Here is a 442651-nt window from a genome sequence, read left to right on the forward strand (position 1 = left end):
CGGCGACCCTCGCGTCGCTGGTGCTGGCCGGCGAACAATTCGCCGCGTTGGTTTGGCCGATGATCGTCCCGGTCGCCGGGACCTGCCTCGTTCTCGCCTATGGCCGTACCGGCACGATCGCCGCGCGCGCTTTGGCATGGCGGCCGGCAGTGATCGTCGGGCTGATCAGCTATTCGCTCTACCTCTATCACCAGCCTGTCTTCGCCTTCGCGCGCATCGCTAGTCTCGACCAGCCGAGCCGCGCGGAGATGACGCTACTGATCCTACCAGTCTTCGTCCTCGCCTGGCTGTCGTGGCGATACGTCGAACGCCCCTTCCGCGATCGCGGCCGCACGGCCCCGCGCACCGTCGTCGGCTTCTGGCTGATCGCGAGCGCGGCGTTGCTGGCGATCGGCGGCGCGATGGCCGCGACGTCGGGGTTCAAGGCGCGCTGGCCCGAGCTCGCCGAGCACGACGCCGGCTTCGGCGCGGCGCAGAACCAGTCGTACAACCTCTCCGCCTTCGCGTTTCGCGGCGTGCCGCTCCCCGACGCCAGCCCCAAAACGCGCGTGCTGGTGCTCGGCAATTCGTTCGCGCGTGATTTCATCAACATGGGCCGGGCGAGCGGCAATTTCGGCCATCACATCGTGAGCTACGACGAGAACGTCTGCCCGCCGCGCTTCGATGACGCCGAGCGGCACAACCTGCGCAACGCCGATTTCATCGTGTTCGGGTCGCTCGCGAAGCGCTGCCTCGACCATTGGCTGCCGAATGCCGCGCGCGACACGAACGCCAAGATTATCGTGCTCGGAACCAAGAATTTCGGGTGGAACAACAATGCCGTGATGCTGCTCGATCCCGCCGTGCGCTACGGCTACCGCGCGAAGGTGCTCGACGGCGCGATCGCCGATAATGAGCGCGAGCGACGCATGGTCCCGCCCGCACTGTTCGTCGACCTGCTCGGCATGCTGATGGACGGCGACCACCGCGTCGCCGTGTTCACGCCGGACCATAAATTCATCAGCCAGGACCGCCAGCATCTGACCCAGGCCGGGGCGGCCTATGTCGGCGGCATCGTGTTCCGCGACCCGCGCCTTCGCGCACTCGCGGAGGGCGTCAACTCTTCACCCGAATTCCGCAAATGATCCCGAACACGAAGCACGAGACCAAAGACAGCTGGACGTACCCGCGCGGATCGGTCCAGCCGAAATAATCCTGGCCGAACGTGAACACCGCAATGAACAGGAACATTGCCACCACGGCCATGTTCGTACCCTTACCTATCGGCCGCGCTCATCAGCGAGCGGGCCGCTCCCGCCCGAAAAGCTGCGCCCCGCGGCTTAACGAAACGTAAAAGTTGCGACGGGTTGCCCACGCGGCCATAGGGGCGCCGACTCCCGCACAGGAACCGCGCGCATGAAGGTCCGTATCGTCGTCACCCTCAAACCCGGCGTGCTCGACCCGCAAGGCAAGGCGATCCACAAGTCGCTCGAGGGGCTCGGGTTCGGCGGGATCAACGACGTGCGCGCGGGCAAGGTGATCGAGCTCGATGTCGCCGACGAGACGAGCGACGACGATCTGGACGGTATGTGCCGCAAACTGATCGCGAACACCGTGATCGAAAACTACCGGATCGAACGATGACCGCCGCGGTCGTCGTCTTCCCCGGATCGAACTGCGACCGCGACCTGGCGGTAGCGATCGCGGCGGTGACCGGGCGCAAGCCGGCGATGGTGTGGCATGCCGAGACCGAGCTGCCCGCCGGATGCGACCTGATCGCGCTGCCCGGCGGGTTTTCGTACGGCGACTATCTCCGCTCCGGCGCGATGGCGGCGCGGTCGCCGGTGATGCGCGCGGTGATCGACGCGGCGGAACGCGGCGTGCCGGTGCTCGGCGTTTGCAACGGGTTCCAGGTGCTGACCGAGGCGGGGCTGCTCCCCGGCGCGCTGATGCGCAACGCGGGCCTCAATTTCGTGTGCCGCGACGTCGAATTGTCGGTCGAGAATGCGCAGTCGGCCTTCACCAGCCGTTACGCCGCGGGCGAGAAGATCATGATCCCCGTCGCGCACCACGACGGCAATTACACCGCCGATCCCGAAACGCTCGACCGGCTCGAAGGCGAAGGCCGCGTAGCGTTCCGCTACACCGGCCAAGTCAACGGATCGGCGCGCCAGATCGCCGGCGTGCTCAACGCGAGCGGCAACGTGCTCGGCATGATGCCCCACCCCGAACGCAAGATCGAAGCCGCGCACGGCGGCGACGACGGACGGCGGCTGTTCGAAGGGCTGCTGGAGCTGGTCGTCTAGACCTTCGCGCGGAACGGCGAGAAGTCGGTGCCTTCGTCGAACACGTCGACGCCCTCGGCGCGCTTGAGACTGCCGACCACAAGGTAGGTAACGGGCGTCAGCAGCACTTCCCAAGCAACCTTCAGCGCCCATTGCGTGAACAGCAACTTGACCACTAGTGCATGGGTGAACCCTTCCGCCCCCCAGAACGCGAGCGGGTAGAAGATCAGACTGTCGACGCCCTCCCCGGCAATCGTCGAGCCGATCGTGCGGGTCCACAAATGCTTGCCGGCGGTCCAGATCTTCATCCGGGCAAGCACGTACGAATTAACGAACTCTCCCGCCCAGAATGCGCAGCAGCTGGCGAAAACGATGCGCGGCACCTGGCCGAAAATCGTCTCATACGCCTTCTGGTTGGTCCAGTCGGGTGCGGGCGGCAGCGCGACGACCACCCAGCTCATCAACGCCATGAACAGAACCGCGCCGAACCCGGCCCAGATCACGCGCCGGGCACGCGCGTAACCGTAGACCTCGGTCAGCACGTCGCCGATCACGTAGGAAATCGGGAAGAACAGGATGCCCGCACCGAAGGGCCAGTAGCCGTAGCCGGGCAACCAGACCTGCGCGACCTTGCCCGCGCCGATCACGTTGGAGAGGAGCAGGATAGCGACGAACGCTGCCATCACGAAATCGTAATAGCGAAACGTCTGGACGGTATTTGCCGTCACCGCTCGCAACTTGCCCTGATCCCCCTCGGTCATGCGCGCGTTATGATGGGCGTTTCACCCTCGCGCAATCCGCGCTAGGCGAAGCTTGGGCGCCCGTAGTTCAACTGGATAGAGCACGAGCCTTCTAAGCTTGGAGTTGCAGGTTCGAGTCCTGCCGGGCGCGCCACCCCTTTACGAAAAGCGCGGCGCGGGGGCGGGCTGGAGCACGCCCTCGCGCTCGACGAAGGTGCCGCGCGCGACGTTGTGCGGATGCTCGGCCGCTTCGGCCATCGACAGGACGGGCGCGAAGCAGACGTCGCTGCCCTCCATGATCGCACACCATTCGTCGCGGGTTTTGGTCTTGAAGATCGCGGTCAGGCGATCCTTCTGCGCCGGCCATTGAGCGCGGTCGAACTGGGCGTCGAACAGCGGATCGGCGGCGATCCCGAGCTTCTCACGGAGCAGCGCGTAGAATTGCGGCTCGATCGACCCGATCGACACGAACCCGCCATCGGCCGTCTCGTACACGTCGTAGAACGGCGCGCCGGTATCGAGCAGGTTCGTGCCGCGCTCGTCGCTCCACATGCCGTTCGCGCGAAAGCCCCACATCATCGCCATCAGCAGGGCCGATCCGTCGGTCATCGCGCAGTCGATGACTTGCCCCGCCGCCCCGCTCTTTACCGCGAGCAGCCCGGCGACCATGCCGAACGCCAGCATCATCGCCCCGCCGCCGAAATCGCCGACCAGGTTGATCGGCGGTACCGGTTTCTCTCCGTTCCGCCCGATCGCGCCGAGCACGCCCGACAGCGCGATGTAATTGATGTCGTGCCCGGCGGTGGCCGCGTAGGGCCCGTCCTGCCCCCAGCCGGTCATCCGCCCGATCACCAGCTTGGGATTATCGCCGAGCAGCACGTCGGGTCCGATCCCCAACCGCTCGATCACGCCGGGGCGGAACCCCTCGATCAGCCCATCGGCAGTTTTCACCAACTCGCGCAGCTTCGCGATGTCGTCTGGCGACTTAAGGTCGAGTTGCATCACCGTGCGCCCGCGCAGCAACGGGTCACGCGGATTGGGCATCGCGCCAGGGCGGTCGATTTGGATCACCTCGGCGCCGTGATCGGCCAGCATCATCCCGCAGAACGGCCCCGGCCCGATCCCCGCCAGTTCGACGATGCGAATGCCGGTGAGCGGGCCCGTCATGTCAGCGCGGCGCCATCCGGATCGCGCCGTCGAGGCGCACGTCCTCACCATTGAAATAGCCGTTTTCGATCATCGTCAGCGCGAGGCCGGCATATTCGGGTGGATTGCCCAGCCGCTTGGGAAACGGCACCGACGCGGCGAGATTGTCGCGCACCTGTTGCGGCGCGCCCTGCATCAAGGGCGTCTCGAAAATACCCGGCAGGATCGTGTTGATGCGGATGCCCTCCCCCATCAGGTCGCGCGCGATGGGGAGCGTCATGCCGACCACCCCGCCCTTCGACGCCGAATAGGCGGCTTGGCCGATCTGGCCATCCTCGGCGGCGACGCTGGCGGTCATCACCATCGCGCCGCGCTCGCCATCCTCGCCCGGCTCCAGCGTCAGCATCCCCGCCGCCGACTTGGCGACGCAGCGGAACGTGCCGATCAGGTTGATCTGGATGAGCCAGTCGAACGCCGCCAGGCTGAAATGCTTGATGCTGCCGTCTTCCTTCGAGCGGCTCGCGGTCTTCATCGCATTGCCGGTGCCCGCGCAGCAGACGAGCACGCGCTCCTGACCGTGCGCGGCACGCGCCTTGGCGAAGCCGGCATCGACGCTCTCGTCGCTGGTCACGTTGACCTCGCAGAACAGCCCGCCGATTTCCTTGGCGACCGCCTCGCCCTTTTCCGCCTGCATGTCGAAGATCGCCACCTTGACGCCCTTCGCCGCGAGTGCACGCGCGGTTGCCGCGCCGAGGCCCGAGGCACCGCCGGTGACGACCGCCGCGACCGAATTATCGAGTTTCATCCATTCTCTCCGCTTACAGCCGCTCGACGATCGTCACGTTGGCGATCCCGCCGCCCTCGCACATCGTCTGCAGGCCCCATTTCTTGTCGCGCGCCTTCAGCGCGTGGAGCAGCGTCGTCATCAGCTTGGTACCTGACGCGCCGAGCGGATGACCCAGCGCGATCGCGCCGCCGTTGACGTTCATGCGCGCATGGTCGCCGCCGATTACGCGGAGCCACGCGAGCGGCACCGGCGCGAACGCCTCGTTGACTTCGTACAGGTCGATATCCTCGATCTTCATTCCCGACCGTTGCAGCGCGCGTTGCGTCGCGGGGAGCGGTTCCTCGAGCATGATCACCGGGTCGCCCGCGGTCACGGTCAGGTTGTGGATGCGCGCCAGCGGCGTCAGCCCGTGATCCTTGAGCGCGCGCTCGCTGACGATCATCACGCCCGACGACCCGTCGCAGATTTGGCTGGCCGAGGCGGCGGTGAGCACGCTGCCCTCGCCCAGCGGCTTCACGCCCGCCATCGATTCCATCGTCGCGTCGTAGCGAATGCCCTCGTCCTTCGTGTGGAGACCTTCATTGCCCTCCTCATCGACGATGGCGATCGGCACGATCTCGTCATTAAACGCCCCGGCCTGCGTCGCCGCCGCTGCACGGCGATGGCTTTCGAGCGAAAAGGCATCGAGTTCCTCGCGGCTGAACCCGTATTTCTGCGCCATCATCCCCGCACCGACGAACTGACTGAACCCGGGAACGCCGTAGCGGTCCTTGATCCGTTGCGACCACGGCCCGACACCGATCCCGAGCTGCGCCGGGGCAGAACTGGCGAGTCCCATCGGCACGCGAGTCATGCTTTCGACGCCGGCGGCGATGACGATGTCCTGGGTGCCCGACATGACGGCCTGCGCAGCGAACTGGATCGCTTGTTGCGAAGACCCGCACTGCCGGTCGATCGACACGGCGGGGACGCTGTCGGGGAGCGACGAGGCCATCACCGCGCTGCGCCCGATATGCGCGGACTGCTCGCCGGCCTGCATCACGCAGCCCATGATGACGTCCTCGACCGCCGCGCCGTCGATCCCCGAGCGCGCCACCAACGCGTCGAGCACTGCGCCGCCCAGATCAGCCGGGTGCCAGTCCTTGAGCTTACCGCCGCGCCGCCCACCAGCGGTGCGCGCCGCCGCGACGATATATGCCTCCGCCATATCACTCTCCTATCGGTTTCAGTTAGCCACTGGTTGACGCAAGCGGCAAGCGAATTTGCAGGGTGGACGGCTGGACCGGTCGGTGTATTGGCACGGCTCCTCCCCGCCCAACCTGACTGGAGTAATGCGTGTCCGGAGGTTCCATGATCGATCGTAATGGGTTGCAGGTCGCGAGCGAACTCGCCGCCTTCATCGAAGAGCGCGCGCTGCCGGGGACCGGTATCGCGCCGGACGCCTTCTGGGCGGGCGCGGCGGATATCTTCGCGCGGTTCGCTCCGGAGAACCTGCGGCTGCTCGCAAAGCGCGACCTGATCCAAGCCGAGATCGACGGCTGGCACGCCCAGCGCACCGGTACCGCGATCGACCAGGCCGAGTATCAGGCGTTCCTGAAATCGATCGGCTATCTGGTCGATGAAACCGCACCCTTTCAGGTCACGACCGAGAATGTCGATCCGGAAATCGCCACGACCGCGGGACCGCAACTCGTGGTCCCCGTGCTCAACGCCCGCTTCGCGCTCAACGCCGCCAACGCGCGCTGGGGGAGCCTGTACGACGCGCTCTACGGCACCGATGCCATTCCCGGAACGCCCAAGCCCGGCGGCTACGATCCCGAGCGCGGGGCGCAGGTGATTGCTTGGGCCAAGGCGTTTCTCGACGCCGCTGTGCCGCTCGCGAGGGAGAGCTGGGTCGACCTGACCGGCGTGCCGGTGCTGGCCGACCCGACGTTACTGGTCGGGCGCTCAGGCGAGAATTATCTGTTCCGCCACAACGGCCTGCACATCGAATTGGTGATCGATCGCGAGCATCCGATCGGCCGCGACGACCCGGCGGGTATCGCCGACGTCATCCTCGAAAGCGCGATCACGACCATCGTCGACTTGGAGGATTCGATCGCGGCGGTCGACGCCGAGGACAAGGTCGCCGCTTACGCCAACTGGCTCGGCTTGATGAAAGGCGACTTGGTCGACACGTTCGACAAAGGCGGGCGGAGCGTTACGCGCAGGCTCAATCCCGACCGGAGCTACACCGCCCCCGATGGCGGCACCTTCACCCTGCCCGGCCGCGCGCTGTTGTTCGTGCGCAACGTCGGTCATCTGATGACGACGCCAGCGGTCCGACTGTCCGACGGCGGCGAAGCGCCCGAGGGAATCCTCGATGCGATCGTCACCAGCATGATCGCGCTGCACGACATCAACGGGCTGCGCGCGAACAGCCGCGCCGGGTCGATCTACATCGTCAAACCCAAGATGCACGGGCCGGGCGAAGCGGCGTTCACCAACGACCTGTTCGACGCGGTCGAGGATTTGCTCGGGTTGTCGCGCCACACGATCAAGGTCGGCGTGATGGACGAGGAACGCCGCACCTCGGCTAACCTCGCCGCGTGCATCAAGGCGGTGAGCGGACGGATCGCGTTTATCAACACGGGATTCCTCGACCGTACCGGCGACGAAATCCACACCGGCATGCAAGCCGGGCCGATGGTGCCCAAAGGCGAGATGAAGACCAGCGACTGGATCGCCGCGTACGAGAACCGCAACGTCCAGATCGGGCTCGCGTGCGGGCTGTCGGGCAAGGCGCAGATCGGCAAGGGCATGTGGGCCGCGCCCGACCGCATGGCCGACATGCTCGAGCAGAAGATCGGCCACCCGATGACCGGCGCCAACACGGCGTGGGTGCCCTCGCCCACCGCCGCGACGCTGCATGCGACGCACTATCACCGGATCGACGTGTTCGCGCGGCAGAAGGAGCGCGCAACTGAGCCGGTCGCGCCGCTCGATGCGCTGCTGTCGGTCCCGCTCGCGCTCGGGCGCAACTGGACGCCCGACGAGATTCGCGCGGAACTCGACAACAATGCGCAAGGAATCCTCGGCTATGTCGTCCGCTGGATCGATCAGGGCGTGGGCTGTTCGAAGGTGCCCGACATCCACGACATCGGCCTGATGGAAGACCGTGCGACGCTGCGCATCTCGAGCCAGGCGCTCGCCAACTGGTTGCTTCACGGCGTCTGCACGCCCGAGGAGGTGGAAGCGGCGTTCGGTCGGATGGCGGCGAAGGTCGATGCGCAGAATGCCGGCGACCCGCTCTATCGCTCGCTGGTCAACAACCCGACCGGCCCCGCCTTCCGGGCCGCCCGTGCGCTGGTGTTCGAGGGTACCGTCCAGCCCAATGGCTATACCGAACCGTTGCTCCACCGTTTCCGCGCCGAAGCCAAAGCAAGCTAATTTTGCGCAATTGGACAAAACGGACAGCGCAATTGCCGAGTTCTGGTTCACAGAAATGTCGTTATTTTACAATATGACTAAGATCGGTGAGAGATTAGCTTGCGCTTGCTCGCCGGTCCCGTCTCCTGGTCAACTTTGTCCTCGCCAAAATCGCGCCGATCTATTAGGCTCCGCAGGGTTGGATTCGTCCGTCGCGAATCCTGGTTTGGGGGGTATAGCGATGTTCAAGTTGATTAAAGTCAGCGTGGCCGCCAGCCTGCTGGTTGCGGGGATGGCAACCGCCGGCGTGCCGTCTGGGCGTAATTTCACGATCAAGAATACCAACGGCAGCGTGTCGGTTCAGCGTGTCTGGTATGCGCGCGCCGGCGAGTCCGGAGATCCGTGGCACGAGGTCATGCTCGATTATGCGATCAAGCCGGGCACCACGTCGAACTTCACGATGGGTGAAGGCGATGTCTGCCTCTACGACATCAAGGTGCAATTCAGCGACGAAGTCATTCAAACGCGCGGCAACATCAATGTCTGCCGCGGCGACACGGCGGTCGTGACCTGATCGAGCGACGCTTCGACGGGGTCGGAATGGGGCGGCGGACGGTGGTTCGCCGCCCTTTTCCGTTACTCGATCAATGGAAATCACGCGATTTGGGCAGGATGCGAACGTTGCGGGGATGCCGCCCGCCGGGGGATTGTGCCTTCACGTAGCGCGGATCGGGGACAAGGCCGATATCGGCCCGCGCCATCGTCGGGCGCATAACGTGATCCCCGGATAGCCGCGCCAGTTCATGCGTGCGATCGATCACGCGCGCACCGATCAAATGAACGACGCTACCTTCTTTCTTTGAACTACGTTGGACTTCGCCCTCGACAGTCATCAGCCGCGATCCCATGACTTGCATCCGTTGCGCCTCGAACACACGGGCCCAGAGCAGCACGTTGCTGATCCCGGTCTCGTCTTCCAGCGTGATGAAGATCGCGTTGCCGTTGCCCGGCCGCTGGCGCACCAACACAACGCCGGCGACGGTCACGCGCGACCCATGTTTGGCCTTGTCGACCTCGGCACAGCTCAACACGCCTTCGTCATCGAACACCGAGCGCAAGAACTGCATCGGATGCCCTTTGAGCGATAGTCGCGTCATCTGGTAATCGGTGCTGACTTCTTCACTCAGCGGCATGGCCGGAAGCGCAGCATCCGCCTCAATCCCCAACTCGCGCGCCTGCGCCGCGGCGAACAGCGGAAGCTCGTTCGACGGCGTCCGCCGCACCTCCCACAAGGCATCGCGCCGCCCCTTGCCGATCGATCCCCACGCATCGGCGTCGGCGAGGAGACGGAGAGCGCGCGACGGAAGGTGTGTGCGGCGAGCGAGGTCCTCGATCGATGTGTAGGGACCGTTGGCGAGGCGCTCTTCAGCAATATCATCTCCCCAGAGCTTGCTGAATCCATCGATCTGGCGAAAGCCTACCCGTAGCGCCAAACCTGAATCATGGCGCTGCCGTTTATTCCATTTTTTCAATGGCGCCGGCGACCAATCGCTAGGCTCCAGCCTGTTATCCCAATCGCTGAAATTGATATCGGCAGCTAAAATCGCGACGCCATGCTCGAACGCGTCACGAACGATCTGCGCCGGTGCGTAGAACCCCATCGGCTGCGAATTGAGCAACGCACAGGTGAAAACGGCCGGATAGTAGCATTTGATCCAGGCCGACACGTAGACCAATCGCGCGAATGAAAGTGCATGGCTTTCCGGGAAGCCATAGCTGCCGAACCCCTTGATCTGATCATAGCAACGTTGCGCGAAATCTCGCTCGTAACCGCGGCGCACCATCCCCTCGACCATCTTGGTCTCGAGGTTGTGGATCGTGCCAACGTTGCGAAAAGTGGCCATCGCCCGCCGCAGACGATTGGCGTCGCCCGGCGAGAAGGCGGCAGCAACGATCGCCAGCTTCATCGCCTGTTCCTGGAACAATGGAACGCCTTCGGTTTTGCCCAGCACAGACGCCAATTCATCAGGGGGGCCGAACTCGGGCGACGGAGCAGGGAAGCAAACTTTTTCCTGTTTGGCGCGGCGCCGCAGATACGGATGCACCATATTGCCCTGAATTGGCCCTGGCCGGACGATCGCGACTTGAACGACGATGTCGTAGAATTTCTCGGGCCTGAGCCGCGGCAGCATGCTCATCTGCGCGCGACTTTCGACCTGAAACAAGCCCAGGCTATCGGCTTGGCATAGCATGTCATAGATCACCGGATCTTCCTGAACGGCGATGCTGTTCAGCGCGGGCCTTTCCCATCCCTGCTGGTCGATCAAGTCGAACGCCTTTTTGATGCACGTCAGCATGCCGAGCGCCAGCACGTCGACCTTCATCAGCTTCAGCGCGTCGATGTCGTCCTTGTCCCACTCGATGAACGTTCGGTCCTCCATCGCGGCATTGTGCAACGGCACCGTCTCGATCAGCGGCTCCTGGGTCAGCAGGAACCCGCCGACGTGCTGCGAAAGATGGCGCGGAAATTCGAGAAGCTGGTCGACCAAGTCCTTCAGGCGCGCGACTTCGGGGTTGTCGAGCGTAAAGCCGGCTTGCGTGAAGCGGCCTTCTTCGACTTTGTTCGAATAACTGCCCCAGATCGTGCCCGACAGGCGCGAGGTTATATCCTCGCTCATCCCCAAAGCTTTGCCGACTTCGCGCAGGGTGCTGCGCGATCGATAATGGATGACGGTAGCCACGATCGCTGCGCGATGGCGGCCGTAGCGCCTGTAGACGTACTGCATCACCTCTTCGCGTCGTTCATGTTCGAAATCGACGTCGATATCGGGTGGCTCATCACGCTCGCTAGATACGAAGCGCGAGAATAGGAGATCATGCTTGACCGGATCGACCGAGGTCACGCCCAACAGCCAACAGACAATCGAATTGGCCGCAGATCCGCGTCCCTGGCAGAGGATCGGCGGTTCGCAGCTATTGGCGAATTGGACGATGTCGTGAACCGTCAGGAAGTAATAGGCATAACCGCGTTCGCGGATCAGGGCGAACTCCTCGTCGATCAGCGCCTGAGCCCTGAGCGGTATCGTCTCACCGTATTTCTCGGCCGCGGCCTCGAGCACCAGATGCTCCAGCCAATCCTGTGCGGCCCATCCTTCAGGTACCGGTTCGTGGGGATATTCATAACCAAGCTGATCTAGCGTGAAGTCGATCCGCTCGATCAGCCGTCGCGTCTCGTCGATCGCCTGCGGATAGCGGCGGAACAACCGCGCCATATCCTTCGGCGATCTCAGATGCCGTTCGGCGTTCGCTTCGAGCAAGCGTCCCGCGCGCTTTACGTCGGTGCCCTTGCGGATGCAGGTAACCACGTCGTGGAGTTGACGTTGGGCGGGCGAAGCATACAGCGCGTCGCTCACCGCAATCAGCGGAACACCAGCATCTTTTGCGGTTTTGGCGAGGTCGTGTAGCCGGCGCTGATCCTTGCCGCCGTAAGTGGCGGTAACGCCAAGCCATATTCTATTGCCCACAAGCTGTTTGAGGCGTTTCAGCGTATCCGGTAGAGGGTCATTATTCGCATTTTGTGCCGGGATCCAACTCAGCACTTTGGCCGTCGTAAGCGGCTCATTCGGTACCCGAACAGGCTCGGCATTACCTGTGGGAAATTGGACGACATTGGTCGCCTCGCTCTCATCTCCACCGAGCTTGAGGAAACCACGATCCTGCTCCTCGGCGATCCGGCGTTTTTCGGCCAATTCCTCAACTTCATCCGGATCGAAAGTCGATTCCGCCAGCACGATCAGCAACAAGTCCTGATGGTGTGCAATCAGATCACCCAGATCGAGTAAGCATCCTCCCTTCGCCGCACGGCGGTTGCCATCGGTTAGCAAGCGCGTCAGCCGACCCCACCCGTAACGCGTAGCAGGATAGGCAACGATATCCGGCGTGCCGTCGCGAAACACCAGCCTTGCGCCGACGATGAGGCGGAAGTCCACATCGGCCACAGGCATGATGTCGGGCTCCGAAAATTCATTCCACGGCTGATCGGCCTCGTGTTTGGTCTTGGCTTTAGTCGCCTGTTTGCTCCAACCTTCGCGCGATTCCTTGAGCGCGATATAGGCGCGCACAACGCCTGCCACGGTATTGCGATCGGCAATGCCAATAGCCTTCATGCCTAGCCGGATAGCTTCGGCGACCATGTGCTTCGGATGCGACGCTCCGCGCAGGAAAGAATAATTGGTCGCGGCGACCAGCTCGGCGAAACCTGTCACGCGAATACCCCGTGGACGTACCAGTTCGGCGCTGGCTTGCCGTCCTCGAACAGGCCGCGGCGGAAGATCCATAGCCGCCGACCGCGGCGGTCCTCGACACGGTAATAATCGCGTGTCGGCGCTTCGCGCGGCGCCCACCAAGGGGCAGCGATGCGTTCGGGGCCTTCGGCGAGCGCGACATGGTGCAGCGTCTTGCGCCAGCGGAACTGGCGCGGCGGGCCGTCGGGGACTTCGGACATCACGGCCTCGATCGGCTGCGGCGGATCGAACAGGTGAATCGGGCGGAGCGGTGGCTCGCCCGGATCGGGCGCGGGCCACTCGCCAGACGGCGCGGGATCGGTAGCGGGCAGCATGAATTCGGCCTGTTCGGGCAAATGCCGATCGCGCGGGGCGAAGCGGCGCACGCGGTTGCGTCCGAGCCGCGTCGTCAACCGATCGATCAGCGCCGCGAGTTCGGCCTCGGCGACCGCGCCGCCTTCCAGCTTCAACTGCGCCGCGTCGAGCCGCTCGGCGACCGGAATGTCGAGCCGGATCAGGTCGAACCCGAACCCCGGGTCGATCGGGTCGGCGAGCGTGTCGATCCGTTCGCGGAACAGCCGCAGCACAGCGGCAACGTCGCGGCTCGGCGCGCCGGTTTCGACCGCGAGACGCTGGACTAGTCCGTCGGCGCGGAAGAAGCGCACTACGAACCGCCGACCGCCTTCGTGTGCTTCCTCCAGCCGCACAACCGCTTCGGCCATCAATTCGCCGATCACCTCAATCGCGTATTCGGTGCGCGCCATCGGCTCGGCGAAGCGGCGTTCGACGCGGAGCGGCGGCTTGACGATGCGTGGGGTCAGCGGGCTGTCGGCCTCGCCCATGATCCGTCGCACCCGTGTCGCCGCCGCTCCACCGAACCGTGCGGCGATCGCCGACAGGGGCCGCACGATGACATCGCCGACCGTCTTCAAACCCGCGCGCTTGAGCGCCAACGTCGCTTCTACGTCGAGGCCCAGCGCGGCCACGGGCAAGCGGCGCACCGCCTCGTCTTCGGTCGCACCCGTGGTACGATACCGCGCCAGCGCGCGCGCCGCGTCGGGGTTATCCGCGAAGGCATGACTCGCCACCACACCGAGCCGCGCTAGCCGGGCGACGACATCGCCCGCCAGTGCGGTCTCCCCGGGAAACAGATGCACGCACCCGGTCACGTCGAGCACCAGCCCGTCGGGCGCGTCGATCATCACCCATGGCGTGTAGCGCGCGCAGCCGTCGGCCAACCGTTCGAGCCAGACATGGTCGTCGTGCGGGGTATGATCGAATGCTTCGAGCTCGGCGACCCGAGCGCGCGAATCCGCCAGCGTCATCCCCGGCTCGATCCCCAGCCGCGCGGCATTGGGATCAACCGCGTACAGCCGCTGCGCGCCCTTGACCTTTTCGATCAGCGCGTAGGACACGCCCGGGCGGCCAGCAAAGACGTGCGGTCGCGCGATCCGCAGCTGCTCAGCCGGCAGCCACGGGAAGTACAGCGCCAGGTAACGGCGCGCGCGCTGGGTCCTGGAAGGCTCGTCGTTCACGGTTCCACTCCACGCGCCACGTGACGCCGGCGGGCCCGGCGCGGCGGCGCAACAATTCGATCTCGAACACCGGATGCCCCGGCGCTCCTTCGGGCGTGCCGTCGGCCAGCGGCACCGACGGCGCGGCGGTCACGCGCCAGCGCGTGTCGGCGACGCTTGGGCTTTCGTCCGCCGCCATCCGCAGCAACAGCACGGTCACCCCCGAGGCTTCCGCCGCGAGCATCAGCCGCCGCGTCGCGGTCAGATCGAGCACGTGCGGGTCGCCCCAGCACTCGACCAGCAAAGCGCCCAGCCCCGCACACCGCGCCGCGTCGTTCGCCGCCTTCAGCAGCGCGGCATCGTCGGCGACCAATCCGATCAGGACTGCGTCCCCATCGACCCCCAGCTCGCCAAGCCCCGACGCGTAGAGCCGCCCGCACTGCCGCTCGACCTTGTCGGTGCGCAGCCACAAGAGCGGCTGCCCCTGACTAGCGCATAACGCCAGCATCGCAGCGAACCCCGCTGTGCTGCCGGTCTCTGCACCGTCGGCCGCCATCACCTCGTGCAACCGCCCCCGGCTCAGTCCCCCGTCGAACCAGGCATCGACCGCACGATGCCCGGTCGCGAACCGCCGTACGACATCCCGCGGGCGCGCGGTCTCCAGACGCGCCAACCGCCGCCGCAGCTTGTGAAGCGAGGCATCCGACTCGGCCATTTTGTTCATGATATGTTCTAAATTGAACGTTGCAACCGGAATCGTCCGGATCGTCCGCCGTCGCCACGCGTTGCACCCATAAGTTACAGGAGGTCCCCATGCCGCAAGGTGACAAGAGCGCTTACACCGACAAGCAGAAGCGCAAGGCCGAGCATATCGAGGAAGGCTACGAAAAGCGTGGCGCGTCGAAGAAAGAGGCGGAACGCCGCGCCTGGGCGACGGTGAACAAGGAATCGGGCGGCGGCAAGAAATCCGGGTCGGGGCGCGGCAAGAAGGAAAACCATTCGGCATCCTCGCGCGGCGGCAAGGCGCACAAAAAGGGATCGGCCGAAGCGCGGTCGGCGGCGGCGCGCAAGGGCTGGGATACGCGGCGGCGCAACGGAAACGCCTGAATGGGCGAAACCGAGACGCTCAGCCCGGCAATTCCCGCCGATGTCGAGGAGATGGCGGCAACGGTACTGCGCGAGGCGTGCGACATCGACGTCCGCCTGGCCACCGCCGAAAGCTGCACCGGGGGATTGCTCGCTTCGTTGCTGACCGACGTCGATGGCGTCGCACATGCATTCGAACGCGGATTCGTTACCTATAGCGAAGCGGCGAAGAACGAATTGCTCGGCGTGCCCCGATCGCTGATCGAGCGCGACGGCGCGGTCAGCAAGCCAGTCGCGGTGGCGATGGCCGAGGGGGCGTTGCATGCCAGCGATGCTGCCGTCGCACTGGCCATCACCGGCTTCGCCGGCAAGGGCGGCCCGGACGACGAGGCCGGTCTCGTCCACCTCGCTTGTGCCGGCACGGGTCAACCAACCGCGCACCGCGAAGAGCATTTCGGCGATATCGGCCGCGGTCCGGTCAGGATCGCCGCGTTGCGCGTCGCCCTCGAAATGATCGCAACCGCACTCGACGCGCGGATAGCGCCCGCGGCCAAACACGGCTAAGCGGCGCTGGATGGCGAAGACGCACCGTTTCTTTTCGCACCATGCGCACGAATTCCTGCGGGTCGCGGCGTGCACGCCGGTCGCGACGGTGGGCGATATCGCCGCCAACGCCGCCGCGGCGATCGCGCTGGCCAGGCGCGGGCATGACGACGCGTGCGACCTGCTGGTCTATCCCGAGTTGAACATCAGTTCGTACGCGATCGACGATCTCCACCTGCAGGATGCGATCCAGCGCGCGACCGACGCCGCGCTGGCCGAGGTCGCCGCCGCGACCGCCAAGCTGCGCCCCGTGCTGCTGGTCGGCGCCGCGATCCCGCGCGACGGGCGGCTCTACAATTGCGCGGTGGCGATCTATCGCGGGCGCATCCTGGGCGTGGTGCCCAAGACGTTCCTGCCCAACTACCGCGAATATTATGAAAAACGCTGGTTCGTCAGCGGCGACGGCACCAGCGGGACGATCGATGTCGCGGGCCAGACCGGCGTGCCGTTCGGCGACGATTTGATCTTCGCCGCGAGCGACCTGCCGCACTTCATCTTCCATGCCGAAATCTGCGAGGATTTCTGGGGGCCGATCCCGCCTTCGACCTATGCCGCGATGGCCGGGGCTTTGGTATGCTGCAACCTGTCGGCGTCCAACGTGGTGATCGGCAAGTCGCGCCAGCGGATGCTGCTGTCCGCCGCGCAGTCCGACCGCGCGATCTGCGCCTATGTCTTCTCCGCCGCCGGGCCGGGCGAGAGCACCACCGACCTCGCCTGGGACGGTCAGGGCATGATCCACGAACTCGGCGAGCTGATCGCCGAAAGCGCGCGGTTCGAGGGCGATCCCGAACTGCTGGTCGCCGACGTCGATTGCGGGCGCCTTAGGCTCGAGCGGATGCGCAACGGCACGTTCAACGACACCGCGCGCTTCGCCGGGGTCGAGCCCGCCAGCTTCCGCCGCATCGGCTTCGAAGCTAAGCCCGACTTCGCCGATGTCGGTCTGAAGCGCGACATCCGCCGGTTCCCGTTCGTCCCCAATACGCCCGCAAAGCTCGACGCGGACTGCTACGAGGCATTCAATATCCAGGTATCCGCTCTCGCCCAGCGGATCGTCGCGGCCAAGGCCGAGCGGCTGGTGATCGGCGTGTCGGGCGGCCTCGACTCCACCCACGCGCTGATCGTCGCGGCGAAGGCGATGGACCGGCTCGGGCGGCCGCGCGACGCGATCCTCGGCTATACCATGCCCGGTTTCGCGACGAGCGACGGGACCAAGGGCAATGCCTGGGCGCTGATGCGCGCGATCGGCGTCGCGGGCGACGAGATCGACATCCGCCCCGCCGCGGAACAGATGCTCAAGGCGATGGACCATCCTTTCGCCGACGGTAAGCCGGTTTATGACGTGACGTTCGAGAACGTTCAGGCCGGCTTGCGCACCGATTACCTGTTCCGTCTCGCCAACCAGCACAACGGTCTGGTGGTCGGCACCGGCGACCTCAGCGAACTCGCGCTCGGCTGGTGCACCTATGGCGTCGGCGACCAGATGAGCCATTACGCGGTCAACGCCGGCGTGCCCAAGACGCTGATCCAGTTCCTGATCCGCTGGTGCATCCGCACCGACCAGTACGATGCCGAAACCGACCGCGTACTGCAGGCGATCCTCGACCAGGAAATCTCGCCCGAACTGGTTCCGGCGGGAAAGGACGGCGCGATGCAATCGACCGAGGACAAGGTCGGGCCGTACGCGCTCAACGACTTCTTCGCGCACTACATCGTCCGCCACGGCATGGCGCCATCGAAGGTCGCGTTCCTCGCGCTGAAGGCTTGGGAGGCTGTGAGCCGAGGCCGCTGGCCGCGCGATTTCCCGGCGTCAGCGCGCACCGCCTACGACTTGTCGACGATCCGCTTCTGGCTCGAAAAGTTCCTCTTCCGCTTCTTCACGATCAGCCAGTTCAAGCGCTCGGCGATCCCCAACGGGCCGAAAGTGTCGGCGGGCGGATCGCTGTCCCCGCGCGGCGACTGGCGCGCGCCTTCGGACGGAACGGCCAAGCCGTTCCTCGACGAACTGAAGGCGAACCTGCCCTGATCAATCCTCCCCGTTCACGGGGAGGGGGAGCGCATTGCGCTGACGGAGGGGGCGGGCAACGAGCGACATGCCTGCGGCCCGCCCCCTCCACCACGCCGCTACGCGTCGCGGTCCCCCTCCCCGTCCCGGGGAGGATTTGGATCGCCCTCGGTCATCTCCATGAAGTCGCGCGCCGCGTCGCGGTCGGCGGGATCGGCGAACGCGACGTCGAGATCGGGCGCCACGCCGAGCATGTGCATCAGCGCCCAGAGCGCGAAGCGCCGCCCGCGATCCTGCGTCATGCCGAACTCGACCCGCATCCGCTCTGTCCCGGCCGCAAGACCGTCGGGCGACAGCGACGCGAGGTCGGTCGTCCCGAAATACCGCCGCAACTGATCGTCCAAATCCATTGACGCACCTTGCCGACAAGCCGCCGCCCTGCCAACCATACCGCAAACAGGAGAATGGCATGAAGGCGCAGGCGAACGGCATCGAGATCGAATACGAAGACTACGGTGAAACGAATGCGCCGCCGGTGCTTCTCATCATGGGGCTCGGCGCGCAGCTGACCCTGTGGCCGATGCCGATGGTCGATCAGCTGGTCGAGCGCGGTTATCGCGTGATCCGTTACGATAATCGCGACGTCGGCCTGTCGACCAAGCTCGACGAGCAACCCGCCCCGGCGATCACCGCGATCGTCGCGGCGCTGATGATGGGCACCAAGCCCGACGTGCCGTACCTGCTAAACGACATGGCGGCGGACGCGGTCGGGCTGCTCGACGCGCTCGGCATCGCCAAGGCGCACATCATGGGAGCCTCGATGGGCGGGATGATCGCGCAGATGGTCGCGGCGAATTACCCCGACCGCGTGCTGTCGCTGACCTCGATCATGTCGACCACCGGTAACCCCTCGCTGCCGCCTGCGACCGCCGAGGCGATGGCGGTGCTGACCACGCGCCCCGACGGCGCCGATGAGGACGCAATCGTCGCGCACGGCATCAAGGTCGAAAGGACGATCGGTAGCCCCGGCTATCCGACCGAGGAAGCGGTACTACGTGAGCGCGTGCTGCGCGATTTCCGCCGCATGTACTATCCGCCCGGCTTCGCACGGCAGATGGCGGCGATCGTCGCGAGCGGCGACCGGCGCGAGGCGCTGAAGGGGATCACCGCGCCGACGATGGTGATCCACGGCGCCGACGACCCACTGGTCCCGCTGGCGGGCGGGCGCGACACGGCAGAGACGATCCCCGGCGCGAAGATCGTCGAGATCGCGGGCATGGGGCACAATTTGCCCGAGGTGCTGATCCCGCAAGTGCTCGACGCGTTCGAGGAAGTGGCGAAGCAGGCAGCACCGGCGGCTTGACCGGAAGGCAATGACGACGTGCGGATTGAGCCAACCAGTAATCCGTATGTTGTGCCCGCATGACCAGCGACATCGAAACTCTCCGTCTCCGGATGGAGGCCGCCGCGCAAGCGCTCGATTTCGAAGAAGCCAAGCGCCTGCGCGATCAGCTCAATTTGATGCGCGGCGGCGCGAGTTTGGTGGAGGCCGAGGCGAGCGACACGTCCGACCTGACGCGTCAGCGGCCCGGCAAGATGGGTCTCGGCACTAGCCAGCAGCGGATGACTCCGCCCCTCGGCTGGAAGCCGCCCGCCAAGCCTGATCCGATGACGCGCAACTCGACGACGCGACGCAAAGGCTAGACCCGCACCGCCCCTTCGGCGCGCACCGCCTCAATCGTCGGCATGCCGTTGACCGCCATCATCAGATCGGCCTCGGCCAGGATGCACTTGAGCACGTGCGCCGCGCCCGCTGCGCCGTCGAGCGCGAGGCCGTAGACGAATGGGCGCCCTACCCCCACCGCGCTCGCGCCGAGCGCCAGCGCCTTGATCACGTCGCTGCCCGATCGGATGCCGCTGTCGAACCAAACAGGCGTGCTGCCCGCCGCCGCGACGACGCCGGGCAGCATGTCGATCGCCGCGATTCCGCCATTCGCCTGACGCCCGCCATGGTTCGAGCAGAACAAAACGTCGGCGCCCATATCGACCGCCTTCCTCGCATCGTCGGGGTGGCAAATGCCCTTGAGCACGATCGGCATCTTGGTCACCGATTTGTACCAGGCGATGTCGTCCCACGTCACCGGCCGCGCGAATTGCGAGGCCCAGAGCATCGTCGCCTCGGCGGGGGCGCCCATGGGATCCTTGCCGAGCATCTTCTTAAACACCGGGTCGGCGAAATAATTGGCGAGCACGTGCCCGCGCAGCTGCGGGAAATTGCCCGCGTTGAGGTCGCGCGGGCGCCAGCCGGTCACCCAGGTGTCGAGCGTTACCACCAGCGCGCGGTACCCCGCCGCCTCGGCCCGGCGGATCAGGCTTTCGGCGAGATCCTTGTCGCGCGGCGTGTAGAGCTGAAAGAAACCCGGCACATCGCCGAGATGCCCCGCGACATCCTCCATCGTGTCGTTGCCGAGCGTCGAAACCACCATCGGCACCCCGGTCATCGCCGCGGCTTGCGCTGCCGCGATGTCGCCGTGCTGGTCGGCGGTGCAGATGCCGGTGACGCCGATCGGGCTCAGGAACAGCGGGCTGTGATAGGTGTGGCCGAAGATCGTCGTCGACAGGTCGCGGTTGGTCGTCCCGACCATCATCCGCGGCACCATCCCCCAATGGCGGAACGCGGCGGCGTTCTGGTCCTGCGTCCATTCGTCGCCGCACCCGCCCTGGACGTAATTGAGCACGTGCGGCGGCATTGCCGCGGTCGCGCGCTGGACGAGCGTGGCGTAATCGACCGGCAGCTTGGGGAGCACGCCGCGCAGGCCGGCGCCGTAGATTTCGTTCTGATAGTCGCCGAAATGGGGCATCCGCCGCTCCACTCTTATCTCTTTCGACTCCCCTAGCCATTCGTGCTGAGCCTGTCGAAGCACGTGTTCAGCGCACGCCCTTCGACAAGCTCAGGGCAAACAGCGTGGGCGTGCGACGTGAGGACCGGTGCCTATATGACTCCATACGCCAGCATAGCGTCAGCCACTTTCTTGAACCCCGCGATGTTCGCGCCCTTCACGTAATCGACATAGCCGTCCGACACGCGCCCGTGCGCCACACAGCGATCGTGGATGCCCGCCATGATGTCGAGCAGCAGTTGCTGCAGCTCGGCTTCCTTCCACGAGCGGCGCTCGGAGTTCTGGCTCATCTCCAGCCCGGACACCGCGACCCCGCCGGCGTTCGACGCCTTGCCCGGCGCGTAGAGGATCTTCGCCGCCTTGAAGACGTGCACCCCGTCGAGGTCGGTCGGCATGTTCGCGCCTTCGGCCACCGCGATGCAGCCATTCTCGACCAAGGTCCGCGCGTCGTCGCCGAGCAGTTCGTTCTGCGTTGCGCACGGTAGTGCGACGTCGCACGGCACGCCCCATGGCGTCTTGCCCGCGACGAAGCTCGCGCCCTTGAACTCGGCGACATAATCTTCGATCCGACCGCGCCGCTTGGTCTTGTGCGCCTTCACCCAGTCGATCTTGTCCTGCGAAATGCCGTCGGGATCGTGGATGAACCCGCCCGAATCGCTGAGCGTGAGCACCTTGCCGCCGAGCTGAGTCACCTTCTCCGCCGCGTGCGTCGCGACATTGCCCGAGCCGGAGATGACGGCGGTCTTGCCCTTCAGATCTGTCCCTCGCGTCGCGAGCATGTTGGCGAGGAAATAGACCGCGCCGTACCCGGTCGCCTCGGGCCGGATCAGCGAGCCGCCATATTCGAGGCCCTTGCCCGTCAGCACGCCGGTGAACTGGTTGGTGATGCGTTTGTACTGGCCGAACATATAGCCGATCTCGCGCCCGCCGACGCCGATATCGCCCGCCGGCACGTCCACGTCGGCGCCGATATGGCGGTAGAGCTCGGTCATGAACGACTGGCAGAAGCGCATCACCTCGTGGTCGCTCTTGCCCTTGGGGTTGAAGTTCGCGCCGCCCTTGCCCCCGCCCATCGGCAGGCCGGTCAGCGAATTCTTGAAGGTTTGCTCGAACGCCAGGAACTTGAGCACGCTCTCGGTCACCGACGGGTGAAAGCGGATGCCGCCCTTGTAGGGGCCGATCGCGTTGTTGTTCTGGACGCGCCAACCGCGCTGGACGCGGATGTTGCCACTGTCGTCCTCCCAGCAGACGCGGAAACTGACCACGCGGTCGGGCTCGGCGATGCGGCGCAGGATCTGGTATTCGTGATAGTCGGGTTTGTCGGCGATGAAGTCGAAGATGTCCTCGGCAACTTCCTGGACGGCCTGGACGAATTCGGGTTGGCCCGGGTTGCGCTTCTTCACACCCTCGATGAACCGCGACAGGTCGACATGATCGCTGCTGGCCATTCCCAACTCCCCACGGATTGTGACGCACGCGACCGCGCTCCGATTTATCGGAGTCGCATTCTTCCTATAGCAGCTCCCTTCACGCCCGTAACGATCTGCGGCATGATCGCGTCACAAGGGGGACCGGCAATGACCAAAGCGTCCGACCTGTTCGTCGAGTGCCTCGAGCGCGAAGGCTGCGAATACGTCTTCGGGGTGCCCGGCGAGGAGAATCTCGATTTCCTCGAATCGCTCCGCACCAGCAAGATCAAGCTGATCCTGACGCGCCACGAACAAGGCGCGGGGTTCATGGCGGCGACCTATGGTCGGCATACGGGGCGGACCGGCGTGTGCCTGGCGACGCTCGGGCCGGGCGCGACTAATTTCGTGACGGCGGCGGCCTATGCCCAGCTCGGCGGGATGCCGATCCTGATGATCACCGGGCAGAAGCCGATCAAGAAGTCGAAGCAGGGGCGGTTCCAGATCCTCGACGTGGTCGACATGATGCGGCCGATCACGAAGTACACGCACCAGCTCGCCTCGGCCGACAATATCCCCAGCCGCGTGCGCGAGGCGTATCGGCTGGCCGAGGAGGAAAAGCCCGGCGCGACGCACCTCGAATTTCCCGAGGATGTCGCGGACGAGCAGACCGACAGCCGCCCGCTGACGCCCAGCCTCGCGCGGCGTCCCTCCGCCGAAGAGAAAGCGGTGCGCGCAGCGGTCAAGAAGATCGAGGCGGCCAAGGCGCCGATCCTCGTCATCGGCCAGGGCGCCAACCGCAAGATGACCGGGCGGATGCTGCTCCAGTTGGTCGAGAAGACCGGCATCCCGTTCGTCACGACGCAACTCGGCAAGGGCGTGATCGACGAAACGCACCCGCGCTTCGTCGGTTGCGCGGCGCTGTCGGCAGGCGACTTCGTCCATCGCGCGATCGAAGCGGCGGACCTGATCGTCAACATCGGCCACGACGTGATCGAGAAGCCGCCCTTCTTCATGAAGAATGGCGGGACCGAAGTCGTCCACGTCTCGACGCGTTCTGCGGAAGTGGACCCGGTCTATTTCCCGCAAGTCGAGGTGATCGGCGACATCGCCAACGCGATCTGGCAGATCAAGGAGGACATCGTGCCCAGCGCGGGGTGGAACTTCGACGCGATGCTCGCGGCGCACAAGGCGGAGGCCGAGCACACTGCGAGCCTCGACGGCGACGCGCGCTTCCCGATCTTCCCGCCCTATCTGGTGCGCGAAATCCGCAAGGCAATGCCCGGCGACGGGATCATTTGCCTCGACAATGGCGTCTACAAGATCTGGTTCGCGCGCAATTACCCGGCGCGGCAGGCGAACACGGTGCTGCTCGACAATGCGCTGGCGACGATGGGCGCGGGACTGCCCTCGGCGATGGCCTCGGCGATGGTCTATCCCGACCGCAAGGTGATGGCGGTGTGCGGCGACGGCGGGTTCATGATGAACAGCCAGGAAATGGAGACGGCGGTCCGGCTGAAGCTCAACCTGACCGTGCTGATCCTCAACGACAGCAGCTACGGCATGATCCGCTGGAAACAGGCGAACATGGGGTTCGCCGATTGGGGCCTGACCTATGGCAACCCCGATTTTGTGAAATATGCCGAGGCTTATGGCGCGCACGGGCATCGCGTGGAGAGCGCCGAGGGCCTGCCCGGGTTGCTCACGCAGTGCCTCTCAACCGAGGGCGTGCATCTAGTCGATTGCCCCGTCGATTATGCCGACAACGACCGCATCCTCAATCGCGAGGTCAAGGAATTGTCGAAGGCGCTGTGATGGTCACGCTCAAGGACACCTATCCGCTCTACCTCGCCAACAAGGCGGAGCAACCGAACACCGATCTGGAGGTGACCGACAAGTTCACCGGCCAGGTTGCGTTCCGTTGCGCGCAGGCCGACGCCAAGACGATCGATGCCGGGATCGCCGCGGCGGTCGAGGCGGCCGAGCCGATGGCGCGAATGGCGGCGTACGAGCGCCAGGCGGTGCTCCAGTATTGCGTCGATCGCTTCAAGGAGCGGTTCGATGAACTGGCCTACACCCTGTGCGTCGAAGCGGGGAAGCCGATCAAGGATAGCGAAGGCGAGGTCGGCCGGCTGATCGACACGTTCCGCATCGCCGCCGAGGAAAGCGTGCGGATGACCGGCGAGGTCCAACCGCTCGACATCTCGCCGCGCGCCAAGGGCTATCAGGGGATGTGGAAGCGCGTGCCGATCGGACCGTGCAGCTTCATTTCGCCGTTCAACTTTCCCTTGAACCTCGCCGCGCACAAGATCGCACCGGCGCTTGCGGTCGGATGCCCGTTCGTGATGAAGCCGGCGAGCCGCACGCCGCTCGGCGCGATCATCATCGGCGAGGTGCTGGCCGAGACCGATCTGCCCAAAGGCGCCTTCTCGATCCTGCCCGCGCATCGCGACGGGGCGGATTTGTTCACCGAGGACGATCGGTTGAAACTGCTCAGCTTCACCGGCTCGCCCGATGTCGGCTGGGCACTCAAGGCCAAGGCGGGCAAGAAGAAAGTCGTGCTCGAACTCGGCGGCAACGCGGCGTGCATCGTCGACCGCGACGCCGATCTCGACGACGCGCTCGAGCGCGTGATCTTCGGCGCGTTCTACCAATCGGGTCAGTCGTGCATCGGGGTGCAGCGGATTATCATCCACGCTGACGTGTACGACCGCTTCCGCGACATGCTCGTCGCCAAGACCAAGACATTGGTGTCGGGCGATCCCAAGGACCGCGATACCTTCATCGGCCCGATGATCGACGTGAAGGAAGCGAGCCGGCTCGACAACTGGATACAAGAAGCGACCGCGAAGGGCGCGACGTTGCTGTGCGGGGGCAAGCGCGACGGCGCGATGCTCGACGCGACCTTGGTCGAGAATTGCCCGCGCGACACCAAGCTCTATCGCGAGGAAGCGTTCGGCCCCGTCGCGATCCTGTCCAAATTCAGCGACTTCGCTGACGCGCTCGACGAGGTCAACGACAGCAAGTTCGGGCTCCAGGCGGGCATCTTCACGCGCGACTTGTTCCAGTCGCTCGACGCGTGGGACCGGCTCGACGTCGGCGGCGTGGTGATCAACGACGTGCCGAGCTACCGCGTCGACAACATGCCCTATGGCGGGGTCAAGGATTCGGGCCTCGGCCGCGAGGGCGTGCGCTTCGCGATGGAGGACATGACCGAGATCAGGAATCTGGTCATCCGCCGCCGGTCCTAAATTGACTTTTCGGCCCCTCAAACGGATCATGCCGCGAGGCCGGCGGCAGACCGGCGCTACGGGCGCGGAGCGAGCGGAGGCTGTGTTGGGGGAACGCGCCAGGGTCGATGCGTTGTGGCAGGCCGGCGTGCCGGTTGTCGCGCTGTTCCTGCTCGTGTTCGCGGTCATCGCGCACCCCTCACCCGCGCTATCCACCGCGTTCGCGGCACCGGCGTCGCCCGAGGCCGGCGCGACCGGCGTGGCGTCGTGCGCGGGATCGACGTGTCACGGCCGCGAGGAACCGACCGGCGCCGTCGTACGCCTCGACGAGCTCAAGATCTGGCAGGACGAATCCTCCCCCGCCGGGGCGCATAGCCGCGCGTGGCGCGTGCTCGGCGAGCCGCGCGCGCGCGCGATCGCCGCGCGGCTCGGCATCGGCGATCCGCAAAGCGCGGCCGTCTGCACCGGCTGCCATGTCGGCGCCGGCGCGGCGCGCCCGTCGGAGGGCGTCGGGTGCGAGGGATGCCACGGCAACGCCGCGAACTGGCTCGCGAGCCATTATGCGGTCGGCGGGTCTCACGCGAACAACGTCGCGCGCGGGATGCGCGCGCTCGACCAGCCGGCGGTGCGCGCCGCGATATGCCTCGACTGCCATTACGGCAGCGACAAGAGCGGGCAGTTCGCGGAGCACCGCATCATGGCCGCCGGGCATCCGCGCCTGTCGTTCGAGCTCGACCTGTTCTCGACGCTCGAAAAGCATTGGAACGAGGATGCCGACTACGCGCAACGCAAGCGCGCGCCGAGCGCCGCGACCTTGTGGGTGGTGGGCCAGGCGATGGCGCTCGACCGCGCGCTGGGGCTATTCGCGAACGACCGGTTGGCCAATCGCGGGATGTTCCCCGAACTCTATTTCTTCGATTGCCAGAGCTGCCACCGGCGCATCTCCGACGAGCCCAGCTATCGCCCTTCGTCGCCGACGAACCCGGGGCGCGATACGCCGATCGGCACGGTGCCGTTCCAGGACGAGAACATGATCATGCTGGCGGCGGCGGCGCGGGTGGGCGCGCCCGACCTCGCCAGCCGCTTCGTGGCCGACAGCATCGCGTTCCACAAGGCGATCACCGTGAGCCGCCCCGCCGCGCTGGCCGCCGCGGCGCGGTTGCGCAGCGATGCGCGCGCGCTCGCCGACCGATTGTCGGGGATCGGCACGCGCGAGGTGTTCGCGATGATCGCCGCCTTGTCCGACACCGTCACGGCGCCGCGCTTCACCGATTACGAGGGGAGCGTGCAGGCGGTGATGGCGGTCGACACCCTTCTGTCGTCGCTGTCCGATGCCGGCGCGGTGTCGCGCGCCGACGTCGCGCGGATCCGGCCGTCGATCGACCGCGCCTATGCCGCGACGCACGACCCCAACGCGTACAATCCTCTGGCCTTCCGCACCGCGTTGCGCACCGCGACCAACGCGATCGGGGGATTGCGGTGAGGCCGAAGCGTTCGGTCGCCGGACTTGCCGCCACCGCGCTGGTACTCGGCTCATGCGGCGGCGGCGGAACGAGCGGTGGCGGATCGACAGGCTCGACACCGACCCCCACGCCGAGCGGACCGACCAGCTATTACACCGCGCCCGCGCAAGTCGCGCTGACCAGCGCGGAGGTCGGCACGATCGTGGCTCAGGCAGTCGCCGAGGCGAAAGCGCGCAACCTGGCCTCCGACATCGCCGTCACCGACCGCGTCGGCAACGTGCTCGCGGTGTTCCAGATGACCGGCGCGCGCGCGACCGCGACGATCCCGCTGCCGCCGAGCGGGGTCGGGATGGACGCGCAGGGCGTGACCTTCCCCGCCCCCGCCGGCGCGATCGCCAAGGCCATTACCGGCGCCTATCTGTCGAGCAGCGGCAACGCCTTCACCACGCGCACCGCGTCGCAGATCGTCCAGGAGCATTTCACCCCCGGCCCCGGCAGCCTAGGACTCGAGAGCGGGCCGCTGTTCGGGGTGCAGTTCAGCCAATTGCCCTGTTCGGACCTGTCGGCGCGGTACCAGTCGGCGGGCGGCACGGGGGCGCTGATCGGGCCCAAAAGGTCGCCGCTCGGCCTATCCGCCGATCCCGGTGGAATCCCGCTCTACAAGAACGGCGTCGTGGTCGGCGGGATCGGGGTAATGGGCGACGGCGTCTACGGCCTCGATCCCAACACGCTCGATGTCGACAACGACGCCGAGGAATTCATCGCGCTCGCGGGCCAGTCGGGCTTCGCGCCGTCCGCGGCGATCACCGCCGACCGCATCGTCGCCGGCGGGGTGTCGCTGCGCTATACCGATGCCACGACCACCGGGCTTTCGGTGAACCCGGCGAGCGCGCCCGGTTTTGCCGCGATCAACGGCACCGCAGGCAGTCTGATCACCGTGCGCGGCTATTACGGCGAAAGCGGCCCGCCCGCGCTGCTCGCCGGGCAGGCTTACGGCAGCGAAGCGTCCGGCATCCGTGCCGCGACCACGGCGGAGTTCGACAATCCCGATGCCTTCGTCCTCACCGACGGGTCGGGGCACGACCGCTTCCCGTTGCGTGCCGGGACCGATGGCGCCGCTGTCGCGCACCCGCTGACGGCGTCCGAAGCCAGGTCGATCCTGCAGAACGCGTTCACGATCATGCGCCGCGCGCGCGCCGCGATCCGCCAGCCGCTCGACAGCCGCGCCGAAGTGTCGATCGCGGTGGTCGATACCTATGGCGCGCCGCTCGGGCTGGTGCGCTCGCCCGATGCGCCGATCTTCGGGACCGACGTCGCGCTGCAAAAGGCGCGCACCGCCGCGTTCTTCTCCAACCCCGCGGCCGGCGCCGATCTATCCGCCAACGCCAGCGCCGATGTCCGCGCCTTCGTGACCGCGGCGCGTAATTTCCTCGGCGATCCCTCGGCACTGACCGGCAAGACCGCCTTCACCGACCGCGCCAACGGCAACCTCTCGCGCCCCTTCTATCCCGACGGCGACGACGGCAAGCCCAACGGCCCCTTCTCGCGCCCGATCGCGCAGTTCAGTCCCTTCTCGACCGGGCTCCAGTCGGCGCTGATCATCGGCAATCTGGGCCAGCATCTCGGCTATGTCGGCGGCGGTGCGAGCGACACCCCGGCGCGCTGCACGACGCTGCCCGACGCGGTGGTCGGACAGAACCGGTTGCAGAACGGCATCCAGATCTTCCCCGGATCGGTGCCGATCTACCGCGACGGTGTGCTGGTCGGCGGGATCGGCGTGTCGGGCGACGGCGTCGACCAGGACGACATGATCGCGTTCCTCGGGCTCTACAATGCGGGGCTGGAGGTCGGATCGATCGGCGAGGCGCCGGCGGCGATCCGCGCCGACCAGCTGACGCCGCAGGGGGTGCGGCTGCGCTACGTCAACTGCCCGGTCGCGCCGTTCCTCGACACGAGTGAACAGAACGTCTGCAACGGTAAATGAAACGCGCGCTCCTCCTCGCTACCGGGGTCGCGCTGGCCTCGCCCGCCTGGGCACAGGACGCGCCGACGACCGATGCGGCGCGAACGACCAAACCGCCGCCCAAAAGCTCCGACACGATGACGCCGCCGCCCTCGGCGCAGCTCGAACCGCCGCCGCCGACCCCTGCCGACGACAAGATGCTTGAGCCGCAGCCGATGGAGCCGCCGGATACACTCGACCAGGCGCTGATCCCCGGCCGCCGCCGCCCGGGCGAAATCCAGGGGCCGTTGCCGCCCAAGATCACGCAGGACAATGTCGGCGCGGTGCGCGCGCCGAACGACGCATTGTTCCCAAACGGCGAATTCCCGCTGCCCGACCGCTGGCGGCTGGCAACCGCGCTCTGCCCCGAACAATTGTATCGCGCGATCCAGGCGATCTGCCGCTCGCCACTCGACCCGTATCACCAGAGCACGATCAAGGGCGACCGCCCGCTCGACCGCAGCAAGTTGCGCTGGCTGCCGATCCGCGGCGACGACTGGTTCTTCGTCGCATCGGGCGTGTCGGACACGGTGATCGAGCCGCGCTCTTTCCCCACACCGGTCGGCACGCAGACGACGTCGCGCCCGGGCAGCCTCGACAGTTTCGGCCGCTCGTCGAGCCTGCTCGCCGCGCAGACCTTCGTCGTCGGCTTCTCGCTCTACAAGGGGCAGACGACGTTCAAGCCGCCCGAGATCGAGTACCGCCTCTCGATCGCGTACAATTACAATTACACGCTGGTGAACGAAAGTCGCATCCTGTTCGTCGACCCGGCCAAACCCCCGCATCGTAACGACACGTTTCTGGGCGTGCAGGAAGCGTTCGTCGATTATCACATCCGCAACGTCAGCGACCGCTACGATTTCGACTCGATCCGCGTCGGAATCCAGCCGTTCCAGGCCGATTTCCGCGGCTTCCTGTTCAACGACCAGAACCTCGGCATCCGGCTATTCGGCAACCGCGACAACAACCGTTTCCAGTACAATCTCGCGCTGTTCTGGCGGCTGGAGAAGGACACCAATACCGGGCTCAACGACCTCGGCCAGACGCCGCGGCGCGACTGGGTCGCGATCGCCAATCTGTACCGGCAGGATTTCCCCGTGCCCGGCTTCACCAGCCAAATCATCGCCGCGCACGACCGCGACCGCGAGGGCCGCGAATTCTATTACGACAAGAACGGATTTCCGGTCCGCCCCGCGCTGATCGGCGACCAGCGGCCGCGCGATTACGACATCACCTATCTCGGCTATAACGGCGACGGGCATTTCGGGCGGGTCAACCTGACGCTGTCGGCCTATGCCGCGCTCGGCCAGGACCGGAACAGCGTGTTCACCTCGCGCCCGGCCAAGGTCCGCGCGTTCTTCCTCGCCGCCGAGCCGAGCTACGACATCAACTGGGCGCGCTTCCGCCTGTCGTTCCTCTACGCGAGCGGCGACAGCAATCCGTACGACAATAAAGAAACCGGGTACGACGCGATCCTCGAAAACCCGATCTTCGCCGGCGCCGACACGAGTTACTGGATCCGCCAGTCGATCCCGTTCGCGGGCGGCGGGCGAGCGATCGGGATCAACGGCCGGAACGGCGTGCTCGCCGACCTGCGCTCGTCGAAGGACGAGGGACAGTCGAACTTCAACAATCCCGGCACGATGCTGATCGGCGCGGGCGCGGATTTCGACCTGACCACGGCGCTGCGCGTGTCGACCAACGTCAACCGGCTGTCGTTCGCCGACACCGCGGTGCTGCAGGCGCTGCGCAACGAAGGCAGCATTCCGCGGTCGATCGGGATGGATTACTCGGTCTCGGCGATCTGGCGCCCCCACACGACGCAGAACATCGTGTTCCGCGCCTCCGCCGCGATGCTCCAGGCGGGCGACGGGTTTCGCGACCTCTTCACTCAGTCGAACGGCAGCGGGCGCTATTTTTCGGTGCTCGCCAATGCGATATTGACCTTCTGATGCGGGGGCCGCGCTTCCTTCTGATCGTGGCGGCGACGATGCTGTCGCTGGCGACGGGAAGCCGCGCGCTGCTGGCGAAGAGCGAGGTCGGCGAGGCGGTCAAGCGCAGCTACGTCGCCTATCCGCCCGCCCCGGCCAGCGAGACGCCCGCCGATGCCGAGGCGAAGAGCGCCGGATGCCAGAGCTGCCACACTGCCACCGACCAGAAATCGATGCATCTGACGCAGGCGGTCGTGCTGGGCTGCGCCGATTGCCACGGCGGCGATCCCACCGTCGCAATCGCGCCCGGCACCGCGCCGAGCGACCCACGCTACACCGCGGCGCGCGACAAGGCACATGTGCTCCCGCGCTACCCCAAGGCATGGAACTGGCCGAGCCCGGCCAACCCGCAACGCAGCTACACCCTGCTCAACCGCGAGGCGCCCGAATACATCCGCTTCGTCAACCCGTCCGATTATCGCGTCGCGCGCGAGGCGTGCGGCGCGTGCCACTTGTCGATCATCCAGGCGAACGAACGCTCGCTGATGGCGACAGGCGCAATGTTCTGGGGCGGCGGGAGCTACAACAACGGCGTCCAGCCGTTCAAGAACTACATCTTCGGCGAAGCGTTCACGCGCGACGGCAAGCCCGCCAAATTGCTCTCCCCCGGCCAACCGGTCGGCACCGTCACCGGCCCGCAAAAGGCCCGCGGCGCGCTCCCGCAACTCTATCCGCTACCCACGTGGGAAGTCATGCCGCCGGGCGACGTGTTCCGCGTGTTCGAACGCGGCGGGCGGATCAACGGCACGCAGTTCGCCGAGATCGGCCTCCCCAACCCCAGCGGCAGCATCCAGAGGCTCGACGAGCCCGGCCGCCCCGACCTGCGCCAGTCGAACCGCGGCCCCGGCACCGGGCTGCGCATCGCGATCCCCGTGCTCAACATCAACAAGACCCGGCTCAACGATCCCTATACCTGGATGATCGGGACCAACGACCAGCCCGGCGATTACCGCCAGTCGGGCTGCGCGGCGTGCCATGTCGTCTATGCCAACGACCGCGATCCCAAGCACAGCCTCGTGTACGCGCAATATGGCCGCGACGGGCAGACCGCGACCGTCGACCCGACGATCGCCGGGCGGATGCAGCCCTTCCCGGGCGGGGATACCAAGGAACCCGGCCATCCAATCCAGCACAGCTTCACCCGCGCGATCCCGACCGCGCAGTGCATGACGTGCCACATGCACCAGCCCAACGTGTTCCTCAACTCGTACCTCGGCTACACGATGTGGGATTACGAGACCGCCGCGCCTTTGATGTGGCCGGGCAAGCAGCGCTATCCCAGCGCCGCGTTCGTCCGCGCGGTCAACGAGCGCAACCCGGAGGGCGCCGCAACACGCGGCAACTGGGCGGACGTGAATTTCCTGCGCCGCGTCGTCGACGACGTGAACCCGCTCGCCACCGACACCCAGTTCGCCGACTATCACGGCCATGGCTGGAATTTCCGCGCGGTCTATTCGCGCGACCGCGAGGGCAATCTGCTCGACGGCCAGGGCAAGATCATCTGGCCCAACGACCCGGAGAAGTTTCGCAAGGCCGGCATGGGGATGTTCGCGCCGGTCGGCGAGCAACTCGGCAAGGCGGTCCATCTGATGGACATCCACGCCGAAAAGGGGATGCAGTGCGCCGATTGCCACTTCGCGCAGGACAGCCATGGCAACGGGCTGATCTACGGCGAGGTCGCCAACGCGATCGAGATCGGGTGCCAGGATTGCCACGGCACGCCCGATGCCTTTCCGACGCTGCTGACCTCCGGTCCCGCCGCGCCGCCAAAGGGGCACGACCTCAGCTTGTTGCGCAATCCCGACGGCGAGCGCCGGTTCGAGTGGCAGACGGACGCCAACGGCGAGCGGACGCTGATCCAGCGGTCGGCGGTCGATCCGAAACTGTGGTGGCGGGTTAGCCTGGTGAAGGAGACGGTCGACCGCGACAGCAAGTATTTCAACGCGGCGGCCGCGCGGGCCAAGCTGATGTCGAAGGACGGCGCCGAGACTGGACGCTTCACCTTCGGCTCGGGCGTGCCCATGTCGATGCGCGCGCACGATCCGGGCAAGATGACGTGCTACACCTGCCACCTGTCGTGGACACCGTCGTGCGGCGGATGCCACTTGCCGATCGAGGCGAACTGGAAATCCGAAACGCACATTTACGACCGCGAGGAAACGCGCAATTTCGCAACCTACAACCCGCAGGTCGCGCGCGACGACATGTTCCAGCTCGGCATCCACAGCACGACCAAGGGCAATGCGATCGCCCCGGTGCGAAGTTCGTCCGCGCTGATGCTGTCGTCGACCAACATCAACCGCGAGCGGATCTACAGCCAGCAGCCGCCGATCTCCTCGATCGGCTTCTCGTCCCAGGCGTTCGCGCCGCATTTCCCGCACACGGTGCGCACCGTCGAGACCAAGAAATGCACCGATTGCCACCTGTCCGCCGCGAACGACAACAATGCAATCATGGCGCAATTGCTGTTGCAGGGGACCAATTACGTCAATTTCGTCGGGCTCAATGCGTGGGTCGGAATGGAGGGCGGGATCGAGGCGGTGCGTGTGACCGAATGGTCCGAGCCGCAAGCGGTATTCGGGTCATACCTGCAACGCTACGCCTATCCCGATTTCTTCAAGCTGCATGTCGAGCGCAACAACCGCGAACTGATCAACTGGACGCGCGGGCCGCTGATCGACGGCAAACTGTCGGGCGAGCGCGACCCGCCCGAGACGATCGGCAACATCGCGCGCGGCACCGACGGCGCGGCGCGCTGCCTGCAATTGCGCGGCGAATATATGTTCGTGGCGGAGGGCAAGGGCGGTTTCCGCGCCTATGACGTCGCGTCGATCGCCAACAAGGGCGTGTCGGACAAGATCCTGACCGCGCCGGTCTCGCCGCTCGGGCAAGACACGCACGTCAAGACGACCAACGCGACGTGCATGGCGCTGCCGACCGATCAGGCGATCGCCCCCTTACGCAACACCCCCGCGATGCGGGCGGCGAACCAGGAACAGCCCTTCGCGCCGATCTATCACTATGCCGCGATCACCGACTCGGTCGAAGGGCTGATCCTGGTCAACGTCGACACGCTGGCCGATGGCGAGCCACGCAACAATTTCCTGAAGCGCGCGGTCACCTGGAATCCGAACGACGTGTTGAAAGGCGCGCGCCACATCACGCTCGCGGGCAATTTCGCCTATATCGCGGCGGACGCGGGGGTGGCGGTGGTCGACCTCGCCGATCCGCTTCGCCCGCGGCTGACCGCGATGATCCACGTGCCCGATCCGCGCGCCACCGCGCTCCAGTTCCGCTATCTGTGGGTGACGACGGCGCGCGGGCTCGAGGTGTTCGACGTCACGCACCTCGACCGCCCGGTCGGAGTGCCCAACGCCGTCGTCCCGCTGGCAGATGCGCGGCGAGTCTATGTCGCGCGGACCTATGCCTATGTCGCGGCGGGCAAGTACGGGCTGGTGATCGTCAACGTCACCAATCCGGAGGCACCGGTGGTGTACGATCGCGTGACGCTCGACGGGCGACTCAACGATGCGCAGGACGTGGTGATCGGATCGACCAACGCGTCGCTGTTCGCCTATGTCGCCGACGGGCGGAACGGGCTGAAGGTGCTCCAGCTGACGTCGCCGTCGAGCCAGCCCAATTTCTACGGCTTCTCCCCCGCGCCCAAGCCCGAGCTGATCGCCTGGGCGCGTACCCCCTCGCCCGCGCTCGCCCTGTCGAAAGGGCTCGACCGCGACCGCGCGGTGGACGAGACCGGCGGGCAGATCGCGGTGTTCGGCCGGCTCGGCTCACGCCCGTTCACGCGCGCGGAGATGGAGCGCTTCTTCCTCAACCGGCGCGGCGTGCCGTGGAGGGTCGACGACGAACCCCACCTCGAGGATTGGGTCGGCGGCGGGCGCTGATCTCAAGCCCCTCCCCTTTAGGGGAGGGGTTGGGGTGGGGCAGTCACGAGCGGCGGTCTCTGCGAGGCATCCCCCACCCCTAACTCCTCCCCTAAAGGGGAGGGGAAAGCCGGTTCACAGCCGCTCGGCGAACACCTTTTGCATGATCGGCCGCATCGAATCGTCGTACGCGACGATCACGCCTTCCGGCTCGGCGCGGTCGACGTGGCTGACGAGCTGGCCGTGCTCCCACAAGTGCAGCGCATAGGCCGGGGGCACATCGACGATGATCGGGCGACCGTCGGGACGGTTGGGGTCGATCGGCGCCAGCGTCAACGCGGCGGCGGGCGCGGTCGGCGGGCAGACGACGACGGGAAATCCCTCGAACCGCCCGGCGATCGAGCGATGGATATGGCCGCACAGCAACGCGACGATGTTGCCGCGTCCGGCAATCGCGCCGGCGAGCCGTCGCACCCATGGCTCGTCGGGATCGGTGGTCAGCCAGCCGATCCCGGTCTCGATCGGCGGATGGTGGAGCACGATGATCGTCGGCCGGTCGGGCGCCTCGTCGAGGCGGGCCGTCAGCCACGCCGCGCGCGCGCCGTCGAACCCGCCGCCGTGCCGCCCCGGCTCGAGTGTATCGAGCACCAATAAGCGAAGCTCGCCGCACTCGGCCGCATATTGCAGGAACCCGCCGGGCATCGGCAGATCGGGGAATACGGCGGCGAACCCGTCACGGCTGTCGTGATTGCCCAGCGCATAGTGCACCGGGAACGGGCACGCCGACAGCTTGTCGCGCAGCCGGCGATACGAACCCTCGTCGCCGCGCTCGGTCAGGTCGCCGCTCGCGATCAGCGAGTCGGGCGGTGTCGGCAGCGACCGCAAGCGGGCCAGCACCGCGTCAAGGCGGCGCGCGTTCATTTCCTCCGGGTCGTCGGGGACGAAGCCCAGATGAAGATCCGAGATTTGCGCTATCAGCATCTCCCCCTCCCCCCTTGGCCAGCAGCTTTGCCATCCGCACGGCATGCGGCGCGCCGTTGCCGCGATGGTAATCATGACACATCGCACACGTCGAGCGAACCTGTGGCGCGCGCGCTGTGTCGCCGCCGTGACACTGCCGACAGGTCGAGATACCCGGAAGCATCAGGATGCGCGAATCGTTCGTGGTCAGCGCCTGCGCGTGGCAGCTCGCGCAAGCCGCCGTGGTGTGTGCGGCATGGTCGAACCAGCCCTTCCCCATGTAGCGGCTTTGCTCGCGCACCGGCACCACGCGATAGTTGAGACCGCCTGGCGTGCTCGGCGGCACGATCACGTGGCAATCGTAACACGCGCCACGCGGCGAGAAGATCGCGCGGACCATCGCCGCGCCGCCGGTGCCGCCGCCACCATAGCCCGGTGCGGCCCTGATCTCGCCCGGACGTCCACGGTCCGCCAGCATCGCGGGGCCACCGCTGCCGCCCGCGGCGAGGATATCCGCGATCACTTGCGCGGCATTGCCGTGGCGCAGCGTCCGGACCGTGCCGCCGACGCGATCGAACGCGAGACTGTGGCATTGCGAGCAATTGCGCTCCATCGACACTGGCTTGAACCGCGCGCCACTGTCGTCGGGGATATGGCATTCGGCGCAATCGAGCGGCTTGCGTCCGAGCGATGCCTGCATCCGCGCGACCCCGCTCAGCCGCGAAAGATGGAGCGCGTGCGGGAATTTGAGCCCGCTGTCCTGCACGCGCGCCATCGGGTCGGCGATCGGGATGCGGGTGAAGCGCGGATAGTCGCCCGGCGTCGTCATCACCGCGGGCTGGAATTGCGGGTGCAGCCGCGCGAAATCGCCCGCATCGCCCAGTTTGGTGTCGGGGAGCTTGCTCTTCATGTCGGCGTGGCACGCGGCGCATTGCGTCTCCGCCATCGCGGGCATCGTGCCCGGCCCCGAATGCTCGGTATGGCAATCGACGCAGCGGCCGGGATCGCGCCCGAACATGTCGGCGATGGCGAGCTTGAGACTGGCGATCCCGCCGGGCCGCGGCTTGGCGCGCGCTTGGCGGTCGAGATCGGCATGCGCGGCGATGTCGGTGTGGCAGCTCTGGCACGCGGTATCGGGCACCGCGACGAACGCCGCGACGTGGCACGCCTTGCAGTCGCTGATCCCGGCATGCGCGCGCGACAGCGGCCCGGACGACCAGCTCTGGTCGATATGCTTGTACCCGCCCGCCATCTGCGCGTCGGTCAGCTTTGCCGGCGCGTGGGTAAACGACCAGATTGGCCAGGCCAGGAAGATCACGAGGATCGCGAGCGCGAGCGTCCACGCCATCGGACGCTTGCCGAGCGCCGCACCCGCGAGCGAGAAGCGCTTGCCCGTTTCCTCCGCGCCTTCGAGCGGCTGGCTGTCGCGGCTGATACTCACCGCGATCGCGCCGTCCTCGCCCGCGGCGATCGCGATCCACGCCGCGCCGATGCGGATTTCGCCGCCGCGCGTTGCGTCGATCTCGGCCTGCTCGGTCGACCGGCCGTCGACGAGCACCGGCAATCCCGCCAGCGTATGCACCGCGACGCGATGCCCCTCGAGTCGGCGAATGTCGGCGTGGTGACGCGTGACCTCGAGGTCGGTCAGGTGGATGTCGCTCGCCGGATCGCGGCCAATCGTCAGCACGTCGCGATCGACCGTCCGGGTCCGCACGATCTCGCGCCCGCTCGCGGCGCGTGAAGTGATGTGGAGGACGAAGCTCACGCCGCCGTCACCAATAGAAGAACACGGCGACGATATGCGCCGTCAGCGCCGCGATCAGCGCGAAGGTGGTGGGGACATGGACGTAGAGCCACCCTTCGAGCGCGGCCTTCAGCCGCATGTGGCGGCGCATCCGCACCAGCATCGCCGCGCGACGGTCGAGCAGGCCGATCACTGGCTCGGCATCGATCCGGTCGCGGCGAAATACGTCGAGCGCGTCCCGCGTCGCACCGCGTGGAAAGCGGCCGGCCAACCGCTGCCAGAATCCCGCCGCGAACGGATCGTCGGCGAGCGCAGCGCGGACTAGCGCGGCATGATGTCCGTCGAGCGATTGCGCGGCATCGTGGAGTTGCGAGTCGAGCGTACGCAGTTCGACGACCATCTGCGTCTCGGTCCGCTCGCCGCGATTGTCGGACAGGAGCCGGGGCAGCGTCGCGTAGAGGACGACCCCGACGAACCCTGACACGATCACCAGCAGCATCAACGCATAGGCCAAGGTGTGGACGTTCCAGCCGAACTGGAATCCGGTGTGGAGCGTCGCGATCACGATCAGCGCGAGCCCGAGATAGACATGCGCCGACGTCCACGCCTTGAGCGACCACGCGCCCGGCGTCATCGCGCGCTTGCGGATGCCGAGCGCGGTGAGCCACAGGATCAGCAGCGCACCGATCGTGCCGAGGATATAGCCGTACGCGGTACCGCCGCTCGGCACCGGCTGAGGGTTGTCGATCGCATAGATCACGATCGCGACCACGACGACGATCACCGCGATCTTCGCCCAGCGCAGCCTTTTGTGGCGCAGGAAGCCCTCGTTCTCGCCGATCCCCGACTTGAGCGCCCCCCGGCTCGCCATCAGCCCGCCTCGCGCTCGAGCCTGGCGACTTTGAGCAGGTCTTCGGGCGCGACGCGGAGAGCAGCGCCGGTTGGGCACGCCCGAACGCACGCCGGACCGCCTGCGATCCCGGCGCACATGTCGCACTTGATCGCTTTCTTGGGCACTTCGACGGTGCGGTTCTTCTCCGCCCACTTCTTGCTCGGCTCGCCCGGGCCGGGGCCGCGCCCGAACAACAGCCAGTCGACCAACCGCGGCTTCTTGGGCGGCACCTTGTCCATGCGGATCACGCCATAGGGGCAGTTGCGCTGGCAATTGCCGCAGCCGATGCACGTCTCGTTGATCGAAACCTCGCCGTCGGGCCCGCGGCGGATCGCGTTGGGCGGGCAGTCGGCCATGCAATGCGGGTGCTCGCAATGCCGGCAGCTGGTGGGGACGTGGACGTGCGCGTAGGTCCGCCCCGCCTCGCGGTCGAGACGCGACAGCCCGTCATGGCTGTCGGCGCACGCTTTTTCGCAATTGTCGCACCCGACGCAGAGTTTCTCGTCGATCAGCAGCACATCGGTCGCTTCGCCGATGCCGTTGTCGATCAGGAAATTGGCGACCGACGAATACATATCGACCGCGCCGGAGAACTCGCTCTTGCTCGCCTCGATATGCGCGTTGATTTCCTGCCGCGCGGCCATGTCGGTGCGGGCCTTCGCGGCGAGCGCGGGCTTGGCCGCGAGCAATCGCGCGAAGGCGTCGCCGTCGAGCTTGACCAGTTCCGACCTGATCGCCGCGCGCACCGTCGCGACGCGCGGGCGGCCGTCGATCAGCGCCATTTCGCCAAAATACGATCCCGCCGGCAGGTAATTGAGGAAGATCGGTTTTCCGCCAATCTCCTTCTCGACGATCATGCTGCCGACGCGCACGACATAGATGTCGCGGTCGGTGCCGCCTTCCTCGACGATCTTTTGTCCCGCCCGCGCGCGCACCACCTCGGCGCTCGCCAACACTTCGTCGAGGTCGGCGGGGGTCAGTCCCGACCCAAACATCTGGAGTAATTGCCGCTGGGTCGAGATGCGGTCGATCGTGCGCTTAGCGGCCGGCACCGTCGCCATCAGCTTGAGCGCGGCGGTACGGGGGATTTCGACCAGAATCGCGTCCGCCCCCGCGCGCACGGTGGCGCCACGGCGGCGGCCCGAGATCAACCCGACCTCGCCGACGATCGATCCGCACTCGATCGGGATCGCGCCGCCGTCGGCGGTGAGCACCTCGACATGACCCTCAGCGACGCCGAACAGCGATGAGCCGATCGCATTCTTTTCGAACACGATGTCGCCCGCACGGTACCGTTTCACCTCGGCGTCGAGGATGAATTCGCGCATCTGGAGCGGCGACAATTCGTTGAGGATACCGACCCGCTCGCGCAGGAAATCGAGCCATTCGGCGGTCGTGCGGCCTGCCCCCAGCCCCGCCAGCCGTTCCTCGACGATCGGCTCGTCGGCGGGCTTAAGGTCGGTGTTGCCGGCGATGAACTCGACCACGTCGTGGCCCTGGTTCATGCAATGCTTGATCAGCGGATAACCCGCGAGCGCGCCGATCACGTAGATGCCGGGCGTGCTCGATTCGAACTGCGGGCTGAGTTGCGGGAACGCCTCGCGGTCGGGCCCGGTGAATTCGACGCCGCAGCTTTCGACGAAGGCGCGCGGCGCCGTCGACCCCATCCGCGCGATCACGCGGTCGCAGCGCTGGCGGACCTGGCCGTCGCGCGTGTCGAGCACGATTTCGGTCGCCTCGATCGCCGCCGGGGTGGTTTCGGTGAGCACCTGGATGCGCCCGGCATCGCGCGCTGCCATCAGCAAATCGACGTTCGCCGCCTTGGCGCGCGCGAAATCGGCGCCGCGGTTGAGCAGTGTCACGACATTGCCCTGCTCGGCATCGGCGGCGAGCCCCAGCGCGTTCTCGATCCCCGCATCGCCCGACCCGATCACGACGATATGCTCGTCGACATATTCGGCGGGATCGTCGAGCTGGTACTGGACGTGCTTCAGCTCGGCGCCGGGCGCGCGGACCAGATTGGGGTTGCCCTGCGTCCCGATTGCCAGGATCACCGTCTCGGCCTCGATTGCGCTCCCATCGCCGAGCGTCAGCGTGAAGGCGCCCTTCACGCCCTCGATCTTCTTCACCTCGGCGCCGTGGCGGACGTTGACCTTGGCCTCAGCGATCTGGCGGTCCCAGGTATCGAGCACGGTCTCGCGCTTGCCCGCGTCGAAATCCACGTCCGAACGGAGCACCAGCCCGCTCGGCGTCGCCATGACGTGCTTGCCCTTCTGGTATTTGAAGATCGTGTCGGAGAGGTGGTCCGCGCTCTTTTCGAGCAGCACGTGCGGCATACCCCGCGCGGCGGCGCGCGCGGCGGCGCTCAACCCCGCCGGCCCTGAGCCGATGATCGCTACGGCGAACCGATCCATCCCCGCCTGCTCCCCCGCGCGCTAGCATTCCCCCGCGGCCGCGCTAATGTAAACGCGTGTCGGGGGATGGATGCAATGGCGGATAGCGGCGGAAGGACGATCGGCAGCCTCGGCTGGTTCGCGCTGGCCGGCGCGGCGGCGATCCTGATCGCCGCGATCGGGCTGCACCGCACCGCCGCGCCGGGCAACGATGCCGCCGTCTCCAACGCCGAAGCGCCTGCCGATCCGGCCGCGGCGATCGCGAGCCTTGAAAACAAGATGCGCGCGCATCCCGACGACGGCGAGGGCTGGCGGTCGCTCGGCTGGTCCTATTTCCAGATGCAGCGCTACGCCGACGCCGCCGGCGCCTATGCCAAGGCGACCAGGCTGCTGCCCAACCGTGCCGCGATCTGGTCGGCGTTCGGCGAGGCGCAGACGCTGGCGTCCAACGCGGTCGACCCAATCGCGCACGACGCGTTCGGCAAGGCGCTCGCGATCGACCCGAAGGATTCGCGCGCGCGCTATTTCCTGGCGGTCGAGAAGGACGTTAGGGGCGATCACCAGGGCGCGATCGACGACTGGATCGCGCTGCTGCGCGACGGCCCCAAGGACGCGCCCTGGGCGCAATCGGTGCACGATCTGATCGTGCAGGTCGCCGCCCAGCACAAGATCGACGTCAAGGGCCGCGTGCCCGACGTCGCGCCTGCCGCCGTGGCCGATGCGGCCGGTGCCGCGATCCCCGGCCCGACCGCCGATCAGATGAACGACGCCGCCAGCCTCACCCCCGGCCAGCAGAACGAGATGGCGCGCGGGATGGTCGACCGGCTCGCCCAGCGTCTCGCCGGGCAGCCCGACGATTTCGACGGCTGGGTGCGGCTGATGCGCGCGCGGATGGTGTTGCGCGATGGCAAGGGCGCCGGCGACGCGCTTGCCGACGCGCGCCGCGCTTTCGCTGCGGATGATGCGAAGCTCGCCCGTCTGACCGACGCCGCGCGCGCGCTGAACGTGCCGGGCGCCTGAGCCGGCGATCACGGCTTCGTACCGTCCGGCCAAACATCCTCGTTGCCGACGCCGATCACCGGTTCGTCGATCGGCGGTTCGACGCTGTACGGATCGAGCCCTTCGGCACCGATCGCGGGAAGGATGATCGGCGGGATGACGCCACTCAGCGCCGCTGCCTTGACCGGCGGCGACAGGAGCGGCCCGCCAGTGACGAGCCCGATCGTGTCGCGGACCCCCACCAGCGTTTGGGGAATGACCGCATTGGCGGGGCATGGCGCCGCCAGGATCCGACAACCGTTGACGGTCGATTGCGGGTCGAACAGCGCAGCGCCGCCCAGCCCGTTGTTCAGCGTGATCCGCGCGACCAACGCCGCGCCGGTAATGATCGTACCGTCCGCCAGCAGCTGACGACCGTTGATGACGATCCCGACCGCGCCGCCGCCACGCGTCGAAATGGTAAGGCCGCCATCGCCCACGGTGAAGCCGCGGCGCGCGGTGAGCAGTGGAGACACCGCGCCGGTGTTCTGAATGTACAGCCCGGCCGACACCGACAAGCGCAAGGTACCCGCGGTCAGATACCCCTGATCGTTGACCGGCCCGTCATTGATCCCGAGCCGCGCGTTGCGTGTGGTGACGTCGGGCTCGGCGGCGATGTCGGTGAGCGCGGCCTGCGAGCCGACCGCTACCGTCGCAGCATTGAGCGTCAGCGTGCCCGCCGGCGCTCCGGTCGCGCCGACCATCGCGATCGACCCCGCCGGCGTGACCACGCGGATCGCCGGTCCGGCATTGAACGTGATGCCGTTCGCCGCCGTGGCACTAGAGATAGCAACCGTACCGTTGACGATGATCGTGCCCGGCGTGGTGATCGAGAGCGTTCCGCCCAGATTGACCGGAGCGGGTGCGCCCGCACCGGTTAGCACCAAATTGCCCAATGTCGCATCGCCCGGCAGCACGATCGCGATGTCGCGCGACTGGACTCGGCCCAGCCCGGCGTTGGTCAGCGAATAGCCCGCACCGCCGGTCCCGCCGATGAAGCTCGCAGCCGTCCCGGTGCTCGTGAAGCCGACCGTCTGCGTGAGTCCGGCGATACCGATCTGCGACGCCGCGCCGATCTGCATCGCCGCCGATCGGAACGCGATCTGCGGGCTGCGCAGCGTCCCGTTCGCCGCGATCGTCTGGCCGGTCGCGTTGATCGCGGTGCCGGCAGTGCCATTGCCCAAGCTGACCGTCGTGCCGCCGGTGACGTTCAGCGTCGTTCCGGCGGTCGCCGTGCTGACCGTGATCACCGTACCTGCAGTGACATCGGCGCTCGTTCCAGCGCGCAAGGTCGCCGCGTCGACCGTGGTCACCGCATTGAGCCGGGCCGTTCGTACCGTCCCCAAAATCGCGCCGGTGCCGACCGCGATGCCCTGCCCGCGCATATCGGCATCGCCGGCGTTGACCGTGTCGACGGGACCGGCATTGCCGGCATGGGCAAGCGATACCGCGCCGCCGGCATTGGCGAGCAACGTGCCGCCCACGGTCAATCCGCCGGCGCCGCTTGCGGCATACGTTTGATCGCCGGTCGTGGTGATGGTCGCGTTGCCAGTGACGGCGATGCGATTACCCGTCGCGGTGAGCGCGAACGACGATCCGCCCGCAACCACGGCCCCCACGGCGCTGGCGTTGAGGCTGGCGAGACGGATCGCCGCACCGGGCACGGTGCTCGTGTTGGTGAACGCCACCTTGCCGCCCGCGCCGCCATTGGCGGACGCCGTCGTATCACCGAGTGTCATCGACCCGCTCATGCCGCCCGCGTCGGCCGCGCCGAGCGACACCGTGCCGCCCGCGCCCGCGGCGTTGCCGTCCGCCAGCAACGATGTCGTCTCGGCACCTAGGAGTGCGCCGTTCGCGGCCAACGTGACCGTACCCCCCGTGCCGGCCGCCACGGCCACACTGTTCGTGCCACCACGGCCCTGCGCGTCGATCGTGAGCGCCTGCGGCCCGACCGCATCGGCGATGGCCACCGCGCCGTTCTGCGCGCGCACCGTCGCCGTGCCGCCTTGTCCGGCACCGCCGGAGCCTCCCGCCGCATTCCCGCCGGTTCCGCTGACATCGATCGCCAGGCCCGGCAACGTCAGCGCGCCGCCATTGGTCGCCTGAACCAGCGCGGTACCGCCGGTCGCCGCGCCGCCGCCGGTCTGGCCGCTGCCGCCCAGCGCACGCGCGGCGATAGCCAACGCACCGGTGGGCGCGAATATCGCATTGTCGGCGATCAGGGTGGCGGTGCCGCCAATTGCCGCTGCCCCCACGCCGCTTGGTTCGTTGGCCACAATGCCGGCCGGACCGACGCCCGCGCTCGCGTCGATCGTGAGCGGTCCGACGTTGAGGCTCGCGCCGTTGGCCAGAGCCACGGTCGCGGCGCCGCCCCGGCTCGTCACTTGTCCTACACCCGTCGGCCGCGCGACGCCGGTCGCGCTGACCGTCAGCCCGGCGGCGGTGATGAAGCCTCCATCCGACGACACGCTGGCGGTCCCGCCGACCCCATCGCCACCGCCTTTGAACCCCCGGCGCGCGCCGTCGCCGTCGGCGAGCACGCTCAGCAGGCCCTTGATGTTGATCCGCCCGCCCGTGTCCGCGCCGACTTGCGCGGTGCCCGCGGTAAGCCCGAACCGCGCGCTTTGCAGCGTGACGTTACCGCTGGTATTGATCGTCCCGCTGCTCGCCCGCATCGTCGCGGTGCCGTCCGCGACCGCCAGCGTGTCGCCGCTCAGCGACAGCGTTCCCCCGCCTTGCGCGATCAAGCTGATGTCGCCCGATGCGCTGGCGACCAGCGGCGTCATCAGCGTGGCGTTGGTCAGTTGGATGCTCGCGGCCGGACCCGCCGCCGGCGCGCCGGTCAACACGGCATTGCCGTTGACCACGTCGCGCCCTGCGCTCAACACCACGGTGTTGCCGACCGCGGCGGCGCTCAAATCGTAGCCGATCGTCCCGCCGAGCAGCATCGTGACCGCGTTGTTCTTGGCGACCGTCACCATATAGATGCGCTTGTTGAGCGCCGAACCAGCAGTCACCGGACCCCCGGTCGACCCGCTATGGTCGATCGCCGCGCCGCCTACCGTCGTGCCCCCGCCGGCATCGATCGCGATGCTGAACAGCCCGTCGCCGATCGGCATGGTCAGCGTGCCTGTCTCCGCCGCGATATAGGCGATCTGGCCGTCGGCGCGGATGCTGCCCGACTGGACGATCTTCGGCGCGATCAGCGCGACGTAGCTGAGCGACGAAATCTTCGCGCCGGCGGCGATGTTGATTTGCGACGTACTCCCCACGCGCCCGACGAACCGCGCGACGTTAGGATCGAAGCCGCTGTTCGCATCGAGCGGAATGTCGTTCGCGCTGAGCAGGAGGCCGCCGACGTTGAACGTCGCGGTGCTCCCCACCATGAAGCCGCCCTGTGTGTAGAACCACACCGAACCGCCGGTAACCGCCGGCCCCGCAGCCGTGGCAACCTGAGTGGTAATCGCGCCGTTGAGCATGATCGGCACCACCGCGTTGGGCAGGATGCGGTTGAGCACGGTGTAGTTCGGCAGCGTGCCGATATAATTGACCGAATTCGCCGCCGGGAGGAAGTCGAGCGGTCCTACGGGGCTGGGGTTGAAGGACGACCAGTCGATCACCGCGATCGAGGAATCGATAGTGATCTGGTCGTGCCCGGGCGTCCGCGTGATACCGACCCCGCCGCGCTGGATCGTCGGATCACCTTGATAGCCCTGCGCGGCGGCCGGCAGGACATAGCCCGATGCGGCAATCGCGCACGCCGCGCAGGTAAGGCGCAGCACCATGGTTATACGACGCGGTGTCATAGCGACCTCCAGGGCAACAGCCGGGTGGTGAAGCTCACGAGCAGGCGGACGTCGTCGCGCCGGGTCGCGAGCGGCGTGCGGCTGAGCGGCGCGGCGAGCGTCACGTCGATCCGCGCGCGATCACCCCAGGCGGCGCGAACGCCGCCGCCCACCGAGTAGAGCGACCGCGCGCCGCCCCCCACCGCCAGTGGCCCCTGCGTCCACAGCCGGACTCCATCGACGAAAGCATAAGGCTGCACCGCGAGCTTGTTCGCGCCTTTGGGCACGATCGAGAACAGCCGCAGTTCGGCGGAGCCGCCAATCCCACTGTCACCAGTCAGCACGCCGGGGTCATAGCCGCGGCCAACGGTGTAATTGCCCGCCGACATTTGTTCATAGGCAAGTACGGGATCGGCGGCATATTGCCAGCGCGGGCTGAGCACGAACGCGATTTTCGGGGTCGGGCGGAACTCGAAATTACCGGCGGCGCGGATTACCAGCGCGCGCGGATTGGCGTCGAACCGGCTGATCGACGGCGCGGCGGTGCAGCGCAGGTACAAAGGCGCGGGCCCGCAATTGCCGCTCGCGCCCAGAATGCCGAGGCCCTGACGCACTTCGAGCGTGCCGCTCAACCGCCATTGCGGCTCGGTCGGGCTGTAGCCGCGCGTATTGCCGATGCTGTCGGGGTCGATCGCGTCGAAATCGAGCCGGCCGTAGAGCACGCGCAACTTGTCGGTATTGAGCGGCAGGCGGGCGAAGCGAAGCTTCTGGTCGATCACGTCGAGCCCGAGCGCGGCGCGGACCGTCTCGGCCTGACGCCGGACCAGCGGATAGCCGAGCTCTCCCGTCGCCACCAAGGTTCGTGCGCGCAGCGGATTGCCGCCGCCGATCGTCGGTCGCGTCCAGGCATAGGTGAAGTGTCCCGCGACGCTGAGGCCGCTCGTCCCCGGCCGCATCTCGTACCCCGCCTCGACCACGGTCTGCTCGCGCGTGTCGAACGTGTTGTCGAACCCCAACGTCGCGCGGTCACCGATCCCGAGCAAATCGTTGACCGTCAACCGCGCCAGCCCCGACCAGCGCCCGACCGCGCGCGATCCGTAATTCTGGACGTTGGCGTAGAGCTCGACCGGCGTGCGCGACACGATCACGTCGCCCGCGACTTCGCCCGGCACCGTGCCTGCGGGCTTGAGCACCAGATGGACCGTATAGCCTGGCAGATCGTCCGCCAGCAGCAGCGATCGCTCGGCTTCGAAGCGGTTAAACGGGCGCCCGGTCTTGAGCCGCTCAAGATAGCCGGCGAACAACTTTTCGGCGTTACCCGCATTGCCGCGCACGTGCAGCGCGACCAGCTTCGCCATCAGCACCTGAAAATGGACGACGCCGCCCTCGATCGTTTGCGGCGGCACCTGCACCGCGGCGAGATATCCCTTGTTGCGCAGGATCGTCGCGGCGGCGTCGCGGATCTCGCACACCACCGAGATTGGCGCAGTCTTGCCGACGAACGGCGCGGCGACCGAATCGAGCTCGGCGGGATCGACGTCCTCGAGCTGATCGAACACGGCGCGGCTGATCGTCACCTTCACCGACTGAAAGCGCGTATCCTCCAGCGGGCATGGCGCGCGCTCGATCCCGCCGGACACGGTCAGCCGCGGGGGCGTCGGCGGCAGCGCCTGGTCGGGAATGCGATTGATTTCCTCGCGCGTCGGCGGCGCAACCTGTGCCGCCACAGGCGTGGCGACGCCGCACGAAAGCGCGACTGCCAGCGATGCCAGGCGCGTGGCCTGCCGACGCGTCATCCGCGCGCTCCACCAAGGCCGGCGCGTTTCATTTAGCCGACGTCGATTTGATCAGCACGTCGAGCTGGCTCTGGCATTGGTTGGCGACCAACGCGCCGGCCAGTTGCTGAAGGTCGGTCGGCTGCGGCTGCACGACGCGAAACTCGATCGGCGATCCGTCGATGCGATAGGTCGCGCGATCGGTGGCCGGCAGCGACGCGGGCCACGCGACCGTGCTCTGCCCGGCGATCCAGTCGACCGTGGCGGCTGCTCCGCCATCCGCGGTGATCGTCGTGCGTTGCGCCTTGTCCGCGACACTGCGCCATAACGTTACGCCGTGCGGATCGCCGATGCATTTCGCGCCGCCCTCCGCCGAATCCACGAACCAGATATTGGGCAGGAGCTGCCCGTCGACCGGCGGCACGCTGCGCACCGCCCCGATGCGGGCGCGACGCGAATCGCCCGAACTGGCGAGCGCGGCAAGCGTGCTGGTCGTCGCGGTGCTCGCCTGCCCGATCACGAACGTCCCCGGCCCGCGCAGCACGCGCGTGCCCTTGGCGTCGAGCACCGTCAGCTGATCGTTGGCCTTGAGCGTGATGCGGGTGTCGTCGGCCATCACCTTGCCCGGCACGAAGCTGGAGGACGACGGGCCGGTCGCGCGCAACACCATGACCTTGGCGGCGGCCGGGGTCGCCACGAGCGACAGCCCGGCGAACAACAGCCAGCGAAATGGTTTCGGTCTAATCGAGCGCAAGACAGCCTCCTGGTCCAATGCGGTGCAAATTTTCGACGAGCTTGCCGAGCGCCCGGTCGCCGTCGCGGGCCCCCGCATAGCGCTCGAGTGCCGCGAGCGCGCCGGTCTCTCCCGAATCGAATTTGTCGAGCATTTCGCGGAACAGGTGTAGATCGTCGCGCGATGCTTCGGCGATCGGTTCGAACACTTCGATCGGGGTCGAGCGCCCGCGCACCGTGATCCGGCCCATCGGACGAAGCGGCGGATCGGTCATCGCCGCCGCGGCCTCGGCGCTGACCAACGCGCGGGTGCCGAGGCTCTTGTTCGCGCTTTCCAGCCGCGAGGCGGTGTTCATCGCGTCGCCGAGCGCGGTATATTGCATCCGCCCCTCGCCGCCGAAATTGCCGACGATCGCCTCGCCGCGGTGCAACCCGACGCGCGTCCGCCCGACTGGCGGGCAGTCGGCAGGGGGTGCGCGCCGGAATGCCTCCCCCGCCTCGACCATCGCAATCGCCGCGGCGAGCGCGCGGTCGCCATCGTCGGGCCGCGCGATCGGCGCCCCCCAGAACGCCACCACCGCATCGCCGACGAACTTGTCGACCGTGCCGCCATGCGCGAGCACGATGCCGCTGAGCCGGTCGAGATAGTTGTTGAGCAGGACCGCCGTCGTCTCCGGCGGAACGGCATGGGTCAGCTTGGTGAATCCTTCGAGGTCGCTGAACAGCGCGAAGATCGTCGTGCGCTCGCCATGCAGGCTCAGCTGGCTCGGGTCGCGCAGGATCGCGGACGCCACGTCGCGCGGCAGGTAACGGCCGAGCGCCCCTTGCGCGAAGCGGCGCTGCTCGGACCCGAAGCCTCGCGCCACCGCCGCGGCGACAATGTACGCCAACGTCCATCCGACCAGCCAGCCGAACGCGGGCAGCCCCAATGTGTCGATGCCGGCATATTGCAGCCCGACCGGGAGCGCGACGATCGCCACCACGCCCAGCCCCATCAGCCCCGCCAGCCGCCAGCCGCTGATATCGCTCGCCCCCAGCCCCGCACCCCCCAGCGTCACGACCAGCGCCAGCAGCCACAACATCAGCGGCGAAATCGCCACGGGAACCCTGCCGTCGAGCCGCTGCGCCAGCAGCACGGCATGGATTTCCAGCCCGATCGTCTTCTTGTCCTTGCTGATCAGCGTCTGCGGCGTGTCGAACCGGTCGAGATCGGTGATGTCGCCCCCGATCAGCACATAGCGGCCGGCGACCTGGCTCTTCAGCATGTCGATCGCATCGTCGTTCGCGAACAGGTCGATCGGCAGTTTCGCAAAAACCGGCTCGCTGACGATCCCCGGCATGTCGATTGCGTGCGGCAGGCGATAATCTATCGCGCGCGTATAGCCGGCGAACGCGCCCGCACCGCCCGCCATCCGATCGACCAGCAGCGGCGGCAGGCCGCGCGGACGTGGTGGCCAGCGGCGCATCACGCCGTCGGCGTCGTCCTCCAGCCGGATGCTGGCCGGATGGACGTTACCCGGGGCGAGCTTCGCCTGAAACTCCCGAATGAATTTCTCCTGCCACGACTGAACGGCGTCGGGATTGGTCGCGTTGGTGCCAAACGCGAGGAACGTCGGCGTTCGCATCCCCTGCATCGCCTTGATCAGCAGCGGGTCGTCGGGCGTCGCTTGGTCGATCAATATGTCGATCCCGATCGCCTTCGCCCCCAGCCGGTCGATATTGGTGAGCGCGCGCGCGAGCAGGGCGCGGTCGAGCGGCGAGCGTTTCCCGGTCGCTTCCAGCGTCTCGTCGTTGAATACGATCATGACGATGCGTTTGTCCTGGCCGACCTGCGGCGCCGCGGCGACGGCGCGAAGATCGTACATCGCGCGTTCGGCGTTGCGCGCGAGCATCACATCCCACGACCAGCGCGCGACCAGCAACGCGCCGACCAGCAACAGCATCGCGATCGCCAGCCGGACATAGCCGATCCGCCCGGCCGTCCGCCACAGCTGGCCGATCCTGCTCAACGGCCGCGCAGTACCGGGCGGATGCCGTCGCCGATCAGCGCGAAGCCGGCCCAGTAATAAGGGTGCGAGGTTTGCGGGTCGGCCATCAGCTTGAGCTGCGCCTGCCGCAGCGCCTCCGCCGTCGACGTGCCCGGTGGCGCCGTGAACAACCCACCGATCAACCGTTCGGTCGCCTTGTAATCGTCCGGCGCGGGCCAGTGACTCGCGAGCACCGACCGCCCACCCGCGCCGATGAAGGCGCGCACCAACCCATCCATCGCGTTGCCGCCGCCGGTGGTGATTCCCGCCGCGCGCGTCGCCTCGACGCTCGCCGCCGCCGCGGTGTCACAAGCCGACAGGATGACGAGGTCGGCGTCGAGCTTGAGCGCATAGATTTCATCGAAACTGAGCAGACCGTCGGACTCGCTCCCGCCAAACGACGTGAGCAGCGCGGGTTGCGACGGACATTGCGGTCTCGGCGCGACCACCAGGCCGTGCGTCGCGAAATGGAGGATGCGATAGTCGTCGAGCGCGGTATCGCCCGTGATGGCGGTATCGGTGAACGCGGCGCCTGTTTCGACCGTGGCGCCGCCCGCGCCGATCGCGGCCTTCGCGCTGTACAGTTCGGCGGGCGAAATCGGGTTGGCCCACACGCTCGCGGGCCAGCGGCAATCGATCATGCCGGACGATCCCGCGAAGTTGGTCAGCGCGCGGAACGGCGGGATCTGCGCGTTGTCGCCGAACCCGATATAGGCGCGCTGCCCGGTCGCCGGCGCGGTCGCGCGAACGTCGCGGAACGCGCGCGCCGACAGCGCCGTGCTGATCCCTACGCGCGCGCCCAGCCAGTCGATCCCGCGCATGTCGAACGGGTCGGCCTGGGGATCGGCGATCCTGGCCAGGTAGCGGTCGACTCCGCCCTGCTCGTCGATCAGCAGCGACACCGGCAGCCGCAGCATGGCGCCGTCCGGTTCGAAGATGAGGTGCTTGAGTTGCGGCAAACGCCCAGCGACCGGTCCCGCCAATGCCAGATAGAGCGCGCGCGACCCCGCGGCGTCGAACGGATACGTCACCGTCCGCCCATCCCGCGGCTCGGCGATCGTCGCGCGCAACGCATCGACGCGCTTGGCGAGCTCAGCCGGATCGAGCGGAAGCTTCCACGCCGTCGCGCCGTCGCGTGTGATCAGCATGCCGTAGATCGAGCGCCCCACGACAGTGAGCTTCCAATACCCCTCGCCCGGGTTCAACGCGGCCCGGAATGTCGCGAGGTCGAGCGCCTGGGTCGATATCGCGCGGTACGCCGGATAGGCCGCGAGCTTTGCCAGCGTCGCGCCTTGATCGGCCTGGATGCGCGCCAGTTCGGCCTGATCGGCGGCGATGCCCGCGCGGTCCGGCTCGGTCGGTTGCGGAATCGCGGCCAGCCGCGCGATTTCGACGCGCAGCACCTCGGCGCGGCGCGCGTCGGTCAGCGACTGGCGGAACAGCCGCGACGCCTCGCCCGACCCGCCCGACAATTCGCGCGCCAGCGTCGCTTGCGTGTCGGCGACACCAGGACGGAGGAGCACCTGGCTGGCGAGGAACAGGTCCGCCGGCCGCTCGGGCCGGCTGACCAGCAGCGTCATGTACGGGTCGAGCAACCGCGCGAACCCGGCTGGCGCTCCTCCGGCGGCGCCCAATTCCTTCACGACCCGCGCATACAATATCATGGCGTCGTCGGTCGCTCCGGTCCGCGCGTAAAAGGCGGCGAGCCGGGCAGTGGCGGCCGACAGCGCGGTGGACTGCGGATATTCGCGCCCCAGCACCGCGATCGCGCCGCCGAGCAACTTTTCGGCGCCCGCGCGGTCGCCCGCGCCTTCGGCCAGATAGGCTTGCTCGGTCAGCACTTGCGCGCGGAGCGGCGCGGTCGAGGCGATACGCCCGTTGCGAATGCGGTCGAGCGCCGGCGGCACATCGGCCAGCGCGCGCGCGGCTTGGTCGGGATGCCCTTGCAGCCGCAGGATCGCGCCGCGCAGCGCCATCGCCTGCGCGTCGAGGATTGCTCCCTTTTCGCCGCTGGTCAGCTTCTCCGCAGCGGTGATGCCGAGCTTGCGCGCAAGCGGCACGCCTTCGTTGAGCGCAACCGCAGTCTCGACGTCGATCGTGCTCGCGGCGGGCGCCGGAAAGGCCGGCTCGACTGGCACGTCGAGCGCCGCCATCGCCTCGTCGGGGCGCTCCTGGTTGAGCAAATGGAGCGCCCGATAATTGCGCCGCAGCCGCAGCTCGACGCGGTCGCTGGTCGGCACGCGATCGGCCTCGGCGAACAACGCGTCGGCCTGGGCGAAATTGCCGAGATCGGATTCCTGCAGCGCGCGATTGACCAGATATTCGCCGCGCCGCGCACCCGCGGTATCGGTCAACGCGTCCGTACGCTGGAGCAATGTCTCGAAGAACGCCGCCGCTTCGGCGAAGCTGCCCGAATTGTTGCGGCGATAGCCCTGCTCGCGCGCCGCCGCGGGATCGAGCACGCCGGCCTGCGCGCGGGCGAACGCCGCGGGGTCGCCCGCTTCGGTAACCGCGATACTCACCTCGCCCGGCACGACGTGGTCGGCGACGAGCGACCGCAGCCCAAGCTCGAGCGCGGAGACATAGCCGCCCAGCCCTTCGGCCGCGTAGAGCGTGTTGCCCTTGGTCGTCGTCAGAATCGTGTAAGCCGCCCCGTCGCGCGTGATGCAGCGCGTCATCTGCACCTGGCCGGCGTCCGCCAGCGTCGTGACAGTGGCGGACCGGCAGGCAAGCCCGGGCTCGCGCCGCGCGGTCAGCCGGGCAGCGGGATCGTCTCTGCCGACCCGCAGCGCATACAGATGCCCGACCGGCGCAGCAGCGTCTCGGCAGACGATGGCGTAGCTGCGATCGAACAGTCCCGACGCGACCGGATCGGCCGTCGTCGCGCCGACCCGGCACAGCGCCTCACCGCTTCCCAGGGCGAAATTGTCGGCCATGCTGGGCCTGACCGCCGATTGCGGCCGCGCGATCATCGGCACGAGGAGCAAGGCAGCCAAAAGCGCGGCGCGAAACATCTACATCCCCTCAGGGATGGCACCTGCTTGGCGTCCAGCCCCGTCCTTCACGCGCAACCCGAAGTGTCAGGCTATCATAGCGACTTGGGCGATGGAAGCGGACTCTCCATTCCCGCCGATCAGATCGACAGCTTCGGGTCGCCCTCGAGAATCCGCTGGTCGAGCTTCGGCGGCTGACCGGGTTTCCACAGCGGCGCGCGGTGCGACACGCGGTAGCGCAGCGGCCCGCCGTCCGGCGTGGTCGCGCGCTTGATCGGTCGCTCGATGCACACGAATTCGGTGTCGATCGCGCCCGCCGTCGCCGTCACCACCGAATAGCCGTGCCCGGCCATGTCGACGAACTCCACATGCGGCGCGACATCGGGATTGGTCAGCGCGCGCGCCTTGGCGATGTCGCCGCTCGCCGAATATTCGAGCGCCGCGCGCACCCCGCGCTTGATCGTCAGGTTGCAGACATGCTCGGGCGCGGCGCCATCCACCTTGCGTACGAGCAGCGGCGTCACGGCGGACGGCTTGCCGAACTCCACCGCTTCGCCCATGCCCGGGGCGGAAACCGACCCGGTGATGAAGCTCAGCCCGACCGGATTGAACCCCACTGGTGGCAGATGCGGCGCGGCATAACCCGCCCAGAAGGCATGCCGGTCGCCCGATACGGTGACGAAGCCCGATACCTTGCGGTCGCGGACAAGGTCGTAGATTTCGGCGCGCTCGGCGAAGGCGTTGCTGAAGTCGCCATTGCCGAAATTGCCGTAGTCCTTGCCCATCCACGGCATCTTGAAGAACCCCGCGGGCAAGTTCTGCGGGTCGGTCCGCTGATCCATCGGACCGTTGGTCACGCCCCAGATTTTCCAGGTCGCGGTAGATTTTGTCAGCCGGTCCTTGAGCCACGCCTTCTGCTCGCGGCCGAGCACGCTGAAGGGTGGCGCGTCCTTCCGGAAATTGGGGATGCTCTTGTCGCCGATCGAAATCGTCGCGGGCGGCTTGCCGCCGTTGTACGTGCGGCCGCCGTCGGTGATCTCGAGCCATTCCTGCGGCAGCACCGGATACTCGCCCGAATCGAGCGCCGCCGCCTCGGGCACATTGGTCGGGTCCGCCGCCTTGTAGCTGTGGTGATCGGTCAGGATCAGCTCGACGTGGCGGCCGTAGCGCATCGCGCGGTACGCGGTCATGCTACCGACCGCGATGCGGTTGTTGGGCTCGGTACCGAAGCCGTGGTCGTCGAACGTCTCGATCGGTTTTTTCTCGACCGCGGGCGGGCGAAACTGGTCGAGGCCCGGACCGGACGCCTTGTGGACGCGCGACGGGACATATTCCCACCACGCCTGGTTAGCGGCGACGCGCAGCGGCTGCGCGGGCTCGATCCCGTTGCCGGGATATTGGACGAAGCTCTGCCAGCCCTGCCACGAGAATTCATGATTGTCGCCGATGTTGACGAACGGGAACCAGGCGCGGGCATCCTGAATGTCGGGATCGGCGATGTGCGCGCGATAGACGTGGCGATACCCGTCGAGAGTGGTCGGAACATAGAAGTATTTACTGACCTTGCGCTCGTCGGGGACGGGGCCGAGGTCATAGACGGTGCGCGCATAGCGGTGCGACAGCTCGCTGGGTTTTTCGTAAACTTCGTAGATGAAGTCCCCGAGGTGGAGCACGAAGCCGAGTTTCCGGTCCGCCGGGGCGCGCTGGTCCTCCCAGATCATCCGGGCATAGGCGTTCTGCGCGCCTTCGTTGACGCTGTTGCACGACACGAACGCGAAGCGCACGGGCCGCGTATCGCCGTCCTCGGGCGCGGTGATCGTGCGGCCGATCCGGCTGCCGTTCCCCTCGCCGTCGGTGAAGCGATACCAATAGACCGTCGCCGGCTTGAGCCCGGCGGCGAGCACGCGGCAGGTCCAGTCCGCCTCCGCCAGCACCGGGACGCGCGCGGTCGACACGACCCGCGTGAAATCGCGGTCGAGCGCGACCTCCACCACCAGCGAGCCCTTGGTCACGCCGTCGAACGGCCGCCTGGTCCACAGGATCACGCTGTGCGGATCGGGATCGCCTGAGGCGACACCTTCGGGATAGCGGTCGCGCCGTTCGCGCCAAGCCTGCCGCGACGCCTTCGCGTTCCCGGCCCACAGCACCGTCGCGCCGATTGCCGCCGCGCCGGCGATGACCGTGCGCCGGTCGAACTCCCGGCCTGTCGGTTGGGCATCTTCATCGGTCATTGGGTGGTCCTCCCGGCAGGGACTCGGCGCAACGGTGTGATAGTTCACCAACACGCGCGTGCAGGCAAGCCCCGGAACGCGACACCAACGACATGGCCGAGGGCGCGGGCGATTTCGGTTATTGTGGAAGAGAGCGGCACGATAGGGGCGGGCATCGGTGCCGGTCGCCGAGCCGTACGCGGAGATCAGGCCGACTGGCGGAGAGGGTGGGATTCGAACCCACGGTACCTTGCGGCACAACGGTTTTCGAGACCGTCCCAATCGACCACTCTGGCACCTCTCCGCGTCGGCGGAACCACCCCGGGGGCGGGTCGAAGGCGGCGCCTCTATCGTAACTGATCGGTGCGCACAACCCGCGCGCTTGTGCGGCTTCGCGAAAACCCTACATTGTGGTCATGACCACGCTGGACCCCCACGATCTGCGATCCGATGCCACTCATTCTGCCAGGGGCGTGCCGATGCCGCCGATCGCGACCGCGCGCTTTTCGATCGGCGACGTCGTGCGGCACCGCGTGTTCGACATCCGCGGCGTGATCTTCGACGTCGATCCGGTCTTCGCCAACAGCGAGGAATGGTACGAATCGATTCCGGAGGACATCCGGCCGCGCAAGGACCAGCCGTTCTACCACTTGCTGGCGGAGAATGCCGAGTCGAGCTACGTCGCCTATGTCAGCCAGCAGAATTTGCTCCACGACGACAGCGACGAACCGGTCGAGCACCCCGCGATCGACGGGCTGTTCAGCGGGTTGGTCGACGGGCGGTACAGCTTGCGCCGGGAACATCGCCACTAGATTGAGTGGCCGACGACGGACACGAAAAGGGGGCCTTGCGGCCCCCTTCCCTTTTCCAACGGCGCGCGGTCAGAAGTTGAACGCCACGCGCCCGTAAATGAACCGTCCGTTGAAGCCGAACGGCGACAGCTGCGAATAGGGGATGAAGTAACTGTTCGGCGTGAACCCCGGTGCCCCTGTCGCGCCGCCGGTGGGCAGGCGGTCGGGATAGGTATCGAACACGTTGTCCGCGCCGATCGCGAGCGTGACCTGCTTGATCGGGGTCACGCGCAACTCCACATCGGTGACCCATTTCGGCGTCAGCGCGAAATCGCCCGCGACGCTGCCGAGCGGCGCGGTGAGCGCGCCGGCATTGGCGACCCATACCGTGCCGTAGCGGTTGGTGCGCAACGTCGCCCCGACGATCCCCAGATCCCAGTCGACCGACAGGTTCAACTTGGTACGCGGCTGGCCGTCGGTCAGGCGGAACGATTCCTGGCGCCCGAACAGCACCAGCCCGGGCAAGGTCGGCAGCGAGGCGCGTTTGATGATCTTGGTCTCATTGTAATTGTAGCCCGCGGTCAGCACGAACTTGCCCGCGCCGAAATCGGGTACGCGATAGCTCGCCACGACATCGAGGCCTTGTGTGCGCGTATCGACGCCGTTGACGAAGAAGCGCGCCGAACTGACGCCGCCGATCCCTGCTCCCGTCAGCAGGTTGACCACCGCCGTCCCGGTCAAATTGTCGGTCAGCGTCACGCGGTCCTTGATGCGGATATTGTAATAGTCCGCCGTGATGCTGAGCCCGCTGATCGGGTTGAGCGCGATACCGCCCGCGAGGTTGAGCGCTTTTTCCGCCTTGAGCGGTTTGCCGCCGAGCGCGGTGCCGATCGGGCTGGTCGCCGGCACCGTCACGATGTCGATCAGCACGCCACCGACGTTGTTGGTCGAGGTGGTCGAGAAATATTGCTGGGCGAGACTCGGCGCACGGAAACCGGTCGAGATCGACCCGCGCACCGCGATGCCCTTGATCGGCTCGAAACGCGCCGCGAGCTTGCCATTCACCGTGTCGCCGAAATCGCTGAAATGTTCGTAGCGGCCGGCAGCCTGCAAGGTGAACTGCTTGCTGATATCGGCATCGACCTCGGCGTAACCGGCAACGCTGTTGCGGCTGATGTCGATCGCGTTTGCCGGCTTGAAGCCCGGGAACACCTGTGCGCCCGGCGCCGCGCCGTTGGCGATGTATGGCCCGCCGACATAGCTCGCGACATTGCCCGCGCGGATCTTGAAGTTCTCGTCGCGATATTCGGCGCCGAACGCGATGCCGAAGCTGGAGAAACCGCCGACATCGAACTTCTTGCTGAGATCGAGGTTGGCCGTGGTCTGCCCGAACGCAAGCCCGCCGGCGTCGAACCGCCGCGGCGACACCGCCCCGCCGAGCGACACGTTGAAGCTGTCGATCGTCTGGTAATCGAGCTGGTTCGACCCGTACACCACCGACAGGTCGGCATCGAACCCGGCGACATCGCCCTTGATCCCGACCGCGGCCGACACATCCTCGATCTGGCTGTAGATCTTGGGCAGGAAACCGTCCGGATAATAAGGCACGAAATTCACGGTCGACGCCGCGAAGTCGCGGTTTCGCGCATCGTTCGAACGGCGATAGAAACCGGCGCCGATGCCATCGCGGATGCCGTAGCTGCCGAACGTGTAGAGCTGGAAGTTGGGCCCGATGTCGATCCCGGCATTCAGGAACAGGTTGTAATCGACCGCCTTCCCGTCGCCATAGCCATGGCTGAAGCGATCGAAGGTCAGCTCGCGCGGATCGCCGACGTTGAAATATTGCCGACGCGGGTCGGCGCCCGAACGGTTGGTCGGGTCGCGGTCGCGGAACTGCGCGGACAGGGTCAAATATCCGCCGTCGCCGACCGGCAGCCCGACCCGCGCCGCGAGCGTCAGCGTATCGCCGTCGTGCCGCTTGCGTTCGTTGCCGTAGTTGAGCGCGAGCACATCCGCCTGCGCATTGGCACCGGGCGTCATCACGGTCGGCACGCCGCCTGTCGTCGCGACGCCGATCACGTCGTTCACGCCATCCATCGTCGTGTCGTATTTACCGAAGGTCACCGATCCGCTGACGCCGACCTTCTTCGACAACTGGATGTTGATCACGCCGGCAATCGCGTCGGAGCCGTATTGTGACGAGGCGCCGTCGCGCAACACTTCGATCCGGTCGATCGCGATCGGCGGGATTTCGTTGAGATCGACCTGGGTCGCGCCACGGCCGACCGAGCCGTTGAGGTTGATCAGCGCGGCCTGGTGGCGGCGCTTCCCATTGATCAGCACCAGCGCCTGGTCGGGCTGAAGCCCGCGCAGCGTCGCCGGGCGCAGCGAATCGGTGCCGTCGGTCAGCGACGGCTGGGGAAAGTTAAAGGACGGGACCAACTGGTTGAGCAGCTTGTTGGTTTCGGTCTGGCCCGAATTGGACAGCGTATCGCCGGCGATCACGTCGATCGGAACGGGCGAATCGGCAACGGTGCGACCGGGAATACGCGATCCGGTGATGACGATGTCCTTGCCCGACGCGTCGTCGGCCGCCTGCGCGTCGGCCGGCGCGGTCTGCGCGAAGGCAGGCGTCGCCAACGCGATCGCGGACACGGTGAGCAACGATGTGATGATGGCGCGACGCATGGCCGATTCCCCCAATGATTTTTTTCCAGCGGCGTCGGGTCCTCTCCTCCCCTCGGCAGCGGCGTCGACCATATGCCGTCACCGAAATGTAACAACAAAGTTGTGCTACATCCGCGCAATACGCATATTTGGTGTGGCAGACGCGCAACACGCTTTTCGAACGTGTCGCGCGCGTCTCGGCGGTTGACAGCGTGGCGGCCTTCGCCTAGCTGGCCCGTCTTTCCCGGGCAGGCCTTGCTTGCGCTGGGTCCGCTATTTTGAAAAGTGATGAGGGCCATGTTCGCAGTCGTGCGCACGGGCGGCAAGCAGTATCGCGTTGCCGCTGGAGACAAGATCGTCGTCGAGAAGATCGACGGTGAAGCCGGAGCGTCGATCACGCTCGGCGACGTCCTGCTCGCGGGCGAGGGTTCGGAGCTGAAGTCGGTCGCCGGCCTGACCGTCGCGGCCGAGATCGTGGCCCAAGCGAAGGCCGACAAGGTCGTCATCTTCAAAAAGCGCCGCCGGCACAACTATCGCCGCAAGAACGGCCATCGCCAGAACCACACGATCCTCAAGATCGTCGCGATCGGCGAAGAGAAGAAGGCGAAGAAGGCCGCCGAGCCGAAGGCCGAGGTCGCCCCGGCGACCGAAGCCAAGGCCGCCGCGCCCAAGAAGGCTGCCGCGCCGAAGACCGAAACCAAGACCGCTGCCAAGAAGCCGGCGGCGAAGAAGACCGCGGAGTAATTCGAGATGGCACATAAGAAAGCAGGCGGTTCGTCGCGCAACGGTCGCGATTCGGCCGGCCGTCGCCTCGGCGTGAAGAAGTTCGGTGGCGAGACCGCCGTCGCGGGCAACATCCTCGTGCGTCAGCGCGGGACCAAGTTCTACGCGGGCCGCAACGTGGGCATGGGCAAGGACCATACCCTGTTCGCGCTCGTCGACGGCCGCGTGTCGTTCCACGACGGCAAACTTGGCCGAAAGTTCTGCTCGGTCGACATGCCGATTGCGGCCGAATAACATCGGGTGACCAGCCGGGTCGCCCACCAGGGCGATCCGGGGTTTCAAGCGAAATCTTAAAAAGGGAGACGGGTCGCCCCGGCTCCCTTTTTTCATGCTCCCTCCACGGCGTCGCGCGTCTGTCACACGGAAATGCGAGCGGCGCGTCGATCACGGAGAGTGAGATGTTCGCACGGACGAAGAGACTGACGTTACGGCCCGGCTGGCCCGAGGATGCGGCGGCGCTGACTCAGGCGATCGCGCACGAGAAAGTCGCGTTCAAGCTGTCGCGCCTCCCTTGGCCCTATACCGAGGCGCACGCCGCCGAGTGGCTCGCGACGCCGCGTGGCAACGGCGACGTCACATGCCTGATCTTCGCGCATGAAACCGCCACGCCGTGCTTGGTCGGCGCGATCGGGCTGCATCCGGCGCAGAACGGCGAGGACGCGACCGAGATCGGTTACTGGCTGACCCCCGATGCGTGGGGCCGCGGCTATGCGACCGAGGCGGGGCACGCGATGCTCGGGATCGCGCGCTATGCGATGGGGCTGCCGCGGCTGGTGTCGGGGCATTTCCTCGATAATCCGGCGTCGGGCAACGTGCTGCGCAAGCTCGGCTTCCGGCGGACCGGGACCGAGAAGCGGCTGTGCCTCGCGCGCGGGATCGAGGTCGATTGCGCGACGCTCGAGCTCGATTTCGACGAAGAGCCGCGAATGCCCTTGGCGGCATGACCCGCCTGAAGCCCCTCCCCTGAAGGGGAGGGCTAAGTGTTGATTTCGTCCCGTAAACCGCCGACAAACGCGGCATGTCCGTCACCCCCCTGCCCGTCCGCCGCCGCCTGAGCCCAGAGGAATCGCGCGAAGCAGCACTCGACGCAGCGCGCGCGCTGCTGGTCGAATTCGGCCCGCAGGCAGTGACGTTGAAGGCGGTCGCGGCGCGGATCGGGCGCACGCACGCCAATTTGCTCCATCATTTCGGCTCGGCCGCGGGGCTACAACAGGCGCTGATCGAGCGGATGGCGGCGTTCATCACCACGACGATCCGCGACACCGTGTTCCGCCAACGCGCGGGCGAGCACAACCCGCGCGAAGTCGTCGACCTGGCGTTCGACGCTTTCGACACCGGCGGCGCCGGAGCGCTGGCGAGCTGGATGATCCTGTCGGGCAACGAGGACGCGCTCGACCCGATCCTGAAGGCGATCCACGACCTGGTCGACGAGTTGCGCGACGACCATCACGACGAACTGCCGATCGAGGACGAGACACTCCAGCTCGTCATCATGGCGCTGGGCGATGCGCTGTTCGGGGCCCCGCTGACGCGGGTGCTGGGATTGCCGCGCGAGCGGGCGCGGGAATTGGCGTATCAGGTGTTGGTCGCAGGAAGTCCCGTAACTTAACGTTTCTCCGTTCGTCCTCGGACCAGATCGGGGGCTGTCAAAGCACCGTCCTTCCGCCGTAGCCAAGAAAAGAACGGCCCTTCGACAAGCTCAGGGCGAACGGGCGGTGGGATATTTCGCGTCATTAGGCTAAGCGCCGCGCCATGCACTTTTTGGATCAAGCAAAAATCTACACCCGCTCCGGCTCGGGCGGTCCCGGTGCCGTCAGCTTCCGGCGTGAGAAGTTCATCGAATATGGCGGCCCCGACGGGGGCAACGGCGGCAAAGGCGGCGACATCGTGTTCGAGGCGGTCGCGGGCCTCAATACGCTGATCGACTTTCGCTACACCCAGCATTTCCGCGCGCCGCGCGGCAAGGGCGGGTCGGGCGGCAACCGTACCGGCGCGGGCGGCGAGGATCTGGTGATCAAGGTCCCGGTCGGGACGCAAGTTCTGTCCGAGGACAAGGAACAGGTGCTGCTCGACTTCACCAAGGTGGGCGAGCGCGTCGTGTTCCTGCGCGGCGGAGATGGCGGGCGCGGCAATGCCAGCTACAAGACCTCGACCAACCGCGCGCCGCGCCAGCACGGCACCGGCTGGCCCGAGGAAGAAGCGTGGGTGTGGCTGCGCCTCAAGCTCCTCGCCGATGCCGGGCTCGTGGGGCTGCCCAATGCCGGCAAGTCGACCTTCATCAACCAGGTCACCAACGCGCAGGCCAAGGTCGGCGAATACGCCTTCACCACCACGCGCCCGCAACTGGGGGTGGTGCGGCACCACAACCGCGAGTTCGTCGTCGCCGACATCCCCGGCCTGATCGCCGGCGCGGCCGAAGGCGCGGGGATCGGCGACCGCTTCCTCGGGCATATCGAGCGCTGCCAGGTGCTGCTCCATCTGGTCGACGCAAACGATGCCGACGTCGCCGAAAGCTATCGCATTGTGCGCGACGAACTGGAGGCATACGGCGCCGGGCTGACCGACAAGAAAGTCGTCGTCGCGCTGAACAAGATCGACATGCTCGATGACGAACTTATCGCCGCGCTGTCGGCCGAACTCGAGGAAGCGAGCGGCGCGGAGGTGATCCCGATCTCCGGCGCGGCGGGGACCGGGGTGGACTGGGTGCTCGACAAATTGCTCGACGCGATCGGCGACCACGCCAAGGTCAGCGAGGACGACCAGGGCGAGGACACGATCGAATGGTCGCCGGTCTAGCCGCCTGCCCCCGCCTGATCGTCAAGGTTGGGTCGTCGCTGCTGGTGACGCCCGAGGGCGAGGTGCGGCGTGCGTGGTTGGCAAGCCTTGCGGCGGATGTCGCCGCCGCCGCGAAAGCGGGGCAGCAGATCGCGATCGTGTCGTCGGGCGCGATCGCGCTGGGCGCGCGGCGGTTGAAGCTCGCCAAGGGTGGCCGCGCGAGCCTGGAAGACGCGCAAGCCGCCGCCGCGACGGGGCAGATCGCGCTCAGCCAAGTGTGGGCCGAATGCCTCGCCGCCGAGGGGCTGACCGCGGCGCAGATGCTGGTGACGCTCGACGACCTCGAGGACCGGCGGCGCTACCTCAATGCCGCCGCGACGCTCAACCGGCTGCTGTCGCTGGGCGTCGTGCCGGTGATCAACGAAAACGACAGCGTCGCGACTGCGGAAATCCGCTTCGGCGACAACGATCGGCTCGCCGCGCGGGTGGCGCAGGTGGCCGGGGCGCAGGGCGTGCTGCTGCTGTCGGACGTCGACGGATTGTTCGACCGTGACCCCGCGCAGCCCGGCGCGACGCTGATCGAGCAGGTGGCGCGGATCGACGCCGCGGTCGAGGCGATGGCGGGCGGATCGTCGTCGGGAATGGGATCGGGGGGCATGACCTCCAAGGTGCAGGCCGCGCGGATCGCGACGCGTGCGGGGATCGCGCTCGCCATCGCCAACGGGCGAGTCGATCATCCACTGGCGCGTTTCATCGAGACCGGGCGCGGCACGCTGTTCGCCGCCGAGCGTGCCGCGACCGCGCGGAAGGCGTGGCTCGGCGGGCGGCTGAGCGTGCGCGGTGTCATCCATGTCGATGCCGGAGCGGTCGCGGCGCTGGCGCAGGGAAAGAGCCTGTTGCCCGCCGGCGCGCTGCGGATCGAGGGCAGGTTCGCGCGCGGCGATCGCGTGGCGATTGTAGGTCCGAACGGCGTCGTCGCGAACGGCCTGTCCGAATATGACGCCGCCGATGCCGCGCGGCTGGCGGGCAAGCGCAGCGACGAGGCGGCGGCGATCCTGGGCTATGCGCCCCGTGCCGCGCTCGTCCATCGCAGCCACATGGTGCTGGCATGACCGTGATCGCGCTCACCGGCGGGACCGGCTTTGTCGGCAGCCATGTGATCGACCGGGCGACCGCCGCCGGGATCGAGCTTCGCGCGCTGACGCGGCGGCCGCAGCCCGACCGCGCGGGCGTCACGTGGATCGCGGGCGCGCTCGACGATGCCGCGAGCCTCGCGACGTTGGTCGAAGGCGCCGACGCGGTGCTCCACGTCGCGGGCGTGATCAACGCGCCCGACCGCGCGGGGTTCGCGGCGGGCAATATCGAGGGCACGCGCGCGGTGATCGCGGCGGCGCGGGACGCGGGCATCCGCCGCTTCGTCCAGGTCTCCTCGCTCGCCGCGCGCGAGCCGGGCCTGTCGGACTACGGCTGGTCGAAGGCTGAGGCCGACAAGGTGCTGATGGCGAGCGACCTCGACTGGACGATCGTCCGCCCACCCGCGATCTTCGGCCCGCGCGACAGCGAGATGCTCGAACTGTTCAAGCTGGCCAAATGGCACGTCATGCCGCTGCCCCCCGCCGGCGGCCGACTGTCGGTCATCGCGGTCGAGGAGCTGGTGCGATTGCTGCTCGCGCTCCCAACCAGCAATGCGCTGACGCGCCAGATCGTCGAGCCCGACGACGGTCGGCCCGGCGGCTGGGACCATCGCGAGCTGGCGCGCGCGATCGGCGTGGCGACGGACAGCACGGTACTCCCGCTTCCCCTGCCCCGCGTCGTGCTGAACGCGGTCGCGGCGGGCGACGGGCTGGTTCGCGGCAAGGGTGCCAAACTGACCCCCGACCGAGTCCGCTATTTCTGCCACAAGGACTGGGTCAGCCACGTCGCGCCGCCCGCCGACGTGTGGGCTCCGCAGGTCGACACGCGCGAGGCGCTCGCCGCGACGGCCGCATGGTATCGCGCAAACGGCCTGTTGCGCTGATCAGCGCGCAAATTCCCAGATGACCGTGGCGAGGCTCGCGACGAGGCCCGCCAGCAAGACCAGATACGCGTAACCCAGCAGCCGATACTTCTTGCGCGCCAGCACCTGGCCGTTTTGGTAGAGATCGCGCGCCATGACGTCGATGATCGCGTCGTCGGCAAGGATCCGGGCGCGCAACGCGGCGACGAACTCCTCTTCGGACAGTCGGACGAACGAGCCGAAGAACAGCAGGTTGACGGGCGCATCCGAACTCGCGCGTTTCGCGCCGATCGACGGCATCACCACCGACACCGCGAGCATCGCGGAGACGAAGGCGAAGCCGCCCAGCACCGCTAGCGGCAATGGCGGCAGCCCGCCCTTCGCCTGGCCCACCGCGATCGTGAAGATGACGAACGTCGCGCCCATCAGGATCGACGCTTTCTGATCGGCCATCTGGCTGAGGCTGAGGTGCATCGTCTGCGCCGTGCGCAGGACGTGGATGTAATTGGGCGGGAATGGCGGATGGTCGCCCGTCTGATTGCTGTCTGCCACGGCCACCCCCCTCGGCGCGATGAATTGCATGCGTCGCCCAGAATGCCAAGCGCGCGTGCCAACAGTGGCAAGTCAGCCGCTATTCGCTATACCCGCGCCGAAAAGCCGCCGCATTTGCCGGGCAACGCCATCGCGACAAAAAGGACAACACCATGAGCGACCGCGCCGAAACCTTCGAAAAAGTCACCGGGCTGATCCAGCCGTTCAACAAGAAGCAGGTGGCGCTGTCGGACGCGACGACGTTCCAGCACGACCTCGAATGGGATTCGCTGACCGTCATGGATTTCGTCGCCGCGATCGAGGACGAGTTCGACATCATCATCACGATGAACATGCAAGCCGAAATCGAGACGGTCGGCCAGTTGGTCGATGCGGTTCAGAAGCTGAAGGCGTGAGTCGATGACCGACGCCGGCCAGACCAACGAGAAACTGCCCGCCGATCCAGCGGCGGTGGCCCCCGAGACCGACCTGATGTCGAAGTTCGACGGCCTGATCGCCGAGCGTCAGGCGCTGATCGACACCGGCGTGACCGATCCTTTCGCGATCGTGATGGATCGGGTGAAGTCGCCGACCGAGGCCGTCATCAAGGGCAAGGACACGATCCTGCTCGGCACGTACAATTACATGGGCATGACGTTTGATCCCGACGTGATCCAAGCGGGGCACGACGCGCTCGACCAGTTCGGGTCGGGCACCAATGGCAGCCGGATGCTCAACGGCACGTTCCGCGATCACATGGAGGTGGAGGAAGCGCTGCGCGAATTCTACGGCGTGTCGGGCGCGATCGTCTTTTCGACCGGCTACATGGCCAATCTCGGGATGATCTCGACGCTCGCGGGCAAGGGCGAATACGTCATCCTCGACGCCGACAGCCACGCGTCGATCTACGACGGCTGCAAGCAGGGCTATGCCGAGATCGTCCGTTTCCGCCACAACAGCGTCGAGGATCTCGACAAGCGCCTGGGTCGCTTGCCCAAGGAAGCGGGCAAGCTGGTCGTGCTCGAAGGCGTCTATTCGATGCTCGGCGACATCGCGCCGCTCAAGGAAATGGTCGCGGTAGCAAAGAAGCACGGCTGCATGGTGCTCAGCGACGAAGCGCATTCGATGGGATTCTACGGCCCCAACGGGCGCGGCGTGTACGAGGAACAAGGCTGCGAGGGCGACGTCGATTTCATCGTCGGCACCTTCTCCAAATCGGTCGGCACCGTGGGCGGGTTCTGCGTGTCGAATCATCCGAAGTTCGAGGCGATCCGCCTCGCCTGCCGCCCGTATATCTTCACCGCCAGCCTGCCCCCCTCGGTCGTCGCGACCGCCGCGGCGTCGATCCGCAAGCTCCGCCACGCGCACAACAAGCGCGCGCATTTGTGGGAGAATGCGCGACGGCTCCACGGCGGGCTGACCGCGATGGGGTTCAAGCTCGGTACCGAGAAACCCGACAGCGCGATCATCGCGGTGATCCTCGACGATCAGGAACAGGCCGTCGCGATGTGGCAGGCGCTGCTCGACGGCGGACTGTACGTCAACATGGCGCGGCCCCCGGCGACCCCGGCGGGCACGTACCTGTTGCGCTGCTCGCTGTGCGCCGAGCACACCAACGAACAGATCGACGCCGTGCTCGGGATGTTTCAAGCGGCAGGACGAATCGTAAACGCGATCAGTTGAGGGAACGCCGGGGGTTACTTCGATTCGCCCGATTCGCTAAGGTGCGTGCATGGGCGGGAGCGATGCCGAACCACGGCTCGTCGACAAGGCGCGCGATATCTGGCGGGGGGTAACCCTGGCGGTGATGGCGGTGCTGGGCGCCGGTATCCTAATCGCGCTGGTCGTCCTGCAATCGAATGCCAACACGCAACGCGACCGCGCGTTGCAACTCCAAAGCCACAGCTACGACGTGATGATCCTGACGCGCACGCTGTCGGGGACGATCGCGCGCGCGGAGGCCGCGCTCGGGCGGTACGTCATCAGCGGCAAGGAAGAGACCGGCCGCGATTATGCCGATCAATGGGATCAGGCCCGCGCCCAGCTCGATCGGCTCGATGCCGTCACCGACGACAATCAACAGCCGGCGATCGACCGGCTGCGCGCCGCGTTCCAGCGCCGCGGCGAGGAATTGTCGGTGACCGCGCTCAGCACCGCCTACAAGAAGAACAGCCAGGCCTATTCGCGCTACTACGAAGCCGGCAAATCCCCGTCGCTGAGCGAAATCGACAACGAGCTCGACCATATCATCCGGTCCGAGCACGACTTGCTCGATCAGCGCACCGCGTCGGCGATGGCATCGGTCGCGCAGTCGAGCGAGGTCGCGCGTATCCTGACCATCTTCGGCGTGCTGATCGTGCTGGGTGCGGTCGTGCTGGGCGTGCTGACGATCCGGGCGATGCAGGAACGCGCCGCCGCCCGCGCCGAGGCCGACAACGAACGCGAACGGGCGGCGCTGCTCGAGGAAGCGGTGAGCGAGGCGACCGCGGCGCTCGGCCAGCAGGAAGCCAAGCTACGGCAAGTCCAGAAGATGGAAGCCGTGGGCCAGCTGACCGGCGGGATCGCGCACGATTTCAACAATATGCTGGCGGTGGTTCTCGGTGGGCTCGAACTGGCGCGCCGCGCGATCGCGAGCGACCCGGCGAGCGCGAGCCGACACCTCGACAACGCGACCGATGGCGCCAATCGCGCCGCCGCGCTGACTCGTCGGCTGCTCGCTTTCTCGCGTGAGGAAGCGCTCAACCCCGAAGCGATCCGTCCGATCGACGCGATCGGCGGCATGACCGACCTGCTCGACCGCACGCTCGGCGACCAGATCATCGTGGAGCGCAGCGACGACGGCGCCGGCTGGGCTATCTGGGCCGATCGTCACGAGCTGGAAAACACCCTGCTCAACTTGGCGGTCAACGCGCGCGACGCGATGGACGGCCGCGGCCGGCTCAGCATCCGCACCAGCGCTGTGACGCTCGCCGCGGGGCAGATCGGGCATTGCCTGGGCGGCGATCACGTCGCGGTCGCGGTGCGCGACACGGGCTGCGGCATGGCGCCCGAAACGCTCGAGCGCGTGTTCGAACCGTTCTTCACGACCAAGCCGGTGGGCAAGGGCACCGGACTCGGCCTCAGCCAGATTTTCGCTTTCGCGCGCCAGTCGGGGGGCGAGATCACGATCGATTCCACGCCGGGCGACGGCACGGTCGTGACCTTGTACCTTCCGCGTCACACCGAAGTAGCGGACACCGCTGCCCAACCCATGCCGAGCGCACCCGCGCGCGCCCTTCCGACGATCACCGGGCTCGGCATTCTGGTGGTCGAGGACGATCCGCGCGTGCTGACCGCCACGGCCGGCGCGCTGGAGGAGCTTGGCCACCGCGTGGTCCCGTGCCCCGACCCACTCGACGCGCCGCGCATGGTGGACGATCTCGGACCGTTCGACCTGATCGTCTCCGACGTGCTGATGCCCGGCCAGACCGGCCCGGAGATGGTCGCGGGTCTGCTCGCGCACCGGCCCGACGTCGCGGTGCTGTTCGTGACGGGATATGCCGGCGACGGATCGGCGGCTGATTTCTGTGGCCGACCGGTATTGCGCAAGCCCTTCACGATCACCGGGCTCGAGCACGCGATCGCCGATGCGATGGCAATCGAAAGGCCGGCCTCGCCGGATCAGCTTGCGGCCGAGTGAGACGGTTTTTCCGGCTGACGCGGGTCTAATGCCTGCCTATAGCCGTTTGACACGCTCACGCCGCGACCGGCCGAAGGACCGACGTCCCCGATCTCCATGAACTCCATCGACCGTTACATGGCCCGGGCGATAGCGGTCCCGCTGCTCGCCAACCTGGTGATCGCGTCGATGCTGCTCGTGCTCGACCGCATCCGCATCCTGCTCGACTTCGTGACGACCGAGGGCGGCCCAGTCAGCGTGATCTGGCGGATGCTCGCCAACCTGTTGCCCGAATATCTCGGTCTCGGCATTCCGATCGGTCTGCTGCTCGGTTGCCTGCTCACCTTCCGGCGCTTCGCCACCTCATCCGAGTTCGACGTGTTCCGCGCGGTCGGGGTCAGCCCGCATCGCCTGCTGCTGGTGCCGTATATGTACGCGGCGGTGCTGGCGGCGCTCAACCTCGGGATCGTCGGCTATCTCCAGCCGCAGGCGCGGTTCCAGTACGAGCGGCTGCGCTACGAGTTGCGCACGGGCGCGCTGGGCGCGTCGATCAAGGTCGGCGAGTTCACCACCTTTCCCAGCCGGAACGGGGTTCCGGGCCCGACCGTCCGCGTCGAACAGAGCCTGGACGAAGGACGCGAACTGCGGGGCATTTTCCTCCAGCAGTCCGACAAGAAAGGCAACACGTTCGCGGCGACCGCCGAGCAGGGCAAGTTCCTGTCCGGGGGCAACCCGGACGAGATCATCTTCCAGCTGTCCAAGGGAACGCTCGTCCGCACCGAGGTCGGCGTTCCCACCCCGCGCGTGCTGCGCTTCGATCTGTGGAACATCCCGATCCCACTGCCCAAGAGCGATCCGTTTCGCGGGCGCGGCGGGCGCAATTTGGAGCGCACGCTGCCCGAACTGGCGGTGCTCGGACGTGCGACCAACAAGGACGAGGAATTGCGCGACACCAGCCGCGCCGCGTTCCATTTCCGCCTGACCGAAGTCTCCGCGATGTTCCTGCTGCCGATGCTGGCTATGGCGCTCGGCGTGCCGCCCAAACGATCGACCTCGGCGCTCGGGGTGTTCCTCGGGATCGTGATGATCGTCACCTATTTCAAGATCAACGAATATGGTCAGTCGGTCGGCGGGCTCGGCAAGATCGACCCGTTCCTGGCCTTGTGGGTACCCTTCGTAGTGTTCGCCGCACTGGTGCTGAAGATGTACTACACGATCGCCTATGTTCCCGGCGGCGAGCCGATCGGCGGGCTCGAGCGCGCGTTCGCCAAGCTGACCAAGGCGGTGCGCCGCTGGTTGCCGGGACGCCCCAACGGCGACGCGGCCGATGACGACGACGATGCCGCGCTGCCCCACGCCGGAGCAGCGGCATGATCTCGGTCCAGTTCTTTCCGTCGCGCACCGTCTCGCTCTACATGGCGAAGACGTTCATCGTGCGCGTGCTCGCCGTACTTGCCGCGTTGGTTCTTGTCCTCCAGTTCCTCGATGCGCTCAGCGAAACGGGCAATATCCTCGCGCATCCGGGCAACGGCCAGGCCGAAGTGTGGCGCTACATCAGCTTGCGCGCGCCGCAGATCGTCGCGCGGTTCGTGCCCTATTCGGTGCTGCTCGGCGCGATCATCACTTACTCGACGCTCAATCAGAACAGCGAGGTCATCGCGCTCAAGGCCTCTGGCCTCTCCGCGCACCAGATCCTCGCGCCGATGATCCTCGCCGCGCTGGGCATCGCGGTGGTGAGCTTCGCGTTCAACGACCGCATCGTCAGCCGCGCGACCGCGACGCTCGATGCGTGGAAGAAGGTCGAATATGCGCAAATCCCGATCGACCATGGCGACCGCACCAACGTCTGGACCAAGGCGGGCGAGGACCTGATCCACGTCCAGTACGTCAGGGTGCAGGGCGACGGCGCGGCGTTGACCGGCATCACCTTCTATGACCGCGACGCCGGCGGGCGGCTCATTTCCACGACGACCGCCGACCATGGCCAGCAGCAGGGCAAGGCCTGGCGCATCTGGCCGGCGCGCAAGTTCGACGTCGCGAGCGGACAGATGAGCAGCCTCGGCCCGGTGGTCCTCGCCGACGGGGTCAAGCCCAGTCAATTCACGCTCGCGAGCATCGATGCCGAAGGACAGTCGTTCCTCGAACTGCGCAGCACGGTCGCCGCGCTGAAGGCGGCGGGCCGCCCGACCAAGGCGTACGAGGGCGAGCTATGGCACAAATTGTCGAGCCCGCTGTCGGCGATCCTGATGCCCTTGCTCGGCGCGGTCGCCGCATTTGGGCTGGCGCGGTCGGGCAAGCTGTTCATCCGCGCCGTGATCGGCATGGCGCTGGGCTTCACCTATTTCGTGATCGACAATTTCGCGCTCGCGATGGGCAACATGGGCGCCTACCCGCCGTTCCTCGCAGCCTGGGCGCCGTTCTTACTGTTTCTGATGATCGGCGAAGCGGTGCTGATCAGGACTGAAGAATAATCAGAGCGGGAATGGTGAAATGAACTGGGGGTTCGTGTTCTTTCTGCTTCCCGCAGCCGTGTGCACCTCGCTCCTCGCTTACAGCCTCACGACTGGCAGAATGCCGGCGGGTCGTGCGTCGCCCGTGGCAAAGGCCGACAGTCCGATCACGTTCTGGATATGCGGCGCGGTGTGGGCGGCAGGAACACTTGGCTGCCTGCTCTGGGCAGCTGGTATCGCGGTGGGATTTGTGAGCTAAAACGCCTCAGCGCCGCTTGATTGTGCTCGCCGCCAACCGCTTCGCCAAGAACGGCAACCCGGTGTAGCTGCCCTTATGATACACCGAGTCCGCGTCGAGCGCGGCGGTGATGCGGCGGTGCGCGGTGCCGAGCGCGTGGTACGGGAGGCCGGGCAGCAGATGATGCAGCGCGTGATAGCGCAAGCCCACCGGCGCCCACAGCATCGGCAGCAGGGCCGGCGGCGGAACATTGACCGAATCGAGGTATTGCGCGGTGACCGTCATCGCCTCGCCCTCGTTCTCCCACAGATGCGCGACGAGCGTGCGCACCTGGTTAGTCACCGCGAGGCCCGAGGTGACCGCGAGGAAGATCAGGAATGCCTTGAGCGGGATCATGCCCGTCGCGGTCAGCACGATCAGCGCGATCGCATAGACGCTCGCGCCCGCCTCGAGCCGGTGCCATAGCGCGCGCGCCTCGCCCTCGGGCGGGCGGCGACGGAACGAAGGGTTGATCTGCAAGCCCGAGAAGCGTGCCACCACCGTACGCCGCAGCGGCGGGATGACCGCCGACAGCGGAGTCAGCACGGCGTAGCGGAACAGCAGCGCGACCGGTGCCAGCGCGGCGACGAGGATGAACGTCGGCAAGGTCCACCATTTCATCAGCGCGAGCGGCAGGTATTCGGGATCCTCGACCGTACCGTAGCGCGTGCGCGCGTGGTGGAGGTTGTGCACGCCTTCGTACATGAAGCTCGGGGTCAGCAGCGGAATTCCGACGAGCAGGTTCCAGCCGAGCCGAAATCCCGGCACCGCACTGTGCTTGATGTGCGTGAGCTCGTGGATGAAGCTTTCGGCGCGGTACAGCGCGAGCGCCGCGACCACGCCCGCCAGCACCGTCCAGCCGAGCGACGGCGCCGCCATCGCCGCGATCAGCGCCGCGTAGCCGATCGCCGCCGACGCCAGCATGTCGGACCAGTAGATCGCGGGCCGTGCGGTGTTGAGGTCGCGCGTCAGGTCGGCAGCGGTCTTGAGCATCACCTTGTCGTCGTCGATCCGCGCGCGCGCGGCGGCACGCGCAGCGAGTGCGGCGGCAGCGCCGGTTTCCCGGCGGTCGAGGGTCGCAACTGTATCCATGGGCGTGGCCATTGGCCGAATATAGTGGCGAGACGGTGGCAAACCAACGGCTTGTCGATCGTCGTCGCTTGCCGAACTCCTTCGCGTTGCCTAACCCGCGCGGCAACAGCAGCGAGGTACCGATGCCCTCCCCCACCATCCGCCCGATCAGCAGCAAGGCCGACCGCAAGAAGTTCGTCGACCTGCCTTTCCGCCTCTACAAGGATGACCCGAACTGGGTGCCGCCCTTGAAGGGCGAGGCACTCGGGCTGATCACGCCGGAGAAGAACGGCTGGTACAGCCACGCCAAGGCGCAATTGTTCCTGGCCGAGGAAAATGGCCAAGTCGTCGGGCGTATCTCCGCGCATATCGACACGCTCGCGCTGACGATGCCGGCCGACAAGGGGTTCGGCCCCGGCGTCGGGCAATGGGGATTGATGGACGCCGAGCGCGAGGAGGTCTTCACCGCGCTCCTCGCCGCCGCCGAGGGCTGGCTGCGCGACCAGGGGATGACGCGCGCGCTGGGGCCGATCTCGCAATCGATCTGGGAAGAGCCCGGCTTGCTCGTCGAAGGATACGACCATCCGCCGACGATCATGATGGGGCACGCCAAACCCGAATATAAGGGCTGGATCGAACGTGCCGGGTACCAGCCGGTCAAGACGCTCCAGACCTACGACCTCGACGTGACGAAGCAATTCCCGCCGATCGTCCAGCGCATCGTCGCGATGGGCGAGAAGAACCCGCGCATCCGCATCCGCGAGGTCGACAAGTCGCGGTTCGACGAGGAAGCCGCGATCATCCTCGCGATCCTCAACGACGCCTGGTCGGACAATTGGGGGTTCGTGCCCCTCACCCCGCCGGAGATCGCCGATGTCGGGGTGAAGCTGAAGCCGATCGTGTTCAACGACCTGATCCGCATCGCCGAGCTGGATGGCAAGCCGGTCGCGTTCATGATCACGCTTCCCGACCTCAACGAAGCGATCAAGCCGCTCGACGGGTCGCTGCTCCCGTTCGGCTGGGCCAAGCTGTTGCTGTGGCTCAGAAAGCCCAAGGTCACGACGATGCGCGTCCCGCTGATGGGCGTGGTCAAGGAACTGCAATCGTCGCGGCTGGCGAGCCAGCTCGCCTTCATGATGATCGAATATATCCGCCGCGCGGCGGTCGCGCGCTACGGCGCCAGCCGCGGCGAGATCGGCTGGGTGCTCGACGACAATCAGGGCATGAACGCGATCGCCGACGCGATCGATAGCCACGTCAACAAGGTCTATGTGATCTACGAACGGGCGCTGTAGCGGATCAGAACCGCCGCGAAATCCCGGCGTAGAGTTCCACGTCGGGGGCGTCCTTGTTCAGCCCGGCCGCGCCGTACACGTCGAACTGGAGGTTCTTCGTTGCCATCCACCCGACCGACAGCGCAGTCAGCGCCTGCGTCGTATGGCCCGCGGGATCGTCGTCGCGCATCACTTCCGTCTCGCCCGTCAGCGTGACCGCCTCGGACAATTTGAACGCGAGGCCTATCGTCCCGCTATAGGCGAGGTGCCGCCCGCGCCCGTCCTGATCGACAGCTGCGTCGACTTCGGGCGTGGCCGCCAGCGATACCGTATCAGATAACGAAAAGCTGAGTGGCAACAGCACCCCCGCTCCCCAGTCGCCCGCGCCAACCGGACTCCGGCCGACCGGCAGCGTTACGTAGGGCAACAGTGCGATCGACGTCTTGTCGCCGTCGGGGTCCATAAGGTTGATCTTGGCGCTCAGCGACACATCGCCGATCGCGCCCTCATTGCTCACGATGCCGGTGGTCTTATCGCGCTGGCGGACGTGGCCATAGGGTGTCCAGCCGATCTGCGCCTCGATCGTATCGGTCAGTCCGATGCGGAGCTTGGTGTCGCCGATCAGGACGGTATCGGTGCGACTGTCGGGCTGGTCGTCGAGCGTCCAGTCGGCGACCGACGTCTCGACCGACACATGGCCCTTGTCGACGATGCATGGCGGGGTGTTCAGCCCCGGCCGCTCGGGGCAATAGTCGCGTTCCTTGTCCTGCGCATGCGCGACGCCGGGGAGCAGGAGCGCGAAGGCGTATATCAGTCGTTTCATGCGAGCCTCACCGGTGTCGGGTCGCCGAGCTCGGCGACCGCGTCTGCCTCCGCCGCAGCGCGTGCGGTCGCGAAAGCAGCGCGGACAGCGTCCGGCCCATGCGTCTCGCCGAGCCGGGCCAAAATCGCGTCGTCCTCGTCGGTCGCGATCGCGCGCACCAGATCGTCGGGATCCTCGCCCAGCGCCTCGGCAAGCCCCCGCATCGCCCGCGCACGGACGCGGAATGCGAACGCATCGAGCCGGGCGCTTTCGAATTCGCCCTTGCGGTGGAGCATCTTCTGGAGGTCGAACGCCATCGGCCGAACTACCGCAGACGGACCCAGGTCGGCGCGTGGTCGCTGGCCTTTTCGCGGCCGCGATATTCCTTGTCGACGCCGGCGTCGCGCAGGCGGTCTGCGGCGATCGGCGACAGGAGCAGGTGATCGATACGGAACCCCGCGTCGCGCTGCCACGCGCCCGCCTGATAGTCCCAGAAGGTCCATACGCCGCCGCTCGGGAAGCGCGTGCGCAGCGCGTCGGTCCAGCCTTGCGCGAGCAGCGCGCGGTAACGCTCGCGGCTTTCGGGCTGCATCAGCGCGTCGTCTCGCATCGCGCGGACCGAGAAGGTGTCGTCGTCGTTGGGGATGACGTTGTAATCGCCCGCCAGCACCACCGGCATTTCCTCCGCGAGCAATCCGCGCGCGCGGTCGGCGAGTCGGTCCATCCACTTGAGCTTGTAGTCGAACTTCGGCCCAGGCTGTGGGTTGCCGTTGGGGAGGTAGAGCGATGCCACGACCAGCCCGTCGATCTCGCATTCGAGGTAGCGGCTATGCTCGTCCTCGGGATCGCCCGCGAGGCCGCGCTGGCGCTCGACCGGGTCCTTGCCCCTGGCGAGTACCGCGACGCCGTTCCACGACTTCTGCCCATGCCATACCGCGCCATAGCCGGCCGCGCGGATCGCATCGATCGGGAAGCCGTCGTCCTGCGACTTCAGTTCTTGCAAGCACACGACGTCGGGCTGCTGCTCGGTCAAATACTCGACCAGCCGCTCGATCCGTGCCTTGATGCCGTTGACGTTGTAAGTGACGATCTTCACGCAGGCGGTTCTACACCGAGAACGATGTGCCGCAACCGCAGCCCGACGCCGCATTGGGGTTCTCGACCGTAAAATGCGCGCCGCCCAAATTGTCGACGAAATCGACCGCGCAACCGCGCACCAGGTCGAAACTGATATCGTCGACCAGCAGCTTCACGCCGTCGAGCTCGGCGATCGTGTCGCCCGGCTCCTCGGCGTCGGCGAGCCCGAACTTGTACTGGAAGCCCGAGCAGCCCCCGCCCTCGACCGACAGGCGCAGCATCGCTGGCTTGTTCTGCCGCGCCGCGATCCACGCCACGCGCGCCGCCGCGGCGGGAGTCAGCGTGATGTCGGGCGCGAGCGTTGCCATGGGGCGGGAGATAGGCATTGCCGTGCCTCCCGGCAACCAACGAAAAAGGGCCGCGCCAGTCGCCCGGCGCGGCCCCTCCTCTCCCGTTTTGTAACGGTTACTCGTCGGTCGAATCGGCCGCCGGCGCGGTCGTCATCGGCACCGCGTTCAGCGTCGGGCTGCGCAGCGCGGTCGAATAGTCGGCGGTGGTCAGGAACGGCATCGGGTTGACCGCGCGGCCGTCGATGCGGACCTCGTAGTGCAGGTGCGGGCCGGTCGAGCGGCCGGTCGAGCCCGACAGCGCGATCAGCTGGCCGCGCTTCACGCGCTGGCCCGCCGTCACGAGGATCTTCGACAGGTGGCCGAAGCGCGTCTGGATGCCGCGGCCATGGTCGATCTCGACCATGTTGCCGTAGCCGCCTGAACGCTCGGCCTTGTCGACCGTGCCGTCGGCGGTGGCGTAGACCGCGGTGCCGGTGGCGCACTGAATATCGACGCCCGGGTGGAACGCCGCGGTGCCACGGAACGGGTCGCTACGGATCCCGAAATTGCTGGTGAAGCTCATGTGCGCGATCGGCTGGACCGACGGGATCGAGATCAGGCCGTCCTCGAGCGTGTCGAGCTTCTTCCAGGTCTGGAACAGGGCGCGGAACTGTGCATCGGCGGCGAGGTCGGCGGCCGCCTCGGGGCTGTCGGCGGCGATCAGCGGGCCACCCATCGCGGCCGGCTTCACCTGGAAACGGCTCGGGTCGATCCCGATCGACCGCGCGCGGCTCACCGCGGCGATGTAACGCTTCTCGGTCGCGATGCGCGCCTTGATCGCCAGATTGACCTGGCTGCGCTCGACCCGCTCGAGCGGGGCGACGACATCGGCGGCAACCGCGGCGGCCTTGGCATCGATCGGCTGGTACGCGACCGGCTGGAGGTTCCCCTGGCCGTTGAGCGCGGCGGCGAGCATCGCCTGGCGCGCCTCGACCCGCTGGGCGCGGACGTCGGCGACATATTTGATCTGCTGGATCTTGGCCTGCATGTCGGCGACCTGCGCCTCCATCTTGGCGACCTTGGCTTCGGGCGACAGCGGCTTTTCGGTGAGCCCGGTCAGTGCGATCGCGCTGACGCCGGCCTGCGCGACGCCATACGCCGAGAAGACGAGCGTGACGGCGCCGGCGGCGGCAAGCGCGGCCTGCGTGCGGCCAGCAAGCGAGAAGCGGCGCAGGTCACGGCCATCGTGAAAGATGAAATCGCGCGTCTTGAAATATTGCCCGAAGCGCGCGACCGCGTTCCGCAAACCCGTAAACTTGTTCATGTGTCCCCGGCGACCCTGGCGACGGTCACCGCGAGCGGTGACCTTGATTGCTTGAATGACCGGACCCAGTTTCCCCCGCATCCGGTTTGATGGAACCTTCCCTGCCCAGCTGTCGTTTTCATGCAATAGCCGCGCGCCGAATCGGGGCCAGACCGGCGCGTCCGTGCGGCGAGTCGTTAAACTGCGTGTGAATTTGCGTGCCTTGCCGTCGTGCGGGCAAGCGATTCGGTGTGATTCCAGCGCGTCAGCGGAGGCTGTTGACCGCCGCCAGCACCTGTTCGACGTGCCCCGGCACTTTCACCTTGCGCCACACCTTGGCGAGTTTCCCAGATGCGTCGAACAGCCAGGTCGAGCGGTCGATCCCCATATATTCGCGACCGTAAAGCACCTTCGGCACCCACGCGCCGAACGCTTCGATCACGTCCTGCTCGTCGCTCGCGAGCGGCACGGTCAGATCGTATTTCTTGATGAACTTGGCGTGCCGCGCCGGGCCGTCCTTCGACACGCCGAGCACCGCCGCGCCGGCCTGCGCGAAATCGGGCAGCGCCGCGCTGAATTCCTGCGCTTCCCTGGTGCAGCCGCCGGTGTCGTCCTTGGGATAGAAATAGAGCACGAACGGCTTGCCGACATAATTGCGCAGCCGGATCGGACCGTCGGCACCGGTCAATTCGAGATCGGGCAGGTCGCCTCCGAGTTCAACGCTCATCCGGTGCCTCCGCTGATGTCTGTCCAGAATCGCGCAACCTCCTGACGCGTCGCATCGAACCGCGCAACCAGCGCGTCCCAGCTTTCGGCGCCGAGCACGCGCATGATCAGCGCCTGGGTCGCGGGCGACGGCGGCTCGCTGTCGGGTGCGACGAGGCGGAGCAGGACGAGCATCCGCGTGAGCAGCCGGTACGCGTCGACCATTCCCGCCGGCGCCAAACCGCGATCGGCCAGCGCGGCAATCGCGGGGTCGAGATCGGGATCGAAACCCGCGTGATTGGTCAATTGCGCGACGTGCACCGCGAATTCGAGATCGACCAGCCCACCGGGGAGCAGCTTGGCGTCGAGCGGCCCGGCCGGTGGTTTGTGCCGCGTCATTTCGGCGCGCATCTCGGCCGCGTCGGCTACGATCCGGCCCGGGTCGCGCGGCGTGGCGAGCACCTCGTCGATCACCGCCGTCACCGCGGCGCGCGCATCGTCCGATCCATAGATCGCGCGAGCGCGCGTCAGCGCCATATGCTCCCACGTCCAGGCGTCCTTGCGCTGATATTTCGCGAACCCGTCGAGCGAGACGACCAGCGGTCCCTGTGCGCCCGACGGCCGCAACCGCATGTCGATCTCGTAGAGCGGCCCCGCTGCGGTCGGCACCGACAGCGCCGCGCTCAGCCGCTGCGCGAGGCGGTTGTAGTAATGCACCGCGCCGAGCGGCTTCAGCCCGTCGGACTCGCCCGCGAAATCGCCGGTGAACAGGTAGATCAGGTCGAGGTCGGAGGCGTGCGTCATCGCCCCGCCGCCGAGCCGTCCGAGCGCGAGGACCAGCAACTCGCTGTCGGGAACGCGGCCGTGGGTTCGCGCGAAATCGGCGACAGTCGCGGCGGCAAGCACCTCGACCGCGGCGACCGCGACGCGCGCGTAACCGTGCGCGATGTCGAGCGGGTCGCTTGCGCCGGCGACCAGCTGCGCGCCGAGCGCGAAGCGTTTTTCGCCGACGACTCGCCGGACGTGTTCGAGCGCGGCCTGGTAATCGTCGCCATCCTCGCCGCTCGTCATTTCGGTGATCAGCGCGGGCAAGTCGCCCATCGGCGCGAGCGCGGTCGCGTCGATCAGCCCGTCGAGCAACGCCGGGCGGCGCCCCAAAGCTTGGGCGAGCGGCGGTGCGTGGCTGAGGATCGTCGCCATCAATTGCGCGAGTTGCGGCCGCGCCTCGAGCAAGCGGAAGAAGTTGATCGCGCTCGGCAAGCGCGACAGCATCGCGTCGACCTGGATCAGCGCCGCGCGCGGATCGGGTGCCTGGCCGAGCGCCGCCATCAGCCCCGGCATTACCGCCTCCAGTGCCTGCCGCGCCGGCGCGCTGCGCAGCGCCGGGTACGACCCGCCGCGCCAGCGCTCGACGAGTTGCAGGGCGGTCGCCGCGTCGGCGAAGCCGATCGCCTCGAGCTGCCCGGGCAACGTCTCCGCATCGCTCGACAAGGCCGCGGTATCGGGCGGATCGAGCGAATCGTAGATGCTGCCGACCGCCGCGACGTGCGGCTTGAGCATCGCGATCAGCGACGCCCCGGTGCCGAATCCGGCAAGCTGCCCGACATTGTCGAGCGCATCCTGCGCGCGCGGCAAGGCATGCGTCTGGCGATCGTCGACCATCTGCAACCGGTGCTCGATCGTGCGGAACGCGACGTACGCCGCCTTCAATGTCGCCGCTTCGTCGCCGCCGATCCGCCCCGCCGCCGCGAGTGCGTCGAGCGCGTCGAGCGTCGCAGGCGCGCGCAACCCGGAGTCGCGGCCGCCGTGGATAAGCTGATGGATCTGCGCGAAGAACTCGACTTCGCGGATCCCGCCGCGCCCGCGCTTGAGGTCGTAGCCGGGGCCGAACGCCTGCCCCTGCGCATGGTGGTCGCGGATGCGGCGCGTGATCTCGCGGATGTCGCCGACCGCGCCGAAATCGACGCCGCGGCGCCACACGAACGGGCGGATCGCGTCGAGGAAGCGCTGCCCCAGCGCGATGTCTCCGGCGCAGACGCGCGCGCGAATGAATGCAGCGCGCTCCCACGGCAACGCCGCCGATTCGTAATAAGAAATCGCACCATCGACGGGGAGTGCGATCGGCGTAGCCTCGGGCGACGGGCGCAGCCGCAGGTCGACGCGCAGCACATATCCTTCGCCGTCGCGCGCCTGGAGCAGTTCGACGACGCGGCGCCCGATGCGGATCGCGGCCTCCTGTGGCTCTTCGCGCGCGCGGTGCGGCAGAGTCGCGGGGTCGAACAGCAGGATCGGGTCGATGTCCGACGAATAGTTGAGCTCGCCGCTTCCCTGCTTGCCCAGCGCAATCGCAGCGAACCCCGCGGGCTCGGCGTCGGGTGTGCGTTCGTGGATCGCGGTGCGGATCGCGACATCGAGCGCGCGGTCGGCGAAGGCGGTAAGTCGTCGTGTCACACCGCTCAAGTCAAGCGCGCCGGCCAGATCGGCGATCGCGACGATCAGCGCTTCGCGCCGCCGCGCGCGGCGCAGCGCGACGCCGACCGGAACATCTGCGTCGAACGGCGCCGGATCGGGGACGATTCCGGCGGCCAGTTGCTCCGCGAGATCAGGCTGTTGCTCCAGCGCGACGCGCAAAAAAGGCGCGTGCACGGTGGCGCGGTCGATCGCGCTGGAAAAGTCTGGTTTGTTCGTCACGGCGCACGGTCTAGCCCAACCCGACCGGCGCGAGAATCCCGCAGATCGTTACGCCCTGATTCAAATTAATGTGCAGCGCAGCAACAACCGGCAACAAATCGTCGCAAAGCACGTTCTTGGCGCATGAGCCCGCCGCAATCCCAGAACGCCAGCGCCGCTAACGGCCTGCGTCAGATGGCACACCGTCCGCACGAGAGCGACGGTGTGGGCAACGCGTTGCGCCAGATTTTCGGGGGGCCGGCAAAGCTGCCGGGGGAATTCAGCGCGCTGCTCTACCGCCTCAAGGAAGATTAATCCTCGGCCTCATGGTCGTCTTCGTCGTGGTCGACATCGTCCGGCCGCGGGCTGTGCTCGCCGCTCAATTCGTCGACTTCGTCCATGATCGTATCGAGCGCGGTGCGCCCCTGGTTGTCGGGCGCCTGACGCCGTGACGCGAGGTCGGTGCCGCTCAGGACCGATTCGAGCGCGACGCGGCCGCGCGCGACGCGACTCTTGATCGTGCCCACCGCGACGTTGCAGATTTCGGCCGCTTCCTCATAGGCAAAGCCGCCCGCTCCGACGAGGATCAACGCCTCGCGCTGCGGTTGCGGCAAGTGGAGCAGCGCGCGCTGCATGTCGCCAAGCTCGACATGCTTGTCCTGGCTCGCCGGCGCCGCGAGCACGCGATCGGCGACCAGATCGTCCCATTCGCCCTTGAATCGCGCGCGGCGCATCTGGCTGAGGTAGAGGTTGCGCAGGATGATGAAGGTCCATGCGCGCATATTGGTGCCCGCCTGGAAGCGCTGGCGTGCGGCCCACGCCTTCATCAACGTTTCCTGGACGAGATCGTCGGCGAGATCGCGGTTGCCCGACAGCGAGCGGCCGAACGCGCGAAGGTGCGGGATGACTTGCGCCAATTGGTCCTTGAATTCGGGATCGGACAGCGCGACGTGCTCGATCGCTTCCCCCTCGTTCGCGGTATCGGTGTCGGTCGTGGTCATGGAACTCCGTCGGACCGGCGCGAGATCGGGCCGAGAAACAAGAACATAGGATAAAGCTGGCGAATGCCAACCGCAGTTGCGGGCTATTTACTGAACAGAACCGGGCCCCACACGATCAGCGACAGGATGACGACGGCCAGCACGACCGAGATGCCGAGCACATAGCGCATATGGCCCGACGTCTCGCCGGCGCGCACTTCGGGCCCTTCGACATGCGTCGGTTTTTCGGAAGTGTGGGGATCAGTCATACCCCCGCGAACGCACGACAACCGTTTAGGCTCCGTAACCGATGGAACTTTTTAGCGCCGTCGTGCCGCGATATTGAAAAAATCGCGGACTCGACAAGGCCGGCGGCGAGCGGTGCAACCGCTCGTCCGACGGCCTTGTCGCGCATCACGCCGGGATCGTGCTTTCGTCGAAGAACAGCGCCTGGCTGATCGCCGCTTTCACCGTCGACCGCTGGAACGGCTTGGTGATCAGGAAGGTGGGCTCGGGCCGCTCGCCCGTCAGCAGTCGCTCCGGGAAGGCAGTGATGAAGATCACCGGTACCTGGAACTCGGCCAGAATATCCTTGACCGCGTCGATCCCCGAGCTGTCGTCGGCGAGCTGAATGTCCGCCAGCACGAGACCGGGACGTTCGCTCATCGCCGACGCCACCGCCTCGTCGCGCGTCACCGCGACGCCGGTCACGTCGTGGCCCAGGTCGCGGACGATCGTCTCGATATCCATCGCGATGATCGGTTCGTCCTCGATGATCAGCACGCGCGCGCGCGTCTGCTTCTCGATCTCGGCAAGCGCGTCGGCGACCAGGCTCTCGACCTCGTCGGCATCGGCGTCGATCAGATAGCCGGCATCCTCCGGCGTGAAGCCCTCCATCGCGGTCAGCAGCAATGCCTGGCGCGACAGCGGAGTCATCTTGGAGAGCCGCGCACGCGCGACCGCCTCCTGGCCTTCGGCGTCGGATCCATCGTCGCTCAACGCGACTTCGTCGTCGCGATTGGTGGTGCGCCAGATCACCTGGAAGGTGCGGTACAGCCCAAGCCGCGGATCGACGTCGCGTGGAAATTCCTCGGGCGCGGCGACGATCGCCTCGAGCGCGGCGCGGACGTAGCGGTCGCCATGGTCCTGGCTCCCGGTCAGCGCGCGGCCATAGCGGCGCAGGAACGGCAGGTGCGGTGCGAGTTGCTGACCAAGCGACATAATGAACGGATTCTCCCCGAAAAGGCGCCGGCTCTTGTGCGAGGCGGGACCGGTTTACGCAAACGACATTTTTCTGTTCGCTAGTGGAACAATCGAGAGCGTTTTTGGTTTCACGACCATGTTGACGCAGTTTTCGCGTCGTGTCCGGTCGTGCTTGCAGACCCGCGAAGGTTCCTGCATGGCCGGGTTGGTTTTCGAGGGGGTTCGCATTGCCTGAGCGGCGGTCATCAAAGCGGGGCGGCCCCGGCGACGGCGATGGGAATGGCAAGAAGCTAAAGGATGAAGCGATGGGGACCGCGCTGCGCACGGTCTATCACGCAGCCGTCAGCGAGCCTGTGCCCGACGAAATGCTCGATCTGCTGCGCAAGCTGGACTAGGCCGTGGCCGGTCTCACGGCTGGTGGACGTCGCGGCGCGCTGAGTTCCCGCCTCGGGCAACTACCGACCGGCGCGAAGATTTTCCTCATCCTGTCGGCGGCGCTGCTACCGTTCGCGATCATCGCGATCCTGGCGACGCTGACCACCACCCGCCAGGCGGGGCAGGAAGCACGGTCGCAATTGCGCGTTGCGGCGCAGGAAAGCTCGCGCAACCTGGCGATCGAACTGGTCGGCGACATGACCGCGCTCACCACCACGATGAACGCGCTCGCGGCGGACCATGCCGACGCGCCGAGTTGCGCGCGCGCGCGCGGCGTGTTCGCGCAACAGATCGCGGCGGGCGCCGGTTTCGCCATCAGCGACCGCGACGGGCGACTATTGTGCGGCACCGCACTGCCCTATTCGCTCCCCGATGCGATCGCCGGCGGACAGCCCGCAGCGCGCGTGGTGCCCGGCAAGGGCGTCGTACTCGCGACCACCACCGCCGACGGCAACCTGCGCGGCAGCGCGTTCTTCCCGGCAAAGTTCCTCGCCGGTATCGCCAGGCCGAGCGGGTTCGGCATCGATTATGCGGAAGCGATCAGCGGCCCGAACGACCAAAGGCTCGACCTGCGTACCCTCGATCGCAACAGCCCGCTCGATCGGCACGACTCGGTCAGCGTCCCGCTCAACATCGGCGATTTGACCGCAGTGCTGAGCATCAGCAGCAACTCGATCACCTGGCCGATTTTCACCGCCATGCTGTTGCCGATCATAATGTGGCTGGCTGCCGCCAGCCTCGCCTGGCTGGTCGTCGACCGCCTGTTGATCCAGCCGTTGCGGACGTTGCGCACGCGGGTAGCCGCCTACCGTCCCGGCGAGGAAATCGCCTCGTCCGACGTGCGCTCGCTGCCCGCGCAGGAAATCCGCGAACTGGGCGAAACCTTCCGTTCGTTGAGCCGCACGCTGATCCTCCATGAAGCCGGGCTGGCCGAGGGACTGGTACGCCAGACCAAGCTGACGCGCGAGGTCCATCACCGCGTCAAGAACAACCTTCAGGTCATCTCCAGCCTGATCAACCTGCATTCGCGCGGCGCGAAGGCCGAGGAAGCCGCACGCGCCTATTCATCGATTCAGCGGCGGGTCGATGCGCTGTCCGTCGTCCACCGTCACCATTTCGCGGAAATGGAGGATCATCGCGGGGTGAGTTTGCGCGCGGTGATCGGCGAGCTGGCATCGAATATCCGCGCGACCAGCCCGGAGGGGTCGCGGCTGGGTATCCTGCTCGAAGTCGAGCCGTATCTGGTCAGCCAGGACACCGCGATCGCGATCGCTTTCCTGCTGACCGAGATCATCGAACTGGCGATCTCGCTCAATCCGGCGGCGCAGCTCCGGCTGTCGGTGCGCGCGACCGACTCCCCCGACCACGCGATACTGCGCGCCAGTTCGCCCGCCTTGATCGACGGCGACACACTGAAGGCGGCGCTAGACCAGCGCTACGCCCGGGTGATGGAAGGGCTGTCGCGGCAATTGCGCGCACCGCTCCATCACGATCCGCTCACCGGGGCGTACGAAATCGCGGTGAGCGTCACCGGTAAGGATTGAAAAACGGCGGAAAACTGCCAGAAATGCCGCGCCGAAAAAAATTGCGCGAAAATGCGTTTTTTCCGGGAACCGACTCGCGAAAGGTGCGTTTTGACCTTCGGATAGCGAACTTATGCCCCCCCGCTCTCGCTATCCAAGACATAGGCCCGGCAGCGCACCCCCTCCCCCCCGGTGGCGCTTCCGGGCCTAATTCGTTTCGGGGTAATCCATTTGATTAGGAGAGGGTCAGGCGACGGTTCCGCTCGCCTCAGCGCGCGCGCGACGGCGATGCGTCAGCCAGATCGCGGCGAGCGTCAGGTAATAGAGCCCAACCAGCGGGGTCGCGAGAATGATCATCGATCCCGCATCGGGCGGCGCGAGCACCAGCGCGATCGCGAAACAGCCAAGAATGGCGTAACGCTGCGCCTTGACGAGTTGCCGGAGCGTCACCAGCCCGGCGCGCTCGATCAGCATCAACAGCACCGGAAACAGGAAAGACACGCCGAACCCGAACAGGAATTGCATGACGAACGTCAGATAGTTGCCGACCGACGGGAGCGCTTCCTGCTGCACCCCGCCCACGTTGGTCTGATAGCCGAGCAGGAAATGGAGCGCGGCGGGAATGGCGATGAAATAGGCCATCGAGCAACCCGCGGCGAACAACACCGGCGTTGCCAGCAGGAACGGCAACAGCGCACGCTTTTCCTTGCGGTACAGACCAGGGGCGACGAATTGCCATAACTGGTTGGCGACGACCGGGAACGACAAGGTGCTGGCGGCAAAGAACGCGACCTTGAGCTGGACGAAGAACGCCTCGAACAGCTGCGTGTAATAGACTTTCGCTTGTCCCGCCTTGAGCAACGGGCGGACGAGGAAGCCGAAAATCGGTTCGGCGAAATACAGGCAGACGCCGAACAGCACCGCCAGTGTCGCGAAGCTGATGAGCAACCGCCGGCGCAGCTCGATCAGGTGATCGAGCAACGGCGCGCGGCTGGCGTCGATATCGTCCTGATCGCTCACGACGCCGGTTTCGGACGCTTGGTGGTGGGTTTTTTCGCGGCTAGCTTTTTTGCCGCCGGCCTCTTTGGTGCGGGTTTCCCGGGCGTCGTCGCGCGTCGCTTGCGCTCGGGCGCTGGCGCGGGGATCGGCGGCTCGAGCGTCCCAGCCAAGGCATCTTCGCTCAATTCGGCCGGGCTATCCTGCGGCACCGGCGCCATCAGCGCGGCCTGCTCGGCGGTCGGGGGAAACTCGCGCATGATGCGCTCATTCTCCGCCTTCCACTTCGCCTCCATCTCATGAAATTCGGATTCGCGGATCATGTCGTCGAAGCCCGAGCGGAATTGCCGCGCCATGCCGCGCGCACGGCCGACCCACTGCCCCGCGATGCGCATCGCCTTGGGCAGGTCCTTGGGCGGGATGACGAGCAGCGCCACCACGCCCAGCACCAGCAATTCGGTCGGGGCTATGTCCAGGATCACCGCCGGATTCCTCTCCGGCGGGCGTTAAACGTCGGCGTCGCGCACGCGCTCACGCTCGGCGTCGATCACCGGGTCGGCGCGCTTGGCCTCGATCCGGCTCGGTGGCGTGTCGTCATCCTCCGACATGCCCTTCTTGAACTGCTTGATACCCTTGGCAACGTCACCCATCATGTTCGAAAAGCGACCGCCTCCCAACACCAGGATCGCGAGAATGCCCAGAATGATCCAGTGGATCGGGCTACCAAAACCCATTACAAATCTCCCAAACGCGTGAGGGTATCTAGTCCTCTTCCGCTTCGGTTTCCACCTCTTCCGCAATCGCCATGTCCGCCATCGCCAGGTCGACCGGGTCGAGCAGGCCGGCGGCGCGCAGATCGTCGATCCCGGGCAGGTCGCGGCGGCTGGCAAGGCCGAAATGCGTGAGGAAATCGGGCGTCGTCACGTAGGTCAACGGGCGGCCCGGGGTTTCCCTCCGCCCGGCGGGGCGCGCCCAGCCCGCCTCCATCAGTACGTCGAGCGTGCCCCTCGATATCTGCACCCCCCGAATCGCCTCGATCTCGGCGCGAGTCACGGGCTCATGATAGGCGATGATCGCGAGCGTCTCGATCGCCGCGCGCGAGAGCTTGCGCGCTTCCTCGCGCTCGCGGCGAAGCAGGTGCGCCATGTCGCCCGCGGTCTGGAAATGCCAGCGTCCGCCGCGGCACACGAGCTCGATCCCCCGGCCCGCATAGAATCCCGCTATCTCGTCGAGCGCCGCGCGGACATCCGTCTCCTCGCCGACATGCGCGCGGATCGCCTCGATGCTCAGCGGCTCGTCGGCGGCGAACAGCACCGCCTCGACCGCACGCGACAGATTGTCGGGCTCAATCATGCCGTCGCCTTCAAATAAAGCGGCGCGAACGGCGACTGCTGGCGCAGCTCGGCCTTGCCCATCCGCGCGAGTTCGAGCGCGGCGACGAAGCTGGAGGCGAGCGCCGACTTGCGGAACGGCCCGTCGAGCGTGTCGGGCAGGAAGCTTTCGATCGTCGCCCAGTCGACCTGCATCCCCAACAGCTGCGACACGCGTTCGAGCGCCGCGTCGAGCGTCATCACCGGGCGGTCGTGGACGACGTGGAAGACCGGGCGGTTGCGCGCATTGATCTGGCCGTACGCAGCGATCAAATCGTAGATTTCGGCCTGCCACATCGCCTTGCGCACGGTGCGCAGGCCCTCGGGCGCGGCGCGGCGGAACACATCGCGGCCCAGTCGGTCACGCGCGAGCAGCCTGGCGCCCGCATCGCGCATCGCGTTGAGGCGTTCGAGCCGCATCTGGAGCCGCAGCGCGAGTTCCTCGGGGCTCGGCTCGACCTCGGGATCGCGCGGCAGGAGCAGCGCCGATTTGAGATACGCCAGCCACGCCGCCATCACGAGGTAATCGGCCGCGACCTCGAGCTTCAGCGCGTGCGCTTGCTCGACATAGGCGAGATATTGTTCGACCAGCGCGAGGATCGAGATCTGCTTGAGGTCGACCTTCTGCGACCGTGCCAGCGCCAGCAACAGGTCGAGCGGGCCTTCCCACCCCTCCAGGTCGAGCGTCAGCGTGTCGGGATCGGAGTCCATCGCCGCACCTTAGCCGCTAAACGAGCGCCAGCAACGAATCCCGCTTGGCGATCAGCTCGTCGAAATCGGCCTCGGGCGTCACGCCCTTCACCGTCGCCATTGCGCGGTCGAGCCGCTCGACCGACTTGGCCGGCATATCGCCGAGCAGCGTTGCGATCTCCGCCATCTCGTCCATCCGCCCCCAGCAATCGAGCACCAGGTCGCATCCCGCAGCGATCGCGCCCGCGGCCTTCTCGCCCGCGGTGCCGGACAAGGCCTTCATGTCGATATCGTCGGTCATCAACAACCCGTCGAACCCGATCTTGCCGCGGATTACCTGCTCCACGACGATCGGTGACAGCGTCGCGGGGCGCTCCTGGTCCCATGCCTCGAACACGATGTGGCTGGTCATCCCCATCGGCGCGTCGGCCAATGTCCGGAACGGCTCGATGTCCACTTCCAGCTCGGCGTCGGATGCGGTGACGGTGGGCAAATGATGATGCGTGTCGACCTTCGCGCGGCCATGCCCCGGCATGTGCTTGACCACGCCGACCACGCCGCCGCTACGCAAGCCTTCGAGGATCGCGCGGCCCATCGCGGCGACACGCATCGGCTCGCTGCCCAGCGCGCGGATGCTGATCGCCTCGGTCGTGTCGGGCTGGTTCACGTCGAGCAACGGCCAGCAATCCGTGTTGATGCCGACCTCGTTCAGCATCAGCGCGGTGGCGTGAGCATGCGCGCGCACCGCCTCGATCGCGGAGACCGGCGCAATCTCGTACAGCGCGTCGAACGCCGGGCCGGCGGGGAAATCGGGCCATTCGGGCGGCCCCATCCGCTGGACCTTGCCGCCCTCCTGGTCGATCAGGATCGGCACGTCGTCGCGCCCCGAAAGTTCCCTGAGGGAATCGGTCAGCGCGCGCAGTTGCGCGCGGTCGGCCACGTTACGCTTGAACAGGATGTACCCGCACGGATCGGCATCGCGGTACAACGCGCGTTCGTCGTCGGTCAGGGCGAGGCCGGACAGGCCGTAGATGACGGGCTTCATATCGTTCCTCTCCCCTCCCGCATGCGGGAGGGGCCGGGGGTGGGCGCGAGCGGAGCGAGCTCCCGCGCTTGCCCCAAAAAGAAAAGGCCGCGGATCGACCCCGGCCTTTCTTTGCCCACCCCTAGCCCCTCCCGCAAGCGGGAGGGGAAAAGAAGCTCAGCTCGTAACGATGCACGCCTCGCCGGCGACCTTGAGCTTGCCGCACAGATCCTGTGCCGCGCCCGCGCTGCCGGCATTGACCTTGAGACGGTAGAAGGTGCGGCCGTTGACCTCTGCCTTTTCGATCGACTTGCCGAGGCCCGCGAGATAGCTGAACCGCTTCGACGCCTGCGCCCAGGCGGTGTTGGCGCCCGCTTCGGTCGGGAACGAGCCGAGCTGGACCAGCGCCCCGCCACCGCCGCCGCCCGACACCGCGACCGGACGACCCGGAGGCGGCGCGACCAGCTTGCCGCCGGGGCCAGCGACGCTCGCGGTCGCGGTCGACGTGCCGGGGCCTCCCTTGGACTCGGGCGCCGCCTTGGTGCCGGTAATCGGCGCCTCGGGCAGGCTCGACACCGCGATCGATCCGTTGCCGCCGGCGTTCCCGCCACTCGCCGCGACCGCCGCATCGCCTTCGCCCGCGACCTTCATCCCGCCGGGATCGTCGGGCTTGACCTTGTAGTCGCCATCGGGCGCCGCGATCAGGTCGCCGTTGCCGGGGGGCGGCGCGCGATGCTTGAACCAGTAGATCCCGCCGAGCACGACCGCAAGCGCGACCAGTCCGACCAGCACCATGCCGACGACGCGGCCGAGCGGCGCACCCTCGTCCTCGTCCGCCGCCGTCTCGAGCCAGGGCAACCGGCTTTCGTCGGTGACCGTCGGCTCGCTCCACTGTTCGCCCGCCATCACTTCATCTCCTCGACCGCCTCCACCCCCATGATGGCGAGACCGTTGCGGACAATCTGCCCGATCGCGTCGCCGAGGAAAAGACGGGCGCACGTGAGTTCGTGGTTATCGGGCAGGAGGAAGCGCCGCTCGGGTCGGTCATTACCGATATTCCAAGATGCGTGAAACTCCGCCGCCAAGTCATAGAGATAAAAGGCGATCCGGTGCGGCTCGCGCGCCGCCGCCGCGGTCTCCACGACGCGCGGGAACTGCGCCGCGAGCTTCACCAGCGCCAGGTCTTCCGTATCAAGAAGGGACAGATCGACCTGCGTGCACACGATCTCCGCCTCCGCCGCGCGCCGCTTGAGCGATGCGACTCGGGCGTGCGCGTACTGGACGTAGAACACCGGATTGTCCTTCGACGCCTCGACCACCTTGGCGAAGTCGAAGTCCATCTGCGCGTCGGCCTTGCGTGTCAGCATGGTGAAGCGCACGACATCCTTGCCGACTTCGCGCACGACATCAGCAAGCGTTACGAAGTTACCGGACCGCTTGGACATTTTGACCGGCTCGCCCGCGCGGAGCAGCCGCACCATCTGGACCAGCTTGACGTCGAACCGCGTTTTGCCGCCGGTCAGCGCCTGCACCGCCGCGACGATCCGCTTCACGGTGCCGGCATGGTCGGCGCCCCAAATGTCGATCAGCGCATCGGCGGTCTGCGCCTTCTGCCAATGGTACGCGAGGTCGGCGCCGAAATAGGTCCAGCTGCCATCGGACTTCTTGATCGGCCGGTCCTGATCGTCGCCGAATTGCGACGAGCGGAACAGCGGGAGCTCGACCGGCTCCCAATCCTCGGGCGTTTCGCCCTTCGGCGCTTCGAGCATGCCGTCGTAGATCAACCCGCGCGACCGCAACTCGCGCTCGGCCGCCTCGGGCTTCTTCGTCGCCTGCAGCTCGGCTTCGGACGAAAACAGGTCGTGATGGATGCCGAGCAGGCCGAGGTCGGCCTTGATCAGCGCCATCATCGCCGCGACTGCGCTCTTGCGGAACAGCACCAGCCATTCGCTCTCGGGCGCCGACACGTATTTGTCGCCGAATTCCTGCGCCAGTGCCTGTCCGACCGGGATCAGGTAATCGCCGGGGTACAACCCCTCGGGGATCTCGCCGATATCCTCGCCGAGCGCCTCCCGGTACCGCAAATGCGCCGAGCGCGCGAGCGTGTCGACCTGCCCGCCCGCATCGTTGACGTAATATTCGCGGATGACCTTGTGCCCGCCCCATTCGAGCAGTGACGCCAGAGCGTCGCCGACCACCGCGCCGCGGCAATGCCCCATGTGCATCGGGCCGGTCGGATTGGCCGAAACGTATTCGACGTTGACCGTCTGCCCCTGCCCCCGCGTCGAGCGGCCGTAATCCGCGCCGCCGTCATTGATCGCGGCGAGCTCGTTGCGCCACGTGTCGTCGGTCAGCGCCAGGTTGATGAACCCCGGCCCCGCGACCGCGACCGAGGCGACCTCGTCGAGCTTGCCCAGCTCGGCGGCGATCTTCTCCGCCAGCGCGCGCGGATTGGCGCCGGCGGGCTTGGCCAGCACCATCGCGGCATTGGTCGCGAGGTCGCCGTGGCTCGGATCACGCGGCGGCTCGACCGTCACCGCGCCGCGCGCCAGCCCGCGCGGCAGGTCGCCGTTCGCGCTCAGGGCGTCGAGCGCCGCGTCGATATGCGCGGCAAAGCGGTGGTACAGGGTCATTTCGGATCCAGCGATGGGAGGAAGCGGCGCCCTTAGCCGAAGCGTGGCCCCGCTTCAAATCCTCCCCGCTCGCGGGGAGGTGGCAGCCGAAGGCTGATGGAGGGGGTACGCGGCAACCGCAACGCGTGTGGCCCGCCCCCTTTCACCGCTCTGCGAGCGGTCCCCCTCCCCGCAAGCGGGGAGGATTTAGGTCAGACGAGTCCGCCAACCGGTGCCGACCCCTTGGTATCCGGGAACAGCGTCGCCATCACCTTCCCCGGCTCGACACCGTAATGCCCGGCGACCGCGCCGGCGACGAACTGGTCGAGGCCGAGCGTCGGCTTGAGGTCGCGGCCCTCGTACAGCGCCGCTTGCCCCAGCCCCGGCCAGTCGGCCATCACGCGCCCACCGCGCACGCCGCCGCCGATCAGCATCGCGGCGGAGCCCGTCCCGTGGTCGCTGCCGCCGGTGCCGTTGACCGCGACGGTGCGGCCGAACTCGGTCGCGACGAGCACCATCGTGTTCGACCACTGCGCGCCCATCCCGGTCTTGAGCGCGGCGATCATCGCGTCGAGGCCCTTCAGCTGGTTGGCGAGGCGCGCGCGCTGGCCGGCATGCGTGTCCCATCCGCCCGTCTCGATCATCGCGATCCGCGCGCCGTTGGCGGGGGCGAGCAGCTTGGCGGCGAGCGCGCCCGTCGCGGCCGCGTTCTGCGCATTGGCGGCGGTCATGTCGCTGGTCAGCGTGCGCGTGTTCATCGCCTCGCTCCACAACCCGTGGAGTTGCCCATCGCCCGAATAGAGCGACGCGACACGCATCATCAGATCGTCGGACGCCTGCGGGAGCGCCGACAGCGCATAGCTCGCCACCTCGTGCGGCCCGCGCAGCGCGAGCGGTACCGTCGCCGACACCGCAATCGCCCTGGCCTCGCCCGACGGAATCACCCCGAGCATGCGGTTGAGCCAGCCGTCCTTGACCTGATACGCGCCGAGCCCGCCGCTCTCGAGCACGTTCTGCCCGTCGAAATGCGAGCGGTCGCGGTACGGCGAGGCGATGGCGTGCGCGAACAGCGCTTCCTTCGCATCGTACATCCCCGCCAGCGAGGTCATCGCCGGGTGGAGCGCGAACATGCTGTCGAGCTTCTTCGCGCTGTCGAAGTCGGCCGCGAACTGGCCTCGCGCACCGGCATAGGCCGGATCGCCGATCGGCGCGACGGTGTGCAGTCCGTCGGCGGCGCCGCGCTGGATGATGAAGACGAAGCGGCGGTCGGTCTCGGCCTTGGCGAAGGCCATGCGCGGCGCGAGCGCGAGGCCCGCGGCGGCGCCGGAGCGGATCAGGAAGGAACGCCGATCGTACATGATTACCTCCGCAGCATTTCGGGCGATACGAGGAGCAACGCGAGGCCCTGACCGGGGCTCTCGGCGCGCGCCAGCGCCTGTTCGGTAGCGGGCGTCAATGCGCCCGGGAAAAGCTTGGGTGCGAGCGCGCGAGCATCGACGGCCGCGCCCGCGCGCGTCGCGAACCGCTCCGCTGCCTCGACCCGGCGGACCAAGGCATCGGGTCCGGCCCAGCTCGCGGCGATATCGTCGTACCCGGCGGGCGATCCCGGCTTCCACGTCGGCTGGCCAAGCTGGTTGAGCAGGCCGACCGCCGCGAGCGGCAGCATCTGCTTCATCCCCAATGCGCGGCCGGTCGACACCGTCCATTCCCACGGCGACTTGAACTTGACCGGCCCGGCGACCCAGCATTCGGGGCTGTCGATCAACGCCCTGTAGAGCGACGGCAGGTCGCCCCCGGTCTTGAGGAAATTGGCCTTCAGCCGCGCGACGAGCGCCGGCGGCGGCGTGTCGCCCGCGAAATGCCGCGCGAGCTTGGTCGCGATGTGCTCGGCGGTCGCGGGGCTGGTCGCCAGCGTGTCGAGCACCGCCTGCGCCTGCTTCTCGCCCTCCTGCCCGTATTTGCGCCCGACGATCGTCCGCACGCCCGGCTCGTGCAGCCGCTCGGCGAAGGCGAATTCGCCCGGCGATCCGTCCTCGACCCCGGCGAACCGCGCCGCCGGGCCGCGCCCGATCCCTTTGACCGTCCAGCCGGTCAGCGCGCGCGCGAATTCGGTCACGTCGGCCTGGGTGTAGCCTGAGCGGACGCCGAGCGTGTGAAGCTCCATGATCTCGCGCGCGAGGTTCTCGTTAAGCCCCGGCCCCTTGCCCGCGTTGGCGGGGCGCGGGCGGCGCAGCGCGATCTGCCCCGCCACGCTGTCGGGACCGATCGACACCGCCTGGTCGAGATAGAGCAGCATCGCGGGATGGCGCTCGACCGCGTTGAGCATGTCGCCGAATTTGCCCATCAGGTTGGGCCGAATCGCCTCGAACTCGAGCAGGCCCGACAGACCGATCACTTCGAGCTTGTCAGCCGACACGGCGAAATGGTTGGCCCAGAAATGCGCGAGCCGGTCGGCGAACGGGGTCGGGCTGACCAAGGCAGTGGTAACGCGCGCACCGACCGCGGCGGCGTAGTCGTCGCGCACCTGCCCGCCTACGAAGCGGCGCGCCGCCATCGCGGCATCGAGGCCATCCGCATTGGGCTTGGCGCCGGGCATCGGCACGGCTGGCGGCATATTAGAGGGGCCGGGCTGCATCGTCTGCGGTGCCATCGCCGGCTGCATCGTAGGTGCCGGGCCAGGCATCGGCGCGGCGGCGGCGAGCTGGCGGCGGCCCAGCCCCTGCTGCCGCAGCTGGCGCTGCTGGTCGTAGAAATCGGCGAGCTCGCCCGCGACCTTGGCGCGGGTCGGCACGGCGGCGATGGCGGCGGGTTTGGGGTCGAAGCTCTCAAGCTGATGCTTCAGCCAGCCTTTGGGGTCGCCGGGGATGCTCTCGTCGGGCCGGGCGCCGAGCCCGAAACGATTGAGCGCGATGCTGGCGTCGGCCATGCGCGTCACTCCATGCTGTGCCGCCGGCACTATACCGTCTTTGTCGCACAAATGTCCCGGGCCTAACGCGCGGGGGCCTAGAACCCTTCGGGCAGGTCGATCTCGCCGACGACCGCACGATACGCCGCGATGGCGTAACGGTCGGTCATCCCGGCGATGAAATCGGCGATATGCCGGCTGAGCCAGGGCTCGTCGGGCGGCAGTCGCCCGGGCCATTCGCCCGCCATCAGCGACGGATCGGCGTGGTAGGCGGCGAACAGCCCCGCGACGACATGCTGCGCCTTGGCCGCCGCTTCGAGTTGCAGCGGGTGATGGTAGAGATTGGCGTACATGAAGCGCTTCAGCCCGCGTTCGTCCTCGCGCATCGCCTCCGAAAAGCCGATCAGCGCTCGCCCTGCGTCGCGCGCGTCATCGGCCGATTTGACGCCCGACTCCGTGATCGCCGCGCGGCTCGTCGCGATCAGGTCGTTGACCATCGCGCCGATCTGGCCGCGGATAAGTTCGCCGGTCAGGCGCGGCGGCGCGACTTCGGGAAAGCGCACGCGGCATTGGTCCCAACGCGCCGCGATAATCGGCACCGCAAGCAGTTGGTCGAGGTTCAACAACCCCGCGCGCAGTCCGTCATCGATATCGTGGTTGTCATACGCGATGTCGTCGGCGAGCGCCGCGACTTGCGCTTCGAGGCTGGCGAAGCTCTTCAGATCCAGCGGGAACACCGCATCCGCCGCCGCCAGCGCCCATTGTGGCGCCGCGACCGGGCCGTTGTGCTTGGCGAGCCCCTCTAGAGTCTCCCACGTCAGGTTGAGCCCGGGAAAGCGCGGATAGGGGCTGTCGATCTCCATCAGCGCGCGCAACGTATTGCCATTATGGTCGAACCCGCCAGCCTGCGCGAGCGCCGCCTGCAGCGCGTCCTCGCCGGCGTGGCCGAAGGGCGGGTGGCCGATATCGTGCGCGAGGCACAACGCCTCGGTCAAATCCTCGTTGAGGCCGAGCGCGCGCGCGATGGTACGGCCGATCTGCGCCACCTCGATACTGTGCGTCAGGCGGACGCGGAAATGATCGCCGTCGGGCGCCAGGAATACCTGCGTCTTGTGGCGCAAGCGGCGGAAGCTGATCGAATGGACGATGCGGTCGCGGTCGCGCTGAAATGCGTCGCGCGGGCCCCGCGCGGTGGTTTCGTCTTCAGGATACAGCCGCCCGCGCGTGAGCCACGGGTCGGAGGCATAAGGCGCGAGATCGGGCATGCGCCGGGGATGTAGCGGGGATGCCGGCCTATTTCGACCCCAACCGCTCGATCTTCTGCCCCTTGGCGCTGGTGAAGACGAACCCGGACAGCCCGGCTTTGGCCATCCGGTTGACGAAGTCCTGCGCCTCCTCCTCCGACTTGAACGGCCCGGTCAGCACGCGGTTGGTGGCGCGCAAGGGCGTGGTCCAGCCTTGGCGGCCGCGGAACAGGTCGGGCGCCTTGGCCTTTTGCGCGGCCCAGGCCTTTTCGAGGCTCGCTTCGTTCGCGCCGCCCGCGACCTGCACCCACACGCGCGCCGGTTCGCCCTTCGCCGCGGCGTCGGCCTTGGCTTTCTCGTCGGCCTTGGCCTGCGCGGCCTTGCAGCGCGCCGAGAGCACCGGCTTGTCCTTGGTTGACGACTTGGCCGCGCCCTTTCCTTTCCCAGACTTGGGCGGGATCGGGCAGCCGCTCTTGTCGAGCGGCGGTGCCTCATCCTTGGCCGGCTTCGCCGCGCGCGCCTTCGTGTCGCTGGCATCGGCGATTTCGTCCTTGCCGCGATCCTTGCCCCGGCTCTTTGCAGGCGGCGGCGCAGCAGCAGCCAGATCGTCCGCCGCCGGTTTGGCGCGCGTCCGCGTCGAGCCGGGCTTGGATTTCGGCGCAGCGACCGGTTGCTCGATCTTGGCGACCGCGACCGGCGTTGGCGAGGGAGCACGGCGTGGTGGCGGAGCGGACGCGGGCAGGCGCTGATCGAGGCTTGCGACGATTCGCGACAGCACGGTGTCCTCGCTGACGCGCGCAGTCGCGGTGGGTGCGGGCACGCCGGCTTCGGACGCACTGGGCTGGTCGGCGACGCCGGGAGTCGGGTCGGCGGGCGGCGCCGGCGGGGTGGTCGCAGCGACCTCGATCGCGGGAGTGGGCGCGGGGTTCGGCGGCGGGACCGGACTGGGCGCCGGGGCAGGCGACGGCGCGGGCCGTTCGTAGATCGTCACGGGCGCAGGCGCCAACGCCGGGTTCGGCGACGCTGCGGCGACTCGCACCGGCGGCGGCGTCGGGGTCGGCCCTGGCGCCGACGTCCCGCGCGGGGGCACATAGGCCGGCGGCGCCAGCGCGACCTCGACCGGCGCCGCGGCGGCAACGGCGGGTACCGCCGGCGCGAGATCGTCCTTCCGGCGTCTTTTGCGCTTGCGCCCGTCGTCGACCGGTGGCGTCACCACGGCGACCGCCGCCGCGACCTCGCGCGGCGCATAGGGATCGGGACCGAGCCGCGGCAACGGCGGGACCAGTTGCGCGTCGGCGATCCGCTCGGGTGTCGTGGCCAGTTCCCCGAAATTGACCGCGAACGCCCGATCGACCGCGGACAATTGCGATAGCCGGCGGAAAAACGGCGTCAGCCCGGCGCCGAGGCCGGGCGACATCATCGTCGCGGCGATCCTTTCGGCACCATTGGTGTCGCCGCTCATCGCCAGGATAAAGGCACGGTCGCGCCACGCCGCGCGATCGCTGCGGCGAACGAGCGGGTCGAGCAACCTCAGCGCCTCGTCCTTCTGCCCCGAAATGCCGAGCGACAGCGCGTAACGCCGTGTCGCTTCGTCGTCGGGACCATCGGCCAGCGCGAGACGGTAATCGCGTTGCGCGCGGTCCTGCTGGCCGATCAAATCGTAAGCGAGCCCACGGTCGGCGGCGAACTTGCTCGGGCTCAGCCCACGGCGTTCCGCCTCCTGAAAGCGCAGCAGTGCCATGCCGGGGCGCTCGGCACGTACCATTAGGCTGCCCATTCCCGCCTTGACCCGCGGATTGTTGGGATCGAGCTTTTCGGCGCGCGTGAAAAACCCCGCCGCCGCCGTCGTATCGCCCATCCGCAACGTCAATTCGCCCGCGGTGATCAGCGCTTCGATATCGACCGGGTTGGCGGCAAGGATGCGCATGTCGGCGGCGAGCGCATCGGCGTCGCGATTCTCGACCGCGGTCTGGGCATGCGCCCCGCCCGCCACCGCGAATCCGAGCGCGGCAACAGTCAGGGTCCGGCGCAAGCTCATCTTGGCGACGAGCCTAGACCGATTGGCGGCTGAACGTGAAATGATCTGACGAGCCACAAGCGCCAAAACGGGGCACGGCGGCGACGAACGCCCCCGCGCCCCGTCATGACATCGGGTTACTGATTGTTCTGGCGATGGAGGAAGCGCGGGATGTCGAGCGAGTCCTTCTCCACTTCGGGCTCGGACTCACCGAACGCGCCGCGCGCGACGTTCTGCATCCGCTCGAACAATGTACCGCCCATCTTGACCTTGGGCGCGGGCGCCTCTTCCTCGTCGTTGCCGGCGGCGATCGTTGCATCGTTCCCGATACGGTCTTCGCTGCCGAGCGCCAGTTCGCTGCGTTCGGCGTGCGTCAGCTCCTCGTCGCCAAACGACAGGCGCACCGGCTCGGGGGCGACCTCCGCACCGCTGTCGAGCACCAGCTCGTCGCGTGCATCGGGGGTTTCTTCGGCAGGCGCCTCCGCGATCGGCTCGGGAGCCTCGCTGGCGGACTCGGACAGTTCAAGCGGCTCGGGATCGACAGCGGCGACTTCGGGCTCGGGCGTCGGCGCGGTGGGCAGCGTCACCGGCGCGACCGCCTCACTGCGGCGGCCGAACGAGAAGGCGCGTGTCGCCGGCTCGGGCGTGGCGGCACCGGCGGCACCCGCCTCGATCCCGGTGGCGACCACCGAGACGCGGATCTTGCCTTCCAGCTCAGGGTTGAACGCCGAGCCCCAGATGATGTTCGCATCCTCGTCGACCAGCTCGCGGATATGGTTCGCGGCCTCGTCAACTTCGAGCAGGCGCATGTCCTCGCCGCCGGTGATCGACACGATGACGCCCTTCGCGCCTTTCATGCTGACGCCGTCGAGCAGCGGGTTGGCGATCGCCTTCGACGCGGCTTCGATGGCGCGGTTGTCGCCCTCGGCCTCGCCGGTGCCCATCATCGCCTTGCCCATTTCCTGCATCACGCTGCGCACGTCGGCGAAGTCGAGGTTGATCAGGCCGGGCATGACCATCAGGTCGGTGATCCCGCGCACGCCCTGCTGCAGCACTTCGTCGGCCATTTCGAAGGCCTGTTTGAAGGTCGTGTTGGCGTTGGCGACCAGGAACAGGTTCTGGTTGGGAATGACGATCAGCGTGTCGACGTACTTCTGAAGCTCTTCGATTCCGGCCTCGGCCGACTTGGCGCGGCGGTTGCCTTCGAAGCTGAACGGCTTGGTCACTACGCCGACGGTCAGGATGCCCATGTCGCGCGCGGTCTTGGCGATGACCGGCGCCGCCCCCGTGCCGGTGCCGCCCCCCATGCCCGCCGCGATGAAGCACATATGCGCGCCGTCGAGCGTCTTGGCGACAGCGTCGATCGTCTCTTCCGCCGCGGCGCGCCCGATCTCCGGACGGCTACCCGCGCCGAGGCCCTGCGTGATCTTCGCGCCGAGCTGAATCTTCTGCGCCGCCGCCGACTGTCGAAGCGCCTGCGCGTCGGTGTTGGCGACCAGGAAATCGACCCCCTGGACGTCGTTCCGCATCATGTTCGCGATCGCGTTGCCGCCCGCGCCACCCACGCCGATCACCGCGATCCGCGGGGTCAGCTCATCCACTTCCGGCGGAAGAAATTCGACCATGATACTTGTCTCCGATCTATTCCCGACAAACGCCCGGGAACCCCCTATGCCCACAATACCTGCACCATACCCCCAGCTCTATCCACTAAATAGGGGGGCGTTGACATATTTTGTTAATAATTCGCCTTTGCCGTCCGGATCAAACGCTTGACCATCGAAAAGGGCGACGGTCGGTGCACGACCTGATGGTCGGCGTGCGACAAGGCGCGCAGATCGATCGGGTCGGTCGCGGCGTGGTGGACGAGTCCCGCCAGCGTCGCGAAGGCCGGCCCCGAATGCGCGTCGGGCAGTCCGGTCAGCCCGCGCGGCCGTCCGACCCGCACCGACCGGCCGAGCGCCGACTGCGCGTAATCGGCGATCCCCTTGAGCTCCGCGCCGCCGCCGGTCAGCACGACCTGGCGCCCGACATTGCCGTCGAACTTCATCGCGGTCAGCGCCTTCCCGATCTCGCCCATCAACACTTCGAGCCGCGTGCGGATGACCGCGATCAGCTGCGCCTTGGTGATACGCGGCCCCTCCCCCGCACCGTCCTCGCTCAGTGGTGTAATTTCGATCACGTCGTGATTGTCGCGCGGCGTCGCGTTGGCGCAGCCGTGGAAGCATTTCATCCGCTCGGCCTGGCCGCGCGATGCGCCGAAGGTCGAGGCGATGTCGTCGGTGATGTCCGCCGCGCCCATCTGAATCGTGGTCAGTCCGACCAGCATCCCGCCCGCGAACAACGACACGTTGGTGATCCCCGCGCCCATTTCGACCAACGCGGTGCCGAGCTCGCGCTCCTCGGCACTGAGGCAGGCGAGACCCGTCGCGACCGGCGCTGCGATTATCGACTTCACCTCGAGGTGCGACTTGGCGACGCACAGCCCGATATTGCGCACCGGAGATCCGTCCGCCGCCACGACGTGGATGTGCACGCCCAGCCGGTCGGCATGCAGCCCGAGCGGGTTCTTGACCCCGGTAATGCCGTCGAGCGTGTAGAGCGCCGGCTGTGCGTGGAGCACCATCCGTCCCGCCGGATCGATCGATTCGCGGCCCGCGCGGAGCAGCGCGTCGATGTCCGACTGCTCGATCCGGTGCCCGCCCATTTCGAACTCGATCGAGGCGACGTCGCTGACGAGACCACCCGCCGAAAAGCCGACCCATACATTCTCGATATTGGTCTGCGCGATGCGCTCGGCCTGCTCGACCGCCTCGCGCACCGCGACTTCGGTCGCGCCCATGTCGGCGATGCAGCCGCGCTTGATGCCCTTGCTCTCACGCTGCCCGGTGCCGAGCACGATCAGTTCACCGCCGTCGCCCTTTTGCGCGATCATCGCGGAGACCTTCGACGACCCGATATCGAGCGCGGTGATCAGTCCTTCGGGTCCAGCCTTGGCCATGATTACTCCCCTTTACACGGTGTCGCGCGTCGGCGCGCGGTCGGATTTGGTCGTTTCGGGTTTTCCCGTCGCGGTCGGTTTCGGACTCGGCGCGCGCGTGGCCGGATCGGGCTTGCGCACCACCATGCGGGTCGGGTCGCGCAGGTCGAACTTGATGTAGCCGTTGCCGAGCAATTTGTCGGTCCCGTCCTTCTCGGCAAACAATTTGAGCGCCTTGGCCGCTTCGTCCTCGCCTTCGGGCAGCGACAAGGTCTCGCCGCTGTCGAACAGCAAGTCCCAGCGGCGGTTGCCGACCCAGGTCGCGGCGCGCACCTTGGGCTTGAGCGCGGGGGCGGCAACCATCAAGGTCTGGTAAGCCGGCTCCTGGCGGTCGGCACCTGGGCCGATCACCAGCGGCAAATCGGGCATCGCGTTGGCTGACACCGGCTCCAGATAAACGCCGTCGCGGTCGATCAGGCTGAGCGTCCCGCGGTCCTGCCATACCGCCGCGGGCGTGCGCTCGACGATGCGGATGAGGAGCGTGTCGGGCAGCCGCCGCGAGACGTGCGCGTCCTGCACCCAGCCATATTGCAGCAGCCGGTCGCGCACGAGGTTGAGGTCGACCAGCGGCATCGCGCGCGATTTCTGATCAAGCGCGACGGCATAGACCGTCGTCACGTCCATCCGCTTCACGCCGCGCACTTCGATCTGCTCGACGCGGAAGCCAGCCTTGCCGATCTGCTCCGCCAGCGCGTTGCCGACGCTGGCGTTCACGCCGGTCACCGCGCCGGCGACGTACACCCCGCCGAGCGCGATCAGCACCACCGCCCAGGTCGCGATCCGCCGGAGCGCAACGTGGCTCAACGGAATGCGCGCGAGGATGCGATCGACGATCGACGGCTTCTTCTTTCGCGTCGGACGGCCTTTCGGCCGAGCGCGGCTGGCCGGCTGGCGGCTCATGCGCCCCCATCCTCATGCAACGCCTCGTCGACGATCATCTGCACGAGTTCGGGATACGAAATGCCGCAATGCCGCGCCTGTTCGGGGACGAGGCTTAGCGGGGTCATGCCCGGCTGGGTGTTGACCTCGAGCAGGAACAGCCCGTCCTCGCCGCGCTCGTCATCCCAGCGGAAATCGGACCGCGACGCGCCCTTGCACCCGAGCAGCCGGTGCGCCTCGAGCGCGATCCGCTTGCAGGCATCTTCGATATGACCGGGGATCTGCGCCGGGAAGACGTGCTCCGTCATCCCGTCGGTATATTTGGCATCGTAATCGTACCAGCCGCGCTTCGGCTTGAGCTCGGTCACGCCCAGCGCCTTACCGCCCAAGATGGCGGTCGTCAGTTCGCGCCCGCGCACATAGGGCTCGGCGAGCAATTCCTCGAATTCCTGCCACGGCCCTGCGACATCACGGCCGATCGGGTTGCCGTAGTTGCCGTCATCGGTGACAATCGCGACGCCGACCGACGAGCCTTCGTTGACCGGTTTGAGCACATAGGGCCGCTTGAGCGGATCGCCTTCGAATACTTCCGCCGACTTGACGATCCGCCCGCCGGGCATCGGGATGCCGTGGGGCACGAGCGCATTCTTGGCCAGCACTTTGTCGATCGCGATGACCGAGGTGACGAGCCCCGAATGGGTGTATCTGAGTCCCATCAGGTCGAGCATGCCCTGCACGCTGCCGTCCTCGCCCGGCGTGCCGTGGAGCGCGTTGAATACGACGTCGGGCCTGGCCGCGGCGAGCTTCGTGGCGACGTCGCGGTCCATGTCGATCGCGGTGACGCGATGCCCGAGCGATTCGAGCGCCGCAACGATGCCCTTGCCCGACATCAGCGAGACTTCGCGCTCGGCCGACCAGCCGCCCATCAGGACGACGACGTGGAGCGGCGCGGTCATGCCGGCACCCCCACGCGTTGTATCTCCCACTCCAACGTCACGCCGCTGTCCGCCTTCACCTTCTCGCGCACGTCCTCGCCCAGTCCCTCGATGTCGGCGCTCGTCGCGTCACCCAAGTTGAGCAGGAAATTGCAATGCTTCTCCGATACTTGCGCATCGCCGCGACGCAAGCCCCGGCAACCGGCCGCGTCGACCAATTGCCACGCTTTATGGCCTTCGGGGTTCTTGAAGGTCGATCCACCGGTCTTCGACCGCAGCGGCTGCGACGCCTCGCGCGACGCGGCGATGCGGTCCATTTCGGCCTGCACCGTTTCGGGCGCCTCAGGATGACCGCGGAAGGTCGCCGAGACGACGATCGCGCCCGCCGGCAAGTCGCTGTGACGATAGGTGTAGCCGAGGTCGCCGAGCGCGAGCGTCCGCACCTCGCCCGAGCGCAGCACGACGTCGCACTCGACCAGCACGTCCTTGACCTCGCGCCCGTACGCGCCGCCGTTCATCCGCACGAACCCGCCTACGGTGCCGGGAATCGAGCGCAGGAACTCTAGCCCGCCGATGCCTGCGTCGCGCGCTTGCGACGTGACGAGGATACCCGGCGCGCCACCACCGCACTTGAGCGTCGTTTCGTCGACCCGCTCAACCTTGGAAAACGCCTTGCCGAGCCGCACCACGACACCCGGTACGCCGCCGTCGCGCACGATCATGTTCGATCCAAGGCCAAGCCCCATGACCGGCATCGCCGGATCGAGTGCATAGAGGAAAGTCTCGAGGTCCTTCGCATCGGCCGGCTCGAACAGATATTCCGCCGCGCCGCCGCTCTTGAACCACACGAGCGGCGCGAGCGGCGCGCCGTGCGTCAGCTTCCCGCGCACCGGGGGCATGGCGTAACAGACACTCACCGCGCCGCCTCGATCCCGGCAGCCAGCCCCGCCGCCCACTTCGTGATATCGCCCGCGCCGAGACATACGACCATGTCGCCCGGCTGGATCGCGCCCGCCAGTTCCTGAGCGAGCTCTTCCGCCGATCCTACCGTCGCCGCCGAGCGATGCCCCCGCCGCTTCAGCCCGTCGACCAGCGCCTGTGCATCGACGCCTTCGATCGGCTGCTCGCCCGCGGCATAGACCGGGGTCACGTACACCATGTCGGCGTCGTTGAACGCCTGCTGGAATTCTTCCATTAGGTTCCCGAGCCGGGTGAAACGGTGCGGCTGGACGACCGCGATCACGCGGTTTGCAACCCCCTCGCGCGCCGCCGACAAGACCGCGCGGATCTCGACCGGGTGGTGGCCGTAATCGTCGATCACCGCGACATTGCCCTTTTTGCCGAACGATACTTCGCCGACCTTGGTGAAACGCCGCTTGACACCATGGAACTTGGCGAAGCCCTTTTCGATCGTCTTGTCCGGCACGCCGAGTTCCAGCGCCACGCCAATCGCGGCGAGTGCGTTCTGGACGTTGTGGCGGCCGGGCATCGGCAGCTCGATATGCTCGATCGACCGCACCGTCCCGTCGCGCTGTCGGATGATCGCCTCAAAGCGGTTACCGCCGGGGATCGGGGTCACATTGACCCCCCGAATATCGGCCTGGGTGGAAAAGCCGTAGGTCACGATGCGCCGGTCGCGGACGCGCGGGAGCACCGCCTGTACCTCGGGGTGGTCGAGGCACAGCAGCGCCGCGCCGTAGAACGGCACGTTCTCGATGAACTGGACGAACGCGTCCTTGATCGCGTCGAAGCTGCCGTAATGGTCGAGATGCTCGGGATCGATGTTGGTCACCACCGCGATCGTGCCGTCGAGCCGCAGGAAGCTGCCGTCGCTCTCGTCCGCTTCGACCACCATCCATTCGCTGTCGCCGAGCCGGGCGTTCGAGCCATAGCTGTTGATGATCCCGCCGTTGATCACCGTCGGGTCGATGCCGCCGGCGTCGAGCAGCGCCGCGACCATGCTGGTCGTGGTGGTCTTGCCGTGCGTGCCGGCGACCGCGACGGTCGATTTGAGCCGCATCAGCTCAGCGAGCATTTCCGCACGACGCACCACCGGGATGCGACGTTCGAGCGCGGCCTCGACCTCGGGGTTGGCGCGCTTGATCGCGGTGCTGGTCACGACCACCGCGGCATCGCCGAGATTGTCGGCGGCGTGGCCGATCTTCACGTCGATGCCGAGATCGCGGAGCGACTGGATGACATAGCCTTCGGCGACGTCCGACCCCTGCACCTTGTAGCCGAGGTTGTGCATCACCTCGGCGATCCCCGACATGCCGATCCCGCCGATGCCGACGAAATGAATCGCGCCGATGTCCGTCTTGAGACCCGTCATGCGAACGCGGCCTCCCCGCCGGAAAGGTCAGGTTGCGCCGCCCCGACAGGCATGTCGCCCGCAGGGTTGCTGATGGTCTCGATCAGGTCGGCGAGGTCGCGCGCCGCGTCGGGATGCCCGCACGAGCGCGCGTGGGCGGCGGCATTCTGCAACGCTTCGGGGTCGAGGCCGAGCTTCTGCATCTGCTTGGCCAGCTCGACCGGCGTGAACTGGCTCTGTGCGATCACGCGCGCGCCGCCAGCTTCGGCGATCTCGCGGGCGTTGTCGGTCTGGTGGTCGTCGGTCGCGCTGGGCAAGGGCACCAGGATCGCGGGACGCCCGGCGGCGGTCAGCTCGGCGATGGTCGAGGCGCCTGCACGCGCAATGACGAGGTGCGCCCAGGCGAGATGCTCGGGCAGGTCGGGCAGGTACGTCGCGAGGTCGGCGGCGATCGACAGCTCGGCGTATTTGGCGCGCGCGCGGTCGATATCCTCGATCCGCGCCTGATGCGTGACCTGCAGGCGACGGCGGAACGTGACCGGGAGCATCGCGAGGCCATCGGGCACGACCTGCGACAGCACGCTCGCGCCCTGGCTCCCGCCTGTTACCAGCACGCGGAAGATGCTGTCTTCCTCGAGCATCGGATACGGGCGATCTCGCAGCGCCAGCACCTCGTCGCGTACCGGGTTGCCGGTCAGCGTCACCTTGCCGCGATACTTGTCCGCCAGCCGCTCGACCTTGCCGTACGAGGTGGCGATCGCATCCACCTTCCCCGCGACCAGCCGGTTGACGCGGCCGAGCACGGCGTTCTGCTCGTGCACCGCGCTCGGAATGCCCTTGTTGAATGCCGCGAGCAACGCAGGGAGCGCCGGATAACCCCCGAACCCGATCACCGCCGCCGGCTTCAGCTTCTCGTACAGCTCGATCGCCTGCGCCCGGCCCGCCCACATCGCGCGGCCGGCGCGATACCAGCCGAGCGGCCCGCCCTGCATCCGCCCGGCGGGGAGCACATGCGTCTCCACCCCCTCGAACAGCCCGGGAAAACGCACGCCGCGTTCGTCGCTGATCAGGTCGACACGGTGCCCGCGCCGCTTCAGCTCCTCGGCCAGCGCGGCCGCCGGCACCATGTGGCCGCCGGTGCCGCCCGCGGCCAACACGAACTGCCGCACTCTCGTCATTCGCCGCTCCATTTCACGACATAGGGTGAGCGGCTCACAAACGGGTTCCGGCGGGTAAAGGCAAGCAGCAACCCCATTCCGACCGACAGCGCGATCATCGACGACCCGCCGTAGGAGATGAACGGCATCGTCATGCCCTTGGACGGGGCAAGGCCGGTGTTGACCGCCATGCTGATCAATGCCTGCACGCCGAACTGGATCGCGAGGCCCGACGCCGCCAGCATGCGGAAATCGTCCTGCTCGTCGAGCAGCTTGACGAACACGCGCACGACGATCGCAAGAAAAATGAGCGCGACGATCCCGCACGCGATCAGCCCGAATTCCTCGCCGATCACCGAGAAGATGTAATCGGTGTGCGCTTCGGGCAGGCGGAACTTCATCTGTCCCCCGCCGGGACCGGTGCCGAGCCAGCCGCCCGCGGTCAGCGTCGCGCGCGCGGCGTTGACCTGGAAATGCTCGGCCGGGTCGGACGAGCCCGGAAACAGGAAGGCATCGATCCGGGTGCGCGCGGTTCCGTAGAAGATATAGGCCGCGACCACGCCGACGATGGCGGCCCCCATTAGGCTCATGATCATGCGGGTCGACACGCCGGAGATCAGCAGCAGCGCCAGCCACACAACGCAGAACACGACGGTCTGGCCGAAATCGGGCTGAAGCATGAGGAGCGCGGCGACGGTCGCGGTCAAGCCGCCGGTCAGCAGCATCAGCATCCCCGCCGACAGTCCTTCCTTTCCCTTGAGCGAGAGGAGCCATGCGGTCGCGACGATGAAGCAGGGCTTGAGGAATTCGGACGGCTGGAACTGCGCGATGCCGACCCCGAGCCAGCGCCGCGCACCGTTCACCGTCACGCCGGCGATCGGCACCAGCATCAGGCAGACGAGGAACCCCGCGCACCCGATCAGGGCAAGCCGGCGCGCGCGGTCGGCGGGCAGCATCGACACGACGAACAGGACGGGCAGCGACACGCACACCCACATCAGCTGCCGCCAGAAATAATAGAGCGGCGCCATATGGTGCGTCGCGTCCGAATAGCGTTGCGCGGTCGCGGGCGAGGCGGCGGCCACCGCGACCAGCCCGATCGCGATCAGGAACAGCGTCAGGATCAGGATCAGCCAGTCGATATCCCAGAACCATGCGCCCAGCGCCGAGCGGTCGGCGCGCCCGCCGCGCCGCGCGACGCGAGTCAGCAGGCCGTCCTTGGCGGGGACGCTGCTCACGACATCGCCTCGACCAGTCCGCGGAAGGTGTCGCCGCGGTCCTCGTAATCGCGGAACTGGTCGAACGAGGCGCAAGCGGGCGAGAGCAGCACGGTATCGCCCGGTTCCGCCGCCGCGCGCGCGAGGTCGACCGCGTCGGTCAACGTGCCGGCATAGGTCGCCGGCATCGCCTCCGCGAGCAGGTCGCGGAACAGCATCCCAGCCTCGCCGATCGTGTACGCCGCGCGGACATGACCGAACGAGGGGCGGCATGCGTCCAGATTGTCGCTCTTGGCCTGCCCCCCGAGGATCCAGTGGATCCGGTCGAACGCGGCGAGCGCGGGTGCGGCCGAGTCCGGGTTGGTCGCCTTGCTGTCGTTGACGTAAGCGACGCCTGCCACGACGGCGATGCGTTCCATCCGGTGCGGGAGGCCCCTGAAGCTCTCCAGCCCCGCGTCGATCGCGGCTTCGGAAATGCCGAGCGCCTGACAGGTGGTGATCGCGGCGAGCGCGTTCTGCGCGTTGTGCGGGCCCTGCAGCGCCGGCCAGCGCGACTGGTCCATGCACACGCCCGGCGCGATCTTGTGGAGATGCTCGCCCCGCGACGACAAGCTCCGCGCGATCTTCGCCGACGCATCGTCGCCGATCCCGATCACCGCGTCGTGGCCGGGCGATTGCATGTCGAACAGCCGCGCCTTGGCAGCGGCATAGCCCTCGAACCCATTATAGCGGTCGAGATGGTCGGGCGTGATGTTGAGCAGCACCGCGACGTCGCAATCGAGGTTGTGCGTCAGGTCGAGCTGGTAGCTCGACAGTTCGAGGACGTACACGCCGCCTTCGGGCAACGGCTCCTCGCCCAGGATCGGGAGCCCGATATTGCCGCCGAGCCGCGCCGGGATGCCCGCGGTATCGACGATATGATGGATCAGCGCGGTCGTGGTCGACTTGCCGTTGGTCCCGGTGATCCCCACCACCCGGTGCGACGGCAGGTTCTCGCGCGCCTCCGCGAACAGCTCGATGTCCCCGATGATCGGGACGCCGGCCGCGCGGGCCTTCGACGCGACGGGATGATTGTTGAGTGGGACGCCGGGCGACACCACCACGCCGTCGAACCCCGCCAGGTCCATCGTCGCGGTGTCGGCCAGTGTCACGCCGTGCGGGTGATATTCGATCACCGCCTTGCGCACGGTCTCGTCGGCATCCCAGGCGAACACCTCGGCGCCGGTCGAAACCAGCGCCTCGACCGTCGCGGCGCCCGAGCGCGCCAGCCCCAGCACCGCATAGCGTCTGTCGCGCCAGGCGGGGCTGACGATCACCGCAACTTCAGCGTCGACAGCCCCGCCAGCGCGAGGACCAGCGCGACGATCCAGAAACGAATGACGACGGTCGATTCCGCCCAGCCGAGTTGTTCGAAATGGTGATGGATCGGCGCCATCTTGAACACCCGTCTGCCGGTGCGCTTGTACCAGAATACCTGGATGATGACCGACATCGCCTCGACCACGAACAGCCCGCCGATGATCCCCAGCACCAGTTCGTGGTGCGCGGTCACGGCGATCGTCCCAAGCGCGCCGCCGAGCGCGAGGCTGCCGGTGTCGCCCATAAAGACGGCCGCCGGCGGCGCGTTGAACCACAGGAACGCGAGCCCCGCCCCGATCATCGCGCCGCAGAAGATCGCGAGGTCGCCGACGCGCGGGATGTGCGGAATGCCGAGATAGTCGGCGAACTTCACGTTGCCGGCGAGATACACGATGATCATCAGCGTCACGGATGCGATGATCACCGGCATCGACGCGAGCCCGTCGAGCCCGTCGGTCAGGTTCACCGCATTGCCGAACCCGACGATCGTGAAAGCCGCGAACGCGATGTAGAACCAGCCGAGGTTTATCACGTGGCCGTTGTAGAACGGCAAATAGAGCTGCGTTCCGTTCGCGGTATTGGTGTGGATGATGATCGCGCTGGCGATCCCGGCGATGATGAACTCGCCGACCAGCCGGATCCGCCCGGAGACGCCCGCGGTACTCGCCTTCCTCACCTTGTCGTAATCGTCGAGGAACCCGATCGTCCCGAACCCGAGCGTCACGAACAGGCACGCCCAGACGTAGGGGTTGCTCAAGTCCATCCACAGCAGGATCGAGGATGCCATGCTGGTCAGGATCATCAGCCCGCCCATCGTGGGCGTGCCGACCTTGGCGAGGTGAGTTTGCGGCCCGTCGCTGCGGATCGGCTGCCCCTTGCCCTGGCGAACGCGCAGCCAGCCGATGAATTTCGGTCCGACGATCAGCCCGATCAGCAGCGCTGTCGCCACCGCCGCGCCCGTGCGGAACGTCTGGTAGCGGATCAGGTTGAGCCCGTGGGCGAACCCGAACTGCGCGGCGATCCAGTACAGCATTACGTTTTCCCACCGCCGAGCGCCGCCACCAATGCGGACAGCCCGACCCCGTTCGAACCCTTGATGAGGACCGCGTCTCCGCTACGCAGTTCCGCCACCAGGCGGTCGCGCGCGGCAGCGGCATCGGGCACATGGACGATTTCGACCTGCCCCTCAAGCGCTTCGGCGAGCGGCGCCATCGCTTCACCGACCAGGATGACCAGTTGGACGCCCGCGTTACGAATAGGATCGGCGAGGTCGGCATGATAGCCCGGCGATTTGTCGCCCAGTTCGCGCATTTCGCCGAGCACCGCGAGCTTGCGCCCCTCCTCCGCGCCGAGCACGGCGAGCGTCGCGCGCATCGAGGCGGGGTTGGCGTTGTAGCTTTCGTCGATCACCAGCGCGCGGCCGTCACCGGCACTCGCCCAGAAGCGGTCACCGCGCCCGGCCAGTCCGCCGAGCTCGGCCAATGCGAGCCCCGCGAGCGCGAGATCGCCGCCGACCGCATCGACTGCTGCCAATACCGCGAGCGAGTTCGACACCCAATGCTGGCCGGGTTGCGAGATGGTGTAGCTTAGCTCACGTTCCCCGACGCGTGCGGTTACGAAGGTGCCGCCAGTGCCGGTGCGGACCGCTTCGAGCGCGGCGACGTCGGCGCCCTCGCCGACTCCGAACGTCACGATCCGCGCCGCGTGCGGCTGCGCGGCGGCGGTCAGGCGGTCGCGGTGCGGGCTGTCGAACGGCACGATCGCGACCCCGCCCGGTTCGAGGCCCTGGAAGATCTCACCCTTGGCGTCGGCGATCGCGCTTTCGTCGGGGAAGAACGCCGCGTGCGCCGGAGCGATGGCCGTCACGATCGCGACGTGCGGGCGGACGAGCGTCGTCAAATGCGCCAATTCGCCGGGATGGTTCATGCCCATTTCGAACACGCCGTAATCCATGCTCGCGGGCATGCGCGACAGGCTGAGCGGCACGCCCGTGTGGTTGTTGTACGACTTGACCGAACGATGCGCCGTCTTGTTCGGCGAGCGGTCGAGCGCGGCGAACAGCGCTTCCTTGGTTCCGGTCTTGCCCGCCGATCCGGTGACCCCGACGATCTTCGCATTCGTCCGCGCACGCGATGCCTTTGCCAAAGCTTCGAGGCCGGCGAACGTGTCCGCAACCCGCACGTTGGGATGATTGCTCGACTGACTGACCAGCGCCCCCGCCGCGCCGCGCTCGAACGCCTGGTCGAGAAACTTGTGGCCGTCGGTGCTCTCGCCGGTCAGCGCGATGAACAGGTCGCCCGGCCCGACCTCGCGCGAATCGAACGTCACCCCCGAAACGTCGAACGCCGCCGAAGCGGCGCCGCCGGTTGCGTCGGCGATGGCGGCGGAGGTCCACAGGCTCATGGCGCCGCGGCCTCGCGCGCGACCGTCACGTCGTCGAACGGCAGAACGAGATCGCCGACGATCTGGCCCTGCTCGTGCCCCTTGCCGGCGATCAGGACGATGTCCTCGGCGCCCGCCACCGCCACCGCCTCGCCGATCGCGCGCCTGCGGTCGCCGATCTCGGTCGCGTCGGGCGCGCCCTTCAACACCTCGGCGCGGATGTCGGCGGGGAGCTCGCTGCGCGGATTGTCGTCGGTCACGATCACCAGATCGCCGTAGCGCGCCGCGATCTCCCCCATCAACTCGCGCTTGCCGTGGTCGCGGTCGCCGCCCGCGCCGAACACCACGATGAGCCGCCCGGCGGTGTGCGGCTTGAGCGCGGCGATGGCGGCTTCGAGCGCATCGGGGGTATGCGCATAATCGACATAGACCGGCGCGCCGGCGCGATTGATCACCGCGCGCTCGAGCCGCCCGCGCACGGGCTGGAGCCGCGAGAGGTTCTGGATCGTCTGCGCGACATCGCCGCCGGTCGCGATCACCAGCCCCGCCGCCGTCAGCGCGTTAGCCGCCTGGTACGCGCCGATCAGCGGCAGCATGACCTTATGCTCGCGCCCTTCGGCCTCGATCACCAGCCCCTGCCCGAGCAAGGTCGGATCGCGGCTGACCAGCCGAAGCGTCGCGCCGCGCTCGCCGATGGTGATCAGGTTCTGCCGCCGGGCAAGCGCTAGGTCGACCACGCGCGCCGCCTGCGGATCGTCCGCCCAAACCACCGCGGTGCCCTCGTCGGCAAGCACTTCGGAAAACAGCCGCAGCTTGGCGGTCAGGTAATTCGCCATGTCGCCGTGATAGTCGAGGTGATCGCGGCTGAGGTTGGTGAACGCCGCTGCCGATACCTTCAGGCCTTCGGTGCGGTATTGGCTCAGCCCATGGCTCGACGCCTCGAACGCGACATGCGTCACGCCCTCGCGCGCGAGCCCCGCGACGTTCGACAGGAAGGTGACGACGTCGGGCGTGGTCAGCCCGGTCGAGACGCTGTCGTCCGACGTGGTGACGCCCAGCGTGCCGATCGACGCGGCGTGGAATCCCGCCATCCGCCAGAGCTGGCGCGTCATCTCGACGGTCGAGGTCTTGCCGTTGGTGCCCGTGACGGCGACGCAGGTTTCGGGGAACGGCGCGAAGAAGGCTGCCGCGAGGTGCGCGAATTCCTGCCGCGGGTTGTCGGCGGCGATGTGGAGCGCACCCTCGACGGTCACGCCCGGCCGTGCGACGACGGCGATCGCGCCAGCCGCGACCGCCGCGGGAATATAATCCTCGCCGTTGACGCTGGCGCCTTCGAACGCGCCGAAGATCGTGCCGGGCGCGACTTTCCTATGGTCGATCGCGAAGCCGGTGACGCTGGCGTCGCTCCCGCCCGTCACCAGCCCGCCGAGCTTCATTGCGAATCCGTCATGTTCTGCGGGTTCGCCCCCGGCGCGCGCCAGATCAGCGGCAGCAAGTCGCTGACATCGATGTCGCGGCTCGCATCGGGCATCACACCCAGCATCGGCCCGGCGCGCAGGATGAAGCGGTCGACCACCGGCGCGGCGGTATAGGCGGCGGTATTGACCGCGCCGTTGGGCGAATCGAGCATCACGATCACCACATAGCGCGGTGCGTCCATCGGGAAAGCCGCCGCGAACGTCGAGACATTGGCTTTCTTCGAATAGCCGCCGCCGGTCGCGACCTCGGCGGTCCCGGTCTTGCCCCCGACGCGGAACCCCGCGGCATCGGCTTTCTTGCCCGTCCCTTGCAGCACCACGAGGCGGAGGAGCTGCCGCATGCGGTCGCTGGTCGACTGGCTGATCACGCGCCGGCCCGGGATGGCCTGGCCGGGCTGGACCTTCATCAGCGTCGCGGGGTGCCAGACACCGCCATTGACCAGCGCGGCATAGGCGGCCGCGAGGTGGAGCGGAGTCACCGCGACACCGTGCCCATAGGCCGAGGTCATCGTCGTGATGCGGCTGAACTTTTGCGGGAACAACGTCCGCCCGCGCGCCGGCAGCTCGAACGGCATCGGCTGGTCGAAGCCCATCAGCCGGAACATGTGCGAGAGCTTGTCGCCACCCAGTTCATCGGCGATCCGCGCCGTCGCGATGTTGGACGAATAGATCAGCGTTTCGGGAATATTGAGCCAGCGCCGCTGCTCGTCGCCGCGATCGTCGTGGATCAGGAAGCGGTCGATCGCCAGCGGCACGGTCGCATCGAACCGCCGCGCCATCGACGTCACCGTGCCGCTGTCGATCGCGGCCGCGACGGTAATCGGCTTGAAGGTCGACCCCAGTTCGTAGGCCGCGGTGGTCACGCGATTGTAGAAGGGTCCGGGAAGCTGCTTGCCGTTCGAATCGACCTCGGGCTTGGGCGCCATGCCGGGGTTGTTGGGGTTGAAGGTCGGGAACGACGCCAGCGCCATCACCTCGCCGGTCTTGACGTCGAGCACGACGCCAGCGCCGCCCTTCGCCTTGAGCGCGGTGACTTGCTGACCGAGCTCGTTCTCCAGCGCCGATTGCGCGCGGACGTCGATCGACAGCGCGACCGGCTGGCCGCTCCTGGTCGGATCGGTCAGTTGCCCGTCGAGCGCGCGCTCCATCCCCGATGCGCCCTTCCCGCCCATGTCGAGGAAGCCGAGCACCGGCGCCGCGAGTTCGGATTGGGGGTACAGCCGCTGCGGCTCGCGCTCGAACACCAGGGCCGGCTCGCCGATCGCGTTAACCTCGGTAACGAGCGACGCCGAGGCGTCACGTTCGATATAGGAGAAATTCTTGGCCGACAGCTGGCCGTAGATCTTGCTCTCGTCGAGCCCGAGGATGCCCGCCAGCCGCTGCGCAATGTCGCGCTTGTCGCCGAGCAGTTCGTCGGGATGCACCCCGATCGCCCAGGCGTCGATCGTGCGCGCGAGCGGCGCGCCGTTGCGGTCGACGATATCGCCACGCGCGACACGGGCGCCGATCGTGGTGGCCGAGGCCGGCCCCGCGAACATCGCGAAGAACGCGAGCTTGCTCAGGACGAGGCATACCGCGCCGCCATAGAGCAGCATCATGATCATCAGCCGCTTTTGCGCGGTCGCCCGGTTGACGCCGCGATCGTCGGTCAGGCGGCGCGGCGACAAGGGCCGCGCGAGCGTCTCGGTCATTACCGGGCGTCCTCGCTGCCGACGCGGCGCATCAGGTCGCCGAGCGACGAGCCGCCCATGATCCGGCGGTCGAGCATCGCGATCTGCGCACGCGGCTTGGCGGTCGCGCGCGCCACGGCGGGTTGCGCTTTGGCGACACTCGCCAGCACGGCCTTGGCGGGCTTGGCCTTGGCGGCGGGCGGCATATCGGTGGCGGCGGCCGGCGTGGTTTCGATCGTCGCGGCGTCGAGCGGCGCGCTTGGGATCACCGCCGCGGCGGTCTGCGCTTGCGCCTGACCATCCAGCGCGAGCGACGCGAGCTGGCCGTCGTCGCGGACATATTGCGCGGCGGTCGGCGCCGAGAGCTTCAACGTGTCGCCGTTCCAGCGCTGCAACTGGGCAAGGTTGGCGCGCGTGTCGAATTCGGTCTCCAGCGCGCGGATGTCGCGCTGGGTCGAGGCGATCGAGCGTTCGACGTCGGCGAGCTTGTTGCGCTCCGCCGCGACGCGCGACGACATCAAATAGCAGGCGAGGATCACGCCCACGCACACCACGAACCAGCCGAACCAGCGAAACCGAGTCACCACGACCATCACGCTTCTCCCGCCCAGGGTGCCGCCGCCGTCCGATGCGCCACCCGCAATGTCGCCGACCGCGCGCGTGGGTTCGCCGCGATCTCCCCTTCGTCCGCGCGCACCGCGCGCCCGACCTTCTCGAAACTCGCCGCCGCGCCGGCCGCCGCCGGGGGCAGATGCCGCGACCCCGCGGGCGTCGACCCGCTGCGCTCGCGAAAGAATCGCTTCACCAGCCGGTCCTCGAGCGAATGGAACGTCACCACCGCGAGCCGCCCGCCGGGCTTGAGCACGCGCTCGGCGGCGGCGAGGCCGTCCGACAGCTCGCCCAGCTCGCGGTTGATGTGGATGCGGATCGCCTGGAAGGTCCGCGTCGCCGGGTCCTTCTTGTCGTGCGGTTTGTGGCCGAGCGCCTTGCGCACGACGCTCGCGAGTTGTCCGGTGGTGGTCAGCGGGCGTGCGGCGACGATCGCGCGCGCGACGCGGCGGCTCTTGGGCTCGTCGCCATACTGATAGATGACGTCGGCGATCGTGGCTTCGTCGGCGGTGTTGAGGAAATCCGCGGCGCTGGTCCCCGACTGGCTCATCCGCATGTCGAGCGGGCCGTCGGCCTGGAACGAGAAGCCGCGCTCGGCCTGGTCGAGCTGCATCGACGACACGCCGATATCCATCACCACGCCGTCGACCGGGGTCAGGCCGCGCGCGTCGAGTTCGTGGTTCATCGCCGAAAAAGGCGCTTCGATCAGCGTCAGCCGGTCGTCGTTGGCGGCGACCATCGGCTGGCCGCCCTCGATCGCGCTAGGGTCGCGGTCGAAGGCGGCCACGGCGGCACCGCGCGACAGAATCGCACGCGTGTAGCCGCCAGCGCCGAAAGTGGCGTCGACGTGGAGCTCGCCCGGGGTGGGGAGGAGCGCGTCGAGCACCGCGTCGAGGAGCACGGGAACATGCGGGGCGGGCGTGCTCACAACATACCCTTTTCTTCGAGCGCGCCGCGGCACGCGTCCTTCATCACTTCGGGCGCGTCGGGGTCGGCGAGCAGCGTTTCGGGGTCCCAGATCTCGAAATAATGGATCGATCCGTAGAAGAAGGCGTGCTTGGTGATGTTGACCTTGCGCTTGTGCCAGCCGACCAGGACGCAGCGGCCGGTCGAATCGAACCCGATCGTCTCGCCACCGCCGGAGAGGCGCCGGAGCTGGCTGTCGTCGGGGTCGCCATTCTCGTCGGTGCGCTCGAGCGAGGTCGCGGTGGCGCGCGCGATCTCTTCCTCGAACCGCGCCTGGTCGTAGCCGACGAGGCATTTCCACTTGTGGTGAACGTTGATGCGGACGGTGGGGCCGCCCTTCATCGTTTCGGGATCGCTGTTGGCGATGATCGCGTCGCGGAACTTGGCGGGGATGGAGACGCGGCTCTTGTCGTCGACAAGCTGCAACGCCGTTCCCGTGTAGATGCCGCGTCCCGCCACGATATCCGCCCCGACCCCCAAAAAACACGCACGTCTTTCCCGGCGCGGAAAACGGCCTTCGCCGCCGCCCACGCGAACACGAATCAAACGGGTAAAAACGCCCCTTTAGCTTCCCGATGGCGTATCAAGGGAAGGCATGGGACACAATGGTAATCTTTGGGTATTTGTGGGTTATATCGACCGCGTTATAGCTAAGTAGCTGTTAACCAATAAAAAGATTCTTCAGTGAATTCCCCGAATATTTGAAGAGGATAAGACCGGAGACGCCCGGAAAACGGCGGATTTGCGTCGACTCGGGCGATCGGTGGGAAGATTTCCCATACGCCGCCCACTTCGGCGTCGTCACGGCTTGGTCGGGGTTGGCGACGCGGCCGGGGCGACGCCCAGCTCGGCGAGGGGCTCGCTGGTCGGAGCGGCAGCCGGCGTCATACCGTTCGACACGCTAAGATTGGCGGCGACGTCCGCCTTGGGCGCGCCGATCGCGGTGCCCGGGCGCTCGCGGCTGACGATTCCGAAGATCGTCGCGGCGAGCCCGATCAGCAGGAGCACGGCGCCGAGGCCGATCAGCCCCACCTTCACCCGCTGCATCGTCTGGATTGAATCGCGAACCACTGTTTTAATCATGTGTGGCTTTTAGGTAACGACTTGATCGAGGTTTGTCCAACCCGCAAGCCGCACGGGCCGTCGCATCACGCGGGAACCAAACCCTTTTTGGCTAACCAGTCGTTGTTGTAGAGCGTCGAAAGGTAGCGGAATCCGGTGTCACACAGGATCGTCGCAACGCGGCTGCCCGGTCCCAATTGCTTCGCCAGCATCACCGCGCCCGCGACGTTGATCCCAGACGAAAGACCCAGGCACAGCCCCTCCTCGTCGAGCAGCCGCCGGACCCATTGATACCCCTCGGCATCCGAAATGCGGAACTGCGTGTCGATCGGCGCACCCTCCAGATTGGCGGTGATCCGCCCCTGCCCGATGCCTTCGGCGACCGACGAGCCTTCGCTGCGCAATTCGCCACAGGCATAATAGTCGTACAGCGCCGCGCCGTGCGGGTCGGTCAGCGCGATGCAGACCTTCTCGTCCTTGGCCTTGAGTCCCAGCCCGACCCCGCCGAGCGTCCCGCCGGTACCGACCGAGCAGGTGAACCCGTCGATCCGCCCGTCCATCTGTTCCCAGATTTCCTCCGCGGTGCCCTGGATATGCGCGCGGCGGTTGGCGACATTGTCGAACTGGTTCGCCCAGATCGCGTTGGGCGTCTCCTCCGCGATGCGCCGGCTGGTGTGCACGAAATGCGCGCAATTGGCATAGGGCGCGGCCGGCACCAGCACGAGCTCGGCGCCGAGCGCGCGCAGCGTGTCCATCTTCTCGCGGCTTTGCGTCTCGGGCATGACGATGATCGTCTTGTAGCCCTTGGCGTTGGCGACGAGCGCGAGCCCGATCCCGGTGTTCCCCGCGGTCCCCTCGACGATCGTCCCGCCGGGCTGGAGCAATCCGCGCGCTTCCGCATCCTCGACGATGTAGAGCGCCGCGCGGTCCTTCACCGACGCGCCCGGATTGGCGAATTCACACTTGCCGAAAATCTCGGCGCCGACGGCTTCGCTCGGGCCCCTGAGCCGGACAAGCGGGGTGTTGCCGATGAGCGAGAGCGTGTCGGGAAGTGCGGTCATGACGGTTAAATGGCGCGTGCCTCCATCAGGAGCAAGCGAGTGAAGCTATCGCAGGCCAAAGCCCTACATCGCATTGCTCATGGAATCGATGACATTGCCCGCGCTAGCTTCGGCGTCGTTCATCGCCTCGGCAGTCGGGGTGGGCGTGGGACTCGGGATGGTCGCGACGACGTTCCCGACCGCCGTGGTCTTGATCGAGTCGGCCGAATTCTCGCCGACCGGATCCGCGTCGCGGCTGCACGCCGCCAGCATCGCCAAGCCGATCATTGCCACCGTTATCCGCCGCATCGCACCCTCCTGCCCGCCAGTTACCTCACCATAGCGCAGCGAGCGCGGCGCTCAACAATTGCCTGCGCGGGGCGGGGCGCTAAGCGGGAGCTATGACGCTCAAGCGCTCGTTCCCGCCGGTCGTCGACGCCAACACACGGCTGCTGATCTGCGGCAGCCTGCCGGGCGACCGCAGTCTCGCGGCACGGCGATATTACGCGCATCCGCAGAACCAGTTCTGGCGGTTGCTGTCGCCGGTGGCGGGCGTGGACTTACCAGCGCTCGATTACGACGAACGGCTAGCAGCGCTGCTCGCGGCGCGGATCGGCCTGTGGGACGTCGTCGCGCACGCCACCCGCCCCGGCAGCAGCGACGCCGCGATCCGCGACCACGCCGCGAACGACCTGCCCGCGCTCGCTGCGACCCTGCCCGACCTGCGCGCCATCGCATTCAACGGCGGGACGGCGGCGAAGATCGGGATGCGGCAAATTCGCAGCGCTGGCGCGGAAATGGTGCTGATCGCGCTACCATCAAGCAGCCCGCTCTACACAATCGGCATCGGCATGAAACAATCCGCCTGGAGCGCACTCACCGACTTCCTGCGTGAGTGATGTTCTGCTAATGTTCCACGATGCCGGCGGCGCCAAAATTTGATTTCCCCCCGCGCCCGCTGCGGTGGCTGTTCCTCGACCTCAATTCCTATTTCGCCAGCGTCGAGCAGCAGCTCGACCCCAACCTGCGCGGCAAGCCGCTGATCGTGGCGCCGGTCGGGTCGGACACCACGGTCGCGATCGCGGCGTCGGTCGAGGCGAAGCGCTACGGCATCTCGACCGGCACCCCGGTGTGGGAGGCGAAACGGCTGTGCCGCGAATTGCTGATCGCGCCCGCGCGGCACGACCAATATGTCGTGTTCCACAACGCGATCATCGAAGAAATCTGGCGGCATATTCCCGTGACGCATGTGTGCTCGATCGACGAGGTGGCGTGCCGGCTGCTCGACAACGAGAATGCGCCCGACCAGGCGATCGCGCTCGCGCGGCGAATCAAGGCTGGGATCCTCGCCAATGTCGGCGAGTGCCTGACCGCCTCGGTCGGGATCGCGCCCAACCGGCTGCTCGCGAAACTGGCATCCGACATAGAAAAGCCGGACGGGCTGGTGGTGCTCGACGCCGCCGAGCTGCCGCAGCGGCTGTACGACATGAAGCTGCGCGACATCTGCGGGATCGGCGCCAACATGGAAAAGCGGCTGGCGCGCGACGGGATCAACGACATCCGGCAATATTGCGAGCGCCGCCCGCGCGACGCGGGGAGCGCGTGGGGCGGGGTCAACGGCGACCGCTTGTGGTATGCGCTCCACGGCGTCGACTTGCCCGACAAGCCGACGCAGACGCGGTCGATCGGGCACAGCCATGTGCTCTCCCCCAACAAGCGCGGGCTCGAGCCGGTGCGGCTCACCGCGCGGCGGCTGGCGTTGAAGGCGGCGAGCCGGTTGCGGCGCAAATCCTACGTTACCCGCCTGCTGGTGCTCCACGTTCGGTTCGAAGCCGACAAGACCGTGTGGCAATGCAGCCGCAAACTGGCCGCGACGCAGGACAGCTTCCAGGTGCTCGCCGCGCTCGACGCGCTGTTTCCGCGTCTGGCCGAGGAAGGGAAGCGGCGCCATGGGTCCTTGCGCGTGCGAATGGTCGGGGTCACACTCAACGAGCTGGTGTCCGTGAACGGCGAGCAAGGATCGCTGTTCGCGCACCTCGACCCCGACGACCCGCTGGCGCGCGAGACGCGGGGCCTCGCGCTCAGCAAGGCGATGGACCGTCTCAACGAAAAGTTCGGGCGGCACGCGGTGTCGCTCGGCCCATTCCATGGCGGACGAATCGACCGAGTCGGCACCAAGATCGCGTTCGGGCGGATCCCCGACCTCGACGAGTTCCACGAATAAGTGTCGCAAATTGTTGCGATGCGGAACGGCGCTTGACGAAAGACGTTCTGTCGGCAAATCGCTGGAGTCCTATGAGAGCCACCCTTCTCCCCGCAACCGCCGTCGCGCTCCTGGCGCTCACGGCCTGTCAGTCCAAAACCGAGACGACCACGGTCAACAACTCGGCCACCGAGAACACGACCACCGCCGCCGTGACTCCGATCGAGTTGCCGCCGGCGATCAAGACCGAAGGGTCGTACCGCTGCCATGGCGACAACAGCCTGGTGAAGGTGACCTTCTTCGAAGCGAAGAAGGACGGCACGATGACCGCCGCGATCATGTCGCCGCCCGAGGCGCCGCCGGTGCAGCTGAGCGGCGCGGCTGGCAAGCCGATGACCGCCGACGGCGGCTGGTCGCTGTCGGGCAACGACAAGTCGTTCAAGCTGACCCAGCCGGGCAAGCCCGCGCAGGAGTGCAGCAAGTAAGCGCAAGCCCTTTAGTGTAACCGGCACGGCCCGCGGCGACGCGGGCCGTTGCTTTTATGGCCTGCCGCCGTCACGCTCGCCCCGTGGCTACCATCGCGATCTATAGCCTGAAGGGCGGCGTCGGGAAGACGACGCTCGCGGTCAATCTGGCGTGGAGCGCGGCGGCGCAATCGGCGCGCCGCACCCTGCTGTGGGACCTCGACCCGCAGGCGGCGAGCAGCTTTCTCCTCACGAGCAAGAAGCCCAAGGGCGATGCGCTGTCGATCTTTTCGAAGGACGCCGCGCCCGATAAACTGATCCGCAAGACCGCGACCCAGCGGCTCGACCTGATCGCCGCCGACGCGAGCTTGCGCGACCTCGATTTGCTGTTCCACGAGCTCGACAAGAAGAAGCGATTGGCAAAGCTGCTCGACGGGCTGTCGAAGGACTATGACCGCATCCTGCTCGACTGCCCGCCGGGACTGACCGAGACCAACAAGCAGGCGATGCGCGCCGCCGACCTGATCGTCGTGCCCGTCATTCCCTCACCCTTGTCGCAACGCGCGTTCGAGGAGTTGATCGGGTATCTCGGCACGACCAGGCGCGTGTTGCCGGTCCACGTCATGGTCGACCGCCGCCGGCGTTTGCACGGTGATAGCGTCGCGTCGCAACCCAATTGGCCCGCGATCCCGATGGCGAGCGTGATCGAGCAGATGAGCGTGCGCCGCGCCGCGGTGGGCGAATTCGCCGCGAACTCTCCCGCCGCCGCTGCGTTCGCGGGATTGTGGCAAGAGATCGAGCAATGGCTCGCGGTGCCGGCGCGGTGAAGCATTTGCCCGACCCCTCGTACGACGTGCTCGACCCGAACCTGGTGCTAGGCGCCTATGCCGTGGGCGTGTTCCCGATGGCCGATGCGCGCGACGCCGCGGGGGTCTATTGGGTCGAGCCGCGGAGCCGCGCGGTGCTGCCGCTCGACGGGTTCCACCTGTCGCGCTCGCTCCGGAAAACGGTCGCGTCGGACCGTTTCCGCGTGACGGCCGACGCGGCGTTCGAGGACGTCATCGCGCTGTGCGCCGAAAGCGCCGACGACCGGCCGGACACGTGGATCAACACGACGATCGAGAGCGCGTTCACGACACTCCATTTCCGCGGCTTCGCACATTCGATCGAATGCTGGGACGGCGACGATCTGGTCGGCGGGCTCTACGGGCTCACGCTCGGCAAGGCGTTCTTCGGCGAATCGATGGTCAGCCGCGCGACCGACGCGTCGAAGGTCGCGCTCGCCTGGCTCGTCGCACGCCTGCGCGTCGGCGGCTTCACCCTGCTCGACTGCCAGTTCCAGACCCCGCACCTCGCCTCATTGGGCGCGGTCGAGATCAGCCGCGGCGATTACGTCGCGTTGCTGGGCGCGGCGATCGAGGGCTCGCTCGGCGGCGCGGCCTCAGGGGCGGCGCCCGGCGACTTCGGCGCGCTCGACCGGCTGCCGCTACCGCCGCTTTCCGACGGTGCGGACACGGTATCGGGCCCGCCGCTCGGAAAGGACATCGTGCAGCTCTTGACCCAGACGTCGTAGACCGGGTCGATCACGACGTTGAGGTTGGGGCGCTCCTTGTAGAGCCACCCCGAATGGACTCGCTTCCACGTTCCGTCGGGTTGGGCCACGTCGAGCTGGACGAACGCGCCGGTATAATGCTCCTGCTCCCACGGCGCGGTCTGCTCGCACGCGCGCAGCCGCACCACCACGCCGCCGATCCGCATCGCCTGGCCCGGCTTGAGCGTCAGGTCGCGCTCCAGCCCGTTGCGCTTGTTGAGCAGGCCCAACACCGCGACGCGATCCTTCATCGGTGTCGTGCCCGCCTCCGGATTGGTCGGGTCGCCCGACACGTCGACCGTCTCGACGCCGCCCGACACTTGCGTGTCGTCGAGCGTCGTCGCGGGCGCGCTGGCGGCGACGACGGGCGGCGGCGCGGCCGGTCCCTGGTACCAATGATATCCGGCCCATCCCGCAGCCCCCGCCCCGGCGACCAGCGCGGTGATGCCGGCGACTCGACGCCAGTTCATCCCTCCGGCGTCCAGGCTTCGTAGTCCCCCGTCGCGGGTGCGCGCTTGCCGCCCTTTTCGAGCGCGCCCGGCGGGCGATAGGCGAGCGGCGTGCCCGTCTGGTTGGCGAGCGCCGGCTTTTCCCAGCGGCGCGGTGCGGGCAGCGCGCGGTCGGGCACGTCGTCGATCTGATGATGCAGCCAGCTGAACCATTCGGGCGAAATGCGGCTGGCGTCGTTGGCGCCGGCATAGATCACCCAGCGGCGCGGGTTGCCCGCGGTGTCCTTGCCGCCCTGATAATAGACGTTGCCCAGATCGTCCTCGCCGACGCGAGTCTTGCCGATCAGCCCGACCATCGTGCCCCAGCTCGCGCCGTTCCACCAGGTGAAGGGATTGAGATTGATGCCCATGGCCGCGCGGATTAGCGGGGTGGCGGTAAGGGGACAAGCGCCATGCACCACGATTTCACCTCGCGCATCGTATGGACCGGCAATCGCGGCGACGGCACGCGGACCTATCGCGGGTACGACCGGACGTGGGACATCGCGATCGACGGGCACGACGTGGTGCATTGCTCGAACGACCCATTGCTCGGCGGCGACCCGGCGAAGATGAACCCGGAGGACCTGCTGCTGTCGGCGCTCTCGGCGTGCCACATGCTGTGGTACCTCCACCTCGCGAGCAAGGCCGGGATCGTCGTCCACGCCTATCGCGACAGTCCGGTGGGGCAGGGCGAGACGCTGAAGTCGGGCGCGGGACGATTTTTGTCGGCGGTGCTGCGGCCGGAGATCGAGGTCGCGGCGGGCGCCGACCTGAAGCTCGCCACCGAGATTCATGAACGAGTCCACGAATTCTGCTTCATCGCGCGCTCGGTGAACTTCCCGGTGAGCTACGAGCCGGTTTTTTTGCAGGCTGACGCCTGAGGCGGTGCCGGCCCGCGCCCCCTCCCGACCGCCCAATCAGGGTATTCTATGGGCGGTCGGGAGGGGGCGCGGGCCGGCACCGCATGTTCAGCTCAAGCTGAACCAACTAATGCGCCCAAGTGACCTTATCGCCCGCGGCGATGCCGAGCGCCGCGCTGCGGCCGCCCTTGATCTCGAGTACCGCGCTGACCGGTTCGCCCGACGAGAGCTGAGTCTCGTCCTGCGGCACGGCGTTTTCGGCGATCGTCGCGATCGTGCCGTCGGGGCGGATGAAGATGATGTCGAGCGAGCTCGGCGTGTTCTTCATCCAGAAGGTCGCGACGCGCGGCGGGCCGTCGGGGGGATACGGCCAGAACAGCATCCCGCCGCTGTCGGTCAGGTCGGTGCGGTACATCAGCCCGCGCTCCTGTTCCGCCGCCGTCTTGGCCTGTTCGACCTGGAACGTATGGGCACCGTTGGTGCTGGTCACCGTCACGGCGATCGTTTTTGCGGCGATCGCGCTGTTGCCGCCCGCATCGCCGGTCGCGCACCCCGTGGACAGCGCGCACAGCGCCAGCGGCAGCAAGACCCTTCGCAGCGTCATGGCGTCAATCGTCCCGTTCGACCGCGACCGCGAGCGGACCCTTGCGCCCGTCGACGATCCGCGCGCGCAGCCGCTGATCGGGCTCGACTTCGTGCAGACCGGCGCGGCGCAGCGTTTCCATATGGACGAAGATATCGGCGGAATCGGACTCGCGCACCAGAAATCCGTAGCCTTTCAGGCGATTGAACCATTTGACCGCGACGGGCTCGAAATCCCCGGCCTCGTCGAGCATCGCGACCGGGTCGACGCGGTCGCCCTCCCCCCGAGCGCGCGGGGTCGGCTCGACGGCGGTCGACAGGTCGATCGACAGGATCTCGGTCGCCTGGAGCCCCCGGCTGCGCTGGACAGCGAGGCATTCGAGCCGTGCGCCCTCGGGCAGGCTGCGGCGGCCGTGCGGCTGGAGCACCGAGAAATGGATCAGGATGTCCCCGTTCTGGCCGTCGTCGACCAGGAAGCCGAACCCGCGAGTCACGTCGAACCATTTGACCGTGCCGGCGTGGCGCGATTCACTGGCCGTCGTCGCATCGGCGACAGGCTGTTCCGACGGCTGCGGCCGTTCGTGTTCCGGCTGCGGATCTACGCGCACACTCACCCCCTGAAGCGCCGATGTACCATGTCCGCCGCAGAATCCAAACGATTGGGACGGACCGGTTCGGGACCGTTCACTGATCCAGATTAGCCGGATCGTCGCCCGGCGCCATCTGCACGATTTGCCGCGCCAATGCGGGTGCATGGCCCGCGCGCAGCATCGCGCCGATCTGCTTCTCGCGTAAGGGACGATCGGCGACCTCCATCGCGAACGGCCCGATCCGCCTGCGGCGCGCGAAGGCGATCGCCGAATCCAGCGCGCGCTCGGCGACCCCCGGGGCAATCGCTTCGGCATCCTCGCCCTTGATCCCCGCCTGATGCAGCGCCCCCGCGACGCGCCGCGCGCCCAGCCCACGCCGCGCCATCGCGTTCGCCTTGGCCTCGCCATAGAGCCGGTCGTCGATATAGCCGAGTTCCGCCATCCGCTCGGCGATCGCCGCCGGGTCGGCCGCCTCGCCGTCCCAGCCGCGCTCGCGGATCTTGCGCCGCAGGTAATCGGTCAGCCGGCTTCGGGTGGTCGCGAAACGCTCGACATAACGCAGCGCCAGCCGTTCGAGGGCGGGACGGTCCAGCGGAGGGACGGGACGACGCGGAACCCGGGGCATGTCGCCTTGATTGTGCCACACTGACAACGGATTTTGAACGCTTGCCATGGGCAGGGGTGCAGAAATGGCATGGATGCGGCGCGCACGAACGCAGTCGCACGAAACATGGGCGCGAAGTGCATATGATGGACACGAACACCGACGTGGCGATGAGCGAACGACCGGCGGGGCTTAGCCCGACGCCGAGCGATGACGCGCTGCCGCGGCGATTCGCCGATTTCGCCACGCTGGGCGAGGCGCTCGATTACGCCGCACAAGGCACCAAGGGCCTCAATTTCCACGATCCGCGCGGCACGCTGATTCGCGCCTACACCTTCACCGAATTGCGCGACGATGCGCTGGCGATGGCGCGGCGGCTGATCGCCGCGGGGATCAAGCCCGAGGACCGCGTCGCGCTGATCGCGGAGACGGGCGCCGAGTTCGCCGCCTTGTTCTTCGGCGTCGTCTATGCCGGCGCGTGGCCGGTGCCATTGCCGCTGCCGACCAGCTTCGGCGGCGCGCAATCGTACATCGACCAGCTCTCGGTCCAACTGAACAGCTGCGACCCGAAGATGCTGATTTATCCGCCCGAAATCGGCGCGATGTGCGCGGAAGCGGCGAAGAATTGCAATGTCGAGGGAATCGACTGGGTGGAGTTCGCGACGCGCGCGGCGCCCGAGGCCGTTTTGCCGACCGCCAAGACCGACGACATCGCCTATCTGCAATATTCGAGCGGATCGACTCGCTTCCCGCACGGTGTCGCGATCACGCATGCCGCACTCCTGTCGAACCTCGCCGCGCACTCGATCGGGATGCATGTCGGCCCGGGTGACCGCTGCGTGTCGTGGCTGCCGTGGTACCACGACATGGGGTTGGTCGGCTGCTTCCTGTCGGTGATCGCCAACCAGGTCTCGACCGATTACCTCAAGACCGAGGATTTCGCGCGCCGCCCGCTCGCGTGGCTCGACCTGATCAGCCGCAATCCGGGCACCACGCTCAGCTATTCGCCGACCTTCGGCTACGACATCTGCGCGCGCCGCATCTCGAGCCAGACCAAGGCGAGCGACCGCTTCGACCTGTCGCGCTGGCGCGTCGCGGGGAACGGCGCCGACATGATCCGTCCCGACGTGATGCAGGCGTTCGTCGACGCGTTCGGCGATGCCGGGTTCAAGGCGAGCGCGTTCCTGCCGAGCTATGGCCTGGCCGAGGCGACGCTCGCCGTGTCGATCATGCCACCGGGTGAGGGCATTCGCGTCGAACTGGTTGAGGAAACGCAACTTTCCGGACAGGTCGGGCGCCGCGACCGGCCCCAGCGCTACCGCGCGATCGTCAATTGCGGCAAGCCCGCGCGCGACATGAAGATCGAGATTCGCGAGGAGGACGGCACCCCCCTCCCCGAGCGCGCGATCGGCAAGGTGTGGTGCGCCGGACCGTCCTTAATGGTGGGATATTTCCGCGACGCCGAAGCGACCGCGGCGTGCATGGCTGACGGCTGGCTCGACACCGGCGACATGGGGTACATGTCGGACGGCTACATCTACATCGTCGGCCGCGCCAAGGACATGATCATCGTCAACGGCCGCAACCATTGGCCGCAGGACATCGAATGGGCGGTCGAGCAGCTCCCCGGGTTCAAGGCCGGCGACATCGCCGCGTTCGCGATCACCACGCCCGGCGGCGAGGAAACCCCCGCCGTCCTCGTCCAGTGCCGTTCGAGCGACGAGGCCGAGCGCGTCCGCCTGCGCGACGAAATCCGCGAGCGCGTGCGGTCGGTGACCGGCATGAACTGCGTGATCGAACTGATCCCGCCGCGCACGCTCCCGCGCACCAGTTCGGGCAAATTGAGCCGAGCGAAGGCGCGCAACCTGTATCTGGCGGGTGAGATCAAGCCGTACGATATCGCGGCTTAGTCGGACCGCCTGGCGAAAATCGTATAGGGCGCGCCGTAATCGGACAAAATCGGCCCTTCCCCTAACCGTTCGATAACTCTCGTCCGCTAATCGCGGGGGCGTGAGTTCGGAACAATCTTCGCAATTTCCCAAGCCGCGGATCGACGTCCGCGCGCTGCTTGGGCTGTACGACCCGCCGGACACCACCGATTGGGGGCCGATCCGCGCGGCGCAACTGCATGCCGGGCGCCAGCTTGCCCTGTTCCTGCTCGCCGCCAATCTGATCGGCGCCGCGTTGATCGTGATGCTGTTCGACGGGCACGCGCCACGCTTGCTGCTGTTCGGTTGGGGCGTGGTGACGGGGATCGTCGGCGTCGCAATCGCGGTGCGCCGGCTTGACACACGCCACCGTGATGCCAGCTCGGCGACGCTGCGTGACGTGCGCGATACCGTGCTGGAGGGCGTGGCGCTCGCCGCGGTCTGGTCGGTGCCGCCGCTCGCGCTGGGCGCGAAGGCCGATATCGGCACCGCGATGGGGTTGTGGATTCTCCTGTCGGTGATGATGACCGCGTCCGCCGTGGCGATGGCGGCGCTGCCGCTCGCGACGCTCAGTTTCCTTGGCATCCTGGGCGCGGCGATCGTTACCATGCTGCTGATGCTCGGCAGCCCGTTGCTCGCGGCCGCGACCGCGCTGTTCGTCGGACTGCTGATGCTCGGCTGCTTCCAGCGCTGCAAGGCGCTGGTGGTGATCCGCGCCAACGAAATCGGTCTTGCCGAGCGCGACGAAACCGTCAGCCTGTTGCTGCGCGAGTTCGAGGAAGAAGACGGCGACTGGCTGTGGGAGACCGACAGCGCGCGCCGCATCATCCGCGCCTCCCCGCGTTTCTCCAAGTCGGTCAACCTCGATCCGATCAAGATCAACGGCATGCCGCTGCTCCAGGCGCTCGCCGCCGAACGCTGGGAATCGGGCGATTTCTCGCCCGGGCTCCACGCGCTCGCCGAAAAGCTGAAGGGCCGCGATGCGTTCCGCGACCTTCTCCTCCCCGTCCAGGTCGGCGAACAACAACGCTGGTTCGCGCTGTCGGCCAGCCCACGCCACGACGATAGCGGGCTGTTCATCGGGTTCCGCGGCGTCGGGTCGGACGTCACCGCGCAACGCGAATCGGCCGACCAGATCAACCGCATGGCGCGGTTCGATACGCTGACCGGGCTGCCCAATCGCCTCTTCCTCAACGAACAGCTCGCCAAGGCGATGGCGGATGCCGAAAAATGGGGGACGCGCTGCGCGTTCATGATGATCGACCTCGACCGCTTCAAGGCGGTCAACGATTCGCTCGGCCACCCGGTCGGCGACCGCTTGCTCGGGCGCGTGTCCGAACGGCTCGCCCGGCTGGTCACCGAGAATGAGATCATCGGGCGGCTCGGCGGCGACGAGTTCGCGGTCGTCGTGCGCGATGCGAGCGATCCCGCCCGGGTCGAGCGGCTCGCCAAATCGATCATCGACGCGCTGTCGAAACCCTACGACCTCGACCAGCACACGCTGCACATCGGCGCGTCGATTGGCATCGCGACGGGACCGCGCGACGGGCGCACCGCGGAGATGCTGATCCGCTCGGCCGACCTCGCGCTGTACCGCTCGAAGGATGCCGGCGGCGGCGTGTTCCACACCTACGAGCCGCAGCTCCACGTCAAGGCGGAGGAGCGCCGCGTGCTTGAAATGGCGCTGCGCCAGGCGCTCGAAAAGGGCGAAATGCACCTCGAATACCAGCCCGTTGTCAACGCCGGCACCGGCCGGCTGACGGGGTTCGAGGCGCTGTTACGCTGGACGCACCCCGAGCTCGGCGTGGTGTCCCCGGCGAAGTTCGTGCCCTTGGCGGAGGACGCGCGGCTGATCGTGCCGATGGGCGAGTGGGTGCTGCGCTCGGCATGCGACGAAGCCGCGCAATGGCCCGCGCCGACCCGCGTCGCGGTCAACGTGTCGCCCGAACAGCTCCACAACCCGGCGTTCGTCGCGGTGGTCGCGTCGGCGCTGGCGAACAGCGGGCTGCCGCCCGAACGGCTCGAGCTCGAAGTGACCGAGGGCGTGTTCATGCGCGAAGGCACCGTCGCGGTGCAGGTGCTCGAACGCATCCTCGACCTGGGCGTGCGGTTGAGCCTCGACGATTTCGGGACGGGCTATTCGTCGCTCGGCTACCTCGCGCGGACGCGCTTCTCGACGATCAAGGTCGACAGGAGTTTCGTGCAGGGCGCGTCGAAGGGCCAGCCCGAACCGATCGCGATCATCCGCGCCGTGGTCGCGCTCGCGCAATCGCTCGGCATGGCGACGACCGCGGAAGGGGTGGAGACCGAGCAGGAGCACCAGATGATCCAGGACCTCGGCTGCACCAAGGTCCAGGGCTATTATTTCGGCCGCCCGCTACCCGTCGCCGAAGCCCGCGCGCTCGCGGCGCGGCGCTGGGACGATCAAGCTGCTGCTTAGGGCCGTCACGGGAGTAAATCCCGTGACGTCGGACGAGTCTGCGGCGCGCCGGCCGGCCTTGCGCTCCAAACGCCCCGGCGTTAGGAGCGCGACGGCTTAGGGGTGTAGCTCAGCTGGTTAGAGCGTCGGTCTCCAAAACCGAAGGCCCTCGGTTCGAATCCGAGCTCCCCTGCCAGCCTCGCGGCGCATGCGCGCCAGCGATGCTGGCCGCAAGACGTCGCGAGGCCGGCCGGCGGGTCGGCGCCAGCCGAACCCGTCCGACGTCATGGGACTTGCTCCCATGACGGCCCCACGCTAAGCATCCGCTCAATCCGACATCGGGATTGTCTTGTCGTCCGGCCCTTCACGGGAGCGGGCGGCGGGCCTATGTCCCGCGTGTCGGCACAACGCAACAAGGGTCACTCGCTCGTGGCAAGAACATCTCCGGTCGAATTCATCCAGCAGGTGCGCGCCGAAACGCGCAAGGTCGTCTGGCCGACGCGGCGCGAGACGATCATGACCGGCATCATGGTGATGATCATGACGCTGATCCTGGGGGTGTTCTTCTTCGTGATCGATTCGGGGTTCGAGGCGCTGGTCAAGCTGCTCCTCGGGCTCGCGACCAAGTAAGGCCGGGAAAAGGGTAACGCTACGTGGCACGCTGGTACATCATCCACGCTTATTCGGGTTTCGAAGGCAAGGTCCGCGACGCGATCATGGCGGAAGCCGCGCGCATGGGGCTGGAGCAGCTGGTCGAGGCGATCGAGGTCCCGACCGAGACCGTGACCGAGGCACGCCGCGGCAAGAAGGTGTCGGTCGAGCGCAAGTTCATGCCTGGCTACGTCCTCGCCAAGCTCAGCATGAACGACGACGTCTATCACCTCGTCAAGAACACGCCCAAGGTCACCGGCTTCCTCGGCCCCAACGGCAAGCCCCAGGCGATCAGCGACGCCGAAGCCGCGCGGATGCTCAATTCGAAAGACGAAGCCGCAGCCCACGCGCCCAAGCAGCAGGTCAAGGTCGATTACGAGATCGGCGACAGCGTCAAGGTGCTCGACGGCCCATTCGCGAGCTTCACCGGCATCGTCGAGGAACTCGATTTCGACAAGGCGAAGGTCAAGGTCAGCGTATCGATCTTTGGGCGTGCCACGCCCGTGGAGCTGGACTTCGAGCAAGTCGAGCGAAGCAAGTAGGGCAAAGCCCACTTGCTGCCCGCACAGGATTATCGCGAGCTAATCCTGAGACGGCGAAGACCGGCCGGCGCGGCAAAGCCGCGTCCCGACAGCGGACTCACTCCGCTGTCGGTCTCTCGCGCTTTCAAACGAAAGCGACCTCGACGCTACTTCCGAAGCTATCCATTGGCGCTGCCATCGTGAGTGAGCGAAAGCTCGAGATTTAAGCGACGGGCGTCTCAATTAGCGACGCCGATGCGAAATCCGCGCTCACGCGTGTGAGTTGGGCATGCGAATAGCTATCGGCTAAAATACTTTTTAACGACGATTCGAGCTCCTCGCTGGCGCGCAACCCCAGAACCACACGCTGCACAGCCTGCGATGGGAAATCGACTAGGTGAATCGCCTCCTCCCCTACAGTGACCGTCTTCGACGCCTGTGCGGCCGTGAGATAAAGCCGCCATTCCCGTTCGTAGGCCCAATCTTTCTGTTTCGACATTAATGCCGCGTAAGGGTCATCCATCACCTCGGTTATCTTGCCGTTAAAATACTTGATCTTTTGGAGCCCTTGGCGCTCGCCCAAATCACCACGACGGAAAAAGCTATTTTCCGTATTAAACGCGATTACGAAACCGGTGGAATTATGTGCATGTGCCCACATCGGTGAACTGTCGAAACGCTCAGTCAGTGATAGGCAGATCAGGTCGCGCCCTAGCTTTGTAAGAAGCCTGTCTATAGCTTGCGGCGAATTCATCGCCGGAAATATCGTATCGTTGAGCATGGTGCTCAGTGTGGTCTGTAGGGTCGCCTCCAAATCGGTCCCGGTCGCAGACTTGAAAAGCTTCATCAAAGCATCCGGCGACATGCCGGCGAGCGGCGTGTCTTTCACTGCGCTTAAGATGGTTTCTTCCATGTCGAGCATTTCCGCCTGTACCGCGAACAAGTCTTGCATCTTCGGGCCCGCGAGCATTTCGAAAGTCTGACGCACTTCAAAAATATCGTTGGTATTCAACGGCGGAGTAAACCGGATGTTGGCGTTGCGAAGCACGTCGATGCGATCCGCGACGACATATTTGTAAAGAGTGGAGGGAGCGATTGGACGATCATCGCTGTGGTCATCTGACATTTGCGCGAAATCCATTGTTCTGGGCTATCGTTCACTAACGGAAGTAGAGTGCGGCTAATAACTGGACAATGGATGTCATTCCTTTCCCCGGCTCTTGATATTCCCGATCCGCCATCCCCCGAACAGCGCCCGGTCCGGGTCGTGCGGCGTCTTCGCCGGATCGGCCTTCGACCATCCCTTCACCTGTCCCAGATCCGGCAGCTCGATCCTCGGCCCCCAATACGGCCCCTCCCCCCGCTCGCGCCGCGCGGCCTCCATCACCTCGAACCTTTCGCGGTCGCGTTGCAGCCGCGCTTCGTACATCGCGCTCAGCCGGAACGAATGCGCCTCGCGACTCTCGCCCTTGCGGCGCCGGATGTGCGCGGGCTCGGCCTGCAACCGCGCTTCCTTCTGGTGGAGGTACATCAGCTGCAGCGCCTGGTTGACCGTCATCGGCGGCATGTCGGGCGGCGCGTTGGAGCGCCACGCATCGTCCTCGTGGCTCGCCGGCGACACGCTCGCGTGCAGCGCCATTTCGAGCCGGTCGTACCCTTCCTGTAACGCCAGCAGCCATTCGCGCGCGAACGCCGGGTTCTGCCGCCGCCGGCGATAGAAGGCCGCCTCCGCCGCGCCGGCCGCCTTGGCCGACAGCCGCACGTTGGCGGTCGCGCTGAGCGCCGACAGGAACGCTTGCTCGCATTGCTTGGTCAGCTTGCCGGGCTGGGCGGCGCGCATCTGGAGCTTGCCGTCGTTGCGGCGGACGATAACCGGCTCGCCACCCAGCGTTCGATTGCCGCCCTCCTTCGGCTTGGGTCCCTGCCGCCCTTTCTTGTTCAGCCGCGCCTGCGCGAAGGCGATCGCCGCGTCCCAGCGCGTCGCGAACGCGGGATGCTGGCGCCGGCGATGCTGGATCGTCGAATATTTGAGCCCCACCGCGCGCGCCGACAAACGGACGTTCCCGGTGCGCCGCAATTCGCGCAGGAATTGCTGATTCTGGATCGCTTGGGTTCGATTTAACGGCTTTGGCATGCCGAAAACGCTCTCAAACGAATTCCAACATTGCAACGGAGACGCACAGGATCAGCGCGCGCTGATCCTGAGACGGCGAACGTCCGGCCGGCGAGCCGCAAGGCTCGGCCGACGGCGCGGATTTACTCCGCGCCGCCCTTGCGCCGCCGACCCGCTTCGGCTAATGGCGCGCGCTTCCAACGCTACAGCAATGGAAAATCCGCGGGAGGGCGCTTGCGTCCGCTTGGACCGCTAAACTTGAACGGCTCCGGAAGCTTCGCTCCGGCCGCAACAGAGTGAGGTACGCCAGTCATGGCAAAGAAGATTACCGGCTATATCAAGCTGCAGGTGCCCGCCGGCGCCGCCAACCCGTCGCCGCCGATCGGCCCGGCGCTCGGTCAGCGCGGCGTCAACATCATGGAGTTCTGCAAGGCGTTCAACGCCGCGACGGGCGACATGGAGAAGAACGCGCCGATCCCGACCGTGATCACTGTCTATGCCGACCGCAGCTTCTCGTTCGAGACGAAGACGCCGCCGGCGAGCTTCCTGATCAAGAAGGCGGCGAACCTCAAATCGGGCTCGAAGGAGCCGGGCAAGATCACCGCGGGCAAGATCAAGCGTTCGGCGCTGACCGCGATCGCCGAGCAGAAGATGAAGGATCTGAACGCCAACGACATGGACGCGGCGACCCGCATCATCGAAGGCAGCGCGCGGGCCATGGGCCTCGAAGTGGTGGAGGGCTGATCATGGCGTTCGTTAGCAAGAAGCAGAAGGCGCTGACCGTCGACCGCGAGAAGCTCCACGGCGTCGACGAAGCGATCGCGCTCGCCAAGTCGAACGCCACGTCGAAGTTCGACGAAACGATCGAAGTCGCGCTGAACCTGGGCGTCGACCCGCGCCATGCTGATCAAATGGTGCGCGGAGTCGTTACGCTTCCGAAAGGAACCGGCAAAACCGTCCGCGTCGGCGTGTTCGCCAAGGGCGCGAAGGCCGATGAAGCGCGCGAGGCCGGGGCCGATGTGGTCGGCGCCGAAGACCTGATGGAAATCGTCCAGGGCGGAACGATCGATTTCGACCGCTGCATCGCGACCCCCGACATGATGGGCGTCGTCGGGCGTCTCGGCAAGGTGCTCGGCCCCAAGGGCATGATGCCGAACCCGAAGCTCGGCACGGTGACGATGGACGTCGCAGCGGCGGTGAAGGCGGCCAAGGGCGGCCAGATCGAATATCGCGTCGAAAAGGCCGGGATCATCCATTCGGGGATCGGCAAGGCCAGCTTCCCCGCGGCGGACCTGCGCGCGAACTTCGACGCGCTGCTCGATGCGGTGGTCAAGGCCAAGCCGGCCGGCGCCAAGGGCAAGTACGTCAAGAAGGTCGCGGTAAGCTCGACGATGGGCCCGGGGATCAAGGTCGACACGGCGGAAGTCGCTGGCGCCTGATCGACGCGATCCAGTAAGTTCGCGAAGGGCTGGGAGGAAACTCCCGGCCCTTTTGCTTTTACCGCTTCGTGATGTTTCGCCGCTAGGCCGAACGCCGAGATGCGGGATTTCGTGACCTTCGCCGCACCCGCGCTGATGCTCGGGTTGCTGTATTGCCTCTACCGCGCGGCGACGCTGTTCGCCGCTTGGAAGCCCGCCGCCGCCGTGGTGTGGGCGAGCGACTATACCGACGCCGAGCGGCGCGACGATTTCTGGGGTTTCGGCACCCTGCGCGGCTGGCGGATCACCGACGGGCGCGACCAAAGGCTGATCGAGGAAACGGTCCATTACGAGGACGAGGACGGCGAGCGCCACGTCGCCGAGGTCAAGCGCTACGTCCGCGCCGGCTGGTGGCCGAGCGGGGTGCACACGATCTGGTACGACACCGCCGATCCCGACCGCGCGACGGCGTTCGGGCCGGGTTACTGGTTGCTGAGCGCGGTGGCGCTGGGCTTCGCGCTCGTCACATTGATCAATGCGGCAATGAAGCTGCACGCCTGACTGCGAAGCGCGGCAGCCGCCAGTCGGCCTGCGACCACCACCACGCCAGCCCGATCGCGAGCGCGACGCTGGCGAGCCTGTAGCCTGCCACCCCCGCCCCGCCGACCGTGTCGCCGAGCCGCTCGCCCAGTTCGAGCAGCGGCATGTGGAAGGCATAAAGCGGGTAGGAAATCGCCCCGCTGACCGCCGCGATCCCGCGCCAGCGCGGTGCGATGGCCGCGGTCGCGCCGACCCACAGTACGACCGGGAAGACAGCGACAACGAACAGCGGATCGATCCACCACCACGACGTCGGGAACAGAGCGGGCGCCATCAATGCGGCGACCAAACCCACCAAGGCCCAGCCCGCGTTCGGGCGTGGCACGCTCGCCCCGATCCGGCACCACAGCCGATAGAGCAGCATCCCGGCGACATAGGCGCACATCACCCGCGCGAACCCGCCGATCCACCCCGCCGCGACGTGGCCGACGGTGAGGTCGCCGTGGAGGTATGCGACGCCGAACAGCAGCAGCACCGACACGAACAACAACCGGCACAGCGACGCGGTCGGCACGCGCTTGAGCGGTCCGCCGTGGAGCGCGTTGGCAAAGAGTTCGAAGAACAACGACCATTGCACCCCGTCGAGCACGAACAGGTGCACCGTGCTGATCGCGAGCGGGACGAACAGTAACGCGGCGACCGTTCGGATCGCGAGCAGATCGGGTGGCATCGCCCCGCCCCACGCCACCGCGACCCCCAGCGCGATCCCGATCGCCATCGTCGGCCACAGCCGCTTGAGCCGTAGCTTCATGAACGACGCCCAGCCCAGCCCGCTCGCGAAACGATGATCGTATGCGCGCGACAGCACGAAGCCGCTGAGCATGAAGAAGAAATCGACCGCCAGATACGCGCGCGAGAACAGCCCGAAATCGAGCCCCGACCGCTCCAGATGGTGCGCCACGACGAGCAACGCCGCGACCCCGCGCAGCGCGTCGAGCATGACGAAATGCTCGCCGCTCCGCATCCTGGCGCTGGACTGCCCCCCGGTCATACCCTCGGTCTAGGGCGCGGACGTTTTGATTTGCTTAAATATCGGCGGCTCGGCGATACTGCGCGGGTGGGAGGCGTGGGATGAGCGACCGGCTGGCGAACGTGGCGATGCCGCCCGACCGGGCGGTGCCGACGCGGCTGGGCAATTGGGTGTTCGAGGGCAAGGCGACATTGCTCCGCCTGCGCCGCTCGGGGCGCGAGCTGGCCGATCCGGTCAAGCGGCATCGCGCGGGTCAGGCGCTGGCCGACGCCCCCGTGCTCGCGCGCGTCACCTCCCCACTGTGGACGTCACAGGGCGGCGCGAAGGACCGCGCGCTCAACGCCGGCAAGATCCAGAATCTGCGCGCCGCGATCGCCGGGCTCGACGGGATCGAGGTGGGTGTGGGCGAGGTGCTGAGCTTCTGGCGGCAGGTCGGCAAGCCGCTCAAGCGGCGCGGGTTCGTCGAGGGGCGCGAGCTGCGCGAAGGCTGCATGATCGCGACCGTCGGCGGCGGCCTCTGCCAGCTGTCCAATGCGCTGTATGAGGCCGCCGTCGATGCGGGGCTCGAAGTGGTCGAGCGCCACGCGCACACGCGCATCGTCCCGGGGTCGCGCGCGGCGGCGGGGCGCGATGCGACGGTGTTCTGGAACTATCTCGATTTCCGCGTGCGCTCGCGCCACGCCTTTCGCATCGATGCGACGCTGAGCGCCGACGCGCTCGATGTCACGGTGCGCGGGTTCGGCGAAGGGGCGATCGCGCCGACGCCCGCGTTCCTGACCGGCTCGGCGGCGCACGATTGCCTGAGCTGCGGCCAGGTATCGTGCCATCGCCACAACCCCGACACCGAGCCGGTCGACGCGCCGACCGCGTGGCTGGTCGATGCCGCGACGCCCGAATTCGCTGCCTTGTACCGGGCATGTGCCGACGAGGCTGATCTACTGATGCTGCCATCGCGTCGCTTCGGCCGGCAGGCGAGTGGCTGGCCGACCGTTGCACCCGAACGCACCACCGACATTGCTGTGCTCCAGCGCTCGCTGGCGCTGCGCACGGCGGCGAAGGGAACCCCACGCGCGGCCTTATTGCTCGCCGCCGATGCGCGGTTGGCCAAGGCTTACGCGCGCCGATTGAGCGCCCAGTATACGCACCTCGTTATCGCGCAGCCGTTGCTGCCGCATCTGTGGCGGCTGGGCGCGCTGCGTGGGCGGAGCTTCGAGGTGCTGCTTGACCGACTGCCGATCGATGCGCTGCACGACCTGCTCGACACCGCCGCCGAGCGTCACCCGGACAGCCCAACACTCGGCGACTTCCGCGCCCCCGCTTCGGTCGCACAAGCCGAACGCGAAGCGCTCGGCGCAGCGACGCGGCTCATCACCCCGCACCGCGCGGTCGCCGCCTGCTTCCCGCGCGATCGAGTCGAAGTGATCGACTGGCTGCCGGCGCCTGCGCTCGCCGCACAGCGAGACGGCAAGACCTTCCTGTTCGCCGGCCCCGCGCTCGCGCGCAAAGGCGTGCACGCGATGCGCGCCGCGATCGCCGGGCTCGACGCCAGGCTGGCGATCGAGCGGCCGGGCGAAGACCAGCCCGGCTTCTGGGGCGATCTGGACGTCCAGCTTCAAACCGACGCGCCCGACCAACTCGCGGGCGTCATCTTGCCCGCATTGGTCGAGCACAACCCGCGAACGCTCCTCCGCGCGCTGGCGGCGGGATTGCCCGTCATCGCCACCCCTGCCTGCGGCCTGCCAGCCCAGCCCGGCCTGACGCTCATCCCCGCCAACGACCCAGCGGCATTGCGCGATGCGATGCAACACGCGCTGGACAGCGCCCCGGCCTAAACCCCACTCCTTTGCCAAACCGGGCAAAATCGCGTAGGCGGGCGGCCAATCCCTATTTCCATCCCCGTTTCCGGCCCGGCGCGTGCCTCCTGGGCCGAAGCCTTTGCTGTTGAGATCGCATGCCCTTTTCGCACCTTCCCCCCGTTTTGTCCGAGGCGCTGACCGCCAAGGGTTATGAAAAGCTGACCCCCGTCCAAGTGCAGGTCAGCGAGCCCGCCGCGCACGGCCGCGACTTGCTCGTGTCGGCGCAGACCGGGTCGGGCAAGACCGTCGCGTTCGGGCTGGCGATGGCCGACGAACTGCTAGAAGACGGTACTTTGCCGCAACCCGGCGCGCCGATGGCGCTGGTGATCGCGCCGACGCGCGAGCTCGCGCTACAGGTCGCCAAGGAATTGTCGTGGCTCTACGCCAAGGCGGGCGCGCGGATCGCCACTTGCGTCGGCGGGATGGACGCGAGCCGCGAGCGCCGTTCGCTGTCCCACGGCGCACACATCGTCGTCGGCACGCCGGGGCGGCTGCGCGATCACAGCGAACGCGGCGCGCTCGACCTGTCTGCGCTCAAGGTCGCGGTGCTCGACGAGGCCGACGAGATGCTCGACATGGGCTTCCGCGAAGACCTCGAGACCTTGCTCGACGCGACTCCGCGCGAGCGGCGCACGCTCCTGTTCTCGGCGACGATGCCGCGCCAGATCGTCGCGCTCGCGCGCAAATATCAGAACGACGCGCTGCGCATCTCGACGGTCGGCGAGGATCGCGGGCATGGCGACATCGCGTATCAAGCGATCGCGGTCAGCCCGTCGGACATCGAGCACGCCGTCATCAACCTGCTGCGCTTTCACGAGGCGGAGACCGCGCTCCTGTTCTGCGCGACGCGCGACAATGTCCGTCACCTCCACGCCAGCCTGGTCGAGCGCGGGTTCGCCGCGGTCGCGCTGTCGGGCGAGCATAGCCAGCAGGAGCGCAACCACGCGCTCCAGGCGATGCGCGACCGCCGCGCGCGCGTGTGCGTCGCGACCGACGTCGCCGCGCGCGGGATCGATTTGCCGACGCTCAGCCTGGTGGTTCACGTCGAATTGCCGCGCGATGCCGAGACGCTCCAGCACCGCTCGGGCCGCACCGGCCGCGCGGGCAAGAAGGGCACCGCGGTCCTGATCGTCCCTTTCCCGCGCCGCCGCCGAGTCGAGATGATGCTGAAGGGCGCGCGAATCGACTTCGCCTGGATGCCGGTGCCGACCCCCGAGGATATCCGCGCCAAGGACCGCGAGCGGATGCTGGCGGCGATGCTCGCCGAGATCGAGTTCGACGACGAGGATCGCGCGCTCGCCGCCGAACTGATGGCGAAGAAATCGCCCGAGGACATCGCCGCCGCGCTCGTCCATGCGCACCGCGCGTCGATGCCGCAGCCCGAGGAATTGCTCGCCTCGGCGCCCAACCCCGGCCTCGCGCCCGACAAGCAGCATCATCGTCCGGGGTTCGACGACACAGTATGGTTCGTGATGAACGTCGGGCGCCGCCAGAATGCCGACCCGCGCTGGCTGCTCCCGCTGATCTGCCGCCGCGGCGGGATCACCAAGAACGAGGTCGGCGCGATCCGCATCCAGGCGAACGAGACCGGATTCCAGATCCCTCGCGCGATCGCCAACCGCTTCGCCGCCGCGGTGATCAAGAGCGCCGGACAGGACGGCGAGGACGATAGTGGCATCCGCATCCAGCCGGTCGATGTCCCGCAAGCGTCGGCCCCCGCGCGCAAGACGCTCCACCGCGCTGCCCCGACCGGCGAGCAGCGTCCCTCCGCCCCTCGTCACGCGCGCCACCGCGCCAAGGCGCACCGCAAGGGACCGGGCACGGGCGCACCGCGCCGGCCCCACTGACGAGCGTGACGACCCGCCGCATCCTGGTCGATGCCGACGCCTGCCCGGTCAAGGACGAGATCTACAAGGTCGCGTGGCGGCTCGAAGTGCCCGTCACGATCGTCAGCAATTCGCCGATCCGAATCCCCGCGCACCCGCTGATCGACCGAGTGGTAGTGAGCGACGGATTCGACGCTGCCGACGACTGGATCGCCGAACGCGCCGCACCGGGCGCGGTGGTGGTGACGGCGGACATCTTGCTCGCCGATCGCTGTCTGAAGGCTGGGGCGTCGGTTCTCGCGCCGACAGGCAAGCCCTTCACCACCAGCTCGATCGGCAGCGCGATCGCGACGCGCGCGATCATGGCGGACCTGCGCGCGGGCGGGGATCAGCTCGGCGGGCCGGCGGCATTCTCGAAAACCGACCGCTCGCGCTTCCTGCAGGCGCTTGATACGATGCTGGTGAAGCTCCGCTGACCTAGTGCCGGCGCGGGATCACGACCTGCATCGATTCATAGCCCTTCACGAAGGTCGAAAAGGTCCGTTTGGGCTCACCGACCACATTGATCGCGGGAAAACGCGCCATGATCTCTTCCCAGATGATCTTGAGCTGGAGTTCGGCGAGGCGATTGCCGACGCAGCGGTGCACGCCGAACCCGAACGACATGTGCTGGCGCGGGCGCGCGCGGTCGATGATGTACTCGTTGGGACGCTCGATCACTTCGTCGTCGCGGTTGCCCGAGACGTACCACATGGCGACCACGTCATTCTCGCGGATCTGCTTGCCGCGGAACTCGATGTCGCGCGTCGCGCGGCGCTTCATGTACGCGAGCGGGGTCTGCCAGCGGATCGTTTCGGACACCATCGACGGGATCAGCCCGGGATCGGCTAGCAATTTGGCATATTCGCCCGGGTTGCGGTCGAGCGCGTAGACCGACCCGGTGATCGTGTTGCGCGTCGTGTCGTTGCCGCCGACGGTCAGCAGGATGACGTTTCCGAAATACTCCTCGGGCGTCATGTTCCGCGTCTCTGCCCCGTGCGCGAGCATCGAGATCAGGTCGCCGGTCGGCTCCTCGTTCACCCGCGCGTTCCACAGCTTCATGAAATAATCGCGGTATTCCATGAAGATGCCGATCTTCTCCTCGCGCGTCTCGACCACGCCGTGGCCGGGCACCGCAGTCACGACATCGGACCAATAGGTCAGCGTCCGACGGTCCTCCTGCGGCATCCCGAACAAGGTCGCGAGCGTCATCGCGGTCAGCTCGCGCGAGACGTTCTCGACCCAGTCGAATTCCTCGCCGATCGGCAAGCCGTCGAGGATCGCCGCGGCCCGCTCGCGGATCAGCGGCTCGAGGATCTGGAGGTTGGTCGGCGACACGGCCGGGCTGACGGTCTTGCGCTGAACGTCGTGGCGCGGCGGGTCCATCGTGATGAAGCTCGACAGGCCGGGGAGCAGCGGGCTCGCCTGGTCCTGCAGGGTCTGGAGCGTGATGCCGGGCTCCGACGAGAAGGTCTGATGGTCGGTGTCGACCGCCATGATGTCGTTGAACTTGGTGATCGACCAATAGCGGCCATACAGCGGGCTCTCGGCGAGGTGGACCGGGTCCTCCTTGCGCAGCCGCTCGAAATTCCACCACATCTCGTTGTCCTGGAACAGCTTGGCTTGCGCCGGGTCGATCTGGTCGATCGGGGTCGCATAAGCGATCGAGCGGGCGTCATCTAGGACTTGGGCAGGTGCGGTGCTCATCGGGCGTTCCTTTGCGGATCAGTGCTGGCTTTCGGGCATGCGGACGATCAGGCCGTCGAGCGCGTCACTGACTTCGATCTGGCACGACAGGCGGCTGTTGGCGGCGACGTTCTCGGCGAATTCGAGCATCTCGGCCTCGGGCTCGGTGCGCGTGCCGGTCGCGGCGAGCCAGGCGGGATCGACATAGACATGGCACGTCGCGCACCCGCACGCCCCGCCGCAATCGGCATCGATCCCGGGCACCCCATTCTTGACCGCACCCTCCATCACGCTCCAGCCGGTCTCGACCTGCTGGACGTGCTCGGTGCCGTTATGTTCGATGTACGTGATCGTCGCCATGGCCATCCCGTTCTGCCGGCCCGCGGGTCGTTGGCGCCCGCGATTTCCAGTTTTCAACCGCAACCTTATGGGCGCGTGTCGCGCTCGGCAAGGCTTGCGCTAACGGCTCGGCCCATCCTCACGCTGGCACGCGCCCTTCAGCGTCAGGATGTAATTCGTGATCAGCGCGACGCCCTCCTGGTGCGTCAGCGACCGGCCGAGCTCGGGCATCATCTCGCCGGGGTCGGTGCTCGCCAGGCGATAGGGGATGATCGAGGTTTCGGGGTGCCCGGGCACCACGTCGAACGGGCGATTGCCGGTGCCGCGCCCGGCAGCGACCGGCGGCTTGCACATGCCGAGCAGGCGCGGGTCGCTCGTCGCGGCGTCGAGCCACAGGCCGGAGGTGCGCGCCGCGCCGGTGGGATTGTGGCAATGGCTGCAGTTGATATCGAGATAGGCGCGCGCCCTCGCCGCAGTGTCGGGCCTGACATCCTCCCAATTCGCGTTCTGCGGGACGCCCGCCGACGGCACGCCCTTCAAATAGCCCATCGCGACCAGCCGCTGAAGCTGGTTGATCTCCCCGCCCTCGCCCGGAAACGCGCGGTTGAGATGGCGCGCCTTGAGACCGATCGGCGAAATCTTGCGGTCACGGAAATCCTGCGCGTGGCACCCGGCGCACTGGTTCTGGTTGGGGACCGAATAGGTGAAATCGGTCCGTTGCGCGCCGTCGGCAAAGGTCAGCGGCACGTCCGCGCCGGTGCGCTCCAGCGTTGCGTCGGTGCCCTCGGCGTTCCAGACATAGGGGAACGCCACCCACCCTTCCGCGCGGCGGACGAGCAAGCGCGTTTCGATCAGCCGGATATGCTTGAGATCGAGCCCGGTGACGCCGCTCTGGTAGGTCGCGGGGGTCATCTTCACCACTGTCGCGCTCGTCTGCGGCGAGGCGGCGTCGGCGGGGGTCGTGTAGTAGAAGGTCTTGGTGACGATCGTGCCGACGGGGAAGTCGAATGACTTCGCGGGGTCGTAAGACGCCGCGACGCCCTTCGGCATCCACACCGTCCGCCATTTCTGCGCGTAGTCGCTGAACAGCGGACTGTTGAGCTCGTACGTCACCATCCCCGCATGCGGCGCGATCCGGCCGTTCGCGACGGTGAAGAGGCCCCAGTCGGACAGCTTGTCCGGATTGCCATCGGCGATGAAATTCACCGAGTCGCGATTGTGCAGGCACCCCGCGACGAACAGCAACGCCGCCAGCGCAGCGACGACCCGCGCGATCATTTTTCCTTCGTCATCGCGTCGGGCAGCTTGATCTCGGGCAATCGCGCCGCAGGGGCACAGTTCACCGCGGTATCGATTCGCGCGCCCGCGAATTTATGCGGCCCGTCCGCGTTGAGCAGCTTCGCGTCGCCGTTTTGGACGCAGATGCCCGCATTCGGCACCTTGGGGTCGACGAACCCGTCCCACAGCACCGCCGGCAGCGCCCCGCCGCCGAGCGCCTTGAGCGGCGCATATTTCGTCCCCGGATTGGTCCCGCCCCCGACGAAGCGGTTGCCCGTCACATAGACGTTCTGCGGGAACGGATCGTACGCCGCGGCGACGCCCTTCTTGGTGTCGAAGCCGGTTGAATAGTAGCTGGAGATGATGACGTTGGCGGTCTGGTTGTCGGCGATGTCGTTGTCGAAGATTTCGACGAAATCGTTCGAGTTGACGATGATCCCCGACCCCGGCGGCACCGAACTGACAGCACTTCCCGCCGCGCCGAAATTGGCGTGGTTGTTGGCGCTCACCTTATTCTTGAACACCCGCGTCTTGCTGCCCGGCACCGGCAAATTGGGCATGTTGAACACCAGGATGCCACCGGTATTGCCCGTCGCGGTGTTGCCATAGACGTCGGCGCCGGTCGAATTCTCGATTTCGATCCCGGCGACATTCCCCTCGGCGCGATTGTCGCGGACGATAATGTTGTTGGACTGCCCGACATAGATGCCGGCGTCCGACGCGCCCTTCACGACCGAGCCCTCGATCAGCACGTTGGTGACCTGTACCGGATAGAGGCCGTACGCGCCGTTCGATGTCTTGCCGCCCCCGGTCCATTCGGCGCGGACGCGGCGGATGACGGTGTTCTTGACCCCGTTGACCTTCAGCGCATCGCCCTTCGTATCCTCGAGCGCCAGATCCTGCAGCGTGAAGTCGTCGCCGGTGACGAGCATCCCCTCCGCACCCGAGGTCTGCCCGGCGAACGACAGGATCGTCTTGTCCATCCCCGCGCCCTTCACGGTGACACCGTCGGCGGTCAGGCTCAGGCTCTTGGTCAGCTTGTACTTGCCCCCCGGGATCGTGATGACGTCGCCGGGTTTCGCATCGAGCAATTGCTGCTGGAGGTGCTTTTCGAAATCGGGATCGATCGTGAAGCCGTTGGCGTCGACCTTCGGCCCGCCGCACCCGCCGAGCGCCACCAAAGCCACGCCCATCGCGAGCAAACCGATCCTCGTCATCGCCCTCTCCTGCTTATTTACATCGATGATAGCAGGCTCGCGGCGGAGCGAAAGGTTGACTTCGCGGCGTGCTCGTATATTGGCGCGCGCTTCGCGGATGGGTTCCGGCCCGCTCGCGTTACCGTCCGAGACAGCAAGTGCGGGTTTCCCGCTTAATTTCTTGCCGAGGCGGGGACAGGATATTTCGCCGGTTCGCCGGCTGGTCGCCTTTGCGCGGCATCCATTCCCCATCGTTGGACTTTTGAACCGGACGCACGGCGCGTTGCCGTACGTCCAAGAACGGTTCCCATCAAAGTAATACTTTGATGGGTGCCCTAACGTGGAGAATGGCATGGATCGTGCTCAAAAGGCCGCGGCCGTCGCCGATCTCAAGCAGACCTTCTCCGAGGTTGGTGTGGTGGTCGTCACCCGCAACCTCGGCCTGACCGTCGCGCAGTCGACGCAGCTCAGGACGAAGATGCGTGAGGCCGGTGCGACCTACAAGGTCTCGAAGAACAAGCTTGCCAAGATCGCGCTGGACGGCACCGACTACCTCTCGCTGGGCGACATGCTCACCGGGCCGGTCGGTCTCGCCACTTCCGTCGATCCCGTCGCGGCCGCCAAGGTGGTGGTCGATTTCGCGAAGACCAACGACCGGTTGGAAATCGTCGGCGGAGCGATGGGCGCGACTGCCCTCAACGCGGAAGGTGTGAAGGCGCTCGCCACCATGCCGTCGCTGGATGAACTGCGTGCCAAGATCGTCGGCCTGATTCAGGCGCCGGCGCAGAAGCTCGCCAGCATCACCCAGGCGCCGGCCGGCCAGCTCGCCCGAGTCTTCGGCGCCTACGGGGCCAAGGAAGCAGCTTAATTTCAACGTAAACCTATTGAATTTTAACGGAGAATATCATGGCAGACCTGGGTAAGCTGGTTGACCAGCTGAGCGAACTGACCGTCCTCGAGGCGGCCGAGCTTTCGAAGATTCTCGAAGAGAAGTGGGGCGTTTCGGCCGCCGCTGCCGTCGCGGTTGCCGCGCCGGCCGCTGGTGGTGGCGCCGGTGGCGGTGCCGCCGAAGAAGCGAAGGACGAGTTCGACGTCGTCCTCACCGGCGACGGTGGCAAGAAGATCAACGTCATCAAGGAGGTCCGCGCGATCACCGGGCTCGGCCTGACCGAAGCCAAGACGCTGGTCGAGTCGGCTCCGAAGGCCGTCAAGGAAGGCGTCGGCAAGGACGAAGCCGAGAAGATCAAGAAGCAGCTTGAAGAAGCCGGCGCGACCGTCGAGCTGAAGTAAGCCGCAGTCGGGAAGGCGGATGCGCAAGCTAATCCGCATCCCGACAAGGCCGGCCGGCGCTGGCTACGCCAGCGTCCGACGTCACGGGATTCATTCCCGTGACGGCCCAGCCAAAAGAAACAGGCAGTCCCGGCAACGGGGCTGCCTTTTCTTATGCCCGCAATACCCCTAACCCCTTGCGCCAGGGGGATTACCAACTTGACCGGTGACACCGCTCAGCACCGGCTGGGCTATATTCCCGCGATCGACGGGCTGCGCGCGGTCGCGGTGCTGTCGGTCATCGCGTATCACCTGCGCCCCGGCCTGCTGCCCGGCGGGTTTACCGGCGTCGACATCTTCTTCGCGATCTCGGGTTTCGTCGTGACCGGGTCGATGATAGGGCAACGCTTCGCCACCCTTCCCGCGATGCTGTCGCATTTCTACGCGCGGCGGCTGGTGCGGATCATGCCCGCGCTGCTCGCGATGCTGCTCGTCACGATCCTCGCCAACCAGATGCTGATTCCCGAGGCCTGGTTGAGCCGCGCGGTGCCGCAGACCGCGCGCTTCGCCTTCTTCGGCCTGTCGAACATCATCCTCGCGACCGACACCGACGGCTATTTCGGCGTCCAGGCGGGGTTCAACCCGTTCACGCACACCTGGTCGCTGGGCGTGGAGGAGCAATTCTACCTGTTCTTCCCGCTGCTGCTGTTCTGGCACCAGAAGCTCGACAGCGCGAGGCTCGACGCGGGGCGCGCGGTACGGCTGATCGGCTGGGTCGGCGTGGCGTCGTTCGCGTTGTGCGGTGTGCTGACGTGGATCGAGCAGAAATACGCCTTCTACCTTATCGTCGGGCGGTTCTGGGAATTGGGGCTGGGCATGATCCTGTGCCTGACGGTGCCATGCTGGCGGCCGGCATTGGCGCAGTGGCGCTGGCTGGCGTGGGCGGGGCTGGCGACGGTCGCCATCGCGCTGGCGATACCGGATGGCGGAAACTTCCCCTTCCCGCTGGCGCTGGTCCCGGTGCTCGGGACGGTCGCGCTGACCGCCGGCGTGGTCGCGTCGCCCGGTACGCCGATCGCGCGCTTGCTCGCCAGCCACGCTCCCGTCGCGATCGGGCGGCTGTCCTATTCGCTCTACCTCTGGCACTGGCCGGTCTTTACGCTGTTCCGCTGGACCGTCGGATTGGATAGCGGCGTGTATCAGCTAGCCGCGCTGGCGCTCGCGTTCGTGCTGGCGACGCTCTCCTATTTCCTCGTCGAGCGCCCGTTCCGGCGGCGCGCCAAAGCCAGCGCGCGCCCAAGCAAGCGCGTCGTCGCGCGCATGACGGCGGGAACGCTCGTCTGCGCAGCACTCGGGTTCGTTATGCTGCTCGAGGCGCAGGCCCTTTCGATCAGCGTCACGCGCGATCACGCGACCTGGTATGCCGACGCGGATCGCCCGCTGAACCCCCGGCTGACGCACTGCACGATCGAAGCGGCGCGCGGGTCGAGCGGCGGCGGCGATGTCGAGCGATGGACGCCGAGCGGATGCCAGGCGCCATTCCGCGTCTTCGCGATCGGCGATTCGCACAACACTGCCTATTTGCCCAACTACCGCCAGCTCGCCGCCGAGCTCGGCGTGCCGGTGGCGAGCTACTTCCACCCCGGCTGCCCGTTCCTGCGGCTAATTCAGCCGATGGATGTGAATCATCGATGCGCGGCCTTCTACCGCGCGTTCTACGACAACCTGCGAGCGCAAGGCCGTCCCGGCGACGTGGTGTTCCTGCCCGGCCTGCGGCTGACGCGGCTAGTCAACCAGTTCGGCCACGACGCGGCGCACGATACGCCAGTCGATAATTCGCTGCCGCCAGCGGCCGTCGCGGAGGCGCAAGCGACGCTCGCCCGGCTCCAGGCCGCAGGATTCCGCGTCGTGATCGAAGCGCCCAAGCCGCTCTTCCCGGCCCCGCCGTTCCGCTGCGTCGATTGGTACGACCGCGCCAACCCGATTTGCGCGGGCGGCTTCACGATCCCGCGCGACCGCGTGCTTACGATGCGCCGCCATGTGATGGCCACGATGACCGACTTAGCTCGCCAATATCTCGCGCTGCGCGTGTGGGATCCCCTGCCCGTCCTGTGTCCGGCCGACCCGTGCCGCGCGTTCGATCCCGTTGGGCGCCCGCTTTTCTTCGATGGCGATCATTTAAGCGGGCACGGCAACGATTTGGCCTATCCGGCGATGCGCGACGCGATTCTCGCCGCGCGGCGCTAGTCCTCGAACCCGACGAACACCGTCGCCTCGTCGACCGACTTGCGCGTTGAGACGACCGCATTCGCCGGAAACTCCTCATCGGGCCAACCGAGCGCGATGCTCTTCATGATGACCTGATCGTCGGCGATCCCGGCATGTTCGCGCACCACCGGCGATTGCATGATCCCCTGGCTGTTGATCACCGCGCCCAGCCCGCGCGACCAGGCGGCGTTGACCAGCGCGGTGGCCACCGCACCGCAATCGAACGGCGTGTCGTCGCTGCCGTCGAGCACACGGTCGTAGGTCACGATCACGCAGACCGGCGCGTCGAACTGGCGAAACCCGCGCAGCATCCAGTCCTGTCGCCGCTCGGCATCGTCGCGGGCGATGCCCATTGCCGCGAACAGCTGTTTCGCGACGCCGATCTGGCGCTCGCGATGCGGCCCGGCGAACGGCTGGCCGGTGCGGAACTCGCGCGACTGCGGGACGCCGCCGACCATCCGTTCGGTATTGCCCGCGCGGATGCGGTCGAGCGGCTCGCCGGTCACGACATAGAAATTCCACGGCTGGGTGTTCATCGACGACGGCGCGCGCATCGCGAGGCCGATAATCTCCTCGATCAGCGCGCGCGGCACCGGGTCGGGCTTGTATCCGCGGATGCTCCGCCTGCCGAGCACCACCTCGTCGTAGGTCACGCCACCTTCCGCTCGGCCACTTCGGGGTGCATGTGCGGCCCGGCATCGAGCCGGAACGGCGCCATCTTGGCGCCCTCGCCGCGGTCGATCCCGATCATGTGCGCGGCGGTGGCGACTCCCGGCGCGCCGACATTCTCGCCCCAACGATACTCGGCCTTCATCGCCAGCACCGGCACGAACCACGGCTTGCCGTCGATCGTCATGACGTTGAGCTGCTCGCGTTGAAGCATCCCCATCCCCGACAGGTCGACCTCGGCGCCCGGCGCGAGATCGAACGGCGGAACCATTGGTTGATCGATCGGCGCGGCGAAGATCATTTGCAGATCCTGCGCTTGCCGCGCGCTCGCGCTCAGCAGGTACACGCCGAAGCGTACCTCGCGCGCCGCGACCGGGCCGGTGTTGCGGACGATCACGCGGTAGTCCACGGCCGCGCCCATCAGGTTGGTTCCCGCGCGCTTGGGGATCAGAATGATCTCCAGTCTGGGCTGCAGCTCATCGGCGGTCCGGCGGCGCGGGGGAATCGCGACCGGCTCGACCGGCGGCGCGGGCGGTTCCGGCGGCGCGGCGGCGGGCGCGGGCGCATACGCTTCGGCTGGCTCTTCCTCACGCGCGCCACGGCGACGGCCGAGCAGGAAGCCGCCGACTGCGACGAGCGCGAGCGCGGCGGTCCCGATCGCAACCAGCAGGCCCGTCGACCAACCGCTCAATGCCCGTTCGGCGGGCGCGGGCGGGGGCAGCGCCGCTTCGGGCGTGGCGCTGGCAACCGGCACGGGCGCGACAGTCGCCTCCGGTGTCGGAGTCGGCGTCACCGTTTGTGGCGTCGGCGCGATGGTCGGGGCCGCTGTAGGAGTGGCTGCAACGGTAGGGCGCCGGGTGGGTGTTGCGCGCGGCGTCGCTGGCGCGGCGGGTGATGCGCTGGCGGTGGGCGTCGCCGTGACGGGCGGGATCTTGAGGATACTCGACGTCGGGGTCGGCGTGGGCCGTATGAGCGGCGCGATGATCGGGCCCGAGGTCGGGATCGGCCGCGGGGTAGGGCGGGTCGACGGCGGCAGGTTGAAGCTGCCGAGCCCTGGGGTCGTTTGCGGCGCGGCAGTGTTCGATTGCGCAGCCGCCAGCGCCGGCAGCATTGCCGCCCCGCCCAGCCACACGCCCGCGCGCTTCAAAACCCCGAACCCCGTCATCCCGATCACGTCTAGCAACTTCTACCTGAACCGCCGCCAACAGCGGCGACCGGTCGCCCTAGCGCAACAATTGCGGCGGGGCGAGCGGTACGACGGGCAGCCACACCCTGCTCGGCGTCGTTCCGCCACGCATGATCGTCACCGTTGCCTTCTGGTAATCGCTCTTCTGCGCGAAGAAGATGTTCGGCACGTATTTCTGCGGATTGCGGTCATAGAGCGGGAACAGGGTTGACTGGACCTGCACCATGATGCGGTGCCCCGGCTGGAACACATGGTTCACCGCGGGCAGGCGGAACTTGTATTCCTGCACCTTGCCCGCGGGGATCAGTGAGGGGTTGCTGAAGCTCTGGCGATAGCGCCCCCGGAAGATGTCGAGACTGATCGCGAGCTGATACCCGCCCATCTTCGGGTCCGCCGGATTGTCCTGCGGGAAGACGTCGATCACCTTGACCACGAAATCGCCGTCGGTGCCGGTCGTCTTGGCGAACAGATCGGCCATCGGCACTCCCGATACGCGCACCGCCTTGTCCAGCACCGGCGTCTCATAGGTCATCACGTCGGGGCGGCCATCGTAACTGCGCTGGTCCTGCACCAGCCAGTCGCCCCAGCGCCCGTCGTTGAAATTGACCGGGCGCGGCAGATGCGGGACCGGCTTGGCGGGATCGGAGACGTAACTGTCGCCGCCGTCGGCCTGCGGGCCGAACCCGAGCCCGCCATCGGCGCCGAGATTGATCGCGGTAAGCGGTGACGGACACCCCTGCTGACACGCCAGCGGCCATTCGCTGAAACGGTCCCAATGGTTCTCGCCGGTGTTGTAGATCGTCGCCGCGGGCGGCGTCACCGCCGGGCCGTCCTTCAGATACTCGTTGAAGAACGGCAGTATCATGTCCTCGCGATACTGCGCGGCGGTGTCGCCGTTCCACTTGAACGGGCCGAGCTCATATCCCGTGCGGTTGATCTGGCTGTGCCGCCACGGGCCCATCACGATGAAGTTGTTGCCGGTCTTGCCGACGCGGGTGAGCGCCTCATAGCTGTGGATCGCGCCCCACATATCCTCCTGGTCCCACAGACCCTGTTCCCAGATCGTCGGCACGTTGGAGGGGTTCTTCGCGAGCAGCGTGTCGAGCGCCTGGCCCGACCAGAAGGCATCGTACGCCGGGTGCGCCGACATGCGGTTCCAGTACGGGAGCTGGTCGTACCCCGACTTCTTGGCCCACTCGCCCGCCGACCCCTCACGGAAATTATCGTAATCGTCGTATCCGCCGGTCGGGGGCGCCTTGCCGTCGCCCTTGTATCCGGTCTGCGCCCCGAGCCATGCGATGTTGGCGAGGCGGAATGCGCCGTAATGGAACCAGTCGTCGCCCATCCAGCCGTCGACCATCGGGCTCTGCGGCGCCGCGACCTTGAGCGCGGGGTGCGGGTTGAGCAGCGCCATGACCACGGTCAAGCCCTCGTACGACGACCCGATCATCCCGACCTTGCTGTTCGATTCGGGCAGGTTCGCCTTGTTCACCAGCCAGTCGATCGTGTCGTACGCATCGGTCGTGTGGTCGACCTTGGTCGGGTTCAGCGGACCGACGACGGGGCGCGTCGTGACGTAACCGCCCTCCGAACCGTACTTGCCACGGATGTCCTGGTAGACGCGGATATAGCCGTTGCGGACGAAGATCTCGTCCGCCAGTGGGAGCGCGGCGAGCATCGACGCGCTGTCCGACCGTCTGGCGCGGCCCGCAGCGTTGTACGGCGTGCGCGTCAGCACGATCGGCGCGTTGGTCGCGCCCTTGGGGACGACGATGACGGTGTAGAGCTTGGTCCCGTCGCGCATCGGGATCATCACTTCGCGCTTGATGTAGTCGGCGTTGGCCGGCGGCGGCGGGGTGAACTTGGCGGGAACGTCGTTGCCGTTCGGCGGCCATATCTGCGGCGTTTCCTGCGCGAGCACGGGGGTGAAGGCCAAGGCGACGAGCGGCAGAAGCGCCAACTTCCTGATCATGCGGGTGCGACTCCTCGGGGGAAGGGATGCGGCGTCCTAGGACGCTAGGGCACCGCGACGCAATGGGGCGGTTGCCGTCGCGCGACGCCGCGGGCTATGGCGCGCTCGACTGAAGGGGCCGCGTGTGATGACGAGTATCGACGACAAGAAGACGAATGCGGATCTCGTCGCGATCGACCAGGCGGAGCGTCAGGCCGGCAACCAGGAATGGTGGACCGACAATACGATGAGCTACGACTGGAAGTCGAAGGCGCCCGGCGAGCCTTTTTCCGATCCGTGGTTCGACGATATCGATCGCCGCTTCCTGTTCGGCGCGCGGCTGTTCTCCCCCGCCGACAATCCGTTCGTCGAGCTGATGGATCTCGGCACTCTCGCGGGCAAGCGCGTGCTCGAGATCGGCTGCGGCATGGGCATGCACAGCGAGATGCTGCTCAAGGCCGGCGCCAAGCTCACCTCGATCGACATTTCCCCGACCTCGGCAATGGCGACGACCAAGCGGCTCGCGTTGCGCGGGCTTCCCGGCGACGTGCGCCAGATGGACGCGGAGAAGCTCGAATTTCCCGACGCGACGTTCGATCTGGTCTGGTCGTGGGGCGTAATCCACCACAGTTCGAACACGACGCGCGTGCTGTCGGAGATCGCCCGGGTGCTCAAGCCCGGCGGCGAGGCGCGGATCATGGTCTACGCGCTCGACGGCATGTCGGCGTACATCACGCTCGCCAAATACATGTTCGGTTTCTGGCGCGGGCGGAACATTGACGAGATGCTGTGGCGCGACGCCGACGGCTTCACCGCGCGCTTCTACACCAAGGACAATTGGCGCGACCTACTGTCGCTGTTCTTCACCGACACGGTGATGGCGCTGAAGGGCCAGGATGCCGACGCGGTCCCGCTGCCCCGCCAGCTCCGCATGCCGCTGCTCAAGCTGTTCTCGACCGAACGGCTGCGCGCGATGGCGGCGAAGCGCGGATCGATGCTGTTCTCAGTTTCGCGGAAGCGATAGCGCCTGACGCAGCATCGCCGCGATGCGCGGCCGGAAGTTTGCAACGCCGAAATAGTCGAGATCGGCGGGCACGCCGCGCGGCGTCGCCACCGCCTTGAGGATCGCCCCCTCCAGCGCATCCGCGTCGAACGGGTCGATCAGCTGGCCGTATTTGCCTTCGCGCAACGCCTCGCGCCCGCCGTCGAAATCGCTCGCGACGCACGGCAGCCCGCATGCCAGCGCTTCGAGGAAGACCAGCCCGAACCCTTCCGCGACGCTCGGCATCACATAGGCGTCGGCGAGGTTGTAATAGGCGACCTTGTCCGCTTCGGCGATTTCGCCGGCGAACACGACGCGGTCGGCGACGCCGTTCGCCGCCGCCAATGCCTCCAGCCGCGGGCGGTCGTCACCGCGCCCGACGATCAGGTACGCGATGTCGGGCTGCTGTCGCATGACGCGCGGGAGCGCCGCGATGACTCGGTCGAACCCCTTGGCCTGCTCGCCGGCATCCATCCGGCCTAGCGTCATGATCACCGTGCGCCCGGCCAGCCCGAGCCGCTGCGCCAGCGCCTCGTCGCGCGCGGTCATCGCGAAATCGCCGAGATCTACTGCGTTGGGCACCACCACGCAGCGGTCGAGCGGCACCGGGCACCATTGCCGAAAGCGGTCGAGCGTCAGCTGGCTGACCGACATGACGAGGTCGGTGTTGCGCGCCGCGTGCCGCGACCAGCCGCGCTTGTGCGGCGTCCAGGCTTCGAGGCCGTGCAGGCAGGCGACCGACGGCGCGCGCGACAGGCGCGCCGCGATCCGCGCCAGCGGCAGCAGGTTGAGATGCGCGCAATAGATCAGGTCGAACTTCGGCCCGGCGACGAGATGCCGCATCATCGCCGCGACGTAGCGCATCATCCCCCCGGCCGCCGCGGTGTCGAACACCAGTTTGTCCGGCATCGGCTGGAGCGGATGATCGGCCGCGCGCGGCAATGCCACGACGCGCGCCACATCGGGGTCGGCGCACATCGCCTCGAGCACGTCGCGCGATTGTTTCGCGATGCCGCCGTGCCCGCCGTAGGCATCGGTGACGAGCGCGAGGATGTTGAGCGCGCGAGAGTGGGTGCCGCCGAGCGGTGAGACTGCCGACCGTTGGGGCATGGGTTAAGCGTTACTCGCTGGAAAGATGGCGTTCCCATAGCCCGCTCGCGCGGCGCGTATCAACGGCCAATCCGGTCGTAGTCGTGCGAAGGCCCGCACCGGCGGTTGCCGATGCGGGCCCTTGCGTTGGATCAACGGCGCTCAGGCGTGCTGCGGCTGGCCGTGCAATTCCGCGCCGACATTATCGTGCATCGAGGCACGGCTCAGCTCGATCGGGTCGAGCCCCTCGCCTTCCTCGGGCGTCACGCCGATCTCGAACGAGGCCGAGGTGCGGCCCTCGCTGCCGTCGGCCAGCGTGTAACGGGCATCGGCGACGACGATCGGGCGGAACGAAGCGGGGAGATCCTCGCCCATATCGGCCTTGAGAAGCGCCAGTGTAGCGTCGATGCGCTTGCCTTCGCCCGGCTCGATCGTCACCGGATCGGTGGTCGCGTCGGCCGGCGGATCGATCAGGATACGCTCCATCTCCGACCCGTTGGGGTCGCTCGAAAGCAGGAAGGTCGAGATGCGGACGTCCTTCGCCGATACCGATCCGGCGTTGCCGACGGTCAGCTCGATCTCGACCAGCGCCTCGTCTACGTTGGTGCCGGCGCGGACCGGACGCATCGCGAACTCGAGCCACGGACGCTCGGCGACCGGCGCGGTGCCAGCGGTGAGGTCGGCAACCTCGTCGGCGGCGGGCTCGACCATCTTCACTTCGTCGGGCGCGACGGCGACCGGCTCGATCGCAGCAGCCGTCTCGGTGCGGCGGAGGAATTCCGGCTCCTTGCGCGGCGCGACCGCGGCGACGGGGAGCGGCTCGACGACCGGCGCCGCGGCGACGGGCTCGACATACGTGTCCTCGACGTACGGCTCGTCATCATAATAGGTTTCCTCGACGCGACGGCGGCGAAGCGCGAACACGCCGACGAGCAGGAGCGCCAGCACGGCCAGCGCGCCACCTGCCCAGACCCAGAGCGGCGTGGTGGTCGTAGTCGTCGATTGCGTCTTGGTCGTATCCGCGACAGGCGCCGGCGCGGCGGGCGCAGCGGCAACCGGCGCGGCAGGCTGAGTCGCGGCTGGCTCCGCGGGCGGCGTCGCGGGCTGGGGCGCAGGCGCGGCGACGACCGGCGCGGCAGGACCGGCCGCGCGGACGGGCGCCGGACGGGCGGTCGTCGTGCGAGTCGTGCTGCGCGTCACGGTCGAGCGCGTCGCGGTACGCGGCGCGGGCGCGGCGGCGGGCTGCGCCGGCGTGGTCGCGGCGTCTGGAATAGTAGCGACCACCGGCGGCGGCGGCACCGTGGCGGTCTGCGGCGGGGTTACCACGACCGGCGGCGCGGCCGGCGTTTCCTGCGCGAAAGCGGGGGTGGCGATGAACGCGGTGGCGCACAGAAGCGGCGCGACGGCGCGGGCGAAGCGGGGGACGAATTGCTGTTTCATGACGGGTCAACAATGATGGGAACCCGAGTCTTGTTCCCCTTTTCGTCGCATGCCCGATTTCGCTTCACCGTCAACGAAACGGTTAATTGTTTGATTTGAAGCGATAAATGCCGACCAATTTTTCGTTGACTTTTTTGTCGATTCTTCTCGGGCAGGTTTGACACTTTCCAACATGCCCCCTATATCGCCGCCTCCACCACGATCTTCGGGAAATGACGCGGCGTCGCGCACCGTGTCGGCACGAATTGGGGATTGTGGTTCACACGACGCCAAGAAGCTGCACGTCCACTTTCGCTGAAAAACGAGAGTTCGGATGAGCGGCTTTTTTGCGTCGTGGCGTGCCCGCCCGGTGGACACCGGGCATGACATGACGGCTTCAAGAGGCGAAATCCCACATGGCGACCAAGGCGATCACGGGCAATGGCTCGGGCGGCACCGCGAAGCGGCGCATCCGCAAGGTGTTCGGTAACATCCACGAAGTGGTGCAGATGCCGAACCTGATCGAGGTTCAGCGCGAATCGTACGAACAGTTCCTGCGCTCCGATCCGTCGATCGGGTACGTCTCGGGCCTGGAGAAGACGCTACGCAGCGTGTTCCCGATCCGCGATTTCGCCGGCACCGCCGAGCTCGACTTCGTCAATTACGAGCTCGAACCGCCCAAGTTCGACACCGACGAATGCCGCCAGCGCGGGATCACCTACGCCGCGCCGATGCGCGTCACGCTGCGCCTGATCGTGTTCGAAGTGGACGCCGATACCGATGCCCGCTCGGTGCTCGATATCAAGGAGCAGGACGTTTACATGGGCGACATGCCGCTCATGACGCAGAACGGCACGTTCATCATCAACGGCACCGAGCGCGTCATCGTGTCGCAGATGCACCGGTCGCCGGGCGTGCTGTTCGACCATGACCGCGGCAAGACCCACGCCTCGGGCAAGTATCTCTTCGCCGCGCGTGTGATCCCGTACCGCGGGTCGTGGCTCGATTTCGAATTCGACGCCAAGGACATCGTCAACGTCCGCATCGACCGCAAGCGCAAGCTGCCGGTCACCGCGCTGCTTTACGCGCTCGGCCTCAACTCGGAGGAAATCCTCAACCAGTTCTACAACCGCGTGACCTACGTGCGCGGCCAGGGTGGCTGGCAGATCCCGTTCGCGGTCGAGAACTGGCGCGGGCAGAAGCCGCTGTTCGACATCGTCGACGCCAAGTCGGGCGAAGTGATCTTCCCGGCAGGCCAGAAGGTGTCCCCGCGCGCCGCCAACAAGGCGCAGAAGGACGGGCTCGAGACGCTGCTGATCCCGACGGAGGAAATCTTCGGCCGCTACAGCGCCTATGATTTGATCAACGAGAAGACCGGCGAGATCTACATCGAGGCGGGCGACGAAGTATCGGCCGAGAACCTCGAAAAGCTCGACAAGGCCGGGATCGACCGGATCGAACTGCTCGACATCGACCATGTCACAACGGGCCCTTGGATCCGCAACACGCTCAAGGCCGACAAGGCCGAGGAGCGCGAGCAAGCGCTGTCCGACATCTATCGCGTGATGCGCCCCGGCGAGCCGCCGACGCTCGAGACCGCCGAAGCTTTGTTCGCGGGCCTGTTCTTCGACCCCGACCGCTACGATTTGTCGGCGGTGGGCCGCGTCAAGCTCAACATGCGCCTCGACCTCGACGCCGAGGACACCGTCACGACGCTCCGCACCGAGGATATCCTCGCGGTGGTCAAGACGCTCGTCGACCTGAAGGACGGCAAGGGCGAGATCGACGACATCGACAACCTCGGCAACCGCCGCGTGCGCTCAGTCGGCGAACTGCTCGAGAATCAGTATCGCGTCGGCCTGCTGCGCATGGAGCGTGCGGTCAAGGAGCGCATGTCGTCGGTCGACGTCTCGACCGTCATGCCCAACGACCTGATCAATGCGAAGCCCGCGGTCGCCGCGGTGCGCGAGTTCTTCGGCTCGTCGCAGCTGTCGCAGTTCATGGACCAGACCAACCCGCTCTCCGAAGTGACGCACAAGCGTCGCGTTTCGGCGCTCGGGCCGGGCGGCCTCACCCGCGAGCGCGCGGGCTTCGAAGTCCGCGACGTCCATCCGACGCACTATGGCCGCATCTGCCCCATCGAAACGCCGGAAGGCCCGAACATCGGCCTGATCAACAGCCTCGCCTCGTTCAGCCGCGTCAACAAGTACGGCTTCATCGAGACGCCGTACCGCAAGGTCGTCGACCACAAGGTGACCGACGAAGTCGTGTATCTCTCCGCCATGGAAGAGGCCAAGCACACGATCGCGCAGGCCAACGCCGACCTCGACAAGAACGGCAAGTTCACCGAGGAGCTGATTTCGGCGCGTCAGGCGGGCGAATTCCTGATGGCGCTGCCCGAGAACGTCACGCTGATGGACGTGTCGCCGAAGCAGCTCGTTTCGGTCGCGGCGTCGCTGATCCCCTTCCTGGAGAACGACGACGCCAACCGCGCGCTGATGGGATCGAACATGCAGCGCCAGGCGGTGCCGCTGGTGCGCGCCGAGGCGCCATTCGTCGGCACCGGCATGGAAGAGACCGTGGCGCGCGATTCGGGCGCGGCGATCTCCGCGAAGCGTTCGGGGATCGTCGACCAGGTCGACGCGAGCCGCATCGTGGTCCGCGCGACGGGTGAGGTCGAGGCCGGCAAGTCGGGCGTCGATATCTATACGCTGATGAAGTTCCAGCGTTCGAACCAGAACACCTGCATCAACCAGCGTCCGCTGGTGAAGGTGGGCGACGTGGTCAACGTCGGCGACGTGATCGCCGACGGCCCGTCGACCGAGTTCGGCGAGCTGGCGCTCGGCCGCAACGCGCTCGTCGCGTTCATGCCGTGGAACGGCTACAATTATGAGGATTCGATCCTCATCAGCGAGCGTATCGTCAAGGACGACGTCTTCACCTCGATCCATATCGAGGAGTTCGAGGTCATGGCCCGCGATACCAAGCTCGGGCCGGAGGACATCACCCGCGACATCCCGAACGTCGGCGAGGAAGCTTTGCGCAACCTCGACGAGGCGGGGATCGTGTACATCGGTGCCGAGGTCGAGCCGGGCGACATCCTCGCCGGCAAGATCACGCCGAAGGGCGAATCGCCGATGACGCCGGAGGAAAAGCTGCTCCGCGCGATCTTCGGCGAGAAGGCGTCGGACGTTCGCGACACCTCGCTGCGACTGCCCCCGGGCGTCGCCGGCACGGTGGTCGAGGTCCGCGTGTTCAACCGCCACGGCATCGACAAGGACGAGCGCGCGATGGCGATCGAGCGCGAGGAGATCGAGCGCCTGAAGAAGGACTCGGACGACGAGCGCACGATCCTCAACCGCGCGACCTGGTCGCGCCTGCGCGAGATGCTGATCGGCCAGACCGCCACCGCGACGCCGAAGGGCCTCAAGAAGGGCGCGACAATCGATCAGGACCTGCTCGATCAGGTCGACCGCCACGAATGGTGGAAGTTCGCCGTCGCCGACGACAAGGTTCAGTCGAACCTCGAAGCGGTCAAGGCGCAGTATGACGACGCCGCGAAGGTGATCAACGACAAGTTCGTCGATCGCCGCGAGAAGCTCGAGCGCGGCGACGAGCTGCCCCCGGGCGTGCTCAAGATGGTCAAGGTCTTCGTCGCGGTGAAGCGCAAGCTGCAGCCGGGCGACAAGATGGCCGGCCGTCACGGCAACAAGGGCGTCATCAGCCGCATCTTGCCGGCGGAGGACATGCCGTTCCTCGCCGACGGGACGCCGGTCGACATCGTGCTCAACCCGCTGGGCGTGCCGAGCCGCATGAACGTCGGGCAGATCTTCGAAACGCACCTCGGCTGGGCCGCGCGTCAGCTCGGACAGCAGCTCGGTCAGCAGCTCGAGGAGTGGCGCGATGCCAATCCGGAGCCGAAGGCTGGCGCGATGCCGTCCGCGGTCAAGGATCGCCTGAAGGAAATCTACGGCGATCACTACGCCAAGGAGATCGATGCGCGGTCGGGTGAGGAAATCGTCGAGCTGGCGCAGAACCTGACCCCGGGCGTTCCGATGGGCACCCCGGTGTTCGACGGCGCGCACGAAGCGGACGTGTCGGCGATGCTGACGCTCGCGGGACTCGACACGTCGGGCCAGTCGGACCTGTTCGACGGCCGCACCGGCGATCAGTTCGACCGCAAGGTGACCGTGGGCATCATCTACATGCTCAAGCTCCACCATTTGGTCGACGACAAGATCCACGCACGCTCGATCGGGCCTTACTCGCTCGTCACCCAGCAGCCGCTGGGCGGCAAGGCGCAGTTCGGCGGCCAGCGCTTCGGCGAAATGGAGGTCTGGGCCTTGCAGGCCTACGGCGCCGCCTACACCTTGCAGGAAATGCTGACGGTGAAGTCCGACGATGTGGTCGGCCGCACCAAGGTCTACGAGGCGATCGTCAAGGGCGACGACACGTTCGAGGCCGGCATCCCGGAAAGCTTCAACGTGCTCGTCAAGGAAATGCGCTCGCTGGGTCTCAACGTCGAGCTCAAGAACGACGAGCCCGGCGTGGATTCGGACGGTGTCGCGATCGCGGCGGAATAGTCGATCTTCTCCCCTCCCGCTTGCGGGAGGGGTCGGGGGAGGGCCTGTGGGCCACGACCCTTCCCGACAATGACATGCCCTCCCCTAGCCCCTCCCGTAAACGGGAGGGGAATTGGAGTTGAAAATGAACGAACTGACCAACTTCGCGAACCCGGTGGCCAAGCCGGAGACCTTCGACCAGATCCAGATCGGCATCGCGTCCCCCGACCGCATCCGGTCGTGGTCGTTCGGCGAGATCAAGAAGCCCGAGACGATCAACTACCGCACGTTCAAGCCCGAGCGTGACGGCCTGTTCTGCGCGCGCATCTTCGGTCCGATCAAGGATTACGAGTGCCTGTGCGGCAAGTACAAGCGCATGAAGTACAAGGGCATCGTCTGCGAAAAGTGCGGCGTCGAGGTCACCGTCTCGAAGGTCCGCCGCGAGCGGATGGGCCATATCGAGCTCGCCGCGCCGGTCGCGCACATCTGGTTCCTGAAGTCGCTGCCGAGCCGCATCGGCCTGTTGCTCGACATGCAGCTCAAGCAGCTCGAGCGCGTGCTCTACTTCGAAGCCTATATCGTGATCGAGCCGGGCGTGACCCCGCTCGAGCGCTACCAGTTGCTGACCGAGGACGAACTGCTGTCGGCGCAGGACGAATATGGTGAGGACGCCTTCACCGCCGGGATCGGCGCCGAGGCCGTGCGCATCATGCTCGAGAACCTCGACCTCGAAGGCGAGCGCACCGCGCTGCTCGACGAGCTCGCGGTCACCAAGTCCGAGCTGAAGCCCAAGAAGATCATCAAGCGGCTGAAGGTGGTCGAGAGCTTCATCGATTCGGGCAACAAGCCCGAATGGATGATCCTCGAGGTCGTGCCGGTCATCCCGCCCGAACTGCGCCCGCTGGTGCCGCTCGACGGCGGCCGCTTCGCTACGTCGGATCTGAACGACCTGTATCGCCGCGTGATCAACCGCAACAACCGCCTGAAGCGCCTGATGGAGCTGCGCGCGCCGGACATCATCGTCCGCAACGAGAAGCGCATGCTGCAGGAGGCCGTCGACGCCCTGTTCGACAACGGCCGCCGCGGCCGCACGATAACGGGTGCCAACAAGCGTCCGCTCAAGTCGCTCTCGGACATGCTCAAGGGCAAGCAGGGCCGCTTCCGCCAGAACCTACTCGGCAAGCGCGTCGACTATTCGGGCCGCTCGGTCATCGTGACCGGGCCGGAGCTCAAGCTGCATCAGTGCGGCCTGCCGAAGAAGATGGCGCTCGAGCTGTTCAAGCCGTTCATCTACGCGCGTCTCGACGCCAAGGGTCTGTCGATGACGCTCAAGCAGGCCAAGAAGTGGGTCGAGAAGGAGCGCAAGGAAGTCTGGGACATCCTGGATGAAGTCATCCGCGAGCATCCTGTGCTGCTGAACCGCGCGCCGACGCTCCACCGCCTCGGCATCCAGGCGTTCGAGCCCGTGCTGATCGAAGGCAAGGCGATCCAATTGCACCCGCTGGTCTGCTCGGCGTTCAACGCCGACTTCGACGGTGACCAGATGGCCGTGCACGTGCCGCTGAGCCTCGAGGCGCAGCTGGAAGCGCGCGTCCTGATGATGTCGACCAACAACATCCTCAGCCCCGCCAACGGCAAGCCGATCATCGTGCCGTCGCAGGACATGGTGCTCGGCCTCTATTACCTGTCGATGATGAAGGAAGGCGAGCCCGGCGAGGGCATGCTGCTGTCCGACATGACCGAGGTGCACCAGGCACTCAACGCCGGCGCCGTGACCCTGCACACCAAGATCACGAGCCGCGTGCCGCAGACCGACGAAAGCGGTGTCGAGCACATGAAGCGGTTCGAAACCACGCCGGGCCGCATGTTGCTGGGCGAAACGCTGCCCAAATCGCACAAGGTGCCGTTTGAAACGGTCAACCGCCTGCTGACCAAGAAGGACGTCACCGACGTCATCGACGAGGTCTATCGTCACACCGGCCAGAAGGAGACCGTGCTGTTCGCCGACGCGATCATGGCGCTCGGTTTCCGCCACGCGTTCCGCGCCGGCATCTCGTTCGGCAAGGACGACATGATCATCCCGGCCGAGAAGGAGGCCTTGGTCGACGAGACGCGCGACCAGGTGAAGGACTTCGAGCAGCAGTATCAGGACGGCCTGATCACGCAGCAGGAGAAGTATAACAAGGTGATCGACGCCTGGAGCCGCTGCGGTGACCAGGTGGCCAACGCGATGATGAACGAGATCAAGGCGGTCAAGAAGTTCGAGGACGGCCCCAACGCCGGCCGCGAGAAGCCGATCAACTCGATCTACATGATGGCGCACTCGGGTGCCCGCGGTTCGCAGGCGCAGATCAAGCAGCTCGCCGGCATGCGCGGCCTGATGGCCAAGCCGTCGGGCGAGATCATCGAGACGCCGATCATCTCGAACTTCAAGGAAGGCTTGACCGTCCTCGAATATTTCAACTCGACCCACGGTGCCCGCAAGGGTCTCGCGGATACCGCGTTGAAGACGGCGAATTCGGGCTACCTCACTCGTCGCCTGGTCGACGTGTCGCAGGACTGCGTCGTGATGGAGGACGATTGCGGCACCGAGCGCATGCTCGAAATGCGCGCGATCGTGCAGGGCGGCAGCGTGATCGCCTCGCTCGGCGAGCGCATCCTGGGCCGCACCACGGCCGAGGACGTGATCGACAAGGACGGCAAGGTCGTCATCCCGTCGGGCACCTTGCTCGACGAGGCGATGATCACGACGATCGAGGGCATCGGCATCCAGGGGATGAAGATCCGCAGCCCGCTCGTTTGCGAGGCCAAGATCGGCGTGTGCGGCAAATGCTACGGCCGTGACCTCGCGCGCGGTACCCCGGTCAACATCGGCGAAGCGGTCGGCGTGATCGCGGCGCAGTCGATCGGCGAGCCGGGCACGCAGCTGACGATGCGCACCTTCCACATCGGCGGTGCGGCGCAGCTCAACGAGACCTCGAACCTGGAGGCGCATGCCGACGGCACGGTCGAGTTCCGCGACCTGCGCATCATCGTGGACCAGCGCGGCCGCCGCGTCGTGCTGAGCCGGTCGGGCGAGATCGCGATCAAGGACATCGACGGCCGCGAGCTCGCGGTCGATCGTATCCCGTACGGCGCGTACGTGATGTTCGACGACGGTCACATCGTGACCAAGGGCGACCGCATGGCCGAATGGGATCCGTTCACCATGCCGGTGATCACGGAAACGGGCGGCACGGTGAAGTATGTCGACCTGATCGAGGGCAAGACGATGACGGAAGTCACCGACGAAGCCACCGGCATCGCCCAGCGCGTCGTGACCGAGAACCGCGCGACGGCCAAGAGCAAGGAGGATCTGCGCCCGCGCATGACCCTGACCGGCTCGGATTCGAGCGAGGCCGCGCGCTACATGCTGGCGCCGGGCGCGGTGTTGTCGGTCGACGACAATGCCACGGTCCAGGCCGGCGACGTCGTCGCACGTGTCGCTCGCGAGTCCGCCAAGACCCGCGACATCACGGGCGGTCTGCCGCGCGTCGCCGAGCTGTTCGAAGCGCGCAAGCCCAAGGAAAACGCGATCATCGCGAAGGTCTCGGGCCGCGTCGTGTTCGGCAAGGACTATAAGGCCAAGCGCAAGATCGGGATTCAGCCCGAGGACGGCGGCGAGGTCGTGGAGTATCTGATCCCGAAGTCGAAGGTGATCGACGTTCAGGAAGGCGACTACGTCAAGCGCGGCGATAATCTGATCGGCGGCTCGCCCGATCCGCACGACATTCTCGAGGTGCTCGGGATCGAGCCGCTCGCGGAATATCTCGTGTCGGAAATCCAGGAAGTCTATCGACTCCAGGGCGTGAAGATCAACGATAAGCACATCGAGGTGATCGTTCGCCAGATGCTGCAGAAGGTCGAGATCACCGACGGCGGCGACACCACGCTGCTGGCCGGCGAACAGGTCGATCGCGCCGAGATGGACGAGATCAACGACAAGCTCGACAAGAAGCAGAAGAAGGCGGAGGGCAAGCCCGTCCTGCTCGGCATCACCAAGGCGTCGCTGCAGACCCGCAGCTTCATCTCGGCGGCGTCGTTCCAGGAAACCACCCGCGTCCTCACCGAGGCGGCGGTCCAGGGCAAGCAGGACACGCTGATCGGGCTCAAGGAGAACGTCATCGTCGGCCGTCTCATCCCCGCCGGGACCGGCGCGGGCATGAACCGCCTGCGTGTCGCCGCTTCCAGCCGCGACGCCGCGCTGCGCGTCCAGCAGCGCGCGCTGCAGGAAGCGCTGATCGCGCCGAACTCGGCCGAGGAAGAGCGCGCCGCGGAAAAGCTGCGTGACGTCGCCGACGACACCGGCAGCGATGCGCTGGCGGCGGTTGTCCCGTCGGGCGACGGCAGCGACGAAGCCGCCGGTGAGTATCTGAACGAGACCGAGTGATTGGGATCGTTCGGGCGCTCACGCCGAACAAGAAAGACCGCCGTCCGGGGATGCCCGGGCGGCGGTTTTTCGTTGACCGCTACCGCGCCATTTCGACGATCCGCGTCGCCAGCCGCTCGGCCTCGGCGCGGTCGTGGGTGACCATCAGGATCGGCAGGCCGAGCTCGTCGCGCACATCGCGAATCGCATGCTCGACCTCTCCGGCGCGCGCGCGGTCGAGCGAAGCGGTGGGCTCGTCGAGCAGCAGGAACGCCGGATCACTCAATAGCGCGCGGCCGATCGCGACGCGCTTCGCCTCGCCGCCCGACAGCGTGCGCGGCCAGCGATCCATCAGATGCGCGATATCGAGCAGTTGCGCGACCGCGTCGATCATCGTCTCGCGCGCGCCGGCGTACCGCAGGTTCGCAGCGACACGCATGTGCGGGAACAGCCGCGACCCCTGAAAGACATACCCCGCCCGGCGGCGGTGGACGGGCACGTCGGTCGCATCGTCGAACAAGGTGATGCCGCCGACGCGGACGTGCCCACGATCGGGCGCCAGCAATCCCGCGACCATGTTGAGCACGCTCGTCTTGCCGACGCCCGATGGGCCGAACAGCACGGTGATGCCCTCCCCCGCCTCCAGCCGGAGCGCGATATCCACGTCGCCCAGCCGCTTCGCCAGATCGAGGTCAAACGCCATGGATCATCCCGGCGCGCATCCGCCGCGCCAGCAGCTCGGAGGCGATCAGCGCCGCCAACGCGATCAGCACCGACAACGCCGCCAGCCGCAGCGCGATCGCGTCGCCGTCGGGGCGCTGGAGCGCGGCATAGATCGCCAGCGGCAGCGTCCGCGTCTGCCCCGGCACGTTCGACACGAAGGTGATGGTTGCGCCGAACTCGCCCAGTGAGCGCGCGAAGCCGAGCACGGTCCCGGCCAGCACGCCCGGCAGGCTAAGTGGCAGCGTGATCGTGCGAAACACGCGCCAGCGCCCCGCCCCCAGCGTCCGCGCCGCGCCCTCCAGCCGCCGGTCGACCGCCTCGATCGACAATCGCATCGCGCGCACCATCAGCGGCAGCGCCATCACGCCCGCGGCGATCGCCGCGCCGGTCCATTTGAACAGCACATGGTTGCTCAGTGCTCCCAGTGGCCCCGACGGCGCGAACGCCAGCAACAACATCCAGCCGGTCACTACCGGCGGGACGACGAGTGGCAGATAAACGATCGCCTCGATCAGGATCTTGCCCGGCACCTTCGCCCGCGCGAGAAACCACGCCAGCGCGAACGCGAGCGGCAACATCGCCACCGTCGCCACTAGCCCAACCTTGAGCGACAAGGCGACGATGCCCCATTCCGCCGGGGTCAGCGTGGCCTCCCCGGTGCGGTAAAGCCGAACCGCGTAAAGATCGCACGGCCGCTCGGCGAGAGCAGGAAGCGGCGAAAGCCCTCCCCCTGCGGATTGGTCGATCCGGCGAGTCGCGCGACCGGATACACGATCGGCGGGTGGCTGGCCGCCGGAAACACGCCGGCAACGCGCACTTTTGCCGAGGCTTTGGCGTCGGTCAGGTACACGATCCCGAACGACGCCGCGCCGCGCTCCACCAGTGCCAGCGCCGCACGCACATTCTCCGCGCGCACGACGTGCGGCGCAACGGCGTCCCACGCGCCGAGCTTGGTCAGCGCCGCCTTGCCGTACTTGCCCGCCGGCACGCTGTCGGGGTCGGCCATCGCCAGCGGGCCGCTCCCGAGCAGCCGCGCCAGCTTCGCCCCGTTGAGCGGCACTACCGTCCGCCGCCCAGACGGCTCCGCCACGACCAGCCGGTTGCCGACCAGGTCGGCGCGCGTGCCCGGCGCGATCAGCCGCTTCGCCGCCAGCGCGTCCATCCATTCTTCATCAGCCGACACGAACAGATCGGCCGGCGCCCCCGCCTCGACCTGCCGCGCCAGCGCCGACGACGCGGCGAAGGAGATCACCGGGCGCGAATGCCCCGCCTTCGCCCATTGGTCAGCAGCGGCATCGAGCGATTCCTGCAAGCTCGCCGCCGCCAGTACCAGCGGCGCGCGCGGTGGCGGCGCAGCGCCCAGCACGAGCGCAGCCAGTCCGGCAATCAGGAGACGGCGCGTGAGACTATGCATGACCCGCGCATACACCGCGCAGCCGTCGCGGCCTAGCGCGCCTCAACCCGCCCCGTGCGCTGCAGCTTGCCCCATCCCACGCTCGGCCCGCGCAGCGCCTGGGTGAGCGCCTTGAGCACGACGTAATACATGATCTGGCGGTATCCTATGCGCTGCGGGATCAGCAGCCACAGCAGCCGCCATTTCGCGCGGCGTTCGAGCGCGAAGGCGACGATCGCGGAGAGCAGGTCGATCGCGGTGAAAATCAGCCAATAGGTGAACATCTTGTCGAGGCTGGTCTGCGTCTGCGCCCAGCCGTGCGCCTCGATCGAGAGCCAGGTCGTGACGATGCTGATGATGAGAGCCAAGTCGATGATCGGGCTGATCGCGGCGAGAACTACCTGGAACAGGACCGCCTGCGGCACGCCGATCCATGCCAGCCCGCGCGGTCGCCCGGTCGCCACGATCCGGCCGTGCTTCCACAGGCATTGCAGCGTGCCGTACGCCCAGCGGAAGCGTTGCTTGGCGAGCCCGCGGAACGTCTCCGGGCTTTCGGTCCAGGCGACGGCATATTGATCGTAGGTGACGCGCCAGCCGGCGCGCTGGATCGCGATCGTCAGGTCCTGGTCCTCGGCGAGCGTGTCGTGCGGGTAACCGCCGACCTCGCGGATCGCCGCCAGCCGCCACGCGCCGACCGCGCCGGGGACGACCATCATCGCGTTGAGGCTCGACAGCGCGCGGCGCTCGAGGTTTTGCGCCGTGATATATTCGAGCGCCTGCCAGCGGGTGACGAGGTTGACGCGGTTTCCCACCTTGGCGTTGCCCGCGACCGCGCCGATCCTGGGGTCGGCGAACCACCGCGCGAGCCGCGCAATCGTGGTCGGTTCGAACTGCGTGTCGGCGTCGAGCGCGATGACGATCTCGCCCTTGGCCAGTGCCAGACCCTGGTTGAGCGCGCGCGCCTTGCCGCCGTTTTCGAGCGTCAGCAGCCGCACGCGCGGCTCGTCGGCGAACGCGGCCGCGACGATCGCGCTCGTGCGGTCCTTCGACCCGTCGTCGATCACTATCACTTCGATCTGCACGTCGGTCGAGGCGAGCACGGTGCGCACCGACCGTTCGATCACCGCTTCCTCGTTGAACGCGGGAATCATCACCGTAACGAAGCGGGCCGGGTCGATCGCGGGGAACACCGTGCGCAACTCGCGCCGCGCCTGGATCAGCGCGAGCGCCGACAGCAGCACCGCGCGCAAAATGCCGATCGAGATCGCGAACACGAACAGCCAGCCGAGGCCGATGACGATCGCGCCGAGTGTGCCGAATAGGAACAAATCGACTTCCGCCGCGCGCCGGTCGCTCGGCGAAATCGGCGGCATCGCCTGATCGCGCGACAAGCCGGCGAGCTGCGAGACCGGAACGAAGGTGTAGCCCAGCGCGCGCAACCGCTCGATGATGATCGGCAACGCCTCCACCGTCTGCGCGCGGTCGCCGCCCGCGTCGTGGAGCAGCACGATATTGTGGCTGCACGCGCTGTCGTCGCCGTCTTCGCAGCCGGTGTCGTTCTTGGTCACGCCGTTCACGACATTGTCGACGATCGCCTGGACGCCCGGGCGCTGCCAATCTTCGGCGTCGACGTGGAGGCCGACCGAGATGTAACCGTGCTCCTGCGCGCGCAGCACCGGTCCCAGTTCGTCCGCCGTGGTCGGCTCCGCATCGCCGAAATAGGGCGCGCGGAAGAATTTGAGCGAGCGGCCGGTGAACGCCTGGAACAATCGCTGCGTCGCGTTGAGCTGGATGTCGGTATCGGTCTCCGACGCGCCGGCGAGATTGGGGTGGGTGTAGGTGTGGCTGCCGACTTCATGCCCTTCGGCGACGATGCGTTCGAGCAAGTGGCGCTCGGTCAGCGCATTCTCGCCGACGATGAAGAACGTCGCGGCGACCTGGTATTTCTTGAGCACATCGAGGATCTGCGGCGTCCAGTCGGGGTCGGGGCCGTCGTCGAAGGTCAGCGCGACTTCCTTCGGGCGGGCGCCGTCGCGGCGGATCAGGAACTGGCTGGGCAAGGCGTCGAACGCGACATCGGCGATCGTACCGTCCTTTGCGGTCGTGACGCGACGGTGGCCAGGCGCCGGCGTCGCCACGATCCGCAATATCTCGCCACGGCCCTCAATCTGCCGCTCGGTACCGGGGGGGATCGGCTCGATCGTCGAGGCCGGCGGCAGTTGCGCGTGCGACCGCCCGAAGATCGACCACAGGCCTGGATCCTCCGCACCGAGCCGCCACAGCGCGACGCCGCCGATTCCCGCGCGGCGCAGGAAGGCGATCTGGTTGTACGCAGACGCGGCATCGAGGAACCAGACGACGTGCTTGCTGCCATCGTCCTCCTCGTACGCGAAGCCCGAATTGCCGCTCGCCTTGTCGAATGCCGGCATCGCGTCGGAGTCGCGCGCCGACTGCCATGCTTCCTCGACCGTCACGGCGCTATTGGCGCCGGGGTCCTTGCTGCCGATCGTCCAGTCGTACCCGTAATTGCCGATCGCCACGACTAGCTTCGATGCGGGCACGCCCCGCGCCGCGTCGGCGATCGACCGCGCGAACCACGCCTGCGATGCGACGGGCCCGGGGTCGCTGGTGGTCTCGTGCTCGTCATACGCCATCAGAAACACGCGATCGACGATCTTCGCATAGGCCGACACGTTCCAGGCGGGCTCGCCGACCGGAACCGCCATCGCAATCAGCCAATTGTGCTTGTCGAACCGCGTGTTCGCTTCGTTCAGGAACGCCAGATAGTCGGCCTGCGCGCTCGGCGGGAGCTGCTCGAAATCGAAGAATGCGCCGCCGGCGTGGTTCGCCGCCAGCCATGGCTCGAGCCAGTCGAGGAACGCCTTGCGCTGCCGGGGATCGTGGAGCAGCGCGACCGTGCCGGGCACGTCCCATTTCGCATTCAGCGCGTTCTGGATCATCGGCAGGATCAGCGGCCGGCGTGTCGCCGCGTTGATCACCTGCCGCCCGACCGGATCGGCGTCGATCGTGATATGGTGGTTGGGACCCGTCACCTGCACCCAGCCGGGGATGACCCAGTCGAGATCGTCGATGTGGCGGCGCAGCGAATCGCCGCTCTCCTTTTCCCACGGCGTGTGGAAGCCGATCGCGAGCGGCACATTGCCGGCGTCCTTCGCCGTCCTGGCGCGAGTCTCGCCGGTCAGGCGCCGCGCGTACCAATCGATCGTCCGGCGGGTGCGCTTGAACAACGTGTCGTGCGGCGGCGTCAGCGCCTGCGGGCCACGTTCGTTGGCGACAGGCAGCAGCGGCTGGACTGGCACGAGACCGATCGACGCCGCGAACACCGTCGTCGCCAACAAGAGAAGCGCGACGAACGCGGCGACACCAAGCGCGAAACGGCGGCGGCGGCGGCCCGAAGGATCGTAGAAGACGGGAGCGCCGGGGACCTTCATCGCGTCAGTCGTGGCACCGGCGACCGTCGCCGACAAGCGGCATCAGGCCGCGGTCTGGCGCGACACGCTGCCGGCATAGAGCGCGAACATTTCGTCGAAATGCGCGTCCATCGTCCGCACGCTCGAGGCGCGCGCAACGCTGCGCGTGGCCGCCGCGGTCATGTCGCCGGCGAGGAACTCGGTCAGCACCCGCGCCATGTCGCGCACGTCGCACGCGGCATAGCGCGCGCCGCAGCCCGGTCGGTGATGATCGCTCGCGCCGCCACGGTCGGGCAGGATCAACGGCAGCCCGCTCGCCGCGCCTTCGGCCGCAACCATGCAGAACGTCTCCGCCTCGCAGCCGTGGATCAGCGCATCGCCGCTCGCCAGCATCGTCGCCAGTTCAGCGCGGTCGGCGATCGGCGGCGCGACGACGATGTGCGGCGACCCGCGGCTGGCGCGCACGATCCGCGCGCGGTCGCGTCCCGCGCCGAACAGGACGAGCCCGACCGCATGGCTCGACCCCGCCGCCAGCACCGCCTCGCATACCATCGGCCAGCGCTTTTCGGGCGCCATCCGGCCGAGCCCGACCAGAAGCGTCGCATCCTCGCCCAGCCCGCATTGGTCGAGTAGCGCCGCGCGCACCGCCGGGTCGCGGTGCGTGGGCGAGAAAATTCCCGGTTCGACCCCCATCGGGAGCGTCAGTGCCCGATCCACGCCGCCCGCGCGCAAGCGCTGCGTCAAATCGTCGCTCGCGCTGACCACAAAATCGAACTGGCGATTGAGCCGCCGCAGATGGCGCCAATACCAGTCCATCCGCCGATCGATCGTTTGCTGCGACATCAGCCCCTGCAGCCAGCGGTAGGGATAGGCCGACAGGAAATCGCAATGCATGATCAGCGCGCGCGGCGCGGCGCCCTGCCATCGCCCGACCATCGCGGCACTCGTCCAGGGCGAGGCGACCTCGACCAGGTCGGGCTGCCAGCGATCGAGTGCGGCGTGTAGGCGCGCCTCGTCGTCGAAATAGCGATAGTTGCGGTCGAGCGGGAATTCGGGCGCGGCGATCGTCGCGAGGATCGCCCCCGGCGCGACCTCGGTGACCGCGTCTTCGGCACCCGGTGCGAGGATGACGATCTCGTGCCCCGCAACCGGCCCGGCCTTCAGCTTGCGCTCGACATAGGTGCGAACCCCGCCGCCGGCGGGCGTATAGAATGCGCAGACGTCGAGGATCCGCATCAGCGCTCCTTCCCGGCGGTTGCCTCGCGCGCGAGGTCGGCGATGGCCAGCGAGACGCCGATCAGCACCTGGCCGGCGAAAATCACGCCGGCCACCAGCGCCACCGTTTCGGCGACGTTGGGCACGGTCTTGAGCGTGCCGGCGGCAAGCCCCGCGAACACCAGATCCTTGTTGGGCAGGAACGGCAGCCGCGTGACGAACTGGCGTGCCGCCGCGAGCAACAGCCACCAGCCGAGCGACACGCCCGGCACGACCATCGCCCATAACAGCCCGACCATCAGCGTCATCGCGACCGAGCGCACGAGGTGGATCGCGCCGATCCGCCAGAATTGTTCACGCGTCACTGCGAGGACCCGGTTCCGGAACAGCATGATCGCCATCGACGACCCGACCAGGATGATCGCGGACCACAGGATCGAATGTTCCATCGACCCGAACGCGAGATCGCCCGGCAGCGCGATCGCGCCGAGCAGCAGCGCGATGGTAACCACGTTCCCGACCAGCGCGGACATCACCGCCACGTCGCGCACCGCGCCGAACGGCGATCCCGGGAGCGCAGCATTTTGCCGCGCCCACAAATAGAATTGCAGCTCGCCCGAGTAGCCGAACAGCAGTTCGTTCGACGCCGATTTGCGGAACAGCGCGCCCAAGCCGGCCAGCGGCAACGGCCATAGTCCGCGAAATATCAGGAAATCGGCGACCGGCTGGATCGACAGGAACACCGCGACACCGATCCAGAAGCCGGGCGCGGACGGAGTCATGTGCCACAGCGCCAGCACATCGCGCCGGCCCAGGGCATCGGCGACGACGGCGATGATCGCGAGCGAGAGGATCGGCCCCGCCCAGCGAAGCCACGGCGCCGTGGCGCGATCCCTCGCGCCCTTCGCCCAATCGGCGACCGCGGCGGCCTCCACTCCGCGTACGGTCTGTGTCACCTCGTTCATCCGGACGCTACCTTCGTTCCTTCCCCGTTGGACGACCGGCCGTTCATGTCCCCACGGCCGGCAATAGCTCGCGATACCGGGCAAAACGCGCCCCGTGCGACAGGCTGGCGACCGTCCGCGCTATACTGTCGGTCAGTGACGCTATGTTGGTGTCTCCAGGATGAACGGCAAGGCGCATCCACGCTTTTCTGGGCAAGGCGGCACGCGCCGCGGCGGCGACTGCGAGCGACGACGCGATCCGCCACCTGCTGCGGCTGGCCCAGGTGATCACCGGCCCGCGTGCGACGACCTCGCCGGTTGCTGGGCGCCAGACCTTCATATGATCCTCGGCCAGCGCGAAGCCTTCATCGCTCAGCGCCTGCAGCGCGCCTTCGCCATAGAGCCAGGCGGGCGCGATGAACCCGACGGGGGCGCGTCCGATGATATCCTCGATCAGCTTGCGCCCGTCGGCCATCCGCGCCCGCGCCGTGGCATGGTCGAGCCCGAGGAACTCGCCCTCGCCCGCGGTCATCCGCTTCGCCTTGAACCGTGCCATCGCGCCTTCATGCTCGCTGCGGTCGAGGTGGAACCAGCCGTGCACGAACATGTCGACCCCGGCATCGGACCACGCGCGCAGCCGACTGGCGAACGGCGTGCCGGCGCGGATCGGCGCGTCGCCCCAATGATCGGGGACGACGAGCATCGCATAGGCCGGCGTCGCCATGTCGCGCGAGACGATGTCGGCGAGGCGATCGACCGCGCCTTCGAACTTGGGCGAGACGTCGTGGATCGAGACGAGCAGCGAGGGTTCGGGCCGGGCCATGATTGCGCGCCGCTAGGCCCGTTTCGGGCCGACATCAAGAACTTCAGCGTCTGGCCGCGAACCAGATGACGTGGCGCGGCCCCTTGCCGTTGCTCCGCGCGCGCACGACGACCTCGTCGACCGCGAACCCGGCGTCGCCCAGCCGCCGGGCAAAGCGCGGGTCGGGCGCCGCCGACCAGGTCGCGAGCACGCCGCCCGGCGCCAGCGCCGCGCGCGCCGCGTCGAGCCCGCGCGCCGAATAGAGCCGCCCGTTGCTCGCACGAGTCAGGCCGTCCGGGCCATTGTCGACGTCGAGCAGAATCGCGTCGTATTCACCCCGCGCCCCGTCGATCAGCGCGGCGACATCGTCGCGCACGACAGTGACGCGGCGATCGTCGAGGCACCCCGCCGCCAGCCCGGCCATCGGCCCGCGCGCCCAGCCGATGATCTCGGGCACCAGTTCCGCGACCGTCACCCGCGCCGCGTCGCCGAGCACCGCGAGCGCCGCGCGCAGCGTGAACCCCATGCCGTATCCGCCGATCAGCCAATGCCCCGCGCGGCCGCGCAGCCGCTCCGCCGTCATCGTGGCGAGCGCCTCTTCGGACCTGCTCATCCGGCTGTTCATCAGCTCGTTGCGGTCGAGCACGATCATGAAATCGCCGCCCCGCCGGAACAGGCGGAGCTCGTCGCTGGTGCCGGGAATCTTCGCGACCTCGAGGAGCTCGCGCGGGGTCATGCCAATGCCGTATCCATCGCCAGCGGATAGCGCTCCAGCCCGCTTGCGTACAGCGCGCCCGAATAGCGCTATCCTACAACGAGGCTATGTCGCGCATCCCGACAAGGCCGCCTGCGCTGCTCGCAGGCTTAGCAAGCGACCAGACCGCGAACCAAGACGCGAGGAGTTACATCCTCGCAGATCTGAATGAATATGGTCTGCAACGGCGCACAAGTCCCGGGCCGTCGGTTTGCGACCCGATGCAATACACTCGATGATCGGGCGGGGAATCGTCCCCGCCGCTCCGACGTTTTGTTCGTTCATGGGATACTGGATGATATTTAGCAGGCGTCCAGGTGTTTTAGTGCGTTAAGGACCTCACGGACCGGCACCGGATGTCGCAGTTCGGGCGGCTTGCGCAGCGTCGGCTGCGACCGCACGGCGAAAGCGTCCGAAGCCCAAGAGGCTAGTATCGAGCGCTTCACTTCCGGCTCGAGTTGCGGGTGATGGACAAGATCATCGGGACCGCCAAGCGATCCGCAAAAGTGGACCGACATTCTGAATACCTCGACAGTTCGACATTCGCCCACCGGCACGCCCTTGGAGAGCGTGCCTTCTGAGCAAGTGAGAAATCCGCCCGCCCGGTGAAAACTGGGCGGACGAAGTCTTTACGCCGCTTTATGCTTTGGCTGCGGCGCCTCGAGCCGGTCGTTGGCCGCCGGCGCGGCAGTCCCGATCTCGATCTTGCGCGGCTTCATCGCCTCGGGGATTTCCCGCTTGAGCGAAATGCGCAACAGGCCGCTGTCGAAGCTCGCATCCTGAACGACGATGAAATCGGCCAATTGGAAGCGCCGCTCGAACGCGCGCGTCGCAATCCCGCGATGAAGGTAGCGTCCGGCGTCGCCTTCCTCGGCACGGTCGCCCTTCACGGTCAGTTGATTGTTCTGCGCTACGATCTCGATCTCGTCGGGCCGGAATCCAGCGACCGCGAGCGTGATGCGGTACTGGTCCTCGCCCTGCTGCTCGATGTCGAACGGCGGGTAATTTTCGGTATCCGTACGGGCGCTGGTCTCGAGCAGATCGAACAAGCGATCGAAGCCCACGGTGGAGCGCCGGTACGGCGCAAAGTCGAAATTCGTCCTCATATCCAAATCCTCCTTTGAGCAATCTGGGCACAAGGAGCACCGGGAGAGAGCCGGTGCCCTCGGTCCTGCCGGACCGAAAATCGCGTCCGGCGACGGTCAGATATTTTTGCGCGCAAGGGGTTCAAGGGGTGCTAGAAAAAAATTTTGCGGGCGCTCTGCGACTTCGCACACGGCTCTGACATGTCGCTTGTCAGAACGCGTCGCGCGCCCGCAAACGGCGGCAGTCGAGGCATATTCATGACCGCGGCAAAGCCGCGTCGCCGAACGATACGGTCGAGGACGAGTTCGATCGGCCGCCGGTCGGCGCGACGCTGGTCTTCGTCCAACTCGGCGATTGCTCCCGCAATCTCCTCCTTAGCCTCAGGCGTCATCCCCCATCCGCAACGCCGCAATGAACGCCTCCTGCGGGATGCTCACGCTCCCGTATTCGCGCATCTTCGCCTTGCCCTTCTTCTGCTTGTCGAGCAGCTTGCGCTTGCGCGTCGCGTCGCCGCCGTAGCATTTCGCGGTCACATCCTTGCGCATCGCGCTGATCGTCTCGCGGGCGATCACCTTGCCGCCGATCGCCGCCTGGATCGGGATCTTGAACAGGTGGCGCGGGATCAGTTGCTTGAGCCGCTCGACCATGCCGCGCCCGCGCGTTTCGGCCGAGCCGCGGTGCACGATCATGCTCAGCGCGTCGACCGGCTCTTCGTTGACCAGGATGCCCATCTTGACCAGGTCGCCGTCGCGATAGCCGATCTGATGATAGTCGAAGCTCGCATAACCCTTCGACAGCGATTTCAGCCGGTCGTAGAAATCGAACACCACTTCGTTGAGCGGCAGCTCGTAGGTCGCCTGCGCGCGGCCGCCGACATAGGTCAAATTCTTCTGGATCCCGCGCCGGTCCTGGCACAGCTTGAGGATCGAGCCGAGATATTCATCGGGGACGTAGATCGTCGCCTCGATCCACGGCTCGGCGATGCTCTCGATCTTGTTGGGCTCGGGCATGTCGGCGGGGTTGTGCAGCTCGATATGCCCGCCGCCGTGGGTCAGCTCGATCTGATACACCACCGACGGCGCGGTGGTGATCAGGTCGAGATCGTATTCGCGCGTGAGGCGTTCCTGGATGATCTCCAGATGCAGCAGCCCGAGGAACCCGCAGCGGAAGCCGAAGCCGAGCGCCGCGCTGGTCTCCATCTCGAAGCTGAAGCTCGCGTCGTTGAGGCGCAGCTTGGAGATGCTCTCACGAAGCTTCTCGAAGTCGTTGGCATCGACCGGGAACAGCCCGCAGAACACCACCGGCTGAACTTCCTTGAACCCGGGGAGCGCGGCGGTCGCCGGGCGCTTCGCGTCGGTCAGCGTATCGCCCACGCGCGCCTGCGCCACGTCCTTGATCTGCGCGGTGATGAAGCCGATCTCGCCCGGCGCCAGCTCGGTCAGCTGCTCGATCTTGGGGCGGAAACAGCCGACGCGGTCGACCAGATGCTGCGTCCCCGCCTGCATGAAGGTGACCAGCTGGCCCTTTTTGAGCACGCCGTCGATCACGCGCACGAGGATGACGACGCCGAGATACGGGTCGTACCAGCTGTCGACCAGCATTGCCTTGAGCGGCGCGGTCGCGTCACCCTTCGGCGCCGGAATGCGCTCGACCACCGCGTCGAGGATTTCGTCGATACCGATCCCCGACTTGGCGCTCGACAGGATCGCGTTCGACGCGTCGAGCCCGATCACTTCCTCAATTTCCGCGCGGACTTTCTCCGGCTCGGCGGCGGGCAGGTCGATCTTGTTGATCACGGGCACGATCTCATGGTCGTGCTCGATCGACTGGTAGACGTTGGCGAGCGTCTGCGCCTCGACCCCCTGCGCCGCATCGACCACGAGCAGCGCGCCTTCGCACGCCGCCAGGCTGCGCGACACTTCGTAGGCGAAGTCGACGTGGCCCGGCGTGTCCATCAGGTTGAGCTCATAGCCCTTCCATTCGAGGCGCACGGTCTGCGCCTTGATCGTGATCCCGCGCTCTTTCTCGATGTCCATATTGTCGAGCACCTGCGCCGACATCTCGCGCTCGGACAGCCCGCCGGTGCGCTGGATCAGCCGGTCGGCGAGCGTCGACTTGCCGTGATCGATATGCGCGATGATCGAGAAATTGCGGATTTTGTCGAGTGGGGTGGTCATTGTGCGCGCGCGGATAGCAGGCGCCACGCCAAACGCAAAAGGGTCAGCTTCCGCCCATCGCCTTCTCGGTCCCCAGGATCGCCTTCAGCGCCCCCAAGTATCGCGCCTCGCCCGCCCCGCTCACCATCGCCCAGCGCACGCCGCGGCGTTCAAGCACTTCTTTCGACAGGTCGAAGAACTTCTGGCGGCGTTCGGTCGAACCGAACATCCGCGTGCCGTCCTCGACCCAGGGCAAGTCGATGTCGAACAGCAGGTAGAGGTCGGCGGTCCCGGTCCAGCTGTCGAACCATGGATCGTGCTTGCCGTAGAGCATTTCCGCCCAGACCTGCGTCATCAGCGGGTCGGTGTCGAGGATCACCGGCGTGCGCCCGCTGGCGATCGCCGAGCGCGTCTGGGCATCGTGCGCCTGCGCGATCGCGACCAGGTCGGCCATCGTCCAGCCCGTCCCGAACGCCTCGGTATAGGTGCGCCCGTATTCGACCACGCATGCCGACCCGAAATGCCGCGCGAGTTCGGGCGCCATCGTCGACTTGCCCGTGCTCTCGGGCCCGTGCAGGCAGATCGAGCGGAGTTTCATAACCCAGATTAATGCCGCGCCGCCTGCCAGCGCGCCAGTCCCCAAATCGCGAGCCCGAGCAGGACCACGTAGAGCGCCGTCGTGATCCACAACGCCTTTGCCGCATAAAGCCCGATCGACAGCACATTGGCGACGATCCACAGCCACCAATTCTCCAGTTTCCGGACCGACATCAGGATTTGTGCCGCGACGCTGGTCATCGCGACGCTCGCATCCCACCATGGGAACGACGCGTCGGTGAAGCGATGCATCAGCCAACCCCACAGCGCGATCGCGACAAGGATACCGGCGCCCCCCGCGAACCGCGTGGCCACGGTTAGTCGTTCGACCACCACCTCGCCGGCCTGGGCCTGCGACCGGCGCCACTGGTGCAATCCGTAGAGCTGCACCACGAGGAAGAAGACCTGCAACAGCATGTCGCTGTAGAGCTTGGCGTGGAAGAACACCCAGCCGTAGATCGCCACCCCGACGATCCCGAACGCATAGTTCCAGATGCTGCGCCGCGCGACCAGCCAGACGTTGATCAGCACCAGCAGCGCCGCGACGCCCTCGAGCGGCGACATCTCGCTCAGGAATTCGCGCACGATGCCGAGCGACGTCATGGACCGGTCGTAGCAAGGTCGGCGGGCCGGGGTCGAGAGCCATGACGCAAATCGCCTATAATGGGCCTCCCCACCGCTGATAAATGCGCTGCACCAGAGGGAAAAAGGGAGGTCTGCATGCGGAAGGTGATGATGGTGGTGGCGGCGGCGGCGTTCGTGCTCGCGACGCCGGCGATGGCGGGCGGCGACCAGTCGTCGGGGCGCAAGGCGCAGGAACGCGGCATGGCCGAAATGCCGCATTGCGCGCGGCCGATCGGGACGATCGCAATCGTCGAGCCCGACAAGCAATGGTGGGTCAACTACAACCTCGGCAGCCCCGAAGCGGTGCTCAAGGTGTTCGTCCAGCAATCGGGCTGCTTCACGCTCGTCAACCGCGGCCGGTCGATGCAGAGCCGCGCGATGGAGCGTGCGATGGCCGACAGCGGCGAGATGCAGCGCGGATCGAACATGGGCAAGGGCCAGGTCCGCGCGGCGGACTTCTTCCTCGAGCCCGACATCGTGTCGTCGAACGACAATTCGGGCGGCAACAATATCGGCGGTGCGGTGGGCAGTCTGCTCGGCCGGCGCGGCGGCGTGTTCGGCGCGATCGCCGGCGGCATCAACATCAAGAAGGGCGAGGCCAACGTCACGCTCTCCGTCGTCAACTCGCGCACGACCGAGGAATCGGTGGTCGAGGGCTATTACCGCAAGACCGATGTCGGGTTCAGCGCCGCGACCAGCGCGAGCTGGTGGAGCGGCTTCTCGTCGGTCGGCGGCGGCGGGTACCAGAACACGCAGATCGGCCAGGTCATCGTGCTCGCCTATCTCGACGCTTACTCCAAGCTGGTGCGGCAGCTCGGCGGCGCTTAGCGTCCGCTTGCCTTGGCGTGACGTGGCGCTAGGCTCCCCGGCCAAACGGCAGGAGGGGCCATGCGCCACGTCGCTATCATCGGGTCGGGACCGGCGGGCTATTACACCGCCGAAGCGTGCCAGAAACAGTTTGGTGACGCCGTGCGGGTGGACATCATCGACCGCCTGCCCGTGCCCTACGGCCTGATCCGCACCGGGGTCGCGCCCGATCACCAGTCGATCAAGGGTGTCAGTCGCCGCTACGAGGCGACCGCGCTGTCGGACAATGTGCGCTTCGTCGGCAACGTGACGGTCGGCAAGGACGTGAGCATCCCCGAGCTGCTCGATCTGTACGACGCGGTGGTGATGGCGACCGGCGCGCCCAATGACCGCCCACTCGGCATCCCCGGCGACGATCTGCCCGGCGTGATCGGCTCGGCGGCGTTCGTCGGTTGGTATAACGGCCATCCCGATTTCGCCGATCTCGCGCCCGTCCTGGCCGGACCCGGAGCGGTCGTCGTCGGCGCGGGCAACGTCGCGCTCGACGTCGCGCGGATCCTGGCGAAGACGCCGACCGAGTTCGAAGGTTCGGATATTGTCGGCCATGCGCTCAATGCGCTTGGGCGACATGGCATCGGTACCATCAGAATATTGGCCCGGCGCGGCCCTCATCAAATTGCGATGACTCCAAAAGAGCTGGGCGAACTCGGTCACCTTGCGCGCGGCTTTCCGATCGTTGAACCGGAGCATCTGCCGCCGGAGGCGGAAGACGCTCTGCTCGAACCCGGGCTGCGTAAGTCCGTATCTCATCTTCGTAGCTTCGCCGAACATCGCGAGGAGCCCGGCAAGACGCTCAGGATCAAGTTCGATTTCTTCGCCATGCCGGTGGCGATCGAAGGCGACGGCAAGGTCGAGCGCGTCATCGTCGAGCGCACCGCGCTGACCCCCGACGGCGGCGCGCGGGGCACTGGCGAGACCTACGCGATCCCGGCGGCCTTGGTCGTCAGCTGCATCGGCTACCGCACCCCGCCGATCGAGGGCGTGCCGTACGACGCGAAGCTCGGCCGCTTCGCCAACGATGAAGGAAGGATCGGCCCCGGCCTTTACGCGGTCGGCTGGGCGCGGCGCGGGCCGACCGGCACGATCGGCACCAACCGCCCCGACGGCTTCCTGATCGCCGAGCATATCGCCGCCGATACTGCCGACGGCAGTGGCAAAGCGGGCCGCCCCGGGCTCGATGCGCTGCTCGGCGAACGCGGCACCGACGTCGTTACCTTCCGCGACTGGCAGAAGATCGAGGCCGCCGAAATCGCCGCTGCGCGCGCGGGATCACCACGCGAAAAGTTCACCTCGATCGACGCGATGTTGGCGGCGCGACGCTAGGCTTGCACCGACTCGGCGTGCTGGCTATAGGCGCGCCTCCAAGCAGCGGCCGGCCGCGAAATTTCGCCCGTCCGTCACTCCGTCGGGGAGTAGCTCAGCCTGGTAGAGCACTGCCTTCGGGAGGCAGGGGCCGGAGGTTCGAATCCTCTCTTCCCGACCAGTTTTTCGGATGACGCGAACGTCCGGGGGACGTTCGCCCGAAAAACTCCCGAGCGGCAGCGAGGGCGACCATAATCAAAGAAAAGAATCCAAAGTCAGCGGGTTAGCGGACTCATAGCGATTCCAAGGGTTTAGATGGACGGATTCACCATATCATGGTAAATGAATCGTTGCGCGACGGTCGCGCAGCGTGCGGGGGTGGATGGTCCAAGCGTGGTTCCTGGTGGCGCTCGCCGCGAGTTTGGCGGGCTATGCGACGTACCTCGCAGGGCTGCGCCGCAACCTAGTCGAGCCCAATCGCGCGTCGTGGCTGATCTGGTCCGCGGCGACCGCGGTCGAGGCGTTCACCTATGCCGCGGTCAATCCCGACGGCCCGCAACGCTGGATCTTCCTGTTCGCGATGGTCGCGTGCGCCGCGATCACGATCGCGCTGTGGCGGCGCTCGGCGTGGAGCCTGCCGACCCGGACCGAGGCATTTTGCATCGGCGCGAGTCTCTCCGCGCTCGCGATCTGGGCGATGTTTCGCGACGCTTTCTGGGCGCACATGCTGGTGGTCGCCGCCGTCCCCGTCAGCTTCTGGCCGACCTGGGCGAGTGTTGCGGCCGACCGCAACCGCGAGCGCTCCCCCGCCTGGGGGCTATGGACCGTTGGTGATCTCGCTACGTTGCTCGTCGCGACGCGCACGCCGGGAAGCCCGGTCGGCGAGTACGCCTATATCCTCGTCGAACTGGTGTGCCACGCCAGCGTGTGGTTCCTCGTCGGGCTGGCGACGATCAACCCGTTGCGCTCGATCGGCTATCGTAACGGGCGTTTCTTCGTGCTGGACGCGCTGCGCACCCCCGCCAATCTGTTCAAGGTCGGCGAGAGCCATCTCGGCAAGGCGGTGTTCGCCGCCCAGCCCTTCATCGAGGGCGATCGCCTGATCGAATTCACCGGCCGCCGCTTCCGCGCCGCGCGCGTGCCCAGCCTGACGCGCGGGCAATCGGACCGCTTCGTCCAGGTCACGCCCGAACATTATATGGGGCCGTCGGGGCGGATCGACGATCTAGTCAACCATAGCTGCGCGCCCAATGCGGGGCTGCGCTTCACCGACAGCGGCGTCTATCTGGTCGCAATTCGTAACATCGCGGCGGGCGAGGAAGTGACGTGGGACTATTCGACCACGCTCGCCGAATCGAACTGGCACATGATCTGCCAGTGCCGCAGCCCCGACTGCCGCCGCGTGATCGGCAATTTCGCGACGCTGACGCCTGAGCGTCAGGAATGGTTCAGGTCGAGGAACCTAGTGGCACCCTATCTACGGCGAAAGGATAGTTTGAGCCGCGACCGCGCGGCGTAATATTTTCGCGGAACGGTGCGGGTCGCCACCATTTACGCCGTCACTCAACCGAAGCTAATATTGGTCCGGGGGGACTCAATGATCGATCGGCGCGCCTTCGTGGCGAGCACATTGGCGATTGCCGCGGCTGGCCGGGCAAGCGCCCAAACCAAGGAAGCGGCGACCGACGATTGGGCGGTGGCGCGCGCTATCGTCGCGCGGATCCAGCCGCCGGTCTTCCCGGTCGCGAGCTTCGCCATCACCGATTACGGTGCCGTTACCGACGCGTCCGCGCACACCGCGGTCGCCGCGGCGATCGACGCCTGCGCGGCGGCGGGGGGCGGGCGCGTGGTCGTCCCGGCCGGACTGTGGCGGATGAACGGGCCGGTGCACCTGAAATCGAACGTCGAGCTCCACCTCGAACGTGGCGCGACGCTGCGGTTCGGAAAGCCGGGCGAGATCGAGCTGCCGATCGTGCCGACGCGGTGGGAAGGGACCGAGGTCAACGGCCTGTCCCCGCTGATCTACGCGCACGATTGCCAGAATGTCGCGGTCACCGGGCCGGGTACGCTCGACGGCCAGGGCGGCGCGGGGTTCCGCCAATGGCGCGGCCGGCAAAAGGGCGACAAGGCGGAACTGCGCCGCATGGGTGCCGACGGCGTGCCGGTCGACGATCGGCGGTTCGGCGACGGCCATTTCCTGCGCCCGCCGTTCGTGCAGTTCTTCCACTGCGACAACGTGCTGATCGACGGGCCACGCTTCATCGACTCGCCGTTCTGGACGATCCACCCGGTCTATTCGCGCAACATCACGATCCGCAACGTGACCGTCGTGAGCAAGCACCTCAATTCGGACGGGGTCGACCCCGATTCGTGCGAAGACGTGCTGATCGAGCATTGCCGCTTCGACGTGTCGGACGACTGTATCGCGATCAAGTCGGGGCGCGACCGGGATGGCTGGCGCGTGGCGCGGCCGACGCGCAACGTCGTGATCCGCGATTGCGAAATGTCGACCAATGTCGCCGGCGCGATCGCGATCGGTAGCGAGATGTCGGGGGGTGCCGCGAACGTCTTCGCCGAGCGGCTCTACGTCCATCGCGCCAAGCAGGCGGTCTATATCAAGGGCAACCTCGAGCGCGGCGGGATGGTCGAACAGGTGTACGTCCGCGACCTGAAGGTCCGGCGCAGCGACAAGCTGATCGACATCACCACCGACTATCACGGCGGCCGGCACGGCAAGGCGCCGCCGACCTATCGCGGCTTCACGGTCGAACGCGTGAGTTGCGCCGATACCGGCCAGGCGCTCAGCATCGTCGGCGTGTCGCAAGCCCCGGTGCAGGACGTGCTGTTGCGCGACATCACGGTCGGCACCGCGACGGTGCCCGATACGATCGCACACACGCGGGATTTGCGGTTGGATCAGGTGCGGATCAACGGCCTCCGCCTCGGCTGACCTTAGAGGCTAGGCCGCCAGCTCCGATGGCTGCCGCTCCGGCGCCTTCAGCACCAGCCGCGCGACCGCCCCCAACCCCGCCCCGTCGCTGTCGAGGCTGAGCGACCCTTCCATCGCGGTCATCGAATTGGCGCACCAGTGGAGACCCAGCCCGCCCGATTTGTGCGCGCGCGTGGAAAAGCCGCGCTGGAACAAGTTGGGCACGTCGTCCGGATCGAACCCCTCCCCCGTATCGCGGATCGCGATCTCGACATGGCCGTCCGCGGTGTCGGCGATCGTCACGGTGATGTTGCCCGATCCGCCCGCCGCGACGATCGCCTCCGCCGCGTTGGAGAAGAGATTGCCGACAACCTGGCTGAGCAACAGCCGGTTGGCGAGCACCGGGTGCGGCTTCGCGGGGAAGCTGAACATGATCGATGCGCCGTCGCCCGAATGGCGCGCGATCGTCGCGTTCTGTGCGATGATCTGGGTCGCGTCGCATTCGTCGAGCGGCGGGCGTTCGTGCGCGAGCTGCTGTTGCGCGCCGATGATCTCGAGCACCTGGCGCATCGCGTCACGGCCGACCTGAAGCTGGTCGCGACGTTCGGCGCGCTGTTTGTCCTCGGCCTCGACCGCGGCGGCGGCGAAGGCGGCGAGCTTGGCACGGCGCTCGCTCGGCACGTCGTCGCGCGCGAGCTCGGCCAGCACCTTGTCGAGCGTCGCACGATCGACCGGCGGCGCCTGGCCGATCCCGGCGCTCAGGATCGTCGAAACGGGGTTCAGCGCGTTGCGGACGTTGTGCATCACCGCGACCGCGCTTTCGGAGCGGCCGAGCGCGAAGCTCTGCACCTCGACCTGCTCGCGCAGGTCCTTGAGCTGGACCAGCATCGAATTGAAGCTGCGGCCGAGGCTGGCGATCTCGTCCTGCCGCTTGGCATCGTCCTCCAGCACGCTCAGCGATCCCGAATCGCGCACGCGCTGCATATGCCCCTCGACCCGGCCGAGCGGCTTGAGCACGAGCCGCGTGATCATCCGGCTGAGCACGGCGAGCACGATCGCGAGCAGGATTGTCGAGCCGAGCACCGCGAGCCACAGCATATGGCGGCCGAGCAGCGAGACGTCGCGCGGCACGGTGAAGCTGGCGGCGGCGACGGGCTTGCCGTCGGCGCCCGCGATCGGCACCGCGATCTGCATCGTGTTGCTGCTGGTCGTGACCAAGGCGCCGCTTCCCGCAAGATCGAGCTTCGCTGCCACTTGCAGCAGCCCGCTCAACTGCTGCGAATTGATCCGCCGGACCATCACGACATAGCCGCGCGGGGTCCCGCCACCGTCGCTTTTCCTGACCTGCGCGACCCCGGCCGCGGCGACGATGTTGCCGAGGCGGACGAAGAAGCTGCCCGAGTGGCCCGATTTGCTCGCCTTCATCACCGCATCGAGCGGCGCGGCGCGCATCGCGGCGACCATCGCATCGCGCAACCCTTCATTCTCGATCTTGCTCGCCGGATCGATCCAGCGCGCGATCACCAGACTGCGGTCGGGGCGCAGATAGGCCATGCCGTCGACGTCGAGATTGCCCATCGCGAGCGGCGAGAAGCTTTCCTCCTCGAACGCCTTGCTTGGCTTTTCGATATAATCGTAGCTCGAGTTCCAGTCGCCATAGTCGCTGACCGAGCTTTCCACCTTGCCGGCGAATTCGCTCAGCGCGGCGCGGGTGCGCTGGACGTGCCCGTCGATCGACTGACGTTCGAGTGCGTTGAAATTGGGCGTGATGACCGCGGCGAGCAACAGGGTGAGCGCGATCGACCCGATCAGCCCAACGCCGGCAAGGATGACCAGCAGCTTGCCGCCGAGCGACGACGCCCGGGCGCGCTTACGGCCGCGCGCGGGTGCGGCGCGGACCGGGACCATCAGCCGTCGGTCCCGTTGCCCGCATGGATCGCGAATTCGTCGCCGTCGAGATCGTCCTCGCCGCCGATGAAGCGCTGGTCGGCCATGACCTTGGCGTCCGCCGCGGGCACCGGCCGCGAGAAATAATAGCCCTGCAAATGGCTCGCGCCCGCGACGCGCAGCGCCTGGACTTGCCCCTCGGTCTCGACGCCTTCAGCGACCACGCCCAGCCCGAGCGCCTTGCCGAGGTGAACGATCGACTGGACGATCGCCGCGCTTTCGCGCTCGCGGCCCATGCCGTCGATGAAGCTCTTGTCGATCTTCAGGCAATCGAGCGCGAACTTGCGGATGTTATAGAGCGACGAATAGCCCGTGCCGAAATCGTCCAGCGCGATGCGGAAGCCCATCTGGCGCAGCTTGTAGAGCGTCTCCGCAGCGCGTTCGGCATTGTCGAAGATCGCGGTCTCGGTGATCTCGATCTGCACCCGGCTGGGGGCGATCCCGGCGCGCTGGACGCGCTCCATAACGTAGCCGACGAAATTCTGGCGGCGGAACTGGCGCGGCGAAAAGTTGACGGACACATACTGGCCGGGCCACTCGGGCAGCACCTTGAGCGCTTCGTCGAGCACCCAGTCGCCCAGCTCGTGGATCAGGTTCGATTCTTCGGCGATCGGGATGAAGAGCGCGGGGCTGATCGGCCCGAATTCCTCGGTTCGCCAGCGCAATAACGCCTCGAACCCGACAACCTCCATCGCGTCGCCCGTGACGATCGGCTGGTATGCCAGGCTCAGTTCGCCGTTGGAGATCGCTTGGCCCAGGCCGCCTTCGATCCGGCGGCGGAAGCGGACCGACTCGTCCATCGATTCGTCGAACGCGCGGACCACCCCGCGGCCCGATTTCTTGGCGTCGTTGAGCGCGAGATCGGCGCGGCGCATGACATCGACCGGGTCGCGGTCGTCCTCGCCTGAGATGACGACGACGCCGACCGATGCGGCGCCGTGGACCGAATGGCCGAGGATGCGGAAGCTGGTCGCGCACGACGCCACCATGCGGTCGCACGCCATCACCGCGGCTTGCTCGCCAGCGGTGTCGAACAGCACGCCAAACTCGTCCCCGCCCAGCCGCGCGACGATCGCGCCCTCGGGGACATTGGCCTGCAAGATGCCGCAGATCGCGCGGATCAGTTCGTCGCCGGCGAGATGCCCGAGCGTGTCGTTGACCAGCTTGAACCGGTCGAGATCGACCATCGCGCAGGCGAACATCCCGCCGCCACGCACCTTGTCGGTCAGCGCCTTGACGAACGCGAGCCGGTTGGGCGCCTCGGTCAGCGAGTCGTGCGTCGCGAGATGGAGCGCCTTCGATTCGTTCGCGGCCAGCTCGGCCGATTGCTCATGCAGCTTGGCCATCGCCGCCGCGAGATCGCGGTCGGCGCGCCAGCGATGCCCAAGCGCGCTCGCGGTCTGGACGACCTCGGCGATCTCGAACGGCTTGGCGATGTAGAAGATCTTGTCCGCCGGTCCCGCGGCTCGCGAAATCTCGATCGGCGAGAAATCGGAAAAGCCGGTGACGATGACGAGGTTGATGTTGGGGTCGAGCGCGCGGATGCGCGTCGCGGTTTCCTTGCCGTCGATCCCCGGCGGCATGCGCACGTCGATGAACGCGACCGCGAACGGCGATCCTTGCGCAATCGCGGCCTCGACTTCGGCCACGGCGTCTAGGCCCTGCAGGCAATGCACGGCGTCGAACTGGACCGTCTCGCCGTCGTCGTCGCACGGCGCGGTCGGCGCGTCGTCGCCGAACAGTTCGGCCGCCATCCCGCTCAGCGCGTCGGCGCTCGACGTGTCCTTCGGCGCGAAGCAGCGCCGATAGGAATCGTGCATCGCGGGCTCGTCATCGACGATCAGAATGCGCACCAAACCACCCCTTCATTGGCGGAGCGCACACGACGCCCCAATGTCCTTGTCGGGGCGTAAGCGGAGTTAGTTAAAGCGGCGTAAACGATTGAGCATCGAGCGCGTGCTGGCCGAGGAGGATTGCGCCGAGCGGCCCGGCTTCCGCGCCCAATGCTGCGGGAACGATATAGTTGTCGAGGTCGCCGAGCAGCGAACGGTCGCCATAGGCACCGAGGCTCGCGTCGAGCATGCACCGCACCATCGGCAGCAACCATGCGACGCCGAGCGACACGCCGCCGCCGAACACGATCCGCCGCGGAATGCCGGTCAGGACGAGGGTATGGCAGAGCTGCGCGATCGGGTGCGCGACTTGCGGCCAGATCGGCGAAGCTTGCGCGATCTGGTCGGCGCTGACGCCCGCGCGCGCCTTGATCGCGGGACCCGACGCGAGCCCCTCGACGCAATCGCCGTGGAAGCTGCAGATTCCCGGCCAATCGTCGCCTGCCATCCGGACGGGGCGCACGTGACCGAGTTCCTGGTGCGTCATCCCGACCACCGGCTTGCCGCCCGCGATCAGCCCGACGCCGATCCCGGTGCCGATCGTGATGTAGGCGTGATCGGCGAGACCCTTCGCCGCGCCGCATTCGCCCTCGGCCAGCCCCGCGCCGACCACGTCGGTATGGAACCCGGTCGGCACGCCAAAGCGCCGCTGGAGCCGCCCGGCGACATCGGTATCGGCCCAGCCGGGCTTGGTCGTCGCGGTGATGTGGCCGTAATTGGCGGCGTGCGGGTCGATCCCGACCGGCCCGAAGCTCGCGATTCCGATCGCATCGAACCCGCGCCAGCCGTCGAGCGCCGCCTCGATCCCGGCCATCGTCGTCGCGGGATCGGTCGTGTGGACGCGCGCATGTTCCACGATCGTCCCGTCGCGCGCGAGCACGCACAGGCACTTGGTCCCGCCGAGTTCGACCCCCGCGATTAATGACATGGCGCTTCTTCTTTGCACGCTTCCCCGGCGAAGGCCGGGGTCCAGTTACGAGCGGCCCGATGCTGGACCCCGGCCTTCGCCGGGGAGGCGTAAGTGGGTTGAGCACCACCAAACATTATCGCGCCATCCCCAGAATGCGCTCGGCCTGCGCCAGATGCAGCGCTTCAACCATCTTCCCGCCGACCTGGATCACGCCGCCGTCGCCCCCGGCGAACGCGTCGCGGACCTTGGTCGCCCAGGCGACCTCGTCGGCGCTCGGCGAGAAGGCGGCGTTGCAGATGTCGATCTGGCGCGGGTGGATCAGCGACTTGCCGTCATACCCCATCGCCGCCGCCGCGTCGCATTCGGTCTGCAGCCGGGTATCGTCGGTAAAATCGTTGCACACGCCGTCGAGCGCGACCAACCCGCGCGACCGCGCTGCCGCGAGGACCATCGTCTGGACCGGTGTGAGCCACGCCTGCTCCGCCCCCGGCCGCGCGCCGAGTTCGAGCGCGAGGTCGTTGACGCCGAGCACGAGCGCCGTCGCCCCAGCCTTGGCGATGCCCTGCAACCGGCCAAGCGCCTCGCACGTCTCGATCATCACCCACAGTGCCGTATCGGCGACCAGGCGGCTGCGGTACAGCGCGACATCGTCGGCGTTGCGCACCTTGGGTACCAGGATCGTCGTCGCGACTCCGTTGAGCGCCGCGAGATCGTCCGCGCCCCATTGGCTGTCGATCGCGTTGGCGCGCACGACCAGCTCGCGCTCCCCGAACCCCTCGCCCGCGGCCGCGACCGCCGCCGCCCGCGCCTCGCCCTTCGCCTCGGGCGCGACGGCATCCTCCAGGTCGAGGATCACTACGTCCGCCGCCAAGCCCCGCGCCTTCTCGATCGCGCGCGCGTTGCTCGCGGGCAGGAACAGCGCGCTGCGCCGGGGGCGGAAATCGCTCATCGCTTTTCCTTGCCGCAAGCCGCGCGGCGCGGCAATGCGACGCGCAAGGAGAACGTGAATGGCCGGCATGGCGCATTTCGACTGGGCGGACCCCTTCCTGCTCGAGGATCAGCTGACCGAGGACGAGCGGATGGTGCGCGACACCGCGCGCGCCTACGCGCAGGACAAGCTCGCCCCGCGCGTGATCGACGCCTTCGCCAACGAGACCAGCGACCCGGCGATCTTCCGCGAGATGGGCGAGCTCGGGCTGCTCGGGCCGACGATCCCGGAGGAGTATGGCGGGGTCGGCGCGAGCTACGTCGCCTACGGCCTTGTCGCGCGCGAGGTCGAGCGGATCGACAGCGGCTATCGCTCGATGATGTCGGTGCAGTCGAGCCTCGTGATGTTCCCGATCTACGAATACGGATCGGAGGAGCAGCGGCGCAAATACCTCCCCAAGCTCGCGACCGGCGAGTGGATCGGCGCGTTCGGGCTAACCGAGCCCGATGCCGGCTCCGATCCCGGCAGCATGACGACCAAGGCGACCAAGACCGCGACCGGCTATTCGCTGTCGGGCGCGAAGACGTGGATCAGCAACTCGCCGATCGCCGACGTGTTCGTCATCTGGGCGAAGTCCGACGCGCACGGCGGCGGGATTCGCGGATTCGTGCTCGAAAAGGGTATGAAGGGGCTGGCGACGCCCAAGATCGAGGGCAAATTGTCGCTGCGCGCGTCGATCACCGGCATGGTGCTGATGGACGAGGTCGAGGTCGGCGAAGACGCGCTGCTGCCCGAGGTGCAGGGGCTGAAGGGCCCGTTCGGCTGCCTCAATCGCGCGCGCTATGGGATTAGCTGGGGCAGCATGGGAGCGGCCGAATTCTGTATGCACGCCGCGCGGCAATATGGCTTGGACCGCAAGCAGTTCGGCACGCCGCTCGCCGGGCGCCAGCTCTACCAGAAGAAGCTCGCCGACATGGAGACCGAGATCGCGCTCGGGCTTCAGGCGTCGCTCCGTGTCGGGCGGCTGATGGACGAAGGCAAATTCGCGCCGGAGATGATCTCGATCGTCAAGCGCAACAATGTCGGCAAGGCGTTGACCATCGCCCGCGACGCGCGCGACATGCACGGCGGCAACGGGATCAGCGGGGAGTATCAGGTGATGCGGCACCTGATGAACCTGGAGACGGTCAACACCTACGAGGGCGCGCACGACGTCCACGCGCTGATCGTCGGCCGCGCGATCACCGGGATCGCCGCGTTTTGATTCCCCACCGTCACCCCCGCGAAAGCGGGGGCCCATCACCGACGGTGTGTTCTTGGCAGGGCGCGGAAGATGGGTTCCCGCTTTCGCGGGAATGACGTGAAAAAGAAGGCTCCGCTTGATGGTTTAAAAGTCCTCGAACTGGCCCGCATCCTGGCGGGGCCGTGGGCGGGGCAGGTGCTGGCGGATCTCGGTGCCGAGGTGACCAAGGTCGAAAGCCCGGCGGGCGACGACACGCGAACCTGGGGGCCGCCGTTCATCGAGAATCCCGACGGGACGAAGGACGCGGCCTATTACCACGCGTGCAACCGCGGGAAGTCGTCGGTTGTCATCGACTTCACCACGCCCGACGGCCAAGCCGAAGTCCGCCGCCTCGCCACCGACAGCGACGTGCTGATCGAGAATTTCAAGGTCGGCGGGCTCGCCAAATACGGGCTCGATTACGCCACTCTGTCGGCGCTCAACCCGCGGCTGATCTATTGCTCGATCACCGGCTTCGGGCAGGACGGGCCGTATGCCGCGCGCCCCGGCTACGACTTCATCATCCAGGGCATGGGCGGGATCATGGACCTGACCGGCGAGCCCGACGGCGCGCCGCAGAAGATCGGCGTGGCGATGGCGGACATCGCGACCGGGCTCTATTCGGTGATCGGCATCCAGGCGGCGCTGATTCAGCGCGAGCAGACGGGGCGCGGCCAGCAGATCGACATGAGTCTGCTCGACACGATGACCGGCGTGCTCGCCAACCAGGCGGCGAATTATTTCGCGAGCGGCGTCACCCCGCCGCGCGTCGGCAACGCGCACATGAACGTGTCGCCCTATGCGGTTTTTCCGACGAGCGACGGGTGGTTCATCCTCGCGGTCGGGAATGACGGGCAGTTCCAGCGCTTCTGCGGCGTGGTCGGGATCGCGCCCGAGGAGCGCTGGGCGACCAACGCCGGCCGGATCGTCCACCGCGAGCCACTGTTCGCCGCGATCCGCGAGGCAACACGGCGATTTGAACGCGACGACTTGCTGTTCAAACTCGAAGCGGTCGGCGTGCCCGTTGGCCCGATCAACACGGTCGAGCAAGCGCTCACCGACCAGCAAGTCCAGGCGCGCGGCATGGTGATCAAGGGCAAGCGGCTCGACGGGCTGCGCACCCCGATCCGCTTCTCCGACGCCGACCTCGCGTTGGGACGCTTTGCGCCTCGGTTGGGCGAGGCGCAGCCGGACTAGGCGTCGGCGTAATCCTCCGCGGGCCGGCGCGCGTAGATCCCGAACGCGGCGATTATCACGTAACAGACGATCGGCAGGGCCAACGCCATCCGCAAGCTCGAATGGTCGGCGAGCGTGCCGTACAGCGCGGGAATGACCGCGCCACCCGCGATCGCAACGTTGATGATCCCCGATCCGTCCGCCGCGCGGCGACCGAGCTTCTCGCACGCCAGTGTGAAGATCGTCGGGAACATGATCGAATTCATCAGTCCGACCGCCAGCAGCGAATAACCGGAAATCGTGCCGACGGTGTTGATCGAGACGACGATCAGCACGATCGCGCCGACCGCGTTGAACGCCAGCACCTTGCCCGGGCTGACGAACCGCAAGACCGCCGATCCGACGAACCGTCCGAGCAACGCACCACCCCAATAGAAGGGGATCAGCTTGCCACCCGCCTGCTGCGACAGCCCGAGCACGTCCGATTGGATGAGATAGCTGACGAGGAAGCTGCCGATCGCCACCTCCGCACCGACATAGAGGAAGATGCACAGCGCGCCGAACCCGAACCGCGTGCGCTTGAGCAGCGCGAGGCCCTGCGCGAGACTCGACGCTTCGTGCCGCTCGCCCTTTAGGCGGTTGCGGAACAACCATACCACGGCCGCGACCACCGCGAGCGCGGCGGCCACGCCCAGATAGCCATGGACGATCGCCTGCGATTCCTGCGTGCGATAGGCGTCGAGCGCCGGCCCCGACAGGTCCTTCGCGGCGACCGTCGCCAGCCCGCCGAGAATCAGGATCGCCCCGAAATACGGAAAGATCGTCGTGCCGAGCGAATTGAACGCTTGCGCGAAGGTCAGGCGGCTGTGCGCGGTGCGCGGCGGGCCGAGCAGGCTGATCAACGGATTGGCGACGATCTGGACGAGCACCACACCTGTCGCGAGCACGAAATAGGCAAGCAGGAACACGCCGAACGTCGCCGTCTGGCTGGCCGGGATGAACAGCAGGCAGCCGAGAATCATCGTGACGAGCCCCGCCACCGCGCCGCGCATATACCCGATCCGCTTGACCAGGCGCGCACCAGGTATGCCGACCACCGCATAGGCGATGAAAAACCAAACCTGGACCAACGATGCCTGGAAGAAGTTGAGCGTGAACAGCTCCTTCAGCTTCGGGATGATGACGTCGTTCAGGCTGGTGATGCCGCCGAAGATGAAGAACAGCGCGAACACGAACACTTGCAGGTCCGGCGCGTTGATCCCTTCGTGCGTGGCATCGAGCGTTTCCGGATTGGTCGACGTGGCCGCGCTCGTATCCATCACCATGGCATCACTCCCCGAAGCCCCGGATTTGAAACCGGTTTCAGCTGTTGTGGCGCAGCTTGGACGCCGCGGCAATCGGGAAAAAGGTCAGCCGAAGCGGTAACCCGAGACGGCCCAGCCGAGGACGTTGCTATGGTGGTCGCGCACCGCCAGGTCATCGCCACCCGCGCCGAGCGCGACCATCAGCGGCAGCAGATGTTCTTCGCGCGGGTGAGCGAAACGGGCATTGGGCAGGCTCGCCCAATCGATGACGCGTCCGGCGCGGCGCACCGGGTCGGGATCCGTCACCGCACCGGTCAGCGCGGCGTCCCATTCGGCGCTCGGCGCGACCGCAGCCGGCCCACGGACCCGCAGATTGTGGAAGCTCATCCCCGATCCGACGATCAGCACGCCGTCGTCGCGAAGCGGCGCGAGCGCGCGGCCGATGGCGATGTGATCGGCCGGGTCGAGGTCGGCGCGCAGCGACATCTGCGCGAGCGGAATGTCGGCACCGGGCACCGCGATCTTCATCGGCACGAACACGCCGTGATCCCAGCCGCGCTCGCTTTCCTCACGCGTGGAGAACCCGGCATCGCGCAGTAATCCGGCGGCGCGGCGCGCGACCTCCGGCGCTCCCGGAGCATCCCAACGCAGGCGATAGGTATGCTCCGGGAAGCCGTAATAATCGAACAACAGCGGCGGCCGCTCGCCGACATGCAGGGTGATCTCGTCCTCTTCCCAATGGCCCGAGACGAGCAGGATCGCCTTGGGCCGCTCGGGCAGGCTGTCGATCAGCCCGGCGAGGTAGGACTCCATCGGTTGCCACATCGGATCTGACGGACCGCCTTGCGGGTCCATGAAGAAGCACGGGCCGCCGCCGTGCGGGAGAAAGAGTGCAGGAAGTGTCATGGACGGGATATCGCCACGCCCCTCGCCCGCGACAATGCCGCTGGCGGAAACGCGCCGTTTCCGCTTATGCCGCCTCCCGTGACCAAATTCACCGTCAACAACCAGCCGGTCGAGTATCGCATGGACCCGGCGACGCCGCTGCTGTTCGCGCTGCGCGACGCCTCGAACCTGACCGGCACCAAATACGGCTGCGGCACGGGGCATTGCGGCGCGTGCATCGTCGACGTCGACGGCAATGCGCGCAAGAGCTGCCTGGTCCCGATCGGGTCGATCGAGGGCAGCTTCGTCACGACGATCGAAGGGCTGTCGCACGACCGCAGCCATCCGATCCAGGTCGCCTTTCTGGCCGAGAATGTCAGCCAGTGCGGGTTCTGCATCCCCGGCATGGTGATGGCGGCGGCCGCCTTGCTTAAGGCCAATCCGCGGCCGAACGAGGACGATATCCGCAACGGCATCACCAACATCTGCCGCTGTGGCATTTACCCGCGGCTGGTCGAGGCGATCCAGCGTGCCGGCCGCATCCAGCGCGGCGAGGAGACGGTCGCGACGCCGCGTCCGGGCGTTGACCCGTCGGATGCCGCGCGCGTCGTTCCCGCGCTGACGCCGACGCCGTAGTCCGCATCGCTTGTCCAGCCGGCGCTCCGACGAGACTATCAATGTAGGATTTCGTCTGATCTACTCCGACCGATGATCGGTTCGACAAACCAGAACTTCAGCCTGCCCCGCCGCATGGACCCCGGCAGGTAGATGTCGCTTCGCCGTGGCGTCGCCGTCGCGGGATGGGCGCGTCGCGGTGGCGACATTGGCGCGCGACTGTCGCGCCCCTGTCGCCCTGGTGTCGCGTCCCGGGGGCTTCGCGGACCCGAACCCGGCGCAATTCGCCCAGATCGCTGTGCGAGTGTGAACTTTGTGAACTTAGGACCGTTCGATACGGCAATCCTTTCAATTTGCTGACGGGTGAATTCAGGAACGTGTCAGCGCGACTCGGGCACAACGGCGTCATCGTAGGGCCGGCTTGTGCGCCGGCGGATGGAGTGACGGGAATGCATAAGACTTTTCTTCTCGGCCTGATGGCGGCGGCGGCGGCGATCGTCCCGGCGGCGGCATCGGCACAGGACCGTGGCGACTGGCGCGGTCATCGCGGTGGCGATTCGAGCGCGAGCCAGCCACGCGGCAATAATGGCGGCGGATGGCGTGGCCGCGACAATGGCGGCACCGCCGCGACTCCGGCGCCGGCCCCTGCGCCCGCGCCCGCGCCGGCACCACGCACCGAATGGCGTGGCAATCGCGGGAACGGCGGCAACGGCGGCTGGGCCGGTCGCAACAACGGCGGCGGCTTCGATGCGCAAGCGCAGGCTCAGGCGCAAGCCCAGGCTCAGGCTCAGGCCAATGCGCGAGCCCGGGGCGGCTGGGGCAACCGTGGCGGCGACGCCAATAACGGTGGCTGGCGCGGCCGCAACGGCGGCGTGAACGGCGGTTTCAACAACGACCAGGCGCGTGCCCAGGCCGAAGCGCAAGCGCGGGCCAACCGCGACCGTGCGTACAGCGGCGGCAACCGCTGGAACGGCGGCAGCTTCAGCGGCGATGCGCGTGCCCGCGGCTATGACCGCGACAATGGCGGGCAGTGGAACCGCAACTGGCGCGGCAGCAACCAGTATGACTGGCAGCGCTACCGGTCGTCGAACCGCAACGCCTTCCGCCTGCCGCGCTATTACGCGCCATATGGGTGGAACTACGGTTATCGCCGCTTCTCGGTCGGCTTCTTCCTCGACCAGGTGCTCTTCAGCCAGAGCTACTGGATCGACGATCCGTACGATTACCGCCTGCCCGACGCGTATGGCGAGTATCGCTGGGTGCGCTACTACAACGACGCGCTGCTGGTGGACATCTACTCCGGCGAAGTCGTCGATGTGGTCTACGACATCTTCTACTAAAGTCGTCACGTGAGGGTCGGGGCTCGGCGATTTATCGCCGGGCCCTTGCCTTTTTCGGCGGACCCGCGAAGAAAACCGCGATGCTAGGCACAAGAAAGACCATCACCGCCGGCGGCCCGTCCAGGGACCGCGCCCGTATCGGCCAAAGTGTCGCCGCGCGGCTTGAGGCGAACCCTCGCGTCCAGCCTGCCCTGGTCGGCGCGGCGCAGGCCTATTATTATCTCGACTTCCTCACGCCTGCGCAGTGCGACACGCTGATCAAGGTCATCGACGGCAACCGCCGCCCCTCGACCCTGTTGTCCGACCGCCCGGCCGAGGAGGATTACGGTTTCCGCACCAGCGAAAGCTGCGACATGGACCGTTATTCGCCCGACGTGCTGCCGATCGACACCGCGATCGCCGACCTGCTCGGCATCCCGGCCTCGTCGGGGGAAACGATGCAGGGGCAACGCTACGCCCCCGGCCAGCAATTCCGCGCGCACCACGATTTCTTCCACCAGAATCAGAAATACTGGCCCGAGATGAAGCGCACCGGCGGCCAGCGCACCTGGACCGCGATGATCTATCTGAACGATGTGGCGGAAGGCGGGGCGACGTGGTTCCCCGAAGCGGGCCTGCGCGTCGCGCCGCGTCGCGGGCTGCTGCTCGCGTGGAACAACATGAATGCGGATGGCAGCCCGAACACGCTGACGCTGCACGAGGGCATGCCGGTGGTCGAGGGCGTCAAATACATCATCACCAAGTGGTTCCGCGAAGGGACGTGGCTGCTGAACTGACCGGCATGCTGGCGGATTCGCCGCGGCGCGCTTAAGGCTCGCAGCCTGGCATGACCGACACCGTCCTCAACATCACCCAATCGATCCTCGGCCAACCATGGCGCTGGCGCGCGCTTGCCGCCGATGCACGCGATCCGGGGTTCCGGCCCGACGATCTGGTCACGCAATTGCTCCTGTCGCGTGGCGTGGGGCGCGACGATCTCGACGCCAACCGTAGCCCCAGCATCCGCGGCTTCATGCCCGACCCATCGATCTTCAACGACATGGACAAGGCGGCGGCGCGGCTCGCCGACGCGGTGCGGGCGGGCGAGGCGGTCACCGTGTTCGGCGATTACGACGTCGATGGCGCGACCTCGGCCGCGCTGATGATCCGGCTGCTGCGCGGGCTCGGGCTCGACCCGCAGGCCTATATCCCCGACCGATTGATGGAGGGGTATGGCCCGTCGGGCGAGGCGCTGGTGCGAATCGCCGCGGGCGGCGCGAACCTGATCGTCACCGTCGATTGCGGCGCGCAGGCGTTCGAGGCACTCGACATGGCGCGCGAGACCGGGGTCGATGTGATCGTCGTCGACCACCACCAATGCGCGACCGCCCTGCCCCATGCGCTCGCGCTGGTGAATCCCAACCGACTCGACGAAACGGAGGGCAAGCGGCATGGTCACCTTGCCGCGGTCGGCGTCGCGTTCCTGCTTGGCGCGGCCTTGCTGCGGGAGTTGCGCCAGCGCGATTTCTTTGCCGGTCGCGACGAACCCAAATTGCTCGATCTGCTCGATCTCGTCGCGCTGGGAACGGTCGCCGATGTCGCGCAACTAAAGGGTCTCAACCGCGCGTTCGTCGCGCAGGGACTCAAGGTCATGGCGCAGCGCCGCAACGTCGGACTGGCCGCGCTCGCCGAAGCCGCGCGGCTGACGCGCGCGCCGACATGCAGCGATCTGGGCTTCGCGCTCGGGCCGCGGATCAATGCTGGCGGGCGCGTCGGTCGCGCCGATCTGGGCGTGCGACTGCTGACCACCGACGACGCGCACGAGGCGCGGACCATCGCCGCCGAACTCGATCGGTTGAATGAGGAGCGCCGCGCGATCGAGGCGACAGTTCAACAGGAAGCCGAAAGCCAACCCTGCGGCCAAGCCGTCGCGGTGGTGGCGGGCAAGGGCTGGCATCCCGGCGTGATCGGGATCGTCGCCGGACGGCTGAAGGAGCGGCTCGGCATCCCCGTGCTGGTCGTCGCGATCGACGAGCATGGTGTCGGCAAGGGATCGGGGCGCTCGATTGCCGGTGTCGATCTCGGGGCGGCGGTGCTCGCCGCGAAGGAAGCCGGGCTGCTCGTCGCGGGCGGCGGGCATGCGATGGCGGCGGGGCTGACCATCGCCGAGGACCAGCTGGCCGAGTTCGCAGCCTTCCTCGAAAAACGTTTGGCCGCCGCCGTTGCGCGGTCGACCGCCGATCGCGCGCTACTGGTCGACGCGCTGCTCGCGCCCGGCGGGGTAACGCCCGATCTGTGCGAGACGATCGACGGCGGCGGCCCCTATGGCATGGGCTGGCCGAGCCCACGCGTCGTCGCGGGGCCGTTCCGCCCGATCAAGGTCGACGTCGTCGGCAACGGCCATGTCCGCGCGATCATGGCGGGCGACGATGGCTGCAGCCTGAAGGCGATGGCGTTCCGATCCGCCGACACCGCGCTCGGGCAGGCGCTCCTCCAGGCGCCGTCGCACCGCAAATTGTGGCTCGCCGGACGGCCCAAGGTCGACGATTGGGGCACGCGGCCGGGGGCCGAACTCCATTTGGACGACGCCGCCTGGGCGGACTAAATCCGGCCTTAGCTTGACCATCCGCCGCGCTTTCCCTAACCGGCGACCCTCATCCCCGGATGGCCCCTTCGTCTAGTGGTTAGGACGCGGCCCTTTCACGGCTGAAACACGGGTTCGAGCCCCGTAGGGGTCACCAGCGAGACGCGGAATGTCCGGAGGACATTTCGCGCACGCAGGTGACGGGAGCGCAGGCGACCTCAACCCCTCGCGTACTGCTCCGCACCTCCCTATCTCCCGATCCATGCTCGGTCTCCGTTCCTCGATCGCCCGACAGATCCGCGGCCTGCTGTCCGACCCGGCGAACCCACGCATAGAGTTGGCGCATGACGGTAGCGGACTGTTCGCGCCAGACTCGGTCGCGTGGCGAGTCCATATCGACGTGACGGGGATGATGGTCGGCGGGATCGCCGCGCTGATGCTACAGATGCTTCACCCCAAGGTGCTGGCGGGTGTGTGGGACCATTCGGGGTTCCGCGAGGACATGCACGCGCGGCTACGCGGCACCGCACGGTTCATGGCGCAGACGACGTTCGAGACTCGCGCGTCGGCGGAGGCGCAAATCGCGCGGGTGCGCCATATCCACCATGCCGTGTCGGGGACGCTGCCCGATGGAACACCCTATGCCGCGAGCGATCCGCATCTGCTCGCCTGGGTGCACGTCGCGGGGGCGATGAGCTTCCTCGGCGGATGGATCCGCTACGGCGAGCCGGGGATGAGCGCCGACGACCAGGACCGTTATTTCGCGGAGATGGCGGTGGTTGCCGAAATGCTCGGCGCCGACCCGGTGCCGCGCAGCCGTGCCGAGGCGGACGCGATCGTTCGCGATTTCCTACCCGAGCTGAAGGCAGACGAGCGCAGCCGCGAGGTGCTCCACCTGCTGCTTCATCAGCAACCGCCGAGCCTGATGCTGGTCCCGTTCCAGACGCTGACGATGAACGCCGCGATCGAGCTGCTGCCCGATTGGACCCGGCGGATGCACGGCCTCCGGACGCCGACGCTGACCAAGCCCGCGATCCGCCTGGGCACGCGCGGGATCGCCGAGACGGTGCGCTGGGCGCTACGCGACTAGCGAGCGGCGGCGCGCGTAGAGGAAGTAGATCGCCAGCCCGATCGCGTTCCACACGAAGAACGAGATCTGCGTCACCGTCTGCAAACTCGTGAACAGATAGAGGCAACCGAGGATCGCGCCGGGCGCCACCACCCATGCCGCGGGCGTCCTGAACGGCCGCCGCCCGTTCGGCTCGCGCCGCCGCAGCACCAGCACGCACACCGCGACCGCGATGAACGCGCACAGCGTCCCGGCATTGGCGAGGCTGGCAATCACGTCGAGCGGGGTCAGCGCGGCGAGGATCGACACCAGCACCGCCGTCACCGCCGTGATCCGCGCCGGCGTACCGCGCGCGGAAAGCTTGGCAAGGCTGGGCGGCAGGAAACCGTCGCGTGCCATCACGAGGAAGATGCGGCTCTGTCCATAGAGGAACCCGAGGATCACGGTCGGCAACGCGATCACCGCCGCCGCGGCGACTACCGCCGCGACCGTCCCCTGCCCGATCCCGCGCAGGATCAGCGCGAGCGGCTCCGGGCTGTCGGCGAACTTGGTATAGTGCAGCGCGCCGACCGCTGCCGCCGCGACGATCAGGTAGATGATCGTACACGCGACCATCGATCCGACGATCCCGATCGCGAGATCGCGGTCGGGGTTCTTGGCTTCCTCCGCCGCGGTCGAGATCGCATCGAAGCCGTAAAAGGCGAAGAAGATGATCGCCGCCGCGCCCATCATCCCATACTTGACCCCGCCAGCGCCCGCCGTGCTGCCATAACCGAGCGGCGCGAACGGGTGCAGGTTGGCGGCATCGAAATGCGGCAGCGAGAAAGCGACGAACAAGGTCAGTGTCGCGATCTTGATCACCACCAGCGTGGTGTTGATCCGCGCGCTCTCGCGCGTGCCGAGCATCAGCAGCCCCGCAACGACCGCGATGATGACGATCGCCAGCACGTTGATCCCCGGCGTCGCGAGGTGGAGCGTGCCGTCCGCCAAGCTCCCGGCCAAGGTCGGGCCGTGCGTCAGCCAGTCAGGTAGCCCCGCCCCCCGCGCCGCGAGGAAGCCGTTGGCATACCCTGCCCACCCCACCGCGACCGTCGCCACCACGAGCGAATATTCGAGGATCAGCGACCAGCCAACGACCCAGGCGATCACTTCCCCCAATGTCGCGTAACTGTAGGTATAGGCGCTCCCCGACGCGGGGATCATCGTCGCCATCTCCGCATAGCACAGCGCCGCGCACGCGCAGATCGCCCCCGCCACGACGAAGCTGACCAGCACCGCCGGCCCCGCGCGGTCCGCTCCCACGCCGATCAGTGTCAGGATGCCGGTACCGACGATGGCGCCCACCCCCAACGCGACGAGGTGCGGCCAGGACAAGGTGCGCGCCAGCCGATGTTCGGGCGGCTGTTCGGTGATGATCTTGCGGCGGAACAGGCTCGACATTGGCACCCCCCAATTGCTCGTCTAGGGCGTTGGTAACAGACGAAACCGCCCGGCGGGAGATGACAATGGACGCCACCCTCGATTTCGGCCTCGGCGAGAATGCCGACATGATCCGCGAAGTAACGCAGCGCTTCGCCGCCGACCGGATCGCGCCGCTCGCCGCGAAGATCGATCACGACGACTGGTTCCCGCGCGACCTGTGGCCCGAAATGGGCGAGCTCGGGCTGCACGGCATCACGGTCGGTGAGGAGGATGGCGGGCTCGGCCTCGGCTATCTCGAGCATGTCATCGCGTGCGAGGAAGTGTCGCGGGTCAGCGCGTCGATCGGGCTCAGCTACGGCGCCCATTCGAACCTGTGCATCAACCAGATCCGCCGCTGGGCCAGCCCCGAGCAGAAGGCGAAGTACCTCCCCAAGCTGATCTCCGGCGAGCATGTCGGCAGCCTCGCCATGTCGGAAGCCGGCGCGGGGTCGGACGTCGTGTCGATGAAACTTAAGGCGGAAGCCGTGCAGGGCGGTTATGTCCTCAACGGCACCAAATTCTGGATCACCAACGCGGCGTACGCCGACACGCTCGTCGTCTACGCCAAGACCGGCGAGGGATCGCGCGGGATCACCACCTTCCTGATCGAAAAGGACATGCCCGGCTTCTCGATCGGGCAGAAAATCGACAAGGTCGGGATGCGCGGCTCGCCGACCGCCGAGCTCGTGTTCGACGATTGCGAAGTGCCCGAGGAAAACGTCATGGGCCCGCTCAACGGCGGGGTCGGGGTGCTGATGTCGGGGCTCGATTACGAGCGCACCGTGCTCGCCGGCATTCAGCTCGGCATCATGCAGGCGTGCCTCGACGTCGTCGTGCCGTACGTCCGCGAGCGCAAGCAGTTCGGCAAGTCGATCGGCCAGTTCCAGTTGATGCAGGCCAAGGTCGCCGACATGTACGTCGCGCTCAACTCGGCACGCGCGTACGTCTATGCGGTCGCGAAGAATTGCGACGAGGGCAAGACCACGCGGTTCGACGCGGCGGGCGCGATCCTGCTGGCGAGCGAAAGCGCGGTGAAGGTCGCTGGCGAGGCGATCCAGGCGCTGGGCGGCGCGGGCTACACCAAGGACTGGCCGGTCGAACGCTATTGGCGCGACGCCAAGCTGCTCGACATCGGCGCGGGGACGAACGAGATCCGCCGCATGCTGATCGGGCGCGAGCTGATCGGAGCTGGCAGCTGACCAGCGCGATGTGGCGGACCGTTCTGCTCTACGGATTGGGGCTGGCCGTCGCCGCCGTCGCGCTGGAGCAACTCAAGTTCCGCTATGCCGCAAGCGATATTTCGACCGATCTCTACGTGAGCCTGCTTGCGCTCGGATTCACCGCGCTGGGGCTGTGGGTCGGGCACAAGCTGACCGCGCGGAAACCCGCCGCGCCGTTCGCGCGCAATAGGGCTGCGGTCGCGTCGCTCGGTCTAACGCCGCGCGAATGCCAGGTGCTCGACCTGCTCGCTTCTGGCCGGACCAACGACGAACTCGCCAAGACGCTTGGCGTCTCTCCCAACACCGTTAAGACTCACCTCGCCAGCCTGTTCGCCAAGCTGGAGGTCGACCGCCGCATCAAGGCGATCGAGAAAGCACGCTTCCTATCGCTCATCGAATAAGCGCGATTCGCGAAAATCACCCGTTCGGGCGATAGTGCGCCGCGAGGGGATCGGCGACGACGTGCGCCGTACTCGACAACCGGGGGAGAAGTCATGAATCCGACGCTGCGCTATTCGCTGATCTATGGTGGCCTTTCCGCCGCCGTTCTTGCGGCCTTCATCGCCGTAGTGGGCACGCTCCACGAACGCGTTCAGTTCGTCGCGACGCTGGCGTTCGGCTATTCGGTCATGCTGGTCGCGATGAGCTTCGTGTTCGTCGGGGTGAAGCGCTATCGCGATGTCGAGGGTGGCGGCGTGATCCGGTTCGGCCGCGCGCTCGGGCTCGGACTTTTGATCGCGCTGATCGCGTGCCTCGGCTATGTGCTGATCTGGGAGGCATATCTCGCGATTACACACTATCGCTTCATGGACGATTACGTCGCCAAGCTGCTCCGCGACGCCCACGCCAGCGGCAAGAGCACGGCGCAGATCGCGAAGATCACCGCCGAGGGCGACGCGATGCGGGCGATGTACGCCAACCCCCTGATCCGCATGGCGATGACCGCGATGGAAGTCGCGCCCGTCGGCGTGCTGGTCGCGTTCGTCTCCGCGATCCTGCTCCGCAACCCGCGGCTGTTCCCCGCGCGCGGTTGACGCGCGGGGTTCGCCCCGATCACCAGACGTGGACGCGGTCCTTCGGCGCGAGATAGCGCTTGTCGCCGGGCTTGATCCCGAACGCGTCGTACCACGCATCGAGGTTGCGCACGGTCTCCGTCCGCAGGAACGCCAGCGCGTGGACATCGGTCGCGACGCGCGCACGGATCGAGCGCTCGCGCATCTTGGTCCGCCAGCTCTGCGCGAACGCCAGGAAGAAGCGCTGGTCGCCGGTCAGCCCGTCGATTACCGGCGACGGCTTGCCGCCGAGCGATGCGTGGTACGCCTCGTACGAGGCGGTCAGCCCAGCGGTGTCGGCGATATTCTCGCCCAATTCCTGCTCGCCCTTGGCGTGGAGGCCGGGAAGTACCTCATAGGCGTCATACTGGTCGCTCAGCGCCTTGCCCGACGCTTCGAACCGGGCGAGGTCTGTCGGCGTCCACCAGTTGCGCAGGCGCCCGGTCGAATCGAAGTCCGACCCCAAATTGTCGAAGCTGTGGCTGATCTCGTGCCCGATCACCGCGCCGATCGCGCCGTAATTGGCGGCATTTTCGAAGCCATTATCGTAATAGGGGGTGTAGAGGATCGCCGCGGGGAAATTGAGCGCGTTCTGGAGCGGCAGGTTGACCGCATTGACCGTCTGCGGCGTCATCCACCATTCGCTGCGATCGGGCGCCTTGCCCAGCTTGCCGATGTGATAGCGGTAGTTCGACTGCCTGGCGCGCGCGAGGTTGCCGACCGGATCGTTCGCGGCGACCGCGAAATAGGGGAAGGCGCGCCACTTGTCGGGATAGCCCACGCCGACCTTAAGCACGGCGAGCTTCTTGCGTGCCTCGACCTTGGTCGCGGGCGCCATCCAGTCGAGCGCCTGGATACGGCGGTCGAACGCCGCGACGATGTTCTTGACCATCGTCTGGATCGCGGCCTTCGACGAGGCTGGGAAGTATTTCGCCGCATAGATCTTGCCGACCGGATCGCCGAGCGCGCCGTTGACCGCGGCGATCGCGCGCTTGTCACGCGGGCGCTGCGCCGGTGTGCCGCTCAGTTCCTTGCCGTAGAAATCGAACGAGGCGTCGTCGAACGCCTTGGGCAGCACCGACGTGTATCCGTTGATCTGGTGGAACACCAACCAGTCCTGCCACGACGCCATCGGTTCGCTGGCGACGAGTGCCGCGAGCTTGGTCGTCGTCTCCGGGTTCCAGTTGATGAAGTCCTGCTGCTTCGGCAGCCCCGCCGCGGTCCAGAAGGCGTTCCAGTCGATCCCCGGCGCCTTTCGCGCGAAATCGGCGCGCTTCCACGGGTTGTTGCCCTTGTGCGCGTCCTGCGCGGTGATGATGTCGGTCTGCGCCGCGGCGATCTTCATTTCGAGCGCAAAGACGCGATCGGCGCGGGCTTGCGGATCGCTGTACCCGGCGAGCTTGAACAGCTTGGCGAGGTAAGCCTTATACCCGTCGCGCAGGCTCGCCATCTCCTTCGACGACGACAGATAGTAATCGCGGTCGGGCAGCCCGAGCCCGCCCTGCATGATGTACGGCACGTTGACCGTCGGACGGTTCAGGTCCTGGCTGACGAAGAGGCCGAACAGATCGTTGGTCGAGGCATAATTGTTGTTGTTGAACGGGTCGGTGTCGGCCAGCATGTTCGCCCCGAGCATCGCCGAGAGTTGCGCCTTGGTCTTGAGCGCGGCAATCGCGTTGAGTTGCGGGCGGAGCGGCGCGATGCCCCGCGCCTCGATCCCCGCGGTGTCGTTGTACGCGGCATAATAATCCGCGATCCGCTGCAAGTCGGTGCCGGGCTTGGCCTTCGCCGCGCCCGCATTCTGGATGATGTTCGCGTTGCGCTCCTCGGCGACCTTCGACACGTCGACCCCGACCCCGATCGACGATCGGTCGGCAGGGATTTCGGCGGTCTTCAGCCACGCGCCGTTGGCATAGGCGTTGAAATCGTCGCCCGGCCTGGCGTTGCGGTCGATCAGCGATTGGTCGACACCCGACTTGGTCCCCATCACCGCCTGGGCGATCGCGGGCGATTGCCAGACAGCGACACCTCCGGCGGTTGTGGCGAGCAGCATGGCGGCGAGAATGGAGCGCTTCATCGGGGACCCTCTTTTCGATACGGTGTATGACTCGTGGGCTACACCAACGCAACGGCGCGCGCCAGCGGCTTCCCAAGGGTGTTGCGCGAGGCTAGGCAGACGCCATGAGCGCCCCCGTCCTCGACACCAAACTCTCTCCCGACAGCGAAACGTTCCGCGCCAACGCCGCGCACAACCGCGGTCTCGCCGAAAAGCTCCGCGCCGACGTCGCGCAGGCAGCACTCGGCGGCAACGAAAAGAGCCGCGAGCGCCACACCGCGCGCGGCAAATTGCTCCCGCGCGACCGTGTCGAGCGGCTGCTCGATGCGGGCTCGCCGTTCCTCGAGATCGGCCAGCTCGCCGCGTGCGACCTGTACGACGGCGAAGTGCCGGGCGCGGGGATCATCGCGGGGATCGGCCGCGTGTCGGGGCGGCAAGTGATGATCGCGTGCAACGACGCCACGGTGAAGGGCGGCACTTACTACCCGATGACCGTCAAGAAGCATCTCCGCGCGCAGGAGATCGCCGAACAAAACCGCCTCCCGTGCATCTATCTGGTCGATTCGGGCGGCGCCAATCTGCCGCATCAGGCCGAGGTGTTCCCCGACCGCGATCACTTTGGGCGCATCTTCTTCAACCAGGCGAATATGTCCGCCAAGGGCATCCCGCAGATTGCGTGCGTGATGGGCAGCTGCACCGCGGGCGGCGCGTACGTTCCCGCGATGAGCGACGAGAGCGTGATCGTGCGCAACCAGGGCACGATCTTCCTCGCCGGCCCGCCGTTGGTGCAGGCGGCGACGGGCGAAGTGATCAGCGCCGAAGACCTGGGCGGCGGCGACCTCCACGCGCGCAAGTCTGGGGTGGTCGATCACCTGGCCGAGAATGACGAGCATGCGCTGACGATCGTCCGCGACATCGTCAGCCACCTCCCCGCCGACCGCGCGCCCGACATCGAGTTCCGTGAGCCGCGCCCGCCCAAATTCGATCCCGACGATCTGTACGGCATCATCCCGCAAGACGTCCGCGCGCCGTACGACGTGCACGAGATCATCGCGCGGCTGGTCGACGGCAGCGAGTTTCAGGAGTTCAAGGCGCTCTACGGCAGCTCGCTGGTGTGCGGCTTCGCGCACATCTGGGGCGTGCCCGTAGCGATCCTCGCCAACAACGGCGTGCTGTTCAGCGAAAGCGCGGTCAAGGGCGCGCACTTCATCGAGCTCGCGCAGCAGCGCCGCATTCCGCTGCTGTTCTTGCAGAACATCTCGGGCTTCATGGTCGGCGGCAAGTACGAGGCGGAAGGGATCGCCAAGCACGGCGCCAAGCTCGTCACCGCGGTCGCCACTGCGACGGTGCCCAAGATCACCGTGCTGATCGGCGGCAGCTTCGGCGCGGGCAATTACGGCATGGCGGGCCGCGCTTACTCCCCGCGCTTCCTGTTTACCTGGCCCAACAGCCGGATCAGCGTGATGGGCGGCGAGCAGGCGGCGAGCGTGCTCGCGACGGTCCACCGCGACGCCGCCAAATGGAGCGCGGAAGAAACCGAGGCGTTCAAGCAACCGATCCGCGACGATTACGAAGCGCAAGGGTCGCCGTGGCACGCCACCGCGCGGCTGTGGGACGACGGCATCATAGACCCCGCGCAAACGCGCGACGTCCTCGGCCTCGCCTTCGCCGCGACGCTCAACGCCCCGATCCCGCAGCGCCAGAGCTTCGGCGTGTTTAGGATGTAATGGAGTAGGCCATGCTTGCCCCCTTTATCGCGCTTTTCCTCGCGGCGGCTCCGCAGTCGACCGACAAGCTGCCGCCCGCCAACCCCCTGCCCCCGCCGGCGAGCGAGGAGGAACAGGTGATGGCGCCGCTGCGCGCGTGGTTCGCGGGGATCGACGCGGCGGACGCCAACGCGATCCGCGCGCAGCTCCGCATCGGCGGGGGCGGCGGCGCGACCGTCGCCGCGACTCGCGCCAACGGCGAGCGGATCGTGCGCCACCTGACGTGGGAAGAATATCTCGCCAACGTCAAACCCGGCGAGCACAGATATCACGAGCAGTTCAGCGGCCAGCCGGCGATCGAGATCGACGGCGACATCGCGATGGTGTGGGGCGACTTCACGCTGTCGGTCGACGGCAAGGTCGCGACGTGCGGCGTCGACCATTTCGACATGGTCCGCGAGAACGGCGCGTGGAAGGTGCAGAACGTGACCTGGTCGCAGCGCACGACCGGGTGCGGAGCCTGAATTGATCGCCTCGCTCCTCATCGCCAATCGCGGCGAGATCGCGTGCCGCATCGTTCGCACCGCGCGCGAGATGGGCGTGCGCACGGTCGCCGTATATTCGGATGCCGACGCGAACGCGCTGCATGTGCGGCAAGCCGACGAGGCGGTGCATATCGGGCCGTCGCCGGCGCGTGAAAGCTATCTGGTCGGCGAGAAGATCATCGCCGCCGCGAAGGAAACCGGCGCGGAGGCGATCCATCCGGGCTATGGCTTTCTCTCCGAAAACGCCGATTTCGCGCAGGCCGTGAAGGACGCCGGGTTAATCTGGGTCGGCCCCAACCCCGACAGCATCCGTGCGATGGGCCTGAAGGACGCGGCCAAGGAGCGCATGATCGCGGCGGGCGTACCGGTGACGCCGGGCTATCTCGGCGCGGACCAGTCGCCCGACCGGCTGAAGGCGGAGGCCGACGCGATCGGCTATCCGGTGCTGATCAAGGCGGTCGCGGGCGGCGGCGGCAAGGGGATGCGGCGGGTCGATGCTGCGCAGCAATTTGCCGACGATCTGCTCTCGTGCCAGCGCGAAGCGGCCTCGTCGTTCGGCGACGACCGCGTGCTGATCGAGAAGTACATTCTCTCGCCGCGCCACATCGAAGTGCAGGTGTTCGGCGACAGCCACGGCAACGTCGTCCATCTGTTCGAACGCGATTGCTCGCTGCAACGCCGCCACCAGAAGGTGATCGAGGAAGCCCCCGCCCCCGGCATGGACGAAGCGACGCGCGAGGCGATTTGTGCGGCGGCCGTGCGCGCAGCAAAAGCGGTCGATTATGTCGGCGCGGGGACGATCGAATTCATCGCCGATGCAAGCGAAGGGCTGCGCGCCGACCGCATCTGGTTCATGGAGATGAACACGCGGCTGCAGGTCGAGCATCCGGTGACCGAGGAGATTACCGGGCAGGATCTGGTCGAATGGCAATTGCGGGTCGCGTCGGGCGAGCCGCTTCCGAAGACGCAGGACGAACTGTCGATCGACGGCTGGGCGATGGAAGCGCGGCTCTATGCCGAGGATCCAGCTCGAGGTTTCTTGCCGGCAATCGGCCCAATCGACATTTTCGAGGCGAGGCACTCCTCTTGGGTGCGTGTCGACACGGGGGTCGGCGCGGGCGACGCGGTCACGCCTTTCTACGATCCGATGATCGCGAAAGTCATCGCGAAGGGCGACGACCGCGACGAGGCGCGGCGCGGGCTGCGCGACGAACTCGACCGCGTGACCACCTGGCCGCTGCGCAACAATGCTGCGTTCCTGTACCGCCTCGCCGACCATCCCGAATTTGCCGCGGGCAATGTCGATACCGGGTTCATCGCCGCACATGCCGAGGAACTTACCAGCGCGGAGGAGCCGCCCGAAGCGCTGCTCGACGCCGCCGCATCCTCCTTCGCTGCCGGGTCCGCCGATGCGCGTTCGGTGAGTGCGCATTATGGCGGGATGCCGGTCGGCCTCCCGTGGGGCAGTGCGGTGGGCTTTCGCCTCAATGCAGAGCGCGGGCTCGCCGTTCGGCTGCGCGATGGCGATCGACGGTTCACCGGACGGGCCGGCAGCAAGTATACCGGCTATCCGCTCTGGCCGCGCGGCGACGCGCTGATCTCGGTCGACCATGGCGTGACGTACGAGTTCCGCCTCGACGAATCGCGCGGCAGCACGGCGGGCGCGATCGGCGACGGTGCGATTCTGGCGCCGATGCCGGGCCGCGTGATCGCGGTCGATGTCGCGGCGGGCGATGCGGTGACCAAGGGCCAGAAGCTGCTCACGCTCGAAGCGATGAAGATGGAACACGGGCTGGTCGCGCCGTTCGACGGCACGGTCGCCGAGTTGAACGCGGCCGCCGGCGCGCAGGTGCAGGTCGACGCGCTGCTCGCGCGGATCGAGAAAGCCGAGTGAGCGAACTCACGTTCCGCGACGCGACCGACGCGGACCTGCCGGCCATCATCGCGTTGCTCGCCGAGGACCAGATCGGCGGGCGCAAGGACGACCCCGGGCCACCGCTCGATCCGGTTTATGCTGCGGCTTTTGCTGCAATCGATGGCGACGCCAACCAGCGGCTAATCGTCGCCGAAATCCACGGCGCGGTGATCGGCACGATGCAGCTCAGCTTCCTCCCCGGCCTGCTCAATCGCGGCGCGTGGCGCGGGCAAATCGAGGCGGTGCGGATCGCAGCAAATCAGCGCAGCAAAGGGCGTGGCGAAACGATGATCGCTTGGGCGGTGGAGCAGTGCCGCGCGCGCGGCTGCTTCATGGCGCAGCTCACCTCGAACAACGACCGCGTCCGCGCGCACGCTTTCTACGAACGCCTCGGCTGGCAAAAGAGCCATGCTGGGTTCAAGCTCTACCTGACGGAGGTGCACTGATGCCGGGCAAGCATTTCGACGAATGGACCGTCGGGGAGACGATCGAGCACCCGCTGCGCCGCACGGTGACCGAGACCGACAATCTGTTGTGGTCGACGATGACCCACAACCCGCAGCCGCTCCACCTCGACGCCGAAGCGGCGAAGGCGAGCGAGTTCGGCCGCATCCTCGTCAACGGCACCTTCACGTTCAGCCTGATGGTCGGGATCACCGTCGCCGAAACGACAATGGGCACGCTCGTGGCGAACCTCGGCTACGATAAGCTCGTGATGCCCAAGCCGGTGTTCATCGGCGACACACTCCGCGCGACGAGCGAAGTTACCGAACTGCGCGACAGCAAATCGCGCCCCAACGCCGGGTTGGTGACGTGGAAGCACCGTATGCTGAACCAGCGCGACGAGGTGGTGTGCGAGTGTTTGCGAACGGCGTTGTTGCTGCGGAAGGCGGGATGAACAAACGCTACGACCTCGCGGGAATGACGGTCAACGAGCGGCTGTTCGAAACCAATCAGCTATCGGTTTACGAAGAGGCAATAGCGGCTGCAGATGCGCCAGCCGTCCGCAAGGTTCTCGAAAGCATAGATGTCGACGAGCCTTCGATCGTCTTGATCCTGCAAACCCGCCTCAAACCGTAAAGCTCTCCCCGCACCCGCATTCGCCCTTGGCGTTGGGGTTCTGGAACACGAAGCCTGCGGCGAAATCGTCCTCGACCCAGTCCATCGTCGACCCGACGAGGTACAGGATCGACCCGCCATCGACATAGAGCGTGCCGCCGGGTGTCTCGATCTTCTCGTCGAACGGCTTGGCTTCGGTCACGTAATCGACCGAATAGGCGAGGCCCGAACAGCCGCGGCGCGGGGTCGATAGCTTGACGCCGATAGCCTCCGCCGGCGCCTTCGCCATCAGCTCGGCGATCCGCGCTTCGGCATTGGGCGTCAGGATCAGCGCGGCGGGGCGCGGCCGGAGTGTAGTCGCCATCACAACATCCCCAGTTCGAGCTTGGCTTCGTCGGACATCTTATGCGGGTCCCAGGGCGGGTCCCATACCAGGTTGACGTCGGCGATCGCGACACCAGGCACGCTCCCGACGCGCAGTTCGACTTCGGCGGGCATCGATTCCGCCACCGGGCAGTGCGGCGTGGTCAGCGTCATCGTCACCGCGGCGTGGCCATCGTCGGTTACCTCGACACCGTAGATTAGCCCAAGGTCGTAGATGTTGACCGGGATTTCAGGGTCATAAATTTCCTTGAGCGACGCGATGATCGCTTCGTACAGTTCGCCGCCCGGTTCGCCGCCAGCCAGCGGCTCAGGCTTCTGCGCGAGGAATCCGGCGAGATAATCGCGCTTGCGCTCGAAGGTCTCGGCGGGGCTTGCATCATCGACCCGCGCCTTGGGCGGCGTCTCGACCGACGCGACTTCTTCCACTGCAATCTTTCTCTCTTCGTTCATCCGAAGATCCTCGTCACGCGTTCTACCCCCGCCGCTAGCGCCTCGACGTCGGCCAGCGAGTTATACACCCCGAAACTCGCGCGCGCCGTCGCCGGCACGCCGAGCGTGTCCATCAGCGGCTGCGCGCAATGGTGCCCCGCGCGGATCGCCACCTGACCTTCGTCCAAGATGGTGGCGACGTCGTGCGGATGCACCCCCTCGACCCCGAAACTGACGATCCCGGCGGCGTCGGCGGGGCCGAACAGCCGCACCGAATTGATCTGTCCCAGCCGCTCGCGCGTCGCGGCGACGAGCGCGGTTTCATGGGCGTGGATGCGCTCCAGCCCGATCCCCTCGACATAATCGATCGCGGCGTGCAGCCCGACCACGCCGACGATATGGGGCGTCCCCGCCTCGAACCGTCCCGGCGGCGGGGCATAAGTCGTTTTCTCAAAGGTCACGCGGTCGATCATCGATCCACCACCCTGATACGGCGGCATCGCGTCGAGCAGTTCGGCCCTTCCCCACAACACGCCGATTCCGGTCGGGCCGTAAAGCTTGTGGCCGGAGAAAACGTAGAAATCGCAGCCAATCTTGCGAACATCGACCGGCATCCGCGGCACCGCCTGACACCCGTCGAGCAGAACTTTGGCACCGAACAGCTTCGCCAGCCCGACCGCCTGTTTAACCTCTAGCACCGACCCAAGCACGTTCGATACATGTGCGAGCCCAACCAGCTTGTGCTTGTTGGTCAGCATGTTCGCCATGGCGTCCACGTCGATCTTGCCGTCCGACGTCAACGGCACGACGTCGATTTCAGCGCCGACCTTCTTCGCGATCATCTGCCACGGCACGATGTTGCTGTGATGCTCGAGCGTCGAGAGCAGGATGCGGTCGCCCGCCTTGAGCTGCTTGCCCGCCCAGCACTGCGCGACCAGGTTGATCGCCTCGGTCGCGCCGCGCACGAACACGCATTCGTCGGGCTGCGCACCGATGAACCTCGCGACCCGCTTGCGCGCCGCTTCGTAGGCCAGCGTCATGTCGGCCGAGCGCTGATACACCCCGCGGTGCACCGTCGCGTAGGTTTCGCCATAAGCGCGGCTGATCGCGTCGAGCACGGGCCGCGGCTTCTGCGCGGTCGCGGCGGTGTCGAGATACGCCCACCCCGCCGGGATCGCCGGGAAATCGGCGAGCACGTCGAGTGCTTCCAACTCCCCTTCCCGGACAAGGGAGGGGCTGGGGGCGGGTCGGCCGGTAGAGCTCGCTGCGCTCGCACCCACCCCCAACCCCTCCCTAGGAGGGAGGGGAGAAGAGGAAGAAACCACGCTCACAATATTCGCTCCAAAGCGATCTGCGCCGCCGCCTCGATCGCCTCGCGCTGCACCATATTGCCGATCCCATCGAACACGCTGCCGATGAACGCGCGGAGCAGCAGCGTCTTCGCCTCAGCCGGCGCGATCCCGCGGCTTTGCAGATAGAACAAGGCGTTGGCGTCGAGTTCGCCGACCGTCGCGCCGTGTGCGCACTTCACGTCGTCGGCGAAAATCTCCAGCTCGGGCTTGGCGTTGGCGGTCGCAGTACGCGTCAGCAACATCGCTTTCACCGACTGGCTGGCATCGGTCTGCTGCGCATCGCGCGCGACCGCGACCTTGCCGAGATAGCTGCCCGTCGCCTTGCCGCCGAGCACCGACCGCACGACCTGGTTGCTGGTCGCATTGGGCTCGACATGGTTGAGCGTGGTGACGATTTCCAGCGTCTGCTCGCCCCCCCCGATAATCGCGCCGCCCAATTCGAAATGCGCGCCCTCGTGCAGCGTCACGTCGATCGCGACGCGGCCAAGCTTGCCGCCGGTGTTGAGCACATGAAACGTGGCGCGCGCGCCGCGTTCGAGCACGACCGTGAAATCCCTGACCGCGACATCGCCGGTGTCGGCGTCCTGCACCACCAGCCGCGCGATCTCCTCGCCCGCCACGACGCGGATCGTCTCCGCCGCGGGCGCGGGCCACGCGGTCGCGAGCGCATCAAGGTCGCTATACCGCCACGCTTCGTCGCGCCGGGTCGGTAGGGTGGCGAGGGCTAAGGTCACGCCGCCGCCACCCCATAACCTTCGCGCTCGAGCTGCACCGCCAGTTCGGGTCCGCCCGAGCGCGTGATCCGGCCGCCTTCGAGCACATGGACGAAATCGGGCTGCACGTAGTCGAGCAGCCGCTGGTAATGCGTGATCAGCACCACCGCCTTGTCGGGGCCACGCATGATGCGGTTGATGCCGTCGCCGACCACGCGCAGCGCGTCGATGTCGAGCCCGCTGTCCGTCTCGTCGAGGATCGCGAGCTTCGGCGCGATGATCCCCATCTGGACCATTTCATTGCGCTTCTTCTCGCCGCCCGAAAAGCCGACATTGACCGGGCGCTTGAGCATCTCCGCGTCCATCGACAGCGAAGCCGCCTGTGCGCGCGCGAGCTTGAGGAAATCGCCGCCCGACAACGGCGCTTCGTCGCGCCCCTTGCGCTGTGCGTTGAGCGCCTCGCGCAGGAACTGGACGTTCGACACGCCGGGGATTTCGACCGGGTATTGGAAGCCGAGAAACAGGCCAGCGGCGGCGCGCTCGTGCGGCTCCATCGCGAGCAGATCGGCGCCGTCGAATGCGACCGATCCCGCGGTCACCTCGTACCCAGGCCGCCCGCCGAGCACATAGCCGAGCGTCGACTTGCCCGCGCCATTCGGCCCCATGATCGCGTGCACCTCGCCCGCGTTCACGGACAGGCTCAACCCCTTGAGGATTTCCTTCCCGTCGATTTCGGCGTGAAGGTCGGTGATGGAAAGCATGGTCATTCTACTCAATCGATGATGTCGGCGCGGCAGATGAAGTCGCGCATCGGTGGGCCGAAGCCGTCGTACACCGCGCGCGCAACCTGCAGCTTCTTGTAACGCACCGCTTTGGCTCGCTTCGGCTCCTGCCACCAGTCGCGGCTGTGGACCGAGAACAGGATCGGGCGCGGCGCGTCGCTGCGGTTGCCGCGCCCGCTGTGGATCGTGCGGAAATCCCACATCACGACCGACCCGACCGGCATCGCCGGCGCGAAATCGGGCGGTCCGCCAGCGAAATTCTCGCGGTGGCTGCGCCGCCAGAACGCGGTCGTTCCGTTCGCCTCGTCGAGCGGCACCAGCGGCATCGAGATCGACAGCGCGACCGGCGGCAGCACGCGGTCGAGCTTGCCCTCGGTGAACAGCAGCCCGTCGAAATGCTGGCCCTGGTCGGGCGACCCCGGCAGCGAGACGAGCAGGCCGAGCGACTCCAGGATGTTCTCGGCGCTGAGCAGATTCCGCCCGATCTCGCGGATCGCGCGCGGCGCGAAGATCGCGCGCTTCGCGAGCAGCCCGTCGATCACCAGCGGCATCGTGTAGCGCCCCGGGAACGAGCCGAGGTCGCGCTCGACATCGCGCTGGTCGTAGTCGGGGTAGCGCGCGACGATCTCCTGCCGGCACGCCTCGAGCAGCGCCGGGTCGACCAGATCGTCGAGCACCACCACGCCCTCGCGCCGCAGGATAGCGGTTGCCCGCTCGACCGCCGCGGCGTGATCGCGCCCTTCGGCGAACGACACGCGCAGGTCGGCGCCGGCATCCAGCACGCGCACACCGTCGGAATCGCGCGGCGGGTTCACCCCACGCTCCCCTCAAGGCTAATCCCCAGCAGCTTCTGTGCCTCGACCGCGAATTCCATCGGAAGCTGCTGGAGCACCTCGCGCGCGAAGCCGTTGACGATCAGCGCGACGGCGCTTTCCTGATCGAGCCCGCGCTGCATCGCGTAAAACAATTGGTCGTCGCTGATCTTCGACGTCGTCGCCTCATGCTCGATCTGCGCGGAAGGGTTGCGCACCTCGATATACGGCACGGTATGCGCGCCGCATTCGGACCCGAGCAACAGGCTGTCGCATTGGGTGAAGTTGCGCACGCCTTCCGCCCCCGGCGCGACGCGGACGAGGCCGCGATAGGTGTTGTTCGATCGGCCCGCGCTGATCCCCTTCGACACGATCGTCGAGCGGCTGCCCTTGCCGTTGTGGATCATCTTGGTGCCGGTATCGGCCTGCTGGAAATTGTTGGTCACCGCGACCGAATAGAATTCGCCGACGCTGTTCTCGCCATTGAGCACGCACGACGGATATTTCCAGGTGATCGCGCTGCCGGTCTCGACCTGAGTCCACGACACCTTGCTGTTGCGGCCCTGGCACAGCGCGCGCTTGGTGACGAAATTATAGATGCCGCCCTTGCCGTTCTCGTCGCCAGGGTACCAGTTCTGGACGGTCGAATATTTGATCTCGGCATCGTCCAATGCGACCAGTTCGACCACCGCCGCGTGGAGCTGGTTCTCGTCGCGCATCGGCGCGGTGCAGCCTTCGAGATACGAGACGTACGCTCCTTTGTCCGCGACGATCAGCGTGCGCTCGAACTGGCCGGTATTTTCGGCGTTGATGCGGAAATAGGTCGACAGCTCCATCGGGCAGCGCACGCCCTCGGGCACATACACGAAGGTCCCGTCGCTAAAGACCGCACAGTTGAGCGCGGCGAAGTAATTGTCGTGCTGCGGAACGACCTTGCCGAGCCATTTGCGGACGAGGTCGGGGTATTCGCGGATCGCCTCGCTGATCGAGCGGAAGATGACCCCCGCGGCTTCGAGCTCCTTGCGGAAGGTCGTCGCGACGGAAACGCTGTCGAACACCGCGTCGACCGCGACCTTGCGGCTGCCCTCCACCCCCGCGAGCACTTTCTGTTCCTCGATCGGGATGCCGAGCTTTTCATATACGCGCAGGATTTCGGGATCGACCTCGTCGAGGCTCCCCAGCTTCGGCTTCGCCTTGGGCTCGGCGTAATAATAAGCGTCCTGATAATCGATCGGGTCGACGTTGAGCTTCGCCCAATCGGGCATCTCCATCGTCAGCCACAGCCGGTACGCCTTCAGCCGCCATTCGAGCATCCATTCGGGCTCGTTCTTCTTGGCCGAGATGAAGCGGACGGTGTCCTCGCTCAGCCCCTTGGGCGCGAACTCCTGCTCGATGTCCGAGCTGAAGCCCCATTCATAGGTCTTGTTCGCGGCGGCGTGCGCCTCGGCGTTCCTGATATCGGTGTCCATCAGGCGTGCTCCGCCACGGCGAGATTGGCGAGGCTGACCCCCGCCAATGCCCCGCGCACCGCGCCATTCACCGCGTTCCAATGCGGACGCACCTTGCAGCTTTCCTCAACGCAGCAATCGTGCGCGCCATGATCGACGCACGCGGTCATCGCGATCGGCCCCTCGATCGCCTCGACGATATCGGCCAGGCTGATCGTCGCGGGCGGACGCGACAGGCGGAAGCCCCCGCCGGTGCCGCGCTGGCTCTCGATCAGGCCTGCGGCACTGAGCTTGCTCACCAATTTCTGCACCGTGGGCAGCGGCAGGCCGGTTTCCTCGGCCAGGCTCGTCGCGTTGAGACGCCCGATCCCGCCACAATGCCGCGCGGCGGCGGACATCATCACGACGGCATAATCGGCGAGACTAGACAGCTTCATACTTGCGAATGGTTCTCAAATCGGATCAATTCAATCCGATTGGCCATGTGGGCGCGCAACTTCGCCCCGTCAACCCGATTCAGGACGTTTCAGGTCTCGGAGATGAGCGACTTCACTTGCCCGCCGAGCGCCGTCCGCTGCGCGACAGTAATCGCGGCGAGTGCGGTCGGCTGGTCGCGGATCTGCTTGGGGGTCAGCCCGGTGAATTGCTTGACCTCGCGGATCAGGTGCGACTGATCGTAGAACCCGTGGCCGACCGCATCGTCGAAGCTCAGGTCGCGGCCGCGCATCGCCACCGCTGCGCGCAAAGCGCGAAACTTGCGCGCCAGCAATTTGGGCGGCGCGCCGTAGATCGCGTTGCACTTGCGCTCGACCTGGCGCCGCGACAGCCCGGTCGCCGCGATCAGGTCGTCGATCTCTGGCGACTGGCTGTCCTCCAGCCAAGTATCGACTTGTTGCGCGAACCGCACCATTTCTGCGCAGGACTGGCCGGCGAGTTCGTGGATCAACGCCGCACCGATCGCCACCATCGCATCGAAATCGCGCGCGCGCTGCAATGCCCCGCGTGCTTCCATCATGCGGGGGCCAAGCAGCGCGCTCGCGTCGATCATCCGATTGAGCGCATTCGACGCGTCGCCGCCCATCATCGCTGCCCAGCCCGCCGCGGTGACACCCCAGCCGAACAGCCGCACCGGTCCTTCGGCGCGCACCCTGAACGCGGCGCTGGTGGGACCGATCACATGGACCGGGGTGGCCTGCTGCGCGCTTCCGTCGGGAAAAAAATACTGCGCCGCACCGTCGTCGAGTCGGAAACGCATCTGGGCATGATCGGCGCGCTCCATATCCTCGAACACCGGCAATTCGGTGTGGAAGAAATAGAATAGAGTTGCGTAATCAACGACATCGGGTCCGGGAACCCGATAATCGAGTTCGATATCGCTCACGAAAGTGCGCCCCTGTTTTGCTTTCGCGATGTCGCTTTTATACGATCTGGATCAAGTCGACCATAGAAAAGCGGCCCGGCCTCCCCAAGGGAGACCGGGCCGTCGAGGGAAAGAACCCCTCCCAGGGCCCTTCGGGTCGCAACGCTTGTGTATGCGGACTTTCCCCGAGTCGTATTGGACGGATTCGCCGCACCACAATGTACTTTTCTTACAATTTTGACCGGCTGCGCCGTCGCTGCCATGGCGAACGCATGAGCTTTGCGCTGCGCCCGCTGCTGTTTGCGATCGATGCCGAACGCGCCCACGGGCTGACGATCGACATGCTCGCGGCCTGGGACGCGATGGGTACGCCGCTCGCGGCGAACGTGCCGTCGTTGCCGGTGACGGTCGCGGGGCTGACCTTCCCCAACCCGCTCGGGCTCGCCGCCGGCGCCGACAAGGACGGGCGCGCGATCGCGGGATTCTTCGGCCTCGGCTTCGGCGCGGTCGAGATCGGCACGCTCACCCCACTGCCTCAATCGGGCAATCCCAAGCCGCGCCTGTTCCGGCTGGCCGAGGATCGCGCGGTGATCAACCGGATGGGGTTCAACAACGGCGGGCTCGCCGCCGCGCTACCGCGCGCACGGGCCGCGAAACGCACGGGCGTACTCGGCATCAACGTCGGCGCGAACAAGAAGGCAACCGACCGCATTGCGGACTACGAGGCCGGTGTCGCCGCCGCGGCACCGGTCGCGGACTATGTCACGATCAACATCAGCTCGCCCAACACGCCGGGCCTGCGCGACCTCCAGCACGGCCCCGCGCTGACCGATTTGCTCGCGCGCTCGGCAACGGCTCGCGGTACGACGCCGCTCTTCCTCAAGGTCGCGCCTGATCAGGAACCCGCGCAAATCGACGAGATCGCCCGCGCCGCGATCGACGCGGGGATCGACGCCTTGATTATCGGCAACACCACCATCAGCCGGCCCGCGCTCCGCTCTTCCCATGCGGACGAGCAAGGCGGGCTGTCGGGCGCCCCGCTCGCCAGCCTCGCCGCGCAACGCCTGCGCGATTTCCGCACCGCAACCGGCGGCCAGCTTCCGCTGGTCGCCGCCGGCGGGATCGACAGCGGCGCCGAAGCCTACGCCCGGATCCGCGCCGGGGCGAGCCTCGTGCAGCTCTACACCGGGCTCGTCTATGGCGGCCCCGGACTCCCCGCGCGCATCCTCCGCGAACTGGCCGCCCTGCTCGCCGGTGACGGCTTCGCAAGCATTGGGGAAGCGATCGGCGGAGGATGACGTAGCGTCTTGCCACCCGGCCTCACGCCGTTAGGGTCGCGGGCCATGAAGAAGCTGCTCCTCACGCTCGCCCTCCTGTTGTTCTCGCCCGCGGCCGCGTCGGCGCAAGGGATCGTGTCGTCCGCCGATCCGCGCGCATCGGCGGCCGGGCAGGAGATCCTGCGCAAGGGCGGCAGCGCGGCCGATGCGGCGATGGCGATGATGCTCGCGCTGACCGTCGTCGAGCCGCAATCGTCGGGCATCGGCGGCGGCGGGTTTTTCGTCTATAACGACGGCAAGACCGGCATGGTCTCGACGATCGATGGGCGCGAGGCGGCACCGATGGCGGCGACACCGCAGCGCTTCGTCGGCCCCGACGGCAAGGCGCTGCCGTTCATTCAGGCCTTCCCCGGCGGCAAGTCGGTCGGCGTCCCGGGCAACGTCCGGCTGATGGCAATGGTCCACGCGCGCTGGGGCAGGCTCGCGTGGAAGGAGCTGTTCCAGCCCGCGATCCGGCTCGCCGAGGATGGCTATCAAGTGACGCGACCGCTCAATTCGGGGGTCGCGATGGTCTCGCCGCTGTGGAAGGATTTCCCCGCGGTGCGCGCGCAATATCTGATCGATGGCAAGCCGCCCCAGGTCGGCGAGACGATCAAGAACCCGGCGCTCGCGAAAATCCTGCGCAAGATCGCCGACGATGGGCCGGATGCCTTCTATACCGGCAAGAATGCCCAGGCGATCGTCGATGCCGCGACCGGCAGCACCGTCGCGCCGAGTGACATGACGCTGGCCGATCTGGCCGCGTACCGCGCCAAGGAACGCCCGCCGGTGTGCGGATACTACCGCAGCTACAAGATTTGCGGGATGGGCCCGCCCTCGTCGGGCGCGACGACGGTGCTCGGCATCCTGGGCATGCTCGAACGCTTCGACCTGAAGAAGCTGGGCAAGGATTCGCCCGTCGCGTGGCATCTGATCGGCGAGGCGATGGAACTCGCCTATGCCGATCGCGAGAAGTATCTCGGCGACCGCGATTTCGTCGATGTCCCGGTCGCAGGGTTGATCGATCCGGCATACCTCAAGGCGCGGTCGAAGCTGATCTCGCCCACCACCACGCTGGCCAGATACGAGGCCGGCACACCTCCCGGCGCGCCGCAACGCACCGCCGCCGTGCAGAACGAAGTTCCCGGCACGACTCACTTCGTCGCGATCGACGGCGACGGCAATATCGTCAGCATGACCTCGACCGTCGAGGGACCGTTCGGCAGCCAGTTGCTCGCCAACGGCTTCGTGCTCAACAACGAACTGACCGACTTCACGCTCGCGCCCGAAAAGGACGGCAAGCCCGTCGCCAACCGCGTCGAGCCGGGCAAGCGGCCGCTGTCGTCGATGTCGCCGACAATCGTCTACGATACCAGGACCGGCAAGCCCGTGTTCGTCGTCGGTGCGGCAGGCGGCAAGACGATCATCATGCAGGTGGCGAAGGCGATCATCGCGCGGCTCGACTGGGGAATGGAGCCGCGCGACGCGCTCGGGCTCGGGCTCATCTATTTCAACCAGGACGGCGTTATCCTCGAACAGGGCACCAGCCTCGAGGCGCTCAAACCCGCGATGGAGAAGCTCGGCAACAAGGTGACGATCGCCAAGCTGGGCCTCAAGGCCAACGCCGCGGCCTGGGAAAACGGCAAATGGGTCGGCGCGGCCGATCCGCGCAGCGTCGGGGTGGCGCTGGAGCAGTAAGAGACGGCGCAGCCGAAAACGGCGCGCCAGGAGGAGAGGGCCGCATGCGGCAGATCGAGAAATTCCCCAATCTCGTCGCGATGTTCTTCACGCGCGCGGCCGAGGGCGGCGATGTGCCGTTCCTGTGGCACAAGGAGGGCGAGGATTGGGTGCCGCTGAGCTGGGCCGAGGCGGCGAAACAGGTCGCGAGCCTCGCCGCAGGACTCAAGGCGATCGGGCTGAAGCCAGGCGACCGGGTTATGCTGGTCAGCGAGAACCGCCCCGAATGGTGCATCAGCGACCTCGCGATCATGGCCGCGGGCTGCGTGACGGTGCCGACCTACATCACCAATACCGAGCGCGACCACACCCATATCCTGGAGAATTCGGGTGCGCGCGCGGTGATCGTGTCGACCGCGAAACTCGCTCGCCCGCTCCTGCCCGCCGCGATCCGCGCAAGCGAGGCGAAGTTCATCATCGGCATCGACGACCTGCGCGTGATGCAGACGGGCACGCTCGACTATCACCATTGGTCGAAGCTGATCGCCGACAACCCGACCGATCCCGCGACGGTCGTGGCAGATGCCAAGCGCGAGGACCTAGCCTGCATCATCTACACCAGCGGCACCGGCGGCGCGCCGCGCGGAGTGCAGCAGCACCACGGCGCGATCCTGCACAACGTCGAGGGCTGCTGCACGTTGATCGCCGAGGATTTCGGCTGGGAGGACGAGGTGTTCCTCTCGTTCCTGCCGCTCAGCCACGCCTACGAGCATACCGGCGGCCAGCATTTCCCGATCGGGCTCGGCGCGCAGATCTATTACGCCGAAGGGCTCGAGAAGCTCGCGAGCAATATCGAGGAGGTCCGCCCGACCATCATGGTCGTCGTGCCGCGGCTGTTCGAGGTGCTCCGGACGCGGATCGTCAAGGCGATCGAGAAGCAAGGCAAGCTCTCCAACTACCTGCTCGGCCGCGCGGTTTCGATCGGCGGCAAGAAGGCGGCGGGCGGCGTGCCGCTCTACGACCAGCCGATGAACCTGATCGTCAAATCGCTGCTGATGCCCAAGATTTCAAAAAGGTTTGGGGGACGCATAAAGGCGATGGTGTCGGGCGGCGCACCGCTCAACCCCGAGATCGGCATCTTCTTCCAGTCGCTCGGGCTGACCTTCCTGCAAGGCTATGGCCAGACCGAGTCCGCGCCGGTGATCTCGTGCAACCGCCCGCGCGCCGGCCTCAAGATGGACACGGTTGGTCCACCCTTGCTCAACACCGAGGTAAAGATCGCCGAAGACGGCGAGATCCTGGTGCGCGGTGAGCTCGTGATGCACGGTTACTGGCGCAACCCGGAGGAAACCGCGCGCGTCCTGAAGGACGGCTGGCTCCACACCGGCGATGTCGGGATCATCGACGAGAAGGGGCGGATCAAGATCACCGACCGCAAGAAGGACCTGATCATCAACGACAAGGGCGACAACGTTAGCCCACAGAAGGTCGAAGGGATGCTGACGCTCCAGCCCGAAATCGGCCAGGCGATGATCGTCGGCGATCGCCGCCCGCACATGGTCGCGGTGCTCGTCCCGGACCAGGAATGGACGCAGGAATGGTGCGCGCGCACCGGTGGGCCGTGCGATCCCAAGAGGCTGGTCGACGATCTGGATTACCGCGCCGCGCTGATGGCCGCGGTCGAGCGCGTCAACAAGGATTTATCGGTGATCGAGCGCGTCCGCCGCTTCATCCTGGCCGACGAGCCGTTCACGATCGAAAACCAGCAGATGACGCCGAGCCTTAAGATCCGGCGCCACGTGCTGAAGGAAGTCTACGGCGAACGGCTGGACGCGCTCTACAAGGCCTAAATTCCTCCCCGTTTACGGGGAGGTGGCAGCCGAAGGCTGACGGAGGGGGCAGGCCTTAATCGGATCGCGTGAGGTGGACCCGCCTCCACCATTTGCTGCGCAAATGCCTCCCTCGCCGTGAACGGGGAGGATTTTCTACTGCCCCGCTGCCACGACCAGCCCGGCCTTCGCCGCGACCGACTTGGGCACGACTTCCATCGTCCAGTCCCTGTCGGGGCGGAGATACTTCGCCGCCATCGTCTGGAGGTCCGCGGCGGTAATGCTGTTGTAATCGACCACGATCGACTTGGCGGCGTCGATCCGCCGCGGGTCGTAGGTCGCGCCGGCAAGCAGGTTGAGCCAGAAGCCGTTGCCGGTCGACGAGCGCAGGACATACTGGATCATCGGCGCCTTGACGCGTTGCAGCTCGTCGTCGCCGATCGGGTTCTTGGCGAGGTCGGCGGCGATTTCACGCGACAGGCGGAAGAACAGCTCGGTCTTGTCGGGCGGCACCTGGCCGATCGCGATCACGCGCCCGCCAGCGGACGCGCCGATCGGCCAGCTCGCCTGCACGCTGGGGCTGTAGCTCGCCCCCGATTCGGTGCGGAGCCGGTCGAACAGCCGGTCGCTGAAGACCTGCGCCAGCACTTCGAGCTTGCGGCTTTCGCTCACGCCATCGACCCCGCCGCCGGTCGGCCACGCGATCAGCGCGACCGCCTGGTTCTCCTGGCCCGAATGCGTGCGCACCACCGGCGTCGCATTGTGCGCGGGGAAACGGACCGTCGCCGCCGCGACGATGCTCGCGGTCCGCGGCTTGAGCGCGCCGAGCGTCTTGGCGACCGCGGCGATCGCCTCGTCCGCCTTGACGTCGCCGAATACCTGGACCTCGATCGGTCCAGTCGCGAGCACCGGCTGCCAGAATGCCTTGAACGCCGCGGGGGTCAGCGCGTCGACCGCCGGCTTGGGCGGCGTGCCCCAGCGCGGGTCGCGGTCGTGGAGGAAATATTCGAGATCGCGGCTCAGCACGCCGTCGGGCGACGAATCGTATCCGGCGAAACTGGTGTCGAGCAACGCCTTGGCGCGCGCGATCGGCGCCGGATCCCACCCCGGTGCCGCCAGCTTGTCGGCCAGCAACCGGAGCTGGTCCTGATAGTCGGCGGGCGAGGTCACCGCGCCCAGCACGAACGCGTCCTGGTCGATCGCGAAATCCATGCCCAGCCGGCGCCCGGTCGTCAGCTGGTCGATCTGCTCCTGCCCCAATGTACCGATCCCGCTGGCGACCAGCGCGAGATCCCCCGACCAGACCGGGGTCCGCCGCGTCGACGGCAGGGAATTATACCCCCCACCCCAGCGCACGCGGACATAGACGCGGTTGGTCTCCCCGCTGTTCGGATAGAGCATCAGCCGCACGCCATTGGCGAACACGACCTTTTCCATGTCGAGGTCGGCTATCGTTTCGCGGCTGACGACCTTGCCCGGGGCCCCGAGCGGCGGGAGTTTGGAAAAATCGACCGCGGCCAGAGCGGTGCGCTTGCCCCCCAGCTTCGACACGTCCGCGGTCAGCGCGGCGGCGAGCTTGGCGCCCGCCCCGGGATCGGGCGTCGGGGTCGACACGAACGCGCGGGTCGCGTCGCCCTGGAAGATGCGCTTGGTCGACGCGAGGATCGACGCGGGCGTGAACATCCCCTTCGCGCGCGCGTCGGTCAGGATCGCATAGGACACGTCGGGCGCCGCGACGGTCTCACGGATGTCGAGCGCCTGGACCATGTTGTCGGCCTGCGCGGCCCCGGCTTCGACGCGCGAGGTATCGACGCCGTTCTTCATCGCCGAATCGTATTCGGCGAGCTCGCGGTCGAGCTCGGCCTGGCTCGGCGGATTGGCCATCGCGTCGGCGATCACCGCGCGCACGTCCTTCAGCGCCTGTTCCCAATTGTTGCCGACCGGCTGGATCGTCACGAACGTGCCGTTCACCGAGCGCGCCACATCGTCGAGATTGACCCCGGCGGCGATGAAGCTGCCGCCGCTGCGCGCGCGCGATTCGAGCCGCCGGTTGATGATCTGCACCGCGAGCAGATCGACCAGCCGCTTCTGGTTGAAGAGCACCAGGTCGGCGTTGAAGTGCCACGGCCGCAGCACACCCATCGACACGACGGTCGGAATGCCCGGCTCGACCAGAGATCCGGTGATCGGCTGCTTGGTCGCGGGCGTTCCGAAATCGGGGTCGGCGGGGTTGGGCCCCTTCCCCTTCCAGCTCGAGAAATTCTTGTCGACCAGGCTTTCGAACAGCACCGGATCGAGGTCGCCCGAAATGATCACCACCGCGCGCTCGGGGCGGTACCATTTGTCGTGGAACGCGCGCAACGTGGCGGCGGTCGCCGCCTCGAGCGTCTTGGTCGTGCCGATCGGCGAGCGCACTGCGAACGGTTGGCCCGCGAAGATCGTCGCGCGCATCGCGTCGCCATAGCGGACCTGCGGCCCCGGCGCCTCGCGCTGTTCGGCCTCGACCACCGGGCGCTCCGAATTGACCACTTTGTCGTCGAAGCTCGGCGCTTCCATCATCCCCGACAGAATCTTGAGACTCTCGTCGACGCTCTCGGGCGTCGCCGCGGGCAGGTCGAGCTTGAACACCGTCTGGGTGAACGTCGTCTGCGCGTTGGTGTCGCTGCCGAAGGTTGCGCCGAGCCGCTGCCACGTCCGCTTCGCTTCGTTGTCGGCGACGTACTGGCTACCGCGGAACACGAGGTGCTCCATGAAGTGGGCGTAGCCTTGTTCGCTGTCGTCCTCGTATAGCGAGCCGGCGTCGATCCGCACGCGGATCGACACTTGTCCCGGCGGCACGCCATTCTTGCGCACGGCATAGCGCAGGCCGTTCGGCAGCGTGCCGAAATGCCAGTTGAGATCGGGCGTTATGTCGCTGCCCTTGAACAGCCAGGGCGAGCGGTCGACCTCGGGCCGGATCGTCGGCGAGGTGCTACCGGCGGTTTTGCTGTTGGGCACGTTCTGGGCGATCGCGGGGAGCGACAGGCCCAAGGTGACGGCGAGGACAAGCGACAGGCGCGGAGCGCGGAACGTGATCGGCATATCCCCCTGTGTAGGGGCTGGCGCCGCGAGCGGCAATGCCGCGGCCACGCGATCATGAAATGACCCCGCGCCCGCCTTTTTTCGCCACGCTTTGGTCCAAAGTCGGATTTAGCGCGTGCTGGTCGGGGGGCCGACGACGACGACGAGGGTTGAGTGAGCGTTCATCAACAGATCGCGGCGGCGGTGCCGTCGCCCGCGGGGACCGCGGCGAGGGGCAAGCGCCCGCTGATTATCCGCTACGGCAAGCATCTGCGTGGGCTCTTCGACCGGCTGATCGCGTCGTCGTCGCTCGTCTCGAACGCCCCCGTGCTCGACGTCCGCGATTTTGCGTGGACGCAAGCCTTGCGCGACAATTGGGAAGCGATCCGCGACGAGGCGATCTGCGCCGCGCTCGACCGACAGGCACCCTCGCTCTCGAGCATCTCGCCCGATCACCGTGCGATCGCGCCGGTCGACCAATGGCGCAGCTTCTTCCTGTGGGGCTATGGCTATTGCGTCGAGGAGAACCTCGAACGCTGTCCAGTGACGACGGCCGCCGTCGCCAGGATACCCCACCTCAACAGCGCGTTCTTCTCGATCCTCGCGCCGGGCACGCACATCCCCGCGCACCGCGGCGTGACCAAGGGGCTGATCACGTGCCACCTCGGGCTGATCGTGCCGCGCGACGGCGACGTCCGGATGCGCGTCGGCGACCGCATCGTACGCTGGGCCGAGGGCGAGACACTGGTGTTCGACGACACCTACGACCATGAAGTATGGAACGACACCGCCAACACCCGCGTCGTGCTGTTGATCCAGGTGCGGCGCCCGTTGCGCAACCCGGGCAAGTGGATCGCCGACGCGTTCCTCAACGTGCTCCGCCGCTCGGCGTTCGTCCAGGAAGCGCGCGACAATGTGATCGCGTGGAACGCGGCGATGAAACAGCTGGACGTTTAGGCAGGCGCAACGGTCCGTTTCCCGATCGCCGCTTGATCCGCGCGGCCAACGCGCCCACATCGCCTCCATGCTGATCGAGACCGAGACCACGCCCAATCCGGCGACGCTGAAGTTCCTGCCCGGCCGCACGGTGATGGACGCCGGCACGCGCGATTTCGCGACGCCCGAGGAAGCCGAAGCGAGCCCGCTGGCGGAGGCGATCTTCAACCTCGGCGATGTGACCGGCGTGTTCTTCGGGCGCGATTTCGTGTCGGTGACCGCCGCGCCCGGGGTCGAATGGCCCAGCCTCAAGCCCGACGTGCTGGCAATCCTGCTCGACCATTTCAGCGCGAACATGCCGCTGTTCAAGCCAGCCAGCGCCGGGTTCACCGTCCCCGCCGACGACGAGGGTCTGGCCGACGACCCGGCCGACGCCGACATCGTGGCACAGATCCGCGAGCTGATCGACACCCGCGTCCGGCCGGCGGTCGCGAACGACGGCGGCGACATCGTCTATCGCGGGTTCGACAAGGGCAAGGTGTACCTGCGCATGCAGGGCGCGTGCTCGGGCTGCCCGTCCTCGACCGCGACGCTGAAGAACGGGATCGAGCAATTGCTCAAATATTATGTCCCCGAAGTCACCGAAGTGAGGGCAGTGTAATGGCCAAGCTGCTCGACGACGCCGCGCTCGACACGATCTTCCGTACCGCGCGCACCGCCAACGGCTATAACGGCGACCCGGTCACCGAGGCCGATATCCGCGCGATCTACGATCTGGTGAAGATGGGGCCGACCTCCGCCAATCAGCAGTCGGGGCGCTTCGTCTGGCTGCTGAGTGCGGAGGGCAAGGAGAAGCTCGCCGCCGCGTCGAGCGGAACCAACGGCGCCAAGATCCGCGCCGCGCCCGCCGCGGTCGTGATCGGCTATGACCTCGCCTTCAACGAGCATCTCCCCTGGCTCTTTCCGCACGCGCCGACCGCTAAGGACTGGTTTCCCGACGAAGCGGTCCGGTTCGACCACGCGTTCCGGAATTCGTCGTTACAGGGTGCCTATTTCATCATCGCGGCACGCGCGCTCGGGTTCGATGTCGGACCAATGTCGGGGTTCGATCACGACAAGGTCGATGCGGCGTTCTTCGCCGATCAGCCCAATGTGAAGTCGAACTTCATCGCGACGCTCGGCCATGCCGATCCGTCGACGATCTTCGAACGTCTGCCGCGGCCCGAGTTCGAACAGTTCAACACTGTTGCCTAAAGCCGTCACCCCAGCGAAAGCCAGGGTCTCGATATAACTGGGAGACCCCAGCTTCCGCTGGGGTGACGTAAAGATCGCCCGCACGCTCGTCATCGAAACCGCCACCGCCGCGTGCTCGGTCGCGCTGATCGAGGACGGCCGCGTGGTGGCGGGGCGCCACGAGGTGGTCGGCCGGGGGCACGCCGAGCGGCTAGTGCCGATGATCGCCGACCTGCCCGACGGCGGGCGCGCCGACGCGATCCTGGTCGATGTCGGGCCGGGCAGCTTCACCGGCATCCGCGTCGGGATCGCGGCGGCGCGCGGACTGGGGCTCGGTTGGGGCGTGCCGGTTCACGGCTATTCATCGCTCCCGCTGATCGCCGCGGCCGCATTCGCTGCCGACCCGGCGCCCGACCGGCTTGCGGTCGTGCTGGAGGGTGGGCATGGCGAGGTGTTCATGCAACCCTTCGCCGCCGACCCGTTCGCCGCCACCACCGATCTCGCCTCCTTGGCGCCCGCCGAGGCGTTGGCGCGTCTCGATAGCGCGCGAGCCGTCGGGAACGGCGTGCGCTTTCTCGATATGCCCGGCGCGATCGACACCTTACCTAACGCCGCCGACGCGATCCTGCTCGCGCCCGCTTTCACCGCCCTGCCCCCGCGCCCGATCTATGGCCGCGCGCCCGACGCCAAGCCGATGGCGCCCAAATGAGCACCGCCGCGATCGACCTGCGCGAAGGCGACGTCCGCGATCTCGACCGCGTCGACCGGCTGATGGCCGAGGCGTTCGACCCGCGCTGGGGCGAAGCGTGGACGCGCAACCAGGTGATCGGCATCCTGTCGGTTCCCGGCGTGTGGCTGACCATCGCCGAGTTGAACGGCCGCGCGGTCGGATTTGCGCTGGTGCGCGGCGTGCTCGACGAAGCCGAATTGCTGTTGCTCGCGGTGATTCCCAATGCGAGACGAAAAGGCGTTGGCGCCGCCTTATTGCGGTCGGTGGTGACGGATTGCGCGATGCGGGGCATCGCGTCGCTGCATCTGGAGGTGCGCGACGGCAACGAAGCGATTAAATTGTACAGAAATTCGGGGTTTAGCAAGGTCGGCGAGCGGCGCGATTATTATCGCGGTCCCAACGGGCAAAGTTACGCGGCGCTAACCCTCCGCCGTCCGACCCGATAACACCGTCGCATTGATCTTGCGCAGGGCGCGCTGAACGCTCAAAGCGTTCGGTGGGGAGTTACTAAATTGCGTATCGAGTAAGAAGGGAAGACAATGGACGAAATCACCGAAATGCAGGAAACGCTGGTCACGTTGACCGCCGACATCGCCGCCGAATATCTGGGTAACAACAACGTCGCCGTGTCCGACATCGAACTCGTCATCCAGAACATCTATCGCGGCCTGTCGAAGCTCAACCCAGCCGCCCCGCCGCCCGCGCCCAAGCAGGAACCCGCCGTGTCGGTTCGCGCGTCGATCAAGCCCGACTATGTCGTGTGCCTGGAAGACGGCAAGAAGCTCAAGATGCTCAAGCGGCACCTGATGACGCACTATCAGATGACCCCGGACCAGTATCGCGCCAAGTGGAATCTGCCGGCCGATTATCCCATGGTCGCGCCAAACTATGCCGAACAGCGCCGCACGCTGGCGAAGAAGATCGGTCTGGGCACGAAGCGCCGCAAGACCAAATAACCGAACCGGTTCCGGCCGAACGACAGCCCCGCGGCGCGCAAGCGCTCGCGGGGCTTGTTGCGAGCGACTCTCGCCTTTCGCAATAACGTGAATGCGCCTATATCGGTCGCATGGCGCGCAAGATCGATCTCGAAGCTCTCTGCAACGAAAAGGGGCTGCGCATTACCGAGCAACGGCGCGTGATCGCGCGCGTGCTGAGCGAGGCCGAGGACCATCCCGACGTCGAGAAGGTCTATGAGCGCGCATCGCAGATCGACCCCGGCATTTCGATCGCGACGGTGTACCGCACGGTGCGGCTGTTCGAAGAAGCGGGTATCCTCGACCGCCACGATTTCGGCGACGGCCGCGCGCGCTACGAGCCCGCGCCCGAATCGCACCACGATCACCTGATCGACATCGAGACCGGCAAGGTCACCGAGTTCGTCGACCCCGAGCTCGAACAGCTCCAGAAACAGATCGCCGAGAAGCTTGGCTTCCGCCTCGTCGACCATCGCATGGAGCTGTACGGCGTCAGCCTGGAGCGCAAGGGCTGAGTCCCGACCGACGCGCTGCCGCTGCCGCCGGCAATCCGCCACCGATCGACGCACTCGGCTGGCTCCGCATCCTGCTTCGCGCAGGCGGCTTGCTTCTCGCGCTCTTCGTCACCGTGCCGCTCCACTATCTGTGGCGACTGTTCCGGCTCGGCTCCCCCTGGCCGCGCATCTTCCTCGGCTGGGGCGCGCGGATCGCGGGCGCGCGGGTCAGCCGCGTCGGCGTGCCGCTGAAGCGCGATGTCTTCTATATTTCCAACCATCTCAGCTGGATCGATATCCTCGCGCTTGCTGGGCAAAGCGGCACCGCGTTCGTCGCCAAGGAAGAACTGCGCGGGGCACCGGTGGTCGGCTGGCTGTCGACGCTTAACCGCACGGTCTACGTCAAGCGCGAGAACCGGATGGGCGTCGCCGAGCAGATCAACGCGCTGCGCGACGCGCTGGCGGAGAATTGGTCGGTTACGGTCTTCCCGGAAGGGACGACGACCGACGGCCAGTCGCTGCTCCCGTTCAAGACGCCGATGCTGCGCGTGCTCGAGCCCCCGCCGCCGGGAGTGATGGTCCAGCCGGTGCTGCTCAATTACGGCAAGGTTGCCGAGGAAATTGGCTGGATCGGCGTCGAAAGCGGGATCGACAACGCCAAAAGATTGCTGTCACGGCGCGGCAGCTTCCGGCTCGAAGTCCATTTCCTCGACCCTTTTCGCCCAGAGGACTTTCCCGGCCGCAAGGCGATCGCCGCCGAAAGCCGCCGCCGGATCGAGGAAGCTTTGGTCGCCACGCTCGGCAAGCCGCTCCGTCCGTTTGCCTATGACGTCGCACCCGTGGCCTATGCCGCGCCCGAACGCGACGCTATAGCGCCCGGCCCATGACTCGCGCTGCGCCCAAAACCTACCACGTCAAATCGTTCGGTTGCCAGATGAACGTCTATGACGGCGAGCGCATGGGCGAGTTGATGGCGGCGCAAGGTCTGACCGCGACCGATGACGCCAATGCCGCCGACCTCGTCGTGCTCAACACCTGCCACATCCGCGAAAAGGCGACCGAGAAGGTCTATTCGGACATCGGGCGCCTCAGGAAGCACGGTACCGACCCGATGATCGCGGTCGCGGGATGCGTCGCGCAGGCCGAAGGACAAGAGATCGCGCACCGCGCCAAGGTCGACATCGTCGTCGGCCCGCAGGCCTATCACAATCTGCCCGATCTGGTGGCGAAAGCGTCGCGCGGCGAGCTCGGGCTCGACACCGACATGCCGGTGCTGTCGAAGTTCGGCGCGCTTCCCGCGCGGCGGCGGGTCGGGCCGAGCGCGTTCCTGACGGTGCAGGAAGGCTGCGACAAGTTTTGCACCTATTGCGTCGTGCCGTATACGCGGGGGAGCGAGATCAGCCGGCCGTGGAACGCGCTGGTCGACGAGGCGAAGTCGCTGATCGACGCGGGCGCGAAGGAAATCACCCTGCTCGGCCAGAACGTCAACGCCTGGTCGGACGACCAGCGCGACCTCGGCGACCTGATCCGCGAGCTCGATCGCATCCCCGGCCTAGCGCGCATCCGCTACACGACCAGCCACCCCAACGACATGACGCAGGGCCTGATCGACGCACACCGCGACGTCGAAAAGCTGATGCCATTCCTCCATCTCCCCGTGCAATCGGGCAACGACCGCGTCTTGAAGGCGATGAACCGCAGCCATTCGCGCGACTCCTACCTCCGCATTCTCGACCGCGTTCGCGCGGCGCGCCCCGATATCGCGCTGTCCGGCGATTTCATCGTCGGCTTCCCCGGCGAGACCGAGGCCGAATTCGCCGACACGCTGAGCCTGATCGACGCGGTCGGCTACAGCCTCGCATTCAGCTTCAAATACTCCCCCCGCCCCGGCACCCCGGCCGCGACCATGGACGGCCAGATCGCCCCCGACGTGATGGACGACCGCTTGCAACGCCTCCAAGCCGCGCTCAACCGCGACCAAGCCGCGTTCAACGCCGCCACCGTCGGACGGACGTGCGAGGTGCTGATCGAGCGCGCCGGCAAACTCCCCGGCCAAATGCTCGGCAAGAGCCCGTGGCTGCAATCGGTCCATTTGATCACCGAGGCCGAGGTCGGCGATCTGGTCACGGTCGACATCGTCCAGGCCGGGCCGAATTCGGTGTCGGCGGTCGAACGCGTAGGCACACCGCGCGAGGCCGCTTTTGCCTGACAGCACCGGAGCCGACTTCCGCGACCGCGGCTATGCGGTCGTGCGCAACATCGTCGATGCCCAGCAATGCCGATTCGTCCGCGCCGCAATGGACGCGTCCGAACGCACCGGGCGATTGCACCACGCGACCGCGGTCGTCCCGCAAGGCGCGCTGAACGAATATTCGCCAGTCGGGGCCGAGGCGCTACTGCTGCACTGCCGGCCGGCGTTCGAGGCGATCGCCGGGCGCGCTCTGCTCCCCGCCTACGGCTTCTGGCGGATTTACGGGAACGGCGCCGAATTGCGCCGCCACGTCGACCGCAACGCCTGCGAAGTCAGCGCATCACTGCCGATCTTCGCCGAACCCGCGGGCGAGGCATGGCCGATCCACGTCGCCGGGCTCGACGGCGCCGATGCCTCGGTCGCGCTCAGTCCGGGCGATGCGATCCTCTATCAAGGCTGCAACATCCCGCACTGGCGCGACGCCTTCCCCGGCGAGCGCCAGTATCAGGTGTTCCTCCACTACGTGTACGCCGACGGCGACAAGACCGCGTTCGCCTTCGACCGGCGCGACGGATTGCGCCTCCACGGCTGATATGCGGCATCCGCGCAACGTTTGCGCGAAACCGCACGTTACCTCCAAAAGGCGCTGTCATCCCGGAGCGCGCTCTGCCATTCTCGCGACGGCCAAGCTAATCAAAGGAGCCGCATGAGCCGCAAGCCTGTCCCCGCCCAATCCGGCGAACGCAGCCGGGTCGAGCTCAGCTTCGACAAGCCGCAACTGCTCGCGCAACTCTTCGGCCAGTACGACCAGCATCTGGTCGCGCTCGAACATCGGCTTGGCATCTACATCACCGCGCGCGGCAACAAGGTCGGGCTGGAAGGGTCGGCCGAACAAGTAGCGATGGGCCGCGATGTGCTCAACGACCTCTACAAGCGCATCCAGCGCGGCGAGGATGTCGACACCGGGCTGGTCGACGCGTCGATCGCGATGGCGTCCGAGCCGGTGCTCGACGGGATCATCAGCGCGGAAGCGCGCGGCGACGCGCCGCCGATCATGATCCGCACGCGCAAGAAGACGATCGTCCCGCGCACGCCCGCGCAGGCGCATTACATGCGCGAGCTGACCAGGAACGAGATGATCTTCGCGCTCGGCCCGGCGGGCACGGGCAAGACGTACATCGCGGTCGCGCAGGCGGTGTCGCAGCTTATCACCGGGAGCGTGCAGCGGCTGATCCTGTCGCGCCCCGCGGTCGAGGCGGGCGAGAAGCTCGGCTTCCTGCCGGGCGACATGAAGGAGAAGGTCGATCCCTACCTTCGCCCCTTGTACGACGCACTCAACGATTGCCTCCCCGCCGAACAGGTCGAGCGGCGGATCATGTCGGGCGAGATCGAGATCGCGCCGATCGCGTTCATGCGCGGGCGCACGCTGTCGGACGCCTTCATCATCCTCGACGAAGCGCAGAATACCACGCCGGCGCAGATGAAGATGTTCCTGACGCGTTTCGGCGAGAATAGCCGGATGGTGATCTGCGGCGACCCGCACCAGACCGACCTGCCCGGCGGCGTCGCGGCATCGGGCGTGGCGGATGCGACCAGCCGGCTCGAAGGGATCGAGGGCATTTCGATGTGCCGCTTCGGCGCCGGCGACGTCGTGCGCCACCCGATCGTCGGGCGGATCGTCGAGGCGTATGAGGGAACGGGCATCTGAGCGAACGGATTGACGAATTGGACATGGTCGAACTGACCAAGGCTGCGGGTCGCTGGCCAGCCGGCACGCAAGGAACGGTCGTGCTTGTACACAATGGCGGAGAAGCGTTCGAAGTCGAGATCAGCGGAACCGACTTCAACAATACGCCGATAGAAGATTCCCTCCTGACGCTATACCCAGACGCGGTGAAAAAAATCGATGCTTGAAATCGCTCTGTCGAGCGAGGCGCCGTGGCCGGAGCATGACTGGGAAGCCCTCGCCGCCCGTGCCGCGCGCGCCGCGATCGGGCTGACCCCGCACGGCGAATTGCTGACCAGCGCGGCCGCGATCGAGGTTTCGGTACGGCTGACCTCGGACGACGAGGTACATACGCTCAACCGCCAGTATCGTCACAAGGACAAGCCGACCAACGTCCTCAGCTTCCCGATGGTCCAGCCCGATCTGCTCGAAACCGTCACGCTCAACAGCGACGATGGCGAGGTGCTGCTCGGCGACATCGTCCTCGCCCATGGCGTATGCGAACGCGAGGCGGCGGAGCGCGGCATTACGCTCGAGGAGCACGCGACGCATTTGATCGTGCACGGCACGCTGCATCTGCTAGGCTATGACCATATCGATGACCGCGAGGCCGAAGCGATGGAGGCGATCGAAACCGAAGCGCTCGGCCAGCTCGGCATCGCCGACCCGTATCTGATCGACGAGGACTGACGAACCGACCATGCCCGAGGGCCAAAGTACCGACGCCGGCGACAGTATCTGGCGCAAGCTGAAATCGACCATCTTCGGCGAGGAAGCGAGCTTGCGCGACCAGCTCGAGGACGTGATCGAGCGCCACGAGGACGACCCTGCCCCCGATGCCGCCGGCGACCTGACCCCGCTCGAGCGCCAGATGGTCAAGAACCTGCTCCATTTCGGCGAGCGCGACGCGGGCGAGGTCGGCGTGCCGCGCGCCGACATGATCGCGGTCGAGGAAAAGACCAGCTTCGCCGAGCTGGTGAAGCAATTCGCCGAGGCCGGGCACAGCCGCATGCCGGTCTATCGCGGCAGCCTCGACGAAGTGATCGGCATGATCCACCTCAAGGACGTGTTCGCGATCCTGGCGAGCGACACCCCGCCGCCCGAGAGCATCGGTATCCTGGTGCGCGAGCCGCTCTACGTCCCGATGGCGATGGGCGCGCTCGACCTGCTCGCGGAGATGCGGTCGAAGCGCGTGCACCTAGCGATCGTTCTGGACGAATATTCGGGGACCGAAGGACTCGTCACGATCGAGGACCTGATCGAAGAAATCACCGGCGACATCGAGGACGAGCATGACGAAGCGCCCGAGGCGTTGCTCGTGCCCCTCGACGGCGGCGCGTGGGATGCCGATGCCCGGGTCGAGCTGGAGGATGTCGCGGAGACGGTCGACAAGCGCCTGGGCGAGCATGACGAGGATGTCGACACGCTCGGCGGGCTCGCCGCGGTGATCGCGGGGCGCGTACCGGCGAAGGGCGAGTGCCTGGCGACGCCATCGGGCTGGACGCTCGAAATCCTCGCGTCGGATGCGCGGCGGGTCGAACGGCTCCGGCTGCACCCGCCCAAGCCGGTGCGCGAAGGGGTCGATGCGTAATCGATTTTCTCGCTCAGCGAGATTGGATTAACTCATCGGCTAAATCTATTGCCGTGTCGTCCTCGCCCGCTAGGACGAGTGCAAATCCCCATTGGCGAGAGGAGCGATTCTGATGGACGCGAAGACTGGATCGATCGACGGCGGCGGTTGCCCGCACAATGGCGGCGTCCGCGCGCTGCTCGGGCGTACCAACAAGGATTGGTGGCCGGAGATGCTCGCCACCGAGATCCTCAATCCCAACGGGTCGTCGAACCCGATGGGTGCCGATTTCAACTACGCCGAAGCGTTCAATAAGCTTGATTATCAGGCGCTCAAGGCCGATCTGACCGCGCTGATGACCGACAGCCAGCCGTGGTGGCCGGCCGACTACGGGCATTACGGCCCGTTCTTCATCCGCATGGCGTGGCACGCCGCGGGCACGTACCGCACCGCCGACGGGCGCGGCGGCGCCAACAGCGGGCAGCAGCGCTTCGCCCCGCTCGACAGCTGGCCCGACAACGGCAACCTCGACAAGGCGCGGCGGCTGCTCTGGCCGATCAAGCAGAAATACGGCCAGTCGATCAGCTGGGCCGACCTGTTCATCCTCGCCGGCAACGTCGCGATCGAATCGATGGGCGGGCCGGTGTTCGGCTTCGGCGGCGGTCGACCCGACGTCTACGAGCCCGAGCGCGACATCTACTGGGGCTCCGAGGACAAATGGGTCAATGAGGGCGTCCAGACCCGTATCTCGCCCGAACACGGCATGCACGAGCTCGAAGGTCCGCTCGCCGCGATCCAGATGGGCCTCATATACGTCAATCCGGAGGGGCCGCAGGGCAATCCGCACGACGACGCCGGCATGGCGCGCGACATGAAGGAAACCTTCGCGCGGATGGCGATGAACCATGAGGAAACCGTCGCGCTGACCGCGGGCGGCCACACCTTCGGCAAGGCGCACGGCAATGGCGACGCCTCGCTGCTCGGGGCCGCGCCGTCCGGCGGCGATATCGTCGCACAGGGCTTCGGCTGGGTCAGCGGCCACGAGAGCGGCGGGATCGGCGAGCATACCGTCACCAGCGGGATCGAGGGCGCGTGGACCAACACGCCGAAGGAATGGACGGAGAACTATTTCCGCCTGCTGTTCGACTATGAGTACGAACTGGTGAAGTCGCCCGCGGGCGCCAACCAGTGGCAGCCGATCAACCAGCGCGAAGAGGACATGGCGCCGGCGGCGTGGGACCCGTCGATCAAGGTCCCGACGATGATGACCACCGCCGACATGGCGCTGAAGCGCGACCCCGAATTCCGCGCGATCAGCGAGAAGTTCCGCACCGACCACGAGGCGTTCAAGGACGCCTTCGCGCGCGCCTGGTTCAAGCTCACGCATCGCGACATGGGTCCCAAGATCCGTTACCTCGGCCCGGAAGTCCCCGCCGAAGACCTGATCTGGCAGGACCCGATCCCCGCCGGCACCAAGCCATCGGACGCCGACGTCGCGGCGGTGAAGGCGAAGATCGCCGACAGCGGCCTGACCGTCAGCCAGCTGGTCAAGACCGCCTGGGCTTCGGCCAGCACCTTCCGCAAGTCGGACTTCCGCGGCGGCGCCAACGGCGCGCGCGTCGCGCTGGCCCCGCAGAAGGACTGGGAGGTCAACGAGCCCGCGTTACTCGCCAAGGTAATCAGCACGCTCAACGGGCTGCGCGGGTCGATGAGCCTGGCGGATGCGATCGTGCTCGGCGGCGTCGTAGGCCTCGAAAAAGCCGGCGCGAAGAACGTCCCCTTCACCGGCGGCCGCGGCGACGCGACGGCGGAGCAGACCGACGCCGACAGCTTCGCGGTGATGGAGCCCGAGGCCGACGCCTTCCGCAACTATGTCGGCAAGAAGAAGCTTGCGGTGAAGGTCGAGGAAATGATGATCGACCGCGCGTCGCTGCTCGGCCTTTCGGTTCCTGAAATGACGGTGCTGATCGGCGGGCTGCGCGTGCTCGGCGCCAACCATGGCGAGCGCGGCCACGGCCACTTCACCAAGCGTCCGGGCCAGCTGACCAACGACTTCTTCGTCAATTTGTATGACATGACCAACGTCTGGGCTGAAGGGGACGACGGCGACTATGTCGCGACCGACCGCAAGGATGGGTCGGAGAAGTGGCGCGCGACCCGCGCGGACCTGATCTTCGGTTCGAACGCGGAGCTTCGTGCGGTGGGCGAAGTCTATGCCCAGAAGGGCGGCGAGGAGAAGTTCGCGAAGGACTTCGTCGCGGCCTGGACCAAGGTGATGAACGCCGACCGATTCGATCTGGCCTGATCGATAGCGATCGCAAAGAAAGAGCCGCCGGTGTTCCGCACCGGCGGTTCTTTTGCGTTCGGGGATGCGTGATGGGATAACATTGCCCCTGTCGCCCGCCCCGACTATCCTGCCGCGATGCGCCAGAAAATCCTGATCGGACTCGCGCTCGTCCTGGCGTTGCTGGGCGGGCTGTATTTGTACTTCGCCCAGCCCGACGAGGCGCGGCTGAGCGTCGCCGCCGTGACGGGACGCACCCCGAAAATCGACCCGCCGCGCATGCAGATCGTGCCGACGATCAGCGTCGCCGACGCGGTCGGCTGGAAGGCGGGCGAGATGCCGACGCCGGCCGCCGGGCTGAAGGTCCAGGCGTTCGCGAGCGGGCTCGACCATCCGCGCTGGATGTACCGCCTGCCCAATGGCGACGTGCTGGTCGCCGAGACCAATTCGCCGCCGCGCGAAGGCGGCGGGATCAGCGGCGCGGTGATGAATTATCTGATGAAAAAGGGCGGCGCGGGCGTTCCCTCCGCCAACCGCATCACACTGCTGCGCGACGCGAACGGCGACGGCGTGGCGGAAAGCCGGACGGTCCTCGTGAGCGGGCTCAACTCGCCGTTCGGCATGGCGCTGATGGGCGGCTATCTCTACGTCGCCGACACCGACCGGCTCGTCCGCTTCCCGTTCGTCGTGGGCCAGACCAAGATCACCGCCAAGCCCGAGACCATCATCACCTATCCAGGTGGCGGAAACCATTGGGCGCGCAACGTCATCGTCGCGGAAGATGGCAAGAGCCTGTATCTCGGCATCGGATCGTCGAGCAACATCGCCGATGACGGGATCGACAAGGAGCAAGGGCGGGCCAACATCCTGCAAGTCTATCCCGAGACCAAGAGCGCCCGCATTTTCGCCGCGGGCACGCGCAACCCCAACGGCATGGCGCTCGAGCCGCACACGAACGCGCTGTGGGTCGCGGTCAACGAGCGCGACATGCTCGGGTCGGACGGTCCGCCCGATTATATGAGCGCGGTCGAGGCCGGCGATAATTTCGGCTGGCCGTGGTACTATTGGGGCGGCTATCCCGACCATCGCGTGAAGCCCGAAAACCCCGCGCTGCAGCAATATGTGAAGCGCCCCGATTATGCGCTCGGCCCGCACACCGCGTCGCTCGGGCTATGCTTCGCCGACGGATCGCGGCTCGGCGCGCAGTTCATGAACGGCGCGTTCGTCGGCCAGCACGGGTCGTGGAACCGCGTGCCTGTATCGGGTTACAAGGTCATCTACGTCCCGTTCGGCGACAAGGGCTTCCCGCTGCCCAACGTCAAGCCGGTCGACGTGCTCACCGGCTTCCTCGACAAGGACGGCAATGCGCGCGGGCGCCCGGTCGGCGTGATCATGGACGCCGGCGGCGGGTTGTTGGTCGCGGACGATGTCGGCAACACGATCTGGCGGGTGAGCTCTAAGTAGTTTGCGGTTTCAGCGTGCTGAAACCGGTGCGGCGCCAGCCCGCCCCCCCACCCGGCTTCCCACAAGGTATCCTGAAATGGGAGGCCGGGTGGGGGAGCGGGCTGGTGCCGCCACTCGCCGAGAGGTGAGCAAAATAAAAAAGCGGGCCGCGACGGCCCCCCGACCGCGCGACCCGCACTGTACGACCCGAAGGATTTCCGCGCGATTTGCCGCGCTTCTTTCCGTTCGATTCCACGCCCTTACACAAAGGCAAACAGCGATGCGTTGACGAAATGCATCGAGCTGCCCAAAATGGGTATCTCTCGGGGGCGAGGGGAATTGAGATGGCCTCTGGCGATCGAGTCGCAACCGTTCCCGACCGGATGAGCGCGCATTGGCGCGCGGCGATCTTTCCCCTGCTCAACCTGTTCCTCGCGATGCACCGATCGCTGTCGGAGCATGAGGACATGACCCCGTCGGTGCTCGTGATCTATGTCACCGTGTGCGTCGGCAACATCCAGAAGCTGATGCGCGAGCGCAACGTGCCCACCGACTATATCGCGACCGCCGTGCTGCCGCGCGAATGGGTCGTGCCGATGTCGCGCAGCGCGATCGCCGCCGCGACCGGGCTGGCGCGCGAGACGGTGCGGCGGCATGTCGGGCTATTGATCGAGCGCGGGCTGCTGATCGACGACCCGCGCGGCGGCGTGACGATCGTGCCTGGCGCGATCCAGGATCGCGGGTACGAGCCGCTGCTCGAAAAGCTGCTCACCGAATTCGCGCGCACGGGCGAGGCGCTGCTGCGCGCCGAGGTGATCGAGGTGCGGCCCGCTAGCTGAGGAGCCGGGGCGCCTCTCTGGCGAGCTTCGCGCGCAATTTGTCGGCGAACAAGGCGAAGAACGGCGGCAGGTCGACGGTTGCGATCACGCGGTCGGCGCGAACGTCGAGCCGGCTCGCGATCCGCTGCCCCATCGCGGCGACGGTGAAGTGCAGCACATCGCGATCCCAGCGATGATCGGTCACCGTCCCGCCGGGGACCGCGCCGGCGAGCTTGCCCATCCCGCTTTCGACTCGCCGCCGCGCCTCGGCGAGGCCGAGCTTGTGCGGCACGTTGACGGTGATCGGCTCGCTCATTTGGCGAACAACATCGAATCGTCGGCGAACGCCTTGAACTCGAGCGCGTTGCCGCTGGGGTCGCAAAAGAACATCGTCGCCTGCTCGCCCGGCTGGCCGGCGAAACGGATGTGCGGTTCGATCCCGAACGCTACGCCGGCGGCCGCGACGCGGTCAGCCAGTGCGCGCCAGTCCGCCATCCTGAGCACGACGCCGAAATGCGGCACCGGGACATCGTGGCCGTCGACCGGATTCGACACCGCGACCGGCTGTGCGGCGGGATCGAGGTGCGCGACGATCTGATGCCCGAACAGGTCGAAATCGATCCACGTCTCGGCACTGCGCCCTTCGGGACAGCCCAGCGTGCCGCCATAGAAGGCGCGCGCAGCGGCGAGGTCGTGGACCGGGAAAGCGAGATGGAATGGGCGAAGCATCGCCGGGGCCTAGCAAATAGCGGCAATCCCCGCGATAGCCCGCACGATGCGCGCGTTTCGCTTTCTTCTTCCCGTCGCGCTTGGCGCAATCTCCGCGCTCGGCTTCCCGCCGTGGAATGCCCTGCCCGCGACGCTGATCGCGTTCGCCGTCTGGCTTCACCTGATCCACGAAGCTCCGACGCTGCGCCGCGTGCTCGGGATCGGCTGGTTGTTCGGGGTCGGGCATTTCTGCGTCGCCAATGCGTGGATCCAGCAGCCGTTCGAATATCAGGACGCGATGCCGCACTGGCTCGGTTATGGCGCAGTGCTGGCGTTGTCGCTGTATCTCGCGATCTATCCGATGCTCGCGGCCGGCCTCGCGTGGCGGCTCGCCAGCCCGGCGGCGAAGGGAGACTCCGCTCCCACGGCCGACGCGGCATTCGTGCTGGTCGCGGGCGCGGGATGGACGATCGCCGAATATCTGCGCGGGACGATCCTCAGCGGCTATCCATGGGACCCGCTGTCACTCGTACTGATCCCGCACGACCTGGCGCAGCCTGCATGGCTCATCGGGACCTATGCTCTGTCCGGGCTGGTCGTCGTCGCGAGCGGCGCGCTGATGCTGCTCGTTCGCGGCCGCTGGAAGCTCGCCGTGATCGGCGCAGCGATGTTTGCCGCGCTCACGCTCGCCTCGACCGACCGCTGCCGGATCGCCACGTGCGTGCCGCAGCCGCCCGCACGCCAGATGCTCCGCGTCGTCCAACCCAACCTGCCCGAGGAGGAGCGTCCGACGGAGGCTTATGCGGAGAACAATTTCCGCGCGCTCGCCAGGCTGTCGCGCCGCACCGACGCCTCCGGCCCGCCGCGCCTGCTGTTCTGGCCCGAGGGCGCGATCCGCTTCCCGCTCGAGGATGGCTACCCGGCCTATGTCTACATGGACATGGGCAGCGCGACGATGGCGCGCATCCGGATGGGCGCACTACTCGGCGATAACGACGCGATCCTGACCGGCGCACAGACGCTGAAGTTCAACGCTTCCGAAGACGTGACCGCCGCGACCAATTCGATCGTGCTCGCCGGTCCCGACGCGCGGCTGCACGGGCGCTACGACAAGGCACACCTCGTCCCCTTCGGCGAATACCTCCCGATGCGCCCGTTGCTCGAGCGGCTCGGCCTGTCGCGGCTGGTGCCGGGCGACGTCGACTTCATCCCCGGCCCGGGCCCGCGCACGATGGCGGTGCCCGGGTTCGGCAAGGTCGGCATGCTGATCTGCTACGAAGTGATCTTCTCGGGTGCCACGGTCGATCCCGCCGACCGCCCCGATTTCCTGTTCAACCCGTCGAACGACGCGTGGTTCGGCGATCTCGGCCCGCCCGCGCACCTCGCCCAGGCCCAGCTGCGCGCGATCGAGGAAGGGTTGCCGGTGATCCGGTCGACGCCGACCGGCATTTCCGCAATCATCGCCGCCGACGGGCGCATCATCGATTCGATCGCGCTCCACAAAACCGGCGCGATCGAAGCGCCGATCCCGCCGCGCTTCGCCCCCACCGCCTTCTCCCGCCTCGGCAATTGGATGGTCGGGCTCGTTTCGGCGCTTCTGTTGCTGACGGCGATTGCCATTCGGCGGCGCGCCCGCTAGGGGACGCATCCACATATAAGGAAAGCTTTATATGGGCATGGCAACGGCCCGCTTTCCGGCTCCACACAAGAGGAAAACTCATGCGTTCCGATTATCTCTTCACGTCCGAATCGGTCAGCGAAGGCCATCCCGACAAGGTCTCCGACCAGATCAGCGACGCGATCGTCGACCTGTTTCTGTCGAAGGACCCCGAAGCGCGCATCGCGTGCGAGACGCTGACCACCACGCAGTTGGTCGTGCTCGCCGGTGAAATCCGTGGGCGCGGGATCATGGACGAGGATGGCAACTGGGCGCCGGGCGTCAAGGAAGAGGTCGAGAAGACCGTGCGCGAGACCGTTCGCCGCATCGGCTACGAGCAGGACGGCTTCCACTGGGAAACGCTACGCTTCGAGAACAATCTGCACCCGCAATCGGCGCACATCGCGCAGGGCGTAGACGCGTCGGGCAACAAGGACGAAGGTGCCGGCGACCAGGGCATCATGTTCGGTTTCGCGTGCGACGAGACCCCCGACCTGATGCCGGCGACACTCTATTACAGCCACAAGATCCTCGAGCGCATGGCCGCCGACCGCCACTCGGGCGTGGCGCCGTTCCTCGAACCCGACACCAAGAGCCAGGTCACGCTGAAGTTCGAAGGCGGCAAGCCGGTCGCGGCGACTGCGGTCGTCGTCTCGACCCAGCACGGCAAGGGCTATGACGAGGGCGACAAGGAAGCCGAGCTGCATTCCTACGTGAAGCAAGTCGTCGCCGACGTGATCCCGCAAGGGCTGCTGAGCGACGCGACCGAATATCACATCAATCCGACCGGCAGCTTTGAGATCGGCGGACCCGATGGCGACGCTGGCCTGACCGGGCGCAAGATCATCGTCGACACCTACGGCGGCGCCGCCCCGCACGGCGGCGGCGCGTTCAGCGGCAAGGACCCGACCAAGGTCGACCGCTCGGCCGCGTACATCACGCGCTATCTCGCGAAGAACATCGTCGCCGCCGGCCTCGCCAAGCGCGTGACGATCCAGCTGGCGTACGCGATCGGCGTGTCGAAGCCGCTGTCGCTCTATGTCGACACGCACGGCACGGGCAGCGTCGACGACGCGGCGATCGAGCAGGCCATCGCCGGCCTCGACAAGCTCGGCGGCCTGACCCCGCGCGGCATCCGCACGCACCTCGGCCTCAACAAGCCGATCTACGAAAAGACCGCAGCCTACGGCCATTTCGGCCGCAAGGCGGAAGGCGATTTCTTCCCGTGGGAGCGCACCGATCTGGTCGATGACCTGAAAGCCGCGCTGGCCTGATCGGATCGACCGACGGATCGAGGGCCGGGAGCGATCCCGGCCCTTTTTCTATGCCCGCTTGCATTTCCCCTGCGGTCCCGTAGCGTCGGACGTGAGAGGGGAAACTCGATGCTTATCAAATCGTTGGTTGCCGCTGCCCTGTTGGCTTCGGTTACCGCCGCCCCGGCTGTCGCGCAGCAGCGAACGCTGTCCGTCCAGGCGGGCGCGGCGTGGACGCATGTCCAGACCGGCGTCACGCTGCCCGCGACCCTCATCGGTATTCCGCGCGACGCCGTCACCGACAATAGCGCCAAGGAGATCGATGTGGCGGCGGCCTACGGCAACGGCGCCGCGACCACCGTCACGCTATACGTCTTCCGGCCCGCACTAACGAGCGTGCCGGTCTGGTTCGACCGGTCCGAAACCCAAATCCTGCTGCGCGACATCTACGCCAACCCGACCGCGCCGGCACCGGTTGCGGCATTTGCACCGCCGCGCAGTGCCGCCGCGTCCGGGCTACGCCGCATCTATGTCCCGGGGCGCGGCCCGTACAAATCGACCGGCCTTGCCATGATGCCGCTCGGCGACTGGCTGGTCGTGGTACGGATCAGTTCGCAGCAACTCGATGCGGCGGCGCTCGATGCGAAGCTGAGCGAGGTGATCGCGGCGCTCGGCTGGCCGGATCGTGTCGCCGATACGCTTGCGGCAGCCCCGGTCGCACCCTGCGCCACACCGCTCGCCTACGCCAAGAACGCCAAGCTGAAGGCCCCCGATATGACCGATGCGCTGCTCGGCGCGACGCTGGCGACAATTCAGCCTGATCCCAAGGAGGTCGCGAAAGCGACGCCGGTCACCTGGTGCCGTGAGGGCGAAGCGACGTCGCAATACGGTGTCTACCGCGCGAACGGCGATGCCACGGGCTATTCGATCGCGATGGGCGACGCGGGGGCGGCGATCTCCGTCTGGCCTGCCCTCGACCTGGGCAAGGGCAAACCCGGCTATCAGTTGAGCCTCGGCCTGCTCGACCGCACGTTGATCTTTCCGTCGTTCGACAAACTGCCCGCGCCGGCAGCGGCCGTATCGGCAGTGACGAGCAACAATCCAATCTCCTCGACCGAGCGCGGCAGCAAGAACATCGTCATCACCACCGGCAAATAACGGGAATTTGCGCGGCGACGTCCGCTCGCGTAGCGGACGCACGCCATGAACGACCCGACCACGATCCGCCGCCTGTACGGCCGCCGCCAGGGACACAAATTGCGTCCGGGCCAGGCGTCGCTGGTCGAGGAATTGCTGCCCGCGATCAGCGTGCCCGAAACCGGTCCGATCGATGCGCGCGCGCTGTTCGGCGACAAGCGCCCACTCGAGCTCGAGATCGGCTTCGGCGCGGGGGAGCACCTCGCGGCACAGGCCGCCGCGCGTCCCGGTCATGGCTTCATCGGGTGCGAGCCGTTCCTCAACGGCGTGGTCGGGGCGCTCAAACATGTCCGCGACGGACGCCTCGACAATGTCCGGCTCCACATGGGTGATGCGCTCGACGTGGTCGAGCGGCTGCCCGATGCGAGCCTCGAGCGCGTCTACCTGCTCCACCCCGATCCCTGGCCCAAGGCGCGGCACGCCAAGCGGCGGATGGTCAACGACGGCCCGCTCGACCTGATCGCCGCAAAGCTCAAGCCCGGCGGCGAGTTCCGGCTCGGCACCGACGACCCGACCTATTGCCGCTGGTCGATGATGGTGATGAACCGCCGCCGCGATTTCGCATGGCTCGCGAAGGACGCGCGCGACTTCCTCACCCGCCCCGCCGACTGGCCCGAAACGCGCTACGAGCGCAAGGCGCGGCGCCATGGCCACGAAGTGTGGTATTTTCGCTACCGCCGCGAGTGATTGCGTAATACCATCGCATCATGACCGCGCGCCGCAGCAAGCCGAGCTTCGCCAGCCTGCTCCGTTCCGCGTCGCGGCGCGAGGAAGAGGAAGCGCCCGAACCGTTGCCCCTCCCCGGCGCGGATGGTTCGTTTCATGTCGATCCGGCGCGGGTGCGATTGTGGAACGGGCTGGCCGGACTGAGCCCCGAGGAATGCCGCGACCGGATCAACGCGATCGTGCGCGACGGTCAGGCCGAGCCGGTGACGGTGCGCCCGGTGTTCGACGACGCGCATTACGAATATGAAGTGATCGACGGCGCGCGCGATTACGTTGCGGTGCGGCACCTGCGCGAGACCGCGATCCCCGCGCTCGAACTGCTGGTGCGCGTGGCGCTGGTCGACGACGAGGGCGCGGAGCAATTGGCAGGCGCCGGCCGCATGCCCGAGCCGCTGGCGGCGGCGTTCGGCGGCGAAGCAGTACCCGAAGACGTGGCGGCCGATCTTGCCGCGCGCCTCGATGGGCCACTCGGAGCCCTCATCCTCGCGACCGCCGGGCAGATCGCGCGCGCGCAAGACGCACGGCGCGGCGACGGACTGCCGCCCTATCCTCCCGCAGAGGTCATGCGGCTGATCGACGCGATCGGCGAGGAGGAGCTGGCGGCTCCCATCGGCGTGTCGCTCGCGATCGCCGGTGCCGACGGCAAGTCGGTGACGTTCCGGATCGAAGCGGACGATGAACTGCCACCCGACATGCTCGCGCGAATCGTCAAGGCAATGATCGACGGCGCCGCCGCCGACGGCATCGCGGTCAGCTGGACGCCCGACCCGAGCGCCGCCACAGACCGCTGAGCGTCTTCCCCAGCACCGCCGGAACGCCCGGCCGCAGCAACAGCCAGTCGCGGATCGCCGGACCCTTCGTCGCGCCGATCGTGCCCTTGTACCCGCTGTCGCCAGCGCCCCAATCGACCGTCGTCATACCGTCGTAGAGGGCACGCGCGAGGTTGCGGTAATAGAGTAACTTGCCCGGCGAATGCTTGGCGAAGGCGGGATCGTAGCTGTTGGCGATCGCATATTTGAGGGTGCCGAGGTTGAGGTCGAACGAGAAGGTCGCGGGCTCGCCGTCGACCGTCAGCAACGCCGCCGACAGCATCTTCGCAATCACCGGATCGGTCGCCGCCTGACGCCAGAACGCGGCGTGCTTGCCCTTGGTGAACTTGGCATCGGTATCAGCGTGGTCACCGATCCAGCTCTTCTGCTCGACCGCGGCGAGCTGGTCGAACCCACCCGCCAGCAGATCGGCGCCCGACAGGAACCGCCAGTCCAGCGTGCCGTGCTCGGCGAGGTGCTTTTCGTGGAAGCGATTCTTCTTGAGCGTCGAAGCGCGCGGCCAACCGCCTTCCTCTGCCTGCGCGGCGACCATGTCGAGCGCGTAGCTGTCGGCAATAAAGCGGTCGATCACCGCCCAGCCGCGCCGTTTCACCGCCGCGATCAGCGCACTGGTCGCCGGATCGCCGTCGTAGTTCGGTCCGACACGCAGCCCGTTGACCTCCTGCCCGAGCCGATCGACCAGCACGTCGAACGCCGCATCGTCCGCGCCCTCGACTGCGGGAAACCCGCGAAACGGCCGGTAACTGCCCGGCACCATCGCCAACCTCGCCGGCCCCGGTCCGAAACTCGCGAATGGCAGCGCGATCACCGGGTCGCCGTCATTCTCGACGATCAGCGTCCGCGCGCGCAACCCGTAGGCGGCGGTCGCGGCGGCGAACCATTGGTAGCACAGGAAACGGTGGCTCACCGGCGCGGCCTCCGCCACGCGATCGATCAGCGCCGACAGCCCGTCGAACGCGGTCGCGCGCATGACAGGGGGCAGCCGCTGGAAATCGGCGAGCAGCATCGGCTTAGTCATGGCCGCGCTGTACCGCCCAGACATTACCAAGCGGTGGAGGGTTTTCACCGCCGCGCGCAACCGCCATCATGTACGCGATGCAAGTCGCCACCGTTTCGACGATCGCCCAGACGATCCAGCTGTCGCTGTCGCCGGTGTTCATGCTCGCGGGCATATCGGGGCTGCTCAACGTGCTCGCCGGGCGGCTGTCGCGCGTGGTCGATCGCGCCCGCGCGCTCGAGGCGCTGCACCCGCGCTCGACCGGGCCGGAGCACGACCGGCATGTCTGGGAATTGCGGCTGCTCGACCGGCGCATTTGGATCATCAACGCCGCGCTGTTCCTTGCGGTGTCGAGCGCGATCATGACGTGCACCGTCGTAGCGCTGCTGTTCGTCGCCGAGCTCGCCGACCTCAAGTTCGGCACTTATGTCGCGCTGACCTTCATCCTCGCGATGCTGTTCCTGATCGCGTCGCTCGTCGCGTTCATCCTCGAGGTGCGGATGTCGCTGCGCGCGGTGCACATCCGCGCCGAACTGCTCGAGCACAAATGATCGAAAAGCGCCTGCTCCAGGTCGTCGTCGCAATCGCGTGCCTAGTGCCGCTATCCGTCGGCGGGCAGAGCATCCTCCACGGCCCACATTTCCTCGGACATCCGCCGGTCATCCCGGTCGATCTCGACAGCCATTTCCGCTACATTTCGGGGATCTTCTTCGCGGTCGGCATCGCGTTCGCGACGTGCATCCCGGCTATCGAGGCCAAGGGCCCGCGCTTCCGCCTGCTCGGCGCGCTGGTGGTGTGCGGCGGCCTCGCGCGCGTCGTGTCGCTGCTTTCGGTCGGACCGCCGAGCGCCGGACACATCTTCGGCTTCACGATGGAGCTCGGCGCGGTGCCGCTGCTGATGCTTTGGCAGACCGCCTTCGCACGCCGTTACTTGGCGGCTTCGACCTCCAGCCCGGCATCGACGCTCGGCAAGTAACGCGGCGCGACGCGCGCCCTGGACGCTTGCTCGTAGGCATAGCCCGCATTGAACAGCGCCTGCTCGCTATACGCCGGCCCGATGAACGAAATCCCGACCGGCAATCCGCGTACCAGTCCCATCGGCACGGTCAGATTGGGATAGCCCGAAATCGCGGGCAATTCGGACGAGCTCGGGCCGGTATATTGATCGCCGTAGACCGGGTCGCTCAGCCACGCCGGGCCATAAGTCGGTTGGACCAGGATCGTCGCGCCGGCATCCGCCAGCATCTTGTCGATCGCGCCTTTGGCGGCGGCCAGCGACTTGTCGCGCTGCCCCTGGTAAGTCGGCTCGGCGATGCCCTGCGACTTCGCCGCCATGTCGAAGATTTCCTGCGCGAAATACGGCATTTCGGTTGCGGCGTTGGCGGTGTCGAACGCGACGACCTGATCGAGCGTGCGCGCCTTTACCGCTGGCGCGCTCGCCGCGAGATATTTGTCGAGGTCGCTCTTCAGCTCGAACTTGAGCACATCGAACTCGGCATCGCCCATGCCCTCGGTCTTGGGCCGGGTCACGTCGATCAGTATCGCGCCCTGCGCCTTGAGCACCGCGAGCGCCGCGTCGAACTTCACCGCCTCCAGCGCCGGCATATCGGGGCGATAGACCGCGATCCGCACGCCCTTCAGCCCGTTGGTGGAAAGTCCCGCCGCATAGTCCTTGCGGTATTGGTTGGCGTTCGCGGTCGCCGGGTCGGCGGGATCGCTGCCGACCATCGCCGAAAACAGGATCGCGGCGTCGCGCACGCTGCGCGCCATCGGCCCGGGCGTGTCCTGGCTATGGCTGATCGGCACGACATACGTCCGGCTGACCAGCCCGAGCGTCGGCTTGAGCCCGACCAGCCCGTTCATCGACGACGGACATACCACCGACCCGTCGGTCTCGGTCCCGAGCCCCGCCGCGGCGAAGCTCGCCGCGATCCCGGCGCCGGTGCCGCTCGACGACCCGCACGCGGTGCGGTCAAGCGCGTATGGGTTGCGCACCAGCCCGCCGACCGCGCTCCACCCGCTCATCGCCTTGGTCGAGCGGATGTTGGCCCATTCGCTGAGGTTGGTCTTGCCCAAGATCACCGCGCCCTGCGCGCGGAGCAGTGCCACCACCGGCGCATCGCGTCCGGTCCGGTTGTCCTCGAGCGCGAGGCTCCCCGCCGTCGTCGCGACCGGATCCTTCGTCTCGATATTGTCCTTGATCAGGATCGGCACGCCGTCGAGCGGGCCAAGCAGCTTCTTCGCCTTGCGCCGCGCGTCGCTCGCCTGCGCCTCGGCGATCGCATCGGGATTGACCGCGATCACCGCGCGCAAGCTCGGGCCGGCACGATCCATCGCCGCGATCCGCGCGAGATAGGCTCGCGTGATCGCCTCGCTCGACGTGCCCGACGTCATGGCGGCGCGAAGTTGATCGATCGATTGCTCTTCGACGGTTTGCGCGGTCGCCGGGAGCGGCGCGGCAAGCAACAACAAGGCAGCGAGACGGCGCATGGCGATTCCCCTTTCGCCGCACCATCAGCCAAGCGCCCCAAAATGAAAAGAGGCTGCCGGGGATCTCTCCCCGGCAACCTCCTGACATGGTCAGCGGCCGGAAGCTCCAGCCCGGAGGACCATGCGGACCGCTAGTGTTACGGCTGGCGGCGTTGATTGGGGGAGGATGCCCCCCGCACGCCCGACCGGTGGAGGTCTTCCACCGGCGCCGTCACATCAGCGGCGCGTCCCCCGAACGAACTGAACCGACCCCCTTGCTGAACCATGAGACATCGGATCACCTCCTTTCGCTTGTTGAAACGACGTGCCCAAAACTGGGCACGGATCGAATGTGAATCACGGGGATAAGTATTTCAAGTCTTGTAATGCGCGGAGGAATCGACGATTCTCTTTCGCCTTGGCCGCGTCGCTGCGGCACTTCTCCCTACTTTCCGAATGGTTGAGTCTCGGGCGCTTTCTCGTCGGTGGTGAAGTCGAATGCGTAGCGGCCGCCATCGGCGGTCGTTGCCTGGCACGTGATTTCGGTCTTGGCCACGATCAGCGCCGGCGTGCAACGCCCGGTTATGTTCTGTGCGGCGCTCGTCACTTGCGCGGCGGTGTCGCCCGGCCGAACCCCGGTCACCTTGCTCAGCGCGATCCCGTCGGCATCCGGCATGCCGAAGAAACTGACCAGCCCGTCATCGGTCTTCACCGCCATCGACCGCTGGCCGTCGTCGTAATGCAGGCTAAGGATCGCATCGCCGCAATTCATCGTCTTGCCGCTAATCACGAGCAAAGAACAATGCCCGCTTGCAAACGTGATGTCGGTCGGCACGCGCACCAGATCCGGCGCCGCGGCGCTCGCGCCAGCGGCCAATAGTCCGGCAGCGACAATGGTCGAACGGATCATGCGGCGTCTTTCTAAAGCATGGGCACTGCCCAGCCTAGCGCGCCTCAATGATGCTTGAAATACTGCACCTCGCGCTCGTGTTTCTCGGCGCCCGCGCGCGTGTCGAACGTGCCGAGGTTGCGGCGCTTGTGCGTCTTGGGATCGACCTTGCGCGAATAGAGGCGATATTCGCCCGACTTGAGCTTGCGGATCATGGTACTTCTCCTCGCGCGGCAGAACGCGCGAGGACATTAAGCTATCCGCGGCAGTCCTCGATCACGCGACCAATCTCGGCGTGCGGCGGCAGAACCGCCGGCCGCCGGCCGGCCTGTTCGATGACAAACCGCCCACGGCTGAACGTGATGGCATCGAGCAGCGGGTCGCTCGCCGCAAAGCTGACGCCCATGGCGGGCTGATCGCTCCTGAAATTGCCGGTAGGAGCGACGGTCCGCGTCATCGTCGTCGTTCGGATCGTGACCGGTCCCGGCAGGATACCGGTGAGCTCGACCTGACGCCCCGCGCGGTTGCAGCTGATACTGACTACGTCGGCATCGGTATCGAACTGCGCCTGCGTTATTTCGGGCCGTTGCACGTAGCGCCACTGGCCCGGTGTGAACGGCCAGTCGTTCCAATCGCTCGCCAGCGGCAGCGGCGCGGGCGGGAGCCGCACCGGCGGCGGCGCGACGATCGGCGCCGGCCGCACCACCGGCGCGGGCGACGTGGTGCACCCGGCGAGGGCGAGCAGCGTCAGGGCGAGCGGGACGGCGTAGCGCATCGTGCGACCATGGCGGCAGCGGCGCTGCGCCTCAACCCGAAAGCGGCAGATCAGCCCGCAACAGCGTCAGCGCGCCCTTCGCCCACTCCCCGGCATGCCAGCGCGCATCTTCGACTGCTTGCCGTAGCGCGTCTTGCGCGTCCCCGGTTTGCCCTCGTTCGATCGGCCCATGATCGGCGCGCGGTGCTCCTCGTGCGGCAGGCCGAGTTCCTCCGCCTCGAGGCTGCGGATTTCGTCGCGCAGGCGGCCGGCTTCCTCGAACTCGAGGTCCGACGCGGCCTTGCGCATCTTCTTTTCGAGCTCCTCGATGTACGCGCGCAGGTTGTGGCCGACCATGTGCGGGCGGTCTTCGTCGATCTCCACGGTCACCTGGTCGCGGCTTGCGACGTCCTTGATGATGTCGCCGATATCGCGCCTGATCGTCGTCGGGGTGATGCCGTGGAGCGCATTATACTCGCGCTGCTTCTCGCGCCGGCGGTTGGTCTCGTTGATCGCGCGCTCCATGCTGCCGGTCATGCGGTCGGCGTAAAGGATCACGCGCCCGTCGACGTTACGCGCGGCCCGGCCGATCGTCTGGATCAACGAGGTTTCGGAGCGCAGGAAGCCTTCCTTGTCGGCATCGAGGATGCAGACAAGCCCGCATTCGGGGATATCGAGCCCTTCGCGCAGCAGGTTGATCCCTACCAGCACGTCGTAAACCCCGAGCCTAAGATCACGGATCAGCTCGATTCTTTCGAGCGTCTCGACATCCGAGTGCATGTAGCGGACCTTAAGCCCCGCCTCGTGCATGAACTCGGTCAGATCCTCCGCCATCCGCTTGGTCAGCGTGGTGACGAGCGTGCGATAGCCGTTCGCCGCGACCTTTCGGCATTCGTTGATGCAGTCCTGCACCTGGTCCTCGACCGGCTTGATCTCGACCGGCGGGTCGATCAGCCCGGTCGGGCGGATCACCTGTTCGGCGAAGACGCCGCCGGTCTGTTCCATCTCCCACCCGCCCGGCGTGGCCGAGACATAGGTCGTCTGCGGGCGCATCGCGTCCCATTCGTTGAATCTGAGCGGGCGGTTGTCGATGCAACTCGGCAGGCGGAAGCCGTATTCGGCGAGCGTGATCTTCCGCCGATGGTCGCCGCGCGCCATGCCGTTGATCTGGCCGATCGTCTGGTGGCTCTCGTCGACGAACAGCAGCGCGTTTTCGGGAAGATATTCGAACAACGTCGGCGGCGGCTCGCCCGGCAAGCGCCCGGTCAGGAAGCGCGAATAATTCTCGATCCCCGCGCAGCTGCCCGTTGCCGCGATCATCTCAAGGTCGAAGTTCGTACGCTGTTCGAGCCGCTGCAGCTCAAGCAGCTTGCCCTCGATCTCCAGCTCCTTGAGCCGCTCGGCCAACTCGTGCTTGATCGCCTCCATCGCCTGCTTGAGCGTCGGCCCCGGCGTCACATAGTGCGAGTTGGCGAACACGCGGACGTAGTTGAGGCTCGCCACCTTCTTCCCCGTCAGCGGGTCGAATTCGACGATCTCCTCGATATCGTCGCCGAAGAACGAGATGCGCCACGCGGTGTCTTCGTAATGCGACGGGAAGATTTCGAGATTGTCGCCCTTCACGCGGAAATTGCCGCGCGCGAACGCAGCGTCGTTGCGCTTGTACTGGAGTGCCACGAGCTTGCGCACGATCTCGCGCTGGTCGACCGTTTGCCCCTTCTTCAGGTCGAAGATCATCGCCGAATAGGTCTCGACCGAGCCGATCCCGTAGAGGCACGACACCGACGCCACGATAATGACGTCGTCGCGTTCGAGCAGCGACCGGGTGGCGGAATGCCGCATCCGGTCTATCGCCTCGTTCACCGAGGATTCCTTCTCGATATACGTGTCCGACCGCGGCACGTACGCCTCGGGCTGGTAGTAATCGTAGTAGGATACGAAATACTCGACCGCGTTGTCCGGGAAAAAGCTCTTGAACTCGCCATAGAGCTGCGCCGCGAGGATCTTGTTGGGCGCGAGGATCAGCGCGGGGCGCTGCAGCGTCTCGATCACCTTGGCCATCGTGAAGGTCTTGCCCGACCCCGTCACGCCGAGCAGCACCTGGTCGCGCTCGCCCGCCAGCGCCGCTTCGGTCAATTCCTGAATCGCCCCTGGCTGGTCGCCCGACGGTTCGTAATCGCTGACCAGCTTGAACGCCTTGCCGCCCTCCACCTTCGCCGGGCGCTCGGGGCGGTGCGGGATGAACGACTGACCGGTCTCGGGCTCGGCCAGGTTGGTGCGAATCTGGATTGCCATATGCGCGCAATATGGTGACTCTATCGCCCACCCGCAACAAAGCGGGAACGGTCGCGCGAGCCCATTTTTCTCCGGAGAGCCGAAATGCGTAGCCCCGTCCTGATCGCCCCTCTCACCCTCGCGCTCGCCGCGTGCAGCCAGCATTCGAGCACCACCACGACCACCGCCGACGGCAACACGACGACCACGACCACCGCGACCACCGCAACGACGCCCACCACACCGACGACGGCGACCACCACGACCACCACGACCACCGCGACCGGCGCGACCGGCGCCGACGTCCCCAGCGCCGCGTCGCTCGGGCTTCAGCCGGGCAAGTGGGAAACGACGGTCGCGATCCAGGAAATGACCGTCAACGGCGTCAACCGCACCCCGCCGGGTGGCGCCAGCCAGAAAGCCACGTCCTGCCTGACGGCCGAACAGGCGGCGAAGGGACCGGGCGAATTCCTGAAGGCTGCCGGCGGCCAGTGCACTGCGACCAGCAGCAATTTCGGCGGCGGCCGGATGGATGTGGAAATGGCCTGCAAGATGCCGATGGGCATGCTGAAGACGAAGAGCACGGGGACCTACACCCCGACGTCGATGTCGTCCGACGCGGTCGGATCGGTCAGCGGGCGGATGTCGATCACCGAACGGGTCCATACCGAGGCGCGCCGTATCGGCGCGTGCAATTGATGCGCCGCGCGGTCCTGGCCGTCGGAACGGCGGCGATCGTGCTCGCCGGGTGCGCGAAGAGCGGCCCGCCGCCCAAGCGCCAGCCCGGCAGCTGGTCGCAGAAGATCGAGCTCAAGCGGCTCGAAGGCCCGAAGGCCGACGCAATGCGCCCGCGCATGGAGCAGATGCTCGCGATGATGAGCGCGATCTCGCTGTGCGTGACGCCGGAGATGGCGGCGAAGGAAGCGCCGACGCAGGATCTCGACAAATTCGGCGGCGGCCGCGATTGCAGCTTCGACCGGAAATCGGTCGCTGGCGGCAATCTCGACGTCGCGGGCACCTGCAAGGGCGCTGACGGAGCGACGAAGAAACTGACCGCCACCGGCACGCTCGGCGCCAGCGACCAGGACATCGACATGACGGTCGAGAATTACGACGCGACCGGCGCGAAACAGGGCCTAATGGAAATGCGCGTCCATTCGGTGCGCAACGGCGAATGCACCGCGAAGGACATGACCGCGCCCGCAACGGCAATGTGACGGAGGACAGGATGATCGGCTACGCGACGCTCGGCACCAACGATATCGGCAAGGCACAAGCGTTCTACGACGATCTGTTCGAGTCGATCGGCGCCAAGCGAATCATGGAATTCCCGGACAGCGGCTTCACGATGTACGGCACCGCGTTCGACAAGCCCGCGATCGCGGTGACGCCGCCGCACGACGGCAAGGCGGCGACGGTCGGGAATGGCACGATGGTGGCGATCCCGTTCGAGCGGCGCGATCAGGTCGATGCCTTCTACAACCGCGCGATGGAACTGGGCGGCAGCGACGAAGGCGCGCCGGGGTTGCGCGGCGACGAAGGACCGCAGGCCTTCTACGGTGCCTATTTCCGCGATCTGGACGGTAACAAGCTCTGCGCGTTCCGGGTCGGACCGGCCTAACCGACCTTCCGATAGGCCACGCGCCACATCACGGCCGCGATCCCCGCGGCCATTGCCGCCATCACCAGGCTGGTCAGGAAACCGCTCGCCCAGCGGTAGAGCAAGGTGCGCGCGTCCATTTCGGGCATCGCGAACATGCCGTAGCCATAAGTCTGGCCGCCGAGGAACAACACGAACCCGATCGCCGCGCCGAGGATCGCGGCGGCAATCGGCCCGCGCCGCCCCGCCGCATGGAGCAATGCCCAGGGGAGCGCCGCGAGCGCGGTAATCGACAGCGCGGTCATCAGCGACCCGATCGCCAGCCCCACGAGCAACGCACCGACATCGCGGGTGCCAGCGAACACCATCAGCAGCACGCCGATCGCCCCGCCCATCGCGCCGCCCGCGCCGATCGCCAGCCCAACACGGTCGATGCTCGTTTCATAGCGCGTCGGCGCCGGTTGTGTTGCCATGCCCCTTCCCCCGAGTGCGCGACGTCATAGCACCACGCGGCGCGGCGCCTCAAGGCAGCGCGACGGCGCCGGCGGCAGCGAGGCAGCGGAGCAGCGCGTCACGCGGCAACACCGGGCGCGCGGATGGAGCGGCATAGGCCGGGATTTCGACCGTGCGCCCGATCGGAATCGTGCCGAAGCCGCGCTGCCCGGTGCAGCGCTCGGCCGCGGCGAGCAGCTTGGGCGGCGTGTCCCAGCCCTCGTACGACAGGCGGAACGTCCCCCAATGCACGCCGATCGCATGAGCGGCGCCGAGCCGGCGATACACTTCGACCGCATCGACCGGCCCGATATGGCTCCCCGCCGCCATCTGCCCCGCAGTGAAGCGGAACGCGCCGATCGGGATCAGCGCGAGCCGGATCGGACCGTAACTTGCAGCGCGGTCGGCCCATTTGAGGTCGCCCGCGCCAGTGTCGCCCGCGAAGAACAGATTGCCGCCCTTTGGCAGCTTGACGACGAAACTCGACCATAACGCTCGGTTGCGGTCGCTGAACCAGCGGCTGTCCCAATGGTGGCTGCGGTTGGCGATGACGCTGCCGATCCACACCGGCTTCGCCGTCTTGATGCAAAATTCGTCGATCCCGCAGTGCCGTCCAATATCGATCGATCCGCCCCAGTCGAGCGCGTTTGCGGTAACACCCGCTTGTCGCATCACGCTGTCATTGCCGAGCGACGTCACGATCATCGGTGCGTCGCGCTGCCACAGTCGCTTGAGCGTCGCCAAATCCATGTGGTCATAATGATCGTGGCTGACGAGGATGAGGTCGATCCTGGGCAGATCCTCGAACCTTATGCCGGGCTCTGCCACGCGGCTCGGTCCGAACCCCCACGGCCCCGCGCTCTTGCTCCACACCGGATCGGTCAGGATGTTGATACCGTTCGTCTGCACCAGCACGCTGGAATGCCCGACCCACGTCACCAGCATCCGCTCGCCATCGACGCGAGCGGGCGGCTTGGCCGGCGTCACCGCGACGTGCGTGGGCCAAACGGGACGGTTATCGTTGGCGGTCAGGTAGCGCCACATCGTCCCGAAGCCGTTGACCGGCAGCCCGTCGTCACCGTCCGGATTGAAGAAGCGTTCACCATCGAAATGGTCGCTGACCGGCCCGCGATAATAACGCGCGTCGAGGAAATGCGGGACGATCGCGAGCGCGAGACACAGCACGATGACGAGCCATAACAAACCCGTCCCGACCCATTTAACCAGCCTGCCGATTCGCATGGTCGCGCGTCCCACAGCGGGGACGCGGGTTCAAGTCAGCCTTGATCCTCGTAGGCGAATTGCAGGATGCCCCAATGCCGTCCCTGCACCGCGATCGAAGCGATTACTTGCTTGAGCAGCAACACGTCGCCGCCGGCGGTCGTGCGGCGATAGGCCTTGAGGCAGAACGGCTCGGTGATCTTGCACTGCGCCTGCGTCTCGGGGAAATCGAAGATCAGCCCCTGGCGCGAATGTTCAGCGTTCCATTCGTCTTCACCGGGGCGCTGCGGGTGCGCGCGCTCGGGCATCGCGACCGCGCCGAAGCCGTTGCGGTCGGTGAAGGTCATCCCGAAGAACCCGGTATAGCCGCGCGCGGCCTCCTGGTGCGGACGCGCCGCGGGAACGATGACGCGCTGGACGGGGTGGGTATAGAGCGCCGGGTTGCTGCCGGGAATTTGCGCATAGTCGTCGCTAAACAGATCGGCGACGCTGATCTCGCCCGCGGCGAGCGCCACCTCGAGCGCTTCCGACACGGCCTTGGCGGTATCGAGCCCGAAGCGGATATACGGCGAATCGACGATCTCGATCCCGCTTTCGGCAAAATGCTGGAGCATGGCATTGGTGTCGTCGCTGACGCTGGTCAGTCGCTGCGACAGGCGTTGCAGGCCGTCGGCATTGCCGGTCGAATTGTTCGCAAGACTGCCCAGCCCCGTGCGGATGTTGCCCACCGATTCGACCATATAGCCAATCGAATCCGCGACCGCCTCGCTATTGTCGGAGAGGCCGCGCATCAGCGTCGACAGCCGCCCGACCAGCGCCTCGATATCGCGCGTGCCGGCGTGTGCCGACTGCGCCTTCTCGACGCCGTGCGCGACGCGGTCGAGCATCCCCGACGCCTCCCCGGTCAGCGCGCGGATCGACTGTTCGATCTTCTGCGTCGCGGTCGCGGTTTCGTTGGCGAGCTTCTTCACTTCGCTCGCGACGACGGCGAAGCCGCGGCCCGCATCGCCCGCGCGCGCCGCCTCGATCGTCGCGTTGAGCGCGAGCAGATTGGTCTGGCTGGCGATCCCGCTGATCACGCTGGTCACATGCGCCACGGTTTCGAGCGCGTCGTTGAACCCCCCGAGCGCGGCATGGATATGGCTGACCTGATCGATCAGTTCGACGACGTTGACCGTCGCGTTCGACAATTGCCGGCTCGAATCGTCGATCACGCTGCGCGCGGCGCCGGCATTCTGGCGCGCTTCGTTCGCCGCGGTCGCGATGCTCTCGCCATTCTCGGCCAGCCGGACCGCGTCGCCGCCGATCGCCTCGATCGTCGCGGCCTGATCGGTCACGCGGGCCGCGATCTCGGTAATGTCCGCCTGCAGGTCGAGCGTGCGGATGCCGAGGTCGCCCGACATCCGGGCCGCGGTCTGGACGGTTTGCGCGATGTCCAAATGAAACCCCCTGGAAAATCAGGGAAACGCGTAGGGACTGACGGTTAACTTATGTTTAGCGACGATCCGCGTCAGGCAAGGAGCTTTTCGCGCGCGATCCTTTCCTTCCACACCAAGGGCGCAAGCTGGTGGACGTTGTTGCCCTCGCTGTCGACCGCGACGGTGACCGGGAAATCCTTCACCTCGAACTCGTAGATCGCTTCCATCCCGAGGTCCTCGAACCCGACGACCTTGCTGCCCTTGATCGCGCGCGCGACGAGGTACGCCGCGCCGCCGACCGCCATCAGATACGCCGACCGCGCTTCCGCGATCGCCGCGGTCGCATCGGGCCCGCGCTCGGCCTTGCCGACCATCGCAAGCAGGCCCTGGCCGAGCATCATGCGGGTGAACTTGTCCATGCGGGTCGCCGTTGTCGGACCTGCCGGGCCGACCACTTCCGCGCCGACGGGATCGACCGGGCCGACATAATAAATCACGCGGTCCTTGAAGCTTACGGGGAGTTCTTCACCCTTCGCGAGCATATCGGCGATGCGCTTGTGCGCGGCGTCGCGGCCGGTGAGCATCTTGCCGTTGAGCAGCAGCCGGTCGCCCTGCTTCCAGCCTCGCACCACCTCGGGCGTCAGCGTGTCGAGATCGACGCGAATCGCGGCGCTGTCGGGTTGCCAGTCGACCTTGGGCCATTCGTCGAGCTTGGGCGCTTCGAGGAAGCTCGGGCCCGACCCGTCGAGCGTGAAATGCGCGTGGCGCGTCGCGGCACAGTTCGGGATCATCGCCACCGGCTTGCCCGCGGCGTGGCACGGTGCGTCCTTGATCTTGACGTCGAGGATGGTCGACAGCCCGCCCAGCCCCTGCGCCCCGATGCCGAGCGCGTTGACCTTGTCGAAAATCTCGATCCTAAGCGCCTCGATGTCGTTTTTCGGCCCGCGCGCTTTCAGCGGCCCCATGTCGATCGGCTCCATCAGCGCCTGCTTCGCCAGCAGCACGCAATGCTCCGCCGTCCCGCCGATCCCGATCCCGAGCATCCCCGGCGGGCACCAGCCCGCGCCCATCTGCGGCAGCATTTCGATCACCCAGTCGACGATGCTGTCGGAAGGGTTCATCATCTTGAACTTCGACTTGTTCTCCGACCCGCCGCCCTTCGCCGCGACATCGACCGAGACCTTGCTGCCCGGCACCATGTCGACGTGCAGCACGCACGGCGTGTTGTCCCTGGTGTTGCGGCGGGTGAAGGCGGGGTCTTCGAGCACCGACGCGCGCAGCTTGTTCTCGGGATTCAGATACGCGCGCCGCACGCCTTCATCGACGACGTCCTGCAAGCTGCGCGACGTATCATCCAGCCGGCAATCCATGCCCCATTCGACGAACACGTTGACGATCCCGGTGTCCTGACAGATCGGCCGATGCCCTTCCGCGCACATGCGGCTGTTGGTCAGGATCTGCGCAATCGCGTCTTTCGCTGCCGGGCCTTGCTCGGCCTCATATGCTTCGCCCAGCGCGTGGATGTAATCCATCGGGTGAAAGTAGCTGATGAACTGCAGCGCGTCGGCGACGCTCTCGATCAGGTCGGTGGCGCGGATGATGGTCATGGGCGTGGCGCTTAGTCCCGCCCTTCCGGCGCGCCAAGCGGGAACATGTGTCGGTAAGGCCGCGCCTCGTCGAGCGCGCGGGCATAGCTGGGCCGCGCAAGCAGCCGGTCGCGATACGCCCAGACGTTTTTGTGCTGCTTCGAGATCGCGTGGGTCCAGTCGGCGTAGAGCAGCGCGGGCGCCGCCGCGCAGTCGGCGAGGCTGAACGCGCGGCCCGCAGCCCATTCGCGCCCGGCCATCCAGCCGTCGAGCCAATGATACGCCGCGTCGAGCTGGCCGCGCAGGCGTGCCTCATCCGCCTGATCGCGACCGATCGCGGTGCCGACGATGCGCTGGAACGGAGTTTCAAAGTAATTGTCAAACATGCGGTCGATCAGGCGCACCTCAAGCGCCGCGTCGCGGTCGGCGGGGATGAACCGCGTCGCGCCCGGATAGTGGGTGTCGAGATATTCGATGATGACCGTCGATTCGGGCACAACGCGCTCTCCGTCGGTCAGCACCGGGAACTTGCCGAGCGGGGCCAAGGCGGCAAACGTGCTAGCCGCCGGCTCGCTGCCGTCGAGCATTGCGAAGTCGAACGGCGTATCGTTTTCATACAACGCCATCGTCACCTTCTGGCAGTAGGACGACAAAGGGTGCGCGTAGAGCTTGAGCGTCATTTCCCTCCTCCCGAATCTTTCATCAGCACGACATGCATCGCGTGCGGGCTGTTGACCTGTTCGGTTACGCTGAACCCGAGCGCCGGCAAGTCGATCCCGTCGAACATCTTCTCGCCGCTGCCGAGGAACACCGGCGACACGGCATAGTGCAGCTCGTCGATCAACCCGGCTTGCAGATATTGCCGGACGGTCGACACGCCGCCGCCGATCTTGACGTCCAGAGCGCCCGCCGCGGCCTTGGCCTGATCGAGCGCGCTTTCGATACCGTCGGTGACGAAGAAGAAGGTCGTCCCGCCGGCCATTTCGATCGGATCGCGCGGATGATGCGTCAGGATGAAGGTCGGCGCGTGGTACGGCGGGTTGTCGCGCCACCAGCCCTTCCAGTCGGGCCCACCCCAATCGTCGCCCGCCGGGCCGAACATGTTGCGGCCCAGGATGAACGCGCCGAATCCGCTCATCGCCCTGGCGCCGTAATCCTGGTCGATGCCGTCGCTGCCGCCTTCCCGGCCCACCATTTCGTTGAAAAAGCGCGTTCCGAAAAACCATGTGTGCAGTTCGGGCCCGCGCTTGCCGAGCGGATTGGCGAGGCTCTGCTCGGGGCCAGCGCCGAATCCATCGATCGACACCGAAAATGCGCCGACCCTGACCTTGCCCATCGTCCTTCTCCCCAACCGATTGCGAATCGAAATCAGTTGCTTTTTCCACAACCGCAGGCATATTGCAACCGGTTATGCCGCTTTCGCTCCCAGATGCCAAGTCGGGCTGTCCGATCAACCTGTCGATACAAGTGCTCGGCGACCGCTGGAGCCTGATCGTCATCCGCGACATGATGTTCGGCAACCGCCGGCATTTTCGCGAGCTGTTGGGGCAATCCGAAGAAGGGATCGCGTCGAACATATTGGCGGATCGCCTTAAGAAACTGACCGCGGCCGGGCTGCTGACTCGCGCCGATGACCCCAGTCACAAGCAGAAGGCGATCTACAGCCTGACCGAGCCGGCGATCCAGCTGCTCCCGGTGCTCGCCCATCTCGGTGCGTGGGGCCGGCGGCATTTGCCGACCACGCCCGCCCTCGCGATCCGCGCGCAATTGCTCGAGAAAGGCGGGCCGCCACTGTGGGAGGATTTCATGGCCGAACTGCGCCACGCGCATCTCGGCACGCCGCTGCCCCCTGAGCACGAACCGGTCTTGCCACGACTGACCGCCGCGTACGAGGCACTGGCCGGCCGCTGACGAGCGACAGAATCTTTTAATCGTCCCGTGCAAGCACTTTCTAACACCTTGGCCGTAAGGCGAGCCTATGTCGCTGCGCCGCAACCCGTCGACCACCGATACGCCACGCTCGATCTGGGGCGCGCTGGGACTCAACGCCGACCCCGCGCCCGAAGTCACCGACAGCCGCCTAACGCGCCTGGCCGAAGTGTCGGCGATCTGGCCATTCGTGCTGTTCGCGCAGATCCTCGCGCCGGCCAGCGTCGCGCTGGTCGTGCACCATACCGGCCACGACGCGCTGCTGTCCGATGTCGCGACGCGCGGTGGGTTGATCCTGCTGATGTCGCTGGGCGCGCTCGTGCAACTCAAGCTCCCGCGTGCGCGCGAATGGCCGACGCAGATGCAGGTTCGCACGCTGACGTTCGCCGCCGCGGGCATCGGTGCCGGGCTGTTGTGGCTGTTGCCGCTGCTGACGACGGCGCAGCTCACCCAATTCCACGTCGCCGGTTTCGTGGCCGTGTTCGCCGCGGTCACGATCACGGCGATTGCGATTCATCCGGTGCGCGCCGCCACCCTGTCCTACGCCGCCACGCTGGGTGCGATGGTGATGTTCCGATCAGGAATCGCGCTTCCCTCGGCGGTTGCCGTGCTCGCCTTCGTGACGCTGATCGTCGCCACGGTGCGGCTCGCGCGCGACGACCAGAAGACCACCGAGCGGCACGGCGCGAACACCAATGCCGGACGCCTCGCCGAACAACTCGTCCGCGAGGTCGAGGAGCATGGCGACGGCTGGTTCTGGCAGACCGACCGCCACGGCTATTTCACCTATCTGTCGTCGAAGGTCGCACGCGAGTTCGAACGCCAGGGTACGCTGACGCACGGCGCGAAGCTGATCGAGACGTTCCGGGTCGACGCCGAATCGGGCGACACCGAACGCACGCTCAATTTCCACCTCTCCACGCGCACCTCGTTCTCCGATTATTCGGTGTGCCCGGCCACCGGCGACGAATGCGATCGCTGGTGGTCGATCTCGGGGCGGCCCGTGGTCGACGACCTCGGGCGATTCCAGGGCTTCGTCGGGTCGGGCCGCGACTTGACCGAAAAGCGCCGCTCGGATGCAGAGATCACGCGGCTCGCCTTGTTCGACGGGCTGACCGGCCTCGCCAACCGGCAGCGCATGCGCGCCAGCCTCGACAAGACGCTGGCGCCGCAATCGGGCACCGGCACCACAGCCTTGTTCCTGCTCGACCTCGACCGGTTCAAGGCGGTCAACGACACGCTCGGCCATCAGGTCGGCGACGCGCTGCTCAAGCAAGTCGCGCAGCGGCTGCAACGCGCGGTCGGCGAGGCCGGGCTCGTCGGGCGGCTCGGCGGCGACGAATTCAAGGTCGTGCTGCCGGGCATGGGCAATCGCGAAAAGCTCACCGAGCTTGCCAACACCGTGATCAACGCGGTGTCGCAACCCTATTTCATCGAAGGCTCGTCGATCTCGGTCGGCTGCTCGATCGGTATCGCGATCGCGCCCGAGGACGGCGGCGATTCGGAGACGCTGACGCGCAACGCCGACATCGCGATGTACGCGGCGAAGGGCGACGGACGCGGCATCCACCGCTTCTTCCGCACCGAATTGCTCGAGGGCGCGAAGAGCCGCAAGCTGCTCGAGGACGATCTTCGCACCGCGCTCGCGAGCAACCAGTTCCACGTCGCCTACCAGCCGGTCGTCTCGACCGAGGGCGCGCGGATCGTCGGGTTCGAGGCGCTGATCCGCTGGGACCACCCGACGCGGGGGAGCATCAGCCCGGCCGAGTTCATCCCGATCGCCGAGGAGGCGGGGCTGATCGAGCCGATCGGCGAATGGGTGCTCAGGACCGCGTGCCGCGAGGCGGCGACCTGGCCCAACCATGTCCGCGTCGCGGTCAACGTGTCGCCGATCCAGTTCGCCAACCCCGCCCTGCCGGCAATCGTGACCTCCGCGCTGGCATCGTCGGGACTCGCGCCGCAGCGGCTCGAGCTCGAAATCACCGAAGGCGTTTTCGTCAACGAAACAGCGTCTTCGGAACAGATGTTCAAGTCGCTCAAGGGGCTCGGCGTGCGCCTGGCGCTCGACGATTTCGGCACCGGCTATTCGTCGCTCGGCTATTTGAAGAAGGCGCCGTTCGACAAGATCAAGATCGACCAGAGCTTCGTGCGCGGCGCCGCCGTCCCCGGCAATCGCAACGCCGCGATCATCAAGGCGATCGTGACGCTCGCCAACACGCTCTACATGGAAACCACCGCCGAGGGCGTCGAGCACCAGGACGAGGTCGAGCTGATCCGCGAGCTCGGCTGCAGCCACATCCAGGGGTTCGTCTACGGCAAGGCCGCGCGGTGCGAGGAAGTGATCCGCCAGCTCGAGGCATCGGGCGGGGTCGCGGCACCGCAAGGCTTCAAGGTCAGCCGCAGCCCGCGCACGCGGATGCTGCGCACCGCGCAACTCGACCTCGGCAGCGCGCGCGGCGAAGTGCGGATCCGCAACATCTCGTCGAGCGGCGCGCTGGTCGACGGGATCGAATTTCCGGGCGAACCGCGCGGTGTCGACGTCATGATCGAGCTGCTCGAAGGCCAGATGTTCCCGGCCACGGTGCGCTGGGCGAAAGACGGCAAGGCGGGCCTCGAATTCGCAGAGAATTTCAACCTCGAACGGTTGAACGCGGTCGCGCCGAATCGCGGCTTGCGTAAAGCAGGCTAGAGGCTGAGCCCGAACCGCGGGCCGATCCACACCATCATCGTATACAGCGCGACGGTCAGCGCGCAGCCCAGCGCCAGCGCCAGCCAGAAGCTCGCGCCGCGGTTGAGGAGGGCGGGGATCAGCAGGAACATCGGCAGCGACGGCAGCACGTACCAGAAGGTCGCACCGGCGTGGCGCGCCATGTTCGCCGCGTCGGGCTTCTCCCCCCACAGCCAGATCATCCCGAGCACCGATACCAACGGAAGCGAAGCGATCAGCGCGCCGAACCCCGGATAGCGCTTGGCCAGCGTCGACGCGATCGCGATCAGCACGCCGGATATCGCGGCCTTGAGAATCAGATAGAGCATCGCGTCAGATCCAATCCCGCTCGTCGGGCCAGTGCATCGGGTACATCGTGACGTATTGCGCCAGCCGCGGCCGGTCGCTGGTATTGGCGCTGGCGCCGTGCGGAATTTCCTGGCGCCAGATGACGAGGTCGCCGGCGCCGGCGGGGACGGTCACCGCCTCCCCCGACAGATCGATCTGGCGCGGGTCGGCCCCGCCGAGCGATTCGAGCCAGCCCTCCGCCAACCGGCGATGAAAACCGGGCACGACCTGGAGCGCGCCCTGATCGGCGACGGTGTCGGTGAGGTACAGGATTCCGCCGGTCTCGAACGGTATCGGCGGCGCCAGGCTGATGTCCCAGTGCAAATGCGGGCCGGGGAAGGCATAGCTGCCCGTCACCGGCGGGTTGAAGCTGAGCCGGTCGGTCGACGCGATCAGGTCCGCGTGACCGTACAGTTGCGCGAACGCCTTGTGGACGCGCAGCGAGCGGCGCGGCACGTCCATCGCCGGATGCTGGAAATGCTGGACCATGATGCCGTTGGTACGCGGGGCGTACCAGGTCGCGGAGTCGCCCGGCGTCGCGCCGAGGATCGCCCAGAGATGCTCGGCGATCGCCCTCGCTTCGTCGCGAGTCACGGCGTTGCGGAGCACGATCACGCCGTCGCGCTCCCAAGCCGCCAGCTCGTCAGCGCCGAACACCGGTTCGGCCGCCATCACCGCAGCTTGGCGCGCGACCTCGGCAGCGGGCGGCGGCGCGCCTTCATACCAGGCATGGTAGCGTGCGATCCCAGCCGGATCGGGCGCGCCCGCGGTCGCGACGATCCAGTCGGCGAAGTCATCGAACCCCGGCCGCGCATCGCCGAGATGGCGCATCACCTGCTCCAACCCGACGCCGAGCACATCGAGCAAGGTCCGCGTCGGCGGCGGCCGCGAATCGCGCGGGCCGGCGAACATCGTCGTGCGGGCCCACACATCGTGGAGCCCTGGCACGTCCCGAACATCGCGGCGCTCGTCGATCATCGCCGATGCCGGACCACAACCGGTTGATCGGGTCCATCCCGGTACGTGAAAATTTTTCACCGTTCCGCGTTCGTTCGCTTGCGTTTCCTGTACCCCGCGCAAATCCGCGCGTCGCGGCGAATGGACCGGTTCGGCCGTTCCACGAACCGAGTCAAAATAGCGACGAACCGAGTCATTAAAACGTCATTTAGCATATTGCGTTGAAGCGCGGTTGGGCACAATCTGTAGAGGTTCAGTTCGGGGGCGAACCCAAGCACTGGTAGAGATCGAACCGAGATACTATATCCCGGTAACGGCTTTTCCGTGCCTGATGCACAGGCTGTGGACACTTTATGTTCTTGGCCACCGACCCCCGGGTGGTAGCATGGGGGTTCGCCCCCGAGTCGATAGCAAAAGCGTTGAGCAGGGGCGGATGATGGACTTCAGAGACACCGAAGGAACGGGCGAAAACATGGCGACCGACGCGATCGAGGCGGCTGCCCCGGCCAAGCTCAAAAAGGCTGCGAAGCGCGATTCGAAATCGGTCGCGCCGCAGCCCTATGCGCTCGAGGTCGATCATTCGCGCGACGCGTTGCTCACCGATTTCGGCAAGGACACGCTGCAGGACCGCTACCTGCTCCCGGGCGAATCGTACCAGGATCTGTTCGTCCGCGTGGCGTCCGCCTACGCCGACGACGCCGCGCACGCGCAGCGCGTCTACGACTACATCTCGAAGCTGTGGTTCATGCCCGCCACCCCTGTCCTGTCGAACGGCGGCACCGGGCGGGGTCTCCCCATTTCGTGCTTCCTCAACTCGGTCCCCGACAGCCTGACCGGCATCGTCGATACGTGGAACGAGAATGTCTGGCTGGCGTCGCGCGGCGGCGGGATCGGTACCTATTGGGGCAGCGTCCGCGGGATCGGCGAGCCGGTCGGATTGAACGGCAAGACCAGCGGGATCATCCCGTTCGTTCGCGTGATGGACAGCCTGACGCTGGCGATCAGCCAAGGCTCGCTGCGCCGCGGGTCGGCCGCCTGTTACCTCGACATCAGCCACCCGGAGATCGAGGAATTCCTCGAAATCCGAAAGCCTTCCGGGGATTTCAACCGAAAGGCTCTGAACCTCCACCACGGCGTGCTGATCCCCGACGCGTTCATGGAAGCCGTCCGCGACGGCGGCGAGTGGATCCTGCGCAGCCCCAAGGACGGCAGCGAGCGCGGCACGGTCGATGCGCGCGCGCTGTTCCAGAAGCTTGTCGAAACGCGCCTCGCGACGGGCGAGCCGTACATCATCTTCGCCGACCACGTGAACCAGAACATGCCGCGGCACCACCGCGAGCTGGGGCTCAAGGTCTCGACCTCGAACCTGTGCAGCGAGATCACGCTCCCGACCGGCAAGGATCACCTCGGCAACGAGCGCACCGCGGTGTGCTGCCTGTCGTCGCTCAACCTCGAGACGTGGGACGAGTGGAACAAGGCGGAAGGCTTCATCGAGGACGTGATGCGTTTCCTCGACAACGTGCTGCAGGACTATATCGACCGCGCCGAGCCGGGGATGGAAAAGGCGGCGTACTCGGCGATGCGCGAGCGCTCGGTTGGCTTGGGCGTGATGGGTTTCCACAGCTTCCTGCAAGCGCGCGGGCTGCCGTTCGAAGGCGCGATGGCGAAGTCGTGGAACATGAAGATGTTCAAGCACATCCGCGCGGCAGCAGACGCCGCGTCGATGGCGCTGGCGGTCGAGCGCGGCCCCTGCCCCGACGCGCACGACCGCGGCGTGATGGAGCGCTTCAGCTGCAAGATGGCGATCGCGCCGACCGCGTCGATCTCGATCATCTGCGGCGGGACGAGCGCGTGCATCGAGCCGATCCCGGCGAACATCTACACGCACAAGACCTTGTCGGGCTCGACCTCGGTCAAGAACCGCTATCTCGAAAAGATCTTCATCGAAAAGTCGAAGAATTCGGACGCGGTGTGGAACTCGATCCTCGAACATGGCGGGTCGGTCCAGCACCTCGACTTCCTCAGCCAGGAGGAAAAGGACTGCTTCAAGACCAGCTTCGAGATCGACCAGCGCTGGCTGATCGAGCTCCAGGCCGACCGCACGCCGTTCATCGACCAGTCGACCAGCCTCAACCTGTTCATCCCGGCCGATGTCGAGAAATGGGACCTCCTCATGCTCCACTTCCGCGCATGGGAGCTGGGGGTGAAGTCGCTCTATTACCTGCGCTCAAAGAGCGTCCAGCGCGCCGGGTTCGCGGGCGGGGTCGAAGCCGACAACACGATCGAGGCGCCCAAGTTCGAACTGGGCGAGTCGACGGATTATGACGAGTGCTTGGCGTGTCAGTGAGCGGCTAAATTCCCTCTCCTTCTAGGAGAGGGAGGGAGGCGCGAAGCGCCGGAAGGGTGAGGACAGTTGCGCCTCTACGCAAATCAGCCGGTGGGAACGGTTCCCCGCGCCCGGCAACTCCGCCGCGACGCGCCCGAACCCGAACGCCGGTTGCTGCGGACATTACGGGAGGCGTTTCCGGATTTGAAATGGCGGCACCAGGTGCCCGTCGGTCCATTCGACGCCGACGTCCTGTGCTTTTCCGAAAAGCTGGTGATCGAGGTTGACGGCGACACGCACACCGGTCGCGAAACGGCAGATGCCGCGCGGACCGCGTTCATCGAAGGCGAGGGCTTCCGCGTGATCCGATTCTGGAACAGCGATGTGATGAGGAACATCGATGGCGTGTTGGAGGCGGTCCAAAAATCCCTCTCCCATCGGGAGAGGAAGGGAGGCCCGCAGGGCCGGAAGGGTGAGGGCAGTAGATCGTGACCGTCCCGACCCTGCCCTCACCCCGCGGCGCTGACGCGCCTTGCCCCTCTCCCACAGGGAGAGGGGCTGTCGGGTCACCCGTTGGCTTCTTCCTCGAACGTCACCGCGACGTCGGCGTTAGCGCTCAAGCGCACCTTGTCGCCCTCGACGCCGGCGATCAAGCCGGTCGAGATGTAATGGTGGTGCCCTTCGTGGCTCCCCTGCCCGCTGTCCTTCTTGGTCAGCTTGATGCGGTCGCCGTCGACATGGTCGACCGTGCCGACATGGACGCCGTCGGCGCCGATGACTTCCATATGTTCCTTGATTCCGCTCGTGTCGGCCATGGATTGGCTCCTTTGGGGTTGATGGTTCCGGATGCGAAACGCGCGAGCGCGGAGTTGGTCGCATGAGCTGGGCGCCGCTCATCATGTATATCGTCGCGGGCGCGCTGATCCTCGCCGGGATCGTCGCGATTGTCGCGATCCGCGGGAGCAGCGAAGGCGCAGTCTATGCGCGGCGCATCCTGGTGACGATGCTGCTCACGCTCGGCGGCATCCTGGCGTTCTTCGCCTGGTCGATGGCGAGCTGGGGGCCGGGACGATGAGCGGCGCCCTCCTCCTCGGGATCATTTCGCTCGTCGTCGCCACCGACATCGGGCTGGCGTTGCTGTTCATCGCGCAGGCCAACCGCGCCGAGAGCGAGATGGGCGCACCGCTGCCTGCCGCCGGCGCGCCCGACCCCGCGGCACAGCGCAAGACCGCGCGCCTGCTCCTTGTTACCGCGCCGCTCATCTGGCTCGTCGTCGCCGCTTTGTCGTTCGGGATCGTCCCCGTCGATGGTATCGTACCCGTCAAGTTCTAGACCCGGAGTCGTCCATGTCCCTTCTCGAAGCCCGCAAGCAGTACAAGCCGTTCGAATACCCCTGGGCGTTCGAGTTCTGGAAGCGCCAGCAACAGCTCCACTGGCTGCCCGAGGAAGTGCCGCTGGGCGAGGATTGCCGCGACTGGGCGCAGAAGCTCAACGACACCGAGCGCAACCTGCTGACCCAGATCTTCCGCTTCTTCACCCAGGCCGATGTCGAGGTGCAGGATTGCTACCACGACAAATACGGCCGCGTGTTCAAGCCGACCGAGATCAAGATGATGCTGACCGCGTTCAGCAACATGGAGACGGTGCACATCGCCGCCTACAGCCACCTGCTCGACACGATCGGCATGCCGGAGAGCGAATACGGCATGTTCCTCGAATATGCCGAGATGAAGGACAAGCACGATTATCTGCAGCAGTTCGGCGTCGACAACGATCAGGACATCGCGCGCACGCTGGCGATGTTCGGCGGGTTCACCGAGGGCGTCCAGCTGTTCGCCAGCTTCGCGATGCTGATGAACTTCCCGCGCTTCAACAAGATGAAGGGCATGGGGCAAATCGTTAGCTGGTCGGTGCGCGACGAGAGCCTGCACTGCGAAGGCATCATCCGCCTGTTCCACGCCTTCGTGAAGGAGCGCGACTGCCTGACCAAGGCAGTGAAGGACGACATCGCCGACCAGTGCCAGACGACGGTCCGGCTGGAGGACGCGTTCATCGACCTCGCGTTCGAACAGGGCCCGGTCAACGGCATGGCGCCCAGGGACATCAAGAAATACATCCGCTACATCGCCGACTGGCGGATGGGGCAATTGGGCATGAAGCCGATCTTCATGATCGACGAACACCCCCTGCCCTGGCTGACCCCGCTGCTGAACGGTGTGGAGCACGCCAACTTCTTCGAACAGCGCGCGACCGAATATTCGAAGGCCGCCACGCGCGGGCAGTGGAACGATGTGTGGGATTCGTTCGACAAGCGCCAGAAGGCGAAGGCTGGGCCAGCGGCTAACGAGGATGCTGGGGCGGGGGACGAGGGGGATATGTTCGATAAGGCGGGGATTGCGGCGGAGTGAAACGAGGGCAATCGATCGAACACCCGTGAAAGTCCATTCTGGGGGATGTTCGACCTTGCGTCATCTTATGGGTCTGATATGTTCCCATTATGTTTAGGAGATGATCATGGCCGCCTATTACGTCAATCAGCATGCGCAAGCCAACGGAGATCATGAAGTCCACGTCACTGGTTGCAGCTTCATGCCGGCGAACAAAACGTATCTGGGCGACTACGAGTCATGTCAGCCGGCGGTAGCGCAGGCGAAGCTATATTACAGTCAATCGAACGGTTGCTATTATTGCTGCAACGCTTGCAACACGGGTTGAATGGGTTCCGAGGGGCGATAAGGCATTCTTGATGTACCAAGCTGAACCGCTCGACTCCCACATCGACCTCCTCGCCACCGCGCGCGGCGAGCGGTTCGGGACGATCCTCGCCGATCCGCCGTGGCAGTTCCAGAACCGCACCGGCAAGGTCGCGCCCGAGCATAAACGGCTCAACCGCTACGGCACGATGACGCTCGACGAGATCTGCGCGTTGCCGGTCGACGACATCGCCGCCGATCCATCTCACCTCTATCTCTGGGTGCCCAACGCGCTGCTGCCGGAAGGACTGCGCGTGATGGAGGCGTGGGGGTTCCGCTACATCTCCAACATCGTCTGGCACAAGGTGCGCAAGGACGGCGGGTCGGACGGGCGCGGCGTCGGCTTCTATTTCCGCAACGTCACCGAGCTCTTGCTGTTCGGCGTCAAGGGCAAGAACGCCCGCACGCTCGCGCCCGGCCGCAGCCAGGTCAACATGATGCAGACCCGCAAACGCGAGCATAGCCGTAAGCCCGATGAGCAGTACGACATTATCGAGGATTGCAGCTGGGGGCCGCGCCTCGAGATGTTTAGCCGCGGCAAGCGCAGGGGCTGGACGGTGTGGGGCAATCAAGCCGACGATAGCTACAAGCCTACGTGGGATACCTACGGCTACAACAGCGCGATGCCCTTGGCGGCGGAATAATGCTCGAACGCCTGTGTGACGCTGGTTTCGAGTTGCTGTTCACCAGCCACGCCGAAGCCATCATTCTTCACGACTTTCCCGAACTGGTCGAGGAACTGGAAAGCTCGCTTCTCGGTATCTCCCTGCCAATGACCGAGATCATTGGCGGCGGTGGCGGCGAAGCGAAGATGACGCAACGCCTACGTCGGGGCTTGGCGGCAAAGGAATGGACCAAGCATAATTTCGAACTGAAGAAGACGGTCGACGGCGTAGCCAAGGAGTCGATCAGCCACGAGATCGATCATGTTCGCCGCACGAAAAGCGGCGTGTTCGCGCTCGAGATCGAGTGGAACAATAAGGACCCGTTCTTCGATCGTGACCTAGAAAACTTCAAACGCTTGCACGCCGAAGGCGCCATCAGCGTCGGCGGCATAGTTACGCGAGGATCGGCGATGCAATCAGAAATGCGCGAGCGCGTCGAACGTTTTGCGACCGACCGCTCCATCGCGAATTTCGAGGCGCTAGCAGAGTTCGGAGCCGGGTCGCCGACTGGTCCGCAGCGAAAACAGATAGAAGCAGATATCGCGCGCGGAACTGAATTTGCGAAGGCATGGTCCCGCAAATTTACTAGCGACAAGTTCGGTCAGGCTACCACGCACTGGTCAAAGTTGCAGGATCGCGTGCATCGAGGCGTCGGCAACCCCTGCCCACTTGTGCTGATCGGCCTGCCGCCGTCGATCATCGACATGACGGCATAGACGCGAAGTATCGTCTGCTACTCCCCTCCCCGAACCAGCGTTTTAGTCGCCGTAAACGCCACCTCCCACGTCCGCCCGCCATCGGCCGAATACAATTCCTGATACTGGTGCGTGGTCGGCGTGACGTTGGACCACACCGCGCGGACCGGGATCGCGCGGCCGTCGATCGTGTCGGTGCCGCTCAGCGTGCCGGTGCCGCTCACGAAGCTGCCCACCATCGGCTGCGCGAACTTGCCGACCGCGCTGCTGGCGAAGTTCATGCTCCATTGCCGCGCCGCCGGATCGTAGAGGAAGATCGTCATCCCCTGCCGATGGCCGCGCGACCCGTCCGCCTCGATCTCCCTCGACCTGCGCGTTGCCGCCCCACGATGTGCGCTCTGTCACCGTCCCGTCGAGCCCGCTGCCCGAAGCGTTTTCCTACACGATCCTTTTTGGTTATATAGCTCGGCTCCTTCTAACCTGTCAGGAGCAACGGCATGCGACACAAAGAGGCCAGGGAATTGTCGAACGAGGAATTCGACGAATGGGTGGCGGCACGCAAGCGGCACGAGGCCGTCGCGGAAGCGGCGGATGAGGAGGGCGGGCCGCGGCTGTCGCTGGTCCCCGTCACCGAGCGCAACGCGCCAATCCCCACCGACCTGCTGCCCCCCGCCGCCGACGCCCCCGTCGACAGCGCTGCCGCCGAACAGGACGCCGCGCCGGCCGCCGCCACGCCCTTCGACGGTGTCACGCTGGAGGACAGCCGCAAGCGGCTCGCCGGGTGGAGCGCCGATCGCCAGCGTCTCTTCCTCGCCAACCTGGCGGAGACCGGGTCGGTGCACCTTGCGTGCGCCGGCGCCCGCCTGTCCGCGCGATCGGCGTACCGGCTGCGGGCGCGCTCGCCCGCCTTCGCCGCCGCGTGGGACACCGCGGAACAGCTCGCGGTCGGGCGGCTGTCGGCGCTGGCGTTCGACCGCGCGATCAACGGCCGTGTCGAACAGGTCTGGCAACAGGGCGACCTGGTGATGGAAAAGCGCGTGCCCAGCGAACGACTGCTGATGTGGCTGCTCGCGCGGCTCGACCCGCGCCGCTTCGCCGCGCCGTGGGAAATGCGCGGCGGCGACGGCGCCGACCCCCAGGCCGCGGCGCGCGACGCCTTTCCGGCACAACTCGACGGGCTGAGCGACTTGCCCGCCGACTGAGACCCCCATGGTCAGTGCGAACATTGGGAACATTCGGCGCGCCGCAGCGGAATAGCGCGGCAATTCGCGCCCGCGGCCAGCCCGGCCCGCGGGTGACGCAACGGGTTTGGCGCGGAGTAAATCCGCGCTTCGGCCGAGGTGCGCTGCGCCGACCCGCCGTCAGAGCTCGGGGCCGCGACGTGCAATAGCGGCGCTATTCCGCTGCGCCGACTATTGCGCCTTGAACTGCGTGCTCTTGAACTGCTGGCTCTTCAATTGCTCGCTCTTCAGCTGCTGGCTCTTGAGCTGCTCGCTTTTCAGCTGTTCGCTTTTCAATTGCTGGCTCTTGAACTGGCTGCTGCCCGGCTGGCCGAGCCCGATCGGCACGCCCTGCGTGCCCGGTGCGGTCGAGCCCGGCTGGGTTTGCGCGTCGGCGGTGCCCACGCCGAGCGACAGGCCCAGCATCGATACCGCGGCGGCGATCGCCGGGCGGCTCGGTTTCTTGTCAGTCATCATCTTCTCCCAGTTTGGTGTCGAGAATGGACAGATGGAGCCGCATGCGGGCGTCGATGTCGGCGGGCGCGTCCTGCCCCGTCGCCGCGGCCCAGCCGGCGAGTTGCGTGTCGATGTCGAGCAGATCATCGCTGTCGTCGGCAACGCCCTCCCCCGACGCGACGCCCACCCGGTCGTGCGCGCGCACGAACCACGCGAAATAGGCGTCGGCGGCGGCGATGAACGGCGCCGCGCCCTGCGCCTCGACATAGTCCTTCACCACGCCGTCGGTGCCGAAATGGCCGCGCGCCCAGTTGCGGTCGACCTCGCCGAAGCTCACGCTGCCATCGGCCAGGATCGTTCGGCCGAGCGGGAACAGCCGGCAGACGAGCGGCCGGTCGGGGTGCACGCCGCACCCCTCCTTCCCCAGGAACACGCAAGTGTCGGCATCGTCCTGACGCAATGCGCCGTTTTCGGTGAAGCGCGCGCGCAATTCGCCGGTGGAGACGCCGCGATTGCGCGCCAGTCGGGCGATCTCGTACGGATTGACCTGAATGCGCTTACCCGTGCAGCACGCCTTGCACCGCGTACAGCGATAGCTGAAGGGCGTGTCGGCCCGCATCGCCGAGACGTGGGACATGGGCAGCGTGCTAGCCCCGCGCCGCCGGGCCGGTATAGGCCGAATGCGACACCCGACGAGAGGATTGCCGATGTGGACCGTCGCGCTGCTGGCGCTCTCCAACTGCTTCATGACGATCGCCTGGTACTGGCATTTGAAGGGCGGGATGACGAAGCCGTTATGGGTCGTCATCGCGATCAGCTGGGGCATCGCGCTGGTGGAATATTGCCTCGCGGTGCCCGCCAATCGGCTGGGCTATGCGAACGGCTGGTCGGGCGGGCAGCTCAAGATCACGCAGGAAGTGATCACGCTACTGGTGTTCGGGGTGTTCATGGTGACCGTGCTGGGGGAGCCGATCGGGTGGCGCTATGTCGGGGCGGTGGTGTGCATGGTCGGCGCGGTGGCGTTCTTGTTCGTCGGGAAATAGCGGCAGTCAGTTGCTGCCCATAGCGTTAGCTAGAATGGCGAGATCGGCGTTGGTGACCGCCTCCCCCGTCGCGTCCTGCTCAGCCGCGCTGATATTGTTCGCCGCCGGATCGGGCGCGTTCGCCTCCGCCACGTCGTACGCCGTCCACAGGATTCCGCCCGCCCAGAACAGGGCGGCCCAGCGGCTGCGGAAGATCCTCGACGAGAACATGCCCACGCTATGCGCCCGCCACGGTTAACGCCCCGCCACCACCGCCGGTTAACGGGATTGCCGGGCGCCCGCGCGAGGCATAGCATCGCGCCGATCCACTGAGGAGAAGCGGCATGATCAGAACGATGTCGGTGGTCGGCGTGGCGCTGTCCGCCAGCCTGCTGGTCGCGGCGGGTGCCGCGCGGCGCGACGACGCGGACCAGCTGATCGCCGCGCGCCAGGCGGCGTTCAAGCTCTCCGGCGCGACGTTCGGCAACATGAAGGGCGTGATCGACGCGAAGGGCGATGTCACCAAATTGGGGTTCGGCGCGCGATCGCTCGCCGAATGGGCGCACGCGCTGCCCGGCCTGTTCCCGGCGGGAAGCGACGGTGGCACGACCAAGGCGTTGCCCACCGTGTGGAGCGACCGCGCCGGGTTCCTCAAGGCGGCGGCGACTTACGAGACGGAGGCGCGCAAGCTCGCCGATTTGTCCAAGGCGGGCGACGCGCCGGGCTTCGCGGCGCAATGGACCGTGGTGCGCGGCGCGTGCAAGGCGTGCCACGACGTCTATCACCAGCCCGAGACGCCGCGTGGTTAGGGCACTGACCGCCGCCGCCGCGCTGCTGCTCGCGACGTCGGCGGTCGCCCAGAGTCAACCAGCGCCCGCGCCGTCGCCCGAGGCCGAGACGCTCGGCCGGCGCGTCGCCGACACCGGCACGCTCGCCGCGCTGCTCCCGCTCGTCGTCGCCAAGGATACCGAGGAAATGCTCGCCGAGCACCCCGAACTCGACGCCGCCGGCAAGGCGAAGCTGCGCGCGATCGCCGCCGACACCGCGAAGACCGCGGTCGATCGCATGCTCGGCGTGGTCGGACATCAATATGCGCTGCGGCTGTCGGTCGAGGATTTGAAGGCGCTCGTCGCGTTCAACCAGAGCGCGGCGGCCAAGGCATCGCGCGCCGCCGAGCCGCAAGTCATCGTCGCGACGATGCAGACGATCGACGGCTTCGACCTGAAGAAGGAAGCGTGGGCCGCCTATTGCCGCAGCCCCGGCATTACCTGCCCCGCTCCGGCGAAGTAGCGCCAAAAGGGAGCAATAACCCCGGGTCGCCGCCGATCCGGAGGTGGTCGTTGACGCTTTGCTTACCGCGGCGGGCCACACTCGCCCGATGGGGATCGGCGGAGAGACGGCGAAGAATATCGGCATCGTGCTGGGCGGCGGCGCGCTCGCCGGGCTTGCCGCCGGCGCGTTGACCGCCGGGCACGGGCCGCCCGCCGCGGCGGCTGGCGTCGCGCCCGCGCCCATCGTCGCCAGCTTCGGCCTGTGCCACACCGGCGGCGGGACCAATTGCGTGGTCGATGGCGACACCTTCTGGATCGACGGCGAGAAGGTGCGCGTCGCCGATATCGATGCGCCCGAAACGCACCCGCCGCGCTGCGCGCACGAGGCCGACCTCGGCGAGCGCGCGACGCTGCGGCTGCAGGCATTGCTCAACGCCGGGCCGGTGACGCTGGCGGCGGCGGACCGCGACACCGACCGCTATGGCCGGTTGCTCAGGATCGTCGAGCGCAACGGGCGATCGCTAGGTGGGCAACTCGTCGCCGAGGGGCTGGCGCGCCCGTGGACGGGGCGTCGCCTGCCGTGGTGCGACGGCGACTGATCACTTAGCCATCACCCGGCCGCTGATCTCGCCGTCGGGGAACTTGTCGGTGTGGATGTTGAGTACCACCCGCTGGCCGCGCATCGCGTTGACGAACTCGTCGAAGCTCGCACCGCTGTTGATCAGTTTCTCGCCCGCCGCATAGTCGTAGTTGCGCACCGTCACGTGAAACCCGTTCCGCGTCTTGGTGTAGTTGGGACCATAGGGCAGCGGCAGGATCAGCTCGACATCGTCAGCGCTGCGATAGACGTGGAAATGGATCGGCCCGATCGGCTTGGCGACCAGCCCGTCGGCGAGCTGGTCGAGCGTAATCCCGGTCACGTCGAGATCGACCGACACCTTCTGCGACGAGGTATCGACCTTGATCACCGCCTTACCGCTGGCGGGCGACCCGGTGGTGGTCGGCGCGGCGGTCCCGCCGAGCGTCGCGCGAAAAGTCAGCATCTTCGCGGCGGCGGGGGTGGCGAATGCAACGGCAGCAACGGCGATCAACGGGAACAGGCGCATCGATAATCCTTCGGAAGCAATCGGGCAGACCTACTCAGCCAGCGGCGCTCACGAAAGTCATTTTGCGGCCGGCGCCGGCTTGAGGTCGATCGACATGATCCGCCACGCCTTGTCCTCCGCCGTCGCCCCGTCGATGTCGGCGGTGCGGTGGAGCACGGCGTTGCCGATCCAATAAAGCGCCGCGCCGCTCTTCAGCCGGGCATAGGCCTGGACGGGCACGGTGACGTAGCGCTGGCCGGCGCCGGCGTCCTCGGGGCCGGGCGCGCCGATGTTCGCATGATATTCGCTATATCGGGCGAAGCTCGCCGCGAAAACGTCGGCCGACTGGCCGCTCGCCTTGCCCCCGTCGCGCCACAGCGACCAGGCCTGGCGGTATCTCCCTTCGCCGATCAGCGCATAATAGGTCTGGACGACGTTGGCCGCGCCTTGCGGGCTGTCGGCGGCAAACGGCGCTTCGGACACCGGCGTCTTGTCGTGGGGCAGCCCGCCCGGCTGACCCGGCTCGGCGGGCGTCAGCGACGCTGGAGTCGCTACGGTGGCATCGTTCGCAGCGTAATTGTCGATATCGCCCTGCGCGCGCCCCGCCGCGGCGTTGATGTCAGCGGTGGTATTCGTGGCCGTCCTGGACGGCGAGCAGCCCGCGATCAGCAAAGCGGGCAAGATGTAGATGGCGCGCATGGAACCCCCGGGGAATGACGGCGTCTGAACGCCGCCAGGCCCCTGCCTGTTCCTAGAAATCGGCGAAGCTGTCGTTGCGCGCAAAGCCCAGCCGCGTCACCCCGGCGCGCTTGATCGTCGCCAGCACGTGGTCGAAGGTGTCGTACCGCGATTGAGCGTCGGCGTTGACCGTCAGCAGAACCTGTCGGTCTGCAACAAGCGGTGCCAGCCGCGCTGGCAGAGCCGCCTCATTCGTTGCGACACCGTCCAGCGTCAGCGCGCCGTTCGCGGCGATATCGAGCCGGTGCGTTTTCTCCGGCGGAGTCGGCTGCGGCGGCCCCGAGACCGGCAGGTCGATCGACACCTTATGAGTCACCATCGGAATGGTCATGATCATCATGATCAGCAAAACGAGCAGCACATCGATCAACGGCGTCATGTTGAGTTGCGACATCGGCTGGAATTCGGCGCGGGCGGCCATGGCGATCCTCCTTGCTGCGATGTAATAACGTATCACATGACGGAAAGGGTGCAAGCCTTATCGCACGGGCCTCACCCGCTCAGCAGTTTTCGTATTTCCAGTTGAGCTTCTTGCCCTCGCGCGCCTGCGCCATCGTCGTCGCGACGCGTCTCGCCCGGGTCTCGTCGCGCTTGGCATCGGCGACCCATTCGCAATATTCGCGGCGACAACTCGGCGAGAAGGCGTTCCAGTTGGCCGTCGCCGCGCTGTCGCCTGCCAAGGCCTCTGCCAGCATCGCCGGCACTTCCGCCTCCGGCTTGGTGGCGCGAGCCGCACGCTTGGGCTTCACGCCAGCGTCGATCATCACCACCGCATCGTCGATCATCGTCACGATGACGGCATCGGGCGGCATCGACGCGCGGTCGGTCAGGCGGCCGAGCTGGCCCATCGCCTCGCCTTCCTTGCCTGTCGGAAGTTCCTGACGGTTCCAGAAACCGAATGTCGCATGCGCCTTGAACGCCGCCATGTTCGCGAGCGGGCGGCCGCCATAACTGAAGAACGGCATGCTCCACTTGATGCCTTCTTCAACCGACGGAACCCGCGCGTGAACGAGGTCGCGCAAGTGATTGAGGATCGGCTTCGCGAAGTCGTTGCGGCTGGCGATATAGGCGTCGACGCGCGGATCCCTGGGCATGGCGGCTCCCCTGTCTGGATACCGCCAGTCTAGGTTTCGTCACGCTCTGGGGTCAATGTCTAGGGATTGAGCGCTTCGTCATCGGCGTCACTCAATTCATCCTCATCGACATCGTCGTCGTCCAGGCTGTCCTGCACTTCGTCCTCGCCGACATCGTCTTCGTCCTGATCGGCATCGTCGTCTTGCTCACCGACCTCGCTGTCGCGCATCTCGATATCGTCGTTTTCGGGATCGTCGCCCAGGTCGGGCGTCAGGTCGGTGATCAGCGTGCCGTCGCTCGGCCCGTCGCGCGTCGCCTCCAGGATTTCGGCGCGCTGGCTCTCGTCATAGCCTTCCTCGTCGAACCCGTCGTCGCCCGTTCCGTGACCCGGCACCTGGTAACCGCCCATGCTCCATCTCCCGATTGCTTATACAGCGAACGGAATTGCGCGGCTGTAGTTCCCCGGAACGGTCAGGTCGGGCGAAACAGCCGTCCGCGCTCGACGATCGCCGCCAGCGTCAGCGCGACCACGCCCGCGCTCAGGAACCCGATATGGAGCGGCGTCGTGGTGCCGTCGAACGACCGCCCGATCAGCCCGCCGATCACCGCGCCGCCGGTCGTCACGACGAACCCCTGCAGGCTCGACGCGGTGCCCGCGATCGCTCCCATATTGGCCATCGCCATTGCCGAGCAGTTCGACGCCGCGAGCCCGAAGCACATCATTGTCACCGCCTGCATCGCGACGAACGTCGACAGCGTCTCGTACCCGAAATGCTCGATCGCGAGACTCGTCGACGCCGCGAGGATCAGCACGAGCATCGCGCCATGCGAGATGCGCCGCATCCCCAGCCACATCACGATCCGCGAATTGATGAGGTTCCCGCCCATCATCAGCCCGGCGCAGAGCGCGAAGACCAGGCCCAATTGGTCGGGCTGCCCGAACACCTTCGACACGATCGGCTGGATGCTGGTGATGTAGCCGAACAGCGCGCCCTGCAGTCCGATCACCGCTGCGGCGTACCCGACCGACTGGCGGTCGGCGAGCGTGAAGCGCCAGTTGGCGACCAAACGGTTCCATTCGAGCGGCACGCGATGTTCGGGTGCGAGCGTTTCGGGCATCCGCAACATGAACCACGCGGCAATCCCCGCGCTGACGATCGCGACCATGTTGAAGATCAACCGCCACGACCCGAATTTGAGGATCGCCTCGCCGATGCTTGGCGCGATGATCGGAAAGATCATGAAGGTCATCACCGCGAGACTGCTGACCCGCGCCATCGCGCGACCCGAATAGCAATCGCGGATCATCGCGATCGTCACGACGCGCGTCGCGGCGATGCCGAGCCCGGCGAACACGCGCGCGAGCAGCAGGAGATGGAGGCTGCCCGCGACCGCGCAGAGCAGGTTCATCACCACGTACCAGGCGAGCGCGCCGATCAGCACCGGGCGCCGCCCGAACCGGTCGGCGAGCGGCCCGTGAACAAGCTGGGCGCAGCCGAACGCGGCCGAAAACACCACGATGATCAGCGGCAAGTCGCCCGGCGTCGCGTGCAGGTCGCGCTGGAACTGCGGAAAGGCCGGCAGCATCGTGTCGATGCCGAGCGCGCCGACCGCCATCAGCGCCGCGATCAACGCGACGAATTCGGCAAACCGGATCGGCGCCGCATTCGCGTCACGCGGGCGACCGAACGACGAAGCGTCGTCGCGCTGAGGGACCTCCACCTGCGGCATCCGATCCCCATGCCCCACCAACGCGCACAGGTCAGCCCCGAAAATGCCTGCGCCGCTAGCTCACCGCTTTCGTTTGGCAGCGGGAAGGTCTAGGGTCGGCGGCTTTCCCAGAGAAACCGGAATAACCGATCATGCTCGATACCCCATCCGCCCAGGTTCCCGCGCTCAGCCTCGCCGACGAGGCGCGCGATCCCGACGCTTTCGCCGCCGCGTTCGGCGGGTCTTTCGAGCGGTTCGGCTTCGCGGTCATCACCGACCACGGCGTGCCGCAGCCGTTGATCGAGCGCGCGTGGAAGCTGACCGAGGAATTCTTCGCGCTGCCGGTCGAGGAGAAGCAGGGCTATTACGACAAGAATTGGGGCGGCCAGCGCGGCTACACGCCGTTCAAGACGGAGATCGCCAAGGACGCCAAACATGTCGACCTGAAGGAATTCTGGCACGTCGGGCGTGACTTGCCCGCGGGGCACCCGGCGGCTGCGACGATGATGCCCAACGTCTGGCCGTCGCGTCCCGCCGAATTCCAGGAAGCGCTGACCGATCTGTGGAACGCGTTCGACCGCGCGGGGCTTCGCCTGCTGTCGGCGATCGCGCGGCATCTGAAGCTCGACCCGCATTATTTCGACACCGTGGTGAACCACAGCAATTCGATTCTGCGGCTGCTCCATTACCCGCCGATCCCGCAGGATGCCGAGGGTGTCCGTGCCGGCGCCCACGAGGATATCAACCTGATCACGCTGCTGCTCGGCGCCGAGGAAGCCGGGCTGCAACTGCTCGACCGCAACGGGCAGTGGCTGGCGATCGACCCGCCGCAGGGTGCGCTGGTCGTGAACGTCGGCGACATGCTCCAGCGCCTGACCAACAACGTGCTGCCGTCGACCACGCACCGCGTCGTCAACCCGCCGCCCGAGCGCCGCGGCTTCTCGCGCTATTCGATGCCGTTCTTCCTGCATCCCAACCCGGAATTCCTGATCAAGACGCTGCCCAGCTGCATCTCGGAAGCGAACCCGGACCATTATCCGACCCCGATCACCTCGCACGATTACCTGCACGAGCGGCTAGTCGAAATCGGACTGGTGAAAGCCTGACGCTTTCATGGTATGACCGCGCGATTACGGGAGGGATCGATGCGTCGCTTGATCATGACGAGCTGCTGCCTGGCCGGCGGATTGCTGCTGGCATCGCTGGCCGATGCGCGCCCGGGGATCGATATGCAGCTCGAGCGCAACGCCGCGATCCGCCCGACCGACCGTTCGATTTCGATCCAGGCCGGCCTCATGCGGCGCTGGATTCCCGTAGGCAAGTGCGTCGTCGGGCGGGACCGCCTGACGAGCCTCGCGCTGGTCCGCGCGCCGATGGGGTCGGACGAACTGAGCGCGGCGGCGCGGCGGCTCGATCCGATCTTCGCCGGGTGCCTCGCCGGGTCTGGCGCACCGGGACCGTCGAGCGTCATGCTGCGCCGCGCCGCGCTCGCCGACGCGCTGGGGATCGCCATTACCCGCGCCTGACATAGACAAAGCGCGCCGCGCTCCCCTAAGCGCGTGGGCGTGACTCCGACCAATCCCCTACGCGTCGCCCTCGCCGGGCTCGGCACCGTCGGCGGCGGCGTGATCCGCCTGCTCGACGCCAATCGCGACCTGATCGAGCGCCGCGCGGGACGCGCAATCGAGATCGTCGCCGTCTCGGCGCGCGACCGCGCCAAGGACCGCGGCGTCGACATCGGCCGCTTCGCCTGGGAAGACGATACCGCGCGGCTGGCGCAGCGCGACGACGCCGACGTCGTGGTCGAGTTGGTCGGCGGATCGGACGGACCCGCACTCGCGCTGGCGCGCGCGACGCTGGCGAGCGGCAAGAGCCTCGTCACCGCCAACAAGGCGATGATGGCGCATCACGGGCTCGAACTCGCCGAAGCCGCCGAATCCGCTGGCGCAGCGCTCAAGTTCGAAGCGGCGGTCGCGGGCGGCGTGCCCGTCGTCAAGGGGCTGCGCGACGGTGCTGCGGCCAACCGCATCGACCATGTCTACGGCATCCTCAACGGCACGTGCAATTTCATCCTGACCAAAATGGAGGCCGAGGGGCGCGACTTCGCCGACGTGCTGGCGGAGGCGCAGGCGCTGGGGTTCGCGGAGGCCGACCCGAGCTTCGACATCGACGGCGTCGACGCCGCGCACAAATTGTCGATCCTCGCCAGCATCGCGTTCGGCGTGCGCCCCGCGTTTGACGAAGTCGCGACCGGCGGCATCCGACACATCCTCGCCGCCGACATCGCGGAGGCCGCGGCGCTCGGCTATCGCGTGCGGCTGGTAAGCGTCGCCGAAGCGGGTCCGCACGGCCTGTTCCAGCGCGTCCACCCCTACCTCGTGCCGATCGACCATCCGCTCGCGCATGTCTCGGGCGCGCTCAACGCGGTCGTCGCCGAGGGCAATTTCGTCGGGCGCTTGCTATTCCAGGGCGCGGGCGCGGGCGACGGCCCAACCGCCTCCGCCGTCGTCGCCGACCTGATCGACATCGCGCGCGGCGAGTTCGGCCCGCCCTATGCGATGCCCGCCGCCAGCCTTTCCGCCATGCCCGCCGCCGACAGCGGCGACCGCCGCGGCCGCGCATACCTGCGCTTCATGGTCGCCGACCGGGTCGGGGTGCTCGCCGAAATCGCCGCCGCGATGCGCGATGCGGGCGTGTCGATCGAAAGCCTGATGCAGCGCGGCGCCGCGGCCGACGGCAGCGTGCTGGTCGCGATCGTCACGCACGAAGGCCCCGAGCGCGCGGTTGCGCACGCGCTCGACAAATTACGCGGCTCCCCCAGCCTCGCCGGCGAACCGCTATGGATGCATATTCTGGGTCAATAGACCGAGCGCAGGATCGACCGCGTCTTGCTGGTGCAGCGCCGCGCACCGACCACGTCGCACTTGCTGCCGTCGATGCGCACGGCGCGCTTCTTCAGAATGTCGCCGTCGTCGCTCGATACGGACACGCGATAGCGTTCGGCGCAGGCGCCGCTGCATCGGGCCGGCTTGTTGGGCGGAAGGCTGTAACCGGGTAGCGCGGCACTGGCTGCGAACAGAACGGCGAAGGTGAGCATCGACAAACACCCCTGTTTGTCCCCGCTGCGATCGAACGCGCCGCGACACATTCGGTTGCGTAACTGTCTGTCAGGGCAGGAGTTCGCCCGTCGGCGCCGGGTCGTCGAGCGGAATCGCCACGCGCCCCGTCTTGTCGGGCTTCTTCACGAAGGCGCGCTTCGCGAGCCCCACCGCGCCCTTGACCAGCGGCACGATCGGCGGGCCGAACCCGACCACGCAATTGCGGCTGATCGCGCATGGCGTCGCGGTCGCCGCCAGTGCGCCGCTGCCGGTCAGATCGGGGTTGGACGGGGTCGGTCCGCTCGACGGCACCGAGTCCGGGTCGGGCAAGCGCGGTGACGGCTTGGCATTGGCGCAGATGATGATGTCGTCCCTGTCGCCGGGCTTGCGCTCGGGGACGCACGGCTCGCTCGGGGTCGGCACGAGGATCGACCAGCGCTCGGGCTGCGGCGCGGGCGCCGTCGTTGCCGCCGTCTGAAACAGGACGGCGAGCGCGATCATGGCGCGATCGGCCGCTCGCCGAGACCGCGCAGGCCCCCGCCCCGCGTGCTGAAGCCGACCCCGGCCTTGCCGCAGCCGACGAGGAAGGTGGACATTTCCTCGCAATTGTTGGTCCGCGCGAGCAAGCGGTCGCGCTCGACGGCAACCGGCTCGTTCTTGCGGTCGTATGGATCGAATTCGATCAGCGGCAAGCGAAAGCGGTCGGTCGCGCGGCGGCTGCAGATCACGATATCGTCGGGCTTGGCCGACTGGCATTCGATCGTCGCGCGCGTCTGTTCGCGGTATCGCGCCATCGCCGCGTCGAGATCGGTGCTGGCCTGCAACGCGAACCACAACAGCATGACCGCCTCCGTCAAAGCCTCATACCGGACTGCCGCGCGAATGCGGCGGATTTCAGCCCGCGATCCTTGGCACGCCGAGCCGCGGGATGTCGATCGCAGGGCAGCGGTCCATCACGACCTTCAGGCCCGCGGCCTCCGCCCGCGCCGCCGCTTCGTGGTTGATCACGCCCAATTGCAGCCACGCCGCTTTCGCCCCCGCCGCGATCGCTCCGTCGACCGCCTCGCCGGCCGCCATCGGGCGGCGGAAGATATCGACGATGTCGATCGGCTCACCGATCTGCGCGAGGTCGCGGAGCACGACTTCGCCATGGACGTGCTGACCAGCGATCTGCGGGTTGACCGGGATGACTCGATAACCGTGGCGCTGGAGCATGGCCATCACGCCATAGCTCGGCCGGTCGGGCCGGTCCGAGGCGCCGACTATCGCGATCGTGCGCGCGTCGGTGAGGAGGTCGCGGATATCGTCGAGCGAGGTCAGCGGCATCAACGCGACTCCTTCAGCCAGGTCTCCACTTTGCCGGCTATCCCATTGAACGCCGCGGCTTCGGGCGCGTTCCCGGCGGCCGGGGGTTGCCCTGCGTCGGATGCCGCGCGGATCGCCATCGCGAGCGGCACGCGGCCGAGAAACGGCACGCCCAATTCCCTCGCCGCCGCTTCCGCGCCGCCCGCGCCGAACGGATCGGACACCTCGCCGCAATGCGGGCAGGCATAGCCCGCCATGTTCTCGACCAGCCCGATCACCGGCGCCCCGGCCTTTTCGAACAGGTCGATCGCGCGCCGCGCGTCGATCAGCGCGAGGTCCTGCGGGGTGGAGACGATCACCGCGCCCGCCGGCTTGTACTTCTGGATCATGGAGAGCTGCACGTCGCCGGTCCCCGGCGGCATGTCGACGATCAGCGTGTCGGCGGCGCCCCAGTCGCCGTCGATCATCTGTCCCATCGCGCTCGCCGCCATCGGCCCGCGCCACGCGATCGCCTGGCCCGGTGCGACCAATTGCCCCATCGACAGGATCGGCACGCCATAGGGCGTCGGCACCGGGATCATCGTCTTGTCGCGCGATTCGGGGCGCGATCCCTCGACCCCCATCAACGTCGGCTGCGACGGGCCATAGATATCGGCGTCGACCAGCCCGACGTTGCGCCCACCGCGCGCCAGCGCGACCGCCAGATTGGCGGCAACGGTCGATTTCCCCACCCCGCCCTTGCCGCTCGCCACCGCGACCAGCCGGCGCCCGACGCGCTCGCTGGTCATCGCGACGCGCACCTCGGCAACGCCAGGCTCGGCCAAGGCAGCGGCGCGCACCGCCGCCTCCAGCGCCTCGCGCTCGGCCGCATCCAGCCCCGTCACGTCGAGGATCACGTTCGCCCGAGCGCCGTCGAGCCGCGCCGTCGCGCGCTCGCCGGCGACCGCCGCTATACGCTCGACCAATCCTGCTTCATCACCCATGCGGAGCGAGATAGTCGCCGCGTTGCCGCTTGCCACTGTTTTTCCGCCGCAACACACCTATAAGAGGATGCATGACGACCGCACGTGCCTGGTGGCGCCACCTTCCCCCTTTTATGTCGAAACCGAAAAGCCCCTGGGGCGGCGGTGGCGACGACGGCAGCGACAAGGATGCGGCTGGCGAGCCCGGTGAGGATAATGCCGGTCCGCGCAATCCCTGGGCGCAGCCGCCCGGCGGCCCGCGCGCCCCGCGCCCCACCGGACTCGACGATCTGCTGCGACGGGCGCGTTCGGGAGGCGGCGGCGGCGGTGGCGGCCGCTTCCAGCTTCCGGGGGGCGGTAACGCCCGCAACCTGTGGCTCGGTGGGGTCGGCCTCGTCCTGCTCGCCTGGATCGCGCTCACCAGCTTTCATGTGATCGGCCCGCAGGAGCGCGGCGTGGTCACCTATTTCGGCAAATATTCGGGCACGCTGTCGCCCGGCTGGCAGACCACCCTCCCCTCGCCGATCGCGTCGGTGCAGGTGATCGACGTCAATTCGATCCGCACCTTCCAGTTTCCCGAAAACGGCGGCGCCAATCTGGTGCTGACCGAGGACCAGTATCTGGTCGACCTGGGGTACACGGTACGCTGGCGGATCGTCGATCCGCAGAAATACGCATTCGAGCTGAAACTGCCCGACGACAGCGTGAAGTCGGCAGCGGAAAGCGCGGTGCGCGCGGTCGTCGCCAATACCTCGCTCGACAATGTGATCGGCCGGGGCAAGGGCCAGATCGAAACCCAGGTGGCGCAGGCGATGCAGCGCATCCTCGACGAATATCAGGCCGGGATCACCATTGTCGGCGTGTCGCTCAACAATGCGTCGGCACCGGCGGCGGCGCTCGACGCCTTCAATCAGGTGACTGTCGCGCAACAGGAATATGCCAAGAACATCAACGCCGCACGCGCCTACGCGCAATCGATCGCGGCGAACGCGGAGGGCGAGGCGCAATCCTTCGATCGTGTCTACGCGCAATACAAGCTCGCCCCCGACGTGACTCGTCGCCGCATGTATTACGAAACGATGGAGCAGGTGCTGGGCCAGACCAACAAGACGATCATCGAACCGCGCGGTGTCGCGCCCTACCTCCCGATCCCGCCCGGCAAGTCGCTACCCAGCGCACCGCAGGGAGGGCAGTGATGACCAATTGGCTTCGCAATCCGGTTTCGCTCGGCATTGCCGCGCTGTTGCTGGTGATCTTGCTCGCCAGCACGGTGGCGATCGTTCCCGAAACGCGCCAGGCGGTGATCGTCCGGCTCGAACAACCGCGCGTCCTGGTCAACCGCTATCACCCTGGCGAAGCGCTGGGCCAGACCGGTGCCGGGCTGATCGCGCGCGTCCCGTTCTTCGATAATATCGTGTGGCTCGACAAGCGCGTGCTCGACGTCGATCTCAACAATATCTCGGTGCTGTCGACCGATCAGCGCCCGCTCGAAGTCGATGCCTATGCCCGGTACCGGATCGTCGATCCGATGCGCGCGCTCCAGGCGGTCGGACTGTCGTCGGGCGCGGAGGAGCGCGTCACAGCTGCGCTCGAGCAATTGTTCGGATCGGCGCTCCGCAACGAATTGGGCAAGCGTGAATTTGCCGCGCTGCTCAGCCCCGAACGTGGCCAGATGATGGACAACATCCAGTCGCGGCTCCAGCAGATCGCGGCACCTTATGGCGTCCAGATCATCGACGTGCGGATCAAGCACGCCGACCTGCCGACCGGCACCGCGCTCAATTCCGCGATCGAGCGGATGAAGAACGCGCGGCTGCAACAGGCGCAGGTGATCCGCTCACAGGGAATGAAGGAAGCGAAGATCATTACGGCCGATGCCGAGGCGCAGGCGGCGCAGATCTATGCCGCGGCGTTCAACAAGGACCCGGCGTTCTACGACTTCTATCGCGCGATGCAGTCGTACCGCCAGACCTTCGCACCGGGTACCAAGGACCAGCCCAGGGGCGACACCAACCTGATCCTGACACCGGACAATTCGTACCTGAAACAGTTCGAGGGCGGCGGGAAATGATTGGTTGAGCAAGTGGCGGGTTTGACCAATCGCCTTTCTTGCAATCCGTTCATATTCAATCGCCGTTCAGCCTGACCGCGCCAGAAACCCGCCAGACTGGGGTTTCGTCGAGACGAAGAGGAAGACTTTAGTGCGCTACGCCTACGCCATTACCACCGCCCTGCTGATGGGAGGCGCGGCCTCCTCGCTGGTGTTCCAGTTCCCCGCCAGCGCGCAGACCGCGCAGAACGAGCCCGGCGCGATTTCCGCCGCGGCGCCCCGGATCGGCGCGCCGATGAGCTTCGCCGACATGGTCGCCAAGCTCCAGCCCGCCGTCGTCAATGTCTCGACCAAGCAGAAGGTCCAGGTCCAGGCGCAGGATAACCCGCTGCTGCAATTGTTCGGCGGTCAGGACCCCAACGGCGGCGGCGCGCCGATCACGCGCGAAGGACAAAGCCTGGGATCGGGCTTCATCATCTCGCCCGACGGTTATGTCGTCACCAACGCACACGTCATTACCGCCGCCGCGAGTGGCGCCAAGGTCGAATCGATCACCATCACGCTCGCCGACCGCAAGGAATATGTCGCGCGCGTGATCGGCAGCGACACGACGTCGGACCTCGCACTGCTCAAGATCGACGCCACCAACCTGCCGTTCGTGAAGTTCGGCGATTCGACCCGCGCGCGTGTCGGCGACTGGGTGATCGCGATCGGCAACCCGTTCGGCCTCGGCGGTACCGTCACCGCCGGGATCGTCTCCGCACTCCACCGCGTCACCGGGCAAGGCGGCGCGTACGACCGCTTCATCCAGACCGATGCCGCGATCAACAAGGGCAATTCGGGCGGCCCGATGTTCGACATGAACGGCAACGTGATCGGCATCAACTCGCAGATCTTCTCGCCGAGCGAAGGTTCGGTCGGGATCGGCTTCGCGATTCCCGCCGAAGCGGCCAAGCCGATCATCGACACGATGATGAAGGGCGGCAAGATTCAGCGCGGCTATCTCGGCGTCGGGCGCCAGGCGGTCGACGAGGATATCGCCGCGTCGCTCGGCATCCCGAAGGATAAGGGCGAGCTGATCGGCCGTGTCGAGCCGGGTCAGGCCGCCGACAAGGCCGGGGTCAAGCAAGGCGACGTGATTATCGCGGTCAATGGCCAAGAGGTGAATTCGCAGCAGACGCTGTCGTATCTGGTTGCCAATCTGGCGCCGGGGTCGACCGCACGGCTGAGCGTGCTCCGCGACGGCAAGCCGCTGACGCTCAACGCGGTCATCGGCACGCGCCCGACCGATGAGGAACTCGCCAAGCTGGTGCCCGGCGGCGCGCCCGACGACGGGAACGGTGCCCCGGGTGCGCCCGAACTGCGCGCATCGTCCGATCTGCTCGGCGTTCAAGTGACCGCGCTGACCCCGACGATCGCCAACCAGCTCGGGGTGACCCCGGGTAGCGTGTCAGGCGTCGTTATCACCAACATCAACGCCTCAAGCGATGCAGCGGCGAAGGGTTTGCAGCGTGGCGACATCGTCTCGTCTGTCAACCGCGTCAGCGTAAACACTCCGGCGCAGATGGACGCGCAGGTGCGCGCTGCCAAGGCCGCGGGGCGGACGACGGTCCTGCTCTACATCACGCGCGTGCAGCAAGGCAGCCGATATTACGCCATAAAACTAAATTAGAGGGCGACAACCAGTCGATCGCCACCGCCGCAGTTACTAATCACTCAGTCATTGCAAATAATAACAGGATTTCCGTATTGGTCAGTAAAGCCGGTCGCACAACACTGTCCGGGTGGAGGAAATCCATTCTGATAGCTTCTGCAATAAGGGTAAGATGGACGTGCCTCTAGTAAAGCAGGGATTGACGCAGCAATAAGCACCACGGCCCAAGTGATCGCTCTCTTTAACCAAATGTTACGCATGCTCGGCCTCCACTTCTACCGGCAGAATGCTCGGTCCGACCAAGTTATCACATTGCGGTTAAACAAGAAACTCGTTTGTTGAAACACGAATGGGCACAGATTGCGTGTTACATTGCGGCCAAGCTGAAGGGCTGACTCTAGGCCGCGCGCTCGCTAGAACTCCCTCGTCCCAGCCGGACGAGGGAGTTTTTGCATGACCGAATTCACCACCGACTGGACCGCCGCGGGCGAGGCCGAGCTGGCTGACATCGTGGCGCTGCGCCGCGCGATCCATGCCGACCCGGAGATCGGCAATCACTGCCCGCGTACCACCGCGAAGCTGCGCGCCGCGCTCGAGGGGCTCCCGCTCGAAATCCACGAATCGACCTCGACCACCGGGTTCGTCGCAATCCTGCGCGGCGGAGGAAACAACGGGCGCACGGTGCTGCTGCGCGGCGACATGGACGCATTGCCGATGCCCGAGGAGACGGGGTTGGAGTTTGCGAGCCAGGTGCCGAATGCGATGCACGCCTGCGGTCATGACTCGCATTGCTCGATGCTGGTCGGCGCAGCTCGCGCCCTCTCCGCCCGCAAGGATCAGCTCCCCGGCACCGTCGTCTTCATGTTCCAGCCCGGCGAGGAAGGACATCACGGCGCGCGCTTCATGATCGAGGACGGGCTGCTCGACGTCGAGCGCCCCGACAGCGCGTTCGCGCTGCACATCGACCCCAATTCGAGCAAAGGCGCGGTGCGCACGCGATCGGGGCCGCTGCTCGCCTCGACCGACGCGCTCAACATCACCGTGCGCGGCGCTGGCGGGCATGCCGCGATGCCGCACGATTGCCTCGACCCGATCCCCGCCGCCGCGGAGATCGTGACGGCGCTGTCGGTGTTCGTCGCGCGCCAGATCCCCGCGACCGATCCCGCCGTACTGTCGATCACCAAGATCGAGGCGGGGAGCGCGTATAACATCGTCCCCGCCGAGGTGCAGATGATCGGCACGCTGCGCACGCTGAGCGCGAAGACGCGCGAAAAGGCGCGCGCCGGGATCGCGCGGATCGTCGAGCATGTCGCACAAGCGCACGGGCTGACCGCCGAACTGCGGATCGATGATGGTTATCCGGTGACGATGTGCGACCCGCGCGCGGTCGCGCTCGTGAAACAGGTCTCGGATAACTTCGGCGAGGAATATTGGCAGCCGATGCCGAGCCCGATCATGGGCGGCGAAGATTTCAGCTACGTGCTGCGCGAAGTTCCCGGCGCGATGGCGTTCATCGGCGTGGCGCCCGACGGCACCGACCCGGCCAAGAACCCGCCGCTCCACAATACGAAGATGACGATCGAAGAGAGCGTCATGGCGAAGGGCGTCGCGATGCACTGCGCCTATGCCGAGCGGTTCCTGGAGAACGGGTTCGATTGAGCGGCGGGGCCGCCGATGAGAATCGTCACCCGGGACTTGATCCGGGGTCCCGCTTACTTCTGCGATCAAGGAAGCGGGGTGCCGGATCAAGTCCGGCATGACGAAGGTGTTTAGGGCCGATCCCGCGCTCATCGCCCGCTGGGCCGACGCGTGGGCGATATCTCGCGGAGCCGCGTCGCCCGTAGCGCGCGACGGCGGCATCTACATCCACGTCGGCAGCGAGGAACAGGTCGGCCGCTACATCTTCCCCCGCCTCGACCCTGACGCCATCCGCGATCTCACCGCGCGGATCGATCGGCCGCTCCTGTATCTCAAGGTCTGCGCCGAAGCCGCCGCCGTGCGGCCGTTGCTCCCGCCGGGCTGGGAGATCGCCCCGCCCGGCTACATGATGACCGCGCCGGTGTCGGCGATGCTCGACCGGCCCGCCGACCTGTCACCGAATTTCGCGCTGAGCATCGACTGCGACGGCCCGATCGTCTTTGCCGGCATCACCGACTCCGCTGGCGAAGAGGCGGCGCGCGGGCGCATCGTCCTCCTCGATGATCTCGTAGTGTTCGACCGCATCCGCACCGCCGACGCGTATCAGCGCCAGGGCCTCGCCACCGCGATCATGCGCGCGCTGGCGGTACAGGCCGACGCCCGCGGTCTTCGCGCCGCGATACTGTGCGCGACCCCGCCCGGCCGCGCTCTCTACCAGACTCTCGGCTGGTCGCTGCACAGCCATTACACCACGGCCTCGCTCAGCCCGTGAAACTGTGCCACGGTGCGGGAATGGCTACTTCCGCACCCACCCGCCCGCTCGCCGAACTCACGCTTCGCGGCGTCCTGCTCGGTGGGATCATCACTTTGCTGTTCACTGCGGCGAACGTCTATCTTGGGCTCAAGGTCGGGCTGACCTTCGCGACGTCGATCCCGGCGGCGGTGATTTCGATGGCGATCCTGCGGATGTTCAAGGGCGCGACGATCCTGGAGAACAATATCGTCCAGACGATCGCGAGCGCGGCGGGGACGTTGGCGGCGATCATCTTCGTGCTGCCGGGTCTCGTGATGATCGGCTGGTGGCACGGCTTCCCCTATGTCCAGACCGCGATGATAACCGCGACCGGCGGCATTTTGGGCGTGATGTTCTCGGTCCCCCTGCGCCGCGCGTTGGTGGTCGATACCGACCTCCCCTATCCCGAAGGCGTCGCTGCCGCAGAGGTGTTGCAAATCGGCGCCGGGTCGCGCGAAGGCGCGGAGGAAAGTCGCCGCGGATTGTGGGTGCTGATCTGGAACAGCATCGCCTCCGCCGGGTTTGCGATCTTCACGCAGACCAAGATCGTCACCGACACCGCCGCGACGACGTTCCGCACCGGCAAGGGCGCGACGGGCATTTCGGGGAGCCTGTCGTTCGCGCTGCTCGGGGTCGGGCATCTGGTCGGGATTTCGGTCGGCGCGGCGATGGGGCTGGGCCTCGTGATCGGCTGGTTCGTGCTGTTGCCGATCCTGACCGCGCAGCAACCGATGCCGGCGCTCGACATCGCCGCATGGGTCGACACGATCTTCAAGCAGGACGTGCGTTTCTTCGGCGCGGGGGTTATCGGCGTCGCGGCGATCTGGACCTTGCTCAAGATCGCAGGACCCGTGATCGGCGGCGTACGCTCGGCGATGGCGGCGAGCGCGGCGCGCAACGCTGGCCAGGCGCTCGCGCTGGAGGAGCGCGATCTACCGATCGCCTGGGTCGCCGGCGTGTCGGTGCTGACGCTGGTGCCGATCGCGTGGCTGTTATGGGATGTGATCAGCGGCGGCGCGCTGGCGGGGTCGGCGTTCGCGCTGATCGCCGGCGCACTGGTGTTCGTGGTGGTGATCGGGTTGCTGATCGCGGCGGTGACGGGGTACATGGCCGGGCTGATCGGGGCGTCGAATTCGCCGGTGTCGGGGATCGGCATCCTGTCGGTGCTCGGTTCCGCGCTGATGCTGGTCGGACTGTTCGGTCAGCATCCCGGCGCCGATACGACCTCCGCACTGATCGCCTATTCGCTGATCGTCACCGGGATCGTGTTCGGCGTCGCGACGATCTCCAACGACAATCTGCAGGATCTGAAGACCGGACAGCTGGTGGGCGCAACCCCGTGGAAGCAGCAGGTCGCGCTGGTGATTGGCGTCGTGTTCGGATCGATCATCATCCCGCCGGTGCTCAATGTGCTCAACAGCGGTATCGGGTTCGTCGGCGCGCCAGGGGCCGGACCGAACGCGCTGGCGGCGCCGCAGGCGGGGCTGATCTCCGCGCTTGCCAAGGGCGTGCTGTCGGGCGACGCGAACTGGACGATGCTGGGCTATGGCGCACTCGCGGGGGTCGCGCTCATCGTGCTCGACGAAGTGATGGGGATGCTCAAGCTCCTGCGCTTGCCCCCGCTCGGCGTCGCGCTCGGCATCTATCTGCCGATGGCGGTGATTCTGCCGACGGTGCTCGGATCGGTGATCGGCTGGTTTTACGACCGCTGGGCGCGGCGCAGCGCCAATCCGGAAGCCGCCGAACGCATGGGGACGCTGACCGCGACGGGGATGATCGTCGGCGAAAGCCTGTGGGGCGTCGCGTTCGCGTTCATCGTCTATCTGACCGCGAAGGATGCGCCGCTGGCGCTGGTTGGGCCGGGGTACGAGATACTTGCGCTGGTCGGCGGGACGATCCTGTTCCTGGCGATCGTCGGCGTGCTGTACAACTATGCCCGCCGCGCCTCGCGCTAGATCATCGACGCGACGAGATCCTTGATCGGCACGAACGCGAACGCGACCGAGCTGTCGGCGACGCCATAGGGCAGGAACAGGCATTCGCCGTGGCGGATCGCGCCGCACGAATAGACGACGTTGGGGACATAGCCCTCGCGGTCCTGGTCGGCGGCGGCGAGGATCGGGTGCGGCGTGCGGCCGATGACCTTCGACGGATCGTCCTTATCGAGCAGCACCGCGCCGATCGAATATTTGCGCATCGCGCCGACGCCATGGGTCAGCAGCAGCCAGCCTTCGTCGAGTTCCACCGGCGGACCACAATTGCCGATCTGGACGAGCTCCCACGGATAATACGGCTCGAGGATCCGCACCCCCTCTTCCCAATGCGTCAGCCGGTCGGAATCAAGCAGGTACAGGTTCTCGCCATCCTGCCGCCCGATCGCGAGGTAGCGCCCGCCGACCTGCCGCGGGAACAGCGCGATCCCCTTGTTGCGCGCCGCCGGCCCGGTCATCGGCACCAGGTCGAACGCGCGGAAATCCTTCGTCCGCAGCAGCTCCGACTGGATGTGCGAGCCGTTGTACGCGGTGTACGTCCCGAGCCATTCGACCTCACCGTCGTCGTGGCGGAACTGGACGAGGCGCAGATCCTCCAGCCCCTTCGACTGCGCGTCGGTGATCGGGAAGATGACGGTGCCCGACAGCGTCGAATCGCGATGGCGGTACACCGTGACCGGCCCCGAGGGTACCTGCTCCTCGTCGCTGCCCTGCACGTCGGCGGCGGTGGCGAAGGGCGGTTCGGGCGCGAGCTTCAATTCGTTCTTCGCGGTGATGATGCCCTCGCGGAACGCGACCGAGGAGATGTGCCCCTCGCCCACCGCGCGCAGGCTCATCAGGATACGCATCGACCCCTTGGGCATGCCCGACTGGTCGAAATGCGGCACCGCGCTGGGGTTCATCAGCGCGGCCGCGGCATAGCTGTACTCGTGGCAGAAATAGGCACCGATCAACTGACGCTTTTCGTCGCCGATCTCGCGCCCGTCGAGGCCCATCAATTGCTCGATCTCGTCGTAGCGAGTCATGAACACGCGGCGCGTCTGCCAGTGCCGCGCCTCGAAATCCTTGAGTACCGTCTCCAGTTCTTCGCGGGTTTCCTGCGGACTCAATTCGAGCACCTCGCCGACGAGACGCTCCGTCCGCCCCGACGACGCGCCGCCCGGTGCCCAACCGATATGGAACGGGCGCACCACGACTCGCGAAGGATCGGCATACAACCGCAATCTATGCGTGAAGATATCGAGCAACGAGAAAGCCCCGCTTGTAGTTCTTCCAAGCGGCGCCGCGTGTCGTTGCTACGCGACGGCGCGGGCCTCCCCTGCCACGGTTGCGGCGGCTTTTCCAAGCGCTGAAATCGCGCACGACGCCAATTGCAGCGCCAAAATCGATTCGGCGCCCTGATTCCGGTTGAGCCCGTGCGGCATCAGCCCGTCGAAACACCCGCCGTCCTGCGCCGTCGCGAGCGGCAGGTCGAGGTCGTTCTGCCCGAGATACCAGCGATACGCCCGTGCCGCTTCGTCGCACCAGCGCGTGTCGCGAGTCGCCTTGAACGCCGCCGCGCAGGCGTCGATCGTCGCCTGCGCCTCGAGCGGCTGCTGGTCGAACGCCAGCGGCGCTTCGTACACGCGGCCGAAGCTCTCGGTACCGACCGCGCGGAAACGGCCATCGGGGCTGGTCTGGTGCGCAACGATCCAGTCGAGCGTGTTGAGGCCAGCAGCGAGCAGGTCGTCGCGGCCCAGCGCCATGCCGGCGCGGATCAACGCCTCGGGCAGTCGCGCATTGTCGTACGCCAGCACGATTTCGAACCACTCCCATTCGGGCCGCCGCGCGTCCTCGAGCAACGCGAGCAGATCGTTCGAGAAGCGCTCGAGGATGTTGCGTGCGAGCTGATGCCCGGGATGCGCGCCGAGCATCGCGGCCGCGCCGAGCATCGCGAACGCTTGCGCGCGCGGGCTGATCAGGTCGAACGCGATCCCAGCCGTCTCGTCGAACAATCGCGCCGCCCAGTCACGATGCTTGGCCTGCGGCGCGCGTTTGGCGGTCACACCGAGCGCCCAGATCGTGCGGCCGTTCGAATCTTCCGACCCCTGATCCTCGCACCAACTGCGGTCGAAATTCATGAAATTGCGGAATCGCCGCTTGTCCGGATTCCAGGCGTATTGAACGAACGCCGCGTACACCGTCATCCATTTGTCGCGCACATCGTCGTCGAGATCGGGCACCGCGCTCATCAGCATTAGCGCGCGGACATTGTCGTCGATGCAGTAACCGTGGCGCCGATCGGGTACCGACAGGATCGCATGCTGGAACATGCCAGTCGCGTCGCTCATCCGCTCGACCGCGGCGATATTGGGCTGCAGGACGGGGAGGATCGTGTTGCTCTTGATCCGGTGCGGGCGCGCCGCGACGATGCTGTCGATGGCACCCATCGACGCCTCGGCGAGCCGCGGCCAGATCATCGTGCGCCCGCGCGCATAGGCGCGGCGCGACACCTCGGCGCGGTCGCCGTCGTCGCGCAGCAACCGCGAAATCTCGCGCGCGAATCCTTCGACGTCCCCGAAATCGACGATCACGCCGTGCCCGTCGGCGAGGATTTCGCTGGCATGGATATAGGGCGTCGACACCACCGGCTTGCCCACCCCGACGGCGTAGCTTAGCGCGCCCGACGTGACTTGTTGCGGGTTGGTGTAGGGCGTGACGTACAGGTCGGCCGCCTGGAGGTAGTCGAGCAACTCCTCATGCTCGATGAACCCGTCGATGAAGCGGACGTGATCCGCCACGCCGCGTTCGGCAGCAAGCGCCTTCAGCGAGTCGCGATAGGCTTCGCCGGCATGGGCGACGACATTGGGGTGCGTCGCGCCGAGCACGACGTAGAGCGCGTGCGGGTTTGCCGCGACTACCGCGGGCATCGCCGAAATGACGCTCTCGATCCCCTTGTTCGGCGCGAGCAGCCCGAAGGTGAGCAATACCTTGCGCCCTTCCCAGCCGAAGCGCGGTTTCATGCTGTCGGGGTCGACCAGCGCACGGTCGGGGACGCCGTGCGGGATCATCATGATCGCCTTGGGGTTGGCGCCGTACACGCGGACCAGGATCTCGCGGCCGATTTCGGCCATCACCACGACCTTCGCGGCACGCTTGAGCAGGCCGTCCATCACGCGGCGCTGATCGTCGCTGGGCCGGTCGAGCACGGTGTGGAGCGTGACGATCACCGGCAGCGACACGCGGTCGAGCAGCGCGAGGATCAGGTCGCCGGCGGGGCCGCCATAGATGCCATATTCGTGCTGCACCCACACCGCCCGCGCCCCGCTCGCCTCGATATCGCGCGCCGCGGCAAGATACGCCATGCGGTCGTTCTGCTGGATCGTGCCGGTCACGGCGGGCGGATAGTCATAGCCCTGCAACCGGTCGTTCATCGCATAGACGTCGACCTGCATGTCCGGGAAGCGGTCGACCAGCGCCTGATAGGTGTCGGTCGTATATGTCGCGATGCCGCATTGCCGCGGTAGGAAGTTGCCGATCAGCGCGATATGATTGGTGCGCGGCGATACGAACGACGAGGCCATCTCTTCGAATTTCCTAAATGAAATGGGCGGATTACCTTCGCGCCTCTCGCCTCCCTGAACGGATTGAAAGGAATATGGTTGCACCGATGTTGCGCCGCAACAAAGGATTCGTACTGATGCGTGTTAAGGGCGCGGGGAAAGCTACCCACGCCCGCGATACGGCGCGACGCCCTGATCGGGGAGCCACACGCCGTCAGGCGCCGGCCCCGATTGCCAGAACACGTCGATCGGGATGCCGCCGCGCGGGTACCAATAGCCGCCGATGCGCAGCCATTGCGGCTTCATCTCGGCGACCAGCCGCTCGCCGATCCCCACGGTGCAATCCTCGTGGAACGCGGCATGGTTGCGAAACGACCCGAGAAACAGTTTGAGCGATTTCGATTCGACGATCGTCTCGCCGGGCACGTAATCGATCACCAGATGCGCGAAGTCGGGCTGGCCGGTGACCGGGCAGAGCGAGGTGAATTCGGGCACGGCGAAGCGCACCAGATACGCGGTGCCGCCGCGCGGATTGGGAACGTAGTCGAGCACCGCCGCTTCGGGCGATGCGGGCAGGCTGCTCGCCTGGCCGAGATGTTTCGGGGTCATGGCGGCTATGTAGGGGCGAGCCGGCACAAAGGAAATGACCCGGGCCGTTGCCCCTCCCCGGCCCGCATCCTAAGGTTCGGCGATGGATGCGCTGGTGACGACGCGATGGCTAGCCGCCGAACTCGGCGCGGGCGACCTATGCGTGGTCGACGCGACCTATTTCGGGTCGGTGCCGGGCGGTCCGCAGCGCGATGCGCGCGCGGAATATGAAGCGGCGCATATTCCCGGCGCGGTGTTTCTCGACCTCGAAAGCCTCGCCGATGCGAGCAGCGATTTGCCCTCGATGCTGCCCCCGCCCGACCAGTTCGCCGCGCGGATGGAGTCGCTTGGGGTCGGCGACGGCGACCGCATCGTCCTCTACGACGTGTCGCACTATCACACCGCGACGCGCGCGTGGTGGATGCTGCGGACGATGGGCGCGCGCGATGTCGCGATCCTCGACGGCGGGCTCGCGAAATGGCGCGCCGAGGGCCGGCCGGTCGATAGCGGTGCGGCACAACCGGCGCGGGCGAGCTTTATGCCGCGTTTCGATCCCAAAGGCGTCCGCTCGCTCGATCAAATGACGGGGAATATCGTCAGTCGAGACGAGCAAGTCCTCGACGCCCGCTCCCCCGCGCGCTTTTCTGGTGAGGAATCCGACCCGCGCCCCGGCAACGGCGCCGGGCACATTCCGGGGTCGCTCAACTTGCCCTACGGCCGCCTGCTCAACGCCGACGGGACGTGGAAAAGCACCACCGTGCTCAAGGCCGCGTTCGACGCCGCCGGCATCGACCTGACTAAGCCGCTGGTGACGACCTGTGGCTCGGGCATCACCGCCGCAGTGCTCGCGTTCGGCGCGCACCTGCTGGGCGCCGACGCCGCGCTCTACGACGGCAGCTGGTCCGAATGGGGCGGCGACCCCTCCACCCCCAAGGCGACGGGAGCGGCATGAGCGGCGACGACACCGACAAGCCCGCAACGCGCGTCGTCACCGCGGGGCGGCGCGAGGAATGGACGCAGGGGATCGTCAATCCGCCGGTATGGCGCGCCTCGACCATTCTCTACGACAACGTCGCGCACCTCCGCGAGGCGGCGCGCGGCGATAGCCACCACAAGCTCTATTACGGCCGGCGCGGCACGCCGACGCAATGGGCGCTTGCCGATGCGCTGACCGAGCTCGAGCCGGGGGCGGAGGGGACGTTCCTCTATTGCTCGGGCGCCGCGGCGGTGAACGCGGCACTGCTGTCGGTGCTCGAACCGGGCGACGAATTGCTGCTGGTCGATTCGGCGTACGATCCGACGACCAGCTTCGCCGCCGGCTTCCTCAGGAAATTCGGGATCACGACGCGGCATTACGATCCGCTGATCGGTGCCGGTATCGCCGAAATGATCGGCGACAACACCCGCGCGATCCTGCTCGAAAGCCCCGGCAGCCTGACCTTCGAGGTGCAGGATGTCCCCGCGATCGTCGCCGCGGCGAAAGCGCGCGGCGTCGCGACGCTCCTCGATAATACCTGGGCGACGCCGCTCCTGTTTCCCGCGATCGAACGCGGGGTCGACCTCACCGTCCTCGCCTGCACCAAATATGTCGTCGGGCATTCGGACGTGATGCTCGGATCGGTCACCGCCGGCCCCGGCTTCTTCGCGAAACTGCGCAACACCAGCTTCCAGCTCGGCCAGGTCGCGAGCCCCGACGATTGCTGGCTGGGCGCTCGCGGACTGCGCACGATGGCAGTGCGGTTGAAGCAGCATGGCGCGAGCGGCCTCGCGGTCGCCAACTGGCTCGCCGACCGGCCCGAGGTTGCGACGGTACTCCACCCCGCGTTGCCGGGTTGCCCGGGGCACGATTTCTTCACGCGCGATTTCAACGGCGCCTCGGGGCTCTTCGCGTTCGCCTTGCGCGACGGCGACGAGGCGAGCCGCGCGGTGTTCGTCGATGCGCTGCGGCTGTTCGGGATCGGCTATAGCTGGGGTGGGTACGAGAGCCTCGCGCTGCCGGTCGATCCCAGGCGCGCGCTCGGCGTGCCCGACCATGGCGGACCGCTGGTACGGCTGCATATCGGCCTCGAGGATCCGGACGACCTGATCGCCGATCTCGACCAGGCGTTCGCCGCGGTCCGGAGCGCGCGCGGATGAACGGCGCGCTGGCCTGGCTCAAGGCGCAGGGCCTCGCCATCCCCGAGGGCGCGGAAGCGATAGAAACCGGCATCGTCGTGGTGCTGATCGTCGCGGCGCTCGCGATCGGGCTGTTCACCGGGCGCCGGCTCGGCCCGCGTGCGGGGGAATTGTGGACGCGGCACCTCGGCCATCATGCCGAAGCGTTCGGCGGCCGCGTCGCCGCGATCGTCCGCCACGGCGTCGCCGCGATCCTGCTCGCGATCCTGCTCGCCAGCGGCACCTGGCCGCCGCTCGCCACCGCGCTGATCGGGTTCTTCTTCGGCGCCGCCATCGCGCGGATGACGGTCGAGGTGCTGCGCGGGCTCGGCATCCCGCGCTGGATGGCGTGGCCGGTCGCGTTCATCCTGTTCGCCGCGACGTTGAGCTACGCGGTCGGCGGGCTCGCGCCGATCAAGGCCAAGCTGTCGGGGATCGGGCTACCGATCGGGGCCAAGTTCTTCTCGTTCTACGCGCTGATCGTCGCGCTCCTCACGATCGTCTGCCTGTTCGCCGGCATTCGCCTCGCCAACCGGCTGATCGGGCACGCGATCCTGCGCACCACCGGGTTCGATCCGACGCAGAAGCTGCTCACACAGAAGCTCGCGGCGATCGCGGTGGTGATCATCGCCTTCTTCGTCGGGATCGACTTGCTCGATATCGACCTCACAACCTTCGCGGTCTTCTCCGGCGCGCTCGGCCTCGCAATCGGATTCGGGTTGCAGAAGACCGTCGGCAATCTGATCGCCGGGATCATCCTGCTGCTCGACCGCTCGATCAAGCCGGGCGACGTGATCGTCGTCGGGGAGAAGGAAGTCGGCTGGGTCAACAAGATCGGGGTGCGCGCGGTCAGCGTGCTCACTCGCGACGGCAAGGAGCATCTGATCCCGAACGAGGATCTGATGACCAAGGCGGTCGAGAATTGGTCGTACACCGACCGCAACGTCCGCGTCCGCGTGCCGGTCACCGTCGCGTACGATTGCGACCTCAAGCTCGCGCAGGAACTGATGCTGCGCGCGGCGGCCGAAAGTCCGCGCGTACTCGACGACCCCAAGTCGAATGTCTGGCTCACCGAATTCGGCGAGAACGGCGTCAAGCACGACGTGCTGGTGTGGATCAACGACCCGCAGAGCGGGGTCGGCAACGTGCGGTCGGATGTGCTCAACCGGCTGTGGGTATTGTTCAAGGATCACGGCATCCGCACGCCCTATCCGCAGCGCGAGGTGCGCATCGTCGGCGAGCAGAACGACGACTGACCATCCGATCCCTGTTGCGGAAACGCAACAACATTACGCTGCCGCCGCGATTCACCTTCGAAAAGTGTTGTGCAGCGCAGCGAAGGCAGGCATCATCGTGACCGTGCCGGGCCAATGGCCCGTCGGCTTTCAGCCGGCCAAGAAGTCGAAACCGGCACATGCAGGCGGGGACGAACGCTTCTTTTTCCGACGTCGAAAGGAATGACATGCGCTTCTCCCACATCGGCCTCGGCGTGCTCGCGCTCGCCACGGCGACTCCCGCGCTCGCGGACCCGGTGCCCGCTGCGGCCGCCCCGACCGCAGCCGATTCCGCTGCGCCGGCCGACGACGGCGCCACCGCGCCGCCCAAGGCGATCACGATCAGCGGCGGCGCGACGCTCGTCTCCGACTATCGCTTTCGCGGCATTTCGCAGACCAATTTGCAGCCGGCTATCCAGGGGTCGATTACGCTGACGCACGTTTCGGGTTTCTACGTGTCGGTGTGGAGCTCCTCGACCTCGGGCTATGTCACCCAATCGGGCACGGGCAGCCAGGAGATCGACCTGATCGCCGGGTTCAAGAAGACCTCCGGCGGCGCCACGTTCGACGCCGGCTTGCTCTATTACGTCTATCCGCGCTCGCGTCCCACGGGCGACCGCAGCAGCGCGAACTTCGTCGAGCCCTACGCCGATGTCGCGTACACGATCGGACCGGTGACCGCGAAGGTGACCCTGAACTACGCCCCGAAACAAAAGGCGCTGGCGCTCGACCAGGGGCAGAGCGGGCTGCTGCGGAAGAACGACAATGTCTATTTGGCGGGCGACCTGAGCGGGTCGATCCCCAACACCCCGATCGGGCTCACCGCGCATATCGGCCACACCTGGGGCCCAAGCTGGCTGTCGCTCGGCAAGGAATATACCGACTGGGGCTTCGGCGCGACCATGACGCGCAAGAACCTGGTCATCGGGCTCAGCTATGTCGACACCGATGGTGTGTTCACGCTCGCCAACGGCAAGAATGCGGCCCGCAGCGGCGTCGTCGCATCGGTGGGTGTAAGTTTCTGATCGGTTCCCCGGGGGTGGCGTCCTGCCGCCCCCTTTTGCGCGGCCCCGCAACGGACAAGATGTGATATTGTAACGTCGCGCCGATGCGCCTAGATAGTCGCCACGATGATAGCCGCGATTCGCTCTTCGCTGTTCCACCACAACCATTCGCTCGATCGCTATGCGATGGGGCTGTCGGGGCTGTGTGCGGTGCATTGCCTGGCGAGCGCAGTGCTAGTGGCGCTGGCATCGACCGCGGGCGGGTTGCTGCTCAACCCCCTGTTCCACGAAGTCGGGCTGACGATCGCGATCGGGCTGGGCGCGCTCGCGCTCGGCCGCGGCATCTTCCAGCACGGCTATATGGCGCCCGCCGTCACCGGCTCGTTCGGGCTCGGCATCATGGCCGGCGCGATGCAGCTGCCGCACGGCAACGGCGGCGAGACGCTGTGGACGATCATCGGCGTCGCGATCTTGGCGCTGGGGCATGATCTGAACCGCAGGGCCGCCAACTAAGCTGAAGCGTAGGCGCGGCGACGTCCGCGCCGATGCGCGTAGCGCAACACTTCGGCCGGACGGCGGACGGCTCTAGCCGGTCCGGCCGACGGCTTTGCCGGCGGCCCGCCCATTGCCCTTCGCTAGCTGACCGCCTAAATTCTATCCATGGCCGCACACGCCCACCATCATCATGAACCGGCCGGCGCCGACCTCGCCACCGCTGCGCAAGCCACGCTGGAGAAATCCGGCGAGCAATGGACCGCGATGCGCGCGAGCATCTTCGACGCGCTCGCGAAATTCGACAAGCCGGCGAGCGCGTACGACATCGCCGATGCGGTATCGAAGCGCGAAGGCCGCCGCGTGGCCGCCAACAGCGTGTACCGCATCCTCGACCTGTTCGTCGGTGCCAACCTGGCGCGGCGGGTGGAGAGCTCGAACGCGTACATCGCCAACGCGCACCCCGATTGCCTGCACGATTGCATCTTCCTGGTGTGCGACAGCTGCGGCCAGACCGTGCATATCGACGACGACAGCATCGCCGACAACGTCCGCCACGCCGCCGAAGCTGCCGGATTCTCGCCCGTGCGTCCGGTGATCGAAGTGCGCGGCAAATGTGCGGATTGCGATTAGGTCAGGGCGTCCCGCCGGTAGGTACGACCGGAACGGATTGAGCGCTAGTGACGGGCGCCGACGGCGCTGACGCCTCAACCGGCTCTTCCGGGATCGTCGCGACGAACTTCGGCGGCGGGACCTTGGGCGCGTAATAGTCGCGCCACGCATCGAACGCGGTGTAGAAATCGATGAATGGCTTATCGAGCCGCTTGAGCGCGGCGCGCGCATACGCCGGCAGGTCGGCATCGGCGACCGTCGCGACAGTGCCGATCTCGTTCCGCGCGGCCGCGCAGAATGCGACGCGGATCGTCTGCTGGCTGTAGAAATTGTAGAGCCGCGTCTGCTGCGCCTCATACGCGTCGCGCCAGTCGCCCCAGCCGGTTTCCTCCCATTCGTGGAGGTATTGCTGCGCGGCCGCGTCGAGCGCCGCCGGGTGCGCCTTGATCCACGCATTGTATCCCTCGAGCACGCCGCCGCCGGCCTGATCGCACGCCAGCGCCGCGACGTTGAGCGCGCCGCGCAGGTGCCACACCGCCGCCGCGTTGGTCATCTCGAAGTTCGGCGTGACATAGCTACCGTCGGACCGCTGGGCGGGAGTCTGGTAATCGCGATAGCCGCCCTCGGGCATGGCCGGCGGCGGCGGCGCTGGCGGCGGCGGCAGCGTCGCCACGACCGCGGGCGGCGGGACCTGCGGCTGGGTGCACCCGGCGAGACTTGCCGCCAGCCCGATCGTCACACTCACTACCGGCAATCCGCGGATCGCCATACGCATTCTCCCTTCGCCCCGGATGTTCACCGTCGCGGCGGACGCGGCAAGCGGCTTGGGGCGAAACGTCGTATCAACGGGATCGTTGCAGGGGCCTGAACGAGCGAGCGGGGCGGCTTCTCCCCTCGCCGCGTCCGAATTTTCTTCAAATGTAGGATTTCGCGTGTCAGCCTGGCGATTCGCTCTTTCTCATCGCCGCCCGTCCACTCGCTTCGTCGCACGCCACCGGCGACGTCGCGTGACTTTCGCCGATTGGCCGGCGGCGCGCGTCCGCGAAACGATTTCGCTAGTGTAAACCTAGTGTAAACTTTCGGCCGCTCAGCCGAGCACCTTTCCCATCCTGACGCCCGGGACAGGCACGCCGCCCTCGCTCATCTTTTGGACGCGCTCGATCGGTTCGTACCCGCACGCGAGATAGAGCGACTCGCCCGCCAGCGTCGCCATCAGTTCGGCGCGCGTGAACCCCGCGGCCTTCGCCGCCGCTTCACTCGCGGCCAGCACCATTCGCCCGATCCCGCGCCGGACATGATCGGGGTCGGTATACATCGCGCGGATCCGCGCCGGGTCCCTGGCCGGGTCGAGCGGCGCGGCATTGCGTAGCGCCGGGTTGTGGTCCCCGCCGTAGAGCGTCGCGCGCCAGCTCCACCCGCCGCACCCGACGATCCGGCCTTCATCCTCGACCACGACATAGGTGCCGTCGGCGAGCAATTGTGTATCGAGTCCCATGCTGAGGCGGCTGGCCGCGATCTCTTCGTCGCTTAGGAATGCGCGCTGCAGTTCGCTGATCGCGCGGTCCATCAGCGCCGTGATCGCGGGGATGTCGTCGGCCGTCGCGATTCGCGTCGTGAAGGTCACTTGCCGTCGAGCATCGCGATCGTCGCGGTCGCGGGCGGGACATCCGCCATGCTCGCCGCGACACGCTCGGCGGCTTCCATCACGCGCAGGATATTGCCGCCGGCAAGCTTGGCGATCATCTCGTCGCTCCACCCGCGCCGCATCAGCTCCGCGAGCAACGCGGGATAGGTGTCGACCCCGTCGAGGCCCACCGGCAAATTGCCGTCGATCCCGTCGAAGTCGCCGCCCAGCCCGACATGGTCAATCCCCGCGACCTTGACGATATATTCGATGTGATCGGCCACTTGGCTTAGCGTCACGACCGGGCGCGGATGATCGCGCTCCCATTGCGCCAGCGCCGCCTTCGCCCGCTCGGGCTGGCCGATATACAGCCCGCCATAGGGCGGCGAGTAATAGCGGCCCTTTTCCGCGTTGCGGTCCGCATCCCAGCGCCGCCGCGCCTCGGACACGTACCCTGGTGCATAATTGACCATGATCACGCCGCCGTTCGCCGCGAGCAGCTTTAGCACCTTGTCGGATACGTTGCGGGGACTGTCGTCGAGCCCGCGCGCCGAGGAATGCGAGAAGATCACCGGCGCCTTCGACACCCGCAGCGCGTCGAGCATCGTGTCCTCGTTGACGTGGCTCAGGTCGACCAGCATGCCGAGGCGGTTGAGCTCGCGCACCACCGCTTCGCCGAACTTGGTCAGCCCGCCGTGCTGCGGGTCATCGGTCGCCGAATCCGCCCAGGCGATCGTCTTCGAATGCGTGAGCGTAAGGTACGATGCGCCGAGCGCGCGATAGGCGCGCAACACCGCGAAGCTTCCGTCGATCTGCCCCCCGCCCTCGACCCCGAACATGCTCGCGATCCGCCCTTGCGCGTGGATACGGCGGACGTCGGCGGCGGTGGCCGCCTGCGCGAAGACGTTCGGATAGCGGCGGAAGATTTCCTTCATCAGCGCGATTTGTTCGAGCGTGTCCTTGACCTGCTCGGACCCCGGCAGGCTCGCCGAGACATAGACCGACCAGAACTGCCCGCCGACATGGCCCGCGCGGAGCCGCGTGATGTCGGTGTTGTACTGCTTCGGATCGAGCCGCGTCAGGTCCATCGTCCAACGCGCATCGCCCGCCTTGTCGGCGAGCGTTTCCGCCCAGTCGTTGTGCCCGTCGATCAGCGGCGTCTTCGCCAGGACGGCGACGACGCGGCTATCGTAGGACGGCGCCGCGCTGATCAGCAGCGGCGTGGCGAGGAGCAGGGCTAAGGCTGTGCGCATGCCTTCAGCCTATCGGCGGGTAGCGTTGGGTCAAGCGGGCTGCGGCTTCTCCACCGGGAGCACGGTGTCGGGCTGCGACGTCATCTTGCGGCACACTACCTCGAACGCGCCACCGCCGATCCGGATCTCGTTGAACGAGGGCGGGTCGGCGCGGGTGCGTTCGGACAACGTGCCAGCGCCGATCATGCGAATCGTGTGGCCGTCGACCTTGTGCGCGATGTCGAACGCGTCGTGGACATGCCCCGTCAGCACCGCGTTCGCGCCGGCGACGGCCAGCGCGGCGATCGCCTCCGCCCCGCGATGCGTCTGCGCCGACGCGCGGGTGTGCGGCTCGATCAACGGGTGGTGCGCAGCGACGAAGATCAGCCGATCCTTCGGCGCGTCGGCGATCAAATTGAGCGTTTTCTGCAACGCGTTGCGGCTGACATAACCCTTCGACCAGTTGAACCGCCACTGCGCGCGGCGCGTCGTGACCAGCGGCACGATCGTCACGCCCGGCAGGTCGAGCGGCTGTTCGATCACACGTTCGATCGCGTGGTAGCGATGATAGGGCCGAAAGATCCGGTCGAGCATGTTCCAGTACGGCAGATCGTGATTGCCGACCTCCAGCGTCACCGGCCGGCCGAGCGATTGCAGCCAGGCGAGCCCTGCGGCGAACTCGCGCGACCGCGCGCGCATCGTCAGGTCGCCGGTCATCACCACCGCGTCGGGCTGCTCCGCCGCGACGAGCGCGTCGAACCACGCGACCGCGGCCTTGTCTTCGCGGCCGAAATGGACGTCGCTGACGTGGAACAGCCGGATCACAACGTGGTCACGAACTGCGCGGCGGTGCGCCCCGTGGTGATGACGGTAGCGGGGTCGAGCATCACCGGCTCGCCATCGAACAGCGCGAGTACGGGACGGCGCTCGGCAATCGTCAGGCGGGGCGTTTCGACGGCGGTCACGGCATGAGCGGCAACCCAGTCGCCGGTGATCAAGTTCCATCCCAGGTCGGCGATCGAGCGGAAATCGCGCGCGTCGATCGCGGCGACCGCCAGCCTGTCCTCGTGCGGGCGGACATAGGCCGCTTGCGCTTCCTTGGGGAAACCGGACGCCCCGACCAGCCGAATACCGCGACCGAACGTGCGCCGCCACGCGGCGCGGATCGCCGGCCATAGCGCCCCAATCTTGCGCTCCCGGATTCGCTCGCGCGCGCGATACCAGTTCGCCGCCGGCCCGACGATCAGGCCGACCATCGCACGGTACCTGCCGGCCTCGACACACGGCAAGGCAACCCGGCGCGCGCCTTCGTGCGCCGCCACGATGATCGCCGCCGGATCGGCGGCGCCGTGCAGAGTCTTGGCGAGCATGTTCATCGTGCCGCCCGGCAGGATGAGGATCGCGCCATCCCAACCGGCGAGCGCGCAGACCGCCGCGTTGATCGTGCCATCGCCGGCAAACAGCACCACGGTGTCGGCCCGTGCCTTGACCAACGCGCCGGGTGTCGGGAGATCATCCTCGGGAAAGTCGGTCTTGCCGGCCAGTACCAACCCCCGCTCTGCGAACACGGCCAGGATCGCTTCGACCTTGGCCTCGTCGGACGCGCCCGACTGCGGATTGGTGATGAACCACAATCGCTGCATGTCCGAGCCAACGCGCCACAAGACGCGCTCGGTCAATCGGGCACGTCCATCGTGACGCGCGTGCCTTGCTCGTCACTCGCCGTGGTCAGCGTACCCCCGACCTGGTGCGCGAACGCTTCGATCAGGCGCTGGCCGAGCCCGCCGTCGCGCCGCGCGGTTTTGGGCCCGGGCGGCATGCCCACGCCGTCATCGGCGACGGTAAGCCGCCAGCCGCCTTCGGCCCGGCGCTTCCATGATACCGCGATGGAGCCGCTCTCACGTCCCCCGAACGCATGTTTGGCGGCGTTGGTGACCAGCTCGTTGAGGATCAGGCCGATCGACACGGCATGGTCGCGCTCGATCAACGCGGGGTCGGCATCGCAGGCAAGCGTGACGCCACCGCGCAACAACAGCGCGTCGGACAGTGTGGCGCACAGATCGTCGAGGTAATCCTTGACGTTGACCTCTCCGCCCTGCGCGCCGCGATAGAGGTGTCGGTGCGCGCGTGCGATGCTGTCGACCCGCATCATCGCGGCGCTCAGCGCATCCGCTGCCGCGCCCTCGCCGACCCGCCGCCGCTGGATGTCGAGCATCCCCGCGACGATCGCGAAATTATTTTTCACGCGATGCTCGAACTCGCTGAGCATCAGGTCGCGGTCGGCGATCTGGCGGTCGCGCTCGGCGGTTGCGCGATGCACGGCGCGGCGAAAGGTTTCGGCGAGGATGATGGTCAGCAGCGCCGCGACCGCGATGGCAAACACCGCAAAGCGCGGGTTGACCACCGTTCGCGTCGCCGCTCCTGCAGTCGGCAAATAGACGACAAAGAAGGTGTAGACGATGGAGATCGCCGCGGTCATCGTGCCCGACTGCCAGCGTGCGATGAGCGTTGCCAGCATCACCGCCGGGAAGACGAGCGCGAACACCGCGGATCCCGGCGCGATCGCGTTGACAACCGCGCGGCAGATCTCGATCCCCGCCGCACACAACAACGCAACACCAAGCTGCGTCGCCCAGCGCGGAACGGTCGGCGCCAGCCGATCCGGCAAATCGAGTTCCCCCAGTCTCGCCATGGCCGAATTCGGCATCGTTACGCCTCCGAGAGTCAAGCCGATCCGGGCCAAAATTGATCACGATCAATCAGAAAGGTAGGCTGCGGCCCGTGCGGCCGGCGAGATCGATGATGTAATGCCATGCGACGCGCCCCGACCGGCTGCCGCGCCGCGTCGCCCAGCCGATCGCTTCGTCGGAGTCGAACGGCAAATCAAACCGCGCGGCATAGTTGCGCACGATCGCGAGATAGCCGTCCTGATCGAGCACGTGGAACCCGAGGCTCAGTCCGAACCGGTCGGCCAGCGCTAGATGATCGTCGACCGCGTCGCGCGGGTTGATGGCGCTTTCCTGCTCGGCGATGTCGCGGGGGATCAGGTGGCGGCGGTTGGAGGTGACGACCAGCCGCGCGTTGACCGGTCGCGCCTCCGCCCCGCCCTGCAGCAGCGAGCGCAGCGCTCGGGCGTCGTGCGCCGCGTCGAACCCGAGATCATCGAGGAACAGGATGTAGGCGCGAGGCAGGCCGTCGATGCGGTCGAACAGCGCGCGCAAGCCCGCCATGTCCGCGACCTCGATCAACGCCAGCGCACCGCCGTCGACCTGGACTGCCGCGACCGCGCTCTTCACCAGTGCCGACTTGCCGCTCCCGCGCGCGCCCCATAGCAGTACGTCCTGCGCGGCATGACCCGCCGCGAGCCGCCGGAAATCCTCGACCAGCGCCTCCTTTTGCGCTTCGACGCCGAGCAACAGGTCGAGCGGTAGCGGATCGAAAGCACGCGCCGCGACTAGCCGGCCGTCGCGCCAGACATAGGCAGGGTGCCCCAGCGGATCGGCATCGGCGGGCGCCGGCGGCGCGATCCGCTCGAGCGCGGCGGCGATGCGGTCGATCGGGTCGGTCACCGACCCGCGTTACACTCAGCCCAGTGTCTTGAGCAACGCTTGCGCCGGCGCGCGGTCGGTGAAGCTCGCGCCGCCCAGCGCCAGCGCGATCTGCGCCCTGGCCTCGGCATTGCGGCCGAGGTCGGCATAGGCCTGCGCGAGGTGCCAGCGAATGCCGGGCGCGCGGGGCGCCAACAGCGCGGCCTTTTCGAGCAAATCCTTCGCCTTGTCCGCGTCCCCCGCGGCATAGAACGCCCAGCCATAAGCGTCGGTCGCGGCAGGGCTCATCGGCGCGATCTCATACGCCGCCGCGCCGTAATCGAGCGCGTCATCGTCATTCCCCGCGCCGATATTGGCATAGGTCAGTTCGGCGAGCAGTCCGGCGTCGCGCGACCCGACGCGCGAGCGCAGATCCTCCAGCGTGCCGATCGCGCCGTCCCAATCGCGCGCCGCGATCTGCCAGTGCGCGGCGAGCCGAAGCGCGGCGACATTCTCCGGATGCTGGCCGAGGAAAAGCGCCAGCACGTTGTTCGCCTCCGGCCGACGACCCGCATAGTCGAGCGCATCGACCGTGCGCAGCATCGTCGCTTCGTCGAACTTGATGTCGGCGGCGCGGCGGTAAGCGTCGGCGGCGTCCCCAAAACGTCCCATCGTCATCAGCGTGTCGCCGACCAGCAGATGCGCAGCGGGCGCCCCGGGGTTGGCCGCCGCCAGCGCTTGGGCGCGGTCGAGCGCGCCGCCCGACTGCCCGGCGTCGATCAGTCCGCGGATCATGTCGACCGCGGCGACAGGGTTGCCGGGATCGTTGTTGGCTGCGTTCGCGAGCACCGCCAGCCCGTCGTCGGTGCCGAACGGCGTCACGCCGTCCGCCGCAGGCCACGCCGCGCGGTCGAGGTATTTGGCTGCCCAGTCGCGCTCGCCGGTCGCCTCGAACGCGCGGCCGACCAGCGCCAGCGTGTAGCTGTCGGCGTCGCCGCGCAACGCCACCGGTCGCAGCACGTCGAGCGCACCCTTGGCGTCACCCGAGCGGAGCAATGCCGCGCCGAGTAGCCGACGCGCGGTCATGTTGAGCGGCTGGCGTCCAACCAGTTCGCGCCACTTGCCGATCGCCTGTTCGTAGGCGCCCGCCTGATAATCGAGCGTCCCGCCGAGTAGCAGTGCGCCGGGGAGGTCGTCGATCGCGCCGCCGGTGCGCTGCATCAGGCTGCGTGCTAGGTCGTAATTCTGCGCCCGCGCCGCGAGCACGGCCTGGAGGTAGAGCGCCTGCGGGCTGCCCGGTCGTGCCGCGAGTGCACGACGCGTCGCGGCGAGCATGTCGGTGTACCGCCCCAGATCGCCGAGCGTCGCGGCATATTCGATCAGCGCGGGGTGGAAATAGGCATCGCGCTGCAACGCCGCCTCGAACCACGGCAGTGCAGCGGCAAGACCGAACTGTTCGCGCACCAGTTCGCCGCGAAGCGTGAGCGCCTGGAGGTTCGCGTGATCGAGCGCGACCGCACGCTGCGCGTTGGCGCTCGCCCCGGCGATGTCTCCGGCGTTGTAGCGGATCCGCGCTAGGTCGGACCAGGCATAGGAGTTGGACGGATCGACACTGAGCAACTCGCCGAGCAAGGCGATCGCGTCGGGCGACTTGCCTTGCAGCGCCAGCGCTTTCGCCGTTACCCGCGTGGCGTAACCACCAAACCGCGGGTCCGCCTTGTCCGCCTCCGCCATCGCGCGCTTGGCGTCGCCCTGGATCAGCCAGGCGTCGGCGAGCATCTGGTGCCCGCGCGCCATGTCGAAGCCGTTGGTGGCGGCGCGGCCGAGTTCGGACTCCGCCCCCACTCCGTCGCCCAGCGCGAGGAACGTCCGCGCCAGCACCGCGTGCGCCAGCCCCCATTTGGGATCGGCCGCGATCGCCTTTTGCGCATACGACCGTGCCGCGTTGAAATTGCCGTCCTTGAGCAGCCCGAGGCTGAGCACGAGATCGTTCTTCGCCGCGGCGGAATCGGCGCGGGCCGGGGCGGCGAACGCGAGCGCGACACCGGCGATTGCGGCCAGGGCGGTGCCGCCCAAGGCGACTTTGGCGAGAATCCTCATGCGCGGTCCTGGGCTTGGAGGTCGTAGCTCTTGAGCAAATCGTAGAGCGTCGGGCGGCTGATCCCGAGCAGCTTGGCAGTGTTCGAAATATTGCCCTCGGCGCGGGCGAGCGCGTGGCGGATCGCCTTGCGGTCGGCGGTTTCGCGCACCGCCTTCAGGTTGATCGCCTCGGGCTCGTCGCTGCCGCCCAGGTCGAGGTCGGCGGCGGTGACGTGCTTGCCGTCGGCCATGATCACCGCGCGCTTCATGCGGTTTTCGAGCTCGCGGACGTTGCCCGCCCAACCCCACGCGTCGATCGCCGCCAGCGCATCGGGCGACAGGCCCGACAACGGCCGGTTCATCGCTTTGGCATAATGGTGGAGGAAATGCCGCGCGAGCAGCACCGCGTCGCCTGTGCGCTCGGCAAGGCTCGGGATGCGCACGACGATTTCGGCGAGGCGGTAATAGAGGTCCTCTCGAAAACTCCCCGACGCCACCATCGCGTCGACATCCTGGTGCGTCGCGCAGACGATGCGGACGTCGACCGGGATCGCCTTGCGCCCGCCGATCCGTTCGATCACGCGCTCCTGCAGGAAGCGCAGCAACTTGACCTGAAGCAGCAGCGGCACGTCGCCGATTTCGTCGAGGAACAGCGTGCCGCTGTCGGCCAGTTCGATCTTGCCCTCGGTCGTCTTGACCGCGCCGGTGAACGCGCCCTTTTCGTGCCCGAACAATTCGCTTTCCAGCAACGTCTCGGGGATCGCCGCGCAGTTGATCGCGACGAATGCGCCCTTGCGCCCGCTCGCATTGTGCAGCCCGCGCGCGAGCACTTCCTTGCCCGTCCCGCTCGCGCCGAGCAGCATCACCGACACGTCGGCCGAGGCGACGCGCTCGATCATGCGCGTCACCTTGAGCATTTCCGGCGCGGCGGTGATCAGCTCGCCCAGCGCCGCGACCGGCGACGCGGCGAGCCGGCGGTTCTCCGCCTCCAGCGCATGGACGTGGAACGCCCGCGCGACGATCAGCCCGAGTGCGTCGATGTCGATCGGCTTCTGGTAGAAATCCCACGCCCCCTCGCCGATCGCGCGCAACGCACTTTCGCGCGCGCCGTGGCCAGAGGCGACGATGACCTTGGTGTCGGGCTTCAGCCGCAGGATCTCCGCGAGCGTCGCGAATCCTTCGGTCACCCCGTCGGGATCGGGGGGCAGGCCGAGATCGAGCGTCACTACCGCGGGCTCTTCAGCGCGCACCGCGTCGATCGCCCCGTGCCGGTCGCCCGCGACGATGACCTCATACCCCTCATACGCCCAGCGCAACTGGCGCTGCAGCCCGGCATCGTCCTCGACGATCAGCAGTTTGGGCCGAGAAATGACATTGCTCATGCCGCGTGCTCCAGGTTGTGCGGCGCCAGCGCCTGAGGCAGCGTGACCGTGAACCGCGTGCCCTCGCCTTCGCGGCTGACCACGTCGAGGCTCCCGCCCATCGCCTGAATGACTTGCCGCGCCTCGAACGCGCCGATCCCGAACCCGCCGTGCTTGGTCGACACGAACGGACGAAACAGCCGGTCGCGAACGAAGCTCGCACTCATGCCCGTGCCGCGATCGGCGACCTCGATCGAGGTGTGCCCGACGGTCACCGTCACCGGATCGCCGCCGTTGCTCGCCTCGACGGCGTTCTGGATCAGATGGCCCAAAGCCTGTTCGAGCCGCGCGGGATCCGCGAGCGCGAGCGCGTCGCGATCACCCGTGACAACCACTGCACGACTGCCCCCACGCATCTTCGCGATGCGCTCGGCGAGCGGCAGCAATTCGATTGCCTGCGGATCGTCGGCGCGTCCCGAATGATGCTGCGACAACCGCGCGAGCAAGTCGTTCATCCGCCCCGCCGAATCCTTAAGCGTGGCGATCATGTCGGCGCGGAAATCGGGATTGTCGGCGTGGCGCTCGGCGTTGCGCGCGACGAGCGTGAGCTGGCTCACCAGGTTCTTTACGTCGTGCAGGATGAAGGCGAAGCGCCGGTTGAACTCGTCGAACCGGCGCGCGTCGGCGAGCGCTTCGTGCGCGCGCGCCTCGGCCAGATAGCTCGCAACCTGTCGACCCGCGATGCGGAGCAGGTCGAAATCCTCCCAGTCGAGGCTGCGGTCGATTGGCGGCCGCGCGAGCAGGATCGCGCCGATCAGCGTCTTGACGTGGACCAGCGGCACCACCGCCCAGGCGGCGTGATGGTCGAGCATCCATTGCGGCACCGCGGCGAGCTCTTCCGCCGTGGCGCGGCCCGCGCGCACGCTATCGAGCTCGACGATGCGCGCACCGCCGGCGAGCAACGCGGCGAGTTCTTCACCAGCTACACTCGCGGGCGGATCGCCGTGCCATTGCCAGCCGGTACCGACCGACAACGCGCCGCCATCGGCGACGAGCAGCAGCCCTGCGGGTGACTCGGTCAGGTCGGCGACCGCCTTGACGATGCGCTCCTCGAGCGGCGGGGCACTCTCGCCCGGCGTGCCTAGGGTTTCGGTGAAGCGCACCCATTCGGCGCGATAGTCGTAGCGGTGACGGAACAAATGCTTCGCCACCATGACGCGCAGCCACGCCTTGATCACGGGAGAAGACAACAGGGTAAGCAACGCGGCGGCCGATCCGAACACGAACGCGGTCTGCGCGACCCGCGCATAATCTCCACCGAACGCTTCGATCGCGCTGATCACGAGCACGGTGGTCATCGCATAGATCGTCAGCGCGACGAGCGTCAGCGACTGCCACGTCACGGTGCGCGAAATATTGAGCGTCCAGTCGCCGTTGCGGTGCACCGCGATCGCCAGCATCGGTACGATCGCCACCATCACGACCCCGCGCGCCGCGATCATCGCCAAAGGCCAATCGCCGCCAAGATAAGCGACAGCGTACAGCGCCAAGTCGGCCAGCCACATCGTCGCCAGCGCGATGACGGCCATGCGGATGCCCCCGCGCGCAGCCGGCGCGACGAGCGAATAGAGGTGATTGACCAGCACCAGCGCGCCGACCGCGACCATCATCCGCAACAGGATGCGCACCGCCGTGATGCCGCGCCCCAGCTCGGAGCCGGCCGAAGCCTGGAACACCGCGAGGCCGATCCCGGCCACCGCGACGAGCGCAACGACGCCATAGATCGTCTTGACCGCGCGATCGCGCCGCGCGCCAGCATCGCGGCGGAGCAGCGCGAACATGAACCCAAGCCAGCCGAGGTTGCGCAAGGACTCCGCGACCCACGACACCATGTCGCCACTGCCGATCCCCGCCATCGCCAGCGCCCACAGCGCGGTCAGCCCCAGCGCCACGAGAAACGCCGTGCGCGGCACGCTCGCCGCGCCGTCGCGCAATTGCGACAGCGCGAGTCCCGCGAACAGGAGCGCCGCGAGCGCATGCCCCCACAGGATGACGGTCGCGCTCATCAGCGCGCGCCCTCCGGCCACAGCACGACGCGGATCGTCTGGAGGATAATCAGCAGGTCGAGGAACGGCGAATAATTCTTGGCGTAATAGAGGTCATATTCGAGCTTCTGGCGGCTGTCTTCGATCGACGCGCCGTACGGATAATTGATCTGCGCCCAGCCGGTGATCCCCGGCTTCACCATGTGGCGCTCGGCGTAATAATTGAGCTGCTGCTCGAGATCCTCGACGAATTGCGGGCGTTCGGGGCGCGGGCCGACGAAGCTCATCTCGCCCTTGAGCACCGACCAGCATTGCGGCAATTCGTCGAGCCGCACTTTCCGGATGAAACGCCCGACGCGCGTGATGCGCGGGTCGTCCTTCTCCGCCCACACCGCCTGGCCGTTGACTTCGGCATCGACGCGCATCGAACGCAGCTTGATGCAGTCGAACCCGACGCCGTACAGCCCGACGCGGCGCTGACGGTAGAAGGCCGGACCCTTGCTTTCGAGCTTCACCGCGATGGCGGTCGCCAAAATGATCGGTCCGGTGATCGCGAGCAGGATCAGGCTGGCGGCGATGTCGAACAGCCGCTTGAACACGCTCGAAAGCATCCGCCCCGACGAAAAACCGTCGGAAAAGATCAGCCAACTCGGGTTGACCGACTGGAGGTCGACGCGCCCCGTTTCGCGTTCGAGGAAGGTCGAGATTTCATTGACGTGGACGCCCGTCGTCTTGATCCGCAGCAGGTCCTTGAGCGGCAGCGCGTTGCGCCGCTCCTCCAGCGCCAACACGACTTCGCTCGCGTTGAGCAGAACGACATGGTCGGCGAGGTTGTAAATCGCATCGCGCGCGATCGCTTCCGGAATGACGCGGTTGCTCTCGCTCATCGACAGATAGCCGACGACGACGAACGCCGATCCCGGCTGCGCGGCCAGCGCCTTGAGCCGCGCCGCGCGCGGGCCCGCGCCGAGCACCACGATGCGGCGCTTGAACACATGGCCGCCAAGCAGCTTGCCGAGCAGGATGCGCAGCGCGATCAGCGCCACCGCCGACAACCCCATCGCGTAGAGCAGGTTGGAGCGCCAGAAACTGAGCTGCGGCGACAGGAAGAACACGACCGACAGGAAGATCACACCGAGCGAGATCGCGACCAGGATGCGCGCCGTCGCGCGCCGCAACGATTGCAGCGCGTCGGCACCGTATACGCCCACCGCCACCATCGCGATTTCCAGCGCGGCGGCGTAGACGAACAATTGCAGCGCACGCTCGCGCATCGGCTCGACCAGGCTGCCGAGCTGGTGCAGGCGCAACGTATAGCCGACCTCCATCGCCGCGATCAGCAGCGCGAAGTCGAGAAACCCCAGAAACAGAACGGCATGCGGCACATAGTGCTTGAACAGCCTGATCATCGTCGTCGCCTCGTGACCGGCGGCGTGTAAGTTTTTCCGACACGGTCGCGTGCGGTGTCGCAGAAATTGACAAAGGAAGGATGAATGCGGGGAAACTCGGGCGCGTTCGCGTGTTTGGCAATTTCCCGGAAACGCCTAGATATATCCACGCAGCAAAGGACTTATGAATGCCCGAAGCGACGACGATCATTCCTGTCATCCTGTCGGGCGGGTCGGGAACGCGGCTGTGGCCGATGTCGACGCCTGAAAAACCCAAGCAATTGCTCGCGCTGACCGCCGACGAGACAATGCTGCAGCTGACCGCGCGGCGCACCGCGGGCGAGACGTTTGGTGCACCGATCGTCGTCGCCAACGCGCGCCACGCCGACGAGATCGAGGCGCAATTGCTCGGCATCGGCGTCAGCGACTGGACGCTGATCCTCGAACCCGTGGCGCGCAACACCGCGCCGGCGATCGCGCTGGCGGCGCTGGCGGCGGGCGAGGATGCCGCGCTGCTGGTGATGCCGTCGGACCATGTCATCGCCGACAAAGCCGCCTTCCATGCCGCGGTGCAGGCGGCGTTGCCGATGGTCGAGCAAGGCTGGCTGGTGACGTTCGGGATCGCCCCGCATGCGCCCGAAACCGGCTATGGCTGGATCCATGTCGGCGAGGGCATCGCGCCGCGCGTCCACCGTGTCGCGCGCTTCGTGGAGAAACCGCCAAAGGACCGCGCTGAGGCGATGCTCGCGGCGGGCGATCACGTGTGGAACGGCGGCATCTTTCTGTTCCGCGCCGATGCGTTCCTGGGCGCGCTGTCGGTCCATGCGCCCGACATGCTCCACGCCGCGCAACAGGCGATGCTGAAGGGCCGGACCGAGGCGTCGCGCGTGCACCCCGACGCTGACGCCTTCGCCGCGTCACCATCGGAATCGGTCGATTATGCGGTGATGGAGAAGGCCGAGCGCGTCGCGGTCGTGCCGGTCAGCATGGGGTGGAGCGACCTCGGCAGCTGGGATGCGCTCCACGAGCTCAGCGCGTGCGACCAATTCGGCAATGCGTGCAAGGGCGACGTCGTCGCGCTCGAAACCGAGAACAGCCTGATCCACGCCGATGGCGTCCGCGTCGCGCTGGTCGGTGTGACCGACCTGATCGTCGTCGCCAACGGCACCGACGTGCTCATCACGCCGCGCGGACGCAGTCAGGAAGTGAAGAAGCTCATTTCCGCAATGAAGGACTGACCGGCGCGATCACTGCCACGCCGTCGATCAGCTGGATCCGGTTCATCAGCGCGAGCGGGATTTTTTTGTCGAGAACAACGTAGAGCCGCGTCGGGTCGATCCGCCCGGCACGGAACGCCGCGGTGTCGGCATCGAGCTGGGCGCGGATCGCGGCGGGTTCGCGCGACGCGTAGAAATAGCGCAGCGGCACGGCGCGTTTCGCGGTGATTGCCCGCCACGTCAGTTCGTCGCGCACCGCTTGCTCTAGATACGGCGTCGCCGGCTCGAACTCGATCGACGAGGCACGCTCGACCAGCGCCGGCCACGCGGGGTTGCGCGTGCGGCGATAGACCGCGTTGTCGACCGACGCGCTGGTCGCGCGCACCGCCGCGACCATCGGGGCCAGGTCGAACAGCTGGACCGCCAGCGCGACGCCCAGAACGAGGCTCGCGCGCGGCAACCGCCCCGCGACGGCGATCGCCGCCAGCGCGATCACATAACCGACCGGCCAGAACAGCCGCCCCGCCGCGCGCACTGGATCGAGCGCATCGCGCACTTGATCTGGGAGAGGCAGCGACGCGACTATTTGCCCGCGCCAGACTAGATGCGGGCCGACCGCGATCGCCGTCAGCGCGAGGAACGCCGGGAGCAACCAGACCAGCGGTAGATCGGCGATCCGTTCGCGCCGCATCACCGCTGCGCCGATCGCGACGACGACCAGCAGCAGCAGCCCCGCGCCGAAATAATTGAGTCCCTCAAACCCCTGCGCCGCGGTCGTGGTCAGCCCCGGCAGCAGCGCCGAATAATCGGGATTGCCCGGGTTCCACAGCGCGTCGAGCGCCATGCCGAACTGGCCGTAGCTTCCGGTCGGGAGCGCATCGAGCCCGACGAAGCCGAGCCACCATGCGATCCCCGCCAGCAGCACGGCAACCGCCAGTGCACCGACCGCCGTTCGCCGCCACGTCTCAGGCTCGACCGCTAACCACCGCAGCACCGCACTTGCCCAAATCGCCGCCGCCATCACCGCGAGATACGGATGGACCAGCAACGCGACTCCGAGCACCGCAGCCCACCATCCCGCACGCCGCGACCGTTCGGGATCGACGAATACCCACAGCGCCCACAGGATCAGCCAATGCGCGCACAGGTTGACGTGGCCGTACCGCGCAATCAGCGCCGGGCTGATCGCGAGCAGCGCCGTCCCGAGGAACGCCGCGAGCGGATCGGCGACGTAGCGAGTCACCAGAGCGCGCGCGAAGGCGACCTGGAGCAGCACGCAAGCGAGCAGCCATGGGCCGGTCACTTGCCACCCCACCGGCAGGCCGAACGGCTTGAGCAACAGCCCGAGCAACGGATTGCTGTCGGTCAGGGCAACGGGAAATCCGTCTGGCGCCATCAGCAACGGGTCGTGCAGCCCCGGCCACGTGCCCGAGCGCAGATAGGCGATCAGTCCCATGCTGTTCTGCCCGCGGTCGCTGCCGTCGAGCAGCCAAGCCACGTTGCGCGGGTCGAGGATCGCGGGATGCATCCACGCGGCGAACATCGCCAGCGCGAGCGCGAGGTAGGCGAGCGACGGAATTGCGCGGCGCATGATGCCCGTTATGGCCATGCGACCGCGCAACCCGGTTAACCGCGCATCGTCAAGCGGTCAGCGCTTCGACTTGGTCGAGCGTATCCTTGAACGCCGCGACCACTGCCTGGTACGGCGCCGGGCTTGCCATATCGAGGCCCGCGCGCTTGAGCACGTCGTACGGATAATCCGACCCGCCCGCTTTCAGCACGCTCAGATAATTGTCGCGCTCCTTCACCCCACCCTTCAGGATCGATTGCGCGAAATACGACGCCGCCGAGATGCAGGTCGCATATTGGTAAACGTAGAAGCTGTTATAGAAGTGCGGGATATACGCCCATTCCGACGCATAGGTGTCGGACACCGCGACCTTCGGGCCGTGATAGCGCTTGAGCAGGTCGAGATACATCGCGCTGAACTTCTCGCCCGACAGCCCTTCGCCCGCCTCGGCCTTGTCGTGCGCGGCGAGCTCGAACTCGGCGAACATCGCCTGGCGGTAGAAGGTGCCGCGAATGGCCTCGAGCTGCTGGCCGAGATAGAAGATCTTCTCCTGCTTGGTCTTGGCATTGGCGACCGAGTAAGCGGCGAGCAGCACTTCGTTGCAGGTCGAGGCGATCTCCGCGGTGAAGATCGAGTAATCGGCCTTTTCGTACACCTGGTTCTTGTTCGCGAGCAACGTGTGCATCGCATGGCCCCATTCGTGGGCGTAGGTCGTCAGGCCCGAGTAATTCTCGCCCAGGTTGAGCAGCAAGTACGGGTGCACGTCGTATGCCGCGCCGGGGTTCATGTACGCGCCCGATTTCTTGCCGGGGCGTGGCAGCGGGTCCATCCATTTGCCCGCAGTCGCTTTTGCGAAGATCTCGGCATATTCAGGACCGAGCGGCTTGACCGCCGCCATCGTGATCCCACGCATCTCGGGCACCGTTACGCGCTTGTCGAGCGCGACGAGGGGCGGGTAGATGTCGTAATAGGCCATGTCGGGCAGACCGAGCATCCGCCGGCGCAGTTCGAAATAGCGGTGCAGCTGCGGCAGGCCTTTGTTCGTCTCCGCCACCAGCGAGCGGTACACCGCCTCGGGCACGTTGTTGCCCGACAGCGCCATCGCGAGCGAGGTCGGGTATTTGCGCGCCTTCTTGCGGAAGATGTCGGCCTTCACATGGCTGAGGTACGCCGCGCCGAGCGAATTCTGGAACTTGCCGTATTCGGCCCAGAAGGTGTCGAACACGAGCTTGCGGTCGGCGCGGTTCGCCGCGTCGCGGTTGAGCGTATAGGCTTGGTCGTCGAGCCGCACCTGCTTGCCGGTCGATAGCGTGACGGTCGGCCACGGAATGTCCGATGCGACGAGCTGCTCGCGAATGTCGCTCGGCCCCGAAAACGGCGCGCCCACCCCGGCGAGAAGGTTCTCGCTTTCGGGGCTCAGCGTGTGCGGTGCCTGGCGCAGCGTGTCGGCCAGCGCGAAATCGAAGCGCTTCTTCAGCGTCGCGTTGCTCGCGACGAACCCGTCGATCTTCGCCTTGCCGATCGTTAGCAATTCGGGGCTGACCCACGACACCGCTTCGCCGAACGCGGTGTACAGGTCGATCGCCTGCGCCTGGCGCTCCTGGTTGGCGGAGACGCGCAGGTCGGCATCGGCGTTCAGGCTGGCGTAGGTGAAGATGCGGCTGATCGTGCGGTTGAGGTCGGACTGCGCGACCATGAATGTCGCCAACGTGTCGGCGCTCTCGCCGAGCCGGCCCTTGTACTTGGTCAGCCCCGGCACGTCGGCGAGCGCCTTCTTGCGCGCGTCGTCCCACGCGGCGTCGCTGGGGTACAGATCGGTCAAGTCCCATTGCGCCCCGCCCGCTTCCTGCGCCCAGGCGGGAAGCGTGGCAACGAGCCCGGCCAAGGCCGTGGCGGCCAGGGCTTCGCGGCGGGACAGAACGGGCATGGCGGACTCCGGAAAATGAGAAAGGTTGCGCGCACTGTGTCGCGCCGCGCCGCGAAAGAAAAGAGTGTTTTGCCCGGGCAAGGCACCGTAGGATCGGCGCCATGGCCGGCTTCACGATCCGCGAGTTCAGCGACGACCTCGCCCCCGATTTCTACCGCATCAACGCGCAGTGGATCGCGGATATGTACACGCTCGAGCCGACCGACGTGGAGGTGCTCGAAAATCCGCGCGAACGGATCGTCGATCCGGGCGGCGCGATCCTGTTCGTCGAGGATTCCGAAATGGGCGTCGTCGGCACCTGCGGGTTGCAAAAGACCGGCGAACGCCAGTTCGAGCTGACCAAGATGGGTGTCGTGCCCGAGGCACGCGGGCTGGGCGCGGGGGCGGTGCTGCTCAATGCGATGATCGCGCGGGCGTTCGAATTGGGATGCGACCGATTGTACCTGCTAAGCAGCAGCAAGGGCGCGGCGGGCGTGCATCTCTACGAGAAAGCGGGGTTCGTCCATGACGCGAGGATCATGGAGGAGTTCGGCAAGCGCTACGCGCGCTGCAACGTCGCGATGCTGTATCGGGGGCAAGCAAAAGGGCCGATGGGATAGCCACCGGCCCTTCTGATTTCGGGGTAGTGGCGCGGAGTGAATCCGCGCCGTCGGCCGAGAGCGGTGACGAGGCCACCGCCTCGCCGGCCGTTCTGATTTTGTGTCGGGAGCAGCTTTCGCTGCTCCCGTCCAAAATCAGAAGTCCATCCCGCCCATGCCGCCCATGCCGCCGCCGCCCATCGGCATTGCCGGCTTGTCCTCGGGGACTTCCGACACCGCCGCTTCAGTGGTGATCAGCAGACCGGCGACCGACGCCGCATTCTGGAGCGCGGTGCGGACGACCTTGGTCGGGTCGACGACGCCGGCCGAGATCAGGTTCTCGTACTTCTCGGTCTGCGCGTTGAAGCCCTGCGTCGGGTCGTTGCCCTCGAGCAGCTTGCCCGACACCACCGCACCGTCGTGACCAGCGTTGCTGGCGATCTGGCGAACCAGCGACGTCAGCGCCTTGCGGACGATATCGACGCCGCGCGTCTGGTCGTCGTTCTGGCCGTTGATGCCCTCGAGCGCCTTGGTCGCGTACAGCAGAGCCGTGCCGCCACCGGGAACGATGCCCTCTTCGACCGCCGCGCGGGTCGCGTGCAGCGCGTCGTCGACGCGATCCTTGCGCTCCTTCACCTCGACTTCCGACGCGCCGCCGACCTTGATCACGGCCACGCCGCCGGCGAGCTTGGCGAGACGCTCCTGGAGCTTCTCGCGGTCGTAATCGCTGGTGGTGTTCTCGATCTGCCCGCGGATCGCTTCGGTGCGGCCCTTGATCGCATCCGCATCACCCGCGCCATCGACGATGGTGGTGTTGTCCTTGTCGATCGACACGCGCTTGGCGGTGCCGAGCATGCCGACGGTGACGCTCTCGAGCTTGATGCCGAGGTCTTCGGAGATCATCTCGCCCTTGGTCAGGATCGCAATGTCCTCGAGCATCGCCTTGCGGCGATCGCCGAAGCCCGGCGCCTTGACGGCGGCGACCTTCAGGCCACCACGCAGCTTGTTCACGACGAGCGTGGCGAGCGCCTCGCCCTCGATGTCCTCGGCGATGATCAGCAGCGGACGGCCCGACTGGACGACCGCTTCCAGGATCGGGAGCATCGCCTGCAGATTCGACAGCTTCTTCTCGTGGATCAGGATATAGGGGTCCTGAAGCTCGACGGTCATCTTGTCGGGGTTGGTGATGAAGTACGGCGACAGGTAGCCGCGGTCGAACTGCATGCCCTCGACGACGTCGAGCTCGAATTCGAGACCCTTCGCTTCCTCGACGGTGATTACGCCTTCCTTGCCGACCTTCTCCATCGCCTCGGCGATCTTCTCGCCGACGACGGTGTCGCCATTGGCCGAGATGATGCCGACCTGGGCGATTTCCTTGGTGCCCGACACAGGCTTCGAGCGCGACTGGAGGTCGGCGACGACCTTCTCGACCGCGACGTCGATGCCGCGCTTCAGGTCCATCGGGTTCATGCCGGCCGCGACCGACTTCATGCCCTCGCGGACGATCGCCTGGGCGAGAACGGTCGCGGTGGTGGTGCCGTCACCGGCATTGTCGTTGGTGCGCGAGGCCACTTCGCGCAGCATCTGCGCACCCATGTTCTCGAACTTGTCCTTGAGCTCGATTTCCTTGGCGACGGTGACGCCGTCCTTGGTGATGCGCGGCGCGCCATAGCTCTTTTCGATCACGACGTTGCGGCCCTTTGGCCCCAGCGTCACCTTCACCGCATCGGCGAGGATATCGACGCCGCGCAGGATACGCTCGCGCGCGTCGCGGCTGAATTTTACGTCCTTGGCTGCCATGATGGCTACCCTTTCAAATCTGGAAGTTTACGAAGTTGTCGCGGAAACGGACTCTCAGCCAACGATGCCGAGAATGTCGCTTTCCTTCATGATCAGCAGGTCTTCACCGTTCAGCTTGACCTCAGTGCCCGACCACTTGCCGAACAGGATGCGGTCGCCCGCCTTGACGTCGAGCGGCGTGACCTTGCCGTCCTCGGCCTTGGTGCCCGAACCGGCGGCGATCACTTCGCCTTCCTGCGGCTTTTCCTTGGCGGTGTCGGGGATGATGATCCCGCCCGCGGTCTTTTCGTCGGCCTCGATACGGCGGACGAGAACGCGGTCGTGCAACGGACGAAAGCTCATTGCTGATAGCCTCTCTAGGTTGATTGCATAGGTCTTGGCACTCAACTCCGCCGAGTGCCAGTGGCGCGCATATGTGTAGCGCTGCTGGCGCCGTCAATGGCCGCGGATGATTTATTTGGTAATGACGGTTCAGGCGGCGTGTGCCGGCAGCAAGCCGAGCCGCTCGCGCATCGACCAGCGTGCGACGAGCAGTCCCGAGACGACGAACAATCCCACCGCCAGACCGACCCAGATTCCCACGCCCTCCCAATGCGCGTGGAAGCCGAGGAAGATCGCGGTGCCGAACCCCGCGACCCAGTAACCGAACCCGGCGATGATCATCGGCATGCGGGTATCCTGCAGCCCGCGCAAGCTGCCCGCCGCGACCGCCTGCGCCCCGTCGAACAGCTGAAACATCGCGCAGACCGCGAGATATTGCACCGCCAGCGCGACTTCCGCCGCGTGCGCCGGGTCGCTCACATCGACATAAACGCTGACGAACAGGTGCGGCGCCAGCCAGATCGCCGACGCGGTCAGCGCCATGAACCCCGTGCCCGTCACGATCGCCGCCCAGCCGGCGCGACCGATCCAGTCGCGGTCGGCCGCGCCATAGGCCAATCCGACGCGGATCGTCGCCGCTTGGCCGATCCCGAACGGCACTTGGAACGCGATCGCCGCGATGTTGAGCGCGATCGCGTGCGCCGCGACCTCGACCACGCCGATCAGCCCCATCAGGAACGCCGCGCCGCCGAACAGCGCGCCCTCCAGCGTGAAGGTCAGCGCGATCGGCGCGCCCAGCCTGGCGATCTCGACCAGGCGCGGCCATTCGGGCCGCCACCAGCGCCCGAACAGGCGGTACCGCCGCAGCTTCGGATCGAACTGGATGATCGCGGCATAGGCCAGCATCATCGCACTCGCCGTGACCACGCTGGCGATCGCCGATCCTTCGAGCCCCAATGCGGGGAAACCGCCATGCCCGAACACCAGCAACCAATTGCCGAGGATGCCGCAGCCCAGCGCCATCAATGTCACGAGCAATGCCCAGCCCGGCCGCCCCAGCGCCGCCGCCGCGGTGCGCATCACGCCGGCCCACACGTTGGGCAGCATCACGAACAGCAGGATATCGAGGAACGCGCCGGTGCGCGCCGCGACGCGCGGGTCCTGATGCAACAGGCGGAGGATCGCCTCGCCATTGGCGAGCATGAGCATGAAGAAGGCGCTGGCGATGGCGCCGAGCCACATCGCCATCCGGAACGACCGCCGCACTTCGCGCACCGCATGGCTGCGCGCGCCGATCTCCGCCGCGATGATCGGGGCGCACGCACCGGTGAAGCCGATCAGCGCCCACAGGATCAGGCTGAACAGGAACACACCGAGCGTCGCCGCGGCGAAATCTACCGCGCCCAACCGCGCGACGAAGATCACATCGACCGCGTACACCGCCATCTGGAGCAGGTTCGCGCCGACCAAGGGCGCCGCGAGCCGCGCGAGCGCGCGCAATTCGTCGCGCATCGTCTGCGGCGGCGGGCCGGCCAGCGGCATCGGGGCGGCTGGCGCGTCCATACGCGGGGCGGATAGCGGAAGATTGGCGTGGACCCAACTCCTCTCCCTTGACGGGAGAGGATAGCGAAGCTTGGCAGCTCGCTGCCTAGCGCAGCTTGGAGAGGGTGAGCGGCGCGCAAGCGCCGCGCGGTCGCAAGCGCGACCGCTTACCCCTCACCCAGCTCCGACTAGGGCCGCGCTGAAGGAGCGCGACCCAAGTCTGCGCAACCCTCTCCCGCAAGGGGAGAGGGGAAAGTCTGTATTGCTCCCCCCACACACTTGCGGCTATTCGCGGGAGCGACGAGGCGCCGATCACGGCGCCGGAGGAGACTGCCAAGTGAAACTGGTTCGGGGCGCCTGGAAAATCCTGGTCGGAATCAAGGACGGGCTCGTCCTCCTGTTCATGCTGATCTTCTTCGGCGTGCTGTTCGCGGCCTTGTCGGGCAAGCCCAATGCGGGGCGGATTTCGGACGGCGCATTGGTGCTCAAGCTCGACGGCGCGATCGTCGAGCAGCCCGCGACGCCGACCGCGCTCGCCGCGGCGCAGGGCGAAGGGCCCGACCACGAATTCCGCCTGCGCGACCTGGTACGCGCGATCGACACCGCGAAGGACGATGCGCGGGTCAAGGTGCTGGTGCTCGACCTCGACAGCTATGGCGGCGGCTATCCCGCGGCGGTGACCGAGGTCGCCAACGCGATCGGCCGGTTCAAGACGTCGGGCAAGAAGGTGCTAGCCTACGCCACCGCCTATACCGACGGCAGCTACCTGCTCGCCTCCAACGCCAGCGAGATCTGGGTCAACCCGATGGGCGGCACGCTGTTCATGGGGCCGGGCGGCAACCAGCTCTATTACAAGGGCTTGATCGACAAGCTCGGCGTCAACGTCCACGTCTATCGCGTCGGCAAGTTCAAGTCGTACGTCGAGCCCTATACCCGCGCCGACCAGTCGCCCGAAGCGAAGGAAGCGCTGACCGCGCTGTACGGGTCGATCTTCGGCCAGTGGAAGGACCTGATCCACAAGGCGCGGCCCAAGGCGCAGATCGACCAATTCCTGACTACGCCCGACCAGGCGATCACCGCGGCCAAGGGCGACATCGCACAGGCCAACCTGGCCGCCGGCCTCGTCGACAAGCTCGGCGACCGCGTGGCGTTCGGGAAACATGTGGCCGAACTCGCCGGCGATGCGCCGAAGAAGGTCGCGGGCGCCTATGCCAAGATCGACTATAACGACTGGGTCGCGGCCAACCCGATACCGACCGGCGGCGACAAGATCGGGATCGTCACCGTCGCGGGCGAGATCGTCGATGGCAAGGCAGGTCCCGGCACCGCGGGCGGCGACACGATCGCCAAGGCCGTGCTCGACGCGCTGGCCCGCAAGGAATTGAAAGCGCTGGTGGTGCGCGTCGATTCGCCCGGCGGCTCCGCGCTGGCGTCGGAAACGATCCGGCTCGCGGTGCTTGAAGCCAAGAAGCAGGGCCTCCCCGTCGTCGTGTCGATGGGCGGGCTCGCCGCGTCGGGCGGCTATTGGGTGTCGACGTCGGGCGATGTGATCTTCGCCGAGCCCAATACGATCACCGGCTCGATCGGCATCTTCGGGATCATCCCGACCTTCGAGAACTCACTGGCGAAGCTCGGCGTCACCGCCGACGGGGTGAAGACCACGCCGCTGTCGGGCCAGCCCGACATCTATGGCGGCACCAATCCGCAGGTCGACGCGATCCTGCAATCGGCGATCGAGCACGGCTATGCGCAGTTCCTCAGCCGCGTCGCGACCGCGCGCAAGCTGACGCCGCAGCGCGTCGACGAGATCGGCCAGGGCCGCGTATGGGACGGCGGCACCGCGCGGCAGATCGGGCTGGTCGACCGCTTCGGCACGCTCGACGACGCGGTCGCGGAAGCGGCGAAGCGCGCGGGGCTCGACCCCAAGAACGTGAGTCGCGTCTATCTCGAGAAGAAGCCGAGCTGGTTCACGCAGCTGCTTGCAGCGTGGGGCAAGGACGACGACGACAACGACCTGCAGGCGCGCGACGTGTTCGGCGTGATCGCCAGCGAGCGCCGCGACGTGCTGGCGCGCGCGGTGGGCGATGCCAAGCGGCTCGCGGGCGCGAGCTCTGTCCAGGCGCGCTGCCTCGAATGCGCCGGGTTCAGCGACGCGCGCGCCGGCCGCGCCGACCTCAACGTCGCGCAATTGCTGATCAAGGCGATCTGGCCGTGATTGCGCTCCGCGCGGCACGTCCCGACGATGCCGCCGCGATCGCCGCGATCTACGCGCCCTATGTCGTCACCGGGACGGTCAGCTTCGAGACCGAAGCGCCCGACGCGCGCCAGATGCGCGCCCGGATGACGGCGTCCGACGGGCTGTACCCGTGGATCGTCGCGACCAACGGCGAGGCGGACGGCGACGCGGTGCTGGCCTATGCCTATGCCACCAAGTTCCGCGAACGGCCGGCGTATCGCTATGTCGTCGAAACCTCCGTCTATGTGTCGGGCGCAGCGCAGGGTCAGGGCGTCGGGCGGCTGCTCTATCGCGCGCTGATCGACACGCTGCGCGCGCAAGGCTTCGTCCAGGCGGTCAGCGTGCTTGCGCTGCCCAACGATTATTCGATCGGCCTGCACGAGGCGACGGGCTTTCGCCGCGCGGGCGTGCTGCGCGAAATGGGGTTCAAGCAGGGCCGCTGGATCGATGTCGGCTTCTGGCAATGCGAACTCACCGACGCGACGATCCCGCCCCCCGAGCCGAAGAAGTTCAGCGACGTCGGCGTGATCCAGCGCGGCTAGTCGAGCCGCCGGTACACCGTCGTGCCGTTGACCTGCGGCAGGTCGGCCGAGCGAATTTCCGCGCGATAGGCAGTGTCGCCGATCCGCGCCCAGCGCGAGGTGATGGTGAAGCGCTGACCGCCGCTCGCGATATAATGCCCGGCGAGACCCAGCAAGCTCCCGCGCGACTGCACCATCCCGGTCAGCCGCCCGCCGAAGCTGTCGCGATAGGTGAAGGTGATCGCGCCGACGCGCGCATCCCAGCGATAGACGCTCTCCCCGCCCATCACGCGGCGGCCGCCCTCGCTGACGAGGTGACGGTCGCGGATCGACCCGTCGGTCAGCACCGCGAAGCAATGCCGGTCGATCCGGCCGGGCGCCACCTGCCCCTGCCAGCAATGCCCGGCGAGAAAGCCGAGCGGGTGAAGCTGCGGCTGGAGTGCGGGCGCAGTCGCCGCGGCTAGGACGAGCGCGATCATTCCTTGCCTCCACGATACGCCGGCAACGCGAGCTTCCAGCGGATCGCCACTGCCCGCAGCGTAAAGCCGGCAAGCGCGCCGACCGTCGCCGCGACCGGCAACGGCACCCCCGCCTGCCCCAGCCCGACGTATAGCCCGCTCGCCAGCGCTGCCGCAGTCACGTAGATTTCGGGCCGCAACAGGATCGACGGCTCGCCCGCCAGCACATCGCGGATGATCCCGCCGACGCACGCGGTCACCACGCCCATCAACGCGGCGGGCACCGGCGGCACGCTGTACCCGATCGCCTTCGCCGCGCCGAACACGGCGTACGCCGCCAGCCCGACCGCGTCGAACCAGTCGAGTGCCCGCCCGCGCCACCACGCCGCCGGGGTCAGCCACACCGCGAACGCGACGATCAGGCACGCGGCGGCGGCGCGGCTGTCGTGGATCCAGAACACCGGCGCGCCGATCAGGACGTCGCGCACCGTCCCGCCGCCGACGCCGGTGACAACCGCGAAGAAGCACAAGGTCACCATCGTCTGCCCGCGCCGCGCCGCCGCTAGCGCGCCCGACGCCGCGAACACGATCAGCCCGGCGAGGTCGAGCCACGGCGCGATCGCGGGGAGCCAGTCGGGGGTGTGGGGAAGCATTCCGGACGGGTTAGCCGGGCAATCGGCGCCTGACCAGCGATGCGATGTTGGGAGAACGCAAAGCCCCAAAACGCAATTGGGGAGCCGGTCTTGCGACCGACTCCCCTGTCGCCGGACTTCGATCCGCTTGGCTTTCCCGAAGGTCGGCCTGCGCCATCTGGTTTCGGCGGCTCGCTACATCCGTGCTGCTTTCCGAAGAAAGCGGCGCCAGGTTTCGCGGGTTGCTCGGTTGCGTTGGCCCGAAGGCCACGCAACTCCGCGGTTTCGCTCCGTCCGGACCATCCGAAGACAACCCTCGCTTCGCGAACCACCATATCCGATGCGCCGAAGCGCGTCCGACATCGTGGCTTGCTCCACTCGTTCCGCCCGAAGGCAAACCGAGCTTCGCTTGCCGACTTTCGACCGATCCGAAGACCGATCGTCCGCCAGCAATTTGCTCCACCCCGATCGTCCGAAGGCGACCCGAATCTCGCGACCGACAACCGGTTTGGCCCGAAAGCCCACCTGATCACCGGTTCGGTCGTCGGGGCCGGGCGCGATCATCCGAAGAGTCTCAGCATTCCCGGCCACCGGCGGCCTCACAAGGTCTCGATGCCGAAGCACCTGCTCCTTGCGTTCGGGCCATCGGTTGCAGAGTCCGAAAGGATCGCTTGCGCGCTCCAAACCGGGTTCAGCGGGGGCCGATGTCCCAACCTCGAAAGCATCGTCTTCGCCTTGCGGCTCGGATAACATTCTCGAAGATCAAGTCCTTGAACAATCTGCCGATTTCTCGGCGAACCGTCCGCGTTCTCAATGTCATGAAGCTGTCACCGATTCCGATTCGCGCCAAGCGCGAAACACGCTCGCGGCGCTGTGAATAACGTGGATATCGTGCACATCGGCGGTGCTGCTCTGTAGCTTGCACCGCAAGCTAAATTCTCCCGCGATGAAACTTTGGGGGCACCGAACACGTTACGCACCCGGCATTGATAATCAGCAAAGGGAATTCGAGATGCGTAAACTCATGCTTTCGCTCGGCGCCGTCACGATGGCAGCCACGACCATGGTGATCCCGACCCAAGCCGACGCGCGCAAACACTATTACCGGACTTATCGCGGCCATAGCGGCCGTACCTATTGCACGCATTCGGGCGGCACGACCGGCGCGGTGGTCGGCGGCGTCGGCGGCGCGGTGGTCGGCAACGGCATCGCGGGGCGCGGCGACAAGCTGCTCGGGACGGTGGTCGGCGGTGTCGCTGGCGCGCTCGGCGGGCGTGCGATCGACCGCACCATCACCGCGCATCGTCGCTGCCGCCGCTAAGAGCGCCGCCGCTGACAGCGAAAACAAACGGGGCGCGGCCGGTCGGTCGCGCCCCTTTCTTATTGGGAGGAAGACGGTGACGACGCGCAGCGGTTCGGCGACCTATGAGGGGTTCGGCAACGACGGCATCGGACACGTCTCCACCCAGTCGGGCGTGCTCGCCGACCGGAAATACGGGTTCGGCACGCGCTTCGGCGACGAGCCCGGGACCAACCCGGAAGAATTGATCGCCGCGGCACACGCCAGTTGCTTCACCATGGCGCTGAGTTTCGCGCTAGCGCGGGAAGGGTTCGCCGACGGCCGGCTGGAGACGACCGCCAAGGTCACGCTCGACAAGGAGGGCGATGGCTTTGCGATCACGCGGTCGGACCTGATGCTGACCGCGACCGTCGCCGGGATCGACCCCGATCAGTTCGCGCGCATCGCCGCCGACGCCAAGGCGCATTGCCCGGTGTCGAAGGTGCTCAATGCCGAGATCACGCTCGACCACACGCTGACCGGCTGAACTGGGGGCAGACTGTCGCTGCGATGAACGGAATGTAGTTTTCCGTTCACGCAACCCTCGAATGGCCTCGCGGGTTTTATCGTCACTCCAACAGAAAGGGAGAATGACGATGCGACGGCTCATGTTGGCCGCCCTGGCCGCTAGCACCATGGCGACCCCGATGATGGTTTCGGCCCAGAGCACCCCCGCCCAAGCGAACCGTGAATATCGCAAGAGCGTGAAGGACGCGAACAAGGATTACCGCCACGATTTGCGCAAGGCCGATAGCGTGCGCGACGTGGCGCGTGCCCAGCGCGAACGCGCCCGCGCGATCCGCGATGCCCGCGGCGACTATCGCCACGACATGCGCGATTGGCGGACGTGGCGTAACTACGATTACAACCGCTTCGAAAACGGCCAGCGCTATTATTATGCCGACCGCTATTATCGTGACGGTCGCTATTACCAGCCGCGCGTGCTGTATCGCACCGACCGCATCTATCGCGGGTCGAACGGGCAATATTATTGCCGCCGTTCGGACGGCACCACCGGCCTGATCATCGGTGGCGCGATCGGCGGGCTGATCGGCAACTCGCTGTCGAATGGCCGGTCGAGCACGCTCGGCACGCTGCTTGGCGTGGCGGGAGGCGCGGCGCTCGGGTCGTCGATCGACCGCGGGCAGATCCGCTGCCGCTAACCGATCGGCCTTCGGGTCACGCAGGAAGGGTCCGGCTTCGGCCGGGCCCTTTTGTGTTTCCGCGATGTTAACCGGGCGCCTGTAGGCCGATGACGTGATTTTCCGCACGCGCGCCCTCGCCTGGCTTATCGCCCCGCTCACGCTCGCCGCATGCGGCGGCAAGCCGGCCGCCGAGAACAATCTCGACTCGCTCGATGCCGAGCTCGCCGGGAACGGCGCGAACGCGAGCGATCCCGCTATGCGTGGGGCGTTGCAGGACCAGATCATGGTGGACCCGGCGCTCGCCGGCCAGTCGAATGCCGATGCCATCCGCCCGCCGCGCCAGCCCTATTCGGGCGCGATCCCGCCCGATTCGGTCGCCGGCGGCAAGACCGACGGCACGCTCACCGCCAGCGGATCGTCCTCCTCGGGCGGCAGCAAAGCGACTCCCGCCCCCTCCGGCGACTGCCCGCAGTGCAAGGTCCGCGACGATTCGGTGACGCTCGGCGCGCTCGCCAGCCGCCAGGCCGACAGGAACACCGCGAAGTGCGCGCACGCGCTGCAATATTCGACCAGCTGGGTGCAGCGCCTGCCGACCGACCTCCCGCTCTATCCCGACGCGCGAGTCGATGAAGCGGCAGGCGCGTCGGCGAACGGCTGCCGCCTGCGCGTGGTCAGTTTCTCTACCGGCGCGTCGATCCAGACCGTGCTCGACTGGTACTACGGCCGAGTCACGACCGCCGGCTATTCCGCCGAGCACCAGGCCGACGACAGCCAGCATGTGCTCGGCGGCACGCGCAAGGACGGCGCGGCCTACGTTATTTTTCTCCAAACGCGCGGCGACGGGCGAACAGAGGTGGACTTGGTCGCAAATAACGGGAACTGATCGCCCCGCCATCGCTTCTACCCGCTTCAGCACCCACGCGAGGCCGCCTACCCGATAACGGACAGCATAGGCAGCGCAGTTCGCGTGGGTGCTGAAAACCGCCGGACGACCGCGTTTGTTTAGACGCGCTCCTCCGGCTACAGCGCCCGAATGAATTTCCTTCTCGTCATGATCGGCGGCGCGGTGGGCAGCGCGGGGCGCTATGCCGTCGGCAAGCTCGCGCTCGGCGCGCTCGGCCCGGATTATCCCTGGGGCACGCTCGCGGTGAACCTGATCGGGGGCCTTCTGATGGGGCTGCTCGCCGGGATGCTCGCGCGCACCGGTGGCAGCGAGCATGGCCGCCTGCTGATCGGGGTTGGGTTATTGGGCGGATTCACCACCTTCTCGGCGTTCTCGCTCGACGCGGTAACGATGATCGAGCGTGGGCAATGGGGCGCCGCGATGACCTACGCGCTGGTGTCTGTAATCGGATCGGTGATCGCCCTGTTCGCCGGGCTGTATCTGGTCAGGGCAGTGGCATGAGCGAGATCCGCAGCTTCACTGTCGCGCCCGACGACGACGGCATCCGGCTCGACCGCTGGTTCAAGCGGCATCTGCCCGACACGAGCTTCACGACGGTCGCCAAATGGGCACGCACCGGGCAGCTGCGTGTCGATGGCGCGCGCGCGACGCCGGGGGACCGGATCGCCGCTGGCCAGATGCTGCGCCTGCCGCCGCCCGAACCGGTACAAGTCGCGGGCAAGCCCAAGCGCGAACGCCCGCCACTCAGCGAGGACGAAATCGCGTTCGCGCGCGAAATGGTGATCCACCAAGACGCGCAGGCGTTCGTGCTCAACAAGCCGCCGGGCCTCGCGACGCAGGGCGGGACCAAGACGACGCAACATGTCGACGGCCTGCTCGACGCGCTGCAATACGACAATGAAGGCCGGCCCAAGCTGGTCCACCGGCTCGACAAGGACACGTCGGGCGCGCTGCTCGTCGCGCGCACCGCGCGCGCGGCTGCCTTCTTCGCCAAGACCTTTTCGGGGCGCAGCGCGAAGAAAGTCTATTGGGCGCTGATCGTCGGGGTGCCGTCGATCGAGGACGGCATGATCGACCTGCCGCTCGCCAAGCAGCCCGGCACCGGCGGTGAAAAGATGCATGTCGACGAGGCGGAGGGGATGCCGTCGCGCAGCCGCTATCGCGTGATCGAGCGCGCGGGCAATGCCGCCGCCTGGGTCGAGCTGACACCCTACACCGGGCGCACGCACCAGCTCCGCGTCCACATGGCGGCGATCGGTCACCCGATCGTCGGCGACGGCAAATATGGCGGCCCGGCGGCGTTCCTGACCGGCGGGATCAGCCGAAAGATGCACCTCCATTCGCGCCGCATCGCGGTCGATCACCCCGACGGCGGCACGATCGATGTCGAGGCCGAACTGCCGCAGCATTTCGCCGAGAGCCTCGCGCAGCTCGGGTTCGACCAGATGCTCGGCAACATGATGCCGATCGACGAGCCGGCGCCGCCGACCAAGGCCGAGCAGAAGGTCCGCGCCAAGCAGCACGCCAAGAGCGTGCGCAAGGAGCGCAAGGGCGAACGCCGCAATCGCGGTAGCGAGCCTGCGCCCTGGCGCGGCAAACCGGCCAGACCCGGCGGCAAGAAGCCAAGCCCCAAGAAGCGCTAATGCATCCCAACTCGACCTACCGCTGGGAGGACCGCGACGCGATGCGCGCGTTGGTGAGCGAACTCGGCTTCGGGCAACTGTTCGCCGCGACCCCCGATGGCCCGCGCGTCGCGCAGGTGCCCGTCGTGTGGCTCGACGACGATACGCTCGGGCTGCACCTCGCGCGCGGCAACGGGATCGTGCGCCATCTCGACGAGGCGACCGCGCTGTTCACCGTGCTCGGCCCGGACGGCTATATCAGCCCCGATTGGTACGGGCTCGACGCCGACCAGGTCCCGACGTGGAACTATATCGCGGTCGAGCTGGAGGGCACGATCCAGCGGATGGAGCATGACGCGCTCGTCGCGCAGATCGACCAGCTCGCGGCCGAGCAGGAGGCGAAGCTCGACAAGGCGCCGTGGACGCGCGGCAAGATGGACCCGAAGCTGTTCGACAAGATGACGAGCGGGATCGTCGGTTTCCGGCTCGACATCGCGGCGTGGCGCGGGACGATCAAGCTCGGCCAGAACAAGCCCGAGCCCGCGCGGCTCGCCGCCGCCGACGGTGCGGAGGCCTCGGGCAGGCGCGGTATCGCCCACTGGATGCGCAACGCATGATGGGCCGCGCTTGCAGTTGCCGATCCGCCGCTCCATCTGGAGGCACAATGACCGACACCCCCAACCCCTCGCAATCCCGCAATCGTTACCTGCTGATCGTCGGCACGCGCCTGATCGGTGCCGCCGGCGCGGTGTTCGGGCTGGTCCTGACGGCGCGATTTCCGCAATGGCAAATGAAGGTTCTTGGCGGCGCAATCGTGCTGTCGGCGATCTACATGACATTAGTCGTACCACTGGCGCTGGCGCATCGCTGGGCGACACCGGGCACTGTGAGGACCAACCGGCGGCGGCCACGCAAACTCCCCAAATGAAGCGCTTCTGGAAGGAGGTTGCGGTCGATGCCGAGCGCGGCATCCAGCTCGACGGAAAGCCGGTGCGCACGCCGGGACGCTTGCCACTCATACTGCCGACCGATGCGCTGGCCGAGGCGATCGCCGAGGAATGGCGCTGCGTCGAAGACGAGATCGATCCGCGCCCGATGCCGCTGACTGGCCTCGCCAACGCCGCGATCGAGCGAGTCGCCGCCGACCCGGCAGTGTTTGCCGCGAACCTGGCGGCCTATGCCGAGAGCGACTTGCTCTGCTACCGCGCCGATGCGCCGCCCGAGTTGATCGCCCGGCAAGCGACGGCGTGGGATCCGCCGCTCGCCTGGGCGACGACGCGGTACGACGTGCACTTCCTGCTCGCCCCCGGTGTCATGCATCAGCCGCAGCCCGACGCCACGATCGAGCGACTCGCGGTCGCGGTTGCCGTCCGCGACCCGTTCGAGCTCGCCGCGCTGGCGCCGATCGTCACGATCACCGGCTCGCTGGTGCTCGGCCTCGCGCTGGTCGAGCGTGCGATGGATGCCGACGCTGTGTGGGATGCGGCCAACCTCGACGAGGACTGGCAAGCCGAGCAATGGGGCGAGGACGCGCTGGCGGCGCAAGCGCGTGCCGTGCGGCGCACCGAATTCGACGCCGCCGCGCGCTTCCTACATCTCCGGCAGACGCCGGATGAAGCCGATCATGCCGCGCTGGCGTGAGCGCTTGAGCCGTTCGGTGGTCAGGATCGTCTGGACGCACTCGTAGCAATCGTCGAGGTCGTCGTTGACTAGGACGTAATCGTACCCGTCCCAGTGGCTCACCTCCGATTGCGCACGGTCCATGCGGCGGTCGATGATTTCCTGGCTGTCGGTCGCGCGCTTCTCCAGCCGCGCGCGCAAAGTCTTGAGTCCCGGCGGCAGGATGAACACCCGTACCACGTCGCCGCCGGCGAGCTGGAACAATTGCTGCGCGCCCTGCCAGTCGATATCGAACAGGATGTCGCGGCCTGCCTCCAAATCCTTGAACACCGTCTCGCGCGGCGTGCCGTAGCGCTCCTCGAACACGCGCGCCCATTCGAGGAACTGGTCGTCCTCGACCATCTGGCGGAAAACGTCCTTGGTGACGAAGTGATAGTCCTTGCCGTCGACCTCGCCCGGACGGATCGGGCGCGTGGTGTAGGACACCGACATCTTGAGCTTGTTGCGTTCTTCCTTGAGCAGCCGGTTGGCGATGGTTGATTTGCCTGCCCCCGACGGCGAGGACAGCACGAACATCAAGCCGCGGCGCTTGAAGCTCTTGGGTTGCGACGCGCGGTGATCGGCCATGCGCGCCTTTGGCGTGGAGCGGCAGGCCGCGTCAAGCGACTCAAAACTTAGCCACTTGCTTTAGTTTTCTGCCTCACTAATAGTAAAGTAGATGCTTAATGAATCGCACCTGCTCGATCGCGCGTTTCACGCGCTCGCCGATTCGACGCGGCGCGCAATTGTCGAGCGGCTGATCGCGCGGCCGATGACGGTCAGCGACCTGGCATCGCCGTTCGAGATGTCGCTGCCCGCGGTAATGCAGCACCTCGCGGTGCTCGAAACGGCGGGGCTGGTCCGGTCGCACAAGGCCGGGCGCGTGCGCACCTGCCGGATCGATCCGGTCGCGATGCGGCTGGTCGAACACTGGATGCTCGACCGTCGCCGCGAGTGGGAAAGCCGCTTTGATAAGCTCGACGATTATCTCAAGACGATGGAAGGAAAAGAGAAATGAGCGACAAGACGGTCATTCGCCCCGATCCTTTGGTATCGGACCGCCATTTCGACGCCCCGCGCGCTTTGGTGTTTCGCGCTTGGACGACGGCCGAGCATATCAGGGCCTGGTTCAGCCCCGAAGGTATGACCACACCCGAAGCCGTGGTCGAATTCCGTCCCGGCGGTCGCTTCGAAATCTGCATGGAGGCGCCCGACGGCGAGCAATACTGGAGCCGGGGCAGCTTCATCGACATCGTCGAGAACGAGAAGATCGTGTGGGAAGCGGGCGGGCACGCCAACGAGGAGCGCACATCGAGCTTCCATGTCGTGACGACCGTCGAGTTCACCGACGACAGCGCGGGCACCAATATGCACGTTCACCAGGCCTACGAAGTCTATGACGACGCCGGCATCGCCGCGGTCGGCGGCGCGCCCGAGGGCTGGCGCACGACGCTCGACAAGCTCGAGCGCGAAGTGACGCGGATGAAGGCGGGCTGATCCGCTTCAGGCGGGCGCGGCAGCTCCGTCGAGCTTGCGGTTGAGATAGCGAAGCGCCGCATAGGCACCGCCGATCACGATCGCAGCCGGCACGGCCTTGCGCGCGACCTTCCACGTCGCGACGCCGGCGAGCGCGCCCAGCGTCCCGCCCTTACCGTCGCGCAGGTCGATCTTGCGGCCAATAGCGGCGGCAATGAGGTCACCGATCATGAGAAACTCCCTGAAATTGCAGGGCGATAAAGCGCGATCCGCAGCGAAGTTCCGTCAGCGCCCGATCATCGTCTCCGGCCGGACGACCCGGTCGAACGTGGCTTCGTCGACCAGCCCTAGATCGAGCCCCGCCTGCTTAAGCGTCATGCCCTGCTCGTGCGCATGCTTGGCGATCTTCGCGGCCTTGTCATAACCGATCTCCGGCGCCAGCGCGGTGACCAGCATCAGCGAGCGATCGACCAGCTCGGCAATCCGCTGCCGGTCAGGCTCCAGCCCTTCGACGCAGCGCTCGGCGAACGACTCCATCGCCACCGCGAGCAGATCGATCGAGCGCAGCACCGCCGCGCCGATCAGCGGCTTGAACACGTTGAGCTCGAGGTGCCCCTGCATCCCGCCTACCGTCACCGCTTGATGGTTGCCGATCACTTGCCCCGCGACCATCGTCAGCATCTCGCACTGCGTCGGGTTGACCTTGCCCGGCATGATCGAGCTGCCGGGTTCGTTGGCGGGCAGCGCCAGCTCGCCGATCCCCGAGCGCGGGCCGCTGCCGAGCAGGCGGATATCGTTGGCGATCTTGGTCAGCGCGACCGCGAGCGTGTTGAGCGTGCCCGACAGATGGACCAACGGGTCGTTCGACGCGAGCGCCTCGAAGCTGTTCTCCGCCGGCACGAACGGATGCCCGGTAATCTCGACCAGTGCCGCGCAGAACTTGCCCGCGAACCCCTCGGGCGCGTTGAGTCCCGTGCCGACCGCGGTTCCGCCCTGCGCCAGCCGGTTGGTGCCGTTGACGATCGCCGGCTCGATCCGCCGCCCGCAACGATAGACCTGGTTGGCGTACCCCGAAAACTCCTGCCCCAACGTCAGCGGCGTCGCGTCCTGCAAATGCGTGCGGCCGATCTTGACGATGTCGTCCCACGCCCCAGCCTTGGCTTGCAGCGCGTCCTTCAGCCGGTCGAGCGCGGGGAACAGCCGCTTGGTCACCGCGAGCGACGCCGCGATGTGGAGCGCGGTCGGGAAGCTGTCGTTCGACGACTGGCTCATGTTGACGTGATCGTTGGGATGGACCGGCGTCTTGCCGCCGCGCGTGCCGGCCAGCATCTCGTTGGCGCGGCCGGCGATCACCTCGTTGACGTTCATGTTCGACTGCGTGCCGCTGCCGGTCTGCCAGATGACGAGCGGGAACTGGTCGTCGAGCTTCCCCGCGACGACTTCGGCCGCCGCCGCCTCGATCGCATCGGCGAGTTCGGGCGGCAGGCCATGCCGCCGGTTTACCCGCGCCGCCGCCTGCTTCACCAGCGCGAGCGCGTGAACGATGGCGATCGACATGCGTTCGGTCGGGGGAAACGGGAAATTCTGGATCGAGCGTTGGGTCTGCGCGCCCCAATAGGCGGCGGCGGGAACCTCGATAGCGCCGATCGAATCGGTTTCGGTGCGGGTTTCGGTCATTCGCCCTCCAACCGCCGGGCGCGGCTATTTTTTGCGCTTGAAATCCACCGCCACAACATTCGACCCGTCATCGACGCGCTCGATCGGATCGTTCTCGGCTTCCTCATGCGGCTCCGGCCCATCCGGCCCTTCCTGCGCCTGGAAACGCAGCTCGAAATTGACCGCGGGGTCGTGGAACCCGGTGATCGCCGAATAGGGAATGTCGAGCTTCGACGGCACCTGGTTGAAGCTCAAGCCCACCGAGAAGCGCTCGTCGTCGACCGTCAGGTCCCAATAACGGTTCTGCAGCACGATCGTCATCTCGTCGGGAAACCGCTCGATCAGCCGCGACGGTATGTCGACGCCGGGCGCCTGGGTCTTGAACGTGATGTAAAAATGATGTTCGCCCGGCAGCCCGCCGCCCGCCGCGACCGACCCCAGCACGCGGCCCACCACCGCACGCAATGCCTCCTGGACGATCTCGTCATAGGGAATCAGGCTGTCGGGCAGGCTATCGCTCATGCGCCTTGGGTAGCGGCTGGCGGGAGCGGGTCAAGATTGCATGCGCGGGCGTGGGCGCTATGGGGAGCCATGCGCAGCGCGACGATCAGCCGCAAGACGAGCGAGACGAGCATCGATGTGACCGTCGATCTCGACGGGACAGGCGCGTACAACGTGTCGACCGGGATCGGGTTCTTCGATCATATGCTCGAACAATTGAGCCGCCATTCGCTGATCGACCTGAGCGTCAAGACCGTCGGCGACCTGCATATCGACCAGCACCACACGGTCGAGGACACCGGCCTCGCGATCGGCGAGGCGGTGGCGCAGGCGCTGGGCGAGAAGCGCGGCATCCGCCGCTATGCCGACGCACTGAGCCCGATGGACGAGACGCTGACGCGCGTCGCGCTCGATATTTCGGGGCGGCCGTTCCTCGTGTGGAAGACCGAATTCTCGCAGAAACGGCTCGGCGAGATGGACACCGAGATGTTCGAGCATTTCTTCCACTCGTTCGCGCAGACCGCGGGGATCACGCTGCACATCGAGACGCTGTACGGGTCGAACAACCACCATATCGCCGAAGCTGCGTTCAAGGGGCTGGCGCGGGCGTTGCGCGAGGCGGTCGAGATCGATCCCCGCAAGGCCGGGGTGATTCCGAGCACCAAAGGCACATTGTGAAAGCCCCTCCCCTAAAGGGGTGGGCTAATTGACGCTCGCGCTGATCGATTACGGCGCGGGCAATCTTCATTCGGTAGCCAACGCGCTGAAGGCAGCGGGCGCGCGCGACATCGCAGTGACCGCCGATCCGGACGTGGTGACGAAGGCCGATCGCATCGTCCTGCCGGGAGTGGGTGCGTTCGGCGCGTGCGCGAGTGCGTTGCGCGGTATCGATGGCATGGTCGAGGCGCTCGATCAGCGCGTGCGGTGTGACGGCGCACCGTTCCTCGGCATCTGCGTCGGCATGCAGTTGATGGCCGATGCCGGCGAGGAAATGGGCGAGCATCTCGGACTTGGCTGGGTGCGGGGGCGCGTGAAGCAACTGGCGCCAAGCGACCCGACCGCCAAGGTTCCGCACATGGGCTGGAACGACGTTCACCTAACCGCTCCACACCCGCTGGTAGAACCGGGCGAGGCCTATTTCCTCCACTCCTACGCGTTCGAGGGCGAGGATGTGATCGCCACCACCGACCATGCCGGTCCGGTCGTCGCGGCGATCGCGCGCGAAAATCTGGCGGGGGTGCAGTTCCACCCGGAAAAGAGCCAGCGCTACGGGCTCGACTTGTTGGAAAGGTTCCTGAAATGGCAGCCGTAAAAATCCTCCCCATTCATGGGGAGGTGGCAGCGCGTAGCGCTGACGGAGGGGGTCATCCTCCTCGGAATCGCCCTCGGCCCACCCCCTCCACCAGCCTGCGGCTGGTCCCCCTCCCCGTCCCGGGGAGGATTTGATGTCGCTGATCGTCTTCCCCGCGATCGACCTGAAGGACGGCAACGTCGTGCGCCTGTCCGAAGGCGACATGGACTCGGCGACGATCTACGGCAGTGACCCGGTCGCGCAGGCGATGGCGTTCGCCGAAGCCGGCGCGCAGCACCTCCACATGGTCGACCTCGACGGCGCGTTCGCCGGGCAATCGGTCAACGGTGACGTGGTGCGCGCGGTGGTTGCGGCGTTCCCCGGCCATGTCCAGCTCGGCGGCGGCGTCCGCGACCGCGCCGCGATCGAGGGCTGGTTCGACGCCGGAGTCGCGCGGCTGGTGATCGGCACCGCGGCGCTGGAGAACCCCGAACTGGTCCACGACGCGGCGCGCGACTTCCCGGGAGGGATCGTCGTCGCGGTCGACGCCAAGGACGGCATGGTCGCGACGCGCGGTTGGGCCGATGTGTCGGACGTCGAGGTCGTCGACATGGCGCGGCGATTCGAGGATGCCGGGGTCGCGGCGTTGCTGTTCACCGATGTCGGGCGCGACGGGCTGCTGAAAGGATGCAACGTCCAGGCGACGGTCGATCTCGCGCGGACGGTCGATATCCCAGTGATCGCGAGCGGCGGGGTGAGCGGGATCGCCGACATCCACGTTCTCGCGCTCCACGCCCGCGACGGGATCGAGGGCGTCATAACCGGGCGGGCGCTCTATGACGGCCGCCTCGACCTCGCGACGGCGATCGCGGTGGCGGACGCAGCGTGACCCTAAAAGCTGGCCTCATCGTGGTGGGGCTCGGCCTTATGGCCCTGTTCGGATTTGGCTTCTTAATTGATCTTCGGGACCGTACCTCGTCGGTGAAAGGATTGAGTGCTTCGCGCGACAGCCAGCCCGTCGGCTATTGGGTTGCCATGGCCTTCAACGCGGCGTGGATAGTAGCGGGGCTTGTCGTTTTCATAATCGGTGTAGTCATATGACCGTCCGCGCGCGCGTCATCCCCTGTCTCGACGTTGCCAGCGGCCGCGTTGTGAAAGGCGTCAACTTCGTCGATCTGCGCGATGCCGGCGATCCGGTCGAGCAGGCACAGGCGTACGACGCGGCGGGGGCGGATGAATTGTGTTTCCTCGACATCACCGCCAGCCACGAAGCGCGCGGGACGATCCTCGACGTGGTGCGGCGGACCGCGGCGGTGTGCTTCATGCCGCTGACCGTCGGGGGCGGCGTGCGGTCGGGGGAGGATGCGCGGGCATTGTTGCTAGCCGGCGCGGATAAGGTGGCGGTCAATTCGGCGGCCGTCGCGCGACCAGAGGTGGTGAGCGAGATGGCCGAGCGGTTCGGCAGCCAGTGCGTGGTCGCCTCGGTCGATGCGCGACGGTCGGGCGACGGCTGGGAAGTGTTCACGCATGGCGGGCGGCAAGCCACCGGGATCGACGCCGTGGCGCACGCGACCCGGCTCGCCGAGCTCGGCGCGGGCGAGCTGCTGATCACCAGCATGGATCGCGATGGCACGCGCGACGGCTACGACCTCGACCTTACGCGCATGATCGCCGATCGGGTGAGCGTGCCGGTGGTCGCGTCGGGCGGCGTCGGCGGGCTCGACGATCTGGTCGCCGGCATCCGCGATGGCCACGCCAGCGCAGTGCTCGCCGCGAGCATCTTCCATTTCGGCGAGGCAAGCATCGCCGACGCTCACCGCACGTTGGCCGCGGCGGGGATTCCGGTGCGGCGGCCCATTTCCTGACTGTTAAGGGCGGACGCGCTATGGCGTTGCAATGCGGTTCGCCCTGCTCTTCCTGATCCTCGCAACCCCGGCCCTTGCGCAGGTGCCGCCGCATAGCGGCGTGATCCACACGCGCAGCATGCCCGAACTCTCGGACATCGCGCTGTTCGTAATGGCGGTTGGCGGCGTCTGGCTGGCCCGACGTGCGCTGCGCAAACGCTTCGCCAAGCAGGGTACACCCAAAACCGAGGATTGACGCGGCGCGCCCGCGCGGGCAGCGATCGATCCATGGCCGACGACCCGCTCGACGCGCTCGACGCGCTGATCCGTTCCCGGAAAGGTGCCGACGCCGCCAGTTCGTACACCGCCAGCCTGTTCGCCGCGGGTCGCGCCAAGGTCGCCCAAAAGGTCGGCGAGGAAGCGGTCGAAACCGTCATCGCCGCGATGGGCGACGACAAGAAGGCGCTGACCGGCGAAGCCGCCGACCTAATCTATCACCTTGTCGTCCTGCTCGCCGATGCCGGCTTGTCGCTCGACGATGTCCGTCAGGAACTCGCGCGGCGCACCGGGCAATCGGGCCTCACCGAAAAGGCCAGCCGGAGTTCGTGATGCCGATCGACGCGACTCAGCCGTATGACGACCAGAATATCTTTGCGAAGATCCTGCGCGGCGAAATCCCGTCGAAGCGCGTCTACGACGACGAGTGGGCCGTCGCGTTTCACGACATCGCCCCCGCCGCACCCGTGCATATCCTGGTGGTTCCGACAGGCCCGTACGTGTCGTGGGACGATTTCAGCGCGCGCGCCTCGGCGGAGGAAATCGCCGGCTTCGTCCGCGCAATCGGCGCAGTCGCGCGCGATCTCGACCTCGTCGCGCCGGGCTATCGCCTGCTGGCCAATGTCGGCCAGCATAGCGGCCAGGAAGTACCCCATCTGCACGTCCACCTGTTCGGCGGCCAACCGCTCGGCCCGATGCTCGCGCGTTAGGGATTGCCTCCCCCGCGATTGTGGCTAGGCTCCGCGCCAACATAAAAAATACCCTAGGGGATGTTCATGATTTTCGACCGCGTAAAACCGCTGGACGCGATCCTCGCGACCGCCGAGAAGAAGGGACTGCACCGAACGCTCGGCGCATTCCAGCTGACCATGCTGGGCATCGGCGCGGTGATCGGCACGGGTATCTTCGTGCTCACGTCCGAAGCCGCGCAGAAGGCCGGGCCGGGGATGCTGATCAGCTTCGTCATCGCGGGCTTCGTCTGCGGTGTTGCCGCACTCTGCTATTCCGAGCTTGCTTCGATGGTCCCGGTGTCCGGGTCTGCCTACACCTATACCTACGCGGTCAACGGCGAGTTGCTCGCCTGGATGGTCGGCTGGGCACTGATCCTGGAATATGCCGTCGGCGCGAGCGCGGTCGCGGTCGGCTGGTCGAACTTCGTCGTCGGGCGGTTGGGGGCCGCCGGGTTCCACATACCCGCGGCCCTGAGTAACGCCGACGCCCTGATGGCGCACATGTACGTCGCGTTCGGCACGCCGATGAGCGCCGACTTGCAAAAGGCGATGGACGTCGGCGGCTGGATCAACGTTCCCGCCATCATCATCGTCGCGTTTGTCACCTGGCTGCTCGTGATCGGAACGACCGAGAGCGCGCGCGTCAACGCAATCCTCGTCGCGGTGAAGATCGCCGCGCTGACCGCGTTCATCGCGCTCACGCTGCCGGTGCTCAATTCGTCGCACTTCGGCAGCGCGACCGAGCCATTCATGCCCACGGGCACGACTGGGGTGCTCGGCGCCGCGGCTTCGATCTTCTTCGCCTATGTCGGGTTCGACGCGGTGTCGACCGCGGCGGAAGAGACGAGAAATCCGCAGCGCAATGTGCCGATCGGGTTGATCGGGTCGCTCGGCATCTGCACGATCTTCTACCTGCTCGTCGCCAGTGGTGCGATCGGCGCGATCGGTGCACAGCCGGTGATGGATGCGGCGGGCCACGTACTGTCGCCGGGAACCCCCGAACTTGCCGGGCGCTGCGCATCGACCGTCGCCTCGGGCGCGACCGAGCCGCTCGTCTGCTCCAAGGAAGCGCTGGTCCACGTGCTGCAGGTCGTCCATCATCCGTACGTCGGCTGGCTGGTCGGTCTGGCCGCGGTGATCGCGCTGCCCTCGGTCGTGCTGATGATGATGTTCGGCCAGACTCGCGTGTTCTTCACGATGGCGCGCGACGGCTTGCTTCCCGAACGTCTGTCGGCAGTGCATCCGAAGTTCCGCACGCCGCACGTCGTCACGATCGTGACCGGTGTCGCCGCGGCGTTCGCGGCAGCGTTGCTGCCGGTCGGCAAGCTCGCCGACTATTCGAACTCGGGCACGTTGTTCGCGTTCTTCATGGTCGCGGTTTCGGTGATGGTGCTGCGCGTGCGCGATCCCAACCGGACGCGCCCGTTCCGGACGCCGGCGGTGTGGATCATAGCGCCGCTCGCGATGATCGGCTGTATCGGACTGTATTTCTCGTTGCCGCTGACCGCGATCCTCGTCCTGCCGGGCTGGGGTGCGATCGGCCTGCTGATCTACTTCCTCTACAGCCGCAGCCGCAGCCATGTCGGCCGCGGAATCGTGGATGTGGTCGACGATCCGTCGATGCAGCCGGAAACGTCCAAGCCGCTCTGACCAGCGCTTGGCACAAACGAAAAGGCCGGGGAGCGATCCCCGGCCTTTTTTGTGGCGCTAAGCAGCGGGTTCAGCCGAGTTTGTCGACAACCAGTTGCTTGATGTCGGCAACGGGACGCGGGCCGATGTGGCTGATGCACTCCGCCGCACAGATCGCGCCCATGCGCAGGCTCGTCTCGAGGTCGCGGCCCTGCGCTTGTCCGGCCAGGAACCCCGCCGCGAACAGGTCGCCCGCGCCGGTCGTGTCGACCACGTCGTCGATCGGCTCGGCCGGGACACGGGCGTGCTCGCCGCCCTTGTGTGCCTCAGCCCCGGCCGCGCCGTGCGTGCAGACCAAAGTCGGGATCTTGGCGGCCAACGCGGCGACCGCTTGCGCCGTGTCTTCGGTCTGCATCATCGATCGCACTTCGACGTCATTCGCGAACAGGATGTCGATCTGCCCGGCGTCGATCAGCGCGTGGAAGGCGTCGCGATGCCCCTCGACCACGAACGCGTCCGACAGCGTCAGCGCGACCTTGCGGCCCGCGCCGCGCGCCATCGCGATCGCGCGCTTCATCGCGTCGCGTGACTGGTCGGCGTTCCACAGATAGCCTTCGAGATAGAGGATCCCGCCGGCCGCGATCGTCGCTTCGTCGACGGCCGCTTCGGGCAGGAACTGCGCGGCGCCGAGGAAGGTGTTCATCGTGCGCTGACCGTCGGGCGTGATCAGCACCAGGCAGCGCCCGGTCGGATCGCCGCCGGTCGCCGCCGGGGTCGCGAAATGCACGCCGAGCGCCTGGACGTCGTGCGCGAAGACATTGCCGAGCTGGTCGTCGGCGACCTGGCCGATGAACCCCGTGGCATGGCCCAGCGCGGCGAGCCCGGCGATCGTGTTCGCGGCCGATCCGCCCGACACTTCGCGCCCCGGCCCCATGCGCGAATATAGGTCGTCGGCGGCGGCGGGATCGAAGATCAGCTGCATCCCGCCCTTGGTCATCCCTTCCGCGACGATGAATTCGTCGGTGGCCTGGGCGAGGATATCGACGATCGCGTTGCCGATCGCGACGACGTCATAGGTGGCGGTGGTCAAATCAAGTCTCCGAATGGGGTTGGCCGCGCCGTACCCGCGCGGCTAGACGGGCGCAACGATGATCCGCGCGTTCTTCCTGTCGCTCGGCGATCTCGCCGACCCGGCGATCCTACGCGTGTTCGCGAAGACGATCGCGCTGACGCTGATGATTTTTCTGTTGCTCGGCGCTAGTTTGTGGTTCGCGACGCGCTGGCTGGTGATCGACCAGCTGGGCTGGGACGAGACCGCCGGCAATATGGCGGCGGTCAGCGGGTTCCTGGCGATGCTGCTGTTCGGCTGGGTGCTGTTCCGCGCGATCGCGGTGGCGGTGCTCTGGCTGTTCGGCGACGACATCGTGATCGCGGTCGAGCGGCGACATTATCCAGCGGCACTGGCGGATGCGCATCGCGTGGCCGCAACGCGATCGCTGGCGCTCGGGTTGCGCTCGGCGGTGCGGGCGTTGTTGGTCAACGTGCTGCTTATCCCGGGTTACGTCCTGTTGCTGGTAACGGGGTTGGGCACGCCGCTGTTGTTTTACGCCGCCAACGGCTGGCTGCTCGGCGCCGATCTGGGCGAGATGGTTGCGGCGCGCCACCTGATGCGCGGCGAGATGAGGGCGTGGCGGCGCGACACGCGCTGGTCGCGCTGGGACTTGGGCGTGACGGTCGCGGCATTGCTGAGCGTGCCGTTCGTCAATCTGGTCACCCCAATGCTCGGCGCGGCGATGGCGACGCATATGTTTCATGGGAGAAAGCGATGACGCGCGCGATGATACTCGGGGCGGGGCTGTTGCTGGCGGGATGCGGCGGCGGAACGATGGCGCGTCCGGCGACCCCGAGCGCCGCGCCGGTGCGGCCGATCTCGACCGCCGGGCTCGACCGCGTGATGGGGCAGAACGCCGCGGGACTGACCCGCGAGTTCGGCAATCCCGACGCCGACGTGCGCGAGGGCAATGCGCGCAAGCTCCAGTTCAAGGGGCCGATCTGTGTGCTCGATACCTATCTCTATCCACCCAAGGGCGGCGGCGAAGCGGCAGTCACCTATGTCGATACGCGCCAGCCCGACGGCAGCCCGATCGACCGCGCGAGCTGTGTCGCGGCGCTAGCGCGGCGCGGCGGCGGAAAGTAGCCGGGCGAGCGCCCAGCCTGCAGCATCGCGCACCACGTCGGACGCGTCTTCGCGCAGCGTTTCAAGCGCGGGCGCGAGTGCAGCATCGCCGCTGTTGCCCGCCGCGTAGGCCGCGTTGCGCACCATCCTGTCGCGCCCGATCCGCTTGATCGGCGAGCCGGCGAACACTTGGCGGAACGCCGCATCGTCGAGCGCGAGCAGGTCCGCGAGGTGCGGCGCGGTCAGTTCGGCGCGCGGCAGGAAGGCGCGGTTGGCGGCGGCGGAGGCCGCGAACTTGTTCCACGGGCACACCGCGAGGCAATCGTCGCAGCCGTAGATGCGGTTGCCGAGCGCTTCCCGGAATTCCTCGGGCACCGGGCCCTTATGCTCGATCGTCAGGTACGAAATGCACCGCCGCGCATCGAGCCGGTAGGGCGCGGGAAACGCATCGGTCGGGCATGCGCGCTGGCACGCGTCGCACGACCCGCAGGTGTCGCTGCCCGGTAGCGACGGCGCGAGGTCGAGCGTCGTGTAGATCGCGCCGAGGAACAGCCAACTGCCGTGCTCGCGGCTGACCAGATTGGTGTGCTTGCCCTGCCAGCCGAGTCCCGCCGCTTCCGCCAGCGGTTTTTCCATCACCGGCGCGGTATCGACGAATACCTTCAGGTCGCTGCCCGGCGCTTCGGCGACAATCCACCGCGCCAGCGCCTTGAGCGTGCGCTTGACCAGGTCGTGATAGTCGGACCCCTGCGCGTACACTGAAATCCGCCCGACATCGCCCTCCCCCGCCAGCGCCAACGGGTCGCGGCCCGGTGCGTAGCTCATCCCGAGCGCGATCACGCTCTTCACGTCGGGCCACAGACCGGCGGGCGCGGCACGCTGAGCGCTCCGCTCCTCCATCCAGATCATCTCGCCATGCGCGCCCTCGCCCAGCCACTGGCGCAGTCGCTCGCCCGCCAGCGGCGCGGCGTCGGCGCGCGCGACGCCGATGTCCGCGAAACCGAGCCTTAACGCTTCGGCGCGCAACCGCTCCTCGAATGGCCTTTCGTGATCCACGCCGCCCCGCTACCACGATAAGCGAGAACAAGGGGATAGGTCGCGTGTCACAATCTCTGGCGGTCAGCGCCACCGGGCTCGTCAAGAAATTCGGCGGGCGGCGTGTCGTCGACGGGGTCGACCTGGCGGTGCCGGCGGGGACGATCTACGGCGTGCTGGGCCCCAACGGCGCGGGCAAGACGACGACGCTGCGCATGCTGCTCGGGATCATCGAGCCCGACGAGGGCGAACGCACCTTGCTCAGCTGTCGCCACCCGCGCGATGCGAGCGACCGCGTCGGCTATCTTCCCGAAGAACGCGGGCTCTATCCGGCGATGAAGGCGCGCGAGGCGATCGCATTCATGGGGGCGCTCCGCGGCCTGCCGTGGGGCACTGGGCGTAAGCGCGCGGTCGAACTGATGGAGAATGCCGGTCTCGGCTACGCGGTCGACACCAAGATCCGCAAGCTGTCGAAGGGCATGGCGCAGCTCGTCCAGCTGCTCGGGTCGGTGGTGCACCAGCCCGATTTGCTCGTGCTCGACGAACCGTTTTCGGGGCTCGACCCGGTCAATCAGGAAAATCTCGAAAAGCTGATCCGCGGCGAACAGGCGCGCGGCGCGACCGTCCTCTTCTCGACCCACGTCATGGCACACGCCGAGCGGCTGTGCGACCGGCTCGCGATCATCGCGGGGGGCAAGCGCCGGTTCGAAGGAACCGTCAACGACGCGCGCGGACGCTTGCCGATGCAGGCGCATTACACGCCCGAACGCGACGATCCCGGGATTGCCGCGATGCTGCCCGGCGACGCGCGGCATGACGGGCAGGCGTGGATATTCCCGGTCCCCGACGGCGGGATCGAGGCAATGCTGATGCGGCTGACGCAATCGGGGCATGGCGTGGCCGGACTGTCGATCGAACGGCCCGGGCTGCACGATGCATTCGTCCAGATCGTCGGCGCGAAGGCATTGGCCGAAGCCGAAGCGGAGGCGCGGTGATGACCGCCGAAGCCCTCCGCCGCTCGACTCGCCAGGCGCTCACCGTTGCGCGGCGCGATTTCATCGCGACCGTGTTCACGCCGACCTTCCTGATCTTCCTGTTGTCGCCGCTGTTCACAATCGCGTTCGGTGCGATGGGCGGGTTGGGCGCGTCGACAATGACTCGGTCCGTGGTCGAACGCAGCAAGCTGGTGGTGCTGACCGCGCCGCAACGCAATGACGCGATCCACGACGCCGACACGCAATTGCGCCTGATGTTCGGTCGCGACGACATGCCGCCGCCGCTCGACTACCGCGCACCGGGAGCGGACCCGGAAAAGCAGGCACGCACGCTGATCGGCAGCCACGAAGGCGATGTCGACGCGGTGCTCTACGGCCCGCTCACCGCCCCCCATATCCTCTACGGCAACAATTCGGCCGGCGAAGCGAACTACCTCGCTGCGCTCGCCGAGCAAGTGCTGCGCAGCGACCGGATCGGGTCGAGCGCGCCCTTGAGCACGCCGGTGAAGACGCATATCGCGCAAACCCAGGTGACCGAGTCCGGCCATAGCGCCGCCGCAATCTTCGCGGTGGTCGCGATCTTCATGCTGACGCTGTTCCTCGCCGGGCTGACGATCGGCACGATGGCGGAGGAGCGCAACAACAAGGTGATCGAGGTGCTCGCCGCCGCCGTCCCGCTCGAATCGGTGTTCGTCGGCAAACTGGTGGGGATGTTCGGCGTCGCGTTGCTGTTCGTCGGCTTCTGGGGAACGGTTTTCAGCCAGGTGACGAGCATCTTCCCCGGGCTCGCGACCACGCTGGCGACCGTCGCTCCGGCGGTCGGGAAGCCAGTGTTCGCGCTCCTGTTCCTGATCTATTTCGTGATGTCGTATCTGCTGATCGGGGCGGCGTACCTAATCCTCGGTGCGCAGGCATCGACCCAGCGCGAACTGCAGATGATGTCGCTGCCGATGACCTTCCTGCAGATGGGAATGGTCGGACTGGCGGGCACCGCGGCGGCCAATCCAGGCGGCATGGTCGCGTGGATCGCTGAAATCTTCCCGTTCAGTTCGCCGATGGCGATGGCGGCGCGCGCGGCCAACTCGCCCGCTTTGTGGCCGCACCTGCTGGCCATCGCGTGGCAGTTACTGTGGGTGTCGGTCGTGATTGCGCTCGGCGCCAAGTGGTTCCGGCATGGGGTGCTCAAATCGGGTGGTGGCCCGCGGCGCAAGAGCTGACCGCCTCACTATTGACATTCTTGTAAGTATCGGGTTGATTGCGATCAGGGAGAGTGGGCATGGCGACTCAAGCGACGCACGATTCGATCATGGAGCAGGTCAAGAACGGACCCGCGCTCAAGTACGACGGCCCGGTCGATCCGCTCGACGTCAGCCGCGCCGAACTCTACCGCGACGACACATGGCAGGCGCCGTTCAAGGAACTTCGCGCCAACGCCCCGGTCTATAAGGTCGAGGGGTCGGACTACGGCCCCTATTGGTCGGTCTCCACCTACAAACCGATCCTCGAAGCCGAATCGCTTCCCGACATCTTCTCGTCCGAAGCCGGCGGGATCACGCTCGCCGATTTCCTGCCCGACAGCGATGTGAAGATGCCGATGTTCATCGCGATGGACCGGCCCAAGCACACCGGCCAGCGCCGCACCGTCGCCCCCGCCTTCACGCCCAGCGAGATGGTGCGGATGAAGGAGGACATCGTCCGCCGCACCGGCGAAGTGCTCGACACGCTCGAATACGGCAAGACATTCGACTGGGTCGATACCGTGTCGATCGAACTGACCACGCAGATGCTGGCGATCCTGTTCGACTTTCCGTGGGAGGACCGGCGCAAGCTGACCTTCTGGTCCGACTGGGCCGGCGACATCGAGCTGGTCAAGACGCCCGAGCTGCGCGCCGAGCGGCTGACGCACATGTACGAATGCGGCGCCTATTTCGGGAAATTGTGGAACGACAAGCTGGGCAAGGAGCCGACGCCGGATCTCATCTCGATGATGATCCATTCCGAAGCGATGGCCGAGATGGACCAGTTCGAGTTCCTCGGAAACCTGATCCTGCTGATCGTCGGCGGCAACGACACGACGCGCAATTCGATGAGCGCCGTCGCCTATGGGCTCGACCTGTTTCCCGACGAGCGCGCCAAGGTCGAGGCCGACCCCGGCCTGATCGGCAACACGGTGCAGGAAATCATCCGCTGGCAGACCCCGCTCGCGCACATGCGCCGCACCGCGACGCAGGACCACGAACTGGGCGGGCAAATGATCAAGGAAGGCGACAAGCTCGCGCTCTGGTACCTGTCGGCCAATCGCGACGAGAGCGTGTTCGGCGACAATGCCGACGACATCCAGGTCGATCGTCCCAACGCGCGGCGCCACCTGGCGTTCGGGCACGGCATCCACCGCTGCGTCGGTGCGCGGCTCGCCGAGCTTCAGATCAGCGTGCTGCTCGAGGAAATGGCCAAGCGCCGGATGCGCGTGAACGTCGTCGGCGAGCCCGAGCGCGTCTCGGCCTGCTTCGTCCACGGCTATCGCAAGCTGCCGGTCGAGATCAGCAAATACTGACCGGGGTGCAGGATCGTCCCGTCGCGCCTATCTGGGGCCCACGGAGACGAAGCATGACCGACCGACGCCAATTCCTGACCCTGACCGGTGCGAGCGCCGCGAGCGTGATCCTGTTCGGCTGCCGCGCGGCGCCCGCGCAGCCGCCCGAGAAGTTCGAAGTCGTGATGAGCGACGCCGCGTGGCGCAAGAAGCTCGGCGAGGCGTCGTATCAGGTGCTGCGCCGCGAAGACACCGAGACGCCGTTCACCAGCCCGCTCAACAATGAACACCGTGCGGGCATTTTCGCGTGCAAGGGCTGCGCGCTCCCGCTCTATTCGTCGAAGACCAAGTTCGAGAGCGGGACCGGCTGGCCGAGTTTCTGGCAACCGCTGCCCAACGCCGTCCGCACGCGCAACGACGGGTCGCTCGGCATGTCGCGCATCGAAGTCCATTGCCGCCGCTGTGGCGGGCATCTGGGGCACGTGTTCGACGACGGGCCGAAGCCGACCGGCAAGCGCTATTGCATGAACGGGCTCGCGATGACCTTCACGCCGGGCAAGGCGTAAATCCTCCCCGTTCACGGGGAGGGGGACCGCGACGCGCAGCGGTGTGGTGGAGGGGGCGGGCCTTAAGCGGTGCGAGGGAGGAGGACCCCCTCCGTCAGCGCTACGCGCTGCCACCTCCCCGTGAACGGGGAGGATTTTGCTTAGTCGCGAACGCCGATCATGCGCGCGCCGCCGGTGGCGGCGCTGGCCATCTGGATCCCTGCGGCGCGCGTGTCGTCGAAGCGATCCTCGCCCTTCGGCGCGCCGTCCGAATAGATGAAGCCGTTGGCGGCGTAGGTCGTGGTGCCGAGCCCGCCCTGCGGACCGTACCACACCTTCACCTCGCTCCAGTCGCCCGCCGCCGACACGTCGACCGCGCGCGCGGAATATTCGATCCCGCCGCGGCGCGACCAGTTCGCGTGGTTGAGCAGGACTTCGCGGTCGCTGACGATCGCCGCGACGGTCGCGACGTGGCCGAGCCGCATGTGGCTCGACGAACGGAACGACAGCACCGCGCCAACCTTGGGCGTATTGCCGCGCTCGTACTTGCCGGCCGCCTGCGACCACCACGTATTGGCGTTGCCGAAAATCTGGATACCCGACACTTCGCGAGCATAGGGCGCGCACTGCCAGAAGCGAGCCTGGGCGGGTACCACCGTCGCAAGGACGCACGAGAACACCAGCGCAAAACGCGCTGCGAACAAACCGAATTTCATGGACCCCCCAAAGGTCGCGTTGAACTGTTGACGGTGAGCTAGGTGGATAAATTCGACATGAAAACCCTCACCCGCCGCTGAAGGGAACCTTTCACGACGAAGTGTGTTTCGTCGCCGATGAGTGCCCTAATAGGATCGGGTTACTGACCGATTCACGTCTGCGGCATCGCGAATCGCTAGCCGATGATGTGCGGCGCGCCCTCGTTTTCTGCCGCCGCGAGCCCACTCAATCGTGCCTCGTGCTCGGCGCGCCCGAACGGAAACTTCGTGAACAGGAACGCCGCGACCGCGGCAAGCGTGCCGTAGATCAGGATGAATGTCAGGACGAAGTTGTGCACCTTGTCCGGGGACGCCGTCGCGGGATCGATCTTGTCCTGTAGCCCTACGAGCGCGAGGATTCCGCCCGCCACCGCGATGCCGAGTCCAGACGTGCATTTCTGCACGAAGAACGACCCGGCGAAGAACACACCCTCGTTACGTCGCCCGGTGCGCACCTGCGATTCCTCGACGACGTCGGCCATCATCGACGCGCCGAGAATGAACGACGACACGCTGAGCGCGGTCTGGATGGCGAAGAGCGGAAAGAGCACGGCCACCCGCGTCCAGCCTGGCGGCGGGAGCAGGCCGAGCAGAAAGAGGGCGCAGAAGCCCGCGTAGACGGTCGCCCCGCTCAGCACGAACACGCACGCCGCGCGCGGCTTGCTGGTGGTGCGCCCGATGCGGGGCGCTATCAGGAATGCCGCCGTGGCGCCGAGGAACAGCGTGATCGGCAGCAACTGCAGCGCCCCCGGGCTGAGCTGCCACGCATAAGCGTAGAAGTAGTTCGCCAGTGCGTAACTGATCCCCTGGTTGGTATAGGCGCACACCCCGGCTAGGATCAACACGACGAACCCGCGATTATGGAGCGTTTGCCAGAGCTCACCCATCACCGCCCCGAAGGGCTGTGGCTGCGTGTCGACCTGCGGCAGACGGCTGATCTCGCCGTGCGTGCCGAACGCCGACACCAGGATCGCGACGACCATGACGACGGCCGAGACTAATGCGAGCTGGTGGTAACCCGCAGGGTTGAACAGCCCGTTGGGATAATCGGGCCGCGCCGTCAGCAGCACGCCATAGGCGAGCAGCACGATCGCCAGCCCTCCTGCCCAACCGAAGAGGTAGCGATAAGCGGTGATCCGCGTCCGTTCGTCGTAATCGGTGGTCAGTTCTGGGGTCAGCGCCTGGCTCGGCACTTCGAAACAGCTCACCGCGCTTCGTGTAACCACCGCGGTCAGGAACAGCCAGCCGAGCCGAAGCGTCTCGCTCCCCGCCGGCGGGTTCCACAATAGCAGCCAGCCGATCGCGATCGGCAGCGCCGAGGCGTACAGCCACGGATGCCGCCGTCCCCAGCGGCTGCGCGTGCGGTCGCTGAGTACGCCAACCATCGGGTCGATGAATGCGTCGAAGACAAGCGCCGCCATGATGACGAGCCCGACCTTGAACGAATTCAGCCCGAGCACCTGGTTGTAATAGATCAGCAGGAAGGTGCCGAACGCCGCGTCCTTGGCGCCGTACGCGACCGACCCGAAACCGTACGCAAGCGTGACGCCGCGGCGTAGCCGGCGCTTGACGGGGACAGCAACACCCGCCGTGTCGCCGGTGGGATCGCTCATGCCGATGCCGCCTCCAGCGTGGAGAACAGCCCGGGCACGTCCTCGTCCCAACTCGCGCGCGTGCCGACCAGCATGCCGCCGTCGACCAGGATATGCGTGCCCGTTACGAACGCCGCATCGTCACTGGCGAGATAGGCGACTGCAGCGGCAATATCCTCGGGCCGCCCCGCGCGCTGGACCGGCTGCGCCTTGGCGGCGGTCTGCGCGATCATGCCATTGACGTGGTCGCGCACTTGCCCCTCCAGCCCCAGCGCCGAGGTGAAGATGTTGGTCGTGATGAACCCCGGCACGACCGCGTTGACGCGGATTTTGTGCCGCGCGAGGTCGGCGGCGGCGACCTTGGTCAGGTGCAGCACCCCGGCCTTCGCCGTCGAATACGCGGTCGGCGCCATCCCGCTGCCGAACGCCGACACGCTCGACGTGTTGACGATCGCCCCGCCCCCGCGCTTCGCCATCAGCGGCGCGGCGTAGCGGATGCCCATCGCCACCGAACGCAGCAGCAGCGCCATCGTGCGGTCCCAGTCGTCAGGCGAAATCTCGTCGATCCTGTCGCGGCTTCCCGCCGCCCCGGCATTGTTGAACACCACGTCGAGCCCGCCCGCGTCTTCCGCGGCGGTCATCAGCGCCTCGATCTCCGCGGCTTGCGTCACGTCGGTGCGCTGGAAACGGATGCGGCCGTTCGAGGTCGCGGCGACCTCCTCCCCATCGGCAACGTTCAGGTCGCCGATCAACACCTCGGCACCTTCCTCGGCGAGCCGGAGCGCGGTGGCGCGGCCAATCCCCGACGCGCCGCCAGTGACGACCGCACGCTTGCCCTGAAACCGCATCACCATCTCCCGATTTTGGGTCAGCATAGAGGGGGGCCGGAGACGGTCAATCCGACTTTTCGAATTTCGGGTTTGCGGGCGCCCCCGCTTTGTTGCATCGCTTCGGCGACCAACGGGAGGGCACGCCATGGCGCTCGACGCCGAAACCTTCGACGCGCTGATCGACACCGTGCGCCGCTACGTCGCCGACCGGCTCCGCCCGCTCGAGGCCGAGGTCGAAGCGAACGACGCGATCCCCGACGACGTCATCGCCGAGATGAAGGAGATGGGCCTGTTCGGCCTGTCGATCGCCGAGGAATATGGCGGGCTAGGGCTGACAATGCTCGAAGAAGCGAAGGTTGCGATCGAGCTCGGCCGGACGACGCCGGCGTTCCGCTCGAGCTTCGGCACCAACGTCGGGATCGGCAGTCAGGGCCTCGTGATGGCGGGCAACGATGCGCAGAAGGCCGAGTGGCTGCCCAAGATCGCAAGCGGCGAGATCATCACCAGCTTCGCGCTAACCGAGCCCGATGTCGGCAGCGACTCCGGCGCGGTGAAGACCAAGGCGGTGTGGGATGGGCAAGCCTACCGCCTGTCGGGGACCAAGCGCTTCATCACCAACGCCGACAAGGCCGACCTGTTCACCGTGATGGCGCGGACCGGCGACGATCCCGGGGCGCGCGGCGTGTCGGCGTTCCTCGTCCCGCGCGACCTCGCCGGGGTGTCGATTGGCGAGCCCGAGAAGAAGATGGGGCAGAAGGGCGCAAAGGTCGCCGATGTGATCTTCGACGACGTCGTCGTGCCGGTCGAGAACCGGCTCGGCGCGGAGGGCGAAGGGTTCAAGATCGCGATGCGCGTGCTCGACCGCGGGCGGCTGCACATCAGCGCGGTGTGCGTCGGCGTGGCCGAGCGGCTGATTGCCGACTGCGTGGCCTATGCGACCGAGCGCAAGCAGTTCGGCAAGCCGATCGCCGAGCACCAGCTGATCCAGGGCATGATCGCCGATTCGAAGACCGAGGCGCTCGTCGCGCGCGCGATGGTGCTGGAGACCGCCGCCGCCAAGGACGCGGGCAAGGACGTCGTGATGGAATCCGCCGCCGCCAAATATTTCGCCAGCGAGATGGTCGGCCGCGTCGCCGACCGCGCGGTGCAGATCTATGGCGGCGCGGGCTACATCGCCGACTACGGGATCGAGCGGCTCTATCGCGATGTGCGGTTGTTCCGCATCTACGAAGGTACCAGCCAAATCCAGCAGATCATCATCGCGCGCGAGACGATCAAGCGCGGCGGCTAAATCGGGAGAGAGACATGGACACGAGCAAGTTCTTCAGCCTGGAAGGCCGCGTCGCGCTGATTACCGGCGGGTCGCGCGGAATCGGCAAGATGATCGCGGCGGGCTACATCGCGCAGGGGGCAAAGGTGTACATCTCCTCGCGCAAGGCCCCGGCATGCGAGGAAACCGCCGCCGAGCTCGGGCCGAACTGCATTCCGTTGCCGATGGACGTCTCGACCGTCGAAGGCTGCAAGGCGCTGGCCGCGAAGATGGCCGAACATGAAGATCATCTCGACATCCTGGTCAACAATGCCGGCGCGGCGTGGGGCGTGCCGTTCGAGGAATTCCCCGAGAGCGGCTGGGACAAGGTAATGAACCTCAACGTCAAATCGCCCTTCTTCCTGACGCAGGCGCTGCATGGCATGCTCAAGGCGCAGGCGAGCTACGACAAGCCGTCGAAGGTCATCAACATCACCTCGATCGACGGCCTCAGGCTCAATCCGTGGGAGACGTACAGCTATCACGCCTCCAAATCGGCGCTGATCTATCTGACCAAGCGCATGGCCGCGCGGCTGATCAAGGACGCGATCATCGTCACCAGCCTCGCCCCCGGCGCCTTCGCCAGCGAGATGAACCGCGCCGCGCGCGACCATGGCGACGAGGTCGCGAAGGGCATCCCGATGCGCCGGATCGGCACCGACGAGGATATGGCAGGCGCGGCGATCTTCCTCGCCAGCCGCGCGTCTGACTATGTCATCGGCGACACGCTTGTGGTCGATGGCGGGCTGGTCAACGCGCAGACGGGGACGAGTATCGACGCTTAAATTCCCTCTCCCATTGGGAGAGGGAGGGAGCCGCCGTAGGCGGCGGAAGGGTGAGGGTTGACTCGAAAGCGTTTCAACCCTGCCCTCACCCCTCGGCGCTACGCGCCTCGGCCCTCTCCCGATAGGAGAGGGCTAGTTGGCGGTCGGTTGCGGGTGGTTCGGAGTCAGGATCAGTGTCCGACCCTCGACCCGCCAGCTCTTTAGTCGCGACAGGAAGTTCATTCCCACCACATCCATGTCGCCAAACGCGGGCGAGGTGACGACGGGCAGGTCGCGCGCGACGATATTGCCGATGCGTAGTTCGGGAACGGTCGCGGTCTGCGCGCGGATCGACCCGTTGGCGGTCTGGATGATCATCGGGAACGGGCTGCGGTCGGGCTGAACCCCGGCGGCATCGGCCGTCGCGCTCGACAGCGCGGTCACCGTCGCGCCGCTGTCGACCAGCATCTTGCGCTCGACCGAACCGAACCTGACCGTCACCCAAAAATGCCCGTCGCTCGCCATCGGCACGCGCATTTCCTTGCCCGACACTTGCTGCTTGCCGTCGAGTTGGAGGAAGCTCGCGATCCGCGCGAAGGTCGGGTCGAACCGACCGCGCTCGGCGACCAACATCACGACGAGGCCGATCGAGCCGAGCATGAAGACAAACGACACGATCCGCCCGACCACGCGAAACCGCTGCGACAGCAGCAGCACCGCCACACCGAACCCGATCAGCAGATAGAGCGGCATCGAACCGCCGAAACCGTCAGCCATACGCGCGTCCTGCCATGTGCCAGATGTATGGCGGCTGACGAAAAATAACAGCCGTCGGTGGACGCGCTAGCCGCCGCCCGAGGCGACGACCGACACGAACGCGATTTGCGCCGCAACCCCCGCCAGCATCAGCGCAGCAGCGACCAGGCCGACCGCGCGCAACGCGTTCGTGTCCTTCGACAGCAGCGCCCAAAAGATCAGGAACAGCCCGCGAACCACCCCGACGACGCCGGTCGCGATCGACACGATCATGAAGCGGCCCGATCCCAACCTATCCGCGTTTTGGACAACCAGGACGGCAATCGGAATCGCCACGGCGGGAAGGATGACAAGCGTCACCGCAATGATCCTGTACGCCAGCGCGTCGTGCGACCGGGCCGCCCACCATGTCAGCCAGAACGCACCGAACACCCCGGTCCATTGCGCGTACAGCGTCCAGGCGGACATTGCTGCGTTCAACGCGCGATTCCGCCCGCCGCGAGCACCGCCAGCGTCACCAATTCGCTCGCGGTGCTCGTCATCGGTGCGATCTGGACGGGCTTTTCCAAACCCACCAGCATCGGCCCGATCACCGAATCGCCGCCGAGCTCGCGGAGCAGTTTCGCCGAGATATTGGCCGACTGCAGTCCCGGCATGATCAGCACGTTGGCCGGGCCGGACAGCCGCGCGAACGGATATTTGGCGAGCTGCTTCGGGTTGAGCGCGACGTCGGGCGCCATCTCGCCTTCATATTCGAAGCCGACCTGGCGCTTGTCGAGCACGCGGACAGCCTCGCGCAGATTTTCCAGCCAATGCCCCTCGGGGTTGCCGAAGGTCGAATAGCTGAGGAAGGCGACGCGCGGCTCGTGCCCCATGCGGCGCGCGACCGCGGCGGTCTGTTCGGCGATGTCGGCAAGTTCCTCCGCACTGGGGCGCTCGTTGATCGTCGTATCGGCCATGAAGATCGTGTGGCTCTGCCCGACCATCACGTGGATGCCGAACGCGGTACGCCCGTCCTCGATGTCGATCACCTTGCGCACTTCGCGCATCGTCTGGGCGTATGTGCGCGTGATGCCGGTGATCATCGCATCGGCCTCTCCCAGCTGGAGCAAGGTCGCGCCAAACGTGTTGCGGTCCTGGTTGATCATCCGCTCGACATCGCGATGGAGGAAGCCGCGGCGCTGGAGGCGGGCGTAGAGGAAGTCGACCATCTGCGGCACGAGCGGCGAGTTGCGGCTGTTGTGCACCTCATACGCCTCGACGTCCTTGACGCCGAGCGCGCGGAGCCGGTCGTGGACGTCGTCGCGCCCGACCAGCACCGGCGTGCCGTAGCCGCCTTCCTTGAACGCGACCGCCGCGCGCAGCACGACTTCTTCCTCGCCCTCGGCAAACAGCACGCGCTTGGGCTGCGCGCGGGCGCCCTCGTACGCGAGCGTGAGCACCGAGGTGGTCGGGTTGAGCCGCCCGCGCAACTGCTGGCGGTACGCGACCATGTCGAGGATCGGCTTGGTCGCGACCCCCGAATCCATCGCCGCCTTGGCGACCGCGGCGGGGACGACCTCCATCAGCCGCGGGTCGAACGGCGCCGGGATGATGTAGTCGGGGCCGAACGAGTGGCGCACGCCATAGGCGGCGGCGACTTCCTCGGGCACCTGTTCGCGCGCCAGTTCGGCGATCGCGTTGGCGGCGGCGATCTTCATTTCCTCGTTGATCCCCGTCGCACGCACGTCGAGCGCGCCGCGGAAGATGAACGGGAAGCCGAGCACGTTGTTGACCTGGTTCGGGTAATCCGACCGCCCCGTGGCGATGATCGCGTCGGGGCGCGCGGCCTTCGCGTCTTCGGGCAGGATTTCGGGCACGGGGTTTGCCATCGCGAAGATGATCGGCGCCTTGGCCATGTTCTTGACCATGTCGGGCGTGACGGCGCCCGCCGCCGACAGGCCGAGGAACACATCGGCCCCGTCGAGCGCCTCGATCAGCGTGCGCTTGGTCGTGTTGACCGCGTGGGCGGACTTCCACTGATCCATCCCGCTCTCGCGGCCCTGGTAGATCACACCCGAGCGGTCGCACATAATGACGTTATCGTGCCGCACGCCCATCGCCTTGATCAGCTCGGTGCAGGCGATCGCCGCCGCGCCCGCGCCGTTCACCGCGACCTTCACGTCGCCGATGTGCCGCCCGGTCAGCAGGCACGCGTTGATCAGCCCCGCCGCGGTGATGATCGCGGTGCCATGCTGGTCGTCGTGGAACACCGGGATGTTCATGCGCTCGCGCAGCGTCTGCTCGATGATGAAGCATTCGGGCGCCTTGATGTCCTCGAGATTGATCCCGCCGAAGCTGGGCTCGAGCAGTTCGACGCAGTTGATGAAGGCCTCGACGTCTTCGGTCTTCACCTCGAGGTCGATCGAATCGACGTCGGCGAAGCGTTTGAACAGCACCGCCTTGCCTTCCATCACCGGCTTCGACGCCAGCGCGCCGAGATTGCCCATGCCGAGGATCGCGGTGCCGTTGGAGATGACCGCGACGAGGTTGCCCTTGGTCGTATAGTCGTACGCCGTCGCCGGATCGTCGGCGATCGCCTGCACCGGCACCGCGACGCCGGGCGAGTAAGCCAGCGCCAGGTCGCGCTGCGTCGCCATCGGTTTCGACGCGACGATCTCGATCTTGCCCGGGCGCCCCTCGGAATGGAACAGCAACGCTTCGCGGTCGGAAAACTGGGCGGACTTTTCTTCGGACATTCAGGCACCCTCTCTGTTGCCTCGTCTTTAGAAGCGACATCACGATAAGGAAACGGGCTTGCCCTCACCTGTCGCGCGGCATTGCCGGACCGGCGGGCGCCGCGCTGGCGGAAATCCACACAATTTACCCACAGCAAAGGCGCAAAACGGGATTTGCGCCATCCGTCCGCTGGGTTAACCCGGCAGCGATGGCCGACGCCGCCCCCACACCGATGATGGCGCAATATCTCGCGCTCAAGGCCGAGGCGGGCGATTGCCTGCTCTTCTACCGCATGGGCGATTTCTTCGAACTGTTCTTCGAGGACGCGAAGGTCGCGAGTGCAGTGCTCGACATCGCGCTGACCGCGCGCGGCGAACATGACGGCGCCAAGATACCGATGTGCGGCGTCCCCGCGCATGCGGCGGTCGGATATCTGCAAAGGCTGATCAAGGCCGGGCACCGCGTCGCGATCGCCGACCAGACCGAAAGCCCCGCCGAGGCCAAGAAGCGCGGCGGGTCGAAGGCATTGGTCGCGCGCGCGATCGTGCGGGTGGTGACCGCGGGGACGCTGACCGAGGAAGCGTTGCTCGACGCCCGCGCCGCTAATTGGTGCGTCGCGATCGGCGAGGTGGCGGGCGGGGTCGCGGTGGCCGCCGCCGACGTGTCGACGGGGCGGTTCGAACTGGTCGAAACCGATGCCAGCGGGTTGCCCGCCGAACTGGCGCGGCTTGGCGCGGCGGAAGTCATCGCCTGTGAAGGGAGCGCGTTCGAGCACAATGCCACCACGCTGCGCCCGCGCGGCGAGTTCGACTCGACCGGGGCGGAGACAAGGCTGAAGCGAGTCCATGGCGTCGCGACGCTCGACGGGTTCGGGCAATTGAGCCGCGCGGGGCTGGCGGCGGCGGGCGGGCTGGTCGCGTATCTCGAGCACACCGCGAAGGGCGCCCTCCCCTTCCTGCGCCCGCCACGAATTGCGAGTGCGGCGCAGACAATGGCGATCGACGCCGCGACGCGCGACAGCCTGGAACTCACGCAAACGCAGACCGGCCAGCGCAAGGGCAGCCTGCTCGACGCAATCGATCGCACCGTGACCGGCGCAGGCGCGCGGCTGCTCGCGAGCGATATCGGCGCGCCGCTGATGGACAAGGCGGCGATCGAGGCTCGGCTCGACCTCGTCCAGCGGTTGCACGACGATGGAGCTTTACGCGACAGCCTGCGCGCGACGCTGCGTAGCTTGCCCGATATCGGCCGCGCGCTTGGGCGGATCGCGGCGGGGCGCGGGAGTCCGCGTGATCTCGGTCAGCTCCGCGACGGGCTCGACGGCGCGTGGTTGCTCGGCGAGCGGATCGACGTGCTCGCCACTCCGCCGGCGCTACTGGCGGAGATCGCCCCACGACTGCGCGGACACGGCGCGTTGATCGACCTGCTCAAACGCGCACTCGTACCGATGCCGCCGATCGACGCATCCGATGGCGGCTATATCGCCGAAGGATATGACAGCGCGCTCGACGACCTGCGCGACATCGGCGCCGGCGGGCGGCGCGCGATCGCCGCGCTCGAAGCCGAATATCGCGGCCGCACCGGCGCTTCCGCGCTCAAGATCCGCCACAACGGCGTGCTCGGCTATCACGTCGAGGTGCCCGCGCGCGTCGCCGACCCCCTGATGGCGGCGGACAGCGGGTTCACGCACCGCCAGACGCTCGCTGGCGTGGTGCGCTTCAATGCGCCCGAGCTGCACGATTTGGCGATGAAGGTGACGCAAGCGGGCAGCCACGCGCTCGCCGCCGAAGCCGCGCATCTTGAGGAACTCACCACAACCGCGCTGACGAGCCGCGAGGCGATTGCCGCGACCGCCGACGCGCTGGCGCGGCTCGATGTCGCGGCGGGCTTGGCCGAGCGCGCATCCGAGGACGGCTGGGCACGGCCGCATCTCGTCGATCATCCGTGCTTCGAGATAGCCGGCGGGCGGCACCCGGTGGTCGAGGAGGCAGTCAAGCGCACCGGCGAGCGCTTCGTTGCCAACGATTGCGGCTTGAGCGAAACCAACCGCCTGTGGCTCGTCACCGGCCCCAACATGGGCGGCAAGTCGACCTTCCTGCGCCAGAACGCGCTGATCGCGGTGCTTGCGCAGGCCGGTAGCTACGTCCCTGCCGTCAGTGCCACGCTCGGCCTGGTCGATCGTCTGTTCAGCCGTGTCGGCGCGTCGGACAATCTCGCGCGGGGTCGCTCCACCTTCATGGTCGAGATGGTCGAGACCGCCGCGATCCTGGCGCAGGCGACGCCGCAGTCGTTCGTCATCCTCGACGAGGTCGGGCGCGGCACCTCGACGTACGATGGCCTCGCCATCGCCTGGGCGGTGGTCGAGGCGATCCACGAGGACAATCGTTGCCGCTGCCTGTTTGCAACGCATTATCACGAGCTGACTCGGCTCGCCGAACGCTGCGACGCGCTCACGCTCCACCATGTCCGCGCGCGCGAGTGGAAGGGTGACCTTGTCCTGCTCCACGAGCTCGCCGACGGCCCTGCCGACCGCAGCTACGGCCTCGCCGTCGCGCGGCTCGCGGGGTTGCCGCCCGCAACGGTGGCGCGCGCCAGGGCGGTGCTCGCCAAGCTCGAGGCCGGGCGCGCCAAGACCGGTGGGCTGGCCGCCGGGCTTGACGACCTCCCGCTCTTCGCCGCCGCGGTCGAGGCGGAGGAAGAGCAATGCGACGCGATCCGCGCCGAGGTCGAAGCGCTCGACGTCGACGCGCTGACCCCGCGCGACGCGCTCGACATATTGTACCGTCTCAAGACGCTCGCGCGCGGCACCTGATTCCGCGATTGTTGCGCGGACGGCACAATGGTGCGATCCTCCGCCCCCGGGGGAGCAACGACTCATGGAAATGCGGCGGTTGAGCGATCCGCCCGCGGAAAGCGGGCTGTTTCCGGCATCGGGGCCGGGGATGCTGGCAATGCCCACGCCGTCGCCGGATATGGCGGGTCCGGCGCTGCGCACCGCGCGCGAGCGGATGGGGATGACGTTGCAGGACGTCGCCGCCGAAACGCGGATTGCCGTGCGCCACCTGACGGCGCTGGAAGAGGCCAGGTTCGACGGCTTCGCGGCACCCGTCTACGTGATGGGTTTCGCGCGCAACTATGCGCGCGCGGTCGGCGTGTCGCGCGACTGGATCAGCGATTGCCTGCGCGACGAGGTCGAGGCGCAATTCGGCCAACGTCACCGTTTCGATCTCGGCTGGAGCGCCGAGGGGACGGCACAATCGCCCCGCGGTTGGCGCTGACGCACAGGTGACGGCGCGCGGGTTCGCGCCTATCTCTCGAACCATGTCCTCGCGCTTCGCCAGCCTGCCGAATCGCCGCGCGATCATCGATCGGCGCTCACTGGCCGACGCGCTCGCAGCGATCGCCGGTACTGACCGCGCCAAGCTGCGCCAGGCCGCGACCAAGCTGCTCAAGACCGCGCTGGCCCACGGCCGCGCCGAGATCGACCGGCGCCTGGTCGACCACCCGTCGCGGGGGTTGGAAATCGCCGCATCCCAAGCGTTCCTGATCGACCAGATCCTGCGGCTGCTCTACGATTTCACCGTCCAGCGTCTCTATCCGCTGAGCAATCCCACCGCTGCCGAACGTTTGACGCTGATCGCGGTGGGCGGGTACGGGCGCGGCGAGATGGCGCCCTATTCGGATGTCGACATCGCTTTCCTGACGCCGTGGAAGGAAACGCCGTGGCACGAACAGGTCGTCGAGACGATGCTCTATGCGCTGTGGGACTTTGGGCTGAAGGTCGGGCAGTCGACCCGCAGCATCGATGAGACGGTGCGCCAGGCGAAGGCCGACGTGACGATCCGCACCGCCTTGCTCGAAGGGCGTTATGTGTGGGGCGACGAGGATTTGTACGAGGAAGCCGCGCGCCGTTTCAAGGCGGAGGTGCAGGCCGACACCGCGCGCACCTTCATCGCCGAAAAGCTCGCCGAGCGCGATGCGCGGCACAAGCGGATGGGCGACACGCGCTACGTCGTCGAGCCCAACGTCAAGGAGGGCAAGGGCGGCTTGCGCGATCTCCACGCACTCTTCTGGATCGGCAAATATGCCTATAACGTCCGCGCCGCCGCCGAACTGGTCGACACCGGGCTATTCAGCCGCGCCGAATATTCGCGCTTTCACCGCGCCGACAATTTCCTATGGGCGGTGCGCTGTCACCTCCATTCCGTAGCGAAGCGCGCCGAGGACCGACTGACCTTCGACCTGCAGCGCGAAGTGGCCGAGCGGATGCGCTTCGCCGACCGGCCGGGCAAGTCGAAGGTCGAGCGCTTCATGCAGTACTATTTCCTGCAGGCGAAGGCGGTCGGTGACCTGACCGGGGTATTTCTGGCCCATCTCGACGAGCAATTCGCGGCGCGTGGGCGGCGGTTCGGGCTGCCGATGCTGCGGCGGCGGCCGTCGAAGCTCAACGGCTTCGTGCTCGACCGCGGGCGGCTCGCGCTGCCCAAGGACGGCTTCCTGGCGGAAAAACCGACGCGGCTGATCGAGATGTTCGTGCTCGCCGACCGGCACGGGCTCGAAATCCACCCGCTGGCGATGCGCACAGCCGCGCGCGACGCAAAGCTGGTCGACGAAATTCGCCGCGATCCGACCGCGAACACCCTGTTCCTCGACCTGTTGACCAGCCCGCACAATCCCGAACTCGCGCTACGCTGGATGAACGAGGCGGGCGTATTCGGCCGCTTCGTCCCCGACTTCGGCCGCGTCGTCGCGCAGATGCAGTTCGACATGTACCATCACTTCACGGTCGACGAGCACACGATCCATGCGATCGGACTGTTGAGCCGCATCGAAAAGGGCGAGCTGCAGGACGACCATCCGCTCAGCCATGCGATCATGAAACAGATCGCCAGCCGCCGCGTGCTGTACGTCGCGGTGCTGCTCCACGACATCGCCAAGGGGCGCGGCGGCGATCATTCGGTGCTGGGGGCGGAAGTCGCGATGCGGCTCTGCCCGCGCTTCGGGCTGACCCCGGCGGAGACCGAGATGGTCGCGTGGCTGGTGCGGGCGCACCTGCTGATGTCGGCGACCGCGTTCAAGCGCGACCTGAGCGACTTCAAGACGATCCTCGATTTCTGCGAGATCGTGCAGAGTCCCGAGCGCCTGCGCCTGTTGCTGACGCTGACCGTCGTCGATATCCGCGCGGTCGGACCCGGCGTGTGGAATGGGTGGAAGCGCCAGTTGCTGACGACGCTCTACGAGAGTGCCGAAGAAGTGCTCCGCCTGGGCCACAAGCAGAAGGGCCGGAGCGAGCGCGTCGCCGCCAAGCAGGATGCGGTCGCGGGCGCGCTCGGCTGGGATTCGAAGCTGTTCGCGAGGACCGTCAAGCGGTTGCCCGAATCCTATTGGGTCGCCGAATCCGAAAGCGTGCTCGCCGCCAATTTGGCACTCATCGCCGACGCGGGCGATGCGCCGCTGTCGATCGCGACCTCGGTCGATCGCGACCGCGGGGCGACGCTCGTCACGATCTACGCCGCCGACCATCCCGGGCTGTTCTACCGCATCGCCGGCGCGATCAGCGTCGCGGGCGGGAACATCATCGACGCGCGGATCCACACCACGCGCGACGGCATGGCGCTCGACAATTTCCTCGTTCAGGACCCGCTCGGCCGCCCGTTCGACGACGCCGGGCAGCTCGCGCGACTGACTCGCGCGATCGAGGATGCGCTCGCCAACCGTACTAGGCTGGCCGACCGGCTCCGGGCGAAGCCGCTACCCCGCCCGCGCGCGGAAGCGTTCGACATCAGCCCAGCCGCATTCATCGACAACCATGCCTCGAACCGCTTCACCGTTGTCGAGGTCAACGCGCGCGACCGCCCGGCGTTACTCTCCAGCCTCGCCCACGCGCTGTTCCAGTCGAAAGTTACAATCCACTCGGCGCACGTCGCGACCTATGGCGAGCGCGCGGTCGACACATTTTACGTGACCGATCTGACCGGCGATAAGATCGACACGCCCGCGCGGGTCAAGGCGCTCGAACGCCGACTGGTCGAGGCCGCCGCGGGCGAAGCGGTCGCCGAGGCGGCGTGAAGGCCGGATTCGCGAAAATCGCCCGTTCGGGTGATGGCGTCGCAGCGAACGAGCAGTGATAAGCTGCGCGACCGACAAAAGGGAGAAACGACGATGCCGGTATTGGGGATTGGCGGATTGTTCTTTCGGGCGAAGGATCCCAACGCGCTCAACGCCTGGTATCGCGATCACCTGGGCGTCGGCGCGGGGTGCGCGGCCGAGGATACCGGGCCGGTCGACGAATGGAGCTGGAACACGCAGGGCGGACCGGTCGTGTTCTCGCCGTTCAAGGCGGCGACCGATTATTGGGCTGCGGACAAGCAGTACATGCTCAACCTGCGTGTGAGCGACATCGATGGGCTGATCACGAGCCTGACCGCGAGCGGGGTCGACGTGATCACCAAGCCGGAGTGGAACGACCCGTCGATCGGGAAATTCGCGCGGGTGCACGATCCGGAAGGGAACGCAATCGAGTTATGGGAGCCACCGGCCTAGGTTTCAGGGGCGCTGCCACACGCGAACATAATCGACCGTCATCCGCGCCGGCAGCGCCTGATCATCGATCCCCTTGACCCCACCCAGATTGCCGCCGATCGCCAGGTTAAGGATGAGATACTGGGGCTTGTCGAACGGCCAGGTTGCCGGATCGCCCTTTCCGTCATTGGCAAAGCGCATGTAAGCGTGGCCATCGACTCCGATCAGGATGCGGTCCTTGGTCCAGTCTAGCTGATACTTGTGAAAAGCGCCGCAAGCGTCGGCCACCGTGATCCGTGCGCCGCGCTGGGTGCCCGCCTTGAAATTGTAAGCGGTGTCGTGGATCGTGCCCCGAACGACGCCGGGCGCCCAGCCGAGCATTTCCATGATGTCGATTTCGCCCTGCGCCGGCCAGCCGGCGCGGTTATCGACGCCCAGCATCCAGATCGACGGCCACGTGCCACGCCCACACGGCAATTTGGCGCGAACCTCGACGAAGCCGTAGGTCCAGGCCATTTTCCCCCACGTATCGATCTTGCCCGAGCTATAGTCCTGACCGCCATAATCCGCGGCTGAGGTGAGCCGCTCGTTCCGCGCTTCGATGATCAGCGCCCCCTTCTCGATCCGGACATTTTCCGGCCGGTTGGCGGCGTAATATTGCTTTTCGTCATTGTACCAGCCCGTGCGATTGAGACTGGTATCGAAGCGCCATTTGGCGGGATCGGGGGCGCCGTCCCGGTCGAATTCGTCGGACCAGATGAGCTTGGCATCCTTGGGAATGGCGATCGGCAGGTCGACCGCCGAGTCGTTCGCCTGGGCCGATTGTGCGAAGGATTGCGGCAGGGCCGCCGCGCCGATCAAGAGCGGCGCGGCCAATAGCCCGCGACGCTTCATTTCGGCGACAGCACCATCAGCATCTGCCGGCCTTCCATCCGCGGGTAGGACTCGACCTTGGCGTCCTCAACCGTGTCTTCCTGCACGCGCTTGAGCAGGTTCATGCCCAGCTGGCCGTGGCTCAACTCGCGGCCGCGGAAGCGGAGCGTGATCTTGACCTTGTCGCCCTCGCCGATAAACTTGTGCACCGCCTTCATCTTCGTCTCATAATCATGATCGTCGATGTTGGGACGCATCTTGATCTCCTTGATCTCCTGCGTCTTCTGGCTCTTGCGGGCGAGGTTCGCCTTTTTCTGCGCTTCGTACTTGAATTTGCCGACGTCGAGGAACTTGGCGACGGGCGGATCGGCGTTGGGCGACACTTCGACCAGGTCGAGACCCAGTTCGTTGGCCTGCTCCATCGCTTCGCGCGTGTACATCACACCCAGATTCTCACCCTCGTGGTCGATCACGCGGACCTTGGGCGACTGGATGAATTCGTTGAATCGGGGGCCGTTCATCGGCGGCGCCTGCAAAGGCCGGCGCATATTGGGCGGTGGGATAGACGTAGCTCCTTCGTGGTTGGTCGGGGCGATATAGTGTTTTTGTGGGGGACGCGAAAGCCTCCCCCACAACGTCAGGCGAGATCGGGCGGGAGCGCCGCGGTCTTGAGCTGTTCGACCAGCTCGGCGAGCCCCACGATCTGCTGCCGGTCCGAACCGAGTTGCCGCAACGCGACCGTGCCTTCGTCGGCCTCGCGCTTGCCGACAACGAGCAGGTTGGGGACTTTGGCGAGGCTGTGCTCGCGCACCTTGTAGTTGATCTTCTCGTTGCGCAGGTCGGTCTCGACGCGCAACCCGGCCTTGCGCAATTCGGTCGCGACTTTCTCCGCATAACCGTCGGCGTCGGACACGATCGTCGCGACCACCGCCTGCACCGGCGCCAGCCACATCGGCAGCTTGCCCGCATAATGCTCGATCAGGATGCCGAGGAAGCGCTCATAGCTGCCGAAGATCGCGCGGTGGAGCATCACCGGGCGGTGGCGCTCCCCGTCCTCGCCGACGTACGACGCGTCGAGCCGTTCGGGAAGGACGCGGTCGGACTGCAGCGTGCCGACCTGCCACGTCCGCCCGATCGCGTCGGTCAGATGCCATTCGAGCTTGGGCGCGTAGAACGCACCCTCGCCCGGCAATTCCTCCCAGCCGTATTCGTCGTTTGCCATGCCCGCGCGCTCGACCGCTTCGCGCAATTCGGCCTCGGCCTTGTCCCAGTCGGCTTCGGACCCGAAGCGCTTGTCCGGGCGCAGCGCCAGTTTCACCGCATAGGTGAAGCCGAAATGCTTGTAGATGCGGTCGGCGAGCTCGCAGAAGGCGCGCGCTTCCTCGACGATCTGGTCCTCGCGGCAGAAGATGTGCGCGTCGTCCTGTGTGAACTGGCGCACGCGCATCAGCCCGTGGAGCGCGCCGTGCGGCTCGTTCCTGTGGCAGCAGCCGTTTTCGTAAAAGCGCAGCGGCAGGTCGCGGTACGACTTGATGCCCTGACGGAAGATCAGGACGTGCGCCGGGCAGTTCATCGGCTTCAATGCCATCCAGTCGCCCTTGCCCGACACGAGCGGGGCGTCGTCATCATCGGTGTTGGGCACTTCGTCGGGGATGACGAACATGTTCTCGCGATACTTGCCCCAGTGCCCGGATGCTTCCCACTGGCGCGCGTCCATCACTTGCGGCGTCTTGACCTCGCGATAACCCGCCGCGTCGATCGCGCGGCGCATATAGGCCTCGAGCTCGCGCCAGATCAGATAGCCCTTGGGGTGCCAGAACACCGAGCCATGCGCCTCCTGCTGGAGGTGGAACAGGTCCATCTCCTGCCCCAACTTGCGGTGGTCGCGCTTGGCCGCCTCTTCCAGCCGGAAGAGGTGCTCGTCGAGCTGCTTCTTGTTGAGCCAGCCCGTGCCGTAGATGCGGCTCAGCATCGCGTTGTTCTGGTCGCCGCGCCAATAGGCGCCCGAAACCCTCGTGAGTTTGAACGCATTTGGGTCGAGCTTGCCCGTCGAAGCCAGATGCGGCCCGCGGCACATGTCGAGCCAGGCGTCCTCGCCCTTACCGGCGCGGTATACCGTCAGTTCCTCGCCCTCGGGCAGTTCGGCGGCCCATTCGGCCTTGAACGTCTCGCCCTGTTTCTGCCAGCGGTCGATCAATTGCTGGCGCGACCAGACCTCGCGGATCAGCGGCTCGTCCTTGGCGATGATGCGGCGCATCTCCGCCTCGATCGCGGGCAGGTCTTCCTCGGTGAAGGGCCGGTCCTTCGGCGCGAAGTCGTAATAGAAACCGTCGTCGGTCGCCGGCCCGAACGTGATCTGCGTCCCCGGAAACAGGTTCTGAACCGCTTCGGCCAGCACGTGCGCATAATCGTGGCGCGCGAGCTCAAGCGCGTCGTTTTCGTCGCGGTTCGTCACCAGCGCGAGGCTGGCGTTCGCTTCCAGCGGCCGCCCGATGTCGCGCAGCTCGCCATCGACTCGCGCGGCGATCGCCGCCTTGGCGAGGCCGGGACCGATCGCCGCGGCGATGTCCGCCGGCGTGGTGCCGCGCGCGACTTCGCGCACGGAGCCGTCGGGGAGCGTGATCGAGAGCATTTCCATGGTCGTTCCTGTCAGTTGCGCGCGCCTATGCACGCCTGAGCGTCCGAGGAAAAGACTGGAACGGGAGAGCCGGACGCATCCTCACCCGTTCCCGGGCGAGGTCGTCGGCGGCGTTTAGAAGCGCATGCCGACAGCCCCCCGGAAACCCGGGAGGGTGGTGGTAGTCGTCGGGGCGAACGCGCGGTTCATGGGCGGATATATAGGTGGGACGTGTTAACGAAGCCAGCCGTTCATTGCCGGTTGGCCGCGGCTTGCTGCAACTGCCATTCGATCGAGCTCCACAAGTGCGCGGTGTGCAACGCCACGGCATTGCGCAACGCGGCGGCATTTTCGGTCGAGGCGTCGAGCTGACTGACCGCCGCGATGTTCGCTTCCTTGAGCTGGCCGGCCTGCGCCGCCGGATCGGGATCGTTGTTGAGCAACGACAGCCACGCGCCCTCGACCGCGAGGCGCAGCGCGACGATCTGGGCCTGCAGGTCGGCAACTTCATCCATGTCGAATTCCTTGAAAGCGGGGTTGCAGCCCCGTCGCGGCCATGCCGCGCGCTGTCAAGGTCAGGCGGCTTGTGCGCCCACCGTACCGACACGGCGCGCGATCAGGCTGGCATGCTCGGCGTCGCTCAAGTTGGGCGACATGAGCTGGCGCACTTCGGCGATGTGCTTGCGTAGCCGGCCGTTGTACCAGCCCATTTTCGCTGTCACGACATCCCAGTCGAGCGGCGTTTCATCGGCCAGGAAGTCCTTGACGTTGAAGCGCAAGTCCTCGGTCAGCGCGATGCATTCGACCTTCACTTCATTGACGCGCGAGCGCAGCGCCGGGTCGCCGTCGTCGAGCAAGGGTGCGAAGACGTGGCGGTGGACGAACAATTGGTACGACGCGACGAGCAGCATCGAGTCCGCGACACGGCGCTTGAGCCGCCGGGTGCTCGCCGGATCGCGCGCCGCGGTCAGCGCTTCGCCCTCGGTGATCATGCCCTCGATCTCGGCGTAATAATCATCCAGCGTCTGCGGCATCGCGCGTCTCCGATGCCGATCGCTAGCGCCAAATGGTTAGCAACAGGTTTGTCACGGCCGCCCGGCGCTCAGTCGTTACCTAAAATGGGTATCAGTCCTTCGCGATTACCTGCCCGAACGGCACGACATGGTTGCTCGCGACATGGCCGATCAGCGCGCGGCCCTCGTACGGCACCTTCATCAGCTTCGACCAGTCCCACGCGATCTGGTCGGCCGAGTGGCCGAAATCGGCCTGGCCGTCGGCGGCGGGGAGCGTGACCGACCCGAGCCGCAGCGAGGCGACCCGCGCCAATTGCGTCGCGTTGGCGACGTGGAACATCATCCGGTCGACGCGATAGAGATGCTCGTCGACTTCCTCAATCAGCAGGTCGTGGTCGGCCAGGTCGGGGAGCCATTTGGTCCCGATCAGCGAGTCGAGGATCGAGAGGTTGAAGGCCGCCGCCGGCCGCCCGCTGCCGACGATGCCGGGTTCGAGCGCGGACTTGTCCTGCTTCGTCAGCCACGCCAGCGACCGCGCCGCACACTCGCGCCCGCCCTGCTTGCGGTTGATGTCGACCGGCATCGGCCCGTGGATCGGTCGCCCGATCTTCTTCGCGTAGAGCGCCCCGAGCATGAACCCCATGTCCGAATAACCGACATAGGCTTTGTTCCGCGCGGCCTCCTCCAGGTGCGGGAAGATCAGCGGGAAGAGCCGGTTTGACCCGTAGCCGCCGCGCGCAAACCAGACCGCGTGGTAGCTCGGGTCGTTGGCGTATTTGAGGAATGTGTCGGCGCGAAATTGGTCCGGTCCGGCCCAGGTATGTCCGCCCCCGCTCGCCCAGCATTGCGGATCGATCACCAGTTCGACGCCATATTCCGCCGCTAGCGCCGGCACCGCATCGAGCGCGTGTTCGTCGACCCGATTGGCCGGCGCCATTACCGCGATTTTCATTGGCCCTGCCGCCCCGTCCTTGCCGTCATGCGTGAAAGCGGGAATAGCCCCAGCCGATGGATAACGCCAACCCTACCGATCCGATCGGCCGTCCGCATTTCTTCGTCGGGATTGGCGGGTCCGGAATGATGCCGCTGGCGATGATCCTGGCGGTGCGTGGGGCGAGCGTTGCGGGGTCTGATCGCAGCCTCGACCAGGCGCGGTTGCCCGCCAAGTTCGATTATCTCCGCGACCTCGGCGTGGCGCTTTACCCGCAGGACGGCAGCGGGATCGTATCACCCGATCAGGTCGTCATCGCCTCCGCGGCGATCGAGGCCACGGTGCCTGACATGGTCGCCGCCGAACGGTTGGGCTGCGAGCGCCGCACGCGCGCGGAGATGCTCGCTGATCTGTTCAACGTGTCGACAATGCCGATCGGCGTCGCCGGGACCAGCGGCAAGTCGACGGTCACCGGCATGATCGGCTGGATCCTGCGCGCGACCGACCGCGACCCGACGGTGATGAACGGCGCGGTGATGAAGAATTTCGCCACCCCCAACGCGCCGTTCGCGAGCGCCCTGGTCGGTAGCGGCGACGCGTTCGTCAGCGAAGTCGACGAGAGCGACGGATCGATCGCGCTGTTCAGCCCGCGCGTCGCCGTGCTCAACAACGTCAGTCTCGACCACAAGAGCCTGGAGGAACTCAACCAGCTGTTCGGCGACTTCATCGCCAAGGCCGAACTGGCGGTGATCAACCTCGACAATCCCGACGGCGCGGCGCTGGCGGGGACGCTGCCGAAGCGCCAGGTGATCGGGTTCGGGCTCGACATCGATGCCGAGTTCAGCGCGCGCGATATCCAGGAACGACCGTTCGGCGCGAGTTTCACGCTGGCGGTCAAGGGCCACGAGTCGATGCCGGTCGAGCTCCAGGTGCCGGGGCGCCATAACATCTCCAACGCGCTCGCCGCGATTGCCGCGGCGCGCTGCGCCGGAGTCGCGCTCGACGAAGCCGCGATCGCGATCGGCGGGTTCACGGGCCTACGCCGCCGCTTCGATCTCGTAGGCGAGACGCAGGGCGTGACCGTGCTCGACGATTTCGGGCACAACCCCGACAAGATCGCCGCGACGCTCGCCACGCTCCATGCCTTTCCCGGGCGGCTGCTCGTGCTGTTCCAGCCGCACGGCTACGGGCCGCTCAAGGTCATGCGCCGAGAACTCGTCGATGCGTTCGCGCGCGGTCTCAAGCCGGGCGATGTGCTCGTGTTGCCCGACCCGGCCTATTATGGCGGGACGGTCGCGCGCGAGGTGGCGAGCGCGGACATCGTCGCCGATCTCGCCGCGCGCGGCTGCGACGCGCGCCACATCGCCGACCGCGCCGAGGCGGCGGCGACCATCGCGGCACTCGCGGAAAGCGGCGACCGCGCGATCGTGATGGGCGCGCGCGACGACACGCTGAGCCAGGTCGCCGGCGACATTCTCGCGCAAATCGCCGCGCGCTAAACGAAAAGGGGCGAGCCGCGGCCCGCCCTTCATGTCACGTGATGCCGATCAGGCCGGCTTGGCGCCCGGCGTGCCGCATTTGGCAAACTTGCCCTTGGCGTCCTTGCACTTCACCGGCGCGGCGGGCTTCTTGTCGGGGCACTTCATGAACTTGCCCTTGGCATCCTTGCAGCGAGTCGCCGCGGGCGGCTTCTTATCCGGACATTTGACGAACTTGCCCTTGGCGTCCTTGCACGGCGCGGCGAGCGACGGCGTGGCGGACAGCGAAACCATGGCGAGAGCGAGAAACAACGTGCGCATCATCCAACTCCTTTATGCCCGAAAGAGCGCGCCGGTGATGCGCCCGCCCGCTCACCAGTTCAAGACGGAAAAGTGGAAAGCCCGCTTGACAGACAAGTTTCCTTTACTGTAAAGCTCCCTTCACTGATTCGAAAGGAGCCTTTACATGGCACACAGTGTGGCGACGCAGCGGTACAACGTTCGAGTGCTCGTCCTCAGCCTGGTCTACGGCGTGTCGCTGCTGACCGCGGTGTATAGTTTCAAGCATCACTTGATCGCTGGTCCGTTGGCTTGGCTCGCGGCGCTGCTGCCGGGGCTGGCGATCGTCGGCATCTTCGCGTCGATCGGATTTTATCTGGTCGAGGAGCAGGATGAATATTTGCGCGTGATGATGGCCCGCCAGACGTTGTGGGCGAGCGGGTTCGCATTGAGCGCCGCGACGATCTGGGGCTTCCTCGAAAGCTTCGATCTCGTCCCACACGTCGAATCCTATTATATCGCGGTGCTGTGGTTTGGCGGACTCGGGTTCGGGGCGTGCGCCAACCGGCTGACCAGCGGGAGGGGCGAGTGAATAACCGCCTCAAGGTCCTGCGCGCCGAGCGCAATTGGAGCCAGGGCGACCTCGCCGCCGCGCTCGACGTGTCGCGCCAGAGCGTCAACGCGATCGAGACGGGCCGCTACGACCCCTCGCTCCCCCTCGCCTTCAAGATCGCCGAGCTGTTCGCGCTCGCCATCGAAGACGTCTTCACCAGCCCATCGAAGGAAATCTGACCATGAACCGCATGTTCCCCATCGCCGTTGCGTTGTTCGCCTGTTTTATCGCGCACGAATCGCACGGCCGGCCGCTTGCTCCCGCCGCCGCCGCCGCCACGGCCGCCGAGGTCCGGATGGATCACATCTCGATCGTCGCGATGGGCAAGGGATCGCCCGTCATCCTGATCCCCGGCCTGTCGAGCCCGCGCGCGGTGTGGGACGGTGCCGCGCCGAATCTCGCCAAGACGCACCGCGTGATCCTGGTGCAGGTCAACGGGTTCAGCGGCGACGATGCGGGTGCGAACCTGAAGCCCGGAATCCTCGACGGCGTGGTCGCCGACCTCGACGCCTATATCGTCAAGAACAAGCTACAGGGCGCGGCGGTGGTCGGGCATTCGATGGGCGGGCTGCTCGGCATGATGCTGGCGAAGGCGCACCCGGGCGACGTCGGTAAGCTGATGATCGTCGACTCGCTGCCCTTCTACGGCATGCTGTTCGGGCCGACCGCGACCACCGCGATGGTCCAGCCGCAAGCCGCGATGATGCGCGACAAGATGATCGCGGGCTACGGCAAGCCCGCCGATGCGGCGAACGTCGAAGGCGTCGCCAACGCGCTCGCGCTGAAGCCGGGCAGCCGCGAGCTAGTCAAGGGATGGATGGCCGCCGCCGATCCGCGCGTGTCGGGCGAGGCGATGTACGAGGATCTCCAGACCGACCTGCGCGCCGACATGGCGGGCATCAAGACGCCGATGACGATCGTCTATCCGTGGAACGACGCGCGCCCGACCAAGCCGATCGCCGATACGCTGTACAAGGCCGCGTATGCCGCCGCGCCGCACATGACCTATGTCGACATCGGCGACGCCGCGCATTTCGTAATGCTCGACCAGCCCGAGGCGTTCGCCAAGGCGCTGGACGCGTTTCTGGCGAGCTAAACATTGTGCCGTCATCCCCGCGAAGGCGGGGATCCATCTCCCGCCGTTGCCGCAAGAGGCGCGGTTGGGGAGATGGGGCCCGCTTTCGCGGGGGTGACGGAGTTGATACAGGCGCGCGGATCATGACCGACACTCTCCGCCCCGCGCTCGCCTATCACCTGACCGTCGGCAAGGGGCCGCCGGTCCTCTTCCTCCCCGGCTATGCCTCCGACATGGAAGGGGCCAAGGCGCTCGCGCTGGAAACGTGGGCGAAGGCGAGCGGACGGACGTTTTGCCGTTTCGACTATGCCGGCTGTGGCGCGAGCGAAGGTGCCTTCGAGGAGCAGACGCTGACCGGCTGGCGCGACGATGCGCTCGAAATGCTCGATCTCTTTTCGGAACCCGCGATCCTGGTCGGGTCGTCGATGGGCGGGTGGATCGCGCTGATGCTGGCGCGCGATCACCCCGAAAGGGTCGCGGCGCTGGTCGGGATCGCCGCGGCCGCCGATTTCACCGACTGGGGCTTCTCGATGGAAGAGAAGATGAAGCTGCTCCAGAACGGCCGGATCGAGCGCGCGTCGCCCTATGCCGACCAGCCGACCGTCTTCACCAGCCGCTTCTGGCAGTCGGGCGAGGCGTCGCGGATGACCGCGGCGGCGATCGCGATTTCGTGCCCGGTGCGGCTGATCCACGGGCTCGGCGACCGCGACGTGCCGGTCGACCGCAGCATGCACCTGCTCCACCAGATCCGCTCAGGCGATGTTCAGGCGACGCTGGTCAAGCACGGCGACCACCGGCTGTCGCGCGACGAGGACATCGCGCTGCTGATCCGGACGATTGAAGGGCTTTCATGATTCTCCTAGCGCTCGCGCTGCAAGCCGCCGCTTCCGCCCCGACCCCGCTCGACGCGCGCTACAAGGCGTGCCTCGATCTCGCCACCAGCAATCCGCAGGACGCCGAGAGCGAGGCGGAGCGCTTCCGGCTGGCGGGCGGCGGCGCGCGGGCGCGACAGTGCCTGGGGCTGGCCTATGCGCAGCAAGAGCGGTGGCGCGACGCGGCGGGCGCGTTCGAGGCGGCCGCGCGCGAGGCCGATGCCGCGAAGGATCCGCTCGGTGCGCGCTATTGGGCACAGGCGGGCAATGCGTGGCTGGCGGCGAACGAGCCGGTCAAGGCCTATGCCGCGCTCAACACCGCGCTCGCGGGGACGGCGCTGACGGGGCAGGACAAGGGCGAGGCGCTGCTCGACCGCGCGCGGACGTTGGTTGCGGCAGGGCAAGCGTCGGCGGCGCGTGGCGACCTCGACTCGGCGCTGGAGAGTGCGCCGAACGACCCGCTCGCGTGGCTACTCTCGGCGACGCTCGCGCGGCGGATGAAGGACCTGCCGCGCGCGCAAAGCGACATCGCGCAGGCACTCAAGCTGTCGAGCGACGATGCGTCGGTGCAACTGGAGGCGGGCAACATCGCCGCACTGGCGGGCGACGCGACCGCGGCGAAAACGGCCTGGGAAACGGCGGTCAAACTCGCACCCACCAGTACGCCGGGTCAGCAGGCACGCGCCGCGCTTGGGCAGTTCGATGCCCCACCGCCCGCGCCCTCGCCGACACCAGCACCGCCCGCCAAATAGCTGGCATCCGCCGGGACGCGCTCCTATCTCCGCCACAATCAGCGGGAGGAGCGCGCATGAACTATCTCCACACGATGATCCGGGTCAGCGATCCTGATGCGACGGTCAGATTCTTCGAATTGCTCGGTCTCAAGGAAATCCGCCGGTTCGACAACGAGAGGGGCCGCTTCACGCTGATCTTCCTCGCCACCCCCGACGACAATGCGGAACTGGGCGAGAAGCGCCGCGCGGAGGTCGAGCTGACCTACAACTGGCCCGCGGAAGACGGATCGGCCGAGACCTATACCGGCGGGCGCAATTTCGGCCACCTCGCCTACCGCGTCGACGATATCTACGCGACGTGCCAGCGGCTGATGGACGCCGGGGTGACGATCAACCGCCCGCCGCGCGACGGCCACATGGCCTTCGTCCGCACCCCCGATGCGATCTCGATCGAATTGCTACAAAAGGACGGCCCGCTCGCGCCCGCCGAGCCGTGGGCGTCGATGCCCAATACGGGGGAATGGTGATGGACGCGCCCGCCCCGCTGCTGCTCGACCTGCTCGCCTCGCTGAAGGCCGGGCCGAAACCCTATGCCGAGGTGATGGACGCGTGGCGGACGAGTTGCCCGCGCTTGCCGGTGTGGGAGGATGCGGTCGACCTTGGGCTGGTGCGCCGCGACCACGATCTCGTAGCGCTGACCGAGGCGGGCGCGGCGCGGCTCGACGCGCGGCCGTAATGACCGGCTGGCCCGACCCGCGGTTCCTCGACCTGACCGGCGCGGAAGCGCCGATCGTTCAAGCGCCGATGGCGGGCGCGAGCGGCGTCGCGCTGGCGGTGGCGGCGATGCGCGGTGGGGCGGTCGGGTCGCTGCCATGCGCGATGCTGACGCCGATCCAGGTGATCGTGCAATCGGCCGAAGTGCGTGCTGAGGCGGACGGGCCGCTCAACCTCAATTTCTTCTGCCACACGCTTGCCCCTGCGCCCGACGATAGCCCCTGGCGGAAACTACTGACGCCTTTTTACGAGGAAGAGGGAGTCGAGCCCGGCACACCGCCGCCGCCGCTGCGCCGCCCGTTCGATGCGGCGATGGCCGAGGCGGTCGAGGCGGTGCGGCCGGAGATCGTCAGCTTCCATTTCGGGCTGCCCGACGCTGGCGTGCTGGCGCGCGTCCGCGCAAGCGGCGCGCTGGTGTTCGGCAACGCGACCTCACCGGACGAGATGCGCTGGCTCACCGATGCCGGGGTCGATGCGATCGTGCTGCAGGGCGCAGAGGCCGGGGGGCATGCCGGATGGTTCCTCGATGGGCACCGTCCGGCTCCGCTTGCCGAACTGCTCCGCGTCGACGTGCCAATCCCCAAAATTGCCGCGGGCGGGGTGGCCGATGCTGCGGGCATGGCTGCAGCATTTTCCGCCGGCGCGAGCGCGGTGCAAATCGGCACCGCCTATCTCGCCAGCCCGGAAAGCCTGGCGAGCGCGCCGCACCGCGCGTTGATCGGCACCGCGACCGATACCGTCTTCACCAATCTGTTTTCGGGCGGCATCGCGCGCGGTTTTCGCAACCGATTGATCGACGCGATCGGGCCGGTCAACGACGCCGCCCCGCCCTTCCCGCACGCCTCTGCCGCGCTCGCACCGTTACGCATGGCAGCCGAAGCCGACGGACGCGGCGACTATTCGCCGCTGTGGGCCGGGGCCGGCGCAGCGCGCGTGCGGCCCGAACCCGCCGAGGCGCTGACTCGCCGCCTTGCCGCCGAAAGCCTCGCCCTCCTGGAGACCGCCTGATGCCCCTCGAGATCGTGCGCATTCCCGCGTTCAGCGACAATTACATCTGGCTGGTCCATGACTCCGACAGCCAGGAAACGATGGTGGTCGATCCCGGCGAGGCGACCGCGGTGCTGGCAGAGGCCGAGCGGCGTGGCTGGACGATCTCGGCGATCTGGAACACGCACTGGCATCCCGACCACACCGGCGGCAACCAGGCAATCAAGGACGCAACCGGCGCCCCCGTCATCGCGCCGACCGCCGAGGCCGCGAAGATCCCGACCGCCGACCGGCTGGTCGCGGAGGGCGACCAGGTAACGCTCGGCAACCACGTCGCGACGGTGCTGGAGACGCCCGCGCATACCGCCGGGCACATCACCTATCACTTTGCCGATGACGCCGCGCTGTTCCCGGGGGACACATTGTTCGCGATGGGATGCGGGCGGCTGTTCGAGGGCACTGCGGAGCAGATGCACGCGAACCTTCAGCGGCTCGCCAAACTACCCCACGAGACGCAGGTCTATTGCGCGCACGAATACACGCTGTCGAACGCGCGCTACGCGCACGTCGCGGAACCGGACAACGACGAGATCGCGCGCCGACTGGTGGCGGTCGAGCGGATGCGCGAGATCGGCGAGCCGACCGTGCCGACGACGATCGGCGAGGAGCGCGCGACCAATCCGTTCATGCGCGCATCGTCGGCCGAACAATTCGCCGAGCGCCGCAAGGCAAAGGATGCTTTTTGAGCGTTGATGCGTTATAGTGTTCCACACGGGGGGGAGATGCGATGGAGTCGCCGATGCGTATCCTTGTTCCCGCTCTCGCTCTCACCGCGCTGGCGCTAACCGGCTGCGCGATGTCCCCCGCCGAAACCGCGCGCGCTCAAGCCAATGCGGAAGCGACCCGCGCCGCGCTCGGCCAGCAGCTCGCCGGGCTCCACGCCACGGGCACCGACGACTGCCTGGACACGTTCCGGACCAATTCGGCGTCGCTCAAGGCCTATGGCCCGACGCTGGTTTATCGCGTGAGCAACGGGCTGGTCTACGTCAACGACACGGCCGGCGGCTGCGAAGCCATCGAGCATGGCGACTATCTGGTCACCCGGTCCAATTCCGGTCGGCTGTGCCGCGGCGATATCGGGCAGACCTTTTCGGCCGGGTCGCACATCCCGACCGGCAGCTGCGCACTGGGATCGTTTACCACCTACCGCAAATAGGGTTGGCTACAGCACAAACCGGCTGAGGTCGGTGTTGCGCGCGATGCTTGCGAGTTGCGCCTCCACGTATGCGGCGTCGATCGTCAGCGCGCTGCCGCTACGATCTTCCGCGTCGAAGCTCACTTCTTCGAGCAGCTTCTCCATCACCGTCTGGAGCCGCCGCGCGCCGATATTCTCGACCGCGCCGTTTACCTCCGCGGCGATCCTGGCGACCGCGCGGATGCCGTCGTCGGTGAAGTCGATGCTGACCCCCTCGGTGCCGATCAGCGCCTTGTACTGCTCGGGCAGCGACGCCTTGGTGTCGCTGAGGATCGCGACGAAATCGTCCTCGGTCAGCCCCTTGAGTTCGACGCGGATCGGAAGGCGGCCCTGTAACTCGGGGAGCAGGTCGCTGGGCTTGGCGACGTGGAACGCTCCGCTCGCGATGAACAGGATATGGTCAGTCTTCATCGGCCCGTATTTGGTTGCGACCGTCGTGCCCTCGATCAGCGGGAGCAGGTCGCGCTGGACGCCCTCGCGACTGACCGATCCGCCGCGGACATCGCTGACCGCGATCTTGTCGATCTCGTCGAGAAACACGATCCCATTTGCCTCGGCATCGGCCAGCGCCTGGCGCGAGACCTCGTCTTGGTCGAGCCGCTTATCGGCCTCTTCTTCGACGAGCTTGTCCCACGCCATCGGCACGGTGAGCTTGCGGCGCTTTAACTGCGGCCCGCCAAAGCCCTTCATCATTTCGCCGAGGTTGATCATCTGCGCACCCGCGCCGGGGATGTCGAACGGCATCTGCGGCGCGGCCTCGAGCTCGATCTCGACCTCGGTCTGGTCGAGCACGCCGTCGCGGAAGCGCTGCTTGAACGCCTCGCGCGTCGCGGTCGACGAATCCTTGCCGGTCAGCGCGTCGAGCAGGCGGTTCATCGCCGCTTCCTCGGCCTTGTCCTTCACCGCGACGCGGCGGCGCTCCTTCTCCAGCCGGATCGCTTCCTCGACCAGGTCGCGCGCGATCTGTTCGACGTCGCGGCCGACATAACCCACTTCGGTGAACTTGGTCGCCTCGACCTTGACGAACGGCGCGTCGGCGAGCTTCGCGAGACGGCGGCTGATCTCGGTCTTGCCGCACCCGGTCGGGCCGATCATCAGGATGTTCTTGGGCGTCACCTCGTCGCGCAGATCGGCGCCGAGCCGCTGCCGCCGCCAGCGGTTGCGCAGCGCGACCGCGACCGCCTTCTTCGCATCGGTCTGGCCAATGATGTGCGCGTCGAGGGCAGCGACGATCGCCTTGGGAGTCAGTGAGTCATTCATGTCGGGATCCGGAAGAAATCAGGTGATGCTGTCGAGCGCTTCGACGGTGAGGCGGTCGTTGGTGTAGACGCAGAGTTCACCCGCGATTCCCATCGCCTTGCGACAGATCGTCTCGGCATCGTCTTCATAGTCGACCAGCGCGCGCGCGGCGGCGAGCGCGTAATTGCCGCCCGACCCGATCGCCGCGACGCCGCCCTCGGGCTCCAGCACGTCGCCGTTGCCGGTCAGGATCAGCGTCACTTCCTTGTCGGCGACGATCATCATCGCCTCCAGGTTGCGGAGGTATTTGTCAGTCCGCCAGTCCTTGGCGAGTTCGACCGCCGCGCGCATCAGCTGGCCATTGGCGCGCTCCAGCTTGGCCTCGAGCCGCTCGAACAAGGTAAAGGCATCGGCGGTCGCGCCGGCGAACCCGCCGATCACCGACCCGTCGCCCAATTGCCGCACCTTGCGCGCATTGGGCTTCATCACCGTCTGCCCGGCGGAGACCTGGCCGTCGCCGATCACGACCACCTTGCCGTTCTTGCGCACCGACAGGATCGTCGTGCCGTGCCATTTCGTTTCGCTCATGGCCGGGGATGTAGGCATCTGCGCGGCGAGCGCAACGGCCACGCCAAATGTCGCGCCCGTCCAATTATTTTGCCGCGACTCGGCGCACTATCCTTCGCCGAAGGGGCGGGTCGCCCCATGACGAGGGGAGCGAAAGATGGCGAGCGAATTTCCCAAGGACACGGTCGGGCAACCGCCGGTGGGCGGCGGCATGGTCGGGCGGATCAAGCGGCTGCTGATGAGCCCCGCCGAGGAATGGAAGGCGATCGATGCCGAGCCCGACACCGCGAAGGGCGTGTTCCTGCGCTGGGCGGCACCGCTCGCGGCGATCCCGGCGATCTGTAGCTTCATCGGCATGCAGGTGTTCGGGATCGGATTTCTCCTCGTCCATTTCCGCCCGAGCATCGTCTATTCGGCGGTCAGCAGCGGCCTGAGCTACGTCGGCGCGCTGGCCGGCGTGTGGGTGCTGGCGCTCGTCATCGACGCGCTCGCGCCCAGTTTCGGCAGCACCAAGAACCAGGATCAGGCGATGAAGGTCGCCGCTTATTCGTACACCGCGGCGTGGGTCGCGGGGGTGCTCAACCTGATCCCGGCACTCGCGCCGATCGGCATGCTGGTCGGGCTCTACAGCTTCTATCTGCTGTGGGTCGGGCTGCCGATCCTTATGAAGACGGCGGCGGACAAGGCAGCCGGCTATACGATCGTGTCGGTCGTCGTTTCGATCGGATGCTATTTCATCATCGCCTGGGTGATCGGGATGATCACCGCCAACATGCTCGTGTCGAGCGCGGCGATGATGCCCGGGGGCACCGGATCGGTCACGTTCGGCGGGACGACGATCGACACCGGCAAGCTCGAAGCGCAAGCCGCCGCGATCAAGGAATCGACCGAGAAGATGCAGGCGTCGCTCGCCGGGAACGGTAATGGCGCCGGCACCAAGGCGGTCGACCCGGCGGCGCTGCAGAACCTCATCCCCGCCTCCTTGTCGGGGTGGAACCGGACCAGCATCGAAAGCACCGGCGGCGGCGCGCTGGGCGTCAACGTCAGCGACGCGACCGCGCAGTTCGCCGCGGGCGACCAGAGCTTTCATCTCAAGATCAGCGACACCGGCGCGGTCGGCGCGCTGGCGGGTCTGGTGAACGTAAACTCGAGCAGCCAGACCGCGACCGGCTATAAGAAGACCTCGCTACAGGACGGCAACATGGTCACCGAAGAGTGGGACAACAGCAGCAAGTCGGGCACGTACAGCGTGCTCGTCGGCAAGCGTTTCGTGGTCGAGGCCGAGGGATCGGCACCGAGCATCGACGTGCTGAAGAGCGCGGTCGGATCGGTTAATCTGGGGCAACTCGCCGCGCTGGCGAGCTAGCCGCGGCGGGCACGCGCCGTAGCACAGCTACGTCGCAAGTCCCGCAAGGCCGGTCGGCGCCGGGCGTGAGCCCGACGTCCGCCCCCGTCTTCGCGGGACAGGCTCTGGATCTAGTCCAGTGACGGATGCCGACCCGTGGCGACGCGAAAATTGACACTAGGTTGACACTATCGCGCACGCACGCGTCACTTGTCGGTGCCCGCCGCCTTCCCCCATTGCCGCGCGACGGTGTAGCCGAGATAGCCCGTGCCGAAGAGCGCGTAGAGCGGCTCGGGAATGCCGTTGAGGTACGCGTTCATGCCGGCGGCGATGTCCTTCGCCATCTGCGGCTGCGCGGCGGCGATCAGCCCCATCGGGATCGCCCAGAGCAAGAGCGCGTACATCACATAGAGGAAGCTCGGCCGCGCGCGGCTGGTCCACGGATCGGCCGACTGCGCCTCCGCCATGATCGCGGAGATTTGCGTCTTGGTCGCCTCCATCTCCTGACTGCCCTGCAATTCGAGCAGCTTGAGCTTTGCCTCGTCGCGCGCCTTGGGATCGGGGATCAGCTTGTCGAGCAGCGAAGCGACGGGTCCGACGATCGCGTCGAGAATGGCCATGGTCGTTCTCCTTCGGTTAGGTGAGAACGGTCCACTTATCCTATTTGGTTGTCTGTAGGAAAATGCTTATGTGTATAGAAAGAAGAAATCCGCAGGCACCCGAACGCGTCGTTTGAGGCAGCGTATCTTCTTCGCGGCCGGCGGCTCCTTGCCGGTTTGAGACAAGCCGCTGACTGCAAGGCCGCTGTCGTTTACATTAATGCCATCCAGGCCACATTTCTTGCCGACCACCGCCACGTTCTCGGGGGTCCACGGCAGTTTGGCGGCGCAGGCGGATAGCATCGCCAGGACCATCAGCGCGGTTGCGATCCTGATCAGGGTCGTCGTCCTTTCGCCGGGCACCAGGCTATCACCTAGCCCATTGCGATCCGCACCAACAACGTCACGTTAAGCGCCACGATCGCCGCCGCCACGCCCCAGGCCGCGATGCGCAGGCCGAGCGGGCTGGCGAAATCGCCCATCAGCTTCCGGTCGCTGGTGAAGGCGACCAGCGGGATCACCGCGAAGGGCAATTGCAAGCTGAGGATTACCTGGCTGAGCACGAGCAGGTTGGTCGTCGCCCCCTCGCCAGCCAGCCCGATCACCAAGGCCGCGGGGACGACCGCGAGCGACCGCGTGATCATCCGCCGCAACCACGCGGGCAAGCGAATGTCGAGGAACCCTTCCATCACGATCTGCCCGGCGAGCGTGCCGGTGATCGTCGAATTCTGCCCCGAGGCGAGCAGCGCGAGCGCGAACACCACGCTTGCCGCGCCCGCGCCGAGCAATGGCGACAACAAGCGGTGCGCTTGCTCGATATCGGCGACGTCGGTGCGCCCCGCGGTGTGGAAGGCGGCGGCGGCCAGGATCAGGATCGCGGCGTTGATGAGGAGCGCGAAGCCGAGCGCGACGACCGTGTCGGCGGTGGCGAAGGCGATCGCGCTCCGCTTCCCTTCGCCCTCGATCCGGCGTGTCTGCACCACCGACGAGTGGAGGTAGAGGTTATGCGGCATCACCGTCGCGCCGAGGATGCCGATCGCGATGTACAGCATCGCCGGGTTGGTCACGATCCGGCTCGTCGGCACGAACCCCGCCGCGATGCCCGCCCAGTCGGGCCGCGCCAGCCACAATTCGTAGATGAAGCACCCGGCGATGACGAACAGCAACGTCGCGACGAACGCCTCGAGCTTCCTGAACCCGAAATGCTGGAGCGCGAGCAGCAGCATCACGTCGAACGCGGTAATCAGCACGCCGGCGAGCAGCGGCAGCCCGAACAGCAGGTTGAGCGCGATCGCGGTGCCCAGCACCTCGGCGAGGTCGCACGCGATGATCGCGAGCTCGCACAACAGCCACAGCCCGATCGTGACCGGACGGCCGTAGCGCTTGCGGCAGGCTTGCGCGAGGTCGAGGCCCGCCGCGATCCCGAGCCGCGCCGATAGCGTCTGGAGCAGGATCGCCATCAGGCTCGACAACAGCACGACCGACAGCAAAGTATAGCCGAACGCCGACCCGCCGGCGAGGTCGGTCGCCCAATTGCCCGGGTCCATATAACCGACCGCGACGAGATAGCCCGGCCCGACGAACGCCATCGCGCGGCGCCAGAACCCGCGCCGCGGTACCGCGACGGTGCCATGGCTTTCGGACAGCGACCGGCCGAAACCGTGGTGCTGGATCGCGTCACTGGTCGGCGGTGGCGTCAACGGCTCCCCTTTTTGTCGCTAGCGTGCCCGCCCGATACCGTCGTCCGGGCGTCGTGGTTGCACCCGCTATGCTGGCCGCGCCCGCCCCGCGTCAATCCGCGCGCGACGGGCTGGCGCGGCGCGCCGTCGGCGGTATGAGCAGGCGATGATTCGCTATCTCTCCGCAGCGTTGCTGCTCGTCGGCGCGACCGCCGCCTTCGCCGCGCAGCCGATCGCCGGCCGCTGGTTGACCGCCGACGGCAGCGCAGTGGTCGCGATCGGCCCGTGCGGGCCGACCTTGTGCGGCAAGATCGTCCGCGTGCTCAAGGTGTCGGCGGGTCCCGACGGGGCGGTCAAGGCGCGGCAGGCAATCGGAGTCGTAATCCTGGCCGGTCTGGTCCCCGACGGCGACGGGTGGAAGGGCAGTGTCCTCGATCCCAAGAGCGGCAAGAAATACAATGCCCGAGTGACGCGCGACGGGGGCAAGCTCAACGTGCAGGGCTGCGTGTCGGTGTTCTGCAAGACTTTGGTGTGGACCGCAACGCGCTAGATGACCTCCATATCGACCTTGTAATGGTGCCACGCCAGGATCGCCGCGGCGCCGCGGTGGGGGCGCCATTTCTCGGCCAGTTCGCGGATCGTCTTTTCGCTCGGGCGGTCGTCGTGGCCCAGGATGCGGCCGATCTCGATCTGTACCGCCAGGTCGCCGGCGGGCCAGATGTCGGGGCGGCCTTCGGCGAACAACAGATAGATTTCCGCCGACCAGCGGCCGATGCCCTTGACCTGGATCAGCTTGGCGATCGCTTCCTCGTCGTCGGCGGGCAGGTTGGCGAGGTCCAACCGGCCGCTCGTTACTTCCTCCGCCAGGCTGCGCGCATAGCTCGCCTTCTGCCGCGACAGGCCGGCGGCGCGGAGTCGCTCGTCGGTCGCCTTGGCGATGTTCGCGGGGTTTTCGAGATCGCCGCATTGCTCCTCGAGCTTGCACCAGATCGACGCGGCCGCCGCCACGCTCACCTGCTGCCCGACGATCGTTCGGAGCAGCGTGCCGTACCCCCGGTCGCGCACGCGCGGTTCGGGGTAGCCCGCGCGCTCGATCGCCTTGGCGAACGCCGGGTCGGCCGCGGCGAGCGCGTCGCACGATGCGCGCATGCTGTCGGGGGTGGTCACCATGATGCGCTACCTTGATTGCGGGGGCGGGGCGCGGCATGGCGCGCGGGAAGCACGGAAAGGAACGTCATGCCCAAGCTTATCGTCGTGACGCGCGGCGGGGAAGAACAGGAAATCACGGGGCAGGCCGGGCTTTCGGTGATGGAAGTGATCCGCGACGCCGGGATCGACGAAGTGCTCGCGCTGTGCGGCGGGTGCTGCAGTTGTGCTACGTGCCACGTCCATGTCGACCCGGCATTTGCGGCCAAAGTGAACCCAATGAGCGAGGACGAAAACGATCTGCTCGATTCGTCCGCCGACCGCGATGAAACCAGCCGGCTGTCGTGCCAGATCGAGTTCAGCGATGCGCTGGACGGGTTGAAGGTGCGGATCGCGGCGGAGGATTGATCGAGCGTCGCTTGCTTGACTATCGCCCGCGTTCACAGGACACCCTCGCCCGAAAGGCGAAGCGATGTTCGATCGGTTGTCCAGACCCGCTCCGCCCATGTCGCCCCAGCCAGCGAATGCCGCTGCGCCAGTCGGGCAATTTTTTGCCGCGACCCACCTGCCGCGGCATCGGCTGGGCGAGCTGCCGGCCGTCGATCCGTCGGCGGGGCGTAATCGAACCGGCCTCCCCGATCGTCTCAAGCGCGGGGTGGAGTTGCTCGGCGGCGTGTCGCTCGACGACGTGAAAGTGCATTACCGCTCCGCGGCCCCGGCGGGAATCGGTGCTCGCGCGTTCGCGCGCGGCCGTGAAATCCACGTCGCGCCGGGCGAGGAAGCATCGTTGCCCCACGAAGCCTGGCACCTCGTCCAGCAGGCGCATGGCCGAGTCCGCGCAACGACCCGGCTGGATGGCACGGCGATCAACGACGACCGCACGCTCGAGCGCGAGGCCGATATGATGGGCAGGCGCGCCTGGCATGCCGGCGTCGGCGCGCCGGCGGCGGCGGCTGTGACAGCCGAGCCCGCCCCCGCCGCGCCCGCTGCCATTGCGCAACGCGATCCGCTGGACGACCTGATGATGAAGCACCCCGATGTCGCCGCGCATATCTTCAGCCACCTGTCGTTCGGCGATCTCGGCAATATGGCGGCGGTCAGCAAGCGGGCGAACAAGATCGCCGACCAGACGCGAGTGCAAGGCGGCCCGGTGACTCGCGCGGCCTTGAACGCCCATATGAGCAAGTTCAGGCTGACCGGGTTGCACGGCGCGTCGTCGAACGACGCCGACAGCCTGGTTGGCGGCGTGACGACGGGCCACGCCTCCAATTTCGATCGAGGATCGAAGCTGGGCCCGGGATTCTACATGACCGAAGGGGTCGAGGCGCCGGAACAAGAGGCGGCCAAGCACTTCGCCGACAATCGCGTCGCGAAACTGAACGAGAATGTCCGGAAAGAAGCGGACAAGGCCAAGGCGGGCGGTGAAGCAGCGAGTAGCAGCAGCAGCTCGGCGTCGGGAAACAGCAACGAAACACCAGCGAGCGCCGCTGCGCCGGCCAACGGCGGGCAACCGACCATCTATCGCGTGTTCACCCGCGACCTCAATAAGCTGTCCGCCTCATCCCCGCCGGCCGAACCGTGGCTCAAACCCGACTCCAAGGAAATGCGTCCCGACCATCGTGGTGCCGGCGATGTTCTGAAATCGAACCTCACCGACATCGCCAAATGGGGCCAGCGCGCGCCCCGCGAAATGAAGATCGCGCCGTATATCCTGTCGCCAACGCTCGAAGAGGGCGTCCATCCCAACCATCGCCAGCAGTTGAAGGATGAAGAGCTTCGGCAGACGCTCGAGAGAAAACGCCGTGATTTCGGCATCGAGGTGCTGCCACCGGTCGCACCCGCGCCAAAGAAGGACGAGCCCGATATGCGCGGCGTGCTCCCCCAAGCGTTCCTGAAGGGCGTCGCCACGCGAATCAACCGCGGCGAGGAACGCAAGGAAAAGTGAGCGCGGCGGGCGGCGGGCAGCCAAGATAAACGGACGCGACGGGCGTCAAAGACTGGCGGCGATCGGCGACCTATTCGCGCGCCGCCACCGCGTAGAGCGCGATCGCGGCGGCGTTCGATACGTTGAGGCTTTCCATCCGCGGCGAAATCGGCAGCCGGGCGAGCTGATCGCAATGCTGCGCAGTATTGTGCCGCATTCCCTCACCCTCGGCGCCGAGCACCAGCGCAACGCGCGCCGTGCCGATCGCCTTGCTCAACGTGTCGGTCGCCTCGCCCGCCAGCCCGATCCGCCAGAAATTGGCCTCGGCGATTTCCTCCAGCGCGCGCGCCAGGTTCACCACGCGGACCCACGGCACGATCTCCAGCGCGCCCGACGCCGCGCGCGCCAGCGACCCGCTTTCGGGCGGCGAGTGGCGGTCCTGCGTCACGATGCCGAGCGCATCGAACGCCGCCGCCGAGCGCAGGATCGCGCCGACATTGTGCGGATCGGTCACCTGATCGAGCACCAGTAGCGGACGCTGATCGCCCTCGCCCATCCCCTGTTCGATCAAATCGCCGAGCCAGATATCCTCGAGCGGCTCGACCTCGATCACGATCCCCTGATGCGGCGCGTCGCTCGGCACCAGCCGACCGAGGTCGGCGACATCGGCGAAGGTAATCGGGATGACCGGCGGGATGTCGAGCCCGGCCAGCGCCTCGCGCGTCGCCCACATCTTGCGCACCGTCCGCTCCGGGTTGGCAAGCGCGGCCAGTACCGGGTGCCGGCCCCAGATGCGGGGCCGGTTGCCGGACGCCTGGTTCGGGCGATGGCCGCGGCGTTTCACCTATTCGTCGCCGTACGCGAACGGATCGGTCTTGACCGGCTGAGTCGGGATCGGCGGGCGCGGCAGCGCGTCGCCGTTCGCCGCATTCCACAGGAACGCCGCCAGGATCACCGCGGCCTGGCGCATGTCGTCGCCCTTCAGATGATCGAACGTATCGACCGAGGTGTGGTGGATGCGGCTTTCGTAATCGAGCGGGTCCTGGATGAACTGGAAGCCCGGCAAGCCCACCGCCTGCATGAAGACATGGTCGGTGCCGCCGGTCTTGCGGATCACCACCGACGACGCGCCCATCGATTCGAACGGGGTAAGCCAGTCCTTGAAGATCGGCACCACCGCCGGGTTGTTCTCCGCGAAGATGCCGCGCAGCTTCCCCGACCCGTTGTCGATGTTGAAATAGGCCGCCATCTTCGACCATTCGGGCTTGGTCGTGATCGGCCAGCGATTGCCCCAGCCCATGTAGCGCGCGAGGCCGGTCGCATTGGCGGGCCCGCCGCGCGTCGCAAAATGGTTTTCGACATAGGCCAAGCTGCCGAGCAGCCCCTGCTCCTCGCCCGCCCACAAAGCGAAGCGGATCGTGCGCTTCGGCTTGACGCCGAGCCGCGACAGGATGCGCGCCGCCTCCATGATCATCGCGCTGCCCGCGCCGTTGTCCGCCGCGCCGTCGCCCGCGACCCACGAATCAAGGTGCGCGCCGGCCATCACATAGCTGCCGTCCTTCGCGCTTCCCGGGATGTCGGCGATGATGTCGTAGGCGTTGACGTCGCTGTCGTCGAAGGTGACTCGGTTATCGATCGACACGGTCGGCGCGAGACCGAGCCCCGCGAGCCGCGCGAGCCGGCGGTAATCCTCCGCCGCGATCTCGACCCCCGGGGTCTTCACCGTGTCGCCGACCCCGAACAGATAGCCCTCACCGTGAACGAGCTTGCCGTCGAGCCGCGACTTGGTGGCATAGGCGACCGCGCCTTCCTCCTGCAGGAAAGCGTCCATCGCCTTAGCAAAGCCGAGCCGCTTGATCCCGCGATCGGCGGCGGCGGGGTCGTAGGTCGGCTGGACGAACTGGTCGAGCTTGGCGATGTCGTCGTCGCTCAGCCGCTTGAACGGCGCTTCGCCCGGCTCGGAGCCGGTATCGGGCCGAGTTACCAACACCACCTTGCCCCGAAGCTTGCCGCGCCACCTGGCGAAATCGGCCGGGCTCGTCATCGGCGCGACCACCACCTCGCCGCTCACCACGCCGTTGGTGCCGGGGGTCCAGGCGATCGGGATCGCAGTGAGCTGAATCGGACGCGGGCTGACCATGCGCACCGACGAACTGTCGATCGTCCAGCCGCGCCCGAACTCGAAGCCTTCCTTGTGGACGTTCGACAAGCCCCATTCGCTGAACTTGCCCGACGTCCACGCCTCGGCCTTGCGCATCGCCGGCGAATTGGTCAGCCGCGGCCCGATCTGGTCGGCGAGATATTCTGCTGTCACCATCACCTGGCTGCGGTTGAACCCCTCGTCCATGATCCGCGTGGTCATCGTCAGGTCGCTCGATTGCGACGCGGCGGGAATGGCGAAAGCGATGGCCGCGGCGGCGGCAAGGAGCGATTTGCGCATAGGATGGTTTCCCCGGAGGACAGCGACGAACGCCACGCACGCTATTGCCGCACGCGTGCTCACGCAAGCACGGCGAACCCGCGTTGACAGCGCGCCGCCGCTTCGGCATTGGGCGCCCTCGCTTTCGCACGAGCGACCCGCCTGTCGAAGGCGATGACCTGGGGACAGGTGGCCGAGTGGTTAAAGGCAGCAGACTGTAAATCTGCCCGTGAAAGCGTACGCTGGTTCGAATCCAGCCCTGTCCACCATCACCCGCTTCTGCCATGATTCCGCGGGCAGACCGTCCAAACAACCGCGTCATCGTCGACCGCAACAATGCTGACAACAGGCTCGAAAGCCCCCTTTTCGGACGGCTGAAGCCACCGAAATCCGATGGACAAAGACCGCTTGCGGTTTTGCCGCAATTCACCCGGAACGCTGGGTCGCGTTCCCCGTTGTGGCTGAATGGATCGCCCTCGCAACCCCGACCGCGCGCTGCGAAGTCTCGGCCTCGGTGCGATTGGGGCGCTCGTCACCGCCTGTGCCGGCTTGGGAGCGTCGAACTACACGGTTTCCAACATCAACCCGATTTATTTCAGTGGCGTGGAAAGCCACAGCCCGCAGCCATTTCCCGAGAGTGGCGACGCGGACGCTACCCTTGCGGCAACCACCGCTTTCCCCGGCATGCCCGGCGATCAATATTATTATTATCGTCCGCCGCCCGTCACGGCCTCGTACGATGCGCGTGCGTCATATCAAACGGCCGACTACGATCTGTCGGCCGAGCCGGCGCGTACCAGCCGTGACCAACCTTTCGATAACCGAAACCGCGACTCATCTTGGGCATACGACAAGCCCGCGTCAGATACCGTGGATGACGCGTCAGCGAGCGATCCCGCTCCCTCGTCCGTGGAGAAGAATGCAGACGAACCGATAGCGACAAGTGCAGTGCAATCTCGACCGGAAGTCGCGCCGGGCGAATAGTCGGAGGATGGCGCTGGCGTCGCTGCGAATTTGCTCGCGGCGCAGCTGACCGATGTAGTGCCGACCGTTGACGGCTCGACGCGGTCCGATCCGCCCTCTGTCCACCATCATAGATCGAGGTTAGGGTCCGATATGGCCCGCCGCTTTGCCGACCTCTCTGATATCGATCGGGATGCCGACTGGAGCTTGCCCGGCTGGCTCTACACCGACCCCGAATATTATGCGGTCGAGATGGAGCGCGTGATCCGCCCGTCGTGGCAGATCGTGTGCCACGAGAGCCAGGTCGCACAGCCGGGCGATTTTCACACGATCGATTACCTCGGCGAGAGCGTGATCGTAATGCGGGGCGACGACAGCGTGGTGCGCGGCTTTACCAACGTGTGCCGCCACCGCGCGATGCGGCTGGTCGAGGGACCAGCGGGGTGCACGAAGAAGCTGGTCTGCCCGTATCACGCCTGGACCTACGAGAAGGACGGGCGGCTGAGCGGCGTGCCGATGCGCGGCGATTATCCGGCGCTGCGGCTGGAAGATAACGAGCTGGCGCCGGTCGATATCGAGATCTGGCGCGGGTTCGTGTTCGTGCGGCTGGAAGGCGAAGGTCCGTCGGTCGCCGCGATGATGGCGCCGTACGACCATGAGATCGCGCCGTACCGGTTCGAAGAGATGCGCTGCATCTCGCCGGTCCGTGAACGCTCTCGCGCGGTCAACTGGAAGAATGTCGGGGACAATTATTCGGACAACCTCCACATCCCGGTCGCGCACGACGGGCTGACGCGGCTGTTCGGAAAGAGCTACGCGATCGAGGCGCAGCCGTGGGTCGACAAGATGTCGGGGCAGCTGAGCGATCACGTGTCGGGCAATCCGTGGGAGCGCTTCTATCAGCGCCATCTGCCGCGCGTCGACCATCTGCCCGACACGCATCAGCGGCTGTGGCTCTACTACAAGCTCTGGCCCAACATGGCGTTCGACCTCTACGCCGATCAGATCGATTTCATGCAATGGCTGCCGACCGGACCGACGACCTGCGTGTTGCGCGAAATGGCGTTCGCACTGCCGGATGACCGCCGCGAGATGAAACTGGCGCGCTACGCCAACTGGCGGATCAATCGCGTGGTCAATGCCGAGGACACCTGGCTGATCGAGCGCGTGCAGCAGGGCATGGCGAGCCGCAGCTACGAAGCCGGCCCGATCGGCGCGAGCGAGGTGTGTCTGCGCAGTTTCGCAAAGAAGATCCGCGGCCTGATCCCTGAAGCCCGTCAGCACCGCGCGCCCGCGCCGGGCTGGAGCCGCCGACCCCGCGAGGTTCAATGACCAAGAAATACGACGCGCTCATCATCGGCGGGGGCCATAACGGGCTGGTCTGTGCCTTCTATCTCGCGCGCGCGGGACTGAAGGTCCGCATCCTCGAACGCCGTCATATCGTCGGCGGCGCGGCGGTGACCGAGGAATTCGCACCCGGCTTCCGCAATTCGACCGCGAGCTACACCGTCAGCCTGCTACGCCCCAAGGTGATCGCCGACATACGGCTCCACGAGCGCGGCTGGCGGATCGTCGAGCGGACGATCAGCAATTTCTTCCCGCACGAGGATGGCTATCTCAAGCTCGGCGGCGGCACCGCGCGGACACAAGCCGAGTTCGCGCGCTTCTCCGCAAAGGATGCCGAGACCTTCCCGCGCTACGAGGAAGCTTTGGAGCGCGTCGCCGAGGTGCTGCGCGACATGGCACTCAAGACGCCACCAAATGCGGGCGGGGGTATCCGCGCCCTGCTCGCCGCCGCGGCGCAGGGCAAGCGGCTGGCGGGGATGAATCTCGAAGCGCAGCGCGACGTGATGGACCTGTTCGTCAAGTCGGCGCGCGATTTCCTCGAAGGCTGGTACGAGAACAAGTTCGTCCAGGCCGCGTTCGGGTTCGACGCGGTGGTTGGCAATTACGCCAGCCCCGACACGCCGGGCAGCGCCTACGTCCTGCTCCACCACGTGTTCGGCGAGGTGAACGGCAAGAAGGGGATGTGGGGGCATTCGGTCGGCGGGATGGGCGCGATCACGCGGCTCATGGCCGAGGCGTGCGCCGACATGGGGGTCGAGATCAGCCTGGAGGCGCCGGTCGCCAAGGTCCTGGTCGATGGCGGCAAGGCGGTTGGGGTAAAGCTGGAAAGCGGCGAGGAGATCGCGGCGGGCACGGTGATCGCCAATGCCGGGCCGGCGCTCGTGTTCCGTCAGCTGGTCGACCGCAGCGATTTGCCGCCCGACTTCGCACACCGCATCGATCGCTTCAAAACCGGGTCGGGCACGTTCCGGATGAACGTCGCGCTGTCCGAACTGCCCGACTTCACCGTGCTGCCCGGCAAGGGAAAGGCCGAGCACCACACCGCCGGGATCATCATCGCGCCGACGCTCGACTATATGGACAAGGCGTACACCGACGCGAAAGCGGGCGGCTGGTCGAAGGCGCCGATCGTCGAGATGAAGATCCCCTCGACCGTCGACGACAGCCTCGCGCCGTCGGGGCAGCACGTCGCCAGCCTGTTCTGCCAGCAATTCGACCCCGCGATCGATTGGGACAAGCATCGCGAGAAGGTCGCCGACCTGATTATCGACACCGTCACCAAGCACGCGCCGAACTTCAAGAAATCGGTGATCGCGCGGCAGATCCATTCACCGCTCGACCTCGAGCGCAAGTTCGGGCTGATCGGGGGGGATATCTTCCATGGGCACATGTCGCTCGATCAGCTCTGGGCCGCGCGCCCGGTGCTCGGCCATGGCGACTACCGCTCGCCCATTAAGGGCCTCTACATGTGCGGATCGGGCACGCACCCCGGCGGCGGCGTCACCGGCGCGCCGGGCCACAACGCTGCGCACGAGATATTGCGCGATCGCTCGCTATTCGGCCGGCTGTTCGGCTAACGCGCCCCGCCGCGTCATGACGTAGAGCGGGAGCGCGAGCGCCATCAGCGCGATGCTGAGCAATGCCGCCTCGGTTCCCGACCCGACGACCATCGCCAGCGCGAAGACGAGCGCGAGCAGCGCGAGCACCGGCCGTATGCGCGCCTTGATCGCGGCCGCCCCGGCAAAGGCGTAGATCCACAACCCCGATGCAGCGGTCAGCCGCAGCATGAAGTCCATCAGCGATGCGCCGCTGTGCCACGATCCCGCCAGCAGCAGGACGCACGTCAGCGCCGAACCGAGCATCAGCGGTAGCACGGCGATGTCCTTGCTGTTGGTCCGCCCGAACCACCCCGGCAATTGCCCGGCGCGCGCCAGCCCGAGCGGTATCTCGCTCTGCAACAACACCCATACATTGAGGCAACCGACGGTCGAGATCACCGCGAACGCGGCGACGAAATCGCCCGCCCAGCGGCCCCAATGCTGTTCGATGAACAAAGCGACCGGCGCGTTCGACGCGCTGAGCTGCGCCGCCGGGACGGTGAAGGTGATTGCGGTGCAGACGATCAGATACAATACGCACGACAGCGCAATCCCCGTCATCGTCGCGCGCGCGACATTGCGCTCGGGATCGCGGATGCGTTCCGCCGCGATGCTCGCCGATTCGAACCCGATGATCGCGACCATCGCCAGCGCGGTCGCCGACAGGAGCGGCGAAAACGTGACGGGGACATGCGTTGCCGCGGTCGCCGTGGCGTGCCCGCCCGCGATCATGAGACACGCGATCAGCACGACCGCGAAGAGCGGCAACAGCTTGAGCGCGGTCGTCACCACCTGAAAGCGCCCCGAGCTTTTGAGCCCGGTCAGGTTGAGCACGGTCAGCGCGACCATCAGCAGCGTCGCGGTCATCGCCTGGCGGAACGGCGTCGCCGCCAGCGCCGGCACGATCTGCCCGGCGTAGCGCGCCGAGGTCAGCGCAATGTAGGCGTTGGAACACCAATAGCTGACCCACGCGCCCCAGCCGACCAATACCCCGGCGATGGGCCCCAGATCCTGCCCGATCACCGCGACCAGCCCCGGCGACTGCGGCCGCGACGCGGTCAGCGCCGACAGCACCGCACCGATGATCAGCGCGCCTACACCACCCGCGACCCACGCCAGCGCGCCGTTCCAGCCATAAGCCGCGAACGATCCCGGCACGACATAGATGCCCGCGCCGATCACCCCGCCGATGACGAACGCCACCGCCGTCCAGAATCCGAACGGCCGTTTTTCGACTGCGTCCATTCCCGCTCTCCCCTACCCGCCACGCATCACAGCACGTTCCACTGTCGCGCGCCAGCGCGGCGCGCTACATCGCTATGCATGGCCGTTTTCTCCTCCGACACGCGCGCGTCGCTGGCGCGCTTTGCGCTCATCGCGGTGCTCGCCGCGCTCGGGCTGTGGATCGTGTTCAGCTTCCTGCCCGCGCTGATCTGGGCGGTGGTGATCGCGGTCGCGATCGATCCGCTGGTCAATTGGGCGGAGCAGCGCTTCCCGAAGGCGCGGCCGAGCGTCATCGCGCTCGTCTTCACGCTGGCGTTCGCGCTCCTGATCCTCGCGCCGATCGGCTTCGGCGTGGCGCAGGGGGCGAGCGAGGCGCACGACATCGCCGCCTGGATTCATGCCGCGCGCGGGCACGGCGTGCCGCCGCCCGCGTGGATCGCCGACTTGCCGTTCGGCAACAGCGAATTGATCGGCTGGTGGAACGCCAACCTCGCCGATCCCGTCGCCGCCGACCATTTGTTCAAGCAGGCCGGGGGTGCCGCGACGATGACGCGCACGCAACTGATCGGGATCGGGCTGCTCCACCGCTCGGTCATCTTCGGGTTCACGCTGCTGACGCTGTTCTTCCTGATCCGCGACCGCGATTCGATCGTCGCGCAGTTCAGGACGGTCAGCGCGAAGGTGCTGGGCCCGGCGGGCGAGCGGATCGGGCAGCAGGCGTTGCTCTCGGTGCGCGGAACGATCGACGGACTGGTGCTGGTCGGAATCGGCGAGGGCGTGGTGATGGCGGTGGTCTATGCAGTGCTGGGCGAGCCGCACCCGATCCTGCTCGGCGTCGCGACCGCGATTGCCGCGATGATCCCGTTCGCCGCCGCGGCGATGTTCGCGATCGCCGCCTTGCTGCTGCTCACGACCGGCTCGGTCGGCGCGGCGATCGCCGTGGTCGCGATCGGGCTCGGCGTGGTGTTCGTCGCCGACCATTTCATCCGTCCCTTCCTGATCGGCGGCGCGACTCGGCTGCCGTTCCTGTGGGTGCTGATCGGCATCTTGGGTGGGGTCGAGACGCTCGGACTGCTCGGGCTGTTCGTCGGGCCCGCGACGATGGCGGTGCTCGTGATGCTGTGGCGCGAGCTGATCGAGGGGAAACCCGAAGCCCCGGTGGCTTGAACGCGCGGCGGGGAAGTCTAGAGGCAAGCGGCATGACCGATTATCCCACGACGCTCGGCCTCTATATCGGCGGCGAATGGCTGTCGGGCGAAGGCCGCGACACGCACCGCCTGCTCAACCCCGCGACCGGTGCCGGGCAGGCCGACCTTCCGCTCGCGACGACCGCCGATCTCGATCGCGCGCTCGTGGCGGCTGAGCGTGGGTTTAACGAATGGCGCAAGACCACGCCCGAGGCGCGCGCGGCGATCCTGACCAAAGCCGCGGTGCTGATCCGCGAGCGCGCCGACCACATCGCGCGCGTCGCGACGCTGGAGCAGGGCAAGCCGCTCGCCGAAGCGAAGGGCGAGGTGCTCGCGAGCGCGGGCCTGATCGACTTCCACGCCGCCGAGGGGCAGCGCGTCTACGGCCGCGTGCTGATGCGGCCGCCGGGCCAGCGGTCGATGGTGCTGCACCAGCCGGTCGGTCCGGTCGCTGCGTTCTGCGCGTGGAATTTCCCGGCGCTCAACGTCGTGCGCAAGATCGCGCCCGCGATCGCCGCGGGCTGCTCGATCATCCTCAAGCCGAGCGAGGAAACCCCCGGCTCAGCGGTCGAAGTGATGCACTGTTTCCAGGATGCCGGGCTTCCCGGCAACGTCGCGCAGATCGTGTTCGGCGCGCCCGATCTGGTGTCGCGCCACCTGCTCGCCTCGCCCGTCACGAAGAAGTTGAGCTTCACCGGCTCGGTCCCGGTCGGCAAGCACCTGATGAAGCTCGCCGCCGACAGCGTGATGCGGATGACGATGGAATTGGGCGGGCACTCGCCGGTGCTGGTGTTCGACGATTGCGACCTGGAAAAGACGCTCGACACGCTCGTCGCGCACAAGTTCCGCAACGCGGGCCAGGTCTGCGTGTCGCCGACGCGGTTCCACGTGCAGGAAGCCATCTACGACAAGTTCGCCACCGGGTTCGCCGAGCGGACCAAGCGGCTGACGGTGGGCAGCGGCCTCGACGCGGCGAGCAACATGGGCCCGATGGCCAACCAGCGCCGGCCCGAGGCGATCGCCGCGATGGTCGAGGATGCCCGCAGCATCGGTGCGCGCGTGCTGGCGGGTGGCGGTAATGAGGTGGACAACGGATTCTTCTACCAGCCGACCGTCCTCGCCGACGTGCCGCTCGAGGCCAAGGCGATGAACGACGAGCCGTTCGGCCCGGTCGCGCTGCTGCGCCCGTTCGCCAGCGTCGATGACGCGATCGAGCAGGCCAATCGCCTGCCCTACGGCCTCGCGGCCTACTGCTTCACCGAGAATGGACGGCGTCAGAATGTGCTCAGCGAGGCGATCGAATCGGGAATGATCGCGATCAACCAGGTACGGCTGACCTGGCCCGACGCGCCGTTCGGCGGGGTCAAGGAATCGGGGTTCGGGTCGGAGGATGGGCCCGAGGGCGTCGCTGCGCACATGGTCACCAAGGCGGTGCACATCGCATGACGATGAGGACCGCCGCGCGAATCCTGGTCGATCAGCTCGTCGCACAAGGCGTCGATCGCGCGACGTGCGTGCCGGGCGAAAGCTATCTGCAAGTGCTCGACGCGCTGATCGGCAGCGGCATCGACCTGCTCACCTGCCGTGCCGAGGGCGGGGCGGCGATGATGGCGGAGGCGTATGGCAAGCTGACCGGGCGGCCCGGCATCTGCTTCGTCACGCGCGGTCCCGGCGCGACCAACGCATCGCCCGGCCTGCACATCGCGATGCAGGATTCGACCCCGCTGATCCTGTTCGTCGGCCAGATCGAGCGCGGTATGCGCGACCGCGAAGCGTTTCAGGAACTCGATTACCGCGCGACGTTCGGTGCGCTGGCCAAATGGGTGGTCGAGATCGACGACGCCGCGCGAATCCCGGAGATCGTCGCACGGGCTTTCCGCATCGCGCTGCAGGGGCGCCCCGGCCCGGTAGTGATCGCGCTGCCCGAGGACATGCTGAGCGACGTGGCGGACGTCGCCGACGCGCCGCTGATCGAACCGGTCGAAACCGCGCCCGCCCCCGACGATATCGACACGCTGCGAGAGTTGATCGCGGCGGCGACCGACCCGGTCGCGATCGTCGGCGGGTCGCGCTGGACACCCGAAGCGCGCGACGCGATGGTCGCGTTCGCGCACCGGCTCGGGCTGCCCGTCGCCGCGCAGTTCCGCCGCGCAGCCCTGTTCCCGGCGACCGACGATCACTTCATCGGCGACCTCGGCCTCGCGCCCAATCCGAAGCTGATCGATCGCGTGAAGGCGGCCGACCTCGTCCTGCTGATCGGCGGCCGGATGTCCGAAATCGCGTCGCAGTCGTACACGCTGCTCGACATCCCGGCGGGCGCGCAGAAGGTCGTCCATATTCATCCCGACCCGCTGGAGCTCGGGCGCGTCTATCAGCCGACGCTCGCGATCAACGCCACGCCCGGCGCGTTCCTAGCAGCGGCATCGCAGATCGCGCCGCGCGGTGGCGACGTCGCAGCGGCGCGCGCCGACTATCGCGCATGGTCCGACACCCCGCCCCCGGTTCCCGGTGATTTCCAGTACGGCGATGTCATGCTGTGGCTGCGCGAACGTCTCCCCGCCGACGCGGTGATCTGCAACGGCGCGGGCAATTTCGCGAGTTGGATCCACCGCTACTACCGCTTCCGCGATTTCGGCACGCAGCTCGCGCCGACCAGCGGATCGATGGGTTATGGCTTGCCCGCCGGGGTGATGGCCAAGCGCCAGCGGCCCGACAGCATCGTGCTGACGATCGCCGGGGACGGCGATTTCCTGATGAACGGCCAGGAATTCGCGACCGCGGTGCACCACGGCATCCCGCTAATCGTCGCGATCATCGACAACGGTATCTACGGCACGATCCGCATGCACCAGGAGCGGCATTTCCCGGGGCGCGTGTCGGCAACCGAGCTGACCAACCCCGACTTCGCCGCGCTCGCGCGCGCCTATGGCGGGCACGGCGAGACCGTCACGACCACCGCCGAATTCGCGCCCGCGTTCGAACGCGCGCTGGCGAGCGGCAAGCCGGCGATCCTGCACTGCCGACTCGACCCGCAGGCAATCACCCCGACCGCGACGCTCGACGGGATCAGGGCGGCGGCGGAGAAGAAGCCCGATTGACCCGAGCCGCGCGGTCGTGGCAGGGCGTCGCCGCGCGCGGGTGTAGCTCAATGGTAGAGCAGAAGCCTTCCAAGCTTACGACGAGGGTTCGATTCCCTTCACCCGCTCCAACTGCCGCAGCGATTTAGCGGCGCTAAATCGTGCTCGGCGGCAGTTCGGACGGCACCGCTTGCGGCGACCGACGGCGCGGCTTTGCCGCGCCGCCCCGATCCGCTAAAACCACACCGCGCGTACACGCCTGTGACCCTCGGGGGAGGCCTGGCCATGTCGTTCGACACGCTGTTGCTGCTGTCATTCCCGACGATGCTGCTCGCCGGCATGGCGATCGAGCTCGTCGTCCGCTCGCCGCGCGCGCAGCCAAGGATCCGCTATTGGCGGTTGATCGGCGTCGCCGGTTTCGCCGCGACGCTGATCGTCAACGTCGTATCGCCGCTCGTACTCCTGCCGCTCTTGCCACACGCCGGTCCCATCGACCTGTCGCGGTGGCAGCTATGGGGCGCCATCCCTACCGTCGTGCTGACGACGTTCTTCACCTATTGGTCGCACCGGTTGCAGCATCGTTTCGACCTGTTGTGGCGGCTCGGCCACCAGCTCCACCACGGCGTCGCGCGAGTCGACGCGGCATCCGCGTTCATCTTTCACCCGATCGACGTGTTCGTTCAGGTATTCTGGTCGCTGCTCGCCGCAATCCTGCTCGGCGTGACGCCCGAAGCGGCGGGGATCGCCGGCGCGGCGGGGTTCCTGATCGCGCTGTACCAGCATCTCGACGTGCCCACGCCGGTGTGGAGCGGCTGGATCATCCAGCGGCCCGAAGCGCACATGCTGCACCACCAGCGCGACGTGCATGCGCGCAACTTCGGCGACATGCCGGTGTGGGATATGCTCTTCGGGACTTATGCCAACCCCAAGCGCGCCGATGTCGCGGTCGGGTTCGATCCCGGGCGCGGGCGCCGCGTGCTGGCGATGCTCGCCTGCGTCGACGTCAACCAGCGGACGGGGCGCGAACGGCTATAGCGCCCCCCGGTCACTTCGTCCCGACCGGCAGGATCTTCGTGCCCTTGGGCATGCGCTTTCTGGCTTGCGGCACCCCGCTGACGGTGAAGATTCCGCCGGGCTGCAGCGTGATGACATACTCGCCCAGATCGTCGCACGTCGCGACCCACACCGGCTTGCCGTCGTTGCGCGGCTTGCTCTCGATCTTGTCGATCTCGCCGCATTCATAGTCGGCGTCGTAGATCGCCTTGTAGAACACGGTCTTGCGCTGCGCATCGGTGAGCGCGGCGATCTTCGCTTCCATCGGCGCGAGGGCGGCGGGGGTCGCCGTGTTGTCGCCCGGCGCCGAACCGCCGCCGCAAGCGGCAAGCAGAAGCCCCAGTGTCGCCATCGCTAATCCGGTCTTCATCGCGTCTCTCCTTCTACCGGCCCAACGTGTGACTCGCCGTCGCGTGCCCAGCCCGGCCTCGATCGCTCAAATCCCGTCGGCAACCACTGCGCGGCCCTCCGCCTCCAGCCGCGCGGCCAGATCGGCGATGGTCGCCGCGACCAGCGCTTCGTCCGGGCTGCGCACGACGAAGTTCGCCCCCACGCGCCCCTCGCGGAAGAACGGGTAGCTGCCGATAGCGACACCCGCATGCGCCCTCTCGGTCTCGCGCAACACGTCCGCGACCTCGCTTTCCGGCACCCAGCAGCCGATCGTGCGGCTGATCACCGGCTGCCCGCCCTCGAGCGTCCCGGTCAGCGCGTCGAGCATCCCCGCGGTGATGTGCGGCACGCCCGCCATGATGAAGATGTTGCCGATCTTGATCCCCGGCGCGCCCGACATGCGGTTGGGGATCAGATCGGCGCCCTCGGGCACGCGCGCCATGCGGAGCCGCGCTTCGGTGAGCTCGCTCCCCTGCCGCGCGTAATAGCGTTCAAGCACCGTCACCGCGTCCGGGTGATGAACCACGCCGACGCCGAGCGCCGCAGCGATCGCATCGACCGTGATGTCGTCGTGCGTCGGCCCGATCCCGCCGGTGGTAAAGAGGTAATCTTGGCGCGCCCGGAGCGCGTTGACCGCCTCGACGATCGCGCCCTCGACATCGGGCACCACGCGCACCTCGGCCAGCCGGATGCCCTGCACGTTGAGCCACGCGGCAACCTGCGCGACGTTCTTGTCCTGCGTGCGCCCCGACAGGATCTCGTCGCCGATCACGACCAACGCGGCTGTCCAGATACGCTCGCTCATGGCGGCAAGCCTAGCCTCGCAAAACGGTGCCGTCATCGCTATATCGCCGCGATGACCGAATACGTAACCGTCACCAGCGACCAGCATCTCGAACGGACCGGCGCGATCAAGCTTTACGGCCGCGACGCGTTCGCGGGCATGCACAAGGCCGGGCAGCTCGCCGCCGCGACGCTCGACATGCTCGTCCCACACGTCGTCCCCGGCGCGAGCACCGGCGAGCTCGACACGATGATCCGCAACTTCATGGTCGCGGGCGGCGCGGTGCCGGCGACGCTCGGCTATCGCGGCTACACGCATTCGAGCTGCATCTCGGTCAATCACGTCGTGTGCCACGGCATCCCCGGCGAGCGCACGCTGAAGGACGGCGACATCGTCAATATCGATGTGACCCCGTTGCTCGACGGCTGGCACGGCGACACCAGCCGGATGTTCCTGGTCGGCGACGTGGGCGTGAAGGCGCGGCGGCTGGTCGACGTGACCTACGAATGCCTGATGCTCGGGATCGAGCAGGCCAGGCCCGGCAACACAATGGGCGACGTCGCACATGCGATCCAGCGGCATGCCGAAGCACACCGGTACGGCGTGGTGCGCGATTTCTGCGGGCACGGCGTCGGGCGGCTGTTCCACGATGCGCCGGAGGTGGTGCATGTCGGTCGCCCCGGAACCGGGCCGGAACTCAAGCCCGGGATGATCTTCACGATCGAGCCGATGATCAATATCGGCAAGCCCGACGTGAAGTTGCTCGACGACGGCTGGACCGCCGTGACGCGCGACCGATCCTTGTCGGCGCAGTTCGAGCATTCGATCGGCATCACCGAGGACGGGTGTGAGATTTTCACGGGATCGCCGGCTGGGTTCGACCGACCGCCTTACTGACCTACAGAGCGCCCGCGCGGCGAAGCGCCTCCTCCAGCGCGAGCGCCGGCGCGACAGCGATGTCGGGCACGATCCCCGTCCCTTCCCAATCCTTGCCGGTATCGGGATCGATCGTCCGCCCGACCGGCAGGAACACGACCAGTCCAGCGCCGATCGGCACGAAATCGCCGAAATGGTTGGCGCCCGCCGTCGTCTCGCCGATCTGGATCGCGCGTCTGGTGTGGCGAAACGCCAGCGCGAGATGCTCCGCCGCCGACGCGGTGCGGCCCGAGGTCAGGTAGAAAACCTTCGCGCCGAACAGGCCCGTCTCGGTCCCCGGCACAGCGTAATGCTCGCGGCCGATCAACCCCACCGGCGCGGGCACGTCGCGGACGAACTTGTCGTCGTCGAACGGCGTCCCGCCGCGCGCCTTGGCGACCGATTGCGCCATCTGCATCTGGACCAGCACGGTCTCCTTCGCGAAAAGATACGGGAAGATCGCGTTCATCTCGTCGATCCCGCCGCCGCCGTTGTAGCGGCAGTCGATGATCAGCGATTTGGCGGTCGCGTGCGTCTTCATGAAATCGGCGGTGGCGGCGACCGTGGCGGGATCGCCGGTGAAGCCGGTATAGCGGAGGTACGCGACGCCCTTCGCGACCCAGCCCGCATCTTCAAGCGAAACACGGCGGATCGGCTGCGGGCCGGAACCGGCGCCCGGCGCAGGCCCGCCCACTACGACGCGACGCGGGCCGCCGCCGCCCGCCATCGCTTCGGGCACGATTCGCAAGTGGCGGTCGGACGACACGGCGTTGAGGTCGGCGCTCAATTGCTGGCCCAGCGCGACCGGATCGCTGACCGCGGCATAGCCGCCTGCTGCCAGCTTCTGACGCAGCATCGCCGCGTATTTCTTGCCGGTGTCGGGGTAGACGTATCCCGTCTCGAGCAGATCGGCGAGCTTCGCCACCGCGCCTGCCAGCCCGGTATCCGTCGCTTGCGCCAGTGCGGCGCCGCTGCCCAATGCCGCGATCGCCGCCGCCGACAGCCCCAGAAATGCCCGCCGCTCCATCGTCACCCTCTCTCGACTACAAATGTAACTATAAGCGCTTATACAATTTGCCCGGCGGCTGTAAAGTGCTAGCCAAGCGACCATGACTTCCACCCACACCGCCGCCAGTTTCGGCGCCGCGCTCCGCCGCCTGATCGACCATCTCGATGGCGCGCTAGAGCAGGCGTATCGCGACGACGGGCTAGATTTCCGCGCGCGCTACACCCCCGTCATCCGTGCGCTGATGGACGACGGCCCGCACACGCTGACGACGCTGGCCGAGCGGCTCGGCGTGTCGCATTCGGCGACCAGCCAGACCGTCGCGCAGATGCGGCTCGCCGGCCTCGTCGTGGTGACGCGCGGCGAGGACGATGCGCGGCAGCGCGTGGTCGCGCTCAGCCGGCTGGCCAAGGCGATGCAGCCGCGGCTGGAGGCGCATTGGCATGCCGCGCGAGTCGCGACCGCGGCGCTCGACACCGAAACCGGGGGCGTGCTGGTCGAAGTGATCAATCGCGCCAACGCCGCGCTCGCCAGGCGGCCGTTTCGCGACCGGCTCGCCGACGCTGCCGCGCGAACGGGCAAACGAATCCCTGCTGCCTAACCGCTGGGCATTTGCTAGGCGCTAATACCGACCCGCGCAGCCCCGGCCCTTCGCGCGGGCAAGCTGGCACGGTTCGTGTAATGGCGCGGGCGAAGCGAGGGATATTCGTGAAAAAGATCGAAGCGATCATCAAGCCGTTCAAGCTCGATGAAGTGAAGGAAGCGCTCCACGAGGTGGGGGTCAGCGGGATCACCGTGACCGAGGCCAAGGGATTCGGCCGCCAGAAGGGGCATACCGAACTCTATCGCGGCGCGGAGTACGTCGTCGATTTCCTGCCCAAGGTGAAGCTCGAAGTCGTGGTCGAGGACGCCCTCGCCGACCGCGTGGTCGAAGCGATCGCGTCGTCCGCGCAGACCGGCCGCATCGGCGACGGCAAGATTTTCGTCATGCCCGTCGAAACCGTGCTCCGCATCCGCACCGGCGAGCGCGACGAAGCCGCGGTTTAGGGCGGCAATCTAATCTCAATTTAACGAAGGAAAGTGATCACCATGGCGACGTCGGCGAACGATATCCTGAAGAAGATCAAGGACGAGGAGATCGAGTGGGTCGACCTTCGCTTCACCGATCCCAAGGGCAAGTGGCAGCATCTGACGATGGTCGCCGGCGTGGTCGGCGAGGACGAGCTGACCGACGGCTTCATGTTCGACGGGTCGTCGATCGAGGGGTGGAAGGCGATCAACGAGTCCGACATGGTGCTCAAGCCCGACCTCGACGCGGTGTACACCGACCCGTTCTCGGCCACCCCGATGCTGATCCTGGTGTGCGACGTAGTCGAGCCGTCGACCGGCGAGCTCTACGCGCGCGACCCGCGCTCGACCGCCAAGCGCGCCGAGGCGTATCTCAAGACCACGGGTATCGGCGACACGGTCTATATCGGACCGGAAGCCGAATTCTTCATGTTTGACAACGTCCAGTTCGAGACGAGCTACGCGCAGTCGTTCTACAAGATCGACGATGTCGAGCTGCCGACCAACACCGGCACCGCGTATGACGGCGGCAACCTCGGCCACCGTCCGCGCGCCAAGGGGGGGTACTTCCCGGTCGCGCCGGTCGACAGCGCAATCGACATTCGCGGCGAGATGGTCTCGACCATGCTCGAAATGGGCTTGCCGTGCGACAAGCACCATCACGAGGTGGCGGCGGCGCAGCACGAGCTGGGCCTGACCTTCGGCACGCTGACCGTGACCGCCGACCGCATGCAGATCTACAAATACGTCGTGCACCAGGTGGCCCACGCGTACGGCAAGTCGGCGACCTTCATGCCCAAGCCGATCAAGGACGATAACGGCAGCGGCATGCACACCCACCTGTCGATCTGGAACGGCAAGGAGCCTTTGTTCGCCGGGAACGGCTATGCCGGTCTATCGGACATGTGCCTGTATTTCATCGGCGGGATCATCAAGCACGCCAAGGCGCTGAACGCGTTCACTAACCCGACGACCAACAGCTACAAGCGGCTGGTCCCGGGCTACGAAGCGCCGGTGCTGCTGGCGTACAGCTCGCGCAACCGCTCGGCGTCGTGCCGCATCCCCTACGGCACGGGCGCGAAGGCCAAGCGCGTCGAGGTGCGCTTCCCCGACGCGATGGCCAATCCGTACCTCGCTTATGCGGCGCTGTTCATGGCGGGGCTCGACGGCATCCAGAACCGGCTCCACCCGGGCGAGGCGATGGACAAGAATCTCTACGACCTGCCGCCCGCGGAACTGGCCGAAGTGCCGACTGTGTGCGGCAGCTTGCGCGAGGCGCTCGACAGCCTGGAAGCCGACATGGACTTCCTGCTCAAGGGCGACGTGTTCTCGAAGGACCAGATCGAGGCGTATATCGAGATCAAGCGCGCTGACGTCGCGCGGTTCGAGATGACGCCGAGCCCGGTGGAATTCGATATGTATTATTCGGCCTGATCGTAGGCGATAAGCCGACAGGAAAAAGGGCGTCCGGAGCGATCCGGGCGCCTTTTTTATATGCGGAGCGTGCACTGTCTGCATCCACGATTGCACCGATTTGCCGATGTTTCGCCTGCGCAACGCTCGTATATAAATAGCCGCGGCACTCGCCGCGCCACGCCGCATGCTCGCGGCATCGTTTCGAGGCAAAATGCTTCCCCTTACATGGCTGTTTTTAGCGGTGCCTGCGGGCATCGCGGCTCTGCTCGCGCTCAAATCGTTCCGCATCAACCAGGAATATGAACGCGGCGTCGTGTTCCGGCTCGGCCGGCTCCAGGCGACCAAAGGGCCCGGCTGGTTCTGGCTGATCCCGCTGATCGAGCGCGTCGTGAAGGTCGACACGCGCACGATCACCTACGCGCTCGACTCGCAGGAGACGGTGACGCGCGACGGCGTCGCGGTGCGGGTCAACGCGGTGATCTGGTTCCGCGCGTTCGACCCGGCGGGCGTCGTCACCACGGTGACCAACTGGACCGCGGCGATCGTCCAGGCGGCGGAGACCGCAATGCGCGACGCGATCGGCCAGTCAGACCTCGACCAGATGCTCAAGGACCGCACGATCATCAACGCGCGGCTGCTCGACCTGCTGACCTCACGCTGCAACCGCTGGGGCGTCGAGTTCGACGCGGTCGAGATCAAGGACCTCGACATCCCGCCGCAGATGCAGCGCGCCATCGCCAAGGAAGCCGAGGCGATCCGCGAGAAACGCGCGCGGATCATCAAGGCGGAGGGCGAGCAGGAAGCATCGGTCAAGCTGACCGAGGCCGCCGCGCAGATCGGCAAGACCCCTGGCGCGCTCGAACTGCGCCGGCTGCAGACGCTGACCGAAATCGGCGTCGAGCATAATTCGACGATCATCGCGATGTTCCCGACCGAGATCCTCGAAGCCGCGAAGGCGATCGCGGGACCGAAAGCGTAACGGCAGAGGGGCGTGGCTACTCAGCCGCGCCCCTTACGCACCGCGCCGAAATGGAGCGCAAGGTACGCGCCTATCGCCAACCAGCCGATCGCCGCCGCGCCGACGTTGATCCGGCAATCGCCGAGTGGCGCTCGCCACGCCGCGAGAGCGACCGCACCGAAGAAATTGGCGCTGCCCCACGCGAAATTGACGAGTGGCGGCGACAGGCCCTTGCCCAGTGGCTTGGCGAACGGGGTCGGGAACGGCTCGCCGCGCAGGCCACTCGCCAAGTGCGGGATGCAGTTGCACAGCAACGCGCCCGCCAGCACCATCCAGAGATAGCCCATGATCGTCTCCTTTTGCGGGATAGAAACGCGCCGCGCGTCGTTGGGTCCGCACCAAGTCTCAGGAGACTATCATGCCGCTCAAGGCCATCGCGCTCAACTGCACGCTCAAGCCCACGGGCGAATCCTCGACCGACGCTATGATCGCGGTCCTGAAGGACGCGTTCGGGAAGGCGGACGTGACGCTGACCGAAACCGTCCGCGTCGCGGCGCTCGACATCAAGCCCGGGGTGACGAGCGACGAAGGCGACGGCGACGATTGGCCCGCCTTGCGCGAGAAGATCCTGGCGCACGACATCCTGATCCTCGCCGGCCCGATCTGGATGGGGCAGATCGGCAGCATCGCCAAGCGCGTGCTCGAGCGGATGGACGCCTTCCTGTCCGAAACCGACGACAAGGGGCGGATGCCGAGCTATTCCAAGGTCGCGGTCGCGGCGATCGTCGGCAACGAAGACGGCGCGCATTTTTCCACCGCACAGATTTTCCAGTCGTTGAACGACGTCGGCTGGACGATCCCCGCGACCGGCGCGGTCTATTGGGTCGGCGAGGCCTATGGCGACGTCGACTTCAAGGACCTCGACAAAACGCCCGACAAGGTCACCGAGTCCGCCAAGATGGTCGCGGGCAACGCCGCGCACCTCGCCGGGCTGCTCAAGGACTCGCCCTATCCTGGGTAGTCGCGATGCGACGAGCCGAGTGATCGCCGATTGCCGCGCGTGAGCGACACGCCTAGGCGGCGCGGCGATGGAGTTGCCGTTCCGCTTGCACTTGCCCGATCGCCGCCGTGCAGTTTCGCTCGTGCTGGCGCTGATCGTCGAGGCATTGATCCTGATCGCGCTCGTCTTGTGGGGACCGCGCGTCACGCCGGTGCCCAGGGTCGTACGCCCGACGACATTCACGCTGGTCGCGCCCGACGACGCCGCCTCGACCGAGCCCGACCGCACGAAGAAGGCCGACAACACGCCCAAGCCGAAGAGCGCGTCGGCGCCGCCCTCCACGTTGCCGCCCGATGTCGCGCCGCCGCAAAAGGCGGCGCCGCCGCCCGTGCCGCTCCCCGGCGTGCTGCCGATCCAGCTGGGCGCGCTCGACATCAGCAAACTCAAGGGGTCGGGCCAGGGTGACGCCGCCGGCGACGGCGAGGACAGCAAGCTCGCTTACGGCCCCGGGCTCGGGCCGGGCGGGATGCCGCTGTACCGCGCCGAATGGTACCGCGAGCCGACCAACGCCGAGCTCAACGGCTATGTGAAGAAGATGCCGCCAGAAGGCGGCTGGGCGCTGATCGCGTGCAAGACGGTACCCAATTTCCATGTCGAGAACTGCCAGTCGATGGGCGAATCGCCGCTCGGCTCGGGACTCGGACGCGACATGCGGCTGGCGGCGTGGCAATTCCTTGTCCGCCCGCCCCGGCGTGGCGGCAAGTCGCTGGTCGGCGCGTGGGTTAGCATCCGGATCGACTTCCACGTCACCGTCGTGAAGGCGCCGCCACGCGGTCGCTCGAGCGAAGGATTCAAACTGCCGCCGGACGAGAAGCCCCGATACGGGCCGCCCGAAACTCCATCGACCGACGACGATGGGGACAAGGGGAACTAATCCCCTCGATCCCTTCCGTCATGAAGGGAGAGGTTAGGGGGTGGGTGGATATGGGGCCGCCGACCCACTTCCTTTCGAGCCGACCCACCCCCAGCCCCTCCCTTTCAGGGAGGGGAGTAAAGGTCACGGCAACAACACGCTCGCGCCTTCGGTCTTGCCCGCCTCAAGCTGGCGGTGCGCTTCGGCGGCATCCTCCAGCGCGAAGGTCTGTCCGATCTCGGGCTTGATCGCCCCCTTGGCGAGCATATCGAACACGCGCGCGAAGCCCGCCGCGCGCTCCTCGGGCGTGGCATAATAATGGAACATCGTCGGGCGCGTGACGAACAGCGACCCGTTCTGCGCGAGCACCCCGAGGTTGACGCCGGTCACCGGCCCGCTGGCATTGCCGTAGCTGACGATCATCCCGCGCGGCCGCACCGACTTCAGCGACGCCTCCCAGCTCGCCGCGCCGACCCCGTCGAGCGACACGTCGACCCCCGCGCCGCCGGTGATCTCCCGCACGCGCGCGGCGATGTCCTCATTCTTGTACTCAATCACATGATCGGCCCCGGCACGCCGCGCGCGCTCGGCCTTGTCGGACGAACCGACCGTGCCGATCACGCTCGCGCCGATCGCCTTGAGCCATCCGACCGCGAGGTGCCCGACCCCGCCCGCCGCGGCGTGGATCAGCACGGTCTGTCCGGCCTGCACCTTAGCGCAGCGTTCGATCAGGAATTCGGTGGTGCCGCCCTTGAGCAGGATCGCCGCCGCGGTCTGGTCGTCGACGTCGTCGGGCAGCTTGACCAGCGACGCGGCGGGCAATTTGCGATGCGTCGCATAGCTGCCGATCGCCGGGCCGAACGTGCCGACCCGATCGCCAACCGCAAACCCGGTGACGCCCGGCCCCAGCGCTTCGATCACGCCGACGCTTTCGCTGCCCAGCCCGCTCGGTAACGGCAGCGGATACAGCCCGGTGCGCTGGTAGATTTCGATGAAGTTGAGCCCGACCGCGGTCGATCGAATCCGCACCTCGCCCTCGCCGGGGTCGGGCAGGTCGACATCGACCCATTGAATGACTTCCGGCCCGCCGTGCCGTTCGATTCGTGCGACGCGTGCCATGGTCCGTTCTCCCGCTGCGATCGGCATCAATTGGTGACTCGCGTTTCGGGTTGCAACCGATCGGCGCTCGCGCCATCTACGCTCCCGTACCCGACATTCCAAAAGCGGCGGAGGCGAGGATGAAAAGCTACCTGAAGCATTATATCGACGGACAATGGGTCGATAGCGAGGGCGGCACCCGCCACGATGTGATCGACCCGTCGACCGAACAGCCGGTCAGCGAAATCATGCTCGGGTCGAAGGCCGATGTCGACAAGGCGGTCGCCGCGGCAAAGAAGGCGTTCGCGAGCTATTCGCAGACCAGCGTCGCCGACCGCATCGCTTTGCTCGAACGGATTATCGAGGAATACAAAGCGCGCATCCCCGATCTCGCCGCCGCGACGTCGGAGGAAATGGGTGCGCCGATCGGGTTCGCGCAAATGGCGCAGGCGCCCGCGGGACTCGGCTATTTCATCGGCACGCTCGCCGCGCTCAAGGAATTCAGCTTTTCCGAACAAGTAGGCAAATCGCGCGTCGTCCACGAGCCGCTCGGCGTGGTCGCGATGATTACGCCGTGGAACTGGCCGCTCAACCAGATCTGCGCGAAGGTCGCCCCCGCGCTTGCCGCCGGCGACACGATGGTGCTCAAGCCATCGGAGGAAGCGCCGGGCAATGCGGTGATCCTGGCGGAAATCCTCGACAAGGCCGGCGTGCCGGCGGGCGTGTTCAATCTGGTCAACGGCGATGGGCCGGGGGTCGGCGCGGCGCTGTCGAGCCATAAGGACGTCGACATGGTGAGCTTCACCGGCTCGACCCGCGCGGGGATCGCGGTCGCGCAGGCCGCCGCCGCGACGGTCAAGCGCGTGCACCAGGAACTCGGCGGCAAGGCGCCGAATGTGGTGCTCGAAGGCGCCGATCTGGGCGCGGTACTGCCCCCGACGATCCAGGGCGTGCTGGCGAACAGCGGGCAATCATGCATCGCGCCGACCCGCCTGCTCGTCCACGAAAGCCAGGTCGCCGACGCGACGCAGGTCGTGAAGTCGATCATGGAAGCGACCCCGGTCGACGCCGCGAGTGTGATGGGGGCGCATATCGGCCCGGTCGTCAACAAGGCGCAGTTCGAGAAGATCCAGGGCCTGATCCAGTCGGCGATCGACGAAGGCGCGACGCTCGTCACCGGCGGCACCGGGCGCCCCGACGGGCGCAACGCCGGGTTCTTCGTCAAGCCGACATTGCTGACGGACGTCACCCCCGAGATGCGCATCTACCGCGAGGAAACGTTCGGCCCGGTCGCGACGATCACCAGGTACAGCGACGCCGACGAAGCCGTCGAGATGGCCAATGACACCGATTACGGACTGAGCGCCACCATTTCGGGCGACCCGGCCGAAGCGGCGAAGATCGCGGGCAAGCTCCGCGCGGGGCTGGTCACGATCAACGCCTGGTCGGGCGGCGGCGGCACGCCGTTTGGCGGGTACAAGCAGTCGGGCAACGGGCGCGAGGGGGGGAAGTACGGGCTGGCCGACTTCATGGAATTGAAGACGATCGTGGGGGAGCCGGCTTAATCCCCTCTCCCGTCGGGAGAGGGAAGGCGCGCAGCGCCGCAGGGCGAGGGCAGGGTCGAACCGCTCTCCGCTACCCTCACCCTTCCGCGCTCCCTCCCTCTCCCAAAGGGAGAGGGACTCAGTGTAGCGGCCACGTCCATAATATCAGCGGCGTGCCCACCAGCACGACGAGCACCGACAACGGCGCGCCCAATCGCGCATAATCGCTAAACCGGTACCCGCCGGGCCCGAACACCAGCGTATTGCACTGGTGTCCGATCGGCGTGAGGAAATCGCACCCCGCGCCCATCGCGGTGGCGATCAGAAACGCTTCGGGGCGGTACCCTAGGTCGTGCGCGAACACCGCGGCGATCGGCGCCATCACCAGCACCGTCGCGGCGTTGTTTAGGAAGGGCGTCACCGCCATCGCCGCGACCAGGATCAGCGCGACCGCACCCCAGGCGGGCAAGGTCGCGGCGACGTGCGCGAGTTGCGTCGCCAGGATCTGCGACGCGCCGGTCGTGCGCAACGTGTCCGCGACCGGGATCAGCGCGCCGAGCATGATCAGGATCGGCCATTCGACGCTGCCATAGGCCTCCGCCAGCGGCAGCGCGCCGGTCATCAGGATCAGCGCCGCCGCGGCGAAGAACGCCACCGCGACCGGCACGTAACCGGTCGCCGTCGCGAGCATCGCGACCCCCAGGATCGCGACCGGCAACCACCCTTTGCGCGAATTGCCCAGCCGCAGTGTCCGCTCGGCGAGCGGCAGTGCGCCCAGTTCGGGCAAGCGTTCGGGGAGCAAGGTCAACGGCCCCTGCAACACGATCACGTCGCCGCCACGCAACAGCGTCCCGCCCAGCCGCTGCGTCAGTCGCTCGCCGCCGCGCGACACCGCGATCAGGTTGATCCCCAACCGCCGCTGCAACTGCAACCGGCTGGCGGTGCGGCCGATCAGCGGCGAGTTGGTGCCGATCACGGCCTCGATCACGCCGATCTCCTCGTCCTTGCGATCCTCCGGCACGTCGCGTTCCTCGCCGGCGAGCGCGAACTTGTTGGCGGAGATCACGCGTTCGAGCGTGTCGGGCTCGCCGCCGAGGATCAGCGTGTCGCCCTCGCGCAAGGTCAAATGGCCGTGCGGCGTGGCGCGCATCCCGGCGCGCAGGATGCTGGTGATGCTGACATCGTCCTCGTGGCGCGTGACGAAATCGGCGATGCTCTCGCCGATCGCGGGCGACCCCTCGCCGATCCTGGCTTCGGTCACATACCCCTTGATATCGAGCGCGTCGCCCATCGTCGGCGCCGCGCGGCGGTCGCGCGGCAACAGGCGGTAGCCGAAGCGCAGGAAGATCAGCCCCATCAGCAGGAGTCCGAACCCGGTCGGGAAGTAATCGAACATCCGGAACGGCTGGCCAGTCATGTCCTGGCGCACGCGGCTGACGATGATATTAGGCGACGTGCCGACCAAGGTCATGAGCCCGCCGAGCAAGGACGCGAACGACATCGGCATCAGGAAGACCGATGGCGACGCCTTGTTCTTCTTCGCCATCTGGAACGCGGCAGGCATCAGCATCGCGAGCGCGCCGACATTCTTGACCAAGGCGGAGGTAATCCCGACCGATGCGGTCAGGACGAGGAGCTGCGACCGGATTTTGGTGACTCGTCCCGCGATGAGCGCGAGACCCTGTTCGATCAGCCCCGACCGCTGCACCGCCGCCGAGATGACCAGCGCCGACCCGACGATGATGACGATATCGTCGGAAAAGCCGGTGAAGGCTTGCTTGGGTTTGACGATCCCCAGCGCGAGCCCCGCGAGCAGCGCCAGCATCGCGGTCACATCGTAACGGAATTTTCCCCAGATGAAGAACGCCATCATCACGAACAAGAGGGCGATCGACAGGATCTGGGGCGTGGTCATTCGGCCTCGTCGCTAGGTGGGCAGTACGAGGCTAAACTCACGGTAGCGAAACAATCTCCCGTGGAATCGGATTGATCCAGATCAGTGAATCGTGCCGACCGCGCGTTCGACCGACATCAGCACGATCAGCCGCTCGATCTGGCGCCAGCGACAAAAATGCAGGTGGTTGCCCTGGTCGCGGCTCTTGTCCGCGCGCGCCGCCGCCTCGAACCCCGCATCGTCGCCGAACGCCGCGATCAGATCCTGCGCGGCATCGACGGACGAACGGTCGGCGAGGAAAAGCTGCATGGGATACTCCGCGGGCGGGCGCGGGGATCGCGCTCGGCTCCGCCGTGCTTCACGTCGCGTGCCAGCATCGGGGATCGACGGCGCCCTGCGGAACGTAGTGGTAAACGGGTTTTCGCGGTCTGCCCCACGGGTCCCGCGCCGGGACACTGGCGTCCCGCGGCGGAACATGGCAGGGATTTTTCATGAGCCGCCGCCCCCCTCGATCAACCGCCCCCGCCGCCGGCGGTTTCCTCATCGCGCTCGGCCTGCTGGTCGGTGGGATCCTGGGGATGACGCAGGGCAATGCGACGCGCTGGCTCGAAATCGGCGCGGTGATCGGCGTCGGCGCGGCGGTCGTCGTGTGGTTGATCGACCGGCGACCGTAGCTATTTCAGCGACCGCGCGAGCCGTACCACCCGCCCGATAATCTCCGCTTTGTCCGCGCGCACCGGCGCGATGACGGGCGCCGCAGGATTGTCGCTGGCGATGTGAAGATCGAACCCGATCCGCGCAACGCGCTTGACCAGTAGCGCGCCGTCGAGCCGCAGCACGAACAGCCCGGGGCGCGACGACAAACGCCGGTCGCTCATATCGACGAACAGCGCGTCGCCGTCATGGATCAGCGGTTCCATCGAGTCCCCGCGCGCGGTGATCATCGTCAGCGATCCCGGCGCGACGCCCAGCCGCGCCGCGACGCGCGGATCGATCCGTTCCTCGCCGGCGGCGCGGTCGTCCTCGACCAGCCCGCCCGGCCCCGCCGATGCCGCCGCGTCGATCCGCCGCACTGCGACCATGTCGGCGTCGCGCGCCGGGCCACCCAGCGCGCTTTCCTCGACCCCGAAAAACGCCGCGAGATGCCGCCGCGCGCCTTCGTCGAGCCGCCGCGGCGTCCCGCGCTTCACGAATTGCTGCAGATAGGCCGGGTTGCGCCCGATCATCCGCGACAGTGCCGCCAGGCTCGTCCCCCGCCGCTCCGCCTCCCTCGCCAATGTCGCCTGCGCGTCCATGGTTACCACCATAGTCGTAGGAAATTTCCTAGACAAGTTGGATTTTAGAACAGACCAGGAACAATATCGAGCGAATCGAGAAGGACTTGGCAATGCATCTAGGGCGGGAAGTGGAGCGGTTTTTGCGGCGGACCGGTATGCCCGTGACTAAGTTCGGCCGGCTCGCGGTGAACGATCCGCGCTTCGTGCTCGACTTGCGCAACGGCCGCGAGCCGCGCTTGGCCACCGCTGCGAAGGTGATCGATTTCATCGCCGCGCAGGATACGCTGCGATGACGTCGCTCGCGCACAACGTCGTGCGGCTTTTGCGACGTTCGGCGACGGGACAATCGCTGACGATTGCTGCTGAGGTGATCCGGGAGCGGCCGTGGTCCTCGGCACTGTTCGTCGGCGCCCGACTGACGATTTCGATCGCCGGCGAGGATGATGCGCGACTCGACGATTGGCTGATTGCGCTGCCGGAGATCGACCTGCCGTTATCGGGGCACTTCGTCGCGAGCGCGGAGGTGGTCGAGCGCCGCGCCAACGCGGCGACGATCGAACTATTGGTGGTGGAAGACTAGCCGACCCGGCGAGCGAGCGCGCGCAGCGCGTCGAGCGTTTCCTCGAGCGTTTGCTCGCGCTGCGGCTCGGGATCGACGGCCGGTTCGGGCTGACGCTTGGCAACGCCGCGCTCGAGCCGGGCGAGCAGGTCATGGATCGTCGCTTGCGGGAGCGGCGCGGAGGGCTCGTCGGAGGCGAGCCCGAACGTCTCGATCCGCTCGTGCGGCGCGAAACGGGGGGCGGAGACCGGGGTGAGCACCGGCGCGGGTGCCGGCTCGGGATCGGGTAACGGGGCGTCGTCGGGGGTGCGATAGGCGGCGATCGGCGTGTCGAGGTCTTCGGGCACGTCGCACGCCTCGACCACATAGGCCGGTTCGATAGCAGCCTCTTCAGCCTCTTCGGCGATTGGCGCGGCCTTCACGTCGAGGAACGGCGTGCCGAGGTCGCTGTTGGCGAACACCGGGCGGCGCGGCGGGGCGTCGGGATGCGCGTCGGCACGGCGCAGCACGGGGACGCCGTTCTCCGCCTTGGCGCGGTTGAGCAGCACGGTACGCGCGCCCAGGATCAGGAACAGCCCGAACCACGTCACCCCGCCGGCGGCGAGCGCGGCGAAGAATGCGACGGCGGCGCGCGCGGTCAGCCCGAACGGCGGTGCGGCGGCGGTCAGCATCGCGGACACGCCGCTGTCGACCGCCATGTCCTCGATCACCCCGATCGGCATCAGCAGGAACGCGATCGCGACCAGCCCGGCGACCACCACGCCAGCGGCGGGCGCGATCGGCACCGCGACCGGCGAGCGACCGGCGAAGCGCGAAGCGAAAGACATCAAATGCTGGCGACCGTTCGTGGCAAACATGCGGGATCCGATTTCCGAGCGTCGACTAAACCTTGGTAAATCGGGACGTAACGCGAAATGTTTGACGACCAGTTACGATCCTGTTCGACGAAGGTGCGCGCGCGCTCACGGCGCGCATCCCAGCCGCTGCGGTCGGAAAAGAGACTGGCCAGCGCGGCGGCGATCGCGGCCGGGCTGTCGGGCGCGAACAAGGTGCCGGTGTCGCCGTCGCGGATCAGCTCGCGGTGCCCGCCGACATCGGATGCAGCAACCAGTCGGCCCTGCGCCATCGCTTCGAGCGGCTTGAGCGGGGTCACGAGATCGGTCAGCCGCATCTTCTTGCGCGGGTAGGCGAGCACATCGGTGAGGCTATAGTAGCGCTCTACTTGGTCATGCGGGACGCGGCCGACGAAACGGATCGCGCCCGCGACCGGTGACGCGGCGGCTTGCGCGCGCAACGCCGCTTCCATTGGGCCCCCGCCGACCAACAGCAACTTCGCGTTCGGCCGCGCGGCGACCAGCGCGGGCATCGCCGCGATCAGGTCGTCGAGCCCTTCGTAATCGTAGAAGCTACCGATGAACCCGACGACATCGTCGTTCGTGCTCAGCCCCAGTTCGGCCGCGAGCGCCTCGTCGCGCGGTGCGGGTTCGCCGAACAACGTCAAATCGACACCGTTGGGCGACACCATGATCTTGCCCGGGTCGATCCCGCGCGACACCAGGTCACCCTTCAATCCTTCGCAGATTACCGCGACCGCATCGGCGCTGCGCACCGCGCGCGTCTCGAGCCATTTGGTCGCGCGGTACTTGAGCGATCCTTCGCGCCCCGTCCCGTTGCCGACCGCCGCATCCTCCCAGAAGGCGCGAATTTCGTAGAGCACCGGCACGCCGAGCGCCTTCCTCGCGCGCAACGCCGCCATCGCGTCCATCACCGGCGAGTGCGCGTGGATCACGTCGGGGCGAAACTCGCGCGCCACCTCGATCACGCGCTTGGCGAGCGCGCCGATCTCGCGCCACTCGCCGATCACCGGGAGCGATCCGCCGGGCGGCTCGGTGCGGTAGAAATCGAGCCCGTCGATCGTCTCGGCCGGCACCGCGCTCGCGCCGTGCCGCGCCCCCGTCACCGCCGCGACCTGCCACCCGCGCGCGATCTGCGCCTTCAGAATGGCGCGCGTGCGAAAGGTATAGCCGCTCTGCAACGGCAGCCCGTGATCGAGAACGTGGAGGATGCGCATCGTCGAAACCCTCTGCCACGACAGTGTTTAACGCAGCGTCAACCCCGGGTCGCTAGTCCATCTTCACCGTTCGTCTCGAGCGAAGTCGAGAGACGGCCACGGGCGTATCACAATCGTGTCTCGACTTCGCTCGACACGAACGGATTTTTGGGACGGCGAGGGATGATCGACGATTTCGCGCTGGCCGTAAGCCATGGACTCATGCTGCTCGCGGCATGGCTCCTGCTGCGCCGCCGCGATTTGGACGACGAGCGCCCCGAGCCGCCGCAAAAGCCGCTGAAGCGCGCCAATACCGGACAATGATCCACGATCTCGCCTTCGTTGGTTTCCTCGCCGCGCTGATGGGGCTCGCGCTCAGGCGCCCGTTCCTGTTCATCCTGACGTACGTCTATATCGACATCGTCTCGCCGCAGCGGCTGACCTACACGCTGCTCAACACCGTGCCGATCTCGCTGATCGCGGTCGCGCTGGCAGTGGCGTCGTGGATGGTGGTCGACCGAAAGGAAGATACCCGCGTCGCGCCACGCCAGTTGCTGATCGTGCTGCTGCTCGGCTGGTGTGCGATGACGACAATGCGCGCCGATTTCCCGATGGAGGCGCTCGATAAGTGGGATTGGGTGTGGAAGGCGCTCGCCTTCGCCGCCTTCCTGCCGCTGACGCTGCGCACTCGGTTGCGGATCGAGGCTTTGCTGACTTTCATGATCCTGTCCGCCGCGTCGATCATCATCGTCGGCGGGATCAAGACCGCGGCGGGGGGCGGCGGGTATGGTTCGCTCGACCTGATGGTGACCAACAATTCGGGGCTGTACGAAGGGTCGACGATCTCGACCGTGGCGATCGCGATCATCCCGACGATCCTGTGGCTGGGCAAATACGGCACGATCTTCAAACGCGACTGGAAGGTGAAATTGTTCACCGCGGCGCTCGTTTTCGCGTGCCTGCTGATCCCGATCGGCACGTCGACGCGCACGGGGCTGCTCTGCATCGGGCTGCTCGCGCTGCTGATGCTGCGCGACGCCAAGCGCAAGTTCGTTTACCTCGGGATGATCGGCGCGCTCGGGCTGGTCGCGGTGCCGTTCCTGCCCAAGTCGTTCACCGACCGCATGTCGACGATCCAGACCTACCAGCAAGACGAATCCGCCGCGACGCGTGTCGCGGTGTGGAAATGGACATGGGAGTACGTCAAGCAGCATCCGATGGGCGGCGGCTTCGAAATGTACCGCCAGAACCAGATCCGCTACGACATCGTGAAAGCGGACGGCACGAAGGACAACGCCAAGCTCGACACGACGCTGACGGTCGATCGCGCGCGCGCCTATCATTCGGCCTATTTCGAGATGCTCGGCGAACAGGGCTGGCCGGGGTTCCTGCTGTGGATGGCGATCAACCTCGCGGGCCTGTTCCGCATGGAGGTGATCCGCCGTCGGTATCGCAAGGCGCCCGAGGATCAGGCCTGGATCTCGCCGCTCGCGAGCGCGCTCCAGGCGGGGCAATTGCTCTATATGCTCGGCGCGTGCTTCATCGCGGTCGCGTTCCAGCCGTTCATGTTCATGCTGATCGGCGCGCAGATCGGGCTCGACACGTACCTGAAACGCAAGCGCGCCGAGGAATCGTTCCGTCCGATCGGGCGCCGCAACCGCGCGGGCGACCCGCAGCCGGCGCTGGCGTGACCGGCACCAACGAGCTCCGCGCGCTGACCAGCGCTCGCGGCATCGCGGCGTGGATGGTGGTGCTGTACCATATCCGCCTGTCGGTCGCCGGGTTGCCCGACGCGTGGGTGCATGTCTTCGCCAAGGGGTATTTGGCGGTCGATTTCTTCTTCCTGCTGTCGGGGTTTGTGATCTGGCTGAGTTGGGGGCCGCGACTGCGCGACAACGGTTGGCGCGACGTGCCGCGCTTCTGGCAAAAGCGTATGGCGCGGATCTGGCCGCTGCACCTGTTCGTGCTCGGCGGCGCGGTCGTGCTGGCACTCGCGCTGACTGCCGCGGGACGCCACGACCCGGCCGAATTCCCGTTCGGCGAGCTGCCGCTCCACGTGCTGCTGCTCCAGAACTGGGGCTTCACACCGAAGCTAACGTGGAACGACCCGGCTTGGTCGATCAGTTGCGAGCTCGCTGCCTATCTCGCCTTCCCGCTGCTAGTCCGTGCGGTCGATTGGCGCGTACTGCCGAGCTGGCTCGTCGCCAGCGCGGGCGCCGCGTTCCTCGTCATTCTCGCTGCCGTCATGGCGGGCGAGCCGACGCTCGGCCACGATATCGCGCGCTTCGGTCTAGTCCGCTGCCTCACCGAATTCGCCACGGGCAGTGCGGTCTGCGCGCTGTGGCTGCGGTGGAAGCATGTCGTAGTGGCCCCGGTGCTCGCGTTCAGTGCAAGCGCGCTCACGCTGGCCGGCTGGGCAGTCGGCCTTCCCGAAACCTGGACGATCCCGTTCGCCTTCGCCGCGCTTTTGCTCGGCCTGGCATTGATCTCGGGCAAGCGCGGCAACCCGCTCGACTGGGCGCCGCTCCTTTATCTCGGAGAGATCAGCTACGCGACCTACCTCTCGCACTTCATGCTGTTCGTCGTGTTCAAGCTCGCCTTCGTCGACGACGCCCATGCCGTTCCGCCCGTGCTGATCGGGCTGTACCTAGCAATGGTGCTGGGCTGCTCGGTCGCGCTGTACCATCTGGTCGAGCGCCCCGCGCAGAAGTGGGTCAACGCCGTCCAACTTCCGCGCGGGCGGGCCCGCGCGCTAGGCGTCGGCTAGTTCCTCCGCCAAGGCGTCGATGATCGCCTGGTTGAACGCCGGAATGTCGTCGGGCTTGCGGCTGGTGATCAGCTTGCCGTCGACCGCGACTTCCTGATCGACCACCTCCGCGCCGGCATTTTCCAGATCGGTGCGGATCGACGGCCAGCCCGTCACCGTGCGCCCGTCAATTACATCCGCCTCGACCAGCAGCCACGGCCCGTGACAGATCGCCGCGACGATCTTCTGGTCGTCCATGAACTCCTCGACGATCTGGATCGCGCGGCCCTGCAGCCGCATCTTGTCGGGATTGCCGACCCCGCCCGGTATGACGAGTGCGTCGAATTCCTCGGTATCGACATCGCGCAGCGTCATATCGGGGACGATCGTGTCGGCCTTTTCGCCACCCTTCTCGCCCTGGATCGGATCGGTCGCGATCGACGCGAGCGTCACGCTCGCGCCCGCATCGATCAGCGCCTGGCGCGGCTTGAACAGTTCGTCGTTCTCGAAGCCATCAGTGGCGATCATCAGCACACGGGCATTGGTCAGGTCGGCCATGGCAAATCTCCTTCGCTCTCGCGCACAGAACCGCCGCCCGGCGCTCGCGTTCCGGAACGAAGCGGTGAGCCGCGCATTTCCATCGGCCTAACGAAGTGGAGCCCCATGACCCGAATCGTCTATTGCGATGACAGCCAGCCCGGGATCACCCGGAAGAAAGTTCGCCACGGCTGGGGCTATTGGGACGCCGACGGCAAGCGGATCACCGACCGCGACGAGATCGACCGGCTGAACGCCGTCGGGCTTCCCCCAGCCTATACCGAAGCGTGGTTCAGCCCCAATCCGAACGGCCACATCCAAGCGGTCGGTTGGGACGACAAGGGCCGCAAGCAATACCGCTACCACCCCGATTTCCGCGCCAGGAAGGAAAGCGAGAAATACGATCGCTGCTCCGGGTTCGGGCACGCGCTGCCCAAATTGCGCGCTCGGTACGAGTCAGACCTCAAGAAGCATGGCCACAGCAAGGAGCGCACCATCGCGGCAATCGTGAAGCTGCTCGACATCGGTCATCTGCGGATCGGCAATGAGGGATACGCGAAGGCGAACAAGAGCTTCGGCGCGACCACGCTGCGCGACCGCCATGCCAAGATTACCGGTGGGACGCTGAAGCTGCGCTACCGCGCCAAGTCGGGCAAGATCCGCGAACTCGCGATCACCGATCGCAGCCTCGCGCGCTTCGTCAAGAAATGCCAGGACCTGCCCGGCCAGCAGCTGTTTCAATACGTCGGGCAGGATGGCGAGCCGCATGGCGTGACGTCGTCCGACGTCAACGACTATATTCGCGAGGCGACCGGCTGTGACTTCACCGCCAAACATTTCCGCACGTGGGGGGCGAGCGTCATCGCCTTCGAGACGCTGGCCAGCGCGGACAAGGATATCGGGCTCAAGACGATGCTTGAGCCTGTCACCGAAGCGCTCGGCAACACCCCCGCCATCGCGCGCAAATCGTACGTCCACCCCGCACTGATCGACCTCGCCAAGAACGGTCAGGCGCGGTTCCGAGAGACGCTCGCCTTGCCGCGCGCAACGCGCTATCTGGATCGTTACGAACGCGGCCTGATCGCGTTCCTCGAAGCCGGGGCCAAGCCGCGCCGCAAGGCAGCCTGAAGAGAGTCATATGAGCAACGCCACTGTCAGCCACCCGGCTGCCGACCTGAGCAGCCAGGCGGGCGAATTCTACGACGCGACCGCCGCCTGGTTCGCGACTCACTGGCTGCAGATCCTGATTGCGGCGGGCGCCGGGATCGTGCTGTTCCTGGCGCTGCATTTCGTGAAGAGTCTCGGCGCGCGGCTGTGCGCGCGCGACACGTCGCACACCGGCTGGGGCACGGTGTTCGGCCGCGCGCTCGCCAAGACCAACAATTTCTTTATCGCGATGGCCGCCGCGCAGATCGTCGTCAGCGTCGCGCAATTCGCACAGGCGCCGGCGGGCATCGTCGCGGTAGTCCACTTCCTCTTCACCATCGCCGCGGTTTTCCAGGGCGCGATCTGGGCGCGCGAGATCATCCTAGGCGCGATCGAGCACCGCACCTCGGCCGCCGACTATCACGGCGAGACGCTGACCAATGCGATGGGGCTGATCCGATTGTTCGTCAGCTTCGCCTTGTTCGCGATCGCGCTGGTGCTCGTGCTCGGCAATCTGGGGGTCAACGTCACCGGCCTGATCGCCGGGCTGGGCGTCGGCGGCATCGCGATCGGCCTTGCCGCGCAAAGCATTTTTGCCGACTTGTTCGCGGCGATCGCGATCATCTTCGACCGCCCCTTCAAACGCGGGGACGCGATCACTTTCGATAAATCGGCCGGAACGGTCGAATATATCGGCATGCGCTCGACGCGAGTTCGCGGCGCCGCGGGCGAAGCGCGGATCATCGGCAACAAGAAGCTGCTCGATTTCGAAATCGTCAATAACACCCAGCGCGAATATCGCCGCGTAATCTTCACTCTAGGGTTGGTTCAGACCACTCCGGTCGAGGTGATGGAGAAGATCCCCGACATGCTGAAGGATATCGTTGAGGATCATGAGGGCACGTTCGTCCGCGCCGGCTTCGTCGCGTTCGGGGCGCAAAGCTATGACCTCGAACTGCAATTCGACGCACCTAGCGCCGCGTTCCAGGACATGTTCGACCTTCGCCACTCGGTCGGGCTCGCGATCATTCAGCGTTTCAACGACGACGGTATCGCGCTCGCATATCCGACGCAGACTGGCCTCAGCGCAGAAGAGGCCGGGATGATCCAGCCCAAGCGTCCGCGCAAGATCAAGGACAGCAACGAGACGATCGCCAAGCCGCCCTCGTCGGGCGACCGCTCGGCGTCCGATCAGGAAGGCGGAGTTTAGATCCCGCCCTCATCGAGGCTGAGCAACGTCGCGTTACCACCGGCGCTCGTCGTATCGACCGACACGGCGCGTTCGGCGACGAAGCGGTAGAGATAATGTGGCCCGCCCGCTTTCGGCCCGGTGCCCGACAGTCCTTCGCCGCCGAACGGCTGGCTGCCGACGATCGCGCCGATCATGCTACGGTTGATGTAGAGGTTGCCGACCGCCGCCTCCGCCTCGACCACGTCGCCGGCGCGCGCGATGCGGCTGTGGAGGCCCATCGTCAGGCCGTAGCCCTTGGCATTGACCCGCGCGATCGTCTCGCTGAGCTTGCCCGCGGGCCAGGTCGCGACGTGGAGGATCGGGCCGAACCATTCGGCGGTCAGGTCTTCGATCGCGTCGAGCCGGATCAGCGTCGGCGGGACGAACAGCCCGCTCGCGGGGACGTCGAGCGTCTTGAGCACCTTGCCCTTGGGCGCAGCGCGATAGCCCATGAGTTTGTCGTACGCGGCCTGGTCGATCACCGGGCCGACGTCGGTCTTCGGATTCGCCGGATCGCCAATCATGAGCAGGTCCATCGCGCCCTTGAGCATCGCGATGACGCCGTCGGCGATCTCTTCCTGCAACAGCAACAGCCGGAGCGCCGAGCAGCGTTGCCCCGCCGAACGGAACGACGAGGTGACGACATCCGCCACGACTTGTTCAGGCAGCGCGGTAGAGTCGACGATCATCGCGTTGATTCCGCCGGTTTCGGCGATCAGCGGGACGATCGGACGGTTGTCGTCTTCGAGCAGCGAGCGCGCGATCTTCTTGGCGGTGGCGGTCGATCCGGTGAACGCGACACCCATCACGCGCGGATCGGCGGTCAACGCCGCGCCGACCTCTGGCCCGCCGGGGACGAGGACCAGCGCATCCTCCGGCACCCCGGCTTCGTGCGCCAGCTTCACCGCCGCGGCGGCGATCTTCGGCGTTTGCGGCGCGGGCTTGGCGACGACGGTGTTGCCGGTAACGAGCGCCGCGACGGTCTGCCCGAGGAAGATCGCCAGCGGGAAATTCCACGGCGCGATCGTCGCCCATACGCCGCGCCCGTCGAGGTGGAGCGTGTTGCGCTCGCCCGTGGGCCCGGGGAGCTCTATGGGCTGCAACCCGTCGCGCGCTTGCTGCGCGTAATAACGGCAAAAATCCGCGGCCTCGCGCACTTCGCCGATCGCGTCAGGGATCGTCTTGAACGCCTCCTGCACGCAGATCGCCATCAACTCGTCGCGGTTGGTTTCGAGACTGTCGGCGAGGCGTTCCATGATTGCTGCGCGATGTTCGACTGGCGTCGCAGACCAGGCTGGGAATGCGGCATGGGCTTTGGCCACCGCATCTCCAACCCCGTTCGCTTCGAGCGAAGTCAAGAAGCGCTGCGCAGGTGTCTCGACTTCGCTCGACACGAACGGTTGGGAGACAACTTTCACCGTCTCGGCCAACACCGCCCGATCGCTCAAATCGATCCCGCTCGAATTCTTGCGGTCGCCAAACAGGTCGATCGGCAGCGGAATGCTCGGGTGCCGCGCACCGCCGACCGCAGCGATCTTCTCGACCGGGTCGGCGAGGATTTCCTCCTCGCTCAGGTTCTCGTCCGCAAGTTGGTGGACGAAGCTCGAATTCGCCCCGTTTTCGAGCAACCGCCGCACGAGATACGCGAGCAGATCGCGATGCCCGCCGACCGGCGCGTAGATGCGGCAGTGATAGCCCTGCTCGCGCACCAGTCGTTCGTACAGTCCGTCGCCCATCCCGTGTAGCCGCTGGAACTCGAAGTCGCGACTGTTGCCCGCCCATTCGATGATCGTCGCGACGGTCAGCGCATTGTGGCTGGCGAAGGCGGGGCGGATGTTCTCAGCGTCCAGCATGTCGCGCGCGACCGCGAGGTACGACACGTCGGTCGCCGCCTTGCGCGTGAACAGGGGGTAATCCGACAACCCTTCGACCTGCGTCCGCTTGATCTCCGAGTCCCAATAGGCGCCCTTGACCAGCCGTACGTTCATCAAGCGGTCGAGGTTGTTGGCCCACTCGACCACCGGTCGCGCGCGCTTGCCGTAGGATTGCACCGCCATGCCAAACCCATCCCAGCCCTTGAGACTGGGTAGCGCGGCGACCGCGCCGATGATGTCGAGGCTCATCTCGAGCCGCTCGCTCTCTTCCGCATCGACGGTCAGCGGAATGCCGTGGCCCGCCGCCTGCACGGCAAGCGCTTCCAACATCTCGGTCAGCGCGGGGACGCAGCGGTCGTATTGCGTCACCTCGTAGCGCGGGTGGAGCGCGGACAGCTTGACCGAGATCGAATGACCGGCAGCGGGGTCGCGCCCGACCGCGTCGATCGCGCCGGTATAGGCGTTGAAATAGCGCGCCGCGTCCTCGACCGTCCGCGCCGCTTCGCCGAGCATGTCGAAGCTCGCAGTGAACCCCTTGTTCTCGCCTTTCCGCATCCGCGCCATCGCTTCGTCGATGGTGCGGCCCATCACGAAGATTTCGCCCATCATCCGCATCGCGGCGCCGACCGCCTGGCGGACGAACGGTTCCCCCGCGCGAGAGATCAGGCGGCGGAGCGGCCCCTGATCGCCCTCCCCGACCAAGGCACGGCCGACCACCAGTCCCCAGGTCGCGATGTTAACCAGCGAGGAGTTGGACTCGCCAGTGTGCGCGCGCCAGTCCGCGTCGCCGAGCTTGTCGGCGATCAGCAGGTCGGCAGTCTCGGGGTCGGGCACGCGCAGGAATGCTTCGGCAAGGCTCAGCAGCGCAACGCCCTCCGACGAATTGAGCCGGTATTCCTGCAGAAACTGGTTCACCCACCCCTTGTTCTGCGCCGCGCGCAGGTCGGCGAGCAGCCCGGAGGCGTTGTCCATCACCCGCGCGCGCGAATCGGGGGTTAGCGCGGCGCGCGCCAATAGCGGCTTTAGAATATCGGGTTCGGGCGCCCGATACTGCGCGGCCATCGTTTTACGAGCGGAAGACGTAGCGTCAGCGGTCATTTTCAAAATCTCGGTCTAGTCGGACTTGCGCGACGCGCGCGCGCGCGCCAGAGGAATGCGGACGGCTGTAGCGCCGAAACGGGTCAAAGGGGAATGTCGTGGCCGGCTCCATCACCATCCAGGAACGAGCTCAACAGATCGGAAGCGAGAGTGTTTCCGATTGGGTCGAAGTCACGCAGGACATGATCGACAAGTTCGCCGACGCGACCGGCGATCATCAGTTCATCCACGTGAACCCCGAAATGGCGAAGATGACCCCGTTCGGCGGGACGATCGCGCACGGTTTCCTGACGCTGTCGCTGATGCCGCTGCTGTCGTCGAAGGTCGCCGACGCGCCGAACATCGAGGGCGTGAAGATGGGGGTCAATTACGGGGGCAACAAGACGCGCTTCCTGACCCCGGTCCCCTCGGGCAGCCGCGTGCGCGGGCGCTTCAAGCTGCTCGAGCTGGTCGAAAAGCGGCCCGGCCAGTGGCAGCAGACCAACGAATTCACCGTCGAGATCGAGGGCAAGGACAAGCCCGCCCTGATCGCCGAATGGATCAGCCAGATTTTCGTTTGAGCTAGAAGGACCAGAACATGCGCTCCGCAGTCATCGTCTCCACCGCCCGTACCCCGATCGGCCGCGCGTATCGCGGCGGGTTCAACAACACGCCGTCGCCGACGCTCGCCAGCCATTCGATCAAGGCCGCGGTCGAGCGCGCCAAGATCGACCCGGCCGAGGTGCAGGACGTGGTGTTCGGCGCCGCGCTCCAGCAGGGCGTCCAGGCGGGCAACATCGCACGTACCGCCCTGCTCCGCGCCGGGCTCCCGGTCACCGTCGCCGGCATGTCGGTCGACCGTCAGTGCGCCTCAGGCCTGATGGCGATCGCCACCGCGGCGAAGGAGATCATCGTCGACAACATGGACGTCGCGATCGGCGGCGGCGTCGAATCGATCTCGATGGTGCAGACGCCGCAGATGCGCGTCGGCCGCGACGACGAGCTCCTCGCGATGCACAAGGACGTCTACATGCCGATGCTGCAGACCGCCGAGGTCGTGGCGAAACGCTACAATATCAGTCGTGAGGCGATGGACGATTACGCGCTCCAGTCGCAGCAGCGCACCGCCGCCGCGCAACAGGCGGGCTATTTCGACGCGGAGATCGTGCCGGTCAAAGCGACGATGGCGATGACCAACAAGGAGACCAAGGAAGTCACCTATCACGAGGTCGAGGTGACCAAGGACGAGGGCAACCGTCCCGAGACGTCGATCGAGGGCCTCCGGGGCTTGCAGCCGGTGCTGGGGCCGGACTTCACGATCACCGCGGGCAACGCGTCGCAGCTGTCGGACGGATCGTCGGCGTCGGTGCTGATGGAGGAATCGCTCGCGGCGAAGCGCGGCCTGACTCCGCTCGGGCGCTATGTCGGTATGGCGGTCGCGGGCACCGAGCCCGACGAAATGGGCATCGGTCCGGTCTTCGCGATCCCCAAATTGCTCGAGCGCAACGGGCTCAAGATGGACGACATCGGCCTGTGGGAGCTCAACGAAGCGTTCGCGGTGCAGGTGCTTTATTGCCGCGACAAGCTTGGCATTCCGGACGAGCTGCTCAACGTCAACGGCGGGTCGATCTCGATCGGCCACCCGTACGGCATGACCGGCGCGCGCTGCACCGGCCACGCGCTGATCGAGGGCAAGCGCCGCGGCGCGAAGTACGTCGTCGTCACGATGTGCGTCGGCGGCGGCATGGGTGCGGCCGGGTTGTTCGAGGTTCTCTAAACCTCAAGCCGAACGAATGGAGGGCCGGCGTCGTGATCCGCCGGCCTTTTCATTTTCCCTCAAATATGATGTTATAACATTCAAAGGAGAGTCCGATGGTGGCGCTGCGCGTAACTCTGATCGCGACGACGATCGCCGGCCTGATCGTCACGGCGCCGGCGCACGCCTGTATGCCGTGGATGGGTCCGCCGATGCTGGAGGGCGAAAGCCAGCAAGCCTATGCGAAGCGCGCCGACGAGGCCCGCCTTAAGCAGATCGCGGACGCGCAGCGCAAGCGCCAGACCGACGGCCTGCAGCAGGCCGCCACGATCTTCGTCGGTCGCTTCGTCTATTGGTTTCCGCCCTACCGCCCCACACCGCCCAAGCCCGGCCAACCGCCGGCGCCGCCTAAGCCCATCCCGATACCCGACATGACCAATCCCGGACCGAGCTATTTCAAGCCGATCGCCTGGTTCCGCGGAACGCCGACCCGCGCACTGGTCCGCACGCGCAATTCCTATACGAGTTGCGGGCCGATGGGGTTCGGCGACACGACGTTTGCTACCGAGGGCGATCTCTACCTGTTTTTTGCGCGCAAGGGACCGCTGATCGAAAAGAACCTGATCGACGCAATCGCGATCGACAAGATCGACGATCCGACGCTGATCGAGTTCGTCGCGAAATATCGGAAACCTGCGGCGAAAACGGCGTTGTCTCCCCGATAGCGGGAGAAACGCCGTGGCCGACGCGCAGGAAATCAAGCAGCATTTCTGGAAGAAGCTCGCCGACAGCCCGTTCGTGATGATCGGGCTGGAGGGTGACGGCCAGCATTCGGAGCCGCTGACCGCGCAGCTCGACGAGGATCAGGTCGACACGTTGTTCTTCTTCATCGGCAAGGACAATCGCTTGGCCAGCGGGGGCAAGGCGATGGTGCAGTTCGTCGCGAAGGGGCACGATTTCTTCGCGTGCCTGTCGGGCAATGCGCGCATCGACAACGATTTCGCGATGATCGACAAGCTGTGGAACAAGCAGGTCGAGGCATGGTTTCCGGGCGGCAAGGACGATCCCAACCTCGCGCTGCTACGCTTCGATATCGACGATGCCGAGATGTGGGAGACCGACATGAGCCTCGCCGGTAAGGTCAAGATGCTGTTCGGCGGCACAATCAAATCGGGCGACGAGGGCAGCCATGCCAAGGTCGGGACGACCGCCGCCTGATTGGTCCCCGTCCATTTCCGTCACCCCGGACCTGATCCGGGGTCTATCGTGCCGCGTTATTTACGCCCGCGATCCTTGTGGAGACATGGATCCCGGATCAAGTCCGGAATGACGGTTGGTCTGGCATTGTACTAACCATCACCCGTCGTGCGCGGCGATCCATTTTTCGAACACCGGCGCGATCTGGTTGCGCCATTTGCTGCCGTTGAAGATGCCGTAATGCCCGGCATCGGCGACGAGATACTTCTTGTCCTTCGCCGGCAGGTTCTTCGCGATGGTTAGCGCCGCCTTGGTCTGGCCGAGCCCTGAAATGTCGTCGCGCTCGCCCTCGATCGCGAGGATCGCGATATCGGTGATCGCGCCCGGATCGACCTTGCGCCCGCGGTGCGTCATGTCACCCTTGGGCAGCTTGTGGTGCTGGAACACCACATCGATCGTCTGGAGATAGAATTCGGCGGTCATGTCGCAGACCGAGCGATATTCCTCGTAGAAATCCTTGGTCGCCTCGGCCTCGATGTCCTCGCCCTGGACGAGATGTTTGAACATCTCCCAATGCGAGACCATGTGATTGCCCAGGTTCATCGTCATGAACCCGGCGAGCTGGAGGAACCCCGGATAGACGCGGCGGCCCGCGCCCGGATAGTTCATCGGCACGGTCGCGATGACATTCTGTTCGAACCAGGCGAACGGGCGTTCGGTCGCGAGCGTGTTGACCGCGGTCGGCGCCTCGCGCGTGTCGATCGGCCCGCCCATCAGCGTCAGCGTCTTGGGGCGGCACGGGTTCCTGTCGGCGCTCATCAGGCAGGCGGCGGCATAGGCCGGAACCGAGGGCTGGCATACCGCGAGCATATGGGCACCGGGCCCGATCAGTTCCATGAACTCGATCAGGTAATCGATATAATCGTCGAGATCGAAGCTTCCGTCCGACAACGGCACCTGCCGCGCGTCGCGCCAGTCGGTGATATAGACGTCGGCAAACGGCAGCATCCGCTCGACCGTGCCGCGCAGCAGCGTGGCATAATGGCCCGACATCGGCGCGACGATCAGCAGCCGTGGGCGACCCTCGACGCCCTTGCGCGCGAAATGCTTCAATTGCCCGAACGGCTTGCGCAGCACGATCTGCTCTTCGACCGCGACCTGCTTGCCGTCGATCGTCGTATGGTCGAGCCCGAAATGCGGCTTGCCGCGCGGGGCGGCGGCGTGCGCGAACACTTCGAGCGCGGATGCCATCACCGGCCCGCCGCCGAAATAGGCGAAGGGGTTGGCGGGGTTGCTGAGCAGTTCGGCGCTGAAATTGGCCAGCGCGCTGGCGCCGGCCAGCATCGACCGCTGCATTTCGTAAGCGTTGTAAAGCATTGGCCCCCGATAGGTCGTAACCGTTTACCTTGGCGTCAACCCTAGGCTCGTGTTGCAGCGCACACAACGCGGAAAAGCGATGCGGCGTTGCGGCGATTGGCGCACGCCTCTAGGGCGTAACGATCATGGCCGATCCCGCTCCCGACACACCGAAACCGGGCCGTAAGCTCAGCAGCCTGCGGATGGTGTGGCACGTGGCGAAGCGCTATCCGGGCCACTTGGCGATCGCGCTGGCCGCGTTGCTGACCACGACCGGGGCGACGCTCAGCCTCACCTGGATCCTGAAACTCGCGGTCGACCGCCGATCGGACGTGGGCGAGGACCGTGCCTTTATCGCGCTGTTCGCGCTGGTCGGCGTGCTCGCGGTCGCAACGGCGATCCGCTTCTATTTCGTGTCGTGGCTGGGCGAGCGGACGGTCGCCGACGTGCGCGTGGCGGTGCAGACCAACCTGTTGCGACTGGAACCCGGCTGGTTCGAGGAAAACCGCCCGTCGGAGATCGCCTCGCGGCTGACCGCCGACACCGCGCAGATCGAAATGGCGGTGGGCACCACCGTCTCGGTCGCGCTGCGCAACCTGCTGACCGGGGTCGGTGGCACCGCGTTGCTGTTCTATTATGATTCTGCGCTGGCGGGCATGCTGATGATCGGGATTCCCGTCGTCGTCCTGCCGCTCGTGCTGCTCGGCCGGCGCGTGCGCGGGCATTCGCGGTCGAGCCAGGACCGCATCGCCGATATCGGCGCGATGGCGGTCGAGACATTGTCGGCGATGAAGGTGGTGCAGGCCTTTTCGCAGGAGCGGCGCGAGGCGGAGCGCTTCGCCGGCGCGGTCGACCGCGGGTTCGTCGCGGCCAAGCGCCGCATCCTGATCCGCGCGCTGATGACGTCGATGGTGATCGGGCTGCTGTTCGGTGGGCTTTCGCTGCTGTTGCGCACGACGCTCGGCGCGGTCGCGAGCGGTGCGATCTCGGCGGGCACGCTGCTGGCGTTCGTCACGACAAGCGTGCTCGTCGCAGGCGCGTTCGGTGCGCTGACCGAAGTCTATGGCGATCTGCTCCGCGCGGCGGGCGCCGCCGAGCGGCTCAGTGAATTGCTCGAGGTGCAGCCGGCGATTGCACCGCCCGCCAACCCGGTGCCGCTACCGCAGCTCGCGCGCGGGGCGATCCGGTTCGACCATATCGAGTTCCGCTATCCGACGCGGCAGGACGTATCGGCGCTGCACGATTTCTCGCTCGATATCGCGCCGGGGGAGACCGTCGCGGTGGTCGGGCCGTCGGGCGCAGGCAAGACGACCTTGTTCCAGCTGATCCAGCGGTTCTACGACCCGGGCAGCGGCAGTGTTTCGATCGACGGTATCGCGCTCCCGCTCGCCGACCCCGCCGACATCCGGCGCCGCATCGCGATGGTACCGCAGGAGACGGTGATCTTCGGCGCGTCGGCGCGCGACAATGTCCGGTACGGCGAGTGGGGTGCGAGCGACGACGCGATCTGGGCCGCAGCAGAGGCGGCCAACGCTGCCGAGTTCCTGAAGAAGCTGCCGGAGGGGCTCGACACGTTCCTGGGCGAAGGCGGCGCGCGGCTGTCGGGCGGGCAGCGCCAGCGGCTCGCGATCGCGCGCGCGCTGCTCCGCGACGCGCCGATCCTGCTGCTCGACGAAGCGACCAGCGCACTGGACGCCGAAAGCGAGCGGCTGGTGCAGCAGGCGCTCGAACGGCTGATGGACGGGCGCACGACCTTGGTCATCGCGCACCGCCTCGCCACGGTGCGCGCGGCGGGGCGGATCATCGTGATGGACGATGGGCGGATCGTCGAAGAAGGTACGCACGCCACGCTCAACGCACGCGGCGGGTTATATGCTAGACTGGCGGCGCTGCAGTTCAGCGAGGCCGCCTGACCGGGGAGAGAGCAATGGCGCGCGAATTCGATATCATCGTCTATGGCGCGACCGGGTTCACCGGGCGGTTGGTCGCCGAATATCTGGTCACGGCGTATCCGACCGGCGTCAGCTGGGCGATGGCCGGGCGGTCGCTGTCGAAGCTCGAGGAAGTCCGCGACTTGATCGGCGCGAAAGACACCGCACTGATCACCGCCAATTCGGACGACCCCGCCAGCCTGACTGCGATGTGCGAACGCGCGACCGTGGTTATCTCGACCGTCGGGCCGTACCAGCTTTACGGCAGCGATCTGGTCGCCGCATGCGCCGCGACGGGCACCGCCTATGTCGACCTATGCGGCGAGCCCGCGTGGATGCGCCACATGATCGACGCGCACCACGACGCCGCCAAGGTGAGCGGCGCGCGGATCGTATTCTCCTGCGGGTTCGATTCGATCCCGTTCGACCTCGGCGTGCTGACGCTCCAGCAATGCGCGGCCGCGAAACACGGCAAACCCGCGCCGCGCGTCAAGGGGCGCGTCCGCGTGATGAAGGGCGGCTTTTCGGGCGGCACCGCGGCGAGCCTGAAAGCGACGCTCGCGGCCGCGGCGCGCGATCCCGGCATCTTCAAACTGCTAACCAGTCCGTTCGCGCTAACCCCGGGATTCAAGGGGCCGCACCAGCCGACCGGGTTGATTCCGGAATACGATTCGTCGGTCGGCGCGTGGGTCGCGCCGTTCATCATGGCGCCGATCAACACCAAGAACGTCCACCGCACCAACTTCCTGCTTGGCGAAAAATACGGCGCCGATTTCGTCTATGACGAGATGATGGTCGCGGGGCTCGGCGATCTGGGCAAGGCGGCGGCCGAGGCGATCGCCAAGATCAATCCGCTGGCGAGCGACAAGGGTCCCAAGCCCGGCGAAGGCCCGTCGAAGGAAGAACGCGACGCCGGACATTACGACGTCCTCTTCATCGGCGAATATCCCGACGGCGTGCGGGTCGAGTGTGTCGTCACCGGCGACCGCGATCCGGGCTATGGCTCGACCAGCAAGATGATCGCCGAAAGCGCCTTGTGCCTAGTGCAGGACGTCAAGGGCGATGGCGGGATCTGGACCCCCGGTGCGCTGATGGGCGACGCGTTGCGCGAGCGGCTGACGGCGAAGGCGGGGCTGACGTTCCGCGCGGGCTAGCCGCGATAGAAGAACACCGCGATCACTGCGATCAGGACCGCCATGCCGAGCGCCAACGGCACCATGTGTGCGCTGCGCTCCCGTTCGCGCAGATGGTAGGCGACGAGGTCGAACCAGAAGCGCCCGCCCGAAACTTCGCGAACGATCCCCGCCGCGCGCAATTTCTCGAACGCGGCGGCGTCGCGCGGATCGGGGATGAAATCGATCGCGTCCTCGGGCGCCAGCGCGTGGCGGCTGAGCATCGCTCCGGCGATCCGCCCGCGCACGCGCAATGCCCCCGGCGGCAAGCGGGGCGGCGGCGCGGGCTCGGTCGTCCCGGTCAGTTGCAGCCGGTTGGGCATCAGCCCGCGAACAGGCTGAGTGCCGCGCCGATCGCGACCGCCGCGCCGACCATCATCCCCGCGCGCCGCCGCCGTTTACCGTTCCATTTGTCGTAGGCCGGGATGTCGAGCCAATAGGTGCCCGCCTTGCCGACATGAAGCACGCCATGGTCGATCAGCCGTTCGAGCAAGCGCCGCTCGATCCCGCGCTCGGGCGCATAGCCGATCGCCTTGTCGGCGGAGACCGCGTCGCTCGCCATGAAATGCGAGATCAACCGCCGCCGCGCCCGCGCCACCGCGCCCGCTGCCGCTCCTGCCGCCGCTCCACCCATACCCGAACTCCTTATTTGCGCCGTCGGCCCTGATGGCGGATGTTGGCCGGTCGGCCGCGCCGTTTCAAGACGCGCGGCGGCCGGCTGCCCGGCGCAGCAAATTTACCCTCGGGCAGTTCGAACCGGAGAGCGCCCGATACCGGATTCGATTCCGCCAGCCGGAGCGTCAGCCGCTGGCCGATCGTGTATTCGTCGCCCGATTGTTCGCCGACCAGTTTCTTGGCGGTCTCGTCGAAGCGGAAATATTCGCCGTCCAGATCGCGCACCGGCATCAGCCCGTCGCCACCGATCCCGTCGACCGTCGCGAAGAAGCCGAAATTGGTGACGCCGGTGATGCGCACCTCGCACAATTCGCCGACGCGCTCGGCGAGATAGGCAGCGACGTAACGGTCGATCGTGTCGCGCTCGGCCTCCATCGCGCGGCGCTCGAGCTTGCTGATCGACTCGCCGATCCGCTCCATCCCCGCCGCTTCGTCGGGGGTCAGCCCGCCAGGACCAAGATTGTACGCGCTTACCAGCGAACGGTGGACGATAAGGTCGGCATAGCGGCGGATCGGCGAGGTGAAATGCGCGTAGCTGCCGAGCGCCAGCCCGAAATGGCCGTGATTGGCGGGCGCGTAATAGGCCTGGGTCTGGCTGCGCAGGATCTGCTCCATCACCTGCGGCCGGAAATCGACCGCGCCGATCTTGTCGAGAATCTGGTTGAACGTCGCGGGGCGGATGACCTGCCCCAGCGCCAGCTTGACGCCGTACGTCTCCAGATAATCCTTCAGCCCGACCAGCTTCTCGCGGCTCGGTGGCTCGTGGACGCGATACATCACCGGCGCCTTCTTCGCCTCGAGCGCCTTCGCCGCGGCGACGTTGGCGGCGATCATGTAATCCTCGATCAGCCGGTGCGCGTCGAGCCGCTCGCGCGGGGCGACCGACATGATCCGCCCTTTCTCGTCGAGCACGACGCGGCGTTCGGGGAGGTCGAGGTCGAGCGGCTCGCGCGCGTCGCGTGCCTTGGCGAGCGCGCGCCAGCACGCCCAGAGCGGCTTGAGCGCGGTGTCGTTCAGCGGATGCTCGAGCTGCCCGTCGATCGAGGCTTGCGCATCCTCGTACGCGATATTCGCCGCGATCCGCACCACCGCGCGGGTAAAGCGCCAGCCCTTGAGCTGCCCGTCCCTGGCAATCTGCAAATGGCACGCGAGCGCCGCGCGGTCCTCGCCGGTCTTGAGGCTGCACACCTCGGCCGACAGGATTTCGGGGAGCATCGGCACGACGCGGTCGGGGAAATAGACCGAATTGCCGCGCCGCCGCGCCTCGCGGTCGATCGCCGAGCCCGGGCGGACGTAGAACGACACGTCGGCGATCGCGACCACCGCCTTCCACCCGCCGGGATTGCCGGGGTCGTCGTCGGGCGCCGCCCACACCGCGTCGTCGTGATCGCGCGCATCGGCGGGGTCGATCGCGACGATCGGCAGGTGCGTCAGGTCTTCGCGTCCCTCGCCGAGCGGTTGCTTCGCCATCCGCCCCGCCTCGTCGAGCGCCTCGTCGGCGAACTGGTCGGGGATACCATGCTCGTGGATCGCGATCAGCGAGAAGCTGCGCGGCGCGAACGGATCGCCGAGTCGCTCGGTCACCCGCGCCGTGATGCGCGGCGGGCGCCCCGCTTTTTCCGCCAGTACTAGGTCGCCCGGCTCGGCATCGCCCGCGTCGCTCACCGGATATTGCCGCCGCTCGCGTTTCTCGACGCCTTCGAGCCACAGCCCATTGCCTTCCTTGCGCAACACCCCGAGCATCAATTCGTCGCCCTTGGCGAGCTGCTTCATCGGGTGCGCGACCCAGCCCTTCCCGACTTCCTCGGTCCGCGCGAGAATGCGGTCGCCGATCCCCAGCGCCGAGCGCTTCCCCCGCTCGCGCACGCGCAACCGCGGCATCGGCGCGGCGTCGGCATCCCAGCGCTCGGGCACCGCCCACACGTTGCCGCCGTCGTCGACGTCCGCCACGCGCAGCACGGTCACCTTGGGCAGCCCGCCCGCTTTGTGGAACGCACGGCCAGGGGCGCTATCGATCAGCCCCTCGTCGGCCATGTCCTTGAGCAACGCCTTGAGCGCGATCTTCTCGTGCGCGGCCAGCCTGAACGCCTTGGCGATCTCGCGCTTGCCCGCCGGCTGGTCGGACGAGGTGATGAAATCGATGATCTGCTGACGGGTCGGGAGGCCGGGCTGTTTTCTGGGTTTCGCCATGTGACGGCGACGATAGGCGCTCTGCCCGAATGACGCTAGGAGCATGCCGTGACCTACGACCTCCTGATCATCGGCGGCGGCATCAACGGTTGCGCGATCGCGCGCGAGGCGTCGTTGCTCGGGCTGAAGGTGTTGCTGGTCGAGCGCGACGATATCGCCAGCCACACGTCGTCGGCCTCGACCAAGTTGATCCACGGCGGGCTGCGCTACCTCGAATATTACGACTTCCGCCTGGTCGCCGAGGCGCTCCGGGAAAGAGAACGCCTGGTCCACGCCGCCCCGCACATCATCCGTCCCTTGCGCTTCGTCCTGCCGCAGGAGAATGCGGTGCGCCCGTGGTGGATGGTGCGGATCGGGCTCTATCTCTACGATTTCCTCGGCGGCAAGATGTCGCTCGCGCGCTCGCGGGGTCTGCGCAAATCGGACCGCGACTACGTCGACCCGCTCAAGGGCGGCGATAGCGGGTTCGTCTATTCCGACGCGCAGGTCGACGATTCACGGCTGACCTTGCTCAACGCGGTCGATGCGGCGGCGAACGGCGCGGAAATCTGCACCGGTGTCGCGCTGGAGAGTGCGCGGCGCGAGGGCGGCGTGTGGCGCGCGACGTTGTCCGACGGGCGCGCGGTCGAGGCGCGCGGACTGGTCAACGCCGCCGGGCCGTGGGTGCACCTGATGCTCGACAAGCTCGGGATGGAGGGCGCGGCGAACGTCCGGCTAGTCAAGGGCAGCCATATCGTCGTGCCCAAGCTGTACGAGGGTGACCACGCTTACATCCTGCAACTCCCCGACCGCCGCATCATCTTTGCGATCCCTTGGCAGGGCGGAACCGAGATCGGCACCACCGACATCCCCGTCGGCAAGCCCGAGGACGCGGTCATCTCGGACGACGAGATCGCCTATTTGTGCGAAGGCGCGAACCACCATTTCGTCAACCAGATCAGCCCCGCCGACGTGACGCACAGCTGGTCGGGCGTGCGCCCGCTCTACGACGACGGCGCGAGCGAGGCGAAGGCGGTGACGCGCGATTACGTGCTCGAACTCGACACGAATGGCCCGCCGCTGCTCAGCGTGTTCGGCGGCAAGATCACGACCGGTCGGCACCTTGCCGAGGAAGCGATGGGCAAGCTCGCCCCCGCGCTCGGTATCTCCGCGCACCCGGTGACGCGAGCGCGCGTCTTCCCGGGAGGTGCGATCGACGATTTCGACGTGTATCTCGCGAAGGTCCGCGCGACTTGGCCGTTCCTCGGCGACGATCGCTCGGCGCGGATGGCGCACGCCTATGGCACGATGCTCGGCGAGATGCTGGCGGGCGTCACCGACGAAGCGGGCATGGGCGCCGGCCTGGGCGGCGGGCTGACCGCCATCGAGGCGCGCTGGATGCGCGACAAGGAATGGGCGAAAACCGCCGCCGACGCACTCGATCGGCGGAGCAAGGTGGGGCTGCACCTCACTCCCGACCAACGCGCAGCGTTCGAAACGGCGTGGGACAAATTGTGATCCAGGTCGCTGCGCTTTACCGTTTCGCCTCCTTCCCCGATCCTGCCGTGTTGCGCGGGCAGCTGCTCGATCTATGCGCAGAGAACGGCGTCAAGGGCACGCTGCTGCTCGCGACCGAGGGAATCAACGGCACTATAGCCGGGCCGCCCGCCGGCATCGACCGCGTGCTCGCGCATATCCGCACGCTGCCCGACTGCGCCGATCTCGAGGTCAAATTCTCGACCGCCGGGACGATGCCGTTCCACCGGCTCAAGGTTCGCCTCAAGCGCGAGATCGTGACGATGGGTGAGGCCGTCGATCCGCACGCGGTGGGCACGTATGTCGCACCTGCCGACTGGAACGCGCTGATCGAGCAATCCGGCACGCTCGTGATCGACACGCGCAACGCGTATGAGGTTCGCGTCGGCAGCTTCGATGGCGCGGTCGATCCGCACACCGCGAGCTTCAGCGACTTTCCCGCCTGGTTCCGCGAGCATCGCGACGAGATCGCGAATGCGGACCGCGTCGCGATGTTCTGCACCGGCGGCATCCGCTGCGAGAAAGCCACCGCGCTGTTGAAGGCCGAGGGGATCGCAGACGTCCGCCACCTCAAGGGCGGCATCCTGCAATATCTCGAAGACGTGCCCGCCGCCGAGAGCCGGTGGCGCGGCGAGTGCTTCGTGTTCGACGAACGCGTCGCGGTCGGGCACGGCCTTACGCCCGGCACGCACGAGCTGTGCCGCGGCTGCCGCATGCCGGTCAGCTCCGCCGACCGCAGCTCACCGTTATTCGAGGAGGGCGTCAGCTGCCCCGCCTGCCACGGCACGCGCGACGACAGCGCACGCGCCGGCTATGCCGAACGCCATCGCCAGGCGACTCTCGCCAAGGCCCGCGGACACGCGCACGTCGGCGCAAGCTACCCAAAAACCACGCTTTAGCATCTCCTTAACCCGACCGCTGCATCACTGGCCGCTGGGGCAATCCCCGGGGGCGTACGTGGCGACCAGGTTTTCGCAATATCGTAGGGTCGAACCGGCATCGATCGAGCAGCGCGCCGAACCGCGGCTGAGGCTGTCGATCACCCGCGCCAGCGTGCGCCGCCACGGCAAGACGCCGATCGACGCGCTGCTTCACGATCTCTCCACCTATGGCTGCCGCATCGCCGCCGGTGTCGCGGCGGAGGAAGGCGAACGGCTGTGGCTGCGCTTCGACGGGCGGATGCCGATCGCCGCGACCGTCGTGTGGTGCCTCGACGGGATGGTCGGCTGCCGCTTCGACACGCCGATCGAACGCGCGGTGATGCGTGCGCTGACGCTGCGGCTGGCCTGACGCCCGACATAGCGCTACCGTTTCGATGGCGAAACGGGGGTGGCGACGATGTTCCGGCTGGCAAGGCTCGACGGCGGCAATGGGCTGGAAATCGACCGGCTCAATTTCCTGACCGACGGCATCTACGCGATCGTCATGACCTTGCTCGTGCTCGAGCTCAAGATTCCCGAAGGACTGACGCCCGACCGTGTCCTGCCCGCGTTGATCGAGAACGGTCCCAAGTTCGCCGCCTTCGCCATCTCTTTCTCCGCCGCTGCGGTCGGCTGGAGCTACGCCTATCTCGCGCACAGCGTGATGCGGCGAAGTAACTTCATCCACCTGATCATGACGCTCGCATCGCTGATGGCGGCATCGCTGATCCCGTTCGCGGCCGCGGTGATGGGCAGTTATCCCGATTCGCCGTGGGGCTATGAGCCTTATTGCGTCGTGATCGCCGCGCTTTGCGCCACACTGACGATCGACATGTTCGTCAACCGGCGGGCATTGGTCGATCCGCGGATCGACCCGCGAGTCCCAACCGCGTTCTGGCTCTCGACCATGACCGTCGGGCTGATCGCGATTAGCGGCATGCCCCTGGCCTTCTGGAGCCCGCACGCGATGTTCTGGATCATCGTCGTCGTCAGCATGCTGATCTGGGTCGATTATTACCTGCTCTCCGCGTGGATCGGCCGCGAGACGGCGCGGATCGAGGAACTGTCTGACCTCTAGCGGTGGTGTGCGGCGAAGAACGCCCACATCAGATCGGTGCCGTTTACCCGTCCGGTCGATCGCGTGACGCCGGGACGTCCGATCGTCCCGCCCGGCCAGCCGTGCTCGGCATCCTTAATCAAGTAGAAGTCGACGTCCGCGCCGCGCACACAACCGGCCCAATGCTGGCGCGCATAGTCGGCGGTGTCGCTCGACGCCGGGTTCGCGGCGCAGCGATTCGCTGTCGCCCACCACCTGGCAGCGTAGACTGACGGCTTGTACGGACTCGATTGCGCACCGCTCACGCTTGCCGGGCCGATGCCGCCCGGGACCGGCACATTCTGGTCGTTCGCGGCGTTGACGATCAGCAACGGAACCGGCGCGACCGGCGCGGATTCGTTGCCGAACAGCGCGCCGACGAACACCGCCGCCGCGGCGATGCGGTCGCCGAGCGCGATCGCGATACGATGCGCCATCATCCCGCCGTTCGACATGCCGACGACGTAGACGCGTCTGGGATCGACTCGCCCGCTCGCGACCTGCGCGTCGATCAGCGCGCGGATGAAGCCGACATCGTCGATCTTGGCGCGCATCGCATAGGCGCAACACCCACCCGCGTTCCATGTCTGGATCTTGCCGATCCGCGCGCTCCCTTCGGGCAGCGCGAGGATGAAGCCAGCCGCGCGCGCCTTCTCGACCAGCCCCGCGGACCGCGCGAGCTGCGCTCCGTTACCGCCGCCGCCGTGGAGCGCGATGACCAGCGGCATCGGC

The 442651-nt window shown here is 66.9% G+C and carries 428 protein-coding genes, 7 tRNA genes and 1 pseudogene; 225 read left to right on the forward strand and 211 right to left on the reverse strand.

The genetic code is table 11. The features are described from left to right. Positions 1-1124 (forward strand): acyltransferase (locus E7773_RS01305; RefSeq protein ID WP_293987177.1); only part of this gene is annotated, 1124 nt, incomplete at its 5' end. Here the strand turns inward: E7773_RS01305 and E7773_RS01310 are convergent. Continuing rightward, positions 1096-1245, reverse strand: coding sequence for a hypothetical protein (locus tag E7773_RS01310; protein ID WP_293987179.1), 150 nt, complete (start codon positions 1243-1245; stop codon positions 1096-1098). The two genes, E7773_RS01305 and E7773_RS01310, sit on opposite strands and share 29 nt — an antisense overlap. Before the next feature lie 150 nt (positions 1246-1395). On the opposite strand from E7773_RS01310, the gene purS reads away from it, so the two are divergent. Both purS and purQ read left to right on the forward strand, forming a co-directional pair. Beyond that, the gene (gene purS / locus E7773_RS01315; RefSeq protein WP_293987180.1) at positions 1396-1623 is read left to right on the forward strand and encodes a phosphoribosylformylglycinamidine synthase subunit PurS; all 228 of its coding nucleotides are present in this window, start codon (positions 1396-1398) and stop codon (positions 1621-1623) included. After that, the gene (gene purQ, locus E7773_RS01320; protein WP_293987181.1) at positions 1620-2285 is read left to right on the forward strand and encodes a phosphoribosylformylglycinamidine synthase subunit PurQ; all 666 of its coding nucleotides are present in this window, start codon (positions 1620-1622) and stop codon (positions 2283-2285) included. The genes purS and purQ overlap by 4 nt, the downstream gene beginning before the upstream one ends. Here purQ and E7773_RS01325 read toward each other — a convergent pair. Next, complete coding sequence (locus tag E7773_RS01325; protein WP_293987183.1) at positions 2282-3025, reverse strand: queuosine precursor transporter; 744 nt, start codon at positions 3023-3025, stop codon at positions 2282-2284. The genes purQ and E7773_RS01325 overlap by 4 nt on opposite strands. 56 nt (positions 3026-3081) lie before the next feature. On the opposite strand from E7773_RS01325, the gene E7773_RS01330 reads away from it, so the two are divergent. Then, a tRNA-Arg gene (locus tag E7773_RS01330) sits at positions 3082-3158 on the forward strand. Between the two features lie 5 nt (positions 3159-3163). Here E7773_RS01330 and E7773_RS01335 read toward each other — a convergent pair. From E7773_RS01335 to E7773_RS01345, 3 genes are read right to left on the reverse strand one after another with little or no spacing between them, the layout of a single operon-like run. Then, positions 3164-4171 (reverse strand): CaiB/BaiF CoA-transferase family protein, encoded by a 1008-nt coding sequence (locus E7773_RS01335; protein WP_293987184.1) that lies wholly within the window; start codon positions 4169-4171, stop codon positions 3164-3166. A gap of 1 nt (position 4172) precedes the next feature. Next, on the reverse strand, positions 4173-4955 hold the full coding sequence (locus E7773_RS01340; protein ID WP_293987185.1) for an SDR family NAD(P)-dependent oxidoreductase: 783 nt from the start codon (positions 4953-4955) through the stop codon (positions 4173-4175). Positions 4956-4968: 13 nt separating this feature from the next. Further along, entirely contained in the window at positions 4969-6144 is a 1176-nt protein-coding gene (locus E7773_RS01345; protein WP_293987187.1) for an acetyl-CoA C-acetyltransferase, read from the reverse strand. Positions 6145-6287: 143 nt separating this feature from the next. On the opposite strand from E7773_RS01345, the gene E7773_RS01350 reads away from it, so the two are divergent. Together E7773_RS01350 and E7773_RS01355 are read left to right on the forward strand one after the other, a co-directional pair. Beyond that, positions 6288-8366: a malate synthase G gene (locus E7773_RS01350; RefSeq protein ID WP_293987189.1), complete on the forward strand. Its 2079-nt coding sequence runs from the start codon at positions 6288-6290 to the stop codon at positions 8364-8366. 220 nt (positions 8367-8586) lie between these two features. Continuing rightward, entirely contained in the window at positions 8587-8919 is a 333-nt protein-coding gene (locus E7773_RS01355) for a hypothetical protein (protein WP_293987191.1), read from the forward strand. Positions 8920-8989: 70 nt separating this feature from the next. Here E7773_RS01355 and E7773_RS01360 read toward each other — a convergent pair whose 3' ends face one another. From E7773_RS01360 to E7773_RS01370, 3 genes are read right to left on the reverse strand one after another with little or no spacing between them, the layout of a single operon-like run. Then, on the reverse strand, positions 8990-12610 hold the full coding sequence (locus E7773_RS01360) for an error-prone DNA polymerase (protein WP_293987193.1): 3621 nt from the start codon (positions 12608-12610) through the stop codon (positions 8990-8992). Then, positions 12607-14163 carry a DNA polymerase Y family protein gene (locus E7773_RS01365; protein ID WP_293987195.1) on the reverse strand — a complete coding sequence of 519 codons (1557 nt, stop codon included), beginning with the start codon at positions 14161-14163 and terminating at the stop codon, positions 12607-12609. The genes E7773_RS01360 and E7773_RS01365 overlap by 4 nt, the downstream gene beginning before the upstream one ends. Then, positions 14090-14857: a hypothetical protein gene (locus E7773_RS01370; RefSeq protein ID WP_293987197.1), complete on the reverse strand. Its 768-nt coding sequence runs from the start codon at positions 14855-14857 to the stop codon at positions 14090-14092. Before E7773_RS01370 ends, E7773_RS01365 begins: the two co-directional genes overlap by 74 nt. Before the next feature lie 98 nt (positions 14858-14955). Between E7773_RS01370 and E7773_RS01375 the strand changes: the two genes are divergently transcribed. From E7773_RS01375 to E7773_RS01385, 3 genes are read left to right on the forward strand one after another with little or no spacing between them, the layout of a single operon-like run. Continuing rightward, positions 14956-15249, forward strand: coding sequence for a plasmid stabilization protein (locus tag E7773_RS01375; protein ID WP_293987199.1), 294 nt, complete (start codon positions 14956-14958; stop codon positions 15247-15249). Next, positions 15250-15792: a CinA family protein gene (locus E7773_RS01380; protein WP_293987201.1), complete on the forward strand. Its 543-nt coding sequence runs from the start codon at positions 15250-15252 to the stop codon at positions 15790-15792. It begins immediately after the preceding gene. A 10-nt stretch (positions 15793-15802) separates the two neighbouring features. Continuing rightward, entirely contained in the window at positions 15803-17854 is a 2052-nt protein-coding gene (locus E7773_RS01385) for an NAD(+) synthase (RefSeq protein ID WP_293987203.1), read from the forward strand. Between the two features lie 98 nt (positions 17855-17952). Here the strand turns inward: E7773_RS01385 and E7773_RS01390 are convergent, their stop codons facing one another. Continuing rightward, positions 17953-18243, reverse strand: coding sequence for a hypothetical protein (locus E7773_RS01390; protein ID WP_293987205.1), 291 nt, complete (start codon positions 18241-18243; stop codon positions 17953-17955). Between the two features lie 59 nt (positions 18244-18302). Between E7773_RS01390 and E7773_RS01395 the strand changes: the two genes are divergently transcribed. Further along, positions 18303-19196: an alpha/beta hydrolase gene (locus E7773_RS01395; protein WP_293987207.1), complete on the forward strand. Its 894-nt coding sequence runs from the start codon at positions 18303-18305 to the stop codon at positions 19194-19196. Positions 19197-19255: 59 nt separating this feature from the next. After that, complete coding sequence (locus E7773_RS01400; protein WP_293987209.1) at positions 19256-19537, forward strand: UvrB/UvrC motif-containing protein; 282 nt, start codon at positions 19256-19258, stop codon at positions 19535-19537. On the opposite strand, the gene E7773_RS01405 is transcribed toward E7773_RS01400, so the two are convergent. Together E7773_RS01405 and gdhA are read right to left on the reverse strand one after the other, a co-directional pair. Then, positions 19534-20694, reverse strand: a complete 1161-nt coding sequence (locus tag E7773_RS01405; protein WP_293987211.1) for an alpha-hydroxy-acid oxidizing protein — start codon at positions 20692-20694, stop codon at positions 19534-19536. The genes E7773_RS01400 and E7773_RS01405 overlap by 4 nt on opposite strands. A 131-nt stretch (positions 20695-20825) precedes the next feature. After that, complete coding sequence (gene gdhA / locus E7773_RS01410) at positions 20826-22181, reverse strand: NADP-specific glutamate dehydrogenase (RefSeq protein WP_293987213.1); 1356 nt, start codon at positions 22179-22181, stop codon at positions 20826-20828. A 129-nt stretch (positions 22182-22310) separates the two neighbouring features. Here gdhA and E7773_RS01415 point away from each other — a divergent pair, with 129 nt between their 5' ends. From E7773_RS01415 to E7773_RS01440, 6 genes are all read left to right on the forward strand, one after another. Next, on the forward strand, positions 22311-23954 hold the full coding sequence (locus E7773_RS01415) for an acetolactate synthase large subunit (protein WP_293987215.1): 1644 nt from the start codon (positions 22311-22313) through the stop codon (positions 23952-23954). Then, the gene (locus tag E7773_RS01420) at positions 23954-25390 is read left to right on the forward strand and encodes an aldehyde dehydrogenase family protein (protein ID WP_293987217.1); all 1437 of its coding nucleotides are present in this window, start codon (positions 23954-23956) and stop codon (positions 25388-25390) included. Before E7773_RS01415 ends, E7773_RS01420 begins: the two co-directional genes overlap by 1 nt. A gap of 85 nt (positions 25391-25475) precedes the next feature. Continuing rightward, positions 25476-26852 (forward strand): multiheme c-type cytochrome, encoded by a 1377-nt coding sequence (locus E7773_RS01425; protein WP_293987219.1) that lies wholly within the window; start codon positions 25476-25478, stop codon positions 26850-26852. Further along, positions 26849-28816 carry a heme-binding protein gene (locus tag E7773_RS01430; RefSeq protein ID WP_293987221.1) on the forward strand — a complete coding sequence of 656 codons (1968 nt, stop codon included), beginning with the start codon at positions 26849-26851 and terminating at the stop codon, positions 28814-28816. The genes E7773_RS01425 and E7773_RS01430 overlap by 4 nt, the downstream gene beginning before the upstream one ends. Positions 28817-28992: 176 nt before the next feature. Next, positions 28993-30786, forward strand: a complete 1794-nt coding sequence (locus E7773_RS01435; protein ID WP_293988183.1) for a hypothetical protein — start codon at positions 28993-28995, stop codon at positions 30784-30786. A gap of 38 nt (positions 30787-30824) precedes the next feature. Further along, the gene (locus tag E7773_RS01440; RefSeq protein WP_293988186.1) at positions 30825-34727 is read left to right on the forward strand and encodes a hypothetical protein; all 3903 of its coding nucleotides are present in this window, start codon (positions 30825-30827) and stop codon (positions 34725-34727) included. Positions 34728-34841: 114 nt separating this feature from the next. On the opposite strand, the gene E7773_RS01445 is transcribed toward E7773_RS01440, so the two are convergent. The 4 genes from E7773_RS01445 to E7773_RS01460 are packed head-to-tail and all read right to left on the reverse strand — an operon-like array spanning position 34842 to position 40716. Beyond that, the gene (locus E7773_RS01445) at positions 34842-35687 is read right to left on the reverse strand and encodes a metallophosphoesterase (RefSeq protein ID WP_293987223.1); all 846 of its coding nucleotides are present in this window, start codon (positions 35685-35687) and stop codon (positions 34842-34844) included. Beyond that, entirely contained in the window at positions 35608-37431 is a 1824-nt protein-coding gene (locus tag E7773_RS01450; protein ID WP_293987224.1) for a cytochrome c3 family protein, read from the reverse strand. The genes E7773_RS01445 and E7773_RS01450 overlap by 80 nt, the downstream gene beginning before the upstream one ends. Positions 37432-37438: 7 nt before the next feature. After that, entirely contained in the window at positions 37439-38281 is an 843-nt protein-coding gene (locus E7773_RS01455; RefSeq protein WP_293987225.1) for a hypothetical protein, read from the reverse strand. Continuing rightward, a complete protein-coding gene (locus E7773_RS01460; RefSeq protein WP_293987227.1) occupies positions 38281-40716 on the reverse strand; it encodes a cyclic nucleotide-binding domain-containing protein in 2436 nt (811 codons plus the stop codon). The genes E7773_RS01455 and E7773_RS01460 overlap by 1 nt, the downstream gene beginning before the upstream one ends. 75 nt (positions 40717-40791) lie before the next feature. Between E7773_RS01460 and E7773_RS01465 the strand changes: the two genes are divergently transcribed. Then, complete coding sequence (locus tag E7773_RS01465) at positions 40792-41715, forward strand: tetratricopeptide repeat protein (protein ID WP_293987229.1); 924 nt, start codon at positions 40792-40794, stop codon at positions 41713-41715. An 8-nt stretch (positions 41716-41723) separates the two neighbouring features. Here E7773_RS01465 and E7773_RS01470 read toward each other — a convergent pair whose 3' ends face one another. From E7773_RS01470 to E7773_RS01500, 7 genes are all read right to left on the reverse strand, one after another. Beyond that, positions 41724-45539 (reverse strand): hypothetical protein, encoded by a 3816-nt coding sequence (locus E7773_RS01470; RefSeq protein WP_293987231.1) that lies wholly within the window; start codon positions 45537-45539, stop codon positions 41724-41726. Continuing rightward, positions 45536-47314, reverse strand: a complete 1779-nt coding sequence (locus E7773_RS01475; protein ID WP_293987233.1) for a ShlB/FhaC/HecB family hemolysin secretion/activation protein — start codon at positions 47312-47314, stop codon at positions 45536-45538. Before E7773_RS01475 ends, E7773_RS01470 begins: the two co-directional genes overlap by 4 nt. A gap of 28 nt (positions 47315-47342) precedes the next feature. Next, a complete protein-coding gene (locus E7773_RS01480) occupies positions 47343-48047 on the reverse strand; it encodes a hypothetical protein (RefSeq protein WP_293987235.1) in 705 nt (234 codons plus the stop codon). Then, a complete protein-coding gene (locus E7773_RS01485) occupies positions 48034-50034 on the reverse strand; it encodes an adenylate/guanylate cyclase domain-containing protein (RefSeq protein WP_293987237.1) in 2001 nt (666 codons plus the stop codon). Before E7773_RS01485 ends, E7773_RS01480 begins: the two co-directional genes overlap by 14 nt. Next, the gene (locus E7773_RS01490) at positions 50031-53066 is read right to left on the reverse strand and encodes a CHAT domain-containing protein (protein WP_293987239.1); all 3036 of its coding nucleotides are present in this window, start codon (positions 53064-53066) and stop codon (positions 50031-50033) included. Before E7773_RS01490 ends, E7773_RS01485 begins: the two co-directional genes overlap by 4 nt. A 119-nt stretch (positions 53067-53185) precedes the next feature. Beyond that, complete coding sequence (locus E7773_RS01495; RefSeq protein ID WP_293987241.1) at positions 53186-55276, reverse strand: alkaline phosphatase D family protein; 2091 nt, start codon at positions 55274-55276, stop codon at positions 53186-53188. 195 nt (positions 55277-55471) lie between these two features. Beyond that, positions 55472-55559 (reverse strand) — tRNA-Ser (locus E7773_RS01500). A 175-nt stretch (positions 55560-55734) separates the two neighbouring features. On the opposite strand from E7773_RS01500, the gene hspQ reads away from it, so the two are divergent. After that, a complete protein-coding gene (gene hspQ / locus E7773_RS01505; protein ID WP_293988189.1) occupies positions 55735-56067 on the forward strand; it encodes a heat shock protein HspQ in 333 nt (110 codons plus the stop codon). Between the two features lie 69 nt (positions 56068-56136). Here hspQ and E7773_RS01510 read toward each other — a convergent pair whose 3' ends face one another. Further along, entirely contained in the window at positions 56137-58734 is a 2598-nt protein-coding gene (locus E7773_RS01510; protein ID WP_293987243.1) for a TonB-dependent receptor, read from the reverse strand. 276 nt (positions 58735-59010) lie between these two features. On the opposite strand from E7773_RS01510, the gene rplU reads away from it, so the two are divergent. From rplU to E7773_RS01545, 7 genes are all read left to right on the forward strand, one after another. Further along, positions 59011-59457 (forward strand): 50S ribosomal protein L21, encoded by a 447-nt coding sequence (gene rplU / locus E7773_RS01515; protein ID WP_293988192.1) that lies wholly within the window; start codon positions 59011-59013, stop codon positions 59455-59457. Positions 59458-59463: 6 nt separating this feature from the next. Then, on the forward strand, positions 59464-59730 hold the full coding sequence (gene rpmA / locus E7773_RS01520) for a 50S ribosomal protein L27 (protein ID WP_293987245.1): 267 nt from the start codon (positions 59464-59466) through the stop codon (positions 59728-59730). Between the two features lie 164 nt (positions 59731-59894). After that, complete coding sequence (locus E7773_RS01525) at positions 59895-60440, forward strand: GNAT family N-acetyltransferase (protein WP_293987247.1); 546 nt, start codon at positions 59895-59897, stop codon at positions 60438-60440. Between the two features lie 74 nt (positions 60441-60514). Next, positions 60515-61105 (forward strand): TetR/AcrR family transcriptional regulator, encoded by a 591-nt coding sequence (locus E7773_RS01530; RefSeq protein WP_293987249.1) that lies wholly within the window; start codon positions 60515-60517, stop codon positions 61103-61105. Positions 61106-61248: 143 nt separating this feature from the next. Further along, the gene (obgE, locus tag E7773_RS01535; protein ID WP_293987251.1) at positions 61249-62292 is read left to right on the forward strand and encodes a GTPase ObgE; all 1044 of its coding nucleotides are present in this window, start codon (positions 61249-61251) and stop codon (positions 62290-62292) included. Beyond that, positions 62277-63383, forward strand: a complete 1107-nt coding sequence (proB, locus tag E7773_RS01540; RefSeq protein WP_293987253.1) for a glutamate 5-kinase — start codon at positions 62277-62279, stop codon at positions 63381-63383. Before obgE ends, proB begins: the two co-directional genes overlap by 16 nt. Beyond that, positions 63380-64288, forward strand: coding sequence for an NAD(P)H-binding protein (locus E7773_RS01545; RefSeq protein WP_293987255.1), 909 nt, complete (start codon positions 63380-63382; stop codon positions 64286-64288). The genes proB and E7773_RS01545 overlap by 4 nt, the downstream gene beginning before the upstream one ends. Here the strand turns inward: E7773_RS01545 and E7773_RS01550 are convergent, their stop codons facing one another. Beyond that, positions 64289-64819: a Pycsar system effector family protein gene (locus E7773_RS01550; protein ID WP_293987257.1), complete on the reverse strand. Its 531-nt coding sequence runs from the start codon at positions 64817-64819 to the stop codon at positions 64289-64291. A 152-nt stretch (positions 64820-64971) separates the two neighbouring features. On the opposite strand from E7773_RS01550, the gene E7773_RS01555 reads away from it, so the two are divergent. The 5 genes from E7773_RS01555 (at position 64972) to lptG (ending at position 70927) form a co-directional block, all read left to right on the forward strand. Then, on the forward strand, positions 64972-65214 hold the full coding sequence (locus tag E7773_RS01555) for an acyl carrier protein (RefSeq protein ID WP_293987259.1): 243 nt from the start codon (positions 64972-64974) through the stop codon (positions 65212-65214). 4 nt (positions 65215-65218) lie between these two features. Further along, complete coding sequence (locus E7773_RS01560) at positions 65219-66481, forward strand: aminotransferase class I/II-fold pyridoxal phosphate-dependent enzyme (RefSeq protein WP_293987261.1); 1263 nt, start codon at positions 65219-65221, stop codon at positions 66479-66481. A gap of 49 nt (positions 66482-66530) precedes the next feature. Further along, positions 66531-68477, forward strand: coding sequence for an ATP-binding protein (locus E7773_RS01565; RefSeq protein WP_293987263.1), 1947 nt, complete (start codon positions 66531-66533; stop codon positions 68475-68477). A 117-nt stretch (positions 68478-68594) separates the two neighbouring features. After that, entirely contained in the window at positions 68595-69830 is a 1236-nt protein-coding gene (locus tag E7773_RS01570) for an LptF/LptG family permease (RefSeq protein ID WP_293987264.1), read from the forward strand. Then, positions 69827-70927, forward strand: a complete 1101-nt coding sequence (gene lptG / locus E7773_RS01575; protein WP_293987266.1) for an LPS export ABC transporter permease LptG — start codon at positions 69827-69829, stop codon at positions 70925-70927. The genes E7773_RS01570 and lptG overlap by 4 nt, the downstream gene beginning before the upstream one ends. A gap of 244 nt (positions 70928-71171) precedes the next feature. Here lptG and E7773_RS01580 read toward each other — a convergent pair whose 3' ends face one another. Next, on the reverse strand, positions 71172-72287 hold the full coding sequence (locus E7773_RS01580) for a fatty acid desaturase (RefSeq protein ID WP_293987268.1): 1116 nt from the start codon (positions 72285-72287) through the stop codon (positions 71172-71174). 110 nt (positions 72288-72397) lie between these two features. Here E7773_RS01580 and E7773_RS01585 point away from each other — a divergent pair, with 110 nt between their 5' ends. Continuing rightward, entirely contained in the window at positions 72398-73549 is a 1152-nt protein-coding gene (locus tag E7773_RS01585) for an N-acetyltransferase (protein WP_293987269.1), read from the forward strand. A gap of 4 nt (positions 73550-73553) precedes the next feature. On the opposite strand, the gene E7773_RS01590 is transcribed toward E7773_RS01585, so the two are convergent. The 7 genes from E7773_RS01590 to E7773_RS01620 all read right to left on the reverse strand — a co-directional run bounded on the left by E7773_RS01590 (position 73554) and on the right by E7773_RS01620 (position 80390). Further along, positions 73554-74351, reverse strand: coding sequence for a transporter (locus tag E7773_RS01590; protein WP_293987270.1), 798 nt, complete (start codon positions 74349-74351; stop codon positions 73554-73556). Beyond that, a complete protein-coding gene (locus tag E7773_RS01595) occupies positions 74348-74647 on the reverse strand; it encodes a hypothetical protein (RefSeq protein WP_293987272.1) in 300 nt (99 codons plus the stop codon). The genes E7773_RS01590 and E7773_RS01595 overlap by 4 nt, the downstream gene beginning before the upstream one ends. 8 nt (positions 74648-74655) lie before the next feature. After that, positions 74656-75426, reverse strand: a complete 771-nt coding sequence (gene xth, locus E7773_RS01600) for an exodeoxyribonuclease III (protein WP_293987274.1) — start codon at positions 75424-75426, stop codon at positions 74656-74658. Positions 75427-75436: 10 nt separating this feature from the next. Next, positions 75437-75775, reverse strand: coding sequence for an iron-sulfur cluster assembly accessory protein (locus E7773_RS01605; protein WP_293987276.1), 339 nt, complete (start codon positions 75773-75775; stop codon positions 75437-75439). Positions 75776-75872: 97 nt separating this feature from the next. Beyond that, positions 75873-77060 carry a M23 family metallopeptidase gene (locus E7773_RS01610; protein WP_293987278.1) on the reverse strand — a complete coding sequence of 396 codons (1188 nt, stop codon included), beginning with the start codon at positions 77058-77060 and terminating at the stop codon, positions 75873-75875. Between the two features lie 244 nt (positions 77061-77304). Next, entirely contained in the window at positions 77305-77766 is a 462-nt protein-coding gene (locus E7773_RS01615; protein ID WP_293987280.1) for a peroxiredoxin, read from the reverse strand. After that, positions 77763-80390 carry a bifunctional [glutamine synthetase] adenylyltransferase/[glutamine synthetase]-adenylyl-L-tyrosine phosphorylase gene (locus tag E7773_RS01620; protein WP_293987282.1) on the reverse strand — a complete coding sequence of 876 codons (2628 nt, stop codon included), beginning with the start codon at positions 80388-80390 and terminating at the stop codon, positions 77763-77765. Before E7773_RS01620 ends, E7773_RS01615 begins: the two co-directional genes overlap by 4 nt. Before the next feature lies 1 nt (position 80391). Here E7773_RS01620 and E7773_RS01625 point away from each other — a divergent pair, with 1 nt between their 5' ends. Continuing rightward, positions 80392-80562: a hypothetical protein gene (locus E7773_RS01625; RefSeq protein ID WP_293987284.1), complete on the forward strand. Its 171-nt coding sequence runs from the start codon at positions 80392-80394 to the stop codon at positions 80560-80562. Between the two features lie 163 nt (positions 80563-80725). Here E7773_RS01625 and E7773_RS01630 read toward each other — a convergent pair whose 3' ends face one another. The 3 genes from E7773_RS01630 to E7773_RS01640 all read right to left on the reverse strand — a co-directional run bounded on the left by E7773_RS01630 (position 80726) and on the right by E7773_RS01640 (position 82615). After that, positions 80726-81415: a sigma-70 family RNA polymerase sigma factor gene (locus E7773_RS01630; RefSeq protein WP_293987286.1), complete on the reverse strand. Its 690-nt coding sequence runs from the start codon at positions 81413-81415 to the stop codon at positions 80726-80728. 83 nt (positions 81416-81498) lie between these two features. Next, entirely contained in the window at positions 81499-81663 is a 165-nt protein-coding gene (locus E7773_RS01635; protein ID WP_293987288.1) for a hypothetical protein, read from the reverse strand. 145 nt (positions 81664-81808) lie between these two features. After that, complete coding sequence (locus E7773_RS01640; RefSeq protein ID WP_293987290.1) at positions 81809-82615, reverse strand: response regulator; 807 nt, start codon at positions 82613-82615, stop codon at positions 81809-81811. Positions 82616-82902: 287 nt separating this feature from the next. Between E7773_RS01640 and E7773_RS01645 the strand changes: the two genes are divergently transcribed. After that, positions 82903-82992, forward strand: a complete 90-nt coding sequence (locus E7773_RS01645) for a NepR family anti-sigma factor (protein ID WP_293987292.1) — start codon at positions 82903-82905, stop codon at positions 82990-82992. Between the two features lie 3 nt (positions 82993-82995). Beyond that, on the forward strand, positions 82996-84576 hold the full coding sequence (locus E7773_RS01650; RefSeq protein ID WP_293987294.1) for a histidine kinase dimerization/phosphoacceptor domain -containing protein: 1581 nt from the start codon (positions 82996-82998) through the stop codon (positions 84574-84576). A 225-nt stretch (positions 84577-84801) separates the two neighbouring features. On the opposite strand, the gene tatC is transcribed toward E7773_RS01650, so the two are convergent. From tatC to E7773_RS01805, 31 genes are all read right to left on the reverse strand, one after another. Then, positions 84802-85575, reverse strand: a complete 774-nt coding sequence (gene tatC / locus E7773_RS01655; RefSeq protein ID WP_293987296.1) for a twin-arginine translocase subunit TatC — start codon at positions 85573-85575, stop codon at positions 84802-84804. Further along, positions 85572-86030 (reverse strand): Sec-independent protein translocase protein TatB, encoded by a 459-nt coding sequence (tatB, locus tag E7773_RS01660; RefSeq protein WP_293988195.1) that lies wholly within the window; start codon positions 86028-86030, stop codon positions 85572-85574. Before tatB ends, tatC begins: the two co-directional genes overlap by 4 nt. A 27-nt stretch (positions 86031-86057) precedes the next feature. Next, positions 86058-86285, reverse strand: a complete 228-nt coding sequence (locus E7773_RS01665) for a twin-arginine translocase TatA/TatE family subunit (RefSeq protein WP_293987298.1) — start codon at positions 86283-86285, stop codon at positions 86058-86060. A gap of 28 nt (positions 86286-86313) precedes the next feature. Beyond that, positions 86314-86904, reverse strand: coding sequence for an SMC-Scp complex subunit ScpB (gene scpB / locus E7773_RS01670; protein WP_293987300.1), 591 nt, complete (start codon positions 86902-86904; stop codon positions 86314-86316). Beyond that, positions 86901-87632, reverse strand: a complete 732-nt coding sequence (locus E7773_RS01675) for a ScpA family protein (RefSeq protein WP_293987302.1) — start codon at positions 87630-87632, stop codon at positions 86901-86903. Before E7773_RS01675 ends, scpB begins: the two co-directional genes overlap by 4 nt. Before the next feature lie 16 nt (positions 87633-87648). Continuing rightward, entirely contained in the window at positions 87649-88656 is a 1008-nt protein-coding gene (locus E7773_RS01680; protein ID WP_293987304.1) for a glycoside hydrolase family 3 N-terminal domain-containing protein, read from the reverse strand. Positions 88657-88812: 156 nt separating this feature from the next. Further along, a complete protein-coding gene (locus tag E7773_RS01685) occupies positions 88813-89541 on the reverse strand; it encodes an SPOR domain-containing protein (protein ID WP_293987306.1) in 729 nt (242 codons plus the stop codon). Continuing rightward, positions 89541-91268 carry an arginine--tRNA ligase gene (gene argS, locus E7773_RS01690; RefSeq protein ID WP_293987308.1) on the reverse strand — a complete coding sequence of 576 codons (1728 nt, stop codon included), beginning with the start codon at positions 91266-91268 and terminating at the stop codon, positions 89541-89543. Before argS ends, E7773_RS01685 begins: the two co-directional genes overlap by 1 nt. Positions 91269-91459: 191 nt before the next feature. Further along, positions 91460-92605, reverse strand: a complete 1146-nt coding sequence (locus E7773_RS01695) for a DUF1501 domain-containing protein (RefSeq protein ID WP_293987310.1) — start codon at positions 92603-92605, stop codon at positions 91460-91462. Positions 92606-92607: 2 nt separating this feature from the next. Next, positions 92608-94173: a DUF1800 domain-containing protein gene (locus E7773_RS01700; RefSeq protein ID WP_293987312.1), complete on the reverse strand. Its 1566-nt coding sequence runs from the start codon at positions 94171-94173 to the stop codon at positions 92608-92610. A gap of 77 nt (positions 94174-94250) precedes the next feature. After that, positions 94251-95417: a deoxyguanosinetriphosphate triphosphohydrolase gene (locus tag E7773_RS01705; RefSeq protein WP_293987314.1), complete on the reverse strand. Its 1167-nt coding sequence runs from the start codon at positions 95415-95417 to the stop codon at positions 94251-94253. 28 nt (positions 95418-95445) lie between these two features. Next, positions 95446-97434, reverse strand: a complete 1989-nt coding sequence (locus E7773_RS01710; protein WP_293987316.1) for an SPOR domain-containing protein — start codon at positions 97432-97434, stop codon at positions 95446-95448. A 116-nt stretch (positions 97435-97550) separates the two neighbouring features. Beyond that, complete coding sequence (gene ftsZ / locus E7773_RS01715; protein WP_293988198.1) at positions 97551-99041, reverse strand: cell division protein FtsZ; 1491 nt, start codon at positions 99039-99041, stop codon at positions 97551-97553. Between the two features lie 110 nt (positions 99042-99151). After that, positions 99152-100414 (reverse strand): cell division protein FtsA, encoded by a 1263-nt coding sequence (gene ftsA, locus E7773_RS01720; protein ID WP_293987318.1) that lies wholly within the window; start codon positions 100412-100414, stop codon positions 99152-99154. A gap of 12 nt (positions 100415-100426) precedes the next feature. After that, positions 100427-101353 carry a cell division protein FtsQ/DivIB gene (locus E7773_RS01725; protein WP_293987319.1) on the reverse strand — a complete coding sequence of 309 codons (927 nt, stop codon included), beginning with the start codon at positions 101351-101353 and terminating at the stop codon, positions 100427-100429. Next, positions 101350-102288 (reverse strand): D-alanine--D-alanine ligase, encoded by a 939-nt coding sequence (locus E7773_RS01730; protein ID WP_293987321.1) that lies wholly within the window; start codon positions 102286-102288, stop codon positions 101350-101352. Before E7773_RS01730 ends, E7773_RS01725 begins: the two co-directional genes overlap by 4 nt. Beyond that, positions 102285-103166 (reverse strand): UDP-N-acetylmuramate dehydrogenase, encoded by an 882-nt coding sequence (murB, locus tag E7773_RS01735; protein ID WP_293988201.1) that lies wholly within the window; start codon positions 103164-103166, stop codon positions 102285-102287. The genes E7773_RS01730 and murB overlap by 4 nt, the downstream gene beginning before the upstream one ends. Before the next feature lie 14 nt (positions 103167-103180). Next, positions 103181-104599 (reverse strand): UDP-N-acetylmuramate--L-alanine ligase, encoded by a 1419-nt coding sequence (gene murC / locus E7773_RS01740; RefSeq protein WP_293987323.1) that lies wholly within the window; start codon positions 104597-104599, stop codon positions 103181-103183. Beyond that, on the reverse strand, positions 104596-105756 hold the full coding sequence (gene murG / locus E7773_RS01745) for an undecaprenyldiphospho-muramoylpentapeptide beta-N-acetylglucosaminyltransferase (protein ID WP_293987325.1): 1161 nt from the start codon (positions 105754-105756) through the stop codon (positions 104596-104598). Before murG ends, murC begins: the two co-directional genes overlap by 4 nt. Continuing rightward, on the reverse strand, positions 105753-106973 hold the full coding sequence (locus E7773_RS01750; RefSeq protein ID WP_293987327.1) for a putative peptidoglycan glycosyltransferase FtsW: 1221 nt from the start codon (positions 106971-106973) through the stop codon (positions 105753-105755). The genes murG and E7773_RS01750 overlap by 4 nt, the downstream gene beginning before the upstream one ends. Then, positions 106970-108268: a UDP-N-acetylmuramoyl-L-alanine--D-glutamate ligase gene (murD, locus tag E7773_RS01755; protein WP_293987329.1), complete on the reverse strand. Its 1299-nt coding sequence runs from the start codon at positions 108266-108268 to the stop codon at positions 106970-106972. Before murD ends, E7773_RS01750 begins: the two co-directional genes overlap by 4 nt. Next, on the reverse strand, positions 108265-109344 hold the full coding sequence (gene mraY / locus E7773_RS01760) for a phospho-N-acetylmuramoyl-pentapeptide-transferase (RefSeq protein WP_293987331.1): 1080 nt from the start codon (positions 109342-109344) through the stop codon (positions 108265-108267). Before mraY ends, murD begins: the two co-directional genes overlap by 4 nt. Beyond that, complete coding sequence (gene murF, locus E7773_RS01765; protein ID WP_293987334.1) at positions 109344-110714, reverse strand: UDP-N-acetylmuramoyl-tripeptide--D-alanyl-D-alanine ligase; 1371 nt, start codon at positions 110712-110714, stop codon at positions 109344-109346. The genes mraY and murF overlap by 1 nt, the downstream gene beginning before the upstream one ends. Then, on the reverse strand, positions 110711-112129 hold the full coding sequence (locus E7773_RS01770) for a UDP-N-acetylmuramoyl-L-alanyl-D-glutamate--2,6-diaminopimelate ligase (RefSeq protein WP_293987336.1): 1419 nt from the start codon (positions 112127-112129) through the stop codon (positions 110711-110713). The genes murF and E7773_RS01770 overlap by 4 nt, the downstream gene beginning before the upstream one ends. Further along, complete coding sequence (locus E7773_RS01775) at positions 112126-113862, reverse strand: penicillin-binding protein 2 (RefSeq protein WP_293987338.1); 1737 nt, start codon at positions 113860-113862, stop codon at positions 112126-112128. Before E7773_RS01775 ends, E7773_RS01770 begins: the two co-directional genes overlap by 4 nt. After that, on the reverse strand, positions 113862-114434 hold the full coding sequence (locus E7773_RS01780) for a hypothetical protein (RefSeq protein ID WP_293987340.1): 573 nt from the start codon (positions 114432-114434) through the stop codon (positions 113862-113864). Before E7773_RS01780 ends, E7773_RS01775 begins: the two co-directional genes overlap by 1 nt. Continuing rightward, entirely contained in the window at positions 114434-115378 is a 945-nt protein-coding gene (gene rsmH / locus E7773_RS01785; RefSeq protein ID WP_293987343.1) for a 16S rRNA (cytosine(1402)-N(4))-methyltransferase RsmH, read from the reverse strand. Before rsmH ends, E7773_RS01780 begins: the two co-directional genes overlap by 1 nt. Then, complete coding sequence (locus E7773_RS01790; RefSeq protein ID WP_293987346.1) at positions 115375-115875, reverse strand: division/cell wall cluster transcriptional repressor MraZ; 501 nt, start codon at positions 115873-115875, stop codon at positions 115375-115377. Before E7773_RS01790 ends, rsmH begins: the two co-directional genes overlap by 4 nt. A gap of 342 nt (positions 115876-116217) precedes the next feature. Then, the gene (locus tag E7773_RS01795) at positions 116218-116487 is read right to left on the reverse strand and encodes a hypothetical protein (RefSeq protein WP_363129714.1); all 270 of its coding nucleotides are present in this window, start codon (positions 116485-116487) and stop codon (positions 116218-116220) included. A gap of 77 nt (positions 116488-116564) precedes the next feature. Next, positions 116565-117539: a cysteine synthase A gene (locus tag E7773_RS01800; protein ID WP_293987349.1), complete on the reverse strand. Its 975-nt coding sequence runs from the start codon at positions 117537-117539 to the stop codon at positions 116565-116567. A gap of 63 nt (positions 117540-117602) precedes the next feature. After that, positions 117603-117827, reverse strand: a complete 225-nt coding sequence (locus E7773_RS01805) for a hypothetical protein (RefSeq protein ID WP_293987352.1) — start codon at positions 117825-117827, stop codon at positions 117603-117605. Positions 117828-117919: 92 nt separating this feature from the next. On the opposite strand from E7773_RS01805, the gene E7773_RS01810 reads away from it, so the two are divergent. The 5 genes from E7773_RS01810 (at position 117920) to aat (ending at position 121758) form a co-directional block, all read left to right on the forward strand. Beyond that, positions 117920-118417, forward strand: a complete 498-nt coding sequence (locus E7773_RS01810; RefSeq protein ID WP_293987355.1) for a DNA-deoxyinosine glycosylase — start codon at positions 117920-117922, stop codon at positions 118415-118417. Positions 118418-118437: 20 nt separating this feature from the next. Continuing rightward, positions 118438-119742 carry a type VI secretion protein ImpB gene (locus tag E7773_RS01815; RefSeq protein ID WP_293987358.1) on the forward strand — a complete coding sequence of 435 codons (1305 nt, stop codon included), beginning with the start codon at positions 118438-118440 and terminating at the stop codon, positions 119740-119742. Between the two features lie 71 nt (positions 119743-119813). Then, positions 119814-120206, forward strand: coding sequence for a hypothetical protein (locus E7773_RS01820; RefSeq protein ID WP_293987361.1), 393 nt, complete (start codon positions 119814-119816; stop codon positions 120204-120206). Positions 120207-120289: 83 nt separating this feature from the next. Continuing rightward, entirely contained in the window at positions 120290-121012 is a 723-nt protein-coding gene (locus E7773_RS01825) for an AAA family ATPase (protein ID WP_293987364.1), read from the forward strand. Beyond that, the gene (gene aat, locus E7773_RS01830; RefSeq protein ID WP_293987367.1) at positions 120988-121758 is read left to right on the forward strand and encodes a leucyl/phenylalanyl-tRNA--protein transferase; all 771 of its coding nucleotides are present in this window, start codon (positions 120988-120990) and stop codon (positions 121756-121758) included. The genes E7773_RS01825 and aat overlap by 25 nt, the downstream gene beginning before the upstream one ends. A gap of 35 nt (positions 121759-121793) precedes the next feature. Here aat and E7773_RS01835 read toward each other — a convergent pair. Together E7773_RS01835 and E7773_RS01840 are read right to left on the reverse strand one after the other, a co-directional pair. Next, a pseudogene (locus E7773_RS01835) lies at positions 121794-122246 on the reverse strand (DUF2155 domain-containing protein); the annotation flags it as partial. Then, on the reverse strand, positions 122243-122635 hold the full coding sequence (locus tag E7773_RS01840; RefSeq protein WP_293987370.1) for an NADH:ubiquinone oxidoreductase subunit NDUFA12: 393 nt from the start codon (positions 122633-122635) through the stop codon (positions 122243-122245). The gene E7773_RS01840 and the pseudogene E7773_RS01835, both read right to left, overlap by 4 nt. Before the next feature lie 42 nt (positions 122636-122677). On the opposite strand from E7773_RS01840, the gene E7773_RS01845 reads away from it, so the two are divergent. Then, positions 122678-123148, forward strand: a complete 471-nt coding sequence (locus E7773_RS01845; protein WP_293987373.1) for an OsmC family protein — start codon at positions 122678-122680, stop codon at positions 123146-123148. Positions 123149-123254: 106 nt separating this feature from the next. Here E7773_RS01845 and E7773_RS01850 read toward each other — a convergent pair whose 3' ends face one another. From E7773_RS01850 to E7773_RS01860, 3 genes are all read right to left on the reverse strand, one after another. Beyond that, positions 123255-123731, reverse strand: a complete 477-nt coding sequence (locus E7773_RS01850; RefSeq protein WP_293987375.1) for a DUF192 domain-containing protein — start codon at positions 123729-123731, stop codon at positions 123255-123257. A 4-nt stretch (positions 123732-123735) separates the two neighbouring features. Next, a complete protein-coding gene (locus E7773_RS01855; RefSeq protein ID WP_293987377.1) occupies positions 123736-124317 on the reverse strand; it encodes a cold-shock protein in 582 nt (193 codons plus the stop codon). Positions 124318-124393: 76 nt separating this feature from the next. Next, positions 124394-124924, reverse strand: a complete 531-nt coding sequence (locus tag E7773_RS01860; RefSeq protein WP_293987380.1) for a RecX family transcriptional regulator — start codon at positions 124922-124924, stop codon at positions 124394-124396. A gap of 122 nt (positions 124925-125046) precedes the next feature. On the opposite strand from E7773_RS01860, the gene E7773_RS01865 reads away from it, so the two are divergent. From E7773_RS01865 to nusG, 5 genes are all read left to right on the forward strand, one after another. Further along, positions 125047-126813, forward strand: a complete 1767-nt coding sequence (locus tag E7773_RS01865) for a fatty acyl-AMP ligase (protein WP_293987383.1) — start codon at positions 125047-125049, stop codon at positions 126811-126813. A gap of 100 nt (positions 126814-126913) precedes the next feature. Continuing rightward, positions 126914-129271, forward strand: a complete 2358-nt coding sequence (locus E7773_RS01870) for an EAL domain-containing protein (protein ID WP_293987386.1) — start codon at positions 126914-126916, stop codon at positions 129269-129271. Positions 129272-129369: 98 nt separating this feature from the next. Continuing rightward, positions 129370-129446: transfer RNA gene (locus E7773_RS01875), tRNA-Trp, on the forward strand. Positions 129447-129679: 233 nt separating this feature from the next. Further along, complete coding sequence (secE, locus tag E7773_RS01880; RefSeq protein ID WP_293987389.1) at positions 129680-129880, forward strand: preprotein translocase subunit SecE; 201 nt, start codon at positions 129680-129682, stop codon at positions 129878-129880. Positions 129881-129903: 23 nt separating this feature from the next. Beyond that, positions 129904-130443 carry a transcription termination/antitermination protein NusG gene (nusG, locus tag E7773_RS01885; protein WP_293987392.1) on the forward strand — a complete coding sequence of 180 codons (540 nt, stop codon included), beginning with the start codon at positions 129904-129906 and terminating at the stop codon, positions 130441-130443. Between the two features lie 202 nt (positions 130444-130645). Here nusG and E7773_RS01890 read toward each other — a convergent pair whose 3' ends face one another. Further along, positions 130646-131563 (reverse strand): DUF2971 domain-containing protein, encoded by a 918-nt coding sequence (locus E7773_RS01890; RefSeq protein WP_293987395.1) that lies wholly within the window; start codon positions 131561-131563, stop codon positions 130646-130648. Between the two features lie 60 nt (positions 131564-131623). Then, positions 131624-132556, reverse strand: a complete 933-nt coding sequence (locus tag E7773_RS01895; protein ID WP_293987398.1) for a hypothetical protein — start codon at positions 132554-132556, stop codon at positions 131624-131626. Positions 132557-132847: 291 nt separating this feature from the next. On the opposite strand from E7773_RS01895, the gene rplK reads away from it, so the two are divergent. From rplK to E7773_RS01910, 3 genes are all read left to right on the forward strand, one after another. Beyond that, positions 132848-133279 carry a 50S ribosomal protein L11 gene (gene rplK / locus E7773_RS01900; protein ID WP_293987401.1) on the forward strand — a complete coding sequence of 144 codons (432 nt, stop codon included), beginning with the start codon at positions 132848-132850 and terminating at the stop codon, positions 133277-133279. Positions 133280-133281: 2 nt separating this feature from the next. Further along, positions 133282-133974, forward strand: a complete 693-nt coding sequence (gene rplA / locus E7773_RS01905; protein WP_293987404.1) for a 50S ribosomal protein L1 — start codon at positions 133282-133284, stop codon at positions 133972-133974. 99 nt (positions 133975-134073) lie between these two features. Then, positions 134074-134514 carry a DUF3592 domain-containing protein gene (locus E7773_RS01910; RefSeq protein WP_293987407.1) on the forward strand — a complete coding sequence of 147 codons (441 nt, stop codon included), beginning with the start codon at positions 134074-134076 and terminating at the stop codon, positions 134512-134514. Here the strand turns inward: E7773_RS01910 and E7773_RS01915 are convergent. Further along, positions 134486-135544, reverse strand: a complete 1059-nt coding sequence (locus tag E7773_RS01915) for an acyltransferase (protein ID WP_293987410.1) — start codon at positions 135542-135544, stop codon at positions 134486-134488. The genes E7773_RS01910 and E7773_RS01915 overlap by 29 nt on opposite strands. A gap of 80 nt (positions 135545-135624) precedes the next feature. On the opposite strand from E7773_RS01915, the gene E7773_RS01920 reads away from it, so the two are divergent. The 3 genes from E7773_RS01920 to E7773_RS01930 all read left to right on the forward strand — a co-directional run bounded on the left by E7773_RS01920 (position 135625) and on the right by E7773_RS01930 (position 139681). Next, positions 135625-137355, forward strand: coding sequence for a VanW family protein (locus tag E7773_RS01920; protein WP_293987412.1), 1731 nt, complete (start codon positions 135625-135627; stop codon positions 137353-137355). A 119-nt stretch (positions 137356-137474) separates the two neighbouring features. Continuing rightward, a complete protein-coding gene (locus E7773_RS01925) occupies positions 137475-139226 on the forward strand; it encodes a DEAD/DEAH box helicase (protein WP_293987414.1) in 1752 nt (583 codons plus the stop codon). Positions 139227-139231: 5 nt separating this feature from the next. Next, positions 139232-139681 (forward strand): YaiI/YqxD family protein, encoded by a 450-nt coding sequence (locus E7773_RS01930; RefSeq protein ID WP_293987417.1) that lies wholly within the window; start codon positions 139232-139234, stop codon positions 139679-139681. A 1-nt stretch (position 139682) separates the two neighbouring features. Here E7773_RS01930 and E7773_RS01935 read toward each other — a convergent pair whose 3' ends face one another. From E7773_RS01935 to E7773_RS01950, 4 genes are all read right to left on the reverse strand, one after another. Beyond that, a complete protein-coding gene (locus tag E7773_RS01935) occupies positions 139683-140951 on the reverse strand; it encodes a cytochrome P450 (protein ID WP_293987420.1) in 1269 nt (422 codons plus the stop codon). Between the two features lie 18 nt (positions 140952-140969). After that, positions 140970-141290 (reverse strand): 2Fe-2S iron-sulfur cluster-binding protein, encoded by a 321-nt coding sequence (locus E7773_RS01940; protein ID WP_293987422.1) that lies wholly within the window; start codon positions 141288-141290, stop codon positions 140970-140972. A gap of 99 nt (positions 141291-141389) precedes the next feature. Then, positions 141390-142547, reverse strand: a complete 1158-nt coding sequence (locus E7773_RS01945) for an SO2930 family diheme c-type cytochrome (RefSeq protein WP_293987424.1) — start codon at positions 142545-142547, stop codon at positions 141390-141392. Further along, entirely contained in the window at positions 142544-143764 is a 1221-nt protein-coding gene (locus E7773_RS01950; RefSeq protein WP_293987426.1) for a parallel beta-helix domain-containing protein, read from the reverse strand. The genes E7773_RS01945 and E7773_RS01950 overlap by 4 nt, the downstream gene beginning before the upstream one ends. A 331-nt stretch (positions 143765-144095) precedes the next feature. Here E7773_RS01950 and rplJ point away from each other — a divergent pair, with 331 nt between their 5' ends. The 3 genes from rplJ (at position 144096) to E7773_RS01965 (ending at position 147259) form a co-directional block, all read left to right on the forward strand. Then, positions 144096-144611 carry a 50S ribosomal protein L10 gene (gene rplJ / locus E7773_RS01955; RefSeq protein WP_293987429.1) on the forward strand — a complete coding sequence of 172 codons (516 nt, stop codon included), beginning with the start codon at positions 144096-144098 and terminating at the stop codon, positions 144609-144611. A gap of 38 nt (positions 144612-144649) precedes the next feature. Continuing rightward, entirely contained in the window at positions 144650-145033 is a 384-nt protein-coding gene (rplL, locus tag E7773_RS01960; RefSeq protein WP_293987432.1) for a 50S ribosomal protein L7/L12, read from the forward strand. Between the two features lie 198 nt (positions 145034-145231). After that, a complete protein-coding gene (locus E7773_RS01965; protein WP_293987435.1) occupies positions 145232-147259 on the forward strand; it encodes an acyltransferase family protein in 2028 nt (675 codons plus the stop codon). Here E7773_RS01965 and E7773_RS01970 read toward each other — a convergent pair. From E7773_RS01970 to E7773_RS01980, 3 genes are read right to left on the reverse strand one after another with little or no spacing between them, the layout of a single operon-like run. Further along, entirely contained in the window at positions 147256-147933 is a 678-nt protein-coding gene (locus E7773_RS01970) for a nitroreductase (protein WP_293987438.1), read from the reverse strand. The two genes, E7773_RS01965 and E7773_RS01970, sit on opposite strands and share 4 nt — an antisense overlap. Next, entirely contained in the window at positions 147930-149114 is a 1185-nt protein-coding gene (locus E7773_RS01975) for a hypothetical protein (protein ID WP_293987441.1), read from the reverse strand. The genes E7773_RS01970 and E7773_RS01975 overlap by 4 nt, the downstream gene beginning before the upstream one ends. 58 nt (positions 149115-149172) lie before the next feature. Then, the gene (locus tag E7773_RS01980; protein WP_293987443.1) at positions 149173-151107 is read right to left on the reverse strand and encodes a CocE/NonD family hydrolase; all 1935 of its coding nucleotides are present in this window, start codon (positions 151105-151107) and stop codon (positions 149173-149175) included. A gap of 127 nt (positions 151108-151234) precedes the next feature. Between E7773_RS01980 and E7773_RS01985 the strand changes: the two genes are divergently transcribed. Next, a complete protein-coding gene (locus E7773_RS01985; protein ID WP_293987445.1) occupies positions 151235-152110 on the forward strand; it encodes a class I SAM-dependent methyltransferase in 876 nt (291 codons plus the stop codon). Here the strand turns inward: E7773_RS01985 and E7773_RS01990 are convergent. Beyond that, the gene (locus tag E7773_RS01990; RefSeq protein WP_293987447.1) at positions 152090-153238 is read right to left on the reverse strand and encodes a glycosyltransferase family 4 protein; all 1149 of its coding nucleotides are present in this window, start codon (positions 153236-153238) and stop codon (positions 152090-152092) included. The two genes, E7773_RS01985 and E7773_RS01990, sit on opposite strands and share 21 nt — an antisense overlap. A gap of 141 nt (positions 153239-153379) precedes the next feature. Then, positions 153380-154657 (reverse strand): hypothetical protein, encoded by a 1278-nt coding sequence (locus E7773_RS01995; protein ID WP_293987449.1) that lies wholly within the window; start codon positions 154655-154657, stop codon positions 153380-153382. 395 nt (positions 154658-155052) lie between these two features. Here E7773_RS01995 and rpoB point away from each other — a divergent pair, with 395 nt between their 5' ends. Continuing rightward, positions 155053-159219, forward strand: a complete 4167-nt coding sequence (gene rpoB, locus E7773_RS02000) for a DNA-directed RNA polymerase subunit beta (protein ID WP_293987452.1) — start codon at positions 155053-155055, stop codon at positions 159217-159219. Between the two features lie 124 nt (positions 159220-159343). Beyond that, entirely contained in the window at positions 159344-163627 is a 4284-nt protein-coding gene (gene rpoC / locus E7773_RS02005; protein ID WP_293987454.1) for a DNA-directed RNA polymerase subunit beta', read from the forward strand. Positions 163628-163706: 79 nt separating this feature from the next. On the opposite strand, the gene E7773_RS02010 is transcribed toward rpoC, so the two are convergent. From E7773_RS02010 to pnuC, 12 genes are all read right to left on the reverse strand, one after another. Further along, positions 163707-164309 (reverse strand): ATP-binding cassette domain-containing protein, encoded by a 603-nt coding sequence (locus E7773_RS02010; RefSeq protein WP_293987456.1) that lies wholly within the window; start codon positions 164307-164309, stop codon positions 163707-163709. After that, entirely contained in the window at positions 164299-164943 is a 645-nt protein-coding gene (modB, locus tag E7773_RS02015) for a molybdate ABC transporter permease subunit (RefSeq protein WP_293987458.1), read from the reverse strand. Before modB ends, E7773_RS02010 begins: the two co-directional genes overlap by 11 nt. A 26-nt stretch (positions 164944-164969) precedes the next feature. Beyond that, entirely contained in the window at positions 164970-165743 is a 774-nt protein-coding gene (gene modA, locus E7773_RS02020; RefSeq protein ID WP_293987460.1) for a molybdate ABC transporter substrate-binding protein, read from the reverse strand. A gap of 32 nt (positions 165744-165775) precedes the next feature. Further along, positions 165776-169174, reverse strand: coding sequence for a glycosyltransferase (locus E7773_RS02025; protein ID WP_293987462.1), 3399 nt, complete (start codon positions 169172-169174; stop codon positions 165776-165778). Between the two features lie 42 nt (positions 169175-169216). Next, entirely contained in the window at positions 169217-170389 is a 1173-nt protein-coding gene (locus tag E7773_RS02030; protein WP_293987464.1) for a glycosyltransferase, read from the reverse strand. Next, positions 170389-171333, reverse strand: coding sequence for a hypothetical protein (locus tag E7773_RS02035; protein WP_293987467.1), 945 nt, complete (start codon positions 171331-171333; stop codon positions 170389-170391). The genes E7773_RS02030 and E7773_RS02035 overlap by 1 nt, the downstream gene beginning before the upstream one ends. A gap of 43 nt (positions 171334-171376) precedes the next feature. Beyond that, a complete protein-coding gene (locus E7773_RS02040; protein WP_293987469.1) occupies positions 171377-172135 on the reverse strand; it encodes a DUF2334 domain-containing protein in 759 nt (252 codons plus the stop codon). Between the two features lie 43 nt (positions 172136-172178). After that, positions 172179-172850 (reverse strand): spermidine synthase, encoded by a 672-nt coding sequence (locus E7773_RS02045; protein WP_293987471.1) that lies wholly within the window; start codon positions 172848-172850, stop codon positions 172179-172181. Positions 172851-173497: 647 nt separating this feature from the next. After that, positions 173498-173974: an Hsp20 family protein gene (locus tag E7773_RS02055; RefSeq protein ID WP_293987475.1), complete on the reverse strand. Its 477-nt coding sequence runs from the start codon at positions 173972-173974 to the stop codon at positions 173498-173500. Positions 173975-174334: 360 nt separating this feature from the next. Next, positions 174335-176131 (reverse strand): translation elongation factor 4, encoded by a 1797-nt coding sequence (gene lepA / locus E7773_RS02060; protein ID WP_293987476.1) that lies wholly within the window; start codon positions 176129-176131, stop codon positions 174335-174337. A gap of 43 nt (positions 176132-176174) precedes the next feature. Further along, positions 176175-176708 (reverse strand): AAA family ATPase, encoded by a 534-nt coding sequence (locus tag E7773_RS02065; RefSeq protein WP_293987478.1) that lies wholly within the window; start codon positions 176706-176708, stop codon positions 176175-176177. Between the two features lie 8 nt (positions 176709-176716). Then, positions 176717-177310 (reverse strand): nicotinamide riboside transporter PnuC, encoded by a 594-nt coding sequence (gene pnuC, locus E7773_RS02070; protein WP_293987480.1) that lies wholly within the window; start codon positions 177308-177310, stop codon positions 176717-176719. Between the two features lie 117 nt (positions 177311-177427). On the opposite strand from pnuC, the gene E7773_RS02075 reads away from it, so the two are divergent. From E7773_RS02075 to E7773_RS02095, 5 genes are all read left to right on the forward strand, one after another. After that, entirely contained in the window at positions 177428-178159 is a 732-nt protein-coding gene (locus E7773_RS02075; protein WP_293987482.1) for a CsgG/HfaB family protein, read from the forward strand. Positions 178160-178219: 60 nt separating this feature from the next. Then, positions 178220-179521 (forward strand): FAD-dependent oxidoreductase, encoded by a 1302-nt coding sequence (locus tag E7773_RS02080; RefSeq protein WP_293987484.1) that lies wholly within the window; start codon positions 178220-178222, stop codon positions 179519-179521. Positions 179522-179604: 83 nt separating this feature from the next. Then, positions 179605-179681: transfer RNA gene (locus E7773_RS02085), tRNA-Pro, on the forward strand. Positions 179682-179870: 189 nt separating this feature from the next. Further along, positions 179871-181019, forward strand: coding sequence for an SET domain-containing protein (locus tag E7773_RS02090; protein ID WP_293987487.1), 1149 nt, complete (start codon positions 179871-179873; stop codon positions 181017-181019). A gap of 78 nt (positions 181020-181097) precedes the next feature. Then, complete coding sequence (locus E7773_RS02095) at positions 181098-182450, forward strand: glycosyl hydrolase family 28 protein (protein ID WP_293987489.1); 1353 nt, start codon at positions 181098-181100, stop codon at positions 182448-182450. Positions 182451-182459: 9 nt separating this feature from the next. Here E7773_RS02095 and E7773_RS02100 read toward each other — a convergent pair whose 3' ends face one another. The 4 genes from E7773_RS02100 to E7773_RS02115 all read right to left on the reverse strand — a co-directional run bounded on the left by E7773_RS02100 (position 182460) and on the right by E7773_RS02115 (position 188127). Next, a complete protein-coding gene (locus E7773_RS02100; RefSeq protein ID WP_293987490.1) occupies positions 182460-184337 on the reverse strand; it encodes a CHASE4 domain-containing protein in 1878 nt (625 codons plus the stop codon). Next, entirely contained in the window at positions 184337-186229 is a 1893-nt protein-coding gene (locus tag E7773_RS02105; protein WP_293987491.1) for a GGDEF domain-containing response regulator, read from the reverse strand. Before E7773_RS02105 ends, E7773_RS02100 begins: the two co-directional genes overlap by 1 nt. A 70-nt stretch (positions 186230-186299) precedes the next feature. After that, positions 186300-187196 (reverse strand): ROK family protein, encoded by an 897-nt coding sequence (locus E7773_RS02110; protein WP_293987493.1) that lies wholly within the window; start codon positions 187194-187196, stop codon positions 186300-186302. A 115-nt stretch (positions 187197-187311) separates the two neighbouring features. After that, on the reverse strand, positions 187312-188127 hold the full coding sequence (locus tag E7773_RS02115; protein ID WP_293987495.1) for a CoA ester lyase: 816 nt from the start codon (positions 188125-188127) through the stop codon (positions 187312-187314). A gap of 58 nt (positions 188128-188185) precedes the next feature. On the opposite strand from E7773_RS02115, the gene E7773_RS02120 reads away from it, so the two are divergent. After that, entirely contained in the window at positions 188186-189370 is a 1185-nt protein-coding gene (locus E7773_RS02120; RefSeq protein WP_293987497.1) for an acyl-CoA dehydrogenase, read from the forward strand. A gap of 96 nt (positions 189371-189466) precedes the next feature. Further along, positions 189467-190585: a CaiB/BaiF CoA-transferase family protein gene (locus E7773_RS02125; protein WP_293987500.1), complete on the forward strand. Its 1119-nt coding sequence runs from the start codon at positions 189467-189469 to the stop codon at positions 190583-190585. Here the strand turns inward: E7773_RS02125 and E7773_RS02130 are convergent. Then, positions 190582-191883, reverse strand: a complete 1302-nt coding sequence (locus E7773_RS02130) for a sugar MFS transporter (protein ID WP_293988207.1) — start codon at positions 191881-191883, stop codon at positions 190582-190584. The two genes, E7773_RS02125 and E7773_RS02130, sit on opposite strands and share 4 nt — an antisense overlap. 90 nt (positions 191884-191973) lie before the next feature. Continuing rightward, positions 191974-192774, reverse strand: a complete 801-nt coding sequence (locus E7773_RS02135; RefSeq protein ID WP_293987502.1) for a class III extradiol ring-cleavage dioxygenase — start codon at positions 192772-192774, stop codon at positions 191974-191976. A gap of 78 nt (positions 192775-192852) precedes the next feature. Here E7773_RS02135 and E7773_RS02140 point away from each other — a divergent pair, with 78 nt between their 5' ends. The 6 genes from E7773_RS02140 to E7773_RS02165 all read left to right on the forward strand — a co-directional run bounded on the left by E7773_RS02140 (position 192853) and on the right by E7773_RS02165 (position 198361). Beyond that, positions 192853-193389: a (2Fe-2S)-binding protein gene (locus E7773_RS02140; protein WP_293987503.1), complete on the forward strand. Its 537-nt coding sequence runs from the start codon at positions 192853-192855 to the stop codon at positions 193387-193389. Between the two features lie 428 nt (positions 193390-193817). Next, positions 193818-194708 carry an RcnB family protein gene (locus E7773_RS02145; RefSeq protein ID WP_293987504.1) on the forward strand — a complete coding sequence of 297 codons (891 nt, stop codon included), beginning with the start codon at positions 193818-193820 and terminating at the stop codon, positions 194706-194708. A gap of 80 nt (positions 194709-194788) precedes the next feature. Further along, positions 194789-195484 (forward strand): 2OG-Fe(II) oxygenase, encoded by a 696-nt coding sequence (locus E7773_RS02150; RefSeq protein ID WP_293987506.1) that lies wholly within the window; start codon positions 194789-194791, stop codon positions 195482-195484. Positions 195485-195534: 50 nt separating this feature from the next. Beyond that, complete coding sequence (gene recJ / locus E7773_RS02155; protein ID WP_293987508.1) at positions 195535-197292, forward strand: single-stranded-DNA-specific exonuclease RecJ; 1758 nt, start codon at positions 195535-195537, stop codon at positions 197290-197292. A 61-nt stretch (positions 197293-197353) separates the two neighbouring features. Next, a tRNA-Glu gene (locus tag E7773_RS02160) sits at positions 197354-197428 on the forward strand. Between the two features lie 105 nt (positions 197429-197533). After that, entirely contained in the window at positions 197534-198361 is an 828-nt protein-coding gene (locus E7773_RS02165) for an oxygenase MpaB family protein (RefSeq protein WP_293987510.1), read from the forward strand. Here the strand turns inward: E7773_RS02165 and E7773_RS02170 are convergent. After that, positions 198350-199780 carry an amino acid permease gene (locus E7773_RS02170; RefSeq protein ID WP_293987512.1) on the reverse strand — a complete coding sequence of 477 codons (1431 nt, stop codon included), beginning with the start codon at positions 199778-199780 and terminating at the stop codon, positions 198350-198352. The two genes, E7773_RS02165 and E7773_RS02170, sit on opposite strands and share 12 nt — an antisense overlap. Positions 199781-199845: 65 nt before the next feature. Here E7773_RS02170 and E7773_RS02175 point away from each other — a divergent pair, with 65 nt between their 5' ends. From E7773_RS02175 to E7773_RS02185, 3 genes are all read left to right on the forward strand, one after another. Further along, on the forward strand, positions 199846-201000 hold the full coding sequence (locus E7773_RS02175) for an isovaleryl-CoA dehydrogenase (RefSeq protein ID WP_293987515.1): 1155 nt from the start codon (positions 199846-199848) through the stop codon (positions 200998-201000). 8 nt (positions 201001-201008) lie between these two features. After that, positions 201009-201422: a LuxR C-terminal-related transcriptional regulator gene (locus E7773_RS02180; protein ID WP_293987517.1), complete on the forward strand. Its 414-nt coding sequence runs from the start codon at positions 201009-201011 to the stop codon at positions 201420-201422. A gap of 93 nt (positions 201423-201515) precedes the next feature. Beyond that, positions 201516-202055 (forward strand): DUF4199 domain-containing protein, encoded by a 540-nt coding sequence (locus E7773_RS02185; protein WP_293987519.1) that lies wholly within the window; start codon positions 201516-201518, stop codon positions 202053-202055. Between the two features lie 19 nt (positions 202056-202074). Here the strand turns inward: E7773_RS02185 and E7773_RS02190 are convergent, their stop codons facing one another. Continuing rightward, on the reverse strand, positions 202075-204150 hold the full coding sequence (locus E7773_RS02190; RefSeq protein WP_293987521.1) for a M13 family metallopeptidase: 2076 nt from the start codon (positions 204148-204150) through the stop codon (positions 202075-202077). 104 nt (positions 204151-204254) lie between these two features. Between E7773_RS02190 and E7773_RS02195 the strand changes: the two genes are divergently transcribed. From E7773_RS02195 to E7773_RS02220, 6 genes are read left to right on the forward strand one after another with little or no spacing between them, the layout of a single operon-like run. Further along, positions 204255-205856: a carboxyl transferase domain-containing protein gene (locus tag E7773_RS02195; protein ID WP_293987523.1), complete on the forward strand. Its 1602-nt coding sequence runs from the start codon at positions 204255-204257 to the stop codon at positions 205854-205856. Positions 205857-205867: 11 nt separating this feature from the next. Beyond that, the gene (locus tag E7773_RS02200) at positions 205868-206359 is read left to right on the forward strand and encodes a hypothetical protein (protein WP_293987524.1); all 492 of its coding nucleotides are present in this window, start codon (positions 205868-205870) and stop codon (positions 206357-206359) included. A gap of 1 nt (position 206360) precedes the next feature. Then, entirely contained in the window at positions 206361-208274 is a 1914-nt protein-coding gene (locus E7773_RS02205) for an acetyl/propionyl/methylcrotonyl-CoA carboxylase subunit alpha (RefSeq protein WP_293987525.1), read from the forward strand. Next, positions 208271-208741: a GNAT family N-acetyltransferase gene (locus tag E7773_RS02210; protein ID WP_293987526.1), complete on the forward strand. Its 471-nt coding sequence runs from the start codon at positions 208271-208273 to the stop codon at positions 208739-208741. Before E7773_RS02205 ends, E7773_RS02210 begins: the two co-directional genes overlap by 4 nt. Further along, the gene (locus E7773_RS02215) at positions 208741-209193 is read left to right on the forward strand and encodes a MaoC family dehydratase (RefSeq protein ID WP_293987528.1); all 453 of its coding nucleotides are present in this window, start codon (positions 208741-208743) and stop codon (positions 209191-209193) included. The genes E7773_RS02210 and E7773_RS02215 overlap by 1 nt, the downstream gene beginning before the upstream one ends. Continuing rightward, positions 209190-209375, forward strand: coding sequence for a hypothetical protein (locus tag E7773_RS02220; RefSeq protein ID WP_293987530.1), 186 nt, complete (start codon positions 209190-209192; stop codon positions 209373-209375). Before E7773_RS02215 ends, E7773_RS02220 begins: the two co-directional genes overlap by 4 nt. Here E7773_RS02220 and E7773_RS02225 read toward each other — a convergent pair. The 9 genes from E7773_RS02225 to E7773_RS02265 form a co-directional block, all read right to left on the reverse strand. Further along, positions 209365-209718, reverse strand: a complete 354-nt coding sequence (locus tag E7773_RS02225; RefSeq protein WP_293987532.1) for an iron-sulfur cluster assembly accessory protein — start codon at positions 209716-209718, stop codon at positions 209365-209367. The genes E7773_RS02220 and E7773_RS02225 overlap by 11 nt on opposite strands. Then, positions 209718-210188, reverse strand: coding sequence for an SUF system Fe-S cluster assembly protein (locus E7773_RS02230; RefSeq protein WP_293987534.1), 471 nt, complete (start codon positions 210186-210188; stop codon positions 209718-209720). The genes E7773_RS02225 and E7773_RS02230 overlap by 1 nt, the downstream gene beginning before the upstream one ends. Then, the gene (locus E7773_RS02235) at positions 210185-211378 is read right to left on the reverse strand and encodes a cysteine desulfurase (RefSeq protein ID WP_293987536.1); all 1194 of its coding nucleotides are present in this window, start codon (positions 211376-211378) and stop codon (positions 210185-210187) included. The genes E7773_RS02230 and E7773_RS02235 overlap by 4 nt, the downstream gene beginning before the upstream one ends. 116 nt (positions 211379-211494) lie before the next feature. Beyond that, positions 211495-212253, reverse strand: a complete 759-nt coding sequence (locus E7773_RS02240) for a SufD family Fe-S cluster assembly protein (protein WP_293987538.1) — start codon at positions 212251-212253, stop codon at positions 211495-211497. Continuing rightward, positions 212250-212993, reverse strand: coding sequence for a Fe-S cluster assembly ATPase SufC (gene sufC, locus E7773_RS02245; RefSeq protein WP_293988210.1), 744 nt, complete (start codon positions 212991-212993; stop codon positions 212250-212252). The genes E7773_RS02240 and sufC overlap by 4 nt, the downstream gene beginning before the upstream one ends. 11 nt (positions 212994-213004) lie before the next feature. After that, entirely contained in the window at positions 213005-213829 is an 825-nt protein-coding gene (locus tag E7773_RS02250) for a phytanoyl-CoA dioxygenase family protein (RefSeq protein WP_293987540.1), read from the reverse strand. Next, positions 213826-215295 carry a Fe-S cluster assembly protein SufB gene (sufB, locus tag E7773_RS02255; protein WP_293987542.1) on the reverse strand — a complete coding sequence of 490 codons (1470 nt, stop codon included), beginning with the start codon at positions 215293-215295 and terminating at the stop codon, positions 213826-213828. The genes E7773_RS02250 and sufB overlap by 4 nt, the downstream gene beginning before the upstream one ends. Continuing rightward, positions 215295-215711 carry an SUF system Fe-S cluster assembly regulator gene (locus tag E7773_RS02260; protein ID WP_293987544.1) on the reverse strand — a complete coding sequence of 139 codons (417 nt, stop codon included), beginning with the start codon at positions 215709-215711 and terminating at the stop codon, positions 215295-215297. Before E7773_RS02260 ends, sufB begins: the two co-directional genes overlap by 1 nt. A gap of 89 nt (positions 215712-215800) precedes the next feature. Next, positions 215801-216655, reverse strand: a complete 855-nt coding sequence (locus tag E7773_RS02265) for an AraC family transcriptional regulator (RefSeq protein WP_293987546.1) — start codon at positions 216653-216655, stop codon at positions 215801-215803. Positions 216656-216906: 251 nt separating this feature from the next. Between E7773_RS02265 and E7773_RS02270 the strand changes: the two genes are divergently transcribed. From E7773_RS02270 to E7773_RS02280, 3 genes are read left to right on the forward strand one after another with little or no spacing between them, the layout of a single operon-like run. Beyond that, positions 216907-217932, forward strand: coding sequence for a quinone-dependent dihydroorotate dehydrogenase (locus tag E7773_RS02270; protein ID WP_293987548.1), 1026 nt, complete (start codon positions 216907-216909; stop codon positions 217930-217932). Positions 217933-217977: 45 nt separating this feature from the next. Then, the gene (gene ggt, locus E7773_RS02275) at positions 217978-219648 is read left to right on the forward strand and encodes a gamma-glutamyltransferase (RefSeq protein ID WP_293987550.1); all 1671 of its coding nucleotides are present in this window, start codon (positions 217978-217980) and stop codon (positions 219646-219648) included. Positions 219649-219692: 44 nt separating this feature from the next. Further along, positions 219693-221477: an AMP-dependent synthetase/ligase gene (locus E7773_RS02280; RefSeq protein WP_293987552.1), complete on the forward strand. Its 1785-nt coding sequence runs from the start codon at positions 219693-219695 to the stop codon at positions 221475-221477. Between the two features lie 135 nt (positions 221478-221612). Here the strand turns inward: E7773_RS02280 and E7773_RS02285 are convergent, their stop codons facing one another. Further along, the gene (locus E7773_RS02285) at positions 221613-224537 is read right to left on the reverse strand and encodes a M16 family metallopeptidase (RefSeq protein ID WP_293987555.1); all 2925 of its coding nucleotides are present in this window, start codon (positions 224535-224537) and stop codon (positions 221613-221615) included. Between the two features lie 153 nt (positions 224538-224690). Between E7773_RS02285 and E7773_RS02290 the strand changes: the two genes are divergently transcribed. The 17 genes from E7773_RS02290 to E7773_RS02370 all read left to right on the forward strand — a co-directional run bounded on the left by E7773_RS02290 (position 224691) and on the right by E7773_RS02370 (position 238936). Then, complete coding sequence (locus E7773_RS02290) at positions 224691-225473, forward strand: aspartyl/asparaginyl beta-hydroxylase domain-containing protein (protein ID WP_293987556.1); 783 nt, start codon at positions 224691-224693, stop codon at positions 225471-225473. A 67-nt stretch (positions 225474-225540) separates the two neighbouring features. Next, positions 225541-226113, forward strand: a complete 573-nt coding sequence (locus E7773_RS02295; protein WP_293987558.1) for a NifU family protein — start codon at positions 225541-225543, stop codon at positions 226111-226113. Then, positions 226113-226706 carry a malonic semialdehyde reductase gene (locus tag E7773_RS02300; protein ID WP_293987560.1) on the forward strand — a complete coding sequence of 198 codons (594 nt, stop codon included), beginning with the start codon at positions 226113-226115 and terminating at the stop codon, positions 226704-226706. Before E7773_RS02295 ends, E7773_RS02300 begins: the two co-directional genes overlap by 1 nt. 73 nt (positions 226707-226779) lie before the next feature. Beyond that, entirely contained in the window at positions 226780-227394 is a 615-nt protein-coding gene (tsaB, locus tag E7773_RS02305) for a tRNA (adenosine(37)-N6)-threonylcarbamoyltransferase complex dimerization subunit type 1 TsaB (RefSeq protein WP_293988213.1), read from the forward strand. Further along, on the forward strand, positions 227391-227861 hold the full coding sequence (gene rimI / locus E7773_RS02310) for a ribosomal protein S18-alanine N-acetyltransferase (RefSeq protein ID WP_293987562.1): 471 nt from the start codon (positions 227391-227393) through the stop codon (positions 227859-227861). The genes tsaB and rimI overlap by 4 nt, the downstream gene beginning before the upstream one ends. A gap of 93 nt (positions 227862-227954) precedes the next feature. Beyond that, complete coding sequence (locus E7773_RS02315) at positions 227955-228371, forward strand: MucR family transcriptional regulator (protein WP_293987564.1); 417 nt, start codon at positions 227955-227957, stop codon at positions 228369-228371. Between the two features lie 110 nt (positions 228372-228481). Continuing rightward, entirely contained in the window at positions 228482-228904 is a 423-nt protein-coding gene (locus E7773_RS02320) for a Fur family transcriptional regulator (RefSeq protein WP_293987566.1), read from the forward strand. A 44-nt stretch (positions 228905-228948) separates the two neighbouring features. Then, a complete protein-coding gene (locus E7773_RS02325; protein ID WP_293988215.1) occupies positions 228949-229770 on the forward strand; it encodes a lysophospholipid acyltransferase family protein in 822 nt (273 codons plus the stop codon). Beyond that, positions 229767-231092, forward strand: a complete 1326-nt coding sequence (gene miaB, locus E7773_RS02330; RefSeq protein ID WP_293987568.1) for a tRNA (N6-isopentenyl adenosine(37)-C2)-methylthiotransferase MiaB — start codon at positions 229767-229769, stop codon at positions 231090-231092. Before E7773_RS02325 ends, miaB begins: the two co-directional genes overlap by 4 nt. Then, positions 231085-231666, forward strand: coding sequence for a hypothetical protein (locus E7773_RS02335; RefSeq protein WP_293987570.1), 582 nt, complete (start codon positions 231085-231087; stop codon positions 231664-231666). The genes miaB and E7773_RS02335 overlap by 8 nt, the downstream gene beginning before the upstream one ends. 114 nt (positions 231667-231780) lie before the next feature. Continuing rightward, complete coding sequence (locus tag E7773_RS02340; protein WP_293987572.1) at positions 231781-232782, forward strand: PhoH family protein; 1002 nt, start codon at positions 231781-231783, stop codon at positions 232780-232782. 23 nt (positions 232783-232805) lie between these two features. Then, complete coding sequence (locus E7773_RS02345; RefSeq protein ID WP_293987574.1) at positions 232806-232988, forward strand: hypothetical protein; 183 nt, start codon at positions 232806-232808, stop codon at positions 232986-232988. Further along, a complete protein-coding gene (gene ybeY / locus E7773_RS02350) occupies positions 232981-233490 on the forward strand; it encodes an rRNA maturation RNase YbeY (protein WP_293987576.1) in 510 nt (169 codons plus the stop codon). The genes E7773_RS02345 and ybeY overlap by 8 nt, the downstream gene beginning before the upstream one ends. A 10-nt stretch (positions 233491-233500) precedes the next feature. Then, positions 233501-234391 (forward strand): hemolysin family protein, encoded by an 891-nt coding sequence (locus E7773_RS02355; RefSeq protein WP_293987578.1) that lies wholly within the window; start codon positions 233501-233503, stop codon positions 234389-234391. A 112-nt stretch (positions 234392-234503) separates the two neighbouring features. Continuing rightward, on the forward strand, positions 234504-236675 hold the full coding sequence (gene katG, locus E7773_RS02360) for a catalase/peroxidase HPI (RefSeq protein WP_293987580.1): 2172 nt from the start codon (positions 234504-234506) through the stop codon (positions 236673-236675). A 117-nt stretch (positions 236676-236792) separates the two neighbouring features. After that, positions 236793-238118 (forward strand): sorbosone dehydrogenase family protein, encoded by a 1326-nt coding sequence (locus tag E7773_RS02365; protein WP_293987582.1) that lies wholly within the window; start codon positions 236793-236795, stop codon positions 238116-238118. Between the two features lie 323 nt (positions 238119-238441). Then, positions 238442-238936 carry a hypothetical protein gene (locus E7773_RS02370; RefSeq protein WP_293987584.1) on the forward strand — a complete coding sequence of 165 codons (495 nt, stop codon included), beginning with the start codon at positions 238442-238444 and terminating at the stop codon, positions 238934-238936. Here E7773_RS02370 and E7773_RS02375 read toward each other — a convergent pair. Together E7773_RS02375 and E7773_RS02380 are read right to left on the reverse strand one after the other, a co-directional pair. Continuing rightward, positions 238929-239231, reverse strand: coding sequence for a polyhydroxyalkanoic acid system family protein (locus tag E7773_RS02375; RefSeq protein ID WP_293987586.1), 303 nt, complete (start codon positions 239229-239231; stop codon positions 238929-238931). The two genes, E7773_RS02370 and E7773_RS02375, sit on opposite strands and share 8 nt — an antisense overlap. Next, a complete protein-coding gene (locus E7773_RS02380) occupies positions 239228-239644 on the reverse strand; it encodes a VOC family protein (protein WP_293987589.1) in 417 nt (138 codons plus the stop codon). Before E7773_RS02380 ends, E7773_RS02375 begins: the two co-directional genes overlap by 4 nt. A 46-nt stretch (positions 239645-239690) precedes the next feature. On the opposite strand from E7773_RS02380, the gene lnt reads away from it, so the two are divergent. The 5 genes from lnt (at position 239691) to E7773_RS02405 (ending at position 245247) form a co-directional block, all read left to right on the forward strand. After that, entirely contained in the window at positions 239691-241262 is a 1572-nt protein-coding gene (gene lnt, locus E7773_RS02385; RefSeq protein WP_293987592.1) for an apolipoprotein N-acyltransferase, read from the forward strand. An 80-nt stretch (positions 241263-241342) separates the two neighbouring features. After that, complete coding sequence (metK, locus tag E7773_RS02390) at positions 241343-242554, forward strand: methionine adenosyltransferase (protein WP_293987594.1); 1212 nt, start codon at positions 241343-241345, stop codon at positions 242552-242554. 108 nt (positions 242555-242662) lie between these two features. Then, positions 242663-243691 carry a hypothetical protein gene (locus E7773_RS02395; protein ID WP_293987596.1) on the forward strand — a complete coding sequence of 343 codons (1029 nt, stop codon included), beginning with the start codon at positions 242663-242665 and terminating at the stop codon, positions 243689-243691. 45 nt (positions 243692-243736) lie between these two features. Further along, positions 243737-244417: a tRNA (guanosine(46)-N7)-methyltransferase TrmB gene (trmB, locus tag E7773_RS02400; protein WP_293987599.1), complete on the forward strand. Its 681-nt coding sequence runs from the start codon at positions 243737-243739 to the stop codon at positions 244415-244417. A 20-nt stretch (positions 244418-244437) separates the two neighbouring features. Next, positions 244438-245247, forward strand: coding sequence for a ParB N-terminal domain-containing protein (locus E7773_RS02405; protein ID WP_293987601.1), 810 nt, complete (start codon positions 244438-244440; stop codon positions 245245-245247). On the opposite strand, the gene E7773_RS02410 is transcribed toward E7773_RS02405, so the two are convergent. Next, a complete protein-coding gene (locus E7773_RS02410) occupies positions 245207-246304 on the reverse strand; it encodes a GNAT family N-acetyltransferase (protein WP_293987603.1) in 1098 nt (365 codons plus the stop codon). The genes E7773_RS02405 and E7773_RS02410 overlap by 41 nt on opposite strands. 77 nt (positions 246305-246381) lie before the next feature. On the opposite strand from E7773_RS02410, the gene E7773_RS02415 reads away from it, so the two are divergent. Continuing rightward, on the forward strand, positions 246382-246834 hold the full coding sequence (locus tag E7773_RS02415; RefSeq protein ID WP_293987606.1) for a DUF2721 domain-containing protein: 453 nt from the start codon (positions 246382-246384) through the stop codon (positions 246832-246834). After that, positions 246831-247259 (forward strand): DUF4345 domain-containing protein, encoded by a 429-nt coding sequence (locus tag E7773_RS02420; protein WP_293987608.1) that lies wholly within the window; start codon positions 246831-246833, stop codon positions 247257-247259. Before E7773_RS02415 ends, E7773_RS02420 begins: the two co-directional genes overlap by 4 nt. Here the strand turns inward: E7773_RS02420 and E7773_RS02425 are convergent. From E7773_RS02425 to uvrB, 5 genes are all read right to left on the reverse strand, one after another. Then, positions 247211-248773: an amidase gene (locus tag E7773_RS02425; RefSeq protein ID WP_293987611.1), complete on the reverse strand. Its 1563-nt coding sequence runs from the start codon at positions 248771-248773 to the stop codon at positions 247211-247213. The genes E7773_RS02420 and E7773_RS02425 overlap by 49 nt on opposite strands. A 424-nt stretch (positions 248774-249197) precedes the next feature. Further along, positions 249198-249662, reverse strand: coding sequence for a hypothetical protein (locus E7773_RS02430; protein ID WP_293987614.1), 465 nt, complete (start codon positions 249660-249662; stop codon positions 249198-249200). A gap of 44 nt (positions 249663-249706) precedes the next feature. Next, positions 249707-249856, reverse strand: coding sequence for a hypothetical protein (locus tag E7773_RS02435; protein WP_146569812.1), 150 nt, complete (start codon positions 249854-249856; stop codon positions 249707-249709). A gap of 41 nt (positions 249857-249897) precedes the next feature. Next, complete coding sequence (locus E7773_RS02440; RefSeq protein WP_293987622.1) at positions 249898-250416, reverse strand: hypothetical protein; 519 nt, start codon at positions 250414-250416, stop codon at positions 249898-249900. Between the two features lie 66 nt (positions 250417-250482). Further along, on the reverse strand, positions 250483-252690 hold the full coding sequence (gene uvrB / locus E7773_RS02445) for an excinuclease ABC subunit UvrB (protein WP_293987624.1): 2208 nt from the start codon (positions 252688-252690) through the stop codon (positions 250483-250485). An 84-nt stretch (positions 252691-252774) separates the two neighbouring features. Between uvrB and E7773_RS02450 the strand changes: the two genes are divergently transcribed. The 3 genes from E7773_RS02450 to E7773_RS02460 are packed head-to-tail and all read left to right on the forward strand — an operon-like array spanning position 252775 to position 254290. Beyond that, a complete protein-coding gene (locus E7773_RS02450; RefSeq protein WP_293987626.1) occupies positions 252775-253368 on the forward strand; it encodes a DUF3617 domain-containing protein in 594 nt (197 codons plus the stop codon). Beyond that, positions 253368-253886 (forward strand): DUF3617 family protein, encoded by a 519-nt coding sequence (locus E7773_RS02455; protein WP_293987628.1) that lies wholly within the window; start codon positions 253368-253370, stop codon positions 253884-253886. The genes E7773_RS02450 and E7773_RS02455 overlap by 1 nt, the downstream gene beginning before the upstream one ends. An 11-nt stretch (positions 253887-253897) precedes the next feature. Next, complete coding sequence (locus E7773_RS02460) at positions 253898-254290, forward strand: VOC family protein (protein ID WP_293987631.1); 393 nt, start codon at positions 253898-253900, stop codon at positions 254288-254290. Here E7773_RS02460 and E7773_RS02465 read toward each other — a convergent pair. From E7773_RS02465 to E7773_RS02490, 6 genes are all read right to left on the reverse strand, one after another. Next, positions 254287-254742 (reverse strand): hypothetical protein, encoded by a 456-nt coding sequence (locus tag E7773_RS02465; protein ID WP_293987634.1) that lies wholly within the window; start codon positions 254740-254742, stop codon positions 254287-254289. The genes E7773_RS02460 and E7773_RS02465 overlap by 4 nt on opposite strands. Before the next feature lie 49 nt (positions 254743-254791). Then, positions 254792-256003: an MBL fold metallo-hydrolase gene (locus tag E7773_RS02470; protein WP_293987637.1), complete on the reverse strand. Its 1212-nt coding sequence runs from the start codon at positions 256001-256003 to the stop codon at positions 254792-254794. 35 nt (positions 256004-256038) lie between these two features. Continuing rightward, positions 256039-257385 carry a methyl-accepting chemotaxis protein gene (locus tag E7773_RS02475; protein ID WP_293988218.1) on the reverse strand — a complete coding sequence of 449 codons (1347 nt, stop codon included), beginning with the start codon at positions 257383-257385 and terminating at the stop codon, positions 256039-256041. A 107-nt stretch (positions 257386-257492) separates the two neighbouring features. Then, positions 257493-259007, reverse strand: a complete 1515-nt coding sequence (locus tag E7773_RS02480) for a fumarate hydratase (protein ID WP_293987639.1) — start codon at positions 259005-259007, stop codon at positions 257493-257495. Positions 259008-259018: 11 nt separating this feature from the next. After that, complete coding sequence (locus tag E7773_RS02485) at positions 259019-259666, reverse strand: glutathione S-transferase family protein (protein WP_293987643.1); 648 nt, start codon at positions 259664-259666, stop codon at positions 259019-259021. Then, complete coding sequence (locus E7773_RS02490) at positions 259663-260322, reverse strand: dihydrofolate reductase family protein (RefSeq protein ID WP_293987646.1); 660 nt, start codon at positions 260320-260322, stop codon at positions 259663-259665. The genes E7773_RS02485 and E7773_RS02490 overlap by 4 nt, the downstream gene beginning before the upstream one ends. A gap of 74 nt (positions 260323-260396) precedes the next feature. Between E7773_RS02490 and E7773_RS02495 the strand changes: the two genes are divergently transcribed. Both E7773_RS02495 and E7773_RS02500 read left to right on the forward strand, forming a co-directional pair. Then, entirely contained in the window at positions 260397-260897 is a 501-nt protein-coding gene (locus tag E7773_RS02495) for a helix-turn-helix domain-containing protein (RefSeq protein WP_293987649.1), read from the forward strand. Positions 260898-260964: 67 nt separating this feature from the next. Further along, on the forward strand, positions 260965-263604 hold the full coding sequence (locus E7773_RS02500; RefSeq protein ID WP_293987652.1) for an EAL domain-containing protein: 2640 nt from the start codon (positions 260965-260967) through the stop codon (positions 263602-263604). Here E7773_RS02500 and E7773_RS02505 read toward each other — a convergent pair. Continuing rightward, complete coding sequence (locus E7773_RS02505; RefSeq protein WP_293987655.1) at positions 263601-263951, reverse strand: DUF3147 family protein; 351 nt, start codon at positions 263949-263951, stop codon at positions 263601-263603. The two genes, E7773_RS02500 and E7773_RS02505, sit on opposite strands and share 4 nt — an antisense overlap. Positions 263952-263955: 4 nt before the next feature. After that, a complete protein-coding gene (locus tag E7773_RS02510) occupies positions 263956-264948 on the reverse strand; it encodes a phytanoyl-CoA dioxygenase family protein (RefSeq protein ID WP_293987658.1) in 993 nt (330 codons plus the stop codon). Positions 264949-265363: 415 nt separating this feature from the next. Here E7773_RS02510 and E7773_RS02515 point away from each other — a divergent pair, with 415 nt between their 5' ends. Then, positions 265364-267274 carry a ribonucleoside-diphosphate reductase subunit alpha gene (locus E7773_RS02515; RefSeq protein WP_293987662.1) on the forward strand — a complete coding sequence of 637 codons (1911 nt, stop codon included), beginning with the start codon at positions 265364-265366 and terminating at the stop codon, positions 267272-267274. A 66-nt stretch (positions 267275-267340) separates the two neighbouring features. Next, the gene (locus E7773_RS02520) at positions 267341-267745 is read left to right on the forward strand and encodes a DUF559 domain-containing protein (RefSeq protein WP_293987665.1); all 405 of its coding nucleotides are present in this window, start codon (positions 267341-267343) and stop codon (positions 267743-267745) included. A 74-nt stretch (positions 267746-267819) separates the two neighbouring features. On the opposite strand, the gene E7773_RS02525 is transcribed toward E7773_RS02520, so the two are convergent. Then, positions 267820-268068, reverse strand: coding sequence for a DUF2171 domain-containing protein (locus tag E7773_RS02525; protein WP_293987668.1), 249 nt, complete (start codon positions 268066-268068; stop codon positions 267820-267822). A 62-nt stretch (positions 268069-268130) separates the two neighbouring features. Between E7773_RS02525 and E7773_RS02530 the strand changes: the two genes are divergently transcribed. The 6 genes from E7773_RS02530 to E7773_RS02555 all read left to right on the forward strand — a co-directional run bounded on the left by E7773_RS02530 (position 268131) and on the right by E7773_RS02555 (position 271387). After that, positions 268131-268328: a hypothetical protein gene (locus E7773_RS02530; RefSeq protein WP_293987671.1), complete on the forward strand. Its 198-nt coding sequence runs from the start codon at positions 268131-268133 to the stop codon at positions 268326-268328. Further along, on the forward strand, positions 268325-268585 hold the full coding sequence (locus E7773_RS02535) for a hypothetical protein (protein WP_293987674.1): 261 nt from the start codon (positions 268325-268327) through the stop codon (positions 268583-268585). Before E7773_RS02530 ends, E7773_RS02535 begins: the two co-directional genes overlap by 4 nt. Before the next feature lie 14 nt (positions 268586-268599). Beyond that, positions 268600-269661, forward strand: a complete 1062-nt coding sequence (locus E7773_RS02540; protein ID WP_293987678.1) for a ribonucleotide-diphosphate reductase subunit beta — start codon at positions 268600-268602, stop codon at positions 269659-269661. Positions 269662-269767: 106 nt separating this feature from the next. Beyond that, the gene (locus E7773_RS02545) at positions 269768-269968 is read left to right on the forward strand and encodes a hypothetical protein (RefSeq protein WP_293987681.1); all 201 of its coding nucleotides are present in this window, start codon (positions 269768-269770) and stop codon (positions 269966-269968) included. A 31-nt stretch (positions 269969-269999) separates the two neighbouring features. Next, the gene (locus E7773_RS02550; RefSeq protein WP_293987684.1) at positions 270000-270650 is read left to right on the forward strand and encodes an MT-A70 family methyltransferase; all 651 of its coding nucleotides are present in this window, start codon (positions 270000-270002) and stop codon (positions 270648-270650) included. Beyond that, complete coding sequence (locus tag E7773_RS02555; protein ID WP_293987687.1) at positions 270650-271387, forward strand: BglII/BstYI family type II restriction endonuclease; 738 nt, start codon at positions 270650-270652, stop codon at positions 271385-271387. The genes E7773_RS02550 and E7773_RS02555 overlap by 1 nt, the downstream gene beginning before the upstream one ends. Positions 271388-271404: 17 nt before the next feature. Here the strand turns inward: E7773_RS02555 and E7773_RS02560 are convergent, their stop codons facing one another. Further along, positions 271405-271689: a hypothetical protein gene (locus tag E7773_RS02560; RefSeq protein WP_293987690.1), complete on the reverse strand. Its 285-nt coding sequence runs from the start codon at positions 271687-271689 to the stop codon at positions 271405-271407. Positions 271690-271863: 174 nt separating this feature from the next. On the opposite strand from E7773_RS02560, the gene E7773_RS02565 reads away from it, so the two are divergent. Continuing rightward, positions 271864-272568 carry a hypothetical protein gene (locus E7773_RS02565; protein ID WP_293987693.1) on the forward strand — a complete coding sequence of 235 codons (705 nt, stop codon included), beginning with the start codon at positions 271864-271866 and terminating at the stop codon, positions 272566-272568. A gap of 210 nt (positions 272569-272778) precedes the next feature. Here E7773_RS02565 and E7773_RS02570 read toward each other — a convergent pair whose 3' ends face one another. Beyond that, complete coding sequence (locus tag E7773_RS02570; protein ID WP_293987696.1) at positions 272779-273060, reverse strand: hypothetical protein; 282 nt, start codon at positions 273058-273060, stop codon at positions 272779-272781. After that, positions 273053-273679 carry a YkgJ family cysteine cluster protein gene (locus tag E7773_RS02575; RefSeq protein WP_293987699.1) on the reverse strand — a complete coding sequence of 209 codons (627 nt, stop codon included), beginning with the start codon at positions 273677-273679 and terminating at the stop codon, positions 273053-273055. Before E7773_RS02575 ends, E7773_RS02570 begins: the two co-directional genes overlap by 8 nt. Positions 273680-273749: 70 nt before the next feature. Between E7773_RS02575 and E7773_RS02580 the strand changes: the two genes are divergently transcribed. Then, a complete protein-coding gene (locus E7773_RS02580) occupies positions 273750-274085 on the forward strand; it encodes a DMT family protein (RefSeq protein WP_293987702.1) in 336 nt (111 codons plus the stop codon). Between the two features lie 6 nt (positions 274086-274091). Here the strand turns inward: E7773_RS02580 and E7773_RS02585 are convergent, their stop codons facing one another. Further along, entirely contained in the window at positions 274092-274295 is a 204-nt protein-coding gene (locus E7773_RS02585) for a hypothetical protein (protein WP_293987705.1), read from the reverse strand. 113 nt (positions 274296-274408) lie between these two features. Here E7773_RS02585 and E7773_RS02590 point away from each other — a divergent pair, with 113 nt between their 5' ends. From E7773_RS02590 to E7773_RS02600, 3 genes are all read left to right on the forward strand, one after another. Continuing rightward, complete coding sequence (locus E7773_RS02590) at positions 274409-274873, forward strand: cytochrome c (RefSeq protein ID WP_293987708.1); 465 nt, start codon at positions 274409-274411, stop codon at positions 274871-274873. Further along, positions 274866-275354, forward strand: coding sequence for a hypothetical protein (locus E7773_RS02595; protein ID WP_293987711.1), 489 nt, complete (start codon positions 274866-274868; stop codon positions 275352-275354). The genes E7773_RS02590 and E7773_RS02595 overlap by 8 nt, the downstream gene beginning before the upstream one ends. Before the next feature lie 88 nt (positions 275355-275442). Then, positions 275443-275934: a thermonuclease family protein gene (locus E7773_RS02600; RefSeq protein WP_293987713.1), complete on the forward strand. Its 492-nt coding sequence runs from the start codon at positions 275443-275445 to the stop codon at positions 275932-275934. On the opposite strand, the gene E7773_RS02605 is transcribed toward E7773_RS02600, so the two are convergent. From E7773_RS02605 to E7773_RS02630, 6 genes are all read right to left on the reverse strand, one after another. Continuing rightward, entirely contained in the window at positions 275935-276441 is a 507-nt protein-coding gene (locus tag E7773_RS02605) for a CHRD domain-containing protein (protein WP_293987716.1), read from the reverse strand. Positions 276442-276498: 57 nt separating this feature from the next. Then, positions 276499-277119 (reverse strand): hypothetical protein, encoded by a 621-nt coding sequence (locus E7773_RS02610; RefSeq protein WP_293987719.1) that lies wholly within the window; start codon positions 277117-277119, stop codon positions 276499-276501. Between the two features lie 52 nt (positions 277120-277171). Beyond that, complete coding sequence (locus tag E7773_RS02615; RefSeq protein WP_293987722.1) at positions 277172-277579, reverse strand: biopolymer transporter ExbD; 408 nt, start codon at positions 277577-277579, stop codon at positions 277172-277174. A gap of 79 nt (positions 277580-277658) precedes the next feature. Further along, positions 277659-278252 (reverse strand): YdeI/OmpD-associated family protein, encoded by a 594-nt coding sequence (locus E7773_RS02620; RefSeq protein WP_293987725.1) that lies wholly within the window; start codon positions 278250-278252, stop codon positions 277659-277661. A gap of 59 nt (positions 278253-278311) precedes the next feature. Beyond that, on the reverse strand, positions 278312-278641 hold the full coding sequence (locus E7773_RS02625; RefSeq protein WP_293987727.1) for a DNA primase: 330 nt from the start codon (positions 278639-278641) through the stop codon (positions 278312-278314). A gap of 62 nt (positions 278642-278703) precedes the next feature. Continuing rightward, complete coding sequence (locus E7773_RS02630; RefSeq protein ID WP_293987730.1) at positions 278704-279963, reverse strand: multidrug effflux MFS transporter; 1260 nt, start codon at positions 279961-279963, stop codon at positions 278704-278706. Between the two features lie 131 nt (positions 279964-280094). Here E7773_RS02630 and E7773_RS02635 point away from each other — a divergent pair, with 131 nt between their 5' ends. The 3 genes from E7773_RS02635 to E7773_RS02645 are packed head-to-tail and all read left to right on the forward strand — an operon-like array spanning position 280095 to position 282806. Further along, entirely contained in the window at positions 280095-281048 is a 954-nt protein-coding gene (locus E7773_RS02635; RefSeq protein WP_293987733.1) for a 2-oxoglutarate and iron-dependent oxygenase domain-containing protein, read from the forward strand. Between the two features lie 39 nt (positions 281049-281087). Beyond that, positions 281088-281468, forward strand: coding sequence for a hypothetical protein (locus E7773_RS02640; RefSeq protein ID WP_293987736.1), 381 nt, complete (start codon positions 281088-281090; stop codon positions 281466-281468). Positions 281469-281507: 39 nt separating this feature from the next. After that, complete coding sequence (locus E7773_RS02645; protein WP_293987739.1) at positions 281508-282806, forward strand: homoserine dehydrogenase; 1299 nt, start codon at positions 281508-281510, stop codon at positions 282804-282806. Here E7773_RS02645 and E7773_RS02650 read toward each other — a convergent pair. The 5 genes from E7773_RS02650 to E7773_RS02670 form a co-directional block, all read right to left on the reverse strand. Continuing rightward, positions 282800-283039 carry a hypothetical protein gene (locus E7773_RS02650; protein WP_293987742.1) on the reverse strand — a complete coding sequence of 80 codons (240 nt, stop codon included), beginning with the start codon at positions 283037-283039 and terminating at the stop codon, positions 282800-282802. The two genes, E7773_RS02645 and E7773_RS02650, sit on opposite strands and share 7 nt — an antisense overlap. A gap of 70 nt (positions 283040-283109) precedes the next feature. After that, positions 283110-283541, reverse strand: coding sequence for a hypothetical protein (locus E7773_RS02655; protein WP_293987744.1), 432 nt, complete (start codon positions 283539-283541; stop codon positions 283110-283112). Further along, entirely contained in the window at positions 283538-283882 is a 345-nt protein-coding gene (locus E7773_RS02660; protein ID WP_293987747.1) for a hypothetical protein, read from the reverse strand. Before E7773_RS02660 ends, E7773_RS02655 begins: the two co-directional genes overlap by 4 nt. A 52-nt stretch (positions 283883-283934) precedes the next feature. Continuing rightward, a complete protein-coding gene (locus E7773_RS02665; RefSeq protein WP_293987750.1) occupies positions 283935-284366 on the reverse strand; it encodes a CoA-binding protein in 432 nt (143 codons plus the stop codon). Further along, entirely contained in the window at positions 284366-285328 is a 963-nt protein-coding gene (locus tag E7773_RS02670; protein WP_293987753.1) for an Mrp/NBP35 family ATP-binding protein, read from the reverse strand. The genes E7773_RS02665 and E7773_RS02670 overlap by 1 nt, the downstream gene beginning before the upstream one ends. A 113-nt stretch (positions 285329-285441) precedes the next feature. Between E7773_RS02670 and E7773_RS02675 the strand changes: the two genes are divergently transcribed. The 6 genes from E7773_RS02675 to E7773_RS02700 all read left to right on the forward strand — a co-directional run bounded on the left by E7773_RS02675 (position 285442) and on the right by E7773_RS02700 (position 293397). Continuing rightward, positions 285442-286503: a protease modulator HflK gene (locus tag E7773_RS02675; RefSeq protein WP_293987756.1), complete on the forward strand. Its 1062-nt coding sequence runs from the start codon at positions 285442-285444 to the stop codon at positions 286501-286503. Continuing rightward, a complete protein-coding gene (locus E7773_RS02680) occupies positions 286503-287378 on the forward strand; it encodes a protease modulator HflC (RefSeq protein ID WP_293987759.1) in 876 nt (291 codons plus the stop codon). The genes E7773_RS02675 and E7773_RS02680 overlap by 1 nt, the downstream gene beginning before the upstream one ends. A 130-nt stretch (positions 287379-287508) precedes the next feature. Next, positions 287509-289029, forward strand: a complete 1521-nt coding sequence (locus tag E7773_RS02685; RefSeq protein ID WP_293987762.1) for a Do family serine endopeptidase — start codon at positions 287509-287511, stop codon at positions 289027-289029. A gap of 435 nt (positions 289030-289464) precedes the next feature. Beyond that, positions 289465-290670 carry a M20 family metallopeptidase gene (locus E7773_RS02690; protein WP_293987763.1) on the forward strand — a complete coding sequence of 402 codons (1206 nt, stop codon included), beginning with the start codon at positions 289465-289467 and terminating at the stop codon, positions 290668-290670. A 97-nt stretch (positions 290671-290767) separates the two neighbouring features. After that, on the forward strand, positions 290768-291421 hold the full coding sequence (locus tag E7773_RS02695; protein WP_293987764.1) for a GNAT family N-acetyltransferase: 654 nt from the start codon (positions 290768-290770) through the stop codon (positions 291419-291421). A gap of 20 nt (positions 291422-291441) precedes the next feature. Beyond that, positions 291442-293397, forward strand: a complete 1956-nt coding sequence (locus E7773_RS02700) for an oligopeptide transporter, OPT family (RefSeq protein ID WP_293987767.1) — start codon at positions 291442-291444, stop codon at positions 293395-293397. Here E7773_RS02700 and E7773_RS02705 read toward each other — a convergent pair. From E7773_RS02705 to queF, 3 genes are all read right to left on the reverse strand, one after another. Then, positions 293394-294680: a glycoside hydrolase family 130 protein gene (locus tag E7773_RS02705; protein WP_293987770.1), complete on the reverse strand. Its 1287-nt coding sequence runs from the start codon at positions 294678-294680 to the stop codon at positions 293394-293396. The genes E7773_RS02700 and E7773_RS02705 overlap by 4 nt on opposite strands. Before the next feature lie 48 nt (positions 294681-294728). Continuing rightward, the gene (locus E7773_RS02710) at positions 294729-296996 is read right to left on the reverse strand and encodes a glycosyltransferase family 4 protein (protein ID WP_293987773.1); all 2268 of its coding nucleotides are present in this window, start codon (positions 296994-296996) and stop codon (positions 294729-294731) included. 141 nt (positions 296997-297137) lie between these two features. After that, positions 297138-297584 (reverse strand): preQ(1) synthase, encoded by a 447-nt coding sequence (gene queF / locus E7773_RS02715; protein ID WP_293987776.1) that lies wholly within the window; start codon positions 297582-297584, stop codon positions 297138-297140. Between the two features lie 82 nt (positions 297585-297666). Here queF and sseA point away from each other — a divergent pair, with 82 nt between their 5' ends. The 6 genes from sseA (at position 297667) to E7773_RS02745 (ending at position 303120) form a co-directional block, all read left to right on the forward strand. After that, the gene (gene sseA, locus E7773_RS02720) at positions 297667-298515 is read left to right on the forward strand and encodes a 3-mercaptopyruvate sulfurtransferase (protein WP_293987779.1); all 849 of its coding nucleotides are present in this window, start codon (positions 297667-297669) and stop codon (positions 298513-298515) included. Beyond that, entirely contained in the window at positions 298512-299699 is a 1188-nt protein-coding gene (gene metC, locus E7773_RS02725; protein ID WP_293987782.1) for a cystathionine beta-lyase, read from the forward strand. Before sseA ends, metC begins: the two co-directional genes overlap by 4 nt. Beyond that, positions 299696-300973, forward strand: coding sequence for a mechanosensitive ion channel domain-containing protein (locus E7773_RS02730; RefSeq protein ID WP_293987785.1), 1278 nt, complete (start codon positions 299696-299698; stop codon positions 300971-300973). Before metC ends, E7773_RS02730 begins: the two co-directional genes overlap by 4 nt. A 206-nt stretch (positions 300974-301179) precedes the next feature. Next, on the forward strand, positions 301180-302016 hold the full coding sequence (locus tag E7773_RS02735; protein WP_293987788.1) for a TorF family putative porin: 837 nt from the start codon (positions 301180-301182) through the stop codon (positions 302014-302016). A 105-nt stretch (positions 302017-302121) separates the two neighbouring features. Continuing rightward, on the forward strand, positions 302122-302508 hold the full coding sequence (locus E7773_RS02740) for a MerC domain-containing protein (protein ID WP_293987791.1): 387 nt from the start codon (positions 302122-302124) through the stop codon (positions 302506-302508). Positions 302509-302655: 147 nt separating this feature from the next. Further along, entirely contained in the window at positions 302656-303120 is a 465-nt protein-coding gene (locus tag E7773_RS02745) for a transcriptional repressor (RefSeq protein WP_293987794.1), read from the forward strand. Position 303121: 1 nt separating this feature from the next. Here E7773_RS02745 and E7773_RS02750 read toward each other — a convergent pair whose 3' ends face one another. From E7773_RS02750 to E7773_RS02800, 11 genes are all read right to left on the reverse strand, one after another. Next, positions 303122-303874, reverse strand: a complete 753-nt coding sequence (locus E7773_RS02750) for a hypothetical protein (protein ID WP_293987797.1) — start codon at positions 303872-303874, stop codon at positions 303122-303124. A gap of 312 nt (positions 303875-304186) precedes the next feature. After that, entirely contained in the window at positions 304187-304666 is a 480-nt protein-coding gene (locus tag E7773_RS02755) for a GNAT family N-acetyltransferase (protein ID WP_293988220.1), read from the reverse strand. A 53-nt stretch (positions 304667-304719) separates the two neighbouring features. Further along, positions 304720-305976: a dipeptidase gene (locus tag E7773_RS02760; protein WP_293987800.1), complete on the reverse strand. Its 1257-nt coding sequence runs from the start codon at positions 305974-305976 to the stop codon at positions 304720-304722. 30 nt (positions 305977-306006) lie between these two features. Beyond that, positions 306007-306780, reverse strand: a complete 774-nt coding sequence (locus E7773_RS02765) for a metallophosphoesterase (protein WP_293987802.1) — start codon at positions 306778-306780, stop codon at positions 306007-306009. After that, a complete protein-coding gene (locus E7773_RS02770; protein WP_293987805.1) occupies positions 306777-307634 on the reverse strand; it encodes a diacylglycerol kinase family protein in 858 nt (285 codons plus the stop codon). The genes E7773_RS02765 and E7773_RS02770 overlap by 4 nt, the downstream gene beginning before the upstream one ends. Further along, positions 307631-308647: a sensor histidine kinase gene (locus E7773_RS02775; protein ID WP_293987807.1), complete on the reverse strand. Its 1017-nt coding sequence runs from the start codon at positions 308645-308647 to the stop codon at positions 307631-307633. Before E7773_RS02775 ends, E7773_RS02770 begins: the two co-directional genes overlap by 4 nt. Positions 308648-308714: 67 nt before the next feature. Beyond that, positions 308715-309524: a DUF815 domain-containing protein gene (locus E7773_RS02780; RefSeq protein ID WP_293987810.1), complete on the reverse strand. Its 810-nt coding sequence runs from the start codon at positions 309522-309524 to the stop codon at positions 308715-308717. Positions 309525-309539: 15 nt separating this feature from the next. Further along, positions 309540-311582, reverse strand: a complete 2043-nt coding sequence (locus tag E7773_RS02785; protein ID WP_293987813.1) for a tetratricopeptide repeat protein — start codon at positions 311580-311582, stop codon at positions 309540-309542. Beyond that, the gene (prsR, locus tag E7773_RS02790; RefSeq protein ID WP_293987815.1) at positions 311579-312943 is read right to left on the reverse strand and encodes a PEP-CTERM-box response regulator transcription factor; all 1365 of its coding nucleotides are present in this window, start codon (positions 312941-312943) and stop codon (positions 311579-311581) included. Before prsR ends, E7773_RS02785 begins: the two co-directional genes overlap by 4 nt. After that, on the reverse strand, positions 312940-314988 hold the full coding sequence (gene prsK, locus E7773_RS02795; RefSeq protein WP_293987817.1) for an XrtA/PEP-CTERM system histidine kinase PrsK: 2049 nt from the start codon (positions 314986-314988) through the stop codon (positions 312940-312942). The genes prsR and prsK overlap by 4 nt, the downstream gene beginning before the upstream one ends. Beyond that, entirely contained in the window at positions 314988-316376 is a 1389-nt protein-coding gene (locus tag E7773_RS02800; protein WP_293987819.1) for a TIGR03013 family XrtA/PEP-CTERM system glycosyltransferase, read from the reverse strand. The genes prsK and E7773_RS02800 overlap by 1 nt, the downstream gene beginning before the upstream one ends. A gap of 167 nt (positions 316377-316543) precedes the next feature. Here E7773_RS02800 and E7773_RS02805 point away from each other — a divergent pair, with 167 nt between their 5' ends. Next, on the forward strand, positions 316544-317593 hold the full coding sequence (locus E7773_RS02805) for a mannose-1-phosphate guanylyltransferase/mannose-6-phosphate isomerase (protein ID WP_293987822.1): 1050 nt from the start codon (positions 316544-316546) through the stop codon (positions 317591-317593). On the opposite strand, the gene E7773_RS02810 is transcribed toward E7773_RS02805, so the two are convergent. Further along, positions 317571-319163, reverse strand: coding sequence for a DUF6311 domain-containing protein (locus E7773_RS02810; protein WP_293987824.1), 1593 nt, complete (start codon positions 319161-319163; stop codon positions 317571-317573). The genes E7773_RS02805 and E7773_RS02810 overlap by 23 nt on opposite strands. Positions 319164-319212: 49 nt before the next feature. After that, positions 319213-321069 carry an oligoendopeptidase F gene (pepF, locus tag E7773_RS02815; protein ID WP_293987827.1) on the reverse strand — a complete coding sequence of 619 codons (1857 nt, stop codon included), beginning with the start codon at positions 321067-321069 and terminating at the stop codon, positions 319213-319215. Between the two features lie 101 nt (positions 321070-321170). Between pepF and E7773_RS02820 the strand changes: the two genes are divergently transcribed. Continuing rightward, positions 321171-321668: a GNAT family N-acetyltransferase gene (locus E7773_RS02820; protein ID WP_293987830.1), complete on the forward strand. Its 498-nt coding sequence runs from the start codon at positions 321171-321173 to the stop codon at positions 321666-321668. A 135-nt stretch (positions 321669-321803) separates the two neighbouring features. Here the strand turns inward: E7773_RS02820 and groL are convergent, their stop codons facing one another. The 3 genes from groL to E7773_RS02835 form a co-directional block, all read right to left on the reverse strand. Beyond that, the gene (gene groL, locus E7773_RS02825; RefSeq protein ID WP_293987833.1) at positions 321804-323447 is read right to left on the reverse strand and encodes a chaperonin GroEL; all 1644 of its coding nucleotides are present in this window, start codon (positions 323445-323447) and stop codon (positions 321804-321806) included. A 54-nt stretch (positions 323448-323501) separates the two neighbouring features. Further along, positions 323502-323789: a co-chaperone GroES gene (gene groES / locus E7773_RS02830; RefSeq protein WP_293987836.1), complete on the reverse strand. Its 288-nt coding sequence runs from the start codon at positions 323787-323789 to the stop codon at positions 323502-323504. Positions 323790-323918: 129 nt separating this feature from the next. After that, complete coding sequence (locus E7773_RS02835) at positions 323919-325331, reverse strand: MATE family efflux transporter (protein ID WP_293987839.1); 1413 nt, start codon at positions 325329-325331, stop codon at positions 323919-323921. A gap of 316 nt (positions 325332-325647) precedes the next feature. Between E7773_RS02835 and sppA the strand changes: the two genes are divergently transcribed. Then, positions 325648-327525 carry a signal peptide peptidase SppA gene (gene sppA, locus E7773_RS02840; RefSeq protein ID WP_293987842.1) on the forward strand — a complete coding sequence of 626 codons (1878 nt, stop codon included), beginning with the start codon at positions 325648-325650 and terminating at the stop codon, positions 327523-327525. Continuing rightward, positions 327522-328088, forward strand: a complete 567-nt coding sequence (locus E7773_RS02845) for a GNAT family N-acetyltransferase (RefSeq protein WP_293987845.1) — start codon at positions 327522-327524, stop codon at positions 328086-328088. The genes sppA and E7773_RS02845 overlap by 4 nt, the downstream gene beginning before the upstream one ends. Here E7773_RS02845 and E7773_RS02850 read toward each other — a convergent pair. Then, on the reverse strand, positions 328085-328546 hold the full coding sequence (locus tag E7773_RS02850; protein WP_293987848.1) for a hypothetical protein: 462 nt from the start codon (positions 328544-328546) through the stop codon (positions 328085-328087). The two genes, E7773_RS02845 and E7773_RS02850, sit on opposite strands and share 4 nt — an antisense overlap. Further along, positions 328543-329178, reverse strand: a complete 636-nt coding sequence (locus tag E7773_RS02855; protein WP_293987851.1) for a TRIC cation channel family protein — start codon at positions 329176-329178, stop codon at positions 328543-328545. Before E7773_RS02855 ends, E7773_RS02850 begins: the two co-directional genes overlap by 4 nt. A gap of 991 nt (positions 329179-330169) precedes the next feature. On the opposite strand from E7773_RS02855, the gene E7773_RS02860 reads away from it, so the two are divergent. From E7773_RS02860 to E7773_RS02900, 9 genes are all read left to right on the forward strand, one after another. Then, a complete protein-coding gene (locus E7773_RS02860; protein ID WP_293987854.1) occupies positions 330170-330478 on the forward strand; it encodes a glycine zipper 2TM domain-containing protein in 309 nt (102 codons plus the stop codon). Positions 330479-330554: 76 nt separating this feature from the next. After that, entirely contained in the window at positions 330555-330983 is a 429-nt protein-coding gene (locus E7773_RS02865) for an OsmC family protein (protein WP_293987857.1), read from the forward strand. Between the two features lie 160 nt (positions 330984-331143). Next, complete coding sequence (locus E7773_RS02870; RefSeq protein ID WP_293987860.1) at positions 331144-331659, forward strand: glycine zipper 2TM domain-containing protein; 516 nt, start codon at positions 331144-331146, stop codon at positions 331657-331659. A gap of 94 nt (positions 331660-331753) precedes the next feature. Beyond that, positions 331754-332524: a hypothetical protein gene (locus E7773_RS02875; protein ID WP_293987862.1), complete on the forward strand. Its 771-nt coding sequence runs from the start codon at positions 331754-331756 to the stop codon at positions 332522-332524. Between the two features lie 150 nt (positions 332525-332674). Further along, complete coding sequence (crcB, locus tag E7773_RS02880) at positions 332675-333046, forward strand: fluoride efflux transporter CrcB (protein ID WP_293987864.1); 372 nt, start codon at positions 332675-332677, stop codon at positions 333044-333046. After that, entirely contained in the window at positions 333043-334188 is a 1146-nt protein-coding gene (locus E7773_RS02885) for an RluA family pseudouridine synthase (RefSeq protein ID WP_293987866.1), read from the forward strand. The genes crcB and E7773_RS02885 overlap by 4 nt, the downstream gene beginning before the upstream one ends. Then, complete coding sequence (locus tag E7773_RS02890; protein WP_293987868.1) at positions 334188-334784, forward strand: FMN-binding negative transcriptional regulator; 597 nt, start codon at positions 334188-334190, stop codon at positions 334782-334784. The genes E7773_RS02885 and E7773_RS02890 overlap by 1 nt, the downstream gene beginning before the upstream one ends. Positions 334785-334831: 47 nt before the next feature. Then, entirely contained in the window at positions 334832-335095 is a 264-nt protein-coding gene (locus tag E7773_RS02895) for a hypothetical protein (RefSeq protein WP_293987870.1), read from the forward strand. Continuing rightward, a complete protein-coding gene (locus tag E7773_RS02900; RefSeq protein WP_293987873.1) occupies positions 335092-335808 on the forward strand; it encodes an ATP12 family protein in 717 nt (238 codons plus the stop codon). Before E7773_RS02895 ends, E7773_RS02900 begins: the two co-directional genes overlap by 4 nt. Here E7773_RS02900 and gmk read toward each other — a convergent pair. Further along, entirely contained in the window at positions 335758-336414 is a 657-nt protein-coding gene (gmk, locus tag E7773_RS02905; RefSeq protein ID WP_293987876.1) for a guanylate kinase, read from the reverse strand. The genes E7773_RS02900 and gmk overlap by 51 nt on opposite strands. A 91-nt stretch (positions 336415-336505) precedes the next feature. Here gmk and E7773_RS02910 point away from each other — a divergent pair, with 91 nt between their 5' ends. Both E7773_RS02910 and E7773_RS02915 read left to right on the forward strand, forming a co-directional pair. After that, positions 336506-336844: a metalloregulator ArsR/SmtB family transcription factor gene (locus tag E7773_RS02910; RefSeq protein WP_293987880.1), complete on the forward strand. Its 339-nt coding sequence runs from the start codon at positions 336506-336508 to the stop codon at positions 336842-336844. Beyond that, positions 336841-337323 (forward strand): SRPBCC domain-containing protein, encoded by a 483-nt coding sequence (locus E7773_RS02915; protein ID WP_293987883.1) that lies wholly within the window; start codon positions 336841-336843, stop codon positions 337321-337323. Before E7773_RS02910 ends, E7773_RS02915 begins: the two co-directional genes overlap by 4 nt. A gap of 6 nt (positions 337324-337329) precedes the next feature. Here E7773_RS02915 and E7773_RS02920 read toward each other — a convergent pair whose 3' ends face one another. The 3 genes from E7773_RS02920 to E7773_RS02930 are packed head-to-tail and all read right to left on the reverse strand — an operon-like array spanning position 337330 to position 339480. Continuing rightward, positions 337330-337533: a hypothetical protein gene (locus E7773_RS02920; protein ID WP_293987886.1), complete on the reverse strand. Its 204-nt coding sequence runs from the start codon at positions 337531-337533 to the stop codon at positions 337330-337332. A 54-nt stretch (positions 337534-337587) separates the two neighbouring features. Continuing rightward, positions 337588-338979 carry a class II fumarate hydratase gene (fumC, locus tag E7773_RS02925; protein ID WP_293987889.1) on the reverse strand — a complete coding sequence of 464 codons (1392 nt, stop codon included), beginning with the start codon at positions 338977-338979 and terminating at the stop codon, positions 337588-337590. Between the two features lie 24 nt (positions 338980-339003). Continuing rightward, positions 339004-339480 (reverse strand): ClpXP protease specificity-enhancing factor SspB, encoded by a 477-nt coding sequence (locus E7773_RS02930; protein WP_293987892.1) that lies wholly within the window; start codon positions 339478-339480, stop codon positions 339004-339006. Positions 339481-339549: 69 nt separating this feature from the next. Between E7773_RS02930 and hisB the strand changes: the two genes are divergently transcribed. The 8 genes from hisB to E7773_RS02970 all read left to right on the forward strand — a co-directional run bounded on the left by hisB (position 339550) and on the right by E7773_RS02970 (position 345251). Further along, positions 339550-340137, forward strand: a complete 588-nt coding sequence (gene hisB, locus E7773_RS02935; protein WP_293987895.1) for an imidazoleglycerol-phosphate dehydratase HisB — start codon at positions 339550-339552, stop codon at positions 340135-340137. 28 nt (positions 340138-340165) lie between these two features. Further along, on the forward strand, positions 340166-340771 hold the full coding sequence (hisH, locus tag E7773_RS02940; RefSeq protein WP_293987898.1) for an imidazole glycerol phosphate synthase subunit HisH: 606 nt from the start codon (positions 340166-340168) through the stop codon (positions 340769-340771). A 133-nt stretch (positions 340772-340904) separates the two neighbouring features. Next, a complete protein-coding gene (gene hisA / locus E7773_RS02945) occupies positions 340905-341639 on the forward strand; it encodes a 1-(5-phosphoribosyl)-5-[(5-phosphoribosylamino)methylideneamino]imidazole-4-carboxamide isomerase (RefSeq protein ID WP_293987901.1) in 735 nt (244 codons plus the stop codon). Positions 341640-341847: 208 nt separating this feature from the next. Further along, positions 341848-342615, forward strand: a complete 768-nt coding sequence (gene hisF / locus E7773_RS02950) for an imidazole glycerol phosphate synthase subunit HisF (RefSeq protein WP_293987904.1) — start codon at positions 341848-341850, stop codon at positions 342613-342615. Positions 342616-342646: 31 nt separating this feature from the next. Then, positions 342647-342850 (forward strand): hypothetical protein, encoded by a 204-nt coding sequence (locus E7773_RS02955; RefSeq protein ID WP_293987907.1) that lies wholly within the window; start codon positions 342647-342649, stop codon positions 342848-342850. A gap of 32 nt (positions 342851-342882) precedes the next feature. Next, on the forward strand, positions 342883-343203 hold the full coding sequence (locus tag E7773_RS02960; protein ID WP_293987910.1) for a phosphoribosyl-ATP diphosphatase: 321 nt from the start codon (positions 342883-342885) through the stop codon (positions 343201-343203). Then, on the forward strand, positions 343203-343580 hold the full coding sequence (locus E7773_RS02965; protein ID WP_293987913.1) for a histidine triad nucleotide-binding protein: 378 nt from the start codon (positions 343203-343205) through the stop codon (positions 343578-343580). Before E7773_RS02960 ends, E7773_RS02965 begins: the two co-directional genes overlap by 1 nt. A 66-nt stretch (positions 343581-343646) precedes the next feature. Further along, on the forward strand, positions 343647-345251 hold the full coding sequence (locus E7773_RS02970; protein WP_293987916.1) for an amino acid permease: 1605 nt from the start codon (positions 343647-343649) through the stop codon (positions 345249-345251). A gap of 70 nt (positions 345252-345321) precedes the next feature. On the opposite strand, the gene E7773_RS02975 is transcribed toward E7773_RS02970, so the two are convergent. Continuing rightward, on the reverse strand, positions 345322-346320 hold the full coding sequence (locus E7773_RS02975) for an adenosine kinase (RefSeq protein WP_293987919.1): 999 nt from the start codon (positions 346318-346320) through the stop codon (positions 345322-345324). A gap of 58 nt (positions 346321-346378) precedes the next feature. On the opposite strand from E7773_RS02975, the gene E7773_RS02980 reads away from it, so the two are divergent. Continuing rightward, complete coding sequence (locus E7773_RS02980) at positions 346379-347059, forward strand: EI24 domain-containing protein (protein ID WP_293987923.1); 681 nt, start codon at positions 346379-346381, stop codon at positions 347057-347059. Then, a complete protein-coding gene (locus E7773_RS02985; RefSeq protein WP_293987926.1) occupies positions 347056-347427 on the forward strand; it encodes a hypothetical protein in 372 nt (123 codons plus the stop codon). The genes E7773_RS02980 and E7773_RS02985 overlap by 4 nt, the downstream gene beginning before the upstream one ends. Here E7773_RS02985 and queG read toward each other — a convergent pair. After that, positions 347401-348462 carry a tRNA epoxyqueuosine(34) reductase QueG gene (gene queG, locus E7773_RS02990; protein ID WP_293987928.1) on the reverse strand — a complete coding sequence of 354 codons (1062 nt, stop codon included), beginning with the start codon at positions 348460-348462 and terminating at the stop codon, positions 347401-347403. The genes E7773_RS02985 and queG overlap by 27 nt on opposite strands. Positions 348463-348506: 44 nt before the next feature. Here queG and E7773_RS02995 point away from each other — a divergent pair, with 44 nt between their 5' ends. The 4 genes from E7773_RS02995 (at position 348507) to msrB (ending at position 352535) form a co-directional block, all read left to right on the forward strand. Continuing rightward, the gene (locus E7773_RS02995; protein WP_293987930.1) at positions 348507-349436 is read left to right on the forward strand and encodes an ATP-binding cassette domain-containing protein; all 930 of its coding nucleotides are present in this window, start codon (positions 348507-348509) and stop codon (positions 349434-349436) included. Next, on the forward strand, positions 349436-350653 hold the full coding sequence (locus E7773_RS03000) for an ABC transporter permease (protein ID WP_293987933.1): 1218 nt from the start codon (positions 349436-349438) through the stop codon (positions 350651-350653). The genes E7773_RS02995 and E7773_RS03000 overlap by 1 nt, the downstream gene beginning before the upstream one ends. A gap of 89 nt (positions 350654-350742) precedes the next feature. Beyond that, complete coding sequence (locus tag E7773_RS03005) at positions 350743-351990, forward strand: cytochrome P450 (RefSeq protein ID WP_293988222.1); 1248 nt, start codon at positions 350743-350745, stop codon at positions 351988-351990. Positions 351991-352043: 53 nt separating this feature from the next. Next, on the forward strand, positions 352044-352535 hold the full coding sequence (gene msrB, locus E7773_RS03010; protein WP_293987936.1) for a peptide-methionine (R)-S-oxide reductase MsrB: 492 nt from the start codon (positions 352044-352046) through the stop codon (positions 352533-352535). 140 nt (positions 352536-352675) lie between these two features. On the opposite strand, the gene E7773_RS03015 is transcribed toward msrB, so the two are convergent. From E7773_RS03015 to E7773_RS03025, 3 genes are all read right to left on the reverse strand, one after another. Then, positions 352676-353230 (reverse strand): CHAP domain-containing protein, encoded by a 555-nt coding sequence (locus tag E7773_RS03015; protein WP_293987939.1) that lies wholly within the window; start codon positions 353228-353230, stop codon positions 352676-352678. A gap of 176 nt (positions 353231-353406) precedes the next feature. Then, positions 353407-354882, reverse strand: coding sequence for an MFS transporter (locus E7773_RS03020; protein ID WP_293987942.1), 1476 nt, complete (start codon positions 354880-354882; stop codon positions 353407-353409). Beyond that, positions 354879-355709 (reverse strand): SDR family NAD(P)-dependent oxidoreductase, encoded by an 831-nt coding sequence (locus E7773_RS03025; protein WP_293987944.1) that lies wholly within the window; start codon positions 355707-355709, stop codon positions 354879-354881. Before E7773_RS03025 ends, E7773_RS03020 begins: the two co-directional genes overlap by 4 nt. Before the next feature lie 127 nt (positions 355710-355836). On the opposite strand from E7773_RS03025, the gene E7773_RS03030 reads away from it, so the two are divergent. Together E7773_RS03030 and E7773_RS03035 are read left to right on the forward strand one after the other, a co-directional pair. Continuing rightward, on the forward strand, positions 355837-356982 hold the full coding sequence (locus E7773_RS03030) for an acyl-CoA dehydrogenase family protein (protein WP_293987947.1): 1146 nt from the start codon (positions 355837-355839) through the stop codon (positions 356980-356982). 14 nt (positions 356983-356996) lie between these two features. Next, positions 356997-357785, forward strand: coding sequence for an SDR family oxidoreductase (locus tag E7773_RS03035; protein ID WP_293987950.1), 789 nt, complete (start codon positions 356997-356999; stop codon positions 357783-357785). Positions 357786-357917: 132 nt separating this feature from the next. Here E7773_RS03035 and E7773_RS03040 read toward each other — a convergent pair whose 3' ends face one another. From E7773_RS03040 to E7773_RS03050, 3 genes are all read right to left on the reverse strand, one after another. Next, complete coding sequence (locus E7773_RS03040) at positions 357918-358541, reverse strand: TIGR02281 family clan AA aspartic protease (protein ID WP_293987953.1); 624 nt, start codon at positions 358539-358541, stop codon at positions 357918-357920. Positions 358542-358607: 66 nt separating this feature from the next. Continuing rightward, positions 358608-358988, reverse strand: coding sequence for a hypothetical protein (locus E7773_RS03045; RefSeq protein WP_293987955.1), 381 nt, complete (start codon positions 358986-358988; stop codon positions 358608-358610). An 8-nt stretch (positions 358989-358996) separates the two neighbouring features. Beyond that, positions 358997-361258 carry an NADP-dependent malic enzyme gene (locus tag E7773_RS03050; protein WP_293987957.1) on the reverse strand — a complete coding sequence of 754 codons (2262 nt, stop codon included), beginning with the start codon at positions 361256-361258 and terminating at the stop codon, positions 358997-358999. Positions 361259-361470: 212 nt separating this feature from the next. Here E7773_RS03050 and mutS point away from each other — a divergent pair, with 212 nt between their 5' ends. The 4 genes from mutS to E7773_RS03070 all read left to right on the forward strand — a co-directional run bounded on the left by mutS (position 361471) and on the right by E7773_RS03070 (position 367781). Continuing rightward, complete coding sequence (gene mutS / locus E7773_RS03055; protein ID WP_293988225.1) at positions 361471-364050, forward strand: DNA mismatch repair protein MutS; 2580 nt, start codon at positions 361471-361473, stop codon at positions 364048-364050. A 79-nt stretch (positions 364051-364129) separates the two neighbouring features. Continuing rightward, entirely contained in the window at positions 364130-364516 is a 387-nt protein-coding gene (locus E7773_RS03060) for a helix-turn-helix transcriptional regulator (protein ID WP_293987960.1), read from the forward strand. Positions 364517-364559: 43 nt separating this feature from the next. Next, complete coding sequence (locus E7773_RS03065; protein ID WP_293987963.1) at positions 364560-367307, forward strand: [protein-PII] uridylyltransferase; 2748 nt, start codon at positions 364560-364562, stop codon at positions 367305-367307. A 93-nt stretch (positions 367308-367400) separates the two neighbouring features. After that, a complete protein-coding gene (locus tag E7773_RS03070) occupies positions 367401-367781 on the forward strand; it encodes a VOC family protein (protein WP_293987966.1) in 381 nt (126 codons plus the stop codon). A gap of 3 nt (positions 367782-367784) precedes the next feature. Here the strand turns inward: E7773_RS03070 and E7773_RS03075 are convergent, their stop codons facing one another. The 6 genes from E7773_RS03075 to E7773_RS03100 all read right to left on the reverse strand — a co-directional run bounded on the left by E7773_RS03075 (position 367785) and on the right by E7773_RS03100 (position 373215). Beyond that, positions 367785-368654 (reverse strand): glycoside hydrolase family 16 protein, encoded by an 870-nt coding sequence (locus E7773_RS03075; protein ID WP_293987968.1) that lies wholly within the window; start codon positions 368652-368654, stop codon positions 367785-367787. Then, complete coding sequence (gene infC / locus E7773_RS03080) at positions 368651-369181, reverse strand: translation initiation factor IF-3 (protein WP_293987971.1); 531 nt, start codon at positions 369179-369181, stop codon at positions 368651-368653. The genes E7773_RS03075 and infC overlap by 4 nt, the downstream gene beginning before the upstream one ends. Positions 369182-369270: 89 nt before the next feature. Beyond that, a complete protein-coding gene (gene thrS, locus E7773_RS03085; RefSeq protein WP_293988228.1) occupies positions 369271-371265 on the reverse strand; it encodes a threonine--tRNA ligase in 1995 nt (664 codons plus the stop codon). A 236-nt stretch (positions 371266-371501) separates the two neighbouring features. Further along, positions 371502-371765 carry a hypothetical protein gene (locus tag E7773_RS03090; protein WP_293987974.1) on the reverse strand — a complete coding sequence of 88 codons (264 nt, stop codon included), beginning with the start codon at positions 371763-371765 and terminating at the stop codon, positions 371502-371504. A gap of 60 nt (positions 371766-371825) precedes the next feature. Continuing rightward, positions 371826-372284, reverse strand: coding sequence for a hypothetical protein (locus E7773_RS03095; RefSeq protein WP_293987977.1), 459 nt, complete (start codon positions 372282-372284; stop codon positions 371826-371828). Positions 372285-372375: 91 nt separating this feature from the next. Further along, positions 372376-373215, reverse strand: a complete 840-nt coding sequence (locus tag E7773_RS03100; protein WP_293987980.1) for an LD-carboxypeptidase — start codon at positions 373213-373215, stop codon at positions 372376-372378. 56 nt (positions 373216-373271) lie between these two features. Between E7773_RS03100 and E7773_RS03105 the strand changes: the two genes are divergently transcribed. Next, complete coding sequence (locus tag E7773_RS03105; protein WP_293987983.1) at positions 373272-374693, forward strand: Mur ligase family protein; 1422 nt, start codon at positions 373272-373274, stop codon at positions 374691-374693. A gap of 48 nt (positions 374694-374741) precedes the next feature. On the opposite strand, the gene E7773_RS03110 is transcribed toward E7773_RS03105, so the two are convergent. Beyond that, the gene (locus tag E7773_RS03110) at positions 374742-374993 is read right to left on the reverse strand and encodes a hypothetical protein (protein ID WP_293987986.1); all 252 of its coding nucleotides are present in this window, start codon (positions 374991-374993) and stop codon (positions 374742-374744) included. Between the two features lie 145 nt (positions 374994-375138). Here E7773_RS03110 and E7773_RS03115 point away from each other — a divergent pair, with 145 nt between their 5' ends. From E7773_RS03115 to E7773_RS03160, 10 genes are all read left to right on the forward strand, one after another. Next, complete coding sequence (locus tag E7773_RS03115; RefSeq protein WP_293987989.1) at positions 375139-375543, forward strand: hypothetical protein; 405 nt, start codon at positions 375139-375141, stop codon at positions 375541-375543. Then, positions 375540-375743, forward strand: a complete 204-nt coding sequence (locus tag E7773_RS03120; protein ID WP_293987992.1) for a helix-turn-helix transcriptional regulator — start codon at positions 375540-375542, stop codon at positions 375741-375743. The genes E7773_RS03115 and E7773_RS03120 overlap by 4 nt, the downstream gene beginning before the upstream one ends. A 2-nt stretch (positions 375744-375745) precedes the next feature. Further along, positions 375746-376660, forward strand: a complete 915-nt coding sequence (locus E7773_RS03125) for an alpha/beta hydrolase (protein ID WP_293987995.1) — start codon at positions 375746-375748, stop codon at positions 376658-376660. A 122-nt stretch (positions 376661-376782) separates the two neighbouring features. Beyond that, positions 376783-377493, forward strand: coding sequence for an alpha/beta hydrolase (locus tag E7773_RS03130; protein ID WP_293987998.1), 711 nt, complete (start codon positions 376783-376785; stop codon positions 377491-377493). Continuing rightward, positions 377490-378263 (forward strand): tetratricopeptide repeat protein, encoded by a 774-nt coding sequence (locus tag E7773_RS03135; RefSeq protein WP_293988001.1) that lies wholly within the window; start codon positions 377490-377492, stop codon positions 378261-378263. The genes E7773_RS03130 and E7773_RS03135 overlap by 4 nt, the downstream gene beginning before the upstream one ends. Positions 378264-378319: 56 nt before the next feature. Then, positions 378320-378772, forward strand: a complete 453-nt coding sequence (locus tag E7773_RS03140) for a VOC family protein (protein WP_293988003.1) — start codon at positions 378320-378322, stop codon at positions 378770-378772. Further along, positions 378772-378981 (forward strand): hypothetical protein, encoded by a 210-nt coding sequence (locus tag E7773_RS03145; RefSeq protein ID WP_293988006.1) that lies wholly within the window; start codon positions 378772-378774, stop codon positions 378979-378981. Before E7773_RS03140 ends, E7773_RS03145 begins: the two co-directional genes overlap by 1 nt. After that, positions 378981-380027, forward strand: coding sequence for a nitronate monooxygenase (locus E7773_RS03150; protein ID WP_293988009.1), 1047 nt, complete (start codon positions 378981-378983; stop codon positions 380025-380027). Before E7773_RS03145 ends, E7773_RS03150 begins: the two co-directional genes overlap by 1 nt. Further along, entirely contained in the window at positions 380027-380752 is a 726-nt protein-coding gene (gene gloB, locus E7773_RS03155; protein WP_293988012.1) for a hydroxyacylglutathione hydrolase, read from the forward strand. Before E7773_RS03150 ends, gloB begins: the two co-directional genes overlap by 1 nt. A gap of 53 nt (positions 380753-380805) precedes the next feature. Next, positions 380806-381222 carry a hypothetical protein gene (locus tag E7773_RS03160; protein WP_293988013.1) on the forward strand — a complete coding sequence of 139 codons (417 nt, stop codon included), beginning with the start codon at positions 380806-380808 and terminating at the stop codon, positions 381220-381222. 6 nt (positions 381223-381228) lie between these two features. Here the strand turns inward: E7773_RS03160 and hslU are convergent, their stop codons facing one another. Beyond that, entirely contained in the window at positions 381229-382521 is a 1293-nt protein-coding gene (gene hslU, locus E7773_RS03165; protein WP_293988016.1) for an ATP-dependent protease ATPase subunit HslU, read from the reverse strand. 18 nt (positions 382522-382539) lie between these two features. Further along, the gene (gene hslV / locus E7773_RS03170; RefSeq protein WP_293988019.1) at positions 382540-383088 is read right to left on the reverse strand and encodes an ATP-dependent protease subunit HslV; all 549 of its coding nucleotides are present in this window, start codon (positions 383086-383088) and stop codon (positions 382540-382542) included. A 136-nt stretch (positions 383089-383224) separates the two neighbouring features. Here hslV and E7773_RS03175 point away from each other — a divergent pair, with 136 nt between their 5' ends. Continuing rightward, positions 383225-384433 carry a Yip1 family protein gene (locus E7773_RS03175; protein WP_293988022.1) on the forward strand — a complete coding sequence of 403 codons (1209 nt, stop codon included), beginning with the start codon at positions 383225-383227 and terminating at the stop codon, positions 384431-384433. A 185-nt stretch (positions 384434-384618) separates the two neighbouring features. Here the strand turns inward: E7773_RS03175 and E7773_RS03180 are convergent, their stop codons facing one another. From E7773_RS03180 to E7773_RS03190, 3 genes are all read right to left on the reverse strand, one after another. Continuing rightward, on the reverse strand, positions 384619-385032 hold the full coding sequence (locus E7773_RS03180) for a holin family protein (protein WP_293988025.1): 414 nt from the start codon (positions 385030-385032) through the stop codon (positions 384619-384621). Between the two features lie 66 nt (positions 385033-385098). Then, positions 385099-385374: a hypothetical protein gene (locus E7773_RS03185; RefSeq protein WP_293988028.1), complete on the reverse strand. Its 276-nt coding sequence runs from the start codon at positions 385372-385374 to the stop codon at positions 385099-385101. A gap of 11 nt (positions 385375-385385) precedes the next feature. Next, on the reverse strand, positions 385386-386711 hold the full coding sequence (locus E7773_RS03190; protein WP_293988031.1) for an Nramp family divalent metal transporter: 1326 nt from the start codon (positions 386709-386711) through the stop codon (positions 385386-385388). A 145-nt stretch (positions 386712-386856) separates the two neighbouring features. Between E7773_RS03190 and E7773_RS03195 the strand changes: the two genes are divergently transcribed. Further along, positions 386857-387240, forward strand: a complete 384-nt coding sequence (locus E7773_RS03195; RefSeq protein ID WP_293988034.1) for a DUF2147 domain-containing protein — start codon at positions 386857-386859, stop codon at positions 387238-387240. On the opposite strand, the gene E7773_RS03200 is transcribed toward E7773_RS03195, so the two are convergent. Further along, complete coding sequence (locus E7773_RS03200) at positions 387237-387860, reverse strand: DNA-3-methyladenine glycosylase 2 family protein (protein ID WP_293988037.1); 624 nt, start codon at positions 387858-387860, stop codon at positions 387237-387239. The genes E7773_RS03195 and E7773_RS03200 overlap by 4 nt on opposite strands. A gap of 66 nt (positions 387861-387926) precedes the next feature. Between E7773_RS03200 and E7773_RS03205 the strand changes: the two genes are divergently transcribed. Together E7773_RS03205 and E7773_RS03210 are read left to right on the forward strand one after the other, a co-directional pair. Next, positions 387927-388244: a 2Fe-2S iron-sulfur cluster-binding protein gene (locus E7773_RS03205; RefSeq protein ID WP_293988040.1), complete on the forward strand. Its 318-nt coding sequence runs from the start codon at positions 387927-387929 to the stop codon at positions 388242-388244. 97 nt (positions 388245-388341) lie between these two features. Beyond that, the gene (locus E7773_RS03210; RefSeq protein ID WP_293988043.1) at positions 388342-389781 is read left to right on the forward strand and encodes a DUF4157 domain-containing protein; all 1440 of its coding nucleotides are present in this window, start codon (positions 388342-388344) and stop codon (positions 389779-389781) included. A 70-nt stretch (positions 389782-389851) separates the two neighbouring features. On the opposite strand, the gene rlmB is transcribed toward E7773_RS03210, so the two are convergent. After that, the gene (gene rlmB, locus E7773_RS03215) at positions 389852-390604 is read right to left on the reverse strand and encodes a 23S rRNA (guanosine(2251)-2'-O)-methyltransferase RlmB (protein WP_293988046.1); all 753 of its coding nucleotides are present in this window, start codon (positions 390602-390604) and stop codon (positions 389852-389854) included. Beyond that, complete coding sequence (locus E7773_RS03220) at positions 390605-392200, reverse strand: M20/M25/M40 family metallo-hydrolase (RefSeq protein WP_293988049.1); 1596 nt, start codon at positions 392198-392200, stop codon at positions 390605-390607. A 162-nt stretch (positions 392201-392362) separates the two neighbouring features. Between E7773_RS03220 and E7773_RS03225 the strand changes: the two genes are divergently transcribed. The 4 genes from E7773_RS03225 (at position 392363) to E7773_RS03240 (ending at position 396066) form a co-directional block, all read left to right on the forward strand. Continuing rightward, positions 392363-392448: transfer RNA gene (locus E7773_RS03225), tRNA-Tyr, on the forward strand. 196 nt (positions 392449-392644) lie between these two features. Then, positions 392645-393163 (forward strand): hypothetical protein, encoded by a 519-nt coding sequence (locus E7773_RS03230; protein ID WP_293988052.1) that lies wholly within the window; start codon positions 392645-392647, stop codon positions 393161-393163. A 132-nt stretch (positions 393164-393295) separates the two neighbouring features. Further along, entirely contained in the window at positions 393296-394474 is a 1179-nt protein-coding gene (locus tag E7773_RS03235; RefSeq protein ID WP_293988056.1) for an aromatic ring-hydroxylating dioxygenase subunit alpha, read from the forward strand. After that, entirely contained in the window at positions 394471-396066 is a 1596-nt protein-coding gene (locus tag E7773_RS03240) for an NAD(P)/FAD-dependent oxidoreductase (protein WP_293988059.1), read from the forward strand. The genes E7773_RS03235 and E7773_RS03240 overlap by 4 nt, the downstream gene beginning before the upstream one ends. Here the strand turns inward: E7773_RS03240 and E7773_RS03245 are convergent. After that, positions 396043-397332, reverse strand: a complete 1290-nt coding sequence (locus E7773_RS03245) for an APC family permease (protein WP_293988062.1) — start codon at positions 397330-397332, stop codon at positions 396043-396045. The two genes, E7773_RS03240 and E7773_RS03245, sit on opposite strands and share 24 nt — an antisense overlap. 78 nt (positions 397333-397410) lie before the next feature. On the opposite strand from E7773_RS03245, the gene E7773_RS03250 reads away from it, so the two are divergent. The 5 genes from E7773_RS03250 to E7773_RS03270 all read left to right on the forward strand — a co-directional run bounded on the left by E7773_RS03250 (position 397411) and on the right by E7773_RS03270 (position 402610). Then, on the forward strand, positions 397411-398478 hold the full coding sequence (locus tag E7773_RS03250) for an AI-2E family transporter (protein ID WP_293988065.1): 1068 nt from the start codon (positions 397411-397413) through the stop codon (positions 398476-398478). A gap of 32 nt (positions 398479-398510) precedes the next feature. Next, positions 398511-399944 carry an NAD-dependent succinate-semialdehyde dehydrogenase gene (locus E7773_RS03255; RefSeq protein ID WP_293988068.1) on the forward strand — a complete coding sequence of 478 codons (1434 nt, stop codon included), beginning with the start codon at positions 398511-398513 and terminating at the stop codon, positions 399942-399944. Then, positions 399941-401596: a thiamine pyrophosphate-binding protein gene (locus tag E7773_RS03260; protein ID WP_293988071.1), complete on the forward strand. Its 1656-nt coding sequence runs from the start codon at positions 399941-399943 to the stop codon at positions 401594-401596. Before E7773_RS03255 ends, E7773_RS03260 begins: the two co-directional genes overlap by 4 nt. Positions 401597-401632: 36 nt before the next feature. Continuing rightward, positions 401633-401706 (forward strand) — tRNA-Gly (locus E7773_RS03265). A gap of 154 nt (positions 401707-401860) precedes the next feature. Next, positions 401861-402610: a sterol desaturase family protein gene (locus E7773_RS03270; protein WP_293988074.1), complete on the forward strand. Its 750-nt coding sequence runs from the start codon at positions 401861-401863 to the stop codon at positions 402608-402610. Positions 402611-402620: 10 nt separating this feature from the next. Here E7773_RS03270 and E7773_RS03275 read toward each other — a convergent pair whose 3' ends face one another. Both E7773_RS03275 and E7773_RS03280 read right to left on the reverse strand, forming a co-directional pair. Continuing rightward, the gene (locus E7773_RS03275) at positions 402621-402998 is read right to left on the reverse strand and encodes a hypothetical protein (RefSeq protein ID WP_293988077.1); all 378 of its coding nucleotides are present in this window, start codon (positions 402996-402998) and stop codon (positions 402621-402623) included. 66 nt (positions 402999-403064) lie between these two features. Then, positions 403065-403823 carry a molybdopterin-binding protein gene (locus tag E7773_RS03280; protein ID WP_293988080.1) on the reverse strand — a complete coding sequence of 253 codons (759 nt, stop codon included), beginning with the start codon at positions 403821-403823 and terminating at the stop codon, positions 403065-403067. A gap of 51 nt (positions 403824-403874) precedes the next feature. On the opposite strand from E7773_RS03280, the gene map reads away from it, so the two are divergent. Continuing rightward, positions 403875-404699, forward strand: a complete 825-nt coding sequence (gene map, locus E7773_RS03285; protein ID WP_293988083.1) for a type I methionyl aminopeptidase — start codon at positions 403875-403877, stop codon at positions 404697-404699. Between the two features lies 1 nt (position 404700). Here the strand turns inward: map and E7773_RS03290 are convergent, their stop codons facing one another. Beyond that, positions 404701-405744, reverse strand: coding sequence for a S41 family peptidase (locus E7773_RS03290; RefSeq protein WP_293988086.1), 1044 nt, complete (start codon positions 405742-405744; stop codon positions 404701-404703). Positions 405745-405826: 82 nt separating this feature from the next. On the opposite strand from E7773_RS03290, the gene E7773_RS03295 reads away from it, so the two are divergent. From E7773_RS03295 to E7773_RS03310, 4 genes are all read left to right on the forward strand, one after another. Next, a complete protein-coding gene (locus E7773_RS03295) occupies positions 405827-406324 on the forward strand; it encodes a helix-turn-helix domain-containing protein (protein ID WP_293988089.1) in 498 nt (165 codons plus the stop codon). Positions 406325-406431: 107 nt separating this feature from the next. Further along, positions 406432-406770, forward strand: a complete 339-nt coding sequence (locus E7773_RS03300) for a P-II family nitrogen regulator (protein WP_293988092.1) — start codon at positions 406432-406434, stop codon at positions 406768-406770. A gap of 42 nt (positions 406771-406812) precedes the next feature. After that, positions 406813-408225 (forward strand): type I glutamate--ammonia ligase, encoded by a 1413-nt coding sequence (glnA, locus tag E7773_RS03305; RefSeq protein WP_293988231.1) that lies wholly within the window; start codon positions 406813-406815, stop codon positions 408223-408225. Positions 408226-408448: 223 nt separating this feature from the next. Next, on the forward strand, positions 408449-409186 hold the full coding sequence (locus E7773_RS03310) for an SPFH domain-containing protein (protein WP_293988095.1): 738 nt from the start codon (positions 408449-408451) through the stop codon (positions 409184-409186). 20 nt (positions 409187-409206) lie between these two features. Here E7773_RS03310 and E7773_RS03315 read toward each other — a convergent pair whose 3' ends face one another. Further along, the gene (locus E7773_RS03315) at positions 409207-409512 is read right to left on the reverse strand and encodes a hypothetical protein (RefSeq protein WP_293988098.1); all 306 of its coding nucleotides are present in this window, start codon (positions 409510-409512) and stop codon (positions 409207-409209) included. A 71-nt stretch (positions 409513-409583) separates the two neighbouring features. Here E7773_RS03315 and E7773_RS03320 point away from each other — a divergent pair, with 71 nt between their 5' ends. Together E7773_RS03320 and E7773_RS03325 are read left to right on the forward strand one after the other, a co-directional pair. Further along, entirely contained in the window at positions 409584-410186 is a 603-nt protein-coding gene (locus tag E7773_RS03320; RefSeq protein ID WP_293988101.1) for an NAD(P)H-dependent oxidoreductase, read from the forward strand. Between the two features lie 67 nt (positions 410187-410253). Then, positions 410254-411099 (forward strand): hypothetical protein, encoded by an 846-nt coding sequence (locus tag E7773_RS03325; protein ID WP_293988104.1) that lies wholly within the window; start codon positions 410254-410256, stop codon positions 411097-411099. A 123-nt stretch (positions 411100-411222) separates the two neighbouring features. On the opposite strand, the gene E7773_RS03330 is transcribed toward E7773_RS03325, so the two are convergent. Beyond that, positions 411223-412197, reverse strand: coding sequence for a quinone oxidoreductase (locus tag E7773_RS03330; protein WP_293988106.1), 975 nt, complete (start codon positions 412195-412197; stop codon positions 411223-411225). A 119-nt stretch (positions 412198-412316) separates the two neighbouring features. On the opposite strand from E7773_RS03330, the gene E7773_RS03335 reads away from it, so the two are divergent. Next, on the forward strand, positions 412317-413741 hold the full coding sequence (locus E7773_RS03335; protein WP_293988109.1) for an aldehyde dehydrogenase family protein: 1425 nt from the start codon (positions 412317-412319) through the stop codon (positions 413739-413741). A 118-nt stretch (positions 413742-413859) separates the two neighbouring features. On the opposite strand, the gene E7773_RS03340 is transcribed toward E7773_RS03335, so the two are convergent. Further along, entirely contained in the window at positions 413860-415635 is a 1776-nt protein-coding gene (locus tag E7773_RS03340) for an SLC13 family permease (RefSeq protein ID WP_293988112.1), read from the reverse strand. Between the two features lie 81 nt (positions 415636-415716). Beyond that, complete coding sequence (locus E7773_RS03345; RefSeq protein ID WP_293988115.1) at positions 415717-415923, reverse strand: hypothetical protein; 207 nt, start codon at positions 415921-415923, stop codon at positions 415717-415719. A 182-nt stretch (positions 415924-416105) separates the two neighbouring features. On the opposite strand from E7773_RS03345, the gene E7773_RS03350 reads away from it, so the two are divergent. Then, complete coding sequence (locus E7773_RS03350) at positions 416106-416288, forward strand: hypothetical protein (RefSeq protein ID WP_293988118.1); 183 nt, start codon at positions 416106-416108, stop codon at positions 416286-416288. On the opposite strand, the gene E7773_RS03355 is transcribed toward E7773_RS03350, so the two are convergent. Continuing rightward, positions 416289-416909 carry a LexA family transcriptional regulator gene (locus E7773_RS03355; RefSeq protein ID WP_293988121.1) on the reverse strand — a complete coding sequence of 207 codons (621 nt, stop codon included), beginning with the start codon at positions 416907-416909 and terminating at the stop codon, positions 416289-416291. It lies immediately after the preceding gene. Positions 416910-417001: 92 nt separating this feature from the next. Between E7773_RS03355 and E7773_RS03360 the strand changes: the two genes are divergently transcribed. Further along, positions 417002-417184, forward strand: coding sequence for a hypothetical protein (locus E7773_RS03360; protein ID WP_293988124.1), 183 nt, complete (start codon positions 417002-417004; stop codon positions 417182-417184). Next, entirely contained in the window at positions 417181-417471 is a 291-nt protein-coding gene (locus tag E7773_RS03365; protein ID WP_293988127.1) for a hypothetical protein, read from the forward strand. Before E7773_RS03360 ends, E7773_RS03365 begins: the two co-directional genes overlap by 4 nt. Here the strand turns inward: E7773_RS03365 and E7773_RS03370 are convergent. Together E7773_RS03370 and E7773_RS03375 are read right to left on the reverse strand one after the other, a co-directional pair. Continuing rightward, a complete protein-coding gene (locus E7773_RS03370) occupies positions 417468-418277 on the reverse strand; it encodes a hypothetical protein (protein ID WP_293988130.1) in 810 nt (269 codons plus the stop codon). The two genes, E7773_RS03365 and E7773_RS03370, sit on opposite strands and share 4 nt — an antisense overlap. Then, positions 418277-419521 (reverse strand): TIGR04063 family PEP-CTERM/XrtA system glycosyltransferase, encoded by a 1245-nt coding sequence (locus E7773_RS03375; RefSeq protein WP_293988132.1) that lies wholly within the window; start codon positions 419519-419521, stop codon positions 418277-418279. Before E7773_RS03375 ends, E7773_RS03370 begins: the two co-directional genes overlap by 1 nt. 162 nt (positions 419522-419683) lie before the next feature. Between E7773_RS03375 and E7773_RS03380 the strand changes: the two genes are divergently transcribed. From E7773_RS03380 to E7773_RS03390, 3 genes are read left to right on the forward strand one after another with little or no spacing between them, the layout of a single operon-like run. Continuing rightward, positions 419684-419824: a hypothetical protein gene (locus E7773_RS03380; RefSeq protein WP_293988134.1), complete on the forward strand. Its 141-nt coding sequence runs from the start codon at positions 419684-419686 to the stop codon at positions 419822-419824. Further along, positions 419824-421191, forward strand: a complete 1368-nt coding sequence (locus E7773_RS03385; RefSeq protein ID WP_293988234.1) for a putative O-glycosylation ligase, exosortase A system-associated — start codon at positions 419824-419826, stop codon at positions 421189-421191. Before E7773_RS03380 ends, E7773_RS03385 begins: the two co-directional genes overlap by 1 nt. Continuing rightward, on the forward strand, positions 421188-422267 hold the full coding sequence (locus E7773_RS03390; protein ID WP_293988136.1) for an acyltransferase: 1080 nt from the start codon (positions 421188-421190) through the stop codon (positions 422265-422267). The genes E7773_RS03385 and E7773_RS03390 overlap by 4 nt, the downstream gene beginning before the upstream one ends. On the opposite strand, the gene E7773_RS03395 is transcribed toward E7773_RS03390, so the two are convergent. Next, positions 422253-422804 (reverse strand): type 1 glutamine amidotransferase domain-containing protein, encoded by a 552-nt coding sequence (locus E7773_RS03395; RefSeq protein WP_293988138.1) that lies wholly within the window; start codon positions 422802-422804, stop codon positions 422253-422255. The two genes, E7773_RS03390 and E7773_RS03395, sit on opposite strands and share 15 nt — an antisense overlap. A gap of 105 nt (positions 422805-422909) precedes the next feature. Here E7773_RS03395 and E7773_RS03400 point away from each other — a divergent pair, with 105 nt between their 5' ends. Both E7773_RS03400 and E7773_RS03405 read left to right on the forward strand, forming a co-directional pair. Continuing rightward, positions 422910-423911 carry a DNA topoisomerase IB gene (locus E7773_RS03400; RefSeq protein WP_293988139.1) on the forward strand — a complete coding sequence of 334 codons (1002 nt, stop codon included), beginning with the start codon at positions 422910-422912 and terminating at the stop codon, positions 423909-423911. 10 nt (positions 423912-423921) lie between these two features. Further along, on the forward strand, positions 423922-425139 hold the full coding sequence (locus E7773_RS03405; protein ID WP_293988140.1) for a mechanosensitive ion channel family protein: 1218 nt from the start codon (positions 423922-423924) through the stop codon (positions 425137-425139). Here E7773_RS03405 and putA read toward each other — a convergent pair. Then, complete coding sequence (gene putA, locus E7773_RS03410) at positions 425136-428132, reverse strand: bifunctional proline dehydrogenase/L-glutamate gamma-semialdehyde dehydrogenase PutA (RefSeq protein WP_293988141.1); 2997 nt, start codon at positions 428130-428132, stop codon at positions 425136-425138. The genes E7773_RS03405 and putA overlap by 4 nt on opposite strands. A 98-nt stretch (positions 428133-428230) precedes the next feature. Between putA and E7773_RS03415 the strand changes: the two genes are divergently transcribed. The 4 genes from E7773_RS03415 (at position 428231) to E7773_RS03430 (ending at position 431085) form a co-directional block, all read left to right on the forward strand. Beyond that, positions 428231-428692, forward strand: coding sequence for a MaoC family dehydratase (locus E7773_RS03415; RefSeq protein WP_293988142.1), 462 nt, complete (start codon positions 428231-428233; stop codon positions 428690-428692). Between the two features lie 17 nt (positions 428693-428709). Further along, a complete protein-coding gene (locus E7773_RS03420; protein ID WP_293988144.1) occupies positions 428710-429888 on the forward strand; it encodes an acetyl-CoA C-acyltransferase in 1179 nt (392 codons plus the stop codon). Between the two features lie 95 nt (positions 429889-429983). Continuing rightward, the gene (locus E7773_RS03425; protein WP_293988146.1) at positions 429984-430592 is read left to right on the forward strand and encodes a hypothetical protein; all 609 of its coding nucleotides are present in this window, start codon (positions 429984-429986) and stop codon (positions 430590-430592) included. A gap of 13 nt (positions 430593-430605) precedes the next feature. Further along, positions 430606-431085, forward strand: a complete 480-nt coding sequence (locus E7773_RS03430; protein ID WP_293988149.1) for a pyridoxamine 5'-phosphate oxidase family protein — start codon at positions 430606-430608, stop codon at positions 431083-431085. Positions 431086-431223: 138 nt separating this feature from the next. Here E7773_RS03430 and phaZ read toward each other — a convergent pair whose 3' ends face one another. Then, entirely contained in the window at positions 431224-432441 is a 1218-nt protein-coding gene (gene phaZ / locus E7773_RS03435; protein WP_293988152.1) for a polyhydroxyalkanoate depolymerase, read from the reverse strand. A 125-nt stretch (positions 432442-432566) separates the two neighbouring features. Between phaZ and E7773_RS03440 the strand changes: the two genes are divergently transcribed. Together E7773_RS03440 and E7773_RS03445 are read left to right on the forward strand one after the other, a co-directional pair. Continuing rightward, positions 432567-434333 carry an ABC transporter transmembrane domain-containing protein gene (locus E7773_RS03440; RefSeq protein ID WP_293988155.1) on the forward strand — a complete coding sequence of 589 codons (1767 nt, stop codon included), beginning with the start codon at positions 432567-432569 and terminating at the stop codon, positions 434331-434333. 14 nt (positions 434334-434347) lie between these two features. Beyond that, positions 434348-435505, forward strand: a complete 1158-nt coding sequence (locus E7773_RS03445) for a saccharopine dehydrogenase NADP-binding domain-containing protein (RefSeq protein ID WP_293988158.1) — start codon at positions 434348-434350, stop codon at positions 435503-435505. Here the strand turns inward: E7773_RS03445 and E7773_RS03450 are convergent. The 3 genes from E7773_RS03450 to E7773_RS03460 are packed head-to-tail and all read right to left on the reverse strand — an operon-like array spanning position 435502 to position 438388. Next, complete coding sequence (locus tag E7773_RS03450) at positions 435502-435846, reverse strand: hypothetical protein (RefSeq protein WP_293988161.1); 345 nt, start codon at positions 435844-435846, stop codon at positions 435502-435504. The two genes, E7773_RS03445 and E7773_RS03450, sit on opposite strands and share 4 nt — an antisense overlap. Continuing rightward, positions 435846-436157, reverse strand: a complete 312-nt coding sequence (locus tag E7773_RS03455) for a hypothetical protein (RefSeq protein WP_293988164.1) — start codon at positions 436155-436157, stop codon at positions 435846-435848. Before E7773_RS03455 ends, E7773_RS03450 begins: the two co-directional genes overlap by 1 nt. Positions 436158-436168: 11 nt before the next feature. After that, positions 436169-438388 carry a VacB/RNase II family 3'-5' exoribonuclease gene (locus tag E7773_RS03460; protein WP_293988167.1) on the reverse strand — a complete coding sequence of 740 codons (2220 nt, stop codon included), beginning with the start codon at positions 438386-438388 and terminating at the stop codon, positions 436169-436171. 48 nt (positions 438389-438436) lie between these two features. Here E7773_RS03460 and glpD point away from each other — a divergent pair, with 48 nt between their 5' ends. Genes glpD through E7773_RS03480 form a run of 4 tightly spaced genes read left to right on the forward strand, consistent with a single transcriptional unit; the run spans position 438437 to position 441901 of the window. After that, positions 438437-439885, forward strand: a complete 1449-nt coding sequence (gene glpD, locus E7773_RS03465; protein ID WP_293988170.1) for a glycerol-3-phosphate dehydrogenase — start codon at positions 438437-438439, stop codon at positions 439883-439885. Then, positions 439882-440802, forward strand: coding sequence for a rhodanese-related sulfurtransferase (locus tag E7773_RS03470; protein ID WP_293988174.1), 921 nt, complete (start codon positions 439882-439884; stop codon positions 440800-440802). Before glpD ends, E7773_RS03470 begins: the two co-directional genes overlap by 4 nt. 58 nt (positions 440803-440860) lie before the next feature. Further along, on the forward strand, positions 440861-441193 hold the full coding sequence (locus tag E7773_RS03475; RefSeq protein ID WP_293988177.1) for a PilZ domain-containing protein: 333 nt from the start codon (positions 440861-440863) through the stop codon (positions 441191-441193). Between the two features lie 48 nt (positions 441194-441241). Next, positions 441242-441901 carry a TMEM175 family protein gene (locus E7773_RS03480; RefSeq protein WP_293988237.1) on the forward strand — a complete coding sequence of 220 codons (660 nt, stop codon included), beginning with the start codon at positions 441242-441244 and terminating at the stop codon, positions 441899-441901. On the opposite strand, the gene E7773_RS03485 is transcribed toward E7773_RS03480, so the two are convergent. After that, a partial coding sequence (locus tag E7773_RS03485) for a PHB depolymerase family esterase (protein WP_293988180.1) occupies positions 441898-442651 on the reverse strand: 754 nt, incomplete at its 5' end. The genes E7773_RS03480 and E7773_RS03485 overlap by 4 nt on opposite strands.

This window comes from Sphingomonas sp. (assembly GCF_004799495.1).
GTDB lineage: Bacteria > Pseudomonadota > Alphaproteobacteria > Sphingomonadales > Sphingomonadaceae > Sphingomonas.

Bases quoted from the DNA above. Each gene is read 5' to 3' on its own strand.
- E7773_RS01310 (WP_293987179.1), bottom strand. From the start codon at position 1,245: ATGGCCGTGGTGGCAATGTTCCTGTTCATTGCGGTGTTCACGTTCGGC.
- purS (WP_293987180.1), top strand. From the start codon at position 1,396: ATGAAGGTCCGTATCGTCGTCACCCTCAAACCCGGCGTGCTCGACCCG.
- purQ (WP_293987181.1), top strand. From the start codon at position 1,620: ATGACCGCCGCGGTCGTCGTCTTCCCCGGATCGAACTGCGACCGCGAC.
- E7773_RS01325 (WP_293987183.1), bottom strand. From the start codon at position 3,025: ATGACCGAGGGGGATCAGGGCAAGTTGCGAGCGGTGACGGCAAATACC.
- E7773_RS01335 (WP_293987184.1), bottom strand. From the start codon at position 4,171: ATGACGGGCCCGCTCACCGGCATTCGCATCGTCGAACTGGCGGGGATC.
- E7773_RS01340 (WP_293987185.1), bottom strand. From the start codon at position 4,955: ATGAAACTCGATAATTCGGTCGCGGCGGTCGTCACCGGCGGTGCCTCG.
- E7773_RS01345 (WP_293987187.1), bottom strand. From the start codon at position 6,144: ATGGCGGAGGCATATATCGTCGCGGCGGCGCGCACCGCTGGTGGGCGG.
- E7773_RS01350 (WP_293987189.1), top strand. From the start codon at position 6,288: ATGATCGATCGTAATGGGTTGCAGGTCGCGAGCGAACTCGCCGCCTTC.
- E7773_RS01355 (WP_293987191.1), top strand. From the start codon at position 8,587: ATGTTCAAGTTGATTAAAGTCAGCGTGGCCGCCAGCCTGCTGGTTGCG.
- E7773_RS01370 (WP_293987197.1), bottom strand. From the start codon at position 14,857: ATGGCCGAGTCGGATGCCTCGCTTCACAAGCTGCGGCGGCGGTTGGCG.
- E7773_RS01375 (WP_293987199.1), top strand. From the start codon at position 14,956: ATGCCGCAAGGTGACAAGAGCGCTTACACCGACAAGCAGAAGCGCAAG.
- E7773_RS01380 (WP_293987201.1), top strand. From the start codon at position 15,250: ATGGGCGAAACCGAGACGCTCAGCCCGGCAATTCCCGCCGATGTCGAG.
- E7773_RS01385 (WP_293987203.1), top strand. From the start codon at position 15,803: ATGGCGAAGACGCACCGTTTCTTTTCGCACCATGCGCACGAATTCCTG.
- E7773_RS01390 (WP_293987205.1), bottom strand. From the start codon at position 18,243: ATGGATTTGGACGATCAGTTGCGGCGGTATTTCGGGACGACCGACCTC.
- E7773_RS01395 (WP_293987207.1), top strand. From the start codon at position 18,303: ATGAAGGCGCAGGCGAACGGCATCGAGATCGAATACGAAGACTACGGT.
- E7773_RS01400 (WP_293987209.1), top strand. From the start codon at position 19,256: ATGACCAGCGACATCGAAACTCTCCGTCTCCGGATGGAGGCCGCCGCG.
- E7773_RS01405 (WP_293987211.1), bottom strand. From the start codon at position 20,694: ATGCCCCATTTCGGCGACTATCAGAACGAAATCTACGGCGCCGGCCTG.
- gdhA (WP_293987213.1), bottom strand. From the start codon at position 22,181: ATGGCCAGCAGCGATCATGTCGACCTGTCGCGGTTCATCGAGGGTGTG.
- E7773_RS01415 (WP_293987215.1), top strand. From the start codon at position 22,311: ATGACCAAAGCGTCCGACCTGTTCGTCGAGTGCCTCGAGCGCGAAGGC.
- E7773_RS01420 (WP_293987217.1), top strand. From the start codon at position 23,954: ATGGTCACGCTCAAGGACACCTATCCGCTCTACCTCGCCAACAAGGCG.
- E7773_RS01435 (WP_293988183.1), top strand. From the start codon at position 28,993: ATGCTTGAGCCGCAGCCGATGGAGCCGCCGGATACACTCGACCAGGCG.
- E7773_RS01440 (WP_293988186.1), top strand. From the start codon at position 30,825: ATGCTGTCGCTGGCGACGGGAAGCCGCGCGCTGCTGGCGAAGAGCGAG.
- E7773_RS01445 (WP_293987223.1), bottom strand. From the start codon at position 35,687: ATGCTGATAGCGCAAATCTCGGATCTTCATCTGGGCTTCGTCCCCGAC.
- E7773_RS01455 (WP_293987225.1), bottom strand. From the start codon at position 38,281: ATGGCGAGCCGGGGGGCGCTCAAGTCGGGGATCGGCGAGAACGAGGGC.
- E7773_RS01460 (WP_293987227.1), bottom strand. From the start codon at position 40,716: ATGGATCGGTTCGCCGTAGCGATCATCGGCTCAGGGCCGGCGGGGTTG.
- E7773_RS01465 (WP_293987229.1), top strand. From the start codon at position 40,792: ATGGCGGATAGCGGCGGAAGGACGATCGGCAGCCTCGGCTGGTTCGCG.
- E7773_RS01470 (WP_293987231.1), bottom strand. From the start codon at position 45,539: ATGACACCGCGTCGTATAACCATGGTGCTGCGCCTTACCTGCGCGGCG.
- E7773_RS01475 (WP_293987233.1), bottom strand. From the start codon at position 47,314: ATGACGCGTCGGCAGGCCACGCGCCTGGCATCGCTGGCAGTCGCGCTT.
- E7773_RS01490 (WP_293987239.1), bottom strand. From the start codon at position 53,066: ATGTTTCGCGCCGCGCTTTTGGCTGCCTTGCTCCTCGTGCCGATGATC.
- E7773_RS01495 (WP_293987241.1), bottom strand. From the start codon at position 55,276: ATGACCGATGAAGATGCCCAACCGACAGGCCGGGAGTTCGACCGGCGC.
- hspQ (WP_293988189.1), top strand. From the start codon at position 55,735: ATGCCGCCGATCGCGACCGCGCGCTTTTCGATCGGCGACGTCGTGCGG.
- E7773_RS01510 (WP_293987243.1), bottom strand. From the start codon at position 58,734: ATGCGTCGCGCCATCATCACATCGTTGCTCACCGTGTCCGCGATCGCG.
- rplU (WP_293988192.1), top strand. From the start codon at position 59,011: ATGTTCGCAGTCGTGCGCACGGGCGGCAAGCAGTATCGCGTTGCCGCT.
- rpmA (WP_293987245.1), top strand. From the start codon at position 59,464: ATGGCACATAAGAAAGCAGGCGGTTCGTCGCGCAACGGTCGCGATTCG.
- E7773_RS01525 (WP_293987247.1), top strand. From the start codon at position 59,895: ATGTTCGCACGGACGAAGAGACTGACGTTACGGCCCGGCTGGCCCGAG.
- E7773_RS01530 (WP_293987249.1), top strand. From the start codon at position 60,515: ATGTCCGTCACCCCCCTGCCCGTCCGCCGCCGCCTGAGCCCAGAGGAA.
- obgE (WP_293987251.1), top strand. From the start codon at position 61,249: ATGCACTTTTTGGATCAAGCAAAAATCTACACCCGCTCCGGCTCGGGC.
- proB (WP_293987253.1), top strand. From the start codon at position 62,277: ATGGTCGCCGGTCTAGCCGCCTGCCCCCGCCTGATCGTCAAGGTTGGG.
- E7773_RS01545 (WP_293987255.1), top strand. From the start codon at position 63,380: ATGACCGTGATCGCGCTCACCGGCGGGACCGGCTTTGTCGGCAGCCAT.
- E7773_RS01555 (WP_293987259.1), top strand. From the start codon at position 64,972: ATGAGCGACCGCGCCGAAACCTTCGAAAAAGTCACCGGGCTGATCCAG.
- E7773_RS01560 (WP_293987261.1), top strand. From the start codon at position 65,219: ATGACCGACGCCGGCCAGACCAACGAGAAACTGCCCGCCGATCCAGCG.
- E7773_RS01565 (WP_293987263.1), top strand. From the start codon at position 66,531: ATGGGCGGGAGCGATGCCGAACCACGGCTCGTCGACAAGGCGCGCGAT.
- E7773_RS01570 (WP_293987264.1), top strand. From the start codon at position 68,595: ATGGCCCGGGCGATAGCGGTCCCGCTGCTCGCCAACCTGGTGATCGCG.
- lptG (WP_293987266.1), top strand. From the start codon at position 69,827: ATGATCTCGGTCCAGTTCTTTCCGTCGCGCACCGTCTCGCTCTACATG.
- E7773_RS01580 (WP_293987268.1), bottom strand. From the start codon at position 72,287: ATGGCCACGCCCATGGATACAGTTGCGACCCTCGACCGCCGGGAAACC.
- E7773_RS01585 (WP_293987269.1), top strand. From the start codon at position 72,398: ATGCCCTCCCCCACCATCCGCCCGATCAGCAGCAAGGCCGACCGCAAG.
- E7773_RS01590 (WP_293987270.1), bottom strand. From the start codon at position 74,351: ATGAAACGACTGATATACGCCTTCGCGCTCCTGCTCCCCGGCGTCGCG.
- E7773_RS01595 (WP_293987272.1), bottom strand. From the start codon at position 74,647: ATGGCGTTCGACCTCCAGAAGATGCTCCACCGCAAGGGCGAATTCGAA.
- E7773_RS01605 (WP_293987276.1), bottom strand. From the start codon at position 75,775: ATGGCAACGCTCGCGCCCGACATCACGCTGACTCCCGCCGCGGCGGCG.
- E7773_RS01610 (WP_293987278.1), bottom strand. From the start codon at position 77,060: ATGAACAAGTTTACGGGTTTGCGGAACGCGGTCGCGCGCTTCGGGCAA.
- E7773_RS01615 (WP_293987280.1), bottom strand. From the start codon at position 77,766: ATGAGCGTTGAACTCGGAGGCGACCTGCCCGATCTCGAATTGACCGGT.
- E7773_RS01630 (WP_293987286.1), bottom strand. From the start codon at position 81,415: ATGACCACGACCGACACCGATACCGCGAACGAGGGGGAAGCGATCGAG.
- E7773_RS01635 (WP_293987288.1), bottom strand. From the start codon at position 81,663: ATGACTGATCCCCACACTTCCGAAAAACCGACGCATGTCGAAGGGCCC.
- E7773_RS01640 (WP_293987290.1), bottom strand. From the start codon at position 82,615: ATGTCGCTTGGTCAGCAACTCGCACCGCACCTGCCGTTCCTGCGCCGC.
- E7773_RS01645 (WP_293987292.1), top strand. From the start codon at position 82,903: ATGGGGACCGCGCTGCGCACGGTCTATCACGCAGCCGTCAGCGAGCCT.
- E7773_RS01665 (WP_293987298.1), bottom strand. From the start codon at position 86,285: ATGGGTTTTGGTAGCCCGATCCACTGGATCATTCTGGGCATTCTCGCG.
- scpB (WP_293987300.1), bottom strand. From the start codon at position 86,904: ATGATTGAGCCCGACAATCTGTCGCGTGCGGTCGAGGCGGTGCTGTTC.
- E7773_RS01675 (WP_293987302.1), bottom strand. From the start codon at position 87,632: ATGGACTCCGATCCCGACACGCTGACGCTCGACCTGGAGGGGTGGGAA.
- E7773_RS01680 (WP_293987304.1), bottom strand. From the start codon at position 88,656: ATGAAGCCCGTCATCTACGGCCTGTCCGGCCTCGCCCTGACCGACGAC.
- E7773_RS01685 (WP_293987306.1), bottom strand. From the start codon at position 89,541: ATGGCGGGCGAACAGTGGAGCGAGCCGACGGTCACCGACGAAAGCCGG.
- argS (WP_293987308.1), bottom strand. From the start codon at position 91,268: ATGACCCTGTACCACCGCTTTGCCGCGCATATCGACGCGGCGCTCGAC.
- E7773_RS01695 (WP_293987310.1), bottom strand. From the start codon at position 92,605: ATGTACGATCGGCGTTCCTTCCTGATCCGCTCCGGCGCCGCCGCGGGC.
- E7773_RS01700 (WP_293987312.1), bottom strand. From the start codon at position 94,173: ATGGCCGACGCCAGCATCGCGCTCAATCGTTTCGGGCTCGGCGCCCGG.
- E7773_RS01705 (WP_293987314.1), bottom strand. From the start codon at position 95,417: ATGCCCGATCTCGCGCCTTATGCCTCCGACCCGTGGCTCACGCGCGGG.
- E7773_RS01710 (WP_293987316.1), bottom strand. From the start codon at position 97,434: ATGAGCTTGCGCCGGACCCTGACTGTTGCCGCGCTCGGATTCGCGGTG.
- ftsA (WP_293987318.1), bottom strand. From the start codon at position 100,414: ATGGCCAAGGCTGGACCCGAAGGACTGATCACCGCGCTCGATATCGGG.
- E7773_RS01725 (WP_293987319.1), bottom strand. From the start codon at position 101,353: ATGAGCCGCCAGCCGGCCAGCCGCGCTCGGCCGAAAGGCCGTCCGACG.
- E7773_RS01730 (WP_293987321.1), bottom strand. From the start codon at position 102,288: ATGACCGCGCCGCTCCACGTCGTCGTCCTGATGGGCGGCTGGTCGGCC.
- murB (WP_293988201.1), bottom strand. From the start codon at position 103,166: ATGCCCCCGGTGCGCGGGAAGCTGACGCACGGCGCGCCGCTCGCGCCG.
- murC (WP_293987323.1), bottom strand. From the start codon at position 104,599: ATGACGGGTCTCAAGACGGACATCGGCGCGATTCATTTCGTCGGCATC.
- murG (WP_293987325.1), bottom strand. From the start codon at position 105,756: ATGACGAGAGTGCGGCAGTTCGTGTTGGCCGCGGGCGGCACCGGCGGC.
- mraY (WP_293987331.1), bottom strand. From the start codon at position 109,344: ATGCTGTACTGGATCGCCGCGCAGTTCGGGTTCGCCCACGGGCTCAAC.
- murF (WP_293987334.1), bottom strand. From the start codon at position 110,714: ATGAGCCTGTGGACCTCCGCCGCCATCGCCGACGCAACCGGCGGCGCC.
- E7773_RS01770 (WP_293987336.1), bottom strand. From the start codon at position 112,129: ATGAAGCTCGGCGGGCTGGTGACGGGCGGGAGCGACGCCAGCGTCACC.
- E7773_RS01775 (WP_293987338.1), bottom strand. From the start codon at position 113,862: ATGACCGAGACGCTCGCGCGGCCCTTGTCGCCGCGCCGCCTGACCGAC.
- E7773_RS01780 (WP_293987340.1), bottom strand. From the start codon at position 114,434: ATGGTCGTGGTGACTCGGTTTCGCTGGTTCGGCTGGTTCGTGGTGTGC.
- E7773_RS01800 (WP_293987349.1), bottom strand. From the start codon at position 117,539: ATGACCGCACTTCCCGACACGCTCTCGCTCATCGGCAACACCCCGCTT.
- E7773_RS01805 (WP_293987352.1), bottom strand. From the start codon at position 117,827: ATGCGGCGGATAACGGTGGCAATGATCGGCTTGGCGATGCTGGCGGCG.
- E7773_RS01810 (WP_293987355.1), top strand. From the start codon at position 117,920: ATGACGCTCAAGCGCTCGTTCCCGCCGGTCGTCGACGCCAACACACGG.
- E7773_RS01815 (WP_293987358.1), top strand. From the start codon at position 118,438: ATGCCGGCGGCGCCAAAATTTGATTTCCCCCCGCGCCCGCTGCGGTGG.
- E7773_RS01820 (WP_293987361.1), top strand. From the start codon at position 119,814: ATGAGAGCCACCCTTCTCCCCGCAACCGCCGTCGCGCTCCTGGCGCTC.
- aat (WP_293987367.1), top strand. From the start codon at position 120,988: ATGGCTCGCGGTGCCGGCGCGGTGAAGCATTTGCCCGACCCCTCGTAC.
- E7773_RS01840 (WP_293987370.1), bottom strand. From the start codon at position 122,635: ATGGGCATCAATCTCAATCCCTTCACCTGGTGGAACGGCGCGAGCTGG.
- E7773_RS01845 (WP_293987373.1), top strand. From the start codon at position 122,678: ATGCACCACGATTTCACCTCGCGCATCGTATGGACCGGCAATCGCGGC.
- E7773_RS01850 (WP_293987375.1), bottom strand. From the start codon at position 123,731: ATGACGCTGCGAAGGGTCTTGCTGCCGCTGGCGCTGTGCGCGCTGTCC.
- E7773_RS01860 (WP_293987380.1), bottom strand. From the start codon at position 124,924: ATGCCCCGGGTTCCGCGTCGTCCCGTCCCTCCGCTGGACCGTCCCGCC.
- E7773_RS01865 (WP_293987383.1), top strand. From the start codon at position 125,047: ATGATGGACACGAACACCGACGTGGCGATGAGCGAACGACCGGCGGGG.
- E7773_RS01890 (WP_293987395.1), bottom strand. From the start codon at position 131,563: ATGGATTTCGCGCAAATGTCAGATGACCACAGCGATGATCGTCCAATC.
- E7773_RS01895 (WP_293987398.1), bottom strand. From the start codon at position 132,556: ATGCCAAAGCCGTTAAATCGAACCCAAGCGATCCAGAATCAGCAATTC.
- rplK (WP_293987401.1), top strand. From the start codon at position 132,848: ATGGCAAAGAAGATTACCGGCTATATCAAGCTGCAGGTGCCCGCCGGC.
- rplA (WP_293987404.1), top strand. From the start codon at position 133,282: ATGGCGTTCGTTAGCAAGAAGCAGAAGGCGCTGACCGTCGACCGCGAG.
- E7773_RS01910 (WP_293987407.1), top strand. From the start codon at position 134,074: ATGCGGGATTTCGTGACCTTCGCCGCACCCGCGCTGATGCTCGGGTTG.
- E7773_RS01915 (WP_293987410.1), bottom strand. From the start codon at position 135,544: ATGACCGGGGGGCAGTCCAGCGCCAGGATGCGGAGCGGCGAGCATTTC.
- E7773_RS01920 (WP_293987412.1), top strand. From the start codon at position 135,625: ATGAGCGACCGGCTGGCGAACGTGGCGATGCCGCCCGACCGGGCGGTG.
- E7773_RS01925 (WP_293987414.1), top strand. From the start codon at position 137,475: ATGCCCTTTTCGCACCTTCCCCCCGTTTTGTCCGAGGCGCTGACCGCC.
- E7773_RS01935 (WP_293987420.1), bottom strand. From the start codon at position 140,951: ATGAGCACCGCACCTGCCCAAGTCCTAGATGACGCCCGCTCGATCGCT.
- E7773_RS01940 (WP_293987422.1), bottom strand. From the start codon at position 141,290: ATGGCGACGATCACGTACATCGAACATAACGGCACCGAGCACGTCCAG.
- E7773_RS01945 (WP_293987424.1), bottom strand. From the start codon at position 142,547: ATGATCGCGCGGGTCGTCGCTGCGCTGGCGGCGTTGCTGTTCGTCGCG.
- E7773_RS01950 (WP_293987426.1), bottom strand. From the start codon at position 143,764: ATGACGAGGATCGGTTTGCTCGCGATGGGCGTGGCTTTGGTGGCGCTC.
- rplJ (WP_293987429.1), top strand. From the start codon at position 144,096: ATGGATCGTGCTCAAAAGGCCGCGGCCGTCGCCGATCTCAAGCAGACC.
- rplL (WP_293987432.1), top strand. From the start codon at position 144,650: ATGGCAGACCTGGGTAAGCTGGTTGACCAGCTGAGCGAACTGACCGTC.
- E7773_RS01975 (WP_293987441.1), bottom strand. From the start codon at position 149,114: ATGACGGGGTTCGGGGTTTTGAAGCGCGCGGGCGTGTGGCTGGGCGGG.
- E7773_RS01980 (WP_293987443.1), bottom strand. From the start codon at position 151,107: ATGATCAGGAAGTTGGCGCTTCTGCCGCTCGTCGCCTTGGCCTTCACC.
- E7773_RS01985 (WP_293987445.1), top strand. From the start codon at position 151,235: ATGACGAGTATCGACGACAAGAAGACGAATGCGGATCTCGTCGCGATC.
- E7773_RS01990 (WP_293987447.1), bottom strand. From the start codon at position 153,238: ATGCCCCAACGGTCGGCAGTCTCACCGCTCGGCGGCACCCACTCTCGC.
- E7773_RS01995 (WP_293987449.1), bottom strand. From the start codon at position 154,657: ATGAAACAGCAATTCGTCCCCCGCTTCGCCCGCGCCGTCGCGCCGCTT.
- rpoB (WP_293987452.1), top strand. From the start codon at position 155,053: ATGGCGACCAAGGCGATCACGGGCAATGGCTCGGGCGGCACCGCGAAG.
- rpoC (WP_293987454.1), top strand. From the start codon at position 159,344: ATGAACGAACTGACCAACTTCGCGAACCCGGTGGCCAAGCCGGAGACC.
- E7773_RS02010 (WP_293987456.1), bottom strand. From the start codon at position 164,309: ATGGCGTTTGACCTCGATCTGGCGAAGCGGCTGGGCGACGTGGATATC.
- modA (WP_293987460.1), bottom strand. From the start codon at position 165,743: ATGCATAGTCTCACGCGCCGTCTCCTGATTGCCGGACTGGCTGCGCTC.
- E7773_RS02025 (WP_293987462.1), bottom strand. From the start codon at position 169,174: ATGAAGGTCCCCGGCGCTCCCGTCTTCTACGATCCTTCGGGCCGCCGC.
- E7773_RS02030 (WP_293987464.1), bottom strand. From the start codon at position 170,389: ATGCGGATCCTCGACGTCTGCGCATTCTATACGCCCGCCGGCGGCGGG.
- E7773_RS02035 (WP_293987467.1), bottom strand. From the start codon at position 171,333: ATGAACGAGGTGACACAGACCGTACGCGGAGTGGAGGCCGCCGCGGTC.
- E7773_RS02040 (WP_293987469.1), bottom strand. From the start codon at position 172,135: ATGGCCCGGCCCGAACCCTCGCTGCTCGTCTCGATCCACGACGTCTCG.
- E7773_RS02045 (WP_293987471.1), bottom strand. From the start codon at position 172,850: ATGACCCCGCGCGAGCTCCTCGAGGTCGCGAAGATTCCCGGCACCAGC.
- E7773_RS02055 (WP_293987475.1), bottom strand. From the start codon at position 173,974: ATGAGGACGAATTTCGACTTTGCGCCGTACCGGCGCTCCACCGTGGGC.
- lepA (WP_293987476.1), bottom strand. From the start codon at position 176,131: ATGACCACCCCACTCGACAAAATCCGCAATTTCTCGATCATCGCGCAT.
- E7773_RS02065 (WP_293987478.1), bottom strand. From the start codon at position 176,708: ATGAAACTCCGCTCGATCTGCCTGCACGGGCCCGAGAGCACGGGCAAG.
- pnuC (WP_293987480.1), bottom strand. From the start codon at position 177,310: ATGACGTCGCTCGGCATCGTGCGCGAATTCCTGAGCGAGATGTCGCCG.
- E7773_RS02075 (WP_293987482.1), top strand. From the start codon at position 177,428: ATGCGGAAGGTGATGATGGTGGTGGCGGCGGCGGCGTTCGTGCTCGCG.
- E7773_RS02080 (WP_293987484.1), top strand. From the start codon at position 178,220: ATGCGCCACGTCGCTATCATCGGGTCGGGACCGGCGGGCTATTACACC.
- E7773_RS02095 (WP_293987489.1), top strand. From the start codon at position 181,098: ATGATCGATCGGCGCGCCTTCGTGGCGAGCACATTGGCGATTGCCGCG.
- E7773_RS02100 (WP_293987490.1), bottom strand. From the start codon at position 184,337: ATGGTCCCGGTCCGCGCCGCACCCGCGCGCGGCCGTAAGCGCGCCCGG.
- E7773_RS02110 (WP_293987493.1), bottom strand. From the start codon at position 187,196: ATGTCATTAATCGCGGGGGTCGAACTCGGCGGGACCAAGTGCCTGTGC.
- E7773_RS02115 (WP_293987495.1), bottom strand. From the start codon at position 188,127: ATGAGCGATTTCCGCCCCCGGCGCAGCGCGCTGTTCCTGCCCGCGAGC.
- E7773_RS02120 (WP_293987497.1), top strand. From the start codon at position 188,186: ATGGCCGGCATGGCGCATTTCGACTGGGCGGACCCCTTCCTGCTCGAG.
- E7773_RS02130 (WP_293988207.1), bottom strand. From the start codon at position 191,883: ATGGATACGAGCGCGGCCACGTCGACCAATCCGGAAACGCTCGATGCC.
- E7773_RS02135 (WP_293987502.1), bottom strand. From the start codon at position 192,774: ATGACACTTCCTGCACTCTTTCTCCCGCACGGCGGCGGCCCGTGCTTC.
- E7773_RS02145 (WP_293987504.1), top strand. From the start codon at position 193,818: ATGCATAAGACTTTTCTTCTCGGCCTGATGGCGGCGGCGGCGGCGATC.
- E7773_RS02150 (WP_293987506.1), top strand. From the start codon at position 194,789: ATGCTAGGCACAAGAAAGACCATCACCGCCGGCGGCCCGTCCAGGGAC.
- recJ (WP_293987508.1), top strand. From the start codon at position 195,535: ATGACCGACACCGTCCTCAACATCACCCAATCGATCCTCGGCCAACCA.
- E7773_RS02165 (WP_293987510.1), top strand. From the start codon at position 197,534: ATGCTCGGTCTCCGTTCCTCGATCGCCCGACAGATCCGCGGCCTGCTG.
- E7773_RS02170 (WP_293987512.1), bottom strand. From the start codon at position 199,780: ATGTCGAGCCTGTTCCGCCGCAAGATCATCACCGAACAGCCGCCCGAA.
- E7773_RS02175 (WP_293987515.1), top strand. From the start codon at position 199,846: ATGGACGCCACCCTCGATTTCGGCCTCGGCGAGAATGCCGACATGATC.
- E7773_RS02180 (WP_293987517.1), top strand. From the start codon at position 201,009: ATGTGGCGGACCGTTCTGCTCTACGGATTGGGGCTGGCCGTCGCCGCC.
- E7773_RS02185 (WP_293987519.1), top strand. From the start codon at position 201,516: ATGAATCCGACGCTGCGCTATTCGCTGATCTATGGTGGCCTTTCCGCC.
- E7773_RS02190 (WP_293987521.1), bottom strand. From the start codon at position 204,150: ATGAAGCGCTCCATTCTCGCCGCCATGCTGCTCGCCACAACCGCCGGA.
- E7773_RS02195 (WP_293987523.1), top strand. From the start codon at position 204,255: ATGAGCGCCCCCGTCCTCGACACCAAACTCTCTCCCGACAGCGAAACG.
- E7773_RS02200 (WP_293987524.1), top strand. From the start codon at position 205,868: ATGCTTGCCCCCTTTATCGCGCTTTTCCTCGCGGCGGCTCCGCAGTCG.
- E7773_RS02215 (WP_293987528.1), top strand. From the start codon at position 208,741: ATGCCGGGCAAGCATTTCGACGAATGGACCGTCGGGGAGACGATCGAG.
- E7773_RS02220 (WP_293987530.1), top strand. From the start codon at position 209,190: ATGAACAAACGCTACGACCTCGCGGGAATGACGGTCAACGAGCGGCTG.
- E7773_RS02225 (WP_293987532.1), bottom strand. From the start codon at position 209,718: ATGGCGACTACACTCCGGCCGCGCCCCGCCGCGCTGATCCTGACGCCC.
- E7773_RS02230 (WP_293987534.1), bottom strand. From the start codon at position 210,188: ATGAACGAAGAGAGAAAGATTGCAGTGGAAGAAGTCGCGTCGGTCGAG.
- sufC (WP_293988210.1), bottom strand. From the start codon at position 212,993: ATGCTTTCCATCACCGACCTTCACGCCGAAATCGACGGGAAGGAAATC.
- sufB (WP_293987542.1), bottom strand. From the start codon at position 215,295: ATGGACACCGATATCAGGAACGCCGAGGCGCACGCCGCCGCGAACAAG.
- E7773_RS02260 (WP_293987544.1), bottom strand. From the start codon at position 215,711: ATGAAGCTGTCTAGTCTCGCCGATTATGCCGTCGTGATGATGTCCGCC.
- E7773_RS02270 (WP_293987548.1), top strand. From the start codon at position 216,907: ATGAGCTTTGCGCTGCGCCCGCTGCTGTTTGCGATCGATGCCGAACGC.
- ggt (WP_293987550.1), top strand. From the start codon at position 217,978: ATGAAGAAGCTGCTCCTCACGCTCGCCCTCCTGTTGTTCTCGCCCGCG.
- E7773_RS02280 (WP_293987552.1), top strand. From the start codon at position 219,693: ATGCGGCAGATCGAGAAATTCCCCAATCTCGTCGCGATGTTCTTCACG.
- E7773_RS02285 (WP_293987555.1), bottom strand. From the start codon at position 224,537: ATGCCGATCACGTTCCGCGCTCCGCGCCTGTCGCTTGTCCTCGCCGTC.
- E7773_RS02295 (WP_293987558.1), top strand. From the start codon at position 225,541: ATGCTGATCGAGACCGAGACCACGCCCAATCCGGCGACGCTGAAGTTC.
- E7773_RS02300 (WP_293987560.1), top strand. From the start codon at position 226,113: ATGGCCAAGCTGCTCGACGACGCCGCGCTCGACACGATCTTCCGTACC.
- rimI (WP_293987562.1), top strand. From the start codon at position 227,391: ATGAGCACCGCCGCGATCGACCTGCGCGAAGGCGACGTCCGCGATCTC.
- E7773_RS02315 (WP_293987564.1), top strand. From the start codon at position 227,955: ATGGACGAAATCACCGAAATGCAGGAAACGCTGGTCACGTTGACCGCC.
- E7773_RS02320 (WP_293987566.1), top strand. From the start codon at position 228,482: ATGGCGCGCAAGATCGATCTCGAAGCTCTCTGCAACGAAAAGGGGCTG.
- miaB (WP_293987568.1), top strand. From the start codon at position 229,767: ATGACTCGCGCTGCGCCCAAAACCTACCACGTCAAATCGTTCGGTTGC.
- E7773_RS02340 (WP_293987572.1), top strand. From the start codon at position 231,781: ATGAGCCGCAAGCCTGTCCCCGCCCAATCCGGCGAACGCAGCCGGGTC.
- E7773_RS02345 (WP_293987574.1), top strand. From the start codon at position 232,806: ATGGTCGAACTGACCAAGGCTGCGGGTCGCTGGCCAGCCGGCACGCAA.
- ybeY (WP_293987576.1), top strand. From the start codon at position 232,981: ATGCTTGAAATCGCTCTGTCGAGCGAGGCGCCGTGGCCGGAGCATGAC.
- E7773_RS02355 (WP_293987578.1), top strand. From the start codon at position 233,501: ATGCCCGAGGGCCAAAGTACCGACGCCGGCGACAGTATCTGGCGCAAG.
- katG (WP_293987580.1), top strand. From the start codon at position 234,504: ATGGACGCGAAGACTGGATCGATCGACGGCGGCGGTTGCCCGCACAAT.
- E7773_RS02365 (WP_293987582.1), top strand. From the start codon at position 236,793: ATGCGCCAGAAAATCCTGATCGGACTCGCGCTCGTCCTGGCGTTGCTG.
- E7773_RS02370 (WP_293987584.1), top strand. From the start codon at position 238,442: ATGGCCTCTGGCGATCGAGTCGCAACCGTTCCCGACCGGATGAGCGCG.
- E7773_RS02375 (WP_293987586.1), bottom strand. From the start codon at position 239,231: ATGAGCGAGCCGATCACCGTCAACGTGCCGCACAAGCTCGGCCTCGCC.
- E7773_RS02380 (WP_293987589.1), bottom strand. From the start codon at position 239,644: ATGCTTCGCCCATTCCATCTCGCTTTCCCGGTCCACGACCTCGCCGCT.
- lnt (WP_293987592.1), top strand. From the start codon at position 239,691: ATGCGCGCGTTTCGCTTTCTTCTTCCCGTCGCGCTTGGCGCAATCTCC.
- metK (WP_293987594.1), top strand. From the start codon at position 241,343: ATGCGTTCCGATTATCTCTTCACGTCCGAATCGGTCAGCGAAGGCCAT.
- E7773_RS02395 (WP_293987596.1), top strand. From the start codon at position 242,663: ATGCTTATCAAATCGTTGGTTGCCGCTGCCCTGTTGGCTTCGGTTACC.
- trmB (WP_293987599.1), top strand. From the start codon at position 243,737: ATGAACGACCCGACCACGATCCGCCGCCTGTACGGCCGCCGCCAGGGA.
- E7773_RS02405 (WP_293987601.1), top strand. From the start codon at position 244,438: ATGACCGCGCGCCGCAGCAAGCCGAGCTTCGCCAGCCTGCTCCGTTCC.
- E7773_RS02410 (WP_293987603.1), bottom strand. From the start codon at position 246,304: ATGACTAAGCCGATGCTGCTCGCCGATTTCCAGCGGCTGCCCCCTGTC.
- E7773_RS02415 (WP_293987606.1), top strand. From the start codon at position 246,382: ATGCAAGTCGCCACCGTTTCGACGATCGCCCAGACGATCCAGCTGTCG.
- E7773_RS02420 (WP_293987608.1), top strand. From the start codon at position 246,831: ATGATCGAAAAGCGCCTGCTCCAGGTCGTCGTCGCAATCGCGTGCCTA.
- E7773_RS02425 (WP_293987611.1), bottom strand. From the start codon at position 248,773: ATGCGCCGTCTCGCTGCCTTGTTGTTGCTTGCCGCGCCGCTCCCGGCG.
- E7773_RS02430 (WP_293987614.1), bottom strand. From the start codon at position 249,662: ATGATCCGTTCGACCATTGTCGCTGCCGGACTATTGGCCGCTGGCGCG.
- E7773_RS02435 (WP_146569812.1), bottom strand. From the start codon at position 249,856: ATGATCCGCAAGCTCAAGTCGGGCGAATATCGCCTCTATTCGCGCAAG.
- E7773_RS02440 (WP_293987622.1), bottom strand. From the start codon at position 250,416: ATGCGCTACGCCGTCCCGCTCGCCCTGACGCTGCTCGCCCTCGCCGGG.
- uvrB (WP_293987624.1), bottom strand. From the start codon at position 252,690: ATGGCAATCCAGATTCGCACCAACCTGGCCGAGCCCGAGACCGGTCAG.
- E7773_RS02450 (WP_293987626.1), top strand. From the start codon at position 252,775: ATGCGTAGCCCCGTCCTGATCGCCCCTCTCACCCTCGCGCTCGCCGCG.
- E7773_RS02455 (WP_293987628.1), top strand. From the start codon at position 253,368: ATGCGCCGCGCGGTCCTGGCCGTCGGAACGGCGGCGATCGTGCTCGCC.
- E7773_RS02460 (WP_293987631.1), top strand. From the start codon at position 253,898: ATGATCGGCTACGCGACGCTCGGCACCAACGATATCGGCAAGGCACAA.
- E7773_RS02465 (WP_293987634.1), bottom strand. From the start codon at position 254,742: ATGGCAACACAACCGGCGCCGACGCGCTATGAAACGAGCATCGACCGT.
- E7773_RS02470 (WP_293987637.1), bottom strand. From the start codon at position 256,003: ATGCGAATCGGCAGGCTGGTTAAATGGGTCGGGACGGGTTTGTTATGG.
- E7773_RS02475 (WP_293988218.1), bottom strand. From the start codon at position 257,385: ATGTCGGGCGACCTCGGCATCCGCACGCTCGACCTGCAGGCGGACATT.
- E7773_RS02480 (WP_293987639.1), bottom strand. From the start codon at position 259,007: ATGACCATCATCCGCGCCACCGACCTGATCGAGAGCGTCGCCGACGCG.
- E7773_RS02485 (WP_293987643.1), bottom strand. From the start codon at position 259,666: ATGACGCTCAAGCTCTACGCGCACCCTTTGTCGTCCTACTGCCAGAAG.
- E7773_RS02490 (WP_293987646.1), bottom strand. From the start codon at position 260,322: ATGGGCAAGGTCAGGGTCGGCGCATTTTCGGTGTCGATCGATGGATTC.
- E7773_RS02495 (WP_293987649.1), top strand. From the start codon at position 260,397: ATGCCGCTTTCGCTCCCAGATGCCAAGTCGGGCTGTCCGATCAACCTG.
- E7773_RS02500 (WP_293987652.1), top strand. From the start codon at position 260,965: ATGTCGCTGCGCCGCAACCCGTCGACCACCGATACGCCACGCTCGATC.
- E7773_RS02505 (WP_293987655.1), bottom strand. From the start codon at position 263,951: ATGCTCTATCTGATTCTCAAGGCCGCGATATCCGGCGTGCTGATCGCG.
- E7773_RS02510 (WP_293987658.1), bottom strand. From the start codon at position 264,948: ATGATCGACGAGCGCCGCGATGTTCGGGACGTGCCAGGGCTCCACGAT.
- E7773_RS02515 (WP_293987662.1), top strand. From the start codon at position 265,364: ATGGACTTCAGAGACACCGAAGGAACGGGCGAAAACATGGCGACCGAC.
- E7773_RS02525 (WP_293987668.1), bottom strand. From the start codon at position 268,068: ATGGCCGACACGAGCGGAATCAAGGAACATATGGAAGTCATCGGCGCC.
- E7773_RS02530 (WP_293987671.1), top strand. From the start codon at position 268,131: ATGAGCTGGGCGCCGCTCATCATGTATATCGTCGCGGGCGCGCTGATC.
- E7773_RS02535 (WP_293987674.1), top strand. From the start codon at position 268,325: ATGAGCGGCGCCCTCCTCCTCGGGATCATTTCGCTCGTCGTCGCCACC.
- E7773_RS02540 (WP_293987678.1), top strand. From the start codon at position 268,600: ATGTCCCTTCTCGAAGCCCGCAAGCAGTACAAGCCGTTCGAATACCCC.
- E7773_RS02545 (WP_293987681.1), top strand. From the start codon at position 269,768: ATGGCCGCCTATTACGTCAATCAGCATGCGCAAGCCAACGGAGATCAT.
- E7773_RS02550 (WP_293987684.1), top strand. From the start codon at position 270,000: ATGTACCAAGCTGAACCGCTCGACTCCCACATCGACCTCCTCGCCACC.
- E7773_RS02555 (WP_293987687.1), top strand. From the start codon at position 270,650: ATGCTCGAACGCCTGTGTGACGCTGGTTTCGAGTTGCTGTTCACCAGC.
- E7773_RS02560 (WP_293987690.1), bottom strand. From the start codon at position 271,689: ATGACGATCTTCCTCTACGATCCGGCGGCGCGGCAATGGAGCATGAAC.
- E7773_RS02565 (WP_293987693.1), top strand. From the start codon at position 271,864: ATGCGACACAAAGAGGCCAGGGAATTGTCGAACGAGGAATTCGACGAA.
- E7773_RS02570 (WP_293987696.1), bottom strand. From the start codon at position 273,060: ATGACTGACAAGAAACCGAGCCGCCCGGCGATCGCCGCCGCGGTATCG.
- E7773_RS02575 (WP_293987699.1), bottom strand. From the start codon at position 273,679: ATGTCCCACGTCTCGGCGATGCGGGCCGACACGCCCTTCAGCTATCGC.
- E7773_RS02580 (WP_293987702.1), top strand. From the start codon at position 273,750: ATGTGGACCGTCGCGCTGCTGGCGCTCTCCAACTGCTTCATGACGATC.
- E7773_RS02585 (WP_293987705.1), bottom strand. From the start codon at position 274,295: ATGTTCTCGTCGAGGATCTTCCGCAGCCGCTGGGCCGCCCTGTTCTGG.
- E7773_RS02590 (WP_293987708.1), top strand. From the start codon at position 274,409: ATGATCAGAACGATGTCGGTGGTCGGCGTGGCGCTGTCCGCCAGCCTG.
- E7773_RS02600 (WP_293987713.1), top strand. From the start codon at position 275,443: ATGGGGATCGGCGGAGAGACGGCGAAGAATATCGGCATCGTGCTGGGC.
- E7773_RS02605 (WP_293987716.1), bottom strand. From the start codon at position 276,441: ATGCGCCTGTTCCCGTTGATCGCCGTTGCTGCCGTTGCATTCGCCACC.
- E7773_RS02610 (WP_293987719.1), bottom strand. From the start codon at position 277,119: ATGCGCGCCATCTACATCTTGCCCGCTTTGCTGATCGCGGGCTGCTCG.
- E7773_RS02615 (WP_293987722.1), bottom strand. From the start codon at position 277,579: ATGGCCGCCCGCGCCGAATTCCAGCCGATGTCGCAACTCAACATGACG.
- E7773_RS02620 (WP_293987725.1), bottom strand. From the start codon at position 278,252: ATGCCCAGGGATCCGCGCGTCGACGCCTATATCGCCAGCCGCAACGAC.
- E7773_RS02625 (WP_293987727.1), bottom strand. From the start codon at position 278,641: ATGGGCGGTTACCAGGTGCCGGGTCACGGAACGGGCGACGACGGGTTC.
- E7773_RS02630 (WP_293987730.1), bottom strand. From the start codon at position 279,963: ATGCCGCAGGTGGAGGTCCCTCAGCGCGACGACGCTTCGTCGTTCGGT.
- E7773_RS02635 (WP_293987733.1), top strand. From the start codon at position 280,095: ATGCTCGATACCCCATCCGCCCAGGTTCCCGCGCTCAGCCTCGCCGAC.
- E7773_RS02640 (WP_293987736.1), top strand. From the start codon at position 281,088: ATGCGTCGCTTGATCATGACGAGCTGCTGCCTGGCCGGCGGATTGCTG.
- E7773_RS02650 (WP_293987742.1), bottom strand. From the start codon at position 283,039: ATGCTCACCTTCGCCGTTCTGTTCGCAGCCAGTGCCGCGCTACCCGGT.
- E7773_RS02655 (WP_293987744.1), bottom strand. From the start codon at position 283,541: ATGATCGCGCTCGCCGTCCTGTTTCAGACGGCGGCAACGACGGCGCCC.
- E7773_RS02660 (WP_293987747.1), bottom strand. From the start codon at position 283,882: ATGCTGTTGTGGTTCGCGTTGCAGGCCAGCACCGATCTCGACGCGGCG.
- E7773_RS02665 (WP_293987750.1), bottom strand. From the start codon at position 284,366: ATGCCGCTGACCTCGCTCGACGATATCCGCGACCTCCTCACCGACGCG.
- E7773_RS02670 (WP_293987753.1), bottom strand. From the start codon at position 285,328: ATGGGTGATGAAGCAGGATTGGTCGAGCGTATAGCGGCGGTCGCCGGC.
- E7773_RS02675 (WP_293987756.1), top strand. From the start codon at position 285,442: ATGTCGAAACCGAAAAGCCCCTGGGGCGGCGGTGGCGACGACGGCAGC.
- E7773_RS02680 (WP_293987759.1), top strand. From the start codon at position 286,503: ATGACCAATTGGCTTCGCAATCCGGTTTCGCTCGGCATTGCCGCGCTG.
- E7773_RS02690 (WP_293987763.1), top strand. From the start codon at position 289,465: ATGACCGAATTCACCACCGACTGGACCGCCGCGGGCGAGGCCGAGCTG.
- E7773_RS02695 (WP_293987764.1), top strand. From the start codon at position 290,768: ATGACGAAGGTGTTTAGGGCCGATCCCGCGCTCATCGCCCGCTGGGCC.
- E7773_RS02700 (WP_293987767.1), top strand. From the start codon at position 291,442: ATGGCTACTTCCGCACCCACCCGCCCGCTCGCCGAACTCACGCTTCGC.
- E7773_RS02710 (WP_293987773.1), bottom strand. From the start codon at position 296,996: ATGGCCTCGTCGTTCGTATCGCCGCGCACCAATCATATCGCGCTGATC.
- queF (WP_293987776.1), bottom strand. From the start codon at position 297,584: ATGACCCCGAAACATCTCGGCCAGGCGAGCAGCCTGCCCGCATCGCCC.
- sseA (WP_293987779.1), top strand. From the start codon at position 297,667: ATGGATGCGCTGGTGACGACGCGATGGCTAGCCGCCGAACTCGGCGCG.
- metC (WP_293987782.1), top strand. From the start codon at position 298,512: ATGAGCGGCGACGACACCGACAAGCCCGCAACGCGCGTCGTCACCGCG.
- E7773_RS02730 (WP_293987785.1), top strand. From the start codon at position 299,696: ATGAACGGCGCGCTGGCCTGGCTCAAGGCGCAGGGCCTCGCCATCCCC.
- E7773_RS02735 (WP_293987788.1), top strand. From the start codon at position 301,180: ATGCGCTTCTCCCACATCGGCCTCGGCGTGCTCGCGCTCGCCACGGCG.
- E7773_RS02740 (WP_293987791.1), top strand. From the start codon at position 302,122: ATGATAGCCGCGATTCGCTCTTCGCTGTTCCACCACAACCATTCGCTC.
- E7773_RS02745 (WP_293987794.1), top strand. From the start codon at position 302,656: ATGGCCGCACACGCCCACCATCATCATGAACCGGCCGGCGCCGACCTC.
- E7773_RS02750 (WP_293987797.1), bottom strand. From the start codon at position 303,874: ATGCGTATGGCGATCCGCGGATTGCCGGTAGTGAGTGTGACGATCGGG.
- E7773_RS02755 (WP_293988220.1), bottom strand. From the start codon at position 304,666: ATGGACCGCGCGATCAGCGAACTGCAGCGCGCATTCCTAAGCGACGAA.
- E7773_RS02760 (WP_293987800.1), bottom strand. From the start codon at position 305,976: ATGCGCACAGCCTTAGCCCTGCTCCTCGCCACGCCGCTGCTGATCAGC.
- E7773_RS02775 (WP_293987807.1), bottom strand. From the start codon at position 308,647: ATGGCGAGACTGGGGGAACTCGATTTGCCGGATCGGCTGGCGCCGACC.
- E7773_RS02785 (WP_293987813.1), bottom strand. From the start codon at position 311,582: ATGAGGATTCTCGCCAAAGTCGCCTTGGGCGGCACCGCCCTGGCCGCA.
- prsR (WP_293987815.1), bottom strand. From the start codon at position 312,943: ATGAGCAATGTCATTTCTCGGCCCAAACTGCTGATCGTCGAGGACGAT.
- prsK (WP_293987817.1), bottom strand. From the start codon at position 314,988: ATGAGCGCGACCGTCATCCTGTGGGGGCATGCGCTCGCGGCGCTCCTG.
- E7773_RS02800 (WP_293987819.1), bottom strand. From the start codon at position 316,376: ATGATCAGGCTGTTCAAGCACTATGTGCCGCATGCCGTTCTGTTTCTG.
- E7773_RS02805 (WP_293987822.1), top strand. From the start codon at position 316,544: ATGCCCGAAGCGACGACGATCATTCCTGTCATCCTGTCGGGCGGGTCG.
- E7773_RS02810 (WP_293987824.1), bottom strand. From the start codon at position 319,163: ATGCGCCGCGCAATTCCGTCGCTCGCCTACCTCGCGCTCGCGCTGGCG.
- pepF (WP_293987827.1), bottom strand. From the start codon at position 321,069: ATGCCCGTTCTGTCCCGCCGCGAAGCCCTGGCCGCCACGGCCTTGGCC.
- E7773_RS02820 (WP_293987830.1), top strand. From the start codon at position 321,171: ATGGCCGGCTTCACGATCCGCGAGTTCAGCGACGACCTCGCCCCCGAT.
- groL (WP_293987833.1), bottom strand. From the start codon at position 323,447: ATGGCAGCCAAGGACGTAAAATTCAGCCGCGACGCGCGCGAGCGTATC.
- groES (WP_293987836.1), bottom strand. From the start codon at position 323,789: ATGAGCTTTCGTCCGTTGCACGACCGCGTTCTCGTCCGCCGTATCGAG.
- E7773_RS02835 (WP_293987839.1), bottom strand. From the start codon at position 325,331: ATGGACGCGCCAGCCGCCCCGATGCCGCTGGCCGGCCCGCCGCCGCAG.
- E7773_RS02850 (WP_293987848.1), bottom strand. From the start codon at position 328,546: ATGATCGCGCTCGTCCTAGCCGCGGCGACTGCGCCCGCACTCCAGCCG.
- E7773_RS02855 (WP_293987851.1), bottom strand. From the start codon at position 329,178: ATGCTTCCCCACACCCCCGACTGGCTCCCCGCGATCGCGCCGTGGCTC.
- E7773_RS02860 (WP_293987854.1), top strand. From the start codon at position 330,170: ATGCGTAAACTCATGCTTTCGCTCGGCGCCGTCACGATGGCAGCCACG.
- E7773_RS02870 (WP_293987860.1), top strand. From the start codon at position 331,144: ATGATGGTTTCGGCCCAGAGCACCCCCGCCCAAGCGAACCGTGAATAT.
- crcB (WP_293987864.1), top strand. From the start codon at position 332,675: ATGAATTTCCTTCTCGTCATGATCGGCGGCGCGGTGGGCAGCGCGGGG.
- E7773_RS02885 (WP_293987866.1), top strand. From the start codon at position 333,043: ATGAGCGAGATCCGCAGCTTCACTGTCGCGCCCGACGACGACGGCATC.
- E7773_RS02890 (WP_293987868.1), top strand. From the start codon at position 334,188: ATGCATCCCAACTCGACCTACCGCTGGGAGGACCGCGACGCGATGCGC.
- E7773_RS02895 (WP_293987870.1), top strand. From the start codon at position 334,832: ATGACCGACACCCCCAACCCCTCGCAATCCCGCAATCGTTACCTGCTG.
- E7773_RS02900 (WP_293987873.1), top strand. From the start codon at position 335,092: ATGAAGCGCTTCTGGAAGGAGGTTGCGGTCGATGCCGAGCGCGGCATC.
- gmk (WP_293987876.1), bottom strand. From the start codon at position 336,414: ATGGCCGATCACCGCGCGTCGCAACCCAAGAGCTTCAAGCGCCGCGGC.
- E7773_RS02910 (WP_293987880.1), top strand. From the start codon at position 336,506: ATGCTTAATGAATCGCACCTGCTCGATCGCGCGTTTCACGCGCTCGCC.
- E7773_RS02915 (WP_293987883.1), top strand. From the start codon at position 336,841: ATGAGCGACAAGACGGTCATTCGCCCCGATCCTTTGGTATCGGACCGC.
- E7773_RS02920 (WP_293987886.1), bottom strand. From the start codon at position 337,533: ATGATCGGTGACCTCATTGCCGCCGCTATTGGCCGCAAGATCGACCTG.
- fumC (WP_293987889.1), bottom strand. From the start codon at position 338,979: ATGACCGAAACCCGCACCGAAACCGATTCGATCGGCGCTATCGAGGTT.
- E7773_RS02930 (WP_293987892.1), bottom strand. From the start codon at position 339,480: ATGAGCGATAGCCTGCCCGACAGCCTGATTCCCTATGACGAGATCGTC.
- hisB (WP_293987895.1), top strand. From the start codon at position 339,550: ATGCGCAGCGCGACGATCAGCCGCAAGACGAGCGAGACGAGCATCGAT.
- hisA (WP_293987901.1), top strand. From the start codon at position 340,905: ATGTCGCTGATCGTCTTCCCCGCGATCGACCTGAAGGACGGCAACGTC.
- hisF (WP_293987904.1), top strand. From the start codon at position 341,848: ATGACCGTCCGCGCGCGCGTCATCCCCTGTCTCGACGTTGCCAGCGGC.
- E7773_RS02955 (WP_293987907.1), top strand. From the start codon at position 342,647: ATGCGGTTCGCCCTGCTCTTCCTGATCCTCGCAACCCCGGCCCTTGCG.
- E7773_RS02960 (WP_293987910.1), top strand. From the start codon at position 342,883: ATGGCCGACGACCCGCTCGACGCGCTCGACGCGCTGATCCGTTCCCGG.
- E7773_RS02965 (WP_293987913.1), top strand. From the start codon at position 343,203: ATGCCGATCGACGCGACTCAGCCGTATGACGACCAGAATATCTTTGCG.
- E7773_RS02970 (WP_293987916.1), top strand. From the start codon at position 343,647: ATGATTTTCGACCGCGTAAAACCGCTGGACGCGATCCTCGCGACCGCC.
- E7773_RS02980 (WP_293987923.1), top strand. From the start codon at position 346,379: ATGATCCGCGCGTTCTTCCTGTCGCTCGGCGATCTCGCCGACCCGGCG.
- E7773_RS02985 (WP_293987926.1), top strand. From the start codon at position 347,056: ATGACGCGCGCGATGATACTCGGGGCGGGGCTGTTGCTGGCGGGATGC.
- E7773_RS03000 (WP_293987933.1), top strand. From the start codon at position 349,436: ATGACCGCCGAAGCCCTCCGCCGCTCGACTCGCCAGGCGCTCACCGTT.
- E7773_RS03005 (WP_293988222.1), top strand. From the start codon at position 350,743: ATGGAGCAGGTCAAGAACGGACCCGCGCTCAAGTACGACGGCCCGGTC.
- msrB (WP_293987936.1), top strand. From the start codon at position 352,044: ATGACCGACCGACGCCAATTCCTGACCCTGACCGGTGCGAGCGCCGCG.
- E7773_RS03015 (WP_293987939.1), bottom strand. From the start codon at position 353,230: ATGAAATTCGGTTTGTTCGCAGCGCGTTTTGCGCTGGTGTTCTCGTGC.
- E7773_RS03020 (WP_293987942.1), bottom strand. From the start codon at position 354,882: ATGAGCGATCCCACCGGCGACACGGCGGGTGTTGCTGTCCCCGTCAAG.
- E7773_RS03025 (WP_293987944.1), bottom strand. From the start codon at position 355,709: ATGCGGTTTCAGGGCAAGCGTGCGGTCGTCACTGGCGGCGCGTCGGGG.
- E7773_RS03030 (WP_293987947.1), top strand. From the start codon at position 355,837: ATGGCGCTCGACGCCGAAACCTTCGACGCGCTGATCGACACCGTGCGC.
- E7773_RS03035 (WP_293987950.1), top strand. From the start codon at position 356,997: ATGGACACGAGCAAGTTCTTCAGCCTGGAAGGCCGCGTCGCGCTGATT.
- E7773_RS03040 (WP_293987953.1), bottom strand. From the start codon at position 358,541: ATGGCTGACGGTTTCGGCGGTTCGATGCCGCTCTATCTGCTGATCGGG.
- E7773_RS03045 (WP_293987955.1), bottom strand. From the start codon at position 358,988: ATGTCCGCCTGGACGCTGTACGCGCAATGGACCGGGGTGTTCGGTGCG.
- E7773_RS03050 (WP_293987957.1), bottom strand. From the start codon at position 361,258: ATGTCCGAAGAAAAGTCCGCCCAGTTTTCCGACCGCGAAGCGTTGCTG.
- mutS (WP_293988225.1), top strand. From the start codon at position 361,471: ATGATGGCGCAATATCTCGCGCTCAAGGCCGAGGCGGGCGATTGCCTG.
- E7773_RS03065 (WP_293987963.1), top strand. From the start codon at position 364,560: ATGTCCTCGCGCTTCGCCAGCCTGCCGAATCGCCGCGCGATCATCGAT.
- E7773_RS03070 (WP_293987966.1), top strand. From the start codon at position 367,401: ATGCCGGTATTGGGGATTGGCGGATTGTTCTTTCGGGCGAAGGATCCC.
- E7773_RS03075 (WP_293987968.1), bottom strand. From the start codon at position 368,654: ATGAAGCGTCGCGGGCTATTGGCCGCGCCGCTCTTGATCGGCGCGGCG.
- infC (WP_293987971.1), bottom strand. From the start codon at position 369,181: ATGCGCCGGCCTTTGCAGGCGCCGCCGATGAACGGCCCCCGATTCAAC.
- thrS (WP_293988228.1), bottom strand. From the start codon at position 371,265: ATGCTCTCGATCACGCTCCCCGACGGCTCCGTGCGCGAAGTCGCGCGC.
- E7773_RS03090 (WP_293987974.1), bottom strand. From the start codon at position 371,765: ATGGATGAAGTTGCCGACCTGCAGGCCCAGATCGTCGCGCTGCGCCTC.
- E7773_RS03095 (WP_293987977.1), bottom strand. From the start codon at position 372,284: ATGCCGCAGACGCTGGATGATTATTACGCCGAGATCGAGGGCATGATC.
- E7773_RS03100 (WP_293987980.1), bottom strand. From the start codon at position 373,215: ATGAAAATCGCGGTAATGGCGCCGGCCAATCGGGTCGACGAACACGCG.
- E7773_RS03105 (WP_293987983.1), top strand. From the start codon at position 373,272: ATGGATAACGCCAACCCTACCGATCCGATCGGCCGTCCGCATTTCTTC.
- E7773_RS03110 (WP_293987986.1), bottom strand. From the start codon at position 374,993: ATGCGCACGTTGTTTCTCGCTCTCGCCATGGTTTCGCTGTCCGCCACG.
- E7773_RS03115 (WP_293987989.1), top strand. From the start codon at position 375,139: ATGGCACACAGTGTGGCGACGCAGCGGTACAACGTTCGAGTGCTCGTC.
- E7773_RS03125 (WP_293987995.1), top strand. From the start codon at position 375,746: ATGAACCGCATGTTCCCCATCGCCGTTGCGTTGTTCGCCTGTTTTATC.
- E7773_RS03130 (WP_293987998.1), top strand. From the start codon at position 376,783: ATGACCGACACTCTCCGCCCCGCGCTCGCCTATCACCTGACCGTCGGC.
- E7773_RS03135 (WP_293988001.1), top strand. From the start codon at position 377,490: ATGATTCTCCTAGCGCTCGCGCTGCAAGCCGCCGCTTCCGCCCCGACC.
- E7773_RS03140 (WP_293988003.1), top strand. From the start codon at position 378,320: ATGAACTATCTCCACACGATGATCCGGGTCAGCGATCCTGATGCGACG.
- E7773_RS03145 (WP_293988006.1), top strand. From the start codon at position 378,772: ATGGACGCGCCCGCCCCGCTGCTGCTCGACCTGCTCGCCTCGCTGAAG.
- E7773_RS03150 (WP_293988009.1), top strand. From the start codon at position 378,981: ATGACCGGCTGGCCCGACCCGCGGTTCCTCGACCTGACCGGCGCGGAA.
- gloB (WP_293988012.1), top strand. From the start codon at position 380,027: ATGCCCCTCGAGATCGTGCGCATTCCCGCGTTCAGCGACAATTACATC.
- E7773_RS03160 (WP_293988013.1), top strand. From the start codon at position 380,806: ATGCGTATCCTTGTTCCCGCTCTCGCTCTCACCGCGCTGGCGCTAACC.
- hslU (WP_293988016.1), bottom strand. From the start codon at position 382,521: ATGAATGACTCACTGACTCCCAAGGCGATCGTCGCTGCCCTCGACGCG.
- hslV (WP_293988019.1), bottom strand. From the start codon at position 383,088: ATGAGCGAAACGAAATGGCACGGCACGACGATCCTGTCGGTGCGCAAG.
- E7773_RS03175 (WP_293988022.1), top strand. From the start codon at position 383,225: ATGGCGAGCGAATTTCCCAAGGACACGGTCGGGCAACCGCCGGTGGGC.
- E7773_RS03180 (WP_293988025.1), bottom strand. From the start codon at position 385,032: ATGGCCATTCTCGACGCGATCGTCGGACCCGTCGCTTCGCTGCTCGAC.
- E7773_RS03195 (WP_293988034.1), top strand. From the start codon at position 386,857: ATGATTCGCTATCTCTCCGCAGCGTTGCTGCTCGTCGGCGCGACCGCC.
- E7773_RS03200 (WP_293988037.1), bottom strand. From the start codon at position 387,860: ATGGTGACCACCCCCGACAGCATGCGCGCATCGTGCGACGCGCTCGCC.
- E7773_RS03205 (WP_293988040.1), top strand. From the start codon at position 387,927: ATGCCCAAGCTTATCGTCGTGACGCGCGGCGGGGAAGAACAGGAAATC.
- E7773_RS03210 (WP_293988043.1), top strand. From the start codon at position 388,342: ATGTCGCCCCAGCCAGCGAATGCCGCTGCGCCAGTCGGGCAATTTTTT.
- E7773_RS03220 (WP_293988049.1), bottom strand. From the start codon at position 392,200: ATGCGCAAATCGCTCCTTGCCGCCGCCGCGGCCATCGCTTTCGCCATT.
- E7773_RS03230 (WP_293988052.1), top strand. From the start codon at position 392,645: ATGGATCGCCCTCGCAACCCCGACCGCGCGCTGCGAAGTCTCGGCCTC.
- E7773_RS03235 (WP_293988056.1), top strand. From the start codon at position 393,296: ATGGCCCGCCGCTTTGCCGACCTCTCTGATATCGATCGGGATGCCGAC.
- E7773_RS03240 (WP_293988059.1), top strand. From the start codon at position 394,471: ATGACCAAGAAATACGACGCGCTCATCATCGGCGGGGGCCATAACGGG.
- E7773_RS03245 (WP_293988062.1), bottom strand. From the start codon at position 397,332: ATGGACGCAGTCGAAAAACGGCCGTTCGGATTCTGGACGGCGGTGGCG.
- E7773_RS03250 (WP_293988065.1), top strand. From the start codon at position 397,411: ATGGCCGTTTTCTCCTCCGACACGCGCGCGTCGCTGGCGCGCTTTGCG.
- E7773_RS03255 (WP_293988068.1), top strand. From the start codon at position 398,511: ATGACCGATTATCCCACGACGCTCGGCCTCTATATCGGCGGCGAATGG.
- E7773_RS03260 (WP_293988071.1), top strand. From the start codon at position 399,941: ATGACGATGAGGACCGCCGCGCGAATCCTGGTCGATCAGCTCGTCGCA.
- E7773_RS03270 (WP_293988074.1), top strand. From the start codon at position 401,861: ATGTCGTTCGACACGCTGTTGCTGCTGTCATTCCCGACGATGCTGCTC.
- E7773_RS03275 (WP_293988077.1), bottom strand. From the start codon at position 402,998: ATGAAGACCGGATTAGCGATGGCGACACTGGGGCTTCTGCTTGCCGCT.
- E7773_RS03280 (WP_293988080.1), bottom strand. From the start codon at position 403,823: ATGAGCGAGCGTATCTGGACAGCCGCGTTGGTCGTGATCGGCGACGAG.
- map (WP_293988083.1), top strand. From the start codon at position 403,875: ATGACCGAATACGTAACCGTCACCAGCGACCAGCATCTCGAACGGACC.
- E7773_RS03290 (WP_293988086.1), bottom strand. From the start codon at position 405,744: ATGGAGCGGCGGGCATTTCTGGGGCTGTCGGCGGCGGCGATCGCGGCA.
- E7773_RS03295 (WP_293988089.1), top strand. From the start codon at position 405,827: ATGACTTCCACCCACACCGCCGCCAGTTTCGGCGCCGCGCTCCGCCGC.
- glnA (WP_293988231.1), top strand. From the start codon at position 406,813: ATGGCGACGTCGGCGAACGATATCCTGAAGAAGATCAAGGACGAGGAG.
- E7773_RS03315 (WP_293988098.1), bottom strand. From the start codon at position 409,512: ATGGGCTATCTCTGGATGGTGCTGGCGGGCGCGTTGCTGTGCAACTGC.
- E7773_RS03320 (WP_293988101.1), top strand. From the start codon at position 409,584: ATGCCGCTCAAGGCCATCGCGCTCAACTGCACGCTCAAGCCCACGGGC.
- E7773_RS03325 (WP_293988104.1), top strand. From the start codon at position 410,254: ATGGAGTTGCCGTTCCGCTTGCACTTGCCCGATCGCCGCCGTGCAGTT.
- E7773_RS03330 (WP_293988106.1), bottom strand. From the start codon at position 412,197: ATGGCACGCGTCGCACGAATCGAACGGCACGGCGGGCCGGAAGTCATT.
- E7773_RS03335 (WP_293988109.1), top strand. From the start codon at position 412,317: ATGAAAAGCTACCTGAAGCATTATATCGACGGACAATGGGTCGATAGC.
- E7773_RS03340 (WP_293988112.1), bottom strand. From the start codon at position 415,635: ATGACCACGCCCCAGATCCTGTCGATCGCCCTCTTGTTCGTGATGATG.
- E7773_RS03345 (WP_293988115.1), bottom strand. From the start codon at position 415,923: ATGCAGCTTTTCCTCGCCGACCGTTCGTCCGTCGATGCCGCGCAGGAT.
- E7773_RS03350 (WP_293988118.1), top strand. From the start codon at position 416,106: ATGAGCCGCCGCCCCCCTCGATCAACCGCCCCCGCCGCCGGCGGTTTC.
- E7773_RS03355 (WP_293988121.1), bottom strand. From the start codon at position 416,909: ATGGACGCGCAGGCGACATTGGCGAGGGAGGCGGAGCGGCGGGGGACG.
- E7773_RS03360 (WP_293988124.1), top strand. From the start codon at position 417,002: ATGCATCTAGGGCGGGAAGTGGAGCGGTTTTTGCGGCGGACCGGTATG.
- E7773_RS03365 (WP_293988127.1), top strand. From the start codon at position 417,181: ATGACGTCGCTCGCGCACAACGTCGTGCGGCTTTTGCGACGTTCGGCG.
- E7773_RS03370 (WP_293988130.1), bottom strand. From the start codon at position 418,277: ATGTCTTTCGCTTCGCGCTTCGCCGGTCGCTCGCCGGTCGCGGTGCCG.
- E7773_RS03375 (WP_293988132.1), bottom strand. From the start codon at position 419,521: ATGCGCATCCTCCACGTTCTCGATCACGGGCTGCCGTTGCAGAGCGGC.
- E7773_RS03380 (WP_293988134.1), top strand. From the start codon at position 419,684: ATGATCGACGATTTCGCGCTGGCCGTAAGCCATGGACTCATGCTGCTC.
- E7773_RS03395 (WP_293988138.1), bottom strand. From the start codon at position 422,804: ATGGCCGACCTGACCAATGCCCGTGTGCTGATGATCGCCACTGATGGC.
- E7773_RS03400 (WP_293988139.1), top strand. From the start codon at position 422,910: ATGACCCGAATCGTCTATTGCGATGACAGCCAGCCCGGGATCACCCGG.
- E7773_RS03405 (WP_293988140.1), top strand. From the start codon at position 423,922: ATGAGCAACGCCACTGTCAGCCACCCGGCTGCCGACCTGAGCAGCCAG.
- putA (WP_293988141.1), bottom strand. From the start codon at position 428,132: ATGACCGCTGACGCTACGTCTTCCGCTCGTAAAACGATGGCCGCGCAG.
- E7773_RS03420 (WP_293988144.1), top strand. From the start codon at position 428,710: ATGCGCTCCGCAGTCATCGTCTCCACCGCCCGTACCCCGATCGGCCGC.
- E7773_RS03425 (WP_293988146.1), top strand. From the start codon at position 429,984: ATGGTGGCGCTGCGCGTAACTCTGATCGCGACGACGATCGCCGGCCTG.
- phaZ (WP_293988152.1), bottom strand. From the start codon at position 432,441: ATGCTTTACAACGCTTACGAAATGCAGCGGTCGATGCTGGCCGGCGCC.
- E7773_RS03440 (WP_293988155.1), top strand. From the start codon at position 432,567: ATGGCCGATCCCGCTCCCGACACACCGAAACCGGGCCGTAAGCTCAGC.
- E7773_RS03445 (WP_293988158.1), top strand. From the start codon at position 434,348: ATGGCGCGCGAATTCGATATCATCGTCTATGGCGCGACCGGGTTCACC.
- E7773_RS03450 (WP_293988161.1), bottom strand. From the start codon at position 435,846: ATGCCCAACCGGCTGCAACTGACCGGGACGACCGAGCCCGCGCCGCCG.
- E7773_RS03455 (WP_293988164.1), bottom strand. From the start codon at position 436,157: ATGGGTGGAGCGGCGGCAGGAGCGGCAGCGGGCGCGGTGGCGCGGGCG.
- E7773_RS03460 (WP_293988167.1), bottom strand. From the start codon at position 438,388: ATGGCGAAACCCAGAAAACAGCCCGGCCTCCCGACCCGTCAGCAGATC.
- E7773_RS03480 (WP_293988237.1), top strand. From the start codon at position 441,242: ATGTTCCGGCTGGCAAGGCTCGACGGCGGCAATGGGCTGGAAATCGAC.